Here is a 461,373-nt window from a genome sequence, read left to right as displayed (position 1 = left end):
TATTTACGATATTTCTAAAGTTGGATAAGGTGTAATTACTCGTTAATTTAAGTGTTGATTCTATAAATGGAATATATTTTGAAATTTGCATATTCATATTCCAATTGCTGTTATCTTGTGGTAAAAAGAAATATTCAATTTGTGTGGTAGTTTCTGTGATGTTTTGATTAGTAAAAAAGTTTCCTGTTGACTTTTGATAACTCACATTAGCGTTGAGTTCAAATTGATTATACAAATCATTATTAAAGTACAATAAACTATACCGTTGGCTATTCTGCAATTCCAAACTTGGCAAATTACTGATAGTGGTTCTATTGTTAATAAGTACTTGATTTAAAAAGAAATATTGCTCTGCACTAGTATTTTGATTATAACCCAAATTAGCAGATAAAAACGAAATAGAGTTTAATTTATACTTTAAGTATAAGGCTGGTTCAAAAATGAAATCATTTTGATTTTGTTCCTCATTCACTATGTTTTGTTCTAAATTCTGATTTAAAACTCTAACAGAATATGATGGCGAAAGTTGCCATTTACCTCGATTAAAATTATAAACTCCTGTATTGAAAATGTTACTTTTGGTGTAATCAAAATTGTTTTCTGAAATGGTTTCTTCTGAATTAAAAAGCCTCGATATCAATGGCGAGTAATTAAAATTAGCACCTAAAGTAAAAGTATATTTGTCTCTGTTCCCTGAACCTAGATAAGTTGCTTTTCCTTCCAAAAATGTCCTTTTAAACTCACTTTCTTGGTTGTCATTTAAAGCATCTTCATCAAATAAAGATGGGGTTATGCTAAAAGTTTGTGGCAAATCATTAAATGAATGAAAAAGTGAAAGTTGTAAAGCTTTCTTATCTGCTAGTTTTTTTGTCCATAATAAATCTTGCTTTAAGTAAAAATCTTCTGTATTTAAAAAGGTAGTAAATTCATCGGTTTGGTTTTGAATAACCATAGTTGGTGTTTCGATATTTTCTTGTCTTAATCTTAAATTATATTCCAACAAAGATGTTTTTGAGGTATTGTATTTTATTTCCAAATCGCCACGGTATTGTTGTGGTTTTTTGGTAATGAAAGTATTATCTGTAGTTGTAAAAATGTCATTATTTATCTGGAAATCATTCTGAAAAAGTTGATTCGTAGTAATTCTGTCTTGTAGATAATATAGATTTGTTTTAATGCTTAATTTTGGGTTTAGTTTAAAAATAGCATTGTAGTTCCCAAAAAACTGATTGTTGATATTTGCTCTTCTATCTTCTAAAATATTGGAAAAACGAGTTTCGGGAATTATGTTTTCCGCAAAAAAATCTCGCTCCTTTTCCTGTTCCAAGCTGTAATTAAAGCCAAAGTAATCGAAAGGAGTGTGATTCACCCCCACATTATTATAGGCCAAAGTAGCAAAGGATTTATAAGTTTTAGTAATCCCTAGTAAATTAGAATTTAAATTGAAAGCTTGCTCTCCACCTCCGAACCAACCACTACCAAAATCTATATTACCTGAGACATCTATTTTTCTTTTCTTTAATTTTAAATTGAGGGAAACTTTACCACCTTGTTCTATACCTTTTAAAAGTGGATTTTCTGCATAATTATCTATGGCTTCAACTTGCTCTACCATATCCACATTGATATTCTTTGTGCCTAAGGTATAGTTGAACCCAAATAAGTTATCACCATCTAACGTAACGGTTTCAATAGATTTTCCTTTGTATTTTATTTCTCCCGATTGTTCATTTACTAATATCCCGGGTAATTTTTTTATGACTTCTTGTATTTTTCTTTCACTTCCGTCCGAATATACGGAAACATTGTAAGAGATAGTATCTTTAGCAATTCTAAAAGGTTTTTTTTTAGCTAATACGATTATATCATCTAGTATTACAGGTGGTTTCTCTTTTAATACCACCTGTATAGCATATATACTATCAGGTTCATTTTTATCAATAATCTTTGAATTATTGAAATACCCATAACTCTTAAAATTAATAACTATATTTTCGTAAGTTCTAGTTAACTTTATTTTTCCTTTGCCATTTTCTAGTTCAAAAAATTCCTTAATTGTTAAACTGTCAGACAATTCACTAACCGTTACTATCACAGGACTTGTGTTTTCTCCATAACTATCAATCACTGAGATATCCAATGTTTGAGAATAAACGACTTTAGGGTTAAAAATCAGTAAAGAAAAAGACAAAAATTTTATGAAATATAAAGTTAATCTCACGCCATAAATAAATTCCATATAAACTAGAATTCAAGCAATATACCATTAGTTTGCACCTTTTCTGAAAAAATTTCTAAATGGTTGTCTACACTAAGAGCATGTTTAAAAACAAATTTGGGTGAAAGTTTGTAAAAAAAGTTGGGCAGTATAAACTTTGTAGTTCACAAATAAAACAGAGTTTATGAAATCGAGATACACCCGATCGACTGCCCAACAGTGGGAAATTATGAAAAAATTCCTTCCCGTTAAAATCAAGGGCCACTATAAGTTGCGCGACATTGCCGACGCCATCCTTTGGATATTGCGCACCGGCTGCCAATGGCGGAACCTACCGGAATGCTTTCCCAAATGGGAGAGCGTCTACTACCATTTCAGGAAGTGGGGCCGGGACGGCACCCTTTCAAGGCTGAACGCAGGGCTGAACATGATGGAGAGGAAGCGGCAGGGAAAGGGGGCAACACCCAGTATGCTGTCGATCGACAGCCAGTCCGTCAAGGCGGGGCCGATGACCTCCGAGTCGAAGGGCATCGACGGGAACAAGAAGATAAACGGACGGAAACGGCACGCGATCACCGATACCCTCGGCCTGGTATGGGGCGTTGTGGTAGGCGCGGCGAACCAGGCCGACGGGGCGGTGGCCGAGAGGGTGGTGGAGCCCCTGTTGGGCTATCTGGACCGGATGGAAAAGATACTGGCCGACCATGCCTACAAGAAGGTGTTCATGGAGTGGGTCGAGAGGACGGTAATAGGGCTGGAAGTGGAGATCTCGTCATGCCCGCCATCCTCGAAAGGCTTTGTCCCGGTAAAGTGGAGATGGGTCACCGAAAGGACCTTCGGGATCTTCAATTTCTTCAGGCGACTGGACAAGGATTATGAAAAAACACCGGAAAGTCAGGAATATTGGGTATTGTGGCAGAATTGTCAGATTATCCTCAATAGAATCGAATGATTCTTGTGAATCGTTTTTAAACATGCTCTAAAATGTAGGGTAAATCCACTATCACCCTCTGCTTCTACTTCAGATTTTAAACCTTTTATATATCTGTCCAAAAACGAATTAAAATCTTCTACAAATTCACCCCATGTTTGAAACTTCTTTTTTTTGTTCTTCTTTAAATAATTAGTAAATTCAGATTCGGTGTTTTGTTTGTGTTTTTCTATACTGTAACATTCCATCTTATAAGTTTCTCTATCGCTTTTGGCGACTACTTTAAGAATCATTCCTGGTAGACCGCCAAACTTCCACGGCCCATTACTAATGGCTATTTCATCAGTGTAAAAACTTCATATTCTCTGCCATGAAAAGTTGATTTAGCTTTCTTACAAGCATAGCCTAACACTTCTTCGGATACATTTTCCATTAACGTCCAATCCATGTTATGCAAAGAATCGTTTACAAAAAAATGAGCTCCTAATATATCATATTCACTGAATACTTCTTTCGATTCTAGGTTTTTAAATAAGACTTTCCTTTTATAATCTTCATCAGGTATGTATGTAGGATTAAATTCTGATTGTTTTGGATCACTCACTTCTTTCCACATTGTAACATTTTCACCTAAAACTAAATCGTAATCCGAGGTTAAAAAGTTTTTTTGAACTTGAAAATGGAAAACCAAATTTTCATCTTGGGCATAAGTAATACACGAATATAAAAACGTGACTAGTAATATAATTTGTTTCATAATTCACGAATGATTGAATTCAACTTAAAAATTAAATAATTGAAACTGCTTATCTACTTTAAACACGTTGAGCCATTTTCCCGGCCTTCAGGGATTTTAGAGGGCTCGGTGCCGGTGTTACCGACTGTTGGACAAGCCTGTAGAACAATTTCCCCCTGTGGGTCGACAGCTTTCTGTTGAAACGGAAGGCGTACTCGTCCAGATAGAACCCCAGATACTTAGGGGATATATTCCCTTGATGGGTACCGTTTATCCACCTCTTCAACAGGGAATCATATGTACATGGGGCAATAGTTCGTGTGCCTGCTGCCCACTGCCTGCTATCGGTCTTTTCACGTGGTCGTAATTTGAGCCCGCCAATTGGGAATAGCCCTGCCAGCCGTCTGTTATGACGGTGCTTCCCTTCTCGACATTTTCCTTTATGAACCCCATATAAGGTTCTCGCCGTCCGCAGCGTCGATACCTTTGAACCGTACACGCCCTATCTCCTTTCCGAGGCATTCCCGACACGACAACTAAGGTCTTTTCCGCCCCGCCCCCGCCGGTCTTACCGGTCCTGGCGTACCATCGTCCGCCGCAACTTGTGCAGCCACGACCAAGCAGTCTGATAGCTCCCGAACCCCATGAAATCCTTGAAATTGCTCGCGCTTACCACTGTATTCTGCGCCGCTACCCACCACATGACGTGAAACCTTAACAGAAGGGGTTTTCTTGTCCCGTGCAGGATCGTGCCCGAAGTGGCGGAGGATTGATGACCACACTTGCCACATTCGATAACCTTCCTATTGTTGACATAGTATTCGCCGTCCCCACACTTTCCGCATTGAAAGCCGTTGGGCCAACGTAACTTGATAATATAGTCCCGACAATCCTCTTCTTTCCTGAACCTGGCAAGGAACTCTTGATAGTTCCTCGGATAATCCTCTATCTTTGACATCTCCAAAATTATGAAATAATCCTACATGTGCGAAGTGGATAAGCAGTTCATTTAATTTCAATATTTTGTTTACTCTTAAGGCTCTATCTCTTTTAAGTGAGTGACTTTTAGTTGTTTCAATTTACAACTTTTTTTTTCAGAACCTCTAATTTTAACGTAATATTGTCGTCAAATGGCTACCAACTACTTTTAACAAACCAATGTGATTGTTCTTTTTAACTATAAATACTACTGTTTAAATAGTTTTTTTCTTTAAATATAGCTCTAAATCCAGTAGAAATAATAGGAAACAGCATTAATAAAAAGATTTTCCAAGTTATGGCCCAGTTCTTCAAAATCGGCATTATGAAAACCAAATATATTATTTTTGTGTTCTTATTTATTGGTTTTTACCAGTCAACTCAGAAAGGATATATAAAACAGGAGAAGGTCATTTAAAGATGAGGACCATTGTTGATGATAAGCCTATTAAAGCAGAAAACCATAAACTATCCTTATTTCTTGATTATGATTCCAAAATAGTAAATGGTTCCCTGGACCTTAAAACCTTAACGACACATAGTCCCGAAGTCAATGCCATTTTAGTTCAGGATTAAGACCCTATTTTGTTTAGCTTTACAGGGATTGTTCCATCGGAGGATTTTTCATCAAGGCATGGTCCAATCTCCTTTAATTGTTTGTTAGCAATTACTTATAAAGAGGAGATATTCAAAGCAGTGTTTAAAGCTACCATTACCCATGTAGAACAAGGAACAACTTGGTCATGCTTAATAAATGCAAGTGGGGAAATTATGGTTTCAGATACAAGTTTAAATTCGTTTATACCAAGCGTAGACCATGCTATAGGAGTGCAATTTGCTCAATTGATATTAAAGTTAGAGTAAATATTGCCTTTTAATATAAATGTTGGGGCTGCCAAGAAACTGTGCTATAATTGCATCTTCTTAGACCCATTTTTGGCCGATTCAAAAATGGCCTCTACAATACGTATATCCCGCTTACCTTCTTCGCCGGGCACGAGCATAGGTTCATTGTTAATGATGGAGAGGGCGTCGTTATCCATCTGGATGGCCTGCTGGTTGCAGTTGCAGGGGCTGAGGATCCGACCATCCCTTGTGGTACCGTTCACGCTGGTGTAGCTCTGAAATGGGGAAAGCTCATATCCCCCGCTGGTACATTTAATCTTGAGGTGGTTGTAGCCCTTGTTATAGGTGACCAGGCAATCTGCTTTCATACCCTGGGGAAACTCCAGATCAAAATACGTGATCTCATTGGCCCCGTTTTGAAAGAGTTCCGGACGCTTATTTTCGTGCCTTGCAATTACAGAGAGGGGCTCAAGGCCCGTGCTGTACCGTGCCGCATTAAGGGGATATACGCCCATGTCGTAGATGGCGCCTCCGCCTTTTGCCCCATCAAGCCTCCAGCCGCCCTGATTGCCGATCCTGAAACCGGCCGCGGTGTCTATGGTCTGTATGGGGCCATAAGGTTTTGTCTTTGCCCATTCTATGATCTGTTTGGTGTTTTTTTCATGCTGCATACGGTAACCTATGGCAAGCTTTACCTTGTTTTGGTTGCAAGCGTCAATAATATCCTGACATTCAGCGGTGGTCATGGCCATGGGTTTTTCACAAAAAACATGTTTTCCCGTATTTGCCGCCATCACGGCGTACTTGGAATGTAGGAACGTGGGCGTTACGATGTAAACCACATCAATATCGTTGTTATCGGCAAGGCTGTCCATATTTTCATAGCTGTAGACATTGGCGTCCTTGATGCCGTATTTCCGTTTCCAGGTGGGGATTTTATTTGGGCTGCCTGTTACAATACCGCGCAATTCTATATGCTGGGTTTCCTGTAATGCGGGCGCAAGCTGATTAGTGGCGTAATTGCCCAGTCCCAATAAGGCAACACCTAATTTTTTGGTCGGGCCAAAACTGTAAATACCTGAATAGGGTAGGACTGTGGCCGCTAGGAAAAGGCTCGATTTTTTGATGAATGTTCTCCTGTTCTTCATAGACTTGGTTTTGCTTCCGTGAAAATTGAGATACACCCGACTACCTGCCCGTCAATTGAAAATCATGAAAAATTTCTTAGCTGCTATAACAAATTTATCTCATTGCGGGAGTGGTCGTGAGGGCGGCTCCTTAGAGGCGTATTTTAAATGTATGTAAAGGATATTTATACGAAATTATATAAATTTAAACAATAATTGTGCAGCAAGACTACCATGGTAATAAATAATTTTGGAATATCAGTGGTCTTCTTATGAGAAGTTTTATACTTTTATAAATCGGTGATCTAGGAAAAACTAAATTTCAATGGAACATACCAACCCGGTTCTACTTTGGCCCTTTATCGTCTATAGCGCTGCCGTATTGCTACTGGTAGCAGGGATGATGGTTGCTTCTTATTTTTTAGGGGAAAAGCATTCCGAAAAAGCTACAAACCAACCCTATGAGGCCGGTATCAAGCCCACCGGGTCGGCACGATTGCAGTTTCCCATACATTTCTATCTCATCGCCATGTTTTTTGTGGTTTTCGACCTGGAAGCGGTTTTTATATTTACTTGGGCCATCTCCGTAAAGGAAACAGGATGGGTGGGGTATTTTTCCATACTCATATTTATAGTTGAACTAATTGTCCTGCTCATCTACCTGTGGAGAATCGGGGCGCTGGAATTTGGCCCCAATGGCAAGGTAATCCTTCAAGCATACCATAAAAAAATAAAAAAAGACAATTTCCTATGAAGTGGTGGACCAGTAAAATAAACGATCCTACGGCAGCCATAGAAGGCAGTAGCTCCTTTGAAGAAACCGTTCAAAAAAATGTTCTTTTGACCAATATGGAAAGCATGGTGGCCTGGGGCAGAAAAAATTCGATCTGGCCCTTCAATTTTGGGCTCTCCTGTTGCTATGTTGAGATGGCCACCAGCATTACCAGCAAATACGATATTGCCAGGTTTGGTGCCGAAGTCATCCGGGGCACCCCGCGCGAAGCCGATATGATGGTTATTGCCGGTACGGTATTTATTAAAATGGCTCCGGTCATTAAACGCTTGTACGAGCAAATGATGGCACCCCGCTGGGTGATCTCTATGGGTGCCTGTGCCAACTCAGGCGGCATGTATGATATCTACAGTGTGGTGCAGGGAGTGGATAAATTTATGCCCGTAGATGTATATGTGCCCGGATGCCCGCCAAGGCCCGATGCTTTTCTGGAAGCAATCTTGTTGTTAAGGGAACAGGTAGGTAAAGAAAGGAGGCCCCTAAATTGGAAAATGGGCCCCCAAGGGATCGTACGGCCCGAAGAGGTTTCCATGAAAGCACTAAAAGGACCGGAAAGGCTGAAAATGACCAATATAAAAACACCTGATGAAATATAGCTAATGGTTAATTGGGGATTGGTTAATGGTTAATTGGGAATATAGAAGATCTTCAGGTCAGTATGGAAGCTGACAGCCCGTAATTGAATAACCTGAAGAGTTACATAAGGGAAAATGTTTTCCCTATCAAAGATAAAAAAGCTGATAATAGGGTTCCTCCGTATTGCAGCCTATAGCCCATTTGGAAAATGAATTATATAAAAGAGGGTTTTCAAAAAGAATAAGGATGAAAGAGGATAGAGGAGAAAAGGATTTATCGCGCTTCATTTATAGTTTTTGCAGTGCTTGTCCAATTTCTCTGTTCTTTTTTCTGGTACCGGATTTTAAACCTAGCCTGAAAAGCCAGAAAAAGACAGGAAAAAATAAGTGATATAAAAGGATGAAGGAGATAACCTCCATATTAAAAGACAAATTTCAAGAGGCGGTGCTATCCCTTCAGGAGACCAAAGATGAATTTCCCACCCTCTGGATCCATGACGGCCACATCGTTGAGGTACTGCATTTTCTGAAAAACGAAGTGGACCTACCTTATAAAATGTTGTACGACCTTACCGCAATAGATGAACAAGCCAGAAAGTTCCGGGAGGGACAACCCAATAGCCGTTTCACGATTGTATATCAACTGCTATCCTTTAAAAGGAATGCTTTCCTGCGCCTAAAGGTACCACTCACTTCCAAAGAACCCTCCCTACAATCTGTTACCTCTGTATGGCCTGCCGCCAACTGGTATGAAAGGGAGGTCTATGATCTTTTTGGGGTGAAGTTTACGGGTCACCCGGATTTAAGGAGGATTTTAATGCCCCTAACTTGGCAGGGCCATCCCCTCCAAAAATGCCATCCCGCAAGGGCCACCGAAATGGGGCCCTTTCAGCTTCCCGATGACAAGCAGGAAAGGGAACAGGACGCACTCCAGTTTAACCCCGAAGAATGGGGGCTGGACAAAACCCTTGAAAAGGATGACCTCATGTTCCTTAACCTGGGGCCGCACCATCCCGGGACCCATGGAATCTTACGGCTTGTCCTGCAACTGGACGGGGAAGAAATAGTGAATATTGTGCCCGATATAGGCTTTCACCACCGCGGTGCCGAAAAAATGGGCGAACGCCAGTCCTGGCATACCTATATTCCCTATACCGACCGGGTGGAATATCTGGGCGGCGTGATGAATAATTTCCCCTATGTAATGGCCGTGGAAAAACTGGCCGGTATAGACGTTCCCGACCGGGCAAAGGTCATCAGGATCATGATGAGCGAATTGTTTAGGATTTCGAGCCACCTCGTCTGGTACGGTACCTTCGCCCAGGATCTGGGGATGATGACCCCGGTGTTCCTGATGTTCAATGACAGGGAAAAGGTACTTGGCGTCGTTGAGGCGATCTGCGGCGCAAGAATGCACCCCAACTGGTTCCGTATTGGGGGAGTAGCTCAGGACTTACCTAAAGGTTGGGAAAAATTGATCCAGGGACTCCTTGATTATTTACAAGGCAAACTGAAAGAATACGACAAGATGGTGATGAAAAACAGCATCTTCAAGGCGCGCACAGTGGGCATTGGCGTTTATTCCACCGAAGAAGCCATAGAATGGGGGATCACAGGCCCGGGATTAAGGGCCACGGGATTTGAATGGGATTTCAGAAAAAAGCAGCCTTATTCCGGATATGAACAATTTGAATTTGAGGTTCCCACTGGCCAGAATGGGGACTGCTACGACAGGTCGCTGGTTCGCATAGAAGAGATTAGGCAAAGCCTGCGCATTATTGAACAATGCCTGCACAATATGTCGGAAGGCCTATATAAATCTGAGCATCCACTTACCACCCCCCCTCAAAAAAAACATACTATGAAGGACATTGAAACCCTTATCCATCATTTTGTGCACACTACCTGGGGGCCGGCGATACCCCATGGGGAAGCATTTTGCGGGGTAGAAGCGACCAAAGGCCACAATGGTTACTACCTCATCGCCGATAATAGTACCTCCTCCTACAGGACCAGGATCCGTACGCCTTCTTTTCCGCATATGCAATTTGTGCCGCAAATCAGCAAGGGCTATACCATAGCCGATTTAATGGCCATTCTGGGAAGTGTGGATTATGTGCTCTCGGATATTGACCGATAAAGGATATTAAAAATGGCAGAAGAAAATATTTTATCAGAAAAGGAAATAACCGAAATCCGGGAGATCTATTCGCATTTTCCCCTAAAAAGTGCGGCTTGTATCGAGGGGCTCAAGGTCGTTCAGAAATACCACCGCTGGGTCTCCGATAAAGCCTTAAAAGAACTTGCGGCCATCCTGGAGATGTCCCCGGACGCGGTAGATAGTGTGGCCACTTACTATAGTTTGATCTTCCGTAAGCCGGTGGGCAGGCATGTGATCCTGGTTTGCAACAGTATGAGTTGCTGGATCATGGGCTACGAAGAAATCCTGGCCTTTTTAAAAGGCAAACTGGGCATAGAATATGGCGAAACCACCCCCGACGACCGTTTCACCCTACTGGCAATTCCCTGTCTTGGCACTTGTGATCATGCCCCGGCACTGATCATTGATGAAGACCTCCACCGGGACCTGACCCCAAATAAGCTCGAAGAAATATTGAAAAAATATGAATAAGGGGAAAAGGAAGAACCAAGAACAAAGAATCAAGAACCAAGAACTAAGAAGAAAGAACAAAGAATATAGACAGGCTAAACACTAAACAAACGTTGAACATTGGACGTTGAACGTTGAATATTTGAAATGCTGAATAAAAAAATGGAAAGACCACTGACCCAACATATTAAAAACGATGGCACTTGGCTTAACCTGAAGGAATATGAAAAAACCGGGGGGTACCAGGCATTGCGGAAAGCACTTTCCATGCCACCGGAAGAACTTACCACATTGGTAAAGGATTCCGGATTAAAAGGGCGTGGTGGCGCCGGTTTTTCTACCGGGATGAAGTGGAGCTTTGTGCCGATGGGCAGAAAAGCGCCCACCCCCAAATATTTTGTGGTCAATGGGGACGAAATGGAGCCCGGAAGTTTTAAAGACCGGTTGCTGCTGGAAGAAAATCCCCATCAATTAATCGAAGGGGCCATTATAGGAGCTTATGCCATTCAGGCAAATTTCAGTTATATTTTCCTGCGATGGGCGTATCACAGAGCAGCCAAAGCCATTACCCAAGCCCTTCAGGAAGCTGTTGAGGCAGGATATCTTGGGGAAAATGTCATGGGAAGTGGTTTTAACTTGGACATGTCACTGCATATAAGCGTGGGAAGGTATATGTGTGGGGAAGAAACCGCACTGTTAAATGCCCTGGAAGGAAAGCGGGCCAACCCCAGGGCCAAGCCGCCCTTCCCGGTGGTTAGCGGGCTATTTGGTAAACCCACGGTTGTCAACAATGTGGAGACCGTGAGCAATGTACCCCATATCATTGTCAATGGTGCCGAATGGTTTCTACAGTTGAGCAAATCTGAAGAAGGTGGCACCAAACTTTATGGGGCAAGCGGTCGGGTGAAGACACCCGGTCTATGGGAACTGCCTTTAGGTACCACCCTGCGCGAACTCCTGGAAGTGCATGCCGGGGGGATGCAGGATGGGTATAATTTTAAAGGCGCCCTGCCCGGTGGGGGTTCTACCGATTTTCTTACCACCGAGCATCTGGACGTGCCTATGGATTTTAAAAATGTGGAGCAAGCGGGCAGCAGGCTGGGCACCGGCACGATCACTGTTCTGGATGATAAAACCTGCCCTGTCGGGATGGTGCGCAACCTGGAACATTTTTTTGCCCAGGAATCCTGTGGCTGGTGCACGCCTTGTCGGGAAGGTCTGCCCTGGACAGCCAAGATCCTTGATGCGCTTGAAGACGGCCGCGGTAAAATGGAAGACCTGGATATCCTCACTTTTCAAACAAGGTATATGGCCCCGGGAAACACCTTTTGTGCGCTGGCCCCGGGTGCTATGGAGCCCTTGCAAAGCGCCTTGAAATACTTTAGGGAAGATTTTGAAAAACATATCCACGAACATACATGCCCCTGGAAATCATGAAAGTAGAGATAAACATCGATAATAAAGTTTACGAGGTAGATAAAAACACGAACCTCCTCGAAGCCTGCCTTTCGCTCAAGATGGACCTCCCTTACTTTTGTTGGCACCCCGAGTTGGGATCGGTGGGGGCCTGCCGCCAATGTGCCATTATCAAATACAAAGATGCCGATGACAAAAAAGGCAAACTGGTCATCGCATGTATGGAACCTGTAACCGAAAATGTGCGCATCTCCCTTCAAGCCCCGGAAGCACATGGGTTTCGAGCTGACAATGTGGAGGCACTTATGATCAACCATCCGCACGATTGCCCGGTATGCGACGAGGGCGGGGAATGCCATTTGCAGGATATGACCGTTATGACAGGGCATAACTACAGAAGGTACCGTTTCAATAAAAGGACCCATAACAATCAATACCTCGGGCCTTTCATCAATCACGAGATGAACCGGTGTATCCAGTGCTATCGCTGCGTAAGGTTCTATAAAGATTACGCCGGTGGAAAAGACTTCGACGTTTTTTCGGCCCATGACGATATTTATTTCGGGCGCCATGAACCGGGCGTTTTGGAAAATGAATTCAGCGGCAATCTGGTGGAAGTATGCCCTACGGGTGTTTTTACCGATAAACCCTTAAAAAAACATTATACCCGTAAATGGGACCTTACCAATGGGCCTTCCGTATGCCATAATTGTTCTTTAGGCTGCAACATTATCGGTGGGGAACGTTATGGCAGCATTAGGAGGATCATGAGCCGCTACAACGGCGATGTTAACGGCTATTTTATATGCGACCGCGGCAGGTTTGGCTATGAATATGTGAACAGTGAAAAAAGATTGTTAGCTCCTTTGACAAAGACCAAAGAAAGTTTTATACCAGTTATTAAAGAACAAGCTGTTCAGGAAATAAGGGAGATCACCAGCGGAAAAAAATTAATCGGTATTGGTTCGCCCAAAGCTTCCCTTGAATCCAATTTTTTATTGCGCAAATGGGTAGGTGCCGAAAACTTCTATGCCGGGATCCCAGCTTCCGAAGCCATCCTGATCCATCAGATCATTAAAATACTGAAAGAAGGAACAGTAACAACCCCTTCGTTGAATGAGGTAAAGGAATATGATGCGGTGTTCATTTTGGGGGAAGACGTCACCAACACGGCGCCCATGTTAGCACTTAACCTCAGACAGGCCGCAAAGAACAAGCCTGGCGAAGTGGCGAAAGACTTGAAAATCCCGGTTTGGAACGATGCCGCCACTAGGGAAGTTGTACAGGAAGCTACGGGGCCCTTTTATGTGGCCACCATCAATACAACGAAATTGGACGAAATTGCGACACAATCATATTACGCGCATCCCGATGATATCGCCCGCCTGGCCTATAACGTTGCCAACACTATTGATGGGCAATTACCTTCTGTAGAAAATGACAAGAAAACCCAAAGACTAGCCTCTTCGGTTGCCGAAGCGATGTTGAATGCGAAAAAACCACTTATCGTTGCGGGTACCAGTTTATACAATGAAGCCATTGTACAGGCTGCCGCCACCCTGGCTTTTGCGTTGAAAGCACAGGGAAAATACCCCGGGCTCCTGTATGTGGTTCCGGAAGTGAATTCCATAGGATTATCGATGATCTCTAATCAATCTTTAGACGATGCTTTTGAAAGGGCCGATCGTGCCGATGGGGCAATAATCATGGAAAACGACTTGTACCAGCGCATGGACAAAAGAAGTACGGACACTTTTTTTCAGCAGCAAAAAAATATTATCAGCCTGGATTACTTGGAAAATGGGACTACCAATCAGTCCAATTACATCTTGCCGGCCGGGACTTTTGCCGAAGCCGATGGTACAGTGGTCAATAACGAGGGCAGGGCACAGCGTTTTTACAAGGCCCATCGTCCTGATAACGATATCAGAAGCAGTTGGGAATGGATACAGGAAATCATGACCGATAAGCCATCTGTGGCAAATTTGGATGAAATTGTGAGCGCCATGGTGCGGGAATTTCCGGAATTAGAAGCAGTACAATCCGTAGCGCCCCCTGCTGGATTTAGGGAGGGAACTCAAAAAATACCCCGTGAGCCCCACCGGTACAGCGGAAGGACGGCCATGCACGCAGATGCGGGGGTAAGCGAACCCAAACCGCCAGAAGACCCCGATTCCGCACTCTCCTTTACGATGGAAGGTTTTACCGGGGCCCCACCTGCTGCAATCACACCTTTTTACTGGACCCCGGGATGGAATTCGGTACAGGCGATCAATAAATACCAGATTGAAGTAGGAGGTCCCTTGCATGGGGGAAATCCGGGGAAGCGTTTATTTGGATCCGTAGAAACTACCAACTTGGATTTTTCGGAAAATATACCTTCCCACTTTTCCCCTAAACAGGGTAAATGGTGGGTGCTGCCCCTTTATCATATTTTCGGATCAGATGAATTGAGTGCACAAGGCCCGGCAGTAAAGGAAAGGATCCCCCAAGCTTATATTGCGCTAAATGAGGACGATGCCCTGGACCACAATATTAAGGAAGGAGACCTGCTCGAAATTTCTGTTAAAGCTGAAAAACATCATTTTCCGGCCAGGCTGCATAGCGGAATACCACAAGGCATTTTTGGCCTGCCAAAAGGGCTGAAGGAAACCGCGGGGATTGAATTTCCATTTTGGACGACGATAAAATCGATTAGCAATGGATGATAATTTAAAATATATCCTTATTTCACTGGGAATCCTGCTGGTGCTTGTAAGCATTGCCGCCGGCCTTATCTGGGTAGAAAGAAGGATGCTGGCCCTCTGGCAGGACCGGTATGGCCCCAACCGTACAGGCCCCTTTGGCCTGCTTCAGGTTGCAGCCGATATGATCAAGATATTTTTTAAAGAAGACTGGGTGCCGCCTTTTGCCGATAAAAAAGTGTTTATCCTGGCCCCGGGCATCATTATGGCCGCCATATTGCTCGGATTTGCGGTTATTCCCTTTGCGCCCGGGATTTTGGTGGCAGACCTCAATATCGGTCTGCTTTTCTTCCTGGCCATGTCGTCGTTGGGGGCTTATAGCGTGGTGCTTGGCGGTTGGGCCTCCAACAACAAATATTCCCTTCTCGGCGCTATCCGCGGATCGGCACAAATGATCTCTTATGAAGTTTTTATGGGCCTCTCATTAATGGGGGTCGTGATAATGGCCGGGTCTTTCAATATGACCGATATTGTCCTGGCACAGAAAGGGGGATGGTTTGTTATTCCCCAGTTTTTGGGATTTGTGATATTTTTTATAGCGGGCATAGCTGAAACGCACCGCCTTCCCTTCGACATTCCGGAAGCGGAAAGCGAATTGGTGGCGGGATACCATTCAGAATATTCCGGGATGAAGTTCGGGATGTTCTTTGTAGGGGAATATTTGGGCATTACGTTTATCTCGGCCTTGACCACTACCTTGTTTTTTGGGGGCTGGCTGGGATTTGGCTTCCTGCCCCCGGTACTTTGGTTCCTTATCAAGACATTTGTTTTTATCCTGTTCTTTGTCTTGCTGCGGGCTGCATTGCCCCGGCCAAGGTATGACCAACTGATGTCGTTTGGATGGAAAATCCTTTTACCGCTCTCCCTCTTGAATTTATTGGTGACCGGGGCGCTTGTATTATATTTTAATTAAAAACACGGAGTTTAAATTAAAAAACAGTAAATCATGTTCAGCAATTTAAGATCGCTTTGGCTTGTTTTTCTACATATGTTCCATAAAAGGGTAACGGTAGAGTACCCCGAGGAAAAGGTGCCTTTACCGCCCCGCTGGCGGGGCAGGATCGTCCTTAGCCGTGACCCCGATGGCATGGAGCGCTGCGTGGGTTGTTATTTATGCGCAGCTGCCTGCCCCGTAGATTGCATTTCCCTTCAGGCCACTGAAGATGAAAATGGGCGCAGGTATCCGGAGTTCTTCCGCATCAACTTTTCGAGATGTATTTTTTGCGGATATTGCGAAGATGCTTGCCCCACGTATGCTATACAACTTATCCCCGATTTTGAAATGGGGGAATACAACCGCCAGAACCTCGTCTATGAAAAAGAAGACCTTTTAATAGCGGGCCAGGGGAAGTATCCCGGCTATAATTTCTATAGGGAAGCCGGGGTTGCCGTAGGGGTTAAAGAAAAAGGTGGTGGGGAAAAAGAAAATAAACCGGTAGATGTGAGAAAGCTTATGCCGTAAGTAACAACAAGAAACAGGAGATAAGAGACAGGAGACAGGAGACAAGAGAGAATTAGGAACCGTCCTTCGGCGAAAAGCTCAGGAACTAAAAATAAAAGTGAAATATATTAATTAACGAGATGAACATACTATTTTACATTGCTGGTATTCTGGCCATCATTTCTACCTTGTTGGTCATCACACGGAAAAATGCCGTTCATGCACTTTTGTATTTTATTGTTTCGCTGCTGTCGGTTTCGGTGGTGTTCTTTATATTGGGCGCCCCGTTTATTGCCGCTTTAGAGGTGATCATCTACGCAGGTGCCATTATGGTACTGTTTGTTTTCGTGATCATGATGCTGAATATGGGCGGCTCGGGAACAAAAGCGGAAAATAGCTTATTGAAACCCAAAACCTGGGTGGGGCCGTCAATTATCGCCTTGATCCTTTTGGGGGAGATGCTGTACTTGTTAATCAGTCAGGAAGGTCATGCCATGGCGCAACAAGAAGTGCCCCCTACAGCGGTGGGCGAATTGGTGTTCACCAAATATACGCTGGTAGTGGATCTGGCGGGATTTTTATTGACGGCCGGGATTGTAGGCGCCTACCATCTTGGTGAAAAAGAAAAGAAGAGCCATCACCGGTATTTAAAAAATGAAAACCAGAAAGTATGAATGTACCCATGGAACATGGCCTACTGTTGGCGATAATTTTATTTTGCCTCGGATTGACGGGCTTGCTGATACGCCGGAATGTTATTTTCATGCTGCTATCCATAGAGATCATGCTTAATGCAGCGGGTGTGGCATTTGTAGTGGCCGGTGCGGCTTGGGGCCAGGCCGATGGGCAGGTCATGTTTGTTTTTATACTGGCCATGGCGGCAGCAGAGGTTTCGGTGGGGCTGGCTTTAATTATACAACTGTTTAAAAAGGCAGGATCACTGGATGCCGGGAAGGCCAATAGTATGAAAGGATAGGAAAAAAGAAAAAAAAATGAAAGAACTCCTTTGGTTAATTATCGCATCGCCCTTTGCAGGCGCATTGCTTTTGCTTCTGGCAGGCGGGAAATTGTCCCGTACCCTCAGTGCAATTGTGGGGGTAGGATCTGTAAGCCTTTCTGCTATTCTCACCTTGCTTGTTGGATTTGAGTTTTTGGAAGACACCACCCCGTACCTTCAGGTTGCCTGGCAATGGATGGACGTTTATGGTTTGTCCCCCAATATCGGCTTTCACCTTGACACGGTCTCCCTTATTTTTATTTTTATCATCACGTTTGTGGGTGCATTGATCCATCTTTACTCGGTAGAATTTATGTGGAAAGAAAAAGGCTTTGTACGCTTTTTCACCTTTATGAACCTGTTCATTGGCTTTATGCTTATCCTGGTTTTGGCCGATAATTTGCTTCTCCTGTACCTTGGATGGGAGGGAGTAGGCTTGTGCAGTTATCTGTTGATCGGCTTTTGGTACAAAAATCCAAAAAATGGTTATGCGGCAAGAAAGGCTTTTATCGTGACACGGGTGGGCGATGCCGCAATGGCCATTGCTTTCTATATCCTTTTTATGAATTATAATACCCTGAATATCCAGGATATTTTACAGGCTGCACCCGGAACCTGGGGAGTAGGCTCCGGGATAGCTATGGCTACGGCTTTCCTCCTGTTAGCAGGGGCCGTGGGCAAGTCGGCACAGCTTCCTCTCCAGACCTGGCTGCCCGATGCCATGGCCGCACCTTCACCCGTTTCGGCACTTATCCATGCAGCCACCATGGTAACGGCCGGGGTTTACCTCATTGCCAGGACCCATGTATTGTTTGAAATTGCCCCAGTTGTCCAGATGACAGTAGCTATTATTGGAGCTGTCACCCTTATCATTGCGGGCGTGTCTGCATTAAACCAGCACGATATTAAAAAAGTACTTGCCTATTCCACTATTTCACAAATCGGTTACATGTTTCTGGCCCTGGGGGTGGGGGCGTGGTCGGCCGCTATTTTCCACCTGATGATCCATGCCTTTTTTAAAGCCCTGTTGTTCCTGGGGGCCGGTGCGGTGATATGGGTGATGCGGGAGGAGCACAATATGTTTAAAATGGGCGGATTATGGAAAAAACTACCCATCACTTTCTGGACTTTTCTGGTAGCTTCGGCAGCGCTTTCTGCCCTGCCGCTCATCACCGCGGGATATTATAGCAAAGATAAGATTATATGGCTCGCTTTTGCGAGTGATAAAGGGTCAATGTGGCTGTGGCTGGCGGGGTTGGTAGGAGCATTTATTACCGCACTTTACACCTTTCGGATGGTCTTTGTGACATTCTTCGGAAAGGCTAGGGCCGAACCCACCCATCGTCCGGGTTTGATGATGACCATCCCATTGATTATACTTGCTTTTTTGTCTTTTGCCGGGGGCTTTATAGAACTGCCGGAGAATATGGGGGAGCTAAGTTTGTTTTCTGATATTGTTGACAAAACATTACCGGCAACAACGCTGGCCGTCGCAGGGCATACCACCGAGCTGATCCTTCAGCTTATTGCTGCGGCAGTTGCCATTGCGGCGGTGATCGTCGCCTATAAGCTTTATTTTAACAAACCCCTCCCTGCCGCTGAACCGGAACGAACCGCTTTGCAACAATTTTTCTATAAAGGCTGGGATTTTGATCTGCTTTATGACAAGGTCATTGTGGCGCCAATGCTGTACATGTCCCGGATTGATAAAAACGATTTTATAGACCTGTTCTATACCGGCATGGCCACTGTTGCCAGAAAGTCCCATTTTGTATTGAGTGCCGCCCAAAATGGCCAATTACGCTGGTATGCGATGGTTGTGGCAGTGGGGGCGGTAATTATATTAACCATATTATTTTTTCCATGATTCTAGCTTGGCTCATCATCTTGTTGATAGGAACCGGTTTGCTGGCATGGCTGGCAGGCCGGTGGAACAGTATCCTGCCCCGGATTATAAGTCTGGCAGGTACGCTTATATATTTGGGCATTGTACTGTGGCTATGGCTTGGGCATGATCCGGGCACCGATAACCAAGAATGGATCACGAGTTACACCCGTAGCTGGATCCCGGCTTTTGGTATCCAGTTTAAACTGGCGATGGATGGGTTGAGCCTGCTCATGTTGGTGCTCACCTCTTTTTTGGCTGTAATATCGGTGCTGGTTTCCTGGAAAGAAATAAACAAAAGGGTAGGCTTCTTTCATTTTAACCTGTTGCTTGTTTTGGCTGGTATTACAGGGGTCTTTCTTTCCCTAGACCTGTTTTTGTTTTATTTCTCCTGGGAACTTATGCTGGTTCCCATGTATTTCCTCATCAGTATATGGGGGCATGAAAACAGGGTTTACGCGGCAAAAAAGTTTTTTCTGTTTACACAGGCCAGCGGACTGCTTATGTTCCTTTCCATTCTTGGGCTATATTTTATCCACTGGCAAAATACAGGGGTTTTTACCTTTGATTACGAACAATTGCTGGGCACCGATATGGCTTCAGGTACAGCTTTTCTCTTAATGCTGGGTTTTGTGGTGGCCTTTATAGTAAAATTATCTACCGTTCCCCTCCATAGCTGGTTGCCCGATGCACATACCCAGGCACCCACGGCGGGTAGTGTGATCCTTGCTGGATTATTGCTGAAAACCGGGGCCTATGGCCTTATAAGGTTTGTGTTGCCCTTGTTCCCCCAGGCTTCCCTCCAGTTGGCACCTGTGGCCATAACTTTGGGGGTGCTTAGTATCCTATATGGCGCCAAACTCGCATTCGCCCAAACCGATCTTAAACGCCTGGTGGCCTATATAAGTGTAAGCCATATGGGCTTTATTTTATTGGGCGTATATGCCTTTAATGAAATGGCCATGCAGGGGGTGATCATGCAAATAATAGCCCATGCCATAAGTACCGGGGCACTGTTTATTATCGCCGGGGCTTTGTACGACCGGATCCATACCCGTGATATAAGACAAATGGGGGGGCTATGGCGCAAAGTTCCCAAAATGGGTACTATGGGACTACTATTTGTTATGGCGTCATTAGGCCTACCGGGGCTTGGAAATTTTGTCGCTGAAATCCTAATCTTAATAGGATCCTACCTGGCAAACCATAAAGTACTTACCATCCTGGCAACAGTGGGCTTGGTGACTGCCACCATTTATTCCCTACGGATCATGCAGAAAGTATTTTATGGAAAGGAAAATAAGAATTGGGTAATTGCCGATCTCGGCATTCGTGAGATGATCATCATGCTTTCCCTTACCGCTGTAATTATCTGGTTGGGTTTGTTCCCGGCTTCGGTTTTTAATGTATCCCAAATCCCGGTGCAAAAGATTATTCAAAAAGTAAATACTTTAGATACCGGACAAGGGGAAGCTGGGCACTCCGGGAGGGACAATATTTACCATACTGCAAGCTCCATGGCTTTAAAAAAGAAGGGGCAGGATCAAAAAATCAACCTTATAAAATCCGATTAAAATATGTCAGCACAAGATATTATGAGTTTGTTACCTGTGGTGATATTGGCCGGGGGGATTCTCTTTATTCTACTTTTAGTAGCAGTAAAGCGAGATCATTTAACGACGTTTGCCGCCACCCTGCTAATATTAACGGCTTCCCTTATCACGGTATTCTTTACCAGTCCGGAAACACCCCATGTGATTGGGGAACTGTTCCTCATTGATCGTTTTGGATATTATTACCTTGCCCTGATCTTGCTGGCTACCCTTGTTGTGGCAATTTTCAGCTACCTCAGTTTGCGGGATTTCTTTCCGGAAAAAAGAATGGAGGAGTACTACCTGTTGCTGATGCTGGCCACCTTGGGTTCGGCGATGATGGTATTCAGCACCCATTTTATTTCATTTTTTGTGAGCCTGGAAATACTCAGCGTTTCGTTATATGCGCTGATAGCCTATTACAGGGAACGCACAAAAGCTATTGAGGCGGGCTTGAAATATTTGATGCTCGCAGCGATGTCTTCCTCTTTTTTATTATTGGGCATGGCGTTGGTCTATGCTATTTCAGGCACCATGGCCTTCCATTCCCTGGCAAGCATAAGCCCGGCCCTAAGTGCCACCTCCAACCTGATGCTAATTGCCGGTATTGCCCTTATGATAGTGGGTATAGGCTTCAAACTGGCCGCTGTCCCCTTCCACATGTGGACGCCCGATGTATATGAAGGCGCTTCTTCCCCCATAAGTGCGTTTATCGCAACGGTGTCCAAGGGCTCTATAGTTGCCTTATTGCTCCGTTTTTTTATACTGGCCGACCTTTACCGGTTTGAAAAAATCTTATGGGCCTTTACGGTCATTTCCATCCTCTCTATGTTGATAGGGAATTTACTGGCCCTGATGCAAAATAATGTAAAGCGTATTCTGGCCTATTCCTCTATTGCCCATTTTGGTTATTTATTGGTGGCCCTTATAGCTGGAAAAGAAATGGGACCCCCGGCGGCTACCTTTTACCTTACGGTATATGTGATCACAATTCTGGCGGCATTTGGTATTATAAGCCTCTTATCCCAATCCCAGGAAGAAGCCACCGATATTGAAGATTACAGGGGCCTGTTCTGGAAAAGGCCTTTTTTGGCTGCTGCATTCACGGTGAGTTTGCTTTCCTTGGCAGGTATCCCGATTACTGCGGGTTTTATAGGGAAATTCTTTGTCTTAACGGCAGGAGTGGGAACAGCGAAGTGGTTGCTTGCCTTTACCTTGGTTATAGGAAGTGTTATAGGCTTATATTATTACTTACAGATAATTGTTGTGATGATGAAACAAGAAATAAACACGGTTCCAACAGCCAGGTTTTCGAAGGCTTCCTCGCTTCTTGCGGGCAGCCTGGCATTGATCATTTTAACGGTATTGATGATTTGGATAGGGGTCTATCCCCGCTGGCTGGTAGATATAGTAAATAGTCTGGGGTGATAATTAGATTGGCTTAAAGAAACATAACCGTTAAGGAAATTGATGTTTCACGCATTCTAAAGCTTTCAGCGTTAAAAATTTAAAAAACACCTAAACCCAATACCCCCATTATTAAAAATTCGATTATTTCCTAATTGCTTCTGCTCCTCATAATGGTTCTATTTATGACCAATTTGTATGATGCATCACCATTTAATCGGATTGACACTTTTATGGCTGACGGTAACGTTGCTACGTCTGTAATACTTCAGAAGAGAATGAACAACCTACTCATGTCTCTGCAGAATTTAAAGACTTTCCTAACTTGCACCCATTGGCAGTGCATTTTCCGGTGGTATTATTGATCTTTGGTGCTATTTTTCAGCTCATTCATGTATTTATACTGAACAAAACCCTGAATTGGGTAATCCTATTTTTGGTGGCTGGTGGATACATTGCAGTCAATGTTTTTCATCCCGCCACCGAAGGCCTCGCCACTGTGGCATAGCAAATCATGGAAGCACGTGAAACCTCTGCCACCTGGGCCTTGTGGGCCGACGGTAATGTAGGGGTCCAGAAAATAATCAGCCTGTTCGTTAAAAAAGGAAAACGTATCTTTGAAATTGGTGTGGGAATGATCCTTTTGTTAGTGGCTTATTCAGTCTCCCAGACTGCGTATCACGGGCTCATAACTCGTTTTTATTGAAGGTGTGGGACCAGGGAAAATATTTAAAAGAGGAAGAAGAAGGGCATTCCAATTAGAATTTCAGATTTTTATAACCAAACATTTTGGCTACTATGCAAGACTTTTTCAAGGTCAAGGGATTTTACAAAAAATTGTTATTCAGTTCACTCCCTGCCGTTGCCTTGGTATTAGCCGTTTTGGCAGGATATCTTTCTTTGAGTGAACAAATGATCGGGTTGCCCTGGGTGCTATACGTCATTGCCACCTTGGCTTTGATGAAATGCTCATTTATCGTACGCCTTACCTTTAGCCAACTGAATAAAATCCTGGGACAAAGCCACTATCTCATCCATGTGCTTTTTTTATTTGGCCTGTTGATCAGCTTGATTATTTTATCGTTCACTACAGATTACCTTGCGCTTTACCTTCTGGATCATCAACATTTTAAAAGCAATGCTCTGGGCGCTTCTCCTTTGTATATCCTGTTTTTTGAATTTTTTTATTTCAGTTTGATAACTTTTTCCACCGTGGGTTATGGCGATATCGTAGCCCTTTCCCATATCGCAAAATTGCTTGTGGTAATGGAGGTGCTGCTGTACTTTTTTGTAATGGTTTTTGGGGTAGCCAACATCAACAGGATTAACATCAAAGATGAATGAATATATCCTTTTATGTTGGCAGGACAATAACTTTGGCAATTTGCAGAAATCTATAAACCACTTCCCATCTAAAGAAAATACCGAACCGCAATCCCTACCAAAACCGTAACCGCAAAACTACTTAAAAATACCCACCGGAGCAGGGTGGAAGGTTCTGAGGAAAAAACCGGCTGCTTTTTAAAAAACATCGGATTAATGATGCGCAGGTACACCGCCAGGGAGATTACGCTATTAAGAATAGCTATGATGGCCAGCCATGAATAGCCCACATCTATAGCCGCTCCAAAGAGCAAAAATTTCCCCGCAAATCCCGCTAGCGGCGGAAGGCCTACCAGCGACAACAAAAACACAACCATGGCCACGGCCATAAAAGGTTTTTTACGGGCCAGGCCTTCAAAATTCAGGATTTGTGGCCCTACCTGCTGGATAATGGCAAAAGCCCCAATGTTCATCGCCGCATAGGCCACGCTAAAAACCACCAGGGAAGAAACGGCCAGCTCGCTTCCGTTTATGGCAATAACCCCGAGCAGGAAATAACCTGCCTGGGCAATGGTAGAATAAGCCATCAGCCGTAACACGTTTTTCTGCCAAAGCGCCACCACATTGCCAAAGGTCATGGAAAAAGCCGCAAGCAGGGCCAGGATCAGGTTGTAGTCCAGCCCTTCAGGATGCAGGGAACGCATCACCTGTGCCAAAGCGAAAAAGGCCCCGATTTTTGGGGTCACCGAAACAAAAGCCGCCACCGAGACCGGCGCGCCTTCAAAAACATCGGGGGTCCAGAAATGAAAGGGAAACAGGGAAGCCGAATAGCCCAATCCCGCAAGCACCCCAGCAAACCCAAGCAGTACCAGCACCGGTTCCAGCCCGGGCTGCCCCAGTGCGGAAAGTAAGGTGCTGCCCGAAGTTCCCGCCCAAAAGGTAAGCATAAACAGCATTACCGCACCGGTCACCGAGCCATAAATGAAATATTTAATACCTCCTTCCGTGGCCTTATCGGTTTTTGGGTAGGCCGCCAGCCCAAAGCCGGTAAGTCCGCTGATGAGCACTCCGAGAACGAGGAACATCATATCGCCCGCCCCGGCCAGGATCATAGAACCCAGCGTGGAAAAGCCCACCAGGCTGGAAAGTGTACCCTCCCGGCCGGTCTTGCGCAGCTCCTGCCGCATCAACAAAGCGGAAAGTATTCCCGCCCCGCCCAGGATAATCGCGGCCCACAGACTCAGAAAATCCACCCGAAAAGTTTCGGAAAAAGCCGTGGTTACCGTCCCCAGCTTAGAAATGGCCACGCCTGCCGCGGCGGCCAGCCCTATTACAAGCACCCATAAGCTGCCGGTGGCCCTGCGCAGCATTTCAAAACATAGTGCCAGCATACTGGTCGCCAAAACGATAAGCTGGGGCAATATATTGAGTAAATCCTGTTCCATTGAAAGTAATCAGTTTAACGTTTTAATTTTTTATTGAGCCTAACATGCTGATCAATATTGTTTTAAATAATATTCTGCGTGCTTTGCGTGAAACAATCCTTGCAATAATCGGCAGAATCAACATACTGATTAATTACATTTCATTATTGGGCTCCTACATTAGGAGTTTTACCGTCTCATGAATATATTTTAAAATCCAGTCGGGATAAACTCCCGTTAAAATAATTAAGATCAAAAGCGGCACAAAAGCCAGGAGTTCCCGGGCATTTAGATCTTTTACCATTTTCAGGATATTGCGGTCTGCCGCGCCCATAAAACTGCGTTGAATGGACCTAACGTACGTAGCGGAAATAATCACCAGCCCCAGCAGCATGATCACCACCGCCCAGGGATAATCTTCAAAGCCGCCCAGGAAAATCTGGAATTCTGCCGGGAAATGCGCCAGCCCCGGCAGGCCCAACGAAGCAAAGGCTGCCACCACAAAAAAGCCGCTCAGCAAGGGATAGCTTTTTAACAACCCTTTTAGCACTGGTATCTCGCGGGTGGTCACCCGGTCTTGGATCGCTCCAATGAGCAGGAACAACAAGCCGGTCACGATGCCGTGGCTAAACATTTGCAAAGTGGCCCCGTCCAGTCCCCTTATGCCCGCGCTTTCGCTGCCCACAGCTGCTACTGCCACCCCAAATACGAGGTAGCCCATATGGTTGATACTGGTATAGGCCACCATCCGCTTGAGATCGGTTTGCGCCATGGCTACCAGCGCCCCGTACACCACCGAGAAAACCGCCACGGCCATCACCACCCAGGCAAATTCGCGGAACATTTCCGGCGTCATTTGCAGCATAAAACGGATAAATCCATAAGCGCCCAACTTCAATAAAATCCCGGCTAGTATGGCACTACCGGCGGCCGGGGCTTCGGTGTGCGCCAAAGGCAACCAGGAATGGAATGGAAAAAGCGGGGTTTTGATCGCAAAGGCCAGGAACAAGGCCCAAAAGGTAAAGACCGCTATCCCGCCGGTAACCGGCGGATTTTCGATAAGCGCACGCATATCAAAAGTTCGCGGATCGGCATTGAGGTAAAGCGCCAGAAAGGCCAATAGCAGCAGCAAACTACCTACCAGCGTATAAATGAAAAACATGACCCCGGCTTTTTTGGCGTTTTCGTGGCCCCAGCCGACGATAATAAAATACATCCCCACCAGCGTAATTTCAAAAAACACATAGAACAGCAACAGATCCAGCGACATAAATACCCCCAGGCATGCGGTTTCCAGCATGAGGAACAGTGCCATATATGCGCGGGGTTTCTGCTTGATCTTTGTTGAAAAAACAATGCTGCTCAAAAATAAGATGCCCGTAAGCAGTACCAGCGTAAAACTTATTCCATCTATTCCCACGCGGTAAGCCACATCCAGTTGCGGGATCCAGGCCACTTCCTCTACCTGGGAAAACCCGGTCCCCAGCCCGCGCCAGGCCATACCCAGTGTTCCTAGCAAAGTAAGAAAGGCCGTTCCCACAGCGATAATGTTGGTGCCTTTCCGGCCGGTTTTAAAAGCCATCAGCAAAATCGCGCCAAGCAGCGGCAAAAATAGCGTGATACTCAGTAAAGGGAAGTTTGTCATCATAATGTGAAAATGCTTGCGGTTAATATAAAGATCAGGATCAGCAGGGCCACAACGCTTATGGCCAGCTCCTTGTGCACCATCCCGGATTGCCATTTTTTGCCCCTGGCACCGGTTTTTAGAGTCCAGTAGCCTATGTTCTCAACCCCTTTTAATATCTTGTCATCAAAAATTTTATTGATTTTGCTGAAAATCAGCCAGGAAATGCCAATAGCCCAGGTCGCCCGGTTTACCCATTTATCTAGGATATCATTTTTTCTGCTGAAGAAAAGTCCCGCACGACCTATGTTTTGAACAAAAACTGAAATTTTCCGGTCGAAATCGCTCAATACATCAGCCAACCAAAGTACCGGTTGCACGATTAATTTCTGATAACCGCCGAAAACGGGGTAATTTTCGCCAATGCTTTTTTTGACCCTTTCCGAAAGCCACTTTTCCCTGTACACCCATCCCATGAGCAGGCCCAAAAACGTCAATCCCAGTCCCAGGTACTTGCTCAGGCTGTCTTTTGGGAAGATATAATCTCCAGAAAGTACCAATTTTTCCAAAAAGAAGCCACCCAACAGCACGATAAAGACCAGTCCCAGCAGTCCGCTACGCAGTAGGGACAAGCCTTTGATTTCAGGTTTTTGGGTTTTCCCATTCCATAAGCGGTTGAGGGCTTTGGCCACATACGTTGCCGTAAACAACACCCCGATCAAAGCTGCGGTCATATAAAATCCGTTACCGTCTTTAAAATAAGCCGCGAGGAGCGCATCTTTGGAGTAATACCCAATAAGCGGTGGGATGCCGGCCAGGGCAAACCCCGCAATGGCAAAGCCAAAAAAGGTGATCTTTAGGTGTTTTCCTGAACCTTTTAATTTTTCATATAAGGTATCCCCCCGGGCGTGCTGGAAAATCCCGGCACCCAGGAAAAGCGAACTCTTCATAAAGGCATGGGCCAGCCAATGGGCCAGTGCCGCCCCGGGAAAACCTGTGCCCACCGCCAGCAGGATAAACCCGAACTGGCTGGAAGTGGAAGCCGCCAGCATTTGCTTGATGTCGCGGGAACTGATGGCGGTAATCCCGGTTAAAACTATGGTAAGGACGCCAATTATGGCAATGACATCCAGCCCTTGCTCTGGCAAGACCGGAAAAATCCTGATAAGCAGCAGGGCACCCGCGCCCACCATCGTGGCCGAGTGCAGCAAAGCCGATACCGGGGTAGGGCCGGCCATGGCCCCGGAAAGCCAGTCCTGAAAAGGCACCTGTGCCGATTTGCCCATTACCGCGAGCAGGAGCCAGAGCGAAGCCGCCAGTGGGACCTTCATTTCCCCACTTGCTGGAATAGCTAAATCCCCAAATGTGATTATTACCAGAAATGCCCCCGCATATAGCCCGATATCGCTGAAACGGGTGAGTAAAAAGGCTTTGGTGGCACCTTGCCGCGCTTCTTTTTTATGGTGCCAGGTGCCGATAAGCAGAAAGGATGCCAGCCCCATAATTTCCCAACCGGTGATAAACAAAAACCAGTCCCCGGCCAGCACCAACAGCTGCATGGCCATCAGGAACAGCGATATGGCCGGCCAGAACCAGGTTTTTCCGGTATCGTGCCGCATATAGCCTTTGGCATAAATAAAAATAAAGAAGCTTACGACCCCCACCACTGTGACCAGTAGAGCCGAAGTGAAATCGGCAAAAAGAAAGCTGCTGAATTCTCCATACCGCATCACTTCCAACCGTGCGGTTCCATTTTTCCCAAGCTTTATCCACAACAGCAAAGCCGAGAACAAAGACCCACCCGCCCCCAAAAGGTGCGGCCATGCGTTCCCTTTCCGGAAAAAGTAACCGGCAAGGGCAGCGAGAAATGGGAACAAGATTATGAGTATAAGGTTCAAGGTTTCAGATTCAAAATTCAATATTCAAAATTTCCCACTTAAGGTGACTGAGGCTCTCGAAGTCACCCTTTCATATCGCTCGCTTCTTCCATTTCGACCGAGCCTTTGGTGCGGAAGCGCTGGGTTCCTATTGCAAAGCCCACCGCGGCTTCCAGGGCCATGACAGTCATCCCTACCAGCACAAACATCTGGAGGGAATAGGTTTCGGGGTGCAGGTAGCGCCAGAAAGCCACTAGGTTCAGCATTGCGGCACCCAGTATTAGCTCTATGCCCATCATGATCATCACCAGGTTGGTCTGGCTTAACGCTCCGTACAAACCTATACCAAAAAGTACTGCCCCGGTTACTAATACTATGGTCAATTCTATCATTTTTGTTGGTTTTCATGTTTATTTTCAAAAGGTAGAGCAATAGCGGCCGCCACGATCATCGCGACGAGGATTGAGGTGCCCGCGGTTTCAAAGATCATCATGGAACGTTTTAGCACCTCCCTGCCCAAGTCACGGTTTTGTTGTTCGGCATCAGATACAACCTTTGCTATTTCGCCCCAGTTGGCAAAACCTATGGCGAAGATGATGCCAGCACCTGCAACCGTTCCCAGGACGATAGATAGTTTTTTTTGGTGGGTCATTTCCATCGCGCCCATGCCACCGGGATCCATCATGAACATCATCATAAAAATGGCCATGATGGCCATTTCGGTGGCCATCATCATTACCTGCAGCACCGCAAGGAACTCTGCCTGCATTACAAAAAACATCAATCCCAAAATAGTTAGGCAAGCCAGCAACGACAAGGCCGAACGCACCATACTGCTGGTCATGAAGACCCGCCAGCCAAACCAGATAGCGGCAAGTCCAAAGACTGTTAAAAAAATGATTTTTGTGATGACCATATATTCCTTTTTTTATCTCTGTTGGCAATTAGGTTAATTTGTGATTCGTGACCTGCAATTCGTTAATTGGTTAAGTGGGAAACCGTACTCTTCCTTTTTCCCAGTTCATTTTTTCGGCTTTCTGCTCATATTCATTTCTCCTTTTTCTTCTTTTTTTCCATTTCCTCTTTTCACAACAGTAACAGCACCCCAACCCATAATATATTGAGTAGGGCTGCCGGGGTGGCGTATTTCCAGCCCCATTCCAGCGTATGGTCATGCCGTAGCCGGGGCATAAAACCTCCTGCCCAAAACAAGGAAGCTGCCACCAGTATGGTTTTAAGAAACGTCCAGATAATGCCTGGCAGGAGTGGCCCGTGCCAGCCGCCCAGATAAAAATTGGTGATCGCCAAGGAAAGGCTAAAAATAAGCACTAACCGACCCAAGCGGAAAAGCAACAGGCGCTTCCCGGTATATTCGGCAAAAACACCACCTGCGAGTTCGCCCCCGCCCTGCGGCAAATCAAAAGGCGGTAAAAACGCCAGCGCCATGGACGCAGCATAAAACAGGATAAAACCCAACGGCTGATAGATGATGTTCCATAACCCGGTCTGTGATTCTACTATTTTGAGCATATCCATGGATTCTGCGCGCATTACTGTGGCGGAGATCGTCATCACGATAGGCATGGCATAGGCAATGAGCTGCCCCAGAAACCGCCAGCCCCCCACCATGGCATAAACACCGTTTGGCGCCCAGCCGGCCATCAGCAGTGCGATCATGATGTAGGCCAGGGCAGCGTTCACAAAAAGTGCACCCGTAGCGATCCCTGCCAGAACGGTACCGGCGGCAAAAGGCAAAACCCCTATAGTTAGGAATGCGGCGCCGATAAACAAGATAGGTGCAGTTTCAAAAAAAGTGGGGTCGTGTTTGCGCGGGATGATATCTTCCTGTACAAACATGCCCGAAAAAGCTTTAAAAGGGTAGGTAAAATCCCAATTATGGTAAACCGACCAGCGTTCCAAAACCGCGATGCCGTAAAGGCTTGCCAAAGTAATTAATGTAGTGATAGTCCAGATCATTATACGCTAATTTCCCAAGGCGAAATGTCCAGTGCCGCAATGGCGGTGAGGGCATCGGCCAGTTCATGATTTTTTACAAGCTGCGGTACCGCCTCAGCTAGGGCTATGGAAGGTTGTTTTAAATCCATTTTTTTGATTTTCCCGTCTTTCATTTCCAGTTTTAAAACCATTGTGCCACGAGAAGTTTCCAGCTTTACACACGTATTTTGTATGCCGGAAAAATTCAGTTTATGCATTTCGTTCAGTTCATCTTTTTTTTCTGTAGAAGTGACTTCCACTAAAATTTGGAGACTTTGGTGTATTTCTTCCAGTCTTGTTAATAGCCAGCCCCAGACGTTGTTTTCTTTCAACTGGAAACTTTTAAAATTTCCATATTCGTTCAAACTTTCCCGTGCATCTGAAGCATTGCCCGCCGCTTTGGCCAAAGGCCCGCTGAAATGCTGCAGTATTTTATCCGGAAGCCTTCCCAGATACTGCAAGCGGGGCTTAAGGTACCAGCGATGTTCTATTTTTTTCCTAAAAGAGGCAAATTTTTCGGGGGAAAGTCTTTTTTGCTGAAAATCCTGCCAAAGCTGAAATACCTGACGTTCCATTTCCCGATCGCCCAGGATTTTCTGAAATTTCAAAAGCCACAACAGCAGGTTTTGTACACGCTCCTGCTCCAGTTTTTTGATATCTAAGGGAAAGTTACCCCCGGTAGCGCGGGCCAGGGTCAGGGATGCGAGTTGGCGATAAGTTTCGGTTTGAAAAGGATCAAATCCAGCCAGCCAACCGGGAAAATCTTTGGGCTCTTCCGGAAAATCCTGAAATGCATGTGTATCAAAAAGGCCATTTTCCACTTCGGCTTGCGCTACTGTATCGCCGGCTAGGGTCATTTTTACCTGCAGGCCCCCGGGCAATCCGGGATGGAAGGGCCCAAAACGTACTTGGTTACGGTCCATTTGCAGGCCATCGGTCCCGCGGGGCTGATCTTTGGTCATCATTACCATGGACATGAAACCCCCACCCCCGTGATCGTCCCCCTCGTGGTCGTGACCACTGCCGTGGTCATGCTCGATAGCTTTATGGGGATGACCGCTATGCGCATGCTCCTCATGTTCTTTATGATCGTGGTGGGCTTCATGTTCATGCCCGGGATGCGCTTTGTTTTCGTGATGGCCACGATCCCTATGGTGGTGCCCGTGGTGTTCATGGGAGTGGTGGTGGCCGCCCTTTCCTTCATCTCCGTGGTGTTCATGCGAACCATGGTGGTGCTCCCCATGGTCCTGCCCTTGATCTTTATGCTTTTGTTCTTTATGATCGTGGTGGGCCTCGTGGCCGTGATGACCTTCATGTCCCTGATGACCTTGCCGATCTTCTGGGTTTTCATGTTCATGCCCGTAATGTGCTTTGTTTTCGTGATGGCCACCATCCCTATGGTGGCGGCCGCCGTTTCCTTCATCTTCGTGGTGTTCATGCGAACCAGGATGGTGCTCCCCATGGTCCTGCCCTTGATCTTTATGCTTTTGTTCTTTATGATCGTGGTGGGCTTCGTGGCCGTGATGACCTTCATGTTCCTGATGACCTTGCCGATCTTCTGGGTTTTCATGTTCATGCCCGTGATTCGCTTTGTTTTTGTGATGGCCATCCCCATGGTGGTGCCCGTGCTGTTCTTCGTGGTGTTCATGGGAGCCGTGGTGGTGGTGACCGCCCTTTCCTTCATCTTCGGACAATGCTTCAATTAAAAAAGCAGGTTCAAAGGCAGTGGCGTTTTCAGCATAAATAACGGCAGCAGGTAATGCTTTGGCTAAATTTTTTAAATCTTCAGTATTGATTGCTGCATCTGGTTTAGGGAGAAAATGGGTTTTTTCCATATCCAGGGAAACCAGCATCCGTGGACGGGGCATTTGAGCAAAGACCACTGTCGCAGCTTTTTCAGCAGTTTCGGTTAGTGGTCCGCACATTAGTAATACATTGGCGTGCCTGGGGGTATCCACGATCTCGATATTAGGTTGGAAAGGATCAAAACCCTTTTTCAGCAAAACTTCTATCCCTGGAACAGGGAATACTTTTTGCAGTTTAAACGTAGAAGAACCGAAAAAGCCCGCTTTCCCATTTCTTGCCGAATATGTGCCAAGTTTTACCATTATTGTCTTTTTAAGCCTCCCTGGCTCCATGTATAAAGCAACCCCAAAAAGAGGATGAGCAGGAACACTCCCATATCCAAAAGGGCCGTTAAGCCGAGTTCTTTATAAACTACTGCCCAAGGGTACATATAGGCCATCTCCATATCAAAGGCCAGGAACATGAGCGCGTAGCCGTAATAGTGGATATGGTAGCGGCCCCAGGCAGGTTTGGGCGCCAAGTGCCCGCTTTCGGCAGGAACGTCTTTTCCCGGTTCATCCAGGGTTTTTCCCGTGGATTTTTTAACTAAATACAAACAACCCGCAAAACCAGCGGTAAAGAGCAGCATAAAGAACAGGAGTAGATAGTGCCACATAAAATGTTTTTATTTTGACTTTTTTAATCCCTCATCGAGGGTTTAATTCCCCGAGGCTTGCCTCGAATTTTTTAAAAATAGTTTTCAATGCATACCTCGTGGGCTTGTCCCTAGGTTCTTGATTTGAAAAAACTAAAATTAAGAGATAAATTGGAATTTATCAAATCTGGATTAAAATTTATTCATATTTATTGTTTTAATTTTTCCTTCCGAAGGACGATAAATAGAACCCTGTGATAAATTCACTGAAAATGTTCTTTACTTATCATTGAAAAACCAGCGTCTTTGACGGTGGCCATGTTATAAAGGCTTTGCCATTTTTTAGGTTTGCCCATCTAAAACTTTTTAAGATGAGCAAATATAGAAAATTAACACATATGTATTACAAATGTGACTACCACATGGTGGTCACACCCAAGTATAGCTTTCAGATACTTGAAGGCATGGTCCAATCATTAGTTGAGCATGATTTGCAAGTAATTAGTACATGGAAAGATGTAATGGTGTTAGAAATGAATATGCAAAAAGACGACGTTCATCTAGTTTGTTCGGTTCCTCCAAAAGTTTCAATATCGGAATACATGGGGTTTTTGAAAGGAAAGATTGCAATAAAACTTTTCAAAACTTATCCAAGTTTGAAACAAAAGCCCTAGTGGGGCAATCATTTTTAGTCCAGAGGCTATTTTGTGAGCACAGTAGGGTTAGAGGAGGATATGATAAAACGGTATGTAAAATATCAAGAACATCACTGATGAGTCTTATGCCCCTTTAGGGCTAATCTGAAAATCAACGCCATCGTCTTTAACGGTGGTTTTTTATTGTTTATATTTTTTTTGTTATAATTTAATCCTTCATCGAGGGTTTAATTCCCCGAGGCTTGCCTCGAATTTTTAAAAATGGTCTCCAATGTATACCTCGTGGACTTGCCCCGAGGTTCTTGATTGAGATTTCAATATTTCTTTCAAAACTGCTGCCTGATTATGTTCTTTATCTTTGGCACCGTATAAAAGACAAACCTGTTTATCTTGTGCGATTTCTTTAATACGTTCCAAATCTTCTTGTTTATCTTTTAGCTCTTTTTTGTAACGCTGATTAAATTCCTTGAATTTATTAGGGTCATGATCAAACCATTTTCTAAGTTCGTCTGAAGGCGCCAGATTTTTATTCCATTCATCTAATTTTGCATTTTCTTTTGATACGCCCCGCGGCCAGATTTTATCCACCAGTATCCGGTAGCCATCGTTATTTGATACTTCGTCATAAACCCGCTTTGTCTTGATTTTTAATTTCTTGCTCATGATTCAGTCTTTAGAGTTCTATTTTTTTAGAAATTCATATATCAATTTTTTAGATTTCTTATCAACTTCCTTATTTAAAGTTTATGTCAGAGTCTGCTCCCATGATAACAACGGCTTTAAAATCCTTTATAATTTCCAAGGTGTGTTCCACCCCGGCCGGAACAATAAAAACAGCTCCCTGTTTTAGCCTATGGTCTACATTTGGCATTTTTAAAAGAGCCTCGCCTTGGTGAACAACAATTACAGCCTCTTTGGTGGTATAGTGGGGTGGCATTCTCATTCCAGCCAAAGCGGTTACCTGTAATGTTTTTAAGGAGTCTCCTATATCCAAGGGCGTTAATTCGGGTTTTTGTATTTTTTCCATATCTATATATTATCTTCCTCTAACGAATCTTTTTCTGTCCACAACGAAGGGAAGAATTTTCGCTGCTGAAATTTAGGGTGCAAATATTTTTTCCATTCGGAACCTCCGGTGGCTGCTTTATTTTCACCTTTTTTGTCCAGATAATGTTCTGCCGTGTTAAGGTGTACCAGTGGCCACTTCACGTTATAAAGGATATCGAATTCCAATAATTTTTTTTGTAATGCTTCAGAAGGATTTTTTAGAACAAGAAATTTTTCTTCTAAGGTCTTGCCCTGTACTTTTTTAGCTAATATTATTAAAGTATCGAGATATTTTTCTTCAAACTGAAGCATGGTGAGGGTTTTAGTACCTGTCTTCTTGTTAATGCCAGCTTCCTTCCAGTAAATATTTTCAAAATAATCTTCTATGGAAGGGGTGGGAGGCAACTGTTTTTTGCCTTTTTGGTTTACCAAGTTTTCCAACCTTGTACAATAAATTTCTATGTATCTAAACTGTACACTTTGGAATCCGCTAGCGGGGGCCAGGGTTTTTCTAAATTGGTTATAATCATCATAGTCCATTCCATCTTTCATAATATCAAAAGAGTTGATGAGCATACTTGCATAGCGGTTCATCCTGTTGATTTTGTCCAACCACATTTCTTCGGAAAAACTTTCAGCTTCCACCAACTGTTTAATTTCATGAAACAGCATTTTTAAAAGTAATTCTGTCATTTGATGGTACATAATAAAGATTGCTTCATCTTTAAAATCCGTACGGGGTCTTTGCAGGGACAAAAGTGTTTCCACCCCAATATAATCCCAATAATTGATGGGTTTGGAATGTAAAAGCCCCTCCAAATGCGTATCAGGATTTTCTCCTAAATCGCTATATTTTTTTGCTATTTTTTGATGTAAATGCGACATGATTAAGTTTTAATTTTTTTCTTCTGAAGTTTTAAAGAAATAATTTTACAGGCTTATATCAAAGGTTTGGAATTGGTTTTTTGATAATGCGCAATTTTAAGCTGAAACATCTCTGCCATTTTATTTGCGCGCCATCGGGCTTCTTCGGCTTTTTCCCCCTCAAATAGCTCATCCAGGGTTTCATAAAATAATTCCAACCACCTGTCAAAATGTTTTTTGCTCACAGGCAAGTTCATGTGAGGCATAAAAGGAGCGCCATAATAAGTATGTTCTTCTAAAAGAACCGTCTGCCAGAAACTGTACATTTTCTCCAAATGTTTTGGCCAATTATCTTGGATCACGTTATTAAAAATGTCTGCTAGCAGCTCATCTTGCTGTACTTTGGCATAGAAGGCATCTACCAGTTGTTTAATATCGTTAATATTTAAAATTTCTTTCTGCATAAATCTTTAATTTTATTTCCTATTCAGAGGTGTCTTTTGAGACTTGCTCAAGATTTTCGATTAGCCATGAGGGTCAATAACAGCTAAAAAAATGATTTATAGAGTTCCGGGCTCCAATACATGATTATATAGAATACTCCGAAAGCTACAAATATGATAAGTAATGCCCACACCCAAGCAGGAATTGCTTTTGGTGTTTCAGAGCCCCTAATCACAAAAAAATCGTTGGTCTCGCTCCCATAGGCATTAATGGTAATGGGGATTTGAGTGTCTATTATTTCATTCTCTTTTAAGCCCACTACAGATATTGCCGGGCCATTTCGCACTACAAAAGGGATTTCCCGAACCCCCTCAACCCCGTTGGAGGATTTGGCCACGATTTTTAATGTATGCTTGCCATCGGGTATTTTTGTGCTGTCAAATACAATTTTCACCGGTGGTGCAAAAGCCGCAAAAGGTTTTGGGTCATCATCCAAAAATACTTTTATGATCCTATTGTCTTCCATCTTTAAAATCCTTCGTTTTTCACAATGTTTTTAATATGCCCCAGATTGTTCTCTTTTGGTTTTATGAGATATTTGAGGCTTAGAAACAAGGTAATCCCCACAATGATAATTGCAGACCAAATGATTATATAATCCAATGTTCCTGATGGGCCGGCACCATGGGTAATATTCTCAAAGCCTTTGGGCTGATTTTTTTTACAAAGCTCACAAGCAATGGCAAAATCGAAACTCAATAAAAAGACTGCTGTTAATAGGATTGTGATCTTTTTCATTTTTTTTATTGGTTTAATTCATTATTGATGTAGTCCCTTATTTTCTTCACATCTTCTTCTTTAACAGCAGGAGCATCATTACCCCAGCTAGTCCGCTCGTGGGTTGCAATGGCCGCGATTTCGGCATCGGAAAGTTGATCGGCAAAAGGGGGCATCACTCCAAATTCACTTCTTGCATCATATCCCTGGAGGATAATTTTAATAAGCATTTCAGGATTTTCATCATTTACAAATCCGCTTCCAACCAGAGAAGGAAAGGCCCCTGGAATTCCTTTTCCATTTGCCTGATGGCAGGCAACACAGCTGGTATTATATAATTTTTCACCGCTAAGGCCAGCATTGTTATTGCTGCCTTCCGTATTTCCTGTTTGAATTTTCTCTAAAGCCGGAATAAATAATGGGGCACTTCCATCGGGCAATTTGGTTTGTTTTAATGATTTTAAATAGGCTACCAATTGCAAAGCTTCTTGGGTCGCCACAACTTTTTTACCGGGCTTATTATAAAATTCTTTTGGGATAGGGATTATCACATCATCTTGGGTAACTGCCGTACTATCCATTTCTTTGAACAGCCAGGAATAGGATGGCATTATAGATTCTGAAACTACCGAACGAGGATTATATAAATGCATTAAATGCCAATCCTCACTAGGTTGCCTTGCACCAATATTGGTTAAATCGGGACCTGTGCGCTCACTGCCCAAAAGGGAAGGGGATTGTCTCCATACATCCAAACGTTGTTTACTGTAAAAATAATCTGAAGGGAGGGAAGGCCTGTCGCCCCACATATCATCCATCGCTATACCACGGACCTGTTGTGTATGGCAGGCAGCACAATTTTCTGAAACATACACCCGCAGTCCTTTTTTTTCTTGGGGTGTCAATGGTTCTTGAGAAGGTATGGGCACCGTAGCCTGCATTTGAAAAGCGGGTACTATTGCTACAAGAATACTTAAGGCCACAAATATTATAAGGGCTGTGAGCACTAAGTTTTTATGTTCTTTATGGAAATTGAGCATTTTTAAAAATTATATTAAACAGTAATTTCTTCTACCGCTCCATCTTTTTTAAGTACTGGAACTGTTTTTCGGTCTTTGATTATATAATAGAAATTATAGGCAAAAACAAGATGAGAAGCAAACATGAGCGAGCCTCCAATTGCACGCCAAACCCAGTAGGGTTTCATCAATATTACAGACTCTATAAAAGCATTGCCTTCTATCCAGCTTAGTCCTCTATAGGTACCACCCGCCATAAGAGAAACCATATATGCAAAAAGACCTATAAATGCCATCCAAAAGTGGGCGCCTACTAGTACCTGAGGTGGTTCTTTGCCTGTTAATTTTGGGAGAATGGCATAAATTGCCGCCCATAAAAAAAATGCAATTATACCATACATGGTCATATGGGAGTGAGCCACATTAAAATCGGTAAAATGCCAAACGTAATTGGTAAAACGAAAAGCCTGCAAGCTCCCTTGAGTGGAGCCTACAAAATAAAATAGGGTTCCAACCAGAAAAAAGGGCAACACATAACTCTTGGAAATATGGCTCCAGCTTCCCTTCATCGTCATGAAAAAATTTGTGGTCCCCGCAACAACAGGAATAAACATTCCAGCGCTAAATACTATGGCGGTTGTTTGCAACCACCAGGGCAGGGGGCTAAATACAAAATGATGCGTCCCAATCATCGTATAAAAAAGCATTTGGGTCCAAAAAGCCAAAACCCCTAAGGAATAAGAATAAATAGGCTTGTTCAAGGCAGAAGGTAGATAGTAATATACCAGCCCTAGAGTAAAAGTCATGAACCACATTCCTACGCCTTGGTGCATATAATATCCTTGAATCACGGTTTCTCCCAAACCATCCTGATAAAAGGGCAAATATCCTATAATGGCCAGTACAATAGTCCATATTAAGGAAGCGAGAATAAACCAGTTGGAGATGTATATTTCTGAAATTTTTCTATTTGCAACCGTTCTGTAGAAGTTAAAAAAAGTGATTACAAGAGCAATGGCAAAGAGCAGCATTACCGGCCAAATATATTCACGATATTCACCGCCTCCATTATTTATACCCGCCATTAGAAAAATGCTTCCCAATATTATTGTGGAATTAATAAGCGCCCAAGCTCGCCATGCCCATTTATAGCTATATATTATAGTATTGGAGGTACGGGCAATCACAAAATAGCCCAGTCCTATCATGGCCAGGGAAGACCAGCCCCAAAATACCATATTGGTATGTACAGGGCGTAATCTGCCAAAAGAAAGCCAGGATTGGTTATCCATTTGGGGCCAAATAAATTTCATCCCCAAATATTGTCCTATTAAAGTTCCCAATACCAGCCAGCCAATAGCTGCTCCAATGTAATAAATAACAATTTTCTTGAGGGGTTCCGGGGTTTCTAGACTAAGTGAAGTTTTTTTCTTTTCATCGAAATATGCATTATTGGGATCGTTAGTGATTTTTTGGATCAATCCTTTTTTATCGTATACCTCATTTTCTCCACTTAGTTCATTTCCTTTTAGCCTATAGTTAAGTGCTGCTTTTCTCTTTCCAAGAATAGTATCAATTTGCCCCTCTTCCATGGCGATAATCTCATCGTCAAAAGCCGTTCGGGATTTAACCTCTTGTTTCTTTTTAATTGAATCTAAATAGGAATTTATGCGTATCAAAAAAATAGCAATTGCCACCACCATAACAATGGTGATCAATATAAAAGTACCTAATATTCCCGGGCTTGTCATCCAACTATCCGTAGATATGTTTTTGCTTTGGGCATGAATTATCTCCGGTAAGAACAGGGTGGATATGAATATTATATATTGAAGTATTTTCATAAAATGGATATTAAGGCCTTTTTTATCATTTTTTAATCCCTCATTGAGCATATAATTCCCCCAGACCTGTCTAAAACATTCAGGCGGGCTTGCCATGCGGTTCTAGATTTATAAATTTTTATCTTTTTAAGTAAGTGAGGCCAACTTCCAATCCCGTTGCCAATTCATAAAGACTTGTATTACGTAGCATTTTTTTAAGTTCATCCCGAATACCCACAAATTTGTCATGTAACGGGCAAGGCTTACTGGCATTGCATTCATTGAATCCTAAGGCGCAACCTATGTAAATTGAATCCCCATCTATTGCAAAAACAATTTCACTAAGTTTAATGGAATCTATTTTTTCTTTTGGTATCTCAAATCCTCCCGAAGGGCCTTTCACCGAAATCAAAATATTGTGTTTTGCTAATTGATGTAAAACCTTAGCGGTAAAAGCAACTGGGGAATCTATCGCACTTGCAATTTTCTTAAGGCTTATCCTTTTTCCCTCCAGTGACTGCAGGGCTATATATGTACTGGCTTTAATACCATATTCACAAGCTTTTGAAAACATCCTTAAACGAATTTAATAATGGCAAAGGTATACTATTTTATTATTTCTGACAAAATTATCGGAAATAAGTAATTTATTATTTTCCGATCAAAAAGGGATCGATATTCTTCTGAATTACATGAAACATGACTTTAAGGCTCGGGGAACCATGAATCTTAAATTCTGCCAGTTTAAACCTTAATTTTTGAGTAAAAATTTTTCGTCATCAAAGCACCCACGGCTAGAGGGATAAGAGCACTTATTACCAACAGTAAAATAGGGTGTTCAGAAAATGCAGGCCATCTTAGCCAGAGTTGCATGGCTTTATAAAATATGAGAAATTCAGAAAAGACGAATCCGATAATATATAGTGCCATTATGGATCCATTAAGCCTTACCAATTTAAAATGTTCCAAAAAAGCGAACAGGCATAGGCTTACTACTCCCAGAAAAGTCCAGTGTAAATAACCAATTACGAAATCTTTATAATGAAAGGCCAGGTTGGCAAAATAGGGGATGGCACTAATTAGCTGAAAAATAATTTTTACAAACAATAAAAGACCGCTAAGCTTTAAAAGTTTTAGAACAATTGGAGAGAGTCTCTTTTTAAGGATCGGCCATGCATTTTGAACAATCCTGAAAAAATATAGGAAAGCCATTACTTGGATTGTCGCCCCTATAGCAGCTAGAATATAAAATATTGCCGGCGGCTTCGTCCATAGAACCGAAAGGAAAAAGCTGAGGACAATGCTTAAGTTGATCAGAAGAAAAAAGTTTTTGAATTTTTTCTGCTCGATTTTTATGGAAAAAAGTTCCAGTAAATAGAACAAAACACCTACCAACGCGAGTATAAACCAGCCGTTATATTGAAAATGCAGATAGAAATAAATGGAAAGTTTATACCAGATAGAAGTACTTCCTAAAGTAGACATAATACCTCCAATTGTCCAGGGCCCAATACTGGAGAAAAGCATATACCAGATGGAGGCTTTTATGCATACATAAGAGGGAGTATTTTTAAATTTTTTTGGAATATGTTTAAAAAAAAACCATCCTAGCCAATACGTGGCCAATAAAAAAAGTGTAGAGAAAACAATGGAAAACAAAGCATATCCTTGAAAAGGAAAGCTGAGCAACATTCCTAGGATACAAATGTTGGTAAACCATATAATTCTTTTATAGAGTTGGGTTTTTTGGACTTCAGAGAAGTAGAGCTTATAAATAAGAGTGATCAAAGCAATATATACCCAGCCCAAAAGTGCGACGTGGGAATGGGCATGCACTATAAACCTGTAATTCGCTGGAATTGGAAGAATATAAAATAGCCTTAAAAACACGCCCATTAAACCCACCAGCAAAAAATAGGCAAGGGCAATGTTGGTATGTTTTTTTAAGAGCTGCACAAATAGACAAGTTTATTAGAATTATTCGATGTAAATATAAAAAGGGACAGTTTAAATCCAACAAATTACAGGTCCTGATTTCTCCTGCATAATTTAGATTTTAAAACCGCCCCTTCTTTTCTTTTAACTTTTACCTTTTTTCTATAGGGATTCCTTTATTCCGGTTCATGGTAAAGACAAACCACACAAAAGCTACGAGCCCAATGGCAAATATAGTATCACCTATTACGCGCAGCCATCTCAGGGTATCCATCCCCGGTTGCTGCATAAATTCTGCAGAACGGGCATACCACATTCCTTCATTCACACTAGCTATTGTTTGTAGTAACCCAATAGGCAGAACGCTTAATAACACCATTAATAGTAAACCGATGTTTATGGACCAGAAGCTGAAACTTAGTAATTTATTGTTCCAAACTTTAAACCTATAAAGGCTTCGCAATACAAAAAGCATCAATCCTATGCCCAACATCCCATAGACCCCGAACAGTGCCGTATGCGCGTGGACTGCCGTAGTGTTCAATCCTTGCATATAGTACAATGCGATAGGTGGATTTATAATGAAACCGAATATCCCAGCCCCCAGAAAGTTCCAAAAAGCCACTGAGATAAGGCAGTATATGGGCCATTTATAGTCTTTAAGCCATTGGGTAGCCTTGCTAAGCATATAATTTTCATATACTTCGTAGCCAATAAGTACCAACGGGACTACTTCCAAAGCACTAAAAGTTGCTCCAAGAGCCATGACCGCGGTAGGAGTTCCACTAAAATAAAGATGATGAAAAGTTCCCAATATCCCTCCAGACAAGAAAATGATAGTTGCCAAAAGCACACTAAGCGTTGCAGTTTTGGTACGCAGTAGGCCCAACCTTACAAAGAGGAACGCCGAAACCACGGTAGCGAAAACTTCAAAAAAGCCTTCTACCCAAAGGTGCACCACCCACCAGCGCCAGTATTCGGCAATGGCGAGGTTGGTTTGTCGCCCCCACATTAAGCCGGCTCCATAAAACAACGCGATGGCTGCTGAAGAAACCAAAAACATGATCAATAAATTCTTTTCTGAGGTTTTACTTCTTATCACCGGAAGGAGAGGCCTAACCATAAGTGCTAGCCAAACAAACAATCCTATAAATAGAAAGATTTGCCAAAAACGGCCAAGATCCACATATTCATAGCCTTGATGTCCAAACCAGAAATTTTCGACCAGCCCAAGTTTTTGCATTACGCCCATCCATTGTCCCGCCATGGATCCAAGTACAATAATAAGGAGGCAGATAAAAAGGAAATTGACCCCAAATGTTTGATATTTTGGATCTTTCCCAGAAACTGCAGGAGCAATATATAGACCGGTGGCCAGCCAAGCTGTGGCGATCCAAAGGATCCCCAGTTGTACATGCCAGGTCCTGGATATAGAATATGGTAGAAAATCCGCCAATTTAAAGCCATAAAAAGCATCGCCTTCCACGCCATAATGGGCAGTTATAACCCCAAAGGTTACCTGAATCAAAATAAGCAGGCTCACCACCCATAGGTATTTCTTGACGGCGAGCATGGATGGGGTGATGGTTTGCCTCATCAAAGGATCTTCGACCGGCCTTTCCGGCTGCTCTTCTTCTTTTATGCGGGCGTGGTAAAAAATCATCATTCCAATTCCGAAGAGAAGCAGGATAATGCTAAAGCCAGTCCAAAGGAGTAGATCCCCTGTTGCTTTATTGCCTATAAGGTCATCTGGTGGCCAGTTATGTGTATAGGTAACATCAGATCCTGGCCTTTCTGTGATGGCCGCCCAGGAAGCCCAAAAGAAAAAGCCGGTCATTTGTCGCATCCTGGTTTCATCTTTTATGGAGTTCTTGGGGATGGCATAATTATTCCTAAGCTCATCCAACTCGGGATTTTCCATAAACAGGCCTTTGTAATAACTGTTCAAATACTCCACAGCTTTTGCCCGGATTGGAGAAATTGTGATTGTATTATTTGCTTGGGAATAGGTGTTTTCACGCATTTCTATCTGCAAGCGGCGTTCCAGGCCAGCTTGTTGTTCACTGCCAAGATTTTCATAAGGTATCGAGTACTCATCCTCGGACCAGTAGTTCAGGATAAACAATGCTTCCCGGTGCAACCAGTCTGCCGTCCAGTCTGGAGCGGTATAGGCACCGTGCCCCCAAATAGAGCCTACTTCCTGGCCTCCCATACTTTGCCATACATTTTGTCCGTCTTTAATATCCTGGCCTTCAAAAACCACCCTACCATCCGAACTTACAATTCGATCTGGCATAGGGGGTGCTTTTTGATAAATTTCGAAGCCATAATATCCCAATACGGCAAAGGAAACACTAACAATTAGCCCAAAGGCTATCCAAAGTTTCTTTTCTTTAGACATATAAATTGATTTTAGATAAGAAAACCCAACAGGTCCCGATAGTTATTCGGGATAAAACCCTGTTAGGTTTAGGTTTGCGACAAAAAATTTAATTTTCACTAGATAGCTCCATTTCCAGTTGTGCAGAATTTGGGAACAGGATATTGTTCTCTAAATGTATATGTCTATGAAGGTCGTTTTCAAATTCCTGAAGCAATGCGAAGGTAACACGGTAGGTGTTGCACGCATCTTGGGGCGGAGTGTAATTATTGCTCAATTCATCAATTAGCCTAAAGCGTTCGCCTTCGGTTTCGTGTTCCACCATCATCATTTGGATGGGATTTTGAACAGTCCCAAAATGAGGTTTCTCCAGCTTGCTGCCCGTTTGTTTTGCCTGCACCATTTTACGGATTGCTGGGAAAAGGATGATTTCTTCCTTTTTCATGTGCGCTGCAAGTTCGCCGGCAGATTTGTTGAAATGTTCAGTGATTTCAAACAGTTCGGGATGGCGCTCCCCGTGTACTTTGCATAATTTTTCAAGGTAAGGCTTTAATACTGGGATTTTTTCCTCTACATATCGGTGGTGTTTTTTCTCGATATAATCCGCAAGGAGGTCTAAAGGCCAAGATTTAAAATCGATGGTACCTTCCTGTTTGCCTTGTTGTACTGCTTTTATTTCATTGATCAATACTTGGGCATCTAGTTTCTTCTTATCTGCTGCCTCTTGGATACTCCTGTTTCCCTGGCAACAAAAATCGATTTTGTGGTTTTTAAAAATTTGTGCGGTTCGGTAGTCTTCTGCTACTATTTGTCCGATTGGTTTTTCTGTTAAATTTTCCATTATTACAGGTTTCTAATTTTAATAATTTTTTCAAATTTCAACAACCCTTGAAACGTAAAATATGATATTTATCATAAAATGACAAAATTGTCAGAAATAGAGTTGTTCTTTTATAAAGAATTATCTTTTTTCCCAAAATAAATCCTCATAAATTTTCTCGGAATCTGTATTGAGATGTATTTTATTGATTTTCTCCAATTCTTCTTTCGTGGCTATTTTCTGAATTTCATTAAATAAAAGTCGTTCTTCAAAACGGATATGCGCTTCCAGCTCTTCTTTTAAAAGACTTAGGGAATTTTGGATATTTTCGTGCTCGTGAAAAAGATGTTCAAGCCGCCGATGTTCTTCTAAAGCACGTGCTATTAATGGATTTTTTGGATCTAATAGCGGAAAAATATAATCTTCTTCCAGCTTAAAATGAGGTTTAATCAATAGAATTCCCCGAGGCTCTGCCTCGGAGGTTTTAGAGGAAAGTTTGAAAACAGATGGTTTTCATAAAATGTTATAACTTTCTTCCGTTGAATACCCCGACGGCTCTGCCTCGGGGTAGTTTATTTAATAATAAATCTAATAGTCCTAATAATCCAATTTAAAATCTTTTCGTCCCAAGTTTCTTCAAATACCTTCTCTCTTTTTAAGCAAGAATATTTTTGGTGCTTAAAAGAGTATAAATGGATTTTCTTCTTGAATTAAGAAATCTTAACTTAAATTGTATGGGTTAAGAACCTAAAATAGGCAAGTTGCAAACCCTGTTTAGAAATAGAGATCATGAAATTTATAGGTAGTCAGTTAGTATATTATTTAAGGGACAGGGACTTTAAAAGAAACTCGAAGATATTAATTAGGTATTTGGCCTTTTTAGGAATTGTTATCTTTATTTATTCCATCCTTTTCCACATTATCATGACAGAGGTTGAAGGTCAAGATCATTCTTGGGTCACAGGCTTTTACTGGACACTTACCGTTATGAGTACGCTTGGTTTTGGAGATATCACATTCCAATCTGATATCGGCCGACTTTTCAGTATAGTGGTTCTGCTATCTGGAATTATTATGTTATTGATTGTTTTGCCCTTTGCCTTTATAAGGCATTTTTATGTTCCACTTTTAGAGTCACAAGCCAAAAATAGGGTTCCCCGCCAAGTTCCTAAAGGAACAAAAAACCATGTTTTAATATGTTCTTATGATGTCATAGCAAGGGATCTCACAGAACGGTTGAAGCAAGAGAATACCCTTTATTACATTATAGAAAACGATCTCGCAATAGCGCTCGAAAATCATGATGACGGTGTTCCCGTAATATTTGGAGAATTGGATAGCCAGGAAACCTTTATCCTTGCCAATATTAAGGATGCGAAAATGCTTGTTGTCAATAGGGATGATATTCTTAACACCAAGATCATTCTTACTATCCGGGCTATAACTCCTACTATACCAATTGTAGCCATAGCAACAGATGATGAATCGGTGCATGTACAGGAACTGAGTGGTGCCAATCATGTATTACCTGTAAAAAGGTGGCTTGGGGAACAATTGGCCAACAGGGTAAATTCGCAACTTGCAAAATCCCAACCAATAGGACAATATGAAGATCTGTTTATTGCAGAATTGCCCGTCCTATATACTCATTTGGTTTCTAAAACCATTAGAGAGGCCGGATTAAGACAAAAATTTGGGGTTAGTGTAGTAGCAATTTGGGAAAGAGGTAGGTTAAAACCAGTACATGTAAATAAAAAACTAACATTAGAAAGTGTTTTGGTCATAATTGGGAATAAAGATCAACTTCAAAGCATCGATGAACTCTTCTATGACCACAATATAAACCCTAATCCAGTTCTGGTAATTGGAGGTGGTAAAGTAGGACTGGCCGCGATAGAATTACTACATAAAAATGATATCCCGGTGAACCTAATTGATAAGGATCCGGAGATCTGCAAAAAAGCACGCCATATTTGTAATAAAGTATTCGCTGGGCGGGCCTCGGATTACGAACTTCTAAAAAAAGCTGGAATATTGGAAGCTCCTTCGGTATTGCTATCTACCAATGATGACACCATGAATATTTATCTTGCATCCTATTGCCGACAATTAAACAAGGAATTAAGGATAGTGAGCCGGATAACAGAAGCTCGAAATATTGATATTATCCATAGGGCAGGAGCTAATTTTGTATTGAGTTATGCAACTTTGGGTTCTGAAGCTGTTTTGTCTATTTCCAAAGGTCAGGAACTAACCATTCTCGGGGAAGGGATTACGTTGTTTATAGCCCCGACACCCCAATCTTTAGAAGGTAAATCACTTGCAGAATCTGGCATAGGTGCTAAAACAGGACTTTCAGTCATTGCCATAAAAGAGGGTCCACAAGTCATTACACTACTAACCGCAAATACCCTCCTTCCCCGGGGAGCTGAAATAGTCATGCTTGGAAATACTGAAATGAAAAATAAATTCAATGAAATATATCTGGAAGACGTCTAAAATTGAAATTTTGGTTAGTTCCTCCCTCTCCATTAAGAGATTATCAAATATCAAATAAAAGGTGCGCTATTCAGCGCGTGTTTATCGAGATTTACTTAAGCAACGAAGTAAGTTTTTTAGTTGCTTTGGATTAAAAATTAGATAAAAATAAAATTGTGAATATCTATTGGCAGGATTATCCTCTAAGCTTATTTTTAAAATTATATTTGGCATCCAAAAAATAAAGATATGAGCGCAACTTGGTACGAGTGTAAAGTAAAATATAGAAGAACACATGAAACTGGAGAACAAAAACTTACTACAGAGACTTATTTATTAGATGCAATTTCGTTTACTGAAGCAGAAACCAGGATTAAAGAAGAAATGGCTGCCTATACCAGTGAAGAGGTCTTAATTACCAATATAAAAGTGTCTAATTTATCAGAGGTTCATCCTTTTGAAAATTCCGATCGATGGTTTAAATCTAAAGTTTCTTTAATTGCTCTAGATGAAAATAGTGGGAAGGAGAAAAAAACCAATGTATATATTTTGGTTCAGGCAAATGATGTAAAAGAGGCTTTTGATAATACAACTCAAGCTATGGATAATACTATGGGAGACTACTCGATTCCTGCTATTACCGAATCTCCTATTGTAGATGTATTTCCATATTTCTCGGGAGAAAAAGAGAAATCGGAAAATTTAAATACTACAGAATCATCTGGAACCCCAGAAGCGAAAGTGCTGGAAAAAACAGAATTTGTGTGATCTTCCATTATTTTTGAAGGTCTAGAATTTTAATTTTGCAAAACCACCTCTTGATTTTAAAAGGTGGTTTTGGGGTATTAAACTCTAATCATATAGTACGTATAGTTTAGCCTAGAGTGCGAAAATTTCTCTGGGATCAGCTCCAATAATCGCAATTTGCCTCATTAAGTCCGCGCTGAAAAATATTGAGGTCTAAATAGGGTTCCTAAATATCAAATTGTAGAATTGACTAATTTTCACTTACTACTAAATGAAACACATTTTCTGAACACTTCGAGCAGTTTGAATCTGAATGTTGCATATATGTTAGTTGTTTAACGTAATCTGTTAATATATAGTTATTTACGGAATACGTTTTGCTCTATCTTAAAGTAATCATTTAACAAAGGAGGTATACATGGAAATAAAAATGTGATTGAAGTAAATTTTAAATTTATTAACTTTTAATCATTGAATTAGCCAAAGAAAGCTGAATCTTTGGGATTCAGCTTTCTTATTGGATTAAATCCTAAATTTGGGATATATTCCTTTTTGTAATTAATTATACTTACTTTTATAGCTTTCTAATTGATGAGATGAAAGATAAATTATTCGCGGTAATAGATGTAGAGACCACTGGCGGTGGGATTAATGGAAATAGCCTTACCGAAGTTTGTATTGTGCGGCTTAAAGGGGGAGAGATCCTAGATAAATATACCACCCTTATAAATCCAGAAAAACACATTCCTACTCAGATAACGGCTCTTACGGGAATCGATAATGAAATGGTGGAGAACGCACCAAAGTTTCATGAAGTAGCCAAAGAGATAGAGGATTTTATGCGAGATGCTATTTTTGTGGCACATAATGTAAATTTCGATTATAATGTCCTGCGCAATGAATTCAAACAGCTGGGATTCGATTTTAACCGTAAAAAGTTATGTACGGTGCGTCTCTCCAGAAAATTGATTCCGGGCTTATTTTCTTACAGTTTGGGGCGATTGTGCGATTCCATAAATATTCCACTTGTAAATAGACATAGGGCAGAAGGGGATACAGATGCTACCGTAATTTTGTTTCAGCGCTTGTTATCCTTGGATCCCGAAGGCAGGGTTTTTAATTCTTTCTTGCATGCACATTCTAAGCAAGCAACCTTGCCACCACATCTTTCCGCAAAACAAATTCATGAGTTGCCTGAAACACCTGGGATTTACTTGTTCAAAGACAAGCAGCATAAGGTGATCTATGCAGGCAAGGCTATTAATATTAAAAAGCGGGTTTTATCTCACTTTTATGATAAGATGAGCAAAGAATATCATTTGGGACAGGAAACTTACCATGTAGATCATGAAACCACGGGAAATGAATTGATGGCATTGTTGCTGGAAGCAGAATATATCAGGAAGCACTATCCAAAATTCAATAGGGCACAAAAGCGTCCTGGAATTACCTATCAGATCGTTAGTTATATAAATAAACGTGGGATAATTCAACTTGGAATTGGTAAGACAAAAAGAATACAGGATTCTGTTGGGACATTTTACAACAGGGCTTTAGCGACCGAAAAACTGGAGCTGTTATGTGACATTTTTAGGCTATGTCCCAGATATTGTACTTTACAGAGAAGTACTAAAAAATGCTCCCATTACAAGCTGAAGAATTGTGAAGGGGTGTGTGACGGCTCTGAATCTGTGGCAGAGTATAATTTAAAAGTAACTGAAGCCATACAAAGTTTAGGAGAAGAAAAACCTACCTATGTAATTAGGGAAAAAGGAAGGCATTTTGAAGAGGAGGCTTTTATTTTAGTGAAAGAAGGAAGGTATCAAGGTTATGGGTATTTAGGTGCTGAAGTTCAAATAGCTTCAATTGAAGATTATGAGCCTTTCTTGAAGTTCCAGGAATCCACTTTTCACACCCATAAAATTTTAAATAGCTATTTGCGAAAGCATGGCGAAAAGAATATTCGTTATTTAATAAATGAAGCGAATTTTGAGCTTTCTTGATTTCTGAAATTATTCATTAACACAGTTTATAATGGAAAACTAGATTGTTGATTTAGAATATATAAACTCCAAAATTTCTTCCCCTATTTTTAATTTTCGCTTCCATTTTATTGCGAAGAAAGTTGCGTTTCTATATTTTTTTGAGAAAAACCATCAATTATTTTTTCATTGCATTTAATCCATAATTTTTGTTGTTAGGGGTTAGACAGCGGTTCAAATTGTAATGAAATAATTCCATCAGTTATATAATTATTTCTGATTTTAAAAATATTTTGTTATTGATTAGTTAAAATTGTTAATAAAAACTTAATAATAATTAAAGAGCGCTTTAAGAATGCCAGGAAAAATGTAGGAAATTTAGTTCGTTGAAACTAACAGTACTAATTAATCTAACCAATCTTAGCGATGAAAAATTTCTCCCTACTAAAGTGGCTCTTTGCCATTCAATTTTTATTTATTCTTACTTCCTGTGAAAAAGATACAGAATTTGTAAGCCCAAATGCAGAGATCACTTCTTACGATTTTACAGTTACCGCAGAAGGTAATTATTTAGAAAACTTTGAAGGAGTTTCAAAAACCAGTTATGCTGGAGCTTCTGTTGCTTTTACAGATGGGGACTGGTATTTTAATGATGCGTTGATAGGTTCTCTGAAAGATGATCGCAAAACCGATTCGCGATCCGCAAGAATAAGAAACAGTGGAAGTCTTACTATGCAATTCGATCTTGTAGAAGGTGCCAAATCTATTTCCGTAGACTACGGCAAATTCGGGAGAGATAAAACTTCCAGCTTCGAAATATATTATTCCACAGATGCAGGTGCCAGCTGGACGAAAACGGGAAGCGCGATTACCGTGGATAAAACAACTTTAAAAACTGCAATATTCAACCTTAGTGTTAGCGGGAATGTTCGATTTGAAATCCGTAAAACTGATGGGTCTTCAAATAGATTAAATATAGATAATGTATTGGTGGTGCCTAACCCGCAAGCTGCTCCTCCTGCAGAGGGAACTATAGTAGAGGATTATGAGTCTGGATCTAAAGGAAGCTACGCATCAGGTCCAGTAACATTCCCAAGTGGAAATTGGCTTTTAACAGAAGCTTTGGTGGGATCGTTATCGGGAGATGCTAAAACAGGATTAAAATCTGTTAGAATTAGAGATGTAGGTTCTTTAGAGATGGAATTTGATGTAATTGGAGCACAAAATATAAGTTTTAATCATGCAGTATATGGAACCGATGGAGCAAGTACCTGGGATTTACAAGTTTCTACAGATAGCGGTGCCTCTTGGACCACATTAGGGGCAACCGTAACTTCAGCAAGTACTTCTTTAACAAATGTGAGTTATACTGTTAATTATGTAGATGCAGTTCGTTTTAGAATTGTAAAACTTTCTGGAAATGGAGATAGAATTAATATAGACGACTTTACTATAGATGGTACTGCAGTAGATCCTGGAACCGGTGGCGGTACTGGTGGAGGAGGTGGAGTTCCCGGGAGTGGGGCAGTTCACCTAACAATGGGAAATCCTTCTAATGCGGTTACTGATATTGCTTTTCCAACAAATTATTTATTAGAAAGGGAAGAATATACCATGTCCTATAGCAGAGATAAGGGAACAGCCAACTGGGTGAGCTGGCATTTGGATGAAGCATGGCTCGGCAGTGCGGCGAGACAAAATGATTTTAGAGCAGATAGTACAATTCCTTCGGGATGGTATCAAGTAAATCAGAATGACTATAGTCTTAGCGGATTCGATCGAGGGCATATGTGTCCTTCTGCAGACAGAACTTTATCTGTGGACGACAATTCCAATACTTTCTTTATGACCAATATGATTCCTCAGGCTCCAAACAATAATCGAATTGGTTGGGCTAGTTTAGAGAGTTATTGTCGTTCTATGTTGGCTGGTGGCTACGAAATTTATATTATCTCTGGAGGTTACGGTCTCGGAGGAGATGGATCTAATGGAGTGGCAAGCTATATAGCCAACGGGAATGTGCAAGTTCCTTCCAATACTTGGAAAGTGATTATGGTCATGGGAGATGGTAATGACGATGTAAACCGTGTGACTACAAATACACGGGTTATTGCTATAGATATGCCAAATAGCCAGTCCGTTTCGTCAGATTGGACACAGTATAAAACTACAGTAGATGATATCGAGATGAAAACTGGGTACGACTTTTTTAATCTGGTTCCAGATAATATAGAAAATGTTATTGAAGCGCGCGTAGATGCAGTGATGTAAATAGAATTGAATAGTTTAAAACAAAAAGCCCGCTCTAAAAGCGGGCTTTTTGTTTTAAGACACTATCCCACTAAGTGTGTAAGTTTAAAATAACAGGGGTTGGACTTTTTTAAAGTCTGACCCTTTTTTCATAGATCGTTAGGAACTGATTTAAGATTATCCCCCAGTTCCTGATGGGCATTGACCATTTTTTGGTTGCTTCCCGGACAGCCAAATATACTGATTTCATCACAGCATCATCTGTTGGGAAGGATAATTTGTTCTTGGTGTACTTCCTTATCTTTCCGTTCAGGTTCTCTATAAGATTGGTCGTATAGATGATTTTCCTTATCTCCAATGGGAACTCAAAGAACACCGTGAGCTCTTCCCAGTTGTCGCGCCAGCTCTTTATGGCATAAGAATATTTACCCTCCCATTTCTGGGCAAAATCTTCTAGGGCCATCTTAGCGGCCTCTTGGTTGGGGGCGTTGTAAATGTGCTTCATATCTGCGGTGAAGGCCTTTTTGTCCTTCCAGACCACGTACCTGCACGCATTCCTGATCTGGTGCACAACACATATCTGTGTCTTGGATTCAGGGAACACATTTTTGATCGTATCGGTAAAACCGTTCAGGTTATCGGTTGCTGTGATCAGTATGTCCTCTGTTCCCCGTGCCCTGATGTCCGTGAGGACGCTCATCCAAAATGCCGAGGATTCGTTCTTGCCCAGCCAAAGGCCCAACACCTCTTTCTTGCCATCCCTGCGCAGCCCCACCGCAATGTACACGGTCTTGTTGATGACCTTGGAGTTCTCCCTGACCTTGAAGACGATCCCATCCATCCAGACGATGAGATATACAGGTTCCAACGGGCGGTTCTGCCAGGCAATTATATCGCCCGAGACCATTTCCGTGATCCTTGATATCGTGGAGGTGGATATGTCAAAATTATAGACCTCACGTACCTGTTCCTCGATGTCGCTGTTGCTCATGCCCTTGGCATAGAGCGATACGATGACATTCTCTACCCCATCTATAACACTGCCACGTTTGGGTACGATCATAGGATTGAAAGAGGCTTCTCTATCCCTGGGGACCGAGATCTCGGCTTCTCCAAAAGATGTCTTTATCTTCTTTTTTGAATGTCCGTTGCGAGCATTACTGCTGACGGATTTTTGATGTTTTCCATAATCAAGATGACCTTCCAGCATCTTTTCGATGCCGCGCTTTTGAATCTCCTTTAAAAAACCAGTAAGCTCAGCACCAGTTTTAAATTGCTTGAGGAAATCGTCGTCAAATAAATCTTCTTTTCTCATAATATGTATAAATTAAAATTAAACAAAAAAATAGCGGGGGCATGCCCCCGCTATTTTTTAACTTACACACTTTAAGAGATAGTCCCTGTTTTAAACTTAATTTATAAAATTATTTGTCTAGTAAAAAAGATTTATTCTTCCTTTTTAAACTCATTCGCTTTTTTAATAATAGCCCTTAAGCGCTCTTTATGCGCTTCTTGTTCTTTACGGAGTTTGTTTTTTTTTCCTGTTTAATAGCTTAGTATGCTTTGCCTTGTTTTGAGTGTTCTTTTGAGCTCCTTTTTTTGCCATTTCTTTTATAAATTCAAAATTTAACATTCAGAATTCAATCTTAAATCTTGAACCCGCAACTTCTAACCTACCACTTCCAAACTACTATATCCTTGTCCGTTTCTGGTAAGTTTTATTTGAGTTGCAATGCGTTCTTTAAGAGAATCCACATGACTTATAATTCCTATGGTTTTTGAAGATTCTGCCTGAAGTTTTTCCAAGGTGTCCAGTGTCTGATCCAGTGTTTCAGGATCTAGAGTTCCAAAACCTTCATCTATAAAAAGACTGTTGATCTCCACATTTTTGGAAGCCAGGTCACTTAAGGCTAGGGCCAGGGAAAGACTTAAAATGAAAGTTTCTCCTCCAGAAAGTGTTTTCACCGAGCGACGTTGCCCGCCCATATGCTCGTCTATAGCCACCAAACCATCGTCCTCATCTTCTGTTGGCTTATCTATAAGATAGCGGTCGCTAAGATCGCTTAATCTTACATTGGCTAATTGCAATAGTTGAGATAGGGTGAGATCTTGGGCAAATTCGTTGAATTTATTTCCTGTTCGGTCACCAATAATGGTATTTAAAAGCCGCCATCGCAGTGTTTGCTTTTCTCGTTCTTCGATACTGGTTTTTAACTGATTTTGAGCTACCAGATTTTCTTGGTGATTTTTTAATAGCCGAGTACTTTCCCGATAGAGGGCCTGAATCTCCTTTAGGTTTTCTTGATTTAAACTAAGCCCTTCTTTGAGATCTTCTAAAGGTTTCTCAGTATCTTTTTTAAGGTTTTCTGAAAGTTGATCTTTTAATAGCTTGATGGATGTTAAAGATTTTTCTATCTCTGTTTTTAATGCCTCTTGCTTATTTCTAATTTTGAGATAATCATGATCTGGAAGCAGTGCTGCCCTTGCTTCAGCGATGGTTTTAAAACCTCTTTTTTGAATTGGAACTGCTAATTTTTGTTCTATTTGAATGATAGAACCCTGGTTCTTCGCTGCTTTATATGTTAATTTATTGTTTTGATCTTTTAAATATTGTTGTTCTTGTTGTAAACGGGTAAAACTACTTTGGAGATCCTTACTGTCTTTGGTAATATCGGTTCCTTTATAAATGGAACTCAATTTTGAAGCAATCGCTTGGCCTTTTTCCACAACGTTTTTGAGCTTTTCTATAATTGGAATGGCTTCTCCTGTTGCATTTAAGGTGGTATGTTCCTTTTCAAATTGCTCTAAAAGTTCCAATTTTTCTTCTAAATCCTGCACTTTTTGTTCCCAAGAAATTCCTTCTTTCAATTTTAGGTTTTGGAATTGTTCTTTAAATTTCTCAGATAAATTTTCCAGCTCGGCGGTAAGCTCTTTTTCTTTTATGTTTAAAGTGTCGTAATTAGTTTGGTGATTTACGAGATTTGCTTTTAAAGTTGCAAGTTCTTTGGTGTTGGCAGTAATTTTTTTATGAAGTTCATGGATTTTGGGACCTAGATCGCTTGTCTTTGTTGGTAAATGTGCAGCAAAAGGATGTTCCAAAGAACCACAAAGCGGGCAAGGCTCATTTTCGCTTAGTTTTGCCCTGAGCTCTGTTAAACTTGCGCGTAGTAATTGATTTTCCTTTTCTAAATTTAAATTAACAAAGGTTGCATTATCTCTTTGAAGGACTTGCTCGAGTCCTTTTATTTGCTTCGGAAGCTTATCTAAAAGTGGGGTAATAGTATTTTTTTCGGCAATAATTTTATCGAGTTCAGTTTTTGAAGTTTGAATTTTATCATGTTGCTTCTCCGCAAATCTACTCTGTTCTAATTCTAGCTTAAGTTTTCTGCTTTCTTGCCCAATAGCAGTAAAATCTATCTCCCTTAATCTTAATTTAAGATCTTGAATGTTTTTTGCTGAAGCGGCTTTGATCGTTTGAAGTTTCGCAAGATTTAAATCAGGATCTTTTTCAGGAATAAAGTTGAGAGGTCGCAAAACGCTATTTAAGGATTGATTTAAAAGATCCCAATCGCGTTTCTTTTCTTTTCGTTCTTCCTGCAGGCTTAAAACCTTGGCTGAAAAACTTTCTAACTGCCCTTCAAAAGTTGATTGGGTAACCGGTTCCTTAATCAGTTTTTCAAGCTGAAGCCTTATATGTTCTCGGGAACTGGAGTTTTTATCAATGTCCTGCGTAAATTTCTCCGCTTCTTGTTTTAAGTCTGAAGAGATTTGAAGATGAGAGCTCCAATTTCTAAGATCTTCGGCTACAAATTGCACTTTTTCATGTTGTTGCAATTGCAATCCAAATTCATCTGAAAATTCTTTTAAAGCCTTGGTTTCATCTTCTTGCCGTTCAGAAATTATAGCAATTTCCTTATGCTGATTGGAAATGACATTTTTAAGTTCCATGTTTTTGGAAAGATCATCTATCGTTTTGTTTAATTCGGTTATTTTATCTTCCTGAAACTTTGTTTCCGCAGAGAGTTCCAATTTTTTCTCATCACTTAATAAGCGTTCTTCAAGAAGCTGGATTTCATGTTGTTGTTTTTCTATTTCCTTGTTGAGTAGTCCATATTTTTCGTAGGCTTTCATTCCCAATTTCCGGTAAATTCCTGTGCCGGTTATTTTTTCTAAAAGAGCGCCCCGTTCCTTTTTATTCACTTTTAAGAATTGGGCAAATTCACCTTGAGCCAACAATACTGCCTTAATAAATTGATCATAACTCAATCCAATCAATTCTTCATTTTTAGCTGGTACATCAGACTTTTTTAGATCCAATAGGTTTCCTGAAGATAGGTCTATGATCTCCATTTCATGATCCCGCAACTTATCATTTCTATTGGTGTTAATACTCCATTTTGAAGAAAACATACCACTGTTACAATGGTAGGTTACCTTTGCCATGGCATCTTTCTGGTTGCGGGTAAGGATGGCACCAAATTTTAGAATGTCGTTTTTAGAAATTGTCCTGCCACCGGGAATTCTTGGAACCTGGTTAAAAAGCGCAATTGAGATCACATCCAGAATGCTGCTTTTCCCGCTACCAGTAGGTCCGGTAATGGCAAAAAGTGAGGATGCAGTAAATGGACTAGCCGTAAAATCGATCTCATGACTGCCCCTTAAAGAATTTATATTCTTGAATTCTATTTTTAAGATTTTCATGAGCTAGATTTGTTTTGAAGATTCTGTGGCATGCACTTCTTCCAACAGTTCATCGAAAGCACTTAAAATATCGTTTTTCATCTCCTCGTTATATTCTTGTTTGGCAATTAGCTCTAAAAAAACATCCCGAGGTTTTAGGTCTTCTAGCTGCTGTGAATTTGCGTACAGCTCACTTGCACCTTTTGTTTGATTTAGAAATGTGGCCTTGCTTTTTACAATTTCAAAGCCAGGTTGGTCAAAGAGTTCATTTAATTTATCCAACTCATATATTTTATTGGCATCAAATTGGGTTTCGATCATTTCTAGTTCTATAAGACTATTTAGGGCTTCATTACTTTCCAGCACCAATAATTTTGAGTTTAATTCTGAAAGCGTTCCGCTTATTTTCAATAGTTTCCTAAAAACAGGAATAGGAATACTTTCTGGGATCCAAGCTTTTTCGGTATCAAGTATGAGCACCCTTTTTTCATCTTTGCGTTCACTAAAAGAAAGCGGAATTGGGGAACCGCTATAATACGTGGGAACTGGTGCGTTAACTTTTTGGGGTTTATGAATATGGCCTAAGGCGATATAATTGAAGAAATCTCCAAATTGAGAAGCATGGAAGGCCGCTTGATTTCCTATTTGGATATCGCGCTCGCTTTCTGAGGTTTCTACCCCGGCAGCATATAAATGTCCCATTGCCAAAGCTGGAATATCGGGAAATTTTGTTTTACAAATTTCAGCAGCGCCTAAAAATGTGTTTTGGATCCCCATTCTAATAACTTCCAATCTATCCTCATAAGTGTTTCCTTCACCGGCAGAACGCAGATCTGCATCCCGAAGGTAGGGGAGTGCTGCAACTACTAATTCTATTTTTCCTGATTTTCCTTTAACTGGGATAATGCAGTCTTCTAAATTTTTTCGTAAACTTCCAATCACATGCATATCCAGTTCCTTCAAAATTTCCCCGGGCGCGTCCAACATCGCTGGGGAATCATGATTTCCCCCGGTGAGAATGATTTTACAATCTAAATTTCGAAGCTTCAATAAAGCCCTATAATATTGTTTTCTAGCTTCAGAAGAGGGGTTTGCGAGATCGAAGACATCCCCCGAAATGAGTAATAATTCCACCTTGTTTTCCTGGATGCAATTGCACAACCAAATTATAAAAAGATCGAAATCTGGGGAAAGGTCGTGTTTATGCAGCTTTTTACCAATATGCCAATCGGCCGTATGAAGGATTTTCATTCAGAAATAAATTTATTTAACAGGGATGATCAGAATTTTTTTGAGTTTTGAAAATACAATATCTCCCAGAGTGAAACAACTCTAAATGTGAATCTTTTTAAGGAATTGCAAAAGCCGAAGCCTTATTTTTTTATGTTTTATTTGATTTGGGCACACTACTTCATGAAGTAAAGGTCATTATATGTGGGTAAGTGATTAATAATGAACTCTTAAAGGATTGTAAAACGATTCGTTGCAAGGAAAGAGGGTTTGGTGACCATAATTGGGTGGGATGGCATCATTTTAATGAAAGGAGGGGATTAATCCAGTAATTTCGGGTATGTAAAATATGTAAAATTTTATAATTCCAATTAATACAGGATTCGCGGACTGAATTAAAAATGGAAAATAAAAAATGTATTAATCCTTTAAATATTTATCACATGAAAACCCTAATTGTTTTATTACTACTAGTTGGGCTTATAAGTACAAGCCAAGCTCAACAGATCACGGAACTTGAGGAAGCAAAAGTGAATTTTGCCCCTAATGCGGTTAAAATTTCATCTAACCTAGAAAACCATACCTTCATTGTAAAAGAAAGCTTTGCTGGAGAATTTATTAAAAATCCAATAGCATTTATGAAAGAAAACTTTGATATAAAAACCTTTATAACATCTATTGATAATGATGTTTACGACGAATATTTAGTGACTTTTAAGAGCAGCAAAGGTTATTTGGAGGCTAGCTACGACGATGATGGAACTCTTTTAAAAACAAATCAACGTTTTAAAGACATTGTCCTACCTCTTAAGGTACGAAGGGCACTTTATAAAAACCATACTGGCTGGACCATGGTACAAAACAAATACTTGGCCAGTGGTAATGGAGATAGAATAGATAAAGAAGTTTATAAAATTAAAATTGAAAATGGCAATAAAAAACAGCATATACGAATTGACCCTCGGGATATTGGAAATTCCGAAGTTGCCAGCAACTAGGTTATATACCATTGGATACCCTACTATTAGCCAGGAAACCGGGAAACAGCACTATCCAAGTTTCTCGGTTTTTTTATCGTAACTTTTTCAAAGTAACGTTTTACACGAAGGTGTTGATCATAATCTTTTCTTCTCAAACATCTTCTTCGCCATTACATGAATATATAGTTGATCCCCCTTTATTCTGCACCAAATTTTTCAATATAGCTTGATACACTTTATTTGCCCCCAGGTTTAATTGTCAGCAATGTACACCATTCTAAAATAGGCTATTTATCAATGATAGGTTTCAGCAGCAATCAGCAATTAATCAATCAATCAAAGACTATTAAGGGTTTAGGAATAACACGTCCTCTAGACATTGGCCTTAAAGACCTTGTAGATGTAAATGTAATTGGAGTTAATTTGATTTTTTCCACAGCACCTATTTAGGTAGGGGCAAATAAATACTAGACCAACCCTATAGTAATTAAGTAGTTGAATTTTAGTTGTGAGAAACTGATTTAAACTTTAATGGGAAGTTCAATTAGGGTTTCTACCCCGGTGCCATCTTTCTTGTTCCGCATAATGAAACTGTGGGAATCCCCATATAAATTATAAAGACGTTCCTTGAGATTGGATAGTCCTACTCCGCTATTAATCAAGGCTTGAGTGTCTTGAGCAATATGTTTTCCATTGTTTTCCACCATCAATAAAATATGACCATTTTTTTTAAGGACAGCTATTTTTATAGCCAGGTCGGTATGGTTATAAGAATACCCGTGCTTAATGGAATTCTCCACAATGGGTTGAATGATCATGGCAGGAATATTAATGTTCATTAAATCTGGGTCTATATCTTTTTCGATAGTTAAATGATCTGAAAAGCGAACATTTACAATATTCAGAAAATATTCCAGCACTGTTAGCTCCTTATGTAACGGAATAAATTTAGCATCACTATTATAAAGGATTTCCCTTAGGAAGTCACTAAGATCTGCTATGGTGTCCTTTGCTAGCTTGGAATCTATTTCCACCAAGCTGGAAATACTGTTTAAGGTGTTGAACAAGAAATGTGGTTGTAACTGGGAGGTGAGCATTTTCATTCTTGTATTAAGTAGTTGTGCCTCCAACAAGCCTCTTTTTTCCTCTACTTCCCGAATTTGATCTATATAATAATACACATATATTATCAAGATCATGGCAAAATAAATAAGGAAATTAAGGTCTATAACATACATAAAACTGGTGAGGTTGTCCCGCCAGTTTAGATCGCTAAATCTAAGCTCTCCCATTATCACGCTATATAAAATAACAACCAATCTAATTATAACGCCTATAAATAGGGAAAGCAATAAATGCAATAAAAAGATCTTCTTCCAAGGCACTTTTTTAACTATCAATCTTTTAGTGCTAATGGCAATTAATGTCATGAAAGCAATAATTATCACCCAATCCACCAGGTAACCATGTACGATGATTTCCCACATGTTGTATTTAACCTCCTCATATACATAGGCACGCATGTAAAGCGTTTTGGAGATAAAAACGATATAAAAGAGGGTGTAGAAGCCAGCTAGTAGTAAAATTAGTTTACCATCTACGTATTTTTTCTTAAGGTTTACTAAGTTCATTTTAAATTCCTAGTTGAAGTAAAAAACCCTTTTTATTGGATTTGCTTACCCGTATTAATTTATTGTCCTTCATTCTCACATCCATTTCAGAATAATCTGAGTGGACTATTTCCTGAATATAATTGATGTTCACTATTGCAGATCTATGGATTCTGAAGAAAATTTTCTGATTTAATATTTTTATTAATTTTTTCAATGATTCTCTTAGCACATATTTGTTTTCTTCGGTATAGATCTCGGCATAATAGCCGGAGGCGCAGATATATTTTATTTTAGAAGGATCCAAAAGAATAGTGCGGTGTCCCTGTTTTACAGGTAACCTGCTTCCTGCTTCTTTGGCCTCCTTTTTTTCTTCGTTCAATTTGAAAAATTCCTTCATCTTCTTTTCAAAGTTGAGGTCGATCTCCGGCTGAGATAGATTAAGCAATTTATCTATGGTTTTATAAAAACGCTCATCGCGATAGGGTTTTAGAAGAAAATCGAAAGCCTCATAATCGAAAGCTTTTAAAGCATAATGATCATAAGCAGTTACAAAAACAATAATTGGTTTTGGAGTGATCGCTACCTTTTGCAATACCTCAAAACCATTCATGTCTTTCATGTTAATATCCAGAAAAACAAGATCCGGTTTAAGCTCATTGATCCTTTGTATAGCGGTCTTCCCATTGGAACATTCCTCTACAACCCTAATTTTTTCTACGGTGGAGAGAAGGTTCAATATTCGTTTTCTAGCTAATGTTTCGTCATCTACTATAAGTGCTTTCATAATTTATGATAATAAACATCTCCTGCAATTTAATCAATTAATAGTTTTAATTTTTTATAACGGAAACCATTTACATCAGCATACTGGAGTTTCAATGCAGAAAGAGGATGCCTTGGATATTTATATTGGGTGCTCACTTATATTTCTTCAGATTAGGGATTGGATTGGGAAAGAAAAAGAATAATACATTAGTGCAATTATAAAAACATATATTCTTTAGAAAAAGAAAGAACAAAGTAGGCAAGAGAAACCTCCATTTAATTTATAGAAGGCAGGGTGGCACTATGAAACTTGGTCTACTAAAAACAAGAAGAATTTTTGAATTGAGCTGTTTTATAAAATTTTCATCCATCAAGTGTGTTTTATTAGCCGTCGAACTATAACAGCTTTCTGTTTTTGTTTCTCAAAAAATCGCTTGAAATATTTCATTAGTGGTATTATCGAAAACCTATTTTTAATCCTTCTAATTATTAATTCCACATTTATACAAACCTTAATTTATGGTTTTCATAATTAGATGTTCCAGAATTGATTTTCAATTCTTTTCATTATATTTTTTAGGGTTACACACCTTTATTTACTTTGAAAAATAGTAGTTTTAGGCAGTCTAAAACAAACTTTAGAAATTGCGATTTATGGAGAATAAAAAAAATTATGTAATAGATTTTGATAGTACTTTCACGCAGGTTGAAGCCCTGGATATATTGGGCGAGATCTCCTTAAATGGCGATTCTAAAAAGGCTGAAAAATTACAGGAACTTAAATCACTTACAGATCGCGGAATGGATGGCGGACTTTCATTTAGAGAATCGCTTAGCAAACGTATAGAATTACTGAATGCAAAAAAACAGCATTTGGAGCCTCTCATAGAAACATTGAAAACGAGAATTTCCACATCTTTTGTTAGGAATGAAGCTTTCCTAGCAGATAATAAGGAGAATATTTATATTATTTCCAATGGTTTTAAGGATTTTATAATCCCAATTGTCGAAGAGCTAGGGCTTAAAGCATCCCATGTTTTTGCCAACGATTTTGTGTTCGATGATGCCGAAAATATTATTGGTTTCGATAAGGAAAATGTACTTTCTTCCAATAACGGAAAGGTGGAACAGCTAAAATCCATGGATCTTCAAGGAGATGTGTATGTAATTGGCGATGGATATACAGATTATGAAATTAAAGCCGCAGGACTAGCAAATAAGTTCTATGCCTTTACAGAAAATGTGGAAAGAGATAGCGTCTTGGAAAAAGCCGATCATATTACACCCAGTCTGGATGAATTTTTATATGTGCATAAAATGAATAAAGCTATTTCTTATCCTAAAAACAGGATCAAGGTGATGCTATTGGAAAATATTCACCAGGATGCATTAAAAATATTAAAAAATGAAGGCTATAATGTTTCCATTTATGGGGGAGCGATGGACGAAGAGGAATTGTCAGAAAAAATTAAAGATGTTTCAGTATTGGGAATTCGTTCCAAAACGCAGCTTACCAAGAAAGTCTTAGACAATGCAAATCGATTGATAGCAGTTGGGGCTTTTTGTATTGGGACCAATCAAATAGACCTGGACGAATGTCTGGTAAAAGGCGTGGCTGTTTTTAACGCTCCTTATAGCAATACGAGATCGGTAGTAGAGTTAGCAATAGGTGAAATTATTCTCTTAATGCGAAACCTTCCAGATAAAATTTCTAAAATGCATGATGGGCAATGGGATAAATCTGCAAATAATAGTTTTGAGATCCGCGGAAAAAAATTGGGGATTGTAGGATATGGAAATATAGGATCTCAGCTTTCCATTCTTGCTGAAGCCATTGGATTCGATGTATATTATTTCGATTTGGTTGAAAAGTTGGCTTTAGGAAATGCAACTAAATGCAGTAGCCTAGAGGAATTATTGAAAATATCCGATATTGTTAGTCTTCACGTAGACGGAAGAAAAGAGAATAAAAATATTATTTCTGAAAAGCAGTTTCAGCAAATGAAGGATGGTGTGATCTTTTTGAATTTAAGCAGGGGTCATGTAGTGGAAATTGAAGCTCTTCAGCAACATATAGAATCTGGAAAGGTTAGGGGAGCAGGAGTAGATGTTTTCCCTGAAGAGCCAAAAACAAACAAAGATACTTTCGAGTCTTCTCTAAGAAACTTGCCCAATGTGATCTTAACTCCACATATTGGGGGTAGCACAGAGGAAGCTCAGGTAAATATCGGGAATTTTGTTCCAGGGAAAATAATAGAATATATAAACACAGGAGGAACAACGAACTCAGTGAATTTTCCCAATCTACAATTACCTATTTTAGAGAATGCACATAGATTGATTCATATTCACTTAAATAGGCCGGGAATCATCGCCAAGATCAATAAAATATTGGCGGCCCATGATATTAATATTGTTGGGCAATATCTTAAAACCAATGAAACCATTGGATATGTTATTACAGATATCGATAAGGCATACGATAGTGAAGTGATCAAGGAGTTAAAGGGGATAGAAAACACTATAAAGTTCAGGATTTTATATTAGCCTATTAGCCCGGGGGTAGAGATTAAAAATCATTAATTCAGGGCATATTAATAGTAGACGTATCACTCCGCTTTATAAATTAAATGTTTAAAAAACCAATTAGAAATGGATTACTCAACTGATTTTCAAATAAAAGAACTATTGCACCAGCAAACCTATCTTTCCAATGGGGAATTAAAATCATGGAAGGGCAAGAAAGATGAGGTATACTCCACTATTTCATCTTCCGAAGAATATAAACCTACTTTATTGGGGAGCGTTCCGCACATGGATGAGGCTACTGCTGTGGAGGTATTGGATTTCGCTTGTGATGCCTATGGCAAAGGACAGGGGATTTGGCCAACAATGAAGGTGGCAGATAGGATTGAATGTATGGAAAAGTTCGTTTCCCTCATGAAACCAAAACGTGCTGAAGTGGTAAAACTGTTGATGTGGGAAATTGGAAAATCATTGCCCGATTCTGAGAAGGAATTTGATAGAACTATAGAATATATAAATGATACTATTGAGGATTATAAGCAACTGGATAGGAACAGTGCCAAGTTTTCCAAACGCGATGGGGTAAATGCACACATTCGGCGAGGACCTTTGGGGGTCGTACTTTGTCTGGGACCTTATAATTATCCTTTAAATGAAACCTTTGCTTTATTAATTCCCGCTTTAATTATGGGGAACACCGTTATTTTTAAACCGGCAAAGCATGGGGTCTTGCTCATTTCCCCCTTGTTGGAGGCGTTTAGGGACAGTTTTCCAAAAGGAGCCGTAAATGTTATTTATGGAAGGGGTAGGGAAGTGGCTGCTCCTATCATGAAATCGGGAAGAATAGATGTATTGGCTTTAATAGGAAACAGCAAATCGGCCATCGCATTGCAGGATCAGCATCCCCATAAAAACAGGTTGAGACTTGTGTTGGGATTGGAAGCAAAAAACCCTGCAATAATACTGCCGGATGCAGATTTGGACCTTACTATAGATGAATGTATTTCTGGTACATTGTCCTTTAATGGACAGCGTTGTACTGCCTTAAAAATTATCTATATACATGAGGATATCCAGGAAGAATTCAATAAGCGTTTTGCTGCTCGTGTAGATACTTTAAAATTAGGAAATCCATGGGAAGAGGGTGCTAAACTTACCCCTTTGCCAGAGCCGGACAAACCACAATATATACAAGATCTTATAAAAGATGCCCAAGAAAAAGGTGCTTCTATCTTGAATAAAAAAGGAGGTGAGATCACTGATAATTTTATCTTTCCTGCGGTGTTATTTCCAGTAACCCACGAAATGAGGGTATATAAAGAAGAGCAATTCGGACCTGTTATTCCTCTAAAACCCTTTAATGATATTCAGGAATTATTAAATGAAATTTCAAATTCCAATTACGGACAACAAATAAGTTTATTTGGCAGTGATATCAATGAACTTGCCCCGCTTATCGATACCTTGGTCAACTTGGTGTGCCGTGTAAATTTAAACAGTTCCTGCCAGCGAGGTCCCGATGTTTTTCCATTTACCGGCCGTAAGGATTCGGCCGTAGGGACTTTAAGCGTGCATGATGCGTTGCGCTCCTTCTCCATCCGCACTTTTGTGGCATCCAAGGATAACGCCTACAACAATGAGATATTGAAAAAATTACTGGAATCCAAAACCTCTAATTTTGTGAGCACAGAATATATTTTATAAATAAGAAATCTTATTGCAAACTTTATTTGGTTCGAGTTGATATTTCGGGGAGCCTTGCTTCCCCCTTTTTTTGCTTGTATAAAATTTGATAAAGGTCAGTAGATATTTTCATATAAAATTTATAGCGAGTTTGTTATACAGAAACCAAGGTAAAATAAATGTATATCCGAAAAGTGTCATAAAATAACGTCATTCTGAACTTGTTTCAGCATCCCATCAGCTTATATAAAAACCACGTCAATTTCCTGCGCTAAATTTTTTTTTTCTTACGGGTCTACCATTGACGTATTTTGAATACTTTGTCATCCCGACGCTAGAAGGGATCTCTAGTTAAATTGATTCTGTTTTATTGAGATTCTTCAGTCCACTGCGTTTCCTTCAGAATGACAATCCTTTTTTATTGTCTTTCCCACCTAGGAGATAGCTGCTCTGAGATCCTTTAACAGGCTAAATTTGAGGTAATTTTTAAACACGTCATTTCCTACGCTAGATATTTTTTATCACGGGTCTCAGGGTGACCAAACAACTATAGGACAATAAACGGATATACAATATAAATGATTTTAAATATTCAATATTTCAATAGTAGATAAAAAATAGAATTAACATAGGTAGCTATTTATCAATCCCTAAAATTCAATATTCATACGAAACCCGCAAACCATACATATTTGATATTGCCGTTTTACGGTGTTATTCAACTAAAAAACCCTAATTTTGCAGCCTAATTAAAGATTATAGTCGATATGGGCAATATAGTAGCCATTGTGGGAAGACCAAACGTAGGTAAATCCACTTTTTTTAACCGATTGATTCAACGCCGGGAGGCAATTGTGGATTCGCTAAGTGGGGTAACCCGGGACCGTCATTATGGGAAATCCGACTGGAATGGACAGGTATTTTCCCTTATTGATACTGGTGGGTACGTGAAGGGCAGTGATGATGTTTTCGAATCTGAAATCGATAAGCAGGTAGTACTTGCTATAGAGGAGGCAGATGCAATAATTTTTATGGTAGATGTAGAATCTGGGATCACGGGAATGGATGAGGATGTTGCCAATTTGCTTAGAAAACAAGATAAACCTGTGTTGTTAGCCGTTAATAAAGTAGATAACTCCAAACGACTGGAAAATGCAGTCGAATTCTACAATTTAGGATTGGGAGAATTCTATCCAATTGCGAGTACAAGTGGAAGCGGTACGGGAGAATTATTGGATGCGTTAATCGAGGTATTGCCAGAAGTAGAAGATGAAGAGGAGTCAGAATTACCACGTTTTGCTGTAGTTGGAAGACCAAATGCAGGGAAATCTTCTTTCATTAATGCCTTGATAGGGGAAGAGCGATACATTGTGACCGATGTTGCCGGAACTACCAGAGATTCAATAGACACAAAATTTAATAGATACGGATTCGAATTTAATTTGGTGGATACAGCCGGAATTAGAAGAAAATCCAAAGTTAAAGAAGATTTGGAATTTTATTCTGTAATGAGATCTGTGAGGGCTATAGAAAACTGTGATGTATGTCTTATTGTTTTAGACGCCACCAGAGGTTTTGACGGGCAAGTACAAAATATTTTCTGGCTTGCACAACGTAACAGAAAAGGGATCGTGATCTTGGTTAATAAATGGGATTTGGTTGAAGATAAAGAAACCAATACCATGAAAGAGTATGAGCGCAGAATTAGAAAGGAAATAGAGCCATTTACAGATGTGCCAATTGTATTTATTTCGGTATTGACTAAGCAAAGAATCTTTAAGGCGATAGAAACTGCGGTTGAAGTATTTAAAAACCGAAGCAAGAAAATTAAAACAAGCGAGCTTAATGAGCGCATGTTGCCAATTATAGAAAGTTATCCTCCCCCGGCGTGGAAAGGAAAATATGTAAAGATCAAATTCTGTATGCAATTGCCAACCCCGCAGCCACAGTTTGCATTTTTCTGTAATCTCCCGCAATATGTGAGGGATCCCTACAAGCGTTATTTGGAAAATAAACTAAGGGAAGAGTACGACTTTACAGGAGTTCCTATTTCTGTTTATTTCAGAAAGAAATAATTCCCTCATTGAGGGTCTAAACATAAAAATCCCAAGAGAATTTATTCTTTTGGGATTTTTTGTATTTATAATTTTGTCACCTTGAGTCCAGTGAAGAAAAGATTTATTTAGTCTAGTAATTCATGTACTAAGATGCTGAAACAAGTTCAGCATGACGGCAATTATAATACCTAGCTTCGTCACCCTGAACTTGTTTCAGGGTCTATTTTACGCAAATAATTATAAATATATCAATGATAGTTTGTCGAAGAATTTACAGTTTTACTCACTACTCACTTCTCAAAACTACCAGCTGCCGCCGGCACCGCCACCACCAAAGCCGCCACCACCAAAGCCGCCGCCAAATCCACCGCCGCCGCCAAAACTTCCTCCTCCAGAGCTTCCACCACCAAAACCACCTCTTCCAAGACTGCTTAAAATAATGGCATCCAATAAAATGCTTCCCATTCCGCCTCTGCTTCCGGGGCCTCCTTTGTTGTTTCGGTTCTTTTTTGCCAAGGAAATAAGGAAAATAATGAAGAAGATCCCTATCACAATCAAATTGATTGGGATCCCTGAAGATTTATTATCTCGTACAGGTGAACCTTCAAAAGTGCCATTCAATACTTGAAATATTGCGGTAGTTCCTTGATCCAAGCCACCATAAAAGTTTCCGTTCTTAAATTCAGGCAGAATAATGTTTTCTATAATGTCTTTTGTGGTAAAATCGGTTAAATATTCTTCAAGTCCATAACCCGTGGTAATCCAGATTTTTCGATCTGTTTTGGAAAGCAAGATCAGTAATCCGTTATCTTCCTTAGCTTGGCCAATTCCCCATTCCTGTGCCCATTTTGGGGCATATAGCCCAATATATTCTCCATTTAAGGATTCTATAGTGGCTATTACAATTTGTGTTGAAGTGGTATCGGCATAATTAATTAGTTTCTGTTCCAGTAGTTGCTCTTCAGAAGGAGTAAGCATATCTGCAAAATCATAAATGCTGGTCTCTTTTTTTGGTTTAGGTGGCACTTCCAATTGTGCGACAGCATCAATTGAAAATGACAGCAAAAACAAAAGAGTTATTAGAAATGAAAATTTAGAATTCAGCATTTATCCTTTAGATATTGTATTGGGAAGTTCATTAATATCATCTTCGCTCCAAGGAAAATGTGTTTGCAATTCTTTTCCAGCTTTTAAGATCCCGTCTATTAAGCCTTGTTTGAAATTGCCAGCTTTAAATCGTGCAACAATAGCGTCTTTCGTGCTTTCCCAAAAATCTGTTGGAACTACCTCGTTAATACCTTTATCGCCATAAATCACAAAATCGCGATCTTCCACAGCAACATAAATAAGAACTCCATTCTCTTCTTTGGTATTATGCATTTTTAAGAGATGAAAAACTTCCATGGCGCGTTCAAAAATATCTTTGGCACCATGGGTTTTTTCTATGTGTACCCGTATTTCTCCTGAAGTAGCTTTTTCGGCCGTTCTAATCGCCTCCACAATTTCCTCTTCCTCCTGTTTGGTCAAAAAATCTTCAATTTTACTCATCTTAAGATCTATTTAAAATCGAAATCTACATCTGGAGCATTTTCAGATCCTGCATCGGCTTCGTACCTCACCATTTGGTCAAACCCAAACCAACCTGCAAAAATAGTATTAGGGAATTGTCTTATATACTTGTTGAATTCAGTAACAGAGGCGTTATAGCGATCCCTGGCAACATTAATCCTATTTTCTGTTCCTTCTAATTGGGATTGTAACTGAAGGAAATTCTGGTTCGCTTTAAGATCCGGGTATCGCTCTACTGTTACCAAAAGCCTTGATAATGCTGAAGAAACCCCACTTTGTGCCTGTTGGAACTGAGCCATTTGCTCTGGGGTAATATTTGTTGGATCCACAGTAACTTGCGTGGCCTTAGATCTTGCTTCTATAACATCTGTAAGTGTTCCTCTTTCAAAATCTGCAGCACCTTGTACTGTCTTTACCAAGTTGCCAATAAGATCGTTTCTTCGTTGATAAGAACTTTCCACATTGGACCAAGATTCCCTGGCATCTTCCTGTTTTACAATTGCTGTGTTGTTAAAACCTACGGTGGTACTGTAAATAATAATACCTAAGACAATAATTACAATTGTCGGGATAAGCCACTTTTTCATGTTATAGTTGGTTTTTGATTTTTGTTAGTTCAGATTTTATAGTCTGTAGTTTTCTAATAATTTCAAAGTTACTAAGAGTTTTCTTCTTTTCTTCCTTTAAATGAATTTTTGCGCCTTCCAATGTAAAACCGCGCTCCTTTACCAAATGATAAATAAGTTCCAGGTTTTTGATGTCTTGAGGAGTAAATAACCGGTTGCCTTTGGCATTTTTTTTTGGTTTTAGGGCATCGAACTCTTTTTCCCAAAACCTTATAAGAGACGTGTTAACCCCAAAAGCTTCAGCAACTTCGCCTATAGCATAATATCTTTTTTCCGGTAAGTCTATATGCATTAATCCAGGGATTGGTTTTCTTGTTGCGCTTTAATAAGTACTTGGTCGAATTCTTCAGGAGAAAGATTTCCGTAGTAAAAGTTAATAGGGTTTATTCGGTCTTCATTCATAAAGATCTCATAGTGCAAATGCGGTGCTTCGGATCGCCCGGTACTACCTACAAATCCAATAACATCACCTCGTTGCACTTTTTGGCCTTTGCGCACATTGTATTTATATAGGTGAGCGTACAAGCTGGTATATCCATAGCCATGGTCTATTCTTATATGATTTCCATATCCTGTAGATCTATTATCTGCCCGATCTACAACCCCATCCCCCGTTGCATAGACCGGGGTGCCCCTTGGTGCAGAAAAGTCCATTCCATAATGGAATTTTTTCACCTTGGTAAATGGGTCGTTCCTCCATCCGTACCCGGAAGCAATACGTTTTAAATTTTCGTTTTTAACAGGTTGGATGGCAGGTATGGCTGCTAGTAATTTTTCTTTTTCTTCAGCAAGAACCGCAATTTCATCCAAAGATTTAGACTGTACCACAATTTGTTTGGTAAGGATATCCATCCTTTTATTGGTTTCAGTAATCAACTTGGAATTTTCGTAACCTTCCAAATTTTTATAACGGTTAATCCCTCCAAAACCTGCTTTGCGTTGCTCTTCCGGGATGGGGTTGGACTCAAAATACAATCTATAGATATTATTGTCCCTGTCCTCTACATTGGCAAGTACGTTCTCAATCTGATCCATTTTTTTATTTACAATATTGTACTGCAATTGCATGTTTTGCAGTTCTCGTTTAAGAGCCATTTCCTTGGGAGTTTCAATTTGTGGAATATTCATGTAGATAACCAATAAAATAAAACCTGCAAGAAAAGACCCCGCAACTCCAATAAGGGCAAAACCGAATTTCCTTCCACTTTTATGCTCTATTTTTTTGTAGGAAAGTGTGTCACTATCGTAATAATATTTAACCTTCGACATATATTAAATTTATGCTATTTTTGCGAGTATATAATCATGCAAAAATCATGCAATGGGTAATGAGTAACGAACAAATATAAAAATTGTTTTCTCACCCTCCAATTAATTAATTATTTGACTTTTTTCAGTATATGACTTCTCAAGAGATACGTTCTACATACCTCGAATTTTTTCAATCTAAATCCCATGAAATTGTTGCTTCTGCTCCAATGGTCATTCAGGACGATCCAACCTTGATGTTCACCAACGCAGGAATGAACCAATTTAAGGAATATTTTCTAGGAAATACCGTGCCAAAACATAATAGAATCACAGATACTCAAAAATGTCTTCGGGTTAGTGGAAAACACAATGATTTGGAGGAGGTGGGAATGGACACTTATCATCACACCATGTTCGAGATGCTGGGAAATTGGAGTTTTGGGGATTATTTTAAAAAGGAAGCGATTCATTGGGCATGGGAACTTTTAACAGAGGTGTTCAAAATAAAAAAAGATATATTATATGTGTCTGTTTTTGAAGGATCTTCAGATGGTGATAATCTGGGACTGGATGAAGAAGCATACAACCTTTGGAAAAATATAGTGCCCAAAGACAGAATTATCCTCGGAAACAAAAAAGACAATTTCTGGGAAATGGGAGATCAAGGCCCATGTGGCCCAAGTTCCGAAATCCATGTGGATCTAAGAAGCGAAGAAGAAAAGGCTAAAGTTGCCGGAAGAGACCTTGTCAATGCCGATCATCCCCAGGTTGTGGAAATCTGGAATCTTGTTTTTATGGAGTTTAACCGAAAAGCAGATGGGTCTTTAGAGAAATTGCCAGCCCAACATGTGGATACAGGAATGGGATTCGAACGTTTGTGCATGGTGCTTCAAAATAAAAAATCTAATTACGACACCGATGTTTTTACACCTTTAATAGCAACTATTGAAAAGGTCACCAATTCCAAATACGGAAATTCAGAAAAAACAGATATCGCAATTCGAGTAATTGCAGATCACCTGCGTGCAGTTGCATTTTCCATAGCAGATGGTCAATTGCCCAGCAATACCGGTGCGGGATATGTGATAAGACGTATTTTAAGAAGAGCTATTAGGTACGGATTTACCTTCTTGAACACCAAAGAGCCATTTATCCATAAATTGGTCGCTACTTTAAGCGAGCAGATGGGGGAAGCTTTCCCGGAGTTATTGGCACAGAAATCTTTAATTGAAAATGTGATTAGAGAAGAGGAGCAATCATTCTTGAGGACATTGGATCAAGGTTTAATTTTACTTGAAAAGATTATAGATGAAACCGAAGGCAAAGTGGTTTCTGGAAAAAAAGCATTCGAGCTTTTTGATACCTTTGGTTTTCCAATAGATCTTACCGCACTTATATTAAGAGAACGAGGATTTAGTTTAGATGAACCTGAATTCAATGCGGAATTGAAGCAACAAAAAGATAGGTCCAGAGCAGCATCTGTAGTTACTGCCGGGGATTGGACCGTTCGTGGAAAAGAAGAGGAAGTTCCTTTTGTGGGATATGATGTTGTGGAGTCGCCTGTGGAAATTACCAGACATAGAAAGGTGGATAGCAAGAAAGACGGTCAACTATATCAGATTGTATTGAATAAAACCCCATTTTATCCTGAAGGCGGTGGCCAAGTAGGCGATAAGGGTTTTCTTTTAAGTTTGAACGCTGAAAAGATTGAGGTTATTGATACTAAAAAAGAAAATAACTTAATTGTTCATTTTACCAAAACCTTGCCTAAAGACTTAACAGGTTTACTTATGGCGAAGGTAGATGTTACGAAAAGAAGAAGGACTGAAGCCAATCATACCGCAACCCATTTGCTACATCAAGCTTTAAGACATGTTTTAGGAACTCATGTAGAGCAAAAAGGTTCTATGGTGAATCAGGATTATTTAAGATTCGATTTTTCCCACTTCAGCAAACTCACTCAAGAGGAATTAAAAAAAGTAGAACATTTTGTGAATTCAAGGATCCAAGAGCAAATTGCGCTGAATGAGCAACGTGATTTAACTTACGATGAGGCTTTAGAGCAAGGAGCGATAGCCTTATTCGGAGAGAAATATGGGGATTCTGTAAGAGCCATAAAATTCGAAAATTCTATAGAGCTTTGTGGGGGAACCCATGTTAAAAACACGGCAGAGATCTGGTATTTCAAAATCGTTTCAGAAGGTGCTGTTGCGGCAGGAATAAGAAGGATCGAAGCAATTACGGGAGATGCCGTAAAATCTTACTTTACTGAGCAAACCACAATTTTGAATGAAATTTCAGCAGAACTAAAGAACACTAAAAATCCGCTGAAGGCTATTCAAAATATTCAGGAAGAGAATGCTAATTTAAAGAAACAATTGGACGCTTTATTAAGAGAAAAGGCAAAAGACTTGAAAGGGGAATTGCAAAAAGAATTAACCGAAATTGATGGGGTTTCTTTTCTGGCCAAAAAAGTAGATCTGGATGCTGGCGGAATAAAAGACCTTGCGTTTCAGCTTGGTGAAAATAATGATAATTTATTTTTATTATTGGCCGCAGAAAATGGCGGAAAGGCTTTACTGTCATGCTATATTTCTAAGGAATTGGTAAAACAAAAGAATCTAGATGCCGGTAAAGTTGTTAGGGAACTAGGAAAGTATATCCAAGGCGGGGGTGGCGGACAGCCATTCTTTGCAACAGCTGGTGGCAAGAACCCACACGGAATTGCAGAAGCTTTGGAAAATGCAAAGAGCTTTATAGAATAAACAGCTTTTACAAAATAGGAGCAGAAGAACCAAGAAAAATGAAATTCAGGACATCTGTACCAATTATAGAACAAGGACCTAAAATAGATCATACTTCCAAGATCTTATTAGTAGGTTCTTGTTTTGTTGAAAATATAGGGAAGAAACTGGATTATTATCAATTTCAGAATCTTCGAAACCCTTTTGGGATCTTGTACCATCCTGGAGCTATTTATAACTTTACTAAAAAAGTTGCTAGCAACTATAAATATGAAGAGAAAGATGTGTTTTTTCATAATGAACAGTGGCATTGTTTTGATGCACATTCCTGTTTAAATTCATCTACTAAAGATGCGTTGCTGTTTAAATTGAACGAAGGTCTAAAAGAGACACGTTATTTTATAGAAAATACTACCCATGTTATATTCACTTTTGGAACTTCTTGGTATTATAAAGATGTGAAATCGAACCTTCCTGTGGCTAATTGCCATAAAATGGATCAGAAAAATTTTAAAAAAGAACTATTATCTATTAAAGAAATTGTTAATTATATTAACAGTGTATGTCAAGACTTATTAACAATTAATTCGGGGCTCAAGGTGCTTTTTACCGTTTCCCCGGTACGTCATCTTAAAGATGGGTTTATCGAAAATCAACGAAGCAAGGCAAATCTAATTACTGGGATTCATCAATTTTTAGAATCGGAAAAAATCAAGGATTCAGGCACGTATTTCTACTTTCCGGCTTATGAAATCATGTTCGACGAATTAAGGGATTACAGGTTTTATGCAGAAGATATGATCCACCCCAATTCCCAAGCAATAGCCTATATCTGGTCGCTGTTTACAGATGCTTGGATAGCTAAAAGTGCTTCAGGATTGTTTAATTCTATAGAGAAAATACATAAGGCTTTAGCTCATAAGCCTTTCAATAAAAATTCAGAAAAACATCAGATTTTTTTAAAAGACCTGGATAAAAAAATCAAAAACATCAGTAAGAAAATTCCTCTAAATAATTTCAAAAGATCTTCTTTATAATTTTATTCTCCATAATACGAGCTCCCTAGATTCAAAATTTCAATAAATAAATATTAAAATGTTAACAACTTAGTAATAAGTTAAGCGTTAAATGCTTGATTTACATAAATTTATCTTAAAAATTTTTATTCAAAGTATTGTTTCAATATTTTTTTTTCGTACTTTTATTTAAGTTTTGAAGGTAAAAGCATCTTTCATTTTGTGGGATTTGCTTTGAATTTGAGACTTAGTTTCTAAAATTTGTTGGGGTAGATTTTAGAATTATTAGCTAATGGACGGGTGGGGCCGTCCATTGGTTTTTTTATGTCTTTCTATCCCCTTTTTTTAATTTAATAGCAACTAAACATATTTGTATCTTGCGTCCAAAGTTTTGGACATGAGAAAAGTTTTATTGTTGGTGGTTTTGGTAATTATTGGGTTTATTGCGTATCAATATTTCGATGATAAACAAAAAGATAGGGACCAGCTAATTGAAAGTACAGGTCTAATTGAAAAACAAATCAAGAACGTAGGCAAATTGGTGGTCACCGAAGGAAATTTTGCTCAAGTATTTTCCTATAAAGACTCTAAAAAGTTCTATTTGGATGTGCTTTCTGCTCGAAAAAAAGCATTGATCATTGTGAATGCAGATGTAAGTATTGCCTATGATCTAAGCAAATTGCAAACAGAAGTAGATCCAAAAACAAAAACGGTTACTATAACCTATATTCCAGAAGGAGAAATTTCCATCAATCCAAATATTCAATATTACGATGTTACCCAAGATTACCTCAATCAGTTTGAAGCAGAGGATTATAACAATATCCAGAAGAAAATACAAAAGTCTTTAAAAGAGAAAATAGAAAAGTCGACCCTTAAGTCCAATGCAAAAAACAGATTGATAAGTGAGCTTCAAAAGATTTATATTTTAACCAACACCATGGGATGGACATTGGAATACAATGGTAACCAAATTGAAAGTTCTGATGCGATGGAATCCTTGCAATTATAATTCATAATCATTGGGCCCATAAAAGATAAAAGGCCGCTGCGTTCAAATAAGAACAAAGACCTGACTGTAGCTCTTGCTAAACAATCTGGTTTTAATCCAGTACTAGATCATTCTCAATCAATCCCAATCCGCCATCAATTAAATGGGCGACATCTGGCCTACGGATTTTTAATTTATCAAGATGTTCTTTGACCTCTTTTGCAAGTTTTGGATCTTGATGAAATATTAGTTCGTAAATTTCTACGGAAAGTAGCCAATCATTGGAATGGTATTTTTTAACCAGATCGAATATTGCCTGAACTGAAAATTTTGCATTGTTCCCTTCTCTGATATTTCTTACAGATTCATAAAGGGTTTCCAGTTCTAACTTCTCCTCATTCTTTTTGCTCTTAATGGTTGTGCTAGAGGGGGTGTGGGTTATAAGATCGAAGGATAAAGGGTCTGCAGGGCCTGCAAATGCTGAAATTATATTTTTTCCTATCGCCATATCGTAATGTCCCCAGTCTGGTTGAAACAATATTTCCTCGCCATGTAGAACCGTACAATCTTTTAGCCTAATAAGGATAATTTTGCCTTGTAAATTTCGAGTTCCTGTAACAATGGTTCCACTAACTTTTATATTTCCTTCAAATTCGAATGAAATCTTCTCTTCTTCATAAATATCGTAAGCTCTAAGATCACGCGGACTCATATCTTCTATAGCAAGGTTGATTCCTGTTAATTGCCCAATAGGAGACCCAAAACCAGCAGGATGATTCTGTACACTATGGCCTACGAGTTCTTTCCCTCTATAGGATAAAGCTGTTTTTCCTGTAATTTGAAAATAAACCGGTTTATTGCCTGATTCTATCACTTTAGTGAAATCTCCCGAAATCTGCAAACCAGTGCTTAATTCGATTGTTCCTAAAATTTTAGAGTTAATAAGCTTATTTATCCCCTCCAAACCTCCACGTCTTAACGCCATGGAATTGGCAAATTCTTCTAAAACGCTGCTTAAATGAGCAAAATCTGGAGTTACATATAATTGAGGCTGTGGTTTGGTAATATCAAACTCTTGCTGAGCGGCCTCAATGGAATATGGTTTTTTCTTCACCTTGTCGGTCATGCACCAAGCACTTTCACCTATAGAAGATAATAATCCTGCTCCATAAATCTTAGGATTTTCAACGGTTCCAATAAGCCCGTATTCTACAGTCCACCAGTGAAGATTTCTAATTTGGGCCATTTCACTTGGAGCTCCCATATTGTTTTGTAAATATGCTACTTTTTCTTCTGCCGCTTTTATTTCATCTTCTGGAGTCTCTTCCGCTTCCTTAATTATGGACAAATGCCTAATGGCTTCATACATTTCATAATCTTTTGCACTGGAAATCGCTTTACAACCTATCTCACCAAATCTTCGCAGGTATTCGGCATACTCCGGGTTTGCAATAATAGGCGCATGCCCCGCTCCTTCATGTATAATATCGGGTGCCGGAGTGTATTCTATATGATCTATTTGTCGAATATCGCTAGCAATTACCAATACATTATAAGCTTGGAATTCCATGAATGCAGCGGGTGGAATAAATCCATCTACGGCAACTGCTGCCCAACCAATCTCTTGAAGGATCCTGTTCATCCCATACATATTGGGGATATGATCTATGGATATTCCAGTTTGCTTTAAACCTTCCAGATAGGATTTGTGGGCCACTTTACTTAGATATTCTACATTTTTACGCATTACATATCTCCAAACCGCCTGATTTATAGCACTATATTCGCTATAGTCCTGAGGTTTAATAAATTGCTTTAGATGGGCAGGAAGCTTCTCTAAAATTTCATTGGATTCAATTTTTTCTAACATAGTGGGTGCCTCATTAAATATGAGTATAAATATACGAAACAGGAAAGTAATTATATAGCGTTTGCTTATTTCCCAAAAATGCTGAACAATAAAAAAGCCTCCAATTTGGAGGCTTTTAATTAACTATTTCATTTGTCCGGGAGGATATTTTTCAAAGATTTTCTCTACAATCTCGCTAATCCTTTCCTGTTTTTTATTTACTTCTTTTGCAAGCGCTGCGGTACCCATTCCTTGCCATACCAATTCTTTACCTTCAGAATCTATAAGATCTATATATAGCGTTCCTTCACTGGTAGTGTTAACAGTATTGTATCCTGCTCCCCAGTACCAAGGATACCATCCCCAACCATAGCCATATCCGTAGCTATTATTCTGATAGATATTGATATTTTCTTTAGTCTTAGTGAAAATACTAACTAATAAATCTGGTTCTTCGGATTTCGTGAAGCCTTTCGATATCATTTCCTCCTCTATGGCACGTAAAATCCTTTTTTTATCTAAGTCTGAAATATCCGCTTTGTCTATTCCGGGCTTAAAAAACGCGAAACTTTTGTACTGATTAAAATCCACTTTCTGATCATAATCTGATGCTACCTTAACTGTACTGCATGAAGTCATACCAACAGCTAACAACAATAGCACGGCTGTAATTTTAAAGAATTTCATAAATCAAGTTTTAAATGGTTTGTGTCTCTATTCTGAAAACAGCGCATCGTCTACAAGATTTGGGAGTGTGACCTTAAGTTTTGGTTCTTGCTCCATCGCACGTTTTACAGAAAAAATTGCTTCCTTATTTCGTGCCCAAGAACGTCTAGCCAATCCATTATTTACATCCCAAAAAAGCATAGATTTTAAGCGGTTTTCCGCTTCTACAGTACCATCAAGAACCATACCGAAACCTCCATTTATCACCTCTCCCCAGCCAACTCCTCCACCGTTGTGGATGCTCACCCAGGTAGCTCCCCTAAAGCTATCTCCTATCACATTTTGGATAGCCATATCTGCTGTGAATCTTGAGCCATCATAAATATTTGAGGTCTCTCTAAAAGGGGAATCTGTTCCCGAAACATCATGATGATCTCTCCCTAAAACAACAGTGCCTATTTTATTTTCGGCAATAGCTTTATTGAAAGCTTTAGCAATTTCTGTTCTCCCAACTGCATCAGCATAGAGTATTCTAGCTTTAGAGCCAACCACCAAATTATTGGCTTTCGCATTTTTGATCCATTTTATATTATCAGATAGTTGCGATTGGATCTCTTCTGGAGCTTCCAGTTTTAATTTTTCTAAAACATCTGTAGCTATTTGGTCTGTCTTGTCTAGATCTTCCTGTAAGCCAGAGGCACAAACCCATCTAAAAGGTCCAAATCCATAATCAAAACACATAGGCCCCATAATATCTTGTACATAAGAAGGATAAGCAAAAGCCGCATTTTCCAGATCTGTCTCTTTAAATGTTTTAGAATTTACAAACTCACCCTTATTATTTTTATAGATATTGGCACCTGCTCTAGAGGCCTCTAATAAAAAGGCATTGCCATAATCGAAGAAATAAGTTCCTTTTTTGGTGTGTTTGTTAATTGCTGTCGTTTGCCTGCATAAACTTTCCTGGACTTTAATTTTAAATTCCTCAGGATCGTTGGCCATCATGTCATTCGATTCTTCAAGACTCATCCCTGCAGGATAATAACCCCCAGCCCAAGGATTATGTAAAGATGTTTGATCGCTTCCCAGGTCTACAAACAGGTCTTCTTCATCAAAATGTTCCCATACATCTACAATATTCCCTTGATAAGCGATGGAAACCACTTCCTTGTTTTGCTTGGCTAGATTTACTCTATTGGTTAATTCGTTAAGATCTGTGCAAACTTCATCTACCCAACCTTGGGAATGCCTTGTATGAACCGCTTTTGGGTTTATTTCGGCACAAACGGTGATACAGCCAGCGATATTTCCCGCTTTTGGTTGCGCACCACTCATTCCTCCCAAACCAGAGGTTATAAAAACCTTCCCTGCCAGATCCTCCTTGTTTTTTGCTATTTTTCGCCCCGCATTTAAAACGGTGATCGTAGTGCCATGAACAATTCCCTGTGGTCCAATATACATGAAGCTTCCGGCAGTCATTTGACCATATTGGGTTACGCCCAACGCATTGAATTTTTCCCAGTGGTCTGGCTGCGAATAATTCGGGATCATCATTCCGTTGGTTACTACCACTCGCGGAGCATTTGTATTTGATGGGAATAGCCCCATAGGATGCCCAGAGTAAATCACCAAGGTCTGGTCATCTTCCATTTGTGCCAGATACTTCATCACTAATAGGTATTGCGCCCAGTTCTGAAATACAGCTCCGTTTCCACCATAAGTAATTAGCTCTTCAGGATGTTGGGCAACTTTGGGATCCAGGTTATTCTGAATCATCAACATGATTGCTCTCGCCTGCAAACAGGATCCTGGGTATTCCTCTACCGGCCTAGCATAAATATCATAAGTCGGTTTAAATCTAAACATATAGATCCTTCCGTAGGTTTCCAATTCTTCTTTAAATTCAGCTATTAAAGTAGTATGATGTTCAGGATCAAAATATCTTAAGGCATTCCTTAGGGCAAGATTTTTTTCTTCAGCATTTAAAATTTCTTTTCTTTTCGGGGCATGATTTACAGAGGGATCATAGGTTCTCTTCTCTGGTAATGTTGAAGGAATTCCCTGTAGGATAAGATCTTTAAAATTCATGAATGGGCTATTTTATATTGATTTAATATTGAATTCTTTATATTTATCCGCTATTCATCTTAATTGTTCTTTCGTCACCCTGAATTTATTTCAGGGTCTCAATTTTACATTGATTTACATGGTAATGAGATTCTAAAACAAGTTCAGAATGACGTTCTTTTTCAATATAGGGCCTTTGCGGACAAACAAAATTATTTTTTACAAAAATTACAAAGAATTCGTTTTCATATTATATCCATAAGGACAATGCCTGCAATTACTCTCGCAGCAATATCCCCTTTTTAGATGATATTGCTCTGTAAAACATTTATATCCTTCTGGAGTTAGGTAAAAATCACCTTTTTCTAAAGGGATCTTTTTTGAAAAATTATTCATATCACAAAAATACAAATTCTTAACTTTCGCCAATGATTGTTCTGGTAAACAAATTTCTACTTGCTAAAGGTTTTAATGGGGTTAGCCTATGGCCATTTGTTATATTGAAAAATAAGAGTTTTAAAAATAATCCAGTTTTTCTGAATCATGAAAAGATTCATCTAAAGCAGCAAGCAGAGATGATACTTGTATTTTTCTATTTATGGTACGGGATTGAATTTGTGATTAGATTGCTACAGTATAAAAATAGGTTTTTGGCCTACCGAAATATATCTTTTGAAAAGGAAGCTTATATAAATGAGTTGAACATGAATTATATAAGATCTAGAGGATTCTGGAGTTTTTTGAAATACCTATAATCTCTTCAAAAATTGGTAGCTGTTTTTTATGCTTTCTGAAAGCTTTTTTTGAATCTTTACAGCATGATGCAGGAAGCCGATTTTAATTTTACTTCTTCAGCAAACCAAATGGTTGCTCATTTTGAACCTTCCAACATTTCTTTATATTTAAAAAGGGAAGATCTTATAGATCTTTTTGTATCAGGGAATAAATTCAGAAAATTGAAATATAATATTTCCAAAGCTCTGGAAATTAATTCAACAACACTTTTAACTTTTGGTGGAGCTTACTCCAATCATATTGCAGCAACCGCCGCCGCAGGTAAGAAATATGGCTTAAAAACAATTGGAATCATACGAGGAGATGAGCTGGGGAATGATTTAGAGAAAACATTGGCTACCAATGAAACTTTAAAATATGCCGCAGCTCATGGCATGCAATTCCATTTTATTTCCAGGGATCGTTATAAAAGAAAAGAGGAGCCAGATTTTATAAAGAATTTGAAGAATCAATTTGGGGATTTCTACTTTCTTCCGGAAGGAGGTACAAACCCCTTGGCAATAAAAGGTTGCGAAGAAATACTGACAGAAGAAGACAAAGATTTCAATTACATCTGTAGTTCCGTTGGTACTGGTGGCACGATTGCGGGCATTATAAATGCCTCTAAGCCTGATCAATATATATTAGGATTTCCTGCCCTTAAAGGGGATTGGCTTTCTACTGAAATAAAAAAATATACAACAAAGAATAATTGGAGATTAATAACCGACTATCATTTTGGAGGCTATGCAAAAGTAAATTCAGAATTGATTTATTTTATAAATCTGTTCAGGAAAAAATACGAGATCGCGCTCGATCCCGTTTATACAGGTAAGATGCTATATGGGATTATTGACATGATAGAAAATTCCAAATTCCCTCAAAATTCCCGTATTTTAGCCATTCATACGGGCGGACTTCAAGGTATCGCCGGAATGAACGAATTATTGACTAAAAAAAACCTTCTGCTCATAGATGTATAAGATAAAACTTCATAAACTTTTTATAGGGCTCTTTCTTTTGCTGTTTCTGGCTTCTTGTGGAAGTAAAAAGAAGGTGGCTTCAAAAAGGGACAATCAGAGCGCTACTAGAACAGAGAGTGCTCCCAGAGGATCTTATGCCAATGTTGTAGAAAATTATGTTGCTAAATTCGCAGTGATAGCGCAAGAGGAAATGAGACTTTATAAAATCCCGGCTAGCATTACACTGGCACAGGGAATTCTGGAATCTGGAGCGGGAAAAGGCGAGCTCACAAGAAGGGCTAATAACCATTTTGGAATAAAATGTCATGACTGGGAAGGTGATAAAGTGTACCATGATGATGATAGATCTAAGGAATGTTTTAGAAAATATAACGATCCTAAATATTCTTACAGGGATCACTCCTTATTCTTAAGTCAGCGTCGGCGTTATGCAGATCTTTTTAAATTGGATCCCGATGATTACGAAGCTTGGGCAAAAGGCCTTCGAGCTGCGGGTTATGCCACAGACAGAATGTACCCTAGAAAACTTATAGACTTAGTAGAGCGTTACAATTTGGATAGGTTTGATAGCGAAGTTTTAGGGAAAACATATAAAAGCGACAGAAAAAAGGTAGTTGCGCAAACAAATGGATCAAACAGCTATATAGTTCAAAAAGGGGATACCTTATATTCTATAGCAAAACGAAATAATACAAGTGTAGAAACACTGCAAAAAATCAATAATTTGCCTAATACCAATATTGCTATTGGGCAAGAACTTATTGTGGAATCTACGTCAAATTAAAAAAAAAATGAATTATAAAAGAAGTAGTGCGTTGTTTGAGGCTGCACAAAAAGTAATACCTGGAGGAGTAAATTCTCCAGTTCGCGCATTTAATGCAGTGGGGGGAACTCCAGTTTTTATTGAAAAAGCGGAAGGGGCGTATTTATACGATGAAGATGGGAACAAGTTTATAGATTACATCAACTCTTGGGGACCAATGATCCTTGGACATGCTTTTAAACCTGTGGTAGATGCGGTTGTTGAAAAGGCGAAAAAAGGAACTTCCTTTGGAACTCCCACCGAGATTGAAACCAAGATTGCAGAATTGGCAGTAAAAATGGTTCCCAATATCGATAAGATACGCTTTGTGAATTCCGGAACAGAAGCTTGTATGAGCGCAGTGCGGTTAGCGCGTGGTTTTACGGGAAACGAAAAGATCATAAAATTTGCCGGTTGTTACCATGGCCATAGTGATTCATTTTTGATTCAAGCGGGGAGTGGAGCCGTGACTTTTGGAACCCCAAATAGCCCAGGTGTAACCGAAGGCACTGCAAAAGATACACTTCTCGCAACTTATAATGATTTGGATGATGTTAGAAAACTTGTTGATGCCAATAAAGATGAAATTGCATGTATAATATTAGAGCCTGTCGCTGGAAATATGGGCTGCATCCCACCAAGAAATGGGTTTTTGGAAGGCTTGCGCCGACTCTGTGATGAGAATGATATCCTCCTTATTTTTGATGAGGTGATGACGGGGTTTAGATTGGCGCCAGGTGGGGTTCAGGAAAGACTGGGTGTACGTGCAGATATTGTGACTTTTGGAAAAGTTATTGGTGGTGGTTTACCAGTTGGTGCTTTTGCAGCCAGGGCAGAGATTATGGATCATTTAGCACCAATTGGACCTGTCTACCAAGCGGGAACTTTAAGTGGGAATCCGTTGGCGATGGCAGCTGGTCTGGCGATGCTTGAAGAACTGGATAGCAAGAGAGAGATCTTTAAAAGCATCGATGAGAAAACAGCATATTTGCATGAAGGCTTCAATAATGTTTTGAAATCCAACAATATTCCGCATACTATAAATAGGATAGGATCAATGATTTCAATTCATTTTTCGGATACCCCTGTAAAGGATTTTGCATCGGCAGCACATGCCAATAATCACACTTTTAAGGAATTCTTTCACGGACTTTTAGCTGAGGGAATTTATATTGCACCGAGTGCATTTGAAACTTGGTTTATAACCGAAGCCTTGTCTTACGAAGATCTAGATAAAACAATAGCGGCGGTAGATAAGGTTGCTAAAAGTTTATAAGAAGATAGATTGTCACTTCGAGCGAAGTCGAGAAGTAATTAACTATAAAAAACCCGAAACATCTCTGCAGAGATCTTTACGGGTTTTTTTGTTTTATAATCCATTAAGCACCATGTGGACTTTGCTTGAACAAGTACTTTCCCGGTTTTCCTGTTTTTTATGTTCACCAATCTTTGAGAAGTGACATGGGTGTGTTCGCCAACGAATGTTTGGATTAATAGTTCATCATGCAAGAATGCTTGTTGTTTATAATCTATCTCGTGACGAATCACAACCCAGAAATAGGTGCTCAATATTTCTTCTGAAGCCCGGTTTTCCCAATGCTCTTTTGCGATATCCTGGATCCATTGCACATATTGAACATTGTTCACATGCTTCAGCTCATCTAGATCTGACGGTTTTACGGTAATGGTTTTTTCGTAAATTTCGGGAGTGCCACTCATTTTTCAACTATTTCAACTTCAAATAATTTATCCCAGTTTTTTCCGGTCACATACAATTTCTGGGTATTTGGGTTGTATGCGATTCCATTTAAAACATCAAGTTTAGGATGCTGCGTTACTTTATCCCGCAATCCCTTAAAATTAATGATCCCTTCTATAGCCCCATTTTTTGGATTAATAATGGCAACACCGTCTTTTTGATAGGTATTTGCATAAATTTTCCCTTCTACCCATTCCAATTCATTCAATTGTGTAGAAATAGATCTATTTGTGGTGGGTTGTATAAAGGTTTCTTCAGCTAAAGTTTCGCCATTTAGGATCCAGATTTTTTCGGTGCCATCACTCTTGTAAAATTGTTTGCCATCGTTGCACAAACCCCAGCCTTCTTTACTTTCATTAAAATTGAAAGAACCTGTCTTTTTAAGGTCTTTAAGATTATAAATGAATCCTTCTCCTTCTTTCCAGGTAAGCTGATAAATATTCCCATTAAGAATAGAAAGTCCTTCTCCGAAATATTGATCGGATAACTCTACTTTTTCGAAAACCTCGCCAGTTTCAAAATTCGTTTTTCTTAAGGAGGAGGTACCATATTGCCCGGTACTTTCGTATAAAGTGTCTTTAAAAAATTCCAATCCTTGGGTATAGGCTGCGATATCGTGCGGATAGGTGTTTATAATTTTATAAGTGTAAATTTCTGGAGCTTTGCTATTAAAGATCTTAAGATCTATTTGAAGGCTATCTGCTGCTCCTTCAGAAAAAACAATGGCGTTGATTTTCTGATTTCCCAGTTTTTCGAAATTTAAAGGGATCTCTAATTCTGAAGTAGAAGTTGTTGTTCCCAATAATTCCCTTTCAAAATAAAAGGAAGTAGAATCTATTTTTTTGTTTTTAGGGTTCTGAACACTGATTTTTACGGTCTCGCCCAACTTAAATTCGGCTTTGGAACTCACAAAACTGAGTGAAAAGTCACTTTTATTTTTATCAGGATTACTTCCGCAGGAAATAAATAAAAGATTTAAAATAAACAGTAACAGGAGCTTAGCTTTCTTCATGAAAATATTGTTGTTTGCTTTGGGCTAATTTAATTAATTCAAGTTAAAAAATCCTTGCAAAATGTAGTAAACATTGTATATTTGCAGCGGCAAGTCCCACACAACCAGCTCCTGCTGAATCCCCCAGGGCGGGAACGCAGCAAGGGTAAGTGGTCGTAGCGGTGTGATGTGGGTCGCTTGCCATTTTTTGTGTCTGATATTTAAATTTTATCGCATCTTTGTGATCATGAAAACAGATACTTCCCCACACGTTGTACTTATTACAGGAGGCTCTTCCGGAATTGGAAAATCCATAGGAGAATTCTTGATGTCCAAAAATTTTAAGGTTTACGGAACCAGCAGAAACCCAAACCCCGATCACACGACTTCTTTTCCCCTTATAACACTCGATGTTACCAAGAATGAAACTATCATTTCGGCTATTTCAGAATTGATCGCTAAAGAAGGTAAAATAGATGTGCTGATCAATAATGCGGGGATCGGGATAACCGGTCCTATTGAAGAAACCCCGGAAGAAGAGATCAAAAAGGCATTTGATACCAATTATTTTGGCCCGCTGAACGTTACCAAGGCCGTACTGCCTCATATGAGAGAGCAGGGTGGAGGACTTGTGATTAATATCACCTCTATTGCCGGATATATGGGATTGCCTTATCGCGGAATATATTCAGCTACCAAAGGAGCCTTAGAGTTGACCACCGAAGCTTTTAGGATGGAATTAAAGGGTTTTAATGTTCAAATGACCAATGTGGCTCCAGGGGATTTTGCTACGAATATTGCTGCTGGAAGGTACCACGCTCCGGTTTTAGAGGCTTCGCCATATAAAAAAGCCTATAAGAATACGCTTGATATAATGAACAAGCATGTGGATGAAGGTAAAGATCCAGAGCTTATGGCCAAGATGATCTATAAAATCATTAATACCCCAAAGCCAAGGGGACATTATAAAGTTGGGGAACCTTTACAAAAATTCTCCATTGCCCTAAAGCGGATTCTTCCGGACAAATTATATGAGAAAATCTTGCTAAAGCATTATAAATTGTAATTTTGCAACGAGTAAACATAACCATAATTTATTTAAACACAACACTATGAAATTTTTTATTGATACTGCAAACCTTGACCAGATTAGAGAAGCCCAAGATCTAGGGGTTTTAGATGGGGTTACCACAAACCCGTCGCTCATGGCCAAGGAAGGGATCACCGGAAAGGACAATATATTTAAACACTATAGAAAGATATGTGATATTGTAGATGGCGATGTGAGCGCAGAGGTTATTGCAACAGATTATGATGGGATCATCAAGGAAGGTGAGGAGTTAGCCGAGTTGCACGAGCAAATTATAGTGAAAGTTCCTATGATTAAAGATGGTATAAAGGCCATTAAATATTTTAGCGATAAAGGAATTAAAACCAATTGCACCTTGGTGTTTTCTGCAGGGCAGGCCTTATTAGCTGCTAAAGCGGGAGCAACCTATGTTTCTCCATTTATAGGGAGGCTGGATGATATTTCTACTGATGGTTTAAACCTAATTGCGGAAATTAGATTGATCTACGATAATTACGAATTTGAAACTCAAATCTTGGCAGCTTCTGTAAGACATACCATGCATGTGATAGATTGCGCGAAATTAGGAGCAGACGTCATGACGGGGCCATTGTCGTCTATCGAAGGGCTGTTAAAACACCCACTTACAGATATTGGTTTGGCTAAATTCCTTGAAGATTATAACAAAGGGAATTAGGTTTAAGCATATTATGATTTAAGAAAAGCCTGAACAATTTAATGTTCAGGCTTTTTTAATGATTTTTATTGAAGTAAAGTAAACGGAGTTACTGTTGACTTATAAACTCCAAGATCTTATTTTCCAGATCTGGCGTGTTTATTTGAAGATCTCCTCGGGCAATCGTGCCTTTGGAATCCATAAAAATTAATTTGTTCAGGTAATACTTTAGTAAATTTTCATCTACCCGAATTTTAATGGCCTGAAATTGTAATTTAGGATCGAAGGAATTGTTTTTAATAACTTCGATCCATTTATCGGAACCGTCCATATCTAGGTTAATACCAATAAAAGCCACTTCTGGATATTTAAATTGTAGGTCCTTGATAATTTTCTGTTGCCATTTATAATGCGATGGAGAAGAACTTTTCCAACGGTAAGTGATCATGGGCTTTCGAGTAAAACTTTTAAGTTTAACTGTATCCTTGCGTGTATTTATATAGATCTTCTCGCCAAGTGAATTCCCAGGTAGAAAATCTGATTGGATCTTGGCCATCTGGGCTATTCCTTTTTTCATATTTCCAGAATAATCCATCTTTTTCAACAAGTTCAAGATCAAATCTACATTTTCTGCCTTTTGGGAATAAATAATTCCTTGGGAGGCCAATCTATCCAAAAACGTATTTTTTATATTCTTATTCTGAATTAAGGAATCCACCAATTCTATCTGGTACCTTATATTCTCGAAACTATTTAAATTAGTGCAATTTTTATCGTATGGTTTGGTTTTAGCGCAATCTTCTAAAGTTTTTGTTCTTAAAAAATCATCTATAAAATTTAAATAGACATAAGAATCCTCTAAAGCCACATAATTAAAGGAAACCTCATTTCTGTACTCATGAAAATCTGCTGGTATCTTACCTATTAAACTCGGATTGTATTTTCGAATTAAAAAGGCATAGCGTTCCCTAAGATCGTAATACTCATAGTTGATACTGGAATTTGCAATTGCATAAAAATCCTGTGAAATATCGCTTTTTTCTACAAGATCCATCAGTTTCTGCTTTCTATTAGCCCTTATGGAATCTGTTTTTTTGGCAAATTCAGATGGATCTGACTTATAGTAAGATAAAATTAGATCGTTGTCCTGTTGGTTAAGGAGATAAAGATCGGTGAGGAAATTACTTTTTTCTGAACCTTTTCCGCTGAAATTCAAAGATTCATCGAAGGCCAAGGTGTTTAACCATACCATCGTACTATCGCCCGGCTCTAAATATATTATTTGATTCTCTGGAGGATGTCTAAATTGGTACAAGCCGGCTTTAATGCCCTTAAGAGTACCTTGAAACTGGTTGTTGTTATCCAAACGCAACGTATCTATATCTAAGTTGTTTTTGGAAATTATCACATATTCACTGCTTGGATTGGCAATTTGACCTTTAAGAAAAACCTCAGAAGTTTTATTTTTCTTGTCACAAGAGAGAATAAATAAAGAAATAAATAGTATTAGGGATAATTTTAATTTCATTCGGGGTAATTCTGCTATGTCCTTTTAATCAAAAAATAGTATGCAATGAACAAATATAGATTTTGAGATATTTGCCTCGTGTTAACCACTCGTTAAAAGGATTAATTAAAACGTTAATGTTTTATCAGGTGGACAATAATGGTTATTTTTGCAAAAATTTACAGAAAGAAAATATAAAAATATGCTATCAGTTTCTAATTTATCGGTACAATTTGGGAAACGAATATTATTTGATGAGGTAAATACTGCCTTTACACAAGGAAATATATATGGAATTATTGGTGCCAATGGTGCCGGGAAATCTACTTTTTTGAACATCCTTTCTGGAAAAATGGATCCCACTAGCGGTCACGTGCATTTGGAACCTGGCAAAAGGATGTCCGTTTTGGAGCAGAACCATAACCTGTATGATGAAAATACGGTTTTGGAAACGGTTATAATGGGAAATAAACCATTGTATAAGATCAAAAACGAAATGGATGCCATCTATGCCAAAGAAGATTTTAATGATGCCGATGGAGAGCGGGTAGGAGTGCTACAAGTGGAATTCGAAGAGATGAATGGTTGGAATGCCGACAGTGATGCTGCTGCTTTACTTTCTAATTTGGGAATCAAGGCAGACCATCATTATACGTTAATGAAAGATTTGGATGGTAAACAAAAAGTGAGGGTATTATTGGCCCAGGCTTTATTTGGAAATCCAGATGTGCTTATTATGGATGAGCCTACCAACGATCTGGATTATGAAACAATCTTATGGTTGGAGAATTTCTTGGCCAATTACGATAATACCGTAATTGTTGTTTCCCACGATAGGCACTTTCTAGATGCGGTTTGCACCCATATTTCGGACATTGATTTTAGTAAAATAAATCATTTTAGTGGGAATTATACTTTTTGGTATGAATCTTCTCAGTTAGCAGCGAGACAACGTTCACAACAGAACAAAAAAGCAGAAGAAAAGAAAAAGGAATTAGAGGAATTTATTCGAAGATTTAGTGCGAACGTTGCAAAATCCAAACAAGCGACTTCGCGTAAGAAAATGATCGATAAACTGAATATAGAAGGTATTAAACCTTCCAGTAGAAGATATCCTGCCATTATTTTTGAAAGGGAGCGGGAAGCCGGGGATCAAATTTTAAATATTGAAGGTTTAGAATCCTCTATAGATGGGGAAATAATTTTTAAAAATGTAGATATCAACCTTAAAAAAGGGGATAAAATCGTTGTCTATTCCAAAGATTCCAGGGCAACTACGGCATTTTATGAGATCCTAAATGGGAAACAAAAAGCAGATGCAGGTACTTACAATTGGGGAGTAACTACTTCTCAGTCTTATTTGCCTTTAGATAATGCAGAGTTTTTTGATAACGATTATACTTTGGTAGATTGGTTAAGGCAATGGGCCAAGACCGAAGAGGAGCGTGAAGAAGTATATATTAGGGGATTTCTTGGCAAGATGATCTTTAGTGGGGAAGAAGCCTTAAAAACTTCGAGAGTGCTATCTGGAGGAGAGAAGGTTAGATGTATGTTAAGCAGGATGATGATGATGCGCGCTAACGTGCTAATGTTGGATGAACCTACCAATCACTTGGATCTTGAATCTATTACCACTTTTAATAATTCGCTTAAGAATTTTAAAGGAACCGTATTGTTTACGACCCATGATCATGAATTTGCACAAACGGTTGCAAACAGGGTAATTGAATTAACGCCTTCTGGTGTTATAGACAGGTATATGACTTTCGATGAGTATATGGAAGATAAAAAGATCAAAGAGCAACGCGATAAAATGTATGCGGTAGAAGCATGATTTTAAACACATTAAAAATAAGAACCTCGAAAAATAGCTTTTTTCGAGGTTCTTATTTTGTTCAGATACCTTTATAATATTTATAGAGATCGTAGATTCCAAACGCTATAAAGCCAACAGCAATAACATACCCAAAAGTATTCTCTTCTTGAGTAGTGGTAAGGGTATATAATTTATAGCATCCGTATAAAAAAAACAGGATTCCTAATACCAGGTGCCAGATATTTCGATTTTTTGGGATACTATTTTCCATCTTTGAATTCTTCTGGGAATGTGGATTTGGCAATTTCTAAACCTTCGGCTAAATGTGAACTGATCACAAACAATTGAACTTGCCCTGGTAGACCCCCACCAAAACCAGCTCTAAGACCAGAATCAAAATCATTTCTCACCATATTGGATAATCCCGCTTTATTAAAAAGTTCCTGTAAATATTGGACATTTGTTTCTGGTCCTGTATATACATGTTCATAACCTTGATCTTCACTCATACTATTGGATTTATAACAACTAAGTTAGTTATAGAAAATTAAAAAATATCAGATTTATCAATTTTTATGCAATTAGGCATTATAAAACTTACTTCTCCAAATTGCCTCGCTAAAATTCTTGCCTTTTTTAAACCCAAAAAATATGGTCATACCTGCCAACCATTTGAACATAAATAAATAGATAATGAGAAATTCTGCAGTTGTGTGGTGCTGGCCAAACATTCCTGGGGGAACAACAGATGTAAAAGCAAGACTAACTATCAATAACAAAACAACTAGGTTTTCTATTTGCTTAAAAGGCCACATCATTAATTTTCTAAAAGGGTGGAGGTCCTTTCCCCAAGAATGGATCAAATAATAATATTGATTTCCAATGGGTGCAAAAAGCAAGGGGTCGTCTGCATTTTCTAATTTGAATAGTTTTGCCGGTGCCATTATTTTAAAACCCTCCAGCTTGGTGCTATGGATTTTTTCAAGGTGTTTTATTTTAGAAATCGCTTCGTAGGGAAGTTCTGCTTTAAAATAGGAAGAGTTTAAGAACCGTAACCTGTAATCTATGCAAATTCTTTCGATATCGGTCAAATGATAAATTTTTGAAGTTTCCAAAAACTCTAATTGTAGGACATTGGTTTCTGCTTCAATTCCTTGTTTAAGCTTTTGCAGAATAAGATCTTCTTGTACCTGTTCTCTTTCCAAGACCTCTTGTACTTCCTTCAATAAATGTTCTTCAGAAATCCTTTTGTTTCTGCTTTCTAGTATCTTATCCGGAATATGAGTGCCTTGCAGTGCCATCTACTAAATTATTAGGTTTGTACTAATTTAACTATTTGACATTAAACTAACAACGCATATTTAAACTTTAATCCCTCATTAAGGGTTTAATTATTACTTGCTTGTAATTAATTGTTTGACGTTTTTGTCTCCCGGAGCGAAGTCGGAGGGAACGACCATAGATTTAACTTTCCAGCGTTTATAAGGTCTATGCGGGAGGTTACTTTTATTGGTCACCGAATTGGTCCCGCTTTAACATATTTTAACGTTTGAATTGCCTTAACAGTTTAAAATGAAGCAAAACACATCAAATTATATTTTTAGTGATTTATAGTTCCTGAATTAGTGTAGGTCGGTATTCACAGTCATATTTCCTCAATACTGATCTTTCTATTTTGAATTATCAATGCTTTTCATGACCAAGTGCTAAAAATATCTATTTTTCATGGTCAGTTAATGTTTTTCATGCTATTAGGAGATCAGGATATTAATATCCTTGAAGAAAGTTTTGAGGAGATATTTATGAATGACATACATATACTAATCGTGGTTATAAAGACAAAGCTGGCTCCTCTTAATTTCATTCTCGGGCACCTGTCGTCTGTGAGTTTATAAAACGTTTTTACAGTAAATAGAGATTAAGCGACATAATATGTTGGCTATAAATTACCTGGACTTTAGGAGTTTGATCTTTCAGTTTAATTCAAAAATATTCAGTTAAGAAATGCTGAGTAATTCAAATAGAAAAATCCTAATTTTACCTAAACCTTTCTCAGAAAAAGTAAATCGATATGACCTTACAACAGCTGGTGCAATGCAATTCCTGGTTAAGCATTTCTGCTATACTCTTGGAAATATATCCGGATGAAGAAAAAAGCCTCGAGGGCTACGAGACGGTATTTGAAAAATTGCTGATGATGGCCTCCGAAGAAACCGATATGACGATTGTGATAAAGGCTGTAAAAGATGCCTTTGACGAAGAGGAATATGTAGATGTTTCCGGGAAATACAACCACCCTCAAAATGAGGAACAATCATTTTCTCAAGCAATCGAATTTACGTCCTGGAAAAAATGGTTAGGAATGGACATTTGTAAAGAAAGTTTAAAAGATTTTTCAGAATTGGAAATCCTCGCTCATTGCCTTTACGAAATGACCTTTGTAGGTTTTGAAGAGAAAGGGATACAGAAAGAATTGAATGATCTTGAAAAAACTGTGGAGGACTATGAAACAATGACCGAAGAAGAAAAACAGAAAAACAGGATTTCATTAGAAGATCTTTTAGATGAATTAAATGAAGGTGACCCGGAAAACGAACATTTATAATAAAACATATTAAATAGCAAAACATGATTAATCTCGATGGCTTGGAAGGTTTTGATAATTTGGAAGACTTGAATAAAGAGTTGCAAAAAAGGGCAAATGCCTATAATGAGAGTGGTGTGGATGATTTTGACGGTTTAACTCCCTTGCAGATGGGAGAGCTTCAAATTTTTCCCGGGGGCGAAGGACCTTTGATATTGAACAAGCTTTCAGAAAAGCAACTTAAAAAATGCCCCTTGCTCATGCAAGTACGCTTTCTCATTGATAAAATGAAGGGAGGCGAAGGATTAAAGCTCACCAAAACCGGGGCTTTGCCTACTAAATTAGTCAAAGAAATTTACGGACTGGGATACCTTAAAAACGAAGCGATTGAAAAAGGTATTAGCAAGTTATATAAAGAAAGTGAAGTTATTGAAATTAATATCACCCGTGTTTTATTGGAAATTTCAAGTTTAATCAAAAAGAGAAATGGAAAATTAAGCTTAACCAAAATTGGGGAAAAGCATGCAGATGATGGAAATTTTATACTGAAAGAAATCCTGAGTGTTTTGTTCCATAAACTCAATTGGGCTTACTATGATGGGTTTGACTCTGATGCCATAGGTCGTGTAAATCCTGCCTTCAGTCTTTTCCTGCTCAAAAAATATGGAAGCAAAAAAAGATCTGCCTATTTTTATGCCGGAATGTATTTTCAAGCCTTTCCGCAAATTATGGAGGAAAATGACTATTCGTTTAGATGTTACTCACTAAGAACCTTTGAGCGCTATTTTACTTTTATGGGCTTTGTGCAGGTAGTGAAGGAGGACTACTTATCGCCGGCAGATGTTAAGAATACGGAATTTTTTGATCAGCTTTTTTCACTTGAATCGAAATAAACCTTAAAAATAAATTTTTCTTAAGTTTTCCATCTTGTATTTTAATCCCTCATCGAGGGTTTAATTCCCCGAGGCTTGCCTCAAATTTTTAAAAATAGTTTCCAATGCATACCTCGTGGGCTTGCCCCGAGGTTCTTGATTCCATTTCGGAATTTCCGATAAATTGTAAAGTTGGAGGGAAAGATCAGGAATCTTCATTTTCAATGGTAAAATGTCTTGCAAGAGCATCTAAACTAATGGGATACCGAATTAGTGCTCCTATAACAACATTTAACTTTTGAATTGTTTTTAATGAATTTAAAATGAAGCAAAACACATCAAATTATATTGGTCATTGTTCTAAGTATTGATTATCTAACCAAACGTTCTTCGAGGATATGTAAAGTTTTTATGAATCCCTTTACACAAAAGAATAATGTGTAAAGGATTCGGCAATTGTCTTTACATATAATTTAAATGTGTATAATTTTGTCATTTATTTATACATATAAAGGCGATGTGTAAAGAAAATCTAATTATCTTTACATATTATCAAAAGCGAATAAAAATTAAGGAATGACTTGGAAACTTCAAAATTTGCCCTATCCTAAAGAGTTAGAAACCCTGAAAGTTCTAAAACTTTTACCTGAAGCACATAGGGCTTTGGCTGAATTAAAGGGTGTTGCACAATCTATTCCTCGACAAGATATTTTAATAAATACACTGGCCATACAAGAGGCTAAAGATAGTTCTGAGGTAGAAAACATTGTTACTACCCATGACGAAATTTATAAGGCAAGTATGGGTATCGGCAAGCTTACCTCTAGTCAAGCCAAAGAGGTGCAGAATTACATATTAGCAATGAAAACAGGTTACAAAATCGTAGTCAAACACAATTTTCTATCAATTAATCACATAAAACAAATTCAGCAAATACTAGAAAACAATAATGCTGGCTTTAGAAAAGTACCTGGAACAACGCTTAAAAATCAAAAGACAGATGCTGTTGTCTATTCGCCACCACAAAGCAATGCAGAGATAGTACCGTTAATGCAAAACCTGGAAGAGTTTATAAATAAGCCAGAATGTTTGTCTGTAGACCATCTTATTAAAATGGCATTATTTCATTTTCAATTTGAAAGTATTCACCCATTTTATGATGGGAATGGTCGTACAGGCAGAATCTTGAATATATTATATCTCATACAGTATAACTTGTTAGATACACCCATTTTGTATTTGAGTAAGTATATCATTCAACATAAAAATGATTATTACAGACTGCTACAGCAGGTACGCGATAAAGGGGAGTGGGAAGAGTATCTTTGCTTCATGCTCACCGCTGTTGCCGTTACAGCCAAAGATACATTAGAGAAAGTAAAAAACATAAAACAGGCAATGGCAGAATTTAAGGTGCTCCTACGGGAAAATTATAAATTCTACAGTCAAGATCTACTTAACCATTTGTTTAAGCAACCTTACACGAAAATAGAATTTTTACAAAAAGAGCTGCATATCTCACGCATCACTGCAGCTAATTATTTAAACCAATTGGCAGAAGATGGTCACCTGACCAAATTTAAAATAGGTAGAACTAACTATTATGTAAATGGAGTCGTTCTTAATGCATTGAAATAAATATTTCCTTCCATACTAACACCTTGTTTCAATTTATAAAATAATTAAGCCAAATAGGTGAAAACCTTTTTAAGCCCCCTAATAAGAACTATTTACTTTATTAAAAAAAAACTATATCTTGGAAAATTACTCCCATTGTGAACCGGTGTTTAATAAAGGATTCTATTTAATTGAGAACTCTTTTTTGAGTGAAGAGATGCAAGCCAATTATAACCATATTTTGAACTCTCGATTTGAAATTTTTAATAATGATAACGGACAATAAAAGGATTAATATTGTAAGATCTGTTTTCGAAATTTCGAGCACTATTTAAAAATCGCTTAAACTGATTTATTAAATAATGGTTGCTTTTTATCGATAAATTAACATTATAGTTGTGGTTCTAATTATTTATAATTAAATATGTATTGGAATCTTACAATCCCTACTTCGAGATTCTCCAAAAAAACATATTAAATCAACGATTCTAAAGCATGAAAAATAAGAAAGCGACCCGTGAAGGCTGCCTTAATGTTTTAGCTCACGTCTTTTATATATTCATAAAGCGGAGTTCATGAAACATAAAAACGAAAAATGCCCCACATTGGAAGGTGAGGCGGCTTAAATGTTTTCACAACGGAATAATCCTTATTGTGAATTGCTTCAAAATTGTAAGACAATATTAAGGATTAAAATTGAACTATGCAATGTGGGATTCCGTAAAAGATTAATTTTTAGATATCATATATTTAGGTTAAAAAATACAATATGAAAAGAATTTTAGGACTTGATTTGGGGACAAACTCTATAGGGTGGGCCCTCGTAAATGAAGCAGGAAACGAGCAAGAAACTTCATCAATCATTAAGCTTGGGGTACGTGTCATTCAATATGATAATTTCAGCAAGGTTGATGCTTCTGGGAAAGTATCTGAATCGAAAAACCCTACTCAGGACTTTGCTGGAGGAAAATCCTTGACACCTAACGCTTCTCGAACTCAAAAGCGTGGTGCTCGCCGTAATCTACAACGCTATAAAATGCGGAGGAAAAACTTAATTGAAATCTTAAAATTCAATGGTTTTATTGATAGTGATACGGCTCTAACCGAAATAGGAAAAAACACTACGCATCAAACCCTTTCATTACGGGCAAGCGCCTCAGCAAAAAAAATTGAACTGGAAGATCTAGCCAAAGTTTTTCTCACTATCAATAAAAAGCGTGGCTATAAAAGCAGTCGTAAAGCTCAAAATGAGGAAGATGGACAAGCTATCGACGGGATGGCAGTTGCAAAAAAGTTGTACGATGAAAATCTAACGCCCGGCGAATATGTTTTGACCATATTAAAAAAAGATGGAAAATATATTCCAGATTTCTATCGCTCTGACCTTAAAGAAGAATTTAAAAAAATATGGGACACTCAAAAAAAAATCTATCCGAACATTCTCTCATCTACACTTTCCGATGAACTGCAGGATAAAAATAAAAGTCAAACTTGGGCTATCTGCCAAAAGCCTTTTGATATTGTTGGTATAAAACGAACAGGAACTGCCCAAGAAAAACGCTTAGAGAATTATGAGTGGCGTGTCAAGGCTTTGACTGAAAAGCTAGATCTTGAACATCTGGCCATCGTATTGCAAGAAATCAATAACAATATCAATAAATCCAGTGGTTATTTGGGTGCCATTTCCGACCGAAGCAAACAACTATATTTAAACAGAGAAACCGTAGGTCAGTTTCTTTATAAACAACTGCTCAAAAATCCGTATACATCATTAAAAAATAAGGTTTTTTATCGGCAGGATTATTTAGACGAATTTGAAACTATTTGGAGCACCCAATCCAAATATCACAGTGAACTTACTGAAGCATTAAAAGAGGAGATAAGGGATGTCATCATCTTCTACCAGCGCAAACTGAAATCCCAAAAGTTGCTTATCAGTTTTTGTCAGTTTGAAAGCTGGGAGCAGGAATATATCGAGCAAGAAACTGGCAAATCTAAATCACGCAGGGTAGGTCGTCGTGTGATTCCAAAATCATCGCCTCTTTTTCAGGAATTTAAAACATGGCAAAATCTCAATCATCTTGTTTTTACCAATCCAGAGACTAAATCCCGGATAGAAGTAAAAGACCTAGATGCAGAAATTCGGCAAAAATTGTTTGAGGAATTAAACCTTCGTGGAGACATGACTTATAAGGAACTTTTGAAAATTCTTTCAGAGGAGATGGATATAGGCAAACTTAGCAATTGGAAAAGTAATTTTGATAAAATTGAAGGAAATAGAACAAATGCTGCACTGTTCAATGTTTTTCAAACTATTTCAGAACGAGAAGGTTATGGTATAGACTGGAAAAAAGCATCAGCCGCTACTATTAAGGAGGAGCTTAAAAATACGTTTCCATCAATAGGTATTTCAAAAAATATTTTGGATTTTAAACCTTTGGAGGATGATTTTGAGAAGCAAGCACATTACCAGTTGTGGCATTTGTTGTATGCAACAGAGGAAGATGATAAAATTTCTGAAGAAGACCGCCTAATTTATGGCAATTCGAGTGTGGCACTTAAGAAAAAACTACAGAAAAAGTTTGGCTTTAAGCCAGAGTACGCAACACTTTTGACCAATATTTCATTTTCTCAAGACTATGGAAACGTTTCGGCCAAAGCTATTCGAAATATCCTGCCTTATCTAGAAGATGGCGATTTGTATTCTGAGTCTTGCGCTAGAGCTGGTTATAATCACTCTAAAAGTCTCAATAGAGAAGATTTAAAGAATCGCGAATTAAAGCCCAAGTTAGAAATACTTAAAAAGAATAGCCTTCGCAATCCTATGGTAGAGAAAATCCTTAACCAAATGGTCAATGTGGTCAATCAAATTATAGATACCTATGGCAAGCCTGATGAAATACGTATTGAATTGGCTCGCGAACTCAAAAAATCGGCTAAAGAACGTGCTGAAATGACCAAAGGAATTACTGATGGCACGCGACGAAATGATGAAATACGTAAACTTCTTACACAGAAATTCGGTATTCCCAATCCCACTAAAAATGACGTTATCCGATATCGCCTGTATCAAGAATTGGAATCCAGAGGGCACAAAGACCTATTTACAGACACATATATAGCACCCGATAAAATTTTCAGCAAAGAAATTGATATTGAGCATATCATTCCAAAGGCTTTGTTATTTGACGATTCTTTTTCTAACAAAACACTTGCCTTTAAAAAGGATAACCTTAAAAAAGCAAACCGTACGGCCTATGATTTTATATCACAAGACTACCATTTGGGATTAGAAGCTTTTGTGGAGCGCATTGAAGCAATGCACAAAGATGGTAAAATCAACAGGGCAAAACGTAATAAACTATTGATGCCATTAGCCAAAATTCCTGATGGGTTTATAGAACGCGATCTACGCAATAGCCAATATATCGCAAGAAAAGCCAAGGAAATGTTGTTTGAAGTAGTTGAAGATGTGGTAGCTACCACTGGAAGTATTACCGATAAATTGAGAAATGATTGGGATCTTATCAATGTGATGAAAGAGCTTAACTTGCCCAAGTATAGTGCCTTAGGCCTCACCGAATTTGAGGAACGATTAAACAAAACCACTCAAAAGTTAAAGAAACATGAAGTCATTAAAGATTGGACTAAGCGCAATGATCATCGCCATCACGCAATGGATGCGCTTGCGGTTGCTTTTACCACTCGCAACCACATTCAACACATTAATAACCTAAGCGCTAGGAAAGACTCGACTCAAGATAATCATCCACTCATTAAAAATATAGAGGCAAATATTAAAGAGCGTAATGAGAAAGGGAAAAGTGTTTATAAAAGCCCAATGCCACGTTTTCGCGAAAGCGCAAAACAACATATTGAAAGTATTTTGATAAGTTTTAAGAACAAAAATAAAGTAGTTACCCAGAATATTAATAAGACCAAGACAGGTAAGGGGCAAATTAAATCTAAAATTCAACTCACGCCTAGAGGACAACTGCACAAGGAAACTATTTATGGTAAGTCCAAAAGACCACTTGAAAAACCCACCAAAATAAGCAAGCGGTTTACACTGGAGGAAGCACGGCTAATTATTAATTTAAAAGAAAGAGAGGTAGTTCTAAATCACCTTGCACAGTATAACAATAATCCTCAGGTAGCTTTTGATACCAAAATGCTCAAAAATGATTCTATAACTCACAATGGGGGACTTTTGAAAGAAGTGCTATGTTTTGAGGAAATTTTTACCATAAGGAAAGATCTTAATTCAGATAACTTTAAAAACGCGAAACACATCGATAAAATACTGGATAATACTGTGAAAAACGCACTTAATGCCAGGTTAAAGGAATACGGGAACGATTACAAAAAAGCCTTTTCTGATTTAGACACTCATCCTATTTATTTAAATAAAGAAAAAGGTATTGTGATTAAAAGGGTTAGGATCACAGGAGTGAGTAATGCCCAATCTTTACATACGGCAAAAAACCATTTGGGAGAAAGTATTTTTGATGAAAACGGTCAAGAAATACCAGTTGATTTTGTGAGTACTGGCAATAATCATCACGTTGCCATTTACCAAGATGAAGATGGTGAATTGGATGATGATGTTGTACCATTTTATGATGCTGTTATTCGTAAAGACCAAAAGCTGTCAATTGTAAAAGAAAAAAATCAAAATGGATGGCCTCTTCTTTTCAGTTTAAAGCAAAACGAAATGTTCATTTTTCCGAATGAAAATTTCGATCCGCTCGAAATAGACCTGTTAGATCCAAGTAATCAGAATTTGATCTCTCCTAATTTATTCCGTGTTCAGAAAATATCAAAAGTTGAATATGGAAATTCAGCGGTACGTGATTATGTTTTTAGACATCATTTAGAAACAGAAGTTAATGATGTAAAAGAATTAAAAGATATTACCTGGAAACCTATTAAAAGTTTAGGCCATCTAGATGGAATTGTTAAGGTAAGATTGAACCATTTGGGAAATATTGTTCAAACTGGCGAATATTAGAAACTATGATCAAACGCACCCTCTTTTTCGGCAATCCCGCTTACCTGAGCACCAAAAACGAACAATTGGTGGTTTCTTATCCTGAAGAAGAAAAGGAGGCAAAGACTGTATCTATCGAGGATATCGGGGTGCTAATTCTGGAAAACCCTCAAATTACCATTACCAATGGGTTGTTAACCAAGCTTATCCAAAATAAAGCTGCTGTGGTAAACTGCGATAAACAACATTTACCTTGTAGTATACTTCAGCCTTTGGTTGGCCATACCCAACAGACGGAACGTTTTAGAAATCAGTTGAACGCCAGCCTTCCCCTTAAAAAAAATTTATGGCAACAAACCGTTACTTCCAAAATTGGCAATCAAGCCAATCATTTATTGCGCAGGGGAAAAAACCATAAAAAACTATTGAGGTGGGCTGGGGAAGTGAAAAGTGGTGATACTGAAAATCATGAAGCCATTTCAGCTGCCCATTACTGGCAAAATATATTTGATATTGACGGATTCAACAGGTATCAAAAAGGAATCCCACCTAACAATCTTCTCAATTATGGCTATGCCATATTAAGGGCGGTTACTGCTAGGGCATTGATAAGTAGCGGCATGTTGCCTTCTGTTGGTATTTTTCACCGAAACAAATACAATGCGTTTTGCCTGGCAGACGATATTATGGAGCCGTATCGCCCATTTGTGGATGAACTGGTATATGAAATAGTGGAAAGCGGGGAAAATATAGAAGAACTCAATACTTTTTTAAAAAGTCAGCTGCTACAAATCCCGGCAATGGACGTAAAGATAGATGATAAGTTAAGTCCGTTGATGGTTGCAATGAGCCGTACCACCAATAGTTTATATGAATGCTTTTTGGGCACGGGAAGAAAAATTTTATATCCGGTGTACGAATAGAATCTTGACTGCACTGGATGTGAAACTCGTTATGTCACCTTGGGCGGAGTCGAAAGGTATTTAGCTATAATTATGAAAGATCGTTTTTCACGTTTAAACCAATACCGAAGCATGTGGGTACTCGTATTTTTTGATCTGCCAACCGAAACCCGAACAGAACGTAAAGCAGCCACCCGTTTCCGGAAAAATTTACTGGATGATGGCTTTGGGATGTTCCAGTTCTCTATTTATAGCCGCTTTTGTCCAAGCCGGGAGAATGCAGAAGTACATATAAAACGAACCAAAAATGCCCTGCCAAAAAAGGGAAAAGTGGCGGTAATGCAAATTACCGATAAGCAATTTGGGATGATCGAGTTGTTCCATGGGCAGAAAGAAGCTGAAGTGGAAGTACCAGTACAGCAGTTGGAACTTTTCTGAAATTACTTGACATCCCCCGACCGAAAGGTGGGTTGTATGAGATTTCTCACTCCACTTCGCTGCGTGTCGAAATGACATACTACTTCCACATTGATGTTAGAGGAAAATTTTATTTGTCCAGGTTAGAAACAAAAAAGGAATTTGTGAGGGAGTCGTTACGATTAAATATCTCCTCATTTTTTAATCCTAATAATGCAGCTAAGAAACAGGATACCAGCTTTTTATGGCGGGTATCCTGTGAATCCTAGTTAAAAATACAATTCTGAAAGCAATTCACAACTTACCACGATGATTGTGTAAATAAACACTTCCTGTGAATCCTAGTTAAAAATACAATTCTGAAAGCAATTCACAACGAACTACGCTCGATTCTTTTTCAAAACAACCTGTGAATCCTAGTTAAAAATACAATTCTGAAAGCAATTCACAACTCTGGCCGTGTGCATTATTGAGCCGAAACTCCTGTGAATCCTAGTTAAAAATACAATTCTGAAAGCAATTCACAACCAAAAACTTGGGGTAAAAAAAAGCTTCGCCCTGTGAATCCTAGTTAAAAATACAATTCTGAAAGCAATTCACAACGTACTTTACAGAGATTAATTTAAAAAATGACCTGTGAATCCTAGTTAAAAATACAATTCTGAAAGCAATTCACAACTTCTCATTATCAAGGCATCCATCTTGTCTGCCTGTGAATCCTAGTTAAAAATACAATTCTGAAAGCAATTCACAACTTGCCAGACAAATCCGAAGGAACATCAACCCCTGTGAATCCTAGTTAAAAATACAATTCTGAAAGCAATTCACAACATAAAGAAAGAACAACTAAAATAAACAACACCTGTGAATCCTAGTTAAAAATACAATTCTGAAAGCAATTCACAACTGGCAAAAGAAGGTATTAAAAAAGCATTTGCCTGTGAATCCTAGTTAAAAATACAATTCTGAAAGCAATTCACAACTTGTATTGGCCTGTCCAGGCAATGATATGCCCTGTGAATCCTAGTTAAAAATACAATTCTGAAAGCAATTCACAACTAATCGTTTAAGACAAGAGTATAAAGATGACCTGTGAATCCTAGTTAAAAATACAATTCTGAAAGCAATTCACAACTATGAGGATCTATTGATTTTTCCTGCATAACCTGTGAATCCTAGTTAAAAATACAATTCTGAAAGCAATTCACAACTATAAGCTTTGGTTGAAGCATAATTTCCTTCCTGTGAATCCTAGTTAAAAATACAATTCTGAAAGCAATTCACAACCTTGGAGCAGAAAAAGAACTTTTAGACCAACCTGTGAATCCTAGTTAAAAATACAATTCTGAAAGCAATTCACAACCCCCAATCTCACGTGCTTACTCTTGCGTGCCCTGTGAATCCTAGTTAAAAATACAATTCTGAAAGCAATTCACAACTTTGGAAGGTTCTGGGGATTTAGATTCATACCTGTGAATCCTAGTTAAAAATACAATTCTGAAAGCAATTCACAACATGGTAGACCAGTTCTTTTGATTAAGATTACCTGTGAATCCTAGTTAAAAATACAATTCTGAAAGCAATTCACAACCTAAACCATTCGCAGTGGTAAAGAGGTTTTCCTGTGAATCCTAGTTAAAAATACAATTCTGAAAGCAATTCACAACATGTTTTATGTAATGCTGCACCGTTTGGCCCCTGTGAATCCTAGTTAAAAATACAATTCTGAAAGCAATTCACAACTAACGGTAGCTGCAGTAATAGAACAACCCCCTGTGAATCCTAGTTAAAAATACAATTCTGAAAGCAATTCACAACTGCCTTATTGGTTTTTAGATAAAAAAAAAGCCTGTGAATCCTAGTTAAAAATACAATTCTGAAAGCAATTCACAACTATTGGATTCATATTATACGTCGTTAGAGACCTGTGAATCCTAGTTAAAAATACAATTCTGAAAGCAATTCACAACCTATGATACAACTACCAAACAACTGCAGTTCCTGTGAATCCTAGTTAAAAATACAATTCTGAAAGCAATTCACAACTCCTCTGGGCTCAGTTTTTTAATGGGCAGCCTGTGAATCCTAGTTAAAAATACAATTCTGAAAGCAATTCACAACGACAAAGAAGATTTAGATGCGCTAAACGAGCCTGTGAATCCTAGTTAAAAATACAATTCTGAAAGCAATTCACAACTACCCATTGTAGTGAAATTTGCATCTACAGCCTGTGAATCCTAGTTAAAAATACAATTCTGAAAGCAATTCACAACATATGCCACACCAATACTACCTTCAATAATCCTGTGAATCCTAGTTAAAAATACAATTCTGAAAGCAATTCACAACATATCTGGGTTCGTTGCCATCATGTTGAATCCTGTGAATCCTAGTTAAAAATACAATTCTGAAAGCAATTCACAACTGTCAACTGCAACGCCCCACGCCCTCTAAACCTGTGAATCCTAGTTAAAAATACAATTCTGAAAGCAATTCACAACGCTTAAGCCATTTCATAAAGCGTTTATAATCCTGTGAATCCTAGTTAAAAATACAATTCTGAAAGCAATTCACAACGTCCAGCGATATCTTACCGGCAACCATTAACCTGTGAATCCTAGTTAAAAATACAATTCTGAAAGCAATTCACAACAGATACCAAAGCAACTAGATACGGAAGCAACCTGTGAATCCTAGTTAAAAATACAATTCTGAAAGTAATTCACAACATGCAATTAGAAACCTGCAAAGATTAATTTCCTGTGAATCCTAGTTAAAAATACAATTCTGAAAGCAATTCACAACCACCACAACTTTCGCTGTATATGATTAGTGCCTGTGAATCCTAGTTAAAAATACAATTCTGAAAGCAATTCACAACTACTATTTCTGAATCCATTAATATTTCTAACCTGTGAATCCTAGTTAAAAATACAATTCTGAAAGCAATTCACAACTTGAGAAGATACAAAACAAAAGGCTTTGGACCTGTGAATCCTAGTTAAAAATACAATTCTGAAAGCAATTCACAACGGATAATTATGATAACAACCTATTTAATTCCTGTGAATCCTAGTTAAAAATACAATTCTGAAAGCAATTCACAACTATCAAAATGGAATAACGCAATAGAAAAACCCTGTGAATCCTAGTTAAAAATACAATTCTGAAAGCAATTCACAACTTCATTGGGCTGGGGTTATATTTGGGTTTCCTGTGAATCCTAGTTAAAAATACAATTCTGAAAGCAATTCACAACATATCTGGGTTCGTTGCCATCATGTTGAACCTGTGAATCCTAGTTAAAAATACAATTCTGAAAGCAATTCACAACATGAAAGCATTTTATCAAGATCAAACAAATCCTGTGAATCCTAGTTAAAAATACAATTCTGAAAGCAATTCACAACTTTCAAGCATTTCTGCATTCGCAACCCTTACCTGTGAATCCTAGTTAAAAATACAATTCTGAAAGCAATTCACAACTAAATTTCCTAGTCCTGTAATGGATATAGCCCTGTGAATCCTAGTTAAAAATACAATTCTGAAAGCAATTCACAACTTCTAGCAAGTAAGTCTGCTACATTTTATACCTGTGAATCCTAGTTAAAAATACAATTCTGAAAGCAATTCACAACCTATGTTAGATTATTCATAGAATCACTTAGCCTGTGAATCCTAGTTAAAAATACAATTCTGAAAGCAATTCACAACCTACGGTTATCGCATTAAAAATAGCAGATGCCTGTGAATCCTAGTTAAAAATACAATTCTGAAAGCAATTCACAACGGGGGATTAATGATTAATAAATAAAAAGGACCTGTGAATCCTAGTTAAAAATACAATTCTGAAAGCAATTCACAACCGTGTGGGACATCGGATGAAATCACGATTTCCTGTGAATCCTAGTTAAAAATACAATTCTGAAAGCAATTCACAACTCAAAATCGTATTTGCCAAACCCTCCTAGGCCTGTGAATCCTAGTTAAAAATACAATTCTGAAAGCAATTCACAACATAATTGAATAATATTTGATTTCTTTATTTCCTGTGAATCCTAGTTAAAAATACAATTCTGAAAGCAATTCACAACAAGCAACTTTGGAAGCGGATGTTGATGTGACCTGTGAATCCTAGTTAAAAATACAATTCTGAAAGCAATTCACAACAAATGGATCTAAATCTAAATCTGTTTGATCCTGTGAATCCTAGTTAAAAATACAATTCTGAAAGCAATTCACAACCTTAATGAAAATGCTATCTCCTTTACCCAGCCTGTGAATCCTAGTTAAAAATACAATTCTGAAAGCAATTCACAACCCTCCAAGTGCCTTGGTATTTCCCAAAGTCCTGTGAATCCTAGTTAAAAATACAATTCTGAAAGCAATTCACAACTACAGTTTCCAGCGACAGCCTTGTTATCCCCCTGTGAATCCTAGTTAAAAATACAATTCTGAAAGCAATTCACAACAATCAATAATATGGAATTGGCACTTGTAAGCCTGTGAATCCTAGTTAAAAATACAATTCTGAAAGCAATTCACAACACATTATTAATAACTATAAACATTAACAGCCCTGTGAATCCTAGTTAAAAATACAATTCTGAAAGCAATTCACAACTAGAAAATATGGATGATTCTATGAAACAATCCTGTGAATCCTAGTTAAAAATACAATTCTGAAAGCAATTCACAACCAAGAATGGCTCGAAACAAACGCCCGTGGCCTGTGAATCCTAGTTAAAAATACAATTCTGAAAGCAATTCACAACTAAACATTATGGCAACAAAAGCTAAAGAAACCTGTGAATCCTAGTTAAAAATACAATTCTGAAAGCAATTCACAACCACGATATTGTTGATGCGTCAGTTAGAACTCCTGTGAATCCTAGTTAAAAATACAATTCTGAAAGCAATTCACAACCCCGATAGTAGGCTACAAAGACCCGAATTCCCTGTGAATCCTAGTTAAAAATACAATTCTGAAAGCAATTCACAACTCTTCTGGGTACACTCCTAACATAAATCTACCTGTGAATCCTAGTTAAAAATACAATTCTGAAAGCAATTCACAACCTACACGCTAACAATATCAATTTAGATATTCCTGTGAATCCTAGTTAAAAATACAATTCTGAAAGCAATTCACAACCTATTGCGTTGCTGGCAAATTCGATATCTCCTGTGAATCCTAGTTAAAAATACAATTCTGAAAGCAATTCACAACTACTATTAATATTTCCTTTTTAAAATCAAACCTGTGAATCCTAGTTAAAAATACAATTCTGAAAGCAATTCACAACCTTGCATATCCTCTGGTAATTCAGATTCAACCTGTGAATCCTAGTTAAAAATACAATTCTGAAAGCAATTCACAACACATTTAAGGACGATTCCATTAATTTATTACCTGTGAATCCTAGTTAAAAATACAATTCTGAAAGCAATTCACAACTGCCAAAACATGAGCATTTTGTATGCTGTCCCTGTGAATCCTAGTTAAAAATACAATTCTGAAAGCAATTCACAACTGCCAAAACATGAGCATTTTGTATGCTGTCCCTGTGAATCCTAGTTAAAAATACAATTCTGAAAGCAATTCACAACCTGGAGGAGGTGTTCTAGAACCCCTTCAGTCCTGTGAATCCTAGTTAAAAATACAATTCTGAAAGCAATTCACAACTTATCCAAGCCAACGCAAAACAACTAAAATCCTGTGAATCCTAGTTAAAAATACAATTCTGAAAGCAATTCACAACTACTGGCTTCATTGCTGATAGATACCAGGGCCTGTGAATCCTAGTTAAAAATACAATTCTGAAAGCAATTCACAACAACCCATTGATGGAGGTAAGTAAGGTGTGACCTGTGAATCCTAGTTAAAAATACAATTCTGAAAGCAATTCACAACTAAGGCTTCATCGTAAGAAGAGAATACTTGCCTGTGAATCCTAGTTAAAAATACAATTCTGAAAGCAATTCACAACATTACCCAATCTGCTCTACTCAATTTTATTCCTGTGAATCCTAGTTAAAAATACAATTCTGAAAGCAATTCACAACGTTGCCAACGTACTTGTATATGGTATGTTCCTGTGAATCCTAGTTAAAAATACAATTCTGAAAGCAATTCACAACAAATTCAGTGATGTTACTCATTGGACCAACCCTGTGAATCCTAGTTAAAAATACAATTCTGAAAGCAATTCACAACCCGTTTGCTATGCTATATCTTTTCCACAAACCTGTGAATCCTAGTTAAAAATACAATTCTGAAAGCAATTCACAACCCTTGGCAGTAGATGTGGATTACGATGTTTCCTGTGAATCCTAGTTAAAAATACAATTCTGAAAGCAATTCACAACCGTTTGCTATGCTATATCTTTTCCACAACCTGTGAATCCTAGTTAAAAATACAATTCTGAAAGCAATTCACAACCAGCAGAAACTAAAAGAGCAGCTGCAGCTTCCTGTGAATCCTAGTTAAAAATACAATTCTGAAAGCAATTCACAACCTATAACATATCCTGCACCAAAAGCAGCTCCTGTGAATCCTAGTTAAAAATACAATTCTGAAAGCAATTCACAACTCGTCTGTCGCGTTAATTACATAGGCATTTCCTGTGAATCCTAGTTAAAAATACAATTCTGAAAGCAATTCACAACTAACGAACCCTTTAATAACAGTAGCTTTAACCTGTGAATCCTAGTTAAAAATACAATTCTGAAAGCAATTCACAACATAGGAACATCATTCCACTCATATAGAGTTCCTGTGAATCCTAGTTAAAAATACAATTCTGAAAGCAATTCACAACGTACCGCATTTTGTTTTGCTTACCGAAATGCCTGTGAATCCTAGTTAAAAATACAATTCTGAAAGCAATTCACAACTCACATTGAACAGTGCAATGGGATATTCAACCTGTGAATCCTAGTTAAAAATACAATTCTGAAAGCAATTCACAACTATGAAAGGATGAAAGACAAATTAAATAATCCTGTGAATCCTAGTTAAAAATACAATTCTGAAAGCAATTCACAACGATCAGCTTAGAGGGGAACCAAAGCCTGAACCTGTGAATCCTAGTTAAAAATACAATTCTGAAAGCAATTCACAACACCAAAATCGAAAAGGTTTCAGTAGAAAAACCTGTGAATCCTAGTTAAAAATACAATTCTGAAAGCAATTCACAACTGTGGTACCTAATAATTGAAACCTACTATCCCTGTGAATCCTAGTTAAAAATACAATTCTGAAAGCAATTCACAACGAACGAGAACGCGGTCAATTAAACCGCAACCTGTGAATCCTAGTTAAAAATACAATTCTGAAAGCAATTCACAACTACCGGCAGCGGCAAAGCTGCAACAATCAGCCTGTGAATCCTAGTTAAAAATACAATTCTGAAAGCAATTCACAACCCCTGCCGCCTTAGCGGCACACTACGTAATCCTGTGAATCCTAGTTAAAAATACAATTCTGAAAGCAATTCACAACATAGTTGTCTATGTTTGTTTCATCGATCTCCCTGTGAATCCTAGTTAAAAATACAATTCTGAAAGCAATTCACAACTTATTGGGGATGGTTCTAATCATGTAAACCCTGTGAATCCTAGTTAAAAATACAATTCTGAAAGCAATTCACAACATACCAATCAGCACTAAAAGAAAAATTGCCCTGTGAATCCTAGTTAAAAATACAATTCTGAAAGCAATTCACAACATATATACTATTGATAAAGTAGTATATCATCCTGTGAATCCTAGTTAAAAATACAATTCTGAAAGCAATTCACAACCCTTTGAGGAGCAAGGCTTCCAGCATATTCCTGTGAATCCTAGTTAAAAATACAATTCTGAAAGCAATTCACAACGGTGTAGCACAAGGTGCTTCATGGACGGTACCTGTGAATCCTAGTTAAAAATACAATTCTGAAAGCAATTCACAACAGCTGCAGGCACCTTTATTCGTTCCTAAGTCCTGTGAATCCTAGTTAAAATCAATTGCATGTCGATAAATATATAAAATTTCGACATATATTTGTAATATGTCGATGCTCTCGACATAATTGTTTTTAAATGTCGATGCTATGTATAATCCCGAAGAACCAAATAACAAACTACCACTATTGCCTCCAAATTTTGATGTGGAAACAAAAAATATTTTAAAACAGGCAATAGCTTCCAATAAAATTTTAGCAGAATTAAAGGGGCGTGCAAATGAAATCCCTAACCAGTCGATGCTTATAAATGCCATTACGCTTCAAGAAGCGAAAGACAGTTCCGAAATTGAAAATATAGTAACAACTCAAGATCTACTATATAAAGCTTTATCTTCAAATATTTCTTCAACTGATGCACAAACGAAAGAAGTTTTAAGGTATCGTCATGCACTTTGGGAGGGCTATAGTAATTTAACTAAAAGACCACTATCCACCAATTCTTTTATTGAGATTGTACAAATAATAAAGGAGAACGGATCTGGTATAAGAAATGCTCCGGGAACTACCATCACAAGCAATAACAAAACGATTTATACTCCGCCAGAAGGTGAAGAAGTAATTCGAAATTTATTAAAGAACTTAGAAGACTTTATATATAGAGAAGATGATATAGATTCTCTTATTAAGTTGGCTATAATGCACTATCAATTTGAAGCGATACATCCTTTTTTTGATGGAAATGGACGAACTGGTAGAGTTGTAAATATGTTATACATAGTCGAGAAAGGACTTTTAGATACCCCAATTCTCTATTTAAGCAAATTTATCATTGAAAATAAAAATGACTATTATACATATCTTAGAAAGGTCACAGAGAAGTCGGCCTGGGAAGCTTGGATACTTTTTATACTAAAAGGTATAGAAGAAACTTCTCACTACACATTAGGTAAAATAAATAGTATTAACCAATTAATGCAGGAAACCATTCGTTTTGCAAAAGAAAAGCTCCCCAAACGAGTTTATTCCAAGGAATTAATTGAATTGTTATTTGAACAGCCTTATTGTAAAGTAAAATATTTAGTGGATAAAGGCATTGCTAAACGTCAAACGGCAGCCGAATATCTTATTGAACTTGAAAAAATTGGAATATTAAAGTCGCAAAAAGTAGGAGTGGAGAATCTTTATTTGAATGTGAAATTGGTTAAAGTGTTGAAAAAATAAATAGTACTCAAATATTACTTTTATGAAAGAGTTTAAAATCCCTCGGAAATTAAAGAAAAGGCTTAAAAAAGGAATTTGGTTTTACCATCCCGATAATAATGGTAATTCAAGAATGGCTTGGCCTGGTAAATCATCTGAAGATTTCGAGGCCTTTAAAAATGGAAAGTTAAGGAATATGTTTGATCCATTTGGTTCCAGAATTAAACAAAAGAAATTAAGTGAAAAAATCGATGCCGAAATTGTGGTTTCTGATGAAGAATTAAAAAAATACGTGGATGATATAATACGTGAAGATTTAAGACGCTCATCTTTTGAAACATTGCTTAAAGCAAAGAACAGCAAAAGAGCAGTTTCGGCTTATTATAATTTTATAAATGCATATCGATTATTAGTAGATAAAGGAGAAGATTCTTTTGGAAATATTTGTTGTTTGGCTATTGAAAATGCTGAAAGATTATTGAAAAAGTAAATTCCGCTCCAGCACTTGTCCACTACATTACATTTCGGAAAAAGCGCTTCACTAAAATGTCTTGAACATTCTTAAAAACTGGAAAAGCTTTTTAAGTAAGTTCGCTTTAATTTCATCCATTCGAGGAAAATCCGTTTTAAATGGTGGCTTTAAAATCTTCGTTTTCAGGATTACTTCGAAAATTGCCCTTATCTTTCTGGTAAAAAATATAAAACTTAAAATTAACCGGACTGCATAAACCGCTAAGCTTTTTATAAGTCCTCCAATTATAAGTCCTCCAATAATTTTAAGTTTTAAAGCCCACCTTCCAGAAAGGTAACGGTGAAGGCTCTATAGGAAGTAAATAGAAAAGGAAAAAGAAGTGTCGATTTTTAGAGTGTATGGATTTGGAATTGAACGCTAAATCCTACTTATTCGGTTCTAAAAAAAAAAAGGAAAACGCTCAGGATATAAAAAGTAAGAGTTTTTTATTCACATAAAATTTACTGCTGTTTGTATACAAAATTAATGACAGTTTTATGTTATAAATTGGGTAATAGAGCTACCAATTTTAGGAGCGGGAGCGGATAAAAATGAGCAGCAAGAGGGTAACACGCTACGCGATGTTACAAAACTCATTTTTTATATGTAAACACCTATTAATCAATTAATTATAATGATAAAATAATTAGTTTTCTTTCGTTTTTGCGACAAAATTGGATAAAAAGTCCGTCACATACCATAAACAATACAACCAGTTATCCTAATTTCCTAAAATAATGACCATGAGCAAGAGATTTTCAAGAATTAATCTTCATACCGAAACCGTAGAGCGGTTTAAAAAGTATGCCATAGAAAATGATGCGAATTATACCGAAACAATGGAAGCTGTTCTGGACTTTTTTGAGAAGTATCATATCAATCCCTTTGTGCCATTTGATGATTCTGTTCAGGGTTTAAAAATTGCAAGAAAATCATAACAATTCAAAACAACCTAAATTTTATGAAAATAGTCTTTCCGTTTACAAACGGAATTTTAAAGTCTTTTAAGCGAGTTTTTATTTTCAAAAGCACAAAGACAGGTTGAAGAAGAAAAGCTTTAAATTTTGAGCTAAAAATTGCTTTAAAAATGACATCTTTAACGAACTGATCCCATACTTTTTTAGTTTAACAAATAAATAAAAAAAAATGGCCTGCCTGCCCTTTGGTTTTATATGTTTATTTGTTTTATATAGTTTATATTTAGATACCAGTTCTTGTCCACTGATGGGACGGTGACGGTACAGAACTAGTACACAAATGGGATAGTGCCGTACCATTACCAGTCCAAAAAGGGTACACCTGATGGGACTGCTAATTCACTTCAAATAGTTTCAAATTAAATGATTAACTGATGTTACGCACAAAAGTATTAAATTTCATTTATGAATGTTAATAACCTTTTAGACTTATATACTGGTTATTTGTTGGTTACACCGACTTACAGTACAGCGACCGGTTTGTCATTAGTGACGGATAATAGTGTTGGTCATGACCAAATAACGCGGTTGCTATCCAGTAAAATAGACTCAAGAACCTTGTGGTTGGAAACTAAAGCTATGGTTCACGAAATTAGGTCATCAGAAGGGTTGTTGATTATTGACGATTCCATTGAGCCCAAAAAACACACAAAAACCAATCCTTTAATAAATTGGCACTACGACCATTGTAGCGGTAAAAACGTTAAAGGTGTAAATTTTGTGAGTTCCTATTATTATAGTCCCAAGTATGATATGGGCCTCCCTGTAGGTGTTGAGTTTGTAAAGAAAGATGTAGCCGTTTTAAACAAAAAAAGGAAACCTACTTTTAAAAGCAAGGAAACCAAGAACGAAATGATGCGCCGCATGGTGGTACAAGCAAACTACAACATAGGTTTTAAGTATGTTTTGGCAGACAGCTGGTTTTCATCGTCAGAGAATATGAGCTGTATCGCACAAGACTGCAATTCAGATTTTATAATGGCCCTTAAATCAAACAGGGCCGTAGCATTGAGCGAACAAGATAAAGCAAAGGGCATTTATCAAAGTATTGAATCGTTAACGCTGGAAGAGCGTACTATGTCAGTTTATTTAAAACAATATAGTGACCCTATATTGATAACTAAGCAAGTCTTCAAAAACGTGGACGGTAGTACTGGTACGCTTTATCTAGCTACAAGTGATTTAAACTTAGATTACCAGAGCCTTACTACAATCTATCAAAAACGGTGGAAAGTAGAGGAATTTTTTCGCTCCATTAAAAACAATACCGCTTTTGCCAAAGCACCAACGAAAACTGTACAAACACAACAAGCCCATTTTATAGCATCCATGATTGCGCATATGAAACTTGAAAGGTTAAAAATTAGAACCCATAAAAATCATTATGCAGTGAAAAGTGAAATATGGCTTGCTGCCACCAAGGCAGCTTGGAAACAATGGGAAGAGTTATCAACATCAAATAGCAATTTAAAGAAAATTGCTGCGTAACATCAGTTATTAATGCTGGGAGATGTCTCCAGAACCAGATGTTTTAAAATCCTGTTTTTCTGGATTTCCCCTATAACTTATATCCCCAGAACCCGAAACACGGGCTTTTAGGGACTGGGATGCCGTAACCTGGATATCTCCAGATCCTGAAACTGCGGCTTCCACATTTTTGGCATTTAGATTGTATGCCATAAAATCCCCGGATCCGGTTACTTTACAGCTAAAATCTTGTGCTTTTCCAGTTAATTTAATATCGCCGGATCCTGTGATGGCTCCCCACAATTCTTTTGCTTCCACGGTAAGATTGATATCTCCAGACCCAGTAACCCCTATTTTTAGCTCATCGGCCTTTAATACGCCGCTATTGGAGACATCTCCAGATCCGGTAACCGAAAGACTATTAATGGTTTCTACGGGAACAGTCACTAGAATTGCCATATTTCGAGATGGGTTTAAGGAGACATTCTTTTCTACAGAAATTTTAAGCTTTCCATCCTTGACTTCTGTAAGAATATATTCCTGTAAGTTGCTTTCTGCTTCTACTTTAAGTTCCCCTTCTTTTCCTGAAACGATTTGTACATCTAAAGAGCCTACTAAGGCAATTCCATCATAATTGGAAGTACTACGGGTATCTGTTACCATACTACCATTTCCATTCACTTTTTTACTGCCCCACCATTGTGCTTCCATACTCGTGGAACCCATTAGGACAAGGCATAATAGAATAATTGCTTTTTTCATGATCGATTTGTTTTAGTTGTTGATTTATCTTTTTTGTAATGTGATTCTTGCATAGGTGCTTCTTATAACAATATTGCCAGGGTTCCCAGATTCCAGATGGTAGCCCGAATAGCTTTTTTTGGTGGACTCAACATTTTTATTTTGAACCTCTAAACCCTCCATTCCATCTATACCTCCATAAGAAGACTGGATATCGAAATTAAAAGGATGATCCATTGCGTAGCCTAGTTTAACCCCAGCATAAGTGGTTTTGATCTTCACATTTCCGGCTCCCTTCATGATCTTATTGATCTCTGCGCTCCCATAATCCAGATCAAGATCCAAAGATTGATAAACTTGTCCAATCTTGGTACTCACGTAATCCCCATTGCCCTCGAGTTTTCTAACCTTATCTACACTTAAACTTCCATAATCCCCATTGTATTTTAAATATTCCACTTTGCGGATTTTACTTTGGGTATAGTCTGCATTGATATCCAAGGTTTTTGCGTCCTCTACTTCAAATTCAGAATAATCTGCATTGATAACCGCATTTTTCACCACTCCAATGTGACTATTTCGGGAATAATCGATATTAATATGATTGCTATTTCCCAACAATTCACCAATATCAATGCTTCCATAATCGCAATTTATTTTTGCATTCCCGGTTAATTTATCCAAGTAGATATTTCCGTAATCATTTATAAGCTGTACATTATTTGTAACTGGAGCTTTAATGAAATAATTAACCTCCATATTTAAATTGTTGTTTTCTCCAAAGATCATATTCCACCATGACCTCTTATCCTCATCAAAATAAGTTTTGGCAAAAACCCCTTCAGAAGACTGGTCGAATTTCACATTGATCTCATCCAACTTTTCCTTCACTTTTTGCTCATCATTCCCATTTACTTTAATAATTACTTCAATTTGAACTTTATTTTGGTTCCAAGTAGAGACATCTATATTTCCGTAGCTATTATCAATCGTCAGTAAAGCATCCGCAGCTACATTATAAGATTTGGAGATTTTTTTCTCTTTGGTGTGCTTGCCAGATAATTTATTTAATGAGGCATCGTCCCCACTGCCAAACGGGATTGCAGGATACATCACCGCAAAAATTAATATGTTAAATAATAGTGCTTTCATTTTTGTTGTTTTTTAGTTCTTTAATTTCTTCAATTTGGGTCAAAACGGTATTTAATAGATCTATACGTTGTTGTAGGTTGGATACCATTGCGAATATTACCCGCTTATCCTTACCACTGTTAGAAAGATCTACTCTCAATTTTTTATATTCTTTGTCCAATCGCTCCAATTGTACCAAGGCATCATCAATAATTATTTTTGTTTCAGGAGATTTGGAAGCGTTCACCTGTTGGAGTTCAGCTCTAATAGCTTTTGTATAAAACTCTTGTGTTTCTTTCATTTCAGGAGAAACCGCAGCAAGATCTGCAGGTTTGGCAAGAATGTTCGTGTTTAAAAAACTTCCGGCAATTAGTATTACAAATACAATACTCGCTGCAACGGCTATCCAAGATGTCCATAAGGGCCTTACAAGACTTTCATTTCTTGAGGTTTTTAGATTTCGGGACTCATTTAATTTAGAGAGAAAGCGTTCTTCATGGCCAGTTTCGGGCTCTTCAAGATCGCAGTTCGCTGTACTAAAGAGCTTATATAATTCTTCATCTTTCATTTTCTGATATTATTTTTCTTAGTTGTTCTTTTGCTCTAGAGATGGTTGTTCTACAATTGGCAGGGCTTAGTTTTAGGATCTCGCATATTTCGTCATAATCATATCCTTCAATTAAATGAAGCGTAAGAATGACTTTATAATTTTCTTTAAGGAATTCGAACTTTTTTAAAATATGTTGAATTTTACATTTATTTTCCTCTTCTTCAGTTATGCCTATTATATCTGTTTCAGTTGTTTCATTCCTAAATTCATCATTATACGCTACCTGTGTATATTTTATTTTCTTGTTATAGGCATTGATGCTAAGGTTTACTACAATTTTCTTGATCCAGGCCCCAAAAGTTGATTTCCCTTGGAATGTATCTATTTTAGAAAATGCCTTGATAAACCCCTCTTGCATGATATCTTCAGCTTCCGTAGTATCTTTTACAATTCTAAGAGCCGTATTGTACATTGCTTTATAGTATTTTTTGTATACTTCCAATTGTGCTCGCTGGTCCTGTTTCTGGCAACGTACAATCAAATCGTCTGTATAGGTAATGGTTGGTGTCAAGAAATTTCTATTAGGCTCCTACTATAAAGATACCTTTGTTTTTAAATTGTTACAGTTTTTGAAAAAAAGATTCATTTCTTTTAGCTGGCACAACAATTGAAATAACAAGTTAAAATAATACCCGCTACGTACAGGGGCAGTAGGATTAAACCTTTGCAGAAGATTGTATGTAGATATAAATAATAAACTGTAGTGACAGTTTGACCTAAATAAAGATATGGCTAAATCTAAATTATTAAATATTGACAGTTTGTCATTTCAAGGAATCGATGAAGATGCAGAGTTAATTCCTTTAATGACCCCAGAAGACGAAGAGGAAATAAATAAAGAAGAACTCCCAGAAATATTACCAATATTACCTTTAAGAAATACTGTATTATTCCCAGGTGTTGTAATTCCAATTACGGCAGGAAGAGATACTTCTATAAAGTTGATAAACGACGCAAATAGCGGAAATAAAGTAATAGGGGTTGTTGCCCAAAAAGACGAAGATGTCGAAAATCCCGGAGTAGATGATATTTATAAAACCGGAGTAGTAGCAAGGATTCTAAGGGTCCTAAAAATGCCCGATGGTAACACTACGGTGATCATCCAGGGGAAAAAGCGGTTCAAAATAAAGGAGGTTATTTCTGAAAAACCTTATATGACCGCTGCTGTAGAAGAAGTACCGGAAGTTAGACCAGATGTTAAGAACGCGGAATTTGGAGCTATTACAGAATCTATTAAAGATCTGGCTTTGCAGATAATTAAAGGGAGCCCCAATATTCCATCTGAAGCTTCCTTTGCTATAAAAAATATTGATAGCCCTTCTTTCTTGATCAACTTTGTTTCTTCCAATATGAATTTAAGTGTTGAGGAAAAGCAGAAATTATTGAAGACCAATAATTTGAAGACCAGAGCGCTGGATACTTTAAAATTCATGAACGTTGAGAACCAGAAACTGGAACTTAAAAATGTGATCCAGAGCAAGGTACAAAGCGACATGAGTCAGCAGCAGCGGGAATATTTCCTTCATCAGCAAATGAAAACCATCCAGGAAGAATTGGGAGGTGCTACTAATGAAGATGAGATGGAAGAAATGCGCGTTCGTGCTAAAGATAAAAAATGGGACGAGAAGGTTGAAAAGCACTTTACGAAAGAGCTTGCTAAAATGCAGCGAATGAATCCTCAGGTTGCAGAATATTCCATTCAGAGGAACTATTTAGATCTTTTTCTAGATCTTCCTTGGGATGAATTCAGCAAAGATAAATTCGACTTAAAACGAGCTAAAAAGATCTTGGATAGAGATCATTATGGTTTGGATGATGTAAAAGAACGTATCATTGAATATCTAGCAGTTTTAAAGCTGCGTAATGATATGAAATCTCCAATTCTTTGTTTATATGGACCTCCGGGAGTTGGTAAAACTTCTTTAGGTAGGTCTATTGCAGAAGCTTTGGGTAGAGAGTATGTTCGTATATCATTAGGTGGTTTGCGTGATGAAGCAGAAATAAGAGGGCATAGAAAAACCTATATTGGAGCTATGCCGGGTAGGATTATTCAGAGTCTTAAAAAAGCAGGAACCAGCAATCCTGTTTTTGTGTTGGATGAAATAGATAAGTTATCTAACGGTCATAATGGAGATCCATCTTCAGCATTATTGGAGGTTTTGGATCCAGAACAGAATAGTGAGTTCCATGATAATTTCTTGGAAATGGGATTTGACCTTTCTAAAGTGATGTTCATTGCTACCGCAAATAGTTTAAGTACTGTTCAGCCTGCTTTGAGGGATCGTATGGAGATCATTAATGTTACGGGATATACGATCGAAGAAAAGGTAGAGATCGCAAAGCAGCATTTATTGCCAAAGCAATTAAAAGAGCATGGACTTACCAAAGAACATATTAAAATAGGAAAGGCGCAGTTAGAGAAAATTGTTGAAGGTTATACCAGAGAATCCGGAGTAAGAGGATTGGAGAAACAAATCGCAAAAATGGTGCGCTATGCAGCCAAAAATATTGCGATGGAGGAAAAATATTCTATAAAAATAAGCAACCAAAATATCATCGAAATTCTTGGAAGCCCTAGAATGGAACGCGATAAATATGAAAATAACGAAGTTGCCGGAGTAGTGACAGGTTTGGCTTGGACGAGTGTGGGTGGAGATATTCTATTTATAGAATCTATTCTTTCTAAAGGAAAAGGAAATTTAAATATTACCGGAAACCTCGGGAAAGTGATGAAGGAATCTGCTACTATAGCGATGGAATATATCAAGGCAAATGCAGAAATGCTGGATTTAGACCCTGAAGTATTCGAGAAATACAATGTTCATATTCACGTGCCGGAAGGAGCAACCCCAAAAGATGGTCCAAGTGCAGGAGTTACTATGCTTACATCATTAGTATCGTTATTCACTCAGCGCAAGATCAAGAAAAGTCTGGCAATGACTGGGGAAATCACTTTAAGAGGAAAAGTATTACCTGTTGGAGGAATTAAAGAGAAGATTCTTGCTGCTAAGAGAGCTAGAATAAAGGAGATCATCCTTTGTGAAGACAACAAACGGGATATCGATGAAATCAAAGCAGATTATTTAAAAGGGCTTACTTTTCATTATGTGAAGGAGATGAAAGATGTAATAGATCTCGCGCTCACTCAAGATAAAGTGAAGAATCCAAAAGAATTATAGGTTTTAAGAACCTACCTGAAAATTATCAAAGACGTCATCCTGAATTTATTTCAGGATCTTCTTAAATTGAAGTGTTAATTTTCAATAGAAGCTGAAACAAGTTCAGCTTGACGAAGAACTACTTTTCAGGTAAGCTCTCTTTTTTTGAAATTTATTATATAAAACAAAAATCACTTATATTAAATCTACAAGCTTGACATATCATAAAATCACCATTGCGATAGACGGGTTTTCTTCCACAGGAAAGAGCACCGTAGCAAAACAATTGGCCAAAGAATTAAGTTATGTATATGTAGATACTGGCGCAATGTATCGCGCAATCACCTTATATGCAATGCGAAAAGGATATATATTAAAAGACACTTTTAATGTAAAAAGCTTGATTCAAGATCTACCATCTCTAAATTTAAAATTCATTTTTGATGAAAAGTTGGGCTTTGCAGCTATCTACTTAAATGATGAAAACATTGAAGATGAAATTAGAACACTTGAGGTTTCAAATTATGTGAGTAGGGTAGCGGCTATTTCAGAAGTTCGTGAAAAATTAGTAGCGCAACAGCAAGAAATGGGATTGGAAAAAGGAGTGGTAATGGATGGTCGTGATATTGGTACCGTTGTCTTCCCGAATGCCGAACTCAAAATATTTATGACAGCTACGGCAGAAGAAAGAGCACAACGCCGTTTTAAAGAGATGAAGGAGAAGGGGCAAGATGTGAATTATGAGGAGGTATTAAAGAATGTAACAGATAGGGATCATTTGGATACTACCCGAAAAGATTCTCCATTAGTAAAGGCAGAAGATGCTATTGAGATCGATAATTCAGCTTGGAATATCGAAAAGCAATTTCAGAAAGTACTTCAATTGGCAAAAGCAGCAATCGATACTGTAAACCACTAAATAATCTCTTATATATTAGGAATTTCTGCACATATTCATCGAAAAAGGATTTAAAAGGGACTGTATATAATTACTTTCAATTTTTATTATTTTCTCGGTTGATTTCCAAGCATTTAAAATATCTCATTTTGTCTGTTCGAGCGAAGTCGAGAACTTTCTAGCTTAAAAAAGAGGTTTCGACTCCGCTCAACCTGACATCCCTAGTAAACATATATTTTTACTATAAATTTAACATTATTCTTTATAAAAAATCCACTTTTATAAACTGATATAAAAGTTCTTATTTTATTTAGTTTCAGCCTTTTGTATTACAGAAAATAATACGTATTTTTGCACTCCTTTTTAGATAAAGAAATGGAAAAAGAAAAGGGCTGAAAATCAAATATATAATCACTTCTGTGTTTAATTATCTGAAATTTCCATAAAGAACCCAGAATACAAATATTACATCAGCAATGGCTGAAGAAACAAAAAATCCAGAAGTTCAAGAGTCTAGCTCTGAAGTTCAAACCAAAGCGGCTCCGTCTGCACAACAGGAAAATCCTGAGCAATTCTTAAAAGACTTTAACTGGCACAACTACGAAGAAGGAATAGATCCTGTAGATGATACCAAGTTGGAAGAGTTTGAGAAGTTGGTAGCCGAAAATTTTGTAGATACTTTAGATGATGAAGTAACTACAGGAAGAGTGATCAATATCACAGATCGTGACGCGATTATCGACATCAACGCGAAAAGTGAAGGAGTTATCTCTTTAAACGAATTCCGTTACAATCCAGATCTTAAAGTTGGAGATGAGGTTGAAGTATTAATTGATGTACGTGAAGACGCTACAGGTCAATTGATCCTTTCTCACCGTAAAGCTCGTGTGATCATGGCTTGGGATCGTGTGAACAAAGCACATGATGAAGCATTGATAGTAAACGGCTTTGTTAAATGTCGTACTAAAGGTGGTATGATCGTAGATGTATTTGGAATCGAGGCATTCTTGCCAGGATCTCAGATCGACGTGAAGCCAATTAGGGATTACGATGCTTATGTAGGCAAAACAATGGAATTCAAAGTTGTGAAAATCAACCACGAATTTAAGAACGTTGTTGTATCGCATAAAGCGCTTATCGAAGCAGATATCGAAGAGCAGAAAAAAGAAATTATTGGTCAACTGGAAAAAGGTCAAGTATTGGAAGGTACTGTTAAGAATATTACTTCTTACGGTGTATTCGTAGATCTTGGTGGAGTTGATGGATTGGTGCACATTACAGATCTTTCTTGGTCTCGTATTAACCATCCAAACGAAATAGTTGAATTAGACCAGAAATTGAATGTTGTTATTCTAGACTTCGATGAAGCTAAGACTAGAATTCAATTAGGTTTAAAACAATTACACAAACATCCTTGGGAAGCATTGGACGAAAACCTTAAAGTTGGAGACAACGTTAAAGGAAAAGTAGTTGTAATTGCAGATTACGGAGCGTTTATTGAAGTTGCTGAAGGAGTTGAAGGACTTATTCACGTTTCTGAAATGTCTTGGAGCACGCATTTACGTTCTGCTCAGGATTTCGTAAAAGTAGGGGATGAGGTTGAAGCTCAAATCTTGACTTTAGATCGTGAAGATCGTAAAATGTCCCTTGGTATCAAGCAATTAAGCGCAGATCCATGGACAGATATTACTTCTAAGTATCCAGTTGGTTCTAAACACAAAGGTATTGTACGTAACTTTACAAACTTTGGTGTATTCGTAGAATTGGAAGAAGGAATAGACGGACTTATTTATATTTCTGACCTTTCTTGGACCAAGAAGATCAAGCATCCATCTGAATTTACCAACGTAGGTGATACCTTGGAAGTGGTTGTATTGGAATTAGATGTGGAAGGCCGTAAATTAAGTTTAGGTCACAAACAAACTGAATCCAACCCTTGGGACAAATATGAAACTGAATTTGCTGTAGGTACCACACATACTGCAGAGATAGCTGAAATAGTTGACAAAGGTGCGACTATAGATTTTAATGAGGATATTACTGCATTTGTTCCTACACGTCACCTTGAAAAAGAAGATGGTAAGAAATTAAATGCAGGTGAGTCTGCGGAGTTCCAAATTATTGAATTCAATAAAGAATTTAAGAGGGTGGTAGCTTCACACATGGCTGTACATAAAGAAGAAGAGCAAAAAATCGTGAAACAAGCTGCTAAAAAAGCTGCTCAAAACACAGAGAAAACCACTATTGGTGATGTAAATGCAGATCTTCAAGCCTTAAAAGACAAAATGGAAGGGAAGGCGTAGGCTTTTAATACCATTCACTTTTAAGCTTAAAAGAAAAAGCTTCCTTAATTTAAGAGGGCACTGAAAAAGTCCCTCAAAAAAGTTTTTTCAAAATGACCAAAATGGAGCGGAAACCGTAGTGTTTTCGCTCCATTTTCAGTATATTATAAGTTGGTCAACAACGACTTAAGTATGTTGTTACAGCAGCAAAAAATTCAATTAAGTGCGTATTCAGATCTATATGATTTAATCGTACCTAAAGATAGCGCCTAGTCCGGTAAGGAAGACCTTAAACTCAGAGGCAAAGACAACAACACCATAAAGATAGTGGCACAGCTGAACCCCACTATCATACAAGGCTATAGAAAGGCAGGGGATAGGTTCGATTGTAAGAAAGACGTCGATAGGTTCGTGTGCCAGGCGGACACCTGGCCATCTGAAAAGCATGGCAAGGGAAAAAGGATAGTGGCACGAACCATGTAGATCCTTATTTTTTTTGACATAGGGAAATGAAATGCAAGACTTGCCCAATAATGGATGGGTGTTATAAGCTAGGTGCCAAGGCCAAAAGCCACCCGGTCTCGATAAAATCAAGTTTGCACCAAGAACAAATGCTATTTCAGGAATCCGAATATTATAAAGAAAAATCGAAACACCGCTATAAGATCGAGGTCAAAAACAGTGAACTAAAGAACGTTCATGGGTACCATCATGCCATGGCATATGGCATCAATAATACGCAGATGCAAGGCGCACTTGCAATTTTCACCGTGAAACTCGAGGATCCTCAAATTGACCATATAAGTCTAGGACCTTGATAAAAGCAAGGATAAAAAGGGTTACGCAAAACGACCAGTTGTATCTTCTCCAATGTAATCCCTCGGGGGATTGCTTCGAAGATTATTTTTTGGTAAAATTAAAATCATCAAGTTATTTGACTACATATGTTTTTTTTGAAATAGCAATTAGGAAGAAATAAGTGCTTCTGCTAATTTTACAAGCCCTTTGGTGGCTTTTTCAGCAATAATAGTTAGGTTTTTAGCTGAAGAAATATTAGGTTGAGGATCTATAAAATAAATTGGAGTTACATTATCCAAGTAATCTAAAAGTGCAGCAGCTGGATAAACCTGCATAGAAGTTCCAACAATAATTAATATATCTGCATTTTCCACAAGCTTTACTGCTTTTTGAAACATAGGTACAGCCTCACCAAACCAAACTACATGCGGCCTGAGCTGATGATTATGCTCACAAAAATCTCCAGTTTTTAAATCATTTTTCCAATCCAAGATTAAATCATCATCAAAAGTACTCCGTACCTTTAATAATTCTCCATGGAGATGAATTACCCTAGAGCTTCCCGCTCGCTCGTGGAGATCGTCTATGTTTTGGGTAACAATACTAACTTTGTACTTAGTTTCCAATTTTACCAAGGCTTTATGAGCCTTATTTGGAGACACTTGTAATAATTGTTTTCTGCGTTGATTGTAGAAATCTAATACTTTTTCCATGTTTCTATCCCAACCATCAGGCGAGGCGACTTCCATAATGTCATATCCTTCCCAAAGCCCATCGGAGTCGCGAAAAGTTTTAAGACCGCTTTCTGCACTAATTCCGGCGCCGGTAAGAATAACTATATGCTGCATTTTAAAAATGAATTAAAATCTGAAATCTCAGGAAATTAAGCATTAAGATATAATTAAAAAACAGGAAAGAAAATTAAGAGAATAAAAAAACCGATCAGAAATTATATTCTGATCGGTTTAAGTAGCGAGAACGAGATTTGAACTCGTGACCTCCGGGTTATGAATCCGACGCTCTAACCAACTGAGCTACCTCGCCAAAATTCGTATTTCAATTGCAAACAAATAGATTAGTAAAATGACTACTAATAATAAGGGTTTCAACCTCAAAGTTTGCGGCTGCAAATATAAAAACTATTTGTTTTAGCACAAGCATTATTTTACGAAATATTTAATTTGTTTTCTTTCAAGGTTAGCAATTAATATATATATTGCCCAAAATCTAATTAAAGCAGCATGGAAGATAAAGTTAAGTACGAAATGGAGTTTCCAATACAAGCTTCCCCTTCGTTATTATATCAATATATTTCAACACCTTCTGGTCTTAGCGAGTGGTATGCGGACAATGTAAATTCTCGTGGGGAATTTTTTACCTTCATTTGGAACGAATCTGAAGAAAAAGCAAAACTCCTAAGCAAGAAAAATGGTGAACGCATAAAATTTAGATGGTTGGAAGACGAGGAGTCCCCATATTTTTTCGAAATCAGAATTCAGGTAGATGAGATCACAAAGGATGTTTCTATAATGATCACAGATTTTGCTGAAGAAGATGAGATAGAAGAAGGGAAGATGCTTTGGGAAAACATGATTTCAGACTTAAAACAGATCCTAGGTTCGTCCTAATTTCTATATTTTAAATAGTACCTTTGCCCCGTTTTATAAATATTACGGGGTTTTTTTATGATAAATATCAATGGAAATTTAGTAGAAGATAAAAATGCAACTATTTCAGTTTTTAATAGGGGGCTGGCCTATGGAGATTCTGTGTTTGAAACTTTGCGGGTTATAAATGGAAAGATCATCTTTTGGGAAGATCATTATTTTAGGTTAATGTCCTCTATGCGTATCATGCGAATGGAGATCCCAGCAAATTTTTCTCCTGAATTTTTGGAAGAAGAGATCCTATTGCTGTTAAAAGCCAATGGACTTATTGATTCTCCTGCGAGAATTCGATTTACGGTTTTTAGAAAACATGGTGGGTATTATAGACCGAATACGCTAGATATAGAATATATTATTACTTCAGAAACACTTAGTGATCCTTTCTATTTATTAAATGAAGGACCTTACGAAGTGGAATTGTTTAAAGATTATTATGTGACCAGCGGACTTCTTTCGACTATTAAGTCTAATAATAGAGCCATTAATGTCTTGGGAAGCATTTTTGCCAAAGAAAATGATTATCAGAACTGTCTTCTGATCAATGAGAACAAGCAGGTGGTGGAGGCATTAAATGGTAATATTTTCTTAGTGAACGGCGATAAGATTAAAACACCTCCTTTAAAAGATGGTGCTCTTAATGGAATTTCGAGAAAGCAAATAATTTCTGTTGTGGGTAGAATGATGGATCTTGAAATCGAGGAAACCAGCATTTCTCCTTTTGAGCTTCAAAAAGCAGATGAATTGTTTATTTCAAATGTGATCGTTGGAATTCAACCAATATCCAAATATCGTAAAAAAGAATATAATAATAAAGTGGCGAAAGAAGTGCTTTCCAAGTTAAATGTTAAGGCTAGGTTGGGCTAATTGTAACTAGGGTTTTCGGGAGCATTGGACCACAACATATAGTTTCCCCCTAACTCTATCATTTTATCTTTCCAAAACGACCTGTATGGTCTTTCTATGATGTCTTTGGCATCTTGATGAGCAGTAATAATCCAAGAATTGGAATTTAGTTCCTCGGCAAGTTGTTCTGAATCCCAACCTGAATAGCCAAGAAAAAAACGAATTTCTTTATCTGTTATACTATCGCTTAGAATAAGCTGTTTTACGGCCTCGAAGTTGCCACCCCAATAAATCCCATTTGCAATTTCTATACTTTCTGGAATGAGGTCTGGTACTTTGTGAATAAAATAGAGATTATCCTGTTCTACCGGACCGCCATTGTATATTTTAAAACTTTTGTTAAGCTCTGGAATGAGATCTTTTAAGGTGAAGTCAAGAATTTTGTTTAAAATAAAACCTATAGAACCAGATTCGGAATGTTCAGCGAGCAAAACCACGGAGCGGTTAAAGGAGGTATCTCCAACAATGGTTGGCTCGGCCACCAATAAAAGACCTTTCGCTGGTTTTAAAGCAATCATAATGCTATAGTTTTTATTAAAGCTAAAGATTAATTTAACAATTTCAAATAATTTGTTATATAAATTCAAAAAAAAACTCCCCCGAAGGAGAGTTTTATCTATTCTAGGGAAACGATAACTAGTTTACAGCTTTTTGTAAATCTGCACCTGCTTTAAATTTCACTACGTTTTTAGCAGCAATTTTTATTGTCTTTCCAGTTTGTGGGTTTCTACCTTCACGAGCAGCTCTTTTAGAAACTGACCAAGAACCAAATCCTACTAAAGAAACACGATCTCCTTTTTTAAGAGAGCTTTCAACATTTCCTAAGAATGACTCTAATGTTTTTTTAGCTGCTGCTTTAGAAATTCCAGCATGTTCAGCCATTGAATCGATTAAATCTGTTTTGTTCATAATTTCAATTTTAAATTAATTGTTGGTTAAACGTTTGTGTTAATTTGCTTTACAAATTTATGTGGATTTCTCAGCCACGCAAGTAATATCAAGGGAAATGCGAGTTTTTGTTGATAACTTGGGTATATTGTTAATAAATATACTAATTATTTTTAATAAACCATCATTTCAGTGTGGATAAGGCTTTACAGAACTTTAGCGCCATTTTCAAATTGATACCCATTTAAAAGTTCTTTTGTTTTCATTTTTCTTTTCCCCGGTAACTGAATTTCGTTGATCAAAATATGTCCATCTTTTACAGCAACTTTCAGTTTATTATTCTCTAGAACGATTTCTCCCAGCTCCTTAGTATGGGATTCCTTTAAAATTCCTATATCATAAATTTTGGTCTTCATATCTTGATTTCCATTTTTGATAAGTGTCCATGCGGCAGGATATGGATTTAAGCCTCTTATGAAATCATGAATTTTTTGGGCATCCAAGCCCCAATCAATTCGAGTGTTTTCCTTTGTTAGTTTTGGGGCTTCCTTTAAACCTTTACTTTCTTTCTGTGAAATAGTTTTTACTTTATCATTTTTTATAAGCGCTAGTGTTTGTAATACTAAATTGGCACCTAAATCCATTAATTTATCATGAAGCACCCCAACAGTATCATTGGGTTTGATTGAAATTTCCTTCTGGAGGATCATTGCACCGGTATCTATTTTTTCATCGATATAAAAAGTAGAAACCCCTGTAATTGTTTCCCCATTGATAATAGCCCAATTAATTGGCGCAGCCCCTCTATACATAGGGAGTAGCGAAGCATGTAGATTAAAAGTGCCGAATTCTGGCAATTCCCAAACCACTTTGGGAAGCATTCTAAAGGCCACAACAACCTGTAAATTTGGCTTTAAACTCTTTAATTCTTCTAAAAATTCTGGAGATTTTAAATTGGTGGGTTGTAATACGGGTAGGCCATAGGCAACAGCAAATTCCTTTACAGCACTTTGTTGTAATTTTCTTCCTCTTCCTGCCGGCCTATCCGGTGCAGTAATTACCCCCACAACATTATATTTGGATTCTATTATATGTTTTAAGGAGGCGACAGCAAATTCTGGCGTACCCATAAATACGATTCTTAGATCTCTCATTAGTTCTTTAATTTATATGTATTGGTTGGTGTTATAGAAATCAATTCTTTATCCAACATTAAATCTATTACTTTTAAAATAGCCTTTTCCTGATATGGAAGTTTGTCGATAATAGCCCTGGAGTTTTCATCATTCAATTTCAGTAAAACCAGAATATCCTCATAAATACTTCTAATCAATTCCTTTTTAAGATATTTATCTTTCGGCATACATACCGAACATATTCCACATTTCGTGGCATCTTGCTCTCCAAAATAATGTAGTAACTGCTGACTCCTGCATTTCTTGTCATTTTCGACATACATTAATAAAACTTCAATTTTTCGAACTTTGTTAATGGATTGATTTTTTATGTATTCTGAAAATGGATAGATACTGTTTTCATCTTCTCTAGGCACCAGAAAAGCGATTGAAGCATCGTTCTGTTGATGTTCAAAATCCACTATTTTATCCTTATCTAAAGTATTTAAGATAGACAGTGCCTCTTTTTCCGAAATCCCTGCTTTCTTGTAAATGGAGACCATGTTAATTGGAACTTTATTGTCAAAAAGCCCCCCATAGGTCCTTAAGACCGCCTTTACTAGAGGATCAAATTTTGGGTTTTCCTCTAAATAATAAAGGACTTGCTTGTTTGAAATGATAAATTGAAGGCTGGTGGCTTTTTGAAACTGTTGGGATAATTTAAGGATACTTATCCTATCCAATAATTGAAGTGTATTATATGTTTTTGTGTTATTTAACTGATAATGATGACAGAAATCGGCAAAATTAAAATCATGTACTGTATTTAACCCTTCCCCGTAAGCTATTTGAAAATAGGAGGTGAGTTTTTTATATACTAAAATAGCAAAGGCCAAATCTGGAAGAGAATTGATAAATTGATTTTTTAATACCGGTACATCACTCTTGTTGGTTATTATGGTAGCCACCGAAGGCTTTCCATCCCGGCCTGCTCTTCCAGCTTCTTGAAAATAACTTTCTATGCTTTCCGGTAAATTTAAATGAATAACGTTTCTCACATTTGGTTTGTCAATCCCCATCCCAAAAGCATTGGTTGCCACCATGATCTTAGTTTCTTCTTTTAGCCAGGAATTTAATAGTTTGGACTTTTCTTTTGAAGACAAACCTCCATGAAATGCCGCTGCAGAATATCCGTGTTTTTTTAGATGGGCACTAATCTCTAATGTAGCATTCCTGCTCCTTACATATACGATCGCACTTTCATTTTGATCTTGTAACAACTGTTTAAGTCGGTATTCTTTGTCTTCAGTAATCAAAACATTGAACCGGATATTTTTTCGCTCCAAGGAGTTCTTGAAAATAGCAGGATTTTTCAGTTTTAATTGTTCCACTATGTCGTCGACAACTTTATTTGTAGCAGTAGCGGTAACCGCCATTATAGGAATTGTGGGATGTAAATCCCTTAACAATGACACATTTAAATATGCAGGCCTAAAATCATGGCCCCATTGCGATATGCAATGAGCTTCATCTATAGCAATTAAATTTACTGGCATTAATTTTATTCGTTCGCGAACCAGATCTTGTTGTAAGCGTTCGGGGGATAGATATAAAAACTTATAATTTCCATAGATGCAATTATCCAGAAGGGTATCCAATTCAGGGTAGGGGATCCCTCCTGTAATAGTCATTGCCTTGATCCCTTTTTCCTGCAATGCCAAAACCTGATCTTCAATTAAAGCTACCAGGGGCGATACAATTATACAAATCCCTTCTTTTTGCAATGCAGGAATCTGGTAACATAAAGACTTGCCCCCGCCAGTGGGTAGGAGCGCGATGATGTCCTGATTTTTTTCCGCAGCAGTGATGATATCCTCTTGTGAAGATTTAAAAGAAGAAAATCCCCAGTACTTAGTTAATATGTCTTTGGCTTGCTGCAATATTAATCATCAAGTGAATTTATTATAAAACTGCTCCTTTTAAGCACGGTTCCTTTTGGTACCTCTATAGGATTATAACCATAAGTAATATATGAATTTTTTAAGTGCTCATGAATAATCAAAGCTTGTTCAAAAGATTCGTAGCGTTCATTATCGCTGGTATAGATCTCTTCCCAAGGCGGTAATAAGAATATTTTATCGTATTTATGATTCTTGCAGGCCAATGTGAACTTTGCCGGATACGGTGTGCCCAGATAATCCATATATGCCACTACATCTGGAATCCCTCTATCCAAGAATATTTGACCCCTAGGAAGTTGCACCGCCTCTTGATGCTGATTAATTCTCGCTTGCAACAGTTTCTCACTGAACAATAGCGGTTTTTCCAGAAATAACTGTTTTATTCCCTGTTGTTGAGCCTCTAAAGTTATTTGCCTGGATATTTCATGCAAGCAAAAGTGCCCCTGAGATTCCAAATAATTTATGATAGAAGATTTTCCTGTACCGGGACCGCCGGTAATAACTATTTTTTTATTTTGCACGCGGTAAATTTCGGTATTTGTAATCGATAAAAAAAATGAATCATTACTCGTATATTTGCAGAAGAAGGAATGAAAATAAATTATGGAGTCAAAGAAAAACTCAGAAGATTTTTACAATAAATTAAAAGCCCAATTAGAAGAAACAAGCTCTTGGCCATCGGTGTATTTATATAAATTTATTGTGCTTACCAGTAAAACCAAGATCGTGCAAATCCATGCTATTTTTGATAACATGGGAGCGGTAATCAATACCAAAGAGTCGAAAAATGGCAAATATACAAGCGTTTCCATTAATGTTAGAATGAACAATCCCGACTCGGTCATTGCAAAATACAAGCGGGTAGGCAACGAAATAGATGGAGTAATTTCGCTTTAAGGCCAAAACAAAACAATTTGTGTTATTTTATTGTTTTCCAGCATAGGGCAGTTGGATAATATTTAGTATTTTGCAATCGGTATAATTTCTACCAAATTAGTTGTCACCAATAAATTTCAATTTTGACGTACGAATTAGAATATAACTCTGAAAGGAGCAAGTTGATCATTCCAGAATATGGTCGGCATTTACAAAAAATGGTTGAACACGCTGTTGCCATTGAGGATGATGTGGAGCGCAACAAAGTAGCCAAATCCATTATTGCTGTAATGGGAAATATGAACCCTCATTTAAGGGATGTTCCAGATTTTCAGCATAAACTATGGGATCAACTCTTTATAATAAGCGATTTTAAATTGGATGTGGATTCTCCCTTTCCAAAGCCTTCCAGGGAACTTTTGGAGGAACATCCAGAACCAATGGGGTATCCTCAGAATTTTCCGAAATATCGGTTTTACGGTAACAATATCAAAAAAATGATAGATGAGGCTGTAAAATGGGAAGACGGAGAGCTAAAGGATGCTTTGGAATATGCTATCGCCAATCATATGAAGAAATCGTATTTAAATTGGAACAGGGAAACGGTAGATGATGATGTGATCTATAACCATCTAAAAGAATTAAGTGGCGGAAAGATCAATTTAAAGAACAGTGAAGAAGATCTTAGTGAAGCTGCAAGTTTGCTTAGAGGTAATAAGAAATACAGCAATACGCCTAAAAAACCTACAAGTAATAGAAATCCACGCGGACGTAAACGCTACTAAAAAACCAGACTTTTATGGGTACTTTTCAAATTGAGGGTGGTCATTCCTTAAGTGGGAGCATACAACCTCAAGGCGCTAAAAATGAAGCGCTTCAAATTCTTTGTGCAGTTCTTTTAACTTCAGAAAAGGTTATAATCAACAACATTCCAGATATAATAGATGTTAATAAACTCATTAAACTTCTAGGAAATCTGGGGGTTAAAATCGAAAAACTTGGGAAGGGAAGTTACAGTTTCCAAAGTGATGCTATAAATTTGGAGTATTTGGAAAGCGATGCTTTTAAGAATGAAGGGAGTGGCCTTAGGGGGTCTATTATGATTGTTGGCCCTTTATTGGGAAGATTTGGAAAAGGATACATTCCCAGACCTGGAGGAGATAAAATAGGAAGAAGGAGATTGGATACCCATTTTGATGGTTTTGTAAAATTGGGAGCTAAATTTAGGTACAATAAGGAAGAGCGGTTTTATGGGGTGGAAGCTCCAGACGGCCTTACCGGGAATTATATGTTATTGGAGGAAGCTTCAGTAACTGGTACTGCCAATATTCTTATGGCTGCTGTTTGGGCGAAAGGAAAAACCACTATATACAATGCCGCTTGCGAACCATATCTTCAGCAATTATGTAAAATGCTGAATTCTATGGGGGCTAAGATTGAAGGAGTGGGCTCCAACTTATTAAAAATAGAAGGGGTAGAAAACCTTAAAGGTTGTGAGCATACAATCTTGCCAGATATGATTGAAATTGGGTCATGGATTGGTTTGGCAGCAATGACCAAGAGTGAGATCACCATAAAAAATGTAAGTTGGGACAATTTGGGCCTTATCCCCACAACCTTTGAAAAGCTTGGTATCACCATCGAGAAAAAGGGGGACGATATATTTGTTCCTGCCCATACAGATGGCTATGAGGTTCAAAATTTTATAGATGGTTCTATAATGAACATTAGTGATGCGCCGTGGCCTGGATTTACCCCAGATCTTTTGAGTATCCTTTTAGTAGTGGCAACACAGGCGAGAGGTAGTGTTCTAATACATCAAAAAATGTTTGAGAGCAGATTGTTCTTTGTGGATAAATTAATAGATATGGGAGCAAAAATTATTCTTTGCGATCCACATAGGGCTACCGTAATTGGACACGATTTTAAATCTAGTTTAAGAGCAACTACCATGACTTCTCCAGATATTAGGGCTGGGGTTTCCTTATTGATCGCAGCGATGTCTGCAAATGGCACATCTACCATCCATAATATTGAGCAAATTGACAGAGGTTATGAAAATATAGATGAAAGACTTCGAGCAATTGGCGCTAAGATCACCCGATTGGATTAATCTAGTTGTTCTAATTGAAACAAAAAAAGCCGGATAAATATTTATTTATCCGGCTTTTTTTGTTTGCATAGTGTCTGTTATTAAGATTTATCCTGAAGGGAATGCTCTTTATAACCAAAAAGATTTTGATTTTTAATCATACTGGCAGTACGTTCCGGCAACATATTTTCCCATCCCGTTTTCCCTTCGTGTATCATTTGCAAGATCTCTCTGGAGAATATATCCAGTACATTTGGATTGTAACCTTCAATATCCACCACTTTACCGTTGTATTTAAAGAATTTAAACAATTCCTTCATGCGGGGATGTACTTTTAAATTCTCGCTATTAATGATCTCACCAGTTTCTTGATCTTTAAGAGGGTAGAGGTATACTTTAAGATCTTTGAAGAATAGTTTCCCGAAGGCTTCCAAGATTCCGCCACTTAAATGACGGTAGTATTTCTCATCAAAAATATCGATGAGGTTATTTACACCCATGGCAAGTCCCATTCTTTCTTTTGTATAACGGGAGAAATATTCCACTACTTTGTAATATTCCTGAAAATTGGAAATCATTACGGTTTGTCCCAAGGAGCAAAGTAACTCGGCACGATCCATAAAGTCACGTTCATCAATCTCTCCTTCTGCACGTAAATTAGAGAGGGTGATTTCGAAAATGACTTCCGTATTTTCCTCTTCCACTTTATTTTCCTGTATAAAAAGTTCCAAAGACCGTTTATACATATCCATATTCACATTGGTAACCGGTCTAAAACTTCCTCTTAATGCGAGTATGTTCTTTTTATATAGAATTCTGGCAGGGAGGATGTTATTTCCATCGGGAGCAAACATCACGGCATCGGTCATGCCATTTTTCACCAGTTGCAGGCTCATTAACCTATTATCCACTTTTTCGAACCGTGGTCCAGAAAAGTTGATAGTATCTATTTCTATTTGATCTTTATCTATATGATCGTAAAGATATCTCAATAATTTTTTAGGGTTATCGTACTTGTAATAGGCGCCATAAATAAGGTTTACGCCCAGTATTCCCAAGGTGTTTTGCTGAAGTCTGGCATCGTTTTCGTGAAAACGTATATGCAAACTAATCTCGTTATAATCTTCATTTGGATCTACTTGATAGCGGATTCCTATCCATCCGTGACCTTTATATTTCTTGGCAAAATCTATAGTAGCAACAGTATTTGCGTAACTAAAGAATAATTTATTTGGATGCTTTTCCCTGGAGATCCTATCTTCAATTAAATTGATCTCATAAGAAAGCATTTTTTTTAACCTGGCTTCAGTAACATACCTTTTATCGTCTTCCACCCCATAAATGGCATCACTAAAATCCTTGTCATATGCACTCATCGCCTTGGCAATAGTACCAGAAGCTCCACCAGCTCTAAAGAAATTCCTAACAGTTTCTTGTCCTGCACCTATTTCGGCAAAGGTGCCGTAAATATTTTCATTTAGATTTATTCGTAAAGCTTTACTTTTAATTGAAGGAACGTTTTCAAACTCACGATCCCCCATAATGGTAATGGGCATAATTTTATCTTTTTAAGAAAAGGGTTGCTGGGAGCAAAGGTAGTAAAACAGAAGTCTGTAGAAAAAATATTATACTTACTTTTGTCTTAAAATAACAGGCTTGCAAATAACATTTTTAGGCACAGGTACTTCACAGGGAATCCCAGTTATTGGTAGCACCCACCCAGTTTGTTTAAGTGAAAACCCCAAAGATAAACGTTTAAGGGTCTCTGTTCTTGTAGAATGGGAGGATTATATTATTTTAATTGATTGTGGTCCAGATTTTAGAGCCCAAATGTTATCTAATGGTGTAGAGAAATTGGATGCGATTTTATTTACTCATGAGCATAACGATCACACGGCAGGATTAGATGATATCAGGCCATTTTTCTTTAGACAAGGAGATATTCCAATATACGCGCATAATAGGGTAATAGAATCGCTTAAAAAGCGGTTTGAATATATATTGAGCAAGGATAACAAATATCCCGGAGCTCCTAGTGTAATAGTAAACCAAATAAAAAACAAAGCTTTTAAATTTAAAAATTTGCTTATAACCCCCATAAATGCCATGCATAACAGGTTACAGGTATTTGGTTTTAGATTAAAGGATTTTGCGTATTTAACCGATGTTAAAACCATTGAGCCCGCGGAAATAGATAAATTGAAAGGAGTAAAGGTTTTGGTGATAAATGCGCTTAGAAAGGAACCACACCATTCTCATTTTAATTTGGAAGATGCTTTGGCATTTATTGCTGAAGTAAAACCAGCGCAAGCTTACCTAACTCATATAAGCCACATGTTGGGATTTCATGAGGAGATCCAGGCAACTTTGCCGAAAAATGTATTTTTGGCCTATGACAACTTAAAAATCACGATTTAATGCGAAGTAAAATAATTTCCTATCTATTAATATTCATGTTCCTATTCACGATTTTTATTTACGTGAACGATAAAAAGATCCTTGATGCGAAAGAGGAAAAAATAGAAAATTTTCAAGATAGGGTAGCCGAATTGGAGAAGGAGAAAGAGCAATTGGAAAGTGAAAACTTAAATTTGAATTATTTCTCTTTAGCTGAAAATGAAGAGGCAATTTCTTATTTTGAACGCTCGGGAATCGATTCTAAAGAACTATCTAAAGCCATTGAAGATGAAATTATAGGTAGAAATAGGGCAGCCGAGGATAACGATCTAGTTCCTTTTGCCGGTATGGATGGAGCTATGCGCATTAATAAAGTAAAGATCCTAAACCATAAATGGATCATTGCCGATTTTACCGATGGTACTTACTGGGGAGAAATCTTTATCTCTTACGAATTGGATGAAAACAAGAATTTGGTGCTAAACACAGAAAAATCATTCCTCTATCCACAGGATTAAAGACGCTCTTCTAACCACTTTTTAAGTTCCGTAAAGTTCTGAGGATGTACGCCGTGACCCACAGGGAATTCAGAATACGTATGTTCAATTCCTAACTCTTTAAGCAGTTCTGGAGCTTTTCTTGCCCAAGCTACAGGGATCACCTGATCTTGACTTCCGTGGGAAGCATAAACAGAAAGACCTGAAAAATCATTCTTTTCGAATTCAGGAGTAATAATTTCGGTATTAATGTAACCACTTAAAGCAATTATATTTTTAATCTTGGAAGGTTCGCTTAAACCAACTGCATAGCTTAAAATAGTTCCCTGGCTAAATCCTAACAGTGTAATATTACTTTCATCTACAGGATAATTGGCAATCACTTCATCTATAAAATTCGAGATCGCCACTCGAGATTCCTTTGCTTGTTCATTGTCACTGAATTTCCCTTGAACCGAGTCAAAATTTATGGCATACCATGCATTTCCATAAGGTTGAAGCTGATAAGGCGCTCTGGCAGATATTATCAACAATTCTTCGGGCAATTCGCTGGCAAAAGAAAATAGATCATTTTCATCGCTCCCATAGCCATGCAACATGATAAGTGTGGGGGCTTTACCCGAAGTTAACGAAGAAGGCCTTACAAGATGGGTGAGGGAAAGGGGTATTGTAGTCATTTTTTAATTTACTGTGCTAAACCATTTTTGAAATTGCGCTCCCAATAAAGGAACTTCTTTTTGTTCTCCTTGAATTGCAGTAACTAAACCATACCCCCAAAGAATTATAATAAAGATCCAAAAGGAATAGGAAACCATCCAACTGTCAAAAATACTCACAAACGCTCCCAAAAGAAAGTAGGTGATATGTATTCCTAAAGCCTGTCTTATATGAAAACTTGCAAATGGGTTCTTTGTATCGTTATTCATAAAATAGGCGATGATGGTGCCAACGATTGTGAGATAGGCTACAATTGCTGCTGTTTTTCCATTTTCGGTAGTAGTATCCATGATGTTTTTAATTTAGTTAATTGATGAGCTGCAAAATTATGCAATTAACCTTTAACAGGCAGGCTAGATCTGCTTCCATTTATAATTCCGTAGACCTTTCCTTTTAACTTTAGGTCAAGGAACATACTGTTATTGGAACTTGAATGTATGTTTTCTTTATTGAAAGTGCTTTCTCCATCAGGATCAAAAAGGCTGAAATTAGCCTGGTTTCCTTCTTTGATTTCTACTTCCGGAATTTTAAAACGCGCCCTTCCTTTGGTCAAAAGGCTTATGGTTTCATCCAAATCGAAAATTGTAGAGAGTGCTCCAAAAGCCGACTCTAAGCCAATGGTTCCATAAAGTGCATTTTCGAACTCTACTTTTTTGTGTTCCAAATCTATCGGGGTATGGTCTGAGGTTACCATATCTATGATACCGTCCAGAACTGCTTTGCGCAATGCTTTTACATCCATCTTGGTTCGTAAAGGAGGTAAAACTTTGTAGCGGGTGTCAAATTCTTTTAATTCATCATCGGTGTAGATCAAATTGTGGATTGCAACACTGCAACTTACATCCAGTCCTTTCTTTTTGGCTTCTTTGATCAGTTTTACCGATTTTTCAGTAGAAATGGTTGGGATATGTAATTTACCACCGGTGTATTCCAAAATATAAAGATCCCGAATTATCTGTAACTCTTCTGCTAAAGCGGGGATTCCATTAAGCCCAAGGGAAGTACTATTAATGTGCTCATTCACCAGGCCATAACCCGCAATTTGATCGTCCTGCGGAAATGATTGTACAAGTCCGTCGAAATTTTGAGCATAAAGCAAAGAGAGCTTTAAGAGATTTGGATGGGAAATTGCCTTTTTATAATCTCCAAAAGCAATTGCTCCCGCTTGGTGCATATCGTAGAGTTCAGCAAGATCTTTTCCTTCAGATTTGTTGGTTAGTGCCCCAATGGTAAATAATTGTACCACGTTGTTCTCTGCTTTGGATTTTACCGATGTGATACTTCCGTTATTATCCAATACAGGGTTGGTGCCAGGATTAAGGGCAATTTGGGTGAATCCGCTGTGCCCAGCTGTTTTAAGTCCATTTTTAATGGTTTCGCGTTCTTCATATCCCGGCTCTCCAAAACTTACACTACTATCAAACCAACCTTGTGAAATGTGGAGGTTTTTAAGATCTATCTCTTTATCTACATTTTTAACTTTTAAGCTAACACCAATCTTTTTAATTATTCCTCCTTCAATTAAAATATCAACCTTTTTGTGATGGTATTTAGATCCTGGATCTATTATTTTGGCAGCCTTAAGAAGTAGCTTCATTTAAAATATTTTAAAAGTAAAGTTTCGATAACTAAAAATAACAGTGCAAAAGTAACAAACCATTTCCAAAAAGTATTCTTTTCGGTTACATAGCCTTCAGAAATAAAGAATTCATTTAGATCCTCGATCTGTTGTATATTTTTAACATTGCCTAAATCCTCATAAACCATCTTGCTTTCCTCCCTGGAAACATTATAACTAATGGACATTTTATGGGTTCCTCTTAGTTCTACGGAATAATTATCGGGGCTCTGGGGCAATTCGTTGGTAGTAATTTCTATTTTTCCATCGGAACTTTTTTGCTGTGGAATAAAAGATATTTTTTCTGAACTCAATTTCACCACCTCGTCATTATTAACCGGAATTGGGACCGTGATCTTATTTTCCCTCCCTAAATAACTGTATAAAGGAGGGATATTGATATTGGAAATAGCCATTTTATAAAAGGTGGGAACTACCAGAGGTGACTGTATGAAATTTGAATTTTTTGAATTTAAGGGAGCCGAAAAGATAAATGAATTTCCCTTTTGAAATAAAAAAGGCTGATTATCCTGTAGCGAAAGAATGGTATTGGAACCTGAGCTTAATTTATAACTGATCTGCACTTTTGGATATTCAAAATTTTTAACCTGTTGCTCGAATACACCTTTATAAATTGGATGCTGAAATTTTATTCCTGTTATTAATTTCTCTTGTTCCTGTAGTTTGTCAAATCCTGAAATCCCTAATTTTTTAGTGAAGTTAATAAAATTGGATCCCAAATTTTCTGCGGAAGGAATAATGATGAAAACTTTGTTTTTTGATGCCAATTTGGAAAGGCTGGAAGCCAAGATTTCATTAAGCTCTGGGATTTCATTTAAAATGATAACATCTGCATCGGTAAGCGCATTATAATTAATAGCAGTATCTAAAAAACTGCTGTAATCGAATTTGGGACTCGAATATATCCTTGCCAAAAAATCACTTTTTTCACGATTGATACTGCACACTTTGATCGGCAAGATTTTATTAAGGGAGAAGTAGAGGGTATTGTCGAATAACAGTCCGTTGTCTTCTATCTGGATGTTCCCTTGCGGTATTTCGGTATCATTGATTGGAAATTTTAGGTTTGCCGAACTGTTTGCCTCCAGACTCGCACTGGTCTTTCCAATTAGTTTATCGTTGTTATAAAGCGAAACGGGGGTGCTTTGCGAGCTGTTACCAGTATTGCTCATAGTAACGTTTAAAATTCTGGAGTCCCTGTCATCAGAAGATAGATATGCAGTATCTATCTTTAAGTTTTCTTTTCGCTCTGGAGACAGCTGATATGTATAAATATCAATCTCAGAATCCTTGTTATCTATTGGGAACCCTAAATTTTGCTGAAGGTCAGAAATTACAAGAAATTTCTTTATCGTACTAGTATCCTTTGAAAAACTATTGGACGCCTTTAATAATGCCGTTTCGAAACTCACCTGATCTCCTGAATAATCGATATTTTGAAGGTCTTCTTTAGTCATGTTCTGAAAACCTTCGGAATTAGTAAATAAAGAGATGTTCTTATCCATAAAATTACTTTCCAATAACTCCTGAATGCTACGTTCCAATAACTTTCCTTTTTTACCTATAGCTTCCATGCTAAAGGAATTATCCAAATAAATTATGGTTTCTACGTCTTGGGCTTTGGAAGTATTGGAAGGAAAATAAGGTTGGGAAAAAGCCAAAATAATGGAAGCGAGGGCCAATAATCTGGTTGCAAGTACCAACCATTTTTTTATTCTGGAGCTTTTTCGGGTTTGAAGACTAAGCTTCTTAAGAAATTTTAGATTGGTAAAATATTCGGTTTGGAATTTTCTAAGCTGAAATAAATGGACAATTATTGGAATAAGCAGCAGTACAAGCGCGTATAATACCTCTGGATGATAAAACTGCATGAATATTTAATTATTTATCAAATATATAAAACAGCTTTTTATTACTATAGTCAGGAAATACTAAACTCGCTTAATAGTAAATTGGAACGTGCTTCCTTCTCCTGGAGTAGAATTCACTTTTATGGTTCCTCCCATACTATTAATAAGTTTCTTTACAGTTGCCAAACCAATGCCACTCCCGGGGTTTCCATCACGATCATTGGTGTCCAGTGTAGTAAAAAGCTCAAAGATCTTGGAAGAATTTTCTTCGGAAAAACCATCGCCATTATCAATCACAGCAAAGTGGTAGAAGGCTTCGGTCTGTTTAAAGGTGATTTGGATCTTCCTATGTTCCTTAGTATTGTACTTTAAGGCGTTGCTAACTAAATTAAGAAAAACCTGGGTTAGGGCAGCTTTGTTAACATTTTTTAGTGTTGCAGTTTCTGGATAATCTATTTCTACATCATTAGCTACATCGTATAAATGTGCAATTCCGCTAAGGAGATTATGCAAATCCACGTTTTCGTAATCCTTTTCTAAAATATGCTCGCTTCGGTAAAAACTCAAAATCCCATCCACATAATGCCGAAGGGAATAGGAAGATTCATTTAGATAGTTTAAATATTGGGTAGTTTCTTCATCGAATTTCCCCTGATTTTCTACTTTCAGTAATTCAGTAAGCGAAATTATATTGGCCAAGGGAGACTTTATATCATGAGAAACCACACTTGCAAATTTTTCAAGTTCTTGGTATTTCTGTTTAAGTTTTTTCTGGATAACACCAAACCTTTTGTTTTGCTTGGCAAACTCAAACAACTTCATGCATTGATTGGCCAGTGCCTGGAGGCCCTCTACTTGATATTTTTTAAGTTGACGTTCTTTGGTGTCCAGAACACTTAATACTCCAATGGTATATCCCTCAGTATTTTTTAATGGAAGGCCTATATAGAATTTATAGTGGTCGTGGTAGTGTTTTCCAGCTTCGTCGAACACATGGGGTGCGTCAGAATAATTTATGCAAAATAGGTCTTCTTTAGATTCCAAAGTGCGTTGAGCAAATGCCTTTTTTCGCTCGATCTCATCAATCTCGATACCCGTTTTGGATTTAAGCCAAACAAGATCTCTATCTATTATACTTAAAAATGCTGTAGGGGCATGGCAGATTGTAGCTGCCAAAAAGGTGAGTTGATTAAAATCTTCTTCTGTAGTCGTTTTGGAAATATCATAATCTGCTAATACAGATTGCCGTAACTTCTCATTAAACGCTGTTTTATATTCCATATTACTCCCTGCTTTCTACAGTTATCAATTAACACCAATAATATGAAATTTTCCCCAGCTATTTTACTGTAAACCAAGGATATTTTATACTAAACCGCTCGCTTGATAGTAAAATAGAAGGTGGTTCCTTTGTTTACCACTGATTTTACTGAAATTTCTCCTCCTAAATTGTTCACTAATTTTTTAACTGTAGAGAGTCCAATTCCGTTTCCACGGTTTCCGCTTCTATCGGCTTCTTCTACAATCGTAAATAGTTCAAAAATAGCTTCTTGCTTATTCTCGGGAATTCCAATACCGTTATCTGTTATGGAAAAATGGTAATAACCGTTTTTTTCAATACCTGTGACGTCTATAACAATCTTTTCTTGATTGTTGTATTTAAGGCTGTTCCCAATGAGGTTGAAGAATATTTGCTGAAATGCGGCCCTGTTGCACTGAATTGTTAAATTATCTTCTGGAAGATTGATCTCGCAATCGAATTTTATATTCAATAGATCTATAATTTGTTCTAAAACATCCTGGAGATCAAAACTTTCTGTATGGGTGTCCAATAGGGTGTCACTTTCGTAATGGTTAAGGATATCGGTGATGTAGTTGCTCAACCTAAAGGAAGATTGTTTTAAATAGGTAAGATAATTAAGTCCGGTATCATCCAACAAACCTCCATACTTGGCTTTAAGAAGATCTGAAGTGATTATCATATTTGCTAAGGGCATTTTCATGTCGTGAGATACAGTGCCAGCAAATTCTTTGAGCAAATTATTTTTTATCCCCAGTTCCTTTTTAACTTTCTCTAAAGAAAGATTTTGACGCCGCAGTTCGAACAAAGACTCCACTTGTTTAGCTAGGGCTTTAAGAGCTTCCTTTTGCTTATCATTTAGGGTATGAGGTTTGCGGTCCAATACACATAAAGTTCCTAAAGCTTCACCATTCTTGGCCCTAATTGGCATACCTGCATAAAAGCGAATATTTGCATCTGAGGTTACTAGAGGATTATTAATAAATCTAGGATCTAACAACGTGTCCTGAACTTCCATTAATTCATCCGGTTCCAAAATGGCATGGGAACAAAATGAAATATTTCTTTCCGTATCGCAGATATCTGTTCCAATTCTGGCTTTTATCCATTGCTTATCCTCTGCCAGCAAAGTAATAAGTGAAACAGGCACTTCACAAATATAAGACGCCAATTGTGCTATATTATCATAATTTAATTCTGGTCCAGAATCGAGAATTTGAAGTTCGTTTAGCGAAGCAATTCGAGCGGCTTCATTCTCAGGTTTTAATGCATGAATCATAATAAATAAAGTTCTTGGTTGGAAGCCTTAACTGAAAGTAAATATAATTAAACAAATAAAGTTAATGAAATATTAAATTTTTTGATCGCTTCAAATGTTTCAATAATAATGCCATTAAAATTCATTTTTTGAATTACTGATATGTTGAGATATATTTAATCCTTCCTTGAAGGCTGGATTTTTAAAAGAATTTCCCATTCATGTTTCATGGGCCTGCCTGCTACTAGATCCTTGATTTTTTATATCTTACTAAAACGTGAAATCTTAAATCCTTAATAAAGTGAAGGTTTTATGCCACGAAACTTTATATTTGATTTCTATCATAAAAAAACCTTTCGAATTGTCACCTACAGAATTAAAAGAATTTCTAGATTCCAAAGTTGTTCAATACAATAATTTCGATTTTATTGAAAGCGATCCTATAAGTATCCCGCATAGGTTTTCCCTCAAGGAAGATATAGAAATAGCGGGTTTTTTGGCAGCTACCATTGCATGGGGAAATAGAAAAAGTATCATAAAAAATGCAAATAGAATGATGGCTCATCTCGAAAATTCTCCTTATGACTTTGTGATGAACCATGCTGAAGAGGATCTGGAACCTTTAAATGATTTTGTCCATAGGACTTTTAACGGCTTGGATTTCAAGAGTTTTATTAGAAGTTTGAAACATGTTTATACGCATCATGATGGTTTGGAAGCAATATTCTCCATCCCGACGAATAATGGATCCCTACAACCACATATTTCTAATTTTAAGCGTGTTTTCTTTGAAATCGATCATCTGCCCAGAACCAAAAAGCATGTGAGTGATCCACTAAAGGGATCGGCAGCAAAAAGAATAAACATGTACTTACGGTGGATGATACGGAAAGACAATGCAGGGGTTGATTTTGGAATTTGGAAAAGCATTTCTCCAGCACTTTTATCCTGCCCTTTAGACGTGCACTCTGGTAACGTTGCTAGAAAATTGGGTTTATTGGGGAGGAAGCAGAACGATGCAAAAGCTGTTTTGGAGCTAGACCTTTCCTTAAGGAAATTGGATAAAGAAGACCCTGTAAAATACGACTTTGCCCTGTTTGGGCTAGGGGTGTTTGAGAAATTTTAATGCTGGACAATTTCACCATCAACCATAGTCAATTTTCTATCGGCCATGTTGGCCAATTCCTCATTATGGGTAACTATTACAAAGGTTTGATGGAATTCTTCCCTAAGCCGAAAAAATAGTTTGTGCAATTTTTCTGCAGATTCACTGTCCAAGTTGCCAGAAGGCTCATCGGCAAAGATTACGGACGGATTATTTATTAAAGATCGTGCTACGGCAATTCGTTGTTGCTCCCCGCCACTTAATTCTGCTGGTTTATGATGCGCTCTCGGGGATAAATTCAGGAATTCCAACAACTCGTGAGCACGTTTTTCTGCATTTGCTTTAGAAGTTCCTTTTATAAAAGCAGGAATACAAATATTTTCCAAAGCAGTAAATTCCGGCAATAATTGATGGAACTGAAAAATAAAACCTACCTGTTCATTTCTAAATTTAGAAAGCTGTTTGGAATTCTGAGAGTAAATATCTATTTCATTTACTTTTAAAGTACTGTCCGGTTTTTTGTCTGGTTGATCTAAGGTGCCTAAAATATGCAAAAGGGTAGTTTTACCAGCGCCAGAGGCTCCTACGATAGATACTATTTCGCTTTTGGCAATATGTAGATTAACCCCTTTTAGTACGTGAAGGTCTCCGTAATATTTATGAATGTTGTTTGCGTAAATCATGACTTTAATAAAATAAATGTTTCAATTTTAAAATTGAAAACAGTGGTCTTACCCTTTAAATATATTTTTCGCATTATTATAATCTATATAATAAATGAGTCTCAAAGATAGATTTTGTCTAAGATCTTGATCGAATAAATTTTGTAAACTTTCGGTAAACTTGATATCACTCTGTTTATCAAAATTAAAAATTGAATTTCTATATAATAAGATTGCTTCACTGCCAAGGGCAAACTGCCAGCTGTAACTAAGGTCAAAATTCCATATATTAAAGTTGGCGTTGGGATCATTTGCTTCGGTTACTTCATAATAAAAAGGGGTTAGGCCCCCATTATCTTCCAACAAACTAAAATTGTCTTCTTTAAAATCTGCTACCGACCAAAAATTTCTAAAACTCAAATTTAAAGCTTGTTCTGTATTAAAATTATAGCTGGCCTGGATAGAGTTTTCTATACTTTGCACATCCCGCAAGCCAAAGATCTCTTTCTTGGGTTCCAATGCCACAAAACTATTTCTGTTATTGGTAATAGCATACTTAAGATTATAGATCATCGAAAATTTATCATTGAATCGAAATCTCGGACTTATATCAAGTCTTATATTTTCCTGATCGTGTTGAAAGTAGCTTCTGTAATTTGCACTTATATCTATTGCAAATTTCTTTCGGTAATCTGAAGAAATAAATCCATCTGCGACCATATTTGAAGGATAATTCACATATTTCCCAACTCTTCTGGCTTCAAAAAAATCTTTTCTATCTGTATTATACTTTATAAAACCCCCAAAAGCAAATCGTTCTAAAGTAACTGCAAAAAAGTTAGCTCCAATTCCAGAAGAGGTTTCAATATCTGGAATATATCGCCGTTTATGATCTGCGAATATTCTAAGGTAAAAGGTGTTTAGTAGCTTGGTAGGCTCAAATATCCTATACGAAGTGTTAATTCTGAAGTCGTTATAATTATTTGTGAAATTCAATCCCAGATCATTAATATCGTAGGTTTCGTTGGCAAACTCATGGTTTATCCCATATCGAATATTTCCTTTTGTCCTATCTATAGAAAATTCTGAAGCAAACCCGGTTAGATTTTGTTCCAGTGTGTTCACATTGCTCATTTTAGCTTGACCGGAATAATTAAAAGAATTCTTCTTGTTGTTTATGTCGAATAGAAACCCCGTTACGTTTCCATCCCTTGCATGTCCATTTCTGGTAACATTGGTGTTTATAAGGGTAATAGAGGAGTTCTGATTGTATTGCTGGTCCAATACCACGATGTTATAATTGGCGAAAGGTTCGGTTATAATTTTCCTATTGGTACCGGTCATCGTATCTCCAATAATAGCTTCGGTCTCTTTGGTAATTGCATTGAAAAAACCAACGCCCAATCCGCTTTCGGTTCGTCCGGAAATCTTTACCGCATTTAGAAGATCTGCTTTGTCGGGGTTCTCTACAAGGATCTCATTATCCAATAATTGAGCTTGGGCATTATTAAACCCTAGGGGAGTATCTCCAATACGACGTGAATAAAAAAGATTGCCTTTTGTGAACAATTCGGTACCTTCAGTAAAAAAAGCCCTGTTTTCCCCATAAGCTTGCTCGAATGGCCCTAGATTTAATTCCACTTTATCGAATGCTGTTTGTCCGAAATCTGGGATCAAAGTGGCGTCCAAGGTAAAGGCATCGGAAATGCCATATTTAAAATCGAGCCCTGCGCTAAAGCTACTTTCGGTATTGTCTTTAAAATTATCAACTTCGGCAGAAGCGTATGGGTAAAAACTCAATCTAACAGGAGGGTCAATGTTTTTTATACCCGTTAATAGGCCATTGTATTGGGTATCCTTACCAATGGATTTATCTATATAGTTCCAGGTATAAACTTCATTCAAGTGCAATATCTTTCTTCCAAATTGAATGCTCCATAATTGTTCTTCCTTTTTTGGAAACCTTAAGGCAGCGTAGGGAATTTTTATTTCTGCATACCAACCTTTATCATCATAAGAGATTTCTCCTTCCCAAACCACATTGTAGCTATAATCTTCGTTATTTCCAGACATCTTGGCATCTGCAATGGCTCCCGCAGATGTAATTACAAATCTGGTTTGGTTCTCACCGTCATTATAAGTATTGATATCGATCAAGAAAAAATCTGATTGTTTTATATTGTCCCGTTGGGTAAATTGCCGCAAGATCCTTGAAGGTTCATTGTCTATCATAGAAGCAGCAATATAAATAGCTTCATCATCATAAGCCAGTTTTACCCTAGTTGGGTGAGTTGTCCTGCTGGGAGTTCCATCGCCTGGCTCTGACATCACAAAATTAGAAGCTTCAGGAATTTTATTCCAAATAGTATCATCTAGAACGCCATCTATAAAAGGAGCTGTAGCAATTCTTGATGCTTCGTAAGTCTTTCTTGAAATTTCCTGCGCTAACTTGTTTTGAGCCTGTAATGTAAAGAGGGGCAAACAGACAAACAAAAGAAAAATTTTTCTTAGCAACATAAATAACATCTAAAATAATAGGAATCCTTGGAAAGTACAACATTACAAAAGAATGACTAGTAATTTTCAACAGCACCCAAATAATCGTTAAAACCCCCAGTTTTTTTATTAAATCACTAATTTTAAATAATATTTGTAATATATGGAAAATACAGAATCTAAAATAGCCACTCTTGCGGGAGGATGTTTTTGGTGTACTGAAGCTGTTTTTGAAAGAGTGGAAGGAGCAAGCAAGGTAATTCCTGGATTTACAGGCGGACAGATTAAAAACCCCGCTTATAGAGAAATAATATCTGGGCGAACTGGACATGCCGAAGCTATTGAAATTCATTTTAATCCTGAAATTATTTCTTATAAAGAATTATTGTTGATATTTTTTAGCACCCATGATCCCACTACTTTAAATAGACAACAATATGATAAAGGAACTCAATACAGAAGTGCTGTATTTTATCATTCTGAAGAGCAAAAGCAAGACGCTGAAGCAATTGTGAAGGAACTCGAAGATGCAAACGTGTTCGAGGATCCAATAGTAACCGAGATTACCCAAGCTACCGTTTTTTATAAGGCCGAAGCTGAGCACAAAGAATATTACTCGAACCACAGACAACAACAATATTGTCAGGTAATTATCGATCCCAAGATCAAAAAATTACAGCAATTATTTGCTGATAAAATAAAAAAGGCCAAAATATAATATGTATCGATTTTTTGAAGAATATAGCGAGGAAGTTACTGAAGATCTTACCAATAACTTTAAACAAATAATCAATGGGCTAGGGGAGGATACGTCTCGCGAAGGCATTTTAAAAACTCCAGAAAGGGCTGCAAAAGCAATGCAGTTTTTAACCCAAGGCTATGATGCAGATCCTGTTAAGATCCTTAATGATGCCATGTTCAACGAAAGCTACGACGAGATGGTGGTTGTAAAGGATATAGAGGTTTATTCCTTATGCGAACACCATATGTTGCCATTTTTCGGGAAAGCGCATATTGCTTATATCCCAAATGGCAAGATTGTAGGTTTAAGCAAATTGCCAAGGCTTGTAGATGTTTTCGCCAGAAGGCTGCAGGTACAAGAACGTCTTACACATGATATTTTAGAATGCATTAATAATACCTTACAGCCACAGGGTGTAGCTGTTGTTATCGAGGCGCAGCATATGTGCATGATGATGCGGGGAGTGCAAAAACAAAATAGTGTAACCACAACTTCGGGATTTAGAGGACAATTCAAGCAAATTGAAACCAGAAATGAATTTTTGAAACTCATAAGTTCCGATCTAAAATAAGTGGCATTTTTTTTGCTTTATTCTAGGCATAAAACTTAAAAACCGATGAAAAACTTAAAAAATAAATTACTAATAAAAGGATTAATGTACGATGCAGTGGGGATGGCAACCATGGCAATTCCATTAGTTGGTCCTTTTCTAGATTTGGCCTGGGCTCCATTTGCAGCAAAAAAAATGTCTGAAATGTATCCTGGAAAAAAGGGAAAAATAGCTTCTATACTGGTATTTATTGAAGAGATATTACCCTTTACAGATATCATTCCGTCATTTACACTCATGTGGTTGTATACGTTCGTTTGGAAAAAAGCACCAATGGAAAATGAAATTATTATTGAAGCTGAAATAGTGTAAAAGTTACTTTCCAAAATATAATATTATTTATATCCGTTTTTTGTCCTAATAGCGCTTTCGTCACCCTGAGACCTGCGATAAAAATTTATCTAGCGTAGGAAATTGACGTATAAAGGATGCTGAAACGAGTTTAGCGTGACGGGAAAAATAGTATCGTCACCCTGAACTGGTTTCAGGGTCTCCTATTTTGTATTTTGGGCCACTTATAAAATATGTCAATGGTAATTTATTTCAGGGTCTCTATTTACTATATTGATTATTAGCGTAATAAGATTCTGAAACAAGTTCAGAATGACATTAATTATTATTTATATTTTACGGAGATACAATATAATATTAAAAAGCCTCCTAGTTTTTAACATAGGAGGCTTTTTATGTTTAAAATTTGGTTTGAATACCTAGGGATATATTCCTGCCCATATTTGCTATTCCATCAATTTTTAAACGGGATAGGTGGGAAATATAGTTTTTATTTAAAAGGTTGTTCCCACTAAGCCTTAGTTCCAAAGGTAATTTGTTCAGAAAAATAGTTCCTCCAATTCCTGCGCTCACCAAGGTATATCCGTTGGTGCTTGTTTCAAAATCACTGATTTTATTTTGTGCACCCGTAGATTTTACGGTCACAAACGAATAATTATTGGAAAAACCTTTTAACTGACTTAGTTCTACCCTTAATGTGTTGGTAAAAGAAACTGCTGGTATAAGCGGAAGGCTTTCTCCATTGTCTTTTTCACCAATTACAAGTTCCACACTGCTTTCTAGGTGCAACCAATCTATAGGATGCGGGTGCAGGTGAAAACCAGCCTCTCCTCCATATAATCTAGCATTATCCTGGGTATACCCAAAAACTCTATTTTCTTCCATAAAAGCATCGGTGGGAGCAATAAAAATATAATTGTTGATCTTGTTGTAAAAAGCATTTCCAAAGAGCTCAAAGTGCTCGTTGCGATATTCCAAGGATAAGTCCAGCTGGATATTTTGTTCATTCTCCAAGTCAGCATTTCCAATTTCATATCTATTGGTTCCTTCGTGAACCCCATTGGAAGTAAGCTCTGCTAGATTAGGTGCCCTAAACCCAGATGCCGCGTTAATTCTTGTAACAAAATTTTCAAATAAATTGAATTTAACACCCAAGGAGCCATTATAACTTGTAAAATCACGATCTATAGCCTGAAAATACCCAGGCTCTCCCACAGTCCCATTTTCTTTGGTAGAGATATTCCTTGTGTCAAATCTCAACCCTCCTTGAATATCCAGGTTTTCTAAATGATAATGTGTAGTTCCCAAAACCCCAAAATCACAGACGGAAGCATCTGGAACCAATAATTCCTCTCCAAAGTTCTTATTTGTTTGGAACAAACCCTGTACCCCAAAAATAGTTTCAAAATTTCCCCAAACAGGGGTGTCGAATTTAAGGTCGTAATTCAAAGTTTCCAAATGCATATCCAAAGCTGGATCTGGAGACCCTTCTTCAAATTCTTTTCTGTCATTAAAAAGATATCCCACCTTTAGGTCTACACTGGAATTTTGAAGAAATATTTTATTGGTAAGGCTTGCAATATGGTTATCTAACTTCTGGTAAGGAGAAATTAAATCTTTTGAAGGAGATTGCTCACCAATTTCCTCAGGGATTCCAATATAGGTGTTGTTATAATTGTATCTAAAATCCCCTTTATATTTAGTGTCTTGATATCCAACTCCTGCTTTTAGATCTTTCTCTTCGAAACGGGTATTGGTAACCCGGACCCCCTTACCCGTTTCATAATCACTGTGCACGGCATAATTACCACGTACTAAACCGCTCCACTTTTCTCCAGAAGTTTTTAAACCTAGATTAGCTTCAGTGCCAATGGTATTCGTGAAATAATTATAACTCGCGTCTATGGTGGTGCTATCAGTTTGAGCGTATTTTTCAGGAGTTAAATACAACACCCCACCTAGGGCATCGCTTCCATATAATAAAGACGCCGGTCCCTTTATAACCTCTACACTTGCTACCCCACTAGGACTAACTCCCAAACCATGTTCATCGCCAAACTGTTGGTTTTCCAATCGTACTCCCTGGGCATATACCAAGACCCTGTTTGCACTTAAACCTCTTATCACCGGTTTACCAATTCCCGCACCTGTAGTTATACTTTCTACACCAGCTATTTGGGTAATTCCTTCAGCTAAGGTTACAGCCCCTGTTTTTCTAAGATCCTCTAAAGATTCCCGTTCAACTTTTACCACATTTTCACTTTGGAGTTTATGAAAAGGGGTAGAAACAATTACTTCCTCCATTTCTATAGCAGATGGTTGTAATTCCATAATTATGGAATTTTCTGAAGGGGAGGTAAAATTCATGGCTTTTGTGGTATAGCCTATAAAGGAAACCACCATGTTCCAATCCCCTGCTGGGATATTGGATAGTTGAAATTCCCCCTCTAAATTGGTGATGGTTCCTTTTTCCAATTTTGAAATATAGATATTCCCCCCCATTATGGGCTCTTTGGTTTCGAGATCTATAATTTTACCGGAAATGGGGTTTTGCGAATATGTTGAAATACATATTGCGAATAGCAATATGCTAAAGATTGATTTTATCATTATAAACAATTAAGTGATTTAAAATTGCAACATTTTAGAGGTTGCGAGAAAACTATTTATCCATTCTGGTAAAAGGCAGGTGGGCCTCTTAAAGAAAATGATAGTGTCTGGAAATCACTTAAAAATTCGTAAGAATCAAAGAATTTTTTATTTGGAAGTAAAACTTCAGCTAGATCGAAATTGAAAAGTTGAAATTTTATTACAGGGGTTGGGTGGAAATTACAGAATTCACAATCTAGCGTAGATTGGTGAAGGTGGGTAGTGCTATGATCATTGCATGCAAAATTGAAATCATGCGCAAAAACGTGATTAAAACTCAGAATAGAGGGAACCAACATCATAAATGTCAATCCTAAGACCCCGTATTTCTGAAATACATTCAAATTAATCCTGATTTAAATAACGTCCAAAGCCTAATCTAGTAAGCATCTTTTTTTCGAAGGCCCAAAAGAATTCAAATTGACCAAATACCCATCCGAAAAGAACTAACAGAACTTGATAGATAGGGAATATTAAAAGTATTCTTAAAGACCAATAGATATACCAAGGAGAAGTTTCTTGATAAATTCCGAAGAATTCACAAACCGGAGCTGCCAACTTAGCTGCAGAAGAGCCAGTGATGGCAAAAACCACAAAAATTATAATAAGTTGAAAATTAGTAGCAATTCCCCAACGTTCTTTTAATTTCTTCATGCTACAAATATATCACAACACTTTGCAATTAAAAAAAACTTGGGCTTATATTCGAGTTGGCACACTAAATTGTTGGTTATATTCCCTAGAAAAGAACACAAAATAATTATAGAGCATATAGTTTACCTCGTATCCATAATCCACAAAATTGTCATAATTTATTTCTTGAATGTAAAGATTGGGATTATACCTAAAAGGTTGGATCACCCGATTGTTATATTCCTGAACCAAGAATTTGTTTTTATTCTCAAGATAAGATTGTGAGTAATAACCCCTTGGTTTTGCAATACTATTAATAAACAGGTTGAAGCCGGGTTCTATAATAATAATCTCATATTCTAGACTGTCATTTGCAATACGAACAGTATCGTTGGCATTTGCAGTGATCTCCTTTTTAGTGAAACCCCTGTCTTTGGTAGCGCTACAGCTATATATAAAAATCCCTAATACAACTATGTATATTAAATTTTTCATTTTCATTTTGTTTAAATATTATCAAAAATTGTTCCCATTACACCTGTTCATACTTGTAATTGAGGAGGTTCAAATCCTTTTCAAAATAGAAATGAATGGATATAAAAACATGATTTTTGAATAGGCCATATTTGAATTTACAACTTTTATATTGAAGCTGGACTTAAGGAAATTGGAAATAGATGCTTGTTAATTTTACTGTTTCAGAAGAAGCCTTGACTTTTATAACCTACAACTTATACTTTTTCGCTCTTGAAAATCGAGATGATCTGCGCCGCCAACTCCATTCCAATTCTATCTTGTGCTTCCAATGTGGCAGCTCCAATATGTGGGGTCAATGAAATTCTTTCGTTCATTAAGACTTTGATTGATGGAGAGGGTTCATTTTCGTATACATCCAAACCTGCAAACGCAACTTTACCATGTTCCAATCCATCCAGTAAGGCTTCTTCATTTATAAGTCCGCCTCTAGAAGTATTTATAATACCAACTCCATGTTTCATTTGTTCAAATTCCTTTTTACCTAGAATGGCTTTGGCTTGTGTAGGAACGTGAATACTAATAAAATCTGAATGTTTTATAAGATCTGCAACAGGTTCAGTTTTAATGGGAACGTTTACAACTTGATTGTTATAAAATTTGAGGGTTATATCTAGTTCCCCCACATGATCGTCACTGGCAATCACTTTCATGCCAACTCCAAGCGCAAGTTTAGCCACTTCTTTTCCAATTCTTCCCAAGCCAATGATCCCAAGGGTTTTCCCTCTAAGTTCTGTTCCCGCAGAATAATTCTTCTTTAAATCCTTGAAATGTGAATCCCCCGAAAGTGGCATATTTCTATTGGAGTCATGTAGATATCGAACCCCACCAAAAAGATGGGCAAAAACCAATTCGGCTACAGATTCGGAACTGGCGGAAGGCGTATTTATTACTTTTACATCTTTGCTTCGCGCATAAGAAACATCTATATTATCCATTCCAACACCTCCGCGCCCAATAACTTTTAAACCTGGGCAAGCATCAACAAGATCTTTTCTTACTTGGGTGGCACTCCTAACCAGAAGTACCGTTATCTTTTCTTCATTTATAAAATTTTTCAGTTGCTCTTGGGCAACTTTCATGGAGATCACTTCAAAACCGGCATTTTCTAGTGCTTTAATACCACTTTTTGAAATCCCGTCATTTGCTAAAATTTTCATGCTTTCTTTTTCTGTTATTGAATTCATATAGCGTTCTATGCTAAAATAATTTTTATGCTTTTCTTTCCAGATCACTCATAACATCCACTAAAACCTGAACGCTTTCCAATGGCAGCGCATTGTACATTGAAGCCCTATAGCCTCCAACACTTCTATGTCCATTCAATCCATTAATTCCGGCTTCTTTAAGCATGTTCTCAAATTCTCCTTTCAGGGATTCTTTGGTTAAGTTAAAGGTGGCATTCATAATGGAACGATCTTCGGTGGCAGTATATCCTTTAAATAGTGGGTTTATATCTATTTCTGAATAAAGTAAAGCTGCCTTCTTTTCATTCTTTTCTTCTATGGCTTTAATTCCGCCTTGGGCTTTTAACCATTTTAAAGTTAGAAATGAGACATATACTGGATATACCGCTGGAGTATTGAACATACTGTCTTTCTCTATATGCACCTTGTAATCCAGCATAGAAGGGATTTGTCTGGTGACTTTTCCCAAAAGATCTTCTTTAACGATCACAAGAGTAGTTCCAGCAGGGCCCATGTTTTTTTGAGCTCCAGCATAAATTAAATCGAATTTTGAAAAATCCAGTTCCCTGGAGAAAATATCGCTGCTCATATCGCATACCATAGGTTTTGGAGTGGTTGGAAACGCCTTCAGTTGAGTTCCATAAATGGTATTGTTGCTGGTGCAATGAAAATAATCTACGTCTGTAGGGATCATATATCCTTTTGGGATATAACTGAATTTTTTGTCTTCAGAAGAAGCTACTATATTGACCTCTCCAAACATCTTCGCTTCTTTGATCGCCTTGCTGGCCCAAGTTCCAGTATTTAAATAGGCGGCTTTTTTCTCTAAAAGATTATAGGCAACCATCAAGAATTCCATACTTGCACCTCCTTGTAGAAAAAGGGCTTTATAGCCTTTTCCTTCCAAGCCGAGCAATTCCAATGCCAGTTGTCTTGCATCTTCCATTACAGCAACAAAATCTTTGCTTCTATGCGATATTTCCAGGATGGATAAGCCGGAATTGTTAAAGTCTAAAACTGTTTGTGAGGCTTCCTTAAAGACTTCCTGCGGAAGTATACATGGCCCTGCACTAAAGTTGTGTTTTTTCATAAAAATGTAGTTTATAACAAAGATGCTAAAAGTTCCTGTAATTATGTGTTATTAAAATTATAATAGGTGAGTTGGAAATTCAGGGAAAATTTTGAAAATCAGGAATTATTGAGAATTTCTCTTATAGGATTTTTGTATATCCGTTTTTTGTCCTACAGTTCTTTTGTCACCCTAATTTATTTTAGGGGTCTCAATCTACTCTATTGATTCTTAGTGTAAATGGATTCTAAAACAATTCCGATAGCTACCGGAACAGAATGACGTTATATAACACTTTATTATACTTTACGGGTATACTTTAAGATTTTAAATATTTTCCAAAAATTCCAATGTATCAATATTATCTGCGTAATCCCATAATTGAGGGTATTGTGTTTTGCCGAAGGAAACCCCATTTTCCATAAAATTATTGGCGACAATACATTGTAGATTTTCTTTATTGGCTTCGATTGTAGCTTTTAAGGTTTCTAAATCTGCATATTTTTCATAAAATAGTGTCGCAATAGGGGATCCAAAACTTTGATCTTCTTTTAGCACTAAAAACCCATTATCCAACATTTTAAATTCACTCATCAGGTAAACCGCCTTGTTATAATCGTAATTATTGGCATATTTAGCATGATTCATTAAGGATGCCCAAGGAACTAAGGCCTTATAAAAAGCATCGAAATCATAGTTCTCTGGCACATATAATTTAGATACACTTCTACAGCCCAAACCAAAATATCTAAAAATATCATGACCTAAGGCCTCCAGATCTTCTGGAGTTTCATCGCCAGTTAAGATCGCCACAGAATTTCTATTTTTCCTGATGATGGATTTTTTGTTAGCAAAATAATATTCAAAATATCTTGAGGTATTGTTACTGCCGGTAGCGATTACCGCATCAAAATTGTTCATTCTGTCCTCTGTGAATTCAATTTTTTCTTCATAATCTGGATCTAATGAAATAAGATAATTGGCAAGAATGGGTAGCAAATTCTTATCATTTGAAGATTGCTTTACCAGCACTTTATGTCCTGCGATCAATACCGAAATAAAATCATGAAAACCAACCAAGGGGATGTTGCCAGCCATTATAATTCCTACTGTTTTCGATTCGATATTTTCGAAGTTATAAGGTTTTGACCAAGCACCTAAATTAGCCGGCGTAAGGGATTCGCTCCAACCTTCCAGGGCAAAAAGGATATTATCTTTGGTGAACCAACCGTTATAATGAATAGCGCGTTCTATTTGTTCCTTAAAGGGCTCAAAAAATTCAAGATTATTCTTCACCTCTTTGTGCTGTTCCATGCCATCTCTTCGGAATTGGTTTAAAAACTTGCCCAGTTCTATAAAATGTGATTTTCGCTGTTCAATTGACATAAGGCTTATTTGGTTATGAATTGTTTTGGCTTTAAATTTGTGCTGGCGAAATTAAAAGTTATAGAATTAAAATCGCCTATAAATCAGTGAAAACTTAAAACCAGATTACTGGCGATTTATTGATTTCAATTTAAATTTACTAATAAAAGAATTATGGCAATTATAATAACAGATGAATGTATAAACTGTGGTGCATGTGAGCCAGAGTGCCCAAATACCGCAATTTATGAAGGTGCAGATGATTGGAGATATGCCGATGGAACCGATCTGGAAGGAAATGTGATCTTACCAGATGGAAAAAAGGCAGATGCCAATGAAGCCCAAGAACCCATAAGTGACGAGATCTATTACATAGTACCCGATAAATGTACAGAATGCAAGGGATTTCATGATGAACCACAATGTGCGGCTGTGTGCCCGGTAGACTGTTGTGTGCCCGATGACAGTCATGTGGAAACTGAAGAGGAATTATTGGCCAAACAACGTTTTATGCATCAGGAATAGCAGTAATTTTAACTCCTTAAACCAACAAATCCCGCAATTCTCTTGTGGGGTTTGTTGGTTTCACACTAATTGTACATCCGTTTTTTTCCTATAGTTGTTTTGTCGCCCTGAATTTGTTTCAGGGTCTCTATTTACTATAGTGATCCTTAGTGTTATAAGATTCTGAAACAAGTTCAGAATGACGTTATTTATCATTTTATGATACTTTACGGATATACAAATTATACTATATAGAAATAAAATTTATTTTAATTGCCGCTGAATTTTTTCTATTGCATTCTGAATAGATTTTTCAGGCTCTATGATATTATTGTTCCCCCAAAATTCTGGATCAGAAAAGCCAGAGATGTCGTCTACCATTACCACAGAAGGCCTAATATAATTCATATCCTTTCTAGGTTCTTTATTAGTATAATCTTCCCAATTGGTCACTACCATTTCACTGTTTAAAGTATATCTGGAATTAAACAATCGTTTGTTCCAATCTACTTTAAATTCCAAAAGCGCATTTCCATAACTATAATACCATTTACCGTTGCTCTGTAAATAATGTATTTGATAATTAACATCTATTGGGTAAACTACTGCTTTCTTGGGTTTGCTCTTCACGAACATTTTTGATGCTGCCTCCTTGTCGTCTACATTTAATTTATAGGACGCTTTTATTAAACTGTTGGTTTCGGCATCTATAAAAAGCTTTCCATAATACCAAGGCAAGGATTTATTGATTTCCTCAAAATCTACTACATACACATATTTATTATTGATTTTTGTAGGTTGCTCAAAACTGAACCTAAATTCATCTAAATTCTCCTGCTCAAATACAAATTCGTTATATTTCATTAAATCCACATATAGAGTATTGAAAGGGCCACCTCTTAATTTTATTGCCAAGGTATCCAGCCTATTATAGTCGGTGCTTTTCCTAGCTTTATATATTGCGACCACATCTTTTTTAGGAGAATCATTAGGTTGTTTATAGATTTTTACCACAGCCTCTGAAAGGGAGGCGTTTTTTCGCCTTTTTTTTATGATCTCCCTATAAAATGCGGTCATTAATGTAGGATCACTGAAGTAATTAGAACCTCTGTTCCCCAACATAATAAATACCAGTTTTTTAGGGTCTTCAGCTTTAAAAATACTTACCTCTGTAAGAACTTCTATGGATTGCTGTAAAGTGATTCGGTTATTATCTTTAGTTAGTGAATTTACGGGAACAATTTTGCTTCTATACCCTAAAAAAGAAACGGTGACCCTGGAATTCATAAGATCTGCTGGAATTTTTAAAGAAAACTCCCCCTCGTTATTGGTAATTGTGGATATGTTACTGTTCTCCACAGTGAGATGTGCAGAAATGATAGGGTCTCCACTACTATCGTCCACAACTTCCCCTTTAAATTCCACATATTGATATTTATTTGCATCCATGTTTTGCTGAAAATAACTTGGGTAGACCAGGTCCGGCGTGAAGAAAATAAAAACTACAAATAGTAAGCATTCCATAGGGTTTATTTTAAAGCCATTAAATTGAGTTTTCATAACAAGGTATTTTAGGTTAATGTAAGCTCTATACTTACTAAGGTATTGATTTTTACTATATTATTAGTAGTATTAAGGGGATTAATGTTTGCAGAATTTCGGTATTTTTAAATTGTTTTTTTTTTTAACTTCAATAATATTCATGAACAACATAATTTATAAATCTTGTACTTTAGAAAAGGAATTGGTGAATATTCTGGAATTGCAGAATGAAAACCATTATTCTTCTCTTTCTGCAGGAGAAATAGTATCTCAAGGGTTCTTGACCTGCACACACAGCTTGGAATTATTGAGGAATCTGAATGATGTCGCACCACATATTATTGCCACATCCAATAATAAAGTGATTGCATATCTACTTACGATGACAGCGACTGCCGAAAGAGATCTGCCTTTTTTAAAACCTATGTTCAATGAGTTTAGAAAAATAGCATATAAAGATAAAACGATATCAGGCTATAACTATTTAATTGTTGGGCAAGTTTGCATAGCAAAAGGTTTTAGAGGTCAAGGTATTTTAGAAGAGAACTATCACTTATATAAAACCCTTTACAGGGATAAATTCGATTTTGCAATCACTGAGATCGCTACTCGAAATGAACGTTCCCTAAAAGCTCATAAAAGAATAGGTTTTAAAGAAATCCATAGATACTTTTCTCCAGAAGGTGAGGAGTGGAGTATTGTAATTTTAGATTGGTAGGGTACACAAAATAAAAAGTCGATAATTAGCTAAAAGACACTGTTTTATCGAGGAATACATCATTTAGGGTGATAATGTTACTCGTTTAATCCCTTATTGAGGGTTTAATTTCCCGAGGCTTGCCTCGAATTTTTAAAATTATTTTCCAATGCATAGCTAGTGGGCTTGCCCCGAGGTTCTTGATTTATATTTCGAGTTTAAATTTTCACTGGTTAATTATTTAATGTTTCAAAATAGGAATTTGGGTTCTTTGTTATCACTTTTCAATGCGTACTAAAAATATAAAATAAAAAAAACAGTTATTTCCTTTTCTTTCTCAATTCACCCACGATAAAGACCTTATTGAAACAGAATGCAATGCAATGGCAAAAAGTTTAGACGAGTTAAAAGTGCTTCAGGAAAGATCTTTGAATGAGAATATTGTTAACATCTTGGGCATTGATAAAAACGAATTTAGAAAGCGTTTTACGGATGAAACCGACGTCAAAAAAAGAACTCGGTACATTCTGGATATTTCAAAAATAGCTGAAGATAAGATCGTGGAAGAGCGCAATAAGAACGGAGAAAATTGGAAACAGGATTTTTATAATAAAATGGTGACGGTGCAAAATTTAAAAATTAGATTTGGCACCTTGACCTTTAGAATCCTAGATAATTTAGATAAATATAAGCTGCTAATTGAAAAGTAGAAACAAGACGAAGATTTAAAACATAGAATAGCCCAATTGGATCTAAAACTTAATTTGGTGCGAAACAATTTAAATCCACAAGATTATATAAAAGCTTCTACTGAAATGTATATAGTTGAATAGGGAATCCTATCCAGTATTGGTTGGCAAGGAATTAACGGGCATAAACGTAATATCATTGATTTTCCAGTGAAGCTTTTTGATCTCTGCTATACCTGTTTCTAAGTAAAGAGAAGGATCTAAATCTGGGGCAAGCACTACAAATACTTCTCCAAAATATACCTGGCCATGTTCCCTAAATCTAACATTAGCCATAATTACCCAATCCCAAGAATTAACCAATTCCTCAATAGTATCTACTAATTCATCTGGTTTAGAATCATCTACATGTACCGGTCTTCGGTCCATTAGGTCTTTGATGGCATCCTTTAGGTTAATAAAACCATCCTTTATAACGGAGATAGATATAAATAGTGCGGCGGTGGCATCCATCCACCAAAAACCCAAACCAACGCCTAATATTCCAAGAACTGCAGCAAATGCGGTCATATAATCTGCTTTTTGGGTATTGGCATCTGTGTATAAAATTTTATTGTGCAATTTTTTTGCAATCGGTAATTTTTTGTATCCCAATATCATAGAAGGGATTGCACTATACACCAAAGCCGCGATCATTAACCAGCCCATCCAGATTTGATTTCCCATAAACATCATAGACCCAATGGTAGGATGATCTTGGGAAATAAGTGAAACAGCAGAGTCAATAGCCAGAAAGCAACCCATTCCAAATAATGCTAAAGCACCTGTTAAAAATGCGATACTGAATACTCTGTGATATCCGTAAGGGAAATTTACATTTGGTGTTTTATTGTGAAAGCGAGTAGCGATTAGAAATGAAATAGCGGGCAGAGTACTTAATGCATCCTCCAACCATGCGGTTTTCATTGCTTGAGAAGATCCCATCACCAAATACATCAAAATAATGGTAGAAAGTAGATAGAGCAGAGTCAACCATTCAAGGAACTTCGCCTTTTTAAGTAATGGCTTTAGATAGTCGGGTAATTCGAAGGTTTCAAAACGACTCATTTTAACTTGAGGTTAAAAAGGAATGATTCCAAAAAATACAATAATTTGTTTTCACCTTTCGCTATTAAAATCACATGGCCTCCTTTATCATATGGAGCTGTTAGGCCAACTTTTTCTTTCCATACTGTTTTTTTGGTAAATCCGCCCACCAAAATATCAATTTTATAATTCTCCAATTTATCAATAAGATCGGTTTCATTTCCAGGTTCATAGGTAAGCTTAAGTTTATGCTTATCGGCAAAAGCTTGAATTAATTCTATTTCTGAGCCGGTGTAGGATGAATCTTTCTGAAATGTATATGGAGGGTTGGAGTTAACCCCAATATGCAAACCATCCTTCTGAATATTTTCCCAAGTATTCTCCTGGTCTTTAGGGATATTACAAGAAAACTGAAATATTAATAGAATAAATAAATAAAAATTCTGAAGAATATACTTATAGTTCATCTATTTAGAATTAAATAAAAACAGTACTAAAGTAAAAGATAAGTATAGAATTAAATCGACTTTAAGATTTATTTATAATGTGAAGTAAGGATTGTTAATTTTCAAAAAAAAGGCGGGAACTAATGTTCCCGCCTTTTTAAATATTAAAGTTTGTGTTAGAACCGAAGATTTAATTTAGCATAGTAATATGCTCCACCAAAGCCCATTTGGACAGAATCCCAGTATCCACCACCTTCACTCCAGTCATCTTGTTGATCTGGATATACGTTGAAAAGGTTGTTACTACCAACATTTAATTTTAGGTTATTACTTATTTTATATCCTAAATTTAGATCGGTAGTTATTTTAGAACCGTAAGTATCTGTTGCTGCTGCAATCTGATCCTCAAAAGTTCCATAATCTGCAACATCTTCAAAAGTTTGGAAATCTAATAATTTCACCTCACTAAATCGATTCACTCCTAAAGCAACATCAAATTTATTGATGTCATATTTTAAGTTTAAGATCAACTTACTGTCTGGGGCTGATGCTAATAAAAACGCTTTATCTCTTTCTCCAAAGAAAGTTTGTTCATCTAGTGCTCCATTTTTTACATCGGTAATCTCCATATCATTAAAGTTTCCTATAAAGCTAGAAGTTAAAGTTCCTTCACCCAATTGCACTTTATGGGAAAGAACAATGTCTAATCCCATAGTTTTAGTATCCGCTCCATTTGCAAAGAACTGTGCAGCTTCAACATTTTCTATTTGTGGAGCATCAAAGTTTCCTGTTAAAACTATACGGTCTTGAATGTCTATATAATATCCATCTACTGTGGCCGTGAAATTTCCAAAATTTGCTGTAAAACCTAAAGAGGCATTAAATGCAGTTTCTTCTTGCAATGGTCCAATTCCAAAAGATGCAGTTACCGGACTATTATTAGGAGACAATAAAGATTCTAATGCTTCTCCACCTACAAAATTGGTGAATTTTAAGTTGTAATAAATCTGCGCTAATGAAGGAGCTCTGAAGCCTGTACTTACAGATCCTCTTAAATTCACACCATCAGTCAACTTAAATCTCGTTGCTAACTTACCATTAAGTGTGCTTCCAAAATCGCTGTAATCTTCAAACCTTGCTGCTGCCGCAACCAAAAATCTATCTGTAAATTCAAATTCCCCATCTACATAAAAAGAGACGTTAGATCTGCTTCGATCTACCTCATTCGCTGGTCCATATCCAGGGAAACCTTGAGATCCACCAGGTCCAGCTGGTAATAAAGCTGTAATAGGGTTTGGAATAGTTTTGTCATTCATATCTAAAACAGGATTTCCATCTACATCTCTAACAACGTCATCATAGGCATTGTTAACAGACCCAGTACCATCATAAGTGGCATAAGATCCTTCTTCTCCTTCGAAGATTACGAAGTTCTCAGTTTTATATTCTGCACCAAATGCGAAGTTTACACCTTCCAATAAGTCTTCATAATACTTAGAGAAATCTAAATTAACTGTGTTTTGGCTTAAACTATGTCCACCGGCATCAAAATTAGTTGGTGAATTATCTTGCAAAGAAGCGTTTAAAGTTCCCTTAATATAATAATGGAAAAAGTTCTTTCCCCAAGTATTGCTTACATCAATTTTCCAACCGCTTTCAGTTTCAGTTCTAAAACCTGCTGCAACAGAATTATCGGTAATTATAGAGGTAATTCTTGGAGTAAACCCATCAGGGTAAATACTCACAACGTTTCTCTCTGTGGGATTGTTTCTGGTAAATGCAAATGCATCGGTATCTCTATAATTTCTACCCCCAAAAGCATAAAACTCGGAATTATCGGTTAACGGTATAGCTACATTTCCGAAGAAATTAAATCCATCTATCGCCGCTTCTCCAAAACCTCTTCTAAAATCGAATCCAGGTCTAAGCGTTTTGTTTTTACTTATATATTCTGTCGTGAAGTTGGCAAAACCACCTTCTCCAATCCCAACACCATAGTTAGCGGTAACTTTAACAGATTCTCCATCGAAAGATTTATCGGCTCCAATTTGATTTCCATCTCTTTCGGTATCCAATCTATTTCCATCTGTATTTGGAGTTCCTTCAGGAAAATCTCCCTCTGCATTCGTATTATAGAAACCATAATTTACATTTCCGGTAAATTTTCCAACTTCATCATTCAATACAAGATTTATAACCCCCGCAATGGCATCAGATCCATATTGTGCGGAAGCTCCATCTCTTAAGATCTCGATTCTTTTTATTGCTGAAGCTGGGATCGCATTTAAATCTGTTCCCGTATTACCACGACCTCTTGTTCCAAAAATGTTGATTAATGAAGATTGGTGCCTCCTTTTACCATTTATTAAAACCAAGGTCTGATCTGGTCCTAAACCTCTTAACGAAGCAGGGTCTATATGATCTGCACCATCCGATCCAGATTGCTTATTTGCATTAAATGAAGGAGCCGCGTACTGCAACAATTCATTTACTTCAATTCTACCTGTTTGGGTGGATATAGCAGCTACATCTATAACATCTATCGCAACAGGAGTATCGGTAGCTGTACGTTTTGGGCTTCTAGACCCTACTATTTGAATTTCTCCCAAGGAAACCCCATCTGCCAAAGAAACATTTATTGTAGCTCTTCCAGCAACAACTTCTTCGGTTTGCTCAAACCCAACATAACTAAAAACCAGTGTGGCATTTTCGCTAACCGTGATGGTGTAATTTCCGTCGAAATCTGTTGTTGTACCATTAGTGGTACTCTTTTCGAAAACGTTTACTCCTGGAAGTGGTACGCCGGAGTTGTCTGTAACCGTTCCATTAACTTGCTGTGCCATTAGGAACCAGGGAGCAAATACTAGGGTAAAAAATAATAAAATTTTGTTCATAAGTAATTTTTTTTAGTAGTTAATTAATTGTGATTTAAATGAAATGTTTCTCGAGAAAGTGAAGGGGGGTATCCTGTTAAAAACACTGAAAAAATATAAATCTAGACAAGAATAACAAAAAATTATATAAACGAAAAAATATATGGACTAGGATATAACGTAATTTTATGCATGAATTTTAAGTTCAAATCACGAAAGTTGCGATCCACTTGAATTTGTTTCTTTAAACTCTCACTTCATACTTACAAGATTAAAACCTATCTTTGCAGCCGCAAAAACAAAGCATTAAATTTTATTGTATGAAAGCTGGAATTGTAGGATTGCCCAATGTTGGAAAATCAACGCTGTTTAATTGTTTATCTAATGCAAAGGCGCAAAGTGCAAACTTTCCTTTTTGTACCATAGAACCCAATATTGGGGTTGTAAATGTGCCGGATATGCGGCTCCAAAAATTGGAGTCCTTGGTACACCCAGAGCGTGTGTTGCCTGCAACTGTAGATATAGTAGATATTGCTGGTCTTGTTAAAGGAGCTAGTAAGGGTGAAGGTCTAGGAAATCAGTTTTTAGGAAATATTCGTGAAACCGATGCGATCCTTCATGTGTTGCGTTGTTTTGAAGACGATAATATTGTGCACGTAGATGGTTCTGTAGATCCTGTTAGAGATAAGGAAACCATAGATATGGAGCTTCAGCTAAAGGATCTTGAAACGGTGGATAAAAAATTGGAGAAGGTGAAAAGAGCTTCTAGAACGGGTAATAAGGAGGCTCAAAAAGAAGAAGCAGCTTTATTAAAAGTGAAAGCCGGTCTGGAAGCGGGAAATTCTGTAAGAGCATTGGAACTTACCGATTCGGAAAGAGAGGAATTTATAAAAAACCTGCAACTAATTACAGATAAACCGGTAATGTATGTGTGTAATGTAGATGAAAAAGCTGCTGTAAATGGGAATGAATTTGTAGCGCAGGTGAAAGAAGCTGTAAAAAATGAAAATGCGGAGGTTATAGTTTTGGCAGTAGGAACCGAAGCTGATATTACCGAGCTGGATGATTACGAAGAGCGCCAAATGTTTCTTCAGGATATTGGGTTGGATGAACCGGGTTCAGCAAAACTTATCCGTGGAGCCTACAGACTTCTTAATCTTCAAACTTATTTCACGGCAGGAGTTAAAGAAGTGAGAGCTTGGACAATACCAGTGGGGTCTAGCGCGCCACAGGCTGCAGGAGTGATACATACCGATTTCGAAAAAGGATTTATTCGTGCCGAGGTGATCGCTTATGAAGATTTTGCTTCTTTTGGGAGTGAAGCCAAAGTAAAAGAAGCTGGTAAAATGAAAGTAGAAGGGAAGGAATACATTGTTAAGGATGGAGATGTGATGCATTTTAGGTTTAACGTGTAGTTCAAAATAAAATATTATCAGAATATAAATCTTGCAGCAATGTGGGATTTTTCTGTTTTTTGGTAAAAAAGAACATTTGATCTCTGAATGATTGTTTTTTTGTTGGTAATACTTTTTCCAACCTACATTTATATTTCACGTCATGCTGAACTCGTTTCAGTATCTCAGTATTTTGCAAAGAGACCCTGAAACAAGTTCAGGGTGACTAGATTTCTAAGTAATTACCCGGAAAATAATAATAGGCAGCTCTTATTAAATCATTCTTGATTTCTTTGTTAATTACTTTGTTGGCTACCTATTTCAATTATTTATTGTAACCCTTATATTAGCGACTCAACGGCACAAACTATTTATGATCGAGGAAACCAAGTATACCGAAGATAATATTCGTTCTTTAGATTGGAAGGAGCACATTAGAATGCGCCCTGGAATGTATATTGGAAAACTTGGTGACGGTTCTACTGCAGATGATGGCATCTATATTCTTCTTAAGGAAGTTTTGGATAACAGTATCGATGAATTTGTGATGGGAACGGGGAAGACCATTGAGATCTCCGTTCAAAATCAGCGTGTTATTGTTCGGGATTATGGTCGCGGGATTCCATTGGGAAAAGTGGTAGATGTAGTTTCTAAAATGAATACCGGGGGTAAGTATGACTCCAGGGCATTCAAGAAATCGGTTGGTTTAAATGGGGTTGGAACAAAAGCTGTTAATGCGCTATCTTCTAATTTTAAAGTAGAATCCACCAGGGATGGAAGATCTAAATCTGCAGAATTTGAGCAGGGGAATTTAATGAATGAAGAAGAACTTGATGAAACCTCTAGACGCCGTGGCACAAAGGTTTCGTTCACTCCAGACGAAGGCATCTTCAAAAACTTTAAATATCGTAATGAGTATATCGAAAAGATGCTCAAAAATTATGTGTATTTAAATCCTGGCCTTACTATCATCTTTAATGGGCAAAAATTTTATTCAGAAAATGGATTAAAAGACCTTCTGGGGGATAGTATTAATGAAGAAGATCAACTTTATCCAATCATTCATCTTAGAGGGGAAGATATTGAGGTTGCACTTACACATAGTAAAACCCAATATTCTGAAGAATATCATTCATTTGTAAATGGACAAAACACCTCTCAAGGGGGAACGCATTTAATAGCCTATAGGGAATCATTGGTAAGAACGATCCGGGAATTCTTCGGGAAGAACTATGAATCTTCCGATATTCGAAAATCGGTAGTGACTGCAATAAGCATAAAAGTGATGGAGCCAGTCTTTGAAAGTCAAACGAAGACAAAGTTGGGTTCTACAGATATGGGTGGAGATTTGCCTACTGTGCGGACATATATAAACGATTTTCTGAAAAAATACTTGGATAACTACCTCCATAAGAATCCAGAAACTGCCGAGAAATTACAACGAAAGATCTTGCAAGCGGAGCGCGAGCGCAAAGAATTATCCGGAATTAGAAAACTAGCAAAGGATCGGGCCAAAAAAGCTAGTTTGCACAATAAAAAGCTTCGGGATTGTAGAATTCATTTGGGGGACAGTAAAAAGGAAAGGTATTTAGAATCTACACTTTTTATAACAGAGGGAGATTCTGCGAGTGGTAGTATCACTAAATCAAGGGATGTAAATACACAGGCTGTTTTCAGTTTAAAAGGAAAACCGTTGAATAGTTATGGCCTTTCCAAAAAGATCGTATACGAGAATGAAGAATTCAATTTATTGCAAGCGGCATTAAATATAGAGGAATCTATTGCAGATTTACGATATAACAATATTGTAATCGCAACCGATGCCGATGTGGATGGAATGCATATTAGGTTGTTATTAATTACTTTTTTCCTTCAGTTCTTTCCGGAACTTATTAAGGAAAACCATTTATATATCTTGCAAACCCCGTTATTTAGGGTTCGGAACAAAAAGGAAACAATATATTGCTACAGTCAGTTGGAAAAACAACAAGCGCAGGAAAAATTAGCCGGGAAAGTAGAGATTACACGATTTAAAGGACTTGGAGAGATCTCTCCAGACGAATTCAAGCATTTTATTGGAGAAAATATTAGATTGGATCCTGTAATGTTGGACAAGGAAATGTCTATTGAAGAATTGTTGAGTTTTTATATGGGCAAAAATACGCCAGACAGGCAGGAATTTATAATAGATAATTTAAAAGTCGAACTCGATTTGATAGAGGAATAGCCTATGAGGTTTAAAAACACTACTGAAACCAAGCTTGTTCCTTCTATCTACATGATAATTGTCGCGGCTTTCGTTACCAATATCTTTGTGAATATAGAGTTGATGGCTTCAGATAATGAGAGCACTATCACTTTTAGTCATTTTCTGCCCAATATATTATTAATACTCTTCGGAATATATTTTCACAGGATTGGACAGTCTTTCGATTTCGATAGCGATGGGGAAACCCTGAACTTTAAGAACAACGGGTTGTTTTTTTCAAAATTCATGGAATACCGTGTGAAAAGAGCAGAATTTCCTAAAGGAAAATTGATAGATTTTAAAGTAACGGATTTTTTTATTTACGCAACGCTCAAAATTTATATTAGGAGTAGAAGAAAAAAGGGCCCAAGAAAATACACCTTCAATATTACTTTTTTAAATAAAAAGAAGAAAAGAGGAATGATCGAGTCGCTTAGAAAAGTACTTGAGAAAAATAAAGAAGAAGCTTAATGGATTTAGAATATCAAGATAATTCCCAAGAAGCACCAGAGGAACAGGAGCAGTCTAAAGAAACACTTATTCGGGTTACAGGAATGTACAAAGATTGGTTTTTGGATTATGCTTCCTATGTAATTTTAGAACGTGCCGTTCCCGCTGTAGAAGATGGTTTTAAACCAGTACAGCGCAGGATCATGCATTCCATGAAAGATCTGGATGATGGGAGATATAACAAAGTTGCCAATATCGTTGGCCATACCATGCAGTATCACCCGCATGGGGATGCGAGTATTGGGGATGCCATGGTGCAGGTGGGGCAAAAGGATCTTTTAATAGATATGCAAGGGAACTGGGGAAATGTTTTTACCGGGGACCGTGCAGCTGCACCTAGATATATTGAAGCTAGACTGTCCAAATTTGCTTTGGAGGTCATTTATAATCCCAAGATAACCAATTGGCAATTATCCTACGATGGTAGGAAAAAGGAGCCGGTAAATCTACCTGTTAGATTTCCATTATTGCTTGCGCAAGGGGCAGAGGGAATTGCGGTTGGATTAAGTACCCGCATTTTACCTCACAATTTTATGGAGCTTATAGATGCTTCCATAAAACATTTAAAAGGCAAGAATTTTAAATTATTTCCAGATTTCCCTACTGGTGGAGAAGCAGATGTTTCAAATTACAATGATGGCAAACGGGGTGGAAAGGTAAGGGTTCGGGCAAAAATTTCCCAATATGAGAAGAATGTATTGGCTATAACAGAGATACCCTTTGGTACCACAACCACTTCTTTAATAGAATCTATCTTAAAAGCTAACGATAAAGGCAAGATAAAGATCAAGCGAATTGAAGACAACACTGCAGAGTTTGTAGAAATATTGATCTATTTGCCGCCAAATGTGTCTCCAGATAAAATGATAGATGCATTATATGCATTCACGACTTGCGAGAATTCAATTTCTCCCTTAGGCTGTGTGATCATAGATAATAAACCGATCTTTCTTGGGGTTTCCGAAATGCTGAAACTGTCTACAGACCATACGCTTAGTCTGCTGAAAAGGGATTTGGAAATCAGGCTGGAAGAATTTGAAGAACAATGGCATTTTGCTTCATTGGAACGAATTTTTATAGAAAACAGGATCTATCGGGATATTGAAGAAGAAGAGACCTGGGAAGGAGTTATAAAGGCCATTGATAATGGTTTAAAGCCACATATCACCCATTTAAAACGTGCGGTGACCGAAGAGGATATTACCAGGTTAACAGAAATTAGAATTAAGCGTATCTCTAAATTCGATATAGATAAAGCACAACAAAAAATTGATTCCCTAGAAGATGAAATAGCACAGGTAAAACATCATTTGGATCATCTTATAGACTTTGCTATTGCCTATTTTACAAGGTTAAAAAAGGAATATGGAGCAGGAAGGGAACGTAAGACAGAGCTTAAACTGTTTGATGATATAGAAGCTTCTAAAGTAGCTATGCACAACACAAAGCTCTATGTAAACAGGAAAGAGGGTTTTATAGGAACCTCCTTAAAGAAAGATGAGTTTGTTGCAGATTGTTCAGATATCGATGATATCATTTGCTTTACGGCAGATGGAACAATGATGGTCACCAAGGTAGACTCCAAAACGTTTATTGGGAAAGATATTATTCATGTGGCAGTCTTTAAAAAGAAGGATAAACGCACGATCTATAATTTGATCTATCGTGATGGCAAAGGAGGTTCTTCTTATATAAAAAGATTTGCGGTTACTTCTATAACGAGAGATCGGGAATATCCTGTTTCTCAAGGTAAAAAAGATTCCAAGATCCTTTATTTTTCAGCAAATCCCAATGGAGAAGCGGAGGTGGTCACGGTTTATTTAAGGCAGGTAGGCAGTATCAAAAAACTTAAGTTTGAAGTAGACTTTGCAGATATGGCGATAAAAGGCCGAAATGTGAAAGGAAATATTGTTACCAAGTACGCAGTTAAAAAGATAGAACTGAAAGAAGAAGGGGTTTCTACCCTAAAACCTCGTAGAATTTGGTTCGATGATAGTGTAAAGAGGTTAAATGTAGATGAGCGTGGGGAGTTGCTTGGGGAATTTAAGGGAGAAGACAGGCTGTTGCTTATTACCCAAGACGGGGTTGCCAAGACCATTAAACCTGAATTGACAACTAGGTTCGATGATGAATTCATCGTTCTGGAAAAATGGTCTCCTAAAAAACCTATTTCAGCAATTTACTGGGAGGCAGAGAAAGAACGTTATTATGTAAAGAGGTTCTTGATGGAAAACGAAGACCGGGATGAGCAGTTTATAGGAGATCATGAAAAGTCTTATTTGGAACTGGTTTCTACAGATTATATTCCACAAGTTGAGCTTGTCTTTTCTAAAATAAGGGGAAAGGATGCCAGAGAAAATCAAATAATCAATATTGAAGAATTTATTTCGGTAAAGGGGATTAAAGCCCTTGGAAATCAGCTTACCACGGAAAAAATAAAACAAATAAATTTATTGGATCCCGTGCCTTATGAGGTAGAAGAAGTGGTTCTTGAGGAATTGGAAGTTTTGGAAGAGGAAGTTGTCGATGGAGAAGAAGGTAAGAAGGAAGAAAGCGCTTCTGATGTATCATCGAAAGTGAAAAATAATGGCGAGGAAAGTCAAACAAAATTATTTGATGAGTAATGGGGTTATTTAAAGAATTCAAGGAGTTTGCTGTTAAAGGCAACATGATCGATATGGCAATAGGTATCATTATAGGTACCGCTTTCAATAAAGTTGTGGACGTTCTGGTTAAACAAGTAGTGATGCCACCTCTTTCCATGCTTACAGATGGAATTAAATTCGCAGACAGGAGAATTGTTCTTCGAGAAGGAATAGATGCTGCTAAAGCCGGCGCGGGAGAAGTAACTGAAATTGCCATTGGTTATGGTGCTTTGATAGAAGCGCTGCTGGATTTTGTGATCATTGGATTTACAATTTTTCTGGTTGTAAAGTTCATGAACAGCTTTAGAAGAAAAGCCCAAGATCCTAAAGATAAAACCGTTGAAACCCCTAAAGAAATTCAGTTGCTCTCTGATCTTACAGATTTAATGCAAGAGCAGAATGAGCTTTTGAAAAATAGGAGAAGCGAGCTTTAATCTATAAATTTCCTCGTAGTCCCTGCTTGGGATGTTGCGTCCATATATCACTGCATGTAAAGAAATAAAGAGGCAAGAACCAAGAATCAAGACAACATTCTAGTTTCTTGGCTCCTGTAGCGCAGCGAGATGCCGATACCTTGATAACTCTGTCTGGCGGTAGTTCAATTTTCAATCTTAATTACAGTTCCTTTATTCTTCTTCGCATCGCCAACCAAACCATATTCAAAAGTGTAGGAATCATCTTTAGTAGTAAGTATCTTGATATGCAAAGGCTTTTTTTCTGCTATATTCTTCGGGTGCAGATTCTTTATTATATACTCGCAATCGTTGATCCATCTTACAGAGGAGGTGTCCACAGATCCTTGAAAAGTGTCAATTTCCAGCGTGTCATTCCTAGTGAAGGTAGAGGTAACAAGCTCTCCATTTAAATAAGATTCAAATTCAAAGGTTCCTGTATGGAATTGTTTACAGTTTTTCTCTGGGGAATAACATGAGCTTAAAAGGAAAACGAAACAGAGGCAGGAATAAATTTTTTTCATTTAAATGAGATTTCAACGATCATTAAGTTTGCTTTATTTAGGAAAGTAATAGTGATCATTTGGATTAAAAACCCATTATGGGCTTTCATGCTGCAAAATAAAGATAATATAGCCTAATTATCAATTTTCGAAGGCCTCAAAAGTACCATCTTCATAAAAAAGCACCACTCGTTTAATTGTTTTAGCCGAAAAGTTGCTTCCGGGAAAGCTCTTTGGTGTAAAGGAACTTTCAATTGGTTGTGCAATTTTAGATTTTTCATCATTAATTAATGGGGCAGGAGCCTCAGGTTTTTGAGATGGGATTGTTTTATCTGGTTCCGATTTTGGAAAATTCCCTTTCCCATTTAAGAGCCAATACAATTCTACTTCAGGATACGTTTGCACAATTTTAAGCACAAAATCCAGGCTAGGTTTATTTCTTCCGGAAAGAATATGCGAGATGGAGGAGCGGCCAACGTGGATGGCATCTGCAAAAACCGCCGCAGAAATATCGTAATAATCCAGGATTATTTGCAGCCTTTTCGAGAACTCTTCACTGTTTACCATTGTAAATTAGAGATTGCTTTTTATTTGTTCACAAATGTAAAACATTATATGAACTATTGCAAGTTACAATTGTAATTTATTATCATTTATATGAACTTTATCTTTATGTAGCATAGTATAAACAACTAAAAACAAATAGTTTATATATTAAAATATAAATTAATGGAATTTTTCCATTTCTCATGCTGATCAATTCCCCTTAATTGTTTACTATTGTAAACAGAAATGTAAATCCCTATTGTTTACAATTGTAAATTAATGATTATTTACTTTTGTAAACATGATAAATATTCCACCATCAATTTTAAGGGACTACGCGATTTTTAAAGAAGCTGCTTTAAATGGGAGATACATAAATGCCACACATATTTCCGTGCCTTTAAAAAAAGCTGCCTCAAATTTTGAATCAGAAATTTTAGGTGAATCAACTTTAGGCGAACCCATCCATCTAATTAAAGTTGGCACGGGGAAAGTTAAAATCCTTATGTGGTCTCAAATGCATGGAAATGAATCTACAACCACTAAGGCTGTTTTCGATATGCTAAATGTGTTTAGCAATTGTTCGCAGGATTCTGTTGTAAAGAATATGGTAAGCAATTGTACCTTATATATAATCCCAATGCTAAATCCAGATGGCGCTAGAGCTTATACTCGTGTAAATGCCAATGAGATCGATTTAAATAGGGACGCAAAGGACTTGTCTCAAGTGGAAAGCCGGGTTTTAAGGGCGGTATTTGATGATTTTCAACCAGATTTCTGCTTCAATCTTCATGACCAGCGAACCATTTTTAGTGCGGGATCAAAGGAATTTCCTGCTACCTTATCGTTTTTAACCCCTTCAGAAGATCTTGAAAGAACAGTAACGCCATCCAGGACAGGTTCCATGAAAGTTATAGGGGCTATCTATAAAGATCTCTCTCAACTTATACCAAACAGAATTGGCAGGTATGATGATGGTTTTAATGCCAATTGCACTGGGGATGCCTTCCAAAGCATGGGCGTGCCAACCATTTTGTTTGAAGCTGGTCATTCCTATGGGGATTATGCTCGTGATAAAACAAGGGAATATGTCTTTTATGCTCTTTTTTCAGCTTTAAATGCAATTTCTACTCAATCTTACAAGAAATTTGATACTTCGGTTTATTTTAATATTCCTGAAAATGAGAAGCTTTTCTATGATGTAATATTGAGGAACGCAGAGGTTAATGGCCAGATCGTCGATATTGCCATTCAGTTTAAAGAAATTTTAATGGATACCGAAATAAAATTTTTGGGCAGCATAGAAAATATATCTCCTAAAATAGCGTTTTTTGCACACAAGGAAATTCAATGCGATTTTGAGCGGGTCACACTTCCCGATAATAAAGAACTCATCGAAAACGTTATAGTTAATAAAATTCTCCTTAAAAATGAATTTTTAATGATAAATTATGAAAAAAATTAAATTTCTTTACTAATTGTCTTGCCAATTTGTACTAATTTTGTGTTTCATTAAAAGACTTTAAGGATTATGGCAAAATATAAATTAGACGAAACTGATCATCAGATTCTGGATATGCTAATCGAGAACACGCGTACTCCGTTTACTGATATTGCTAAAAAATTGAATATATCTGCAGGGACCGTACATGTGCGTGTTAAGAAAATGGAAGAGGCACAAATAATTTTGGGTTCCACACTCACGTTGAATTACGAAAAATTAGGATACGCTTTTATTGCCTATGTAGGTATATTTTTGAAGAATACCTCGCAAACAAAATTCGTGTTGGAGCGTATTAACAACATACCTTTCGTGACTGTTGCTCACGTAACTACAGGGAAATTCAATGTTTTCTGTAAAATACGTGCTAAAAACACACAACATGCAAAAGAGATCATATTTCAGTTAGATGATATCGAAGGGGTTTACAGGACCGAAACGATGATCTCCTTAGAGGAAAGCATGAATGATAAAAAGCGATTGATGCATTCTATCTTTAATGAATTGTAAATAGCTTGAATTTTCATAAAAACCCTTTAGGCCTATTGGAATAAAGGGTTTTTTTAAACTTTGGATTTTAATTTATTTTATATATCTGTTTTTTGCCCTAATAGTTCTTTCGTCACCCTGAGACCCGTGATAAAAAAATTATCCAGCGTAGGAAATTGACGTATTTTTTATATAAGCGATGGGATGCTGAAACAAGTTCAGCATGACGACAATTTCGCATCGTCACCCTGAACTGGTTTTAGGGCCTTGGATTCACAAATAAATAAAAATCCGTCAATGGTAATTTATTTCAGGGTCTCAATATTGCATTGGTTTACATTGAAATGAGATTCTGAAACTCCCGAACGGTCGGGACAGAATGACGTCCTTTTTCAGTTCAGGATATTTTACGGACAAACAATTTATTTTTCGACATTCTTATGAAACTATCAGATTTAAATACTTCAGAATATAATGCCTTTTATCAACCCTATATAGATAAACTTCCAGACGATCATTTGGTTCCAATTTTAAAAGATCAAAAAGTTGAATTTATAAATTTTTTAAATGGGTTAAAGGAAGAAGATTTAAAGCTTTCTTATGCTGAAGGGAAATGGAACGTGGCACAGGTGCTCCAGCACATTATAGATACAGAGCGTATTTTTCAATATCGCGCCTTAACGATAGCCCGTGGGGATGTAACGCCGCTTCCAGGCTTCGATCATGATGCTTACGTTCCCGTTTCTAAAGCACATAGAAGAAGCCTTAACAGTTTTATTAAGGAATTCAAATTGGTGAGAGAAGCTGGGATTGCTCTTTTTGAAAGTTTCGAAGAAGAAATGTCCGGTAAACTTGGAGAAGCAAGTAAATCGCAATTAAGCCCACGTGCAGCTGGGTTTATTTCTGCTGGCCACCAAAAGCACCATTTATTATTGTTTAAATCACATTACGGATTATGATGAAGCCTAAGAACTTCTGGAAGCTTCTAAAACAGTCCTATGTAAGTTGGAACAGTAATGACCCATGGGCAAGAAGTGCCATTATTGCCTATTATACCTTATTTTCATTACCGTCTTTGCTTATTATTATAGTGAGTATTGCAGGTTATTTTTTTGGAAGGGAAGCGGTAACGGGAAGAATCACCGGTCAAATAGCTGAATTTATTGGTGAGGATTCTGCTATTATCATAGAAAACATGATAAGTAATGCCGCTTTGAGCAGCAATTCTACACTTGCAGTTATTTTTGGGGTATTTATGTTGATTTTTGGGGCTACAGGGGTGTTTTTTCAACTTAAAAAAGCGATGAACAATATCTGGAACGTAGCTGAAAAAAAGGAGACTTATTTCAGAATGCTCATGGATCGGGTGATTTCGTTTGGAATGATCCTGGTTATAGGGTTTTTAATGCTTTTGGGGCTCATAGTTTCAGCAATCATTAGGATGCTCAGCGATTATATAGAAAGTTATGCACCTGCTTTAACTGCACTAGGTCTCGATATAGTGAATTCATTGCTTTCTCTCGTATTTATTACCCTGCTTTTTGGCTCTATTTTTAAACTATTGCCAGATATCAAAATTAGATGGAAGGTTACCCTCTTTGGTGCATCATTAACCACAATCCTTTTCTTAATAGGTGAATATTTAATTGGGATCTATTTTGGTAGAACAGATCCTGCATCGGTATATGGAGGAGCCAGTTCTATGGTCCTTATTTTACTTTGGGTGAATTATACTTGCTTGATTATGTTCTTTGGAGCAGAATTTACTGTTCAGTATGCACGATATAAAAAAGAAAAAATAACACCTACGGAATTTAGCGAACCTGCAATTCATCAAGAAATGGAAAAATTGGAGGAGAAAAAGCAAAAATTAAAGGAGGACGATAAAGTTAGGGAGGATTTGGAAACGAATGACTCCAAAAATGATTAAAAACTGAACCGTATTTTAGCAGACGTTTAACCATATCCTGCGATTTTTTATAAACTCCTTAATAACATTGGAGCACCTTAAAAAGTATCTTTGACATAATTAGAAGTTAAACACTAAAACAAAAAGATTATGAAAAAGAGAATAGCCATTTTGGCAACAGATGGATTTGAAGAAAGTGAGCTTAAATCTCCTAAAGATGCGATGGAGAAAGAAGGGTTTAAAGTTGAAATAGTTAGTTTGAAATCTGGAAGTATTAAATCTTGGTCGGACGGCGATTGGTCTAAAGAATGTAAGGTAGATAAAACCTTGGGCGAAGTGAATGCCAAGGATTATAATGCACTGGTTTTACCAGGAGGAGTTATAAACCCGGATAAATTAAGAAGAGAAGAAGAGGTGTTAACTTTTGTGAGGGACTTTTTTAATCAAAAAAAACCGGTAGCAGCTATATGCCATGCAGCTTGGACTTTAATTGAAGCAGATGTAGTAAAAGGTAGAAAAATGACCTCATTTAACTCTATTAAGACAGATCTTGAAAATGCGGGTGCGCATTGGGTAGATAAAGAAGTGGTTGTAGATGAAGGCTTGGTTACCAGTAGAACCCCAAATGATTTGCCGGCTTTTAATGCGAAGCTTATTGAGGAAATCCACGAAGGGAAGCACGAGAAGCAACATTCCTAGACCTTTAATTAAAACACAAAATAAAAAAGCGGACTATTTAAAAATAGACCGCTTTTTTATTCTTTTAATCGAGATCGTCATCATCTTCTTCGCCATCGTTTTTTTCTGGAATTTCAACAATTGGCTCATTAAAATCGGAATCATCATAATCTTCCTCATCGTAGTTTGCCATGGTATTCTCTAACTTGGTACTTACTTTGACCAAATAGATAGAATCTTCTGTACGTACTTCCACAGCTTCAATATGCTCATTTTTGGCATTTTTAAATGAAATTACATGGTCATCATCATACCCATCGGGATATTTGTCTACCAATAAGCTCAAAATTTCCGGAGTTAACTTTTTGTAATCCACAATGATTCTTTTCATACCTAAGATTTAATGATGCAATTATAGTAAAATTAACATTATTTTCATGCGGTGGAATTAATTTTAAAATTAATTTTTAAGATAATAATCCATCGCCTGTTTTAATTGGTTATTCGGCACTATTACATCTAATTCAGCTTCCCCAAAATCCTTCAAAAGGACGAAATTTATGTTTCCATGTGAATTTTTCTTGTCGAATTTAAGAAGATCAAGGACTTTTTCATAATCTTCTTCAACCAGATTTATCTTTGGAAATAACCCGTTGATTTTTTTGGTGACCTTCTTTAAGTTGTTCTCGGAAAAACCGCATATTTTATGGGATAGATAGGTGGCCATGATCATTCCTGCTGCAATTGCCTCTCCATGGAGTAACGTGGTTTTATTTGGATTGGTCAAAAAATAGGATTCTATGGCATGTCCTAAGGTATGTCCATAATTAAGGGTTTTTCGGATATTTTTTTCCGTAGGATCTTCCTTGACAATCCTGGATTTTATCTCGATGGATTCCATAATAAGACTGTCAAGATCTTCTAATGCAAGAGCCTCAAGATTGGTTGCTTTTTCCCAATATTCTTCGCTGGCAATGAGGCCGTGTTTTAAAATTTCTGCCAAACCGCTGCGCATTTCATTTGCCGGTAGCGTTATAAGATAGTTGGGATCTATCAACACCATTTCAGACTGATTGATAACCCCGATCTGATTTTTTAAATTCCCAAGATCTACTCCGCATTTTCCTCCAACCGAAGCATCCACCATTGCGAGCAAGCTGGTGGGTACGTTTATATAAGCGATTCCTCTTTTGAAAGTGCTGGCAACAAAGCCACCAAGGTCTGTAATAACCCCGCCTCCCAGGTTGATCATAAGGCTTTTTCTATCTGCTCCCAATTCAGACAGGGTTTCCCAAATTCCAGAACAGGTTTCGATATTTTTGTGCTCTTCCCCAGCATCCATCTCAATAATTTCAATAGTTACATCTGTTTCTAGCTGTTGAAGAAACGTATTTAGGCAATTATTGTGGGTATTGGTATCTACCAGGACAAAGATTAGGGACGGCTTGGAAGAGCTTAGGTAATTGGATAATTTGGTGTACCCGTTTCCTGTATAAAAAATTGGAGCTTGACTAGCTAAAACAATCATATTTTTAGAGGTTTTGTTCAAATTTGTAAATATCGAAAATAAGCAGAAAATAATAAAAATATCCTAACTCAATAATTATATTTGTAACATTAATATCTTATAAATGATCACACAAAAAATCTTTGACGATACCAAAACAGCTTTTGAACTAAAATCCAACGAAGAACTTAACCGGGCCTTATTTTTATTCAACATGATAAATAGGCCAAGCTTAGTGAAAATTGGCACTTATCTTACCAAAGTATCCTTAAAATTGCATTTACCAGTAGAGGGTCTTATTAAAAAGACCATTTTCAATCAATTTAGTGGAGGTGAAACCACCGAAGATTGTATGAAGGTGATCGATAAAATGTATACCAAGAAGTTGCATAGTATTTTGGATTATTCTGTTGAAGGAAAAGAGGAGGAGGCACAATTTGATGCTGCCATGAAAAAGAAAATCAGTGTTATTGAATTTGCTTCAGAAAAGAAAGAACTTCCCTATGCTGTTTTTAAGCCAACAGGAATTGGAAGATTTGGGATCTGGGAGAAAGTTTCTTCTAAAGAAACTTTAAGCATCCAGGAAGAAGAAGAGTGGGCACGCGTTAAAAATAGGGTAGATCTTATTTGTGAAGCTGCTTATAAGAATGATATAAGTGTTTTGGCAGATAGTGAAGAATCATGGATGCAAGATGCCGTAGATGATCTTATTGAAGAGATGATGGAAAAATACAACAAGGAAAAAGAGATTGTATTTAATACGCTGCAATGTTATAGATGGGATAGATTGAATTACTTACAAGCTTTGCATCTCAAGGCGAAAGCTGCCGGCTATAAGCTGGGGGTAAAGATCGTTCGGGGAGCATATATGGAAAAGGAAAATGAACGCGCACATAAAATGGGATATCCAACTCCCATCTGCGAAAGCAAAGAAGCTACAGATGTAAGCTTTAATGGGGTATTAGCCTATTGTTTGGCTCATATAGATGATATTTCCCTATTTGTAGGCACCCATAATGAAATGAGCAATTATCTTGCTTTACAAATAATGGAAGATAAGAATATTGCCATTAATGACTCCCGGGTATGGTTTAGCCAATTATACGGAATGAGCGATCATATAAGTTTAAACCTTGCTAAAAAAGGATACAACACGGCAAAATTGGTGCCTTTTGGCCCTGTTAGGGAGGTAATTCCCTATTTAATTCGAAGAGCAGAGGAGAACACCTCTGTAAAGGGGCAAACCGGTAGGGAGCTAGCTTTGCTCATAGAAGAAAAAAAGCGCCGAAAAGGAGAGCCTACCAAAGGGAATCGAGAATAATTTGAAACTTATGGGTTTCATTTCCAAGTTTATTTATTTTAAGCTCTATAAATGGAAAATTCAAGGTGCTTTTGATAAAAATATCGAAAAATGTATTTTTATTGTAGCTCCCCACACAAGTTGGTGGGATTTTTCCCTAGGGGTATTAGTTCGGAATATCTTGGATTTGGAAATAAATTTTGTTGGAAAGAAGGAGTTGTTCAAGCCACCTTTTGGTTGGTATTTTAGATGGATGGGAGGAGCACCCGTTGATAGGGTTTCCAAAGAAAAGAAAGTTGCAGCAATAGCGGCTATTTTTGAATCCAAAAAAATCTTTAGATTGGCTTTATCACCCGAAGGGACCAGGAAAAAATCCAAGAGGTGGAGAACGGGGTTCTATTATATTGCTGAAGCAGCCAATGTTCCCATTATAATGGTCGCTTTTGATTATGGCAAAAAATCAACCAACTTTTCTGAGCCTTTTTATACCACAGGTGATATTGAAAAAGACCTTCCAAAAATTCAAAGTTTTTATGAAGGTGTTCAAGGGAAATTTCCAAATCAATTTTAGTTTCTTAAGAGCTTATTCTTCTGACTCGTCCATAGTGTGGTACACATTCTGGACATCATCATCTTCTTCTAACCGCTCCAATAATTTTTCTACATCTGCAGCTTCTTCTGCAGATAATTTTTTGGTCACTTGAGGAATCCTTTCGAATCCGGAAGATAAAATTTCGATATTCCTGTTTTCCAATTCTTTCTGAATGGCTCCAAAACTTTCAAAAGGAGCATAGATTAAAATTCCATCTTCATCTTCAAAAACTTCTTCGGCACCAAAATCGATCAATTCCAGCTCTAATTCTTCCGCATCTTGTCCCTCTGCATCAATTCTGAAATTACATGTATGGTCAAACATGAATTCCACAGAACCGGAAGTTCCTAAATTCCCGTCGCTTTTGCTAAAGTGCATGCGCACATTGGCAACAGTCCTATTGTTATTATCTGTAGCAGTTTCTACAAGTACCGCAATCCCATGAGGAGCGTAGCCTTCAAAAAGCACTATTTTGTAATCCCCTTGACTTTTATCGCTCGCCCGCTTAATAGCACGATCGATATTATCTTTGGGCATGTTCACACTTTTCGCATTCTGAATAACAGCACGCAGCCTGGAATTACTATCCGGATCGGGGCCGCCTTCTTTTACAGCCATTACTATATCCTTCCCAATCCTAGTAAATGCTTTGGCCATTGCGGACCAACGCTTCATTTTACGTGCTTTTCTAAATTCGAATGCTCTTCCCATAAAAAATATAAATCTGATGTAAAAATAAAAAAAGTTCCATTTCCAGCTAAAAAAATGGAACGACAATTTAGATTATTGAAACTATTCTGCGTTCACGATATTTTCTATCGCTTTAGCCAGTTTAAAATCCTTTTCGGTAACCCCGCCGGCATCATGTGTAGAAAGTGATATTTCCAATTGATTGTAAACATTGTTCCAGTCTGGGTGATGGTCTTGTGCTTCAGCTTCAAATGCAATCCTGGTCATTAAAGTAAAAGCTTCTTTAAAGTTTTCGAACTCAAAAGAAGTCTGCAAAGCATTGTCGGTATAGGTCCAACCTTCCAGAGATCCCAATTTTTCGTTTATTTCTTCTTCAGATAATTTTTTCATGTGATATATTTAAAATATTAGCGATATTCAGGATTTTCAAAAGCCCATCTTTTACCCTCTTTCCATTCCTCAGGTAAATTACCATAGGCAGGGTATCCACCAAATTGCTTGAGCATACTTGCCAAATGCAGGAGGTTATAGGTCATAAAGGTAGTATTCCTGTTGGTAAAATCGTTCTCTTGTGCATTGGATTCTTCATCCAAATAACTCGGGCCTGGCCCAACTTCCCCAATCCAACCGGCATCTGCTTGAGGTGGAATAGAATAGCCCAAATGCTGAAGGGAGTATAACATATTCATGGCACAGTGTTTTATACCGTCTTCATTCCCTGTAATTAAACAGCCACCTACTTTGCCATAATAAATATATTGCCCTTTTTTATTTTGCTGTGCACTCATGGCATATAAACGTTCAATTATTTTGGTGCAGATGGAAGATTTAGCTCCTAGCCAAATTGGAGTGCAAAGGATCAAAATATCTGCCGCTATAATTTTTTTAAAGAGTTCCGGCCAATCATCTTTTTCTTCTCCTTCTTTGGTCATGTCTGGCTGGATGCCATTAGGCAATGTATAATCTGCAGCGCGAATTATTTCTACTGTTACCCCTTCCTTTTCCATTATTGTTCTGGAGACTTCTATAAGACCCCTGGTGTGACTTTGCTTCGGGGATTTTTTAAGAGTACAGTTTATAAATACCGCTTTGAGATCTTTAAATTTTGGAGAGTTCATTTATTTTTGTTTTCCTAAAGTTACTAAATAGCAGGGAACTCTTACAAAATAATTTCTAGTTTAAGGAAAGCACAACAACTTTAGATCACTACAGAGGAGTTGATTACGTGCTGTAAAGAAATACGTAAATTTTTTGGCAAGAGATTGTCTTTTGGCAATACAGCCAAAAACCGATCGTAATTAGAATCGTACACTTGCTTTAAAAGCGGATTTTTGTATCCTAAAGCGGCAGCAATATCTTTAATAAGGTCGTGTTGATGTGTAAGATCTTCACTGCCCAAATGAAATACTCCCTGTTTTTTCTGATTGATGATATAATGAATTTGTTGAGTAACCCTAGTAATATCGGTAGCATTTACAACCACATTTGGGAAAACCTCCAAGGCTTCGCCAAATTCAATTTTACTCTTTATCTCCATGGTTCTTGGGGAATTGGCTCCAAATACCATTGGTAACCTCAATATATTGTATTTATTATTCGGAAGCCTAAGCAGGGCGTTTTCAATTTTAATCTTGAACCTACCATATATACTTTGCGATAAAGTCTTATCGTACTCATAAGAAGGGTAGTTGGTGAAGGCATCAAAGACGTTTGCTGATGAGATAAAAAGCAATTTGCTATCGTTTCTTAAGATATAATCTATTATTGCAAAGTGGGTGCTTACCTGAGCATTAAAATCTCCCCGAAGGGCAGAAACAATTACAGTGGGCCTAAGATTCTGCAGTAAGATCCCAATGTTTTCAGATTCCATATCGAATTCATGGAACTTATGATTTGCCTCAAAGAAACCTGAATTGGCGTGGTAGGTTCCATAGGTGTCAAAATAGGAGCAGAGCTCCTTGTATAGGGCATTCCCTATAAAGCCGCTTGCTCCTAATATCAATATTTTTTCCAATGGGTTTATCCTTTATAAAAAGGCAATTTCACCAAGGTAGCAGGAACTGCTTTTTTTCTTATTTGAATATAGATTTTATCATTGGCCTTAGCCATTTCTGTTGGGATATAACCCATCCCAATACCTTTATCCAAGGATGGAGACATGGTTCCAGAAGTAACATTTCCAACTACTTTTCCTTTAGCATCCACTATATCATATCCTTGTCTTGGAATTCCCCTTTCATCCAATTCGAATGCGATCAGTCTTCTTTTAGGGCCTTCTTCTTTTTGCTTTTTTAATGCTTCAGCATTTATAAAATCTTTTGTGAATTTAGTGATCCATCCCAATCCTGCTTCCATAGGAGAAGTAGTATCATCTATATCGTTTCCATATAAACAATAGCCCATCTCCAATCTTAAAGTATCCCTGGCAGCAAGTCCAATGGGTTTAATACCAAAATCGGCTCCAGCTTCAAATACCTTATTCCAGATAGTTTCGGCATCTTCATTTTTAAAGTAAATCTCGAATCCTCCACTACCGGTATATCCTGTTGCCGAAATTATCACATTTTTTACTCCTGCAAATTCTGCTATTTCAAAAGTGTAAAATTTAAGCTCCTTTAAATTTACATCGGTTAAAGATTGCATAGCCTCTGCAGCCTTTGGGCCTTGAATAGCTAGTAGGGAAAATTCATCTGAAAGATCCTTCATGGTTGCATCCATCGTATTGTGCTGTGCAATCCAGTTCCAATCTTTTTCGATGTTGGAAGCATTAACTACCAAAATGTACTTATCTTCATTCATTCTGTAGATAATAAGGTCATCTACAATTCCTCCATCTTCGTTGGGCATGCACGAATACTGCGCTTTTCCATCTATTAATTTAGAAGCATCGTTAGAGCTGATCTTTTGGATAAGTTCCAATGCGTGTTCTCCGGAGATCAAAAATTCACCCATATGGGAAACATCAAAAACACCCACGTTTTTACGAACAGTTTCGTGTTCTGTATTAACGCCCTCGTAAGAAACTGGCATATCGAAGCCTGCAAAAGGAACCATTTTGGCGTTTAAAGAATGATGTATATCGTTAAGGGCTATTTTTTTCATCTGTTTTAGAATTTCCGCAAATTTATTTAATTCAATTTTAAAAGATGCGATAATAAACATAAATCTTAAGAATCTACGGCTTATAGAATATAGCCCACCTAGAAATTTTATATTTGCAGTAAGAGATGAGGAAATTTTAAGATGAAGATATTTGATATAGCACAGCTTGCTGAAGCCGATAGGGTAACTATAAAAAATCAGGCAATCAGTTCAGCTGAATTGATGGAACGAGCTGCAACTCTGGTCTTCAACGATATTCATTCCAAATTGAATGGTGCCCAAATTCCAATTAAGATCTTCTGTGGAATTGGCAACAATGGGGGAGATGGTTTAGTGATTGGTAGACTTTTATTGGAACACGGGTATCAGGTCACGGTTTATGTGGTTAATTATAGCAAGAAAAGATCTCAAGATTTTTTATTGAATTACGATAGGATTAAAGAAGTCAGCAATGATTGGCCAGGTGCTGTTAAAAGCGAAAATGATTTTCCTGAGCTTTCAGAAAAAGATTTTATTATCGATGCGATATTTGGGATTGGACTTAATAGGCGTCTGGAAGATTGGGTTGGTAAATTGGTACAACATATAAATAGATCCAACGCTTTTATTGTTGCCATAGATATGCCTTCGGGGATGTTTGCAGATAAGATCCCGAACGAAAAAAATCCTGCAATCAAGGCAAATGTTACTATTACATTTCAATCTCCAAAACTTATATTTTTCTTGCCCCAAGCGGCAGCGTATATAGGGGATATGGAAGTGATAGATATAGGCTTGGATCGTGAATATTTGGCTAAAACGGTTGTGAATAAACAACTGATCAATAAACCTGAAGCTCAGTTATTATATAGGCCCAGAACAAATTTTGCTCATAAAGGCGATTTTGGGCATGCGCTTATTATTGGCGGGAGCTACGGAAAAATAGGAAGTATTTCACTTACCGGAAAGGCAACATTAAGAACAGGAGCTGGTTTGGTGACAATATATGCTCCAAAATGTGGGTACCAGATCTTGCAAACAGGTCTACCTGAAGCGATGGTGCTAACCGATAAAAATGAGAATGAATTGAATTCTATTGAATTCGATCTGGAACCAGAGGTAATTTGCTTTGGAATGGGAGCAGGGACTTCGCAGGAGACCACTGCAGCTTTTAAGGATTTATTGATCAAAACCAAAAAACCGATGGTTATTGATGCCGATGGCATTAATATCCTTTCAAAAGAAAAAGACTTATTAAAGGAATTGCCGGAGAATTCTGTTTTAACTCCACACCCCGGGGAATTGGAACGACTGATTGGAAAATGGAAAGACGATTTCGATAAATTGGAAAAGGCGAAAAAATTCAGTAAAAAACATAAGGTAATCGTGGTAATTAAAGGAGCACATACCATCACTGTTTTTAAGGAAGATCTTTATATAAATAACACAGGCAATCCAGGTATGGCCACTGCAGGAAGCGGGGATGTGCTTTCTGGAGTAATAACTTCCCTTATTTCCCAAGATTATGAACCTTTGATAGCCGCTGTTCTTGGAGTGTATTTACATGGAAAAACCGGCGATATTTTAGCTGAAGAAATGAGTTATGAAGGTTTGATTGCTGGGGATATTGCAAATAATATTGGGAGATCTTTTTTAGATTTGTTTAAAAAGGAAATACAATCGGAGGGGAATTGACGAATTTTCAGTTATTTTAGCACTTGTTTAACTTTTGTGGCTATTTGAGTTTACAGAATTAAACCTCAATTATTCTTTAAGAATTCTAAATATTAATGATTTCTTTTCTTCCTAAAATGCCAAATTGTTTATGAGTTCATATCATTATATAAGTTCTGCGGTTCTTGATCTCCAAATCATTCAAGAAATTCTTCAAAATAAAATGAAACTGGAATTGAGTGAAGAGTCCAGGGTAAATATTGTAAAATCAAGAAAATATCTCGATGAAAAGATTAAACAAAGCGATGTTCCGGTCTACGGGATTAATACTGGTTTTGGATCTTTGTGCAATGTCAAGATCTCCAAAGATCATTTAACCCAACTTCAGGAAAATTTGGTGATGTCTCATGCTTGTGGTACAGGTGCTTTAGTGGCTAAACCAATAATCCGCTTGATGCTGTTGTTGAAAATCCAGTCTTTAAGTTATGGACATAGTGGGATTGCTTTGGAAACCGTGCAGCGATTGATGGATTTTTATAATGAAGATGTTCTGCCCGTTATTTACGAACAAGGTTCGTTGGGAGCTTCCGGTGACCTTGCTCCGTTAGCGCATTTATCATTACCACTTTTAGGAAAGGGAGAGGTTTATTTTAAAGGGGAACAAGTGAAGGCCGCTACAGTGCTAGAAAAGTTTAATTGGGAGCCAATAAAAATGCAATCCAAAGAAGGCTTGGCATTGTTGAATGGAACTCAGTTTATGAGTGCCCACGGAGTGTATGCCTTGATAGCATCTTACAGATTGTGTTATTTGGCAGATATGATTGGTGCTGTATCCATAGATGCGTTTAATTGTAACATGTCGCCATATGATGAGCTTGTGCATATGGTACGTCCTCACCGGGGGCAAATAAAAACTGCGGAAAGAATTCGAGCGTTTTTAGAGGGAAGTGAAATAGCAATGAAGGAGAAAGCAAGTGTACAGGATCCTTATTCTTTTAGATGTATCCCCCAGGTACATGGAGCAAGCAAAGACACTTTGTCTTTTGCTAGAAAAACAATAAAAACCGAGATAAATTCGGTGACAGATAATCCCAATATTTTTATTGAAGCAGATAAAATTATTTCCGGAGGAAATTTTCATGGCCAACCTTTAGCTCTTGCCTTAGATTATATGGCCATTGCAATGGCAGAGATTGGAAATATTTCTGAAAGACGGATCTACCAATTGGTGTCAGGATTGCGGGAGCTTCCAACATTTTTAGTGGAGAACCCGGGATTAAATAGCGGCTTTATGATTCCCCAATATACCGCAGCGAGTATTGTGAGCCAGAATAAACAATATGCCACCCCATCCAGTATAGATTCTATAGTTTCTTCAAATGGACAGGAGGATCATGTGAGTATGGGATCTAATGGTGCTACTAAACTTTTAAAGGTTGTGGATAACATTTCTACTATTTTGGCTATAGAGCTGTTTAACGCTTCGCAAGCCTTGCATTATAGAGAGCCACAAAAGACTTCCCCAATTCTTCAGGAAGTTGTTGCCGAATTTAGAAAAGTGGTACCAATTTTATTGGAAGATCAAATAATGTCCACACATATTAAAGCAGCCAAAAAATTTGTTGATGATTTTAAAATTGAACGAGAATTGTTGTTCGATTAAACAAGCTGTTTCTTCATCCAGTGCACAGCTTCATCCAAAGTTTCAAAAACTTCAAAGGAACTACTGTTCCTGAAGAATTGTTTCTCGATAATCGTATTTTGCTTTACTACAGGATTTTTGGAAACAATAGCAATTGCAATAAGGTTGGGCACATTAGCCGATTCCAAATGAATCATCGGATTTACAGAATAAGAGTTTACTCTATTTGAAATATAGCCGTAGAGCTGATTATTAAATCGTTCGCGAGCTAATTCCAATAACTCTTTATTATGTGGAATGTCAAAAAGGATTCCTTCGTTTAGTTCGGCTATTTGAATATTATCAAGAAATGTTACCGTTCCGAATTCAAGCTGTAGAGCAGATTTTGTCATAAACTGTAGGGGAAATTATGAACTCAAATTTAAGAATTTAAGAAGCAAATCCAAATGTTTTTTGTTGACACCAGGAAACAATTTAATCACTTGAAATAGAGTTGAATATGGACTATTGCTGTTGTAAACGGTCATATCATCCTAATTACGGGAAGATTTAAAAGTAAAAAACAGCCAGTAAACTTATGTTTTATGGCTGTTTTCTATTAAAAATTATGAGAGTTTTTAAACCTCTTTTTCCTTGGTAGGTTTTTCAATTTTAATTGTGAGCTTATCATTTTTTTTGTCCAAATCCATAAAGATTTTGTCACCTTCTTCGAGATGGGAAGTTATTATTTCTTCAGCTAACGCATCTTCGATATACTTTTGAATAGCTCTATTTAAAGGCCTTGCACCGTAATCTTTATCGAATCCTTTATCTGCAATATAATCCTTGGCACTTTCACTCAAAACCAAAGTATAACCAATGATTCCAATTCTGTCATAGAGTTTCTCCAATTCGATATCTATAATCTTGTGAATATCGTCCCTATCCAAGGAATTAAAGATCACTACATCATCTATCCTGTTAAGAAATTCCGGAGCAAATGCTTTTTTCAATGCATTTTGGATTACACTTCTTGCATTATCATCTATTTGAGATTTCTGTGAAGCTGTTCCAAAACCAACTCCTTGTCCAAAATCTTTCAATTTTCTTGAACCAATATTAGAAGTCATTATAATAATGGTGTTCCTAAAGTCGATTTTTCGTCCTAAACTATCTGTAAGGTATCCGTCATCCAGTACTTGCAACAACATATTAAAGACATCTGGATGCGCTTTTTCCACTTCATCCAAAAGAATGACTGCATAGGGCTTGCGCCTCACTTTTTCGGTTAATTGTCCACCTTCTTCATACCCGATGTATCCTGGAGGTGCCCCAATCAATCGTGAAATGGCAAACTTTTCCATATACTCACTCATATCTATTCTTATGAGGGTATCGTCATTATCAAATAATTCTTTTGCAAGTACTTTGGCTAGTTGTGTTTTACCAACTCCGGTTTGACCTAGGAAAATAAAGGAGCCAATTGGTTTGTTTGGATCTTTTAATCCTGCCCTATTTCGCTGGATTGCTTTAACCACTTTGTTAACAGCGTCATCCTGACCTATCACTTTTCCTTTTATACGATCTGGAAGTTCTGCAAGTTTGGTGATCTCTGTTTGTGCAATTCTATTTACAGGAACGCCTGTCATCATGGAAACCACATCTGCAACATGATCTTCGGTAACAGTTTCTTTATGTTTTTTAGATTCTTCTTCCCATTTCTCTTGGGCAATGCTAAGTTGTTTTTCAAGATTTTTCTCGTCGTCCCTTAGTTTTGCAGCTTCTTCGTACTTCTGTTTTTTAACAACAGCATTTTTATCTTCCCTAACCGCTTCCAGCTTTTGTTCCAGGTCCAATATTTGCTTTGGCACTTCAATATTGGTGATATGTACACGAGCGCCGGCTTCATCTAAAGCATCAATCGCTTTGTCGGGAAGGAACCTATCTGTAATATACCTATTGGTTAATTTCACACAAGCTTCAATAGCTTCTGGAGTATAATGAACATTATGATGTTCTTCATATTTGCTTTTAATGTTGTTTAAGATCTCCAAAGTCTCATCTACGGTGGTAGGTTCAACGATCACTTTTTGGAACCTTCTTTCCAAGGCACCGTCTTTTTCGATATACTGTCTATATTCATCCAACGTAGTGGCACCAACGCATTGTATTTCACCTCTTGCTAAAGCTGGCTTAAACATATTACTTGCATCTAAACTTCCGGTAGCTCCACCTGCACCTACAATGGTGTGGATTTCATCTATAAAAAGAATAATATCATCATTCTTTTCCAATTCGTTCATTACGGCTTTCATGCGCTCTTCGAATTGCCCTCTATATTTAGTACCTGCAACCAAACTTGCAAGATCAAGGGTTACCACACGCTTATCAAAAAGTATCCTTGACACTTTTCGTTGCACAATTCTCAATGCCAATCCTTCAGCAATTGCAGATTTACCAACACCAGGTTCTCCAATTAAAAGTGGATTGTTTTTTTTGCGCCTACTAAGGATCTGACTAACGCGTTCAATTTCTTTCTCCCTACCAACAATAGGATCTAATTTATCTGCCTCTGCCATTACGGTAAGATCCCTTCCGAAGTTATCCAGTACAGGAGTTTTGGATTTCTTATTGGATTTTCCGGCATTGCTAAAAGGATTATCCTTAGTAGTATCATCGGCGCTGGCATCTTCATCTGAAAAAGACTCGGCCCTTGGTGCTTCTAGATAATCGTCATCATTTGTAATCATATATTTGAATTGATCTTTAACGCCATCATAATCAATCTTTAATTTATTTAAAAGTTTGGTTGTAGGATCATTTTCATTTCTTAGAATGCACAACAATAAATGTGCAGTATTAATAGAGGTGCTTTGAAAAAGCTTGGCCTCCAAAAATGTGGTTTTTAAAGCCCGCTCTGCCTGTCTTGTCAGGTGTAAATTCTTTTTTTCATTAGAAATCCCTAAAGATTCCGGGTTGGCAGGGCTTAATATTTCAACTTTTCGCCTTAAATGACTCAAGTCTATATCGAGGGCATTCAAAATGTTTATGGCTTTCCCATCTCCATCTCGCAATAGTCCCAGCATTAAATGTTCTGTACCAATAAAGTCGTGGCCTAGCCTTAAAGCTTCTTCTTTGCTATAGGCAATCACATCCTTTACTTTGGGAGAAAAATTATCATCCATCTTATTTCCTTTCTCTAAATTTATTAACATTAACCGGGATAGTTCAAAAATTATACCTATTAATGTGTCGCTAGCTAATTGACAAAATTACTTTCAATAATCAAAATATAAGATAGCTAACTTATTAACGAACCAGCGCTAATTTTTTGTTAATAAAATTAATACAAAGCCTTGTCAATGGTAGTCAAATCAACTGCAAAATCCGTAAATTGGCACGTTATATTTTCAAACTAAATTAAAATATTTAATATGGCTGAAGGAGAAAAGTTAATTCCTATCAACATTGAAGATGAAATGAAGTCGGCTTATATCGATTATTCGATGTCGGTCATTGTGTCACGTGCTTTACCTGATGTTCGTGACGGATTAAAACCTGTTCATAGAAGGGTTTTGTTCGGGATGCATGAATTAGGTATTCGAGCTACTGGAGCTCACAAAAAATCTGCAAGAATTGTAGGGGAAGTATTAGGTAAGTATCATCCACACGGGGATACTTCTGTATACGATGCCATGGTACGTATGGCCCAGGAGTGGAGTTTGCGATATATGCTTGTAGATGGTCAAGGTAACTTTGGATCTATAGATGGTGATAGTCCCGCAGCAATGCGATATACTGAAGCCAGAATGCGGAAGATCGCCGAAGATATGTTGGCAGATATTGACAAAGAGACTGTAGACCACCGATTGAATTTTGATGATACCTTAGAAGAACCAACCGTTCTGCCTACACGGGTTCCCAATTTATTGATAAATGGAGCCAGTGGGATCGCAGTAGGGATGGCTACCAATATGCCCCCGCATAATTTATCTGAAGTTATAGACGGTACGGTGGCATACATTGAAAACAATGATATTGAAATCGATGAACTGATCACGCATATTAAAGCACCAGATTTCCCGACAGGGGGCGTGATTTATGGGTACGATGGAGTTCGCGAAGCCTTTAAAACAGGAAGAGGTAGGGTAATGATGCGCGCAAAATCCACTTTGGAAGAGGTGCATGGTCGTGAAGCTATAATTGTTACAGAGATTCCATATCAGGTGAACAAGGCCGATATGATCAAGAAAACCGCCGATCTCGTTAACGAGAAAAAAATCGATGGGATTTCCACCATCCGAGATGAATCGGATAGAAACGGAATGCGTATTGTTTATGTCCTTAAGCGCGATGCCATCCCAAATATCGTATTAAACACACTTTTTAAGCATACAGCACTTCAAACCAGTTTCAGTGTTAATAATATTGCCTTGGTAAAAGGCCGACCTGAAATGTTGAATTTGAAGGATATGATCGTTCATTTTGTGGAGCATCGTCATGAAGTTGTTGTGAGACGCACGAAATACGAATTGCGTAAAGCCGAGGAGCGGGCTCATATTTTAGAAGGATTGATCATTGCTTCAGATAATATAGACGAAGTGATTGCTTTAATTAGATCTTCCAGCAATGGAGACGAAGCCAGGTCTAAATTGATTGAACGTTTTAGTTTGTCTGAACTTCAGGCAAAAGCAATCGTAGAAATGCGATTGAGACAACTTACTGGTCTGGAACAAGATAAATTGCGTTCAGAATACGAAGAAATTAAAAAAACCATTGATGATTTAAAAGATATTCTTGATAGAAAAGATCGTCGAATGCAGGTGATTACGGATGAGTTGTTGGAGATCAAGAATAAATATGGAGATGAGCGTAGATCTGTTATAGAATATGCAGGAGGAGATCTTAGTATAGAAGATATGATTCCAGATGAACAGGTGGTAATTACTATATCTCATGCGGGTTATATCAAAAGGACATCACTTACAGAATATAAAACACAAAATAGAGGTGGAGTGGGCCAAAAAGGATCTACTACAAGAAATGAAGATTTCCTAGAGCATTTGTTTTCAGGAACCAATCATCAATACATGATCTTTTTCACTCAAAAAGGGAAATGTTTCTGGATGCGTGTTTATGAAATTCCTGAAGGAAGTAAAACCTCAAAGGGTAGAGCTATTCAGAATTTAATAAATATCGAGCCGGACGATAAAGTGAAGGCATTTATTTGTACTCAGGATCTTAAAGATGAAGAGTACATCAATAGCCATTTTGTGATTATGGCTACCAAGAAAGGCCAGGTTAAGAAAACTTCTTTAGAGCAATATTCTAGACCTAGGATAAATGGTATTAATGCAATTACCATTCGTGAAGACGACGAACTTTTGGAAGCTAAACTTACTACTGGAAACAGTCAGGTAATGTTGGCGGTTAAAAGTGGAAAAGCGATTCGGTTTGAGGAAGAAAAAACCAGGCCAATGGGGAGAAATGCCTCGGGAGTTAGGGGAATTACTTTAGCAAACGAAAAAGATGAAGTTATTGGGATGATCGCTGTTAATGAAATGAATACGGATATTTTGGTAGTTTCTGCCAATGGGTATGGCAAACGATCGCAACTTGATGACTACCGAATCACCAATCGTGGGGGAAAAGGAGTAAAAACAATTTCTGTTACAGATAAAACCGGAGAATTGGTGGCTATTAAAAATGTGATTGATAGCGATGATCTTATGATTATCAATAGATCTGGACTTGCCATTAGAATGAGCGTCGATAATCTAAGAGTTATGGGGAGGGCTACGCAAGGGGTTAAACTAATCAACCTGAAAAGCAATGATGCCATTGCTGCAGTTGCCAAAGTAATGAAGGATGATGAGGAGGTAGAGGAGCTGCTAGAAGAGCTGTCAGATACCGAATCCAGTGAAGAGAATTCAGATGGCACAACAATTGCAGACAATAATGAAGATGAATAACAAACCTAAAACCAATTTTAAAATGAAAAAGAATATTTTATCAATAGGCTTATCTTTACTATCCATAGTTGCAATAGCCCAGAAAAAAGAAGTTCGCGATGCTGGTAAGGCAATCGAAAAAGGAAGTTATGCAGAAGCAAAAACTTTATTGACACAAGCAGAAGCTATGTTGGGTGATGCTAATGATAATCTTAAACAAGATTTCTATGTTTTTAAAGGACAAGCATATTTAGGTACAGGAGAAGGAACTTCTGTAAAAGACCTTATGACTGCTTCAGAAGCATTCAAAAAAGCTGAAGAACTAGGTAATGCGGAAGCGGCTACACAAGGTTTAGCAGCTGTTACAAATAGTTTGATCCAAAGTGCAATTAATGACCAAAATGCAGAGAAATATGATATGGCTGCAGAAAAACTATATGCAGGATATAAGCTAAATCCTAAAGATACCTTGTATTTATACTTTGCAGCATCTAATGCGGTTACAGCTAAAGATTATGATACTGCCCTTAAATATTATGAAGATCTTAAAGAACTTGGATATACAGGTATTGAAACTGAATACTTGGCAGTTAACAAAACAACAGGTGAAAAAGAAGCAATGCCCAAAGCTCAACGTGACTTAATGGTTAAATCTGGTGAATATATCAAGCCTGAAGACAGGGTTGCTCCTTCCAAAGCAGGAGAGATCACTAAGAACATCGCTTTAATATATATTGAGCAAGGTAGGGAAGATGAGGCAGTGAGTGCCTTGGAAGCTGCAAAAGCTGCTAACCCAAATGATACGTCTTTAATGCAAACCGAAGCGGATATGTATTACAGAATGGGTAAAAAGGATAAGTATAAAGAACTTATGGAAGAAATTGTTGCTCAGGATCCTACAAATGCTACTTTATATTACAACTTAGGAGTGACGGCTTTTGAGATGGGAGACAATGATGGTGCTATTTCTTATTATCAAAAAGCGATTGAATTCAACCCAGAAATGACTGAAGCTCGTTTAAATATTGCTGCGGCAATACTTTCTAACGAAGCTAAAATAGTTGAAGAGATGAATACCTTGGGAATGAGCAAAGCTGATATCAAAAAGTATGATGAGCTTGCTGAGAAACGTAAAGAAGTTTACAGAAAAGCACTTCCATATTTAGAAACAGTAATGGAAAATGATGCTGGGAATTTAGAAGCTGTTAGAACTTCTATGAATATCTATTATCAATTAGGAGAAAATGAAAAAGCAGATGCATTACAAGCAAAGTTAACTGCTCAAGAAAATAAATAAGAATTTTATGTTCTGAACTAGAAAAGGCTGTCAATAATGATAGCCTTTTTTTTTGTTTCTTTTATTTAAATTTTTAGACTCTTTGACAAGATAGATTTATAATTAGAGAATGATATTTTAACGATTTATTGTGCAATGTCATCCTGAATTTATTTCAGGATCTTATACTAGATTGGAACTGCAACCCGAATAGATCATACATTATGAGAGTTTAAATTACACAGCCTACATTAATTTTTAACAATTGGAAATTGTAGTGGGATTTTTCTTCGAATACTCCTAATTATAAAATAGTCTAACAAGCTTAAATTATCTTTTTAATCACTCTCAGTTGGTGCGTATGCCTTTTCAAATCCACATTAAAAATTCCGGAATGATCGATTCTATCTATCCTCACCTTTCCATCTACATGGATGATATAATTGTCATGCATGATTATCCCAACATGGGTGATCGTTCCTTCAGAATTGTCGAAAAACGCAAGATCTCCAGGCTCGCTTTCTTCAATAAAACTCAAAGCTTCTCCTTGTGTAGCTTGTTGGGAGGCATCCCTTAATAAGGAATGCCCATTGAGCATATACACCATTTGGGTGAGCCCGCTACAATCTATTCCAAAAGGAGTTTTTCCACCCCACATATAAGGGGCATTTAGGTATAAAAGCGCGGTTTTCACCAAATTGGTTTTTTCCTTTGTTCCTGAAATACTACTGCCGTCAAAAGTGTTTTTGAGGGGCTCATTGCTATTAAGGACAGAACCTAAAGGGATGGTTGTAAGACTTTCCGATTCGTCGGTAAGGAATTCGATGAGATCTGCGGAATACCTTCTGGTTTCAGAAGAAAGGTCAAAATAGACCGATTCTTCAACTTTTATGAATTGGCGGTTATCTATCCAACCTTCATAAGAATCGAATGCAATACGAATTCGGCTCCATTTACCACGTTCCTCAAGAACTTTAAAATATTCCCCATACAAGAGCTGGGTGACCATTTCGGAAGCATCGGCCGGTTGAATTCTAACCGGCACAATGCTTAAGTTGCATATTCCGTATTGCATTGATTAAAACTTGCTAAATGAACTTAGTCTCTCTGAATTACCATTGCAGAGGCTCCACCACCTCCATTGCAAATTGCAGCAGCTCCGGTTTTAGCATTGTTCTGTTCCAGAACATTCATAAGGGTTATAATAATTCTAACCCCGGAACATCCCAGGGGATGACCTAAAGAAACAGCACCGCCATTTACATTGGTATTTTTATCTGTAAGGCCTAAGATCTTCATATTTGCCAATCCCACAACTGCAAAAGCTTCATTAAATTCGAAAAAGTCCACATCATCCTGAGTAATACCTGCTTTAGCCAATGCTTTCGGAAGTGCTTTGGATGGAGCAGTGGTAAACCATTTTGGTTCGTGTGCAGCATCAGCAAAACTCTTAATGCTCGCCAATACTTTTAATCCTAGTTCATCTGCTTTTTCACGGCTCATTATAACTACTGCCCCGGCTCCATCATTAATTGTGGAAGCATTTGCTGCGGTAACCGTTCCATCTTTAGAAAAGGCAGGACGTAAAGAAGCGATCTTATCCATTCTTACATTCTTGAACTCTTCATCTTCTTTTATTACTATGGGATCTCCTTTTCTTTGTGGAACTTCTACAGGAACAACTTCATTATCGAATTTTCCGTCTTTCCATGCTTTAGCAGATCGTTCGTAAGATTGAATTGCAAAAGCATCCTGATCTTCTCTACTAAAGTTATGCTCTGTTGCACAAAGATCGGCACAGGTTCCCATGGCATTGTGATCGTATGCATCTACCAATCCATCTTTTTGCATTCCATCTATCATGGTGGCCGGTCCAAACTTTTGTCCAGATCTAAGGTGCATATAATGCGGAATCAAACTCATGTTTTCCATTCCACCAGCAACAACAATGTTGGCATCTCCTAACATAATGGCTTGTGCTCCTTGCATTACTGCTTTCATACCACTTGCACATACTTTATTTATGGTGGTACATGGTACAGTGTCTGGAATTCCAGCGCCCAATGCAGCTTGCCTAGCTGGGGCTTGTCCGACTCCGGCTTGCACCACATTTCCCATTAATACTTCATCTACCATTTCTGGTTTTAGTCCTATTTTATTTAAAGCTCCTTGAATCGCGATAGAACCCAATTTTGTTGCCGGCACCGTGGACAATCCACCTAGGAAACTTCCTATTGGTGTTCTTGCAGCACTTACAATTACTACTTCCTTATTCATAACTTAAAATTTTAATTTTCTCTTAATGCGAATTTAGTGATTTTATGAAGAACAAACCAAGGCTTCTAGGTGCACCGTGTTTTTTTACTACATTTGAAAAATAGTATTAAAATACATGAACAATTTCGTAAACAACTTTTACAAAAACCAGGCATTATTCTACAAGATTTTCCTATTTATAATTACGGCTGTTTTAATTGTTTATCTCCTTCCGAAGGGCGGCAAATTTAAATATGAGATCACTAAAGGAAAGCCCTGGCAATACGAAAATTTATATGCGCCGTTTGATTTTGCTATTCTAAAAAGCGATGCCGAAATAGTTAAAGAAAAGCTACAGGTAAATACGAACCATATTCCTTATTATTCGGTTAATGAAAGTGTATTGGAGCAAGTAAAATCCAAAGTTCCAGAACAATTAGGGAAAACATTTACCGATAGTATTTTAAAAAGGAAAAGAAGGCAGTTGTCTGGTTTTATTGAAAAGACTTTAGATGATATATATGAATATGGAGTTTTGCTTGAAGCAAGACCAGCCGATGCAAACAAATTGGTTTATTTAAAAAGGGGAAACGAAGCTTTTGAAGTTAATTATGACAAATTATTGCTTCAAGATGAAATTCGTCCATACCTAAATGTTCAAATCAACCAAAGTAATTTATCCTCCTTAAAACCAGAATTATTAGAATTCTTTTATAACGTTATAAAACCGAATGTTACTTTCGATACTGGGCTTACCCAGAAGGAACTGGACAGTAAATTAGGTTCCATTTCTTATACCCGGGGAAGCATAGAACGTGGTACCATTATCATTTCCAAAGGAGAAATAGTGGAAGGGGAGACCTTGGATATTTTAACCTCACTGAAATCTGAATACGAATCGCAAGTATGGAGCGATTCCAGTTATAATTGGATCTTGTTTGGTTACAGCATTTTGGTTAGCCTTGCTTTGCTGATGTTGCTCTTGTTTATTAGAAGAAATAGAAGGGAAATATTCGATAACAATGTGAAGGTTTCGTTTATTTTCTTCAACCTTTTATTGATGGTTTTTTTAACTACACTTGTTGTTAGGTTCGATGCAAAATATGTGTATATAGTTCCCTTATCTATTTTGCCATTGACCTTAAAAGCTTTTTTTGATTCCAGGTTGGGTTTGTTCACCCATGTAATCACAGTGCTTATTTTAGGATTTGTTGTCCCTAATAGCTACGAATATATGTTCCTTCAGATTATCGCTGGGATCGTTACCATCCTTACAGTTTCAGAATTATATAAAAGGGCTAATTTATTTATTTCGGTAGGGCAAATAACCTTTATTTATATTCTTGTTTATTTTGCATTTACCATTATTCAGGAGGGAAATATACAGGACCTCAATTCTGAAATGTTCCTCACTTTTATTTTGGGCGGATTGGCCACTTTATTTGTGCAACCGCTAATTTATATTTATGAAAAACTCTTCGGATTGGTTTCAGATATGTCACTTTTGGAACTCTCAGATACCAATTCTAAATTACTGAAGGAGCTGGCAGAAAAGGCGCCTGGTACTTTTCATCATTCTTTGAACGTTGCAAACTTGGCTGAAGCTGCCGCGAATGAAATTGGGGCAAATGCCATGTTGGCTAGGGTAGGAGCCTTGTATCACGATATTGGTAAAATGGAAAACCCTACTTATTTTTCTGAAAACCAGACAAGTTCTGTGAATTCCCATGATGAACTATCCCCGGCCGAAAGTGCCGAAGTAATTATCAATCACGTGATCCAGGGAATCGAAATTGCCAGAAAACATAATATTCCGGATCGGGTAATAGATTTTATTAGGACCCACCACGGTACTTCTTTGGTGTATTTCTTTTATATGAAAGAAAAGGAAATGAACGACAAGGTGTCCACCTTGGATTTTAGATATCCTGGTCCAATTCCTTTTAGTAAAGAGACGGCAATTTTAATGATGTGCGATAGTGTGGAAGCAGCGAGCAAAAGTTTAAAGGAGCCTACATCGGCGAAAATCGATGATTTTGTAGAAAGGATCATCAATAAGCAAATGGATGAAGCCCAGTTCTTAAATGCCAATATTACCTTTAAAGAGATCCAGTTGATCAAAAAAATCTTAAAACAAAAACTGAAGAATATTTTTCATCTAAGGGTGGAATATCCAGAATAGTTAGTGTACTTCCAGTATTTTTATCTCTTTTTCGTTTAACATAAAGGTTTCTCCCGCTTTCTTGCCTTTCAGTTTTTCATAAATGGGAGCTTCAGTAGAAATAACATATACACTGGTATCATCGTTCATGTGCACTTTTCCTAAACCGCAGGCAATAAAATAGTTGTTATCATCGGTCTCTATTACGCTTCCAAATTTTATATATTCACTGTAATGATTTCTATCTACTTTGTTTAGGGTAAATTTCATAGTTTGGGCAGTATCGAGATAGGTGGCATATTTTTCAAAATCCCCCAACAATTCTCCTTTGCTACCTTCTTCGTCATAATCTGTATGAACATCGTTTGCCTCCATGGATTCTTTTATCGAATCCATTTCTCCTTTGTAACGCGCAATTTGCTTATTGATCGCATCCAAGCAATTATTGAACAATTCAATTTTATTTGGCACCATTTTTTTTGAGTTTTACTTAAAAGTAGGTATCGTTTTTTAACTTTTATAATTATTTGCAAATAATTAATAATTCGCCAAACTTGTTTCGTTTTAAAATTATAAGTCCATAAACTTATATTTATACTTTATAAGTCTATGGACTAATATTTTATATTTATAAGGTTTCAGACTAATAAAATTTATATATTTGACGTTATGATAGCAGTTTTAACAGCCGATTTAATAGATTCTTCTCTCTATGAAGAGAAGGTGCTACAAGAAGTATTGGATACGCTCAAGCAAGAGTTTGAGGGGATTACCAGAGAATATGATCAAGATCAAGTGCGTCTTCAAATCTATAGGGGGGACAGTTTTCAAGGAATTATTAAAAGCCCTGAGAATGCCCTCCAGATAGCGCTTCAAATAAAAACAGCCATAAATAGAATCCATTTTAAGGAAACGGTAAAGAATAAAGCCTATTCCAAAATAGCCGATTTCAAGATAGCCATAGGTATTGGAGAGCAGGAGTTGGAACGGGAAGCAATTTCTGAGTCTAATGGCCCCGCTTTTCAATTTTCTGGTCGTACGTTGGATGAAATGAAAACTGAACATAGAAAAACCAAACTAAAGACCGATTTTGAGGAGATAAATGCCGAATTTAACACCTCTTTGTTTCTATTGGATACCATTACCGATAAATGGAGCACAGCATCTGCCGAGGTAGTATACTATCTTTTGAAAGGCCTTAAGGAGCGCGAAGTGGCTGAGGCCATCCATATTAGCCAGTCTGCCGTAAATCAACGTAAAAAGGCCGCGGGATGGGATGCCATTGCAGTTTTATTGGAGCGGTACAGGGACGTGATCACAAACAACTTAGTAAACAGAAAATAGCATGCTAATCCTATTACAATTACTTTTTGCACATCTCTTGACAGATTTTGTGCTACAGCCAAATAGCTGGATAAAGCATAAAAGGAAATATAAGGTAAAATCTTATTTTTTGATTATCCATACTTTAATAGCAGGGGTGTTGACCGTACTATTTCTTCAGAAACTGGAATGGTGGTATATAGGTTTAATAATAAGCGTCACCCATTTCTTAATAGATTGGTGGAAACTAAACCAGAAAAAAGACAACCTCAAATACTTTCTCTTGGACCAATTTTTTCATTTGTTGGTAATAACAATGGTATGGTTATACCTAATAAATGGCTTTTCCAACATCCTCCCTTTTCTAAAAGAGGTTTTTAATTCTACAGCGATACTCGCAGTTATTGGCACTTATTTATTTGTAATCTTTCCTGCCGGTTTCTTAATTGGAAAAGCAACCAAGAAATGGCAAAATGAGATAGAAGAAACCCATAAAAAGAACAGTCTGGATGATGCCGGACGATATATTGGTATTTTCGAACGGATTCTCGTACTAACTTTTATCCTTACCAATAATTTTTCGGCAATAGGATTTTTGATCGCTGCCAAATCCATTCTAAGATTTAGTGATAAATCTGAAACCGGAGCCAGAAAGCAAACGGAATATGTGCTTATTGGGACATTAATAAGCTTTACAATAACAATACTTTTGGGCCTATTAGTACGCCAATTCCTCTTCCAGTAGCTGAATATTGCTGAACATTCGCTCTTTCAGGATATTCATCATCCGCTTATTTAGGGCAGACGAATTTTCGATATAAAGCAAATATTCTTCCACAGAAAACTGGCCAATAACCATACCTTTTAAACTATTCCTGAATTTGATATCCCTTTGGATGGCATTTTCAATAAAACTCAATTTCTTTTCTACAGAATATGAATGGAAACTGTTCTTGTGCTTCTTAATGTAATTTCTGAATACTGCTACAAAGAGTTCACTTTGAAGTCTAATAACTGGGCGGAGGGTTTTGTTTTGAAATTGTTCTTCCCCACTCATTTTTTCTGAAACTCTTGCCGATGGAATTTCCGGTCTAAGACGAAGCAATTCTGTATCTCGATGATTCATAGTTATGAAGTTTCTTAAATTTAATTAAAATAAAGCCTACATTTCTTAAATGCTGAGTCAACTTTTAAACCGATTTATAAACAAATGGGTCAGTTAAAAGTCTCTTAATCGCTTAGCCCTTTAAATGGTTATTTTTACCTTTAATCAAATTGAAAAAAGTTATGATTGTATCCCGAAACCCATATAATGGCGAAGAAGTAGCCAACGTCCAAGAATTTTCCAAGAAAGAGATTGATGAAGCATTGGATATTGCCGATAAAAGATTTCAAAGTTGGAGAAACACATCGTTTAGTGAGCGTTCTAAATTAATGATGGCTGCAGCAGCAGAGTTAAAAAAGAATAAGCAGGAATATGCCCAAACCATTACGTTGGAAATGGGAAAACCTATTAGCCAGGCAATTGCTGAAGTTGAAAAATGCGCATGGGTTTGTGAATATTATGCTGAAAATGCAGAAAAACACTTGACAAAAGAAATGATTAAAACCGATGCTAAAAAGAGCTATACATCTTTTGAGCCTATTGGAGTCGTTTTGGCTGTTATGCCTTGGAATTATCCTTTTTGGCAGGTTTTTAGGTTTGCAGCTCCAGCACTAATGGCGGGAAACATAGGTGTTTTAAAACATGCCAGCAATGTGATGAAGTCTGCCAATAATATTCAGAAAATATTTGAAAGAGCAGGCTTTCCAAAGGGATGTTTTCAAAATATTCCAATTGGCAGTAAGCGAGTGGAAGAAATAATTAGAGATCCTAGGATTAAGGCGGTGACCTTAACCGGAAGTAAACCCGCAGGTAGTGCGGTAGCTTCGGTAGCAGGAGAAGAGATCAAAAAATCGGTTTTAGAGCTGGGCGGAAGCAATGCTTTGGTTGTTTTTAAGGATGCCAACATTAAAAAATCCGTAGCTACTTGTGTACAGGCCAGATTTCAGAATACAGGGCAAAGTTGTATCGCGGGGAAAAGACTTTTATTGCAAGACTCCATCGCCGATGAATTTTTGGAGCTTTTCTCCAAGAAGGTACGGGAGTTGAAAAGTGGGAATCCAATGGATGAGGATACTTATATTGGAGTTTTAGCGCGGGAAGATCTTGCAGAAGATCTGGAGAAACAAGTGCAAGCATCTGTAAAACAGGGAGCTAAAATTCATTTAGGGGGTGTTAGAAATGGCACTTATTATGAACCCACAATTTTAACGGGTGTTACTAAAGAAATGGCGGTGTTCAAAGAAGAAACTTTTGGCCCAGTAATTTCTGTTACTACTTTTAAAAATGAAGAAGAGGCTATAGAATTGGTGAATTTTTCAGATTTCGGGTTGGGAGTTTCTGTGTTCACGGAAGATTTGGAATTCGCTGAAAAAATATGCCCAAAATTCGACGATGGCGCAGTGTTCATCAACGAATTGGTAAAAAGTGATCCTAGATTGCCTTTTGGGGGAACTAAAATATCCGGGTATGGAAGGGAGCTGTCCATTCATGGAATTCGGGAGTTTGTAAATAAGAAAACGGTATACATTAAATAAGCTAACAAAATATAAAATATGAATTTCGGAAAAGTTGACGACCCGAGCAGTATAGATTTTAGTTTACCACCAACACATGAACAAACAGTAAAAATTCTAAAACAACAGGATCCTTCTGAATTTTTAAATGTTCGAGTTGGTTGTGCCAAATGGAACAAAAAGGATCTTAAGAATTTTTACCCTAAGGGAACAAAAGATGAATTGACTTATTACACCTCTCAGTTTAATTCCATAGAGCTAAATGCTTCTTTTTACAGAATGTTTCCTGCAGATCAATTTCAAACATGGCATGATAAAGCGTTGGGGGATTTTCAGTTCTTTCCAAAAGTAACAAGATCTATCAGTCACATTAAGAGGCTAAATGATTCTGAAATATTGGTAGATGATTATGTAAGTAATTTACTGCCTTTGGAAGAGAAGTTGGGGATGGTGTTTTTACAAATGCCGGAGAATTTTCATCCAAAGAACATGGATAGGTTAGAACCGTTTTTTCAGCATTGGCCAAAGGAAATTCCTCTTGGATTAGAACTAAGGCATACAGAATGGTTTCAGGACCCATCCATTGCTGATGAATTAAATTCAATTTTATTGAAATACAATATCGCAAACATTATAACCGATAGTGCTGGTAGGCGTGACCTGTTGCATATGAGGCTCACCAATGAAACTGCATTTATTAGGTTTAATGGTGCAAACCATCCTTCGGACTATACCCGTTTGGACGATTGGTTAAAAGTGATCGAAGAGTGGTATGAGCTAGGCCTTAAAAACCTCTATTTCTTTGTCCATCAAAATGTTGAAGAAGCTTCCCCGCTTTTATCTGCCTATTTTATAGAAAAACTGAACACCAAGTTTAATTTGGAACTTCCAATACCTGAAACTTTAAAATAGATGCGACAAGAAATAGCAATAACTGTTGATACCGTAATATTTAAAGATTTTAGATCTTCCGCTAAAATTCTATTAATACAACGCAAGAACGCTCCTTTTAAAAATAAATGGGCATTACCAGGAGGTTTTTTGGAAGAAACCGAAAGTCTAATAGAAGGTGCAAAAAGGGAGCTATTCGAAGAAACAGGTTTGGAGTTGGATGATTTAAAGCAGTTAAAAACCTATGGAAATTTAAATCGGGATCCACGAGGTAGAACAATTTCGATTGCTTTTATTGGGGAATTAAGAAAAGAAGTGCAAATAAAAGCAGGAGATGATGCCAAAGAGGCTGACTGGTTTCGTGTAGATGAATTACCGAAACTTGCCTTCGATCATGCACAAATTATTGAAGATGCAAAAGAGCATCTACGAAATAATAATTACTGATTTTTAGAGTTTATGCCAGTTATTGATTTTAACTAGGACATTCAGATTTTTCGTCATGCTGAACTTGTTTCAGCATCCCAGTATGTGGAGAGGAGACCCTGAAACAAGTTCAGGGTGACGAGATGGTACCGAAAAACAGATATAGTTAATAATAATTTATAAATAATAAAATATGAGATTTCATACTAGAAAATGGGTAAAACCGCAAGACCTTAACCCGAATGCTTCCTTATTTGGAGGTAGATTGTTGGAATGGATAGATGAAGAATGTGCGCTTTATTCCATCATTCAATTAGAAAATCCCAGAGTGGTTACTAAATTTATGAGTGAAATTAATTTTAAAAGTTCAGCCTCCCAAGGCGATATCATTGAAATTGGGATAGATGTGGTAAAATTTGGTACTGCATCGCTGACATTATGCTGCGAGGTGAGAAATAAAATGACCAGGGATACTATTATTACCATAGATAATATAGTGATGGTAAGTTTGGATACCAAAGGAAAACCCCATGCTCACGGTAAATCCCGAATAGAATATGTGAAAGATAGGCTTAAGGATTAGTCTTTTTTAGTAGGTGTTTCGTTTTGTTTTAGAGAAGATAGCCTTACCGGCAATTCTAGATCCTTGTTCCCTCCATAGATCTTGATCTCTTGGATATCGGCTGGCATGTAGTATCCATTGTCCTCTAACGCCTCCTTAACAACCCTAACTACATTCCCTTTTGTGGTTAGGGCTTTTCTTCTAAAATCCTTGGTGTCTACCCAAAAGAACACTTTTAGATTAACGGTGCTTGTTGCCAGCTCATCTTCAATCACAAAATTTTCATGTTCGGCATCTTCAATAACATCGGGTTCATTTCTTAAGGCTTCCATGACTGTTTTCTTTGCTCCCTCAATATTATCTTCGTAAGCGATCCCAATTACAAAATTCCATCTAAAGAAGCCGTCTTCGGTAAAATTGGTTACTGGTTTTGTTAATACATCGCTATTTGGAATATAGACATCCTTCCCATCAAATGTTTTCAATTTTGTATATCTAAATTCCAAGGCTTTTACTTTTCCGAAATTTTCACCAATTTCCACGGTGTCATTTATATCAAAAGGTCGATTGAAAGCGAGAATGATTCCTGCAATAAAATTTTCTCCAATATCTTTAAACGCAAAACCTAGAACAACGGCACTCGCCCCCGCAGCTGTAAGAATTCCAGTGGCAATCCCGCCCAATCCCGCAGCCCTTAAAGCAAGCATAATGGCAATTGTTAAAGCAATTATTTTTATTGTTTTCCCTAGAAACCTACTCATAAGCGGGTCATTGGTACGGTTGAATATTCGCTTTTTGGCAAAATTGCCCACCCATGTCCCTATTAAAACTCCAAGGATTATGATTAGCAAGCCTAAACCTATTCCAGGTAATTGTTCTAAAAATCTTTCGTAAAAGTGAAGGAACGATTCGTTCAAGCTCAATTGTTCGTTAGCAGTTTCTTGCATTCAATTTCAATTATGTTTCCTGAAATATAGATATTAAAAAACCTTCTTCTATTAATTATATGTTAGAATATTTAATAGAAGAAGGTTTAAGTGAAACAAGGAAATGTACTGAGGAGTTTCTTTGTTGAAGAAATTATTCCCCATCCTTTTTCTTCTCTACTTGTTCATCTTTGGCATCCTGAATTTGCTCATTGGCATTTTCCAATTGACTTTCGGTTGGCTTCTCGGATTCTTGTTCATCGGCATCATTAGGTTCAAGGCTTAATTCCACATAAAATGGAAGATGATCTGAATCTATATCTTTTCCGGTTTTCAATTTAATTACCCTAAACTCCTCTGAAACGAAGAATTGATCTAAAGGCCATTTCATTAAAAAACTAGTGGCATCGAACGTGTTATAAAAGCCCCTTCCCACCCTAACATCCAAAAGGGTACTTACCTCCTTAAACAATTTTGTACTTCCAGACCATGGAACATCATTAAAATCTCCAGCTATAATTACTGGCATTTTACGATTTAAGGCCTTTTTAGCAACCATCATCATTTCCCCATCCCTATCTGTAGAACTTGGGTTTTCTTGTGGCATTGGGGGAGTGGGGTGAATTGCGTACAGCATGATTTCCTTGCCCGACCTTAACTTAACTATGGTTTGAATGGAAGGAATACTATCATCTACCAAAAACTTCTTTTGTGCATCTTTTAGCTGAAGTTTGGAATATAAAAGCATCCCATAGGTGTTATCTATAGGGATTTCTACTTTATACTTGTACTTGGAAACCGCTTTGGCAATATCGTTCATCCAACGAGTATCCGTTTCAGTTAGTAGAAGAATATCTGGATCTACTGTTTTAATCTCTTCAATTAAAATATTTGGATTGGTATTCTTTTGCAACACATTGGCTGCATAAAATTTAAATGCATTGTCACTTTCAATAGTGTTCTCTGCTTCCCCCACTTCATAGGAATTATGGGGTAAATAAGGATATATTTTGTATAGCTGAAAAGCAAAACAGCCAAGTAATATGGTAACAAAAAAATAATCTTTTATCCATTTTACATCGAACCTCATAAAATAAACTACCAGCGCCACAAAAGTAAGTATGGTTAACTGTATATGTGGGTAATCGAACATTCTTACCCACCAGAAATCTGCTGCGGCAATTGGTATTAGGGTTAACAAGATGGCAAATAGTCCGAAACCTTGCAAGAAAGGTTTTAATTTCATAGGAGGAGTTTTAGATGGTTGGTTATAGTTGGGTTTTAATTGTAGTGGGATCCTGTTTCATGTTGTCTGCTAAATATTTTAAATCATCCCCAGAAGGAGCTTCAAAAAGTTGGAGTCCAAAATAAGGCAATGCCGCGATTAAATGGTCAAAAATATCCGCAGCAATATATTCATAATTTTCCCAACGCTTATCACTGCTAAAACAAAGGATCTCTAATGGAATTCCTTGAGGGGTTGGTGATAAATGCCTAACCATGAGGTATAACTCTTTATTAATTGCCGGATGGTCATGTAAATACGCATCGGCATATTTTCTAAAAATCCCTAAATTGGTTTGGTTCCTCCCATTTATGGGAAGTGACGTATCTATATTGTTTGTTTTATTGTATTTATTAACTTCCTTTTGCCGATGTTCCAAATAAGGAGCGATTAAACTTATGGATTTTAATTTCTCCAAATCGTCTAAAGTGACAAATTTCACAGAATTCTGTTTAATGTTTATTGCCCGCTTAATACGTCTACCTGGTGATTCCTGCATGCCGCGCCAGTTCTGGAAAGAATCGGCAATTAAACTATAGGTAGGGATCGTGGTAAAAGTATTGTCGAAATTCTGTACCCGTACCGTTGCAAGGTTAATCTCGGTTACATCTCCGTCGGCTCCATATTTGCTAAAGGTAATCCAGTCCCCAATGCGCACAATATCGTTTACAGATACTTGTATGGAGGCCACAAACCCTAAAATAGTATCCTTAAAGATCAATAATATAACTGCAGATGCAGCACCTAAAGAAATCGCAAAATTAAGAACAGATTTCCCTGTGATTTCAGAGAAAATGAACATAATCCCCACGATCCAAATAAAAATCATAAGCACCTGCATATAGCTATCTAGGGGCTTATCAAAATATTCTTTTCTGGTTTTTAAATAGTTTTTGCTTGTTCGCAGTAAACTCCTAAAGATCCATACAACCAATATTATTATATAGAGATTAGTGAAGAAAATAACGATTTTCAAAACAAATTGATAATCTATAAGAATAACAGGAATCGTGGCATAGATAACGAGAATGGGGACTATCCTTCCAACATATTTTGGAAAATTACTTTTGATCAAGAAATCATCGAAAGTGGTTTTGGTTTTATTGGTAAAGGCTTTAAAAGATTCTATTACAAATTTTTTCAATATATAATTCACCAAAAGCACCAAACCAAAAAGTGCAAGAAGATTTATTGCGAGGTTAAGATATCCAGCGGCAACGGTATTCATCCCTTGCTCAATAAAATAATTTTCAAGAAAGCAACTTATTGGTTTTATATCAAAAATGTCTTCAAACATATTATAAATACTTTTTTTCTATATAAAAAGGACCAAATGGAATTACCGAGCAAGCAACGGCAAGCAGTAAGGTTTTAAATTTCCAATTCAGTATATTATAAACGAGTATGGCGCCCACAAGATATGATATAAAAAGGATTCCGTGAGCCATTCCAACTACTTCAACCATTTGGGGAAGGTCAAACAAATACTTTAATGGCATTGCTATAAAAAGCAACAATAGAAAGGAAAGCCCTTCTAAAATACTTACCCATTTAAAAACCTTGATTTGAATACGTTCATTCATTAATTTAAATTTTTGCAAAGATAAATTTAATACTTAGAGTAGATAGCGAATCCTTTCATTAAAATCTATCTGCTTGTCCGCTTTTATGTTAGCAATTACTTTTAACTAACTATATGTGGGTTTTTTATCATGCTAAAACAAGTTACCATTGACGTATTTTGAATACTTTGTCATCCCGACGCTAGGAGGGATCTCTAGTTAAATTGATTCTGTTTTATTGAGATTCTTCAGTCCACTGCGTTTCCTTCAGAATGACACTCCTTTTTTATTGTCTTTCCCACCTAGGAGGGATCTGCTCTGAAATCCTTCAACAGGCTAAATTTGAGGTAATTTTTAAACACGTCAATTTCCTACGCTAAATAATTTTTATCACGGGTCTCAGGGTGACGAGAGGGCCAGGTGCTTTGTTTGAGGCAAAATGGTAACCACATAATTTTATACTGAATGGGTTAGCTTGTTAAAACTATACCAAAAATCGACAAGAAATCAATTGAATGAAGCTTCGTTTTTTGCAATTTCCCTAATTTGCACAGAATTGAAAAAGTAAACATGAAATCTAAAATATTGGTTACCGGCGGACTTGGGTTTATTGGTTCGCATACCGTAGTTGCGCTCCAGCAACAAGGCTTTGAAGTTGTGATAATAGATAATTTATCGAATTCATCGATAGATGTACTGGCGGGAATCACCAAGATCACCCAGATTACGCCAGAATTCCAAAACATTGATTTAAGGAATAAGGAGGCAGTGAACAATTTTTTTGAAAAACATGAGGATATAAATGGAGTTATTCATTTTGCAGCCTCTAAGGCAGTGGGAGAGAGCGTAGAAAATCCCTTGCTGTATTATGAGAACAATTTATCTACTTTAATCTATGTCTTGCAACATCTTAGCAAAAAAGAACGTGCTAATTTTATATTCAGTTCTTCCTGCACAGTTTATGGACAAGCCGATTCTTTGCCCATAAGTGAGAATGCACCTGTAAAACAGGCGATGTCCCCTTATGGAAACACCAAGCAAATAGGGGAGGAGATCATAAAAGATACTTGTAAGGTCCATCCCAACTTCAGCGCGATTTCCCTAAGGTATTTTAATCCTATTGGGGCGCATCCAAGTACAGAGATTGGGGAATTGCCAATTGGAACACCACAAAATTTGGTTCCATTTATTACTCAAACTGCTATTGGTAAGCGCGAACAATTATCTGTTTTTGGAAATGACTACCCAACAAACGATGGTACCTGCATTAGGGACTATATTCATGTAATGGATCTGGCCAAAGCCCATGTGGTAGCTTTACAAAGATTGATAAAAGGTGATCCTGAAAATAATTACGATGTCTTTAATTTGGGAACCGGAACCGGGAATTCTGTGTTAGAGGTCATTGAATCTTTTCAGCGATCCACAGGAAAAAAGTTGACTTATAAAATTGTTGACAGGCGTGAAGGAGATATTACAGCGGCTTATGCAGATACGCATAAAGCAAATTCAGTATTAAACTGGAGAGCAGGGCATAGCTTGGATGAAGCTTTGGAAAGTGCTTGGAAGTGGGAGAAAAAAGTCTCTAAAAATGAAGAAAAGGAATAAACTTTAACAGAGGTCAGTAGATAAACACATATCTAAATCAGATGATTATCCTGTTAATAATCAGTATTTTAATCTTTACCACAATGGTCAGTTCGAGATCCGTGATAAAAAAATTATCCAGCGTAGGAAATTGACGTGTTTTTTATATAAGCTGATGGGATGCTGAAACAAGTTCAGCATGGGGACAATTCCGCATCGTCACCCTGAACTGGTTTCAGGGTCTTGGATTCACAAATAAATAAAAACACGTCAATGGTAGCGCAGTCGAGAACTCTTCGTCCTCTAAATAAAGGTTTCGACTACGCTCAACCTGACAGATAGCGACATTGATAAATTTTTCAATAGGTAACTATCTACTGGCCTCTAAATTTTAATCCCTCATTGAGGGTTTAATTCCCCGAGGCAAGCCTCGAATTTTTAAAATTATTTTCCAATGCATACCTTGCGGGCTTGCCCCTAGGTTCTTGATTTGAAATAAAAAAACCACTTATTATTAAAAAGTGGCTTTTTTAATGATCCTATCTTCCGTTAACATAAAAGGCATGAATTACCCCTGGCAACCAGCCTAAAGCAGTAAGCAATAAACTAATTAAAAAGGTAACTCCAAGACCATGCTTTAAGAAAACAGCTAATGGTGGTAATAATATATTTAAAATAATAGTAATTAAAGACATAATATATGTTTTTGGTTTCGCCGAAATTAGCTAATCTCTTATAAAATCTACTATTCGCACGTTTGGTTTAGCTATAATTTAACTAATTATAACTTCCCTTTGGGAATACGCAGTCTGAATTAGAAAAGGTATCTTTGCAAATTCAAAATATAACTATGAGCTTTATAGAGATAGGTGTTTCAAAAGAAATAAATAAAGGATTGCAAGAATTAGGGATAATTAATCCTACTAAAATACAAATGGCTGCAATCCCCGTATTATCTGTAGAGAATATAGATTTTGTTGGACAAGCACAAACAGGCACTGGGAAAACTGCTGCTTTTGGATTACCAATATTGGCGAAGGTAGATCCTAATAAAGACCATATTCAAGCTTTAGTACTAGCACCAACCCGGGAGCTTGGACAACAAATTGCAAAACAGTTATTTAAATTCACAAAGTATTCAGAAAATGTTTTTACTGAAGCTGTCTATGGTGGTGAAAAGATCGATATTCAAATTTCAAGATTAAAAAGGCCTACCCAAATTGTAGTGGCAACTCCGGGAAGGTTGATTGATCTTTTAAAGAGAAAAGCATTGGATATTTCTAAAATCCATACGCTGGTATTAGATGAAGCGGACGAAATGTTAAGCATGGGGTTCAAAGATGACCTTACTAAAATCCTTTCCAAGACAAAAGGAGAAAGAAACGTGTGGTTATTTTCGGCTACGATACCAAAAGAGCTTAATGAGATCATAGAAAATTATGTTTCAAAAGATGCTCTTAGGGTCTCTGTAGATAAAAATGACTCTATAAATACAGGAATTTCACATCACTATGTAACTGGGGACGATAATAACAAGCTGGATACTTTGGCATCTTTCTTAAGGTCTCAAGGAAAACAGAGAGGTATTATTTTCACAAAGACCAAGGCTGCAGCAAAAATTCTTGCAAAGCAATTGTTGGCCAAGAACCACGAAGTTGGTTTGTTGGAAGGCGATATGCTTCAAAAAGACAGGGAAAAGGCAATGAGGGCTTTTAAAAACAAGAGTTTGCGCCTTTTAGTATCTACAGATGTTGCTGCAAGGGGAATAGATGTGGATAATCTCGCTTTCGTGGTACATTACCAACTACCAGATCAAACCGAATATTATACACATAGGAGTGGACGAACAGCCAGAGCAGGAAACACAGGTATTTCGTTAGTTTTGGTTAATCCAAAAGAAACCAGAAGGATTTATGAATTAGAAAAAGAACTCAGTATAAAATTCACCAAGGTCAAATAATTGAACTTCAATTTAGAAGCTTCTGTACTTAGCCGAAAGGAACATATAAACGGCATAGCCTACGAAACCTGTGGATATCATCCCTAACTGGAAAGAACCCCAAGTTGAAGTTTCTATAAAACCAAATACATCTGAAGTGGTTTTAATTTCATCTAGGTTCGCAGTGAAAGATGCCTTCAATGCAAAAAAACCGATAATTAAAAATATAATTGCACGGGAAGTCATTCCCATGTAGGCACTGTTCTTTATAATTTTTCTTTTCCTCTCATCGGTCATAGATTCAAAATCGAATTTTCTTATAAAGTTCGTTTTAAAGATTCGCGTTATTTGGTAGATTCCCCTTCCTGCAAAAAGGAGGCCTATGCCTGCCAAGATCCAAAGCCCTTTTTCGGTTGTTAATATGCTGGAATGCTTCATGCTGGATGAGCCCGATTTCCCTCCGGCTGTTAAAATTGCCAGCCCTGCTAAACCTACATAACTTACTCCACTAATAAATAGGGCAAAACGCTGTCCTCTGTTTTTGCTTTTCCCCTTCTTTCCTTGAGGATCCACTATGGCTTGTGCAAAGCGCCATATGGCATAGCATAGAAGCCCAAAAGCCAAAACTATTAGTAGAGTGCTACCTAAATCTTGTTTTTTAATGAAATCCAGTACTTCTTCTTTCCCCGCTTTTTCCCCACCTATATTTATCGCCGCCATGAAAGTTAACAAACCGGTTATGGTATAAATAACTCCCTTCGCAACATATCCTGTACGGGCGATGTTTCTTAGCGCGCTCATAAAAAAGCAAATAGACTAGAAATCATATAATTAGCATCAAATATAAGTTATTAAACCATTTCAAATATTACCAAAGCATAGGCATAAAATCTAATAAACCTTAGAAGTCCATACATAAGATAGCTCATAAACGGGAATCTAATAATTCCGGCAGCAATACTCGTCATGGCAAAAGGAATAGGAAGCAAGGCTCCAACAATAATTAAAAAACCACCCCATTTTCGGGTGTTTTTAATATGTTTCGCCATATTGGTTTCAATTTGTTTATGTACAACTGGAATTTTAGTGATTCCAACTCCTATAAAGTAGGAGACAATTCCACCCAAATAAGATGCGGCAGCCAATAAAGATAAATAAAATATGGGGAATTCAGATTTTCCTGCCCAAGCAATAAACAGCTCTGGAGGAATAATCCCAAGTAAAGATTCTGAAGCAAAAAACACACCAAGGATACCAATTGGAGAATAGGTTTCGGTAACTGTTACCAGTAATTTATTAAGGTCCAGAACAAAATAATCCAAGGCAAAAATGGCAGCGATAAAAAGGACTATTGGAATAATTGCCTTTTTCACACTTTTGGCTACGAACTTATAAAAACCGGTATAACTATAATATTGATGAAGTAAACGCGCTCGCGATTTCTTTTTAGATTTCGCTTCCTTTTTCATTCATTGTTAATTTGGTTATGGATATGAAAACGCTATTATTAAAGCAATTCCAATACTTTTATAGTAATATTCAATTAATTCTCATCTGCGTATGCTGTTAATGCATTACTGTATTCACGTAGATCGATCACATTGTTTTTTATTGAAGTATCGTGCATCAATGATAAAAGATAATCTAAGCTTTCTTGCGGAGTAGATTCAATAGCTGTAATTTCATTCTCGTTCTCATCCAAAGGTTCATCTTCTGGAATGGGAATTTCAAAAGAATTTGTGGCTTTTACATGTTCATAGGTCAAGCGGATCACTTTTGCCAAAAGTGGATCTTCTTCTTCGATTGCAAAAGGCCTTAACTGTTTTAGATCCTCTACAAGCGTGTTAATAATTAATCCGTTACGCATTAAATCGTGTTGAATTTTATCTATTAATTTCTGAGCTTTTGGATTTTTCAACTTATATATTTTTATGTTACTGTCAAATACTGAAACCCTATATCAGCTCATTTTATAGGCTTTTTAAGGGTGATCGCAAAGTTAGTGCTTTAAAGTTTTTTTGAAACCATTTTGGCTAATATTTATAAAAGATTTTAGTTGCTCATTTAAAGCCTTCATTTATAGGGAAAAATGCTTATACCCTTTAAGAATTAACAATTAATTAGTCTCTAAAATTTTTAGCAACAGTCGATCTTTAGTAGTTTTAAGCTGATTAAAAAAACATACGAAATGAAAAAAAATATAGGTAAGGTTGCTTTAATAACAGGAGGCAGTAAAGGAATAGGATATGGTGTTGCGGAGTCTTTAATAAAGCACGGGATGAAGGTCGCTATTACAAGTAGAAGTTTGGATTCCGCTGAAAAAGCAGCCGAGGAGTTGAAAAAAATCGGTAATGGAGAGGTCTTAGCTGTAGAAGCTGATGTTAGGGATTTTAAAAGTCAAGAAAAAGCAGTGAAAAAAGTGATAGACACTTGGGGACAACTTGATGTTTTGGTAGCCAATGCGGGAGTTGGTCATTTCGCGCCAATAGATGAATTGAGTATAGAAGATTGGCAGACAACAATAGACACTAACCTAACCGGCGTTTTTTATAGTATGAAATCATGTATAGAAAGCTTAAAAAAATCTGAAGGTTATATTATTACAATTTCAAGTTTGGCTGGGACAAATTTCTTTGCCGGGGGAACGGCTTATAATGCAAGTAAATTTGGAGTCACAGGATTTACTCAAGCTGCCATGTTGGATCTTAGGAAACATGGAATAAAAGTAAGTACAATAATGCCTGGATCTGTAGCCACTCATTTTAATAATCATGAGCCAAGTAAAGAAGATGAATGGAAAATTCAAAAAGAGGATATTGGGGAATTAGTTGTAGACCTGTTAAAAATGAACCCAAGAAGTTTGCCTAGTAAAATCGAAGTCCGTCCCTCGAGGCCTGCAAAATCTTGATTTTAATTTTATTTTGAATTGCGATAAGAGTAATTCAAGAAATTATTTATGCATAAAAATGCCTCCAGAGTTTAACTCTTGTGTCATTTTTTGCTGCCCATTAGTGGGATGCTCCAAAGATGTAATGCTGAATCGTTATAATTAAAGAACTAAAAAACATCATAATTATTTGATATTTAGTAATTTGAACACTCATCGAGGGTTTAATTTCCCGAGGCCTACATCGATATAGCTGCTTTTTGTATACGTTGTTGTGTTTTCGTGCTTTTCGCAAACTTGCTAGCGTTGGCAAAGATATACTCTTTTGCAATTTTTGGCTTATGTGGTGGATGAAGCGAATTGCAAATATGTATGGCTTTTAGCGTTGGCTTTCGTTCTGCTTGTATTTTTCCTTATAATAACTTAATTCGTTATAAACTCCATCGTCTAAAATTCGCCAATATTTCCATCCGTTTATACTGGTTTTCGTTATTGCTCTTCCAGCTCCACTAGGAAATGGAAAAGTTTTTATTTTATTATCGATTTCAAATGTTATTGCGCCTTCTTTATCTAGAGTGCCAATAATTTCATTATTCGGTGATGAATAAACCTTAGTTCCGATTTTAATAATTCCAGCATTTATAATCATTTTTAACGTTATGTCTGGTATTTCTTCGTAAGCCATATTCTAGTCTTTTACTGCAAAACGAATTCGATACAATTGCTTTAAAGAATTTTTAATAGGTTCATAATATTCTGAAATACCATATATTCCCATTAAAGCATTTTCAAAAGCGATTCTGTCTGCTGATTCTAATTCCTGTTCAAGTGGCAATCTGTTTCTTTGCATCATAGGTCTAAACAATTCAACAATTTGTAACTTTTGTTCATCGGTCAAAATATTTGGATTCAAAATTTTAAAATCTCTTTCGAATTTGGTTGCTCTTAAATCTAATGCTCCTAAACCACGACCAAAACCAAAACTTTCAATCAAAAATAGACTTACAGTACTATTTAGAAGTGCTAAGTATAATGTTTTATTTTCTTGTAGATACTCGTCTTTTACTGAAAAACCTATCATTCTTTGGTCGATAAACGAGCGGTTTTCAAATTTGGCAATGAACAGACTCTTGTCATAATTTACATTTGCTACAAAGTCAGCCATATTTTCGGTTGACATTTCATACCAATACATATTTGGTTTTGCCAATACTTCAGGTAAAGGTCTATTAGTTCCATTTCGTTGGTTTTCAAATGAATTAATCCAAGCTATCGCTCCATTATGTCCTAAGTTTTCTAATTCTTCAATACTTCTAGAACAGCAAAAAGCTTCTGCATTTGAAACGCATTCTAGATTTGTAGTGCCTCTCAAATGCTTAAGGACTGGCTTGATATATTCTTGCTCGATATTGTGCCCTGACGCAGGATAAAACATAGGATTCCATCCACGTCTTTCTCCTCGTGTGAAATGGAAAATATCGCTTGTATTGATAAATCTATCTTTAACATTAGCAACCCAACTTAGATTAGAAAAATAACCTGACCAAGGAATCCCAAAATCTTCAAAAGAATTTATTTGTGCAACAGAATATCTATTGATGGTTAGATTTTCAGATTCTGTATTGACAATTATGTTATCGCTCAATGTCTTTATGTCATCAATTTCCTCTAGTTCTTCTTTTAACGTACAAAATGAGATTTCACTAGCATCTGTGGTAGGTGTTTTTGGGTCTTTTTTTGAAGCAACTAATATTGTTGTTACAACATCTGCATTATTAAACCATTTTCCCTTTCCAGAGATTACTACGAAATCTATTTTGAAGAATTTTTGAAAAAGCTCTAAAAATTTTTCGCCATAATCAGTTCCCAACCAAGCATTTGATAATATAAGTCCAATTTTACCATTCTCGGATAAGAATTGATGAAGATAAAAAGGGATGTATGCAAAAATATCGCTTTTGCCACTTAATGTTTCTGTTGTCTCAGCTTCTTCTTTTATCCAATCGTTAATATCCACTATATGTGGATTCAAAACTTTCATTTCCTTACTCTTAATGAATGGTAAATTGGAAACAACATAATCTACTATTGGGAATTCCTTTTCTACTATTTCTCCATTATTTGGATTTTGAAACTCTATTGTATCTCCTTGGTTTAGTTCAATTACATTAGAACCAAAAACGTTGACTATTCTTCCAATATTTGAAGGTTTAGCCATTGACAATGTCGAAAGTTGAATAGGAAACGAATGTTTGTCCGAAGCCCAAATGGTATCAAGAATATCATTCGAATTTATTTCATATTCTTCTTTTAATTCATAGGCTTGTTTTATAATTGTACCTGTTCCGCAACAAGGGTCAATTACTATTTTTGTTTTGTCATCAATAGTTAGGCGAGTTAATAAATCTGCTAATTTATTAGGTGTAGAAAATTGACCTGCAACCTTTCTTTTGGCTGTTGTAATTGTACTCTGAAGTAATTGATGAAGAATTTCGATTTCAATAGCTTCAATATTTACAGTAGAAAGGAAGTGATTTAGTTCTGTCAGTTCGTTCCAAGCTGTTTCCGAAATAAATTGCTGTCCAAGGTTTGGACTGAAAATATTCCAGAAATTACATTTTTGGGAAATAGATGTTAGTATTTCAATTGCATCAACTATAGAAGTTGAACGTTCAATGTTCTCAATTTCTTTAGCTTCGATAAAATGCTTTTTTAATATATGAGCAAAAATTATTTTGAAAACCCAATCTGTTAAAACTACCATCGCCAAAGTAGGTAGTTTATGTTCAGTTTGACTTGAAGTAAAGCCATATTCATTTGAAGATGAATTCCACCAAAGATTGATTTCTGCATCTAATAGGCGAGTAGTTCTCGCTTTGGCTTTTAGTGTTTCTGCTGTATTGGTTGTATTCTCTAATACAACATCAATTACTTCATCAATTGATAATATTTCTTGTGAAGTGACTTCTGAAATTTCCCCAGATTCAAAAAAGCCATTTAAGTCGGCAAGAATTTCAAACAATAAATCTTTCCAGAGTTGTTCGTTAGGTTTTACTTCAAGACGAGAATTTATATTTATGTCATTCCAACTTTTGTGAATTTCAAAGTTATCGCCATTTCTAATATGTAAAACAGCGCTTTTTACATTCCATAAAAGAAAACTATCTCTTTTTAATATTTTCGCCTTTTTTATTGCGTTGCTTATAAGTTCTGCATCATTTATTTGAGTGTCAGGCATTTTTAACTCCCAACCTTGCACAATTATATCTTTAGTAAGGTCTTTAAATAATAATACATCAGGAAATAGACTTTTCTTGTTATTACTTATAGTACTTTCTCCTCCAGCTCCTTTAAAATGCCAGCTCTTATTTGCTAAGAAAACCTCGATTGAACTAATAACATCAATAGCCCAACTTCTTTCGTTATACGTAACTTTCGCCATTGAGAACTTTGGTTTTATAATTTAGAGTATGATACTTAGCGATTGGTTCATTGAATAATCTCAAGGTAGATTTTTCTACTTCTTTCCTTTTTAAAGTTTCTTGTATTCTATCAGTACACACTTGGATGTAATCTACTTCATTTACTTTATGAAGTAAAACATCTTCATTTTTTTCTATACCAATAAATTGTCTGTTTTCAAGAATGGCAGAAAGCAAGAAACTACCACTTCCACAGGCATTATCAAGAATGACATCTCCAGGCTTGGTAAAAGTTCTAATTAAATATCTACCTAACTCGATTGGTTTTTGAGTTGGATGATAGACTGTTCCTTCAGATTCAGCTGTTTTAACATAGACAAAATCTTCAATAGATTGTTCTTTATATGCAATCACATCTGTTGGATATCTGTTTCCATTACTTTTTACGTGATTTGATTTAAAGTCTCCGTAACTACCTGTGAGCTGGTCTTTTCGGAATCCTTTGTCATAAGCTTCTCCTTCTGTCATTTGAGGATTGTATTTTGGTTGTTTTTTGTAAAAAACGCAAATATCTTCGTGTTTTCTCAACGGTTGTTTTTTAGCATTCAAGAAATTTGTTGCTTTAGATTTTATCCAAACAATTTTATACTTGAAATGCTTTTCATTGCTCAATATTAGTTTTGCAGTAAAAACACCCTGGGAAGTAAGTACAATTGCTCCGTTGTCTTTAATTATTCTATAATATTCAGTCCAAAGTTTATCAAGGTCTATAACTGAATCCCATTTATTTTGAGTTGTTCCATAAGGTAAATCGCATAAAATCATATCTATGCTCTTACTTGGAATTTCCTTCATTTCTTCGAGGCAATCGCCTTGAATTACTTTGTTTAGGTATTTGTTTATACTGTTTGGCATATTTTAAAGTTTAAGACTTTCTTGTTTAGCATTAATCTGACGTAGGTATTTAACTTTTTTTTCCGCAACAATAAGTGCGTCTGTCGAAGAACTACTTTCATAAAGTTTTTTAGCAAATAGGTCACCAAAAAATTCTGTTTTTAATTCTTCTAAATCCAAATTAAAAACTTGGGCAAGTAGAGTTAAACGTTTTTCGTCGAAATCTCTTTTTCCGTTTTCAATTTTACTCAAATTTGCAGAATCCAAATCAAGTTTTGCTCCGAGTTGGGTTAAAGTAAGTTCATTTTTTGTCCGTAAATGCCTTATGTATTCTCCGAAAGATTGTTTCATTTGACTTGAATATTTAGACTTGTCAGTATTTGACAAATATAATAAATATTTTTTGATTTCCAATTCGGATGGTGGCGGGAAAAGGCAAGCTATTTTTATTTTGTGAGGCACGAGCAAAATGAAATGTGCTTGACTGTGTGGTGGCTTTTCAGTATGAAACACAACTCATTTTAAATTGAGAACGAATGCTTGGATGCGCAACCCTCTGATTTTTTTATAAACTCTCACTCTGAAATTAATTTTTTGGAAACCGGTTATGCCGATATTTTTCTCACAGATAGTATTTGGAGAGGATCGTATACAATGATCAATAAAAATATAATACTCAGCTTACAAAATAGCCCAGAAGTTCCAGAAGGAACTTTGGTCCTTCAGTTTATAAATGCTTCCAAACTAAAAAAGGCAGACGATAAAACTATTTGGAATAAAATGAAAGGAACAGCAATTTGGGATTAATACACTTTTAAAAATTAAGAACTCCTGAACCTTGAATTAATAAGCTTCAGGAGTGCTTAATTTATATTTTAACAATCATTTTACCACTGTTCTTGCCTTTAAATAGATCCAAAAAGGCTTGTGGCGTTTGTTCAAAACCTTCAACTATAGTTTCGGAATATGTGATTTTATCTTCTTGTAACCAAGCAGCTAATTGATTTATTGCAGGTCCAAATTCTTTTATATAATCCCTTACGGTAAAGCCTTGCATCAATACACTTTTCTTAATTAATGTGCCTTCAAGCCTTGGCCCCATTGGAGTTTCTGTGGCATTATAAAGAGAGATGGCACCGCAATTAATGACCCTCCCAAATTTATTGATATTCTCTAATGCTGCATCCAGGATTTCCCCTCCCACATTGTCAAAATAAACATCCACTCCTTGCGGGCATGCTTTTTTTATACTTTCCCCTATATTCCCTGTCGTTTTGTAATTGATGGCTTCATCAAATCCAAAATCATTTTTAAGCTTTTGGATTTTTTCATCCGTTCCAGCAATTCCAACCACTCTACAGCCTTTTATTTTCCCAATTTGCCCCACAATACTACCAACAGCTCCTGCAGCTCCAGAAACCAGTAAGGTTTCTCCTTCTTTTAATTTGCCTATTTTTTCCAATCCTACATATGCAGTAATCCCGGTTAAGCCCAATATTCCTAGATATGCAGATAATGGTGCTGTATTGGGATCTACCTTGTTTAGACCTGCAACTTGACTAACTTGAAACTCTTTCCATTGAAGCATGCCATTAACAAAATCCCCTTCCTTGAAATTTGGATTTTTTGAAGAGATAACTTCAGCGATAATCCCAGATTCTATAGGTTCATTAACTTTAAATGGCTCGATATACGATTCTCCACTGCGCATTCTTCCCCTTAAATAGGGATCTACAGAAATATATTTACTTTTCAATAACACCTCTCCCTCGTCGGGACTTGGTTTATTTTCTTCCTTAAATTCAAAATCGTTGAGGCTAGGTGTTCCGGAAGGTCGGTTCTTTAGATATATTGTTTTGTTCATTATTTCAATTTATAAGATTAATGCCATTAATGCTTTTAAATAGCTCTTTGTAAAATTATTGAATTTTATTTCCCTCATGGTGCTCTGGGCTATAATTCGAGGGAATTTCAGAAAAGTTTAACGCTCGTCACAGCTTTTGCCGTTACCTTTGCATTTCAAGATGTAAACTAGAATTTGAAGTACCCGAAGTTTAATTTTAATGAGTCCTATAAGGAATCTATATTTTTCTTAAAAAGCACCGACTTTACTAAGGCTATAATTCTTGCCTTTGGAATCATAGTCCCTATTGCGGTAGGTGTATATGTAGGGTACTTTGAGGTAGGCCTTGCCTTGGCACTTGGGGCCTTGCTAAGTTCTCCAAGTGATGTCACCGGTAGTTTTCGAAATAAGAATTTCGGTATCCTTTTATCTGCTTTATTTGCCGTTTTTGCTAGTTTGATCGGCGGGTTTTTAAATCCTTCAGCTTGGCTGACAATTCCTGTATTGGGAATTATCATGTTTATATTTTCTTATTTTTCTGTATATGGTTTTAGGGCCTCTTTAATAAGTTTTTCAGGATTATTTGCACTCGTACTTAGTTTTGCCAATATTTCGGACGTGCTGGAATTTTATGAACGTGCATTTTTTATTGGTTTGGGCGGAATTTGGTACTTGTTTTTAACGGTGATCTGGCATAGGATCAACCCCAAGGCACAAACCGAACAATTTTTATCGCAAGGTTTGGATCTCATTTCCCAGTACCTAGACGTTCGAGGGAACTTATTGGATGCTAGCTCCAACAGGTTAGCGCTGCAGAAAAAAATGTTGGAGCTTCAGGCAGATCTAAATGGGAATCATGAAACCTTGCGGGACATACTAATTTCTTCTCGTAAATCATCTGGAAGCTCAAATTATGAGCGTAAACGATTGCTAATATTTATTCATCTCATAGATATTTTGGAACTAGCGATGGCCAATCCGGTAGATTATGAAAAAATGGATGAGATCCTTTCCAAGCATCCATATAAAATGCAATTATTTCAAACCTTAACTTTTGAAATGGCAGCTAGGATGCGGCATATTTCTGAATCTTTATTACAATCCAAGGGATTAAATAATAATAATACACTCGAAGAATGTCTCCAAAAAATCAGGAAACATATTGAAGATGTAGCCCCTGCCGAAGAAAAAGGATCCCTTGAGAGCTCAATTTTGCTGAAGAATTTATATGTTTATCAATATAGGCAAGTAGAAAAGATCCGTAAGGTCGAGCACATCTTAAGTAACAAAGATTTTAAGGATTTGAGCTTTGTGAAAAATATAGATGTCCAACGCTTTATATCCCATCAGGAATATGACCTCAATATTTTAAGTGAAAATTTCAGCTTAAAGTCAGCAATTTTTAAACATTCGTTAAGGCTTGCCCTTGTTGTAATGGTAGGTTTTACTGTGGGAGCCTATTTTTCTTTACAAAATGCCTATTGGATCCTGCTTACCATTGTAGTGATAATGCGCCCAAATTATGGGCTTACCAGGCAACGATCCAAACAGCGTATTTTAGGTACGTTAATAGGTGGGGCAATAGCCGCTGGTATTGTTCTATTAATTCAGGACACTACAGTATATGCCATTTTAGCAATACTTAGTTTGATAATGGCCTTTTCTATGGTTCAAAGAAATTACAAAACTTCTGCGACCTTTATTACTTTGAGTGTGGTTTTTATTTATGCCCTTTTAAAACCAGATATACTTAATGTAATTCAATATAGAATAATAGATACTATAATTGGGGCCGGGTTAGCGGCTTTAGGAAATGCCATACTTTGGCCATCGTGGGAATATTTCAGTATTAATTCTGTAATAGGGGAGAGTTTGAAGGCAAATAAAGAATATTTGTTTGCTATACAAAAGTATTATCAAGAGAAAGGTGCCGTTCCTACAACTTATAAATTGGCTAGAAAAGCTGCTTTTTTAGCAAGTGGTAATTTAAATACAGCGTTCCAACGAATGACCCAGGAACCAAAATCCAAACAATTGCATTTGGATAAATTCTATGAAGTAGTGGTCCTAAACCATACATTTTTATCCTCTTTAGCGTCTTTGGGAACCTATATACAAAACCACCCAACAACAGAGGCTTCCATTTATTTTAATAGTTATGTAGATGGAATTTTACATAATTTAAAGGTTGCAAATGGCCTTATTTCTGAAAAGTCCTATGCTAAAATTCTAGATTCCAACAATAGGATTGAAGCGCAGCATTATTTTGAACATCGTATTGAATCTTTAAATAAACTCACTGAAATTGAAGAGGGCTATAAGGTATCAACAGTTAAAGGGGGGACAGATGAATTACAAGAAGTACAGCTACTTTCTTCACAACTAAAATGGTTACATGCCTTGAGCGAAAAAATAATAAAAAAGATCTGTATATCCGTTTAATGTCCACTCGCTGTAATGCTTGCTATTACTAACCTATCGAATAACTTATCTCCAAAATACCTCCGATTAAGCTTGTATACAAACTCATTGAGGTATAATTGCAGATATTTTTTCTTGATCTTATGATAGGTTCCCACAAAATTCCTTTTGGCATTGCTTATAGCTATATGTACCCATTTTAGGGTTTCTTTGGTGGTCTTTTCACTTGATTTTTCAGTAATATGTAGCTCTACGTAATCTGCGATATCAACGTAGGATGTGCTCTGGTCGGAAAAGATGATAATGTGTTCATCAGCAATTGCGCTTTTGAGCATATTGCTGGTTTGACCGGCCTCATGGTTGTCAAGGACTTTTGCCTTAAAATACCTGCAATGCCGCTCCACTTTCCCTGTTTTTATATCTTCCAAGACAGTGCTCTCGGCCAGAACCATAACGTTGGATTTGGTCTTGCTGCCACGACCGGCCTTTTGGGTTTGGTGATCGTTTTGGCTTGCCTCAATGGTGAAATAACCTTCATCCATCTCGATCATCCCCTCCAACGTATAGCGGTCATCTCGCTGCCCCATGGCTTTGCGTAACTTGTGCACCATTGCCCAAACCGGCTCATAGCGCTTTAGGCCCAGCTGCCGCTGTATTTCCTTGCTGGAAAAACCTTTCTTTGTCGTGCTCAAAAGAAAGATGGTCTTATACCAGCTCATAAAAGATAATTTGGAGCTTTCCATAATTGTTCCACTTCGCAAGGACATCCTCGCCTTACAGGATTTGCACTGATAACTCCATTTGTTTTTGAGCCAATAATGATCTATTGACCCACAGCGATGACAGACAACTCCTTCCTTATCACGTTGCTCCTTGAAATGTAGGCGGCAGCTCTCCTCATCAGTAAAATGAACTCCGAAAGAAAATATATTCATATCCAATCAATTTAAATTCAATCAAATATAGGAATATTTCCACTAATTAGGAATGTTTACGGATATACAGAAAAAAGATCACCAAAATTGATTTTCCAAAAGATTAGAATTAAAACAATAAATTAATTTTTATATACAAAAAGCCACCTTTTAAAGGTGGCTTCCAAAATCTCAACCTAACTAGCGTTTAGGTTGTTGAGTTTTCTTTTGATCCTGTTTTTTTTGGTCTGATTTTTTAGGATCTTGTTTTTGATTCCCTTTTTGAGGATTCTGTGATTGTGCCATAATAATATATTTATTTGGTTAATATGCTAATTTACAGATTTTTGAAAAGTTATATTTTGCTATTAATATAATTTTAACGGCAGGGAGATGTTAAATTTTTGAGATATTATATGAGATGGAAACTTCCAAGTTGTTCCCTTATCTATATCTAGGAAATCCATAACTTTGAAGAAATAAGAGCGTATTTTTAGACGGCTTTAAAGGCCCGCTCAAGGAATTGTGTTATGATGAATAAAAGTGAGATTATCAATAAAATTCAAGAGCAAAAAAAATTGCCTAATTTAAGATATGTTATCCGTGAAAAAACGGAAGCATTCATTCATAAATTGTTTTATACGCTGTTTGATGGGGATACTCCTGTAGAAAGCAACTTAGCAGTTTTAGAAAATGACTTTCAGGAATTGGCAGACTTGGTTTGCTGGGAGCCAAACAGGTCTTGTAAAGAAATATGGGAATCTTATTTGCAAAAGCTACCTGAAATTCTTGAAAAACTCAATAGCGATGCCAATGCTATTATGTTGCATGACCCTGCGGCAAATTCCATTGAGGAAGTATATTTGGCATACCCTGGGTTCTTCGCTATTGCTATTTACAGGTTAAGCCATGAGTTTCAAAAATTTGGATTGCCCTTGGTTCCAAGATTAATGTCTGAATGTGCCCATAAAATAACCGGAACCGATATCAATCCTGGAGCACATATTGGAGTTCCTTTCTTTATAGATCATGCTACGGGTGTTGTAATAGGTGAAACCTGCGTTATTAAAAATAATGTGAAAGTCTACCAAGGAGTTACCTTAGGTGCTCTTTCGGTAAACAGGAAATTAAGGAATATAAAGCGTCACCCAACAATAGAAGAAAATGTGACCATCTATGCAAATGCAACAATTTTAGGAGGAGATACGATCATTGGAGCAAATAGTATTATTGGAGGAAATGTGTGGTTGACCGCTTCGGTTCCCTCAAATTCCATGGTTACTCATAATCCTCAAATCAAAATTAAAAACTCGGTAAAAAATGAATAATTCATTATTAGGCTTAATAGGCAATACGCCATTGGTTAAGACGGAAACCTTGATCAAAAACCCTAAGGTCAGTCTTTTTTTAAAATTGGAGGGACAAAATCCAGGCGGTAGTGTAAAGGATCGTGCCGCTTATAATATGATAAAAAGTGCTTTGGATCGGGGCGATATAAATAAAAATTCTAAACTTATTGAGGCCACAAGTGGTAATACAGGAATTGCTCTAGCAATGATAGCAGGAATTTTTAAGCTGAATATAGAATTGGTTATGCCAGAGAATTCTACTATAGAGCGGGTTCAAACAATGCGGGCTTTTGGAGCAAAAGTTACCCTAACCGATGCAGATGGAGGTATAGAATACGCTAGAGACTATGCCGAAGAAAAAGTTAAGTGTGATAATTGTTTCATGATCAATCAATTTGCTAATAAGGATAATTGGAAAGCACACTATAAAACTACCGGGCCAGAAATTTGGAGAGATACCCATCATGAAATTACCCACTTTGTTTCCTCTATGGGAACTACAGGAACCATTATGGGGACTTCCACTTATTTAAAGGAACAAAGTAATACTATTCAAATAATTGGGGTGCAACCTACAGATAATTCTAGAATTCCGGGCATAAGAAAATGGCCTAAAGAATATTTGCCAAAAATTTTTGATCCTGAAAAAGTAGATCGCATATTGGAAGTGAGTGATATGGAAGCAAAAAGAATGGCACAACGCTTGGCAAAAGATGAAGGAATATTTGCGGGAATGAGTAGTGGGGGTGCCGCTAGTGCAGCGGTTAAGTTGTGTGAAGAATTAGAGGAAGGAGTGGTGGTAAGTATTGTGTGTGACCGTGGAGATCGTTATTTGTCTTCAGATCTATTTATGTAAGATTCCAAGGAACCAATTGCAGGGTGGTTCCTTGAATCTTACATTATATATATTTATAAAAGGACATCATTTTTTAACTTTTTAGGGGGTTCTTTTTAATTGTTAACAAGACCAACTAGGGTAGCGCTAGGAACAATTTTTACTGTTTTCTTTTTGCCGGCATTTTCAAGTTTGATTTTGTAGATCTCTTTGTCTATCCTATCCCTTTTTCCGCTAGCGATATATTTAGTGCCTATCGCAGTCCATCCTTGATTTTCTTGAAACAATTGATTTCTTATCGAAGAGGGTAACACAATATCTTTGAACCTTTGGCTTGTTTGTACCAACTCGCCTTCATTTGTATAGATAGCTTCTAAATACCCCTTAGTACTATTAAAAGTTACAAGATATCTATCAAATTTATCCCTGTTTACTATCGCAGATAAGAATTCTTTAAAATCAAACTTTTCTGTCATGAATCTAATTGGGTTTTGGGAAAACTCCCCTGTGTAACTTTCATTAACTACACACCTAATGGCCCCTAGATCCGAATCTACCGTGATAGCCTCAGGGCTAAAACTTAGTCTTGCTTCATCCAATTGGATAACTTCTTGTGCTTGCATTGTGGCAAAACCACATAAAACGAACAAAAATAAAATCACCTTTTTCATAATATATAGATTTATGTTAATAATGCCTTAAAGATATTGTAGTCTTATTCCTTGTACTAGTACGTAAGTAGCATTGAATATTATTTATTTGTATATCCGCTTTATGTCCTATAGTTATTTCGTCAATGATAGACCCTTAATAAAAAAATTATCTGGCGTGGGAAACGGACGTGTTTTTATATAAGCTGATGGGATGCTGAAACAAGTTCAGCATGACGACAATTCCGCATCGTCACCCTGAACTGGTTTCAGGGTCTTGGATTCACAAATAAATATAAATCCGTCAATGATAGACCCTTAATAAAAAAATTATCTGGCGTGGGAAACGGACGTGTTTTTATATAAGCTGATGGGGTACTGAAACAAGTTCAGCATGACGACAATTCCGCATCGTCACCCTGAACTGGTTTCAGGGTCTTGGATTCACAAATAAATATAAATCCGTCAATGGTAGACCCGTAATAAAAAAATTATCTAGCGTAGGCAACGGACGTGTTTTTATATAAGCTGATGGGATGCTGAAACAAGTTCAGCATGACGACAATTCCGCGTCGTCACCCTGAACTGGTTTCAGGGTCTTGGATTCACAAATAAATATAAATCCGTCAATGGTAATTTATTTCAGGGCCTCAATTTACTATATTGATGCTTAGTGTTATAAGATTCTGAACCAAGTTCAGAATGATGTTATAAATCATTTTAGGATACATTACGGATATACATTTATTTATTTAAGTTTAGGATATTATAACAGGAAAATGAGAAGAATTTCCCCTCTTTTGTTATTTTAAGATTTGTAGCTCGTATGTTTTTTATCTTCCAATAACCTTATTAGAATTTTTAAATTTTTAATTTCCATTTTTTTTCTGGAAATTTTTAGAGATCCGTTTTGCTTCAATTTTTGAAGATGTCTATTAACGACCGCTCTGGTAGACCCTATTAAATTTGCAATTTCTTTATTGGGAAGATCATTTATAAGTTCTAGGTTTTTTGAATTTTGGTTTACATTTTTTAACAAGAGGTTTAGCAATCTTGTGAAAATATCTGAAAAGGTAATATCCGAAACAAAATTTTCCAGTACGCGCAATTGTTTTCCTGCATACATGAGAATTTTTTGATAATGCTCGGGATTGTCCTTAAACCAATTTCTTAAATCTTCCATGGGTGCCGCCAATACTTTAGCATCATCCAAGCATTCGTAATACACATTATGTTTGCAGCCATCCAATAAACAGGAGAGATCAAAAACATCGTTTTTGGTCAATAAAAACAAAGTGAGTTCTTTCCCATGAATGGCATCTACTTGATACATTTTTATTCTTCCGGAGAGTATGATATAAAAATGATAAAATAATTTTTCTTGATTGAGGATACAGGAATTTTTAGGCCAGATTTCTTCATGAAAAAGGGAGAAAAAAGATTCTGAAGATTTAGAGTTCATCTCCTGAGTTAACTCACAATCTTTTAACTGTAGCAAATATTTTCCCAACGATGTTTCTTCCTTTCCCATAATTCAGATTCCAGTAGGGGGGATGCGCTTTTGTGGAAATATTGCAATTTATTTATTAGATGGGGATTGTTGCTGGACCAAATATTGGTGCAAAGTAAAATGTTGAATTTTAAAAACTTTAAGGATAGACGTAAAAATAGTTAATAATACTATAAGTAGGAAGAAATAATTATAAAACTTAAATATGCCCAAACATTTTAGTATAACCTAAAAATCTGCTATTTTTGCAAACTTGCTGAAATCATAAAATATGGCTGTTGAAACATTTGGACTTGAAGAAAAAAAAAATGACAAAATACTTTACGACTACCAACAGGTAGATATAGATAAGATTTTTAATGTAATAGGTGCCCACCCAAATCACTATAATTTATTATACCAGCTTCCTACCGGAGGCGGAAAAACGGTTATATTTTCTTCTATTGTAAGAGAATATATCCAACGTACCAATAAAAAGGTTTTGATATTAACTCATAGAATTGAATTATGTAAGCAGACTTCAAAAATGCTTTCCGAGTTTGGGGTTCTAAACAAGATCATTAACAGTAAAGTAAAGGAACTGCCAGATCAAGAAGACTATATGTGCTTTGTGGCAATGGTGGAGACACTTAATAATAGACTTCATGATGAAAAATTGGAAATTCAGGACATAGGACTGGTAATTATAGATGAAGCACATTATAATTCTTTCAGAAAATTATTTAAGTTTTTCGAAAAGTGTTTTATTCTAGGGGTGACTGCCACGCCATTAAGTTCTAATATTAAACTTCCCATGAAGGATAATTACAGGGAACTTATTGTGGGAGATTCCATTGGGTCATTAATTGGCAAAGGTTTTTTGGCCAAAGCAAAGGTTTTTAGTTACGATGTAGGTTTGCAATCATTAAAAGTGGGGATCAACGGGGATTATACAGTTAAATCTTCTGAAGAGCTATACTCCAATATGAGTATGCAAGAAAAACTGTTGAATGCCTATTTGGATAAATCCAGAAATAAGAAAACCCTTATTTTCAATAATGGAATTAACACCTCTAAAGAAGTCTATGAAACTTTTAGAAATGCAGGTTTCCCTATAAGGCATCTCGATAACACTACCAGTAAACAAGACAGAAAAGATATTTTAAAATGGTTTAAACATACTCCAGAGGCCATTGTTACTTCAGTTAGTATTCTAACAACTGGATTTGATGAACCTTCTGTAGAAACCATTATATTAAACCGGGCTACTAAATCCTTGACCCTTTATTTCCAAATGATAGGCCGGGGTTCCAGGATTTTAAAGAATAAATCTGAATTCAATGTAATAGATCTTGGTAATAACGTAGTGAGATTTGGACATTGGAGTGCGCCGGTAGATTGGAAACAGCTATTTAGATCCCCCGATTTCTATTTCGAGAATTTATTAAGTGACGAAGAAATTGAGCGTGAATTTAAATATATAATGCCTCCCGAGCTTAGGGAGCAGTTCCAGCAGTCTGAAATTGTAGATTTTGACATAGAAGAAGCATATGATGTCGTAATACGAAAAGGGCTTAGGTCCAAGGCTGTACTGGAGTGGTCCATGGAACAACATGTAAAAATGTGTGTAGAGAACAGTGAAGATGTTTTTGATGCGAGAATTCTTGCAAAAGAATTAAAGGACGATATTTCGTCTAGAATAAAACAATATTCCTATTGTATTAGTAAAAGTACAAAAAATTACAGGGATTGGCTGGAAGAAGACTATGCCAGAAAATTGCGTCAACAAATAAATGCTGAATTTTGATCTCAGTCTTGTGGTTTTCATTGTAATTATCTTTTTACAAAAGCTACAATACAGTCTCCAATATTTTATTTAAATGCTCCACACTTAATGGTTTGGGATGAAAATCGTTAATATGTGCAATTTTTTTAGCCTTTTCCTTGTCATCTGGATTTAGGGAGGTGGTAAGCATGACAATTAATTCTTTTCCTTTTTGTTCTTTTTCCAGTTTTTCATAAGCTTCCAAAAATTCCCATCCGTTCATCACTGGCATATTGATATCCAAAAATATAAGATCTGGTTGAGGATATTTATTATCTACTTTGGTGATTAAAAAATCTATAGCTTCTTGACCATTCCGGGCAATGGCAACTTCATTCGCACATCCAGATTTTTTAATGACCCTATTATGAATAAAATTTACTGCCTCATCATCGTCTATTAATAAAATACAATTCAATTTATTGTCCATAGTGGTTATTTTATAGTTTTTGGAATTGTAAAATGGAAGGTGCTCCCAACTTCAGCTTCAGAATTCACCCAAATCTCCCCTCCGTGCAATTCTACTATTTTTTGGCAATGGGAAAGCCCAATACCAGTGCCATCATATTCTTCCCTATTATGCAATCTTTGAAAAATCACAAATATTTTATTTTGAAATTCTTCCCGAATCCCTATGCCATTATCTGCAATATTGAACTGCCAATGGGTTCTTTTGTCTTCCGAGGAAATATGGATTTTTGGGACCTCCGCTTTCTTCTGAAATTTTATGGCATTGGTAATTAAATTTTGAAACAATAGTCTTAATTCCAAATCAAAACCTTTTATTGTGGGGAGGTCTTTATAGTAAATCTCGGCCTGTGCCTTTTCAATTTTATATTTAAGATCGGCAGATACATTATCCAATAAAATATTACAATTTACGGTTCCTACTATTCCTTTATGTCCAATCCGGGAATAATCCAACAAGCTTTTAATCAATTTGCTCATCCTGGTAGAGGCATCAGCTATGAATTTTAAATATATATTCATGTCGTTATCCAATTTACCACTATAATCTTCCTGAATAAGATCTATAAAACTTAAAACAGTTCTCAATGGTTCCTGTAGATCATGAGAGGTTATATATGAAAATTGTTCCAGTTCTTTATTTTTGGATTTAAGCTGATCTACATATTTTTTAATCTCTGTTTCCTGTTGCTTTCTTTCAGTAATATCCACGATGGAAGCTAAGATCATGTCTTGATGTTGAATTTCTATAAAACTTAGACTAATTTCTATTGGTACTTCTTCCTTGAGTTTTGTTATTCCATAAAAATCTTGGTTAATGCCCAGGGCCTCTATTTTGTTTTTGGATGAAAAAACAGTGTCTATTATGGATTTTTGTTTCAGGAATCTGGACGGAATCAATTCCTCGGCAGAATGCCCAATTAACTCATCCCTGGAATATCCAAAGAGATGTTCTGTTTGAGCATTTATTAAAGAAATTTTCTTTTGAGGATCCATTAAGATTATAGCTGCCGGAGAAGCCTCGATAACTTTTCTAATTTTTTCTTCCTGTTGTTTTATCTCCTCATTATTGCTTTCAATTAACCTAAAATTACTCCTCAAGGAAGAAGTCATAATGTTAAAGGAATCTCCTAAAGATGCTAGCTCGTCTTTTCCTTTCAGGAAGATATCGGCATCATAATCGCCTCTACTTACCTTTAAAGCTGCTTTATTTAAGGTTTTAATAGGTTTTGCAATAGACCTTATAACAACTATGGCAACTGCTATCCCAAACAGAATTCCCAGAAGTCCTGTTATAAGAATAATATTAGACAAGGATTTTAGACTTTGAACAAATTTATTTTGATAACCTTCCAATAAATTTCCAAAATCAATTTTAAGAAGTAATAGACTTGTATCCAACTGGGCATGTATTTTAGAAATATCTTCTTCTACCAAAGAAACCGCAGCTTGCATTTTATTGCTATTAGTATAATCACTCTTTAGTACTAGTAGATTATTAATCTTATTGCTTAAGTCGATTAACTCATTGGTTAATTCTATAATCACAGGTGCTTTTAAAGCGACCTCGTTGTTCTCTTCTAAATTTTCAGATAATAGTAAAAGTTCAGTTTTTAAATAAGGGAGTTCCACCTCTAAAATCCCACTTAACCTATTCTGACTTTTTGAAGGAAAATTACTGTGATGGACTTTATTGGAAATGAGTAAAAAAACTTCATTGTTTATAGATTCAAATTTATCTAAAATGCGAAGTGCAGGAAGTACCTGCGTTTTTAGTTTTTGATAGGTCTCCGCAGCATTATTGCTAATAGTTTGATTTAGCGCGATTTCTATGCACAGGATACCAATTATGACGCCAAAGCTCAGGATTAATTTAGTGCGTATTTTCATGATTAGGTTTGGGGCGGGTTTTTAGCGTTTTATCTTCTTAAGCTTACCATCAGATTCTACTTTATATAATGAAAAATAAATCCCTCTTGAGGAACCATCTTCTGTAATAGAAATATTCCCGCAAACTCCTTGATAATATCTAACCTTAAATAAACGATTTCTTAACCAATCTTCCAGAGATTCATTTTCTATTTTATCGTCATTAATCGTTTTTACTTCATTTATTACAATATTCATTGCATCATAAGCCTGCATGGGAGCCCAAATGGAAAATGGTTCTTCCCCAAATTTGTTTTTATAGTTCTTTAAAAACTCATTAGCTAAAATATAATTTCCGTCCAGAGGAGTGAAAAATGTACATTCGGTACCAATTATCGCCCCTTCGGAGTTTGAGAAAAAAACTGGATCTAATAAAGTTGTAGAACCAAAAAAAGGTGCTTCAATCCCAAGATTCCTTGCTTGTTTCATAGCAAAACCAAAATCCCTATACCCTAAAAAGACATAAGCCTGTGTTCCATCCACTTTTGCGTTCTTAAGAATTTCGGTAAAGTCGGTCTGGTTTTTATCTACTTTAATTAGTTTATTTTCAACACTGTTTGTTGTTAAGATATCTTTCATGGCATTTCCTCCAATTGTCATAAATTCATTTGGAAAATGAAGGATTAAGACTTTCTTTAAACCAAGCTCTATAATTCTAACTCCCAGGGTCTTATGTGTCTCCTCGGTAGATTTGGCAATTTTAAAAGTGTTTTTATTTAAAGAGGACAGTAATTTGTCGTTGTTTAAAGGATTTATAGCGATAACGCCATCTTCCATTATTTTCTCTTGAATTTCAGTGGTGCCATCGGTATTACTAATAAATACGATATCTATATTATGTTCTTTCCGAAGTTTCTCATAAGCAGGTAAAGCCATTGTTTTCTCCCATTTATCATCTTCAAGAAACAAGTTGATTTTGGGCTGGGATGCTGTTTTTGAGGTATTGTATTTTTCTACAGCAAGTTTCATTGCCTTTGATGGGGCGATCCCCAAATCTGTGGCACGTGCAGACAAAGGTCCTATATAGCCAATATTAATTTCATTTATTTCAGTTTTATTGCAACTAGTAAAAATCGCTATAAAACTCAATAGTAATAAAACCGGTGCTTTCTTAAAAATCATAATTATTAAAAGATTATTTTATATTCTAAACCATAACCTAGCCCGTAATTTTCCGCAGGCAAAAAGGTGTTAATTCTATACTCGGCCACAGCATATAATTCTTCAATTAACCGAATTCCTAATTGATGTTCTGTAACCCAATCAAACTGTAATTTATCATTATTCAAATATGTGAAATTCTGGTCGGCAAACCCCGCAATATAAACCCTATTATTTAATTGTTCGGGGAACACCCTAATTTTGTATGCATGTTCTATAATCGTCATATACTCCACTTCAGTTTTACTTCTAAATTGAATAAACATGGGGTTCACACTATATGTCATATTGATTTTTGAAAATAGTTCATTTAAATAAGGGGTGTTATGCAAACGCCATCTTAAACCAAATCTATGATCATCATTTTGCTCTCCTTGTCGCAATATATATTGATAGGTAAGGTCTAAAGGGAGCTTTTTATTGATTCCCCAACGTAGGTTATGTTCAGCATAAAAGCCTTCAAGATCTGGAGAATCTTGATTGTTCGTGTAATTTGTTAATGAAAAATAGTGCAATCGATGGGGCAGTGCTGCGAACAGGTTAATAGTAAGAACGCTAAAGGCGCGCGTATCATAATAGCCGTTCAGATCTATAAAACCAGCATTTTTGTGTTTTGGAACTTCTTCCTGTGAGAAACAATTACTATAAAGGAGTAAAGTAAAAGCCAAAAATGTTAAGAGTTTGTAGGTCGAAAAGAATTGATGGATAATAGTGAATATTTGAACAACTCCAATTTGGAGCCGCAGGGTAGGGGTCTTCATAGGCAAAACTAGTAGGTTATATAACAATTGGTTATATTAATCGCATTAAATGATTTTTTGGTTTAGGGGGCTTAAACCAAAAATAACACGATAATTTTTGTTAAAATTAAGGTTTTATTTTTAACCCAAAGACAATTATAACGTATTTGAAAATTTAGAGTCAATAGATTGTTCAAACTTAGAGGTTAAATGCATCTCTAAATAAGAGGAATTTAAAATCCATATTTCTCTATCTTCGCAACAAAAGTATAGCCTTGCAGCCAAAACGATTTTATTACCTTATAAAAGTTCAGTACCTGGGATTTCGGTTGCATGGTTGGCAACGGCAGCCAGGCTTTAAAACTGTAGAAGGTTTAATTAAGAAAACTTTTAAATTTATCCTCCTGGATCGTAGGTTTAAAGTTCTAGGTTCTAGCCGAACAGATGCATTGGTATCGGCCAATGAGTCGGCTTTTGAGTTGTTCTTGGAAGAGGAACCTCTTGATGACTATTCTGAATTTCTAAAATTGTTCAACAAGAATTTACCTCCAGATATTAAAGCTTTGGAAATTCAAGAGGTCGATGGGAAATTCAATATTATTCAAGATTCCAAACAAAAGGAATATCATTATTTATTTTCCTTTGGGGAAAAAAACCATCCTTTTTGTGCGCCGCTCATGACCAATTTACAAGAGAGCTTGGACATAGGATTAATGCAAGAAGGGGCAAAGCTATTTGAAGGCTTGCATCACTTTCAAAATTTCTGTGTTCGCTCCTCCGGGAAAAGTTTATATGAGCGGGAAGTGCAATTTTCAGAAATACACGAAAATACTTTGTACACCGCCAATTTTTTTCCGAAGAAAAGCTACGTCCTTATAGTTAAGGGAAGCGGATTTTTAAGGTACCAGATCAGGCTGATGATGGGAACGCTTGTTCAACTTGGAAAAGGAGCGTTGAGCTTAGAGGATATCAAGGAGAGTTTGAAAGCAGATGTGGATAATCAAATGACCTATATTGCACCTGCATCTGGCTTAATCCTTCACAAAATTGAATTTTTAGGCTCTAGTTTAGAGAAACGTTGATAATGAGAAAATACTTGCTGCCTTCCCATGGGAAGTACTAGGATTGGGATGAGGTAATATAATTTACATTCCCATCCCCTCCTAAATCCTCCCCCTGCGGGGAGGACTCCAAAATAAAGCTGGAGTATACTCCAGCTAATTTTTATAAAGGATTACTCCTCTTCTTTTTCCAGTATAGAGAGGGCAAATTTAATTGTCCAATAGTCCAATGCTTCATCGAAATATTCATAATAGGTTTTTAAACCTTTGGGTTCTTCAATTTCAATTTTGGCTTTTCTTACTGCCTCCACATCGGCTTTGGAGATTAATTGTCCAAGGTCTATATTTTCTCCTTCCTCAAAAAGTTTTACCAGATGAGAGTTAATGGTGGAAGGCGCCAATTTTCTGGAAGCCGCAATCTCTTCCACACTAAGTCCATTATTGTAAAGTTGCAGTGTTTCTTGATGTGTATTGCCAGATTTGGATTTAGGCCTTTTCTTAAATTGTTTCTCCTTGGTAAAGGCGATGATTTCTTTAATGAATTGATACCCATAATCCTCCATTTTCTTTCTCCCAACTCCATTTATCTGGATAAAATCCTCATCGGTCATTGGGCGTTCTTTTTCCATTTCCTTTAAGGTGGCATCATTAAAAATAAGATAGGCTGGAATTCCTTCTTCTTTAGCGATACCTAATCGTAATTGACGAAGCTTTTCAAAAAGGCTCTCATCCTTGGTTTTTATTGCTTTGGCTCTTTCTTCCTGAATTTCTTTTTGATCCAGGTTTTTTGCCAACTCCAATTTTGCGCCCTTGAACAAAATATCTTTGGCCATCGGGGTTAACTGAAGATGATTATGAAGATGAAAAGCAATCTCCACGTACCCAAGGTTGATAAGCTGAATGATATAAAGTTGCCAATCCCTCCAGGAAATATCCTTACCAATTCCGTAGGTTGTTAACTCTTGGTATCCTTTTCCTAATACTGCCTCATTTTGCGCGCCTCTAAGCACATCTATTAAAACAGTTATAGGTTCCTTTCCTTTTAGGCGGTAAATGCAGGAAAGGGCCTTTTGCGCTATGAGCGTCCCATCCATGAATTGTGGAGGGTTCCTACAAATATCACAATTGCCACAATCTTCCTTTTTTAGTTCCCCAAAATAGCTCAGCAAAATTTTTCTTCTACAGGTGAGCGCTTCAGAATATTGCTTCATTCTGTCCAACTTGGCCATTTGTACAGCTTCATTTTTGGCGTTTGCTGCAAATTTTTGAAGCTGGATCACATCTGCATAGCTATGAAAAAGCATGGTTTCAGACGGCAGTCCGTCCCGCCCAGCACGACCGATTTCCTGATAATAGCCCTCTAGGTTTTTAGGCATATTATAATGGATCACCCAGCGGATATTCGATTTATCGATCCCCATCCCAAAGGCAATGGTGGCGCAAATAACTTGTTGGATGTCATTAATAAAATCCTCCTGAATCCTACTTCGTTCTAAATGGTTTAGACCTGCATGATAGGCTTCGGCTTTTATGCCATTCGCTTTTAATTTAGCGGCAACGTCTCTGGTATTTTTTCGACTCAAACAATAAATTATCCCACTTTCATTTTTTCGCCCTTCGGTAAAATGAAGGATCTGTTCCAGCCGTTTCGTTCCTGGGCGCACTTCCAGCGAAAGATTTTTTCTATCAAAAGAGGCTACATGTATTTTTGCATTTGGGATATTCAACTGTTGGCAAATATCCTTTCTTGTTGCTTTATCTGCGGTGGCGGTCAAGGCAATAACAGGAGTAGAGGGGAAGCGCTTTTTTAAATATCCAAGTTGGGTATAAGCAGGCCTAAAGTCGTGCCCCCAACTAGAGATGCAGTGTGCTTCATCTATGGCGATCAGACTCACCTTTCCATCAGTTAGAAACCGATCTACAAATTGCAAACTTTCTGGAGCAACGTACAATAATTTTAGTTCGTTTTTTTCAACGCTGGCAATAATATCCTCCTGTTCTGTTTCAGACTGACTGCTATTTAGGTAAGCTGCGGGAATTCCGTTCACTTTAAGACCATCTACCTGATCTTTCATTAAAGCGATCAAGGGAGAGATTACAAGGGTGATATTTGGCAAGAGGATGCCCGGCAACTGATAACAAATAGATTTCCCGCCCCCTGTGGGCATGATCACCACATTATCCTTCCCTTGAAAAACGGCATCTATAATTTTTTTTTGAAGGGGACGAAAGCTGTCGAACCCAAAATATTCTTTTAATGTACCAAAAAGTTGCTTTTCTTCCATTCAGCAAAAATAGGAGATAGGTTTAAATATTCCGAAGACGGAGCCTAAAACTTGGTCCAAAAAGTGGCGGTGCCCCAATAAATAAAAAACTTTGCTATTTTTATGCAAACATTCAATTTATGGCTAAACGACACAGGCACCTACAGCGCAGACCAAAATCCACCAATGCCCTTAATAAAGCCCCGGGAACCGTTGCTTATGTAGGAAGAAAGGAGTCTGCAGAAATTAAATTGGAGGTTACAGATTATAATAAAGTAAACTACGAGCGGTTTATTTTCGATAATGTAGCGCCTGCTTTTAAATTTGAAAATAAGGAGAATATCACGTGGATAGATGTAGATGGTCTAAGTAATACTGCCGAAATTGAAAAGCTGGGGAAGTATTATAAACTACATCCATTGATTATTGAAGATATCGTTAACACCAACCAGCGGCCAAAAATAGATGAGTATCAGGATTACTTGTTTTTAGTTGCAAAAATGCTGTACCATAAGGAAAATGGCATTTTGGAGCATGAGCATATCAGTATTGTAATTGGACAAGATTATGTGCTTACATTTCAAGAAGCAGATGGGGATGTATTTAATGGAGTTCGGGAACGGCTTAAAAACCCGAAAGGGCGTTTAAGAAATAATGGGCCAGATTATCTGGTGTTTGCACTTTTAGATGCGATCATAGATAACTATTTTATTGTTATAGAAGAAATAAGTGATAGAATAGAGGCCTTGGAGGAGCAATTGTTCACCACCCAACCAAGTGATGACATTACCTTTGAAATTCAGGAATTAAAAAGAACCGTTCTTCGTATTCGTAGGGCAGTATTTCCATTAAGGGAAGTAATAAGTAGGCTGGAGAAAATGGATACCACGCTTATTCAGGATAAAACGCTGAATTATATTCGGGATCTATACGATCATATTATTCAGGTTTCAGAGAACATTGAGATCTATAGGGAAATGACCTGGGGTTTGATGGACATGTATATGACGACCCTTAGCAATAAAATGAACGAAGTGATGAAAGTATTGACAATTATGGCTTCTATCTTTATTCCCTTGACTTTTATGGCTGGTATCTACGGAATGAATTTCGAGTATATGCCGGAGTTACGATGGAAATACAGCTATTTCGTGCTTTGGGGCCTTATGATCTTGGTTTTTCTGGGGATGATCCTATATTTTAAAAGGAAGAAATGGTTGTAGGCTTTCTAAATTTATCTCATCAACTTAATTATAAAAGACCCCTTTAAAATGAAAAGAAATTTTTTAAACAGTTTATGTATTCTATTTTGTGTGTGCTCCTGTAAGAATGAATCAAAAGACAAGCAAAAAGCTGAAGTTGCTATTTCTACCGCCTCCACATTGAATCCAATTTATATAGGCACATATACTAAAAAAGAAGGCCACGTAAATGGTCAGGCAGAGGGTATTTATTCTGTTTATCAAAATCCAAAAACTGGCGCTTTGGAGATGGGTAAAACCGTGGCCAGGGTGGTTAATCCTTCCTTTGTAAAAACCTCTGGTGACAACAAATATCTTTATGCGGTAAGTGAGCTTGGCCCGGACGATGGAACGGCGGGGTTAGTCTATTCTTATAAAATTAATAAAGATCACAGCCTGGAGGAAACAGGAAGTATTTCTACAGAAAGTTTTGCACCTTGTTATATTGCTGAAGATCAAACTGGCCGCTTTGTATTTGTTGCCAATTATGTAGGGGGCGTAGTGGTGATGTACAAAAAAAATGCTGATGGAAGTCTAAAAAAGCTGCAGAAGATCATTCTTGAAAATCCTAAAAAATCCAATCCACATTCGGTGAATATATCATCAAACAATAAATTTGCTTATATCACAGATCTTGGTAATGATCGTATTTGGATCTTTGATTTGGATCCCGATTCAAGCTCATTAAAACCAAACGAAACCTCTTTTATTCAACTTGCTGAAGGATCTGGACCAAGACACTTCGCATTTTCCAATACGAATGATCACGCCTACACCATCAATGAGCTAAACGGAAGTATAAGTACATTTAAAATAGGGAAAAACGGAAAGCTAACCCATCTGGAAGATATTTCTTCCTTACCCGAAGACTTTGCAGGAGAAAATTCAGCAGCAGATATACATGTACATCCCTCGGGTAAATTTCTATATGTATCTAACAGGGGGCATAATAGTATTGGAACTTTTCAAATAGACCAAAAAATTGGTAGCTTGGAGAATATTGGATTTACCGATACCCAAGGGGCTACTCCAAGAAATTTCGCCATCTCTCCCGATGGAGCTTTTTTATATGTAGCCAATCAGGATTCCAACAATTTAGTAAGTTTCAAAATTGATTCCGAAACTGGTAAATTAACCCAAACAGGAAAAAGTCTGGCAATCAAGACCCCGGTGTGTATTGAATTTTTAAATTGATTAAAAATCTTATTGCTTTTCAGGGTACTGAAATTACTAGTCTTTATGTTTTTTTTGTATATCCGCTAATATGCCTAAAAGTCGTAATGGAACTAAAAATGTCACGTCGAGCGCAGTCGAGACGTCTTTGTTTAACCCTTCGACTCCGCTCAGGGAGGCAAAACCAATTTTTAGGTGTGTAAACGGATAAGCATTGTTTTTTTTAGATGAAACCATTTTCACTTTACTTCCTCAATTACAAAAAAGCCATCATTTCCTTGGGATTGGTAAAGCGGCATAAAGATTCGTGCATCCCATTCACTCTTTATTTCTTTGCCATTTTGTATGGCCAATAGATCCCCTTCATAAATTTTCTGAAAATTTTTGAATCCAGATTTCATTTCGAAGGCATCATTTTCTTGAAGTCCGTGTCTATAAATAATTTTAAAGGTTTTTTGATCTGGTGCATTTTTAACTGAAAATTTTTCTACACATAAGGGATATTCGGGTATTTGCGAAAGGTCCAAATTACAAGCCTCTTTAAGGGCCAGCCAAATTATTCCTTCATGGTTTTCCACAGACGTTTTACTGGTATGTTGTCCGGCTTCAAAAGTAAAACCAGTTAAGCCGATTCGACTAAAATAATGATCTATCGCCCCATAAACTATGTCGCTAAATCCCTGGACAATATAGGTAGGGAAATTATGTGCCCATTCATTATTGTCATTTACTAATTGCACAGAAACATAGGGCAAACTATCTGAAGAGGTTGTATGACAATCCATAAAATAGCGTTTGGAAAAATCGGATTCTGGAAATTGTTCCAAAATCTCGATGATTTCGAACATTTCCTTCTGCTCATTTGTTTCTTGTTTTTGTTCACTGATATTTACTTCTGTCCAGGTTCTATTTAGGTCTTCATCTATATATCGCACATTTTTCGCTAGAGCAGCTTCATTTCCAAGGACTCCAACTATACACCCGTTTATGGTAGGTTTGGAATGATCCAAGGCTTTAAATACCCTTTTTAAGGCCTCGACCCCGGAAGGTTCATTTCCATGAACCCCGGCAGTTATAAATAATAGTGGGCCTTTTTTTTCGCTTGAATATTTTCCTATTATTCTGGAACTATTTTCCATATTTCAAAATTTAATTATGCCATGGTCGCTAATTCCCTGTTGGAAATCGAATTACCATATAATCTTTTATACTCCACTTTTTTCTCGATAGATTTTACGATTACGTCACTAAAATCTGGCAAACCTATATCTTTAAAATGGTCCAAACCTCCCGGGCTTAATACATTGATCTCGATTAATTTATCTTTTACTATATCCAAGCCAACAAAAAACAAACCATCCCTAATTAGTTTTGGAGCGGTGATATCTATGATCTTTTTCATAGCATCAGTAAGTGGACTGCTATCTGCAGAGGCTCCTTGAGAAAAATTGCTTCTAAATTCCCCTTCGCCGGCAACCCGACGAATTATACCGTAAGTCCCATCTTTTTCCATTACCCGACCGTTCATGAGCAAAACACGGACATCACCATCCTTAACTGCGGGAAGAAATTCTTGAGCGATCACGTAACCCTGCTGGGTGATGTTTTCTATAATCTGATTTAAGTTTTTTTCGTTTTTATCTATCAAATACACATCCCGGCCTCCAGAACCTTCCAAAGGCTTTAAAACCATTTTCTTTTTATGAGTTTCAAAAAAGTTTATAATATCTTCCTTTTTTCTGGTAATTATTGAAGCTGGTTTAATACTGCTGGGAAGCTCTTCAAAATAAAGTTTATCAATAAATGCATTGGATAGGGCATAGGCATCATTTAAAACCAACACGCCTTCTTGCTGGATCATTCTTCCAAAAGCAACTCCCGCTTGTTCTGCCCATTGTCTGGAACCACCTTCTTCCGTAGGATTGTTCCTTATAAACAGCACATCCAGATCGTTTGCCAAAATCGTCTTCTTTTTAGCCTTATCACTTTGCAACAATTCCAAATATTCTTCCGGGGTCTTTGGATCTCCATTTTTGGATATGGACACACTATTGATGCTTATGGTTTCATCATGTTTAAAGTTAAAATCCCCAACCCCCATCATATGCACTTCATGCTTTCTTTTTAAAGCTTCAAACATAATATAAACTGTGGTGCCACAAGTTTCTGTATCTATACCATTTACTACAAAACATATTTTCATTTGGTTATCATTTGTGAGATGGGTAACCCATCCCTGATTAATTTGATTCTTTTAGTTGATTCTTCATTTAATAGGTAACTTGGACGTAATGCTCCTTTTTTAAGTACATTTCGTTCTGTTAACTCTGCTATAATTTGAGTATGCTTTAAAGCGAACTTTCCAGTTAGCAAAGGTTCATAATCTCCACCTTCCTGGAGATATTTTCTAAGGTCCACCAATCCTTTTAAGTAAATAATATCTTTTAAAAAACCACCGCCCTGCATAATCCTGGAAGTGATGTTAAAAGCTCTTTCCGGGGAAAAATTATAAGTAGCCGTTAACAACCTAAAAATTTCCTGAAAACCCGCTCCTTCTTTAACAGCTTCTCCTGCAATTACCCTTCCTGCAAGTGTTCTAAACCGGTTTGGAGTAAGTGCATTTACAAGATATTCTGACATTACAGCCAGACCTTCTTGCAATGGATCATAATCTGCGAGTCCAATACTTAATTGTTTTAAAGGCTGTTGCAAACCGTTATGATAGGTGAGCACATGGGTTCCAACTTCATGCTGAATAAGTCCTTTGGCATCGACCTCACTTAATTTATAATCTTCTGGAATATAGAGTTCCCCTTGAGAGACCATCATGATGTTCACATCCTTGCGGATGTGTACCTTGCATTTAAAATTTTCATCCTGATTTCTAAAAAAATCAAATTCCTTTCTTGCAAGACTGCTAAATGCTTTACTATCCAATAATGTATTGGGGATAGTATTTTCTACCTCCTCTGGTATTTCTTCAAGAATTTGTTTTGCCTCGCTGCATAAGTGAGGATCTATTCCTTGGTATAGCCTCAAACTGTCATATAAGAAATTCTTGGTGCCACGCTCGCTCAACATGTTAATTTGCTGATCTAGTTCTTCTCTTTTTTCCCTAAAGAGATAAGACATTGCTGGATCGTCTATATCCTCGATCTTAAGATTGTACAGTTTCCGTTTAAGTACATCGGGATCTATCGGGAGCAATCGGTAATGATAATCCAATAGTTTCTCGTACTTACTTTCAAGAAATGTTTTCTTGATTTCATTAATGTTTACAGGGGAAACCAGCCATAAAAATTGATAGGAGGTTTCTATTTCTGCAAGTTTTTTATCGATCTCGAACACTTTATCTTTTAAATATTTTCTGCCAAGTACATTAATACTAGCTACTCCACATGATGTTTGCACCCGGATATAATCGAAAATTGCTGTATGCATCGCCCTATTGATAAAATCCCTAAAATTCCTGAAGAAGACAGGATAGGTTTTAAAAGTTTCATCCCGATAGATTGGCGGGATTTCCATACCCAATAACAACGCTCCAGATTGTTTGGCTTCTTCAATACTTAAAAGCTCTTTTTGTCCCGCTGCCTGTCTATGAGGAGTATCTTTAATTTCAGTTTTTAAATAAAGTCCAGAAAAAAGTGTGTTTATGGCATCTAATTCTTCTTTTAGCACTTTAAGGGTAGTGGGCAGTTTTTTTTCTGGTCCTTTCAAAACAAAACTTGAACTCTTTTGTACTCCGGCGTAGAGCTCTAATAATAAATAAGACTTGAATTTTGTGGATAACAAATTGGATAGCTCCAATAACAATTTTTGATAGCCATTAAAATCTTCGTTGCCAATTATTAAATACGAAGACTCACTAATGACCATTCTATAAGTTTCTGGATCATTTGGGACCTTTCTATAAATAATTAAATAGGGAAGTTCTTTCTCTATATGCAAAACGCCTCCTCCCGGGAGCGTGGCATTAATTTCAATTTCGTTTTCAACTATTGTTAATATTAGCTTAATCGATTTTTCTGATAATTCTGATATTTCGGTTAAGTCTGAAACCATAAATTAGAATATTTTAATTGATGAAATATTCAAAAACCTTTTATTTATAAGGGTTTACACGGAATATGATAAAAATTAGATGCTTAAATTTAGAAATTAATCGAAGCTTATTAGGTTAATAGGCATACTTTGACATTTATTTAAGAGAGTGACTATTTCTTCCAACTTAAAATTGGGGATATTTCAAGGCTTAAGTTGGCTTTCTAGGTGTCGCAATAAAAGCATCGATCTAATGGAGATTTTTATACAGGAAATAAAATTGGTCTAAAATAAAAAAAACCCTTGTTTTACAAGGGCTTCTTATTTGGAAGTGATCGCGCCAGGATTCGAACCTGGGACCGCCTGCTTAGAAGGCAGGTGCTCTATCCAGCTGAGCTACGCGACCGATTTCGCGGTGCAAATATAATGTACTTTATATTTATAACAAGGTTTTTTTGAGCAAAAATAGAAAATAAAAAAGCAGCTATTGCTAACTGCTTAAAATTCAGCTTAAGACTGAAAAATAAAACTTACCTGGATTCCTGAACAAGGTTCCGTTCCAGGTGTTGAGTAATAGCTAATAGTTGGTTTAATGCAAAAGGAGCCACTTCTTCTACTTTTTCCATGGGGGTGTATAAATTATAAAATCTTCTGGTAAGTTCCAAAGTTTCCAGTGATAGCCCAAAGATTTCTTGGCTTTCATATAGCTCATCTACATGCACTTTAACTGCAGTTATGTATGCAAGTTGATTTGTAGTAACTGCTGGTTCTAAAATAGTATTCATAACTTCAATTCTAATCAAAAATTAAATTATGCCAATACCTGCATTTAGAAGCAGTTAAGATTATGGTAAGTAGTATGTGGGATCGTAAAAGTAGAATTTAAAAACAGAAATTCACAAGAAAAACTTGGCTGTTCTATGAAGGGAAATGATTAATCGATAAAAGGCAAAAATAAAGACTATTTTAACTCTGAAAGTATTAAATGTGTAGTGGGTTCCCCATAATTTATAAGCTTGTCTATAAATTGTTGAAGATGTAATTGATCTTTTAAAACTACCTTCATATGTATATTATGGGAACCAGTTATTCTTGAAGCCCTTTTGATCTCGGGAAAAGAATCTATAGCTTCCATGAAACTTTTTAATTTCCCACTAAATAATTTTATCATAATAAAGACCTGTAAGCCATATCCCATTTTAGCATGATCCAATTTTAAACTGTAGCCCATTATGATTTCTAACTCTTCCAATTTTTGAATACGCTCCCTTACAGAAGAAGCTGAAAGGGGAATTTGTTTTCCAATTTCAACAAACGATGCCCTGGAATTTAGTTGCAATACCGCTATTATTTTTTGGTCTATAATGTCTAACATGGAATAAATGCTTTATTGATTAAAAATACATTTATTAATTGGTATTATATTAGTTATACCAATTTTTAAGTTTCTTAATTGATAGTTGACCACGTAATTTTGTTTTAAATTATGTGGTTGTTATGGAAATAGGTCTCTATCTTATTGTTGCAATAGCTATTTTTTTTGGCTTTTTTGTACAAACTGTTATAGGTTTTGCGGGCTCTTTAATTGCCCTCCCCATATTATTGCTTAGTGCTGCCCTTCCAGATGCTATTGCCTATATTTCCATATTCTATATTTTTTCAAGTTTTTTCCTTATAAACAAGGAATGGAAAAACATAGACTTCTCTATTTTATCTAGACTGGCAATTCCAACTATAACGGGAGTTGTAATAGGAATTTTAGTTCTTGCTTTCACCAATCCTATCCTTCTCAAGAAAGCCTTGGGCATCTTTATAATCCTATATGTTATGTATGTTTCTTTAATAAAAGCCGATTTTCAAGCAGGGAGAAAATTGGTTATGAGCTTAGGGGTTCTAGGAGGTTTTTTTTCAGGAGTGTTTTCTACTGGTGGGCCCTTATATGTAATATCTGTAAAGAATATGGCGATGGATGTTAAAACCTTTCGAGCCACGATGATAGGGATTATGGGCTTGATTACCTTAGTGCGAATTCCCATGCTAAGTGTGAGTGGAATTTTAACCTTGGCTCATTGGAAAGTAGCTTTGATTATCTTCCCGGTATTTCTTTTGGCGCAGTACATGGGGAAATTGGTGTACTCAAAAATAAATGAATTCTACTTTAAAAAAGTATTATTGGTATTGCTCTTCTTTTCTGGAATTGTACTTGTTATAAATTAAATTTTTCTGCAAATCAAGAACCTCGGGGCAAGCCTCGAATAATTAAACCCGCGGTGAGGGTTTAGAGTGAGCAGTTGGTTCTATTGATTGTGCCACCAATTCCAATGCCATTTGCGTCTTCTGAAATAATAACGGAATCTTCGTTTAATTGAATTACTATAGGAACGGTGGCTGTTTTTCCTTCTTGAGTGAATTTGTATTTTCCCTGGATTATGTCATCTTCAATTAGTCCAGTTATTGTTCCTTCCCTTCGATCCTTAAATTTGGGCAACCAATTATAAATTCCTGATACCGAGTTCCCAATAACATCCAATTTTAATTCGAGAATGTCAACATCTTCGGAATTTTCCTTGAACCGGGTTTCATTTCTAAAGCAATAGGATCTCTTTATGTCTATTTCTTTCTCTAACTCACTTTTTTTAACAGTTTTCTCAATAACAGGGTCCGGCAATGTTTTTACAGTAGCAGTTTTATTACAACTCATGGCAAATGCACTAAGAGCAACAATAATTAGGATTTTAAAATTAAATTTCCGCATGGGTTTTCCAAATAAAATGTCGCATGAAAATAAGTATTCAAGTTAAGTCTTTTCTACCAAGTGAGAAGGATTTATTTTAGTTTTACTAAGAATAATGGCTGTTAAATTATATAAATTATTGATTCTAATAGTATTGCAAAACATATAACGTTCTTTTTAATGTTTTAATATTGCCTAAGATAAAATTCCATTTTGCTGAATAGGATAATTCCTGATCGCAAGAATGATTTCACTTAAATTCCATGTATCGAAATGAAAACCATCTAAAAGCGAAAATTAAGAGTTTGAATTTTTCTTCCATATTAATTTCCTTGTACAATCTAAATAAGAGCCGTTTTTAAATCTCGGAGGGATTGTTCCCCGTTGCTTGTATTGTGCAAAGAGAAAAGCTTGAAACCCTAGGTATTAATTGAAAAACTCTTCTTCCAATAAATACCTCCTATGCCTGTACCCAGGCTGTTTAATAAAGCATGCTATCAAGCAATCTATCCAAATTGCGTTCTTTCATATTGAAATTTTTATCGGATAGGAAGACTTCATGTATTTCTTTTTTGATGCTTTCGAGCTCTCTATTTGAATATTCGTGTTTTGCTATGGCAAATTGAATTTTTTCCAGACAATGGTCTTCATCATCACAACAAAATTCTTTATATATCCTCTCAAAAGATCCTGTATCGATCTTGGATTTTATAAGATCGATTTCTTCAATAGATTCAATGGAATCTGCCTTGGCACACATTAATAGGATATAGATCTTTAATTCCTCTTTAGACCAGTGTTTTAATTCATTTTTCATTGTAATTAATTTAGTTAGCTGTGTTTTAAATTAGCCGCTGATATTCCTGTCTTTAAGCCTTAATCATATGGTTACAAGGATATAATATACTGCAACCACGAGCAACAAGAAAAGTCCTAATGCCAACAATAGGATGGCTCTTTTTACATTTCTGAATTTCCAGGCAGCAATTTTTGATATAATATAAATTTGTTCTCCTAATTGTTCAAAAAGCTGATCCTCATCAAGGCTCACTGTATAAAATGTTTTAGCGAACTGCTTGATATTTCCAAACTTAGAGATCACATCTCCAAAAAAGAAAATATTCTTATCGTAATTTCCTTCTATTTTTGGCATAAAACATCTCACGCTATAAAAAATAGAGGCGGCTGTACAGCAAAACCAAAAACCAACAAGAATATAAAATAACAAATCGTTGGAAACCTCCAGTATAAGCACGCCCCAACTTTGATAAATAAAATTTAATAAGATCCCATAAAAGGTCAGAATAAGACCAGCCTTTAATTCGGAAGCTTTAATAAGGCTCGTTACATAATTAATACTGCCCCAATAATGATCTATTAAATCGTCGGTGTGCCTATTCTTTATTCTTGGCTCCTGAATCAATGGTTCTGTTTGCTCCATAAATTATGTATTATTAATGTTTGGGGGAGTAAGTTTTGTGGGGAGTACACGGTAAAGTTAATTAAAATGAAGGTATGACGAAATTATATTTTAGATTATCTGTGTTTTGTAGACTGTATATTATATGATTAATGCTGTGGTTACCTAATGTTGATTATAGAAGTAATTAAAAACAAAAAAGGTCCCCATTTGCATAAGGGTGCTTTTATAGGTTGGGATGTTGGATCGCATTTTAAATCTTGTACCCCTTGTCACTCCTGACTTTTCGAACTATCAAATGTGGGACTTTGTATGATATATTCCTCATATTATGGATACCTAAAAAATTTAAAATTAGAACCTCCCTTATACTATTAAGCTTTGGAAATACTGATATTCCAATTATAGGTTTCCTTTAAATTTAAGCGAAAAGCGCCTTGCCCCGTGGGTCCTCCATGTATCAAAAATGTTTCCTCAGGGATATTTTTAGTTTTGCTTGTCCAATTTAAAAGGCCTTGCTAATCTGCATGCGCCGAGAAACTTTCTATATGATGAATACCTGCTTTTACAGGATAATATTTTCCGAAGAATTTTAGTTCGTGCGCGCCTTCCAGAAGATGTCTTCCATGAGTTCCTTCAGCTTGATGGCCTACCAATATAACCGTAGTATTGGCCTTGTGTATCATCTGTTTTAAATAGGTTATGCCCTTTCGCCGGCAACCATTCCGCTCCCAGCAATAACCACTTTTGGTTGTGGATTATCTATAGTTTCCCAACCTTATCGGATATTAAGGTAGCAGAAATGGATTTTTCAGCAGCCACTTTATAACCAGAATTGATGGATAAATTATATTTCGCAAATTGTGAAAATTTCATTTCCTTATTGCCACCAGCCTTGTAATTATCGACTTTTCGATAAATCACATCGGTATTCACATAGAATTTTTCGTCGGAAAAATTCAGTTCTCCACCAAAAGGGAAAGCTCTTTTGAAAGCAATAACAAGATGCACGTCTTGAAGGAAACCTACTTATAAATGCTTTCATTTAATATGGTTTTGATAGTTTAAATAGAATGCTCCTCCTAAATATTCGTGAGAATTTTCAGAAAAGGACAGTTTTATAATTTATAGCATAATCTACCACTGGCCACATAGGCTTGGTAAACATTATTAAAGAAACAATAATGAAAAATACATTTTTTACGGGATAATATAACCACCAAGGGCTTGTTTTCAATATGCTTTTTGTCACATGTATCCGTCAATTAGAGCGAAAATTTCTTAGATAAGAACCCTATTCTCAATATTTTGAGGAACAGGATTCTTAAAATAAACCAGTTAGGTACAGCAGCTATCCCCTTCATCCTTGATACCTAGTTTTTTGAGTATTTTTTCCATTAAACACCATCTGGTAAGCGATGATTGTAAAAGGTTTGCACCTACAAAGGCCGTGAACCATAGCCAGTTAATATTTACATAAACAGCCAAAATGAGACTAATTAAAATGAAAGTTCCGGCAATTGCCCTTATATATCTATTGATCATAATTATAAAATTTTAATGTTATACATATTAATCTGTCTTCCCCAACTCCTACCCTTGGGAGGTTGGGAGGGGACTTAAATACTTCGTTCTATTGGGACCACAATTGCATGAATTGGGTTGTTGGTGTTCACCTTTTTATTATATTCCACAACCAGCTTAAAAAAATCGTCTATTTCTCTTTCTTCCGTAAACGAAAAAAACATAATACTGTCTTCTCCGCCTTTTTCCGAGGGAAACCAACTGGAATTCATCATAAAAGGGGAGGCATTTTTAAAGCCTTCAATATCAGAGCCGCTATAGTTATGAATATTGGCTTTTTTTAAAAGTTGCAGCACATCTTTCTGAAATTCTTTCACAAAGGTTACAATTAATAGTTTCATTGGTTTAATATTTATTGATTAATGCCATTTTTTCTCACTTCTCATATCTGATATCTCTTGATTACTCCTTAAAGTTTTTACGTTCGATCATATAATAAACAAGGGGCACCACAAGTAGTGTTAGCACAGTAGAAACAATGGTTCCACCCATTAATGAAATGGCCAGTCCTTGAAAAATTGGATCAAAAATAATCACAAATGCACCAATAACAACAGTTCCCGCGGTTAATAGAATAGGGGTGGTTCGCACAGCTCCTGCCTCAATTACGGCTTGTTTTAAGGGTATTCCATCTGCAGTACGAAGGTTTACAAAATCAATTAAAAGCACCGAGTTTCGCACCATAATTCCTGCCAATGCAATCATCCCAATAAATGAAGTTGCAGTGAAGAAGGCATCCAACACCCAATGTCCAAGCACGATTCCTATCAATGATAATGGTATAGCTACCATCATCACTATTGGCGCTTTAAAATTTTGGAACCAACCTACAATTAAAATGTAGATGATAATGATTACTCCCAAGAAAGCAATTCCTAAATCTCGGAATACTTCCAAAGTAATTTGCCATTCTCCATCCCATTTCACTGTGAAATCGTCTTCAAATTTGGGTTGTTCCAGATAGAGTTCGTTCATATTGTATCCAGAGGGAAGCTCTATGCTGTTTAGCTTATCTGTCATTCCCAAAATGGCATATACAGGGCTCTCCAACTCTCCAGCCATATCTGCCAAGACATAAACCACCCTCTTTTGATTTTTGCGATAAATGCTTTTTGCGCGGGTGCTTTCATTAATAGTTACCAAATCGCCCACAGAAACCATATTGCCCTGCTTGGATGCGATTCTTAACTGTGAAATATCCTGGATCGTGGATTTTTCCTTTTCATCCAAGGCCAATAATATACCAACTTGATTGGTAACGTTTTCATCATAAAGATTGGTTACCGGCCTATCCGATAGCGCCATGTTCATTGTATAAACAATTTGCTGTGGAGCCACGCCATAACGCATCGCCTTTTCTTTGTCTATTACAAATTGATATTCCTTTTGGTCGGCTTCCACCATCCAATCCACATCCACTACATCTTGGGTTTCGTTCAAGATATTCTCAACTTGTTTTGCAACTGCTATCTGCTGGTCATAATCTGGTCCATAAATTTCAGCAACAATCGTTGATAATACTGGTGGTCCGGGCGGAACTTCCACTAACTTAACATTTGCACCAAATTTCTCCCCAATTTTTTGAATATGCGGACGCATTTGTTTTGCAATATCGTGGCTTTGCTCGCTACGCTCATCTTTACCAATCAAATTCACTTGAATATCCGCCATGTTGCTACCACCCCTAAGGTCGTAGTGGCGCACCAAACCGTTAAAAGTTATAGGCGCCGAAGTGCCTACGTAATTTTGATAATTAACCACGAGCGCTTGTGTAGAAAGGTATTGTCCTATTTCACGGGCAACCACTGCGGTGCGTTCCAAAGTTGTTCCTTCGGGCATATCAATCACTACCTGCATTTCGTTTTTATTATCGAAAGGAAGCATTTTTACGGCAACCGATTTTGTGAAGAACATCAATACAGAAACTAAAAGCATTACAACGGTAATTCCCAAAAACCAGAATCGTGTCTTTTTGTTTTCGATCAAGGGCGTTTCCAGCTTTGAATAAATCCTGTAAATAAAAGTTTCTTCCAAAGGTTTCTCTGGTTTTGGAGCTTTTCCTTTCTTCTGCTTTTCCCTTAGGAAAATATAGCCCAAATATGGAGTGATCGTCAATGCCACAAATAAAGATAGTATCATCGCAATGGAAGCTCCAATTGGCATTGGTGACATATAAGGCCCCATTAACCCAGACACAAATGCCATTGGCAATACCGAAGCGATTACGGTAAAAGTTGCCAAAATTGTTGGATTTCCTACTTCATTTATTGCGTAAATAGCGGCTTGCTTAAACGGCAAGCGTTTCAGCTTGAAATGCCGGTGCATATTTTCGGCTATAATTATGGAGTCGTCCACCACAATACCTGTAACAAATACCAGGGCAAAAAGTGTAATTCTGTTTAGCGTATAATCAAGCAAATAGTAACTTAAAAGCGTCAATGCAAAGGTAATGGGAACCGAAAGGAAAACCACCAAACCCCCACGCCAGCCCATGGCCAGCATAACAACCAAAGTTACGGCAATGATGGCACCAATAAGGTGCATCAAAAGTTCCGAAACTTTCTGGGACGCCGTTTCCCCATAGTTCCTTGTAACTTCCACGTGAACGTCATCAGGAATTAGGTTGGTACGTAAATGGTCGATTTTATCGATAATAACATCGGCAATTTTCATTGCGTCTGCACCTTTTCTTTTTGCTACGGAAATAGTTACCGCAGGATATTCTGAAGCATATTTGGTTGTATTTTCACTAGCGCCTCCAAATCCAAAGGAAACATAATTGCTCGAAATTTCGGGGCCGTCAACAATGCTTGCAACTTGCTTTAAATAAATAGGTTGGTTCTGCTGAATTCCAACTACTATATTTTCTACATCTGCAGCAGACTTTAGAAAATTGCCAGTAGTTACCAAAAACTCGGTATCACCCTTATCAAAACTACCAGAACTCATTTGCTGATTGTTAGCCTTTATCATTTCGGCAACGCTCAAAAAGTCCAGTCCGCTTGCAGCCAATTTATCTTTATCCAAAACTACTCGTAACTGCCTATTTCTTCCACCAATTTTATGGGTGACAGAAACTTGATTTACTTTTTCAATTTCTTGGGTAAGCTCGTCTGCTAACTGTTTCAGTTTAAAATCGTCATAGGTCTCGCTCCAAAGTGTTATGCCAAGCATTGGTACATCATCGATTGCGCGTGGTTTTATAAGTGGCATGGTAGCTCCAGCAGGCATTTGGTCCATATTCTTGTTCATCTCGTTGTAGAGTTTCACAAAAGAACGCTCAATATCTTCGCCCACGTAAAATTGAACAATTACCATAGCTCCCTCTTTGGAAGAAGTAGAGTACACATATTCCACCCCGGGAATATTGGAAACCAGTTTCTCCAAAGGTTTCACAATCCTCGATTCTACTTCAGTGGGGGATGCACCGGGATAGCCTACAAAAATGTCGGCCATAGCCACATCAATTTGTGGTTCTTCCTCTCGCGGTATCAAAAACGAGCTGTACACACCAATAACCATAAAAACGATCATCAATAGCACCGTAAGTTTTGAGCTTATAAATAACTTGGCAATTTTGCCTGCTAATCCGTCCTTCATTATTATTGTTTAATGGTTATTTTTGCTCCGTTGAAAAGTTTTCCTTCCGAAGAAATAATATAGTTTTCATCTGCGGCCAAACCAGAAAGTACTTCTACGTTATCACCAAATGTCCGGCCCAATCTCACCCAGCGAAGTAGTGCGGTGTTGCTTTGGCTTACCGTATAAATTCCGGTGAGTTGTCCACGAATTACCAAAGCTTCCTTGGGAACTAAAACTATGGTGGCACCTGTTTTCTTTTCTATTGGAAATTGAACGGTGGCGTACATTCCAGAAAGAATGTTTGCATCTGTCTTGTCCAACACAACTTTTACCAAATATTGGCCTCCAGTGTTTTTGGCTGAAGTACTCACTTCGGTAACTTTTCCGGGAAGTATTTCATCTGAAGATTTTACAATCACTTCCACTTCGGCTCCAGATTTTATTTTGGAAATTTCACTTTCTGGAACTGGAGCAGTTACTTCAAAATTGCCTGGGCCTTCAACCGAAACCAATGGTTCTCCCGGGTTTGCCATATCACCGGCTTCAATGAATTTATTAGTGATAGTTCCGTTAAAAGGAGCGCGAAGATTCACATACGCAAATTGAGATTGAACTTCGTTTTTCATCTGTTTTGCACCTTCCAATCTGGCTTTTGCCATTTCGTAACGCGCGCGTTGGTCATCCAGTTCTTTTTGGCTCGCACTGTTGTCTGCATATAAGTTTTGGAAACGTTGATAATCCTTTTCTGCATTGTTAAAAGCAGCCTGTGCTTCGGTGATTCCCGCACTTGTTTGCGCTTGTTTGGCAGAAAGATCAGAATTGTTGATGCTCACCAATAATTGTCCTTTTGTAACTTTTTGACCTACATTTACATGTACTTTGTCCACAAACCCCATCATTCGGGTACTAAGCGTGGTGCTGTTCGCAGCTTCGATTTTTCCGCTTGCGGTTAAAAAAGGGGTGTTGTTCTCTAGAGCTACAGAACTAACCGTTACCGGCACTGCAGGGGTTTTATCTATGTTTTTTTCTTCGGTAGAATTGTTGCACGCAGAAAAACCGAGTATTGCTGAAATTAGAAAAAGGGTAGATATATATTTCATCTTTGATTAGTTTTTAGTTAAAAATTGAAGGTATGCCAGGGCGTAATTATGCTGAAAAACAGTGTTGTAATATTCCAGTCGTTTTTGTGAAAACTGTGTTTCGGCCGTTAAAAGATCTGTGGTTTTTTCCAAACCTTCCTTAAACCTGTTGGTACGAATACGCAGCGCTTCTTCTGATTGCTCAAGTGATAATTGAGTGAGTTTTAAATTATTTTTGGAGTCTTGCAACATACGTTTGGCTTTATTAAGCTCTAGTTGGCTTTCAGCTTTGTATTGCTCTAGTTCAAAGTTTGCTTTGTTGAATTCGGCTTTGCTTCTTTGCGTTTTTCCGAAGCGTTTCGAACCTTCAAAAATATTCCAAGTCAAAGCTGCACCAAATAAATATCCGTTGGCATCTGCCTGAAAAATCTGATCGTCATAAAGCTCATAGCTTCCAAAAGCGTTCAACCTGGGCAAAAAAGTCATTTTATCGGCTTTATAATTTTGCTTGTAAGCTTCCGCAGCTAATTCCATCGCTTGAATATCTGCTCTGGAATCGGATAGATTTTCAGCGGAATTTGCGTTCAAGGAAACCATAAGGGAATCTGTAGGCTTCAAAATGCCCGAAACTTTTTCATTCATAAGCACCGCAAGATATTCCGAAGCATTTATAACATTGCTTTTTGCATACTGTAATTGATTTTCTACATCGGTAACGCGCACTTGTACAGCCAAAACATCGCTCTGCTGCAAATAGCCTTGTTTAAGACTATTGTTTGCCAATCGAAAATTTTCATTGGCAGCTTTTAGGGCGGTTTCCAAAACTTCCACACTTTTATAGGCCAGTTGCAACTGCATATAGGCCTTTTCAGTCTCTAGGGAAAGGTAGTCGCCAGTTCTTGTTAACTGCATTTGGGTTGCTTCCCATTTTGCTTTTGCAGCTTTTCTTTGAAAAATTCCGTCAACATTTATAAGTGGTTGTTGTATTTCCAGTTTGGTCGTAAAAATTTCAATCTGTGAAGGATTGTTCAGCTTATTGGGATCAAAATCGGCTTGAGCAACTATTTCCTGATTTAATTTGAATCCAAAAGACATTAACGGATTGGTTGTTGCCATTCCACTATGAGAAGCAGTTATGTTTGGAAGAAACACCGCATTTGTCTGGTTATAATCGCCTTTTGTGGCCAAGACATCTTGCTCCCCAATTTTTAAGTTATTGTTTTGCTGTTGCACCTTATTGAGAACTTCTGCCTTGGAAATGGGTATTGTTTGTTGTGCGACAGATAGGACGGGCAATAAATATAGGAATACGAGTACTTTGCTCATTTTCATTTCTTAAATTATTTACAGCAAAATTACTTCGTAAAATAATCCTGATGAGTAACTAATGTTACCAAGCCTTGTTTAATAGTAGATAAGAATAAAGCATCCAAGAGGGGATGCTTTTTACTAACCATATAAACCTATACAATTATAAGACCTGTAACCAAGGATACCACCACACCTATATAAAATATGATGTATGTCCATTTCTGGAATTTTTGTTTTAAGGATAGGTTTTTTGCCAACGGATTTTGAAATTTTAGAGTTCCAAAAAAAGGAAGCAAGAAGCGCAAACTGAACAAGCCAACCAATACATACCCCAAATAAATATGCCAGTCCCACATTGGCTTTCTTATTTGTTTTGCTAGGAATATAAGTTGCTCCCGACGTAGGGATTGCCCGGTATTATTGAGATAAGCGTATATTATATCTGCCATATAATCTTTGTTCATCCAAGTCAACCTCAAAAAAATGGTCACCAGCAAAAGCAGGAAAGTAATCGCTACGGCTCAATGGACAATCCTGTAGATTTTAGAATACCTTATAGTTTCCATAATGTTTCTTATATACTACTAATGACTTTCTTCAATTTCATTTGAACTCCTTTGGCGATACCTGCCAAAGAATCATTCTCTACTGCCATCATGGAAGCGGCTGGATCTACAGCTGAAACTTCAACTTTGCCAGGTTCCCTTTCCTGTACAATAACATTGCACGGTAGCATGGTTCCGATTTTATTTTCAGATTGCAGGGCTTCGTAAGCCATCTTCGGGTTGCAGGCACCAAGAATGGTATAGTTGTAAAAATCTGCGTCCAGTTTCTTTTTTAAAGTTGCTTTAATGTCTATTTCTTTCAACACCCCGAAACCCTCTTCTTTTAAGGCTGCCGTTGTTTTCTCGATGGCTTCTTTAAACGTTGTGTTTTTTAAGGTTGTACGAATGTAATATTTCATGACTATTTTTTTAGTTAGTCATTTAAGTTCTGTAATTTGGTATCAACAAAACGGCTATTATGGAAGATTTTAAAGGGCAGAGTATACTAAACTTTATAAAAGAACTGCCAAATGATGATGCTTGCAAGGCATATCTAGCGAAGATAAAGTGGCAGGATGGCTTTACCTGTATGAAATGCGGCCATCAAAAAGGTTGTGAAAAGGCTGGCCATAAATATCAGTGCTACGGTTGCCAGCACGTAGAGAGTTCCACTGCAAACACCTTGTTCCACAAGGTCAAGTTCGGACTGCAAAAGGCTTTCTGCGTTGTCTTTGAAATGAGCACCAGCAGTAAGAGCGTTTCAAGTATCCAGATGGGCAAACGTTTTGATATCCGTCAGGGAACAGCCTGGTATTTTATGCAGAAAGTCAGAAAGGCGATGAAGAGCAGTCAAAGATATCCCTTGTCAGAGTTGATCCATGTCGATGAATTTACCGTTGGTGGAAAAGAAGAGGGAAAACAGGGAAGAAGCTATGATTCCAAGAAGAAAAAAGCTGTTATCGCCGTTGAGCTGAGCGAAAAGCACCAGATTAAAAGAGTCTATGTAAAATCCATCGATGATTATTCGGCAAAGTCATTGACCCCGATATTTGAAGAGCACATCAGCAAAAATCGTTACTGACAAATGGAAAGGTCATGAACCTTTGAAGGCGTTGTACAATATTGAGCAGAAGTTCAGTGACCAAGGCAAGAACTTCAAGGAACTACATATCGTTATAATGCAATTGAAATCTTGGTTGAGGGCTATTCCGAACCATGTTAGTAAATAAATGGCATATCCCATCCTACTTTGATGAGTTCTGTTTTAGGATAAACCGCTCACACAGCAAACAAAGTATCTTTCACCAAACAATAGAAAGAATGGTGGCCGCTAATCCAACATTTCAAGGAAGCATAAAACAGTCTCTAAACGTATAGTATAACTCAAACTATTTTTTTTAAGGTTTGATTCCAATTTACAAATTATATAGGTATTTTTTGGTAACATATATTACATAACGAAGTTTAATCTATATAATTCCCCGATGCTTTTGTGTTCCAGGCGAGGGGAAATACAATCCCGTCTGTTCATGACAGTTTTGGGTTCAGACCCAATATAACAGAAAAGTTGCCCATCCTGGTCGCTCTGTAAAGCATAAACACCTTGTATTATCTCTGAATGCTTAAAATACGGGCACAAAAGAGTACTAATGAGTAAAATCTTCTTCCGTACCTGCAGTATCTGTCCACATCAAGAATCGGCAACGATAAGGACCACCTATTTCTGGATGGGTGATTTCAGCATCAATAGATATTTATGAGTTCTGGTTTTGGATTAACCGTTGCCAGAGCCAATCCAACACAATTAAATAATCTGATAACAAATATGATACAGAAGGAAAAGGCCTATAATAATCAGAGCATATGCACCTAACTACTCATCTCTAAACTTTTGATAAATATTTTTCTTCCACATTGGATAATATAGATCAGTAAAAATGAGCAATGTCATATTAAATGATGTGAAACCAAATTAACTTTACAGAAGTTATATACATAGTTATCAAGGAGCACTTTATATAATAGACATTTTATAAGAAAAAAGATTCCCTATCAAAATGGGGTCACTGAATTTTTGGGATGGAACTTGATTTTTTGACACTAAAGCGATAATTTTAAACGTGTTAAAAAAATAAATTATAAAATATCCATTTTTAAACTTCAACCCACCGAAATGAATGTTTTGGGCATTCCCTCCCCGTCCGGTTGTTGAGCCTTTCTAAATACAGCTAGCATATTATTTTCCAAATATTTTATATAAATGAATAGCACCACCCACAATAAAGATTTGTATCGGCATATTTTTGAAGCCTCCCTTGAAGGCATTATAGCTGTTAATGAAGATGGTCGTATTTTAACAACAAATCCTGCGTGCGAAGAACTGTTTGGTTATAAAACGGGAGAACTGATAGGAGAAAACATTGAAATTCTTATTCCTGAAAATCTTAAGCGCCAATATAAAATTTATATCAAAAAGCAAATTATTCCGCCTAAAAGAGAGACTGATATATTAGGGATCAAGAAGGATGGTAGCAAGTTTAATTTAAACATTGGTTTAAGCCCAACGGTAATTGATGGAAAAAAAGCGGCCATCGCTTTTTTTTGGGATGCTACCCAACATACAAATGATCTAGGGATAATCAAGGAAACAAACGCCAAACTCATAGAAAGCAACCGAAAGTTTGATGTATTGATAAACAACCAAAAAGGCATTGTTTTTCAATGTAAGAACAATAGGAATTACGATATGGAATATATTAGCGAAGGTTGTCTGGAAGTTACCGGCCATCCTTCTGAAGCATTTAAAAACCAGGCCATAGCCTATGGCAAACTCATCTTGGCCGAAGAACGCGATACCATTTGGAAAAAAATACAAAATGCGGTGAAACAAAGAAAACCGTATAGTGCTGAATATCGCATTAAATCTAAAGACGGAACTATAAAGCACGTTTGGGAAAAAGGCAAAGCAGTTTATCAAGATGACAAGGTAATGTTGAACGGTTTTATAGCCGATATAACACCACAAAAAGAAACTGAATTGGAATTACGCCGTAGCGAAGCAAAAATAAAAGCCTTACTGGAAGCCAACCCGGATATAATGTTCATCCAAGACCAGGAAGGTGTGTTTCTTGATTGGTATGCCGACACCCCACAAAAATTGTTTATGCCCCCAGAAAAATTTATTGGGGTCAATATGAAAAAAGTATTGCCTCCCAATATATACAAAATAATAAAAAAGTCGCACAATCGGGTAATCGAATCCGGAAAAATGCAGATTGCAGAATATAGCGTTCCTGGGACAAAAGGACTGGAGCATTATGAAACCCGTGCAGCGCTTATGAACAACCAGAGTCTTTTAACCATTGTCCGGGACGTTACAGAAGAAAGGACTAAAGACGCCTTACTTACCATACAAAACAATGCGTTGGCTTCTGCCAGTAATAGCATCGTGATTGCAGATGCGCAACAACCACATACACCAATTATTTATTGCAATGCTGCTTTTGAAAGCATGACCGGCTATTCCAAAGAAGAAGTATTGGGAAGAAATTGCCATTTTTTACAAAAGGATGATCGGAACCAAAGGGAACTGGATATAATGAAAACTGCCATTGCCCATGGAGAATCTTGTAACGTAATAGTACGCAATTATAGAAAAGATGGTACAATGTTCTGGAATGACATTAGCATAACACCCGTGCATAATGAGAGAAATAGACTAACGCACTTTATAGGTGTACAAAATGATGTTACAAATAAGGTAAATGAAGAACAACTTAAAGATAAAATCAGAAAAATACTGGGTTTAATAGTTCAAGACAAACAATTAAAAACCATTGGCAATAAGATTGTGGAAACTTTCGAGACCTATTCCAATGATTGTATGGCTTCCGTTTTATTGTTGGATACCGAGCATAAAACGCTCCACACATTGGTAGCGCCAAATTTACCGAAATCTTTTAGCAACTATATTGAAGGCGTTAGGCTGGGGCCAAAATTGGGCACTTGTGCTACAGCTGTTTTATTAAGAAAAGAAATTACTATATCCAATATCCCAAGGAGCTTTCTTTGGGAAAATTATAACAAAACAGCCTTTAAAAATGGCTTAAAAGCTATTTGGTCATTTCCAATAACGTCGTCTACTAAGCAAGTGCTTGGCTTATTTGCCATATATAGTCATAATCCAAGAAAACTTTTATCAGAAGAAATAAAAATCATTATGGATATGACCCGATTAACAAGTATAGCCATAGAAAAACATAACAATGCCTTAACGTTAAAAGAAAACAGAAAAGAGCTTAAAAAATACGCTCGAAAATTGGAGGAAAAAGTACAAGAACGCACACAGGAAGTAATGGCAACCGTTCAAAAACTGGTAGAATCCAATTTACATCTCGAAGACCAAATACTCATAACAAAACAAGCTCAAAAAAATGCCAAAACCAGTAAAAACATTGCTTCAGAAATAGCCAAAAACTTTCCCAATGGTTTTGTTGCCGTAATCAACAGAGATTTAAAAGTCGTGTTTGCAGAAGGCGAAGCATTAACACAATTAGGTTTAAAACAATCGATTATCAAAAAAGTGACCCTAGATGATATCACTTTTTTTTCTGATGAACGAAAAGCGCGAATAAAAGAAAATATAGTAAAAACCCTTGCTGGGCAGCACCTCTCTTTTGAAGTTAATTATAAAGGCAGATACTTCGCTGTAAACACAGCTCCCTTGGTTGATGAAAATAATAAAATAAGCAATGCATTGCATGTTTATAGCGATATTTCCCAACAAAAAGAAATTGAGTTTACTATACAGAATGCCTTAAAAAAAGAACGGGAATTGAATGAACTTAAATCACGCTTCGTGTCCATGGCATCCCACGAGTTTAGAACTCCATTGAGTGCCATACTCACTTCGGCAATTTTAATTGGCAAGCAAAATGAGCCCGGAAAAGAGCTTAAAAGGGAAAAATACTTGTCCCAAATTGAAAGAAACGTAAATAATCTTACGGTCATTCTTAACGACTTTCTCTCTTTAAGCAAACTGGAAGAAGGAAAAGTAGTGGCATTGCCAGAACGGTTCGATTTGGTTTCATTTTCTAAGATGTTGGTCAAGCAAACCAGTATAGGCTTAAAAAAGAAACAAACCTTAAGAGTACTTAGTTCCTATGAAGAACTCTATGTACATTTAGATGTAAAATTACTAAGTCATATAATTAACAATCTCTTGTCCAATGCGTCAAAATATTCACCGGAAGCTTCGAGCATAGATTTTAAAATATCGCAAAGACAAGAAAATGTGGTAATACAAATTACCGATCAAGGTATAGGCATACCAAAGGAAGAGCTAGCGTACTTGTTCGGGCGTTTTTTTAGGGCAAAAAACGCTGTCAATATTGAAGGTACCGGACTGGGTTTAAATATTGTAAAAAACTATACAGAATTAATGGGAGGAACTATAGAGGTTAAAAGTGGACTAAATACAGGCACAACCTTTTTGGTTGAGCTGCCAATACATAAACAATGAAAAAAGTACTAGTTATAGAAGACAATAAGGATGTTCGCGAAAACACGGCAGAACTCCTTGAGTTGGGAGGCTATAATGTTACCATGGCCGAAAACGGAAAAATAGGGGTTGAGATTGCAAAAAAAACCCTTCCAGATATTATTGTATGTGATATTATGATGCCGGAATTGGATGGTTTTGAAGTCCTTCAGGTTTTGGGCAAAAATACTAAAACTGCAAGTATTCCTTTTATATTCCTGACAGCCAAAACAGAAAAGATAGATATGCGAAAAGGGATGAATTTGGGCGCAGATGATTATTTGACCAAACCCTTTGACGAAAACGAATTGATGGAAGCAATAGAAAGTCGATTGAAAAAACATGATTTCTTAAAAAGAGAATTTTCACGAACTATCGAAGGTGTTTCCCACTTTATTGAAGAGGCTACAAAATATATGGATTTAGATCATTTATCCAGAGACTATAAGCCGTTAAAATACAAAAAGAAGGACGTCGTTTTTAGGGAAGGTGCCACCGCCAATGCTTTGTATTTTATAGAAAGTGGCGTTGTAAAAACATTTAAAACAACCCAACAAGGGAAAGAATTTGTGATAGCTTTCAATGGTTCTGGTCATTTTTTGGGCCAGTTATCCTTATTGTCGGAAAATGGAACATATATTGAATCTGCCGTCGTAATTGAAGATACAGTACTTTATGAAATACCCAAATTGGATTTTACCACATTGATTAATGGAAACAAAGACGTCGCAAATAAGTTTGTTGGCTTAATCTCCAATAAATTAGTGGATATAAAAGATCAATTAGTAAATGTGGCATTCAATACAGTAAGACAGCGCGTTGCAAAGGCATTACTGGATTTACATAAAAAGGGCATTTTAACCCATGAGGAAGATAATGGTATTAGCATAGCAAGAGAAGATCTTGCGGGGCTTATAGGTACCGCAACCGAGACTGCCATTCGCATGTTAACCGAATTTAAGGGGGAGGGGCTTATAACTATTGGTACAACAAAGAAAATAGTTATAGAAGACAAAAAGACATTGGAAAATATTGTAATGTTCGGGTAATCAAATGCACTTTTTTGAATTTTCCAATAGATCATCAAAAAAAAAGTAATTGTATATCGGTAAAGTATCATAAACCGGTAAAGACATTTTCTGTTCCGTCTGTTCGGGAGTTTCAGAATCCCATAGCAGATTGCATAAAGAGGTGATCAACTTCTAGGTAACCGCCTCTTTTTTATCTTTTAGCAAATTGGAAACGCCTTGCGCAGTATGAACTATTTTACGCTTTATTTTCTTTCTGGTTTTACGGCCTTTGCGTGGGGAAAAAAGGATTCCCATCCCTGCGCCAATGGCTGTACCTATAGCAACACCTGTTAAAAGTGTCATTAGCAATTTTACATTCCTGTTTTTCATGGTTTTATTTTTTTTGATTTATTTTATATATAGTAAAATTATAATGAAATGTGATTTTATCAAATGATGCAGGTCATCCCATAACACGAACAGGAATTTTTGATTTACACATGGAAAACAATAGTTAAGTTTCTGAACTATATTGACCCACATCATTTTGTAGGGATGGATCATATATTACATTAGAGGTAAATAAGACACAGTGCTTTTTTATCTCCAATTATGACCGTAGAGCCTCCTGTCTTCCGCACTTTTTAAAAATCAGCTTGGGATGCATTGATTTTACTGGAATGAATTTTGAAAATGGGTGTTGCAAGCCTATTTTTGAGGATGTTTTTAAGAAAATTAAAGAATCGTTCTGGTAGTATATCGGTACAAATTATTTCCAAAGAAAGAGGGAAATACAAGGTTGTTAAGTCTATTGGCAGCAGTAGCAATGAGCAGGAGATCCAAAAACTTGTTTTTCTGGGAAAGCAGGAAATAGAAAGACTGGAGGCTCAGGGAAAATTGTTTGTTTCAGAAAATGACATTGTTGTTGAGCAGTTATTTGAAGCTTTGGGCAATGCCAGTATTAAAACCGCGGGCCCGGAAATTATTTTTGGAAAAATATATGACGGCATCGGTTTTAATGAGATCAATGAAGATCTGTTTCGCCATTTGGTGATTGCCAGATTGGCCTTTCCTTTGAGCAAATTAAAGACTATTGAATACCTGTACCGGTTTCAAGGTGTAAGGCTGGATATAGATGCTGTATATCGTTTCCTGGACAAGCTCAATGACCGTTTAAAAACACAGGTTGAGCAGATTTCTTTTGCACATACTTTAAAAGTTCTTGGAGGTAAGATCAGTATTGTCTTCTATGATATGACCACACTTTATTTTGAGGCCAGCGATGAGGATGATCTTAGAAAAGCAGGCTTCAGTAAGGATGGGAAGCATCAGAACCCCCAGATCTTTCTTGGTTTGTTGGTGGGGCTTGGAGGCTATGCTATTAGCTATGATATTTTCGAAGGCAATATTTATGAAGGGCATACTTTGATTCCATTCATAGAAAAAACAACAGCAAAATTTAATTTGGAAAAACCTGTGATTGTTGCCGATGCTGGCTTATTGTCAAATTCCAACATCTTGGCCCTTGAAGAAAAAGGTTACCAATATATCATTGGGGCAAGGTTAAAAAACGAACCAGAAAAAATAAAGAAACAGATACTGGCAAAAAAGCTTATCGATGGCCAGATGATCAAAATACCAAAGGCTGAAAAAACCCGTCTGATTGTTACCTATGCCAACAATCGAGCGGCAAAAGATGAGCACAACCGAAAAAGAGGATTGCAGCGCCTGGAAAAGCGGATAAAGTCTGGAAAGCTCACCAAATCCAACATCAACAATAAGGGTTACAATAAATATTTAAAAATGCAGGGGGATGTGACCATTGAAATTGATTATGAAAAATTCTGGAAAGACAACGCCTGGGATGGATTGAAAGGCTATGTAACCAATACAGAACTATCAGATAAACTCGTAGTCGAAAATTACAAAAATTTATGGCATATTGAAAAGGCCTTCAGAATGTCAAAGACCGATTTACGAATACGGCCCATTTACCACAGATTACGTCACCGGATCGAAGCCCATATCTGCATCTCATTTACGGCTTACAGTATCTATAAGGAATTGGAAAGGTTGCTGCACACAGAAAACTCTACTATATCACTAAGAAAAGCAGCAGAACTCACACATAATATATATCAAATAACTTATACCCTTCCTGATTCTAAACACACTAAATCAAAGCTCCTGAAAATGGATGATCAGCAGGCAGAATTATATCAAATCATCGAGAAAAATTTCTAGGGTGTTGCAACGCTGAAGACAGGAAAAGGATTCCCATCCCTGCGCCAATGGCTGTACCTATAGCAACACCTGTTAAAAGTGTCATTAGCAATTTTACATTCCTGTTTTTCATGGTTTTATTTTTTTTGATTTATTTTATATATAGTAAAATTATAATGAAATGTGATTTTATCAAATGATGCAGGTCATCCCATAACACGAACAGGAATTTTTGATTTACACATGGAAAACAATAGTTAAGTTTCTGAACTATATTGACCCACATCATTTTGTAGGGATGGATCATATATTACATTAGAGGTAAATAAGACACAGTGCTTTTTTATCTCCAATTATGACCGTAGAGCCTTATAACGCAAAGCAAAAACAAGTTTATTTTAAAGCATATGCCCATCTGTTTCTATTGGAAAATGCTTTGAAACATATAGAAGAAGACGTTCCTAATTTTCAAATCTCTGTTCTTGGAAAAGTTGCCCAGTTTTATCTGGATAAAGACATTGAAGTTTCAAAAAATTCCGATCCAATAAGAACGTATTGGGAAAAAACTTGTAACAATACTATCGCCTATGGTTGTTTATACAATCCTCAAATAGGCAATATTTTTATCGTAGGCAATTTAGCCCCAACTTTTCTTTATAAGATAGATGATAAGACCCTTGGGATGTTGTCTGCTGGACCTTATGGCATTCTAAGGGGGATAGGTGCAAATGAAATACAAGTTAGCACCCATTTAAAAATGCTGGATAATGGCAATTATATATTGATTTTTAGGGGTGTGAAAGCTGACTTGGAAAAATATAAAATTCTTTTGGAAGAAAATGAGAAGTGATCAACCAATTTGAACTGATGGGAGCATACATATTAGAAAAAAGCAATAAGTAGCTTATTCATATTTTTTTGGTTTGAGGGGTATGGAATATGCCTTAAAAACAGAAACGGGAGACCTTGGCTTCCCGTTTCCTAACAAACCTGATAATTTTATCGAACTTTCTGCTCTCTTAGGGTTGGTGAATGACTTCAGTATTATAAAAGTTGGCAAGCCTAGGCATCTCCTAAATCAAAATATGAACTTCAACCCCATGCTGCCCACCATCGTCTTTTAGGGGAATAATATTTCCTTTGCCTTGCTCATTTTCCATTTTCCACCACGATCCTTCCATATTTCTCTCCTGAAATATTGTGATATTATAGGTAGTGGTTTTGAAACGGTAGTCGATTGTAACCGAAGGCCATTCCTCAGGATAACAGGGTGTAAATTTAAGGTGGTCCACCAATAGTTCCATGCCCAACAGGGAGCCGATAATAAATTGATTCATCCAGCCTGCGGAACCAGTGTACCAGGTCCATCCGCCCCGGCCCCGATGGGTTTCATTGGCGTAAACATCTGCGGCCATCACATAAGGCTCTACCTTGTATATCTGAACATCCTCCTGATTTAAGGCATGAGTAATAGGTTGTATCATATTAAAGAGTTCATAGGCTGTCTTCCTGTCGCCAAGCGCTGCGAAGGCCATTAAGGTCCAAATGGCTGCATGGGAATATTGTCCCCCATTTTCCCTTACACCGGGCACATATCCTTTTATATATCCTGGATTCAAAGCAGATTTATCAAAAGGCGGATCAAGAAGTTGGATGATTTTCATATCTCTTTTAACAAGGTATTTATTTAAAGAATCCATGGCTTGATTTCTTCTTTCTTCCGGCGCAGCATTCGTCAACACAGACCAGCTTTGGGAGATGGCATCAATGCTACATTCTTCATTTACTTTTGACCCCAGCGGCGTTCCGTCATCAAACCAGGCGCGTTTATACCATTCCCCGTCCCAAGCAAATTTTTCAATATTGGATTGTAATTTAAGGGCTTCTTCTTTACAAATCACTGCAAATTCGGTATCCCCATATTTAATAGCTACTTTCTCAAAATTGGAAAGAATATCATATAAGAAAAATGCCAACCATACGCTTTCTCCCTTACCTTCATTTCCTACCTGATCCATTCCGTCATTCCAGTCACCGGAACCCATTAAAGGCAGGCCGTATTGTCCAAAACGGAGACTATGTTTTATAGTTAGGCAACAATGGTGGTAGAGGTCGGCACTTGAATTTCCACTGATGGGTAAATCATACAGGGAGTCTTCGCCTTCAAGCAACAGCCTGGATTCCAAAAATCCGGTTTTTTCTTTCAGTATTTCCAAATCCCCGGTAGCATTTAAATATCTATAAACCACAAATGGCAGCCATAATAGATCATCAGAACAATTTGTGCGCACGCCTTTCCCTTCAGGGGGATGCCACCAATGTTGAACATCTCCTTCTTTAAACTGTCGGGAAGCATTTAAAAGTATTTGTTTTCGGGCAAATTCAGGTTTATGGTGCAATAAGGACAGAACATCTTGAACTTGGTCCCTGAAACCAAAGGCTCCCCCAGACTGATAAAACCCACTGCGGGCAAACAACCTGGAAGCTATGGTTTGATAGGTGAGCCATCCATTGGCCAGAAGATTTAAGGCCTCATCTGGGGTCTGAACCTGCACCGTATCTACTATCTCATTCCAATATTCCTTTATCTGGTCAAAAGATTGGTTAACTATATTCAGGTCTGAAAAATTCTGAACGAGCTTAATAGCTGAGGCCGTGTCATCGCCACTCCCAATAAGAAAAACTATCTCTCTTTCTTCTTCTGGCAGCAAATTAAATTTTCCTTGCAAACCAGCGCAGGTGTCACGTCCGGCTCCAATTCTTCCTCTAAGATCTTGACGGTGCAAAGCTTTTGGATTGGAAAGGCTTCTGTTCCTGCCAATAAACTTCGACCGGTCGGTGGTATTACTGTACTTGCTCACACCAATAATTTTAAAAAATGCCACCCGCTTGGCAAAAGCATCATTGTACCTGTTTCGAAAGAACAAGGCTCCGCTCTGGACATCGTATTCTGAAAGAATATGCATATTTGTTTTGGAGCGGACATCGCCTAAAATAATTTCCAGGTACCCTGTAGTGGAGAGTTTTCGTAACCCGTCTGTTTTATTTTTTATTTTAAGCACTACGAACTTAATGGGTGCCTCCTTGTCCACAAACACTTTCATTTCTGAAGAAATGCCGTTTTCTATATGTTCATAACTGGTATAACCAAAGCCATGAGTAGTGATATAGTTCGATTCGCCTTTTGCAGGAAAAGGCGCTGGTGACCAAAACAATCCGGTTTCTTCATCGCGCAGGTAAAAAGCTTCTCCACCAGTGTCCGTTACCGGATCATTATGCCAAGGAGTAATACGATATTCATGTGCGTTCACGGCCCAGGTATAGGCTGAACCACTTTCGGAAACCACTGTTCCAATAGTAGGATTTGCAATGATGTTCGCCCAAGGGGCCGGCGTGGTTTCTTCCTTATTGGTTAGCATCTTATATTCTTTTCCATCTGCCGTAAAACCACCAGTTCCATTAAAATATTTAAGGTCTGGTGGCATCACTACATTTTCAAGCCCGATTTTTTCGGAAGTTCGGGATTTAACTTCTAATAAGGGAGATGATCCTATTTCTCTGTACTGTCTTGATATTTGCTTTGATAGGGAGCCATTATTATCGGTGATAATTATTTTGGCAACGCTTTCAAATAGGATGCGGTCCTCTGAGGAAATTTGATCGATTGATTTTACATATATTTTTCCGGGTATATGGCTGGTTAAGGTGTCACCGGCTGAAATCATTCCTAAGATCTGGTCCTGTAATTCGTGCCGGTATGATCCATGGTCCTCATTCCAGATCACAAGATCCACGTTCAATCCTTTTAATTGCCAATAATTATAAGCCTTGATCATTTGCGTAACTAAATCCAGGTTTTCCGAGTTGAATATTTGTAACAATACAATCGGCAGGTCACCAGATACTGAATGGCTCCAAAGTCCGGATTGGCCCCTGAAATTGCTCTTTATCACTGCCTCATTGGCGCGCAAGGCTGGATTTGAATAAATAACCGAGGAGGCCAACTTTCCAAATATTTGAGCCTCTGCTTCGGTAGCGTTTATTTGCCTTAATAAAACCTGGCTATGCGTCCAGGAAAGATCCAAGGCACGTTTTTTAAGATTCTTATCCCTGTATTTATGCATGAGCGCTTCACTCCCTTCGCGACTTTCGCAAATGCCATACACAAGGTTGATGGTAGCAGTGCTGAATGGTTTAATGCTTATACGATATTTGGTAGCCATTACAGGATCCAAAACAGCTCCCTGGTTGCCGCTCAATCTACCGTCATCCAGTGCTTGGGGATAAGCCAAGGTCCTTCCCCTGCCAATAAATTGCATCCGGTCTGTTTCGAAGGAAACTTCTTCCACTTGTGTTCCATAAGCATCCATTAAATGGAAAAAATGAGGTGGAAATTCATCTTTGGATCGGGGTCTTCTTGTACCAAATATAGCATTGTATTCTGGCTGTATCTCTGTTTGGACAAAAAGGTTACTAAATGCCGGATGTGCCTCATCAGAGGCCTGGGTGGCCAGAACAACCTCTGTATAACTGGTAACTTCCAGAACTCTTGGGTATTGCGACCGGTTTGTAATCCTGATTTTCCTTATTTCTACATCATCTTCAGGAGATACCACAATTTGGGTTTTGGTTTCGAAATCAAAATCCTGCCTGTGAAACTCGACTGTACCTTGGGAAAATAAAGCTTCATAATTTTCAGAAGGCTGAAGGGTAGGATGGTACGTGTTGGACCAAAAATTTCCACTCTTGACGTCCTTTATATAGCAAAAGATTCCGTAATTATCTTTTATGCTATCTTCGCGCCATCTGGTTACAGCTAAATTTTTCCAGCGGCTGTATCCTCCTCCTGAATTGGTTACCATTACCTGATAATCTCCATTACTAAGCAATTGCAATTCCGGTATAGGGGTATTTGGCGTATCTATAATCCTTAATTGTGCCTGTGCTTCAGTAGTGTGTATATCTGTAACTTTAGCTGTATGTGCATAAAAAATCGATCTTTTTGGAATACGCTCTTGCAACAGCAGCAAGGTGGCCTGAAAGCGCAATTCCGCGGCAAATCGATTTTGCATTGGTTTGTTTAATAAAACATATGCCAAGGATAAAAGCCCCATCCCTTGGTGGTGGGTCATAAAGGAATTGATGAGCACATGGTTTTCGCCACGTGGCAAACGTGTTTTGGTATAATCAATTGCTTCAAAAAAACCATATTCCCCTTCAAAACCTTCCTCCGATAAAAGTTTTAAATTAGATGCTGCTTTTTTAGGGGCAACCGTTAAAGCAAGCATACTAGCGTACGGTGCTATGACCAGGTCTTCCTCTAGTCCACGTTTTAACCCCAGCCCAGGCACGCCGAAAGCTTGGTATTGATAATTCAGGCTGGCATCTACGCTGTTGTAGCCGGATTCTGAGATGCCCCAGGGCACATTACGTTTTTTAGCATATTCAATCTGCCGTTTTACCATGGCAATATTGGTAGCATGCAATAAAGTATTTTCATAGGTTGGCATTACCAACTGCGGCATTAGATATTCAAACATCGATCCGCTCCAAGACAGTAGTATAGGCCCGTCCTTCGAATCGGTGAGCAAACGGCCTAAGGAGAACCAACTTTCCTGGGGCAACTTTCCCTGCGCAATGCCTACAAAGATACCCATCCTTGCTTCTGAAGCGAGCATATCATAGAAGCTGTCATCTCTTCTCAATTCATCCACATTATAGCCTATCGAAAGATGACCGGTATTTTTGTCCATCAGAAATCCATAGTCCACAATGCTCAACTGCTCCAGTTGTTCAGCTAATTCCTCAAAATAGATGAGTTTTTCTTGAATAAAATCTTTTCCGGATTTTAAATCAGTTTCTAATTTTACCAACCAATCAGCCTCATTTCGCTGATTTGTTTCTTTTTTATAATATTCAATCTGATATAGCAATTCCTCATTTATTTCCCTTAGGGAGAGCAGGGAATGGTTGAGGTCCAATTTTGATAAACCAGTAAATGACTCTGGAATGGGTAAGAGATTCAACCAAGAAATTTGCCTGTATAAATCTTCCCGGGTGCTTTCAATTTGATTTTTTAATTTGAGCATCCATTTCCCCGATTCCTTATTTTCATCAAACCCCGTTATTTTGCCGCTAAGAGTTCCCAGATCGTCTAAATTTCTTTTTATTACTGACAAAGATTTGTTTTCTTCATAAATAGCATTAACCAACAAACTTTCTATATTTTCTATATTTTCATCTTTTTCACCTTTCAGCAAATCCCGTATTATCCCTATCGTAGAGTAAAGACCATTATAACATTCAGCATTGAAAATTGGACTGGACTTAAATGCTAAAATGCCTTGTCGCAAAATAAGTAGATGGCCCACCAGGTTTCCACTATCAACTGTGGATACGTATGCCGGTCGCAATATTGAAAAAGAATGTGTGTCATACCAATTGTAAAAATGGCCCTTATAACGCTCCATTTTTTGTAATGTTTTGATGGTGTTGTTGCATCTAAAAAGCATTTCCCCCATGCTGATGTATCCAAAATCATATGCTGTAAGGTTCGCTAGCAAAGAGAGGCCTATATTGGTTGGCGAGGTACGGTGCGCGATTACCGGACTCGGATGTTGCTGGAAATTGTCCGGCGGAAGCCAGTTTTCTCCTTCAATCACAAAGTCCTCAAAAAAGCTCCACGTTTTTCTGGCAGATTTATGAAGAAATATTTTTTGTGCCGAGGTGAGATCCGGGACTTCTTCTTTTTCCGTCAGACTCAATCTCCAGGCAATAGTGGGGGAAAGGAACCATAAAATAAGAATAGGTGAAGAAACAAAAAATGCGGGTAAATTTGAATATAAGAACACTATAAGAAAAACAATGGACAATACCGGGCCAATCCACATTTTTTGGTAATTGAACCTAATGTTGTTTTTTGATTGATGGGAAGCGATGGCAGATGGCGTCCATTCCAAAAGTTTTTTACCGCTAACGAGCATTCTCCAGTTGGTTCGGATTATAGCATCTGTAAACCGATAGGCTTCATATGGCAATACAGCTATCCCGAATATAAAGCGCAATAATACTTCCTTGACAGAACTCCCTACTTCGGAAATATGAGCATTAAAGTCTATATCTTCTGGGCGGCGGAATAACCTAAGAAAAGCTGCTGCCATTACGGGCAATAGTATAATAATGGTGACGGCCAGGGTCCAAAACCAGGGTTTGGGTAAAATGAACCAGCCAAGAGCTAAAATCAATAAAAGAGAAATGGGCAACAAGCTTCTGCGCAGATTGTCTGTTATTTTCCATCGGGATAAAAGAGAAAGTTCGTTCCTGACAAGCTTTCCCTTTTTATTTCTCGTAAATGGCAATATCCATGCGGCTATTTGCCAATCGCCCCTGATCCAACGATGATGGCGTTTTATATCCTCTTCATAACTGGAAGGACTGTTTTCATATAATACAACATCACTTAATAAACCGGAGCGGGTATAGCTACCTTCTAATAGATCATGGCTAAGAACACGGTTTTCGGGAAAACGTTCGCCCACAACTTTTTTAAATATATCCACATCGTAAATGCCTTTACCAATAAAAGAGCCTTCTTTAAAGATGTCCTGATAAACATCTGAAGATGCCCGGGAATAAGGGTCTATGCCTTTCATGTCCCCTTGCAAACGTAAATAAAGAGAAGTTTTGCCTTTAGGAAAATAGGAGGCTACTCTTGGCTGCAAAATTCCATACCCCTGTACCACCCGCTTTTTTCCTTCGTCATATACTGCCCAGTTTAGGGGATGAGCCATAGTTCCTATTAATTTCCATGCGGTCTCCCTTGGAAGCTGAGTGTCTGAATCGAGTGTGATTATATATTTTATATTTTTCAGATCTCCGTAATCTCCAACAATTTGGCTAAAATCCTTTTTATCTCCACCCCTTAACAGTGTATTTAAAGCAGCGAGTTTCCCTCTTTTTCGCTCATATCCCATCCATTTCCCTTCTTTCGGGTTCCATTTTCTCGCACGGTGGAAAAGATAAAAAATATCCGGCTTTCCGGGTTGGCTGTATTTCTCATTCAATTGTTGGATTCTTTCGCTTACCAAGTGGAGAAGCGACCGGTCATCCGGTTTTGTTTCTGAGTAGGCATCCGTAAAATCGGTTAATAGACTGAAGTATAAATTTTTTTTCCGGTTTGCTAAAAAGCGTATTTCAAGTGCTTCCACATTCTCCTCAATTGCATCTTTGCTTGAAAGCATTGTTGGAATGGTTACGAGGGTACGGTATTTCACAGGGATGGATTTTGAAAAATCCAGTCTGGGTAAAATTTTAGGTTTTATCCATATCGTTGCCAACCAGTTGGTAAAGGAAATAGCCAAATGAGCTGCGCCAGCCAAACATAAAAGTGCTACCAGTATTAGCAATTGCCAGCTAAAATCCCCATAGCTCCAAGCTACCGAGAGCATCCCGAAAGCCACGGCCAAAGCAAGAATGGATATAGAAAAAAGGTAAATGAAAACCGGTCTTTTTTCCATGAACCCGTTTAGATCTTGTTTTGCATTAGAACGCATCTGCGCCACTTTCTTTAATTGGTCTAAACCTTCACTAATCAGGTAATAGCCTACATATTTTTGTCTATTATATGGTTCGTCTGCTAAACTGGGTCTCTTTGTTAATTCAATAGCTTTTTCTGCAATTTCTATTTCAGAAAGAGGACTGTTTTTCGCAATGGATTCAATCACATGCCTATAGCTGTCACGTGTGGCAAAATCCAATCGGGGATAAGTGCCTGTTATGTCTTTGCGTAATATTTGTTCTACTATACTTGAGGCTTCTACAAATTTGCGCCAGTCAGTGGAGCCGATGGATCGCAATGTGCCAATGCTGTTTTTAACGGATACCTGATCAGCAGCTTGTTTTTGGTTTTCGTGCCACACCAGGTCGGCACCGGCGATTCCCTCCTTGGATAATTGTTGCTCCAACCAGTTTAATGGTAAGGCAAAGGCTGGACCTTTTCCCTTGAGTCTGCGGGTAAATCCCGCGACAAACGGACTATTTAAAATGGGGTTGGATCTTGCCATATTCGCAATGGTCAAAACCAGGTCAACAGGATCCTTTTTTACGGTTTCGATCATTTGCTCGCTCCAATAATCTGCTATGTTATTGTCTATCATATCCAGTGCTATATTTTCAGCAATCCTTCTAAGATTTTCAATAACAGCAAGTTTTATCATGATCGGGACAGCCCATAATTCTCCCAGTGTAAGATTTTTTTGTGATTGGTAAGCCGATATAAAACTTTTTAATCCATTCGAGTCCACGCAGCAATCACTGTGTGCTATTATTTCGAGCGCAATATCATAAACCCGGGGCATACCTTTAGAGTTTCCATTGACCAGATAGGGTAGACCTTCGCTATATTTTTTTGGCAGGTGTTTTTTGGCAGTAACAATTTGTTCTTCAATTAAATAAAAATTGTCCAGGAGCCATTCTGCTGCAGGTGTTATTGCCTGGCCAACCTGAATACTTTCAACCAGCAAGTTGCGTACCTCCAGTAGGGTTTTTTCATTGTCCCCCAATCTTTGTAAAAGCTTATCGCTCCGTTTGCCTTTTAGTATTTTATGGGACCCTGCTACTATACAGGCATGGGTTTTCATTTGATCGAAATTGAATAATTCTGAGCGTATAGGGTCTGCCGCAGTAGAATTTAAAAAGGAAATACGCTTTTGAAAATATTTACGCATCCTAAATAGCATTTCGATCACTGTAGTGCTTTTAACCTTCATATTCAAGTTGTTATGATTTGCCGAATCAGAAAATAAAAGATAATCATAATATTTTCAATTATCTGTTAACCTTTAAACGGAAGTATATTTCAAAATACGCATCGCCTCCTAAAAAGCGGACTGTTACAACAAACCCAGGGCGTTTTGTCACTCATATTCATCAACATCAACCCCCCCCCTATATTTTGAAAAGCTCACGGACCCAGGTGTTTTAATTTAAGATAACATTGCTTTCAACATTAATTTTATTTTTGTCCCGTATAAAAATAAGATAGTGTCCTTAAAAAAGTAGCAATGTCCACTTCATTAACTTATTTTTACAATCGCTGCCCACTTAAAAATGCTGGATAATGGCAACTATTTATTGATTTTTGAAGATATTGAAGCAGATCTGGAAAATTATAAACAAATTTTGGAAGAAAAAGAGAATGGATAAACTCCTTTACTCTTTGGTAAATTGAATAACGTTAATTTGTCCTCCCCGCAGTATAGTGATTGGAATTTCATCTCCTTTTTTTAAATCCTCCATTCTCTTCCTTAAGAGATTTTGAAAATTTGGTTCCCCAAAAACAATTCCAGCGATCTCCAATATAATATCGCCCCCAAATAAAAAATTTCTTAAAACAGACTAAAGGAGGCAAGCCGTAGGGGTATTTCGCCCCTCGATAGCTACGGGGTCATTTTGGTCGCAAGAACCAAAAACTGAAATTTTATATTTTGCCTCACCCGAAACTGCCAAAAAAGGCAGTTTCGACCTCTCCTAAGGAAATGTGAAATAGGAAACCCCGAGGCAGAGCCATCGGGGAATTTTAAATTAAATGACAAGACATCGCCACCATATACATCACCAACCGAAAATTCCATTTGCACCAGTTCTTCTAATTGTACCACATTTGCCGCCGTCCGGATGAGACCATCTTCAGATACCGGTAGTCCCCGAACCTTGAGCGGCTCTGGTCACCAAAGTGAGATTATTATCCACTTTTTCGGATTCAATATTCAAAATGTTAATCACAACAACAGCTGGACTTACCTCATCGTAAAGCTCAGAAAGATTTTGTGCAGATTAAGTAAGTGTGAATAACAGAAAAATAGCAATAAGTAGTCTGTTCATTTTGTTTGGTTTGATGGGTATGGAATATGCCTTAAAACAGAAACCGGAAGCCAAGGCTTCCGGTTTCATAACGAAACGACTATTGTTCTTTTAAACCTAACCAATCCATCAAAATATCCTATCTCTAACATACAAGAATAAATTAATTTGGTAAAAATAATTTTGATCGTTCCGTATTGGCTACACTTGCTTTGGCAGGCAATAACCAATGTTTTACTATTTTTAAAAGGTAATCTGGGACATTTTATTGTCCCAGATTACCGGTGCAAAGCATTCTTAGGAACTTCTGATAGACAGTGACTTTCAACAAAGCCAACACAATAACTATTAAGCTTTTAAGAATCTTTTGGCACCCAAGATTCCTCTGTACAGTTACAGCAAGAACCTATTTCTCTCTTTTTTTCAAAGAACAATCCAATCATTAATCCCCAATCGAGGGTTTAATTCTCCCGAGGCTGACCTCGAATTTTAAAATGTATTTTCCTCCGGAACTATCCTATCGTGTGGACACAATTATTTACTAGTTTAAGGGATTAGCATTAATTTTACTCAAAAAATGAGAAGGGGGCTCACAGGCTTAGGGGATAAACGTTTGGTTTATCGGGGCAACAAGATTTTATCGGACCTGTTCAGCAAGAGCGTCCATTCGATCCGTCAGCTCAGCAGGAACGAATCAGACGCAAAGGCCGTTTACCGTTTTTTGCAGAACGATAGGGTCAGTGAAGAAGATATAGTAGAGAACCTGGTACATAATTGCCAGATGGCTTGTGCGGGCAAATTTGTTGTCTGTATCCAAGATACCACGGAGGTCAACCTAAGCAGCCATGGTAATAGGATCAACAAAGATGGCTTTGTGGGCACGACCAATGCGAAGAATTCCCAGGGACTGGGGTTCTTTGTCCACCCAAGTTTGGTCTTGGATGCCGTGAGCGGCACCCCCTACGGCTATTCTGATATTAAGATCTGGAACAGGTCCTTGGACTTCAAATCAAAGCATGAAAGACAGTACGGCAAGCTGCCCATGGAAGAAAAAGAGTCCTATAAGTGGATAGAGGTGTCCAAAAACACACAGGCCTCACTAAGGGACGTGGTAGCGGGAATGGTGATCGTACAAGATAGGGAAGGGGATATCTACGAACAGTTTGCAAGCATACCAGATGCACGAACAGATCTATTGATAAGGGCCCGTGCGGATAGGACCTTGGCGGATGGGTCAAAATTGTTCAGCTGCCTGGCGGACCAGCCCTGTCAAGGGTCCTATGAGGTACAGGTGGATGCCTGTGCAAAGACCAGAAGGAAAAAAAGGACCGCAAAAATTGAAATCAGATATAAAGAGGTAGAACTGAAAAGGACCAGGGCGGCCAGCAAGGCAGTGGCGCCCAGCATAAAACTATATCTGGTGGAGGCCAAAGAGGCTAACCGGACCGGACCGGACAGGGTGTGCTGGAGGTTATTGACAAGCCTGCCCATAGAGACCCTGGAAATGGCAGAAATGTGCGTGGAATGGTATAAGTGGAGGTGGACGATAGAAGAGGTGTTCAAGATATTGAAAAAAGAGGGCTACAATATCGAGGCGTCAGAGCTGGAGCATGGGTCATCGGTAAGAAAACTGAGCTTGTTGATAATGGAGGTCATCATCCAACTGTTCTTGATGCGGCTGGCGTATGCAGTACCAGAAGGAGAGATGAGCGCCGATAGCTGTTTCACGGAAGAAGAGCAAGCGTTTTTAGAGCACCAGATAATAAGACTGGAAGGTAGGACAGGGAAACAAAAAAACCCGTACAAGGAAAAAGGGCTAAAAAGATATGTTTGGGCGATAGCTAGACTTGGCGGATGGAAAGGCTATGAAAGCAAAAGGCATCCCGGCATAACGACCCTATGGATAGGACTGAAATATTTTAAGGCGGCCATGGAAGGGTGGACGATTCATAAAGATGTGTCCACACGATAGGGAACTATCGGGACATACCTTGTAGGCTTGCCTCTAAGTTTTTCGATTTATACCGCTAATTTAAAGCAGACTGTCACCATTTGAAATGACCTGGGTCAGTAAGATCAGTTTTATTTTATGTGACTTCATTTCCCGAACTTGTTGCTTTTTCAAAACAATCCAGATTGTATATTGTGGTTTCTGCAATATTTGTTCACGCGGTTTGGGTTAAAAAGGCTTGATGGCTGGTTGTCATAACATTTTTTAGGGGCATCCACAGCGGCTACTCCAAGCCGAATGACAAGCATTCTATCCAAAGAAGAAGGATTGGTTGTACGTGCCCCAGCCTTGTTATACGTAGATCGACATTGGAATTGATTTCCTTGATTTTAGACGCAACAAGTTCCGCACCTATTTCATCGCCTTCGGAAACCACGATAAGAAAGGCATCTTCACTATTGTAATTTTTAATCTTGTCCAATAAGTAAATAAAATCCTTGTCGCTTTCTGGAATAAGTATGGCCTCTGCACCAACTGTCAGCCCTGAATGGATGGCTATGTAGCCGGAATCCCTATAAACGGAAGATCGCATATTTCCGAAAAAGCCAATAGCCCTTTAAATGTTCCATCGCCCCCAATGGCGATCAAAGCATCTATGTTGTTCGCTTTAAGTGTGTGCCATGCTTTTTTTCTGCCTTCCAGTTCCATAAAACGTTTACTTCGTGCAATTTTTAGGATGGTGCCACCTTTTATTTGTGTCAATTTTTGTAATTCATGTGATTTTAATCCCTCATCGAGGGTTTAATTCCCCGAGTCTTGCCTCGAATTTTCAAAATTATTTTCCAATGCATACCTGGTGGGCTTGCCCCGAGGTTCTTGATTCCCCTCCAGTCATTGTCAATCAGTCCTTCGTATCCTTTTCGGAAACCACTTACTTCTATACCATTGACTTCAGCGGCTTTTGCGATGGCATACAATGCAGTGTTCATTCCATGACTGTCGCCGCCAGACGTAAATACGCCAATATGTTGTATGGGTTGATGCATCGCTCTGTACTATTTGTTTTTTAAATGTCCTACTTCAACTTTAGTTTATCCTGAGCCCTTCGAGAGGCTTAGTCTTACATTTTGTATGTCTTTATCATTCTAAAAATAAGGTATCGGTTGGAAGAATCTTAACGAAGTTCCATTTTCATTGAGCTCCTCCTTCGCCGGGAGCACCGATGCCTCAAAACCCCATTTATTACCCTCTATTCCTTACGTAGATCAATTTGAATCTACCATTTTGATTTTCTCTGGATTCTACTTCAAAATTACTGATAGAGCTAATCATGGGAGTTAATTTTTGAAATCCGTAATTTCTGGAATCAAAATTTGGTTGTTTTTTTTGAAGCAAGCCTCCAACATCCCCTAAAAATGCCCAGCCATCTTCATCGGCAATATCAGAAATGGTGCTGGCAATTAAGTTCACTACCTTGGGAGTTATCTTATCTACACTATCCTTTTTAACAGATTTTCCTTTACTAATTTCAGCGTGCTGTTCTTTAGAAGAAGAACCCAAAATTTCTATATAGATAAATCGATCGCAAGCCACAATAAAAGGCTCCGGAGTTTTCTTTTCCCCTATTCCAATTACATTCAATCCAGATTCCCTTAACCTAGTAGCCAATTTCGTGAAGTCACTATCACTGGAAACCAAACAGAAACCTTGAACTTTATTGGCATATAAAATGTCCATGGCATCTATGATCATGGCAGAATCTGTGGCATTTTTTCCTTGTGTATACCCGTATTGCTGAATTGGATTTATGGCATTTTCCAATAACACGTTCTTCCATTTAGAAAGTTGTGGTTTGGTCCAATCTCCATAAATTCTTTTAATAGTAGGGTTACCGTATTTAGCGATTTCTTCCATCATTTCTTTCACATATGCTGACGGAATGTTATCGCCATCTATAAGCACGGCTAAGTTATTTTCCATTTTTTTTTATTTTATATGCTAAGTTATGATTTTAATAAAAAAGGAGCTCAATTTCCATTGGAAATCATAAGTCAGGGTTTAGTTAATTAATAATTTTAACTTATTAAAAAGGTTCTCTATCCATGTTTCTTAAACGGGCTCTATATGAACTAGGACATCTGCAATTTGTGGTAGCTTGAGTAATAATTCATTCTTAACTTTATGGGATATATCATGTCCTTCTTCCACAGTGATAGTTCCGGTTACTCCAATATGAAGGTCAACATGAAAGGTCATTCCTGTTTTTCTAACAAAACATTTTTCGGTCTCCTGTACTCCGGGAATGTTTTCTGCATACCTTCTTATCTTTTCAATTAGATCATCGTGCATATGCTCATCCATTACTTCTCCAAGGGCTGGTCTCATGATAAGGTAGGCATTGTACAATATGAAGCCGGAAGCAAACAGGGCAGCCCAATCATCTGCAGTTTCGTACCCTTTTCCCATGAATAAAGCTATGGAGATCCCGATAAAAGCCATAAGGGAAGTAATCGCGTCACTTCTATGATGCCAGGCATCAGCTTTTAGAATGGTGCTATTTATTTCTTCACTTTTTTTAGAAACAATTCTATAAAAGATTTCTTTTATTATAATGATTGTTCCCAGAACAATAAGGGTGTAGGACTTTGGAACTTCGTGTGGAGTACGTATATGTGCAATACTCTCGTAAGCAATGATGGTTGCTGAAACAACCAAAAACCCCACTATAGCAAAGGTGATAAGTGGCTCTGCTTTACCATGACCGTAAGGATGATTGGCATCGGCAGGTTTATTGGCATATCGTACCCCCAATAAAGCGAGCAAGGACGAGAAAACATCTGTAGTAGATTCAATAGCATCAGCGATAAGCGCATAGGAGTTCCCAAAAATTCCAGTAATTCCTTTTGCTATTGCAAGAAGAACATTCCCTAAAATACTGAGATAGGTGGTTTTTACGGCTTCGTTAAAATTAGAATTCATAGAACTATTTAAGAAAGGGTTGGGCTTTGAAGAAGTTAAAGATATTATATTTAGCTCGTTTAGTAGATAAAGATCACCACCAAACCGCAATTAATCTTTCAAAAGTCCCATCTGGTTTCTTTATCCAGATAAGGGGAGATTTGTTTCTTAAATGAAGTTTTTGTATTTGTTCAGAAATATCCTCAAAGCTGAACCACTTTTCACCATATTCCGGATCCATAGGCCAGTCCTGTTTTTCTGGAGCGAAGAATTGAAAGTCTTTTTGATTGTATTTGCTGAAATCCTTTAAATGCAACCAAAAGCCAATAATGCATTCTTCATTTATATTCGGGAAGTTATATGTATTCAATTTTTCGGGAATAAACAAGGCTGCCTTAAAGCAAATTTGCTGTAGAATGCCTTTAGAATCTATACCTATATCTTTTATATGATTTTCAGCTTGTGGCGTATGCAATATAGGGAATTGATTTTTTTTAACCTTATTGATCTTTTGAAGTAAAGAATCCTTTCTATTCGGACCTATCCAACGTTCCATTTCATTGGGGATTTCAGGGTCATAAACATAAAACTTGTACATTAATTCAATATGCAGAATTTCAGAAGTTTGGAGGTCTCTCACTATAAAATCCAACTCTCCCAAAGTTCTGTTCTCATCATTAATTTGAATATTGTGGGCAATTATCTGTAATTCTTGGGAAGCATTGATTGCCGACAAGAAAAAAAATTCTACTCGTTTCCCTAATACCAGATTTTCGGGATAATCCTTTTCCAATAATTCTTTTGAAGAAGTAGAGGATACTTTATCAAGAGATTTAAATATCGTGAATCCAGCAAAATTTGAATTTTTTAAGATGGACGGGGTGCTCATAAACCCTTCAAATTGATTTGCAATCCTTTTATACATACGTGATAATTATCTGTTTAAGAATTTTTTTACAAATAACACCTTACATAAATTAACATAATAAGTAGTTTTATTAACGTTTTTAATATAATGTTAACATTTATTAATTGATTTTAATTAATTTCGCTCAATAATTTTTTCCAATGATAGAGAAGATCACAGAGTTTTATAAAATGGAATTTTATGACTCTTATGTTATAATTGAAGCACGCGGTCAATTTGAAGTAAGCGCCTCAACTGCCGAAAAGACAATACAAACCATAGTAGATCATTTCAACGGAAAAAACTTTGTTATTATTTCCAACAGAACAGCTAAGTATACCTTGAGATCGGATGCTTACTCCTCCAAGGTTTTCAAAAAAGTAAAAGGGATTGCTATAGTTTCAAAAAATGAAGAGGTTAGAAAAAATGCAGTTTTAGAGCAGGAAAAATTTAATGGTTCTTTTGCTTTTTTCGAAAACTTGGATGATGCCAAACACTGGGCAGAAAACTTTTTTGTTACCTATTATTGATCCTTTTTGTTCTTACCAAATAGTTTGTTTAAAAAACCTTTTTTCTTTTTCTCGTCCTTCTTCCGGTCTTTGTTTTTCTTGGATTTCCCAAATAATTTATCAAAGAACCCATCTTCTTTACTGGGTTCACAATCCATTAAGGAAACCACCTCTTCCGAAGGATTGCCAAATTTTGCATTGCTAATATCAGTAAAATCAGGATCCGCATTTATTTTCTGAAGAAATAAAGCAAAGATTGGTAAGGCAGAGTTTGCACCTTGTCCGATTCCGGTATTCCTAAACCCAATTCTGTGATCATCAGCTCCTACCCAAGTTACCGCAAGGAGTTTGGGGGTGAGGCCCACAAACCATCCATCTTTGTTGGATTGGGTAGTTCCAGTTTTTCCGGCAATGTCGTTATTTAAACCATAAGTACTTCTTAATCGAGTCGCTGTCCCTTCATTAACGGTTGCTTTCATTATTTCGATCATTATCTCACGTGTAGTTTCAGAATAGGCAGTTTTGTTTTGCGTTTGAGGTTTAAATTCTGCCAATAAATTCCCTTTGCCATCTTCTATTCTAGTGATATAATAAGGTTCTGAGGATCTTCCCTTATTGGCAAAACCAGTATAAGCCTTTGCTAATTCTTTTAAGCTGATCTCTGCTGTACCTAGGGCAATCGAAGGAACTCGAGGCAGTTTGGATTCAATCCCCATTTTCTCCGCTTGAGAAATAACATTGCCAACACCGGTTTCCATTAGTACTTTTACTGCAATTGTATTTACTGAATTACTTAAGGCATATTTCATATTGTAATTCATGTCTGGATCCTCACCATTGGAACCGGAGTTAGAAGGAGTCCAGCCATCTTGATAAGTGACCTCCCGAACAGAAAAATAGGAGCAGGGCGCTATTCCATTTTCCAATGCTGCGGTGTATACTATTGGTTTAAAGGTAGAACCTACTTGTCTTTTACTTTGTGAAACATGATCGTACTTGAAACTCCCAAAATCCACTCCGCCAACCCAAGCTTTTACAGCTCCTGTAGAAGGTTCTACAGCTAAAAAGCCGGCATTTAAAAATTTAAGATAATGTTTAATACTATCTAAGGTACTTGCTTTTACCATCTTTTCCATCCCGTAATCAAAAAGCTCCCTTTCTCTAGGATTTTCATCTAATTTTGCCAATATTTCCTTATCGGATAATCCTTGTTTATTTAATTTTTTATAGTCGTTTGTGTGCTTTACAGCATCTAAGATCAGTGCTTTATTTGTAAACCATGGAGCTCTCGTTCCATAGGACTGTTCATGAACTTGTTGTAATTTAGACATGTGGGATTGAACAGATTCTTCAGCATATTCCTGCATTTTCGAATTGAGGGTAGTGTGGATAATTAATCCGTCGCGGTAAATATTAAAGCCCTCGCCATCCTTGTTCTTTAATGTATCTAATATGGCAATTATATCTTTTCGAAGTTGTTCCCTAAAATATGGAGCCAATCCTTGGTCGTGGCTGTAATATTGATAATCCAATATAGTCTCCGATTGTTTTGCACGCTGCATTTCATCTTTCGTCAAATACCCATATTTCTCCATTTGCTGAAAAACAACATCACGACGGAACCTGCTTTTTTCAGGAAAGATCCTCGGATTATAAGAATGATTTGCCTTTAGCATTCCAATTAATACCGCCGATTCAGTTAAAGTAAGGTTTGCGGTATTCTTATTAAAGAATTTCATGGCAGCACTCTCTATCCCAAATGTATTGTCACTAAAGGGAACCGTGTTAAGGTAAAGTGTCAAGATCTCTTCTTTATCGTAGATTTCCTCTAAGCGTTTGGCAATGATGGATTCTTGAAATTTATTTATTGCGATCCCAAAATATCCAAAATCTTTTCTGCCATATAAGTTTTTTGCCAGTTGTAATGTTAAAGTACTCCCCCCACCGGAGGAGCTATCCTGTAGCAATAAAGACTTAAAAAACACCCTTAATAAACTCCTGCTATCAATTCCATTATGTTCATAGAATCTTACATCTTCAGTGGCTACCAATGCGTTTATTAAATGCTTCGGAATATTATTGGATGTAACTGGTTGCCTATCAAAAATATAATATTTCCCTATTAAATCCCCATCAGAAGATAATACCTGGGTGGCCTGATTTTGTTTAAGATCTTTTAGGTCTTGGGTAGAAGGTATTTTACCAAAAACCCCAAAATAGATACTGAAATAAAATAGGATAAAAACAGTAATAATGGTTCCCAGTAGTACTAACGACCATTTTAATTTTGGCGACTGGTTAATTCTTTGAAACATAATATAAGTTCAGGGCTACAAATAAACGAATACTAATAAAATTTTAGGGAATTGTTTAGTTTATTTTAAGAATTTAAAAGTGGGAATTTTTGTTTTAAAAAAAGGGATAGGAGGGAAAGAATTAGAATAAAGATTTATAGAGGTTAGCAGATAACTACATGCGATTTTTCTCATTTATTGATTTTCAAACAGTTAAAATATCTCGTTTTGTCTGTTCGAGATCCGTGATAAAAAAATTATCCAGCGTAGGAAATTGACGTGTTTTTTATATAAGCTGATGGGATGCTGAAACAAGTTCAGCATGACGACAATTCCGCATCGTCACCCTGAACTGGTTTCAGGGTCTTGGATTCACAAATAAATAAAAACACGTCAATGGTAGCCCTTCGACTGCGCTCAGGATAAACTAAAGTCGATAATTTTTTAGCTTAAATAGAAGGTCTTCCCCAAGGCATCGGGGCGCTCAACCTGACATCCCTACTAAACATTATAATTTTGATATGAACATAACTACGACCTCTATAAAATGGAAGGGGATAAATTGAAAATAGCCGAAACAACTTGTGTTCGGCTATTTTAGAATTCTAAATGCATTGGATAGATTTTTATAAGTTTATGCTCCAAATCTTCTTCTGCCATACCAAGTGTCCCTGGTAGATTGTCTAAGGTTCAAGAAGTGTCTCTTGTGTGTTAAGTCTCCTTCTTTGATTCCACTAAAATTTTGATTGGTGTTTTCTAAAGTTTTCATGATGAATGATTTTTAATTTTTTTTATACAAATCTTCTTCTGCCATACCAGGTATTCCTGGTAGATTGTCCAAGATTTAAGAAGTGTTTTTTGTGAGTTAAGTCTCCTTCTTTGATGCCGCTAAAATTTTGATTGGTGTTTTCTAAAGTTTTCATAATATTTGATTTTAAAAATTTTATACTCCAAATCTTCTTCTGCCATACCAAGAGTCCCTGGTAGATTGTCTAAGATTTAAGAAGTGTCTTTTGTGGGTTAGATCTCCTTCTTTGATTCCGCTAAAGTTTTGACTGATGTTTTCTGAAATTCTCATGATGAATGTTTTTAAGTGTTATACTTAATAGACGAGCAGAAAATCATTTTGTTACAGTACTAGGTATAAAATAGTACCATTTAACATTTATTTAACTTTTAAAGCCGTACTTCCTATGGTTATTTTGGAGATGTAGGTTATAACTTTTGGATTACCTTAACTAGACAATATGATTAAATGTTTATTTTTGGTACATGAACAAAACCGCATTAATTATCATATTGGGGGCATTTGCGCTTGTGGCCCTTATCTATTTCGCTTTCGATGGTATTGCTCCTAACAGAGATTTTCCTACTGCTAAAGATGTACAAATAGATAAAACATGGGATATGCCAATTCTTTTGGAAGAAATTTCTGGAATATCTTGGATAGATGAAGATCATATGGCCTGTGTTGAAGATGAAGAAGCAATTATTTTTATTTATAACACCAAAGCCTCTACTATAGATAAACAAATTCCTTTTGGAGAAGATGGAGATTACGAAGGTATTGCTCTTGTAGATAACGATGCCTATGTGCTGAGGAGTGATGGAACTTTATTTGAAGTTCAAAATTATAGACAGGATTCTATTATAGTAAATGAGTATGCTACCGGTTTGCCTCCCGAATTTAATTTTGAAGGGGTAGCTTATGATAAAAAAAATAACAGGTTGTTACTTGCAATAAAAGATAAAGAAGAAGAAAAATCCAAGCCTATCTATGCTTTTAATTTAAAGACCAAAAAAGTAGAGGAGAAGCCCGCTTTTGAAATTCAATTCAACGATCCGGCTTTTAAGGTGCTAGATCAAGAAATAAACCATCAAATCATTCGCCCTTCCGACCTTGCGGTACATCCTAAAAATGGTGATGTTTATATTTTGGATGCAACGAATCCGAAACTTCTTATTTTAAATTCAAGGGGAAAGATCAAAAAATTACATGTTTTTAAAGAGGAACAATTTGGCCAGCCGGAAGGTATAACTTTCGATGCTGCCGGAAACCTTTATATATCCAATGAGGGTGCTGGCGGTATGGGAAATATTTTAAAAGTCACTTTAGATAAAAAATAGTTTCTCTTTAGAACATTCAATTATAGTTAGCTCTTCTGAACTTTTTTAGCAACCGCCTCCACTTCATCTAAGACCCTTAAAAGATTTTCTCCCCAAAGCTTGGCTATTTCATCTTCTGTATAACCTCTTTTTACCAACTCTAATGTTACATTAAAGGTTTCTGAAGCATCTTGCCAACCTTCAACTCCGCCGCCGCCATCAAAGTCGGAACTAATACCTACGTGGTCAATTCCTATTTTTTCAACCAGATAATCTATGTGGTCTACATAATCTGCAACATTTACAGGCCCGGATTTCTTGCGAAGTTCATTAATTTTACCCGTTGAAGAAGAAACTATTTTCTGGTAATTTTCATCATAGATAGCTCTCTCATTTTCTTCCAGATTTCTAATACTATCTCTAGACAATACCTCGAAACCTGCTTTTTCTCCTTCCGTCTTATAGATCTCGTTTACAGCAGCGTAATAAGCATTATGTTTATTGGTATTTACATACGCACTAAAAGCTACGGTTTGAACCACTCCACCATGTTCTTTGAATAAGCTTAAAAGTTCATCATCCAAATTCCTGCTATGATCGCACAAGGTCCTTGCAGAAGAGTGGGAAGCAATTAAAGGAGCCTTGGAAAGTTGGAACATTTGTTTTATGGCTTCTTTGGAAGGATGCGAAACATCTATCATTATTCCCAGTCTGTTCATTTCTGCAACCGCTTGTTTTCCCAATTCACTCAATCCGTTATGCAGCCAAATAGCATCTGCTTCCCCGGTATTGGAATCGCTGAATAGGCTATGGCCGTTATGCGATAGAGACATATATCGCGCTCCAAGGTTGTAGAATTTTTCAATATTTTTAAGGTCTTCGCCAATGGGATAGGCATTTTCAACCCCTATCATCGCTACCAGTTTGCCCTCGTTCACTAATTTTCGAACTTCAGTGGAAGATGTTGCCAATCCAATTTTATCGGGGGCAATTTCCTCTGTTAATCTATGGATCGCCTCAAATTTGGAAATCGCATTTTTATAGGCTGCTGCATATCCAGCTTCATTTAATTCTCCTTGACCGGTATAAACAATAAACCAAGCCACATCCAAGCAACCATCCATCATTTTGGGCAGATTAACTTGTGTGTTAAGATCTTGTGTGTAATTGCGATTGGCAGTGAAGTTGTTGATATTTATATCGTTATGGGTATCTATAGTGATTACTTTTTCATGAATTGCCTTCGCTTTTTTCCACATTTCAGATTGTTCTTTATTCTTATTCTGGCTGTAAAATGAATTTATACTTATAATACTTATTAAAAGAATGGAGGTGAATTTCATTTGAAGTGTGTTACTTATTAATTTCTACGGAATTTAATAATTATATTTTACTTGTCATCATAATTTTGAATATTGAACCTCTTTTTGAACTAAATTTGATATGTTTTTAAATCGATAAATGAAAAAGTTAATTGTGGTAAGCCATCCTGAAAAATGGAAAATTGCTGTAGATAATATAGCAGTGATCTCTGCTCAGGATTATCTCACGAATCCTAAATATTCCAACCTTAAAAAAGCCAGGGTTTTTAATCTATGTAAAGATTATTCTTATCAATCTAAAGGATACTACGTCTCCTTACTTGCCGAAGCTAGGGATCATAAAGCCATTCCTTCAGTTAAAAATATTGTAGATCTGCGAGAACCTAAATTAGTTAAAATCGTGGCCGATGATTTTGATGATCTTATTCAGAAAAGCCTAAAAAATATAAAGTCCCAAGAATTTATTTTGAGTATTTATTTCGGGCAAAATGTGGCACAGAAATACAAAGAATTGAGCACCATGTTTTTTAGGTCTTTTCAGATCCCATTTTTAAGGATCCATTTTAATTTTACCACAAAATGGCATATTAAAAATATTCGTGCAATTTCAGAATCTGAAATCCCTGAAGACCATAAAGAAAGCATGCATTTTTTCGCTTCGGAATATTTTGCAAAAAAACGGTATGATACCGCAAAATCAAGTTCAGCCGCATATGACCTTGCCATCCTTGTGCAACCCGGAGATCCTGCACCTCCAAGCAACGCAAAGGCCATCAAGAAATTTATGGAAATCGCCGAAAAAATGAACTTCTATGTAGAAGTTATTTCGCCAAAAGAGCTTTCCAGATTATCTTCTTTTGATGCCTTGTTTATTAGGCAAAGTACCGAGGTGAATAATGAAGCTTACGCTTTTGCGAGAAAGGCGCAGCAGGACGAGATCGCATTAATAGATTATCCCGGGGCTATTTTAAAGTGCTGTAATAAAGTGTATATGGCAGAAGCTTTGCAGAATGCCAATATTCCAACACCTAAAACCGTAATTGTACATAAGCACAATAAAAAGGAAGTATTAACGATCACGGGATTGCCTTGTGTACTAAAATCTCCCGATTCCACTTTTTCTTTCGGAGTTAAAAAAGCAAAAACAGAAGAAGAGTATTATGAGTTGGTAGACAGTATGCTCAAGAAGTCGGATCTCATTATCGCACAGGAATTTTCTCCTTCAGAATATGATTGGAGAATTGGTATTTTAGATCTTGAACCCATTTTTGCCTGTAGATATTATATGGCAAAGGGACACTGGCAAATCTATAATTGGAATGCTGCCAAGAAAGATGACCAAGATGGGAATGCAGATTGTTTGCCTATTGAAAAAGTGCCAAAAAAAGTGATGGATGTTGCACTAAGATCGGCTAAACTTATGGGATTGGGATTATTTGGAATAGATGTGAAAGAAGTAAATGGAAAACCCTTGGTAATAGAAATAAATGACAACCCAAATATTGATGCCGGCGTAGAAGATGGATATTATGGCGATGAGATTTACATTAAAATCCTCTCCGCATTAAAAAACAGATTAGAAAAAAAATAAATATGAACTATCGGCTTTTTGAAGTTTTTGGGATAGAATTGGAATATATGGTGGTAAAGTCTTCCAACCTTAAGATTGCGCCAATTGTAGATAAATTAATGATCCTTAAAAATGGATCGATAACTTCGGACGTTTCCAATGGAAAAATAGAATGGAGCAATGAACTTGTGGCCCATGTGGTGGAGTTAAAGACCAACGGGCCCACAAAACAACTGGAAGATCTGGACGAATTGTTCCATCAAAACATTCTAGAGATCAATAAATTATTGCTCCCAGAAGACGCGAAATTAATGCCTACCGCTTCCCATCCACTTATGGATCCCGCAAAGGAAATGAAGCTTTGGGAGCATCATTATAGTGAGATCTATTCTTTATATAACAAGATTTTTGACTGTAGAGGACATGGTTGGAGCAATGTGCAAAGCATGCACCTTAATTTGCCATTTTTCGGGAACGAGGAGTTTGGGCAACTGCACGCTGCAATTAGGATCTTGCTCCCAATTATCCCGGCGCTTAGTGCCAGTTCTCCTATTTTTGAAAGCAAGAATACTGGATTTTTGGATAGTAGAATGGAAGTTTATAAAACCAATCAAAAGGAAATCCCCGAAATGACTGGTAAAGTGATCCCAGAGCAGGTATTTAATAAGGAGGATTATATAAAACAGATTTTTGAACCCATCAATAAAGCGATAGCACCTTTTGATACCGACAACATTCTGGACAAACATTTCCTTAATTCCCGTGGCGCAATAGCCAGGTTCGATAGAAATGCGATAGAGATAAGGGTGATTGATATTCAGGAATGCCCAAAAGCAGATATTGCACTTGCTGTTTTAATAATCGAAACCTTGAAGTTATTGGTTTCTGAAGAATTGGTGTCTCTAGAAGATCAGAAGAATTGGCATGAGGATGATCTGTTCACAATTTTTAACGATGTGATAGAAGATGCCGAAAATACTCAAATAACGAATCCCAAATATTTGAATTTATTTGATGTGGATTCAGAATGTACTGCTGGCGAATTATGGAAAACATTATATCTAAGGGTACAAGAGAGGATCTCTCCAAAACATAGAAAAGCTATTGAATTTATTTTGGCTAATGGAAGTTTAGCGACCAGAATTTTAAAAGGGATTTTTAACGATTATTCTCGTGCTACTATAAATGCTGTTTATTCTAAATTGGTTACTTGCTTAGAAACCAATAATTTCTACAAACCGTGAAATTGGTATGTACCTGTGAGCACGGAGGGAATAAGGTCCCGGAAGCATACCAAAGCTTATTTGTGCATGCTGCCGATGCCCTTAAGTCACACCGGGGCTTGGATTATGGTTCTTTAGATCTTTTTGAGTTTTGTAAACCTTTAAGTGATTTTTCGAAATCGAATACGATCAGTAGATTGTTGATTGAACTCAATCGATCCAAGCATCATCCTAAATTATTTTCAGAATTCATGGCTTCATTAAGTGCAGCAGATAAGTCAAAACTAATCTGTGAATTTTACAATCCTTATCGCGATGAAGTCGAAGCAGAAATTTTGCAACTGATTAAAAAAGGGGAGGAGGTACTGCATATTTCTTTTCACAGTTTTACACCCAGTTTAAAAGGAACTATTAGAAAGGCAGATATTGGATTATTATATGATCCATCAAAAAATCCAGAAAAAGAGATCTGTAAGAAATGGAAAGATTTATTGCTAATGGAATTACCTAAGTTTAAAGTTAGGTTTAACTCCCCATATTTGGGAAAGGCAGATGGTTTTACTACTTATTTACGAAAGAAATTTCCAGATAAGTATTCGGGCATCGAATTAGAGGTCAACCAAAAGTTTTCCAAAAACAATGCTTTTAAAAGTGATCTTAAAACTGCGCTTTATAATTCGTTATCGAACTTAGTGAACGTATTAGAGCATAAAAAAACCTCATAATTAGATCTATACATTTGTACAGAATCCAATTATGAGGCAAATAGTCCAGAAAACTATTTTACTTAATCTCCACTACTTCAAGATCAAAAATAAGATCTTTTCCAGCTAGAGGATGATTTCCATCTACTACGATAGTATCTTCTTTTACTTCAGCAACCAAAAGGTTCATTTCTTGTCCATCTGGCCCTTTAGAAACAAGTCCCATTCCAACTTCTGGAGTTATTTCCGGTGGCAACTGACTTTTCTCTACTTCCTGCACCAATTCTTTACGCGGTTCCCCGTAAGCTTCTTGCACAGGTATATTTATTGTTTTTTTCTCGTTCAATTTCATATCGATAAGTCCATTCTCAAAACCTGGAATTAACTGACCTTGACCTAAAGTGAATTCTATTGGGTCTTTTCCTTCTGAACTGTCAAAAACTTGTCCATCTGCTAATTTTCCTGTGTAATGTACTTTTACCGTGTCTTTCTCTTTAACTTGACTCATAAATGTGTTTTTTCATTTTTAGATATATGTAAACTTCAATATCGAGGTCCACATGTTTAATTTTATCTTGTTATTCCCTAAGATGCCATAACCCTGCCAAAGTCCTTAATTATGGTTTTAGATCAATTTCGCGGTAGCTATCGCCTAAAAACGAAGCCTTAAGCCTTAATGCACCTATAATACAATTGATTTTTTGTAAATTGTGACCTGTAAATGCTATTATTTCAGGCTTTAACAATAATCGGTAATTATGTCAGTTGTCATCTGTATTTTAAAAAGTAGAGCAATGACTGGACTTTTTCTGGAGCGTACATCTATTTCATTTTTCGCCTTTTTTATGACGTTCTACATTAGTTGTAAAGACCCAAATGAAACTAGTGCTGAAGCTGTTAACTGGAAAACGGTAAAGGTCACGGCCAGTGCATATAATTCTTTGGCTTATCAGAATCAAGGAAACCCAAAGATAACGGCGTGGGGAGATACATTAAAACCGGGCATGAAGGTAATTGCTATTTCCCGTGATCTTATGAAAAAGGGGTTGGTGTACAATACCCCGGTTAAAATTGATGGCTTATCAGGGATATTTTTTGTGAAAGATAAAATGCACCATCGCTGGAGAAATAAAATTGATATCTACATGGGGGAAGATGTTCAAAAAGCAAAGAATTGGGGAAGAAAGAAAATAAGTATCCAATATCTTGTCCAAAAGGATTCTCTTATTGAGAATATAGAATAAATATTGTTTTTAGCTATTTTAATTTTTTCTTCCTAAACATTTATTTTCTTGGTTCCTCTCCAATATTTAAAAAATCCTTAGATTTTCTTTAGTTTTACTTTTTAAATTAGAACTTTCTAATTGATGGATTTCTGTTTTAGCCAAACTATATATGAAAGAAAAAATTATTGACTTCTTACGCGGATTAGAGTCTATCTTAAGGGATAAATTCCATCAATACAATCATAAACTTCCTTATATAATCACCATAATTTTAGCATTGATAATTGTTGTGGTCGGCATCAATGTATTTATTGAATTAACCAATACCCTTAACAGCAATTTGGTATCAAAATATGATGCTGCTATCACGAAATATGTGACTTCGTTTAGAAATCCACAATTAAATAATATAATGCAGTTTGTAACCGATCTTGGGGATTTATATGCCTATATCATTATTACAACAATTTGTTCGCTCTTCTTTTTATTCAAGTTTAAAAACTGGAGGTACGTGGCGCAGTTGGTATTTGTTATAGTTATTTCCGGACTATCAAACCTCGCCCTCAAGGAAGCAATAAATAGGGCAAGGCCCACCGCAGAGCATTTAGTATCTGTAGAAACCCTTAGTTATCCAAGTGGACATGCAATGAGCGCTACGGCGTTTTACGGCTTTTTGATTTATCTATGTTATTTTCTGAAGATCAATAAATGGCTAAAAATAAGCTTGATGTTCTTGTTCTCATTGATGATCGTGGGGATTGGAATTAGCCGAATTTATTTGGGGGTTCATTTTCCATCAGATATTGCTGGGGGGATTATTGCCGGCACTATTTGGTTGATGTTTTGTGTACTGATATTCAATATTATAGACCTTTTCCGAAGAGAGGAAGAGCGTAAAGCTTAAGTTAAATTGAACGGCAGTATTAAAAAATGGCTTTTAGGGAGATGGGTCTATCCAAGCCCTAAGTATCCTAAAAGGATCCAGAGAATTATAAATGCTATTACTATCCCGAAGCAACCACAGCCTCCACCCAACTTCTTTGCACCCCATCCTGCTAATATTGCCCGTAATATTGATTTCATAGTAATTGATTTTAAGGCTGTAAAAATAAAAAGAGAGTATGAAAAAATTAAATTATTTAAGAGAACTTTAATTTTTTTTGTATTTTCCTGTTCTTATTTTATATTTATTTTACAATTACTGAAACCTAATTTAATTAAATTTGTAAAAATTTTAATTTATGCAAATCCGAGACAAGGAAGACAATGAATCTGAAGATTATATTTTACAAAACAATAAGAAAACAAAATTTGGTGTTTTTTTTATTCTAATAGTGCTGGTTATTCTTATAGCAGGTGTTGCAATGACTGGAGTTTACTTTGATTATTGGTAGCATTTTTTTTATGAAATTTTAATTTCGTTAAGCAATAAAAAAGCCTTGTTTATATATTCCTTCTCCAGGAACAATGCAAAGTAGTTGGACGTAGAGATCATCTCGAAAACAGGAATTCCCTCATAGGCCAAAAGCTTGAAAATATAGAAATAAAGGCCTACCGTTTTAGAACTGTTTTTTGGCAATGTAATTGTAATACTGGATAGTTCATCTTTCACCGAAACCAGGGTTTCGCCCTTAAAAAAATCAACCACTCTTTCTTTTAGATCTTTAGACACCAAAATATTACTTTCCTGATAGGTACTGGAATAATTTAAGTAGACACCAATTTGATCTTTTACAGAATTCATGAGCAAAGCTTGGTTCCCGAGTAAAGTGGCAGAATTTAAATAGGTGAATTCTGTAATTCCAGACCTCACCACAATATCACCCATTTCTCTTAAGTTAGCATTTTTTAAAAGATTTCGTTGAGGGGGATATCTACGCAAGGCCATAATAATAGAACCCTGCTTAACAGGTTTTCTAAGAATTTTTTCTACATCGGGTTGTAAGTGTTCTGCCAAAGCACTAAAATTAATTAGATCTTTCGCCAATGCATCATCCAAAAATGGCTGATGCCTCAACATATTCTGCACGCAGGAGGTTATGGTATTCATTGTTAAATAATATACATTTTGTACAAATATATATAAATTTTGATTCTTTTTTTTCTGTTTTAAGAACTCTCACTACTTATGCCTTTTTAAAAAGAATGGATATCCATTTTTGTTCTAGGAGTTCTTTCGTCACCCTGAATTTATTTCAGGGTCTCAATTATTGTATTGATATACATTGAAACAAGATTCTGAAACTCCCGAACGGTCGGGACAGAATGACGTCCTTTTTCAACTTAGGATATTTTACGGACAAACAATTAAAATGCAATAGGATGAAAATTTTAAAATTTGGAGGTACCTCGGTGGGAACAGCAGAAAGTATATATAATGTTCGAAATATAATTGAGTCCATCCCAGGAACTAAAATAATAGTACTTTCGGCCATGTCTGGAGTTACAAACCATTTGGTAACTATTACCGAAGCGATCAAAAATGGGAAGCAAGAAGAAGCCCAAATATTAAATAGCGTGTTAAAAGTTAAACATATTGAGCTTCTTGATAAATTAATAACCAGTCCGGATCGTAATTTTAAAGTAAAATCTGGTTTAAATGATTTATTTAAAGAATTCGATGACTTCTTGTTGCGTGAATATTCTGAAGATAACACAAATCTAATTCTTACTTTCGGGGAAACATTGCTTACTTATATATTTTCAGAATATCTCTTTGCCAGCCAGATGGACAATACACTTCTCGATGGAAAAAGATTTATGTATGTTGAAAATATAGAAAACCCAGATACCACTGAAGTTGCCAACAGAATAATTCCATTCTTGAAAAGTGAGGAGATGGAACCAATTTATATTACCCAAGGCTTTGTGAGGATAGATAAATTTAACCGGGTTAGCACATTAAAAAGGGGTGGGAGCGACTATTCGGCAACTATTCTTGGCGCAGCTTTAAATGCTGAAGAAGTACAAATTTGGACAGATATCGATGGCTTCCATAATAACGATCCCAGATACGTGGAAGACACCCATCCCTTATCCAATCTTACATTTGAAGAAGCCGCAGAACTCGCATATTTTGGGGCAAAAATATTGCATCCACAAACGATTTCTCCGGTACTGGAAAAGAATATCCCTATCTACCTAAAAAATACGTTTACCCCAGAGTTGCCAGGTACTAAAATATCTTCGGAAATCAATAAAAAGGGACTTAAAGCAATTTCAGCAAAAGATGGAATTACGGCCATTAAAATAAAATCCAATAGAATGTTGATGGCACACGGTTTTCTAAAGAAAATTTTCGAAATTTTTGATAATCTGGAAACTGCCATAGATATGATAACCACTTCAGAAATTGCAATTTCACTAACGATAGATGATACGAGGAATTTAGGTCCCATCTTGGATCAACTTCATGAATATGGCGATATTACTGTAGAAAAGGACCACAGTATAATTTGTATTGTAGGGGAAGGACTTATTGAAGATTCCAATACGTATAAATTGTTCGAGATTCTTAATGAAATCCCGATTCGGATGATTTCCTATGGGGGCAGTTTGAACAATGTTTCGCTGTTGGTGGCTACAGAAAATAAAGTAAATGCGCTCAAGGCTTTGCATAAAACCTTATTTATCAAGGCAGGACAAGAATTAGTTCCTAGTCTTTAAAGCTTGAAGATTTCAAAGCTTCCAATTCGGTTTTCACTTCTATATATTTAGATAAATGCTGTGTGCTTTTTACCCTGTGATGCATGAGCATACCGCCTATAAAGTTGTGCTGCCTATGCTTAGAAAGTCCATTTTTCAGGTATATTAGTTTTTCATCCAAGATCTTATAGTAGGCATTTTTGTAATATCGCTCATTTATTAGCTTAAATCCATTGGATTGGGCTTCTTGCCAAAGAACTTTTGTAGTATAAAGTTTAATGGCCGCTCGCGCAAATGCTTTTGGATCGTTTTCTACAAAGCCATTCCAAGGAAACCCTCCATGCATCCCTTCGGCGCCTATATTTGTAGTTACCGTTGGGGTACCGCATTGCATTGCTTCGGTAAGTTTGCCTTTTAATCCGGCTCCAAAACGCAATGCAGCAAGGCTGACCTTTGATCTCTTCACTACTTCTTCAGCATCTTTTGCCCAGCCTTTTATATGAAAATTTTCTTTCGGGTTGTTTAACTGGTTAACAGTTGCGGTAGGATATGCCCCATAGATATGTAGTTCTTCATAGGGAAGTTCCTCTCTAATAAGTGGCCAAATCTCCTTCTTCAAAAACCTGACTGCATCTACATTAGGTCGATGTTTAAAATTCCCTATGCTAATAAAGTGTTGCCTTTCTTCGAAACGGGGGAGAAACTCAATTTCAGAATCGCTTATGGCGTTCAATAAAAAAGGGAGATATAACAATAGATCTTCTGAAACTTTAAAAGTTTCTTTTAAAAGGCCTATTTCTACTTCAGAAATAATAAGACTAAGATCGCACCTGTAGATACTTGCAACTTCCCGTTTTGCCAATTCAGAATTTGTAATTGAACTGGATGCGATTACTTCTTTCTCCCTGTAATTTCGCAGAAAATGCAAATCTTCGGTATCCAAAATTTTTATTGAACCTGGGGAATTTTTGGTTATGCGCCATCCAAATTGTTCTTCCATCATAAACCTGTCAAAAAGAACGATTTCTGGTTGAAGCTCCTGGATATAAGCATCAAAACTACTGTTGTTCAATTCAATCTTTACCGAAGAGATTCCTAGTGCTATAAGATCTGCGGCATTACTGGAAGGAGCGGCTGTGGTAGCAAATATCACTTTGTATTTGGAAGATGTAAAATACTCTAACAACTGAAGCATACGCCTGCCCGCAGCCGAAGAATTTGGCTCTGGCCAAACATATCCTATTACTAATACAGTCGACATTTATTTTTTAAGGCAAAAATACTAGATTATAATGAAGTGCCGATCGCTAGACAGTGAAAGTTCCAGAAAGCAGCAAGGAAGCAACAATCCAAAGCACCAAGGAGACCGAGCCACCCACTATTAAAAAATGCTTGAATTTATACATTCCCATTCCATAGATCAAGGTGTTGGTTTGGTAGCCTACCGGAGTGAAAAAACTAAAATTGGCTGCAAACATAATTGCCAATATAAAGGGTTTTGGATCCAGGTTCATCGTTGTCGCAATGGTAATGGCGATTGGGGTAATGATAATAGCGGTTGCATTGTTGGAAACGAAGCCACTTAAGATCATGGTAACAAGGAAAAGGATTCCAATAATAATGGTACTGGACCGTTCTGTAAAGAGTGCTAGTAAATGATCGGCAATCCACATGTCGGCTCCGCTATTGCTCATGGCTATTCCCAAAGGGATCATTCCTGCCAAAAGAAAGATCACTTGCCAGTTAATTTGGGAATAGGCTTTTCCTAGATCTAGGCATTTGGTGAAGATCATTAGAAAAACCCCAACCAAGGCACTTTGTAAAATAGGGAATATAGAAAATGCTGAGAGGGCGACCACCACCACCAATATTCCAAGAGAAATGATTCGTTTGGATTTTTTCTTAACCTCGATTTCTTGGTATTGCTGAAGTATGGTGATATTATCTATTTTTCCCAGATCGGAAAGGGCTTTTGCAGAAACCTCTACCAAAAGTCTATCTCCCACCCGAAGCTCTATCTCATCTCTTTTTTTACCAAAAACCCGATCTTCAGTATGCCTAAAATTTCTTCTCTTTTTTATAGCTAGGGGCACGGCTCCTTGAAGATCGAAGTTCCCAACCGACTTTATACTTTTTCCAATGAGAGGAGAATTGGGTAACATTAAAATTTCCACTACCTGAATATTCTCTTCTAAACCTTCGGCATCTGTAATGGGGAGCGTGAATTTTTTACTTTCCCTTTTAATCACAGAGAAGCCTTTATGCTCTTTAAGTTTAACCAAATTTTCAAGGTTACACCCCAGGAGCAATTGGTCTTTCTCTTTAAGGGCAGTGTATTTTCCAGGCCTGTTATTAATGATGCCATCTCTTTTTAACGACAATATTTCCACATCCCTGTTATTATAGAAAAAGGTATCTATTATTTTTTTATCTATTACTTCAGAATCTTTATTGATGATTACCTTGGTTATATATTCATCTAGGTTGTAATCTTTATTAATATCCACTTTTCCTTTGTTGGGCAAAAATTTATATAACAAACTAACAATGAGGATTGTTATGACCAAAAACAAAACCCCATATTTGGTAAACTCGAAAAATGCGAAACGCTCGACCCCTTTTTCAATCGCAATAGCATTTACAATAAGGTTGGTAGAGGTACCCATAAGTGTACAACTTCCGCCAATAATTCCTGCAAAAGAAACTGGTAAAAGCAACTTTTCACTGGGGATATTATACTTTGCAGAGAGTTCTGTGATTATTTTAATAAAAACGATTACCACGGCCGTGGTATTGATAAATGCAGAAATACTTCCAGCAATAAGCATAAAAACAGGGATCATAAGATAAATTGGAAGCCCCCTTAAATTTTTAAGCCCATTGGAAAGCCAGCTAATCACGCCGTTTGTTTCCAAGCCAATGGCAATGATCATTAAAGCAAGAACTGTAATGGTTGCGGGATTTGCGAAACCAGAAATGGCTTCCTCGGGGGTGATCAATTTAGTTAGCAGGAGGCTAACCATAATGAAAAATGCAATTTTATCTACGGGGAATACCTCCAGCGCAAATAGAATTATTACGATGCCAAGGATTATAAAAACCAAAATAATATCAATGGTCATACCCTAAAATATTTAGTGTCAAGATAAGGGTATTTGGCTTAAATAAACCAGAGATAAATCTGTAAAAGGATAGTAGGCCAAAGTAAAATTAAATCTTATATTTTTCATGACGTTCCTTAAGCATCTTACAATTTAGGTCCTTTCTATTGTTTAATACAGTCTTTCCAAACCACGTATGGTATTTTTGGGTATCCAAAAAGTCTACATTTAGTGAAAACCATTCTTCATCTGAAAATTGTTTATTAAAAAAAAGTTCCCATTCTGCTCTCAGCCGTTCATTTCTAAAAATATAACTTTCCAATCCTAAGTGGTATAAATCTGCATCACAAAGAATTTTTTCAGCCTTTGTTTTTGGGTTTTGAGGCATCTTGGTTGCCATGATGCAATTTTGAACGATCTCTATTTTGCTGGAGGGATAGTCATTTTCTTTTAAGAATTCTGTGGCATGAACAACGCTTTGCTCTTCATGGTCCACATAGGTGTCTGCCATGCCGGTATCGTGGAATAAGGCGGCAATAAGAATGGGTTCTAGGTCAGCTCCATAAACCTCTTCATAATTTGCAATAGTCTTTGTATACTGGTAGACATCTTCTGTATGTTGTACACTGTGAAAAGGAAGCGTTTTACATCTGCTGTTATTTAAAAAGTCGATACAATACTCATATGTCTTAGAAACTAAATTCGTTTTATTAAAACCTTTAAGAAAATTTAGAGCCATTGTTAAATAATATTTTAGTTTCTACAACCCTCAACAGGTTCTATTTCTATAAAATAAGGGAAATTTAAAGTCTAATGATATCGTTTCTAAATTTACAAGAATTCGTGTAATACATCAATTAATTAAATTATTTAACCTTTTATTATGCTATTCAATTTTAAGTTGAAATATTAGAATGTATATCCGTTTTCTGTCCTAAAAGTTCTTTCGTCACCTTGAATTTATTTCAGGGTCTCCATATTGCATTGATTTATATTGTAGTGAGATTCTGAAACTCCCGAACGGTCGGGACAGAATGACCTCCTTTTTCAGTTTAGGATACTTTACGGACAAGCAAAATATTAGAAGGTATAGACTAATTGGAAACATATCAATGTTGCTATTATATTAAATGTTCACTAATTTTCAGGATTGAAAAGAAAAAGCATTATGAGCAGAGGATTTGTAAAAGAAGATGATCAAGAAGAGGCGCCCTTTATACCTGCCAGGGCAGCTTTGCCAAATGGAGAAATAAATTATGCAACCCCGCTTGGATATGAAATGCTTAAAAAAGAAAAAATGGAATTGGAAAACAATATTTCCAACCTAGATTTAGAGGAAGGTAAAGAGCGAAGGCATACCCTTGCCATTTTAAATGGAAAACTGGATTTATTGAACGATAGAATACTTTCTGCCAGAATATTAGACCCAAAAGAGCAACCCCAAAAGGAAATTAGGTTTGGCGCCTTGATCACATTTAAATTTTTAACGGGAACTCAAAGTGGGGTTACCAAAGAATTTCAGATAGTAGGAGTGGATGAAGCCAACATCAAAGAAAACAAGATTGCATTTGTAGCTCCTTTGGCAAAGGCTTTAACCGGCAAGAAAATAGGGGAAAAAGCTGAAGTATTCATGGCCGGGAAACTTCAGGAATTGGAGATTAGTGGTATAGCGTATTAGTCGGTTTTCTTTTCCAAAACAAATTCCAGATCGTCTACAATATCACCAAATTCAGATTGTTCAATAGGAAAGGATATTTCTGAAGGCCTTGAGGAATAACCTAAATTATCTAGTTGTTCCGGATTTATAAGCGCTTTGTATTGCCCTGGTTCCAAGCCCAAATAGGTGAAATAACCATCGCCTTCGGTAAGGAATTCCCCTACCAATTCATTTTTGTTATTTATTATATTAACAGAAATTCGGCCTTGACCTTTGGTTCCATTTTCGTCTTTTATAAAAACCATCCCAGAAACTTCCCCCAAAACTTTCACGGGAACATAGATGGTCTTAAACTGGTTGGGAACCGTTTCCAAAGCAATTACCGGCTTCTCAATTTTCCAGGCAATATTATCTAAACTTAAAACATCTATGTGGATCATAAATTGGTTATAGGGCTGTAGATCGTAAATACGAAGTTGGGTCTTGTCCTTATTATAAGTCACGTTGCCCCCCATGTTCTTGATCTTTAGACCGGGGACACCGGGCTCCATTTCATCAAATTTATTGTTGTTATTTAAATCCAGAAAAGGAATAATACTTACTGCCCCTTTTCCAATACTACTTCGATCATTAACCGTAATATATCCGGTTTGGTCATCTAAAAGCAAACTTCCCCTGGCAGATTCAACAAAGGTGGAATTTAAATTTCCAATTCTAGATGTCAATGAGGTTTGCGCAAAATTCAAATTATATCTCAATCCAATTTCAAAGAAGTGTGCCTTTCTAAGAAAGTTGTTTTCAAAACCCACGTTCACCAATCCGCGTTTTAAAAAAGGCCTTTCCAACCTTAGGATCATGTTGGTAACAGAATTAGCACTAAAATCATACTGTAATTGAGGCGAAAAAAGCAATTGGTGGGGCAGGTTGTAAGTTTGGGATATGGTACTATATATAGATGGATTTGAGGTTCGATCGTTGAACAATCCATAGGTAGTTAAATTGGTGCTGATCCCAAAAAACGAACCTGACAGTAGGAACTGAGCTGAAGTAAACTTGGTTGTGGGAAGTACGATCTGGTCTATACTAAACCTGGAATAAGCAGAAAATAATTTTGTCCTTATTGGTAATGATAGGCTTATCTTTCTTTCTTCCAAATAATTATAATTTATAGCCGTTTGATCTTTATTATAATTAATATAGTTAAGATCTATCTGAAAATTGGAAGGTGTTCTATAACTTAACAATCCCTCAGACTTTACACCATACATATATTCCCCAGAAAAAAGCAATCCTGCAGCAATTCTCAAAGAAGAATTTATAAAAGGCATCATCTCTCCCGAAGTAACATCCGATAAATATTCGACCCCACCACCTATGGTAAACCCATTTGTAAGTCCGTAATTCATATTGAACCTGGAAAACCGATCGTTTTCTGTATTTTCAACGATCCCGGCACTAAGTGTGTATTCCAATTCCTTTTTCGGAATAAAGTTGTAAGGGATGTTAATAATACGTTCTTCGGTACGTTCTTCTCCATAAGGGCCATAAAACCTAAGATTTACTATGGTATTTCCATACATCAACGGAACTTCAAAAGAAAAGAATCCGGAAGCATCGGCTTCAGTAAAATCTATCATTACATTGTTCACATAAAGCTCTACGGTCCATCGGGGATCTGTAACATCGGTAAGTGTATAGGATCCAAACGACCTTCTGTTCACTATGGGCGTATTTGTTAATTGAACCCCAACCACAGGAGCGAAAAGGGAAGAAGTAGCCCTTGTAAAGATTTTCCCAGCGGTAACTTGCTTAAATATCTTACTGTTATTATTTACATATTTCCATTGATAGAATTGATTCTTGGATTGAAATGGGATCTTGGTCGAATAATTTAAAAGGATATTGGTTTCCCCTCCTGCAATCATGGTTCCTAAACCTAAATTGAACCTGTTGTCATTAAACCCATCGGTTTGCTGCGTGGTCACAACCGACCAATCTGCCATACCTGCCCTAAAAGATGGATATTTCCTTTCTATTAAAGTATCGGGGTTTATCACTCCTCTAACTTTGTTTAGGTTCTTGCGCATGCTTTCCAAACGTAATTCTTTAACCTTTGGAAGTTCAATAGCTGTAGTTAATTTTATGGAAAGATTTCTGAAATTGAAATCCGTGTACAGTCCGAAAATCTTACCAAAAAGTGAAGATTTTAGATATAGCGTGGTAGAAGTTAATATATAATCATCTTCGGAAATTATAAAACTATTTTCTTTATACTGAATTTTAGATAGGGAAATATCGAATTTGAAAGAATTTTCAGGATCAATAATAAAACCTGAAATGTCTGCAGGCTTACTTCCTATTTCATTCTTTAAATTTAGATAATCAAAAAGATCTGAGACAGAGATATATGCTTCCTGGTCTTTAATAGCCACGGGCATATCTATAACCTCTAGATTTTTAACCCGTAGTTCTACAGGAAATTCATCATATTCCTGAGCGATAATATTCAAGTTTCCCAGAAATAATAATGCAATTAAAAAAAGAAAGGATTTTTCCAGGATTTTATTTTCTGCATATAATTTATGGGAAGAAATTAATTCAGGCATTAAGAGGGGGCTACTTACTTGAATATAATTATTGTTGGATGAATGTTATGGCGATGGTGCCACTATAAGAGCCGGCACCATTTCCAGAAATATTGCCTATATGCAAGGTTCCTCCAATTTCAATCTCATTGATACTGGTTGAGGGTGCAGTTGTGATAAAAGTTTTTGGAACGCTATATGTTAAATTATCCAGCAGGATCTGATCTCCGCTGCTCCCTAAAAGCATAAAACTGTCGGGGTGGGAAATGGTAATAATAGTTCCCGGGTTGGCTGTTACTTCATACATCGCCGAAGATACAGTAGGACCAATATTCAACAAGTATATTTCCCCAATTTGTGTTCGTAGGCTATTTGGTGCAACTATAACATTTCCTCCGGCAGTTCCCAGCGTGAATTTACCAAAATTCAAAAATCGTGCTGTCCTTACTTTTACCTCAATAGGAACAGGAGGATTTTCTTGAGCAAAAGATGGGAGTGCTCCAACTAACAAAAAAGAAAGTAAGACCCATTTATAAGCTCTTTTAGATAGGTGAGTTCGAGATGTGTTATGGTATTCCTTCATCATTTTTTAATTAATACCTTTTTAGTGAATACACCTTCATTGGAATAGAAACTGATAAGATATAAACCAGAGCTCTTTATTCCTTTAATATCAATAATATCGTTTTCTGAAACAAATTGAGTTTCTATAAGTTGCCCTGTTACCGTGGAAACCTTTATATCCCCAATTTTTCCTAGCTCCAAATTCATTTTTATTTTTACTGTACCCTCATTTTGTGATACGCTAAATAGATCGTTGAAGAAGATTGCTGGATCATTGATTTGAATATCTGAAAAAACCAATTGGAACCGTTTTTCATTTTTGCCTGAAGATGCATAGAACCTATATTCACTTTTGTTCATTAGGTTAATACTAATTCTTTTTTCCAAATCGATTAAATATATATAGCTTCCAGACACGATTTCTTCTTTATTGGTCAAAGAGATAGTGATCCAAGCTTCATTTTCTATGTTTAGCCCCAATGGTATTCTTAGTTCATTTAGTCCATTATAAGAGGGAACTGCATTAATAGAAAGGATTTCATTTGTATTTGATATACTATAAAGGTTAGGGGTAGCAGGATTGGTATTCATCAATTTTAAGGCATCAAATTCTTTATCAAAAGCTTCAGTAGCATAATTGTTAAAATAAACTACGGTTTCATCCTTTTGGTTAGTTCCATCGAATTCTGCATTTAATCTTATTAAAGTAAAGGAATCCTCTATAGGAGATTTATAGAATGGCTGACTGAAATCTGTTACCCGAACGGCATTGGTGGTACCTAAAGTAGCAGAAACAGGATAGGTTCCAGTGGGTGAATCTGTAACATGAACAAAAAAGCCCTGCATAGATGGGATTATGTTGGAAGATGAACCAGCACCACTCTGGATCCCATTTACATAAGAGGAATAGATCCCGGTATATTGATCGGTTGCTGAAAAATAATAAATCGCATCGTCTATATTGTCCTTTGTCCATCCAGGGGATGCCCAATCTATTGGAGAAGGGTAGGGATTTCCAACAAGGTTAAAGCCTTTAGTGTAAGTTCCATTGTTATGGGAAAGGTTTATTTGCTGGGATCCATTGGTTACAATACCCGTGATTTCAATCGTTTTAGGAGCAGCTGAGCTTCCAAAATTTAGTGCATAGCCTTCTAAAATAGAAAGGGGCAATGAAGGTGAAGAATAATCTTCGAAACCTGTGGCATCTTCATTTTGTGAGCTTTCCCGGTTTTCATTATATCTATAGAAATTTGGAAAGCTTGCTGTAAGATCTACAACCCCAGCATAATCCCCCACAGTAGTGTTTTGAAAGGGGCTAGTAATATACTTATATCCCACTACTGGAAATAAATATCGCTGCATAGTAACACTTCCTGAAACAGTTCCATTTCCAGATCCATCTATAAGGGCGGTTTGAGTTAAACTCGATATGAGGATTAAATTATCTCCTGTATTTAAATTACCGCTGGCTATATTTAAATAGCCAGTTATTTCTAAAATTCCACTAAGGCTAACTCCAGAGGTATTATTGATGGTTAAATTCCTAACCCTATTAGATACAAAAGTATCGGCGGGAATGGTTTGAGCACTACCTCCTTGTAATGCTATAGTTCCATTTAGCGCGTTAAATGTTCCGTTATTGGAAATTGTTCCATTTATATTTAGTGTATTGTCCAAGACACTTAAAGACGAACCGGAACTAACAATGAGATTTTTACATTTACCGGCTGCCCCAGTATTTAATAAAGGGTAAAAGGTCGAAACATTATTTACAACTGCATTATTTATATAAGAAGGTATCAAATCACATTCCCAGTTTCCAGATTTGTTCCAATCTGAGTCGATCGCGCCGGACCAATAATTATTATCACTTATAGTAAAAGGAGTGGATCTGGACAAATCACTTCCGATGATATTAGGATTAACAGAACTTAATTCAATCCTATAGTCAGATCTAGTTATGGTGTTAAGTGGTATAGTATAAGTTCGGGTTATAGGTAAAGAAGTTGCTTCATTAATACCAAGTGGAATTTCTGAAGAAGATAGCGAAAATGGATTACCGCTATTAACTATTACCGAATTTCCCGAAGAATTTATATAAATTAGGGAAATTGTGAATTCACTGGATGTGGTAAAATACGCCCCGCTATTAGCACTTCCCTTCCCGTTTTGAAGGGTAAAAGAAATACCTATAGTTGAAGTGGGACAGACAGACTTGCTTGTGGCTGTGACATTTAAAATAGTGGGATCGGACTTTTTAGGTTTACCGCCTTGTCCATAAACATTTCCTGAAAAACTAAATGCAAGTATGAAAAAGAGAATACACATGAAATGCCGTGTACCCTTCAAGTTATTGAGGGAACAGGTTAAAAAGTAATTTTTTACCATAGAATTTAGTTTGGGACTAATTCAAATCATACAAATATTCATCATAAATTTTACCTTCAGCAGTTTTGTAAGAGATCTTTAATTTTCCTTTGGAATAATCTACACCTTCCATTTCGGGAAGATTTAAAACAAACTTTCTTTTATTGTTTGGCGTATAAACCGCTAATCCTCTTACTGCCGTAATTTTATAGCTTTCACCCACTTCAGGAATATACTCGACAGAAAGATCGCCGTAGGTAGAAAAATTTCCATTTCGGTTAAATTCAATCGATAATTTTGTTTTATTATCATCCTGTATTAAATTAAAATCTTTTAACTCCAATTTGGTTGTAGATGCCCCATTTCTTATTATTATGGGAATACTAATCCCAAAAACAGTTTTGATATTAATGGAAATGGCATCCTCTTCGTCCTCGATATCACTTTCTTCTAAAGCTGTTACTTCTTCCACAGCTCTAAAATACATGTGCGAACGATATTCGCCAGGATTCAACAGGTTTCTTTTAGTGATTTGGACCCGGATAGTTTGAGCCTCATTAGGTGCTAAATTAACCCTTCTAGGGTAATAGCGAAGAAATTCATTGGCAAAATTCTGACCCTCTTCCGGGTTTTCAATCTCATCGAAACTTCCATCCTCGTTCATTTTATACTGAATAAAGGAAATAGCATAGGTTGCTGTGTCTGCACCGGTATTTATCAGGTTGATCTCTTGTGATCTTTCCGATCCTGCAAACACCAATCTTTTTGGGATCACCATAAGATCTCCTTGAGCGAATGTAAAAGAAGAAGTGAAAATGATACATGTTACTAGAACAAATAGGAATGGGGATTTCGAATTTTGTTTCATAATTTATTGAAAATAGAAAAAGATTCTTTAAAGAATTGAGGTTCAAAGGTAATTAAAGTAATGAAACAACAATTGGGTATTACCAATTCTTAATTATAAGAAACTGTAACATTGAATCCTGATGGATTTGTATAATACCCAGAGGACTGATTGGCCTCAAGGTTTAAAGTAGCCCCAATCCTTAAAACATCATCTCCCTGATTGGTGATTTCTGGTAAAGGTGTTACCTGAAACTGGTTAATAACCATAAACTGGTTGGGATTACTTTCGTTGAACAATGTAAAATCATCTGGAAGGCTTATGGAATAATTATATTCACCATGGGTCACTACAGCTTCTGCAGCCGATACATCTCCTGGAACAGCATTAGAGATCTGAACCCCATTTGCTATTCTTGTTCCATCTGGTGATAAAATAATAGTTCCTTGGGTATATCCTGCGATTACATTTCCAAAATTAAGATCAACCGACTTTGTTATTTTAATGGGCTCTACAACAACAACCCGAGCTTCAACATTGCTGGTAGCAGAATTCTGGGAACGGGCTTTTAGGGCAAACATTAAAATAAATAGTATGAGTAAAATAGATTTCATAAGTAATAGAACAGTTAAATAAAATATGATAGAAAGCGAAAAACGCCACCATAGGGGCGGCGTTTTTAAATATACAATATACTTATTTATTATTCGTAAGTTACAGTTACTGAAACTAGACCACTTTGGGCACCAGCTGTTGCATCGGCAGGTACATTTAAAGTTCCTCCAATACTAAAAGTTGATTCATCATTTGCACCATCAGCACCAAGTGTATGTGTAAGGTTTGTTAATGTCATTTCTGTACCAGGCTGCGTAGTTACAGACATAGCAACTTTATAAAGTGCATCTGCATCTTTGGTTACGGTGAATGCTGGAACATCAAATGTTCCATAAGCTGCAATTTCCATATCTGTTGCCGAAAAAGTCCTAGTGGCACCATTAGCAGACAAAACAACAGTAGCAGCAGCAGTTGATGTAGTAAACTTTCCAAAATCCATGGAAGTATCAGTATCACGTGTAATTCCAATTGGACTTACAATTTCAGCATTTACGGGAGCGGTTGCTGTTTTTGAATTCTGAGCGAACGTAGTTCCAGTTATTAAAGCGATCAAAACAAAAGTAATTTTTTTCATCTGTAGGTTAATTTGGGGGTTAATAATAACAACACAAAGATGGAGGAAATTAAATGTAGCACTTGCAAAAAACTTCAAAAACTCGATGAATAGCAATATATGTTCGATAAAATGCAAAAAAAAGAATGTTTTCCGTTGTTCAAGTAAGGCTAAAACACTAAAATATATCAATTTTTATCTAAAATATATTCAATTAAAGCTTCATTAATTAGCCATTTGCCGCGGAAAAATCATGCATTTTATATAAATATGGAAAGAAGTTTAAAATAAAAAGGGAATAGAAATAAAAATTAAATTTGTATCAAGAGGTTATTTGTAGGTGATTTTTAATTATTATGGATAAAGGGAATGAATCCTAGTTGAAATTAACTGTAACATGAATTCTAGTGAATACAATACTTTCCTTGAGCATGACCAAGATCTACATTTAGGATGGACTAAATTTAAGGTTTTGAAAGCCAATAGCAAGTCCAATAGCTATAATCGGTTTAAGATACCCCGAAAATTTTGACAGTCCATCAGTGATACTGGAGGTTGCGCTATATATCCCAGCTCCAAACTTTTTTATCTAAATAATTCCACAACGGCTCTCCCTCGGGGATAGTCGGTCTCAAGAAATTTTTAATTTTATATTACTGCTAATAAGCAGTAAAATTCTGCCATTTTTGACAGGTGCGTATGCAGAATAAAACAGAATTGTATTTTTCGTGATCGTTTTTAATTGGCAATCTGAAAATTGACGTATTGGTCGTAAAGTAGCAGCACTCCTCGGTGCTTTTGGTATTTATGATATAGAAGTAATTAGCTGGCATATTTTAGATCGGTCTTTAAATTTTAAGCGTGTCCAAAGATCTAAGAAGGAAAAGAGTAGAGGTATTTTAAAAGTATTGCTTGTTATTGCAATCAAGAAGCTTGGGGCAGGTTCGCGAATTATATCCAGATAATTCGAGGGGAAAATACTTTTAAAGAATTCGGGACAAATGGGGAATTAAACTTTCAATGAGGGGTTAAAAAGAAAGCAGGAAAAAAGTTGAAGGTAGAAGTGTAGTATGTGTTTATGGGTAATACCTAAAGATATAGTAGATGATATATATTCTAGTTGTAATTAACAGTTATATTAAATCCATCTTGATTAACATAGGTTCCCGGAGTTTGATTAGGATTTACTTTTAGGGTTGCACCTACATTAATGGTTTGTGATCCAACTGCTAGTACGTTATCATTATTAAAGTCTGAAGTAAAATTAGTGATCTCCATAGTTTCACTTCCATTAGATAATACATAGTTATTGCTAGGCAAAGTAACTTCATACGTATATCCGGCTTCGCCAGTGATCTCGAAAGATGCAGCTGAAGCAGTTCCACCATCGGTCAATTCCACATCTCCAGAAGTAGCTCTCGTACTATTAGGTGTAAGGGTTATTTCTCCACCGTTTTTAGCGTCTACGTTGGCAAACTTAAGATCTGAGGTAGTGGTGATTCCAATTGGTTCTATAATCGTAACCGATGCATTGAAAGATGCTGTTGCTTGAGGGAAGGCTGTAAAAGAAAAACATAAGGTTAAAATTCCAATAAGGGTTTTTATATTTTTCATGTTACAGTGTGTTTAAATAATTCAATATTCAAATATAGACAAACAATTGCTTGCAATCGACTAAATACCATTTTAATCGATGAAATACACAAAAGTTTAGCGTTTAGTTAAGAAATTCTGACAAAAAAGAAGATGGTTTTAACTGTAATTGGCTTAAACTAAGGATAAATAGAGTTGAAAAGAATATTATTAAAGCATTGAGTGATTGTAGGATGAATTCCCACATTAGATATGTGGTTGTTTTGCTCAAATGATATTAAACTAAATTATTTAGAGGACTAATACCCTTTTTTTAAAGCAAGGGCACCTAATATTTTGTAACTTCTCTACTTAATTCTAATAAAAATTATGAAAAACACCTACATTACAAATTTAAACCTTCAGGTCACAGATTATGGATTGCTATTTCTTAGAGTTGCGATTGCGGCGTTAATGCTTGGTCATGGCATCCCGAAGCTACTCATGCTTTTTGGGTCTCAAGAAATTTCTTTTGCAGATCCAATTGGAATTGGGGAAACCGCCACTCTTACAATTGCGGTTTTTGCTGAAGTAATCTGTTCAATATTAATAGCGGTCGGATTAGCCACGAGAGTGGCAGCATTGGTTTTGTTATTTACTATGGCTATAGCTTTTTTTGTAGTGCACGCTAGTGATCCCTTTCAAATTAAAGAATTGGCCCTGGTATATTTGGTGGTTTATGCTTTTATAAGTATTGTTGGAAGTGGAAAATATGCTTTGGATCACTACTTTCTTAAAAAATAAGTTTTAAAACCCCACTAAGTAAAAATGAAAATATTAGAGCTACTGGGAGGAGGAAAGACCACGGAAAGAAAAATATAGAAGTTCTAACTTTATTAAAGAGGCCGTAAATATGGTTAATAAAAAATGGGATAAAGCTAATTTAGCTTTATCCCATTTTCATGCTTAATAAATGCCAGGCTATTCAGAATCCATCATTGCAAAGAATTTATCGAGATTTGGAATAATTACTATTCTAGTTCTTCTGTTTTTCGCCATGTTTTCTTTATTGGAGTTCTCTACCAAAGGCGCATAACTGCTTCTTCCTGCCGCAATTAATTTTGAAGGGTCCACATTGTACTTGTCTTGTAACGCCCTTACTATAGAAGTGGATCTTCTAACGCTTAAATCCCAATTGTCTTGAATATGAGATCCAGGAACCATGGTTTGAGAATCGGTATGACCTTCTACCATTACTTCCATGCTAGGCTCAGAATTAATAACTTCAGCTAATTTTTTCATCAACCCATCCGCTTTGTTGCTCAATCTATAGCTCCCACTTTTAAAAAGTAATTTATCTGAAACATTGATCATCACAACAGTCTTATCTACCGTGATCTGTACATCATCACTTTCTGAATCTTCAGTGATGGATTGCTTTAAGTTGTAAGAGACTGCAAGGTTGATGGAATCTTCAAGCGTTTTTGCCTTACTTAGCTCATTTTGATCTACTTTCGCTAAAGTAGCTCTCATTTGTTTTTTTGTTTTATTGGACATTACGGTAAGGTCGTTCATCTCCATTTTTTCATCATTGGATTCTTTTAAAGAATTGATTTTCGCGTTGTAATCTGCCACACGCGCTTCAATAGCATCTAATTTTGCCTGTGCCTCTTCTTTTTCCATGGTAGTACGTTGTAAATTGCTTTGAGTATTGGACAATTCACTTTCTAATGCAACATACTTTTTCTTGGAAACGCAAGACGTCAAGGTGGCCGCAGATAATACTGTTACTAATAGGATTTTTTTCATTGTAATAATTTTTAATTAATATGCCCACGGGTTAGTTATCTTAGCTTTTTGGTTGTTATGGGCAACTAGGAAAACGAGTGTATTTTTATTATCGTATTTTAAATATGACTTTAACATATTTTTAGGCTGCTCTTTTTCGATTTTTGTTCATTTTTTTTTCGTTCTAGCCTTCGCATTTTTTTTAAATCCAGGCTCCAAGGAATCAAATACACATTAGGTACTAAAGCATATCAAATCATTGAAGCACATTGTTGCTGAAAAATAAAAAATGTTTAAGGATAGAGGGGGACAATTTCATCGATGAAGTACGTTGGATATTCTCTATTATATAATTTTAAAGCTTTTTTTCTTTAACAGAAATTTATTAATTACTGGTTCAATTAGTGATATATACGCTTCTTTATAAGAATACTTTACAATATGTTTGTAAACTAGTTCCCACGAAAATTTGAAAACAGAAACCACAAGGACCAAACGATTCTTCAAGATATTAGGAAAAATAGCCCTTGGTCTCTTAATATTTATATTTCTACTTTTACTATTTGTTCGAAGTCCGTGGGGGCAAGGGATTCTAGTTAATAAAGTGATCTCTTACATTTCAGAGAAAACCAATACTCCGGTTAGTTTAGAAAAGGTTTTTATCACTTTTACTGGAGACATCCAAATAGAAGGTCTTTATTTCGAAGACAAGAATGGGGACACCTTGATATACTCTAAAACTTTGGATGCCGATATTCCACTAATGCCGTTAATTAAAGGTAGTGGTGTAGTTATTAACTCTTTGGATTGGGAAGGATTAAAAGCAAATATATCCAGGAAAGATTCTCTTGAAGGTTTCAATTATCAATTTTTGGTAGATGCGTTTGTTTCTACAGACAGTACAGTTGTAGATACTTCAACTGCTTCGGCCCCTTTGAATTTAAAGTTGGGGGATTTTAATTTTAAAGATTTTAAAATTTCATTCATAGATAAAGTTGGCGGAATTGAAGCCGAGGTACAATTGGGGGACTTTCAGTTGGCAATGAAAGAGACCGACTTGGAGAATATGAAATTCCAAATTTCCAATGCCCGATTATCGAATTCTTCTATAGTTTATATTCAAACCAAACCTTTTCCAGAGTCTGAAGAAAATACTTCTTCTCCTTTGCCATTTATCAGCCTAGAGAATTTGGAAATAGAAAACGTTACTGCTTATTATAATGCGACTCCAGATGGCTTGGCCACTAAACTGGATATTGGCATGTTGAAGACTTCTATTCCAAAAATGGATCTTGTTAATAACACTGTGATTATTGATCAAATTTTACTTACAGAATCAGATATTGTACTGGAAACTACTGCACTTCTAGATCAAAAAGTAGAGAATGTGCCCAAGGATATAGAACAATCTTTAGAAGATTTTGTTTGGCCTAACTGGACTGTTCAAGTAAACAAGGTTTCTTTTAGTGAAGATCGATTTACCTATTTAGTAGACGGAGCAATCATTAAATCTGACATTTATGATCCTAATGCGCTTGCTATTAAGGATTTTAATTTTGAAGCTTCCAATATTTATTTAAAAAATGAAACAGCGGGAGCTACTATAAAAACTTTCACCTTCAAGGAGAGCTCTGGATTAAATCTTGAGAAACTGGCCGGAGACCTTAAAGTTTCAAACACTGACTTAAATATTGATGGACTTCAGCTAAAATTGAATGATAATGTGATAAATGCCAATGCAGCTATAAAGTATAATAGTCTCGCGCAACTTATCAACAATCCCGAAGAAATAGATTTAACAGCAGATATTGCAAACTTTACTGCAAATATGAAGGATCTGTTTGTATATATGCCCGAATTAAAAAAGAATGAATATATAAGGGCATTAGGCGCCAAGAATTTATCTGGGAATTTCAAGCTAGCAGGTTCTGGGAGTTCATTAGCGATTTCCAATGCTTCCATCAACTGGGGTAGTACTACTTTTTTAAACGCGAACGGAAGAATTACCAACCCCATGGATGTGGATAATTTGAGCTACAATTTTCAAAATGTAAATTTCAAATCCACTAGAGGCGATTTAAAGAGATTTGTAAAAGAAGAAGATCTAGGAATCGAGATTCCTACTTTGGTAAACTTAAAAGGTAGTTTTACCGGAGGCCTAGCTTCTTTAAAGACGAATTCCTATTTAACTACTTCCAATGGGGACATGAAAATGATCGGGGATTTTAACTTTGATGATGCAATAGCTTTCGATGCGCAATTTGAAACCATGGAGCTACAGCTAGGCAAGTTTCTAAAGATGGATAATGTTGGCACCCTTAATTTAAAAGTGAATGCAAGCGGAAATGGAAAAGACCTAAATCATCTAAATGCGAATCTAGAAGCTACCATCACAAGCCTTTCCCTTAATAATTATAGTATAAAAGCTCTTAAAATAAATGGAGAGTTTTTGGATGGGGAAGGACCAATTACCGCCAATTATAAAGATGAGAACCTAGACATCGCATTGGATGGATATGTTAATTTCGATACCATCGCCTCTCAAGTAGATCTAAATTTAGATGTCAAAGGAGCCAATCTTAATGCGCTTGGTGTTACTTCAAGAAATATAACGAGTGCGCTCAAATTGAATATGTCCTTTAAAGGAGATCTAGAAAGTTATAGTGTAAATGCAAGCGTAAAAGATGGTATTGCTATCTACGATAATGATGCCTATCTATTAGGGAATGTTGGTATCACAGCCTATGTTCTGCCGGATTCCACTTCTTTGGATATTAGTAACAAGATGTTGGACCTCAGCCTACGATCCAATGCCAATCCAGCAGCTCTTTCGAATGCCTTGACCAATCATTTTAAAAGTTATTTAGTCCCAGATAAGATTAGGGATACACTTTCCACTCCTGTATCTATTGTTTTAAGAGGTAAATTTATAGATACCCCAATTTTGAGCGATGTGTTTGTAACTAGTTTGGAAGAACTGGATACTATAAATATTAAAATGGATTTCAATGAGAAAAATAGAAATTTGACCGCTTCCGTAAATGTTCCTTTCATAGATTTCTACGGAATGCAAATAGACAGTTTGGCTTTCAATATAAATTCAGATGCAAATGATCTTAATTTCGATTTTGGACTGAATGCTTTAAACGCCGGACCATTAGCTATCAAAAAAACCTTGCTGGACGGAAGGATTACAGATAGGAAGCTGTTTATGGATTTCAGTTCCTTTTATAAAGACGAGGAAATTGTACATGTTAAAACCCAAATTACCGAAGCGAATGATATTCTTTATCTTCATGTAGATCCAGAAAAAATAATACTAAACAGTCTTCCATGGAATATTCCTGCCTCCAATGAAATTTCATTCTTGGATACACGTATAGATTTTAAAGATTTTAAATTCACCCATGACAATCAGATGGTGGATTTTTATTCTGATAAACCCGGAGTAACTAAAGAGCATATAGGAGTTGACTTTACAAATTTCACACTTCAGAGCTTTTTAAGCTATTTAAATCCCGAAGAATATCTTGCAAAAGGGGTTTTAAATGGAGAACTGGTAGTGGAAGACCCATTTTCTGAAACAGGAATTCTGGCGAATCTTGAAATTTTAAACTTGGAAGTGTTGGATGCGCCTTTAGGTAGGCTTGTTTTAAATGCAAAATCCAAAGGGAATAAGAGTTACGACTTCAATTTAGCTGTAAAAGATGGAAATGTAGATTTAGACCTTACGGGAGATTACATAGCTGATGATGTTGCAGCAAAATTAAACCTTGATCTGGATTTGAAAAAATTTGAATTAAAAGCTTTGGAAGGTTTTTCAGGAGGGGAAATTACAGATGGGAAAGGTGTTCTATCTGGTAATATGAAGCTAAGCGGAACCACTTTAGAACCCGTCTATAATGGAGAGTTTAAATTTAAAAATGCAGGCTTTAAGGTAGCTATGTTAAATGCCGGGTTTCAGTTTAAAGATGAAACCTTGGTAGTGGATAATAAAGGCTTGTATTTCGATAATTTTAAAATTCAGGATGAAAATAATAACTCCTTTGTAATGGATGGAACTATTTTTACTGAAACCTATTTAAATCCCAGGTTCGATTTAAGTTTTGAAGCCGATAATTTTACGGTTTTAAATTCTACCAAAGAAGATAACGATTTGTTTTATGGAACAGCTAGTTTTGATGCCACTGCAAAGCTCACTGGCGATCTTCTTTTACCAAAATTAAACCTTGATCTTAAGGTCGGGCCGGACACCAATATAACGTATATCGTTCCAGAAGCTGAATTAAATATCGTGGAGCGGGATGGAATTGTGATTTTTGTTAACCGTGAAAACCCAGATGACATTTTAACAAAAACAAAGGAAGAATCGGTAGTGATCTCGGGTTATGAGGTAAATGCAACTATTTCGATAGATGACGCTTCCGTCTTTAATATGGTAATAGATCAGGAAACTGGGGATAATATTCAGGGATCTGGGGAAGGAGATCTTTTCTTCAGCATTTTGCCCAATGGAAGAACCACTTTGTCTGGCCGAATAGAAGTGAGTAAAGGGCATTACGAGATGAGCCTTTATAATTTGGTAAAAAGACGATTTGAAATTGTGGATGGTAGTAGTATCACTTGGTCTGGTGATCCTTTCGATGCCACGTTGGATGCCAGCGCAATTTATAGGGTGGAAACATCGGCTTCAGCTTTAATGGCTCCACAGTTAGGTGGGGCAGATCAATCTGTGTCAAGTAAATTTAGACAAGAATTGGATTTCTTGGTCTATTTAAATGTGGATGGCGAATTGATGCAGCCTGTATTAACCTTTAACCTGGATATGCCAGAAGACGAACAAGGGGCAATTGGGGGACAAGTTTATGGAAGGGTCCAACAATTGAATCAGCAGGAAGATGAGTTAAATAAACAAGTATTTTCATTATTGGTTTTAAATAAATTTTTCCCTGAAACTGGGAGTGATGGAAGTGGGGGAGGAACTGCAGCAATTGCAAGGGACAACTTAAACCAAGCACTTTCAGATCAATTAAATATGTTATCTGGAAAGATCATGGGAGATTCCGGTGTAGAGCTGGATTTTGGTCTTAATAGCTTTACAGATTATCAAGGAGAGAACCCCCAGGATCGTACACAATTAAATGTAGCGGCACAAAAGAAATTATTGGATGACAGGCTTATAGTTAGGGTTGGAAGTAACTTGGATATTCAAGGGAGCGACCAGTCCCCGGAAGCAAGCAATGCTATTATAGGAAATGTGAGTATGGAATACCTATTAACCGAAGATGGTAAGTTCAGGCTTAAGGGATTCCGCAACAATACATTCGACAATGTTATAGACGGACAATTGATAGTTAGTGGAATAGCGCTGATCTTTACTCAGGAATTCAATAAATTCAAGGAGTTGTTTGAAAAGGCAGTAAAGGAACAAGTTGATAAAAATGAAGATAAAAAATAAACCCTTTATGAGATTTAGAAATTCATTTTTATTAACACATACAATTATAATCCTAAGCCTGGGTTTGGTTGTCGCTTGCAGTGCCAAAAAGTACGTGCCAGAGGATAAGTTTTTGTATACCGGGGCAGAAGTCATTATAAATTCTGAAGATACCATCCAGGGGCTCGAGGAGTTGCAAGGGGAGTTGGAAGATGTGTTACGTCCCAAACCAAATGCAAAGTTTTTGGGAATGAGGCCAGGGCTCTATTATCATTATAAAGCACAAAAAGAAAAACCAGGTTTCATAACCAAATTCTTAAATAAAAAGATAGGGGAAGAGCCTGTTTATTCTTCCAGGGTAGATCTTTCGCAAACAGAAAGTTTGCTTCATAACCGCCTAGAGAACCGTGGCTTTTTCTTTAGTGAAGTTAGCTCCAATATAGAAGAGGATGGAAAGGCAAAGGAAGCCTCTGCCACTTACAATGTAAGACTGTCCCATCCCTATTTGCTGAAAAATTATCAATTGGATAGCGATAGCTTGATGGTTTATAAAGAAATAAACAGCAGTTTGAACAAAACTTTAATAAAGCCCGGAATGAGATATGATCTTTCCAAGCTTAAATTGGAAAGGGAACGAATTGAAGGGGATCTAAAGCAAAAAGGCTATTATAACTTTAGTCCGGGCTTATTGATCTTTGAAGCAGATACCAATCAATATTCCAATAATAGGTTCGACCTATTTTTAAGGTTGAAGAAAGATGTTCCCGAAAAAACCATTGTTCCGTATAAGATCACTAAAGTAAATATCTTTCCAAATTATGTGGTAGACACAGATTCTATTAAGAAGGACACCATTCTTTACGCAAATAAAAACTTTATTCAGGAAACCGAATATTTTAAACCAGAGCGATTAGATCCATTTATTTTAATTGAAAAGGATCAATTTTTTAACCCTACTACATCAAGGAACACCAGTAGACGGCTTGCTACAATTGGTGCCTATAAGTTTATAAATATTAGATATGATGAAATAGATTCCCTTTCTACAGATAGCCTTGGGATCTTGGAAGCAAATATTTTTTTATCTCCTTTGAATAAACGAGCCATAAGGGCAGAATTACAGGCCGTAACAAAATCCAATGATTTTGCCGGACCCAATTTAGAACTTACCTATGTTAACAGGAACTTATTTAAAGGTGGGGAAATCCTAAAGATTACAGGGAAATTTGGCTATGAATTTCAATTGGTAAAAGGGAATCAGTCTGGATTTAACAGTCTCGAATTTGGATTGAAATCAGATCTTATATTTCCACGATTATTATTTCCCATTTCTTTCAGTAAAGATTTTTTTACCTACGCTATTCCTAAAACCAGAATAAGCTTAGGCGCAGACTTTTTGAATAGAACCAAACTTTTCAGCTTAACATCTTTTTATACTAGTTTTGGATACTTTTGGACTGCAAATAAATATGTTACCCATGAGTTCAACCCAATATCTGTTAATCTGGTTAAGTTAACCAATACAACCCCTGCATTTGATGATATTCTTAAAGCCAACCCATTTTTACAAACCAGTTTCGATCAGCAGTTTATTGCAGGGCTCACGTATTCTTTTACATATAATGGGATGGTGGATGCCTACAAAAAACATCAATTTTTCACAAATTTAAACCTAGACATCGCAGGAAATACCCTTGGTTTATTAAGTGGAAGCAAAAATGGGGATAAACCTAGTACTTTTTTAGGATCAGAATTTGCGCAATATGCCAAAGCAGATGTAGATCTTAGGTATCACTTTAACTTTGGGAAGGAACAAAAGATCGCTACACGGCTATTTGCTGGCTTAGGTATGCCTTATGGAAATTCAGAAGTTATGCCATATACCAAGCAATATTTTTCTGGAGGCCCTTATAGTGTAAGGGCATTTAAATCCCGCTCTTTAGGACCGGGAACCTATGTGCCCGAAATAGATGAATTCAATTCTTATTTCAATCAAACTGGAAATATTCGTTTGGAAGCAAATGTGGAATATCGGTTCCCAATTTACTCTTTCTTTAAAGGAGCCATATTTGCCGATGCCGGAAATGTTTGGAACACAAAAGAGAATGAAGCATTACCAGGGGGGGAGTTCACGGGAGATTTTATAAATCAATTAGGGATAGGAGCCGGAGCCGGGCTACGGATAGATATACAAAGCTTTGTGATTCGATTCGATCTTGCTGCGGCATTAAAACGACCTACAGATGGTAAAAAGTTTAATTTCGATTATGCAAATCCGGTATTGAACTTTGCAATTGGCTATCCTTTTTAATGCTGAAGTTTAGTGCCATATGCTAAATCACCTGCATCTCCCAATCCAGGTACTATATAACCTTTATCATTCAGTTCTTTATCTACTATCGCAATCCAGAGTTTGGTGTTTTCGGGGAAATGTGTGCTCATATACTCTATTCCCTGCTGGGAACCAATTACCGAAGCCAAGTGAATCTCCTTGGGTGTCCCCATCTTCTTCAATGCGCTATAAACATTTACAAAAGACCTTCCCGTGGCGAGCATAGGATCTGCCAGGATAAGGGTTTTGTTTTCTAAAGAAGGAGAAGCTAAATATTCTACTTTTATTTCAAATTCCTTTTCAGAAGTATGATGCCTGTATGCCGAAATAAAGGTGTTTTCGGCAGTGTCAAAATAATTCAGCAAACCTTGATGAAATGGTAATCCAGCTCTTAAAATAGAACATATAACAACATCTTCCTTTGGAATATTACAATTTGCAATTCCTAGAGGGGTTTTAATATCCACTTTATGGAAGGATAGCGTTTTACTAAGTTCGTATCCCAACACCTCTCCAACCCTTTCAATATTTCTACGGAAACGCATCCTATCTGCTTGAACAGAAACATCGCGTAGTTCAGAAATAAATTTATTTAAAACAGATTGTTGGTCCCCTAGATTTATAACTTGCATTGAAAGTATTTTGGATAAATTTAAGCAGAATATTTAGCAAGCTATTCATTCAATTCAAGAAATTCCGCTTTTTATATTTCATGGTGCTATTTTTGATAAGATAGAATAGAATTGATTGTGCGTTTAGATACCTAAAGCAAGTTTTTGTCACCTTGAGCACAGTCGAAAGGTCATACAAAAATATCTTGGCTTTAACCTAAGTTGAATATAGACGAAAGGCCCGACGGGACAATATTCGTTTTAATTTGCATATTATTAGGTGTTTTTCCGGACAAACAATTATAGATTTTCCAATAATTCCTTATTTTTATAATATGAAAATATACAGTATTTTTTTCTTACTCATGTTTGGTGCTGCTCTTGGCTTTTCACAAGAAACCCCTGTCAAGTCTACACCTATAGAGCGGGCAGGAACCTCTTTTCCACCTCCAAGTGAAGGATCTGCAATTCCGGCAAGAAAATCTACCAACCCATTTTTCAAGTCCAAAGAGAGAGCCTCAAATTTACCATCAGATAAAAAAGAGTCTTTTAGCATGAAAACAGGTAATGACCTACTAACTGCTGGCGATTTTATTGAAAAAAAATGGACAGAAGATAAAAAAATTAGTGATGAATATAGAAAAGACCAGTATTTAGGAGATTTTAAAACCAAAGGGAGCTATGTAGAAGTTTTATGCAGGGACTATCAATATGTAGATGGAGATAAAGTACGGGTGTATGTAAATGGGAAAATGGTTGAGTCGGTTATAGAGTTACAGGCAAATTACACCCCTATTCTAATAAAGTTGGAAAGCGGGCTTAATACCATAGAAATCGAAGCACTTAATCAAGGGAGTTCTGGTCCTAATACTGCCGCTTTCAAGATCTACGGAGATCAGGGAGAACTAATTACTTCTAATGAATGGAATTTGCTTACTGGTGCCAAAGCCAGTGTTATTTTTGTGAAACAGTGATTTAAGAATAATATATTGAAACAGATGCTCTATTTGGAGTACATACCAAAAAAGTCCCAGAATACTACTTTGGGACTTTTTTGATAAGCTACATGCAGCTTAATCATCTGTTATATCTTCCAATTTCTTAACTGTGGAAACGGTATTCCTTATTTCATTCAATTGATTGGTAAGCATTGATTTAACTTTGGGGGAAAAATGAGCTTTTTTGAGCTTTTCTTCATATTCCCTTACACTTGCTTTTTCACCTCTAATACATTCTTCCAGTACAGCTTCTTCATCATTCTTGCTCATGGCAGTTTTAATATCTATCCAAACTCTATGTAACTTGCCCGTTGCAGTTCCTTCATTTATTTTAGGGTGTGCATTCAGATCGTGCAATTCTTTTTCAATTTCGGTCTTAAACCTATTCCGCATTACTACTTGTTGCTTAAAGAATTTTCGCAAACTAGGATGTTCGGTATCTTCGAATGCTTTTTTAAAACCTTTTTCTGCATCGTAATTTTTCTCTAAAAGTTGTTTGAGTTTATTTACAACTTCATCATGAAGTTCTACTTTCGCTTCTTCTCTAGTGGTTCTCATATCATAACTTTTTTTGACAGTTAAAAATTGTACTATAAATATACAGTGATAATTACAGAAAAAATCTAACCATTGTCATATTTACAATTGTTTAACAAAATAAAGTTTTAATTAAGGTTCATTTTTTCTAAGTTCAACAATTTAATCGAAAAGGAATAATTATAAAAGGAGAAATTCTGAATCGAACTTTTAAAAGACTAAAATTAACTTACTAATTTTTATAAGATCATTTAATTTATTACGAAATTAGTGACACTTTCTTATCCGCATTTTAATTCTGTTATAACTATTTAAATATTTTAAATATGAAAAAAGTTCTTATATGTATAGATTACAATCCTACTTCTGAAATGGTAGCAAATTCTGGATATGAACTCGCTAAATCTTTAAATGCTGAAGTCTGTCTTCTTCATGTTATTGCCGACGTTCAATATTATGGAGTTCAATATCCAACTTTTATGGGCTATAATGGCTTTGACGCCGAAGTAGATTTAAATATAAACAAGGAGATGAAACGGGTAGCTGGGAATTTTTTAGATACCGTAAAAACCCATTTTAAAGACCCAAAAGTGGAAACTAAAGTACTTGAAGGAAGTACGGCCGATATGATCTTGGAATATGCATCCCATTGGAATGCCAATACCATCGTCTTAGGTACTCACAGCCATAGTATTTTAGAGAAAATTTTTATTGGGGATGTTGCTTCAAAAGTACTAAAGGACACAAAAGTTCCCGTTTATATGGTGCCAACTAAAGAATAGCTGCTTTTTCCCTAATCACTTCCTATTTTTCAACTATGGATGAAGTAAAACAGTATATAGAGTATGTAGCGAGGGGATTGGAAGCTATAGGGGTTGTTATAATTGCACTAGGCGCATTAATAGCTCTTTTTCGATTTCTAATCGCTCAATTAAAGTTTAAAAACCATCTCTATACAAGATTAAGACGAGAGCTTGGGAAAGCAATTTTATTAGGCCTGGAAGTTTTGGTTGCTGCAGATATTATTGCAACGGTCGTTACAGAACCTACCTTAGGGAAAGTATTTACTCTTGGAGTGATTGTACTTATAAGAACATTTTTAAGCATTTCCCTTCAAGTTGAAATTGAAGGGAAATTTCCTTGGCAATCCAAAAAGGACGCAGCCGATCCTTATACCGATTGATACTGCCTTAATCCGAATTCTAGTAGCGATGTTTTGATTTAATTTTTTTTGCATATCTGTTTTTAACTAGAAAGACATTTAACTATCCCATCACCCTGTACTGATTCACTTTGGAAATTTCAGGGTCTCGTTTGGAATTGCTGGCATATTGGTACACGCATATGATAACGATAAATTTAAATATGGTTAGTAAAAATAATTAAAGCCACAAAACTGGAAAATCAAAATTTTTCCCATCTACAATTAACTTAAATACACCATTGGGTTAATTTTATTTACTACCTTTAAGTTTCTAAATATCAGAGTACTCCCTCCAGCTATCCCATTTAATTTACCCCCCAGAATTAAAATACTAAGAAATGATAAACTTTCATTTTTCGATTATTGCGATGTAAATATTCATTAATAAATAGTTTGGTTATGGAATTAACGGGAACAGTAGACACCACAATGAAAGAGGTGCTATCCAAAGAGATCAAAGGACAAGTGATTTTTCCGGAAGACAAAATTTATGAGGAGGCCAGAAAGGTCTACAATGCAATGATCAATAAGCATCCGGGCATGATCATAAAATGTATTGATACTGCCGATGTAATTGCTGCGGTAAATTTTGCAAGAGAGAACAAATTACTGATTGCAATTAGGGGAGGTGGCCATAACGGTGGTGGGCTCGGTTTATGCGACGGTGGAATGGTAATAGATCTTTCTGAAATCAAATTTGTACGCGTGAATGCAGAAGATAGTACTGTAACAGTAGGAGCGGGTAATTTATGGGGCGAAGTAGATCATGCAACTCATCCTTTTGGTCTTGCAGTTCCCTCTGGAATGATTTCTACTACAGGAGTTGCAGGGCTTACATTAGGTGGTGGAGTTGGCTATTTGGCCAGAAAATATGGTTTAACCATAGACAGTTTGTTGGAAGTAGATATGGTAATGGCAGACGGCACCTATCTAACAGTAAATAATCATCAATATCCAGATCTTTTCTGGGCTATACGTGGAGGCGGAGGGAATTTTGGAATTGTTACCTCTTTTAAATTTCAGGCTCATCCTGTAAAGACAGTGTATGGAGGACCAATGTTGTGGCCTATCGAAAAAGTTGAAGAGGTAATGGAATGGTACGATGCATTTATTGAAAATGCAGAAGAAGATCTAAATGGGTTTATAGCGACAATGATAATTCCTGGGCCACCTTTTCCAGATTTTCTTCATAATAAACAGTTCTGCGGAATTGTTTGGTGCTATTTAGGAGATCCAAAAAATGCTGAAAAAGTATTTAAGCCAATTAAAGATAGGAAACCTATTTTCGAACATTTAGGGGAAATGCCTTATCCGGCAATTCAAACGCTCTTTGATGGCTTAATGCCACCCGGATTGCAATGGTATTGGCGAGCCGATTTTTTTAATGAGCTGGGACCTGAAGTAAGAAAACAACACAAGATATTTGGATCTCAAATCCCAACTCCTTTATCACAAATGCATTTGTACCCAATTAATGGTGCAGCAAGTAGAAAAAAGAATTCTGAAACCGCTTGGGCATATCGCGATGCAAAATATGCTGGTGTAATAGTAGGAGTAGATCCAGATCCGGGTAATGCCGTTAAAATAACAAAATGGTGCAAGGATTATTGGGAAGCCTTACATCCTCATTCGGCAGGTGGGGCCTATTCCAATTTTTTAATGAATGAAGGAGAAGAGCGAATTAAAGCTAGTTATAAAGGAAACTACGATAGATTGGTGGAAGTTAAAAGGAAATATGATCCCGATAATTTGTTCAGGGTTAATCAAAACATTAAACCTTAATAAATATCAATATGAAAAAAGATGTAATATCATTCCGAAACATTGGTTTATGCTTACTTATGGCTGCCTTTTTTCCGCTGTTAATTTTTGGGCAGGAAAATGATAATATGACTTTTGAAAAATCCCTGGTAAAGGATGTGAATAGTGCTGATGTAATTTGGGGGCCATGCCCGGAATTTATGCCAGATGGCTGTGAAATAGCTGTTTTACATGGAGATCCGGCAAAACCAAATGTCGATATCCTTTTTAGGATACCGGCCAATAGTGATATTTCCAATCATTGGCATAATTCTGTAGAACGAATGATTTTATTGTCCGGGAAACTGGAAGTTACTTATCAAGGAGAAAATACCCAAACTTTAAAATAGGGAAATTACGCGTATGGTCCTGCCAAAAAACCGCATTCCGGGAAATGTGGCAACGCTGGACCTTGTGTCCTGTTTATTGGCTTTGAAAACCCATTGGACGCTATACCTATAAATAAGTAAATAGGGAGGGAGCGGTATGGTAAATAAGAAAAAAGGCTGATTAAATTATTTGTTTTTTAATATTGCAGATGTTAAATGGGTAAGGATTTATGCGATTATTATTGTACTTTTACGCAAAGGTAATCGTATAAATGCCCTTCAAGTAATCTTGTTACCCTCAATAACGGTACAATTTATCTTTTTTGAGATCTTTTTGCTTTCTATTCGAGTGTTTTTACGAGTTGCCAGATTTGTTCACGCAGAACAGAGTTTATAACAATTAATATTTTAAGTAAGAATGGCGAGACCACAAGAAAGTTTTGGTAAAAAAGAAAAAGAAAAGAAGCGTTTAAAAAAACGTGAAGAAAAACAACGTAAAAAAGAAGAGCGTAAATCTAATGCAAAGAGTGGCGATTTGGAAGATATGTTGGTTTATGTAGATGAGAATGGACAATTAACTGATACCCCACCGGATCCTAATAAAAAGAAGGAAAAAGTGGATGCAGAGAGTATCGTTATTGGTGTTCCCAAAAAAGAATATGTAGAAGAAGATCCTTTCCATAAAGGAAAAGTTGAATTCTTCAATGACTCTAAAGGATTTGGATTTATTAATGACCTAGATTCCCAAGAAAAATATTTCGTTCACATTAGTGAATTGATTGATGAAGTTAAAGAAGGTGATAATGTAATTTTCGAAATAGAACGCGGAATGAAAGGAATGAACGCTGTTAGGGTTAAAAAAGGATAGTTGTTTCTTAAACCTTCATTTTAAATTGTTTATAAATTATATTTTAAATTCGGTCTTGCTGAAAATGAATTATAGTTGATTTAAGTTTTACATCCACCAAGATGGAATCAAGCTAAATTTGTCATTTAAGATAAAATGTATGTAACTTTAGATGATATTTAAATATTATTATGTTCATCTAAGTTGTTTGATCTATAAATGGAAATAAAAGTTTTGGAACCATCCGAGATTACCTCTAGTTACTCATCAAAAAAGTTCGAGTTAGAACTTGATGAATATAAAAATGTACTGGATACTATTACTGGTTCTGAAAAGTTAAAAAGAAATATTCTTTTAAATTTTTCAGAATTGGCCAACTATTATATTTCCACTTCAGATCTGGAATTTCAAGAAATTTCTTCAGGGAAAGGGAATTCCCAAGAATGCTATTTGTTACATTATGCCTTGGCCAAACCTTTTAAGGATCTTATGCTGCTGCACCGGGATGTTTTCCTTCAACTACAAATTGCATCGCATAAAGCAGAAGAAAACGTTGTAAAAAAGGATTCCATTAAAGCACATTTTTTAGAATCAAAATCTATTCTTCACCAAGCTTTAAATGCATTTCAAAAAAATGTGGAGCAAGAATATAGAACTATTGCAAGGTTCGAAAAAAGCAGAAAAGCTATTTCCCGAAAAACAAAACATCAACAAAATCCCTGGCCTGTATATAAGGAGCAATTTGAAAATATTCTGGAACAAATTCAACTTATAGATACTGCTGGTCTAACTTTTCAAAAGGTAATTGAAATCTTTAATTCAATTAAAAAATTCACTAAAACTTCTTATGAAAACAGTCTAGAGGAAGCTGAAAATTCTAGAGGGACCATTGAAACAGTTTTAACTTCATTGGAAAAAATGAAGGAGAATGAGGAGGTTCCGCTTCTAGTTGCTGAAATTACTCTTGCTATAAAAAAGATTGAAACTTCCTCGGGTAGAAAGCTCGAAGGCTTTACAGATCTCGTAGAAGATAAAGTAAAATCTTTGGCTACATTAAATTTCCCAACCGCTACCAATGAAGGGCTTTTGCTTATTAAAAAGATAGATTTCAATAGAGCTGTTAAAAAATGGTTGGATTATGAGTTGTTGCCTTATTTGATAGACTTATGGGAAAATCAGAACAATTTGGCATCCTATTATAAACACAGTCTCATTAATTTAAAAAGCAGTCTAAAATTAATTACAAACAATAATTCTTTTTCGCCACTTCACGCACAAATAGCAACACTTAAAGAGATCCAAAAGACCATCGGTTTAAATATTGGGAAACAGCAACAAATTATTGCCCAAATTGAACATAAATTAGAGAATCAGCTGCTGGCCACCAATATTTATAATTCAGAGGAATTTCTGGAAGTTTCATTTCAATCTTCATTAAATCAATACACGGCAGATAGCAGTGGCCTACTAATAGGTTGGTTTCAAAAAATTAAAACCGCTTTTAAGTTCCTAAACTCTTCTTACGAAAAAACCACCTCCCTTCCACAGGACAATGCAATGGAAAAAGCCATTAATTGTATTAAATTTAGGATGGTAAAGGAAGAAAACGCATATTACGACACCTTGTTTTTAAACAAAAATTTTATTGGTGATCTTTTCCTTGTGCCCCGTGTGGAAGAAGAAAACAAACTTGATGTTTGTTTTAATGATTGGCAAAAAGGCTTTAATAAATCGGCACTTCTTACCGGTAATAATTTAAGTGGTAAATCTACCTTTATGGAAGATTTTGCTAAAAAACATTTTGGCAAGGATAATATACTTCTGGAAACCGATAGTACCATTACTATCGAGGGCAGAAAATTTAAAACCACCAAAAATTTAAAGGAAGCCCTACAAGAAGTAAACAAGAATATTTATAATACCAGGCCGGTCTTATTAATAGACGATTTGGAATATTGGAGGTCCGATGAAATTAGCTTTTTAGACAATGTTAGGGCACTTGTGAATTTTGTGCTTTCAGAATCTAACAGGATCTTCATAATGGTATCTATATCCAAAGCGATGCAAAAACATTTAGACCAGAGGATTCCTTTTTCCAATGCATTTACAACCCGCTTAGATCTTAACAAAACCAGAACTGAAGAAATATTCAAGGCGGTTTTAATACGGCATGGAGCTTCCCATAAAAAACTGGTAAATGAGGATAGACATGTGATGTATCCAAAACATATTGAACATAAGGTTCAGGAACTGTCCAGTCGTTTTAAAAACAACATTGGCGAAATTTTACAAGCTTGGTCATATAGTACTAAAATGATAGATAATAATCTTGTGGTTTTTGAGGGGGAAGATTGTAGCTTTGAAGATTTCTTTAGTGCAGAAGAACTCATTATTTTAAAATATGTATTTCTCTACAAATATGTAAACGAAGTATTATTGAAAAATTTCTTGGGTAAAGGCTATAATATTCATTTTGATTCTGGGATCAAGAGGCTTGTGAACACAAAGGTTTTATTGAGAAATCCGAATGGAAATCTCATCTTAAACAGAGTAATAACTTCAGATATCTATGAAATTCTAAGATATAGGGGAACTATTAACTAAATGGAAACTATCATCACATTTTATTCATGGAAAGGGCTATTTTACCTATTTATAGCCCTACTTGCGCTGTATGGAATTATAAAGATCGTAATTCGGCTTATCGAAAATTCTGCCAAGAAAAATTTAGCAAATAAGCGCTTTATTTTCTGGCTTAGAAATAGCCTTTTCTTTTATACCCCTGTTGCTGTGGTTATTTTTGTCTTAGGGTTTATATCTATTAATTATATTACCCATAGTATTATAATGCTTATAATAGGAATTTTCGGTTATCCTTATATCCAAAATTATCTTAGCGGCATAATCTTTATATCAAATCCAATTGTAAACGAAGGTGCACTTATAAAATCCGATAATTTGGATGGGGAAATAAAACGCTTGATGGTACTGGGAATGATTGTGAATACAGAACATGGGGAGCAATATGTGAATTATAAAAATGTGGAAGATTCTGGGTTTACCATAAATTCCAATAAAAGCAGTGCGTTGAGGCAGACGCTATATCTTAATACGAATCTTGCCAAAGATGGTATATTGGATATTTTGTTTGACAATCCTATTCTTGATTTTGAAGAAAAACCAAGCCTTAAGATGGGTGCACAAACCGAAGATCATATTTTAAAATATACCTTGGAGGCCGGGGCAACTACCCAAGATCTTATCTCTTTTTTAAATTCAAAAGAAATAGAAACAAGTTTAACCCGTAAAGCGATTTAATATATGGAAATTTTATCCTCTTATAATTTAATAATTGGGGTGTCGGTAATTATAATACTGTCCTTTCTTTTTAACGGGTTATCCAAGAAAACCAATATTCCTGCAGTGCTAATGCTGATAATGTTGGGGGTTGGGCTTCAATATTTATTGGATTATTGGGATGCCGGGAATGTTGACTTTTTCCCTGTTTTAGAAGTATTGGGAATTGTCGGATTGATTATGATCGTTCTGGAGGCTGCACTAGAACTGGAGTTGAAGCGGGAAAAACTCGTCCCCATTTTAAAGGCAATGGGTATTGCACTTATCGGGTTATTGGCCTCGGCATGGGTTGCGGCATTAATTCTGTATAATTTCATTCCAGAAATGACCATGCAATCTGCCTGGTTGTATGCAACCCCTTTATCCATCTTATCCAGTGCCATTATCATTCCTAGCGTGTTGGGATTAACTGGTGCCAAAAGAGAATTCCATATTTACGAAAGTACGTTTTCGGATATTTTGGGAATTATGATGTTCTATTTTCTAACAGGAAAATTAAATCCTGCGGAAGATGGGGGGATCGCGGGTTTTAGTGGAAACCTGGTATTGACAATAGTGATATCCCTGGTAGCCAGTTACGGGATCATATTAATATTTCAGCGTATTAAAAGTCAGGTGAAATTATTTCTTTTAATTGGCGTTTTGCTACTCTTATATGCATTGGGCAAGAAAATGCATTTATCGTCATTGATCATTATTTTGATCTTCGGATTGGTAATAGCCAATATGAAATTGTTCTTTAAAGGGAAGCTCTCCAAATATCTTCATTTCGAAAAAGCGCACCATATTTACCATGAGTTGCATACCATTACTGCAGAAACTGCCTTTGTGGTGCGAACTTTCTTTTTTGTGATCTTCGGACTTACCATCGCTATTGCATCTCTTTGGAATTTAGATGTGGCACTCATAAGCTTAATGATCATTGCTTCTATCTACGGAATTCGATTTGTGCTACTTCGTATTTTTATAGGAGCAGATATCCTTCCGCAGCTATTTATAGCACCACGTGGATTAATTACCGTGCTCTTATTTTATGCCATCCCGGGAGAGGCCGAAATAGCCACTTTTGAACCTGGGATCTTATTATTTGTGATAATAGGAACCAGCCTTATTATGACCTTTGCAATGATCTACGATAAACGCAGGTCTTCTAAGGCAATTAAAGCTGCAAACAGCATCAAGGTTGGCACTACGAAATGGAAAGCCCCTGCTTTGGAAGAAACTGCCAGGTAAATTAACCTTGCATTGTGATAAAAATCACTGGTAATTATTCAATTTTGGAAAATCCAAATATTTTGGATAATTACAACCTCAAAAAATCAATTGAATAATGGATACGCTATATAAAGTAGAAATACAAAATTTTGAAACAATTTTGAAATTGCCCAATTATTGGGACAAGCAGAAATATAAGGAATTACTGGAGGTGTTGGAATATGGGGATACTGCTGAAATCCCTGATGCAGAACTAAAGGACATGTGCTATATGGCCATAGCCGATAACGAACCTGGAGAGGCGGCAAAACTCGTTTTGGGATATGTGTTCCATGATCGCTTGAATTCCGGTCAAATAGATAATCTTTCGAATGAAATACAGGAAGAAAAAATGTGGGAAGAATATGCTGAAATTGGTTATCATGAAGACTTTTTTAATACCGGACAAATTCTATACGAGGCCTTCAACGGGAAATTCCCCCTTCCTGAAGCAGTGGAATTTGAAGTGAAGATTACTTCAGATAAATTACAGGATCTTCTTGTAGATGATAAAATTTCAGAAGCGGCTTTAATAAGATTGTTGGCTCATGGTATGCCGGAAAACACACTTATCAATAGATTGTTTACAGAACAATTAAGCTCTGAATCATTTGTAGAGGCCGAAAATATTATTTGGCAAATGAAGACAGAAGTTCAATCGGATAACTCTGCTTTGGTTACTGTGATCTCTTCAAAATATTTCTTTCAGGATTTAAAATATGTTGAAAGCTTTGAAGCTACGACGCATAATGACGAGGAAGTAGAAGAGGAAGATTAAGCATTTATATTTAAAATGATCGGGGAAAGCATACATAGTACTATTCTAAATCACCTTAAAAAGGTAATATCACTTTCTGAGAGTGAGCAGCAGGAATTTACTAGCATCTTGGAAGAGGTAAAGATCTCCAAAAAGAATTTTTTAATCGAACCCGGAGATTTGGTGAATTCTGAATACTACGTCGTTTCAGGCTGTTTAGAGGCTTATTATCTGGATGAAACAGGAGACAAACACATCATCCAGTTTGCATTGGAAGATTGGTGGATTTCAGATTTTGAAGCTTTTTTTAATAACGTTCCGGCTAAGTTATATGTAGAAACTATTGAAGATTCAGTACTTCTAGGTATTAATAAAGGGGTTTTGGAAGTTTTGTATACCCGTATTCCCCAGTTCGAACGTTTCTTTAGAATTAAAACCACCAGCGCTTTTGTTTCCTTACGCACAAGAATACTTTCTACGCTTCAAAAAAGTGGAAAAGAGCGCTATCTGGAATTTTGCGAATCGTATCCAAAAATAGAGCAGCGCGTTCCCAATTATCTAATCGCAAATTATCTGGGTTTAAAACCAGAGAGCCTTAGCAGGATAAGAAAAGAAGTTCTTTAGCTTAACTTTTTTTAACACTTCCTCCTAACTTACATCAAGCATTTTCAGCAGCTTTCGGCTTATTTTTGTCCTCATAAATCAACTAAAACATACTATTATGAAAAATATACTTTTTGTACTTACGAGTAACGACAAAATGGGTGATACCGATAAGAAAACCGGATTTTGGGTTGAAGAATTCGCAGCACCATATTATAAATTAACAGATGCAGGCTATAATGTAACTTTAGCTTCTCCAAAGGGTGGACAGCCTCCAATAGATCCAAATAGTGATACAGAGGATGCTGCAACAGAAGATACCAAGCGTTTCGATAAAGATAAAGAAACTCAAAAAATATTGGCCAATACCAAGAGATTGGAAGATGTAGATCAGAAGGATTTTGATGCTGTTTTCTATCCTGGAGGTCACGGACTTCTATGGGACCTTGTAGAGAACAAAACGTCTCAAGAACTTATAGAATCTTTTTACACAAATAAAAAACCTATTTCCTTTGTATGTCATGCCCCGGCAATATTGAAAAACATCAAGGATACAGATGGGAATGCGCTTGTAAAAGGAAGAAAGGTTACCGGATTTACAAATGGGGAAGAAGAAGCAGTGCAGTTGACCGATGTTGTACCTTTTTTAATTGAAGATATGATGAAAGAAAAAGGAGCCGATTATAGCAAAAAAGGTGATTGGGAACCCTATGCATTGGAAGATGGATTGTTGATCACTGGTCAAAACCCCGCATCTTCTTCAAAAGTTGCCGATTTCTTAATGAAAAAATTGAAATAGTTTTTTGTTTTTAAATGCAAGGAACCAAAAGGTGAAAAGTTGCAATTTCAAATGCCCTTTAGAACAAGTTTCTAAAGGGCATTTGAAATTCAAGAAACACAGGACAAGTCCACCTGAATATTATGGACAGGCACCGGAAAATAAAATCCTCAATGAGGAATCAATAACCTCGGGGAATGCCCACGAGGTATGCATTGGAAACTATTTTTAAAAATTCGAGGTAAGCTTCGGGAAATAAATCCCTCAATGAGGGTTAAAATTTCCAGGCGATAAATCGGCTTTTTTTATTCCCCTGACTCATGGGAATTATTTTATAAGTAGCCTTTAATTTATCCAGCTGTTTGTAAATTTTACTAAGGCTTTCCTTTTTAGAGATAAGTGAGGTGAACCAACCCACTTGGGTCTTAAAATTCGTACTTTCCTTGATCATTCGTTTAAGGAATAAGGCTTCTCCACCATTACACCATAACTCGTGAGATTCCCCGCCAAAATTAAGTGGACTTCCAATTTCCCTTCCTAGATTCTTGGTTTTTCTTCGACTTGTTTTAGCTGCTTCTTCCTTAGAAGAGTGAAAAGGAGGATTGCACATACTAAAATTAAAATATTCCCCTTCCTTGATCACTCCTTTAAACATATTGGAATGATCATCCTGATATCTTATTTCGATATTCTGACTTAACTTTTTGGTACTGCTAATGTTATTTTGGGCTGCAACCACGGCATTTTCATCGATATCTGCACCAACCATTTTCCAGTGATAAATACTGTTTCCTAAAATAGGATAGATGCAATTAGCTCCAACTCCAATATCCAATCCTTTTACCTCTGGAGTTAATTTTTCTTCAGCCAAAAGATCGGCCAAATGATGGATATAATCTGCTCTTCCAGGAATAGGTGGAATGAGGTACTTTGGTGGAATATTCCAATCTGTTACTTTATAATGACATTTTAAAAGTGCTTTATTAAGATGCAACACCGATTGATTATTACCAAAATCGACAGTTTCTTCTGAATTAATATTATCGATAATATGATCACTTAATTCTGGATGAACTTTTACCAGTTCTTCAAAATTATACGCTTCGTTGTGAATGTTGTTTGGATGCAAAATAACAAGTTTTAATGTGGAGCAAAGATAAGTGTTTACTTCCTAAGAAATAACTTAATGAGCACTACTTCAGAAACCTCCCATGTATATTAAATAACTGTACTTTTGCAAAATGGCAAATACAATTAAAGATCAGAAAGAGATCTTAGAAAAAATGGGGATTAAGGAACTCAATCCTATGCAGGAAGAAGCTTGTGAGATAATAAATTCTAACTCCAACGTAGTTTTGTTATCCCCAACAGGTACAGGTAAAACACTGGCATTTCTATTACCAATTATAAACCAGTTGGATATGAATTCTAAAGAAGTGCAAGCCTTGATCTTGGTGCCTTCCAGGGAATTGGCAATCCAAATTGAACAAGTGGTTAGAGAGATGGGGACAGGCTACAAGACCAATGCAGTCTATGGAGGCAGGTCTTTTTCCAAAGATAAAATAGAGCTGAAGCATGAACCTGCTATTTTGATAGGTACCCCGGGAAGGGTTTCAGATCATTTGAGAAGGGAGACTTTTTTAGTTGATGATATTAAAACCTTGGTTTTAGATGAATTTGATAAATCTTTAGAAGTTGGTTTTGAAGAGCAAATGACAGAGATTATTAATGCCTTACCAAATATCGAAAAGCGCATTCTTACCTCTGCTACACAGCAAATCGAAATCCCAAAGTTTGTTGGGTTAAAAGATCCTGCACATATAAATTATTTGGATGGAAAAAAGAGATCTCAACTTCAAATTAAAACTATAAACTCTGCTTCTAAGGATAAATTGGAATCTTTAAAAGAAGTTTTAGATCATATTGGGAATAAACCGGGAATCGTGTTTTGTAATTTTCGAGATAGTATTCAGCGTGTAAGCGATTATTTAACCCAGAATCAGATTGGCCACGGTTGTTTTCATGGAGGTATGGAACAACAAGACAGAGAGCGTTCCCTTATTAAATTTAGAAATGGAACTCATAACATAATTGTAGCTACAGATCTTGCTGCTAGGGGATTGGATATCCCAGAATTGAATTTTATTATTCATTATCAGCTTCCACTAAAGAAGGAAGAATTTACCCATAGGAATGGTCGTACCGCTAGAATGAATGCTGCAGGGAATGCCTATGTTATAAAATGGGAAAAAGAAGATCTGCCTGATTTTATAGATTTGGACGAACTACAAAATCTTAAAAGTAATAATGCTTCTCAGGATACTTTATGGGAAACTTTATTTGTATCCGGCGGAAGAAAAGATAAAATCTCAAAAGGAGATATTGCAGGCTTATTTTTCAAACAGGGCAAACTTGAAAAGGATGAGTTGGGAGCTATAGAATTAAAACAAGATTGTTGTTTTGTTTCGGTGCCGGCAGCTAAAGCAAATGCACTTATCGCCTCACTTAATAATAGCAAACTAAAGAAAAAGAAAGTTCGAATTAAGCTTATATAGTAATGAAGCTTTCGATCACTTGAAATTTCGAAGTATATTTGCCACTTTTTAGCGATTATCATGAAGAATTATAAGGAAGAATCAGTTGAAATAGTTAGCGAAGAACAGATAGATCTATGTATAGATATTCTGAAAAATTTGGTTAATGATTCCAATCAAATTTTTGACCTTTCAGAAGAGAAACGTATCGCATTAATGAAAGCAGCTGGTGCACTTACTCGCCCTCAGCGTGATGAGTTTATAAAAAGAAAGAAAGATTCTAAAAAAGCCGCTAAAAGAAAAATGATCGAGCGTGATAAACATGCCCGAAAAGAAACCGGAATTCGAAGTGCACGAGAAGCTACCATCTTTATTGCTCCAAGTCTTGTTGAAGTACCCAAAGACGAACGTCCGGAATTAGAATCTCCACGGAACTGTTATGTATGTAAGACCATGTATACTAAGCTACATCACTTTTACGATACGATGTGTACAGAATGTGGCGATTTTAATTATGCCAAGCGCTACCAAACTGCCGATCTAACTGGCCAAGTTGCAGTAGTAACTGGATCTAGATTAAAAATTGGTTACCACATAACGCTCATGTTGTTAAAAGCAGGAGCAACTGTTGTTGCAACCACAAGATTCCCGGTAGATTCAGCATTGCGATTTTCCAAAGAACATGATTTCCAAGAATGGGGAGACCGTTTAAAGATCCACGGATTGGATCTTAGGCACATTCCAAGTGTGGAGATTTTCTGCAATTTTATAGAACAGCGATATGAAAGATTGGATATTCTTATAAATAATGCCGCACAAACGGTACGCAGACCTTCTGGCTTCTTTGCGCATTTAATGGAGAAGGAAGAGTTGCCTTATGAATCTTTGCCTGAATTTGCTAAAGATCTTTTGGCAGATCATCATAATTCATTACAAGAATTAAAATCCCTTACAGAAGGGGCGTCTAATAATCAGAACAACGTGTTGCCGGTAACCTGGCATGGATCGGAGCCGGGAATTGGGTTAAGAGCTTCGGCCAAGTTATCCCAGATACCATATAGTTTCGATAATTCCCTTTCTACTAAAGAAGTTTTTCCTGAAGGCGAATTGGATGCAGATCTGCAACAGGTAGATCTTCGGAAAACGAATAGTTGGAGGTTGCGATTAGGGGAAATAGAGACTACAGAAATGATCGAAGTGCAATTGGTAAATTCCGTTGCTCCCTTTGTATTATGTAATCGACTCTCAGATTTGATGAGAAAGGAGAATACAGATAAAAAGCATATTATAAACGTTTCTGCCATGGAAGGGAAATTCCATAGATTCAAAAAAGAAGATAGACACCCACATACCAATATGGCGAAAGCTGCATTGAATATGATGACGCATACTTCGGCATCAACATTTGCCAAAGATGGAATATTCATGAATGCCGTAGATACTGGCTGGGTAACAGATGAAGATCCTGCAGAATTATCCAAGAAAAAGGTAGAAATACATGATTTTCAGCCACCATTGGATATTGTAGATGGCGCAGCACGGGTAATGGATCCTCTGTTCGATGGGATTAATACAGGAAAGCATTGGTGTGGGAAATTCCTTAAGGATTATAGACCGATAGATTGGTAGAGAATATTTATATTTAGATATCCATCTTTTGTTCCAACTTGTTTCGTCACCCTGAATTTATTTCAGGGTCTCTATTTACTGAATTGATTTTTAGTGTTATGATATTCTGAAACAATTCCGATAAGTATCGGAACAGAATAATACAATTTAGCATCGTATAATGCTTTGCGGATATATAAAAATTCTAAATAAGATATGGAAAATAATAAAATACCTCAAAAACAACACAACAATCAGTTACACGGAGTAAAACTGGTTGATATTATTGAGCGTTTGGTAGAAAAACATGGATGGGAAAAAATGGGAGAAATGCTTCCTATTAGATGTTTTACACACGATCCTTCCGTAAAATCCAGCTTAAAATTCCTAAGAAAAACCCCTTGGGCTAGAGATAAGGTAGAGAAGATTTATATGGAGTCAATTAAATAAATTTTTCTAATTAAATGTCATTCTGAAGGAGCGTAGCGAACTGAAGAATCTCAATGGAGCAGAGGTGATTTTATACGAGATTCCTCCTGCGTCGGAATGACAGAAGTGCGTCATTGTGAAGGCAGCGTAGCGAACTGAAGAATCTCAATCCTAATATTTCATCAAATTTATAATTATATTAATTTGATGAAAACAATAGGCACCCATAACTACTACACTTATATCCTCACTAATAAGAGCAAAACGGTTTTATATATTGGTGTTACCAATGATCTAAAACTTCGACTTCAATTTCATAAGAAGCCAAGCTCAATTAATAATTTTACATCAAAGTATAAATGCTTCTATTTAATCTATTATGAGCACTTTCAAGATATTAACTTAGCAATAGGTAGGGAAAAAGAATTAAAAGGTTGGAGAAGAGAAAAGAAGGAACTATTAATTAATTCAATAAATCCTCATTGGGATTTCTTAAATGATAGTGTTTAAGTTTTTAGTTAAATATAGATCCCTCCTCCGTCGGGATGACAACTATTGAATGAATGTCATTCTGAGCATCGCGAAGAATCTCAAAGGAGCAGAGATAATCTTTAAGAGATTCCTCCTTCGTCGGAATGACAAATGTGTGTCATTCTGAAGGTAGCGCAGCGAACTGAAGAATCTCGATTTATTGAAGAATTATCTACAAGAAATCCCTCCTTTGTCGGGATCACAACTAAAAAATGCACGAATATCATAATAATATTCGTGCATTCGTGGCTTTCAATTAGGATGTTATTTACTGTTCTCTATCCATCTATCAATCTTATTTTCCAATAATTCCAAGGGGACAGAACCTGTTTCCAAGACTTGATTGTGATACTGTCTAATATCGAATTTATCGTCCAGCTCATTTTTAGCTTTTTTACGCAATTCGATAATTTTCAATTGCCCGATCTTATAAGAAAGTGCCTGGCCTGGATTTGCCATATATCGTTCAATTTCAGAGGTGATTCCAGCTTCAGATTCTGCTTCGTTGTCCATAGAATATTGAATTGCTTGCTCTCTGGTCCATCCTTTGGAATGCAAGCCAGTGTCTACAACCAACCTAACCGCACGGTGCATTTCTGCTCCCAACATTCCGAAATATTGGTAAGGATCTGTATATAATCCCAGTTCTTTCCCTAGAGATTCCGAGTATAAAGCCCAGCCTTCCCCATATCCGCTGTACCATAAGGTTTTTCTGAATTGCGGTAAGACAGTACTTTCTTGAGTTAAAGAGATCTGGTAGTGATGCCCTGGAATTGCTTCATGTAAAAATAAAGATTCGTCTGAATACCCGTTATAAGTAGTTGCATCTGGAATTGGCACATAAAATATTCCTGGACGGGTTCCATCTAAAGAACCTTGATTATATTCAGCACTTGCGGAATTTTCTCTGAATGCTTCCGTTCTGCGAACTTCAAAAGGTGTTTTTGGAGCCATGTCAAATAATTTTTTCAATTGAGGTTTCATTTTTTCATGAATTGCGTTGAAATTAGCAATAACCTCCTCTGGAGTTTTATAAGGCATCAACGCCTTGTTCGTTCTAACAGCATTAAAAAACGATTTTAGATCTCCTTTAAAACCGATTTGTTCTTTCACTTTTTCCATTTCTGAAGAAATTCGTGCCACTTCATCCAATCCTAATTGATGGATCTCTGCAGCGGTCAAATCTGTAGTGGTATATAATTTTATCTGATGCTTGTAATAGGCCTCTCCATTTGGTATGTCTGCAATTCCGCTTGTAGTTCTTCCATTTGGCAAGTATTCATTCTTTACGAAATCATGTAGTTTTTGATAAGCAGGGATCACTTTTTCTTTGATCATTTTGGTATACTCTTCCTTTAAACGTGTTTTATTTTCAGCAGAAAAACCTTCGGGAAAATTGTTGATAGGAGTATAAAAAAGGTGTTTATTAAGGTCCTTTTCTGTCATTGCATCCAATTGTGGAATCACTTTAACAATTAAAGATCTTGGAAGGACATAGCCTTCTTTCATCCCTTCTTCCATCTTTTCTTCTACAGAATTCATCCAAACTAAATAGGCGTCTACACGTTTTTGCCAGTTTTCATAATCCTCTACGGTTTTAAATGGCTGGGAACTCATTCCACTGGCCAATTGACCCATATTAAGGTTCACAGACCACATTTGATCTATTGGAAAAAATTCAGAATTCCGAAACTCTAAGGTTTCTAAATTCATATCGCACTCCCACTTTAAAATAGCCTTGCTCATTTGCTCGGTTTCAGAAAGTTTCGAGTCATCGAATTTTGCCAGTTCTTCTTTATAAGAGGTATAATAATTTTTTAATGAGTCTCTGTAAGCTTCAGAAAGAGTATTCGGGAATTGATCGTTATACCTGTTATCTCCTGCTGCAGTTGCACTTAATGGGTTCAGCTTAAGACCTTCTTCATAATAGGAGTCTAACAAATCATTAAATTCTACTCCTATATTATCTTCAGCATTATTTTCTTGTTTAGATTCGTCTTTACAAGCAATTAGTACAAGTGTTAAGCAGAATGGTATTATTATTCTTTTTATCATAATTAATAATTTTTTATTCAGGATATAAATATAGTTGAAATATGCTTGGCTTATAAATATTGCTAAAATACTCTATAGTTATAAAGTGTTTTCTGAGAACAGATCGAGCAAATCTTTTTTAAATTATGTATTTTTGATTATGCGTATTTATGTATATCCGTTTTCTGTCCTAAAAAGTTCTTTCGTCACCCTGAATTTATTTCAAGGTCTCAATATTGCATTGATTTACATTGAAATGAGATTCTGAAACTCCCGAACGGTCGGGACAGAATGACGTCATTTTTCAGTTTAGGATACTTTACGTACAAACAATTTCGTTTTTATCCCTTTAGAATAAAAATTTAATTGGTTTGATGATTTTGTCCCCCTGAGCCCTTCGTCTATCGCTCAGGATAAACTATAGTCGAAGTGTCAGAAAACATCTTGACTTCGATGTGACCTTTAAAAACAATACTGCTTAGAAAACAAATATTCACGATGTGATATTATTACTTAAAAAAATTCCAAAACATGAACAAGAAAATAAAAAACATAAAACCTCTAGGCTTTCCTTGGGAAACTCGTGATCCATTTCTTTTCTGCGCCTATCATAGAGACGAATATCCAAAAGGGAATGAAAAAATGGGGCCTGCAGTTTCGTTAAATGGAAGAAATATTGGTGAGGATTTTACCATTAAAGACGGATGGAGAATGTATCACGGGAGCACCATGCCTGGATTTCCTTATCATCCGCACCGCGGATTTGAAACCATCACCATCAATAAAGAAGGCTTTGTAGATCATACAGATTCACTAGGAGCAGCCGGTAGATTTGGTGCTGGGGATGTACAATGGATGACAGCCGGGAAAGGTGTACAACATTCAGAAATGTTCCCATTGCTAAAAGAAGAGGAAGGAAATCCGTTAGAAATATTTCAGGTTTGGCTGAATTTACCAAAAGCCAATAAAATGGTGGATCCTCATTTTAAGATGCTGTGGACAGAAGATATTCCAGTAGTAACAGTTACAGATGCTAATGGTAAAAGTTCAAAAATAGATGTAATTGCAGGTAGTTTTGAAAATACAAAGGCATTAGCTCCAACCCCGGATTCTTGGGCGGCTAATCCAAATAATGTAGTTACGGTGCTAACTATTAAAATGGAAGCAAATGCAGAGTTAAAGATACCGGCCATTAAAGAGGATATAAACCGAACTTTATATTTCTATAAAGGAGATCAACTACAAGTGGAAGATCAAACTATTGATGCAAACCATTTAATTGAAATCGTTTCTACTGAAGATGTTTTACTTAAAAATGGAACTGAGGAAGGCTATCTTTTAATGCTGCAAGGGAAACCCATAAATGAGCCGGTAGCTCAATATGGTCCCTTTGTAATGAATACGCAAGCCGAAATTCAGCAAGCCATGCAGGATTATCAAAAAACTCAATTTGGAGGTTGGCCCTGGCCAGAAAGAGAACAGGCGCATGCAAGGGAGAAAGGCAGATTTGCATTGCATGCCGATGGATCTGAGGAGAGAAAATAATTCTTTTAAATAATTAGAATGATGAAAGATAAAATATACTTGAAAAAAGTAAAGTTTTTACTTCCTTCAGTAAAGATAGATATGGGTGGCTTTCCAGTAAAACAAGCCTTACCTACACAAAAAGTGCAACAGGTAGATCCATTTTTGTTGTTGCATCATGCTACGGCTAAATACAATAAGAATAGGCCGGCCAAACATCAAGGCGTGGATCCACATCCACATCGGGGGTTTTCTCCTGTTACTTTTATAATTCAGGGAGAAGTGCGGCATCGTGATAGCTGGGGGAACGATCAGGTGGCAAAGGCAGGGGAGGTGCAATGGATGCACGCTGGTGCAGGAATAGTGCATAGCGAAAGGCCATCAGAATACCTTGTAGCCTCTTCCGGCAAGCAAGAGATCATTCAATTATGGATTAATTCTCCTAGCTCCAAGAAAATGCAACCTCCAGAATACATTTATCTGTCTAAAGACGCAATGCCTAAATTTCATTCTGAAGATGGAAAAATCTCCAATAAGTTAGTCGCTGGTCGGTATAAAGAATTAAGGTCCAAACTGAAAACTCAAAGCGAGTTACTAGTGTTATGGGGAAGTGCTGAAGCGGATGGAGAACAACGACTGGAAATTCCTGCAGGATTTAATTCGATGTTATATTTAATTAAAGGAACCATGAAATTGAAGGCTTATGGCATAATTGAAGCCGAACATCTCGCAGTTTTTGGTGAGCATGGTAATGAGATTGAGATGAACTTCCCTGAAGACTCTCAATTTTTACTGCTTTGTGGTAAACCATTGGACGAAAAAGTGACACAACATGGGCCCTACGTCATGAATACCCAAACCGAAGTTTTGGAAGCAATGCGGGATTACCAAATGGGAAAAATGGGAATTCTTATTGAGGAGTGATGTACCCCCGAAACAGGATTGGCGGGGTACTTCATTTTTTTATTATAAAGCACCTCTATGGACTGCCCGTCTCTACTGGTTCATTTCTTAGGTAGATAATAAATGGTTTGTGAATAATTCTATAATCAGCCTTTTTTCCATACTTTATTAATTAGGGCTACCTTGTGTCCCAATAAAAATGAATAATTCTAAATTACAGCAGTTCCCCATCATGAAAAATGCCCTATTTCTATTTTCACTTATTGCTTTGATTTTTTCTGAAATTGGATTTGCCCAGATAAAATTTCCAGAGAGTGATCCCTCAAAAGGATACGCATATAAAGAGGTTCACGCTCGTGTTGCATTCCCTTTTGAAGGAGACAATAGAATTTGGGTAAAGGGTTCGGCAGAATATCCTAAAGGGATCATTCGCGACACCTCGAATGTTATTTTAAAAAGGTTTGATTTACAGCCTCCTTTTTATACTTCAGTTATAGCAGTTCAATCTAATATAGTTACAGTAGAATTTTGTGGTGCCAATAAGGAATGTATTTCATACGGCAAAATATATCCCGGTAATTATAAGGCTGTTCCCAAGGATAATTTTTCAATTTTATTATATGGCTGCATGGAGCCTTTTCATATTACCTATAAAGATGATGGAACTCCAATTACCGAAATTTTTGAAGGCGGGAAAAATTCCAGTTTTCAGTTGCGTTCCCTTTTCAAAAATGTTGCAATGGAACAACCTGTTCAATTTGAAGATTCTATAAAAGTAAAGCAGGAATACCAATTCAACGGAATTAAAGATTCCACGCTATTAAAAGGAGCGCCAAACCTCATTATCACTACAGGAGATCAGGTTTATGTAGATGCCGGGTATGGGGAGAAGATGAAAAAAGATGTAATACATCCCTTATCTGCCTGGGAAACCAAGAGAAGGCCTTTGCCTTTCAATAATTCTGAAACACATTATATACAATATTTAAACAAGCTTTACAACGCTTCGTATTCGTTTAATGAGATTGAAGCTGCTCATAGCAAATTACCAACTTTAAGTACCATAGACGATCATGAGCTAAGAGACGGCTGGGGATCGCAGAAGGATGAATATGAGAATGGAACCATGAACCCGTTTTTAGAAAATCATTATAAACTAGGGAAACAGGCTTTTTTAGAGCATCAGTTATTACTTTCGAATAAATCTTCCAAAGAGGTTAGAGACTTACTGGTTGAAAATAAATCTATGGAATATGCTTTCGAAGTAAATGGCAAAAAAGGCTATGTGTTCGATCTTCGAAGCTCAAGAGATATCAATACCAATAAGGTATTAGGTGAAAAACAATGGAAAGATTTCGAGGGCTGGCTCAATAAATTGGAACGAGATCAGGAAATAATATTGATCACTTCAATTCCATTAACCTTAAGACCGTTAAAATTTATTGAAGATATCGCCAAATTATTTAAACCCGAATTACGGGATGATGTTCGGGATGGCTGGTCTTCCAAAAACAATATAGCTGAAAGAAATAGGCTAATAGGTTTATTGGTAAAACATAGGATAGAAAGGGACATTAAACCCATATTTGTGAGTGGAGATGTTCATAAGTCTGCATTAATTGAAATTTGGGTGGACACCAATGTTAAAAGAAATAGTAAACACGACATTGCCGAAACAATGATATTAGGATATGAGGTGGTGGCAAGCGGAATTTCCCATGAGTTTATAAAGACCGGGATTTCTAAATCGATGTTTAGATTGCTTGAGAGCCAAAATATTGGAGATGGTTTTATAGATTTCGAATATGAAGGAAAGCGAGCAAGTTTATATCCAATGGTTAGAAAATCGATCGTAGCTCAAAATTTTGGCGCTATTGAATTTGAGAAGGATCAAAAAACAAAGATCCATACTTTTGTCTATAACCAGTCGAATGATCAGTTGGAACAACACTATTTGGAATTGGATTTTGAGAAGAAATTACCCGATGAAGATTACTACAGGATAGAGAAAAAAGGAAATAAAGAGAAAAAAACCTTTGTACCACCAATTCCGCATGGAATGAGGGTTTTAAAGAGCAACTAATTTACTATAACAAGTATTTAATTGATTTACAGTAGTTTATAAATTATTTGCCATTATATTTGCACTCCAAAAATAATAGACCATTTTTTTAAAATTAACCCTTACTTACACAAATACCCTATAATGAAGACCCTAAAAATCACAGAATTAAGCGAACTAGTCAAAGGAGAACTAGTTGGCGATACGAGCTTGCTTATTACCGGACCGGAGCAATTGGAACGTGCAAAAAATGGCCATATTTCATTTATAGGCAATAGAAAATATATCAAGCTTTGGAAAACTTCCAATGCCGTAGCTGCAATAATAAACGATAATCTAGTTTTGGAACCGGAAGAAGGTCGAGCCTTGATACGCGTAAAAAATGCAGATCTGGCAATGGTTAAGATGTTGGAAGTCTTTAATCCCGGTCAGCCACAATTGGAATCTGGAATCCATGCAACTGCAACAATTCACGAAACTGCCAAGATAGGATCCAATTGTGTGATAGGGGCAGGGTGCTATGTTGGAAAAGATGTGGTTTTGGGAGATCATGTTTTCCTATACCCTAATGTGACTATCCTAGATGAAACAAATATTGGAAACAATACTACGATCTGGTCTGGTACTGTTATTAGGGAAAGAACTGAAATTGGTAGCCATTGTATTTTCCATAGCAATGTGAGTATAGGATCTGATGGTTTTGGGTATAGACCAAGTGACGATGGTCGCGGATTGGTTAAAATCCCACAAATTGGAAATGTGGTTATTGGACATCAAGTAGAAATTGGAGCAAATTCTTGTGTAGATCGCGGAAAATTTAGCTCTACGGTTATTGGTGATGGTTGTAAAATCGATAATCTAGTACAGATTGGACATAACTCGGTAATGGGACGTTCATGTATCATGGCTGGGGGAAGTGGTCTTGCAGGTTCTGTTACCCTGGGAGATGGAGTAATTATTGGAGGTAGTGCATCTATAAAAGATCATACTACCGTGCATTCCGGTGCTGTTGTTGGTGGAGGTTCAGGCGTTATGAGCGATGTTGCTGCTGGGAAAACGGTTTTGGGATATCCAGCATGTGATTCCAAGGATATGCTTAAACAATGGGTTGCACTTAGAAACCTTATCAAAAACTAAGAATTTTAAAATTCCAATTTTAGGAATATTCTTCAGCCAAGTTTTCAATGAAAATAATGGCTGTTTTTTCAAGGCTTAAAAGCGAAAAGAGTACTTACCTTTGTCAAAAATTATTATATGTCAATTCAGTTTTCCCGTTTAGGAATATCAGCAGAGATTATTAAGAGTTTAGATGAATTAAAGATCACTGTCCCAACGGAAATTCAGGAGAAGACGATCCCCATTTTACTTAATAAAACGGAAGATTTTGTAGGGCTTGCAAAAACGGGAACCGGAAAAACTGCTGCCTTTGGGTTGCCATTGCTTCAACTTATCAATGTTGAAGAATCCCATATTCAGGCTGTTGTTTTAGTTCCAACCCGGGAATTAGGCCATCAGATCCTAAGCAATCTGGAAAGCTATGCTCCCAATTTGCCTGATGTTTCAATCACGGCTACTTGTGGAGGAATCCCAATTAAGCCACAAATTGAAAGATTATCAAAACCCACACATATAGTAATTGCGACTCCAGGAAGACTTATAGATCTTATAAAACGGAAGGCTATAGATCTTTCTAAAGTCAACTATTTGGTATTGGATGAAGCAGATGAAATGGTTACCTCTTTAAAAGACGGATTGGATGAAATTATTGCTGAATTACCTAAGAAAAGAAGAACGCTTTTATTTTCTGCTACACTGCCGGGAACTATAAAGCAACTTATCCAAAATTATATGTCCAAACATGTAATCCAGATAAGTGCCAATATGGAGACCGTAGGGAATCAGGAAATAGATCACGAATTTGTAGTGGTGGAACCTATTGAGAAGTTGGAGGTTTTAATGCATTTTTTATCCTCTAAAGAAGGGGAACGCGGAATTATATTTTGCAAGACCAAAGCTGCGGTAAATAAATTGGCGAAGAATTTGGCGATCAACAAATTTTCTTCAGGTGCATTGCATGGTAGTTTGTCCCAACCAATCCGGGACCGCATCATGAAACAGTTTCGAGAAGGGCATATAAATATCCTTGTTGCTACAGATCTTGCGGCTCGTGGGATAGATGTAAAAGAGATCTCTTATGTAGTGAATTACCATTTGCCAGATGTGTACGAAGTGTATGTGCATAGAAGTGGAAGAACAGCCAGGGCAGGAGCAAAGGGGCTTTCTTTAACCGTGATTCAAAATGAAGAAATTCTGGATATTGCAGAATTTCAGGACGAATTGGGAATTGTATTTAAAGAATATTCAAAACCCGATGCCAAAAGTGTAGAGGATAATAATACACTTTTATGGGCGAAGCAAATATTTAAGACCAAGCCCAACCACGAAGTTTCCTCAGAATTAAAGGAGAACGTAAAGACCATTTTTCATCATTTAACCAAAGATGAATTAGTTGAGAAGATGCTTGCTTCTTACCTATTACAGCACAAAACTGCGACGGTTTTAAAAACGGAAGCTCCTAAGAAGAAGCGTTAATAGTCAACTTACTATTCTCGTATCTTGATTGATTTGATATCATTTAAAAATAGATCCCGATAATTGGGATAAAAAGAGTAATTTCGCGCCTTATTTAAAATGAGGCATTTATGAAGCGTGTTAACGAATACAAGAAATTATTTAATGTTGAAAAAGATATAGATCTTAAACAACTAAAGACTTCTTACAGAAATCTGGTAAAAGAATGGCATCCGGATAAATTTCAGGAAAGTGATGAAAAGCACACGGAAGCTGAAATTAAAAGCAAGCAAATCATTGATGGTTACCACTTTTTAGTGAGTATAGCTCCTGAAACTAAGGCAGCTAATCTTGAGGAATACAATACAACTACCTCTGAAGCTGGGATTGCCGATTTCCAACATAAAGGCAATGTATTGGAAGTATCTTTTACAGATGGTACTACTTACGAATACTTTGGGGTAAACAAACCTTTATTTGTAAAGCTTATAAATTCCGATAGACAATTCAGGTTTGCAAAAAGAAACATTTTTACTTCTTTTCTTTATAGAAAATCCAAAAAAGATCAAGAACTGCAACCTGCTTAGAGCTAAAATTACACTCAATATAATCCAGAGACCAAAAATCTTTGGATTTTTTGTTTTATTGGATCTTTTATTTTGTCCTTCTTACAAAGGAGGGATCTACATTATTACAATTGCGATAAATTGAGATCCTTCAGTGCGCTACGCTGCCTTCAGGATGACAAACCAATGTCATCCGATGTCAGGAGGGATCTCAAAAAAAAATCCTGCTTCGTTGAGATTCTTCAGTGCGCTACGCTGCCTTCAGGATGACAAACGAATGTCATCCCGACGAGGGAGCTATCGTGTGGACACAATTATTTACTAGTGTTATGTTAAGTTGTAATTGACGGGTAGAGTCTTTTGAGTTTTATACGTGCCTGGTCATTTGTAAACTGCCAATTGATTTTTGAGGTTTTGTTGTTTCTGTGATTTTGCCACGCATCCACTTCTGATTTTATTTCCTTCTCGCTGGCAATATGACGGTTTAAGCATTGGCCATTGAGTACATGCAATTCTATTTCTGCCATGTTCAGCCAGCTCCCGTGCTTAGGTGTGTAAACAAATTCAAACCTGTCCCGGAGCCTTTTGGCTTCCTGCGGTTCAAATGTTTCATAAAAGGCCGATGCATCATGCGTTTTGAAATTGTCCATCACCAGTTTTATCTTTTTAGCCTGTGGGTACACCTCATCAGCTATTCTCTTGATAAATTTAGCCCAGTCTGTTTTTGTTTTACGCTGGGTAATTTCAACCAGCCTTTTACCCTTCAAGGGTTCATTGGCCATAAAAATATTTACCATACCATGTCTGATGTACTCATAGTCCATCCTGGCCTCCTGTCCCGGCTTGATGGGCGTTGAGGCTACCTCTTGGATTAACTGCTTGGGCGATTCGTCCATGCAAACAACCGGAAAGTCTTCATCGTATGGCATTTTGTATACGTCTAGCACATATTCCATATTAGCTACAAATTCACTGCTCTGCTCTGGGGGAATGACCCAGCCTTTTACTTTCCAAGGCTTAAGTTCGTTTTTTTTAATACCTGGCCCACTGTGACGTGCGATATGTAATCGATATATTCCAATTCCACCATCCTGTCCGCCAAAAGTCTCAATGACCATTTCGAAAATCCTTCTGGGGGCTCACTGCAACAGAGTTTAACCAATTTAGCCTCAATATCCCCATCTACCTTTTTTGTGTAATTCTGGCTTGAAACACGTCGTTCCAAAACACTTTCAAATCCTTCTTCAATGAACTTCTTCTTTACCCGGCCTATCGTTCGTTCACCTATTTTGAGAACTTTGGTAATCTCCGCATTCTTTATCGTGGTATCATCGGAAAATTCCCCTTTATCGCAGTTTAACAAAATGTAGGCGGTGCGAAAGGCCTGAGAGGTATGACGTCCTTTACTAATAATTCCGTTAAGCTCTTCAACTTCCGTTTGGCTCAACTTGATGGTGTAGTGTATCATTGGCTTATTTTAAGGCCAAGATATAAATAATAACCGTCATATCATAATTAACTTAACACTAGTTTAAGGGATTAGCATTAATTTTACTCAAAAAATGAGAAGGGGGTTCACAGGCTTAGGGGATAAACGTTTGGTTTATCGGGGCAACAAGATTTTATCGGACCTGTTCAGCAAGAGCGTCCATTCGATCCGTCAGCTCAGCAGGAACGAATCAGACGCAAAGGCCGTTTACCGTTTTTTGCAGAACGATAGGGTCAGTGAAGAAGATATAGTAGAGAACCTGGTACATAATTGCCAGATGGCTTGTGCGGGCAAATTTGTTGTCTGTATCCAAGATACCACGGAGGTCAACCTAAGCAGCCATGGTAATAGGATCAACAAAGATGGCTTTGTGGGCACGACCAATGCGAAGAATTCCCAGGGACTGGGGTTCTTTGTCCACCCAAGTTTGGTCTTGGATGCCGTGAGCGGCACCCCCTACGGCTATTCTGATATTAAGATCTGGAACAGGTCCTTGGACTTCAAATCAAAGCATGAAAGACAGTACGGCAAGCTGCCCATGGAAGAAAAAGAGTCCTATAAGTGGATAGAGGTGTCCAAAAACACACAGGCCTCACTAAGGGACGTGGTAGCGGGAATGGTGATCGTACAAGATAGGGAAGGGGATATCTACGAACAGTTTGCAAGCATACCAGATGCACGAACAGATCTATTGATAAGGGCCCGTGCGGATAGGGCCTTGGCGGATGGGTCAAAATTGTTCAGCTGCCTGGCGGACCAGCCCTGTCAAGGGTCCTATGAGGTACAGGTGGATGCCTGTGCAAAGACCAGAAGGAAAAAAAGGACCGCAAAAATTGAAATCAGATATAAAGAGGTAGAACTGAAAAGGACCAGGGCGGCCAGCAAGGCAGTGGCGCCCAGCATAAAACTATATCTGGTGGAGGCCAAAGAGGCTAACCGGGCCGGGCCGGGCAGGGTGTGCTGGAGGTTATTGACAAGCCTGCCCATAGAGACCCTGGAAATGGCAGAAATGTGCGTGGAATGGTATAAGTGGAGGTGGACGATAGAAGAGGTGTTCAAGATATTGAAAAAAGAGGGCTACAATATCGAGGCGTCAGAGCTGGAGCATGGGTCATCGGTAAGAAAACTGAGCTTGTTGATAATGGAGGTCATCATCCAACTGTTCTTGATGCGGCTGGCGTATGCAGTACCAGAAGGAGAGATGAGCGCCGATAGCTGTTTCACGGAAGAAGAGCAAGCGTTTTTAGAGCACCAGATAATAAGACTGGAAGGTAGGACAGGGAAACAAAAAAACCCGTACAAGGAAAAAGGGCTAAAAAGATATGTTTGGGCGATAGCTAGACTTGGCGGATGGAAAGGCTATGAAAGCAAAAGGCATCCCGGCATAACGACCCTATGGATAGGACTGAAATATTTTAAGGCGGCCATGGAAGGGTGGACGATTCATAAAGATGTGTCCACACGATAGGAATCATCGGGACAGATGATGCCCTTTATCAGTTTTGGTTACTAGGGACAATCAAAAGATATTTAATGTTAATGATCAATCTGTTTTATATAGTTACTATATATTTGCCATTTCTGTTTTAAATTATGATAATTAATTCAATTTCATTTGCCTAAACTCATACGTATTACCACCATCCCCCTTTCCTTGGAAAAACTTTTGGAAGGTCAGCTCTCATTCATGAATGCTCATTACGAGGTAATTGCAATAGCTGCTGAAAAGGATCGACTTGAAAAATACGGAAGGGATAATAATGTAAAAACCTATTGGGTAAATATGACCCGGAAAATCACCCCCGTGGAAGATTTAAAAGCGGTATTCAAACTTTATAAATATTTCAAAAAAGAAAATCCGCTAATAGTCCACACGCATACACCAAAAGCTGGAATTGTAGGGATGTTTGCTGCAAAACTAGCAGGGGTCCCAATTAGACTGCATACAGTGGCCGGATTACCACTACTTGAAACTACTGGCGCTAAGAGGGGGATTTTGGATTTTGTTGAAAAGCTTACGTATAGTTTGGCTACAAGGATTTATCCTAATTCTTTTGAACTAAAAAAAATAATCCTTGATCAAAAATACACAGAAGCTAAAAAACTTAAAATTTTAGGGAACGGAAGTTCAAACGGAATTGATACCAACTACTTTGACCCTACTTTATATTCTGAAAAGGATAATGAGATATTAAGAAAAAAGCTAAATATTAATAAAAATGAACTTGTCTTCATTTTTATTGGAAGGATCGTTTCAGAAAAAGGCATCAACGAATTGATAACGGCATTTATAAAATTATATGAACGTAATCCGAAGGTGAAATTATTGCTGGTTGGACCATTTGAAAGTGATCTGGATCCAATTGATGATTCTAATTTGAAGATCATAAACTCCCATAAGGCAATTGTTTCTGTTGGATATCAAGTAGATGTTCGTCCTTATTTGGCGATTTCAGATGTGCTCACATTCCCAAGTTATCGAGAGGGGTTTCCAAATGTTGTAATGCAAGCCGGCGCGATGAACCTACCTTCTATAGTTACAAATATTAATGGTTGTAACGAAATAATTAAACATAACGAGAACGGTATAATAATTCCTGTAAAAGATAGCGACGGTTTATATAATGCAATGAGTCATTTAAATAATGACCGATCCTTTCTAGAGGGATTGAGGAAGAATGCAAGGAATCATATTACTGCTAATTATGAAAGAGGGCAATTCTGGAATTTTCTTTTAAATGAATATAAAGAATTGGAAATGCTTTATAAGTTAAGGAAAAAGAAATAAAATATTTGCTTTAAAGAATTTTGTACTTTTGCTCGAATTTATCACTGAATATTTTAATTGGCGACAGCTAGATAATTTTATAAATGGATATCCGTTTTTTGTCATAATAAGTCATCTCGTCACCCTGAATTTATTTCAGGGTCTCAATTTATTGTATTGATTTGCAGAGTTATGAGATTCTGAAACAAGTTCAGAATGACGTCCTTTATCAGTATATGATACTTTACGGACAATCAATTCTATAATTTAAAACAGACTTTTTGAAGATTTATATATTATTTATTAAGCCTTTTTTTGATTTTATAATTTCATTAACGGCACTTCTAATTTTAAGTCCGTTATTATTAACTGCCACGATCCTATTATTTTTGGCCAATAAAGGAAATCCATTTTTTGTGCAAAAAAGGCCAGGAAAAAAGGGCCGAATTTTCAAAATCGTGAAATTTAAAACCATGACCGATGAAAAGGATTCTAATGGCAATTTACTTCCAGACTCACAAAGGTTGACAACAATTGGTTCATTTATTAGGAAAACCTCATTAGATGAAATTCCGCAACTATGGAACGTTTTAATAGGCGATATGAGTATTATTGGACCTCGACCCCTTTTGCCTCAATATTTGCCAATATATACGCCACATCAATATAAAAGACATGATTTAAGGCCTGGAATAACAGGTTGGGCCCAAGTGAATGGTAGAAATGCGATTAGTTGGACCCAAAAATTTGAATATGATGTATGGTATGTTCAAAATGTATCTTTTTTTGTAGATATGGAAATCCTTTTTAAAACTGTTCAAAAAGTTTTGGTTTCTGAAGGAATTAATGCAGAGAATATGGCTACTACTGAGCCATTTAATGGAAATAATTAATTATGAATATTTACGGGGCCAGCGGTCATGGAAAAGTAATCATCGATATCGCAGAATCGAATAATATTTCAATCGATCAAATTTTCGATGACAATAAAAATATAGAATTTCTAAACAAAAGAGCAGTTGTCCATGTCTTAAATCAACGCTTATTGGATGCTGATACTATCATCGCAATTGGAAACAACAAAATTCGGAAAAAGATCGTCGATTCCTTTAACGGCAACATTTCAGATGCAATAATCCACAAATCGGCTATAATATCACCAAGCGCAATCTTGGAAAAAGGAACTGTTGTAATGGCCAATGCCTGTGTGAACTCTTCTACCCAAATAGGCGAACATTGCATAATCAACACTGCTTCCACCATAGATCATGACTGTGTCTTAGGTAATTACGTTCATATTTCTCCCAATGCAGCAATTGCCGGAAATGTAGGAATTGATGAAGGAACCCACGTTGGAATTGGAGCCGTAATTATTCATGGTATAAAAATTGGTAAATGGGTAACGGTTGGAGCTGGGGCTGTAATTATTCGTGATATTCCAGATTTTGCAGTAGTTGTTGGCAATCCCGGTAAAATTATAAAGTATTTAAATTAAAATATATGGAACAGGGCAAAATATGGCTCTCCTCACCCCATATGGGTGGGACTGAACAAAAATTTGTTAATGAAGCTTTTGATGCGAACTGGGTAGCACCACTGGGCCCAAATGTAACAGGCTTCGAGTTGGATATAGAAAGCTATTTATCAGACTCGAAAAATGAAGTTAACGATGTTCACGTTGCAGCTTTAAGTTCAGGTACTGCCGCCCTTCATTTAGCGTTGATCTTATTGGGAGTTGAACCGGGGGATGAAGTATTGTGTCAAAGCATGACGTTTGCCGCTTCAGCAAATCCAATTATGTATCTGGGAGCAATTCCGGTTTTTGTTGATAGTGAAAGGGATACTTTAAATTTATGTCCTGTTTATTTAGAAAAGGCAATAGAAGATAGGATTTCCAAAGGAAAAAAGCCGAAAGCGATAATTGCTGTACATTTGTATGGCATGCCTTATAAAATTGATGACATACAAAAAGTTGCCGAAAAATTTGAAATCCCAATTGTTGAGGATAGCGCAGAGGCCTTGGGAAGTTCTTATAAAGGAAGGAAATGTGGTACTTTTGGTACAATTGGAATCTTATCATTTAATGGCAATAAGATCATAACCACCTCTGGTGGAGGTGCTTTGATCGCCAAGGAGAAGTCCGTTAAAAATAAAGCTGTATTTTTAGCCACCCAAGCACGGGATGATGCCCCACATTATCAACATAGCGAAATTGGGTATAATTATAGATTAAGTAATATTTCTGCAGGTATTGGTAGAGGACAGATGGAAGTCCTGGATGAGCACGTGGATTTAAGACGGGCAATGAACCAGTTTTATCAAGACATATTTTTAAATATAGAAGGAGTTACTGTCTTTTCTGAACCAAATGATGACTATTTTTGTAATAATTGGTTAACAATAATTTCTGTTGATGAAAAAGTTACTGGGAAATCCAGGGAAGAATTTAGATTATATATGGAAGGGCTTAATATAGAATGCAGGCCCCTTTGGAAGCCCATGCATTTGCAACCGGTATTTAAAAATATGCCTTTTTATGGAAATGGGATAGCAGAAGAATTGTTTGAAACTGGTTTATGTTTGCCTTCAGGTTCTAATTTAACCGGGGATGATAGAAAAAGATTGAGCGTGGGGATTAATGGATTTTTTAGCGCACAGAATTAAATAATTTATAAATGGGTGATCGGTTACTTTCAGCATTAAAATTGAGTTTGACCTCTTCAGATAGTGCATTGAATTTAAGAAATTTAAAGTACCTCCCAAGATGGGCTGTCTTTCTTATAGATATATTTTTAGTTTCCATATCCTCTTTGCTCACCATATTAATTATTATAGATCTCACACCCAACTATTATACTTTATTGGATTTTACATTAAAAGGGATCATTGTCGTGTTAACCAATATCTTCTTTTTCTTTGTTTTTAAAACATATGCTGGGATTATTCGATATTCCTCCAATATAGATGCCCTAAAATTAATATTGGCGACAACTTCCTCCTTTATAACCTTAATTCTCATCAATTACATCACATTCTTTGTGATTGGAGAAAAGGTTTTTTTAATAGGTGGCTTATTGATTAATTTATGGATTTCATTTTCACTGCTATTTTTATTTCGTCTTGGGGTCAAGCAGGTTTATGAGTTTTATAAAATTGCACTTCGGGGTGATTCTATTAAAAGAGCAGTTATTCTGGGAGCAGATGAGAATGCTATATCTATTGCAGGTGCCTTGAATATTGAACATCCACGAAGGTTTAAAATTGTGGGTTTTCTAACGAAAACCAAACATAACAATAGTATTAGGATTTTGGACAAGCCTGTGGTGAAATATAAAACCACTATTCATAATCAGCTTAAAATTTTAAATGCTTCAGCCGTAATTCTCACGGAACAAAATTTTTCTGCTGAAGAAAAGTTTGCCTTGGTAGAAGATTGCTTAGAAAACAATATTCAAGTTTTTAATGCACCCTTGGTTTCCAATTGGCATGAAGATGACAAACCAATAGCCCAAAAAGTAAAAACCTTACAAATTGAAGATTTATTGGACCGGGAACCAATAATGTTGGAGAGGGAAAATAAATCGGCTCAACTTACTGGGAAAACCATATTGGTTACAGGTGGAGCAGGTTCTATTGGAAGTGAAATTGTAAGACAGGTTGCTCAATACACTCCTAAAAAGTTAATTATTTTAGATCAGGCAGAAACTCCCTTACATAACCTTCAGTTGGAAGTTGAAGCCAAATTCCCAGATTTAAACTATAGGTGTATAATTTGCGATGTTGGAAATCAAAAAAGATTGGAGTTAATGTTCCAGAATCACAGCATAGACGTGGTTTATCATGCAGCAGCGTATAAGCATGTGCCATTAATGGAAGCCAATCCACACGAGGCTATTTCGGTAAACATTCGTGGAACAAAGAATCTTGCGGATCTAGCTATTAAATATGATGTAGGCCATTTTGTAATGGTTTCTACAGATAAGGCTGTAAATCCAAGCAACGTAATGGGAGCCTCAAAAAGAGCTGCTGAAATGTATGTACAATCGCTTTACCATCATCAGTCCAAATTTGATAAGAAGGAAACCAAATTTATAACTACCAGGTTTGGAAATGTGTTGGGTTCCAATGGATCTGTGGTTCCTTTATTTAGAAAGCAAATAGAAAAAGGGGGACCTGTAACCATTACCCATCCAGATATTATTAGGTATTTCATGACTATTCCAGAAGCCTGCCAGTTGGTTTTGGAAGCTGGAGCCATGGGAAAAGGAGGAGAGATTTTTGTCTTTGATATGGGCGAGCCCGTAAAAATCATGGATCTTGCTATTAAAATGATAAAGTTGGCTGGTTATACGCCCAATAAAAATATTAAAGTAAAAATCACTGGCCTTCGCCCTGGAGAAAAATTATACGAAGAGCTTTTAAATGATGAATGTAAAACGCTACCAACACACCATAAGAAGATTATGATAGGTATCGATAAAGTTCAGGATTATGATTTTATAAATTTAAAAATAGAAAAAATCATAAAATCTTCTGAAAAATTAAAGAATGATAAAGTGGTTGCAAAATTAAAAGAATTGATTCCCGAATTTATTAGTAAGAATTCAGCTTATCAAAGTTTAGATAAGTTGCCTTTCCAAAATAAAGAAGCAGAGTTAATGAATAAAAACAATTGATTTTAACACTACTTCTTATTTTTTAAATCTTAACCTTTTATATTTGCATCCTGACCCAATTTTCATGAAAAATAAGTTTATAGTTTTATTATCCCTGTTTGCCCTTGCAAGCTGTTCCACTCGAAACGAAATTGTTTATTTTCAGGGAGCTGAACAACTCGAAAACATGAAGGGTGCCGCAGAATTTGAACCAGTTTTTGAGATTAATGATATCATTCACATAAAAGTAACTTCCTTAAATCCAGAAGTTGTTCAACCCTTTCAAATGCAAACTGGAGGTCAGTCTTCAGGAAGTGGAGGAGGTGGTGGTGGGCGGCAAAACTCATCTTTAATGGGATATTTAGTTGATATAGATGGCAATATTCAATTTCCCGTTTTGGGAAAAATCAAAGTTGCCGGAAAAAGCAGAAGTGAGCTGGAAACTTTTTTAACTGACAGGATACATGCGTATGTAAAAGATGCTGTAGTAGCTGTAAGACTATTAAATTTTAGAGTTATTGTCTTGGGCGAGGCAGGATCTCAGACTATAGTTGATGTAGAAAATGAGAGAATGAGTGTGCCCGAATTATTTGGCAGTGTAGGTGGTATAACTTATGACGGAATAAGAAATAATATTTTAATTATACGCGAAGTTGACGGAGTTAAATCTATTGGAAGGATAGATATGACAAAAGCAGATGTTTTTAAAAGCCCTTATTACTATTTAAGACAAAATGACATAGTATATGTAGAACCAACATATCGCAAGGTTAAATCAGCTGGATTTATTACGAGTTATACGGGTTTAATTTCTCTTGCCACTACGATTTTTGGAATAATTGTTCTCATTACCAGATAATAATAAATGGAAGAATTACAAGATTTTACTGAAGAAAAAGAATCTAATTTTGATTTAAAAGGAGAACTATATAAGTATTTAGGATATTGGAAATGGTTGGTTTTTGGTCTTCTACTAGGGGGTGTAATAGCTTTTCTGTTTAATAGATATACAATTCCTAAATATCGTTCAGAATCATCCATGATGATTATAAAAGATAGCGAAAATAATATTGCTAATGCACTTCCATCAGGTGGTAGCTCAATTTTAACTATCGGTCAAAATACTTTGGACAATCAAATTGTTACACTTAAATCCAAAAGATTGGTGGAAAAAGTTGTAGATGAATTAGATCATAATATTTCATATTTTGTTGAAGGTAATGTTATTACAACGGAGGCATATGAATCCAGCGCAATTGTTATCAATTTTATTACACAAGATTCTATTGTAAATACTCAAAAGGAGGATTTGTTCATAACACCAATATCCGACACTAAGTTTAAAATATTTAATGGTACAGATAGTTTTTTAGAACAGCATATATTTGGGGAAATAATTACCTATAAAAATTTAAAATTTTCAATCCTACCCCGGAAATCTTATATGGGTACTAAGTTTAGGAATGTTAAAACTACTCACATTAGGATTAGACCAGTTGTAGATGTAGCTGAAAATTACATTCAAAATTTAATTATTGGACCAAAGGGAAAGGCCTTGGATATATTGTCTTTATCCTTAATTCAAAATGAGAGCGCAAGATCCAGGGATTTTTTAAATAATTTGATGTTTCAGTTCAATCAAGACGGGGTTACTGATAAGAGTCAAGTTGCAAAAAACACTACTGAATTTATTCAAAATAGATTAGAATTAATCACGACTGAGTTGGATTCTGTAGAAGGAGGGATGGCCAGCTTTAAACGAAACAATCAGATCATGGATGTATATTCTGGAGCACAGCAATATATGGCTAAATCTTCCCAGGCAGAAAAGGAAATATTTACTATTGAAACTCAATTATTATTGGTTAATTCTATAGCAGACATACTTAGAGCAAAAGGCAATTATGAATTGTTGCCTGTGAATTTAGGAATTCAGGATGGTGGTATCTCAAGTTTGATTTCTGCTTATAATTCTTTGATTTTAGAACGGAATAAACTTCTAGTGTCATCAACTACTGAGCATCCAGCTGTCAAAAATTTGACAGATCAAATTGACGATTTAAAAAACAGCCTCTTCGAAAATTTAAAAAATAGTGAAAATTCTTTGAAAATTCAGAAGCAGGAATTAGAGCAATTAGGAACAACTTCTGATAATAAATTTAGCTCTTTTCCCGGAATGGAAAAGGGGATGCGGGGCATAGAACGCCAACAACAAATTAAGGAACAATTATATTTGTTTCTTTTGCAACGTCGTGAAGAGGCCGCCATAGCCTTTGCGGTTACCTCTCCCGTGGCCAAGGTTATAGACCCGGCGTATACAGATGCTAAGCCGGTAGATCCAGCTCCTTGGTTAATATTAGTTGGAGGTTTTTTAGTTGGACTAATCTTACCAATTATTGTTCTTTTCATCAAATTCATGCTGGATACCAAGGTGCATCATAAGGGGGATCTTGAGCTATTAATTAAAAATATTCCATTTCTGGGTGAAGTGCCTAAAATTGCCGAAAATCAAGATGAAGTCATTCAATTAAATGACAGATCTCCCTTAGCAGAATCTTTCAGGATTTTGAGAACCAATTTGGCTTATTTGTTAAAACCAAAACCAAATAATAATGGCGAAATAATTTTTGTCACCTCCACTATAAAGGGAGAGGGTAAAACTTTCATCTCTTATAACTTATCAAGAACGTTGGCTACAACCAATAAAAAGGTGATCATTATTGGTGCCGATATTAGAAACCCTAAATTACATAGGTATATTGATTTACCAATGGAAACCAAAGGTCTATCTGATTATCTTTATAATTATGATATAATTACAACAGATATCATAAATGAATCCATGGATAAGCATGTTAAGGTTGATTTAATCCTATCCGGGTCTATTCCTCCAAACCCTGCAGAGCTATTTATGAGCGAACGTATGGAACTTTTGCTTGATGATTTGTCTAAAATTTATGATTTTGTAATTGTAGACACTGCACCCACAATGATTGTGACAGATACCTTATTGATAAGTCCATTGGCAGACACAATTTTATATATTACTAGGGCTGGTTATACTGAAAAGAAACTATTGGAATTTCCAAAAGAATTAAAACAGCAAGGTAAGCTTAAAGGATTAGCCGTAATTCTTAATGATGTGGATTATTCTAAATTTTCATATGGATCAAAATATAGCTATAATTATGGTTATGGCTACGGCTATGGTGCAAATGAAGAGACGAGATGGAAAAGGATCAAGAAAAAAGTATTGAAAAAATAATAGTTTAAAACTGTTCTCTGGTTTTAGTAATTACTTCCTTTACTAGGTGGAGGTGTTTTTTCTCTAAATTAATAGTCTTTAGCTTTTCAATATGTTGGACTCTATGCGTATCGCTACCAATAAAATCTATCATTCCATCCTCTAGAAGTTTATATGCGAATTTTTGCATATTGTTTCCGTAATGCGGAGTGAGGGACAAAGTATTTAACTGGAATAAGCAGCCCCTGTTTTTTAATTCCTCATATTTAGATAGGTCCTTGGCATGATAAAAGGCATATCTCTCAGGATGTGCTAAAACAGGTTTATAGCCACTGGTCTGAAGTTTAAACAAAATCTCGTTTAGGTTTATTGGGGGTTGAAAATAGGACATTTCCACTAGAACCATATTTTCCCTGAGACATAGGAGTTTCTCGGTTTTCATTAGATCCAAGAAACTTTGATCCATCATATATTCTGCAGCATACCGAATTTCAGTGCTTTTTAATTTTTCATTTTCACTAATTCCTTTCTTTAAAAGACCTAGTGCGGTATTTATCGTTTCTGGAGTGTTGGGATAATAATCGTTCATTATATGCGGTGTCGCAATAAACTTAGTGATCCCTATTTCCTCAAACCCCTCTAAAAGAGATATAGAATCTTCTGCATTTTGAGCTCCATCATCAATACCGGGTAAAATATGGTTATGTATATCGGTAATTCCTTGTAAATGGTCTATTAAAAATTCTTTTTTTCTAAAAAAGGAAATCATAAAGTTCAATTAGTTCGCATAAAATTACATATTTTTATCGCTAAAATAGGATGCTGAACATCTTTACCCTTATTTAAATTTTATATGAAGCTCTTTTTGACCTTTCTGCTTATTTTAAGCTATTTTCATGTACTTCAGGCTCAACAAATAAAATATGAAGGTTTCGGTTCTTTAACGGGGCTTGCATATTCTCAAGAAGAATCTCCTTTTTGGATTCATAGCAATCAACGGGGGAGAATAGATGAATCAAGTAATGTTTCAGCTTTTTTTAGCGGTAAGGCTACCTACCAGTTTTCACGACATGCTAGGTTAGAATTAGGAGCAGGAGGCCTTTTTCATGATGGGTATTCCGAAAAACTGCAATTGGATGAATCTTATATAATGCTAGAGAATTATTGGTTAAAAGCATATGTAGGAAGAAAACAAAAAGAATTGTTATACGATGGGCTTAGCGCAAGCAATCAGAATATTCTTTGGTCGTTAAATGCCCGACCCTTATTTGGAATTAGTTTGTACCTAAAAAACCCTATTTCTATAAGTAAAAAGGCAGGTTTAAGTATTGATGCTACTTGGGAGGAGTTTATAACCGATGATGAGAGATATGTTGAAAACACTAAGATTCATCATAAAAGTTTCCATGTGATTTTTAATAAAATAAAGAATTTTGAAATAAAGGCAGGACTTCAGCATTTTGTTCAATGGGGAGGGGATGCACCAGGTTTCGGGAAATTGCCAGAGAATTTTGGGGATTATATAAACGTCTTTATCGCAAAAGAAGGGAATAACAATGTGGGAGGCCAGGAAGCAAATGCCCTAGGAAATCACCTAGGGAGCTACGAGGTTTACATTAATACTTTGGTAAATGACTACAAAGTGGAAATTTTATACAATCACCTGTTCGAAGATGGATCCGGTAGGGTTTTGAGAAATACTCCTGATGGACGCTATGGTGTTTTTATTAAAAGCCCAAATTCAGGGAATCTTGTTAATTCATTGATGTATGAATTTTATTATACCAGGGATCAAAGTGACGAGGATATAACCTCAGATGGAAATGATAATTATTTCAATAATAATTTATATAGATCTGGTTGGACCTATGAAAGCAGAATTCTAGGGGTGCCATTTATTACACTAGACGATAATAGATTCAGGATCAGTAACAATAAAATTATTGTTCATCATATTGGAATTTCCGGAGTGGTAGGAGAGTTGCCTTATAAATTTCTGACTAGTTATAGAAATAACTATGGGGCAAAAGGTGCAAATTTTAAAAAAAATACAATTTTATCGACCTACTTGGATTTGAAAGTGTGGCAGGACACGTTTGATGTCAACCTTCAATTAGGTGCAGACCTTAATTCCATAGCTGCTCCAAATTTTGGAGCTGGAGTACAAATAAGCAAAAAATTCTTATAATCCCTCATTGAGGGGTTCATTCCACCTTGTTTTCGATTTATATCTTAACCTCTTCTTTCATTTATAATTGAAGGCCCTTTGTCATGACTACTTTTATAGGGTTCAATTTTTTGAAAAGATCGTTGTGGCTTTCCAACGATTATATTGCAACGATCAATTTTCGAACACCGAAATAGAATTGGTTATATGCAAGAATAATCGAAAATCATGGAGGTAAAATTTGGGTGATTTTAATTGTTAAATGAGGGAAGTTCATTTAACAATTAAAAAGCAAATTTAGTATATTTGAGACACCCCAACAAAAACAACCCTATGACCCCTATACTTAATTTCCTGGTTGAATATAATGAATATGATATATTTTTAACCAAAGCAGCATCCGCTGAAGGAAAACTTGCAAAAGATGTGCAGATGGTCAAAGAGGGCTACCAAGTTTTAAAAAGCATTAAACGGTCTAAATCCACTGGGCATATACCAATGATTATACTAAGCACTTCCCCTGCTGGAAAGGATATTGATAAATGTTATGAAAATAGTAAGAATTGTTTTATCCCTAAACCTATGGATGCAGAGGATTTTTCTAGAGGTATGGCATCTAAAGAAAATTTATGGCTTACATCGGTTCAACTCCCTTTTAATAAATACGTTATCTATGGCTTATAGCACAGGAGTTTTGGACATATTGATCGTCGTAGAAAATATTGGGGATTATATTCTTATTGAAGGATATTTAAGCGCAGAACATGTTGAAATTAAACCCACGAGGGCATCAACTTTAAAAGAGGCTACTTTAGAGTTAAACACAAAACATAATTTTAAAATAATCCTTTTAGACCTCTCCTTACAAGATGCAGAAGCTAATGAAATTGTGGTTAAAAAATTGGTAGCTTTAGCTCCCAACACCCCCATAATTGTTCTCATAGATGATGCTAGTAAAGAATTTGGTGCAAAAACATTCTCTCTAGGAATTTCAGATTATCTGTTAAAGGAAGATTTAACTTCTTCTCAACTGGCAAAAAGTATTTTTTATAGTATAGAGCGTAAAAACATTGATCTTAAATTAAATGAATCTGAAAGAAAATATAAGGCCTTATTTGATTTTAGCCCATTGCCTATGTGGGTATTGGACAAACATACCTTGGAATTTTTAAATGTGAACGAGGCTGCCGTTGCATTGTATGGATACTCAAAAAAGGAATTTTTAGCAATGAATGTTCGGGATCTTTGGACCAAGGATATACAAGAAGAAATTGAAACTGCTTGGCAAAAAAACTATCACGATAAATTTGGGGCAAAAGTCAAACATCTTAAAAAGAATGGGGAACTCATCCATGTGGAAATTAGAAGCAACCCAATAGATTTTGATGGGAGAAAAGCACGTGTTACCCAAGCCAAAGATATTACAGGTCAATTGGTTGCCGAGCAGGCTTTAAAATGTAGCGAAAAACGCTTTAGGTCGCTCGTGCAGGATGCTTCAGATTTAATGATAATTATGGATTTTAAAGGTAAATTATCTTACGTAAGCCCTTCCTCTCTACAAATGACCGGTATTTCCGATCTGGAAATGATCCAAAATAATTTTTTTCATTACATACACGAAAATGATTTAGAGAGTGTAAAAGAGCACATACTAAAACTAAAGAAGAATAAACGAATACAAATTCCTTCCTATAGAATTAAAACTTCTAATGATAAATGGCGTTATATTGAGACTATTGTAACCAATCTAAACGATGATCCTTCTGTGCGCGGTCTGGTTGCCAATTCCAGGGACATAACAGAATTTATTAAACAAGAAAAGAAATTGGTACGTAGCCTAAAACGCTATGATATTGTTGCCAAAGCTACAAGTGACACTATAACAGATTATGATGTTGGAAACGATAAAATGTACTATAATAAAGGAATAAAAAGCGTTTTTGGCTATTCCAAGAATGAAATTGAGAATAATGGTCGTTGGTGGAACGATAAATTGCATCCAGAGGATAAAGAGCACGTTAATAAATGTTCTAAAAAAATCAAAAAATTGAAATCTGGTCACATTCAAATTGAATATAGGTTTTAATGTGCAGATGGTAATTATAAACATATTTTAGATAGAAGTTACTTGCTAAAAGATGATGAAGGAGACACTGTTAGAATTATTGGAGCCATGCAGGATATTACCGAGATCCAAAATTATATTAAGACTATAGAAGACCATAATGACAGATTAAAAGATATTGCTTGGACCCATTCCCATGTGGTTCGTACTCCTTTGGCAAGAATTATGGGCTTGGTGGAGCTTATTCAACTCTATCCCAATATCGATGAACAATCTCAATTGCTGGAACATATTGATACCTCTGCCAAAGAATTGGATGGAATTATCCGAAATATCACAAATAAAATAGAAGATGTTACTTTAAACCCTCGCTAATGCTAAAAGTATTGATAATAGATGATGATGATATTGTAACATTGGTTCAGGGAAAACTGCTCCAAAACTGCAATGTTGCCAAGGATCCCTTAAAATTTAAACGAGCTTCCGACGCTTTGGAATATTTGAATTCTGCCTCCCATGAAAATCATTATTTGTTGTTGTTGGATATTAATATGCCCATGATGAATGGTTGGCAATTTCTTGAAGCGATCGAAGAAATGGCGGTAAAGGAGAATATTTATGTTTTTATGGTTACTTCTTCCATAGATTATAATGATAAAGAAAAGGCAAAAAACTACGCTAAGATCATCAATTTTATTGAAAAGCCCATAACTGCCAAAAATTGCGAGCAAATCAAAGAGCTGCCAATTCTAAAACGCTTTTTTGAGCATCCAAATTAGACATCCATTTCGGTAGGGTTGCCATTATTTATTTTCTCTTCGGCCCAGTCTTTTTCTTCACTATCTGCTTCTTCTGGCTTATCCTGAAAATATTCAGCCCTTGGTTCGTAGTTCAATTTAATATACATCGGGAAATGATCTGAGCCAATATTTCGTAATCGTGCAAGTTCAACCAGGGTAAAATCTGAAGTATGAAAAACATGATCTAGCGGCCATCTTAAAAAGAAATAACCTGTGTGGAATGTGTTGTAAAATCCCCTTCCCATTCGTGGATCCATCAATCCACTTATTTTCTGGAATAATTTTGTGGTTCGAGACCAAGCAACATCATTTAAATCTCCTAGTACCAATACTGTTTCTTGATCCTTTTTCACATCCCGGCCTACAAATAATAGTTCAGCATCACGATTTGTAGAAGTGAGGTCTTCCGTAGGGCTGGGAGGTTTGGGATGTAGGCAATGAATTTTTACTGGATGTCCATTTGGTAAAATCACATGCCCATGGATAGAAGGGATTTCATCATCAATAATATATTTAACCTTTATGTTTTTCAATTCCAGTTTAGAATACAAATGCATTCCGTATAAATTATCCATCGGGATCTTTTTGGAATATTTATAATCATCTTCAAGAACTTCTAGCTCAGATTCCCATTTTTTATCGGTTTCTAAAGTGAGCAAAATATCTGGATTTCTGGATTCAACCAGATTTATCAATTTATCATAGCTGGTGTTGGTGGTAAGCACATTGCTTACCAAGAGGGAAATATGGTTTTTGGAATCGTTGCCATTAAAAGATTCCACCTTCTTTTTTGCAAATGGAGTGTACGGGTATATTCTCACCAGTTGATAAAACAAACTGAATATTAAAAGGATTAGCAATGCTATTTCCCAAAAGCTATCAAAACTAAAAATCAAGATAAATGCTATAATTTCTCCTATTAACAAAAAGCTGATCTGTATCCTAGGGAAGTCAAAACCTCGAACCCACCATTGATCAAATCTGGTAATAGAAGCCAAGGTTGGGATGAACAAAACAATTCCCAATACAAAAACCATAATTTCATGCACTTCCATAAATAAGTAGAGCTTCTTTTAATTAGTTGGCAATTTAAGCTTTCTTTTAAAACTGAAAATTTAAAGCTAATCCTTGTGAGGCGAACTTATATTCCCCCTGGTTAAAACTGGCGGTTGGATAAATTTGAAGGTTTTTGTTCCCTTTCTTATGCAATTCTGGAATTAAAATTCCAGCTGCTGCGCCCACACCATACCCAATTAAATTATCTGTAAGAAAATGTTTTCCGGCCTTTATGCGCATGTATCCAACTAAGGCGGGAACAGCCGCTCCCACACCCCAAACAAAAGGTTTAAGCGGCGAATCTGGGTTAAAATCATTGAACACCTTGGCCGCGAAAAAAGAAGCAGCAGCGGTTGCAGCGGTATGCCCTGCAAAAAAAGAGCGCTGCTCATCGCTGTCAATTCTTTTTTCTGTCTCTAAAGATTCATTGTAAACCAAGGGCCTACTTTTTTCAACTAGTCCCGCAGTAATTGTGAATAATGCTCCTGTGGTGGCCATTGTTTCCACAAAAAGAACAGAAATTTGTCCTGCATTTCCACGTTCATTTTCATTTAATAAAAGGGCAAAGGGCATCACAAAAGAGGCATAAAATGGAATGTAACTATCTTCATTCGCTTGTTCAGAATAATATCCTGCAGCCCAACGATCTATTCCCCAAATATCGTCTTTGGAGAGTTTGTTTAAATCTGTTAAACTGAGGTTATCTTTTTCTTGAATTATTTTCACTCCTAAGACGTTTAGACCAACTGTAGAGGCGATCCAAATTCCATCCTTTACAAAATTGGTCTCATATGGTGAATCTTTTTTCTCTTGTGAGAAACCAGAAAAAGTAAGAAAACAAACAACTATAAGTAGAAACGCATTTTTTATCATTTTCATTTTTTTTTTCAAATCTCATATTTCTTTAACAAAAGGGGAAAAGGTTTAAGAAAAGTATAACATCAAAAATTCAATTTCAATTTAATCTTATCGACTACCCCGAGAGGGAAGACTATAAAATCCAATTTGAATTAACAAAAGTTTAGTTCCTGTTCACATCGGTATAACTTCATCGTACGCTTAAAATTCGTTAACTTTAAAATATGAAAAAGAAGGTTGAAAACATTCGTAGCGGTTTCATTTTTAAGAAATTCGAAGAGAAAAATATTAGTCCTTTCGATAAGCTGTTCGAAATCTTTAAAGAATTGATCACACACACTTCTGGAGATTTTGATGAGGCAATAGATTGGCTTAGAAAATTGGACGAAGAATATAAACTTACCACCAGTGAATATACAATTGACGACTTTATCGAAGATCTTAAGAAAAAGGGCTATATCCGTGAAGAGATAAAACCAGATGGTAAAGGAGGAATGGGAATTACAGCCAAGACCGAAAGAGCCATTAGGCAGCAAGCTTTAAATCAAATCTTCGGAAAAATCAAGCGAAGTGGATCCGGGAATCATTCTACGAAATATCAAGGTTTGGGGGATGAGCATACAGGCGAATTCAAGGAATTCCATTATGGCGATTCCTTGGATAGGATATCTATGACAGAAAGTTTAAAAAATGCCCAGATCAACCATGGTGCCGGGGAATTTAAAATGACGGAAGATGACTTGGTGGTTGAGGAAACGCACCATAAATCGCAAATGAGTACGGTTCTCATGATAGATATAAGTCATAGTATGATTCTATACGGAGAAGATAGGATTACTCCCGCCAAAAAAGTAGCCATGGCTTTGGCAGAACTTATTACCACTCGGTACCCTAAAGACACTCTGGATATATTGGTTTTCGGGAATGACGCTTGGGCGATTTCCATTGGAGAACTACCTTATTTAAATGTGGGACCGTATCATACCAATACTGTGGCAGGCTTGCAATTGGCAATGGATCTTTTAAGGCGTAAAAGAAACACGAACAAGCAAATATTTATGATCACCGATGGGAAGCCGAGCTGCGTACGGGAACGCGATGGCACTTATTATAAAAATAGTGTGGGGCTTGATCCCTATATAGTTGAAAAGTGCTATAATGCTGCCGCTCAGGCTAGAAAATTACATATTCCAATCACTACTTTTATGATAGCCCAAGATCCTTATTTGGAAAGGTTTGTAAGGGAGTTTACCCAAGCCAATCATGGAAAAGCATTTTTCACCGGACTCAAAGGTCTAGGAGAAATGATATTTGAAGATTATGAAAACAACAGAAAGAAAAAAATAAGGGGCTAATATAATTATCAATAAAAAAACATTGGTTTCTAGGAAGTTCTCGGAACTAAATAATGAGAAATATGAAAATAGAAAATATAAAAACTTTTGGCGAACTGAAGAAATCAGGATACAAAACCAAAGGCATTAAGGAAGAATTACGTCAGAATTTATTGGCAAACATAAAAAATGGAAAAAGCTCTTTCGAGGGAATCCATGGGTATGAACATACAGTGATCCCGGAATTGGAAAGAGCGATACTTTCTAAGCACAATATTAATTTCCTTGGTTTAAGAGGACAGGCAAAAACACGTTTGGCCAGACTTATGGTAAATCTTTTGGATGAATGGATACCTATTGTTGAAGGATCTGAAATTAATGATGATCCTTTTAATCCAATATCCAGATATGCCAAAGAATTAATCAAAGAAAAAGGAGATAAGACTCCAATAAGTTGGGTTGCAAGGGAGGAGCGATTTTTTGAAAAACTGGCAACTCCAGATGTTACCGTAGCAGACCTTATTGGGGATGTAGACCCTATAAAAGCGGCAAACTTAAAATTGAGTTATGCCGATGACCGCGTGATCCACTTTGGAATGATCCCGCGAGCCAACCGAAGTATTTTTGTGATCAATGAATTACCAGATCTACAAGCCAGGATTCAGGTCGCACTTTTTAATATTTTACAAGAAGGAGATATCCAAATTCGAGGATTCAAGTTGAGGTTGCCATTGGATATGCAATTTGTTTTTACGGCAAATCCAGAGGATTACACCAATAGAGGTAGCATTGTTACTCCTTTAAAAGATAGGATTGGCTCTCAAATCTTAACGCATTACCCTCATACTATAGAGGTAGCCAAAACAATCACTCAGCAAGAAGCAAAATTAGATGAGCGCCAAGTTGGTTTAGTACATGTGCCGGAATTGGCCAAAGACCTTTTAGAGCAAATTAGCTTCGAGGCTCGGGAAAGTGAATTTATAGACTCCCGAAGTGGCATTAGTGCAAGATTGAGTATTTCAGCCTTTGAAAACCTTTTAAGTGCAGCAGAACGACGAGCGTTAATAACCGGAGAAGAGAAAACATTACTAAGATTTAGTGACTTTTTAGGTGTTGTTCCTGCAATTACCGGTAAAATAGAATTGGTTTATGAGGGAGAGCAGGAGGGAAGTGCTGTGGTTGCACAAGAATTAATTTCTGATGCAGTGAAATCTTTATTTCCTCTATATTTCCCCAAGATCGAAAAGCTTGAGAAAGTTTCCGAGGATAACCCATACAACGATTTGGTAGAATGGTTTTTCGCAGAAAGCGGATTCGAATTGCTGGACGATCTTTCTGAAAAGGATTATAAAGAACGATTAGATTCTATTCCACCACTAAATGAATTAATAAATAAATATCAATCAGATATTGCTACAGAAGATTCTTATTTTTTAAAGGAATTTGTTTTGTGGGGTCTGGTAGAATATAAGAAACTTAATAAGTATCGATTCACAAAAGGAATCCAGTTTAAGGATCTATACGGCAGCTATATAAGTGGTTTATGACCTTTATTAACTTTATAAGTAGAAGGTAAGTTTTTTAATTAAGTGTTTACTATTAATATGCTTATCCGTTTACACACCTAAAAATAGGTTTTCTCTCCCTGAGCGGAGTCGAAGGGTTAAACAAAGACGTCTCGACTGCGCTCGACGTGACATTTTTAGTTCCATTATGCCATTTAGGCATATTAGCGGATATACATACAATAATATTAATAATTAGAAATGCATATGAGTAAAGATCAAAACATAAAAGCCCAGGAAAAATTTGGGGAAGCTGTTAATACAGGTAATCTCGAAATGATAAGAGAGGTTGTTTCAGAAAAAGTGAAAGATCATGATCCAGCAGATATTCAAGGTCCTGGAGCACAAGGGTTTATAGACTTTTTTAGTATGATGAGATCTGCATTTCCGGATTTTGGGGCAAAGGTGGAACATTTGGTGGCAGATGGCGATAATGTGAGTTTTGCATACACAGCTTCAGGAACACATAAGGGTGAATTTATGGGCGTCTCTCCAACCGGAAAAAAATTCAAGGTTCGAGGAATGCAAATTCGCCGATTCGAAGAGGGGAAACTATTAGAACGGTGGGGAGCAACAGATGAACTTGGAATTTTAAAGCAAATTGGTGTAAAACCCGTAAAATAATAGGTTTTTACTATTGGAAATTTAATTGATTAACTTCTACATTTAAAAAGTCTTGGGATCATTATACGAATCTGATAATTTAAGCTTTTTAAATTATCAGATTCGTAATTTTATAATCGACTAAAAACGAATACCCTAAAATTTATTTTATATAAAATAAAAGCTCTCTAAAAGAACTTTTATGTATACTTTTATAATCAGTTTTTTAGAAAAAATGATTTATAAAAATCTTTCAAATAGTATTTCAACAATTATTCCTGGCACTTCAGGCAATACTGCTATTTATATGTTTTCTATTACCCCTATGGGGTATTATATATAAAACTTCCGCACCAAATTTTCCATTTTATTTTTTTACAATTTTAATAATAATAGCATGAATATAATGAAATTCGGAGGATCTTCATTAGCCTCTCCAAGTAGAATAAAATTAGTTTCAGAAACCGTTCAAAAGAAACTACAAGAAGGTACAAGCCTAGTGGTTTTCTCTGCATTTGGAGGAGTAACAAATGATTTTTTACAAATGGCAGATCTTGCTGCTACCGGTAATTTAGATTATAAGGAAATCCTTCAAAAAAACGAAAAAAGACATTTAGATGCTATTAAGGAACTTATCCCTATTAAAAATCAGAGTGCTATTCTAAGTAAGGTAAAGACAGAATTTAATGGTTTAGAAACATTATATGAAGGAGTCTATTTATTAAATGAACTATCCAATAAAACCAAACATGTAATTGCCAGTTATGGCGAAATATTGTCTTCGCTTATAATTACAGAGTATTTTAAATCTTTAAACATAAATGTAAAATTCGTTGATTCCAGAGATCTTATTGTTTGCAAAAATGAGAACGAAAAGGTGCAGGTTAATTATATAAAGACAAATGCGAATATCCTGAACTATTTTAATAATACTAAAGCCGATCTTTTTGTAGCACCGGGGTTTGTGGCTAATAATGAACAAGGTGTTCCAAGTACATTGGGAAGAGGTGGGTCCGATTTTACCGCGGCTATTTTTGCAGGAGCATTGGATGCCGATAAAGTGTTAATATACACCGATGTTAATGGAATGTATACTGCTAACCCAAGTCTCGTAGCCCATGCATATCCTTTAAAAAACATCTCTTATGAAGAGGCAATGGAATTATCTCATTTTGGGGCCAAGGTTTTATATCCACCCACATTGCAGCCTTTATTAAATAAACAAATAGAGATCCATATAAAGAATACTTTCAAACCTTCTGAAAGTGGTACTATAATATCCAAATCCAGTAAGAAGAATTTTAGATGGGTAACGGGAATAACACATATAGATTCAATAAAACTCCTGAACATTGAGGGTAGTGGAATGGTTGGTATTCCTGGATTTTCAAAAAGACTTTTCGAAGTTCTTTTTCAGGAGAAGATTAATGTAGTTCTAATTACCCAAGCTTCTTCTGAACATAGTATTTGTATAGCTGTAAAAAATGAGGAGGCAATACGAGCAAAGGATGCAATAAATGAGATGTTTGAAGTTGAGATTCAAAACTTCAAGATCAAACCGGTAGAGGTAGAAGATAATGTCGCAATTATAGCCTTGGTAGGAGATAGAATGAAAAGCCATCATGGGTTAAGTGGGAAAATGTTTAGCGCGCTGGGTAATAACAACATTAATATTAGGGCAATTGCACAAGGATCGTCAGAGAGGAATATCTCTGCTGTAATAGCCAAGAAGGACGTTAAAAAGGCCTTAAACACCTTGCATGAACAGTTTTTTGAGGTCCCTTCTAAAGAACTAAATTTATTTATCACCGGAGTTGGAAATGTAGGAGGTAAATTAATAGAACAATTGAAGCAACAAGAAGGATATCTGTTGGAAAAGCTGAGGCTTAAGATCCGTATCCTTGGAATTTCCAATTCCAGAAAAATGTTATTTGCTGAAGACGGAATAGATTTAAATAACTGGCAGAACGAACTCGAAAAGGGACAAACCGCATCTAAAGAAGATTTCTTCGAAAGGGTTAAAGATCTCAATTTACGCAACAGCATCTTTGTTGATAATACAGCAAGCCCGGAGATCGCAGACTGGTATAAACAATATTTGGCAAATTCTATATCTGTAGTCACCTGCAACAAGATCGCTTGTGCAGATGAATTTGTAAATTATCAAAAACTGCAAGATCTCTCCAGGGAATATGGGGCTTCTTTTTTATACGAAACCAATGTGGGGGCAGGTTTGCCAATTATAGATACGTTGAAGAACCTTATGGCATCTGGTGATAGTGTACATAAAATACAGGCCGTTCTTTCTGGAAGTTTAAATTTTGTTTTCAATACCTATAATGCTGAAGAACCATTTTTTAAAACAGTGGAAGCAGCTATGAAGGAAGGGTATACCGAGCCTGATCCAAAAATAGACTTAAGCGGGATAGATGTTTCCAGGAAAATATTGATCCTTGCGAGGGAAAGCGGTTTGGAATTAGAACTTACCGAGATAGAAAACGATAGTTTTTTAACTGAAGCTAGTTTGAAAACAACTACCAATGAAGAATTCTTTGAGGTATTAAAAAAGGATGAACCCCAGTTCAAGGAAATGTATAAAAATGCTTCAGAAAACAACAAACAATTAAAATATGTTGCACAACTGGATAACGGCCATGCCAAGGTAGGCTTACAGGAAGTGGGGCCAGAACATCCCTTTTTTAATCTAAGTGGTAGCGATAATATCGTGCTATTTTATACCAACAGATATAGCGAACAACCGCTTATAGTGAAAGGTGCCGGAGCCGGGGCAGAAGTAACAGCTTCCGGGATTTTTGCAGATATTATAAGAATAGGTAAGAAATAGATATGGAAGAAATTAAAATTTTTGCTCCTGCTACTGTCGCAAACCTTTCTTGTGGATTTGATGTTCTAGGCTGTTGCTTGGATACTATTGGAGACCAGATGATCTTGAAAAAGAATAATCTCAATAAATTAAGAATACTTAGGATTACAGGTCAGGATTTGCCATTAGAAGCAGCAAACAATGTGGCAACAGTGGCGATAATGGCGATCCTGGAAGCTTTGGGTTCTACCCAAGGTTTCGATATTGAAATAGATAAAAACATAAAAGCCGGAAGTGGGATTGGAAGTAGCGCAGCAAGTTCGGCCGGTGCAGTATTTGCCGTTAACAAACTTTTGGGAGAACCTTTCAATTCTAAAGAACTTATAGTATTCGCAATGGAGGGAGAGCGTCTTGCAAGCGGCAACGCCCATGCAGATAATGTGGCTCCCGCTTTAATGGGCGGCTTTAGTTTGGTTAAAAGTTACCACCCATTAGAAGTGCTGTCTTTGCCCTCTCCCCCCGAATTAAGATTTGTCATTTTGCACCCGTTAATAGAATTGAAGACAAAAGACTCCAGAGCGGTAATAAAACAGCAAGTTCAATTGAAAGATGCAATTGGACAATGGGGAAATCTAGCAGCCTTTGTAAGTGGTTTGTATACGGAAGATTATGAATTGATAGGCAGAAGCCTTCAGGATAAGATCATAGAACCAATGCGATCTATACTTATTCCTTATTTTGAAAAACTTAAAACTATTGCATTGGAAAATGGGGCTTTAGGGTTTGGGATCTCAGGTTCCGGTCCATCCATCTTTGCAATGTGCAAAGGAGATGCTATAACAGCAAAGGTTAAGAAGGAAATGCAGTTATTTTATCAGGATAAGGGAATCGAATTTGATTTGCATCACTCAGCGATAAATGAAGCAGGAATAAGAATACTCGAATAAGATGTTTTTAATAAATACACCCATTTTTCGTCACCCTGAACTTGTTTCAGGGTCTACTTTAAACTAACGGGATGCTGAAACAAGTTCAGCATGAAGAATAACCGGAATTAAACAAGTTTAAAGTAAGACTGGCACAAAACCGGACAATAAATAAATAATATTAAAAATGAAATATTTTAGTTTAAATAATAGGGATCACCGCTCTACATTTGAAAATGCAGTAATAAAAGGATTGGCTCCAGATAAAGGTTTATATTTTCCTGAAGAAATAGCCCGGTTACCTGTATCTTTTTTTGAGGAACTACATTCACTATCAAAAAGCGAAATAGCTCATACTGTAATTAAAGATTATATTGGTGATGAGATTCCCGAACAGGAATTACTAGGCATTATAGAACACACCCTCGATTTTGATTTTCCTGTTATTCCTGTTGAAAAAAACATTCAGGTTTTAGAGCTTTTTCATGGCCCAACCAAGGCCTTCAAAGATGTGGGTGCCAGGTTTATGGCGGGATGCTTAGGTTATTTTATCAAAAAAGGCAACTTAGGAAAAATTACAGTATTGGTAGCAACTTCAGGGGATACCGGCGGAGCAGTTGCAAATGGGTTTTTAGGGGTAGAAGGGATCGATGTTGTTATCCTTTACCCAAAAGGTAAGGTGAGTGAGATTCAGGAAAAACAACTTACTACCCTGGGGCAGAATATAGTTGCTTTGGAAGTTGATGGTGCTTTTGATGATTGCCAGGATATGGTGAAAAGAGCCTTTTTGGATGCTGAGATTCAAGATAAAAGGCAGCTTACTTCTGCTAATTCCATAAATGTTGCAAGATGGTTACCGCAAATGTTTTATTATTTTATAGCAGTTCAGCAATTACAACTAAATAATAAAAAAGTGGTATTTTCTGTTCCTAGTGGAAACTTCGGGAATATTTGTGCCGGAATGTTGGCTGCTAAAATGGGGCTTTCTATCCATCACTTTGTGGCATCCAGCAATGCAAATAATGTTGTAGACAGATATCTTGCTTCTGAAAAATTTGAGCCTAAACCAAGTGTGCAGACCATTTCCAATGCTATGGATGTGGGGAACCCAAGTAATTTTATAAGAGTGCAGGAATTATTTCAACAAACATTCACAGGACTTAAGGAAAAATTATCCTCTTATAGTTTTACAGATCTGGAAACGGAAAACACTATGAGAAAGGTTTTTAAAGAGGCCAATTATGTACTGGATCCGCATGGTGCGGTTGGATATTTGGGACTTCAAAAGTTCTTGGCCACAAATCTCGATTATATGGGTGTATTTTTGGAAACTGCCCATCCCGTAAAATTTTTGGAAACTGTGGAAAAAGCTATAGGAGAGAAACTAGAAATCCCTGCTTCTATCCAAGCTGTTATGGATAAAGAAAAGAAGGCCATTCTTATAAAAGATTACAAGGAACTTAAATCATTTCTTTTAAGCTAAACAAGTAATGCTTCTAATCATAATGTCATCCTATCCTGAAATTTCGGGAGTTTAACGGGCTTTTTCGATTAACAGAGATGCTGAAACAAGTTCAGCATGACGGGAATTCTATAATCGAACATCGTCACCCTGAACTCGTTTCAGGGTCTTCTTTTGAATAATAGAAATGCTGAAATAATCCCTAGTCTTTTATCTAGGAGCGAAGCGGTCTTTTATCTAAAAGAGATTCCTCCTGCCGTCGGGATGACAAAGTATTCAAAATACGTCAATGGTAACTCGTTTCAGGGTCTTCTCCCGATTAGCAGGGATGCTGAAACAATTCTGATAGCAATCGATAAACTCATGACGGTTATAGGATATCGTCACCCTGAACTCGTTTCAGGGTCTTTTCCCGAATAACAGAGATGCTGAAACAAGTTCAGCATGACGGGAATTCTATAATCGAACATCGTCACCCTGAACTCGTTTCAGGGTCTTCTTTTGAATAATAGAAATGCTGAAATAATCCCTAGTCTTTTATCTAGGAGTGAAGCGGTCTTTTATCTAAAAGAGATTCCTCCTGCCGTCGGAATGACAGACTCATGATCCAGGAATTTTATACTCTATAATCCAAAATAAATAAAACTTTAGAAGGTAATGCTTATCTCTAATTCCGGTAACACTTCACTCCTCACTCTCTCATCTTCAGCCTATTTAACCAAATACTTGGCAGGCTCCCCATCTTTCGGCAATGAATTTAAAATAAAGTCCCTAATATCATTATTGGCATTTTTAAGATCTTCACTTCTTAAATACATCATATGTCCGCTTCTATATCCTTTGAAGCTCAATCTGTCTTGCATTTTTCCGCTAGGGTCTAATTGCCACATAGAATATTTCGCGTTAAAATAGGTGGTAGCACCATCAAAATACCCGGATTGGATGAGTACATCTAAATTAGGATTTTGTGCCATTGCTTGTCTTAAATCCTCCCCACTGTTATCGCCACTTCTATCCCAAGGGTGCACAGGGCCAAACATGTTGTATTTTATATCTGTTTTAAAATTCAATTCCTGTTGTAGGTAGTAATTAATTGCAGGAGTAAAGGAGTGTAACCAAGAAGTTAATTCTGCGTTATAATCCGGGGAATCGCCGGCAACTTTGCTATCCATTCCCAGATATCTGGAATCCAAACGGCCAACTGTAAATCCGCCATCTTCCCTCATGAGCTCCTTCCAAAAATAGCGAAAAGGAACCGCAAGGTTATTTTGTAAAAACACCTTTTCCGGGATCCCTGAATAGCTGGACATTTTAGCAGCAATTTCTTTCTTTTTTGGTTCTTCGATAAATCCGCCTTTTACCAATACCGGTAACAAAGTATTAATAGCATAATTTTCCACTTCTGGTAACACTTCATCCAGATCTTTATTTTGGAGCGCTGCAGGCAATTTTTTGTGATACCATGCAGCTGCAGCGAAATACGGAAGTCTGTTAGCGACCTCTACAGGTCCATCACGCTCTATCCCAATTTCAGTAGGTGAAACTAAAATCACCCCATTTAAATACATCCAATGACTGTTCTGTAACTCTAAGGCTAACCCGGAAACTCTTGTAGTTCCATAGCTTTCCCCAATTAGATATTTTGGAGATAACCATCTATTTTTTCTGGTTACAAAGGTATTCAACCATTCTGCCAGATATTTTATATCAGCTTGAACTCCAAAGAAATCTTTTCTATCTGTTTTGTTCTCTTCAGGATCTATCAATCTGGAATAACCGGTATTTACAGGATTAACATACACGATATCTGCAACATCTAAAATTGAATATGGATTTTCCTTCACCCCGTAAGGCTGCACCGGGAAACCTTCATCATCTATTTTTAAAATTCTTGGTCCTGTATAAGCAAGATGCATCCAAACAGATGCAGATCCTGGACCTCCATTAAAGGAAATTACCAAAGGTCTGTTTTCTGTATTTTTAATGTCATCTCGTTTATAATAGGTGTAAAACAAACTCGCAACAGGGATCCCTTTTTCGTTCCAAACAGGCTGCGTTCCTGTTTGAGCGGTATAGTTGATGTTCTTTCCATTTATAGTTGCCGAATGCTTGGAAACAACCATGGTATCCACTGGCAATTTAACTTGTTGAGAAAATGCGGTAAGAGATATTAAGGAGAGAATTAATAGGGTAATAAATTTCATAAACTGTGATTTAAGTTGAAGCTAATTAGATGATTTCAAGGTAATTATTTTTTGAATTTAAAGCCTTCATCTTTAAAAATAATAATATAGCTCAAGAATAGTCCACCAAGTGCTGCGATCATAAAAAATATGATAGCAAGTCCGGGATATCCAAAAATGATAAAAGCGGAAGGTACCCGCATTAACATGGCCGCGCCCACAATCATGGCCGCAATGATAAGACCTAAGGTAATTCTGTTGGCTACTTTCTGAAATCCATCGGTAAAACGTTGCTCATCTATGGCATCTACTTTTACTTTGAATTCATTGTTGGCAAGGTTTTCAGAAATTTTATTTAATCGTTCCGGAAGATTCTCTGCTAGTTTTTTGGTTTCCAAGGCTACTGAAAATAAGTTCTCAGGCTTTAATTCCTTGTACATCTTGGAACGCATCATCTTGTGTACGTGCTTTTTGATAGCTTCCTTAAGATCGAACTCAGGATCTAAAACAGCAATGATCTGATCCATGTTTAGAAAGATCTTCCCTAGAATATTTACTTCCACGCAAATCAAGATCCCATTATCTGCAGCGATTCGATTCATCTGAATTAAAAGCCTTCCTGTCTCCATATCTTTAGCCGTATTAACATGGCTATCCATAATTATCTGATTAATGGCTCGACGAAAAGTTTTTACATCAGATAGATCGGTAAGTTCACTCATGTTTAGAAGCACATCTGCAGCTGCCTCTCCATCTTCTTGACTTAAAGCAATGAGGAGCTGAAGTAATTTTTCCTGAATATTGGGAGTGAATTTCGCGACCATCCCCAGATCTATTAAGGCAATCTGGTTTTGACTGGTGATATGGATATTTCCCGGATGTGGATCGGCATGAACAAACCCATCGGTGATAATTTGTTTTAAATATGCTTCCACCAACTCATCTACCAAGGGGCCCAAGTTGTTTTCCAGCTTTTTCATGGGAGAGATCGAGGTGATCTTTTTTCCCTGAATGAAGTCCATTGTGAGCACCTTAGAGGAAGAATAATCTAAAACAGGTTGAGGTACAATTAGACTTTTAAACTCTTTCAGATTTGCTCCAAGGGTTATTAGATTTTGTGCCTCACGGTTATAATCGAGCTCCTGTAACAGGATATGTCTTAATTCAGCCAGGACATTGTCAAAAGCATATTTTTTAGCAACTTCTGTATGTTTAACAGCAAAATCTGCCATTTCTTTCAACGTATCCAAATCTGCCAAGAATTGTTTACGAATTCCCGGCCGCCGAATTTTAACGGCAACCGGCTTTCCTGAACGCAGGGTGACTTTGTGTACCTGCCCAATAGAGGCGCTGGCCAAGGGTCCTTCATCAAAAGAGCTAAAAGCTTTGGAAATCTTGGTTCCAATCTCTTCTTCCACAATTTCTTGAACCACACTATATTCTATGGGCGGCACATCATCTTGTAGACTGGCCAAGGCCTGTAAATATGGATCTGGCAAAAGATCTGGCCTTGTAGATAAAAGTTGACCTAACTTAATATAAGTAGGCCCCATGTTCTTAAGGTCTTCAACTAGTTCTTCGGGGGATTGATCATATACTGCAGATAGATTTTCATCTTGATCGTCATCATTTAAGGCTGTGGAAGCGGTTTTAGTGAAGAGATCACTGTTCCAATATTTCAGCATAAATACCATGAATTTTTGATAGCGCTGAAGGTTTTCGGGTAGTATAGACATAGTCCTAGTTGGGTTTTGTTGAAGGTTTAAATATATCTTTTTAATAGGTTACCAGCAATAGCATTCATTAAAACTTCAACATACGTTAACATTAATTCGATAAAGAAGGTTTTTAATTAAGTAAATTACCTGAACATGTTGTAAGCCTGTCCCGGCGTTTTGGAAGTTTAAGGGTCTCCTCTACACTTTCTGGGATACAGAAATAATTCCCACTATGGTCACTGCATGACGAACAACCTAAAATTGTCTGGTCAAAAGTAACCACTGGAACATGTACGGACAATAAGGAATAAGGTTTTATTGATTATTGGAATTACACGGAAAGTACCTTATTGAGATTGTTGATATTGGAAGGTGCGCCAAAAAGATAGAGTAGATCGCCCCTTTTTATAACGGCATCTGGGGTAATATCTGTGATGTAATGATTGTTTCTTTTAATGGCCAATACGGTTACTCCATAATTCTTGCTTATTCCGGAGTCCATAATGGTCTTTTCTACCACCGCATTTGCTCCTTGCTGCACGCTTAAAGTAACTATTTCTTTATTAGGGATATTTAAATGCTGGTAAGAGGGAGTATGGGGTCCAGCTTTTAATGTTGTTAACATTTCATAATCTGAAGATCGCACATTATTTATAAATTCCATAATTTCATCATGTGGAATAAGGTATTTCCTTAAAACCCTACTAAAAATTTCTATAGAGGTCTCAAATTCCTCTGGAATTACATCATCTGCACCCAATCTAATGTTTTCGGCAATTTCTTTCACATATCTTGTCCTAACAATAATATATGCCGTTTGGGAAAGACTTCGAACTTCATTGATGATCTTTTTTGTCGCATCGGGATCGGAAATGGCAATAACAACCACTCGTGCTTCTTGCACATGAACATGTTTTAGTATAACAGGATTGGTAGCATCTCCAAAAACAATAGTTTCATTATTTTTTTTTGCCTGCTGAAAAGCATCTTGTTCCAGATCTACAATCACATGGGGAATGTTAGCGCTTTTAGCCACTTTGGATATGTTTTTTCCATTGATTCCATAACCAATAATTATTAAATGGTCTTTGAGCTCTTTAATATTGGAATGTGCTTGCAGTTGAAGATTATGATAACTATGTAAACGCTGCCTAATTTTTTTAGGAATTGGAATTTTCAACATGAAATAAGTCATATTTGGAGCATAGTTCATTATAAATGGCGTGAGCGCCATGGTAATTATGGAAATAGCTAAAAAGTATTGATAAATGTTCGATGGTAATAAACCACTTTCCAATCCCACCGTAGATAACAACAACGAGAATTCTCCCACCTGGAAAATTGAGAACATCGTTAGAAACATGGTACGGGCAGGATATCTCAAGGTCACTGCTGTGACCAATATAATCAGCATTTTTAATAAGATTACGCCTGCTACAAGGAGTAGAACATTTATTAAATTATTAAAGAAGAAGTTAAGATCCAATAACGACCCAACGGAGATAAAAAAGAAACTGATAAAAATTTCCCGGAACGGTAACACATTCGCTGTAGCCTGGTGACTGTAATCTGATTCAGAAATAATCAAGCCAGCGAAAAATGCTCCTAAGGCCAATGAAAGCCCAATGGCAGAAGTTAGCCAAGCCACCGAAAAGCAAAACACAATCGTGGTTAAAATGAACAACTCGCGATTTTTGGATTTTACAACTACTTCAAAAATCCGTGGAACAATATAAATGGCCAGGAGGTAAATAACAATGAGCACTCCAATTATTTTTATAGCGAGAATACCCAATGTGCCCCAAATATTTTCATCTTGGCCCGTTAGCAACGGGGTCAATAACATCATGGGAACCACTACAATATCCTGAAAGATCAATATTGCGACCGTAATTCTACCATGTGGGGAAGTAACTTCTCCTTTTTCTTGTAAAGTTTTTAAAACTATTGCTGTACTGCTCAAGGAGAAAAGAAAACCAATAAAAACAGCTGTATTTAATGGTATCCCGACAATGTTTGCCAAAAATGCCGTTAATAGAATAGTACCACCAACTTGAATTCCACCACCAATAATGATGGTTTTTTTAATTGCAGCCAAGCCCTTCAAGGAGAGTTCAATTCCAATAATAAATAACAGGAAAATTATACCAATTTCAGAAAGCAACTCTACTTCATGCTGAGAGCTTATTAAATTGAAGGCGTAAGGCCCGGCAATAATTCCCGCTAGCAAAAAACCTAATAATGATGGAACTTTAATCTTCTGAAATAAAAGAATTATAAAAATAGAAAGCCCTAAAATTATTACTATATCCTTAAGGATTGGTATATCCATTGCTGCGAAATTGAGTTTTTAATAGCAACGAATTTACAAATAGGAGTTCAATAATAATATTATAACTGTCATTTGTGTTCGAAATTTTTGAATTCCTGTGAAAGCAAGTTGCAGGACATTAAAAATAGCGTGAAAGAAAAAGAGGTTGTTCAATCAGAATCAATGTATCGAGCTGAAAGAAATTCAGGACAATTATTTTTCTGGTTAAACAACCCCTTATACATCTTTTTATTGGCCTTTAATTTTTCAACCAGGCTGTTCTTAATTTCACTCGTGCATCAGTTGCTGGAAGATCCATTTCTTTTATAGTGGTCTTCTTGGTGGTAGGAAGAGTAATTTTCCCGCTTAGCATGATTTCCTCATCATTTCGTTCCAACCTCATGGATACCTCATCTCCTTCGGTCCATGACTGAGATTCCATAACCAAGTCGTAAACGTTCTGGATCGTATATGCAGTTCCATTCACCTCCTTAATAACATCTCCATTTTTCACGCCTAATTCCTTTAAAAAAGAATTCAAAGTAATCCCTTTTCTAAAAAATAATTCCATGTTTTCAGGATTTCCATCAATGTAAGGTACTTGCCCATTTAAAAAGTAAGAAGTAGGAGTTTCTTCTGTAGCTAATGCAACCCCAACGTTTGCTAAAAATTGATCGTAAGGAATTGGAGTACTTCCGGTAATATACGTATCAAAAAAAGTCTTTATTTCTGGGTAGGTTAAGGAAACTATTGTAGGAATTAATTGATCATCTTTAAAAGGAGTGTTCTTTCCGTATTTTTCACTTAATTTTTTCATGAGATCCAAAACCCCCATTTCACCCTTACTCAGTTCCCTAAGCCTAAGGTCCAATGCCATTCCTATTAATGCCCCTTTTTGGTACACATTATAATATTCATCTTTATAAGGCTCCTCCAACACATTTTTACTCATATAAGTAAATGACAAGCTATCATTATAGTTTTTAGAAGCTTCTATTTGTGAGGATATTCTTTTGTAAAAACCTTGATTAGCTATGAGGTCTTGGTTTACTTGGAATAAATTGGCGAAATATTCTGTAACTCCTTCATACATCCATAAATGTTGAGACATTTTAGGAGCGTTATAATCAAAATAATGAATCTCTTCTGCATGAACGTTTAAAGGGGTAAGGATATGAAAGAATTCATGTGATACCACATCCTTCATTGCGCCGTTCAAAGTTTCCAATGGCATTGTTTCTGGAAGGATCACCACAGTGGAGCTGTGGTGCTCTAAAGCTCCAAAACCTTTAGCGTCCAACTTTGCAGGATCTGCCAAATACAATAAAATAGAGTAATTGGCTGTATTGTCTATTTTCCCTAAGAACCGCTTTTGAGCTGCGATCATAGTTTCAATTTGTGGCTTGATGCTTTTGGCATTATGTACCTTGTTTGGTGAATAAACAGATATTAGAACTTTGATCCCTTCCACATTAACATAGGTGGTATCCGGTCTAGAATACATAATAGGATTGTCAACTACATCAAAATAACGTTGTGCTAAATAGATATCCTTTTTGGAATTTGGGGTTTTTTCCAGATCAACATTCTCTGCTAATTTAAGGGAAGTGCTACCATATAAGGTATTTGGCCTATTTATGATCAACTGATATGGTTTTTCCTTTAATCCATCAAAATAGCCCACAAAGCCATGAAGGTTCAAAAGAATATTGGCATCTCTCTCAATATTGGTTCCAGCAGGAGAGAAAACTCCTTTTTCACCATCAATATCAAAAGAGTCATTTACCAGATAGGTGATTTTATCTAAATTGGATGCATTTTCAATTTTCCAGGTATTATCATCAGTTTTAACCACCAATAGTTCTGCTCCTAAATAATCTATCGCCTTAAAATTCTCTATCAACCTTCCGTAGTTATTAATGGAATAGGTGCCAGGAACTGTTTTAGGAATATGAAAGGTGACAACTTGAGTGGTAAATTTCTCAGGATCTACGGTAACCTTTACTTTGTCGTCTTTAATATTTAACAAATCTAGGTTTACAACCGTTCTATCTGTGGTTGTTTTATTAATTGTTTGAGGTGATTTACAACCAAATGCCACACTTATAAGTGCTATGGAATATATTAATTTCTTCATCAAAATAGGGTTTGTTTTAATTTACACGAACCAGACCTACAGGATTATCAAATGTTAGACCATAGTAGATCAAATCCCATCTACATTTGAATTTTGTTACAATATTTTACATCGCGTTAATAAGTTGTTAATAAATTCATAATGTGAAATAGCTGAAAATGAGCGAAATTGCGGAAACTTAAAATGCGAAAAATGAAACAAAAATTACCTTTCGGATTATTTTTTATAATCCTAATTCTTTTTAGTGCCACAGGAGTCGCTCAAGAGGTTTTTGTAAATGAAATTCATTACGATAACAATGGGAGTGATGTGGGTGAAGGCATCGAAATTGCCGGACCTGTGGGAACAGATCTTACGGGATGGACTGTTGTTGAATACAATGGAAACGGGGGAGGAACCTCAGGAACTACGGTGTTGTCTGGTATTATCCCCGAATTGCAAGGAGGTTACGGGGCTATATTCTTTTCTATTTCGGGATTGCAAAATGGATCATCAGATGGTTTTGCCTTGGTAAATAATCTAAATGAGATTATACAATTTTTAAGTTATGAAGGTGTTCTTATCGCAACCTCAGGAATTGCAAATGGACTTACAAGTGAAGACATAGGCGTTAGTGAATCTGGAACTTCCCCAGTAGGTAATTCGTTACAATTATCTGGAAGTGGGCAAAAATATCAAGATTTTACGTGGCAGGAATCTGCTCCAAGTACTTACGATGCTGTAAATAACGGTCAGGATTTTGGTGGGGAAATTGTGTCCCCAACTATCGTGATCAACGAAGTAGATGCAGATACTCCAGGAACAGATGTTTTGGAATTTATTGAATTATATGATGGGGGTGTAGGAAATTCTTCTTTGGACGGTAAAGTCTTGGTTTTCTTCAACGGTTCTAACGATTTAAGTTATAGAACTATTGATCTTACAGGTTTTTCTACAGATGCGAATGGGTATTTTGTAATAGGAAATGCGGCTGTGGAAAATGTTGGGATTGTTATTCCAAGCAATGGACTTCAAAATGGTGCAGATGCGGTTGCTTTATACGAAGCAAGTGCCTCTAATTTTCCAAATAACACTTCAGTAACTATAGATAATTTACTTGATGCCTTTGTATATGATACCAATGATGGTGACGATGCAGAATTATTGGTGTTGTTAAATGAAGGTCAACCCCAAATAAACGAAGATGGAATGGGCGATAAAGATGCACATTCTTCTCAACGTTATATAAATGGTTCAGGCGGATTAAGAAATACCGGAACTTTTGTTCAAGCCCTACCAACCCCTGGAAAAGCTAATACAAATATTACAGAGCCGGTTAATTTGGTGATCAATGAATTAGATTCAGATACTCCTGGAAGCGATTCAAAGGAATTTTTAGAACTGTATGATGGTGGTAAAGGGAACACTCCTTTAGATGGTTTTATTGTGGTTACCTATAATGGTAATGGCGATAAAAGTTATGGAGCTTACGATCTTGCAGGGCAGGTTACAAATGCTGAAGGGTATTTTGTAATGGGGAATACCGATGTTGAAAATGTAAATATGATCGTTGCCAGCAATACCTTTCAAAATGGAGCAGATGCCGTAGCAGTATATCAGGATATTGTTACGAATTTTCCCAGCGGAACTTTGGTGACCACAGAGAATTTGGTAGATGCCCTGGTCTATGGAACGGGTGATCCCCAAGATGAAGAATTGATCGTTCTTTTAAATGAAGGGCAGTTGCAAGCAGACGAAAATGCAAATGGAAGTCAGGCAGATGAATCTTTGCAAAGAATCCCAAATGGCGAAGGTGGCGTTAGAAACACAATAACTTATGTTGCGGCAAATCCTACTCCCGGAACCGAAAATGGTGCACTTGCACCTCAAACAGAATTATTGGCAATTGCTGAAGCAAGGACGAAAGCAGATAATGAGACTGTTACAATTACGGGAACCTTAACTGTTTCAGATCAATTTGGCGGTCCTGCTTACATTCAAGATGAAACAGGGGCAATGGCTATTTTTGATCAGTTGGTTCATGGAAGGGATAATTTTAATATTGGAGATTCCCTTACAATAACAGGAAAGAAGATCACCTATAATGGCCAGGTTGAAATTAGTCCGGTTAGTAGGGTAGATTTTGAGGGGCAAGCCACTAATCCAACTATACCTTTAAAAATCACGCTTGCTGAATTATCCCAGCATCCAGATGAGTTGGTTACGATAACTGATATCACTTTTTCTGAAGATGTTGTTGGAAACTTGATTTTTGGAGGTGGGAACTATGATATTTCAGATTCCAGCGGTGCTGGGGTTTTTAGGATAGATGCGCAGACCTCTACTTTTGTTGGAAAAGCGATTCCTGCGAGCTGTGCTCAAATAACAGGTATTGCGGCAGATGTTTATTTTAATATTATTCCCAGAACCGTGGAAGATTTTCCATGTGCAGGAACTTATGATAATACGGGCGTAGATTCGTCTATTTCCAAGGACCTTACTTTAGATGTGGTTACTTGGAATATTGAATGGTTTGGTGATGAAGCTAATACTCCTGTTTACAATAATCCTAATTCAGATGAAATTCAGAAAAACAAAGTGAAAACGATTTTATTGGATCTAGATGCCGATATTATTGGCGTTGAAGAGATCGCTGATGATGTGTTGTTTGGACAAATGGTTTCTGAAATGGAAGGTTATGATTATGTACTTTCCAATGCTACCTCATATCCCGATTCTCCCGGAGGACAAAAAATTGGATTTATTTATAGAACCGATGTGGTTTCAGTAAAATCTACTAGAGCAATGTTTACATCTGTACACCCCTATTATGATGGGGATGGATCTTTACTTGCAGATTATCCTGAAAGCGCCGATAGATTTTATGCGAGTGGAAGATTACCATTTATGATGGAAGCCGATGTGAATTTGAATGGACAGACAAAAAACATCAATTTTGTAGGATTGCACGCAAGAGCCAATGGTAGTACCAATTCTCAATCCCGCTATGATATGCGAAAATATGATGTGGGCATATTGAAGGATTCTTTGGACATGTATTATTCAGACAAGAATGTAATGATCCTTGGTGATTATAATGACGATGTGGATGTAACCGTCGCAGATGGCGTTAATTCTACGGAATCTACCTATCAAGTTTATGGAAATGACACTAAAAATTATAACATTTTAACCGCTATTTTAAGCGAACAAGGATTTAGATCGTATGCCTTTAGGGAAAATATGATAGATCACATCATGGTAACCACAGAATTGTCCGATAATTTTGTGGATGGTAGTGCTAGGGTGCATTACGAATATTATGATAGTGAATATACTACCACAGCTTCAGATCATTTCCCGGTTTCAGTAAGGATGATCTTAAAGGATGAAGAAACATCTGCTAAAAACAATCCAAACATGGTACAGATTTGCCAAAATGGAAATAGTATTTTTGTCTCTAAAAATGCAGTTCCTGCAATGCTTAGAAAAGGAGCAGTTATGGGAACTTGTAAAGGAAGTGAAGTTTCTTTAAACGCAGTACCTAACCCAGTAGTTGATGAAACCACGATTACTCTTAAGAATTTTAAAAATGGTCAGTCGTATTTAACCGTTTATGATCTTGGAGGAAATGTTATTAAAACTGATAAGGTTTTAGTGAAAAAAGGAGAGGTGACTTATTCTTTAAATATGAATTCCTACGTATCCGGACTTTACATTGTTGAGGTGAAAAATAGTTTTGGACAGATCTCTTATGTTAAAGTGATCAAGATGTAATCTAAAAATTCCCCGACGGCTCTGCCTCGGGGTTTTCTATTTACCTCTCTTAAGGAAAGGTCGGAACTGCCTTTTTCGGCAGCTTCTGGGGAGGCAAAATATAAAATTTCGGTTTTTGGTCCCTGCACCCAAAATGACCCCGATATATCGGGGAGCGAAATACCCCTACGGCTTGCTCCGGAGGATAGGCGGTTTCAAGAATTTTGTTATTTTGAAAACCGCTCTTCTCGTAAAATATAAGTACCATACTATCTCTGCGACCTTTTGGAGCGGTACAATTACTACGGAGAATGCCTTGTTTTACACAGCCAATACTTTTAGCATTTTTGGCATCAGCGCTATATTCCACACGCTCTAGTTTCATTGTTTCGAAAGCGCATTGAAGTAAAAGAAACTTACAATTTTTATTTAAACCTGTACCCTGAAACTCTTTTCCATACCAAGTATATCCTAATTGGATGGTGCAATGAGCTTTTCTATAGTCGTAAAAACGGGTTGATCCTGCAATTTTGTTTGTGCGCTTATCCAATACAACAAAAGGATACGAAGTTTTTAGTTCTTTTTCTTTCAATGCTCGATCTATATAATTCTTCAGATTTTCCAAACCATCAGCCGGAGTTAATGAATACTTCCAAAGTTCTGGTTCATTCAGGGAAAATACTTTTAGAAGGGAAATACCTTCTTTTTTCAAAGATCTTAATAGGACACTATTATTCTCTAAAAGGATCTCATTTTTAAAATTTACTCATAAGCTAGCATTGTTGGCATTCACAATATTCATCGGTTAAATAGGTTTTTGTTTGAATATTAGCAGGACAGGAAAAAAGCTTGGATGCTGGACCTTGTTCTATCAATTTTCCATCACAAATAAATACTATATTATCTGCGATCCTTTTTGCTTGTTGAATATTATGAGTAACAAATACAATTGTGTAATCTTCTTTCAATTCCACCATCATGTCTTCGATAGCTCTTGTAGATACCGGGTCTAATGAAGAAGTAGGCTCATCCAGTAAAATAACTTCTGGTTTTATAGCTAATGTTCTTGCAATACATAAGCGTTGTTGCTGCCCAACAGATAACGATATAGCTTTATCATTTAATCTATGTGCGACCTCTTTCCAAAGCGATACAGCTTTTAAATTTTCTTCAGCAATTTGCAACTTTTCAAGCTTGCTGAGTTTTTTTATGTGTTGGATTCCAAAGAGCACATTTTCTTTTATGGATTTTGGAAAAATACAGGGTTTTTGAAACACCATCCCTATTTTAGTCCTTAATTGTGCTACGTCTATATCTTTCTCATTGATGGATAGTCCGTTGAAAAGGATCTCACCCTGTGTGTCTATTCCGGAAACTTCGTCATTAATTCTATTTATACTTCTTATAAGTGTAGATTTTCCACTTCCTGAAGGCCCGATAATACAAGTAATCTCATTTTTTGGAATAGAAAGATCTATGTTATCTAAAATATGGTTTTCATTGATCCATACCTGGAAATTCTTAATTTCAATGATTTCTTTCTGCGTTTTTCCAACTACCGATAAATTCTGGTTTAGTGCTTTTTCTGCCATTATCTTTTTGATATGGTTTGATGTCTTAATCTAATAAAAAGTGCCGAGATACTAAAAATTATTACAAGTATGACCAAAACTAAACTTGCCCCCCAAGCATTTTGTAATGCTGCGGGATTTGTAGCTTGTTGTGCAAGGGCCAAAATATGAGTGGGTAAGGTAGATACGGGCTCTAAAAAAGAACTTGGTAATTCCACACCCGAGAATGCTGTGGCTATAAACATGATAGGTGCAGTTTCACCAATTGCCCGAGCAATCCCAATTAATAAGCCTGTAACAGCACCACTAAAGCCTTGTGGTAAAATCACCTGTGCAATTACTTGCCATTTATTAAGACCTAATGCTGAAGAACTTTCCCGGTAAACGGTAGGAATACTATTCAAGGATTGATAAGTGGATAATGTTACTGTTGGAAGGATCATCATTGATAAGATGATGGAACCTACAAACCAAGAAATTCCCATATTTAATAGATTCACAAAAAATATAAGTCCGAAGATTCCAAAAATAACTGAAGGAATACCATTTAAACTATAGATGAGCGTATTGATTACTTTGTGCAATGTTTCATTCCTCAAATATTCACTTTTATAAATAGCAGTTCCCAATGCAATTGGCAAACAAATTAAAGCAGCGAAAATAATTAGAAGAATACTTCCGAAGATCTGATAGACAATCCCTCCCGATGCTCCAAATTCAGTAGAAGAATTCGTTATGAAATCCAATGAAATTGCTGGCAACCCGTTCCAAATTATAATACCGAATAGAAAAGAAAGAATAAGGCTGCATAAAACTACCGAGAGGCCTACGGATGCATAAAACAGTTTATTTCGCAATTTTCTATTCATACAATCGTCCGGTTGATTTTAAAGAATTCTGAGATAGTATGGTAAGTATAAGAACCAACATAAATAGCAATAAACCCATAAAGATCATGGCACTAAAATGCACCGAACCAAAAGAGGTTTCAGCGATCTCCCTTCCTAGTTTAGAAGTAATTGTTTGCCCTGGAGACAGCCAATTATAGATAGGATCAGGGATTCTATCTATACTTCCAATAACAAGCATTACAGCCATTGTTTCTCCAAGTGCTCTTCCAAAAGCCAAAAGAACAGCTCCTTTAAGATCCGGTTTTGCTATAGGGAGCAATATTTCTTTTATAATCTCAAATTTATACAATCCAAGACCTTTAGCCGTTTCCCGGTATTTATCGGGAATATTATGAAAAGCATCATCTGTTAGTGTGATCATGGTAGGAAGGATCATTATTGATAATAGTATTCCTGCAGTAAGAATAGTTCTACCGGTTTGTAAATCGAAAATATCCTGAATCCAAATACTGAAAAATGCAATTCCAATTAGGCCAAAAATAATCGATGGAATCCCTGCCAATAGTTCTAATAGCGACTTGACAACAAATCTATATTTAGAAGGTAAAATTTCGCTAGTAAAAACAGCTGTATAAATCCCTAAGGGTACTGCTATTATAAGTGAAATAAAGGTGACAACCAAAGTTCCAAATATCATGGGAATAATACCAAATTCGCCGATTGCGGGATTCCACTGGAGACCAAGTAATTCTAAACCAATTGTGGTAATGGCATCCCAGCTATTTATAAGCAGTATTGTAAAGATTAAGCATACCACAAAAGCACTAATTAAAGTACTTCCATAAACATAATATTTTCCGATCTTATTGGTTGATCCCAACATAGCCAGCTTCTTCCACAATTTTTTGTCCTTCAGAACTCAAAAGGTACTCAATAAAATACTTAACAGCACCTGCTGGTTTTCCATTTGTAACAATTAATAGATCTCTTGTGATAGGAAATTTATTATTGATTATATTATTTAAAGTTGGCTCTATTATGGTTCCGTCCAACATTTTAATATTTAGGCCTTTTACATCTTCATTTAGCCAAGCATTGGATAGCATTCCAATTGCTGCATCACTTTGCACTATAGCCGTTTGTTCTTCATTATTCGAACCAAGTACAAGATCTGTTCCGGCTGCAATTGCTTCCTTATCACCTAAAACAATTTCCATAAAGACATGTCTGGTCCCTCTGGAAGCTTCCTTGTCTATTACAAGTATTTCTTTGTCTGGTCCTCCTAGCTTGTTCCAATTTCTAACTTCCCCTCGATAGATTTTAGCTATTTGTTCTAAGGTAAGTGAAGTAATCCCATAGTTATATATTTCAGAAGAAATAACAGGAACTACAGCATCTTTCCCTATAGAGATTGGATTAAAGTTAATATTTGGATAAGCACTGATCTCCTCTTGAGTAATGTCTCTGGAAACCATTCCTATATTTATTTTTCCTTCCCCTAACTGATTCACGCCCACTCCAGATCCTCCCCCATTTACAATAATAGTGAGTTCTGGATTGTTTTTTCTGAATTCTTCTGCCGCGATAGAAATAATAGGCAGTACAGACGTACTACCAGCAATATTTACAGCTTCTTTTGTTTGGCAAGAAGTAAAAATGATACATATTAAAAAAGCAAATAAGATAGGGGCACTTTTCATAAATAGAAATTAATTTTCGTATTGTAAAGAACTAAAAGGTTTATGAACATACGATTTATAATTATTTGATTATAGTTCTTTGGGTATGATATAAGATATACGACGAAAAACTTTTCTTGGATTACAAAAAACAGCGTATTTTTCTTTCTTTTTTGTTTGAAAAACCAATTTAGAAGTATTGTGATAGTTAAAACTGAAATATGGCGGTAACCAAATCAGGTTCCAATTAATGTTTGAACCCAAAGGATAATTATGTTTTTTGTCATATAAATATTCGCTTTAATTCAAAGTGTATTCACACATTTATCCAAAGAAGGTGTAGATGCTGCTGTAGAAAAACGCACACTATGCTGAGAAGTTTTGTCGATTTAAATAATAGCGCAAACGCAGGACTCAGTTTCATACTCTAAAATCCCATAATCAAATTTCTGTAGTTTACACATTTGGAGATGTCCACAGTCATAATGTACCAGTATTCTGTGCGTAAAACTTTAAATGGTGCTGCCTTTCATTGTAACCGTCGTTACTGCATTGGTCATAAATGTATCTTGTAACTTTTCTAACCGGGCATCCCAACTTTCGGCAAACACCAAATACTGGCATTTATTAATACTTTGGGTTATTCTGTAGATATCATGATTAAAGCTGCGCTTCACCAAAATTTCAGCATCCTCTAAGATTAATAATTGTAATTCCCCTAAATGAATACCAGTAATGGAAAATAATTTATTTATCCTGCTTGGAGTGGCGATCACAATATCTACACCAGCATAAATGTCATCTTTTTGATGATCTATATTTTGCTCATCGTAGGCGCAGTAAATCCTGAGGTCCATATATCTTGTGAACGCTTTGAATTTTTGTTCCAATTCCAAAGCCGATTCTTTGTCCTTCACGTAGATCAATGCCCTGGGAGCATCCATATAAGCTTCAGACTTAAGTTTTTGAATGGTACTTATAATCATGGCAGTTGTCTTACCTGCACCTTCTGGAGCGATTCCATAAAAATTAGCACCACTCTTTATTTTTGAAATACTTTTTTTCTGAAATGGGGTAGGAGTTTCAATTTCTAGACGTTCAAGGGCTTCTTTTAAAGGTGTGTTTAGTTTTTTAAATGGCATGCGCTTATAATTTGTACTGGCTGAAGAAATTTCAGTAGTTTTTATTTGTGCAAAAGTACAACCAAATTATTGAGTTCATAGGATTAGGGGAAACAAAGCTAGGTTTACAACTCTTATTGAAATGAATGATAACTTTGGTGCCATTAGAATAAATATATGTACACTTGCTAAAGAATACTCATATTTTGTTAATAACCTTACCTTAATTTATGTGCTGTGAATTTTATTTGAATGAGCACCAAATGTCTAAATAATACCTTTGTGCTACTTGCTATTACTGAAAGAAGGAATATTTGAGAAGGGAAATTTTTTGTTCTGAATACAATATTAAGCTATTCTGGCCTAGAACTTATTCACAATCTTCAATTTATGGAATAATCGATTGCCGTATTGGTTGGAATCTAAAATAATTTTTATATATTTGATTATCAAGCAATAAGAACTGTTTTTATTGCTGATGCCCTCAGGTTTACTTTAAAATTACTGTATTTATCCTACCGATTATATTTTGTTAATGGCTATAGATTTGTAACCAATAAATTAACAAATATGAAAAATGAATTACTTAGAATTATCGCAGTTGCCGTTGTAGCTTCTTTGGTGCTTATTAGTTGGATGAAATCCAGAAGTGATGCCAATGCCGAGTATGAATCTAATAAAGTAGAGATACAAGTGCCACAGGATGCTTCGTCTTCTCAAATTTCTTTTAAGCCAGTAGACCACTCTTAAGTATTGATTCTGAAGAGGATTTTCAGGGTTAAATTTTCAATTTCAAAAAATCCTAATTTTTTGAATGTCTTTGTATGTCCAAATTTTTAAGAGCGAAATGAGGGTGTAACTCTTCGAATACCAGCCTATAGAAAATTGAAATCCAGAAAATTCCCGTATTTCCCTTTTAAATTATATAGAATAACTACCGATTTGCGGGTTTGATATTATCTGCACAGGGATTGTTTTTCTGGCTTGCTTCTTTACAACGTTTTACAGCTTCTTCAAATGTGTATTTAGGATGGGGTATTGGCGTGGGATCAAAAAACAAGTCCATTTGTGCTAGGGCGCAAATAGTCTCGGCATCGGTCTTATCTTTTGGTTGCGGTGCTCCTTCTCCTGCTTTATTTCCAAACCAGCGCATACAGGCTCGTTCTTTGGCTGTTTTAGGATCTAAATCTGGGGTATCTGCATAGAGCTTTAAAAAGGTTGCAGCTACCAGGTCTTGCGCTTCATATTGCCTCATATCTGGAATTTTGGAAGGATCCTTGGTACATCTACCTGTTACCCCAGCAGCTATCATATGGTTTCCAATTAGGTAGGGTGTTTCTTTTTTAGAATTGGGCCTGATTTTAAATTTCCCAACCTGCAATACATTTACCTGCGGAATTCCATTTTCATCCTGGGGAAGGATATCTTTATAAGCTACCTTAAACCAGCCCGGCGCTTGCGGATCGTAGAGTGGCGAACCACAAATTAATAAGGGCAATGTATGCTTGCTATTGCTCGAAAGGTCTGGCGGATTTAGAAAAAGTTCCAGCATGGATTTGATATAATCCCGATCCTGAGGGCCGTCAAAAAATCCGGAAGCCATCATGATTGGGAAATAATCATTGGGATACTCACTTTCCCCAGAACCTGGAGCCGCGATAGGATTCACATCGATAAAGGTTTTATACTTTCCCAAGTCTTTTTTATCTACACCAGCGTGACTTAAAATCCTGCTCCAGCGCTGCATCGTCATCGCATTATCAAAAGTTCCAGCCTGCAATACTGCCCAAGGCGGGTAATGCATCAAAAGCATTCCTTTTTGACCGATAATATTCAGGCCTAAAGGTGGAAACAACTTCCATTTAGATTCCCCATCGCCAGGGTTTCGGTTTACATGATACCCTTCCATAGGGTTCCAAACCCCCATTTCTTTTAAAAGCTCCATTCCTCGGACGGCTTTTTGCGCATAATCTTTACTGAATACTTGGATATGCCTTTCAGAAAATTTTTGAAGCACCTCATTTTCGGCTGCGCCATCAATATGAATTTTATACTGGTTTTCTTTAAGTGTTACCTCCACTTTAGATGCCGCGATCCCATCTGCAGCAAGTGAATTTTTAGTGTAATGTTCAATTACATCTTCTAAAGTTTTAAAATTCAAATTTGCATTTGCATATTTTGCAGGTGGGAATAATTCTCCCAACTGTTTTGCAAAACCCAAAGTATATTCTATTGAAGCCATTTTATTGTTTTTGTTTTGTGGTTCGTGAAAAATCAGAAATTGTGTAGAGCGTATCGGTAGGGGATTTGTCCAGTGGGTTCCAGGTGGTTTTTACCCAAAAGTTAAGTGCATCTGGGAAATGCTGGTAAAACATGGCGCAGTTGGAAGGTTCATTATCAAAAGTAGCCACTACATTTCCTTGTAATGATTTTATATCGGTCAAGGCTCGGGCCTTGTATTCGAAATCCTGCTCTTTTGGATTTGTTTTGAGGTTTAGTTCACAACGTCCCCGCCAAAATGGGAATCCGCGATTGGTTAATGCAAGGGTGGTGCCCTGACCCATGCCGTTATTTAAACCGCGATCCCCAACCGCCCTCCCGGTAAGGTAATATAAGAGCGCACCTGCATCATGGCAGGCATTTGCAAAATCTACGGCTCCCGGATTTGGAAGGTCCAACGCATCATACCCATTCGTAAAAAAGGTGGAACCCCAGTACCCTATAAAAGGTTTTATGGATGCACTAGTGGAAGATAAACCCGCTTTTTCCAGAGCCGTGGTAACGCTCCAGTTCATATCTTCAAGTTTTAATTTGGAAGCGATCTGCGCAAAATCTGGATATGCCCCTCCCTGATCACAGCTAAAATTCTGAATTATGGTTAAATTTCTTCGGGCTGTGGAAAACAAGGTATCATCTAGATCAAAAACCACTATGGGCAGTTTCTTTGAAGATTTTACGTTGTCCAAAACTTTTTGTAAAAGGGTATTTTGATCCATTGAAAGTATTTTAAAGTTAAAAAGTAAGCGATATACAATATAGCGCTTTAAATCAATAAGTTAGCTTATTATTTTTATTAAACAACTGAATGGAATCGTCTGCAAAACATCTTCTTTTGGAGGTATATTTTTTATAGAAGGAAATCATTATTTCAACCTGATTTTCATATTTAAAATTTGGAGGTAATCCTGAAAACGCTTCAATAGCCAGCTGCATTATTTCTTTTGCAAGAAGGTATAAATTATCATTTTTAAATCCGCTTGCAGATTCTACCAGCAGTTTTTCAATTATTCTTTGCTTCGGAATTAATAAATCGAGTGTTTTATCCAGGTGCGAATTGTTATATAAAAGCCCTGTGTAAAAATATACAGGAATCATTTGCCACTCTTTTGGAGGTGCATCCACAGAACGAATTTCCAGATACTTCCTTAAACGTACTTCCGGAAAAAGCAAAGACAAATGATTATCGAAATCGGTAATATCCGGGACATGATTATGTATTGGATGATCCAACCAGTAGTTAAAAGTATATTCTGAAGCTAAGCTGATTTCAGGTTTTTTCTGTACATAAATTAGCGGTGCGTTAAGTGAGAAATTTAAATATGCTTCTACAACTTCTTCTTTTTTCCAAGATTTAATAACTCCTTCCAAGGGAAGGAGACCTGTCCTTTTAGGGTCGAGTTGTTGCCAAATATAACTTCGAAATGATTTAAAGCCATTTTTCTTACCCGCAGTAATAGGGGAGTTTGAAAAAATAGCGGTTGCGATAGGGCTTAGCAGGTTTGCCGTGACAATCCGTTTTATGCGGGTTTCTTCGTCCCGGCCTAAATCCAGGTTAACTTGTAGTGAGCCTGTTAAACGCATCATCTTTCTACCAAACGGACTAATTTTATCAAGATAGTTTTGCAAATTCAGGTACCGTTGCTTAGGAATTTGTAATCCTATTTCCTCGGTCCCAAACCAGGGATTGGTTCCATGTTGGGCAAAATGAATTCCATATTCGCTGGTTATTTTTAATAGAAGGGATTGTAGGAAAATAATCCTAGACTCTAGCTCACTAAGGTTTTTGCAGGGATTGATACATATCTCAATCTGGCATCCCGGCTCAAATTGAAAATTATCGCCATTGGGAAATTCAATTTTTTTAAGCAGATGGTTTTCCTTCTCCTCATCTTCATAAATTGCATTGCCGCCAAATTCTTCTGAAACTTTTATAAGAATATTCCTAAGATTATCCTTATCCCCTTCACACTTAACCCCCTTAATTTTCCCATTGGAAATTTTATATGGAAAGACCTCCAGTTCTATTCCCATTAGTCCAATTTTTTTTCCCGGGATTTCAGGGTTTGGAAAACTGGAAGAGCCAAAAATGAGGCCTTCCAAATATTTTCTACATACATCCCGGGTTAGTGGTTTTACGGTCATCATCCTCCTTTAAGATTTGTCTATATGAGGATTGGTTTCAAGATTCTTTTCTGTAACCTGAATAGCGTCTAATGATTTCCATAAGCCAGGATGGTTAAAAACCACCGCGCCACCGCCACGCTTGCATTGGCTGAGCTGGCGGTTAAGGTCAGAAACAATGATATGGGATTCTTCAATTTTTACAGATATTCCCCATTTAGCGTGATCTTTGGTGTAGGCCCAGTTATAGCCCGGTAAGCCAATTATGGTCAAATCTATATCCACATCATCTTTGGTATTTTCTTTTTTGTCTGGATCTATATCCCCAAATACCAGTCCGCGCCTCCAGGTCTCAACATCCAGATTGCATTTCAGGCTTGGGCCTACCAGGTCTTTCCAAAAATCCTTTCCTATGGTTGCAGGTTTCACAGGTTCGCTCCAATGTTTGTTTTTAGCAATATGGGTAAATTCAAAACCACTAATTGTTTTCAAATTTAATATCGAAGGAGCTACTGGGGTTTCAAACTTATTGTTATTGGCCAGTTTAAAGATTGCTTCTTCAGTTCCAACTTCGGGCAAATGCTTTGCATACACCTGAGCTTCATTTTGCAGCAAAAGCACGCTTGCAAGTTTATTCGCTTCAGCGTAATCTTTAAGTGAAAAGCATATATAGGTTTGTCCAAACCTTTTTTCATCTTCTGGTAATTCTACAATCCCTTCCGCAGGAAATCTGGGAGTGGAATGAAGTAAATAAAACCCGCAATTGTTTTTTTTGGAAAATGCTAAAACCCCTTTGCTATGTCCTTTTCCTTCATTGTTTTTGGGTTTTATAACCGATGCAGTAGGTGGAATTTCGTCATTCCAAAGTACATAGCCTACATCTGGTTCCCCTGAAAATATTTGATTTAAGGTGAGTGCCAGGGCAGATTGTTCGTGGTCCAAAGAAACCGGCGACAGAGAAAGCCCCTGTTTGGAAGTTGAATCACAGTACAAAAACTCGAAACCAGTAGTATCTTTTTTCGGCCCTGTATTCATAGGCAGTTTATATATAAACCACCAGTCGATGGGTTTGTTTTCTTGATTGTTTAGCGGTGCTATCATTTACTTGAGTTTTTATGTAAAAGGTCCAATAGGCGGGAAGCGATATTTATATCGAATTCCTTATCTATTTCCCGAATGCAGGTGGGACTGGTCACGTTAATTTCGGTTAAATAATCCCCAATCACATCGATGCCCACGAACAGGAGTCCTTTTTTTACTAGGCTAGGTGCGATTTGCGAACAGATCCACCGGTCATTCTTGGATAATTCAAATCCTTTTCCGGTAGCTCCGGCAGCTAAATTTCCACGGTGATCATTTTTTGAAGGAAACCTGGCAAGGCCATATTCCACTGGTATCCCATTTATCAATAAAATCCTTTTATCCCCGGTTTTGGAAATTTCTGGGATATACTTCTGGACCTGTACATATTCTTTGCCGTTTTTAGAAACTTCTTCTATAATCACATTCACATTGGGATCACCATTCATCAAAACGAAGATGGATTTACCACCCATTTTACCTGTGGGTTTTATTACAATTTTTTGGTGTTTTTTTAAAAAATCCCTGATTGCGTCCCCAGACCGGGTTAGAAGTGCTGGTGGACAGCATTGGGGAAACCAAGAAGTAAATATTTTTTCGTTGGCATCCCTTAACCCCTGCGGTTTGTTAATGACCATGGCGCCCTGTTCTTCAGCTTTTTCCAGAATATAGGTGGCAATGATATATTCGGTATCAAAAGGCGGGTCTTTTCGCATGAACAAAAGGTCTAATGTGCCCAGGTTTCCAGTTTCGGTTCCGGTTATTTTAAACCAGTTTTTAGGATCATCACTTAGGCTAATCGCATGCATTATGGCTTTTGCATTCCCATCTTCCAGATACAGATGCTTCAGTTCCATATAAAAAACAGTCCATCCCCTGGCCTGGGCTTCTAACATAATTGCTAGGCTTGTATCTTTTTTTGGATTTATAAACGCAATAGGGTCTATCACAAAACCTATTCTCACTGAATTCATATTAAAGACGGATTAGAATTAAAATCGTTGTGGGGGAGGGGAGTTGGAACTTTTTGTATTTAAAGCGCCGCCTTAAGGTATGAAAAAGAAGGCGCAAAATATTTTTATTAGTTGAATTTCAGTTATTTACTGGTAAATATATCAAATCCCTGCCAATTGGCACCCGGGGGATTGCTCCTGTAATTATTTGAGCGCTCCTTAAAAATGGCAAAAACCCTATCCACTGGATTGTTTAGGCTTCCCTCATTAAATATTTTAAATGCCTCTCCAAATTCTTGATTATAATAGGCCTGCATCCCGAGTTCGAGTGGCTTTACAGAAGCCTCTTTTTGCAACCTTGCCTTCTTGCTTTCAACATCCAAAACTTCATATAGCCTAACTGCTTTTCCTTTTCCTTTCACCGCTACCCGATCTATAAGCCTAAGCGAAAAATCCTCTTTTCTATCTATATTTAGAAAGGTGTTTTCCCCAATTAAAAACCGTGCTCCATAAAACTTGGTAAGTTGCTCTATTCTGGAAGCCAGGTTTACGGTATCCCCTAATACCGAGCACTGCATCCTGCCGGCACCACCCATGGTTCCCAACACAAGTGGGCCCGTGTTCATGCCAATGCCCATTTTAAGGTTTAATCCAGAATTTTTATTGAATTTTTTTAATGCCCCGTACATTTTAATACCAGCTCTTACTGCTTGTTGCGGTGGAATGGCAAAAAGTGCCATTACTTCATCCCCGGCATAAGAATCTATAAACCCTCCCGATGCTGCTATGGAAAGTCCAATTTCTGAAAAATATTTATTCAATAATTCAATTACTTCCTGGGGTGATAATTGCTCTACCAAGGGTGTAAAATCCCTAAGGTCTGAGAACAAAACGCTCATTTCCATAGAAACCGATTCGCCAAGCTTCACATTGGCTATGTCTTCATGCCCGAGTTTCTTTAAGAACTGAATAGGAACAAATCTTTGCTGTGCCTTAAGCAAGGTTTGCTGTGCCTCATAAATTTTAGCGTTCTCAATGGAAATACTGGCCTGGCCCGTAAGCAACTTGATAAGGTTCACCCTATCTTCTGTAAATACACTGCGTGTTAGGTTGTTCTCCAAATATACCGCTAATATTTGCCCTCCACGGGTAGGTAATGGCACACATAGAATGGATAATGGTTTAGCCGATTTTATATAAGGATCTGAAGAATACGGGTTTATCGCCGAAGCATTATCCAGTACAATACTTTCATTCGTTCTGAAGGCGGTGTTGATAAGGGTATGAGGAATGTCAAGGTTACCAGTATCCTTGATCTGGCTGTTTTTTACTGGTTTCTTTGTTTTGTTGAAATCAATCATGGCAAGGACTAAATTTTTACCGTTCTGCCGTTCCAGTAGGATACCTTTCCCGGCCCCGGAATTTTCAACTAATAACTGTAGCGTGGCTTCAAGTAGTTTTTCCAGAACCAATTCCCCTGAAATTATCTGGGAAGCTTTAAATACCGATTTCATATCTATTTGCTCTATACCAAAGCTGTTCGCTTTCAAGGGAGGGGCATTATGGTTGCGTTTGGGAGCATTTCCTGGAACAGCAATTGCCGTGTTTAAAATTTCTGCGTAATCTTCCAGTAATTGAGAACCTTTTCGATGGGCGCCCCAGCGGTAAAACAAATAATAGGCGGCTTGGAGATAGCCTTCGGCAGCCTTTGGAATTCCAAGATTGATCAATAGAAGTGCAGTCCTTTCATTTGCCATGGCTGCATCGCGGGTAAAATGGTGCTTTCCGGCCATTGCTATAGAGGCCTCATAATATTGTAAGGTTTTATTCAAATCCCCTGAAATTCCGGCCATTTCAGCTTCCATTAGTAAACGGAGGTGTTCGAAATTAGCTTCGCATTGTTTGGACCATAAACTGATATTCGCCAAACTTTCCTTCATCTTTGCCATTAAAACTTCCTTTTCTTTTTCAGAAGATTTTGCATATAAGGACGAGCGCACCAAAAAGGATACTATGTGAAACCGAACCACTTGCGGCAAAGCCATTACAGAAGCCATCATTTTATCCTGCTCTTGAACATATTTATAAGCACCTTCAGGATCGTTATAAAGCAAATGAATTTCAGATTTATAAATATTATAATTTGAAATTCCCGTCATAAACTTTCGTTCCAGCATTCCTTCCACACAGAAGGTTTCATCAAAATCTTCGTTGGAAAGACTGAATTTTTCCTTGGTAAGTCCTTGAAAATTAAGCTGCATCTGTAGGAAAAGCGTTCCAGAGTCATAACTATCCTGGTAATCACATTCCTTTACTATCATCAAGAACTTGCGTTGTTCCCGGGAAGCAGTTTCCAAGTCTAGTTTGGGATCCCAGATAATACAATCTTGAGCGCTGTAAGCCAAATACAGAAGGTCACCAGATTGGTACCCGGCCTCAATACCTTTGTGAAACCAAGGGGTCATGGTAGACCAGTGATTGCTCCAGTGGTGCACAAACATGGTGTAAACATACATAACCCGGGATTTAAGCGAAATATCTTCAAATTGTTCTATTAAGTCCACCCCCAGTTTGCCATATCTGTATCCTTTGGCGGTATCATTAAAATACCCACATAAAATCATTCCGTAGCCCGCATACGCAAACGCAGATTCCGGGCTATTGCCAAATTTTAGGGCAATATTCACCGATTTAAGAACAAGGTATGGGAACATCACCCCACTGCCCGATAAAAATGCCGCAGGAAAAATTTCCATGAGCAACTTATTGGCATTTTTGGCTTTTTCGTCGCTCATGATTGGTAGGCGGGTGAGCGAGGCAATTTCCCTTCCGTTTAATTGCTCTTTTATTTGCTGTACTTCTTCTTCTATATTGGTTTGGGTTGGATTGTTCAAAAAGTCAAAGCCTAGGATAGAAAGCCCCTCATAAGCTGCAACAATAGATTCTTTCATCTTGCCGATTGTGGCATACTGTCTGGTCCTTGCCGAAAGTACCGTTCCTTTTTGGAGATCGGTTTTGGCATTTTTCAGCATTAAATCTATCCATTTATCGGCGATTTCCCATTCCCCGGTTAAATAATAGCACTGTTGGATTTCCAGACTGAGTTTCCAGCAGAGATCAAAATTCTTGTGCCAGCCAATATCATCAAGCAGTTCATATCCAACTTTTAAATATTCGAGCGAAGCCCCATAGGCTGAAGAACTTTTAGCTTTTATCCCGGCCTCAAGGTTTAGGGAGGCAAGCCTTGTTTTTTCCTTCGCCGTGGTAAGCAGGGCCCGCCCCTCATTAAGGTGGTCAACTATTTGCAGGAGGCTATCGCCAATTTCCTTTTCCCCTTTGTGTTTTAAAATCAACCTGCCAATAGAAAGGTGCACTGCTTTTCTTTTATCCAAGGAAATCATGCTATAGGCTGCTTGTTGCAAGCGGTCATGCTGAAATTTATACGTGGGGTTTAGGCTATCTGGACCTAATAGATTGAAAGAAGGATCTACCGAATATGAATCCATCCCTATAAATTTATAAGATTCGTCCAGTGGAACGATACTATTTGATTTTAGTGCTTCGTATAGATCGGAAGCAGTAGTTTCCATAGATTGTTCCATAATAATGGACAAGGTCTTTAAATCGAAGCTTGCACCAATACATGCTGCCATTTTAAGTGCCTGCTGAGTGAGCCCCGGTAGCATTTTAAAGCCTATAACAAGAAAATCGATCACATTATCACTGTGGCCAACCTCTTTTATTTTATTTATATCCCAATCCCAACAGCCATTGCTGGAATTGAATGAAATCACCTCTCGTTCATGTAAATTTTTGAGCAATTCAATTGTAAAAAAGGGATTTCCCCCTGTCTTTTCGAATAAAATCTTTCCCAACTTGCGAGAATTTTCTTCATGGCAGTGTAGCGTGTCCTTAATAATTTGGACAACCGCATTTTTTTTCAATGGCGCTAGTGAAATACGTTCTACATATCTATAATTTTCTATTTCCCCTAATGTAAGGAGTAACGGATGTGTGGTATCTACTTCATTGTCCCTGTATGCCCCTATAAGGAAAAGATGGCCCAGGTCCTGCAATGCCATTAATTTACTGATAAGGTTTAGGGTTGGTACATCGCTCCATTGCAAATCATCCAGAAAAATCACTAGGGGATGTTCTTTCTTGGTAAATACCTTTAGGAAACTTGTGAAAACCATTGTAAAACGATTTTGCGCCTTGGTAGGAGGAAGCTTGCCTAGCGGTTTCTGTGGACCGATAATCAATTCCAGCTCCGGCACAAGATCAACCATTAGTTGTCCGTTATTGCCGAGTACTTTTAGGAGGTTTTTTTTCCAATGCTGTAACCTATTTGCAGGTTCCCCTAGAATTTGATTGATCAAATCCCGAAATGCATTTGCCAGCGCAGTGTAGGCAGCATTTTGCCTAAATTGCTCAAATTTTCCCTGAATTAGGTATCCCTTTTCCTGAACGATGGAACGTCCTAATTCCTGTACCAAAACCGATTTCCCTACCCCCGAATAACCGGAAACCAGGCAAAATTCCAACGACCCCAGCAGCACCTTTTCAAAATAGGAAGAAAGTTTTTCCAATTCCTTTTCACGGCCATAAAGTTTTTGTGGTATCTGGAACTGCGGTGAAATATCGCTCTGTCCCAATTCAAAATTGAAATCGAATAAACCGCTATGGATTTTTTCGCTGCATTCCTCCAAATCACTAATAATACCAAAACTGCTTTGATAGCGGTCTTCTGCATTTTTAGCTATGAGCTTCAATACAATTTTTGAAAGCTGGGAGGGGATTTTTGGGTTTACTTCATGTGGCTGTTTGGGTTGTTTGCTAATATGGTTGTGAACCCATTCTAGTGCATCTTCACCTTGAAAAGGCAATTGACCAGTTAACAATTCATAGCACAGGATCCCCAAGGAATAGTAATCTGTTCGATAATCGATATCCCGATTGATCCTTCCTGTTTGCTCTGGGGACATATAGGCAAGGGAGCCTTCTATCCGGTTGGAAAGAATATTCCCTTGGTGTTCCCGTGATAATTCAGAAGAAACACTAAAATCTGTGATGCGAAGATTTTTGGTTTTTGGATCTATCAAAATATTCCTGGGAACTATGTCTTTATGAATCACGCTATAATCGTGTACTTGCCCTAGGATTTTTACAAGGGGAATAGCAATGGAAATGAAATTTGTAACAGGAATTGTTTTATTGGCAAAAGATTTCGTGTATTCATATAAAGAGATCCCAAAGCGCTCCATAACAATCGCCGGATTGCCATTTTCAAGCTTTTCAAGACTGTAAACAGTTATGGTTCCTTCAAGATCAAGTTTGGAGGCAATTCTGTATTCCCTTTGGAGGCTGGCCAAATTTTCCCTTGTTGGGAATTTATCCTTGAGGGTTTTTATAATCACCTCACGATCGTCCATTTTTCTTTTAGCCCTGTAAATAAGGTGCGGAGGGGAATCAAAAAGCAACTGCTCCAGCACAAATCCCGAAATTGATAATGATTTACTTAGTGCAACATTCTCCATATAAATAGATCAAACGTTAAACATTCGTTTAAAGGTGGTATGGTATTGTTTTGCCGCATTGTTTACAAGAGGATACCCATGACCACATAATGCATGTTCAAAAGGGATTTTTTTAAGATTTTCAAAATCAACAGGCTTTGGCTCACTTTCATGTAACCATGCCAATCCTAGGTTGGCCCGCACAAAAAAGTCCATTTTTGTCATGGTTTCCACCGTTCCTTTATCAAAAAACTGGTCTGGTTCTGTCCAGTTTTGTAAGGAGTCGCAGGCGATCATGATCCCACCTTCACGATCTAGGCGTATGATGCCCTCGGGTCTTTTGGTGGTTTTAAATTCAAAAAAAGAAGCATTGTTAAAAGGCATTTCCCCATCTTCTTTTAGTTCCTTGTCTGGTTTTACACCCTCTGGCACCCGCATCCCCGGAATCGTCCAATATGTAGTGTTGTACCTGTCCAGATAAAAGGGATCGTCCACACCGTGCATATCCCCTAATCTCACCACATTTACAATGCTGCCAAGTTTTTCTAAAGCCGCCAGGCCTTCTTCGCTTAATCTTACTGTGTTAATGAGGCTTAGCTTTCCGTCTTCCCGAATCACCGTCATATTTCTACTGAATTGCCACATAGAGCCGAAAAATTCATTTTTCATGGTTCCAGAGACAAAAAACACATCCTTAAATATTTCCTTGATTTCACCATGTGGCATGGCATCGTGATAATTCTTCATATTTGTGAATTTAATTGATTGATTAATAGTTTTTGTAGAGCGGGATATTTCTTCATCGAACAGGTATCGCCCAATATATTCAAATTCTTTTTGATATTCGTGCAAGTAAGTGTTGAGGTAATTTTTGGCAGCATCAGAAATATTTCCGCTGAGGTAATCATCCAAGCTTTCCTTTCCAGTACTGGAATCGTGCCTTTTTATATGGAACAGGGTCATATCCTTTCCGCCGAACAAATCTATTAAACAACGCAATTTGGGTCGGCAATTTTCCATGTTAAAAACAGCGCTACCTAAAGCGGTAAGGTTTTTATTGGAATTTAGGGAGGCTTTAGTAAATACAGCAGTTTTAGTTGCCGGATGCCTGAATTCCGGATAATTTCCAATCCTTTTTACAGGCTGCGACCGCAGTTTTTGAAGATAAGTTGGACTTAGTTTTGCTTCTGTAGCCCCGGCAATGATAATATTTAAATACCGGCTTGTGGGAAGGCACTCGTTATCTATATAATCCGCCAAGCCAATGTACGTTATTGCTTTTTTAACAGCATTGCTTGTTTTTACTTCTACTTCAGTTCGGGTGTAACCTATTCCGTAGGATTCCATTAAATCCAGATGCCCTAGGTGTTCGTCTTCACATTTATGGAGGACGCCTTCCACAAAATCTTCAGCATTTCCAGGTTCTATATTTCCTACCCCACCTTCATGGCGAAACCAGTGTTCTACGTTGAATTTTAATCTCCAGCCTTTTAACACAGCCTTTTCAGAACATAGAGGTTTAACCCCCTTTGCATTGAGGGAAATTAAATTGATATTAGAACCGTACCCAAAATAATTGAACATCTACTTTAATAATTGATTTTCTATAATATGTTTTTAAACAAATGAGCAAGTAATTTATTTATGGGGTTTTGCTATTCTAAAAGGGCAGAGCTAAACAAGAGCCTGCTATAATTGCCTTTTTTAAAAGCGCTAAAAAAAAGTGGGGATAGATTTACATGGATGCCAATCCATTTCATGTTTTAGATCAGGCTTCATAATTAACTTATCTTCAGATAAATCCATTCAAATATAGGGTTTAATTAACAAATATTATCAGGGCAATTAATAAAAGTTTATATTATATTTAACATAATCTAACTCCATCCCCACGACTAGAGTTTTATTGTATCTCCCCCCTCGAACTTGCATTTATGTAAGCTGAATATCAAAAACATTATTAATATATGGGCATTTATCTAATTAACAGGTTCCAATCCCAGGATAAGTATGGGTTATGGAAATTCGATCTAAAAAAAGACATTTTATTCACCAAGGTTCCGGTGGATAACAAAGCAGTAATTAAATCTTCTCACAGTTTGATTAGTATTGGTGGCTATATACTGGAATGGGGACCAAGCGAAGCTAAAAATGAGAAAAAGTCTTTCCCGTACCGCTTATATGAATTTGATGTGAAGAGCAATGATCCTTTAGGGGGAACATCTGTACAGGAAGGTTCCTGGCAAATCAATAAGTTCTGGGGATATAGAAACCATTATTCCAACAATCCAGATGAGCAAAAGGAAGTAAACCTTATTCCAATGGGCAATTTTTTATTGTTTTTTGTGGGAGGGGAAGGGCGTGGCACTTATGAGCTGTTCAATTTTGATCCTAATTTTCTGAACCCAAAAAGTTCAGATCCTCTTCCTGCTCCTTATACTTCCCAAGGAGCATTTCCTTCCATTCAGGCAGGACATGAATTGATCCCTATAGGAAATTATGTGCTGGACCGCTTACCCGATGGGACTTTTCGTATTTGGAGCTTTGATCCACAAAACCCAACGCCACTTTCTATCCCGGAAGTTTGGAAAGGGGAATGGCAAGGGGTCACCAAAGATCATCAAATTGTTGCGATTGATGGAAAGCTACTGTGCTGGCATTCTGGAGATCTTTCCTATAGCTTGTGGGATTTTAAGCCTACTTCAGAAAAACCCTTGGATAATTTGGTAAAAAAAGGAAAGCTTCCACAAGAAATGGCGGGCAGTGCTTCATTGTTGAGCCTTTCAACCAAAACACAATCCCCTGAAACCCCACCTGAAAAAGGCAGTATCGGCTATATGCGCACTAAAATAAAGCATATCGTGCATTATATGGTTGAAAGCCGATCTTTTGATAATATATGTGGCTGGCTTTACGGGAAAAATCAGAATGAAATTGTTTTCGTTGGAAAAGAAGGGGAATTCAACGGTGCTAATAGCAAGTATTATAATCTAGATGGTGAAAAAAAAGTTCACCAAAGTAAGTTCAATGAAGGGAAATTGAGTGACAAAATTGTATTGTCAGATCAACTTCAGGATCCTTTTCACAATAATGCAGATGGATTAGAGCAAATGTTCTATGAAAGGAAACCCGGTTATCCCGGTAAAGCAACACCAGATATGGGAGGTTTTGTGCGCAATAATGCCAACCACGAAGTAATGCTAAGCTTCAGCCCAGAACAGGTACCTGTTTTAAACGGACTCGCAAAAAATTATGCGATTAGCGATGAATGGTTTAGTTCGGTACCGGGCGGAACCGATATTAACCGAGCCTTTGCGGTAACAGGATCGGCGCTAAACCGGCTAGGTACATGGGAAGGTGGAAATCCTTATGCATACTGGGCCAAATTCCCGCATCGTCAATCAATTTGGAAAGTACTATGGAGCCATGGGATAAGTAATTGGAAAATTTATAATGCCATTGAATGGGATGGCTATCCCTTTACTTACCATTTATATCTGGAAGGGCAGGTTCCCAGTATTGACAATAATCCCAAAAACCATCTTGATACTGTTGAAAATTTCAAAATCCAAGCAAAAAATGGAGACCTGCCGGCTTTTAGCTTTTTAGAACCGGTCTGGATCGCACCAAACGGCACAACTTCCTATCATCCGGGAGCCGATATAATCCCAGCGGAAGTAGCGCTTAACGAAATATACGAGGCCATACAATCTGGGCCACACTGGGAAGATACTTTATTAGTGGTCACTTTTTCTAAAAATGGGGGAATCTATGATCATGTGAGTCCGCCTTATGCTCAAAAACCTTGGCCGAATGATAAAGTAGATGGTTTTAAGTATGATATATTGGGACCTAGGGTCCCTGCCATCTTGGTTTCCCCTTGGATTAAAAAAAACACAGTTTTCAGGGCTGCTGGCGATATTCCTTTTGATTCCACTTCATTCGCGGCCACTTTATTAAAATGGTATGGAATTCCGAAAACCCATTGGATGCTAGGTGATCGTATGGACAATGCACCTACCTTTGAAGGCGTGTTTCTTGAAGATAAACCAAGGAAAGATAAACCGGCCCTTACGCCGCCTTATGATAAAAATTATCCCAAATAACCTATTAGTTGAAATATTTTACGGGTGGGTACTGGAAGTCATGGACTTCGTTTAAATGGAGTTTACTGCCGAAGGATTTAATTCCTCATAGAGGTTTTAATCTCCCTGAGGTCTGCCCGTAATTGTCTAAGGGGCTTCCCGGAGGCCTTGATTGTTTTTTTGGAGAGAATTAAGAATAGTATCTCCATAAATCCGCAGGTTAAAAATTTGGTGTGAAAAATACGGTTTTTTTAGGTTTGGAGGGGGGGAGATCCAGCTTATTTTTTCTCCCCCTTGGGATTTTGGCCCATGGTTTTTTGTCCTTCTTTAAAATTTTAAACGTTCTCGAGAACCTCTAGTTCTATGCCGAAAGACCGTATGTACCTTTTTTTATAAGTATTTGATTATCAATTGATGGTATTTAACTAAAGAGCAAGCCATTCCTCTAGGTGGTGGAAATCTGTTTTCAGTCACTCTAGCAAGGGGTGGTATTCCCTGTTTGTGAAGGGTTTGAGTATCCATTGACGCCCCCTTTTGATCCATTTTGCAGGCACGGCCATAAAACGGAAGATGAACTTCTTCAACCGGTAATTTGGTTTTATAAAATCCAGTTTTTTACTGATGAACCCGGTGAGGAAGTGGTACAGGTTTCGGCAGATCCCCATCATGATCAAAAACACCGTGTTTTCCTGCAAGAACGAGAAGGGCATTTTTTTCCAAAGGAAGTCATTGTTCATCTCGTCGAACAAGCGTTCGCTGTTGCCCCTGTCGTTGTAAAAATTGATCACCTCCAAGTCTGTCATCTCCCGGTTGTTGGTCATCATGGCCCTGGAGGTAAAGTCGTTGCCCGTGAATAGATTGCCCTGTGCGTTTGTCTTTTTCTCGCGGCTTATCACATAGCGGTAGGCCTTTCGCCCACCAAAGGGGGCGTATTCGATAGAGGCCAGCTGGTATTCCTTATGGCCTATTTCCCGGGTTTGCCAATGATGGATGCCTGCTACGATCTCGTGCAGGTTGGTGCAGCGTTGTGCCCGCACATAGAAAAAGGAAGTGTTGGCCTCCAGAACGGACACAACGTCTTTGGTAAAAGAGCCACAGTCCATGCGCCCGTGTGCTATCTTGATCTTGCCCTCTTCTAAAACCTCGAAGGTTCTTTGCGGGGTTTGGTCCTGTTTGTACTTAACATTGCTATTGCCGTTGCACCCCTCGATGTACACGGGCAGGTTTCCCATGGACGCAATCCGGGGAAAGTAGCCATCTCCTTTCTTATAGCTACGTTTCAAGTCGTATTTGCCGGTGGGGATGAACTGGTTGTCGTAATCAAGAACGTGGCCATCGTGCTTTGGCGACAATTGCCCGGTCTTCAACAGCAGGCCCAGCATGAATTGGTTCATCTTTTTGTTGGTACTGAACTCGTGCTGTGTGCCCGAATTGGAAATAAAAGTTTCCTTTTCGGTGGCCAATTCTTTTTGCATGCGCAACAGGGTATCGGCAGAAGGCGGGGAAGCCCTTTAAAGATGACAGTTCCCTGGCTAGGTGCTCGGTGATGTCTTCGGCACATTCCCCCCGCAGAGCACCATTGAGAGGTAGGAGCGAAAAAGGTCGCTGTAACCTTAAGTGGTCGTGATACCCCTGTTGCCAAGGGTTTTTCCCATGTGATCATGGATACCGGTGTTGCGTAGGATTTTATCGGCGAAATTTATTCCGCCAAAAGATTGTATGTTTTCCTGTGAATATGTACATCTCATCTGCAAGGATGTTTTCACCCAAATAGGTGAAAATAATTGAAAGTGGAAAAGTTTCTGGAGCATTGTCTTCATTGACTTTTCCACTTTCTTATTAACAATGGCTTGCGGATTTAAGGGATTAAACGATATGCAAACATTTCAAAAACAATAACTATGAAAAAGCTAATTTTAGGTTTAACTATCCTAGCACTAACATTTGCTAATACTGCAAATGCTCAAACCTCTAAACAAGGGTACCATTCACATAATTATGTTGTACTTACAAAAAAAATCCCTCAACTTCAACCCATTATTTTAACGGCGGAGGCTCTGGCAGAAGAAGATGGAAAGAGTTTTGGCGATTTCCAGGCGATCATCTGCGGAAAAACTGTAGAGGACCTTACTGACAAAGAAATGATGAAAAGCTTTATAGAAAAGCAGAAAAAGCTCATGTAAAAATTGTAGTATGTGGTTTATCTTTAAAAAAATTCAAAGTAAACAAAGAAGATATCCCACATGAGCTGGAAGTTGTGGACAATGGCTACATGATTTTCAACTTCAAAAGAGGGGTTATTTAAGTATAGGACTTTAAACAAATTATCTTTCCCAACAGACGACGCTGTGATGGAATCAGTATATTTGGTTGTGCGGGAAGCAACCCAAAAATAGTCAATGCCCATCAGGAATTGGGGTATAATCTTAAATCAGTTCCTAACGGTCTATGAAAAAAGGGTTGGACTTTTTAAAATCCAACCCTTGTTATTTTAAACTTACACACTTAGTGAGATAGTGTTTTTTTAAATAATTTCTATTCTACTTTCAAAACGATGTTATATTTTGAAAATCTTTATACCAATGTGCACAAAAAATAGTGATGATTAAATGCTAATCAAGTAATTCTTTTGAAACATCTTTTCATAAACATCTTTACTAAACATATATAATTGAGCTGGTTTTTTTGAAACGCCAACTTGTTTTTCATCTAATGGAATAATATATTTTTTATTTATTAATTTCCTCCTGAAGTTGCGGTTATCTATTTCTATTCCCAAAATAGAAATATATAAATCCTGGACGTCATTTATTGTAAATTTATCTGGTAACAATTCGAAAATTATAGGTTCAGAGAGACATTTGGTTTTTAGGTCCTCATGCGCTTCCAATATTATTTCTTTATGATCAAACCCTAGTTCTGGCAATTCTTCAACCGGGAACCACTTTGCCTGATATTTGTTGTTTTTTATATCAACACTATCGGTTTTTAGTAAAAAGTAGTAAGCGATGGTGATTGTTCTTGCACTAAATTTTCTATTCTTAATCCAAATTAGATCCTTTTCATTCAACAATCTATCCGGACTACCAAAGGCTTTAAATTGTTTCTGATAGATATTGGTCAAACCTGTTAGTTCTTTTAAAACTCGAGAAGCAGATTCATCCAAGGTTTCATTTTCATAAACATGGAAACCAGTCAAAACATAATCATCAACTAAAATTTCCTTTGTATCCTTGGATTCCAAGAAACGTTTTATCAATAAAACATTTAATTGTTTAGTATTTATATCATATCCAAAAACCACACAATCCACAGATATATTTAATATTTCTTTAGCTTCCATAAGTGAATTTAATTGCAAAAATAGGTGTTTGCTTTAATTACAGCTAATATACATAAATTTATTAAACGTCATTAATACATTATAACAAAAAATATATTACGGTAAATAATAGCATAATTAATTATCTAGTTGGTAGATTATAATAGTTAAAATTACATTTATATCAATTTTAACACATTTTTTAAATATTTTTATAATATATTTGAAAAACAAACGTATTTAGGACGTTTATAATTTATTCGCGATAATCTTAAATAAATGGAAAATCAAACGAAATCCCTGTCAAAAAAAATTCAAATATGAGAAGTTATAAATCGCTCTACATTTTACTTTTTTTTACATGTAATATGATTTCAGCACAAGAAGAGAAACAGGTTGAAAATTATAAGCCCTTTAGTGTTGGAGCTCATTTAAAAAATATGCACCTATGGCATGGATTTGTAGTTCATCCTGGGACCATGATCGCTACCACCATAGAATATAACTCCCGAAATAAGAAATTCACATTTGGTGTTTGGGGAGGTGCCAGTTTTTCTGCCACAGATATTGAAAATATAAATACCGGAGAAAAAGAAAGCGCTTATTACCAAGAGTTTTCAATTTATTCCCTATATCGTTTTTCTGATAAGTTTTTCATCGAGGCAGTATCGCACAATAATTATACTGGAGTAGAAGAAAGAGGCGATAAATTAAAGTATTGGAGCTATGATAAAACTCAAGGCTATAATTTTGTAGATGTAAATTTTGGATATAATATATTTCCCCATACCTTATTATATCTCGCCACAATTGTTGGCGGTGGGTCTGGAGATTATGAAGTGCAAGATGATGGCACCTTGAAAGATTCTTGGACTCATTATTTTGAAGTTAGCAGTAAAGTCTGGAAGAACGAAGATTCTAGTCTATCACTTTTTGCCGGTGGTGCATGGTCTTTTATTACAGATAAAACTTTTTATACAGAAGGGACAGGAAATATTATTAATGTAGGTGCTACCTTTAATAAAAAGATTTCCATAAAAAGTTATGTATTACCAGTAGATGTAACTGCAATGTGGAATCCTGAAAAGGAAAAAACAGTGCTACAATTAGATATTACTTTATTTTAAAAAATAATACCGAATAAATTTAATCAATACCAACAATTATGAAGACTCAAAATTTAAAAACCGTTTTAAAGAGTATGTATCTACCAATACTGGTAATTGCATTAACTTTTAATTTGTCCAGTTGTGTAGAAGAAACCAATACTACAAAGGCAACAGTAAATAGTGCAGAAGATTCCGGAGACATAGTTCAAAGTGATATAGATCTTACCGGTAAAAAAATTGGCTATTGTACGCCTTCTTTAAACGCACCTTACTATCAAGCCCTGCTTCAAAGTATAAAGTCTAAAACAGAAAAAAATGGAATGATATTTTTATCTGCAGATGGACAAGACGATATCACTAAACAAATAGCTGCTGTTGAAGATTTAATCACCAAAGGCGTTGACGTTTTATTATTAAATCCTAAAGATCCAGATGCGCTGGTTGGTGTTACCAAAATTGCTAAAGATGCCGGAATTCCGGTTTTCATTATAGATAGCTCTATAGATCCTTCAGCAGAGTATGTCACTACAGTGCAATCCAACAATTTGGCAAATGGCGCACTGGCAGGGGAGTGGTTGGTTAGAAAAATGGGTGATAATGAAATGAACATCGCTTTGTTAAGCGGCAATGCAGGAAACCCAGTAGGTTTGACTCGTAAACAGGGTTTATTACAAGGGATAACAGAAGAGCAATTAAGAACACAAGGTAAAATCAACTTAAATGTAAAAACTCAGGCTTACACTGAATGGTCTTATGCCGGAGGTTTAAAAGCTATGGAAGATATTTTGGTAGCTCATCCAAATATAAATGTGGTAATTACCGAGTCCGATGTTTGTGTATTAGGTGCAATTAAAGCGATTGAGCAAGCTGGAAAAACAGACGATATCTTAATTGTTGCAGCAGCCGATGGACAAAAAGAAGCCATAAAATATATTATGGAAACCGATTTTTATGGATGTACTGCTATGAACAGTCCTGTGCAGATTGGTAAAAACGCAGTAGAATATGCTGTACAATATATGAATGGGAAAAGGGATTTTGCTAAAACATCCTTTACAGCACCTTTATTAATTACAAAAGAGAATGCCGCAAAATATTACGATCCTAAAGCATTGTTTTAATCTCTAAATTTCATTGATATGAAGACTTCGGAAAGTGAATATAGAGTTGAAATGACAGGAATATCCAAATGTTTTGGTGTGGTAAAGGTGCTCGAAAATGTAAATCTAAAAGTAAAGCCTGGAGAAATTCACGCGTTACTTGGCGAAAATGGCGCCGGAAAATCTACTCTAATAAAAATATTAAGTGGTGTACATCCAAAAGATTCCGGGAAAATAGTTCTAAATGGAAAAGAAATCAATCCTAAAGACCCACATGAGGGTCAGGTTTTGGGTATTAGTGTGGTGTATCAAGAATTATCATTGGTAAACGATCTATCTGTTGCAGAGAATATTTATTTACACAAATTAGGTTCGAGAAAATTTTGGATGAATTGGAAAAAAATCACTAAAGATGCACAAGAATTAATTGATTCTTTAGGTTTTAAAATTGACGCCTCAGCCAAAGTAAGAAGCCTAAGTATTGTTCAAAAGCAAGTTGTGGAAATAGCAAAAGCATTATCTGAAGACACTAAAGTTTTGGTTTTAGATGAGCCAACTACCGTTTTTGATCCTACAGACATTAAAAAATTATTCGAGAACCTTTTTAAGTTGAAAGAGAAAGGCATCTCTATAATCTATATCTCGCATCACCTAGATGAAATTTTTAAAATAGCAGACTCTGTAACCGTGCTTAGAGATGGAGCAGATACTGGAAGCATGGCTGTTTCAGACACAAACAAAGATGGGGTAATACGTTTGATGATAGGAAGAGAGTTAAAAGATCTATTTCCCACGAGAGATATTCAAATTGGCGAAGTTCCTATTTTAGAAGTTAAAAATCTCACGGCCAAAAACACTTTAGTACATGATGTTTCATTTTCGGTAAGGCCAGGAGAGGTTTTAGGGATCGCTGGTTTGGGAGGAAGCGGAAGAACAGAAACTGCAAAGCTTATTTTTGGTGCAGATAAAAAGAAGTCTGGAACTCTAATCTTAAATGGTAAAGAAATTAAAACGAAATCCCCGGTAGATGCTGCGGGTCATCAAATTGGGTTTGTTTCTGAGGACAGGAAAGAAGAAGGCGTGTTTTTGCCTTTATCCATAAGACGCAACATCAGTGTTACCAATTTCGATTCTATATCCAGCAAACTGGGGTTCATCAATGTAGATAACGAGTACAAAAAAGTTTTGGGTTTAATTGAAAAGTTAAATATTAAGACCCCAAATTCTGAGATCAATGTTAAAAACCTAAGTGGTGGAAATCAGCAAAAAGTAGCTTTAGCAAAATGGTTAAGCATAGATAGTAAGGTTATTTTTATTGATGAGCCAACCAGAGGGGTAGATGTAGGAGCTAAAATTGAAATTTATAAGTTGATCAATGAAGTGGCTAAAAAAGGTGTTGGAGTAGTGGTAATATCTTCAGATATGCCCGAGATAATGGGGGTTTCAGATCGTATTCTTGTGATGCACAAAGGAACTTTTTATGGAGAGTTACAAAAAGATCAATTTTCCGAAGAAAATATATTGCGGTACTCTATTGGGGAACCTTTAAAACAATAAAATAAATTTAAAAATCACGTTATGGCTTTAACCTTAAAACAACAACTTAGTAGTCCTGGTGGAATCCTTAAGTTCTTAATAAAGTATAATACTATATTTATTTTTATTGTACTGGTAATATTTTCAGCAGTAATTTCTGATGTCTTTCTAACTTCCGTAAACCTTTCAAATTTATTAAAACAAGTCTCCGGTTTGGGTATTATTAGCATTGGTATGTTAATCGTGATTCTAACCGGGGGTATAGATTTATCTGTAGGATCCATGGTTGCATTGCTCGCTGTAACCTTTGCTCTTTTGGTAAATATGGTAATCCTACCAGTTGCTATTTTACTTACTATAATAATTGGCTTTAGTTTGGGAAGCGTCTCTGGGTATCTCGTTGCCTATCAAAAAATGGCGCCTTTTGTAGCCACATTAGCTTTAATGACTATTGCACGAGGTTTAGGTTTTATTTATTCCAAGGGATCTCCTATTACCTTTAAAACTCCAGGAGGAGAATTCATGTCCAATTTTGCCAATAATTCAACTTTAGGGATTCCAAATATTGCAATTGTGTTTTTTATTATTGTAATCATGACAATGGTCATGCTACGATATAACGTCTTCGGAAGATTAATAATCGCTATTGGAAGTAATGAAGAAGCTTCACGGTTATCGGGAATAAAAGTAAACAAATACAAGTTTTTGGTCTATGCTATTTCCGGTGCTTTAGCTGCAACTGCAGCAATAATTGTAGCATCAAGAACCAACTTAGGTTCCCCAAATATGGGAATGGCTTGGGAGTTAGATGCCATTGCCGCCGTAGTGATAGGTGGGGCAAGTTTAAATGGTGGGAAAGGAACAGCAATAAATACGCTTATGGGTGTTCTTATTTTAGGATTGATAGGAAACATATTAAATCTATTGAATGTACCCTCTTATCCACAACAAGTAGTAAAAGGTGTTATCATCATATTTGCAGTTCTTCTTCAAAGGTTTGAAAGTAAATAATCATAAAATACTTCAATGAAAAATTATAAACTAAACAATAAAAATCTTTCGAACATTTCTGAAAGAATTTCTATACCACAATACGATAGGTCTAAACTTAAAACAGGGATTGTACATGTTGGTATTGGTGGTTTTCATAGAGCACATGAAGCCTTTTATACAGACCAGCTGTTACATGATCCATCGGTTACAGATTGGGGAATTTGTGGGGTGGCACTGTTGGATTTTGATACTAAAATATATAATATCTTAAAAGAACAAGACGGTTTATATACCTTAATTGTTAAAGAATTAGATGGTTCACACACCAAACGAGTAATTGGTTCTATAGTAGAGTGTTTGTTTGCTCCAGAAGATCCAATAAAAGTGATTGAAAAAATGGCAAGTCCAGAGGTTAAAATTATAACATTAACGATCACAGAAGGTGGCTATAACTATAATGAAGCCACAAAACAATTCGATTTTGGCAACCCATTAATTCAGCATGATTTAAAGAATCCCCAGTCCCCAAAAACCATATTTGGATATTTAACCCAAGCTTTAAAACTTAGAAAAGAAAGGGGTTTAAAAGGTTGTACCATCCAATCCTGCGACAATATTCAAGGAAATGGACATATGACTAAAAAAATGCTTCTTAGCTATGTTCAAACTGCAGAACCTGATCTTGTACAATGGATAGAATCTAACGTGACTTTTCCAAATGCCATGGTAGATAGAATTACCCCTGTAACTACTCCAAGCGATATTTCCAATTTAAAAGAAACCTCTGGAATAGAGGATGCCTGGCCAGTAGTTTGCGAGCCTTTTAAACAGTGGGTTATTGAAGATGATTTTATTGAAGGTAGACCAGCTTGGGAAACTGTAGGAGTACAATTTGTAGAGAATGTAGCCCCTTACGAAAAGATGAAACTCAGCTTGCTAAATGCCGGACATTCTGTATTGGGAATTCTTGGAGCATTATTAGGATATTCTACGATAGACGAAGCAGTAAATAATCGAAATATCAGAGCTTTTTTAAATAATTATATGGATGTGGAAGTCACTTCAACTCTAGGGGATTTAGAAGGCATCAATCTTAAGGATTATAAGCAGACGTTATTAGAGCGCTTCGGAAATATAAATATTAAAGATCAAATTGATCGTATTTGTTCGGAAACTTCAGCAAAATTTCCAATTTTTATTTTACCAACTATTCATTCCCAATTAAAAAATAATGGATCCATACAATTAGCTGCATTTGTAACAGCAGCTTGGGCCATTTATAGTTTAGGAACCAACGAAAATGGAGAAGCTTTAAACATTAAAGATGCTTTAAAATCACAGTTAACCGAAAAAGCAAAAGAAGCAATACATAATCCTATTGCCTTTTTGGAAATAGATACTGTTTTTGGAGCAATAAAACATAATAAACAATTTTCTGAAGCATTTGTAAACGCTTATAAAAGCATAACAAATAACAACATAGAAACAAATTTAATAACTATAAATAATACATTCAAAAAAACATACTGATGAAACGAGCATGTTAAAAGCATTATCGCCCAACGAGATGATTAATAGCGAACAGCATGTGACCATTAAATAATAATAAATATAAACACATGAAATTAGGAATTCACGCATACGCTTGGTGCTCAGAATGGAGCAACGACACACTAGATTTAATTGATAGAGTTAAAAGCTTAGGCTTGGATTTTATTGAATTACCATTAATGACTTTAGAATCTTTTGATACCAAAGCGGTTTCTAAAAGATTGCAAGAAGTTGGAATTGAGGCTTGCACTTCAACAGTATTGTTAAACGATACAGATATTACTAGCGACGATCCAGAAATTAGACGTAAAGGAGTTGAATATTTAAAAAATTGTGTGAAAGCAACTAGTGAAATAGGAGCTACAAACTTTTCTGGTGTTATTTACTCAAAACACGTAAAAAGTTTGAATCATAGACCAACTGAAAAAGATTGGAACTATAGCTCAGAAGCCCTAAGAGAAGTTGGTGAATATGCTGCTACACTTAATATAAATGTAGGTATTGAGCCTGTAAATAGATATGAAACCTATCTAATTAATACAGGAGCACAAGCACTTAAATTGAAAGAAATGATAGGTTTGGATAACATTAAAGTGCACCTGGATACGTACCATATGAATATTGAAGAAAAAGATTTTTACACAGCAACTGTAAATGCAGGCGACGATTTAATGCACTTCCACCTTTGTGAAAATGATAGAGGAATTCCTGGCACAGGAACTGTAGATTGGGATGGTGTTTTTAAAGGTTTAAGTGAAATTAATTATAAAGGCTACGCAGCTTTAGAAAGTTTTGTAGATGCTACAGATAATATGAACACTTGGGTTTGGAGACAATTAGCTCCAGATGGAGATACGCTTGTTAGAGAAGGAATTACCTTTATTAAAGGTAAAATGAAAGCATACGGTTTAGGGAAATAACACCATATTTAATATTTAAAAAGATGTACTTAGAAAGATATAATTTAAAAGGAAAAAATGCAGCAATAACAGGTGGAGGACAATCTATTGGTTATGCTTGCGCAGAAGCTTTGGCAGAAGCCGGAGCTGCTATTTATATATTAGATTTTAATGTAAAAGTAGGAGAAGAAGCTGTTAATAAACTTAAAGAAAAAGGATACGAAGCACATTTTGTTGAAATAAACGTAACCGATTTTGATCGAGTAGAAGCCATAGCAAAAGAGTTAAACGAAAAAGCGAATATCGATATTTTAGTGTGTTCTGCAGGAATTGATAGATCTGGAACTGCTGCCGAAGATGTAAGTGAAGAACTTTTTAAAAGTGTAATGGATGTTAACGTAAATGGCCTTTTTGCTTGTAACAAATCGTTTGCAAAATACATGATAGAACGTGGTGAAGGCAATATTGTTAACATAGGTTCTATGTCTGGTTTTATTGTTAATAAACCACAATTTCAAAGCTATTATAATGCTTCCAAAGCTGCTGTGCATCATCTAACAAAATCGCTGGCAGCAGAATGGGCTAAAAAAGGTATTCGTGTTAACGCTTTAGCGCCAACGTATATTGAAACACCCATGACGCAGTACATAAAAGACGATAAAGAAATGTATGATCAATGGATGGACGGAACACCAATGGGAAGAATGGGATTTCCAGAAGAGGTTGCTAGTGCTTCCTTATTTTTAGCGAGTCCTGCTTCAAGTCTTATGACTGGTTCTGTAGTATTGATTGATGGTGGATTTACGTGTTATTAAATAGTAATTATTATGAAAAATATAGTTTGTTATGGGGAAGTACTATGGGATGTTTTTCCCACACAAAAAAAAATAGGGGGAGCACCCTTAAACGTTGCTTTACGTTTACAATCTTTAGGAAATAACGTATCTATTATTAGTAGGATAGGGAATGATAAAAAAGGGAAAAAGATTGAAACCTACATTATAGATCAAGGAATAAATACTACTAATTTACAGGTTGACGGGAAATTAAAAACAGGAAAGGTTCAAGTAATGCTAAATCAGAAAGGATCGGCTTCCTATGATATTAAATTCCCTCGAGCCTGGGATAATATTCAGATCAACGAGAGCACTAAAAATACAACTCAAAATGCAGATGCTTTTATTTTCGGAAGTTTAGTCGCCAGGGACCAAACATCACGACATACTTTATATGAGCTATTAAAATTAGCTAAATATAAAATTTTTGATGTAAACTTGAGAGAGCCCTATTATACTTCAGAAGTTTTAAATCATTTAATGAAAGAAGCAGATTTTATTAAATTTAACGATGATGAAATCTTTGAAATAGGTAAAACCTTAAATTCTAAAACCAATTCTTTAGAGGAGAATATTAAGTTTATAGCAGAACATACAAATACCAAAACTATTTGTGTAACAAAAGGCCGTCATGGTGCTATTTTATATTATAACGATACTTATTATTATAATAGCGGCTACCAAATTGAAGTCGTAGATACCGTAGGTGCTGGGGATTCTTTTTTAGCAACATTAATCAGTAAATTACTTAAAGGAGATAATCCACAAGAAGCAATCAATTATGCCTGTGCCATTGGTGCTTTAGTTGCTGGTAGCGAAGGTGCAAATCCAAAAATCAATAAAGAAGACATTAATAAATTTATTCATCCTAATTAAAATGGTTTATTGCTTATATATAACTGGATAGCCGTAATTATTGATAAAACACTTTTTATGCGAGCATCTGGTAAATAAGCCGATTAGTGATAAAAGCCGATAATCCAGCTATAAAGCTAAAACCAGGTTTAGCGGCAACTATTTCCATTTACATACTAGAATTAAATGATATTTTAACTGCTGAAGCTCAAGTTATCAACTTTAGATCAGGAACGGAAACTCTGGCAAACTATAACACACAGCATAATTTATCAGAAAACAAAAAGAATGCGATCACATTCTATAAAATGGCCTTAGTAGGATTTTCTTCAAAGGCCATTCATATTTCTATTTTGTTTTACCAGCATTATTAAAACCTTATTCCGAAAATTCTTTAGAATTATTTTTTTTATATATCCGTAAAGTGTCATAAAATGATAAATAGCATCATTCTAAACGTGTTTCAGAATCTCATAATACAAAGATCAGTACCGTACATGAGACCCTGAAATAAATTACCATTGACGTATTTTTATTTATGAATCCAAGACCCTGAAACCAGTTCAGGGTGACGATGCGGAATTGTCGTCATGCTGAACTTGTTTCAGCATCCCATCAGCTTATATAAAAAACACGTCAATTTCCTACGCTAGATAATTTTTATCATAGGTCTCAGGCTGACAAAACAACTATAGGGCAAAAACGGATATCCAATTATTTTTTTTTATTTAGTTTTGGGCGGACTAACGTGAATAATTTTTATATAAAAAATATACTTATCTAATGGAATACAAAAAAAATAGTATTACCCTAACGGGAGCCGTTGCTCTTGGCACAGGAGTTATGATTGGGGCAGGAATCTTTGCATTGTTAGGCCAGGTGGCAGATTTGTCCGGAACATGGTTTCCGTATATTTTTATTATTGGGGCCATTATATCTGGGTTTAGCGCTTACACTTATATTAAAGTTTCCAATGCTTATCCTTCATCAGGCGGGATTGCCATGATTTTAATGAAAGCCTATGGTAAAACAACTATAACTGCAGCAGCCTCCGTTCTTATGGCTTTATCCATGATAATAAATGAGAGTTTGGTGGCAAGAACCTTTGGCTCCTATACCATGCAATTATTTGATGTAAAAAAAGATTCTATCTGGGTACCAATATTGGGAGTCTCTTTATTAATAGTTGCATTTACCATAAATGTATTAGGGAACAAAGTTATAGGTAGCACTTCTAAGATCATGGCAATTATAAAAATAGCGGGGATTTGCATCTTCGCCATAGGAGGAATCTGGGTTGCGGATATTTCTATGAACGATATCCTCCCTTCTACAACTAGCACCAATAATTATCCGGTAGTTAGCTATGTTGGCGCTATCGCTTTATCCATATTGGCATACAAAGGCTTTACAACTATTACAAATAGCGGTGGCGAAATCACAAACCCACACAAAAATGTGGGTAGATCCATCATTATCTCTTTATTGATTTGTACTGTAGTTTATTTTTTGGTAGCCCTTGCAGTAAGGCTCAATCTTTCTATTTCAGAAATTGTAAAAGCAAAAGATTATTCTTTAGCCGAGGCAGCAAAACCTGCATTTGGGGATTATGGCCTTTATTTCACGGTAGGGATAGCTATAGTAGCAACCATATCTGGAGTCATTGCGAGCATCTTTGCCGTTTCTCGAATGACAAGTATGCTAACCGAAATGAAACTGATACCTCATAGCCATTTTGGAATGACGGGAAGCATCCAAAAACATATGTTAATATATATTGCTGTTATCGCAATAACATTAACTATTTTCTTCGACTTATCACGGATTGCTTCAATTGGGGCAATTTTCTATTTGGTCATGGACATGATCATCCATTGGGGGGTTTATAATAAACTTAGAAAAGACATAAAAGCTCATGGAGCAATTCTGTTAACGGCATTATCGCTGGATCTGGTGGTGCTAATCGCCTTTTTATGGATAAAGGCCACAACCGATGTCTTTGTAATCATTGTATCGGTTATAGGAATACTCCTTGTTTTTGTTGGTGAAAAATGGTTTTTACATTGGAAAGAAAATGAATTGGAAACAGAGGAAGCTAAGTAAGGTTTTTTCTTGATAGGTTTTAAACTCACCAAAACTGGTCTGGCAATGATAAAACTGTGCTAAGGGACTTTTTTTGTTTTTGATGAAAACAGGAAAATATGGGCACATTGGGAAGCCATCCTGCAGCTCTTTAAAACTTCTGCTAATAACAATACCATGTACCATTACTTGGTGGCAACCAGATTTATAAAATCCTTCCAGTCATTTCCATAGTCTTCTAAAAATTATAATATATCCGTAAAGTATCATAAAATGATAAATAATTTCATTCTGTCCCGAAAGCTTTCGGGACAGGGTGACAAAACAACTATAGGTCAAAAAACGGATTTAAAAGTTATCTCTAAAAGCAGTTTCCAAGACAAAGCAGACATTCTTTTGCGTCAGCTGTTAGTCGTTATGGAAAAACTTAAAAACTTCTTAAATAATTGCCTCTAGTTGGTATAATGTTTAATTTTAATTCCACACCATATAAATCGCTTTCCAAATTGGAATTACAAAAATATTATACCAACTAAAATTAAAAAAATGGCAAAGAAAACCAAACAATCTTCATCCAACACCAAAAAAATTGAGGACTTAAAAAAAGATCATTGGGAAATGGAAAATACCACCATGACCACCAATCAAGGTCTTAAGGTAAATGACACCAACAACTCATTAAAAGCTGGGGAAAGGGGTTCAACCTTGCTCGAAGATTTTCTGCTTCGAGAAAAAATCACTCGTTTTGATCATGAACGAATTCCAGAACGAATTGTGCACGCTCGTGGAAGTGGGGCGCATGGCTATTTTGAGTTGTCCAAAGACATGTCTAAATATACCAAGGCAGGTATTTTTACTGATACTAACAGAAAAACACCCGTATTCGTGCGTTTTTCTACCGTTGCAGGTTCTAAGGGCTCTCCAGATTTGGCACGTGATGTTCGGGGTTTTGCGGTTAAATTTTATACCGAGGAAGGCACGTGGGACTTAGTGGGTAATAATATGCCTATCTTCTTTATTCAAGATGCCATGAAATTTCCAGATCTGATCCATTCGGTAAAACCCGAACCTAATAAAGAAATCCCGCAGGCAGCGTCTGCCCATGATACTTTTTACGATTTTGTTTCCCTTAGCACCGAAACCTTACATAACCATATTTGGCTGATGAGTGATCGTGCCATTCCTCGTAGTTTAAGGATGATGGAAGGCTTTGGGATACATACATTTAGATTGATCAACAAGAAAGGCGAGTCCCATTTTGTGAAATTTCATTGGAAACCTGTTTTGGGAGTGCATTCCGTTACCTGGGAAGAAGCCGTGAAGATCAATGGCGCCGATGCCGATTTCCATCGTCGTGATTTATGGGATGCTATTGAAGCGGGACAATATCCAGAATGGGAATTGGGAATGCAGATAGTTCCTGAAGCAGATGAGCACAAATATGATTTCGATTTGTTGGATCCAACGAAACTGATTCCTGAAGAAATGGTTCCTGTAACTATCGTTGGAAAAATGACATTAAACAGAAACCCTGAAAATTTCTTTGCTGAAACCGAGCAGGTAGCCTTTTTACCGGGCCATATAGTGCCGGGAATAGACTTTACCAACGACCCACTCTTGCAAGGTCGTTTGTTCTCCTATAGAGACACACAACTTTCTCGATTGGGATCTCCTAATTTTCATCAAATCCCTATCAATCGCCCGGTGGTGCCTATCCACAACAACCAGCGGGATGGACACATGCAAACCAGTATCCCGAAGGGACAAACGGCTTATTTCCCAAACTCGTTAACCGGAGGCTGTCCGCATTTGGCAAAAATGTCTGAAGGAGCTTTTCATTCGTATGAGGAGCGTATCGATGCTAAAAAAATCCGTACCCGCAGTGAAAGCTTTAGCGACCACTTCTCACAACCTGCGCTCTTTTACCGCAGTTTAGCGCCATGGGAACAGGAACACGTAGTAGGGGCCTATACATTTGAGTTAGGGAAATGCGAGCAAGATCATATTAAAGAGCGGATGTTGTGGCTTATTGCTCAAATAGATAAAGACCTTGCCAAAAAAGTAGCGGAAGGTTTAGGGATGAAAATTCCTAAAAGTATCGAGAAACCAATTAATCAGGCTATTGGTGCCGATGCCGACCCTAAAAAGCACGAACCGGGACCTAAGAAAAATTATCTGGATGCTTCGCCAGCTTTAAGTCAATCGAAAACAAAATTCGATAGCATTGCTACCCGGCAAGTTGCTGTTTTAGTGGCAGATGGTTTTGATGCCAAAAGCTTTAAAGCGATGAAAACCATGCTAGAGAAAGAAGGAGCCATGGCAAAAGTGGTTGCGCCGCATGGGGGCACCGTAAAGGATTCCGACAAGAAAGAACACAAGGTAGATGCTGCGATCATGACCACGGAAAGTGTGCTTTTTGATGCCCTCTATATTCCAGGCGGAAAAGCTTCGGTAGATGCGCTGTTGAAACAATCTAAATTCGTTAAATTCACAAATGAAACTTTTAAATATTGCAAGGCGATTGCCGCGGATGGAGAAGGGGAGCGCTTGTTAAAAGCTTCTTTTGTAAAAGACCATATGAAGGACAAGGCCATTCATGTAAATGACAAACCGGAAGCCTTCAAGAAAAGTATGGCGAAACACCGAAATTGGGAACGAAGAAGTATTACAGATGCTATCCCGGTGTAAATCATAAATTTTTCGAAATTTAAAAACCATCCGAGGGGATGGTTTTTTCTTTTATTTCTATTTTGGTGAACCCGGGCAATAGGTAAATATTGGGGTTCCATACAGCAGATTTCTAAAGTTTGGCTAATAGATTTCTTTGGCAGCGGTTTTAACCTTCTTTTTTGCATAAAACACAAGTCCTCATTACAATACCTTGTATGCCCGCATCGAGATAGCTTAATGAGTCACAATTCAAAACCTTGGATCCACAACCTAGAACTTACAAGCTCAAATATCGTTCCTGCTACTTCATTTCCAACAGTTACATTCATATTTGACATACCCTCTTTCATGATGAGTACAACATAGGTAAACATCAATATATTTTAGCGTTTATGGATCTTGGATTGATACAAATAATATCAAATATTCCAATTACTTTATTGCCCAAACATCCATAAAGCCTATAAGACATTCTCCATTATATCTTGAACACATTCAGGGTTTAAGAGTGTGCTTGTATCCCCCAAATTACCAGTATCCTTACTTGCTATTTTTCTAAGAATACGGCGCATGATTTTTCCAGAGCGCGTCTTTGGTAATCCATTGGTAAATTGAATTTTGTCCAGCTTGGCGATTGGCCCTATTTGTTCGGTTATAATTTGATTGATTTCCTTTCTTAAATTATCGTGAATTCTACTTTCACCGGTTTCCTTTAAGGTTACATAACCGTACAACGCATTTCCTTTTACATCGTGAGGGAAGCCTACTATCGCACTTTCTGCAACTGCTGGATGTTCATTAATTGCATCTTCTATAGGTGCAGTCCCCAAGTTATGTCCCGAAACAATAATTACATCATCCACACGTCCTGTTATTCTATAATAACCTACTTCATCCCTAAGTGCTCCATCTCCAGTGAAATACATGTTTTCAATAGCTGAAAAGTAGGTGTCTTTATAGCGTTGATGATTTCCCCAAATGGTCCTCGCAATACTAGGCCAAGGGAATTTTATACACAAGCGACCATCCACTTGATTTCCCATTATTTCTTTTCCATTCTCATCCATGAGTGCTGGTTGAACACCGATAAACGGAAGTGTTGCGTATGTTGGTTTTGTTGGCGTACAAAAAGGAATGGGGGTTATCATTACACCTCCAGTTTCAGTTTGCCACCAAGTATCAATAATAGGGGATTTTTTTTTGCCAATATTGTCATCATACCAATGCCAAGCTTCTTCGTTAATAGGCTCACCAACGGTTCCCAAAACCTTTAGGGAGGACAAATCATACTTTTCAACGTGTTCTACACCTTCCTTGGCCAGTGCTCTAATAGCCGTTGGCGCTGTGTAAAATTGAGTGATTTTATGTTTTTGTACAATCTCCCAAAAACGACCATGATCTGGGTAGCTAGGTATTCCTTCAAACATAACAGTTGTTGCTCCATTTGCTAATGGCCCATAAACGATGTAACTATGTCCTGTTATCCAACCAATGTCTGCTGTGCACCAATAAATATCATCTTCTTTATACTGAAAAACATTCTTAAAAGTATAGGCGCTGTAAACCATATACCCAGCGATAGTATGTACCATTCCTTTTGGCATTCCAGTAGAACCCGAAGTATATAATATAAATAAAGGATCTTCAGCATCCATAACCGTTGCGACAAGTTGGTCCGAAGCGTCGTCTAATAAAGGTTGAAGCCATTCATCTCGCCCCTCCTTCATATCGATGTTAGTGTTAATGCGCTTTGCCACCAAAACAGTATCTACGCAGTTGCAATCTTCCAAGGCTTCATCTACAATCCCTTTTAAATCAATGGCCTTAATACCGCGATAGGATCCATCTGATGTGATCACCATCTTACAATCAGAATCATTAATTCTAGTAGCTAATGCTATAGATGAAAATCCTGCAAACACGACAGAATGTATAGCCCCAATACGGGCACATGCCAATACCGAAACAGCCAATTCTGGAATCATGGGTAGATAAATACAAACTCTGTCCCCTTTTTTAATTCCTTTGGTTTTCAAGACATTTGCAAACTTATTTACACGATGGTATAAGTCTTTATAGGTAATATGTTGCACAGTTTCCTTTGGGCCATTGGGTTCAAATAAAATAGCTGTTTTATCTCCTCTTGTAGCTAAATGCCTATCGATGCAATTCTCGGTAATATTCAATTTTGCGCCTTCAAACCATTTTACTTCCGGTTTCTTAAAATCCCAACTTAGAACCTTGTCCCATTTTTTGCGCCATAGAAAATGTTCTTCGGCTATTTCTTCCCAGAAGGATTCAGGATAGCGGACAGATTTCCTGTATACTTGATAATATTCTTCTAAATGTTTTATATGGTAATTGCTCATTACTAATATTTTTTTATTTATGAATTCCGATATTTTGGGCTCGATATATTGATTTTATTTCTTCTATAATGGATACATCGTCAATAGTAGACGGCGTATTATATTGATATTCATCGGCGATATTGCGCAATAATTTTCGCAGGATTTTTCCAGAGCGTGTTTTTGGCAATCGTTTAACGACCAGTACATCTCTAAAGGATGCAACCGCCCCTATCTCTTTACGAACTTCTTGAATGATTTCATTTTGAATAATGGCACCTTTCGAGACTTCACCTGATTTTAAAACTATAAGTCCTAAAGGCTTTTGCCCCTTTAAATCACAATGGATGCCAAAAACCGCACATTCTGCAACAGATGTATGCGAGGATACAATCTCTTCCATTTCGGCTGTAGATAACCTATGTCCAGCCACATTAATGATATCATCTACACGTCCAGTGATAAACACATAGCCATCTTCATCCTTATAACCGCCATCTCCTGAAAAATAATATCCCGGAAAGTGGTCCAAATAACCTAATTTAAAACGCTTGGGATTTCCCCATAGATTACTTAAGGTTCCTGGTGGTAATGGTAATTTTGCCGTAACGTATCCTTCAACTCCCGCTTCAACTTCTTTTCCTTCTTCATTTAATATTTGAATGTCGTACCCACAAACAGGAAAACTTGCAGAGCCAGGTTTTATAGGTTGTAATTGCACACCAACCATATTGGCCAGCATTGGCCAACCACTTTCCGTTTGCCACCAATGATCGATTACCGGTACTTTTAATTTTTCTTGTGTCCAAGTTAAAGTCGCTACATCGCATCGTTCTCCTGCCAAAAACTGGTATTTTAAACAGGACATATCAAATTGCTTGAGAAACTTTCCATTTGGATCTTCCTTTTTAATAGCTCTAATAGCAGTGGGTGCCGTAAACATCACTTTTACATTATGCTCACTAATCACACGCCAAAAGGTAGAAGCATCTGGTGTTTTTATAGGTTTGCCTTCAAATAAAATAGTAGTATTCCTATTCAACAACGGGCCATATACTATATAGCTATGACCCACAACCCACCCCACATCACTTGCCGCCCAAAACGTATCTCCTTCCTCTAAACCATAGATGTATTTCATGGAAAATTTTAAAGCGGTTGCATAGCCGCCCGTATCTCTAACAATTCCTTTTGGGGTTCCCGTAGTTCCAGAGGTGTACAAAATATAAGAAGGGTGTGGCGATGTTACTGGAACCGCTTCAATGGAACCGGATGCCTCCACTAAAGTGGCATAATCTACATCATACTCCTTCTTCGGAATTTCTACACCTTGGTTTCTGTCAAAAACAATAACGTGCTCTGGTTTGTGTTTCGCTTTCGCAAAAGCCTCATCTACAAAAGGTTTATAAGGAATAACGCGTTCTATTTCTATTCCATTTGAAGCCGTGATAATTGCCTTGGGTTTGCAATCGTCTATACGGATCGCCAGTTCGTGAGGGGCAAATCCACCGAATACCACAGAGTGAATAACGCCAATTCTGGCGCACGCCAACATTGCATATACCGCCTGTGGGATCATGGGCATATAGATAATGGCTGTATCTCCTTTTTTGAGCCCCAAACTTTGTAACCCCCCAGCAAGTTTAGAAACTTCTTTGTGCAGCTCATAAAAGGTAATATGCTTTTTTGTGTTTGTTACTGGAGAGTCATAAATAATGGCATTTTGAGACCCAAATCCATCTTTGATATGTTTGTCCATACACAAATAACTCAAGTTGAGTTCGCCGTCTTCAAACCATTGATCATAGTCATACTTGTCCTTGGACAAGATGGTACCGGGCATTTTGTGCCATGCTAATTCGCTAGCTTGTGCCTGCCAAAAACGTTCTGGATAGTCAATACTTTCCCTATAAAAAGCTGAATAATTCATTATCCTGAACTTTTAAGATTAAATAGACCGAACCAATTGGGATTAAGTACCTTTAGTTTTATAAGGGACCAAGGCATTGCAATAAGACATAAACCAATTACAAGAGATTGTAATGCGGTTACGCCTGCTTCGTTTTCAAACTTTATTCTATAAAATAAAGTGAGTACAACATAGATAACAATAAGAATATCTGATGTACGCGGTTTTATTTGATAATTCACGTCTTAAAATTTTAATTAAACATCGTTTGTTTGCACACAAAACCAATATTTAAAAAGACTTATAAGACTAATTTTAAGCCACAAGTTCCAGAATTTCTGAAACTATTTTTTTTACTGAAAAAGGTTTGATCAAATATTTATCTGCTCCAAGTTTTAAACCCTTTTCAATATCTGAAGCTTTATTTTTTGCGGTTAAGAAAACTACTTTTGTAGCTTCCAAGCCCGCCGTGATTTTTATGTGTTTTAGTGTTTGATATCCATCTACATTGGGCATCATAATATCAAGTAACACAATATCTGGAACGTTGTTTTTTAAAATCTCCATTGCCTCGCCGCCATCCCTTGCTATATATACCTCAAAACCTTTCTTTTTAAAGGCATATTCCAAGGACATTACTATATTAGGCTCATCATCAACAATTAAAATCTTATACTTCATATATCAGTGTGAAAGTTAGTTAATTGGCAAGGTAAAAACAAATTTTGCTCCTGTTTTTATCTTCTTATCCACCCAAATTTTACCGTGGTGTTTTTCTATAATTTGTTTTGTGATCGCAAGCCCTAGGCCACTACCTTCTGGCTTGATGGTATTTTGATGTTGCGATTGATAAAATTTATCAAAAACATGCTCAATATCTTCGATTGGAATACCCTTGCCATTATCCCTTACGGATATTTCCAACACGTCATTTCCTAACTTGTAATCTATCTCAATGCTTCCAGATACAGGTTTGCAAAACTTTATAGCATTCGAAATTAAGTTGGTAAAAACCTGAAGGATCCTATCTTCATCATAATCCAACTTGAAACGCTGCTCATTTTTAATGTCTATGGTAATACCCTTTTTAGCAGCTATATGCTGCATGTTTGCCACAGCTTTTTTGATCGTCTCCTGAATATCAAGGTAGTTCATATCCAAACTTGAACGTCCCGATTCCAGCTTTTCAAAATCCAGGATATTATTGATGAGACGCCCTAACCTATCTGAATCTTGAAGGATGTTGGCAAGAAACTGTTTTTTAATTTCTATAGGCATATCATCTTCATCATCCATCAAAAGTTCTGTAGCTGCCCTGATCCCTGTAATAGGCGTTTTTAGTTCGTGGGCCACAGTATCCAAAAACTCATCTTTTTGTTTATCCTTATCCACAAGTTCCTTATTTGCATCTTTTAATTTGGAAGACAGTTGAGATAACTCTTTTGACTTCTCAAGAAGCATTTTATTGCTTACAATGTTCTCTTTGGACTCTTCCAATATTCTAAGTACTTCAATAAGACTTATCTGTTCTTCTTTTACTACACCAGCTATTAAAATTTTTGCGGAAGCGCTCCCTATACTTCCGGTAAGCAACTTTTCAGAAAAATTAATCAATCTCGCATCGGCTAATTGTGTATCCAATGGTAATTTATATTTGGTAAAAAAGAGTTTTAAAGCCCTGGATGCATTTTTCTCTCCCAGAAACCTTACAAGTACATTTTTAATATCAGCTACATAAGCTTCTCCCTTCCAAACCAATGCATTGTCCTGTAATGCAGAAAAGTTCTTGCTATCTACAAACATTTCGGCATAATTACGTTCTCTATAGTTACCTTTTGATATAATTGAAAACACTAAATAGCCAAATAAATTAAATAACAGACTCCAAAAAAAAGCATGGGCTGGTGGACTTAAAAAATCGATACCAAAGAGCGCATAGGGTTTAAGTGCCGAAATGCCATTCAATCCATATTGGGTAAAATTGTCTGTTCCTGTATAAGCTGCCAAAGTGAAAGGCAGTACCAGAGTGTAAACCGTAATACAAAAACCAATGATGATACCAATTATTGCCCCTTTTGACGAGCCACGATTCCAGAACAGCCCAATAAAAAAAGAAGGCGCTAGTTGCGCAATAATCACAAAGGAAATTAGACCTATGGAATACAAAGACAATTCTTTTGAAAAAGAAATGTAGAAGAAATAAGCTATTATGATAATAGTAAAAATAGAGATACGACGAATGTTCTTAATATACTTCGCATTACGTTCTGTTTGATTTTTAATAAATTTATCTAAAAACCCATAGGGAATAATAAGGTTGTTACTTACCATAATGGACAATGCCAATGTGGACACCACAACCATGGAAATTACCGCAGAAAATCCACCAAGAAAAACTAAAGTTGCAAGAAAGGAATTGCCATTTTCCAGCGGTAGCAACAGGGTGTAATATTCTGCATTTCCAGTATCTCCAAAAGTTAATTTTCCGGCCCAGGCAATAAAAATAACAAACACATTGAACAACAATAAATATAGCGGAAACAACCAAATCGCCTTTTTTAAATATTTTTCTCGATTGTTTTCTAATACTGCAACTTGAAATTGTCTTGGCAATAAAAAAATTGCCATAAAGGACAATCCAATCATAAAAAACCAATTAAACCCATCTTCCAATCCTGAAAGACTGGTAAGTTCTTTAAAGTTGTCTACTGTGGCTATTTGATTATAAATGTCTGTTGTACCATCAAATAAATAAAAGGTTACATAAAACCCGATGACCAAAAAGAACACTAATTTTAATACAGATTCAAAAGCTACTGCAGCTATTATTCCTGTGTGTTTTTCAGAAGCATCTGCTTTTTGCGTACCAAAGAACGTTGCAAATATGGCTAAAAGTAGCGCCACATAAAATGTAGAGTCATCTAGGACATTTGTTGAAGTATAGCTCGTGCTGTCTGCCATGATTTCAAAGGTTTCGGAGATGGCTTTCAGTTGCAGAGAGATATACGGCAATGTGCCCAAGAGGCAAACTACAGTAACAAGTGCGCCTAAAAATCTATTGTTTCCGTAGCGCAGCGAAATAAAATCTGCTATGGATGAAATTTTGTTCTGTCTGGAGATTCTTATAACTTTTCTAAGTACTATAATCCATAGTGGCACAGCAATTACAGGGCCCAAATAAATAGGCAAAAAATCAATACCAGTATTTGCCGCGATGCCAACGCTGCCGTAATACGTCCAAGCAGAACAATAAACGGCCAAGGACAAGGTGTACACATAAGGATTGTTTACCCATTTGCTTTTCTTCTTTTTTTCAGCAAGAAAGGCAATATAGAATAACACCGCCAAATACACGACAATAATAATTATGAGTGCGTAATTATTCATAATGTCGTTTTAACACAATGCCTGAAATAATAATAGAAAGCAACCAAATAGAGAATATGGAAAAGTAAAAAACAGGAATGCCAAATACCGCTCCTTCAAAATTAAAAATTAAGACAAAAGGTACGTTGAACAATAAAAACAAAGCAATGGAAAGGACGATTAGTTTTTGCTCGTGGCGTTTCTTCATTAGTACTTTGTTAATTGGTTTATTATATATTCGTAAACAGTCATACTTTAAAATTTGGACGTCATCCTGTCCCGACCGTTCGGGAGTTTCAGGGTCTAAATTGAGTGTATAGTACTATTCATATTAGATGCTGAAACCAGTTGAGCATGACGATTTATTCATAATTTTAATTTTATGAGTAAAAACGGGCATGCATATTGGTTTATTATTGAACTCATTAATTGCATTTTTTGTTGGTTTTTATTTTATCTAATTCCTCCAACTTTTTTTGCGTGAGGGATTGCAGTGTAAATCCCGCAGCCTGACTATAAGGAGGTGCGAGGAATTGAAACGTAAAGCCCGACCCTTGCGGTCATGCCCAAATACCAATTAAAATATAATAGTAGTACACTATTACGCTTACTAAGATAAAAATTTATGTGGTTTAGAATGAAGGAATCAGCACTGCAAAAATTGCAATGCTGATTTCTGTCTAACTAATCAAACTTAAAATAAACTCTTATTTCTAATGCCCGGTAGCTTCTCCCGCGCCTGAAGGTATCCTGATATTTTCTACAATATCCTGAACGTTCTCTGGTGGTGCAGGTGTCATTCTTGAAACGACTACAGATATTACAAAGTTTACAAACATCGCAATAGTTCCAAATCCTTCTGGAGAAATCCCGAACCACCAGCTAGATGTTAATCCATCAACTGCTTCCTTTCCTCCATCAAAAATTCCAAATTTAAACTTTAACATATAGAACAACATCAACCCCAATCCTATAATCATACCAGCAATAGCACCTTCTTTATTCATTCGTTTATCGAATATCCCCAATACAATGGCAGGAAAAAAGGAAGCGGCCGCAAGCCCAAAGGCCAAGGCGACGACTGCGGCAACAAATCCTGGTGGATTGATCCCAAAGTATCCTGCAATCACAACTGCTACAGCAGCAGCAAGACGGGCAGCGATAAGCTCGCCTTTTTCAGTAATTTCCGGCATTATCATCCTTTTGAATAAATCGTGGGAAATAGAAGAAGCAATTACCAATAAGAGTCCAGCAGCCGTGGATAATGCCGCGGCCAGTCCACCAGCACCTACCAGTGCAATTACCCAATTAGGTAGTTTTGCTATTTCTGGATTGGCCAGCACCATAATATCACGATCTATTGTAAGCTCATTGACCTCCTTATCTGCAACATATTGAACTACACCATCATTGTTTTTATCCTCAAATCCCAAGAGCCCTGTCTTCTCCCAGTTTGCAAACCACCCTGGAAGCTCTTCGTAATTTTCATTGCTTACTGTTTCTATTAAGTTGACCCTTGCAAATACTGCTACGGCAGGAATTGTTGTATACATAATGGCAATAAAAAGTAAAGCCCAACCAGCAGACTTGCGCGCATCCCTTACCCTAGGTACTGTGAAAAAACGGACAATTACATGAGGTAATCCGGCTGTTCCAGCCATTAAAGCCAGTGTTATAGCAAATACATCTATCATGGATTTGCTTCCCGTGGTGTATTCACTAAAACCAAGTTCTGCGTGTAGACCGTCCAACTTATCCAACAAATATACTCCATCTTCTCCTGTGGCTCCAAACCCCAATTGTGGAATAACATTTCCCGTCATTTCAAACGATATGAAGATCGCAGGTACCATAAATGCAAAAATAAGGACACAGTATTGTGCTACTTGGGTATAGGTAATTCCTTTCATTCCTCCAAGTACGGCATAGAAAAGCACGATTGCCATACCAATATAAACACCGGTATCGATATCTACTTCCAGATATCTGGAGAATACGATGCCCACACCCCTCATTTGACCCGCTACGTACGTAAATGATACGATCAATGCCGCAATTACAGCAACGATACGTGCAACATTGGAATAATACCTATCTCCAATAAAATCTGGTACTGTAAATTTTCCAAATTTCCTTAAATAGGGCGCAAGTAATAGTGCCAAGAGTACATATCCTCCAGTCCATCCCATTAAGTACACAGAGCCATCATACCCTCCAAAAGATACAATCCCGGCCAGTGAGATAAATGATGCAGCAGACATCCAATCGGCAGCGGTGGCCATACCATTAATAATAGGCGGTACTCCACCTCCTGCAACATAAAATTCCTTTGATGACCCCGCTCTAGCCCAAATTGCAATTCCTATGTATAATGCAAAGGTGATTCCTACGAGTATCCAGGTCCAGGTTAATAGTCCCATAATATATTTGTTTGATTTTTAGTTAGTTTATTCGTCAACACCGTATTTTTTATCAAGCTTGTTCATCAATCTTATGTAGACGAATATGAGGATGACAAATACATATATTGAACCTTGTTGGGCAAACCAGAACCCTAGTTTGAACCCACCCATTTTAATTGTATTTAGTTGATCTACTAATAGGATTCCAAATACAAAGGAAACCAGAAACCAAATGGACAAAAGAATAGCCAAGTATCTTAGGTTTTCCTTCCAATACGCCGTTGCGTTTTTTTGTTTTTCAGACATAATATTTTTGTTTTACAGATAGATCATCGCTTGAAGCGAAATAATGTTTGAGTCAATAGCCCCAAAATTTTCATTTTTATATTCCAAAGTTAATTTTGAATTATGGCCACTCATAAATGCGTTTATACCAATACCCAAAGTATTTCTGTTATCGCTTACCGCGTCATAACTATGCGCACCATAACTCACGTAGGGCTGGAACCGTGTTTTAGCCGTGTCGCCCTTAAAAACATATCCCACGTGACCGTAAAACATACTTCCAGTGCCATAAGCGCTGAACAAGTAATTTTTTCCATAATCACTGGATTGAAAAACTACATAAGCTGTTAAAGCACTTCCATCTTCACCAAGTGGGGCATCATAAAAAGCATCAACAGCAAAAATAGAGACATCTTCTCCTTCTAGAGCAGGTGCGGTAGCTGATCCATTATCTATTACCGAACCTTTGGGATGCAAAAAGAAACCTGCCCCTACATTAAAGACTTTCTTTCCACCAAGATATGTTCCTACTTTATAGGGCAAGAAATTGGATTCCTGGTCAAGAAAGTGATAATCGAAATACCCAGCATAGATTTTGCCAGCAGCTTTAGAGCCCAATGAAGCACGACCATTATAGACAGCAGCTCCACCTGCCACAGCAGTTCGACCATCCAATGAGGATGCAGATGCATCGTTGATCGCTACCCTATACTGAAGTTTATCAAAATTTCCTTTTGCAAACACCCCTAAGTGACGTGCAAATTGATCTGTTAAGCCCAAAGTAGCCCAAGATTGACGATGGTTGTCCATGGTCATCGTATTTAAAGTACTTTGATTGTTCGATCTTGAAATCCCATTAAAATAATGCAATCCACCACCTACAGTGTGATTTGCTCCCAGATTATATTGTGCCCATACATCGTGAAAAAAGAGTTGGGAGCCATCTCCTTTGCCCGTAGGGCTTAGTGTTGCACTTGTTAAACTGTTAAGACCAAAGTGAGTCAATATTAAAAAGTCTTCATTAATTTGCGCAAACATTAAAACACGAGCGCGTCGAAGGGTGAAATTGAAAGGACTATTTTCATTTCCGTTGGCATCAAAAGTGTCATCTAAATTATAGTTTCCTTGTACTTGTGCCCAAGAAATAACCCGAAGATATTTTAAGCCGTCCTCATTAAGGTTGAATTTTAGCCCCCCTGTGTAATCAGGAGATCCTTGGGCATTCATACATTGAAAGGTCACAAGGAACAGCCCGATCAATAACAGCGTGTGTTTTCTCAATGTTTTAAAAGTTTAGTTGGTTAACAATTGGTTCTGTGTGCCCTGCTAAACTCTGAAAAACAATCTGTTAATTAAAAATTAATATATTTAATCGTTAATTAGGTATACTTAATCTTTGAAACGCTCCCATTTTATAAGCATAAATTTATCCCCCAACTCGGTAACCACGGCACCTGCTCCTTTAATGTTTTCAGAATTGGCAAAGTATTTTCCAAGCTCTACAGCATTCAATATTTTATAGGTTGGATGATAGTTCGTATTAGTAGGGCGTTTGATATTATATTTCTTTACCCAGTTCATAACACTTACGTGAGAGACACCTAAAATACGTTCGATTTCCCGATAGGTCAAGCCCTCCAAATATAACTGAAGTGATTTGTTTACATAATAGTCGTCGATCTTCTTTCCGATCTTGTTAACAGAGAAGAAATAATTACATTGCTTGCACTTATATCGTTGCCTATTGTTTACGATTCCACTTTTAATGTTCCTATCAGAACCACAATTCGGACATAGCTCAATTTTCATATATACTAATTTAGTATAAATATATTAATTTAGCATAATTAATTATAAATAGACGCTTAGATTTTATTAAATTAATAGTCCATTAATATCAGAAATACAGTGAGCAACACAATCTCCCAACGGATTTATGATTTTCTTAAAGAGTTTCCCCCGTTTAATGTGCTTGAAAAAAATCAATTACAACAAATCACTTCGCACATTAGGGTTATTTATCTGGAAATCGGTCAGTCCTTATTTTCTCAAGGCGATATGCCGCACAAGCACTTTTATGTGGTGGGAGAAGGTGCTATTGAACTATATAAAAGAATGGAGGAAGATTCCATATTAATTGATATTTGTGATGAAGGCGATGTTTTTGGACTGCGCCCGTTGATCCAAAACGACAATTATTTAATGAGTGCCTTAGCTAAAGAAGAGTCTATAATTTATGCCATTCCAATTGAAATATTTAAAGAAATTGTCAAGACAAACGATAAGGCAAATAAGTTTTTGATAGCAAGTTTTTCAACCAACATAAAAAACCCATACTCAAAAAATGTAGCGGCAGACTTATTCGCCAACGACACTGTTCTTAAAAAGAGCGCTTTGTATTTTGACAGTCAATTAGCTACCTATAGTACAAATCCAGTTACTTGTAAAGAAAATACCTCGATAAAAGAAGCTGCTCAGCTTATGACCAAATATCGTGTTGGGTCCATTGTTATTGAAGAAAATAAAAAACCAAAAGGGATTATTACAGATAAAGATCTACGTTCCAAAATTGCCACTGGGATCGTTTCGATCAATAAAAACACAAAAGAAATAATGTCAACCCCGGTTATTACGGTGGCAGATAATATTACCGTGGCCGAGGCTCAAATAAGGATGCTGCAACATACTATTTCTCATTTATGCGTCACAAAAACAGGAACAAGGAATTCTGAAATAAAAGGAATCTTATCTGAACACGATATTGTTGTGCTAAGGGGCAACAACCCTTCCGCTATCATTAAAAAAATCAATAGAGCGCAAGATACGGCTATGTTAAAACTCACTCGACAAAACGCCAACATCTTATTGCCCCAATACCTAAAACAAGAAACCTCAATTAGGTTTATATCAAATATAATTTCTGAAATAAACAAAGCTGTCACACTCAAAGCCATAGAACTATCCTTAAAAGAAATGGATGATGTTCCCCCGGCTAAATTTGCTTGGCTCGCATTGGGAAGCCAAGGCCGAAATGAGCAATTGTTGATGACAGATCAAGACAATGCTTTGATTTTTCAGGACGTGGATCAAGAATCATATGCAGCAACAAAAACATACTTTTTAGGATTATCAAAAAAAGTAACAGAAAAATTGAACACTATTGGGTTTGAGTATTGCCCATCTAAAATGATGGCGAGTAATCCCAAATGGTGCCTATCACTGAATGAATGGAAAAATCAGTTTATCAAGTGGATACAAACACCTTCAGAAACCAGCATTATGATGTGCACTATCTTCTTCGACTATAATTTTTTATTTGGAGATAAGGAGCTTTCAACAGAACTTTCTCAAAGCATTTTCAAATCCATCGATTCCTATGAAATATTCTTGAACTACTTGGGAAGAAATGCGTTACTAAATCCTCCTCCTATTGGTTTTTTTAGACAGTTGATTGTAGAGTCAGACGGGGAAAACAAAGATCAGTTCGACTTAAAAGCAAGAACTTTAATGCCACTAATTGATGCTGCGAGGTTATTAATTCTTTCACATAAAATTATAGACAAGAACAATACCATTGAACGCTATCAAACATTGGCAGATTTGGAACCCCAAAATAAAGAGCTTTATGAATCCTGTATCGAATCATTCAAAATTTTGAAACGCTACCAATTAGAACAAGGCTTGACCAATGAAAACTCTGGAAGGTACCTAAAGCTTAAAACCTTGGGCAAGGCAGAGAAATTAAGATTAAAAGGATGCTTTAAGGCTATTAAAAATGTTCAGGAATTAATAAATACACGATACAGATTATCGCAGATAATGTAATGATTTCAAACTCTAAAAATAACAAGGATATACCTATATGGACTTGTTTCAAGAATCTATTTAAGAAGAGAGCGCCCTGGTTCTTTGAAGAGGCAAGGTTTATAGCCTTCGATACAGAAACAACAGGATTAGACCCTAAAAACGATAAAATTTTATCTATTGGTGCCGTAAGTATTATCAACAATAGGATAGAGATTGCCAATAGTTTTGAATGTTTCATTAAACAAGAAAAATTCAATATGGAAACCGTAAAAATTCACGGGATATTAAAAGAGGGCAAAACTCAAAAAATGAACGAGATCGATGCTCTCACAGCCTTTTTGAAATATGTGGAAAATGCAGTTTTAATTGCACATCATATTGCATTTGATGAAACTATCATCAATACCGCTCTAAAAAACCACAATCTTCCAAAACTCAGTAATAAGACCATCGATACTGGTATCTTGTATAAAAAACTGCAGAATAGTCAAGGTGGTCACTTTTCGCTTGACGCATTATGCGATGAGTACAATATAACTAAACATGACAGGCACACAGCACAAGGGGATTCTTATATTACCGCATTGGTATTTTTAAAAATAGTTTCGCGTTTAAAACGCAAAGGCAATTTTAATTATTCCACATTATTTTATACAAGGAAACTTAAAGATGGCTTACTGTAATAAGTAAATAAGGGACACCAGATCAATTAAAAATCGATCACCTTATCCGATGCATCATCCACGTCATCCTGCATAAAATTAGGTTGATACATTATGGGTGGTGTAACTGAAAAATGACGATATAGTTTCTGCAACATTTGAACAGGAATTTCACCTCCAGAATATTACCAAAACTTTGACGTACGATATGCATATTAACATTTTTAGTGGTTCCAAGATCGGGATCTATATTGTCCAGATGACCATTGTACGTGAATGTAAGCGTTTTGATGTGGGTTAAAAGGGTTCTGGCATTTATAAGAACAGTGCTTGGAAACAAACCAAATGGAAGAATGTTGTTTCCCATTGCTATAGGAATCACAAAAAATGGAAAGACATCGTACAAATATGTAGGTCTATATGTGGATAAAATACAATGGACATTTTACTTGATAAGAAATTATATCATACGACAACAAACGACAAATTGATTTTAAGGTAGTTTAGTGTATTTTGATATACGACTATGAATTTTAATGCCCCGAAAGTTAAACTTCCCTATCCCTAACAGCCCTATATTTCAAAATAACCGGAGACTTATATTTAAACACCTCAAATTCTTCTAATCAAGAACCTCGGGGCAAGCCCACGAGGCATGCATTGGAAAATATTTTTAAAAATTCGAGGCAAGCCTTGGGGAATTCTATTGTTTAAACCCTCATTGAGGGTTTAAACATTTTTGGAAGCATGCACCCAATACATTTTCATTTTGCCCCTGTTTTTTACTTGTAATTTCCCTCTACATTCGCAATCATAATCCTCTTTAATCAAGTTATAGGTAGTATGCCCGATGTTAATTTGCCCGGGGGCGGAGTGGGATTCCATACGAGAGGCGATATTCACGGAGTCTCCCCAAATATCGTAAGAGAATTTTTTGGTGCCTACAACCCCTGCCACCACCGGCCCGGTGTTAATCCCAATGCGAATATCAAAACGCGTAAAATTATTATGGTTTTCGATTCTAGAAGCCTTCACAAATTCTAAAATATCAAAAGCAGCTTTCACCATTCTAAGGGCATGATCACTCTTAGGATCTTCTAAACCTCCAGCCGACATATAGGCATCGCCGATGGTTTTTATTTTTTCCAAGCCATAGGTTTCCATGATCTCATCGAATTTCGAAAAATAAAAGTTGACACTTTCTACCAATATTTCTGGGTCCAAACTCTCTGCATAACGAGTAAAGCCCACAAAATCTGTAAACATTACTGTGACAGCAGCGAATTTTTTCGCCTTCACTTTCCCGCTTTTTTTAAGTTCTCGTGCTGTTTCCTCGGGCAGAATATTTAGCAGTAAGTCTTCAGATCGTTTTTTCTCTTTTGAAATATTTCTGTAATACCAAAACAACGTAAGTAACAAAAGCCCCGTAAACCCAAGTATAATGAGTTGGTTTCTCTTTTGCTGATTCAATAAATTAACTTCTGTTTGCTTTTGGGAGACTTCAAAATTGGTGCGCATATCTGCCATGCTGGCAACGTTTTCTAGATTTATGAAACTATCTCTATAAATAATGTGGTTTTTGTAATGGGCATAAGATTGCGGCAAATCCCCCAGCTGTTCATGCAACTCAGCTAACTTAAGATTCGATTCGCTAATCTGCTTTTTAAGACCATATTTTTCAGCCAATTCTAAGCTTCGCTCTGCATAATTAAGAGAGGCAGCCGGATTGCCTTGTTTTAAATAAATATCGGCCATATAGGTGAGATACTCGGAGATAGCATAATAATCCTCCAGTTCCTCTAAAATTGCAATGGCCTCATTAATATTAGATTTTGCAAGCGCATCTTTTCCTTGCTCGGCATAAACCATTCCCATATTTCCTAGATTATAACCCGTGCCAATCAAATAATCTTGCTCTTTAAATAGGGCTCCGGACTCTTCGAAATATTGCAATGCTAACTCATAGTTTTTTGTATTAAAGGCTTCATCTCCGGCATTTAATAATGCTGATGCCAAAGCAATAATATTATCGGTTTCGCGTAAGATCGTGATCGCCTTCTCATAATAAATAGAGGCGTTGTTAGAATTCCCCATTTCAGAATAGGTATCTGCAACAGTCATTTTTGCTATACCTTCACCTTCTTTATATTCTGCTTTTATAGCGGCATCAATACTCATAAAAAAGTTCTCTAAAGCAAGGTCTAAGTTTCCGGCCAACCTATGAGCATTTCCTTTTTGTAAATACCCTCTATATAAATACAGAAAATTATTCTCAGCTTTCGAGAGCATTATTAGTTCTTCTGCATACTTAATATATGCGTCTAAATCATTGACTTGGTTAAAAGAAAGGTTCCGAAGTAGTTCTAACCTAGCGATCCCAGAAGTTTGGCCTTTTTTATAAATAATTTCTAGACTATCTGCTACCTTCTGATCTTGGCTCCAAATAAACTGAAAGCCTATAAAAAAGAAGCCTATCAGAAAACAATAGGCTTTAAATTTAAAATACATAATTAGTAATTAACCATTAACTCTTAATTTTGGATCTAAATGAAAATGTTTAGGTTCTTTGTCTTTATGAAATATCTGGAAATGGATGGTGTAGTCTTCAGGTGAGGGTGAAGCGTGAACAATAGTCCCATTTATACTTTTTTTATTACTTCCCGGCTTTGGTAATAATGGATTATGATTGAATATGTTTGGATTTGTAGGAGGTTTAGGGTTATGAGTAACAGATACCAACTCTACCTTATAATCTTTATCCTTCCCATTCTTATCCGCAACCTTAATATCCCAGGTCATCTCAAAATTCTTAAAAACTTCAGTTTCATAGTTTCTATTAGAATCCCCATACTCACTGGAAAAACCTTTATCGTCTGAAAGGGCTGTATTGTCATCGGTATTTTTCTCTGTTGGAATGAGAGGGTAGAGTTCATGGGCTTGTACAATTACATCTACTCGTCTGCTTCTAGGTGCAATTACACCTTTAGTCGGGTTGGTTTTTTCTTTAGTTTCCATTGAAAATTAATTTAAATTAGTTACTAGTCTACAGGTTAAGAATTAAAAGACAAGAGGAAAACAAGTGGGAGGGAACTAGTGCGGGGAGAAATAATGTATCTAAGATAGTGATTTTTAGGGATATGTCTAAAAATAGATTTAAAAGAATGTTTAAAACTTTGTACATCCGTTTTATGTCCTATAGTTGTTTCGTCATCCTGAGACCCGTAAGAAAAAAAAATCTAGCGCAGGAAATTGACGTGTTTAAAAATTACCTCAAATTTAGCCTGTTGAAGGATCTCAGAGCAGATCCCTCCTAGGTGGGGAAGACAATAAAAAAGGAGTGTCATTCTGAAGGAAACGCAGTGGACTGAAGAATCTCAATAAAACAGAATCAATTTAACTAGAGATCCCTCCTAGCGTCAGGATGACAAAGTATTCAAAATACGTCAATGGTAGACCCCTAAGAAAAAAAAATATCTAGCGTAGGAAATTGACGTGGTTTTTATATAAGCTGATGGGATGCTGAAACAAGTTCAGCATGACGACAATTCCGCATCGTCACCCTGAACTGGTTTCAGGGTCTCTATTACGGCATTGATTCTTAGTGTTATAAGATTCTGAAACAATTCCGATAGCTATCGAAACAGAATGACGTTTTTTATCATTTTATGATACTTTACGGATATACAAACTTTGAATATCTGTATTGGTAAATAGATAAGGCTTAGTTAGGACGAATATTCTTTAATTATTCAAGAAACCTTCTAATTCCTATGCCAAAGGCAACATTTGTAAATTCCAGAGACCACTTTCTATTGTACCTGCTTTTTGGGAAGGTAAGAGGGAAGTAGGTTGAAAGTATGAAAAGACCGGTATGGTGTTTAATTAACAAGGAATGAAATTTATACTTACCACTCCATTCACTAACCTGTTTTCATTATCTATACTGCTAAAAACCCCTTCTTGAACTTTATTATCGTCTTTTAAATAATAGGTTTTAATGTAAATATTTACCCGTTCCAAGGCGATGATCCCTGAAAAACTAAATCGGAAGTAAATAATTGATTCTTTGTTCCATAGTTCAATATCGAAGCAGGAATGTGTATGGAATGCTACATTTGCTTGTAATTATTTTTTACTTTTGATGTAAGCCTCAACTGACTTTAGATACTACTTTATCAAATCCAGATTTTAAAGAGTAATTAAGGAAATTAATTCTGTTTTAATTTTAAAACGAAACTTTACAACTGACTTTAAATATCCATGAAAATTCAAAATACATTATATTCTATCTTAGACCTTGCTTTGGTTTCTGAAGGACATACACTAAAACAAACCTTTAATAACGTCCTTGAATTGGCGCAACATGCCGAAACCTTTGGATATACACGCTATTGGCTGGCAGAACATCACAATGCACCCAATATTGGAAGTAGTGCCACCTCTGTCTTAATAGGCTATGTAGCCGGAGGTACAAACACCCTTAGAATTGGTTCTGGTGGTATTATGCTGCCCAATCACTCCCCATTGATTATTGCTGAACAATTTGGCACTTTAGCGTCTTTATATCCTAACCGAATTGATCTGGGATTGGGGAGAGCTCCGGGAACCGACAGGGAAACAGCCCAAGCCATCCGTTCCGACTTTATGCAAGCTGCTCAATCCTTTCCAGAGGAATTGGAAAAGATCGAAAAATATTTTTCTAAAGAAAATTCAAGTTCAAAAGTACGTGCTACCGTAGCAGAAGGGGTTGAAGTGCCCATCTATATTTTGGGTTCCAGTACAGACAGTGCTCATTTGGCGGCAAAAAAAGGATTGCCCTATGCATTTGCCAGTCATTTTGCGACAACCCATTTATGGGAGGCACTAGAAATATATCGTAAGGAGTTTCAACCATCAAAGAACCTAAAAAATCCTTATGTGATGGCAGGGGCAAATATTATTATTGCAGAAACTGACGAAGAAGCCAAACGTTTATCCACCTCTTTGATCCGTTTGATTCTTGGTATATTCACAGGTAAGCGGGATTATGTTCAGCCCCCAGCAGCCATGACCAATGAGTTAGAAGAGATCATGCAACACCCGCAAGTGCACCAAATGCTAAAGTATTCGTTTATAGGTAGTAAAGCCACCGTTAAGACGCAGGTAAAAGATTTTATGGAGCAAACCAAAGCAGATGAACTTATTGCCGTTACCAATATTTATGATGTAAAGGACAGGATTAGATCTTATGAATTATTTGCTGAGATTATGAAGGAGTTGAATTAATTGTTCTCGATAAAAGGCCTCAGTTATTTAAGAAATTTAACGAGTTCCTAATCAACTGATGCACTTTCAAAATCAGCCTCGAAACTATAATGGTTTTATGATTCAGATTTAATAACGGTAGAAAGAACTTCCCAAACATTTTCAGCAACGATCTTGTGACCTTCCACAGTAGGATGAATTCCGTCATTCTGATTTAATTCCTTAATTCCGCCCACATCTTCTAAAATAAAAGGTATAAAAGCAAGCTTATTTTTTTCGGCTAGATCAGTAAAAACAGCTTTGAATTCTGAAGTATAATCTTGTCCCATATTTGGTGGCAATTGCATCCCTGCCAAAACAATTATTGTATTTGGGTTTTTTGCTTGTACTGCATCAATAATTGCTTGCAAATTAGCGCTGGTTTCAGATAAAGCCACACCACGCAATCCATCATTTGCGCCCAGCTCCAACACGAAAATATCTATATTTTGATTGAGGACCCACTGTATTCTGCTTTTACCGCCAGCAGTGGTTTCACCGCTCAATCCAGAATTTATAACTTCATAATCCAATCCTAAAGAATCTATCTTAGCCTGGATCACCCCGGGAAAAGCATCGTTCGTATCATCTAGACCATAGCCTGCGGTGATGCTGTCCCCAAAAAAAAGGATGGTCTTTTTGGAAGTGGTTTCAGGAGTTTCATTTTTAGTGGTGGGCGCTTCATTCTTTTCTACCTTTGCCTTTGAATTTGTTTCATTGCCACAGGAAATCACCACCAATGCCATAAGGAAATAACAAAACTTTAAGAGGTTTCGACGATTGGAAATTGCGATGTTCAAAAGCGTTTGTGTAGTTTTAGACTTCAGCATGAGTTCAATAATTATTACAAAAATTAGATGTCAAAGATATTAAAGATTAACGGGCTGGAAAAAAGATACACGAGCGGCTCCAAGCAATTAACGGTTCTTCAAAATATATCCTTTGAAGTTGAAAAAGGACAAACATTTTCTATAGTGGGTCCCTCGGGAAGTGGTAAAACTACTTTATTGGGATTATGTGCGGGCTTGGATGAACCCAATGCAGGAACGGTGGAATTATGTGGTTATAATTTGAATACCTTAAATGAAGATGAACGCGCACAACTCCGAAACGAGGAGGTTGGTTTCATTTTCCAAAATTTTCAATTGCTTCCAACTCTTACCGCCATTGAAAATGTAAGCGTTCCTCTGGAACTACAAGGAGCGAAAGATGCAGCGAGTAGGGCCAAGGAATTATTGGAAAAAGTTGGTTTAGGAGATCGCATTCACCATTATCCATCACAGTTATCTGGAGGCGAGCAGCAGCGAGTGGCACTGGCGAGAGCTTTCTCTAACCGACCTTCTATTTTATTTGCAGATGAACCTACGGGAAATCTAGACGAGGAAACTGGTGAGAAAGTGATTCAGCTGCTTTTTGATCTTAATAAAGACGCAGGAACTACCTTGGTAATTATTTCCCACGATCTTGATCTAGCGGCAAGAACACAGCAAATCTTAAAATTAAAAGGTGGCCAGATCTTGACTAACGAAACAACAGCAAACTTTTGAGCACTACGAGATTAAAATCAAAATTAAATGTCCCTTGGCTTTTTAAAATGGCATGGCGGGATGCAAAAGCAAGTAGGGTGCGCTTGTTGCTTTTTATGGCTTCCATTATTCTAGGGATTGCTGCGGTGGTTTCCATCCAGCTATTCAGTCAGACCCTTAAAGATAATATTCAGCGGCAGTCCAAATCCCTCATGGGTGCCGATTTTATTATAGATAGCAAACAGCTTCCCACTGAGCGAGCTCAAGCGATTATAGATTCATTACAGCCCGATGCATCAGAAGTGAATTTTGTATCGATGATCGCCTTTCCCAAAAATGACGGTACAAAGTTAGTTCGCGTACGTGGATTACAAGGGGATTTTCCCTTTTATGGCATCCTTGAAACACAACCTGTTGAGGCGGCAACTATTTATCAAGAATCTGGAGGAGCTCTGGTAGATGCCACTTTAATGTTGCAGTATAAAATAAATCCTGGAGATTCTATTAAAATAGGGGAACTCACATTACCAATTGCTGGTGCTTTACAAGCGATTCCTGGGAACACAGCGCTTTCAACTTCGGTAGCACCGCTAGTTATAATTCCGTATCGATATATTGACGAAACCGAATTGTTACAGTTTGGGAGCCGTAAGGAATATCAGTTTTTTTACCATCAACCAGAGGTAGATCTAGAAGCCTTAGAAAAGCTTCTGGAACCACTACTAGAATCAGAAGACGCAGATCTTGATACCCATACCAGCACGAGCCGCCGGTTGGGGCGACGTTATGAAAATGTAGGTTCCTTTTTAAATCTAACCGCATTCATTGCCCTATTACTGGGTTGTGTGGGAATTGCCAGTTCTGTGAATATTTATATCAAGGAAAAAATTAAAGCTATCGCCGTATTAAAATGTATGGGAGCTTCCAGAAAACAAAGTTTTTTGATTTTCTTGATACAGATCTCAGGAATAGGAATTATAGGAGGAATTATGGGAACGGCAATAGGCATTGGTCTTCAAGAGCTATTCCCCCTTATATTAAAAGAATTCTTACCCTTTGATCTCACCATCAATATCACGGCACAGCCATTGATCATGGGTGTAATTCTGGGATTGGTCATGTCGGTTTTATTTGCACTGTTACCTTTATTGCGCACATGGTATGTTTCTCCCTTGGAGGTTTTACGCGTTAGCGGTACTATCTCAGAAGAATCAAAAAAGGCTCGAGTTGTGGCCATTGCGGTGATTATATTGTTCTTATATGGCTTTTCCTTTTGGTTGCTCAAAGACTGGCTGTTTGCGCTGGCTTTTATTGGCGGAGTTCTTGCAACTTTCGGTGTGTTGGCAGGTATCGCTATCCTTACCATGAAGGTCGTTAAAAACTATTTTCCCAAAGGAGCGCGTTTTACAACACGACAAAGTTTACTTAATCTATTCCGACCCAACAATCAAACGGTCGTACTGCTCGTAGCCATTGGTTTGGGAACATTTTTGATTAGTACTTTATATTTTACCAAGGATATCTTATTGGACAAAACAGAATTAGGTCAAACCTTGGAAAGTGCGAACCTGATCACCTTAGATGTGCAGCCAGATCAGGTAAATGATGTGGTCAAAACTTTTGAGGCACACGATTTACCTGTAATAGATAACATTCCGCTGGTTACCATGCGCATTCACAGTATAAAAAATGAACTGGTAAACAAATTGCGAACCGATAGTACAGCCCAAATAAAAGCTTGGATTTTGAATCATGAATTTAGGACCACGTACCGCAGTGAACTTATAGATTCTGAAGAAGTAGTGGAAGGGGAGTGGGTAGCCTTGCAAAATAAGAATGATCTTGTTCAAATCTCTATTTCAGATAATCTTGCAGAAGATGCAAATGTGAACATAGGTGATTCCATCGTTTTCAATGTACAAGGAGTGCTTATGAAAACCCGTGTGAAAAGCATTCGAAAAGTGGATTGGGCCAATTTGCAACTCAATTTCTCGATTGTATTTCCAGAAGGAGTTTTGGAAAACGCGCCACAGTTTAACGTATTGACAGCTTATGCGGCAACAGAGGAACGTTCAGCCAGATTGCAACGCGATTTGGTGAGCAAATTTCCCAATGTGTCTATTATCGATTTGAGACAGGTGTATACCGTAGTAGAAGACATACTCGACAAGATATCATGGATTATCAACTTTATGGCATTTTTCAGCATTCTCACAGGAATTATCGTTTTAATAGGATCTGTGCGCACCAGTAAATACCAGCGAATCAAGGAAAGCGTATTGTTGCGGACTTTGGGCGCAAAGAATAAACAAATACTAACAATCACCGCACTGGAATATCTCTTTTTAGGGATTTTAGGCAGTTTGGTTGGAATTCTATTGGCGCTTGTTAGTAGTTTTTTATTGGCACTATTTGTTTTTAAAGAACCTTTTGTGCCCTCTGTAATCCCATTTTTGATCTTTATACCAGGGATTTCGTTGTTGGTCTTAGGAATTGGCTTGAGCAATATTCACGAAGTTTTGAAGAGTTCGCCTTTGGAAGTGCTTAGAAAAACGGTTTAGCAATATATCTATTGAGATATCTTACATAATCCTATTCACGGCTTTTCTATATATGTATCAGTCAATAACTAATCGATTCTTTAAAGTAACGTGCATATATGAGGAAGTGAGCGAAATGGAATTAAAATATTATCTTTAATAGGTTGGCAATAGTTATTTTCAGATTACATCTTGCCCATTAATTTTTCTGTATAGGCATTGAAACTAGAGTGTTATATAACTAGGTTTTTACAGCTATTTGGGAATATCCAAAGGATATATTATAGCGATTACTAAGACTATTAAAAGTTTGAAGGAATTGTGTTTTTTATAATCTTCAATAAATCAAAAAATCAGGTATGTTACAAAATGTTTTATTAGAACGGGAAATATATTCATCGGAAGAACATAAAATGACCCAAAAGATGATCCAAGATTTCATCAACAATGAAATTATGGATCAACAAGATAAATGGGAAAAAGAGGGTATGGTTAGCCGAGCAATCTGGGAACGTGCCGGAGAATTGGGTTTGCTGTGCATTGATATGCCCGAAAAATACGGTGGAAGTGGTTTGGATTTCAGCTTTAGCGCCTTATTCATTGAAGAGCTGGCGAAAAAAGGAGTGAGTGGGCCCGGTTTTTCATTACATTCAGATGTTATTGCTCCCTATCTCCTAAAGTATGGAACCGAAGCTCAAAAGCAAAAATATCTCCCTAAAATGGCTACCGGGCAACTAATTACCTCCCTTGGGATGACGGAGCCAAACTGTGGTAGTGATCTTCAAGCTATCACAACAACCGCGGTAGACAAAGGAGATTATTATTTGGTAAGCGGACAGAAAACCTTCATCACAAATGGGTGTATGAGCGATATGTCTATAGTAGCAGTAAAAACCAATATAGGAACAGAGAGAGAAGGCGTGTCTTTATTAATAATGGAAAGTGATTCTGAAGGTTTTGAAAAGGGAATCCCTTTCAAAAAAATAGGAATGAAAGCCCAGGATACCTGTGAACTATTTTTCGATAATGTAAAAGTCCCAAAAGAAAATTTATTGGGAGAAGAGGGGGCAGGTTTCAAAATTATGATGAAAGAATTGGCCAGAGAGCGTTTAATAGTAGCGCTTAATGCAATTGGTGGGGCAGAAGGAGCCATTGAAAAAACTATTGAATATACCTCTACAAGAACCGCTTTTAAGCAACCTATTGCAAAATTCCAAAACACACAATTTAAACTTGCCGAGAGCGCTACACAATTACAAGTGCATCAAGCTTTTTTGGATCGTTGTACACTATTATTATCAGATGATAAACTAACTGCTGAGAGTGCTTCCATGGCAAAATACTCAGCAACCGAAATGCACAATAAAGTAGTAGATGAATGCCTACAGTTATTTGGGGGTTATGGGTATATGTGGGATTACCCAATTGCCCGGATGTATGCCGATAATAGGGTGGCCAGGATTTATGCCGGAACCAATGAGATAATGAAAGTATTGATAGCCCGTGGGTTATTTAAAGAATTGTTTCAACAAATGAGAGCTATGAAAAAATAATTTTATATACTCGGGAATTATAGATTAAAATGCAATACTTATTATATGAACAGACGACAGAAGGGGAGTGGAATGCGTATGGAATGGAAATAAGATATGGTATTTACAAGTAAATAATGCAATTATTACTCAAGAACACAAAGTTGATAACAATCTATTTTCGAATTTAAACCATAAAAAATAGCGTAAATTACACTCAAAATCAACACTATGCCATTATTTTTGGATTTACATGATCTTCCTGAAGGCATTACATCGGTACATGTAGCAGAAATGCATCAAGCCGATTTAGATCTTCAGCACAAATACGATTGTCGTGGACTAACCTATTGGTGTGATGAAAAAAGGAAAACTGCCTTTTGTTTAATAGAAGCACCAAATAAACAAGCACTTATAGACTTGCATGAAAATGCTCATGGCGCTATTCCCACTCGTATTATTGAGGTTAATGGTACCATAGTCGAATCTTTTTTAGGGCGTATTGAAGATCCGGAAAAATCTAAAAACCTTAGTTTAAATATTATCAACGATCCTGCATTTAGAACGCTTATGGTTGTTAAATTAAAAAGCAAAACCTTAAGAACTACCGAAATAAATACCTTAAAAGCAGCGATTAGAGGTTATACAACATCTATTAAGACCTTAACGTCTCATTATAACGGGCGTATTGTGAAAGAAGCAGCAAATACATTTTTAATGTCTTTTGACTCTGTAACAGATGCTATACATTGTGGGATAAGAATTCAAGAGTCATACCATAGCGTTACTACACCAGACTTAGAATTTAAAATAGGAATTAGTGCTGGCACTCCTGTTACTGAAAAAGACAGCATTTTTGAGGATACTATAAAAACCGCAGATTATTTAAGCGATGTTACCAAAGGCGGTTTTTCTATTTCAACAGTAGTGAAAGACCTTTACGAAGGAGAAAATCAAAATAAGCCGTTAACTCACCAATCTATTAGTGTTTTAAATACTACAGAGGAAGATTTTATGGTGCTATTAATGACCTACACCGAAAACATATGGTCGCGAACTACAATAACCGTTAATGATTTTGAAGAAAATTTAGGGTATAGTAAATCTAAACTGTACAGAACCATGATGAATTTGGTTGGTAAATCACCTAATATATTTTTAAGAGATTATCGCTTAGATAAAGCTTTAGAATTACTCGAAAAACAAAACTGTAATATTTCTGAAATTGGTTATCAAACTGGTTTTAATAGTCCTGCTTACTTTTCAAAATGTTTCCATAAAAAATATGGCATTCTGCCATCGAATTTCATAGCGAATAAATAAAGAGCTGTTTTTCAAATTGCTACATGTAATTTTCTTCTGGTCTAAAAATGCATTTATTTGGTCTAAACGTGGAATTACAGAGAAATATCCTATCCTACTTTTGGTGTCTATCAATTAAATATAAAATTATGAAGACAAAATTGACATTAGTATTGATTATGGTTTTTGGAATTATAACCACAGAATGCTCGCAAGATGATCAAAACTTTCAAGAAGTAAAAGTTGATTTGGTAAATGATGCCTTTCCGGAAGCAAAACAAGAAGTAATGGCAACCTTTGGTGCAATTGCACAAAGCATTATGGATGGAGATATGGATAAACTTATTTCCTTTCACGCCTATGGTCCAAAGTTTACCGAATTTAAAAATGGAGAACCAAGAAATGGTAGTGAAGCCAATGAGGCCTATGAACGCAGTGTTTTTGGTTCTGTCACCGAAGTCGTAAAGTTTGATGCAAAGGATTTACAAATTGCTGTTTATGGCGATGTCGCTAATTTAACCTTTCACTCAGATTTTCATCTCCAATTCGGAGACGACCTTGTTGTGGTAAACGACCAAATTACTTTGTTGTTCGTTAATACGGATAAGGGATGGAAGATGGTACATGAGCACCATTCACCATTGAAAAAATAACATGCTAAACTTCAATAGAAGATATATTTGAGCAACTGCCAAGAAATTTACTCACAGAGAAATTTTAAGTTGTTGCGGCAAAAATCTTACGGGACCAAGTATTGAGTATTCTTTTAAATCTAAAAACTTTCTGGGATATTTTACATAATAGAGAATTATAGATACACAATAATAATGACAACTACGAAGCCACAATTAGCTTGACATAATTACTATCGATATAAGTCTAAAGACATTATATCTGCAATTATGTCAAATATCGCCCAAAAGCGCTATTACGCTAATTGTTGTAAAATGTCCTATAATTTATATTATGTAAAATAGAATGTTGGGGAAGTGGATTTATTCCTAAGCTCTGGTATTAATAATAAATAGGTGTGCTACTCCGCTTTAATCCCAAGAACCACCACTTACCATGCAATTTTTGGAAATAGAAACTTACTTTACTTCTTAATTATTCTGGATCTGTCGGTTAAACCTTTTACCTCAATCTTCGGATTGCCATATACATACACCTTGCTTTTTCCTTCCGCATCAATTATTAGATTTTTGGTGGCATGCACATAGATATCTGTATTGTTGGATGCATTCAAACTTGCGGTACCCGCTTTCAATTTCTTGGCTTTTAAGTCGGCTGAATTTTTTAAGTTAAATACTGCCGTGTTCACTTTTCCATCCACGTCCAATTGCGCCGACTTGGATAATTGAGCTGTTAAGTTATCTGCATCCAATTTTCCTTTTAGATCTGACCTGTCTCCCAGATTAAAACTTACCTCTTTAGACTTCAGTTTTAATTTGCCCCCGGAATTTTTGGATAAAATCATACTCGTGTTTTTGGTATTTATATCAAGATCAAATTTAGAAGATTCTTTTCCTACAAGACTAAACATATCTGATGATAGCGTTCCTCGAGATTCCACCTCCGCATCATCGTTCAATATAATTTCTGAAATTCCTTTGGCACTTAAAAAGACCTCCAATTTTTTGCTGCCGGTAATTTTAGCGGTGGTATATATTTTTAAAACCCCATTGTGTACATCAAAGCTCACCACATCTGCCAGGTTTTTATCGGTGGTAAGTACGTAACTGTTCTTGTTGCTTTGTGCCACGGTAACCTTTAAATTGTTGTTGACTTCCAAAACATGGAATTCTTCGTCTATGGAATTAGTAACGGAAACAACGTCCTTATCCCCTTTTACTTTATCCATTTTTTGAGCGACACCTATGTGAGTCAGGCAAACGAACAGTAAAAAACATACTAGTGTTTTCATGATTTCTTGAATTTAAAGTCTTTAGGTTTAAGTTTAGAAGAAAAATTTTTAATCCCAGACTTGTATAAATATACAACACAAACTACTGTTTTTTAACAAATTGTATTAATTATTTTGTTCTTCGAGTTGTGCTGTTATTTTAAATGCATCCATAAATATTCTGCTAAAAATTGTTTGAAAAATAGCACCCCTTCCCTACTTCTGCACTAATTATTGTAATTTCCCGGCTGCTAATCCAATCACTAAAACAAAAAGCTTTATGGCGGGTAATTCTAAGATCGCTATCTACGGCGCAAATACATTAATTGCAATAGCAAAATTTATTGCTGCTTTTTTTACCGGGAGTTCTGCAATGTTGGCAGAGGGAATTCACTCTTTGGTAGATACCGGAAATGGTCTTTTACTTCTTCTCGGTATAAAACGTTCTAAACAAGAACCAGATGAAATGCATCCTTTTGGCTACGGAAAAGAGGTTTATTTCTGGAGTTTTGTAGTGAGTATCCTTATTTTTGCCCTAGGGGGCGGATTTGCAATTTATGAAGGAATCCATGCTTTACAAGATCCTAAAATTATTGAAGATCCAACATGGAACTATGCCGTACTTTTCGCAGCTTTGATTTTTGAAGGAACTGCTTTATTTTTAGCTTTAAAGGCCTTCAATAAATCCCGTGCGGCTTCGGGGAACTTAATAAAAAATATCGTTCAAAGTAAAGATGCCGCCACGTTTGCCGTGATCATAGAAGATGCAGCAGCGGTTATTGGTTTAAGTATCGCTTTAATAGGGGTGTTTTTATCGCAACAACTTCAAAATCCATATTTGGATGGAGCTGCTTCAGTTTCTATTGGAGTGTTGTTATTGGTGGTTGCCAATTTTCTGGCAAAAGAAAGCAAAGGACTGTTGTTGGGGGAAAGTGCCAGTCCTGCGGTGATTGCTTCCGTAGAAAAGATTATGAAAGACCATCCAAGTGTACAAGATTGGGCCTTGCCACAAACCATGCATTTTGGGCCAGAGAGTATTCTTTTGGGTAATAGAAATAGATCTAATAGACTCGCTGGGATTGGTGGCTGCTGAAAATACGATGGAAAATATTCGGAATGAAATTCAGTTGCAGCAACCTGCTATCACTCAAGTGTTTATTCAGAGTGCCAATAATCTTGAAAAATAGGTCAAGCAACAACAATTATAAACCTGATTTTTCCATCACTTTATGCAGTCATAATTCTTTATATGTATATCCGTTTTTTTTCTAATGGCTCTTTCGTCACCCTGAGGCCCGTAATAAAAAAATTATCCAGCGTAGGAAATTGACGTGTTTAAAATTCTATTAAAGGTAATTTATTTCCAGGTTTTTAAGATTTTGAGACCAGTACAGCATTGTTCGGTGTTTTGTTGGTTCTCTGGATATTGCCACGAATTCACGAATAATTTTTCAAGATTTTTAAAACCAATAATTCGTGCATTCGTGGCCAATGATCCTGTTTACTGTTGGTCATCCTAAAACCTTTGATAAAAATATATAGCATAGGAAATTCATATATTTTAGGAATCCGTCAATGGTAATTTATTTCAGGGTCTCAATATTGTATTGATTTACATGGAAATGAGGTTCTGAAACTCCCGAAATGTCGGGACAGAATGACGTCCTTTTTCAGTTTAGAATACTTTACGGACAATCACAATTCTTTATTAATTCTTAAAGGAAAATTTGTAAAATGCTATAAAAAAGGGTTTCTTAGATAGAATTTAAATCCAAAAAAAAGATAATTATATGGAAGCTATATTTCAATTTGTTCAACTAACAAAAAGTGAGCGTTTAGAGGAATTGACACAACAAAAACTAGATAAACTGGAAAATAAATACGATTGGGTTATCCGTGCCGATGTTTTCTTTAAAAAACAAGATGGAGAGGAACCTAAAGGATTTATTTGCAATATAAGATTAAGTGTTCCCGGCCCCCAGGTTTTCGCAGAATCCAATGAAACTTCATTTGAAGCAGCAATCGCTGAAACGGTAAGCGACCTGGACAGACAACTTTCCAAGCGCAAGGCGCAAATGAAGACGTATTAAAAAAGACATTTTTTGATATTTAAGATCGGACTTATAAAGCCTAAAAAGTAATACTTTTTAGGCTTTTTTTATTTATATAAAATTATAGAGATTTAGGGGATAACGATGTACGATCTTTATAATTCCTCTTATTGATTTTTGAATTGTTAACATATTTTATTTTGTCTGTTCGAGATCCGTGATAAAAAAATTATCCAGCGTAGGAAATTGACGTGTTTTTTATATAAGCTGATGGGATGCTGAAACAATTTCAGCATGAGGACAATTCCGCATCGTCACCCTGAACTGGTTTCAGGGTCTTGGATTCACAAATAAATAAAAACACGTCAATGGTAGCGCAGTCGAGAACTTTCTAACTTAAAAGGATGTTTCGACTTTCGCCTGTATTGAGCGAGTCTAAAATGCTCAACCTGACATCCCATTTCTACTACAACATTATAATTTTTATATGAACATAACTACTGATCTCTAGAGTTATTCCCTAGCTCGCGTTCTTGCAATTGCTCTTTAAACTCATTTATAATCCCTCCTTTAAGTAAAATAGTGATCTGCCGATCGCTTAAACTATGCTTGCTTGGGATCTCTACTATATCGCCATTTTGTTTTTTGATGGTTATCTGAACTTGGTTTCTTTCCGAAATATTATTTGGAAGATTTTTTAAAAACACCATATCTCCCTGTGCGATTTTATCATAGTCGGCTATATCTATAAATTCCAAAGGAAGGATTCCAAAATTTACCAGGTTTTGCCAAGCGATCCTTGCATAGCTCTTAGCCAATACTGCTACCTGTCCCAAATATTTTGGTGCCAAGGCGGCGTGTTCCCTGCTGGATCCCTGAGCATAATTTTCTTTGGCCACTACGATATGTCCACCATGCTCATTTTTAGCTTTCATCGCACGATCATAAAAAGTATCATCAATTACAGTAAAGGAATATTTACTGATCTCTGGTAAATTACTTCTAAACGGCAATACCTCTGCTCCTGCCTTCAATATCTCATCTGTCGAAACATTATCTCCCATTTTTAAGAGTGCGGGAATGTTATAACTCTCTTGTAATTTATCTATGTGTGGCAAGCTTTTAATATTTGGTCCTTTGTGAAGTTCAATATGGGAGCCGTCTTCTAGGGGAGCTACCAACATTTCCTTATTGATAATTTCCATTTCTGGTTGAATATATTTTGGGTAACTCATATTATATAACTTTTCCAAATCCCTCGGATCTGTGATCTTACCCGTCAATGCGGAAGCTGCTGCGGTTTCCGGACTGCATAAATGCACTTGATCATCTTCTGTCCCAGATCTACTTGGGAAATTTCTGGGCATCGTACGTAGACTGATTGTACCTGAAGCTGGGGCTTGCCCCATTCCTATACAACCCATACATCCTGACTGGTGAAATCTAGCTCCTGCTTTTATTAGGTTTCCAAAGGCTTTGTTCTCTATCATGTTCTGGATGATCTGTCTTGAAGTAGGATTCACATCAAAAGAAACATCGCTGTGCACAGATTTATCTTTTACAATAGCACTTGCCATCCAAAAATCCCGTAAACCAGGATTTGCAGAAGAGCCAATTACCACCTGATTTATTTTTTTACCAGCCACATCCCTAACGGGTACTACATTTCCTGGACTGGTAGGCAAGGCAATTAAGGGTACAAGATCATCCAATACTATTTCTTCATAAAGATCATACTCACAACCTTCGTCAGCTAAGAGTTCAGTCCAATCTTCTTCTCTTCCTTGAGATTTTAAAAATCGTTTGGTTTCATTATCACTGGGAAATACGGTAGTGGTTGCTCCAAGCTCTGCTCCCATATTTGCAATCACATGCCTGTCCATAGCACTTAAATGTTTTAAACCTTCACCATAATACTCTACGATCTTTCCAACGCCTCCTTTTACATCATGTCTGCGTAACATTTCCAAGATCACATCTTTGGCACTCACCCAATCTGGCAGTTTTCCAGAAAGCTTTACACCCCAAATTCTAGGCATCTTTACAAAATAGGGTTTCCCGGCAATGGCTGCGGCAACATCTAAACCTCCTGTCCCAATTGCCAACATGCCTAAAGAACCGGCAGCACAACTGTGACTGTCAGATCCTACCAATGTTTTTCCAGGTTTTCCAAATCGTTCCATATGCACAGGGTGGCTCACTCCGTTCCCTGGCCTACTATACCATAATCCAAATCTTTGCGCAGCAGAAAGAAGGAATAAATGATCATCGGCATTTTTAAAATCTGTTTGTAAAAGATTATGATCTACATATTGAACGGCAACTTCCGTTTTGGCTTTTTTTAGCTCCATAGCTTCCAACTCCAATTGTACCAAGGTTCCAGTAGCATCTTGTAATAAAGCCTGATCTATCTTAATTCCAATTTCTTTGCCGGGAGTCATTTCACCTTCTAGTAAATGTGATTTTATAAGCTTTTGGGTAACATTCAGGTTTTTCATTTTTTGTGATTTTACTCCTTAAAATATCGAATTTAGATGGATATTGGTCCCTGTTTAACAATATCTTATAGCTTATAACGCTCTATAAAAATAAAAGTGAGAAGTAAAAATAAATTATTTTAAATATAATATAAGTATGAATGTTATTGTAAAGCGTGCTATTGCAGGAGGTGTGGTTTCCACAATTATTATGGGAATTGGAACCTATATTTTGGGATAAGTATCTGGATATAAAGCCAAAGAGTTGCTCTCTACTTCCCTTGCCGGAATAAATATGCTTTGTAATACGGTAATTTTGGGGTATTCTACAATTTTGGCGCTCATGTTGCCCCTGTTAAGTTTAAGCACGGGCTCCAAATTCGAACCTTACCAAGGCGCATTATAGCCATGTATTGACCATTGCCAAGTTTGTTACCATTCTCATTATAGTCTCGGTAATTACCTTTTTGATGCTGAATTTACCAATCACCGAAAGTGAAGAAGTTCCTAGCTCTTGGTTTACTACAATATATTATGTGAGTCTGGCCATGGCCGCAATTTTAGGTGGTGGTTTTGTGGCAATAGTAACCATGCTTTACGAAACAATTTCCAATGTAATTCTAATAGTAGGATTCGGAGTAAAAGATCATCCCATGGTAAAACAAGTTGAAGAAGAAATTGAAGAGGCAAAAGAAGAAGCCGCGGAGGCAAAAGACCAGGCTGATGAAGCAAAAGAAGATGCCAGGAAAAAGAAAGAATAGGACCATGGCCTAAGATCCAATCCATTAAAACAAAAAAAAAGACTATTCGAGAAATAATTTTTAGGAACACTGAACGGAATTTTATGTTTTCGGTAATAGGAAAACCAAAATTGTGGACAATGCAAAAAAACTTCGGAAATAGTCCTTTTAAAAATTTTGTTTTTCAGCCTAAGACTGAATTCTGCTAAGTTTATTTAAAATATCTGTTTGTTGTCCAGCTTCTAAATTAAACCCCGGCTTTCCATGTAAAGGAAATAGGTAACTGAAGGGTTCTTCAAAAGCACCCCAACTTTCAGCAAGTCCAAATTCAGAATTTTTACTGTCCATGGTAGGTCTTGAAAAAGTGTTTTCTTCAATATTATAATTGGAACCTATCGCATCTTCACCAGTAAATAACATCCCATCATTGATATCTGAATAGATCAGGATAGAACCTCCCCCATTCCCTGGGAGATCATAGATTTTTAAACCAAAATGTTTTACGATTTCTTGCTTGGCGGT

Annotated in this window: 378 protein-coding genes, 2 tRNA genes, 1 other RNA gene, 6 pseudogenes and 1 CRISPR repeat array (2 of these 388 only partly in view); of the genes and pseudogenes, 188 read left to right on the top strand and 199 right to left on the bottom strand. The window is 37.0% G+C overall.

Translation table 11 applies throughout. From position 1 onward, the window contains the following. Nucleotides 1-2,239 carry the 5' portion of a hypothetical protein gene (locus JM83_RS18255; protein ID WP_144963516.1) on the bottom strand. It extends 443 nt beyond the left edge of the window, so only the first 2,239 of its 2,682 coding nucleotides appear in the window; it begins with the start codon at nucleotides 2,237-2,239; its stop codon lies off the left edge, out of view. Between the two features lie 163 nt (nucleotides 2,240-2,402). On the opposite strand from JM83_RS18255, the gene JM83_RS18250 reads away from it, so the two are divergent. Beyond that, complete coding sequence (locus JM83_RS18250; protein ID WP_144959460.1) at nucleotides 2,403-3,170, top strand: IS5 family transposase; 768 nt, start codon at nucleotides 2,403-2,405, stop codon at nucleotides 3,168-3,170. Here JM83_RS18250 and JM83_RS19680 read toward each other — a convergent pair. The 3 genes and pseudogenes from JM83_RS19680 to JM83_RS19810 all read right to left on the bottom strand — a co-directional run bounded on the left by JM83_RS19680 (nucleotide 3,143) and on the right by JM83_RS19810 (nucleotide 4,843). Further along, nucleotides 3,143-3,765, bottom strand: a pseudogene (locus tag JM83_RS19680) (GLPGLI family protein). The gene JM83_RS18250 and the pseudogene JM83_RS19680 overlap by 28 nt on opposite strands. 402 nt (nucleotides 3,766-4,167) lie before the next feature. Then, on the bottom strand, nucleotides 4,168-4,509 hold the full coding sequence (locus JM83_RS19815) for a transposase (RefSeq protein WP_409994710.1): 342 nt from the start codon (nucleotides 4,507-4,509) through the stop codon (nucleotides 4,168-4,170). After that, the gene (locus JM83_RS19810) at nucleotides 4,454-4,843 is read right to left on the bottom strand and encodes a transposase (RefSeq protein WP_144963513.1); all 390 of its coding nucleotides are present in this window, start codon (nucleotides 4,841-4,843) and stop codon (nucleotides 4,454-4,456) included. The genes JM83_RS19815 and JM83_RS19810 overlap by 56 nt, the downstream gene beginning before the upstream one ends. A 440-nt stretch (nucleotides 4,844-5,283) precedes the next feature. Between JM83_RS19810 and JM83_RS19675 the strand changes: the two genes are divergently transcribed. Together JM83_RS19675 and JM83_RS19670 are read left to right on the top strand one after the other, a co-directional pair. Beyond that, nucleotides 5,284-5,439, top strand: coding sequence for a hypothetical protein (locus JM83_RS19675; protein WP_261376861.1), 156 nt, complete (start codon nucleotides 5,284-5,286; stop codon nucleotides 5,437-5,439). An 81-nt stretch (nucleotides 5,440-5,520) separates the two neighbouring features. Continuing rightward, nucleotides 5,521-5,727, top strand: a complete 207-nt coding sequence (locus JM83_RS19670; protein ID WP_261376860.1) for a hypothetical protein — start codon at nucleotides 5,521-5,523, stop codon at nucleotides 5,725-5,727. Between the two features lie 44 nt (nucleotides 5,728-5,771). On the opposite strand, the gene JM83_RS18215 is transcribed toward JM83_RS19670, so the two are convergent. Continuing rightward, complete coding sequence (locus tag JM83_RS18215) at nucleotides 5,772-6,857, bottom strand: Gfo/Idh/MocA family protein (protein ID WP_144963512.1); 1,086 nt, start codon at nucleotides 6,855-6,857, stop codon at nucleotides 5,772-5,774. 304 nt (nucleotides 6,858-7,161) lie between these two features. On the opposite strand from JM83_RS18215, the gene JM83_RS18210 reads away from it, so the two are divergent. From JM83_RS18210 to JM83_RS18145, 15 genes are all read left to right on the top strand, one after another. Next, nucleotides 7,162-7,590, top strand: a complete 429-nt coding sequence (locus JM83_RS18210; protein WP_144963511.1) for an NADH-quinone oxidoreductase subunit A — start codon at nucleotides 7,162-7,164, stop codon at nucleotides 7,588-7,590. Continuing rightward, nucleotides 7,587-8,225: an NADH-quinone oxidoreductase subunit B gene (locus JM83_RS18205; RefSeq protein ID WP_144963510.1), complete on the top strand. Its 639-nt coding sequence runs from the start codon at nucleotides 7,587-7,589 to the stop codon at nucleotides 8,223-8,225. Before JM83_RS18210 ends, JM83_RS18205 begins: the two co-directional genes overlap by 4 nt. A gap of 379 nt (nucleotides 8,226-8,604) precedes the next feature. Beyond that, a complete protein-coding gene (nuoC, locus tag JM83_RS18200) occupies nucleotides 8,605-10,344 on the top strand; it encodes an NADH-quinone oxidoreductase subunit C/D (RefSeq protein WP_144963509.1) in 1,740 nt (579 codons plus the stop codon). A 12-nt stretch (nucleotides 10,345-10,356) separates the two neighbouring features. Then, nucleotides 10,357-10,836: an NADH-quinone oxidoreductase subunit NuoE gene (nuoE, locus tag JM83_RS18195; protein WP_144963508.1), complete on the top strand. Its 480-nt coding sequence runs from the start codon at nucleotides 10,357-10,359 to the stop codon at nucleotides 10,834-10,836. Between the two features lie 141 nt (nucleotides 10,837-10,977). Further along, nucleotides 10,978-12,252, top strand: coding sequence for an NADH-quinone oxidoreductase subunit NuoF (gene nuoF / locus JM83_RS18190; protein WP_144963507.1), 1,275 nt, complete (start codon nucleotides 10,978-10,980; stop codon nucleotides 12,250-12,252). Continuing rightward, nucleotides 12,249-14,939 carry an NADH-quinone oxidoreductase subunit NuoG gene (gene nuoG, locus JM83_RS18185; protein WP_222430242.1) on the top strand — a complete coding sequence of 897 codons (2,691 nt, stop codon included), beginning with the start codon at nucleotides 12,249-12,251 and terminating at the stop codon, nucleotides 14,937-14,939. Before nuoF ends, nuoG begins: the two co-directional genes overlap by 4 nt. Further along, nucleotides 14,932-15,888, top strand: coding sequence for an NADH-quinone oxidoreductase subunit NuoH (nuoH, locus tag JM83_RS18180; RefSeq protein ID WP_144963505.1), 957 nt, complete (start codon nucleotides 14,932-14,934; stop codon nucleotides 15,886-15,888). Before nuoG ends, nuoH begins: the two co-directional genes overlap by 8 nt. Nucleotides 15,889-15,921: 33 nt before the next feature. After that, nucleotides 15,922-16,437, top strand: a complete 516-nt coding sequence (gene nuoI / locus JM83_RS18175; RefSeq protein ID WP_144963504.1) for an NADH-quinone oxidoreductase subunit NuoI — start codon at nucleotides 15,922-15,924, stop codon at nucleotides 16,435-16,437. A 119-nt stretch (nucleotides 16,438-16,556) separates the two neighbouring features. Further along, nucleotides 16,557-17,090 carry an NADH-quinone oxidoreductase subunit J gene (gene nuoJ / locus JM83_RS18170; protein ID WP_144963503.1) on the top strand — a complete coding sequence of 178 codons (534 nt, stop codon included), beginning with the start codon at nucleotides 16,557-16,559 and terminating at the stop codon, nucleotides 17,088-17,090. Then, on the top strand, nucleotides 17,087-17,392 hold the full coding sequence (gene nuoK / locus JM83_RS18165; protein ID WP_144963502.1) for an NADH-quinone oxidoreductase subunit NuoK: 306 nt from the start codon (nucleotides 17,087-17,089) through the stop codon (nucleotides 17,390-17,392). Before nuoJ ends, nuoK (JM83_RS18165) begins: the two co-directional genes overlap by 4 nt. A 16-nt stretch (nucleotides 17,393-17,408) precedes the next feature. Beyond that, nucleotides 17,409-19,280 carry an NADH-quinone oxidoreductase subunit L gene (nuoL, locus tag JM83_RS18160; protein WP_144963501.1) on the top strand — a complete coding sequence of 624 codons (1,872 nt, stop codon included), beginning with the start codon at nucleotides 17,409-17,411 and terminating at the stop codon, nucleotides 19,278-19,280. Then, the gene (nuoM, locus tag JM83_RS18155) at nucleotides 19,277-20,872 is read left to right on the top strand and encodes an NADH-quinone oxidoreductase subunit M (RefSeq protein ID WP_144963500.1); all 1,596 of its coding nucleotides are present in this window, start codon (nucleotides 19,277-19,279) and stop codon (nucleotides 20,870-20,872) included. Before nuoL ends, nuoM begins: the two co-directional genes overlap by 4 nt. A 3-nt stretch (nucleotides 20,873-20,875) precedes the next feature. Next, nucleotides 20,876-22,318, top strand: coding sequence for an NADH-quinone oxidoreductase subunit N (locus JM83_RS18150; protein WP_144963499.1), 1,443 nt, complete (start codon nucleotides 20,876-20,878; stop codon nucleotides 22,316-22,318). A 313-nt stretch (nucleotides 22,319-22,631) separates the two neighbouring features. Then, on the top strand, nucleotides 22,632-22,805 hold the full coding sequence (locus JM83_RS19235) for a hypothetical protein (protein WP_186435038.1): 174 nt from the start codon (nucleotides 22,632-22,634) through the stop codon (nucleotides 22,803-22,805). A 290-nt stretch (nucleotides 22,806-23,095) separates the two neighbouring features. After that, nucleotides 23,096-23,641, top strand: coding sequence for a potassium channel family protein (locus JM83_RS18145; protein WP_144963498.1), 546 nt, complete (start codon nucleotides 23,096-23,098; stop codon nucleotides 23,639-23,641). 68 nt (nucleotides 23,642-23,709) lie between these two features. Here the strand turns inward: JM83_RS18145 and JM83_RS18140 are convergent, their stop codons facing one another. The 8 genes from JM83_RS18140 to JM83_RS18105 all read right to left on the bottom strand — a co-directional run bounded on the left by JM83_RS18140 (nucleotide 23,710) and on the right by JM83_RS18105 (nucleotide 33,001). Continuing rightward, entirely contained in the window at nucleotides 23,710-25,065 is a 1,356-nt protein-coding gene (locus JM83_RS18140; protein WP_144963497.1) for an NADH-quinone oxidoreductase subunit N, read from the bottom strand. A gap of 154 nt (nucleotides 25,066-25,219) precedes the next feature. Then, complete coding sequence (locus tag JM83_RS18135; protein WP_144963858.1) at nucleotides 25,220-26,692, bottom strand: NuoM family protein; 1,473 nt, start codon at nucleotides 26,690-26,692, stop codon at nucleotides 25,220-25,222. Then, nucleotides 26,689-28,587: an NADH-quinone oxidoreductase subunit L gene (locus JM83_RS18130; protein WP_144963496.1), complete on the bottom strand. Its 1,899-nt coding sequence runs from the start codon at nucleotides 28,585-28,587 to the stop codon at nucleotides 26,689-26,691. The genes JM83_RS18135 and JM83_RS18130 overlap by 4 nt, the downstream gene beginning before the upstream one ends. A 41-nt stretch (nucleotides 28,588-28,628) precedes the next feature. Next, nucleotides 28,629-28,937, bottom strand: coding sequence for an NADH-quinone oxidoreductase subunit NuoK (nuoK, locus tag JM83_RS18125; RefSeq protein ID WP_144963495.1), 309 nt, complete (start codon nucleotides 28,935-28,937; stop codon nucleotides 28,629-28,631). Then, a complete protein-coding gene (locus JM83_RS18120; RefSeq protein ID WP_144963494.1) occupies nucleotides 28,934-29,461 on the bottom strand; it encodes an NADH-quinone oxidoreductase subunit J in 528 nt (175 codons plus the stop codon). Before JM83_RS18120 ends, nuoK (JM83_RS18125) begins: the two co-directional genes overlap by 4 nt. A gap of 170 nt (nucleotides 29,462-29,631) precedes the next feature. Further along, nucleotides 29,632-30,522 (bottom strand): complex I subunit 1/NuoH family protein, encoded by an 891-nt coding sequence (locus tag JM83_RS18115; RefSeq protein WP_144963493.1) that lies wholly within the window; start codon nucleotides 30,520-30,522, stop codon nucleotides 29,632-29,634. Beyond that, nucleotides 30,522-32,678, bottom strand: a complete 2,157-nt coding sequence (locus tag JM83_RS18110; RefSeq protein WP_144963492.1) for a hypothetical protein — start codon at nucleotides 32,676-32,678, stop codon at nucleotides 30,522-30,524. The genes JM83_RS18115 and JM83_RS18110 overlap by 1 nt, the downstream gene beginning before the upstream one ends. Then, nucleotides 32,648-33,001, bottom strand: coding sequence for an NADH-quinone oxidoreductase subunit A (locus JM83_RS18105; RefSeq protein ID WP_144963491.1), 354 nt, complete (start codon nucleotides 32,999-33,001; stop codon nucleotides 32,648-32,650). The genes JM83_RS18110 and JM83_RS18105 overlap by 31 nt, the downstream gene beginning before the upstream one ends. Nucleotides 33,002-33,351: 350 nt before the next feature. Between JM83_RS18105 and tnpA the strand changes: the two are divergent. Then, nucleotides 33,352-33,753 (top strand): annotated as a pseudogene (gene tnpA / locus JM83_RS18100) (IS200/IS605 family transposase). Between the two features lie 138 nt (nucleotides 33,754-33,891). Here the strand turns inward: tnpA and JM83_RS18095 are convergent. The 13 genes from JM83_RS18095 to JM83_RS18035 all read right to left on the bottom strand — a co-directional run bounded on the left by JM83_RS18095 (nucleotide 33,892) and on the right by JM83_RS18035 (nucleotide 45,198). After that, a complete protein-coding gene (locus tag JM83_RS18095) occupies nucleotides 33,892-34,299 on the bottom strand; it encodes a DUF488 domain-containing protein (protein ID WP_144963490.1) in 408 nt (135 codons plus the stop codon). Nucleotides 34,300-34,369: 70 nt separating this feature from the next. Then, a complete protein-coding gene (locus tag JM83_RS18090) occupies nucleotides 34,370-34,663 on the bottom strand; it encodes a cupin domain-containing protein (protein WP_144963489.1) in 294 nt (97 codons plus the stop codon). Nucleotides 34,664-34,665: 2 nt separating this feature from the next. Further along, a complete protein-coding gene (locus JM83_RS18085; protein ID WP_144963488.1) occupies nucleotides 34,666-35,568 on the bottom strand; it encodes a tryptophan 2,3-dioxygenase family protein in 903 nt (300 codons plus the stop codon). A 53-nt stretch (nucleotides 35,569-35,621) separates the two neighbouring features. Further along, the gene (locus JM83_RS18080; protein WP_144963487.1) at nucleotides 35,622-36,011 is read right to left on the bottom strand and encodes a group III truncated hemoglobin; all 390 of its coding nucleotides are present in this window, start codon (nucleotides 36,009-36,011) and stop codon (nucleotides 35,622-35,624) included. Between the two features lie 83 nt (nucleotides 36,012-36,094). Beyond that, nucleotides 36,095-36,517, bottom strand: a complete 423-nt coding sequence (locus JM83_RS18075; RefSeq protein WP_144963486.1) for a cytochrome C — start codon at nucleotides 36,515-36,517, stop codon at nucleotides 36,095-36,097. A gap of 2 nt (nucleotides 36,518-36,519) precedes the next feature. Further along, nucleotides 36,520-36,789 (bottom strand): hypothetical protein, encoded by a 270-nt coding sequence (locus JM83_RS18070; RefSeq protein ID WP_144963485.1) that lies wholly within the window; start codon nucleotides 36,787-36,789, stop codon nucleotides 36,520-36,522. Between the two features lie 5 nt (nucleotides 36,790-36,794). Further along, nucleotides 36,795-37,808, bottom strand: a complete 1,014-nt coding sequence (locus JM83_RS18065) for a cbb3-type cytochrome c oxidase subunit II (RefSeq protein ID WP_144963484.1) — start codon at nucleotides 37,806-37,808, stop codon at nucleotides 36,795-36,797. A 14-nt stretch (nucleotides 37,809-37,822) separates the two neighbouring features. Further along, nucleotides 37,823-39,631 (bottom strand): cbb3-type cytochrome c oxidase subunit I, encoded by a 1,809-nt coding sequence (locus JM83_RS18060; protein ID WP_144963483.1) that lies wholly within the window; start codon nucleotides 39,629-39,631, stop codon nucleotides 37,823-37,825. A gap of 118 nt (nucleotides 39,632-39,749) precedes the next feature. Then, complete coding sequence (locus JM83_RS18055; RefSeq protein ID WP_144963482.1) at nucleotides 39,750-40,184, bottom strand: RrF2 family transcriptional regulator; 435 nt, start codon at nucleotides 40,182-40,184, stop codon at nucleotides 39,750-39,752. A 170-nt stretch (nucleotides 40,185-40,354) separates the two neighbouring features. Next, the gene (locus JM83_RS18050) at nucleotides 40,355-41,566 is read right to left on the bottom strand and encodes a hypothetical protein (protein WP_144963481.1); all 1,212 of its coding nucleotides are present in this window, start codon (nucleotides 41,564-41,566) and stop codon (nucleotides 40,355-40,357) included. Between the two features lie 130 nt (nucleotides 41,567-41,696). Next, complete coding sequence (locus JM83_RS18045) at nucleotides 41,697-43,946, bottom strand: nitric-oxide reductase large subunit (RefSeq protein ID WP_144963480.1); 2,250 nt, start codon at nucleotides 43,944-43,946, stop codon at nucleotides 41,697-41,699. An 88-nt stretch (nucleotides 43,947-44,034) separates the two neighbouring features. Beyond that, nucleotides 44,035-44,766, bottom strand: a complete 732-nt coding sequence (gene ric / locus JM83_RS18040) for an iron-sulfur cluster repair di-iron protein (RefSeq protein ID WP_144963479.1) — start codon at nucleotides 44,764-44,766, stop codon at nucleotides 44,035-44,037. 120 nt (nucleotides 44,767-44,886) lie between these two features. Beyond that, nucleotides 44,887-45,198, bottom strand: a complete 312-nt coding sequence (locus JM83_RS18035) for a hypothetical protein (RefSeq protein ID WP_144963478.1) — start codon at nucleotides 45,196-45,198, stop codon at nucleotides 44,887-44,889. A 336-nt stretch (nucleotides 45,199-45,534) separates the two neighbouring features. Here JM83_RS18035 and JM83_RS18030 point away from each other — a divergent pair, with 336 nt between their 5' ends. The 4 genes from JM83_RS18030 to JM83_RS18015 all read left to right on the top strand — a co-directional run bounded on the left by JM83_RS18030 (nucleotide 45,535) and on the right by JM83_RS18015 (nucleotide 52,223). Beyond that, nucleotides 45,535-47,244: a potassium channel family protein gene (locus JM83_RS18030; RefSeq protein ID WP_144963477.1), complete on the top strand. Its 1,710-nt coding sequence runs from the start codon at nucleotides 45,535-45,537 to the stop codon at nucleotides 47,242-47,244. 228 nt (nucleotides 47,245-47,472) lie between these two features. Continuing rightward, nucleotides 47,473-47,991, top strand: coding sequence for a DUF4494 domain-containing protein (locus JM83_RS18025; protein WP_144963476.1), 519 nt, complete (start codon nucleotides 47,473-47,475; stop codon nucleotides 47,989-47,991). Nucleotides 47,992-48,566: 575 nt separating this feature from the next. Continuing rightward, entirely contained in the window at nucleotides 48,567-49,973 is a 1,407-nt protein-coding gene (locus JM83_RS18020) for an exonuclease domain-containing protein (RefSeq protein ID WP_144963475.1), read from the top strand. A gap of 405 nt (nucleotides 49,974-50,378) precedes the next feature. After that, on the top strand, nucleotides 50,379-52,223 hold the full coding sequence (locus JM83_RS18015; RefSeq protein WP_144963474.1) for a DNA/RNA non-specific endonuclease: 1,845 nt from the start codon (nucleotides 50,379-50,381) through the stop codon (nucleotides 52,221-52,223). A 109-nt stretch (nucleotides 52,224-52,332) separates the two neighbouring features. Here JM83_RS18015 and JM83_RS18010 read toward each other — a convergent pair whose 3' ends face one another. The 3 genes from JM83_RS18010 to sbcD form a co-directional block, all read right to left on the bottom strand. Continuing rightward, on the bottom strand, nucleotides 52,333-53,517 hold the full coding sequence (locus tag JM83_RS18010; protein WP_144963473.1) for an IS256 family transposase: 1,185 nt from the start codon (nucleotides 53,515-53,517) through the stop codon (nucleotides 52,333-52,335). A 353-nt stretch (nucleotides 53,518-53,870) separates the two neighbouring features. Next, nucleotides 53,871-56,903 carry an AAA family ATPase gene (locus JM83_RS18005; RefSeq protein WP_144963472.1) on the bottom strand — a complete coding sequence of 1,011 codons (3,033 nt, stop codon included), beginning with the start codon at nucleotides 56,901-56,903 and terminating at the stop codon, nucleotides 53,871-53,873. A 3-nt stretch (nucleotides 56,904-56,906) separates the two neighbouring features. After that, the gene (sbcD, locus tag JM83_RS18000; protein WP_144963471.1) at nucleotides 56,907-58,133 is read right to left on the bottom strand and encodes an exonuclease subunit SbcD; all 1,227 of its coding nucleotides are present in this window, start codon (nucleotides 58,131-58,133) and stop codon (nucleotides 56,907-56,909) included. A gap of 422 nt (nucleotides 58,134-58,555) precedes the next feature. On the opposite strand from sbcD, the gene JM83_RS17995 reads away from it, so the two are divergent. Next, nucleotides 58,556-59,110 (top strand): hypothetical protein, encoded by a 555-nt coding sequence (locus tag JM83_RS17995; protein WP_144963470.1) that lies wholly within the window; start codon nucleotides 58,556-58,558, stop codon nucleotides 59,108-59,110. 503 nt (nucleotides 59,111-59,613) lie between these two features. On the opposite strand, the gene JM83_RS17990 is transcribed toward JM83_RS17995, so the two are convergent. Together JM83_RS17990 and JM83_RS17985 are read right to left on the bottom strand one after the other, a co-directional pair. Continuing rightward, nucleotides 59,614-60,723 (bottom strand): sensor histidine kinase, encoded by a 1,110-nt coding sequence (locus JM83_RS17990; protein WP_144963469.1) that lies wholly within the window; start codon nucleotides 60,721-60,723, stop codon nucleotides 59,614-59,616. A gap of 1 nt (nucleotide 60,724) precedes the next feature. Next, nucleotides 60,725-61,489 carry a LytR/AlgR family response regulator transcription factor gene (locus JM83_RS17985; protein WP_144963468.1) on the bottom strand — a complete coding sequence of 255 codons (765 nt, stop codon included), beginning with the start codon at nucleotides 61,487-61,489 and terminating at the stop codon, nucleotides 60,725-60,727. A gap of 635 nt (nucleotides 61,490-62,124) precedes the next feature. Here JM83_RS17985 and serA point away from each other — a divergent pair. The 3 genes from serA to der all read left to right on the top strand — a co-directional run bounded on the left by serA (nucleotide 62,125) and on the right by der (nucleotide 67,754). Beyond that, complete coding sequence (gene serA / locus JM83_RS17980; RefSeq protein WP_144963467.1) at nucleotides 62,125-64,017, top strand: phosphoglycerate dehydrogenase; 1,893 nt, start codon at nucleotides 62,125-62,127, stop codon at nucleotides 64,015-64,017. Nucleotides 64,018-64,122: 105 nt separating this feature from the next. Next, on the top strand, nucleotides 64,123-65,700 hold the full coding sequence (locus JM83_RS17975) for an NADP-dependent glyceraldehyde-3-phosphate dehydrogenase (protein WP_144963466.1): 1,578 nt from the start codon (nucleotides 64,123-64,125) through the stop codon (nucleotides 65,698-65,700). 746 nt (nucleotides 65,701-66,446) lie between these two features. After that, nucleotides 66,447-67,754 (top strand): ribosome biogenesis GTPase Der, encoded by a 1,308-nt coding sequence (gene der / locus JM83_RS17970; RefSeq protein WP_144963465.1) that lies wholly within the window; start codon nucleotides 66,447-66,449, stop codon nucleotides 67,752-67,754. A gap of 285 nt (nucleotides 67,755-68,039) precedes the next feature. On the opposite strand, the gene JM83_RS17965 is transcribed toward der, so the two are convergent. The 5 genes from JM83_RS17965 to JM83_RS17945 are packed head-to-tail and all read right to left on the bottom strand — an operon-like array spanning nucleotide 68,040 to nucleotide 71,200. Beyond that, entirely contained in the window at nucleotides 68,040-68,843 is an 804-nt protein-coding gene (locus JM83_RS17965; protein ID WP_144963464.1) for a TPM domain-containing protein, read from the bottom strand. Next, nucleotides 68,844-69,284 carry a TPM domain-containing protein gene (locus JM83_RS17960; protein ID WP_144963463.1) on the bottom strand — a complete coding sequence of 147 codons (441 nt, stop codon included), beginning with the start codon at nucleotides 69,282-69,284 and terminating at the stop codon, nucleotides 68,844-68,846. It lies immediately after the preceding gene. Nucleotides 69,285-69,292: 8 nt separating this feature from the next. Continuing rightward, nucleotides 69,293-69,892 carry a LemA family protein gene (locus JM83_RS17955; protein ID WP_144963462.1) on the bottom strand — a complete coding sequence of 200 codons (600 nt, stop codon included), beginning with the start codon at nucleotides 69,890-69,892 and terminating at the stop codon, nucleotides 69,293-69,295. Between the two features lies 1 nt (nucleotide 69,893). After that, nucleotides 69,894-70,223 (bottom strand): MerR family transcriptional regulator, encoded by a 330-nt coding sequence (locus JM83_RS17950; protein WP_010231316.1) that lies wholly within the window; start codon nucleotides 70,221-70,223, stop codon nucleotides 69,894-69,896. Then, nucleotides 70,223-71,200: a M23 family metallopeptidase gene (locus tag JM83_RS17945; RefSeq protein ID WP_144963461.1), complete on the bottom strand. Its 978-nt coding sequence runs from the start codon at nucleotides 71,198-71,200 to the stop codon at nucleotides 70,223-70,225. The genes JM83_RS17950 and JM83_RS17945 overlap by 1 nt, the downstream gene beginning before the upstream one ends. A gap of 131 nt (nucleotides 71,201-71,331) precedes the next feature. On the opposite strand from JM83_RS17945, the gene alaS reads away from it, so the two are divergent. From alaS to JM83_RS17930, 3 genes are all read left to right on the top strand, one after another. Continuing rightward, the gene (gene alaS, locus JM83_RS17940; RefSeq protein ID WP_144963460.1) at nucleotides 71,332-73,947 is read left to right on the top strand and encodes an alanine--tRNA ligase; all 2,616 of its coding nucleotides are present in this window, start codon (nucleotides 71,332-71,334) and stop codon (nucleotides 73,945-73,947) included. Nucleotides 73,948-73,985: 38 nt separating this feature from the next. Next, nucleotides 73,986-74,963: a GSCFA domain-containing protein gene (locus JM83_RS17935; RefSeq protein WP_144963459.1), complete on the top strand. Its 978-nt coding sequence runs from the start codon at nucleotides 73,986-73,988 to the stop codon at nucleotides 74,961-74,963. A gap of 376 nt (nucleotides 74,964-75,339) precedes the next feature. After that, nucleotides 75,340-75,954 (top strand): DUF4230 domain-containing protein, encoded by a 615-nt coding sequence (locus JM83_RS17930; protein WP_144963458.1) that lies wholly within the window; start codon nucleotides 75,340-75,342, stop codon nucleotides 75,952-75,954. 91 nt (nucleotides 75,955-76,045) lie between these two features. Here the strand turns inward: JM83_RS17930 and JM83_RS17925 are convergent, their stop codons facing one another. The 4 genes from JM83_RS17925 to JM83_RS19230 form a co-directional block, all read right to left on the bottom strand. After that, on the bottom strand, nucleotides 76,046-77,803 hold the full coding sequence (locus JM83_RS17925) for an aromatic amino acid hydroxylase (protein WP_144963457.1): 1,758 nt from the start codon (nucleotides 77,801-77,803) through the stop codon (nucleotides 76,046-76,048). A 123-nt stretch (nucleotides 77,804-77,926) separates the two neighbouring features. Beyond that, nucleotides 77,927-78,469, bottom strand: coding sequence for a DUF4136 domain-containing protein (locus tag JM83_RS17920; RefSeq protein WP_144963456.1), 543 nt, complete (start codon nucleotides 78,467-78,469; stop codon nucleotides 77,927-77,929). A gap of 27 nt (nucleotides 78,470-78,496) precedes the next feature. Then, on the bottom strand, nucleotides 78,497-80,536 hold the full coding sequence (locus tag JM83_RS17915; RefSeq protein WP_144963455.1) for a urocanate hydratase: 2,040 nt from the start codon (nucleotides 80,534-80,536) through the stop codon (nucleotides 78,497-78,499). A gap of 207 nt (nucleotides 80,537-80,743) precedes the next feature. Next, nucleotides 80,744-80,911 carry a DUF5522 domain-containing protein gene (locus tag JM83_RS19230; protein ID WP_186435037.1) on the bottom strand — a complete coding sequence of 56 codons (168 nt, stop codon included), beginning with the start codon at nucleotides 80,909-80,911 and terminating at the stop codon, nucleotides 80,744-80,746. Between the two features lie 32 nt (nucleotides 80,912-80,943). On the opposite strand from JM83_RS19230, the gene JM83_RS17910 reads away from it, so the two are divergent. The 4 genes from JM83_RS17910 (at nucleotide 80,944) to hemL (ending at nucleotide 84,350) form a co-directional block, all read left to right on the top strand. Continuing rightward, nucleotides 80,944-81,270: a hypothetical protein gene (locus JM83_RS17910; RefSeq protein ID WP_144963454.1), complete on the top strand. Its 327-nt coding sequence runs from the start codon at nucleotides 80,944-80,946 to the stop codon at nucleotides 81,268-81,270. A 66-nt stretch (nucleotides 81,271-81,336) separates the two neighbouring features. Continuing rightward, nucleotides 81,337-82,272, top strand: coding sequence for a 1-aminocyclopropane-1-carboxylate deaminase/D-cysteine desulfhydrase (locus tag JM83_RS17905; RefSeq protein WP_144963856.1), 936 nt, complete (start codon nucleotides 81,337-81,339; stop codon nucleotides 82,270-82,272). After that, nucleotides 82,265-83,056, top strand: a complete 792-nt coding sequence (locus JM83_RS17900; RefSeq protein WP_144963453.1) for a glucosaminidase domain-containing protein — start codon at nucleotides 82,265-82,267, stop codon at nucleotides 83,054-83,056. Before JM83_RS17905 ends, JM83_RS17900 begins: the two co-directional genes overlap by 8 nt. 7 nt (nucleotides 83,057-83,063) lie before the next feature. Further along, nucleotides 83,064-84,350: a glutamate-1-semialdehyde 2,1-aminomutase gene (gene hemL, locus JM83_RS17895; protein WP_144963452.1), complete on the top strand. Its 1,287-nt coding sequence runs from the start codon at nucleotides 83,064-83,066 to the stop codon at nucleotides 84,348-84,350. A gap of 38 nt (nucleotides 84,351-84,388) precedes the next feature. Here hemL and JM83_RS17890 read toward each other — a convergent pair whose 3' ends face one another. Continuing rightward, nucleotides 84,389-84,793, bottom strand: coding sequence for an acyl-CoA thioesterase (locus tag JM83_RS17890; RefSeq protein WP_144963451.1), 405 nt, complete (start codon nucleotides 84,791-84,793; stop codon nucleotides 84,389-84,391). Continuing rightward, complete coding sequence (locus JM83_RS17885; protein ID WP_144963450.1) at nucleotides 84,790-85,845, bottom strand: glutaminyl-peptide cyclotransferase; 1,056 nt, start codon at nucleotides 85,843-85,845, stop codon at nucleotides 84,790-84,792. Before JM83_RS17885 ends, JM83_RS17890 begins: the two co-directional genes overlap by 4 nt. Nucleotides 85,846-85,932: 87 nt before the next feature. Here JM83_RS17885 and ffs point away from each other — a divergent pair. The 3 genes from ffs (at nucleotide 85,933) to fsa (ending at nucleotide 87,590) form a co-directional block, all read left to right on the top strand. Continuing rightward, nucleotides 85,933-86,031: signal recognition particle sRNA small type (gene ffs, locus JM83_RS17880), an RNA gene on the top strand. Nucleotides 86,032-86,071: 40 nt separating this feature from the next. Continuing rightward, the gene (locus JM83_RS17875) at nucleotides 86,072-86,890 is read left to right on the top strand and encodes an SDR family oxidoreductase (protein WP_144963449.1); all 819 of its coding nucleotides are present in this window, start codon (nucleotides 86,072-86,074) and stop codon (nucleotides 86,888-86,890) included. A gap of 46 nt (nucleotides 86,891-86,936) precedes the next feature. After that, nucleotides 86,937-87,590 carry a fructose-6-phosphate aldolase gene (gene fsa, locus JM83_RS17870; RefSeq protein WP_144963448.1) on the top strand — a complete coding sequence of 218 codons (654 nt, stop codon included), beginning with the start codon at nucleotides 86,937-86,939 and terminating at the stop codon, nucleotides 87,588-87,590. 88 nt (nucleotides 87,591-87,678) lie between these two features. Here fsa and JM83_RS17865 read toward each other — a convergent pair whose 3' ends face one another. Then, the gene (locus tag JM83_RS17865) at nucleotides 87,679-89,097 is read right to left on the bottom strand and encodes a hypothetical protein (protein ID WP_144963447.1); all 1,419 of its coding nucleotides are present in this window, start codon (nucleotides 89,095-89,097) and stop codon (nucleotides 87,679-87,681) included. Nucleotides 89,098-89,278: 181 nt separating this feature from the next. Between JM83_RS17865 and JM83_RS17860 the strand changes: the two genes are divergently transcribed. Continuing rightward, nucleotides 89,279-90,910 (top strand): ABC-F family ATP-binding cassette domain-containing protein, encoded by a 1,632-nt coding sequence (locus JM83_RS17860; RefSeq protein WP_144963446.1) that lies wholly within the window; start codon nucleotides 89,279-89,281, stop codon nucleotides 90,908-90,910. Between the two features lie 61 nt (nucleotides 90,911-90,971). Here JM83_RS17860 and JM83_RS17855 read toward each other — a convergent pair whose 3' ends face one another. From JM83_RS17855 to JM83_RS17845, 3 genes are all read right to left on the bottom strand, one after another. Then, nucleotides 90,972-91,163: a hypothetical protein gene (locus tag JM83_RS17855; RefSeq protein WP_144963445.1), complete on the bottom strand. Its 192-nt coding sequence runs from the start codon at nucleotides 91,161-91,163 to the stop codon at nucleotides 90,972-90,974. Beyond that, nucleotides 91,153-91,401 (bottom strand): DUF2007 domain-containing protein, encoded by a 249-nt coding sequence (locus JM83_RS17850; protein WP_144963444.1) that lies wholly within the window; start codon nucleotides 91,399-91,401, stop codon nucleotides 91,153-91,155. The genes JM83_RS17855 and JM83_RS17850 overlap by 11 nt, the downstream gene beginning before the upstream one ends. 72 nt (nucleotides 91,402-91,473) lie before the next feature. Further along, nucleotides 91,474-92,193 carry a hypothetical protein gene (locus JM83_RS17845; protein WP_144963443.1) on the bottom strand — a complete coding sequence of 240 codons (720 nt, stop codon included), beginning with the start codon at nucleotides 92,191-92,193 and terminating at the stop codon, nucleotides 91,474-91,476. Nucleotides 92,194-92,963: 770 nt separating this feature from the next. Between JM83_RS17845 and JM83_RS17840 the strand changes: the two genes are divergently transcribed. From JM83_RS17840 to JM83_RS17795, 10 genes are all read left to right on the top strand, one after another. Further along, nucleotides 92,964-93,497, top strand: a complete 534-nt coding sequence (locus JM83_RS17840) for a DUF6557 family protein (protein WP_144963442.1) — start codon at nucleotides 92,964-92,966, stop codon at nucleotides 93,495-93,497. A gap of 23 nt (nucleotides 93,498-93,520) precedes the next feature. Continuing rightward, complete coding sequence (locus tag JM83_RS17835) at nucleotides 93,521-94,369, top strand: hypothetical protein (RefSeq protein ID WP_144963441.1); 849 nt, start codon at nucleotides 93,521-93,523, stop codon at nucleotides 94,367-94,369. A gap of 555 nt (nucleotides 94,370-94,924) precedes the next feature. Further along, nucleotides 94,925-95,986, top strand: coding sequence for a Fic family protein (locus JM83_RS17830; protein WP_144963440.1), 1,062 nt, complete (start codon nucleotides 94,925-94,927; stop codon nucleotides 95,984-95,986). A gap of 748 nt (nucleotides 95,987-96,734) precedes the next feature. Continuing rightward, a complete protein-coding gene (gene cas9, locus JM83_RS17825; RefSeq protein WP_144963439.1) occupies nucleotides 96,735-100,976 on the top strand; it encodes a type II CRISPR RNA-guided endonuclease Cas9 in 4,242 nt (1,413 codons plus the stop codon). 5 nt (nucleotides 100,977-100,981) lie between these two features. Next, nucleotides 100,982-101,878 carry a type II CRISPR-associated endonuclease Cas1 gene (gene cas1, locus JM83_RS17820; protein WP_144963438.1) on the top strand — a complete coding sequence of 299 codons (897 nt, stop codon included), beginning with the start codon at nucleotides 100,982-100,984 and terminating at the stop codon, nucleotides 101,876-101,878. Nucleotides 101,879-101,950: 72 nt separating this feature from the next. Continuing rightward, a complete protein-coding gene (gene cas2, locus JM83_RS17815) occupies nucleotides 101,951-102,295 on the top strand; it encodes a CRISPR-associated endonuclease Cas2 (RefSeq protein ID WP_144963437.1) in 345 nt (114 codons plus the stop codon). Between the two features lie 234 nt (nucleotides 102,296-102,529). Further along, nucleotides 102,530-110,232: direct repeats of the CRISPR family, unit length 46 nt; unit sequence CCTGTGAATCCTAGTTAAAAATACAATTCTGAAAGCAATTCACAAC. Between the two features lie 197 nt (nucleotides 110,233-110,429). After that, complete coding sequence (locus JM83_RS17810; RefSeq protein WP_261376859.1) at nucleotides 110,430-111,446, top strand: Fic family protein; 1,017 nt, start codon at nucleotides 110,430-110,432, stop codon at nucleotides 111,444-111,446. 22 nt (nucleotides 111,447-111,468) lie between these two features. After that, nucleotides 111,469-111,915 carry a hypothetical protein gene (locus JM83_RS17805; protein ID WP_144963435.1) on the top strand — a complete coding sequence of 149 codons (447 nt, stop codon included), beginning with the start codon at nucleotides 111,469-111,471 and terminating at the stop codon, nucleotides 111,913-111,915. A gap of 764 nt (nucleotides 111,916-112,679) precedes the next feature. Then, complete coding sequence (locus JM83_RS17800; protein WP_144963434.1) at nucleotides 112,680-112,874, top strand: BfmA/BtgA family mobilization protein; 195 nt, start codon at nucleotides 112,680-112,682, stop codon at nucleotides 112,872-112,874. Nucleotides 112,875-113,318: 444 nt separating this feature from the next. Continuing rightward, nucleotides 113,319-114,401, top strand: a complete 1,083-nt coding sequence (locus JM83_RS17795; RefSeq protein WP_144963433.1) for a transposase — start codon at nucleotides 113,319-113,321, stop codon at nucleotides 114,399-114,401. Nucleotides 114,402-114,410: 9 nt separating this feature from the next. Here the strand turns inward: JM83_RS17795 and JM83_RS17790 are convergent, their stop codons facing one another. From JM83_RS17790 to JM83_RS17775, 4 genes are read right to left on the bottom strand one after another with little or no spacing between them, the layout of a single operon-like run. Next, complete coding sequence (locus JM83_RS17790) at nucleotides 114,411-115,142, bottom strand: head GIN domain-containing protein (protein ID WP_144963432.1); 732 nt, start codon at nucleotides 115,140-115,142, stop codon at nucleotides 114,411-114,413. Between the two features lie 24 nt (nucleotides 115,143-115,166). Beyond that, entirely contained in the window at nucleotides 115,167-116,273 is a 1,107-nt protein-coding gene (locus JM83_RS17785) for a hypothetical protein (protein ID WP_144963431.1), read from the bottom strand. Beyond that, nucleotides 116,254-116,820, bottom strand: coding sequence for a DUF4179 domain-containing protein (locus tag JM83_RS17780; RefSeq protein WP_144963430.1), 567 nt, complete (start codon nucleotides 116,818-116,820; stop codon nucleotides 116,254-116,256). Before JM83_RS17780 ends, JM83_RS17785 begins: the two co-directional genes overlap by 20 nt. Continuing rightward, nucleotides 116,810-117,373 carry an RNA polymerase sigma factor gene (locus JM83_RS17775; protein ID WP_144963429.1) on the bottom strand — a complete coding sequence of 188 codons (564 nt, stop codon included), beginning with the start codon at nucleotides 117,371-117,373 and terminating at the stop codon, nucleotides 116,810-116,812. Before JM83_RS17775 ends, JM83_RS17780 begins: the two co-directional genes overlap by 11 nt. Nucleotides 117,374-117,590: 217 nt before the next feature. Here JM83_RS17775 and lon point away from each other — a divergent pair, with 217 nt between their 5' ends. The 4 genes and pseudogenes from lon to JM83_RS19665 form a co-directional block, all read left to right on the top strand. After that, nucleotides 117,591-120,041, top strand: a complete 2,451-nt coding sequence (gene lon, locus JM83_RS17770; RefSeq protein ID WP_144963428.1) for an endopeptidase La — start codon at nucleotides 117,591-117,593, stop codon at nucleotides 120,039-120,041. A 193-nt stretch (nucleotides 120,042-120,234) separates the two neighbouring features. Then, entirely contained in the window at nucleotides 120,235-120,939 is a 705-nt protein-coding gene (cmk, locus tag JM83_RS17765; RefSeq protein WP_144963427.1) for a (d)CMP kinase, read from the top strand. Between the two features lie 455 nt (nucleotides 120,940-121,394). Then, on the top strand, nucleotides 121,395-123,221 hold the full coding sequence (gene rpsA, locus JM83_RS17760; RefSeq protein ID WP_144963426.1) for a 30S ribosomal protein S1: 1,827 nt from the start codon (nucleotides 121,395-121,397) through the stop codon (nucleotides 123,219-123,221). A 252-nt stretch (nucleotides 123,222-123,473) separates the two neighbouring features. Then, nucleotides 123,474-124,004 (top strand): annotated as a pseudogene (locus JM83_RS19665) (transposase); the annotation flags it as partial. A gap of 161 nt (nucleotides 124,005-124,165) precedes the next feature. Here JM83_RS19665 and JM83_RS17750 read toward each other — a convergent pair. Further along, nucleotides 124,166-124,846, bottom strand: coding sequence for an SIR2 family NAD-dependent protein deacylase (locus JM83_RS17750; RefSeq protein ID WP_144963424.1), 681 nt, complete (start codon nucleotides 124,844-124,846; stop codon nucleotides 124,166-124,168). 122 nt (nucleotides 124,847-124,968) lie between these two features. After that, nucleotides 124,969-125,042, bottom strand: a tRNA-Met gene (locus JM83_RS17745). 197 nt (nucleotides 125,043-125,239) lie between these two features. On the opposite strand from JM83_RS17745, the gene JM83_RS17740 reads away from it, so the two are divergent. After that, nucleotides 125,240-125,626 (top strand): START-like domain-containing protein, encoded by a 387-nt coding sequence (locus tag JM83_RS17740; RefSeq protein ID WP_034922092.1) that lies wholly within the window; start codon nucleotides 125,240-125,242, stop codon nucleotides 125,624-125,626. A gap of 57 nt (nucleotides 125,627-125,683) precedes the next feature. Then, nucleotides 125,684-126,529, top strand: a complete 846-nt coding sequence (locus JM83_RS17735; RefSeq protein ID WP_144963423.1) for an aminotransferase class IV — start codon at nucleotides 125,684-125,686, stop codon at nucleotides 126,527-126,529. On the opposite strand, the gene JM83_RS17730 is transcribed toward JM83_RS17735, so the two are convergent. The 5 genes from JM83_RS17730 to JM83_RS17710 form a co-directional block, all read right to left on the bottom strand. Further along, nucleotides 126,526-127,086, bottom strand: coding sequence for a YqgE/AlgH family protein (locus JM83_RS17730; protein ID WP_144963422.1), 561 nt, complete (start codon nucleotides 127,084-127,086; stop codon nucleotides 126,526-126,528). The two genes, JM83_RS17735 and JM83_RS17730, sit on opposite strands and share 4 nt — an antisense overlap. A gap of 118 nt (nucleotides 127,087-127,204) precedes the next feature. Continuing rightward, nucleotides 127,205-127,477, bottom strand: a complete 273-nt coding sequence (locus JM83_RS17725; protein ID WP_144963421.1) for an HU family DNA-binding protein — start codon at nucleotides 127,475-127,477, stop codon at nucleotides 127,205-127,207. 185 nt (nucleotides 127,478-127,662) lie between these two features. Continuing rightward, nucleotides 127,663-128,610, bottom strand: coding sequence for a methionyl-tRNA formyltransferase (gene fmt / locus JM83_RS17720; RefSeq protein ID WP_144963420.1), 948 nt, complete (start codon nucleotides 128,608-128,610; stop codon nucleotides 127,663-127,665). Next, entirely contained in the window at nucleotides 128,610-130,511 is a 1,902-nt protein-coding gene (locus tag JM83_RS17715; protein ID WP_144963419.1) for an ATP-dependent DNA helicase RecQ, read from the bottom strand. Before JM83_RS17715 ends, fmt begins: the two co-directional genes overlap by 1 nt. 2 nt (nucleotides 130,512-130,513) lie before the next feature. Continuing rightward, a complete protein-coding gene (locus tag JM83_RS17710; protein ID WP_144963418.1) occupies nucleotides 130,514-131,053 on the bottom strand; it encodes an AAA family ATPase in 540 nt (179 codons plus the stop codon). A gap of 82 nt (nucleotides 131,054-131,135) precedes the next feature. Between JM83_RS17710 and JM83_RS17705 the strand changes: the two genes are divergently transcribed. The 3 genes from JM83_RS17705 (at nucleotide 131,136) to murA (ending at nucleotide 133,521) form a co-directional block, all read left to right on the top strand. Beyond that, entirely contained in the window at nucleotides 131,136-131,429 is a 294-nt protein-coding gene (locus JM83_RS17705; protein WP_144963417.1) for a DUF493 family protein, read from the top strand. A 122-nt stretch (nucleotides 131,430-131,551) separates the two neighbouring features. Further along, nucleotides 131,552-132,193 carry a DUF4290 domain-containing protein gene (locus JM83_RS17700; RefSeq protein ID WP_144963416.1) on the top strand — a complete coding sequence of 214 codons (642 nt, stop codon included), beginning with the start codon at nucleotides 131,552-131,554 and terminating at the stop codon, nucleotides 132,191-132,193. 14 nt (nucleotides 132,194-132,207) lie between these two features. Continuing rightward, nucleotides 132,208-133,521 (top strand): UDP-N-acetylglucosamine 1-carboxyvinyltransferase, encoded by a 1,314-nt coding sequence (gene murA, locus JM83_RS17695; protein WP_144963415.1) that lies wholly within the window; start codon nucleotides 132,208-132,210, stop codon nucleotides 133,519-133,521. A gap of 80 nt (nucleotides 133,522-133,601) precedes the next feature. Here murA and JM83_RS17690 read toward each other — a convergent pair whose 3' ends face one another. Beyond that, nucleotides 133,602-135,056 carry a TonB-dependent receptor gene (locus tag JM83_RS17690; protein ID WP_144963414.1) on the bottom strand — a complete coding sequence of 485 codons (1,455 nt, stop codon included), beginning with the start codon at nucleotides 135,054-135,056 and terminating at the stop codon, nucleotides 133,602-133,604. Nucleotides 135,057-135,156: 100 nt separating this feature from the next. Between JM83_RS17690 and JM83_RS17685 the strand changes: the two genes are divergently transcribed. Both JM83_RS17685 and JM83_RS17680 read left to right on the top strand, forming a co-directional pair. Beyond that, a complete protein-coding gene (locus JM83_RS17685; protein WP_144963413.1) occupies nucleotides 135,157-135,918 on the top strand; it encodes an MBL fold metallo-hydrolase in 762 nt (253 codons plus the stop codon). Next, nucleotides 135,918-136,415, top strand: a complete 498-nt coding sequence (locus JM83_RS17680; RefSeq protein ID WP_144963412.1) for a hypothetical protein — start codon at nucleotides 135,918-135,920, stop codon at nucleotides 136,413-136,415. Before JM83_RS17685 ends, JM83_RS17680 begins: the two co-directional genes overlap by 1 nt. On the opposite strand, the gene JM83_RS17675 is transcribed toward JM83_RS17680, so the two are convergent. From JM83_RS17675 to JM83_RS17650, 6 genes are all read right to left on the bottom strand, one after another. Beyond that, nucleotides 136,412-137,071, bottom strand: a complete 660-nt coding sequence (locus JM83_RS17675; protein WP_144963411.1) for an alpha/beta hydrolase — start codon at nucleotides 137,069-137,071, stop codon at nucleotides 136,412-136,414. The two genes, JM83_RS17680 and JM83_RS17675, sit on opposite strands and share 4 nt — an antisense overlap. A 3-nt stretch (nucleotides 137,072-137,074) precedes the next feature. Further along, the gene (locus tag JM83_RS17670; RefSeq protein ID WP_144963410.1) at nucleotides 137,075-137,401 is read right to left on the bottom strand and encodes a DUF4870 domain-containing protein; all 327 of its coding nucleotides are present in this window, start codon (nucleotides 137,399-137,401) and stop codon (nucleotides 137,075-137,077) included. A gap of 44 nt (nucleotides 137,402-137,445) precedes the next feature. After that, nucleotides 137,446-138,708 (bottom strand): dihydroorotase, encoded by a 1,263-nt coding sequence (locus JM83_RS17665; RefSeq protein ID WP_144963409.1) that lies wholly within the window; start codon nucleotides 138,706-138,708, stop codon nucleotides 137,446-137,448. Then, on the bottom strand, nucleotides 138,705-140,621 hold the full coding sequence (locus JM83_RS17660; protein WP_144963408.1) for a BatA domain-containing protein: 1,917 nt from the start codon (nucleotides 140,619-140,621) through the stop codon (nucleotides 138,705-138,707). The genes JM83_RS17665 and JM83_RS17660 overlap by 4 nt, the downstream gene beginning before the upstream one ends. Before the next feature lie 60 nt (nucleotides 140,622-140,681). Next, nucleotides 140,682-141,881 carry a GAF domain-containing sensor histidine kinase gene (locus JM83_RS17655; protein ID WP_144963407.1) on the bottom strand — a complete coding sequence of 400 codons (1,200 nt, stop codon included), beginning with the start codon at nucleotides 141,879-141,881 and terminating at the stop codon, nucleotides 140,682-140,684. 89 nt (nucleotides 141,882-141,970) lie between these two features. After that, entirely contained in the window at nucleotides 141,971-143,179 is a 1,209-nt protein-coding gene (locus JM83_RS17650) for a sensor histidine kinase (protein WP_144963406.1), read from the bottom strand. A 340-nt stretch (nucleotides 143,180-143,519) separates the two neighbouring features. Here JM83_RS17650 and JM83_RS17645 point away from each other — a divergent pair, with 340 nt between their 5' ends. Then, the gene (locus JM83_RS17645) at nucleotides 143,520-144,284 is read left to right on the top strand and encodes a TIGR02757 family protein (protein ID WP_144963405.1); all 765 of its coding nucleotides are present in this window, start codon (nucleotides 143,520-143,522) and stop codon (nucleotides 144,282-144,284) included. Here JM83_RS17645 and JM83_RS17640 read toward each other — a convergent pair. Then, nucleotides 144,281-144,946, bottom strand: a complete 666-nt coding sequence (locus JM83_RS17640) for an ABC transporter ATP-binding protein (RefSeq protein WP_144963404.1) — start codon at nucleotides 144,944-144,946, stop codon at nucleotides 144,281-144,283. The two genes, JM83_RS17645 and JM83_RS17640, sit on opposite strands and share 4 nt — an antisense overlap. Before the next feature lie 48 nt (nucleotides 144,947-144,994). Further along, on the bottom strand, nucleotides 144,995-147,442 hold the full coding sequence (locus JM83_RS17635; RefSeq protein ID WP_144963403.1) for a DUF5916 domain-containing protein: 2,448 nt from the start codon (nucleotides 147,440-147,442) through the stop codon (nucleotides 144,995-144,997). Nucleotides 147,443-147,584: 142 nt separating this feature from the next. On the opposite strand from JM83_RS17635, the gene msrA reads away from it, so the two are divergent. The 3 genes from msrA to JM83_RS17620 are packed head-to-tail and all read left to right on the top strand — an operon-like array spanning nucleotide 147,585 to nucleotide 149,085. Then, a complete protein-coding gene (msrA, locus tag JM83_RS17630; protein ID WP_144963402.1) occupies nucleotides 147,585-148,139 on the top strand; it encodes a peptide-methionine (S)-S-oxide reductase MsrA in 555 nt (184 codons plus the stop codon). Nucleotide 148,140: 1 nt separating this feature from the next. Then, entirely contained in the window at nucleotides 148,141-148,734 is a 594-nt protein-coding gene (gene folE / locus JM83_RS17625; protein ID WP_144963401.1) for a GTP cyclohydrolase I FolE, read from the top strand. Nucleotides 148,735-148,779: 45 nt separating this feature from the next. Then, complete coding sequence (locus tag JM83_RS17620) at nucleotides 148,780-149,085, top strand: hypothetical protein (protein WP_144963400.1); 306 nt, start codon at nucleotides 148,780-148,782, stop codon at nucleotides 149,083-149,085. Nucleotides 149,086-149,463: 378 nt separating this feature from the next. Here the strand turns inward: JM83_RS17620 and JM83_RS17615 are convergent, their stop codons facing one another. From JM83_RS17615 to JM83_RS17585, 6 genes are all read right to left on the bottom strand, one after another. Then, nucleotides 149,464-151,674, bottom strand: coding sequence for a TonB-dependent receptor (locus JM83_RS17615; protein ID WP_144963399.1), 2,211 nt, complete (start codon nucleotides 151,672-151,674; stop codon nucleotides 149,464-149,466). 384 nt (nucleotides 151,675-152,058) lie between these two features. Beyond that, a complete protein-coding gene (locus tag JM83_RS17605) occupies nucleotides 152,059-152,367 on the bottom strand; it encodes a DUF6787 family protein (RefSeq protein ID WP_144963397.1) in 309 nt (102 codons plus the stop codon). Nucleotides 152,368-152,412: 45 nt separating this feature from the next. Then, entirely contained in the window at nucleotides 152,413-152,841 is a 429-nt protein-coding gene (locus tag JM83_RS17600) for a DUF6146 family protein (RefSeq protein ID WP_144963396.1), read from the bottom strand. Between the two features lie 236 nt (nucleotides 152,842-153,077). Beyond that, entirely contained in the window at nucleotides 153,078-154,040 is a 963-nt protein-coding gene (locus JM83_RS17595) for a D-2-hydroxyacid dehydrogenase (protein WP_144963395.1), read from the bottom strand. Nucleotides 154,041-154,092: 52 nt separating this feature from the next. After that, complete coding sequence (serC, locus tag JM83_RS17590; protein ID WP_144963394.1) at nucleotides 154,093-155,157, bottom strand: 3-phosphoserine/phosphohydroxythreonine transaminase; 1,065 nt, start codon at nucleotides 155,155-155,157, stop codon at nucleotides 154,093-154,095. Between the two features lie 306 nt (nucleotides 155,158-155,463). Next, the gene (locus JM83_RS17585) at nucleotides 155,464-156,522 is read right to left on the bottom strand and encodes an acyl-CoA reductase (RefSeq protein WP_144963393.1); all 1,059 of its coding nucleotides are present in this window, start codon (nucleotides 156,520-156,522) and stop codon (nucleotides 155,464-155,466) included. A 153-nt stretch (nucleotides 156,523-156,675) separates the two neighbouring features. Here JM83_RS17585 and JM83_RS17580 point away from each other — a divergent pair, with 153 nt between their 5' ends. After that, complete coding sequence (locus JM83_RS17580; protein ID WP_144963392.1) at nucleotides 156,676-157,026, top strand: 4Fe-4S dicluster domain-containing protein; 351 nt, start codon at nucleotides 156,676-156,678, stop codon at nucleotides 157,024-157,026. A 243-nt stretch (nucleotides 157,027-157,269) separates the two neighbouring features. On the opposite strand, the gene JM83_RS17575 is transcribed toward JM83_RS17580, so the two are convergent. Beyond that, nucleotides 157,270-158,565, bottom strand: coding sequence for a carboxypeptidase-like regulatory domain-containing protein (locus tag JM83_RS17575; protein WP_144963391.1), 1,296 nt, complete (start codon nucleotides 158,563-158,565; stop codon nucleotides 157,270-157,272). A 142-nt stretch (nucleotides 158,566-158,707) separates the two neighbouring features. Between JM83_RS17575 and JM83_RS17570 the strand changes: the two genes are divergently transcribed. After that, nucleotides 158,708-159,265, top strand: a complete 558-nt coding sequence (locus JM83_RS17570; RefSeq protein WP_144963390.1) for a GNAT family N-acetyltransferase — start codon at nucleotides 158,708-158,710, stop codon at nucleotides 159,263-159,265. A gap of 362 nt (nucleotides 159,266-159,627) precedes the next feature. After that, nucleotides 159,628-159,954 (top strand): hypothetical protein, encoded by a 327-nt coding sequence (locus tag JM83_RS17565; protein ID WP_261376858.1) that lies wholly within the window; start codon nucleotides 159,628-159,630, stop codon nucleotides 159,952-159,954. 129 nt (nucleotides 159,955-160,083) lie between these two features. On the opposite strand, the gene JM83_RS17560 is transcribed toward JM83_RS17565, so the two are convergent. From JM83_RS17560 to JM83_RS17550, 3 genes are all read right to left on the bottom strand, one after another. Next, a complete protein-coding gene (locus JM83_RS17560; RefSeq protein WP_144963389.1) occupies nucleotides 160,084-161,040 on the bottom strand; it encodes a cation diffusion facilitator family transporter in 957 nt (318 codons plus the stop codon). Then, nucleotides 161,037-161,486, bottom strand: coding sequence for a substrate-binding periplasmic protein (locus JM83_RS17555; RefSeq protein WP_144963388.1), 450 nt, complete (start codon nucleotides 161,484-161,486; stop codon nucleotides 161,037-161,039). The genes JM83_RS17560 and JM83_RS17555 overlap by 4 nt, the downstream gene beginning before the upstream one ends. Before the next feature lie 155 nt (nucleotides 161,487-161,641). After that, nucleotides 161,642-164,359 carry a TonB-dependent receptor gene (locus tag JM83_RS17550; protein WP_144963387.1) on the bottom strand — a complete coding sequence of 906 codons (2,718 nt, stop codon included), beginning with the start codon at nucleotides 164,357-164,359 and terminating at the stop codon, nucleotides 161,642-161,644. 299 nt (nucleotides 164,360-164,658) lie between these two features. Between JM83_RS17550 and ychF the strand changes: the two genes are divergently transcribed. The 5 genes from ychF (at nucleotide 164,659) to mscL (ending at nucleotide 171,569) form a co-directional block, all read left to right on the top strand. Next, on the top strand, nucleotides 164,659-165,753 hold the full coding sequence (gene ychF / locus JM83_RS17545) for a redox-regulated ATPase YchF (RefSeq protein WP_144963386.1): 1,095 nt from the start codon (nucleotides 164,659-164,661) through the stop codon (nucleotides 165,751-165,753). 352 nt (nucleotides 165,754-166,105) lie between these two features. Beyond that, nucleotides 166,106-167,959, top strand: coding sequence for a DNA topoisomerase IV subunit B (locus JM83_RS17540; RefSeq protein WP_144963385.1), 1,854 nt, complete (start codon nucleotides 166,106-166,108; stop codon nucleotides 167,957-167,959). Nucleotides 167,960-167,962: 3 nt separating this feature from the next. Then, nucleotides 167,963-168,451: a hypothetical protein gene (locus JM83_RS17535; RefSeq protein ID WP_144963384.1), complete on the top strand. Its 489-nt coding sequence runs from the start codon at nucleotides 167,963-167,965 to the stop codon at nucleotides 168,449-168,451. Continuing rightward, a complete protein-coding gene (locus JM83_RS17530; RefSeq protein WP_144963383.1) occupies nucleotides 168,451-171,114 on the top strand; it encodes a DNA gyrase/topoisomerase IV subunit A in 2,664 nt (887 codons plus the stop codon). Before JM83_RS17535 ends, JM83_RS17530 begins: the two co-directional genes overlap by 1 nt. After that, nucleotides 171,114-171,569: a large-conductance mechanosensitive channel protein MscL gene (gene mscL, locus JM83_RS17525; protein ID WP_144963382.1), complete on the top strand. Its 456-nt coding sequence runs from the start codon at nucleotides 171,114-171,116 to the stop codon at nucleotides 171,567-171,569. Before JM83_RS17530 ends, mscL begins: the two co-directional genes overlap by 1 nt. Before the next feature lie 164 nt (nucleotides 171,570-171,733). On the opposite strand, the gene JM83_RS17520 is transcribed toward mscL, so the two are convergent. After that, nucleotides 171,734-172,111, bottom strand: coding sequence for a DNA topoisomerase IV (locus JM83_RS17520; RefSeq protein ID WP_144963381.1), 378 nt, complete (start codon nucleotides 172,109-172,111; stop codon nucleotides 171,734-171,736). A 120-nt stretch (nucleotides 172,112-172,231) separates the two neighbouring features. Beyond that, nucleotides 172,232-172,657, bottom strand: coding sequence for a helix-turn-helix transcriptional regulator (locus JM83_RS17515; RefSeq protein ID WP_144963380.1), 426 nt, complete (start codon nucleotides 172,655-172,657; stop codon nucleotides 172,232-172,234). Nucleotides 172,658-172,937: 280 nt separating this feature from the next. On the opposite strand from JM83_RS17515, the gene JM83_RS17510 reads away from it, so the two are divergent. The 5 genes from JM83_RS17510 to JM83_RS17490 all read left to right on the top strand — a co-directional run bounded on the left by JM83_RS17510 (nucleotide 172,938) and on the right by JM83_RS17490 (nucleotide 177,234). Further along, nucleotides 172,938-174,101: a M14 metallopeptidase family protein gene (locus JM83_RS17510; protein ID WP_144963379.1), complete on the top strand. Its 1,164-nt coding sequence runs from the start codon at nucleotides 172,938-172,940 to the stop codon at nucleotides 174,099-174,101. Nucleotides 174,102-174,167: 66 nt separating this feature from the next. Next, nucleotides 174,168-174,647 (top strand): Lrp/AsnC family transcriptional regulator, encoded by a 480-nt coding sequence (locus JM83_RS17505; protein ID WP_144963378.1) that lies wholly within the window; start codon nucleotides 174,168-174,170, stop codon nucleotides 174,645-174,647. Nucleotides 174,648-175,066: 419 nt separating this feature from the next. Continuing rightward, complete coding sequence (locus tag JM83_RS17500; protein WP_144963377.1) at nucleotides 175,067-175,585, top strand: DinB family protein; 519 nt, start codon at nucleotides 175,067-175,069, stop codon at nucleotides 175,583-175,585. Then, on the top strand, nucleotides 175,582-176,556 hold the full coding sequence (locus JM83_RS17495; RefSeq protein ID WP_144963376.1) for a YihY/virulence factor BrkB family protein: 975 nt from the start codon (nucleotides 175,582-175,584) through the stop codon (nucleotides 176,554-176,556). Before JM83_RS17500 ends, JM83_RS17495 begins: the two co-directional genes overlap by 4 nt. Nucleotides 176,557-176,685: 129 nt before the next feature. Beyond that, complete coding sequence (locus JM83_RS17490) at nucleotides 176,686-177,234, top strand: type 1 glutamine amidotransferase domain-containing protein (protein ID WP_144963375.1); 549 nt, start codon at nucleotides 176,686-176,688, stop codon at nucleotides 177,232-177,234. Nucleotides 177,235-177,298: 64 nt separating this feature from the next. Here JM83_RS17490 and JM83_RS17485 read toward each other — a convergent pair whose 3' ends face one another. Together JM83_RS17485 and aroB are read right to left on the bottom strand one after the other, a co-directional pair. Then, a complete protein-coding gene (locus tag JM83_RS17485) occupies nucleotides 177,299-177,604 on the bottom strand; it encodes a hypothetical protein (protein WP_144963374.1) in 306 nt (101 codons plus the stop codon). Nucleotides 177,605-177,673: 69 nt separating this feature from the next. Then, complete coding sequence (aroB, locus tag JM83_RS17480; protein ID WP_144963373.1) at nucleotides 177,674-178,741, bottom strand: 3-dehydroquinate synthase; 1,068 nt, start codon at nucleotides 178,739-178,741, stop codon at nucleotides 177,674-177,676. A 103-nt stretch (nucleotides 178,742-178,844) separates the two neighbouring features. On the opposite strand from aroB, the gene JM83_RS17475 reads away from it, so the two are divergent. Then, nucleotides 178,845-180,041, top strand: a complete 1,197-nt coding sequence (locus JM83_RS17475) for a proline dehydrogenase family protein (RefSeq protein WP_144963372.1) — start codon at nucleotides 178,845-178,847, stop codon at nucleotides 180,039-180,041. Between the two features lie 10 nt (nucleotides 180,042-180,051). Next, nucleotides 180,052-180,591, top strand: coding sequence for a 1-acyl-sn-glycerol-3-phosphate acyltransferase (locus JM83_RS17470; protein WP_144963371.1), 540 nt, complete (start codon nucleotides 180,052-180,054; stop codon nucleotides 180,589-180,591). A gap of 12 nt (nucleotides 180,592-180,603) precedes the next feature. Here the strand turns inward: JM83_RS17470 and JM83_RS17465 are convergent, their stop codons facing one another. The 5 genes from JM83_RS17465 to gcvT all read right to left on the bottom strand — a co-directional run bounded on the left by JM83_RS17465 (nucleotide 180,604) and on the right by gcvT (nucleotide 184,404). Further along, a complete protein-coding gene (locus JM83_RS17465) occupies nucleotides 180,604-181,323 on the bottom strand; it encodes a YebC/PmpR family DNA-binding transcriptional regulator (RefSeq protein ID WP_144963370.1) in 720 nt (239 codons plus the stop codon). Between the two features lie 81 nt (nucleotides 181,324-181,404). Then, entirely contained in the window at nucleotides 181,405-181,692 is a 288-nt protein-coding gene (locus JM83_RS17460; protein ID WP_144963369.1) for a 4a-hydroxytetrahydrobiopterin dehydratase, read from the bottom strand. Between the two features lie 17 nt (nucleotides 181,693-181,709). Then, complete coding sequence (locus JM83_RS17455; protein ID WP_144963368.1) at nucleotides 181,710-182,420, bottom strand: flavodoxin family protein; 711 nt, start codon at nucleotides 182,418-182,420, stop codon at nucleotides 181,710-181,712. 80 nt (nucleotides 182,421-182,500) lie between these two features. Continuing rightward, nucleotides 182,501-183,316, bottom strand: coding sequence for a sugar nucleotide-binding protein (locus tag JM83_RS17450; protein ID WP_144963367.1), 816 nt, complete (start codon nucleotides 183,314-183,316; stop codon nucleotides 182,501-182,503). 5 nt (nucleotides 183,317-183,321) lie between these two features. Beyond that, complete coding sequence (gcvT, locus tag JM83_RS17445) at nucleotides 183,322-184,404, bottom strand: glycine cleavage system aminomethyltransferase GcvT (RefSeq protein WP_144963366.1); 1,083 nt, start codon at nucleotides 184,402-184,404, stop codon at nucleotides 183,322-183,324. Between the two features lie 141 nt (nucleotides 184,405-184,545). Here gcvT and JM83_RS17440 point away from each other — a divergent pair, with 141 nt between their 5' ends. Continuing rightward, complete coding sequence (locus JM83_RS17440) at nucleotides 184,546-186,078, top strand: NAD(P)H-hydrate dehydratase (RefSeq protein WP_144963365.1); 1,533 nt, start codon at nucleotides 184,546-184,548, stop codon at nucleotides 186,076-186,078. A 130-nt stretch (nucleotides 186,079-186,208) separates the two neighbouring features. Beyond that, nucleotides 186,209-187,720, top strand: a complete 1,512-nt coding sequence (gene hutH / locus JM83_RS17435; protein WP_144963364.1) for a histidine ammonia-lyase — start codon at nucleotides 186,209-186,211, stop codon at nucleotides 187,718-187,720. Here hutH and JM83_RS17430 read toward each other — a convergent pair. Together JM83_RS17430 and JM83_RS17425 are read right to left on the bottom strand one after the other, a co-directional pair. Then, entirely contained in the window at nucleotides 187,717-188,091 is a 375-nt protein-coding gene (locus JM83_RS17430; protein ID WP_144963363.1) for a hypothetical protein, read from the bottom strand. The genes hutH and JM83_RS17430 overlap by 4 nt on opposite strands. A gap of 225 nt (nucleotides 188,092-188,316) precedes the next feature. Continuing rightward, the gene (locus tag JM83_RS17425; protein ID WP_144963854.1) at nucleotides 188,317-190,863 is read right to left on the bottom strand and encodes an ATP-dependent Clp protease ATP-binding subunit; all 2,547 of its coding nucleotides are present in this window, start codon (nucleotides 190,861-190,863) and stop codon (nucleotides 188,317-188,319) included. A 249-nt stretch (nucleotides 190,864-191,112) separates the two neighbouring features. Here JM83_RS17425 and gyrA point away from each other — a divergent pair, with 249 nt between their 5' ends. Both gyrA and JM83_RS17415 read left to right on the top strand, forming a co-directional pair. Further along, nucleotides 191,113-193,650, top strand: a complete 2,538-nt coding sequence (gyrA, locus tag JM83_RS17420) for a DNA gyrase subunit A (protein WP_144963362.1) — start codon at nucleotides 191,113-191,115, stop codon at nucleotides 193,648-193,650. 22 nt (nucleotides 193,651-193,672) lie between these two features. Next, a complete protein-coding gene (locus JM83_RS17415) occupies nucleotides 193,673-194,926 on the top strand; it encodes a tetratricopeptide repeat protein (protein WP_261376854.1) in 1,254 nt (417 codons plus the stop codon). 304 nt (nucleotides 194,927-195,230) lie between these two features. Here JM83_RS17415 and JM83_RS17410 read toward each other — a convergent pair whose 3' ends face one another. Next, complete coding sequence (locus tag JM83_RS17410; RefSeq protein WP_144963361.1) at nucleotides 195,231-195,980, bottom strand: C40 family peptidase; 750 nt, start codon at nucleotides 195,978-195,980, stop codon at nucleotides 195,231-195,233. Nucleotides 195,981-196,003: 23 nt separating this feature from the next. Beyond that, nucleotides 196,004-197,182, bottom strand: a complete 1,179-nt coding sequence (locus tag JM83_RS17405) for an acetyl-CoA C-acyltransferase (protein WP_144963360.1) — start codon at nucleotides 197,180-197,182, stop codon at nucleotides 196,004-196,006. Nucleotides 197,183-197,297: 115 nt separating this feature from the next. Between JM83_RS17405 and JM83_RS17400 the strand changes: the two genes are divergently transcribed. Next, complete coding sequence (locus JM83_RS17400) at nucleotides 197,298-199,343, top strand: HD family phosphohydrolase (protein ID WP_144963359.1); 2,046 nt, start codon at nucleotides 197,298-197,300, stop codon at nucleotides 199,341-199,343. On the opposite strand, the gene JM83_RS17395 is transcribed toward JM83_RS17400, so the two are convergent. Next, nucleotides 199,344-199,796, bottom strand: coding sequence for a transcription elongation factor (locus JM83_RS17395; RefSeq protein WP_144963358.1), 453 nt, complete (start codon nucleotides 199,794-199,796; stop codon nucleotides 199,344-199,346). A gap of 195 nt (nucleotides 199,797-199,991) precedes the next feature. On the opposite strand from JM83_RS17395, the gene JM83_RS17390 reads away from it, so the two are divergent. Beyond that, the gene (locus tag JM83_RS17390) at nucleotides 199,992-200,666 is read left to right on the top strand and encodes a SatD family protein (RefSeq protein WP_144963357.1); all 675 of its coding nucleotides are present in this window, start codon (nucleotides 199,992-199,994) and stop codon (nucleotides 200,664-200,666) included. A 1-nt stretch (nucleotide 200,667) separates the two neighbouring features. Further along, nucleotides 200,668-201,390, top strand: coding sequence for a DUF3307 domain-containing protein (locus tag JM83_RS17385; protein ID WP_144963356.1), 723 nt, complete (start codon nucleotides 200,668-200,670; stop codon nucleotides 201,388-201,390). Here JM83_RS17385 and JM83_RS17380 read toward each other — a convergent pair. Continuing rightward, the gene (locus tag JM83_RS17380; protein ID WP_144963355.1) at nucleotides 201,364-201,771 is read right to left on the bottom strand and encodes a glyoxalase; all 408 of its coding nucleotides are present in this window, start codon (nucleotides 201,769-201,771) and stop codon (nucleotides 201,364-201,366) included. The two genes, JM83_RS17385 and JM83_RS17380, sit on opposite strands and share 27 nt — an antisense overlap. Before the next feature lie 161 nt (nucleotides 201,772-201,932). Here JM83_RS17380 and JM83_RS17375 point away from each other — a divergent pair, with 161 nt between their 5' ends. The 4 genes from JM83_RS17375 (at nucleotide 201,933) to JM83_RS17360 (ending at nucleotide 205,164) form a co-directional block, all read left to right on the top strand. Then, on the top strand, nucleotides 201,933-203,285 hold the full coding sequence (locus tag JM83_RS17375) for an NAD-dependent succinate-semialdehyde dehydrogenase (RefSeq protein WP_144963354.1): 1,353 nt from the start codon (nucleotides 201,933-201,935) through the stop codon (nucleotides 203,283-203,285). Nucleotides 203,286-203,303: 18 nt separating this feature from the next. Continuing rightward, entirely contained in the window at nucleotides 203,304-204,176 is an 873-nt protein-coding gene (locus JM83_RS17370) for a DUF72 domain-containing protein (protein ID WP_144963353.1), read from the top strand. Continuing rightward, a complete protein-coding gene (locus JM83_RS17365; protein WP_144963352.1) occupies nucleotides 204,177-204,602 on the top strand; it encodes an NUDIX domain-containing protein in 426 nt (141 codons plus the stop codon). 172 nt (nucleotides 204,603-204,774) lie between these two features. Next, the gene (locus JM83_RS17360; RefSeq protein ID WP_144963351.1) at nucleotides 204,775-205,164 is read left to right on the top strand and encodes an acyl-CoA thioesterase; all 390 of its coding nucleotides are present in this window, start codon (nucleotides 204,775-204,777) and stop codon (nucleotides 205,162-205,164) included. Here JM83_RS17360 and JM83_RS17355 read toward each other — a convergent pair. The 4 genes from JM83_RS17355 to JM83_RS17340 form a co-directional block, all read right to left on the bottom strand. After that, entirely contained in the window at nucleotides 205,161-206,090 is a 930-nt protein-coding gene (locus JM83_RS17355; RefSeq protein WP_144963350.1) for a mechanosensitive ion channel family protein, read from the bottom strand. The two genes, JM83_RS17360 and JM83_RS17355, sit on opposite strands and share 4 nt — an antisense overlap. 133 nt (nucleotides 206,091-206,223) lie before the next feature. After that, nucleotides 206,224-207,315: an endonuclease/exonuclease/phosphatase family protein gene (locus JM83_RS17350; protein WP_144963349.1), complete on the bottom strand. Its 1,092-nt coding sequence runs from the start codon at nucleotides 207,313-207,315 to the stop codon at nucleotides 206,224-206,226. Nucleotides 207,316-207,337: 22 nt separating this feature from the next. Continuing rightward, nucleotides 207,338-208,651 carry a mechanosensitive ion channel family protein gene (locus tag JM83_RS17345; protein WP_144963348.1) on the bottom strand — a complete coding sequence of 438 codons (1,314 nt, stop codon included), beginning with the start codon at nucleotides 208,649-208,651 and terminating at the stop codon, nucleotides 207,338-207,340. Nucleotide 208,652: 1 nt separating this feature from the next. Then, nucleotides 208,653-208,937, bottom strand: coding sequence for a DUF3817 domain-containing protein (locus JM83_RS17340; RefSeq protein ID WP_144963347.1), 285 nt, complete (start codon nucleotides 208,935-208,937; stop codon nucleotides 208,653-208,655). A 549-nt stretch (nucleotides 208,938-209,486) separates the two neighbouring features. On the opposite strand from JM83_RS17340, the gene galE reads away from it, so the two are divergent. Further along, a complete protein-coding gene (gene galE / locus JM83_RS17335) occupies nucleotides 209,487-210,524 on the top strand; it encodes a UDP-glucose 4-epimerase GalE (RefSeq protein ID WP_144963346.1) in 1,038 nt (345 codons plus the stop codon). A gap of 518 nt (nucleotides 210,525-211,042) precedes the next feature. Here the strand turns inward: galE and JM83_RS17330 are convergent. After that, entirely contained in the window at nucleotides 211,043-211,198 is a 156-nt protein-coding gene (locus JM83_RS17330; RefSeq protein WP_144963345.1) for a YqaE/Pmp3 family membrane protein, read from the bottom strand. Nucleotides 211,199-211,353: 155 nt separating this feature from the next. Between JM83_RS17330 and JM83_RS17325 the strand changes: the two genes are divergently transcribed. Continuing rightward, the gene (locus tag JM83_RS17325) at nucleotides 211,354-212,463 is read left to right on the top strand and encodes a DEAD/DEAH box helicase (RefSeq protein ID WP_144963344.1); all 1,110 of its coding nucleotides are present in this window, start codon (nucleotides 211,354-211,356) and stop codon (nucleotides 212,461-212,463) included. A gap of 12 nt (nucleotides 212,464-212,475) precedes the next feature. Here the strand turns inward: JM83_RS17325 and JM83_RS17320 are convergent, their stop codons facing one another. From JM83_RS17320 to JM83_RS17310, 3 genes are all read right to left on the bottom strand, one after another. After that, nucleotides 212,476-213,243, bottom strand: a complete 768-nt coding sequence (locus JM83_RS17320) for a DUF1206 domain-containing protein (RefSeq protein ID WP_144963343.1) — start codon at nucleotides 213,241-213,243, stop codon at nucleotides 212,476-212,478. 50 nt (nucleotides 213,244-213,293) lie between these two features. Next, on the bottom strand, nucleotides 213,294-213,911 hold the full coding sequence (locus JM83_RS17315; RefSeq protein ID WP_144963342.1) for a YqaA family protein: 618 nt from the start codon (nucleotides 213,909-213,911) through the stop codon (nucleotides 213,294-213,296). A 74-nt stretch (nucleotides 213,912-213,985) separates the two neighbouring features. After that, entirely contained in the window at nucleotides 213,986-214,360 is a 375-nt protein-coding gene (locus tag JM83_RS17310) for a hypothetical protein (protein ID WP_144963341.1), read from the bottom strand. Between the two features lie 270 nt (nucleotides 214,361-214,630). Here JM83_RS17310 and JM83_RS17305 point away from each other — a divergent pair, with 270 nt between their 5' ends. Then, entirely contained in the window at nucleotides 214,631-215,350 is a 720-nt protein-coding gene (locus JM83_RS17305) for an SDR family oxidoreductase (RefSeq protein ID WP_144963340.1), read from the top strand. A 358-nt stretch (nucleotides 215,351-215,708) separates the two neighbouring features. Here the strand turns inward: JM83_RS17305 and JM83_RS17300 are convergent, their stop codons facing one another. The 4 genes from JM83_RS17300 to JM83_RS17285 are packed head-to-tail and all read right to left on the bottom strand — an operon-like array spanning nucleotide 215,709 to nucleotide 219,996. Then, the gene (locus JM83_RS17300) at nucleotides 215,709-216,014 is read right to left on the bottom strand and encodes a hypothetical protein (protein WP_144963339.1); all 306 of its coding nucleotides are present in this window, start codon (nucleotides 216,012-216,014) and stop codon (nucleotides 215,709-215,711) included. Between the two features lie 3 nt (nucleotides 216,015-216,017). Next, nucleotides 216,018-218,771, bottom strand: coding sequence for a class I SAM-dependent DNA methyltransferase (locus tag JM83_RS17295; protein WP_144963338.1), 2,754 nt, complete (start codon nucleotides 218,769-218,771; stop codon nucleotides 216,018-216,020). Further along, entirely contained in the window at nucleotides 218,752-219,666 is a 915-nt protein-coding gene (locus JM83_RS17290) for a DNA-methyltransferase (protein WP_144963337.1), read from the bottom strand. The genes JM83_RS17295 and JM83_RS17290 overlap by 20 nt, the downstream gene beginning before the upstream one ends. A 3-nt stretch (nucleotides 219,667-219,669) precedes the next feature. Further along, nucleotides 219,670-219,996: a helix-turn-helix domain-containing protein gene (locus JM83_RS17285; protein WP_144963336.1), complete on the bottom strand. Its 327-nt coding sequence runs from the start codon at nucleotides 219,994-219,996 to the stop codon at nucleotides 219,670-219,672. Between the two features lie 243 nt (nucleotides 219,997-220,239). Between JM83_RS17285 and JM83_RS17280 the strand changes: the two genes are divergently transcribed. Next, nucleotides 220,240-220,452 carry a hypothetical protein gene (locus tag JM83_RS17280; protein ID WP_144963335.1) on the top strand — a complete coding sequence of 71 codons (213 nt, stop codon included), beginning with the start codon at nucleotides 220,240-220,242 and terminating at the stop codon, nucleotides 220,450-220,452. A gap of 61 nt (nucleotides 220,453-220,513) precedes the next feature. Here the strand turns inward: JM83_RS17280 and JM83_RS17275 are convergent, their stop codons facing one another. Further along, on the bottom strand, nucleotides 220,514-221,509 hold the full coding sequence (locus tag JM83_RS17275) for an NADP-dependent oxidoreductase (RefSeq protein ID WP_144963334.1): 996 nt from the start codon (nucleotides 221,507-221,509) through the stop codon (nucleotides 220,514-220,516). 174 nt (nucleotides 221,510-221,683) lie between these two features. On the opposite strand from JM83_RS17275, the gene JM83_RS17270 reads away from it, so the two are divergent. After that, nucleotides 221,684-223,930 carry an FUSC family protein gene (locus tag JM83_RS17270; RefSeq protein WP_186435036.1) on the top strand — a complete coding sequence of 749 codons (2,247 nt, stop codon included), beginning with the start codon at nucleotides 221,684-221,686 and terminating at the stop codon, nucleotides 223,928-223,930. On the opposite strand, the gene JM83_RS17265 is transcribed toward JM83_RS17270, so the two are convergent. Further along, complete coding sequence (locus tag JM83_RS17265; protein WP_144960754.1) at nucleotides 223,927-224,844, bottom strand: IS1595 family transposase; 918 nt, start codon at nucleotides 224,842-224,844, stop codon at nucleotides 223,927-223,929. The two genes, JM83_RS17270 and JM83_RS17265, sit on opposite strands and share 4 nt — an antisense overlap. Before the next feature lie 512 nt (nucleotides 224,845-225,356). Here JM83_RS17265 and JM83_RS17260 point away from each other — a divergent pair. Together JM83_RS17260 and cysM are read left to right on the top strand one after the other, a co-directional pair. Continuing rightward, entirely contained in the window at nucleotides 225,357-226,151 is a 795-nt protein-coding gene (locus JM83_RS17260; protein WP_144963847.1) for a serine O-acetyltransferase, read from the top strand. Further along, the gene (gene cysM / locus JM83_RS17255; RefSeq protein WP_144963333.1) at nucleotides 226,144-227,028 is read left to right on the top strand and encodes a cysteine synthase CysM; all 885 of its coding nucleotides are present in this window, start codon (nucleotides 226,144-226,146) and stop codon (nucleotides 227,026-227,028) included. The genes JM83_RS17260 and cysM overlap by 8 nt, the downstream gene beginning before the upstream one ends. 95 nt (nucleotides 227,029-227,123) lie before the next feature. Here cysM and JM83_RS17250 read toward each other — a convergent pair whose 3' ends face one another. Together JM83_RS17250 and JM83_RS17245 are read right to left on the bottom strand one after the other, a co-directional pair. After that, nucleotides 227,124-227,678: a hypothetical protein gene (locus JM83_RS17250; RefSeq protein ID WP_144963332.1), complete on the bottom strand. Its 555-nt coding sequence runs from the start codon at nucleotides 227,676-227,678 to the stop codon at nucleotides 227,124-227,126. Nucleotides 227,679-228,465: 787 nt separating this feature from the next. After that, a complete protein-coding gene (locus tag JM83_RS17245; protein ID WP_144963331.1) occupies nucleotides 228,466-229,188 on the bottom strand; it encodes a Crp/Fnr family transcriptional regulator in 723 nt (240 codons plus the stop codon). Between the two features lie 250 nt (nucleotides 229,189-229,438). Between JM83_RS17245 and JM83_RS17240 the strand changes: the two genes are divergently transcribed. Beyond that, nucleotides 229,439-230,953, top strand: a complete 1,515-nt coding sequence (locus JM83_RS17240; protein ID WP_144963330.1) for a DEAD/DEAH box helicase — start codon at nucleotides 229,439-229,441, stop codon at nucleotides 230,951-230,953. A gap of 43 nt (nucleotides 230,954-230,996) precedes the next feature. On the opposite strand, the gene JM83_RS17235 is transcribed toward JM83_RS17240, so the two are convergent. Genes JM83_RS17235 through JM83_RS17220 form a run of 4 tightly spaced genes read right to left on the bottom strand, consistent with a single transcriptional unit; the run spans nucleotide 230,997 to nucleotide 235,290 of the window. Further along, a complete protein-coding gene (locus JM83_RS17235) occupies nucleotides 230,997-231,401 on the bottom strand; it encodes a response regulator (RefSeq protein ID WP_144963329.1) in 405 nt (134 codons plus the stop codon). Nucleotides 231,402-231,406: 5 nt separating this feature from the next. Next, the gene (locus JM83_RS17230) at nucleotides 231,407-233,329 is read right to left on the bottom strand and encodes a sensor histidine kinase (RefSeq protein ID WP_144963328.1); all 1,923 of its coding nucleotides are present in this window, start codon (nucleotides 233,327-233,329) and stop codon (nucleotides 231,407-231,409) included. 21 nt (nucleotides 233,330-233,350) lie between these two features. After that, entirely contained in the window at nucleotides 233,351-234,490 is a 1,140-nt protein-coding gene (locus JM83_RS17225; protein WP_144963327.1) for an ABC transporter substrate-binding protein, read from the bottom strand. A 5-nt stretch (nucleotides 234,491-234,495) separates the two neighbouring features. Continuing rightward, complete coding sequence (locus JM83_RS17220) at nucleotides 234,496-235,290, bottom strand: hypothetical protein (RefSeq protein WP_144963326.1); 795 nt, start codon at nucleotides 235,288-235,290, stop codon at nucleotides 234,496-234,498. A gap of 254 nt (nucleotides 235,291-235,544) precedes the next feature. On the opposite strand from JM83_RS17220, the gene JM83_RS17215 reads away from it, so the two are divergent. Then, entirely contained in the window at nucleotides 235,545-236,351 is an 807-nt protein-coding gene (locus JM83_RS17215) for a tRNA pseudouridine synthase A (RefSeq protein WP_144963325.1), read from the top strand. 152 nt (nucleotides 236,352-236,503) lie between these two features. On the opposite strand, the gene recQ is transcribed toward JM83_RS17215, so the two are convergent. Next, complete coding sequence (recQ, locus tag JM83_RS17210; protein WP_144963324.1) at nucleotides 236,504-238,615, bottom strand: DNA helicase RecQ; 2,112 nt, start codon at nucleotides 238,613-238,615, stop codon at nucleotides 236,504-236,506. 119 nt (nucleotides 238,616-238,734) lie between these two features. Between recQ and corA the strand changes: the two genes are divergently transcribed. Both corA and JM83_RS17200 read left to right on the top strand, forming a co-directional pair. Continuing rightward, nucleotides 238,735-239,817, top strand: a complete 1,083-nt coding sequence (gene corA, locus JM83_RS17205; RefSeq protein WP_144963323.1) for a magnesium/cobalt transporter CorA — start codon at nucleotides 238,735-238,737, stop codon at nucleotides 239,815-239,817. Nucleotides 239,818-239,865: 48 nt separating this feature from the next. Continuing rightward, nucleotides 239,866-241,029 (top strand): lactonase family protein, encoded by a 1,164-nt coding sequence (locus tag JM83_RS17200; RefSeq protein WP_144963322.1) that lies wholly within the window; start codon nucleotides 239,866-239,868, stop codon nucleotides 241,027-241,029. Nucleotides 241,030-241,247: 218 nt separating this feature from the next. Here JM83_RS17200 and JM83_RS17195 read toward each other — a convergent pair whose 3' ends face one another. The 6 genes from JM83_RS17195 to JM83_RS17170 form a co-directional block, all read right to left on the bottom strand. After that, nucleotides 241,248-242,147 carry a succinylglutamate desuccinylase/aspartoacylase family protein gene (locus JM83_RS17195; protein ID WP_144963321.1) on the bottom strand — a complete coding sequence of 300 codons (900 nt, stop codon included), beginning with the start codon at nucleotides 242,145-242,147 and terminating at the stop codon, nucleotides 241,248-241,250. 14 nt (nucleotides 242,148-242,161) lie between these two features. Then, nucleotides 242,162-243,211, bottom strand: a complete 1,050-nt coding sequence (locus JM83_RS17190; protein WP_144963320.1) for a glutathione synthetase — start codon at nucleotides 243,209-243,211, stop codon at nucleotides 242,162-242,164. Continuing rightward, the gene (locus JM83_RS17185; RefSeq protein WP_144963319.1) at nucleotides 243,208-245,073 is read right to left on the bottom strand and encodes a flavohemoglobin expression-modulating QEGLA motif protein; all 1,866 of its coding nucleotides are present in this window, start codon (nucleotides 245,071-245,073) and stop codon (nucleotides 243,208-243,210) included. The genes JM83_RS17190 and JM83_RS17185 overlap by 4 nt, the downstream gene beginning before the upstream one ends. 311 nt (nucleotides 245,074-245,384) lie before the next feature. Then, nucleotides 245,385-245,458, bottom strand: a tRNA-Arg gene (locus JM83_RS17180). 124 nt (nucleotides 245,459-245,582) lie between these two features. Then, complete coding sequence (locus JM83_RS17175) at nucleotides 245,583-245,837, bottom strand: hypothetical protein (protein ID WP_144963318.1); 255 nt, start codon at nucleotides 245,835-245,837, stop codon at nucleotides 245,583-245,585. A gap of 176 nt (nucleotides 245,838-246,013) precedes the next feature. Continuing rightward, the gene (locus tag JM83_RS17170; RefSeq protein ID WP_144963317.1) at nucleotides 246,014-246,427 is read right to left on the bottom strand and encodes an Lrp/AsnC family transcriptional regulator; all 414 of its coding nucleotides are present in this window, start codon (nucleotides 246,425-246,427) and stop codon (nucleotides 246,014-246,016) included. Between the two features lie 122 nt (nucleotides 246,428-246,549). On the opposite strand from JM83_RS17170, the gene JM83_RS17165 reads away from it, so the two are divergent. Continuing rightward, nucleotides 246,550-247,269, top strand: a complete 720-nt coding sequence (locus JM83_RS17165) for a sulfite exporter TauE/SafE family protein (RefSeq protein ID WP_144963316.1) — start codon at nucleotides 246,550-246,552, stop codon at nucleotides 247,267-247,269. Nucleotides 247,270-247,330: 61 nt separating this feature from the next. Here the strand turns inward: JM83_RS17165 and JM83_RS17160 are convergent, their stop codons facing one another. From JM83_RS17160 to JM83_RS17105, 12 genes are all read right to left on the bottom strand, one after another. Further along, a complete protein-coding gene (locus tag JM83_RS17160) occupies nucleotides 247,331-247,807 on the bottom strand; it encodes a hypothetical protein (RefSeq protein ID WP_144963315.1) in 477 nt (158 codons plus the stop codon). A gap of 460 nt (nucleotides 247,808-248,267) precedes the next feature. Then, nucleotides 248,268-248,603, bottom strand: a complete 336-nt coding sequence (locus JM83_RS17155) for a hypothetical protein (protein ID WP_144963314.1) — start codon at nucleotides 248,601-248,603, stop codon at nucleotides 248,268-248,270. A gap of 63 nt (nucleotides 248,604-248,666) precedes the next feature. Then, nucleotides 248,667-249,227: a Pycsar system effector family protein gene (locus JM83_RS17150; protein WP_144963313.1), complete on the bottom strand. Its 561-nt coding sequence runs from the start codon at nucleotides 249,225-249,227 to the stop codon at nucleotides 248,667-248,669. 497 nt (nucleotides 249,228-249,724) lie between these two features. Continuing rightward, nucleotides 249,725-249,892: a hypothetical protein gene (locus tag JM83_RS19320; RefSeq protein ID WP_222430241.1), complete on the bottom strand. Its 168-nt coding sequence runs from the start codon at nucleotides 249,890-249,892 to the stop codon at nucleotides 249,725-249,727. 76 nt (nucleotides 249,893-249,968) lie between these two features. Further along, nucleotides 249,969-250,217 carry a hypothetical protein gene (locus JM83_RS17140; protein WP_144963312.1) on the bottom strand — a complete coding sequence of 83 codons (249 nt, stop codon included), beginning with the start codon at nucleotides 250,215-250,217 and terminating at the stop codon, nucleotides 249,969-249,971. A 327-nt stretch (nucleotides 250,218-250,544) separates the two neighbouring features. Next, nucleotides 250,545-250,751, bottom strand: a complete 207-nt coding sequence (locus JM83_RS17135) for a DUF2892 domain-containing protein (protein ID WP_144963311.1) — start codon at nucleotides 250,749-250,751, stop codon at nucleotides 250,545-250,547. 74 nt (nucleotides 250,752-250,825) lie between these two features. Next, on the bottom strand, nucleotides 250,826-251,131 hold the full coding sequence (locus JM83_RS17130) for a hypothetical protein (protein ID WP_144963310.1): 306 nt from the start codon (nucleotides 251,129-251,131) through the stop codon (nucleotides 250,826-250,828). 61 nt (nucleotides 251,132-251,192) lie between these two features. Further along, nucleotides 251,193-254,390: an efflux RND transporter permease subunit gene (locus JM83_RS17125; protein ID WP_144963309.1), complete on the bottom strand. Its 3,198-nt coding sequence runs from the start codon at nucleotides 254,388-254,390 to the stop codon at nucleotides 251,193-251,195. Between the two features lie 2 nt (nucleotides 254,391-254,392). Beyond that, nucleotides 254,393-255,472, bottom strand: coding sequence for an efflux RND transporter periplasmic adaptor subunit (locus JM83_RS17120; RefSeq protein WP_144963308.1), 1,080 nt, complete (start codon nucleotides 255,470-255,472; stop codon nucleotides 254,393-254,395). Between the two features lie 6 nt (nucleotides 255,473-255,478). After that, nucleotides 255,479-256,783 carry a TolC family protein gene (locus JM83_RS17115; protein WP_144963307.1) on the bottom strand — a complete coding sequence of 435 codons (1,305 nt, stop codon included), beginning with the start codon at nucleotides 256,781-256,783 and terminating at the stop codon, nucleotides 255,479-255,481. A gap of 131 nt (nucleotides 256,784-256,914) precedes the next feature. Next, entirely contained in the window at nucleotides 256,915-257,274 is a 360-nt protein-coding gene (locus JM83_RS17110) for a cytochrome b/b6 domain-containing protein (protein ID WP_315897865.1), read from the bottom strand. Between the two features lie 62 nt (nucleotides 257,275-257,336). After that, nucleotides 257,337-257,726, bottom strand: a complete 390-nt coding sequence (locus JM83_RS17105) for a DUF302 domain-containing protein (protein ID WP_144963306.1) — start codon at nucleotides 257,724-257,726, stop codon at nucleotides 257,337-257,339. A gap of 59 nt (nucleotides 257,727-257,785) precedes the next feature. On the opposite strand from JM83_RS17105, the pseudogene JM83_RS17100 reads away from it, so the two are divergent. The 3 genes and pseudogenes from JM83_RS17100 to JM83_RS17090 all read left to right on the top strand — a co-directional run bounded on the left by JM83_RS17100 (nucleotide 257,786) and on the right by JM83_RS17090 (nucleotide 263,895). Then, nucleotides 257,786-258,684 (top strand): annotated as a pseudogene (locus JM83_RS17100) (IS1595 family transposase). An 883-nt stretch (nucleotides 258,685-259,567) separates the two neighbouring features. Then, the gene (locus JM83_RS17095) at nucleotides 259,568-262,828 is read left to right on the top strand and encodes a PAS domain S-box protein (protein ID WP_144963305.1); all 3,261 of its coding nucleotides are present in this window, start codon (nucleotides 259,568-259,570) and stop codon (nucleotides 262,826-262,828) included. Then, complete coding sequence (locus tag JM83_RS17090; protein ID WP_144963304.1) at nucleotides 262,825-263,895, top strand: response regulator; 1,071 nt, start codon at nucleotides 262,825-262,827, stop codon at nucleotides 263,893-263,895. The genes JM83_RS17095 and JM83_RS17090 overlap by 4 nt, the downstream gene beginning before the upstream one ends. Before the next feature lie 153 nt (nucleotides 263,896-264,048). On the opposite strand, the gene JM83_RS17085 is transcribed toward JM83_RS17090, so the two are convergent. After that, nucleotides 264,049-264,246 carry a YtxH domain-containing protein gene (locus JM83_RS17085; RefSeq protein ID WP_186435035.1) on the bottom strand — a complete coding sequence of 66 codons (198 nt, stop codon included), beginning with the start codon at nucleotides 264,244-264,246 and terminating at the stop codon, nucleotides 264,049-264,051. Nucleotides 264,247-264,549: 303 nt separating this feature from the next. Here JM83_RS17085 and JM83_RS17080 point away from each other — a divergent pair, with 303 nt between their 5' ends. Further along, nucleotides 264,550-266,100, top strand: coding sequence for an IS1634 family transposase (locus JM83_RS17080; protein ID WP_222430213.1), 1,551 nt, complete (start codon nucleotides 264,550-264,552; stop codon nucleotides 266,098-266,100). Between the two features lie 334 nt (nucleotides 266,101-266,434). Beyond that, nucleotides 266,435-266,929 (top strand): hypothetical protein, encoded by a 495-nt coding sequence (locus JM83_RS17075; RefSeq protein ID WP_144963303.1) that lies wholly within the window; start codon nucleotides 266,435-266,437, stop codon nucleotides 266,927-266,929. A gap of 223 nt (nucleotides 266,930-267,152) precedes the next feature. On the opposite strand, the gene JM83_RS17070 is transcribed toward JM83_RS17075, so the two are convergent. Beyond that, the gene (locus tag JM83_RS17070) at nucleotides 267,153-275,846 is read right to left on the bottom strand and encodes a GH36-type glycosyl hydrolase domain-containing protein (RefSeq protein ID WP_144963302.1); all 8,694 of its coding nucleotides are present in this window, start codon (nucleotides 275,844-275,846) and stop codon (nucleotides 267,153-267,155) included. Nucleotides 275,847-277,516: 1,670 nt separating this feature from the next. On the opposite strand from JM83_RS17070, the gene JM83_RS17065 reads away from it, so the two are divergent. Next, nucleotides 277,517-278,911, top strand: a complete 1,395-nt coding sequence (locus JM83_RS17065) for an IS4 family transposase (RefSeq protein ID WP_144963073.1) — start codon at nucleotides 277,517-277,519, stop codon at nucleotides 278,909-278,911. Nucleotides 278,912-279,173: 262 nt separating this feature from the next. On the opposite strand, the pseudogene JM83_RS19660 reads toward JM83_RS17065, so the two are convergent. The 5 genes and pseudogenes from JM83_RS19660 to JM83_RS17040 form a co-directional block, all read right to left on the bottom strand. Further along, nucleotides 279,174-279,652 (bottom strand): annotated as a pseudogene (locus JM83_RS19660) (6-phosphofructokinase). Between the two features lie 20 nt (nucleotides 279,653-279,672). After that, on the bottom strand, nucleotides 279,673-279,879 hold the full coding sequence (locus tag JM83_RS19655) for a hypothetical protein (RefSeq protein ID WP_409994701.1): 207 nt from the start codon (nucleotides 279,877-279,879) through the stop codon (nucleotides 279,673-279,675). A 253-nt stretch (nucleotides 279,880-280,132) separates the two neighbouring features. Further along, entirely contained in the window at nucleotides 280,133-280,870 is a 738-nt protein-coding gene (locus JM83_RS17050; RefSeq protein ID WP_144963301.1) for an NYN domain-containing protein, read from the bottom strand. A gap of 129 nt (nucleotides 280,871-280,999) precedes the next feature. Then, nucleotides 281,000-281,869, bottom strand: coding sequence for a cation diffusion facilitator family transporter (locus JM83_RS17045; protein WP_144963300.1), 870 nt, complete (start codon nucleotides 281,867-281,869; stop codon nucleotides 281,000-281,002). Nucleotides 281,870-281,942: 73 nt separating this feature from the next. Then, a complete protein-coding gene (locus JM83_RS17040; protein ID WP_144963299.1) occupies nucleotides 281,943-282,773 on the bottom strand; it encodes a DUF1853 family protein in 831 nt (276 codons plus the stop codon). A 143-nt stretch (nucleotides 282,774-282,916) separates the two neighbouring features. Here JM83_RS17040 and JM83_RS17035 point away from each other — a divergent pair, with 143 nt between their 5' ends. Continuing rightward, on the top strand, nucleotides 282,917-283,285 hold the full coding sequence (locus tag JM83_RS17035) for a hypothetical protein (RefSeq protein WP_144963298.1): 369 nt from the start codon (nucleotides 282,917-282,919) through the stop codon (nucleotides 283,283-283,285). Here JM83_RS17035 and JM83_RS17030 read toward each other — a convergent pair. The 4 genes from JM83_RS17030 to JM83_RS19640 all read right to left on the bottom strand — a co-directional run bounded on the left by JM83_RS17030 (nucleotide 283,279) and on the right by JM83_RS19640 (nucleotide 286,636). Next, entirely contained in the window at nucleotides 283,279-285,579 is a 2,301-nt protein-coding gene (locus JM83_RS17030) for a transglycosylase domain-containing protein (RefSeq protein ID WP_144963297.1), read from the bottom strand. The two genes, JM83_RS17035 and JM83_RS17030, sit on opposite strands and share 7 nt — an antisense overlap. Before the next feature lie 613 nt (nucleotides 285,580-286,192). Beyond that, the gene (locus tag JM83_RS19650) at nucleotides 286,193-286,327 is read right to left on the bottom strand and encodes a hypothetical protein (protein ID WP_261376852.1); all 135 of its coding nucleotides are present in this window, start codon (nucleotides 286,325-286,327) and stop codon (nucleotides 286,193-286,195) included. Nucleotides 286,328-286,349: 22 nt separating this feature from the next. Next, the gene (locus tag JM83_RS19645; protein WP_261376851.1) at nucleotides 286,350-286,481 is read right to left on the bottom strand and encodes a hypothetical protein; all 132 of its coding nucleotides are present in this window, start codon (nucleotides 286,479-286,481) and stop codon (nucleotides 286,350-286,352) included. Between the two features lie 20 nt (nucleotides 286,482-286,501). Beyond that, nucleotides 286,502-286,636, bottom strand: a complete 135-nt coding sequence (locus JM83_RS19640; protein WP_261376850.1) for a hypothetical protein — start codon at nucleotides 286,634-286,636, stop codon at nucleotides 286,502-286,504. A gap of 194 nt (nucleotides 286,637-286,830) precedes the next feature. Here JM83_RS19640 and JM83_RS17025 point away from each other — a divergent pair, with 194 nt between their 5' ends. Continuing rightward, nucleotides 286,831-287,685, top strand: coding sequence for an SdiA-regulated domain-containing protein (locus JM83_RS17025; RefSeq protein WP_144963296.1), 855 nt, complete (start codon nucleotides 286,831-286,833; stop codon nucleotides 287,683-287,685). A 26-nt stretch (nucleotides 287,686-287,711) separates the two neighbouring features. On the opposite strand, the gene JM83_RS17020 is transcribed toward JM83_RS17025, so the two are convergent. Continuing rightward, complete coding sequence (locus tag JM83_RS17020; protein WP_144963295.1) at nucleotides 287,712-289,007, bottom strand: dipeptidase; 1,296 nt, start codon at nucleotides 289,005-289,007, stop codon at nucleotides 287,712-287,714. 118 nt (nucleotides 289,008-289,125) lie between these two features. Between JM83_RS17020 and JM83_RS17015 the strand changes: the two genes are divergently transcribed. From JM83_RS17015 to JM83_RS17005, 3 genes are read left to right on the top strand one after another with little or no spacing between them, the layout of a single operon-like run. Further along, nucleotides 289,126-290,577, top strand: a complete 1,452-nt coding sequence (locus JM83_RS17015; protein WP_144963294.1) for a RimK family protein — start codon at nucleotides 289,126-289,128, stop codon at nucleotides 290,575-290,577. Nucleotides 290,578-290,579: 2 nt separating this feature from the next. Beyond that, nucleotides 290,580-291,800, top strand: a complete 1,221-nt coding sequence (locus tag JM83_RS17010; protein WP_186435034.1) for a glutamate-cysteine ligase family protein — start codon at nucleotides 290,580-290,582, stop codon at nucleotides 291,798-291,800. Next, a complete protein-coding gene (locus tag JM83_RS17005) occupies nucleotides 291,797-292,504 on the top strand; it encodes an N-formylglutamate amidohydrolase (protein WP_144963292.1) in 708 nt (235 codons plus the stop codon). Before JM83_RS17010 ends, JM83_RS17005 begins: the two co-directional genes overlap by 4 nt. A gap of 58 nt (nucleotides 292,505-292,562) precedes the next feature. Here JM83_RS17005 and JM83_RS17000 read toward each other — a convergent pair whose 3' ends face one another. Then, nucleotides 292,563-292,991, bottom strand: a complete 429-nt coding sequence (locus tag JM83_RS17000; protein ID WP_144963291.1) for a peptidylprolyl isomerase — start codon at nucleotides 292,989-292,991, stop codon at nucleotides 292,563-292,565. 337 nt (nucleotides 292,992-293,328) lie between these two features. Here JM83_RS17000 and JM83_RS16995 point away from each other — a divergent pair, with 337 nt between their 5' ends. Both JM83_RS16995 and JM83_RS16990 read left to right on the top strand, forming a co-directional pair. Further along, nucleotides 293,329-293,727: a 3D domain-containing protein gene (locus JM83_RS16995; RefSeq protein ID WP_144963843.1), complete on the top strand. Its 399-nt coding sequence runs from the start codon at nucleotides 293,329-293,331 to the stop codon at nucleotides 293,725-293,727. A gap of 151 nt (nucleotides 293,728-293,878) precedes the next feature. Further along, nucleotides 293,879-294,613 (top strand): phosphatase PAP2 family protein, encoded by a 735-nt coding sequence (locus JM83_RS16990; RefSeq protein WP_144963290.1) that lies wholly within the window; start codon nucleotides 293,879-293,881, stop codon nucleotides 294,611-294,613. Between the two features lie 47 nt (nucleotides 294,614-294,660). Here the strand turns inward: JM83_RS16990 and JM83_RS19635 are convergent, their stop codons facing one another. After that, nucleotides 294,661-294,792, bottom strand: coding sequence for a hypothetical protein (locus JM83_RS19635; RefSeq protein ID WP_261376849.1), 132 nt, complete (start codon nucleotides 294,790-294,792; stop codon nucleotides 294,661-294,663). 158 nt (nucleotides 294,793-294,950) lie between these two features. On the opposite strand from JM83_RS19635, the gene JM83_RS19225 reads away from it, so the two are divergent. After that, the gene (locus JM83_RS19225; RefSeq protein WP_186435033.1) at nucleotides 294,951-295,103 is read left to right on the top strand and encodes a hypothetical protein; all 153 of its coding nucleotides are present in this window, start codon (nucleotides 294,951-294,953) and stop codon (nucleotides 295,101-295,103) included. An 8-nt stretch (nucleotides 295,104-295,111) separates the two neighbouring features. Here the strand turns inward: JM83_RS19225 and JM83_RS16985 are convergent, their stop codons facing one another. Further along, complete coding sequence (locus tag JM83_RS16985) at nucleotides 295,112-295,759, bottom strand: hypothetical protein (RefSeq protein ID WP_144963289.1); 648 nt, start codon at nucleotides 295,757-295,759, stop codon at nucleotides 295,112-295,114. A gap of 272 nt (nucleotides 295,760-296,031) precedes the next feature. Here JM83_RS16985 and JM83_RS16980 point away from each other — a divergent pair, with 272 nt between their 5' ends. Beyond that, a complete protein-coding gene (locus tag JM83_RS16980) occupies nucleotides 296,032-297,375 on the top strand; it encodes an aspartate kinase (protein WP_144963288.1) in 1,344 nt (447 codons plus the stop codon). On the opposite strand, the gene JM83_RS16975 is transcribed toward JM83_RS16980, so the two are convergent. The 3 genes from JM83_RS16975 to JM83_RS16965 form a co-directional block, all read right to left on the bottom strand. Then, nucleotides 297,365-298,615: a glycosyltransferase gene (locus tag JM83_RS16975; RefSeq protein WP_144963287.1), complete on the bottom strand. Its 1,251-nt coding sequence runs from the start codon at nucleotides 298,613-298,615 to the stop codon at nucleotides 297,365-297,367. The genes JM83_RS16980 and JM83_RS16975 overlap by 11 nt on opposite strands. A gap of 46 nt (nucleotides 298,616-298,661) precedes the next feature. Beyond that, nucleotides 298,662-300,476, bottom strand: coding sequence for an SLC13 family permease (locus JM83_RS16970; RefSeq protein WP_144963286.1), 1,815 nt, complete (start codon nucleotides 300,474-300,476; stop codon nucleotides 298,662-298,664). Nucleotides 300,477-300,564: 88 nt separating this feature from the next. Continuing rightward, nucleotides 300,565-301,194, bottom strand: coding sequence for an HD domain-containing protein (locus JM83_RS16965; RefSeq protein WP_144963285.1), 630 nt, complete (start codon nucleotides 301,192-301,194; stop codon nucleotides 300,565-300,567). A gap of 429 nt (nucleotides 301,195-301,623) precedes the next feature. Between JM83_RS16965 and JM83_RS16960 the strand changes: the two genes are divergently transcribed. Beyond that, complete coding sequence (locus tag JM83_RS16960) at nucleotides 301,624-302,133, top strand: GreA/GreB family elongation factor (RefSeq protein WP_144963284.1); 510 nt, start codon at nucleotides 301,624-301,626, stop codon at nucleotides 302,131-302,133. On the opposite strand, the gene JM83_RS16955 is transcribed toward JM83_RS16960, so the two are convergent. The 7 genes from JM83_RS16955 to JM83_RS16925 form a co-directional block, all read right to left on the bottom strand. Beyond that, nucleotides 302,130-304,718, bottom strand: coding sequence for a hypothetical protein (locus JM83_RS16955; RefSeq protein WP_144963283.1), 2,589 nt, complete (start codon nucleotides 304,716-304,718; stop codon nucleotides 302,130-302,132). The two genes, JM83_RS16960 and JM83_RS16955, sit on opposite strands and share 4 nt — an antisense overlap. Before the next feature lie 28 nt (nucleotides 304,719-304,746). After that, nucleotides 304,747-305,283, bottom strand: coding sequence for a DUF4402 domain-containing protein (locus JM83_RS16950; protein WP_144963282.1), 537 nt, complete (start codon nucleotides 305,281-305,283; stop codon nucleotides 304,747-304,749). After that, nucleotides 305,280-307,589 (bottom strand): T9SS type A sorting domain-containing protein, encoded by a 2,310-nt coding sequence (locus JM83_RS16945; protein ID WP_186435032.1) that lies wholly within the window; start codon nucleotides 307,587-307,589, stop codon nucleotides 305,280-305,282. The genes JM83_RS16950 and JM83_RS16945 overlap by 4 nt, the downstream gene beginning before the upstream one ends. Before the next feature lie 76 nt (nucleotides 307,590-307,665). Further along, nucleotides 307,666-308,496, bottom strand: a complete 831-nt coding sequence (locus JM83_RS16940) for a molecular chaperone (protein WP_144963280.1) — start codon at nucleotides 308,494-308,496, stop codon at nucleotides 307,666-307,668. Nucleotides 308,497-308,585: 89 nt separating this feature from the next. Then, nucleotides 308,586-309,089 (bottom strand): DUF4402 domain-containing protein, encoded by a 504-nt coding sequence (locus tag JM83_RS16935; RefSeq protein ID WP_144963279.1) that lies wholly within the window; start codon nucleotides 309,087-309,089, stop codon nucleotides 308,586-308,588. Nucleotides 309,090-309,178: 89 nt separating this feature from the next. Further along, nucleotides 309,179-309,664, bottom strand: a complete 486-nt coding sequence (locus JM83_RS16930) for a DUF4402 domain-containing protein (RefSeq protein ID WP_144963278.1) — start codon at nucleotides 309,662-309,664, stop codon at nucleotides 309,179-309,181. A 1,095-nt stretch (nucleotides 309,665-310,759) separates the two neighbouring features. Beyond that, a complete protein-coding gene (locus tag JM83_RS16925) occupies nucleotides 310,760-311,257 on the bottom strand; it encodes a DUF4402 domain-containing protein (protein ID WP_144963277.1) in 498 nt (165 codons plus the stop codon). Nucleotides 311,258-311,605: 348 nt separating this feature from the next. Here JM83_RS16925 and JM83_RS16920 point away from each other — a divergent pair, with 348 nt between their 5' ends. Further along, the gene (locus JM83_RS16920) at nucleotides 311,606-312,019 is read left to right on the top strand and encodes a DoxX family protein (RefSeq protein WP_144963276.1); all 414 of its coding nucleotides are present in this window, start codon (nucleotides 311,606-311,608) and stop codon (nucleotides 312,017-312,019) included. Nucleotides 312,020-312,196: 177 nt separating this feature from the next. On the opposite strand, the gene JM83_RS16915 is transcribed toward JM83_RS16920, so the two are convergent. Then, nucleotides 312,197-313,024 carry an OmpA family protein gene (locus JM83_RS16915; RefSeq protein WP_144963275.1) on the bottom strand — a complete coding sequence of 276 codons (828 nt, stop codon included), beginning with the start codon at nucleotides 313,022-313,024 and terminating at the stop codon, nucleotides 312,197-312,199. A 583-nt stretch (nucleotides 313,025-313,607) separates the two neighbouring features. Between JM83_RS16915 and JM83_RS16910 the strand changes: the two genes are divergently transcribed. Both JM83_RS16910 and JM83_RS16905 read left to right on the top strand, forming a co-directional pair. Beyond that, the gene (locus JM83_RS16910) at nucleotides 313,608-318,461 is read left to right on the top strand and encodes a translocation/assembly module TamB (RefSeq protein ID WP_144963841.1); all 4,854 of its coding nucleotides are present in this window, start codon (nucleotides 313,608-313,610) and stop codon (nucleotides 318,459-318,461) included. 7 nt (nucleotides 318,462-318,468) lie between these two features. Continuing rightward, complete coding sequence (locus JM83_RS16905) at nucleotides 318,469-320,751, top strand: BamA/TamA family outer membrane protein (protein WP_144963274.1); 2,283 nt, start codon at nucleotides 318,469-318,471, stop codon at nucleotides 320,749-320,751. Here the strand turns inward: JM83_RS16905 and upp are convergent. Beyond that, nucleotides 320,748-321,404, bottom strand: coding sequence for a uracil phosphoribosyltransferase (upp, locus tag JM83_RS16900; RefSeq protein WP_144963273.1), 657 nt, complete (start codon nucleotides 321,402-321,404; stop codon nucleotides 320,748-320,750). The genes JM83_RS16905 and upp overlap by 4 nt on opposite strands. A 314-nt stretch (nucleotides 321,405-321,718) precedes the next feature. On the opposite strand from upp, the gene JM83_RS16895 reads away from it, so the two are divergent. Beyond that, nucleotides 321,719-322,357 carry a hypothetical protein gene (locus JM83_RS16895; RefSeq protein WP_261376847.1) on the top strand — a complete coding sequence of 213 codons (639 nt, stop codon included), beginning with the start codon at nucleotides 321,719-321,721 and terminating at the stop codon, nucleotides 322,355-322,357. A 99-nt stretch (nucleotides 322,358-322,456) separates the two neighbouring features. On the opposite strand, the gene JM83_RS16890 is transcribed toward JM83_RS16895, so the two are convergent. Further along, on the bottom strand, nucleotides 322,457-322,939 hold the full coding sequence (locus JM83_RS16890; RefSeq protein ID WP_144963272.1) for a ferritin-like domain-containing protein: 483 nt from the start codon (nucleotides 322,937-322,939) through the stop codon (nucleotides 322,457-322,459). Between the two features lie 305 nt (nucleotides 322,940-323,244). Here JM83_RS16890 and JM83_RS16885 point away from each other — a divergent pair, with 305 nt between their 5' ends. From JM83_RS16885 to JM83_RS16835, 11 genes are all read left to right on the top strand, one after another. Next, nucleotides 323,245-323,700, top strand: coding sequence for a universal stress protein (locus JM83_RS16885; RefSeq protein ID WP_144963271.1), 456 nt, complete (start codon nucleotides 323,245-323,247; stop codon nucleotides 323,698-323,700). Nucleotides 323,701-323,735: 35 nt separating this feature from the next. Continuing rightward, a complete protein-coding gene (locus JM83_RS16880) occupies nucleotides 323,736-324,101 on the top strand; it encodes a DUF1622 domain-containing protein (protein WP_144963270.1) in 366 nt (121 codons plus the stop codon). A gap of 420 nt (nucleotides 324,102-324,521) precedes the next feature. Further along, entirely contained in the window at nucleotides 324,522-325,904 is a 1,383-nt protein-coding gene (locus tag JM83_RS16875; protein WP_144963269.1) for an FAD-binding oxidoreductase, read from the top strand. Between the two features lie 11 nt (nucleotides 325,905-325,915). Beyond that, the gene (locus JM83_RS16870; RefSeq protein WP_261376846.1) at nucleotides 325,916-326,272 is read left to right on the top strand and encodes a cupin; all 357 of its coding nucleotides are present in this window, start codon (nucleotides 325,916-325,918) and stop codon (nucleotides 326,270-326,272) included. 397 nt (nucleotides 326,273-326,669) lie between these two features. Beyond that, on the top strand, nucleotides 326,670-327,119 hold the full coding sequence (locus JM83_RS16865; RefSeq protein WP_144963268.1) for a cold-shock protein: 450 nt from the start codon (nucleotides 326,670-326,672) through the stop codon (nucleotides 327,117-327,119). A 198-nt stretch (nucleotides 327,120-327,317) separates the two neighbouring features. Further along, a complete protein-coding gene (locus JM83_RS16860; RefSeq protein WP_144963267.1) occupies nucleotides 327,318-329,702 on the top strand; it encodes a hypothetical protein in 2,385 nt (794 codons plus the stop codon). Beyond that, on the top strand, nucleotides 329,703-330,416 hold the full coding sequence (locus JM83_RS16855) for a hypothetical protein (protein ID WP_144963266.1): 714 nt from the start codon (nucleotides 329,703-329,705) through the stop codon (nucleotides 330,414-330,416). Nucleotides 330,417-330,419: 3 nt separating this feature from the next. Beyond that, nucleotides 330,420-331,688 carry a cation:proton antiporter gene (locus JM83_RS16850; protein WP_144963265.1) on the top strand — a complete coding sequence of 423 codons (1,269 nt, stop codon included), beginning with the start codon at nucleotides 330,420-330,422 and terminating at the stop codon, nucleotides 331,686-331,688. 97 nt (nucleotides 331,689-331,785) lie between these two features. Next, on the top strand, nucleotides 331,786-332,487 hold the full coding sequence (locus JM83_RS16845; protein WP_144963264.1) for a hypothetical protein: 702 nt from the start codon (nucleotides 331,786-331,788) through the stop codon (nucleotides 332,485-332,487). Between the two features lie 15 nt (nucleotides 332,488-332,502). Beyond that, nucleotides 332,503-333,090, top strand: a complete 588-nt coding sequence (locus JM83_RS16840) for a Crp/Fnr family transcriptional regulator (RefSeq protein WP_261376845.1) — start codon at nucleotides 332,503-332,505, stop codon at nucleotides 333,088-333,090. Nucleotides 333,091-333,187: 97 nt separating this feature from the next. Then, nucleotides 333,188-333,868, top strand: coding sequence for a type 1 glutamine amidotransferase domain-containing protein (locus JM83_RS16835; protein ID WP_144963263.1), 681 nt, complete (start codon nucleotides 333,188-333,190; stop codon nucleotides 333,866-333,868). 253 nt (nucleotides 333,869-334,121) lie between these two features. Here JM83_RS16835 and rlmF read toward each other — a convergent pair whose 3' ends face one another. After that, on the bottom strand, nucleotides 334,122-334,976 hold the full coding sequence (gene rlmF, locus JM83_RS16830) for a 23S rRNA (adenine(1618)-N(6))-methyltransferase RlmF (protein ID WP_144963262.1): 855 nt from the start codon (nucleotides 334,974-334,976) through the stop codon (nucleotides 334,122-334,124). A gap of 112 nt (nucleotides 334,977-335,088) precedes the next feature. On the opposite strand from rlmF, the gene JM83_RS16825 reads away from it, so the two are divergent. The 4 genes from JM83_RS16825 (at nucleotide 335,089) to JM83_RS16810 (ending at nucleotide 338,928) form a co-directional block, all read left to right on the top strand. Beyond that, nucleotides 335,089-336,402, top strand: a complete 1,314-nt coding sequence (locus tag JM83_RS16825; RefSeq protein ID WP_144963261.1) for a DEAD/DEAH box helicase — start codon at nucleotides 335,089-335,091, stop codon at nucleotides 336,400-336,402. Nucleotides 336,403-336,462: 60 nt separating this feature from the next. Continuing rightward, a complete protein-coding gene (locus tag JM83_RS16820) occupies nucleotides 336,463-338,010 on the top strand; it encodes an SDR family NAD(P)-dependent oxidoreductase (protein ID WP_186435031.1) in 1,548 nt (515 codons plus the stop codon). A 195-nt stretch (nucleotides 338,011-338,205) separates the two neighbouring features. Then, nucleotides 338,206-338,439, top strand: a complete 234-nt coding sequence (locus JM83_RS16815; RefSeq protein WP_144963259.1) for a VF530 family DNA-binding protein — start codon at nucleotides 338,206-338,208, stop codon at nucleotides 338,437-338,439. 186 nt (nucleotides 338,440-338,625) lie between these two features. Beyond that, nucleotides 338,626-338,928 carry a GIY-YIG nuclease family protein gene (locus tag JM83_RS16810; protein WP_144963258.1) on the top strand — a complete coding sequence of 101 codons (303 nt, stop codon included), beginning with the start codon at nucleotides 338,626-338,628 and terminating at the stop codon, nucleotides 338,926-338,928. 285 nt (nucleotides 338,929-339,213) lie between these two features. Here JM83_RS16810 and JM83_RS16805 read toward each other — a convergent pair whose 3' ends face one another. Then, the gene (locus tag JM83_RS16805; protein WP_144963257.1) at nucleotides 339,214-341,004 is read right to left on the bottom strand and encodes a DUF885 domain-containing protein; all 1,791 of its coding nucleotides are present in this window, start codon (nucleotides 341,002-341,004) and stop codon (nucleotides 339,214-339,216) included. Between the two features lie 510 nt (nucleotides 341,005-341,514). On the opposite strand from JM83_RS16805, the gene JM83_RS16800 reads away from it, so the two are divergent. The 6 genes from JM83_RS16800 to JM83_RS16775 all read left to right on the top strand — a co-directional run bounded on the left by JM83_RS16800 (nucleotide 341,515) and on the right by JM83_RS16775 (nucleotide 348,630). Next, nucleotides 341,515-342,528: a pirin family protein gene (locus JM83_RS16800; protein WP_144963256.1), complete on the top strand. Its 1,014-nt coding sequence runs from the start codon at nucleotides 341,515-341,517 to the stop codon at nucleotides 342,526-342,528. Between the two features lie 18 nt (nucleotides 342,529-342,546). Then, nucleotides 342,547-343,431, top strand: coding sequence for a pirin family protein (locus tag JM83_RS16795; protein WP_261376844.1), 885 nt, complete (start codon nucleotides 342,547-342,549; stop codon nucleotides 343,429-343,431). Nucleotides 343,432-343,609: 178 nt separating this feature from the next. Beyond that, on the top strand, nucleotides 343,610-345,493 hold the full coding sequence (locus tag JM83_RS16790) for an alkaline phosphatase D family protein (protein ID WP_144963255.1): 1,884 nt from the start codon (nucleotides 343,610-343,612) through the stop codon (nucleotides 345,491-345,493). A 123-nt stretch (nucleotides 345,494-345,616) separates the two neighbouring features. Then, nucleotides 345,617-346,609, top strand: a complete 993-nt coding sequence (gene lpxD, locus JM83_RS16785; RefSeq protein WP_144963254.1) for a UDP-3-O-(3-hydroxymyristoyl)glucosamine N-acyltransferase — start codon at nucleotides 345,617-345,619, stop codon at nucleotides 346,607-346,609. Nucleotides 346,610-346,726: 117 nt separating this feature from the next. Then, nucleotides 346,727-348,064: a DEAD/DEAH box helicase gene (locus JM83_RS16780; RefSeq protein WP_144963253.1), complete on the top strand. Its 1,338-nt coding sequence runs from the start codon at nucleotides 346,727-346,729 to the stop codon at nucleotides 348,062-348,064. A gap of 110 nt (nucleotides 348,065-348,174) precedes the next feature. After that, nucleotides 348,175-348,630: a J domain-containing protein gene (locus JM83_RS16775; RefSeq protein WP_144963252.1), complete on the top strand. Its 456-nt coding sequence runs from the start codon at nucleotides 348,175-348,177 to the stop codon at nucleotides 348,628-348,630. A gap of 311 nt (nucleotides 348,631-348,941) precedes the next feature. Here JM83_RS16775 and JM83_RS16770 read toward each other — a convergent pair. Beyond that, nucleotides 348,942-350,077, bottom strand: a protein-coding gene (locus JM83_RS16770; RefSeq protein WP_144958303.1) for an IS630 family transposase whose coding sequence is annotated in 2 segments (ribosomal slippage) — nucleotides 348,942-349,648 and nucleotides 349,648-350,077 — 1,137 coding nt in all. Because the reading frame shifts where the segments join, the coding sequence is not laid out codon by codon here. A gap of 94 nt (nucleotides 350,078-350,171) precedes the next feature. Here JM83_RS16770 and JM83_RS16765 point away from each other — a divergent pair. From JM83_RS16765 to JM83_RS16730, 8 genes are all read left to right on the top strand, one after another. Further along, entirely contained in the window at nucleotides 350,172-351,566 is a 1,395-nt protein-coding gene (locus JM83_RS16765) for an IS4 family transposase (protein ID WP_144962783.1), read from the top strand. A 147-nt stretch (nucleotides 351,567-351,713) separates the two neighbouring features. Continuing rightward, nucleotides 351,714-352,886, top strand: coding sequence for a glycosyltransferase family 4 protein (locus tag JM83_RS16760; RefSeq protein WP_144963251.1), 1,173 nt, complete (start codon nucleotides 351,714-351,716; stop codon nucleotides 352,884-352,886). A gap of 266 nt (nucleotides 352,887-353,152) precedes the next feature. Beyond that, a complete protein-coding gene (locus JM83_RS16755; protein ID WP_144963832.1) occupies nucleotides 353,153-353,758 on the top strand; it encodes a sugar transferase in 606 nt (201 codons plus the stop codon). A gap of 2 nt (nucleotides 353,759-353,760) precedes the next feature. Next, nucleotides 353,761-354,360 (top strand): acetyltransferase, encoded by a 600-nt coding sequence (locus JM83_RS16750; RefSeq protein WP_144963250.1) that lies wholly within the window; start codon nucleotides 353,761-353,763, stop codon nucleotides 354,358-354,360. Between the two features lie 5 nt (nucleotides 354,361-354,365). Next, nucleotides 354,366-355,529 (top strand): DegT/DnrJ/EryC1/StrS family aminotransferase, encoded by a 1,164-nt coding sequence (locus JM83_RS16745; protein ID WP_144963249.1) that lies wholly within the window; start codon nucleotides 354,366-354,368, stop codon nucleotides 355,527-355,529. Nucleotides 355,530-355,540: 11 nt separating this feature from the next. Further along, nucleotides 355,541-357,541, top strand: coding sequence for a polysaccharide biosynthesis protein (locus JM83_RS16740; protein ID WP_144963248.1), 2,001 nt, complete (start codon nucleotides 355,541-355,543; stop codon nucleotides 357,539-357,541). 64 nt (nucleotides 357,542-357,605) lie between these two features. After that, nucleotides 357,606-358,379, top strand: coding sequence for a polysaccharide biosynthesis/export family protein (locus JM83_RS16735; RefSeq protein ID WP_144963247.1), 774 nt, complete (start codon nucleotides 357,606-357,608; stop codon nucleotides 358,377-358,379). Nucleotides 358,380-358,385: 6 nt separating this feature from the next. Continuing rightward, nucleotides 358,386-360,785: a GumC family protein gene (locus JM83_RS16730; protein WP_144963246.1), complete on the top strand. Its 2,400-nt coding sequence runs from the start codon at nucleotides 358,386-358,388 to the stop codon at nucleotides 360,783-360,785. 4 nt (nucleotides 360,786-360,789) lie between these two features. Here JM83_RS16730 and JM83_RS16725 read toward each other — a convergent pair whose 3' ends face one another. Further along, nucleotides 360,790-361,533 (bottom strand): tyrosine-protein phosphatase, encoded by a 744-nt coding sequence (locus JM83_RS16725; RefSeq protein ID WP_144963245.1) that lies wholly within the window; start codon nucleotides 361,531-361,533, stop codon nucleotides 360,790-360,792. 84 nt (nucleotides 361,534-361,617) lie between these two features. Here JM83_RS16725 and JM83_RS16720 point away from each other — a divergent pair, with 84 nt between their 5' ends. The 5 genes from JM83_RS16720 (at nucleotide 361,618) to JM83_RS16705 (ending at nucleotide 365,775) form a co-directional block, all read left to right on the top strand. Then, nucleotides 361,618-362,952: a capsule assembly Wzi family protein gene (locus JM83_RS16720; RefSeq protein ID WP_144963244.1), complete on the top strand. Its 1,335-nt coding sequence runs from the start codon at nucleotides 361,618-361,620 to the stop codon at nucleotides 362,950-362,952. A gap of 312 nt (nucleotides 362,953-363,264) precedes the next feature. Beyond that, nucleotides 363,265-363,615: a hypothetical protein gene (locus JM83_RS19220; protein WP_186435030.1), complete on the top strand. Its 351-nt coding sequence runs from the start codon at nucleotides 363,265-363,267 to the stop codon at nucleotides 363,613-363,615. After that, on the top strand, nucleotides 363,605-365,017 hold the full coding sequence (locus JM83_RS16715; protein WP_186435029.1) for a PAS domain S-box protein: 1,413 nt from the start codon (nucleotides 363,605-363,607) through the stop codon (nucleotides 365,015-365,017). Before JM83_RS19220 ends, JM83_RS16715 begins: the two co-directional genes overlap by 11 nt. 42 nt (nucleotides 365,018-365,059) lie before the next feature. Continuing rightward, on the top strand, nucleotides 365,060-365,371 hold the full coding sequence (locus JM83_RS16710) for a histidine kinase dimerization/phospho-acceptor domain-containing protein (protein ID WP_144963242.1): 312 nt from the start codon (nucleotides 365,060-365,062) through the stop codon (nucleotides 365,369-365,371). Beyond that, entirely contained in the window at nucleotides 365,371-365,775 is a 405-nt protein-coding gene (locus JM83_RS16705) for a response regulator (protein ID WP_144963241.1), read from the top strand. Before JM83_RS16710 ends, JM83_RS16705 begins: the two co-directional genes overlap by 1 nt. Here the strand turns inward: JM83_RS16705 and JM83_RS16700 are convergent. Next, nucleotides 365,772-366,851 (bottom strand): endonuclease/exonuclease/phosphatase family protein, encoded by a 1,080-nt coding sequence (locus JM83_RS16700; RefSeq protein WP_144963240.1) that lies wholly within the window; start codon nucleotides 366,849-366,851, stop codon nucleotides 365,772-365,774. The genes JM83_RS16705 and JM83_RS16700 overlap by 4 nt on opposite strands. Before the next feature lie 46 nt (nucleotides 366,852-366,897). Continuing rightward, complete coding sequence (locus tag JM83_RS16695; protein WP_144963239.1) at nucleotides 366,898-367,731, bottom strand: phosphatase PAP2 family protein; 834 nt, start codon at nucleotides 367,729-367,731, stop codon at nucleotides 366,898-366,900. Nucleotides 367,732-367,934: 203 nt separating this feature from the next. Between JM83_RS16695 and JM83_RS16690 the strand changes: the two genes are divergently transcribed. The 6 genes from JM83_RS16690 (at nucleotide 367,935) to thrC (ending at nucleotide 376,445) form a co-directional block, all read left to right on the top strand. Beyond that, on the top strand, nucleotides 367,935-369,065 hold the full coding sequence (locus tag JM83_RS16690) for a vWA domain-containing protein (RefSeq protein WP_144963238.1): 1,131 nt from the start codon (nucleotides 367,935-367,937) through the stop codon (nucleotides 369,063-369,065). Between the two features lie 62 nt (nucleotides 369,066-369,127). Next, nucleotides 369,128-370,591: a magnesium chelatase gene (locus JM83_RS16685; protein WP_144963237.1), complete on the top strand. Its 1,464-nt coding sequence runs from the start codon at nucleotides 369,128-369,130 to the stop codon at nucleotides 370,589-370,591. 225 nt (nucleotides 370,592-370,816) lie between these two features. Beyond that, nucleotides 370,817-371,233 carry an ester cyclase gene (locus JM83_RS16680; protein WP_144963236.1) on the top strand — a complete coding sequence of 139 codons (417 nt, stop codon included), beginning with the start codon at nucleotides 370,817-370,819 and terminating at the stop codon, nucleotides 371,231-371,233. Nucleotides 371,234-371,609: 376 nt separating this feature from the next. Continuing rightward, the gene (gene thrA, locus JM83_RS16675) at nucleotides 371,610-374,057 is read left to right on the top strand and encodes a bifunctional aspartate kinase/homoserine dehydrogenase I (protein WP_144963235.1); all 2,448 of its coding nucleotides are present in this window, start codon (nucleotides 371,610-371,612) and stop codon (nucleotides 374,055-374,057) included. 2 nt (nucleotides 374,058-374,059) lie between these two features. Then, nucleotides 374,060-374,983, top strand: a complete 924-nt coding sequence (locus JM83_RS16670) for a homoserine kinase (RefSeq protein WP_144963234.1) — start codon at nucleotides 374,060-374,062, stop codon at nucleotides 374,981-374,983. A gap of 166 nt (nucleotides 374,984-375,149) precedes the next feature. Further along, nucleotides 375,150-376,445 carry a threonine synthase gene (gene thrC / locus JM83_RS16665; protein ID WP_144963233.1) on the top strand — a complete coding sequence of 432 codons (1,296 nt, stop codon included), beginning with the start codon at nucleotides 375,150-375,152 and terminating at the stop codon, nucleotides 376,443-376,445. A 689-nt stretch (nucleotides 376,446-377,134) separates the two neighbouring features. Here the strand turns inward: thrC and JM83_RS16660 are convergent. The 4 genes from JM83_RS16660 to JM83_RS16645 all read right to left on the bottom strand — a co-directional run bounded on the left by JM83_RS16660 (nucleotide 377,135) and on the right by JM83_RS16645 (nucleotide 384,773). Further along, entirely contained in the window at nucleotides 377,135-378,628 is a 1,494-nt protein-coding gene (locus JM83_RS16660) for a S10 family peptidase (protein WP_144963232.1), read from the bottom strand. A 44-nt stretch (nucleotides 378,629-378,672) separates the two neighbouring features. Then, entirely contained in the window at nucleotides 378,673-380,343 is a 1,671-nt protein-coding gene (locus JM83_RS16655; RefSeq protein ID WP_144963231.1) for an ABC1 kinase family protein, read from the bottom strand. 313 nt (nucleotides 380,344-380,656) lie between these two features. Continuing rightward, the gene (locus tag JM83_RS16650) at nucleotides 380,657-382,657 is read right to left on the bottom strand and encodes a cation:proton antiporter (RefSeq protein ID WP_144963230.1); all 2,001 of its coding nucleotides are present in this window, start codon (nucleotides 382,655-382,657) and stop codon (nucleotides 380,657-380,659) included. Nucleotides 382,658-382,895: 238 nt separating this feature from the next. Then, nucleotides 382,896-384,773 (bottom strand): peptidase M61, encoded by a 1,878-nt coding sequence (locus tag JM83_RS16645; protein WP_144963229.1) that lies wholly within the window; start codon nucleotides 384,771-384,773, stop codon nucleotides 382,896-382,898. Between the two features lie 192 nt (nucleotides 384,774-384,965). Here JM83_RS16645 and JM83_RS16640 point away from each other — a divergent pair, with 192 nt between their 5' ends. After that, nucleotides 384,966-388,529 (top strand): endonuclease/exonuclease/phosphatase family protein, encoded by a 3,564-nt coding sequence (locus tag JM83_RS16640; RefSeq protein ID WP_186435028.1) that lies wholly within the window; start codon nucleotides 384,966-384,968, stop codon nucleotides 388,527-388,529. Nucleotides 388,530-388,578: 49 nt separating this feature from the next. Here the strand turns inward: JM83_RS16640 and JM83_RS16635 are convergent, their stop codons facing one another. The 6 genes from JM83_RS16635 to JM83_RS16610 all read right to left on the bottom strand — a co-directional run bounded on the left by JM83_RS16635 (nucleotide 388,579) and on the right by JM83_RS16610 (nucleotide 393,751). Further along, on the bottom strand, nucleotides 388,579-389,220 hold the full coding sequence (locus JM83_RS16635; RefSeq protein ID WP_261376843.1) for a GNAT family N-acetyltransferase: 642 nt from the start codon (nucleotides 389,218-389,220) through the stop codon (nucleotides 388,579-388,581). A gap of 61 nt (nucleotides 389,221-389,281) precedes the next feature. After that, nucleotides 389,282-390,100 (bottom strand): phosphate ABC transporter ATP-binding protein, encoded by an 819-nt coding sequence (locus JM83_RS16630; RefSeq protein WP_261376842.1) that lies wholly within the window; start codon nucleotides 390,098-390,100, stop codon nucleotides 389,282-389,284. Beyond that, a complete protein-coding gene (pstA, locus tag JM83_RS16625; protein ID WP_144963226.1) occupies nucleotides 390,100-390,948 on the bottom strand; it encodes a phosphate ABC transporter permease PstA in 849 nt (282 codons plus the stop codon). The genes JM83_RS16630 and pstA overlap by 1 nt, the downstream gene beginning before the upstream one ends. Continuing rightward, nucleotides 390,941-391,813 (bottom strand): phosphate ABC transporter permease subunit PstC, encoded by an 873-nt coding sequence (gene pstC, locus JM83_RS16620; RefSeq protein ID WP_144963225.1) that lies wholly within the window; start codon nucleotides 391,811-391,813, stop codon nucleotides 390,941-390,943. The genes pstA and pstC overlap by 8 nt, the downstream gene beginning before the upstream one ends. Further along, nucleotides 391,794-392,630, bottom strand: a complete 837-nt coding sequence (locus JM83_RS16615; protein WP_144963224.1) for a phosphate ABC transporter substrate-binding protein — start codon at nucleotides 392,628-392,630, stop codon at nucleotides 391,794-391,796. Before JM83_RS16615 ends, pstC begins: the two co-directional genes overlap by 20 nt. 491 nt (nucleotides 392,631-393,121) lie before the next feature. Continuing rightward, nucleotides 393,122-393,751, bottom strand: coding sequence for a DEAD/DEAH box helicase (locus JM83_RS16610; RefSeq protein WP_144963223.1), 630 nt, complete (start codon nucleotides 393,749-393,751; stop codon nucleotides 393,122-393,124). 549 nt (nucleotides 393,752-394,300) lie between these two features. Between JM83_RS16610 and JM83_RS16605 the strand changes: the two genes are divergently transcribed. Further along, complete coding sequence (locus JM83_RS16605) at nucleotides 394,301-394,480, top strand: hypothetical protein (protein WP_144963222.1); 180 nt, start codon at nucleotides 394,301-394,303, stop codon at nucleotides 394,478-394,480. A gap of 184 nt (nucleotides 394,481-394,664) precedes the next feature. Here the strand turns inward: JM83_RS16605 and JM83_RS16600 are convergent, their stop codons facing one another. The 7 genes from JM83_RS16600 to JM83_RS19630 all read right to left on the bottom strand — a co-directional run bounded on the left by JM83_RS16600 (nucleotide 394,665) and on the right by JM83_RS19630 (nucleotide 407,264). Continuing rightward, nucleotides 394,665-395,972, bottom strand: a complete 1,308-nt coding sequence (locus JM83_RS16600; protein ID WP_144963221.1) for a hypothetical protein — start codon at nucleotides 395,970-395,972, stop codon at nucleotides 394,665-394,667. A gap of 1 nt (nucleotide 395,973) precedes the next feature. After that, entirely contained in the window at nucleotides 395,974-396,726 is a 753-nt protein-coding gene (locus tag JM83_RS16595) for a hypothetical protein (protein ID WP_144963220.1), read from the bottom strand. A gap of 52 nt (nucleotides 396,727-396,778) precedes the next feature. Then, a complete protein-coding gene (locus JM83_RS16590; RefSeq protein WP_144963219.1) occupies nucleotides 396,779-398,155 on the bottom strand; it encodes a glutamate-cysteine ligase family protein in 1,377 nt (458 codons plus the stop codon). Between the two features lie 6 nt (nucleotides 398,156-398,161). Next, on the bottom strand, nucleotides 398,162-399,232 hold the full coding sequence (locus tag JM83_RS16585) for a deoxyribonuclease II family protein (RefSeq protein WP_144963218.1): 1,071 nt from the start codon (nucleotides 399,230-399,232) through the stop codon (nucleotides 398,162-398,164). Further along, the gene (gene gshB, locus JM83_RS16580; RefSeq protein WP_144963217.1) at nucleotides 399,229-400,185 is read right to left on the bottom strand and encodes a glutathione synthase; all 957 of its coding nucleotides are present in this window, start codon (nucleotides 400,183-400,185) and stop codon (nucleotides 399,229-399,231) included. Before gshB ends, JM83_RS16585 begins: the two co-directional genes overlap by 4 nt. A gap of 122 nt (nucleotides 400,186-400,307) precedes the next feature. Further along, complete coding sequence (locus JM83_RS16575; RefSeq protein ID WP_144963216.1) at nucleotides 400,308-405,701, bottom strand: AAA family ATPase; 5,394 nt, start codon at nucleotides 405,699-405,701, stop codon at nucleotides 400,308-400,310. A 9-nt stretch (nucleotides 405,702-405,710) separates the two neighbouring features. After that, nucleotides 405,711-407,264 carry a gamma-glutamylcyclotransferase family protein gene (locus JM83_RS19630; RefSeq protein ID WP_261376841.1) on the bottom strand — a complete coding sequence of 518 codons (1,554 nt, stop codon included), beginning with the start codon at nucleotides 407,262-407,264 and terminating at the stop codon, nucleotides 405,711-405,713. 383 nt (nucleotides 407,265-407,647) lie between these two features. On the opposite strand from JM83_RS19630, the gene JM83_RS16560 reads away from it, so the two are divergent. Beyond that, complete coding sequence (locus JM83_RS16560; RefSeq protein ID WP_144963215.1) at nucleotides 407,648-409,786, top strand: alkaline phosphatase family protein; 2,139 nt, start codon at nucleotides 407,648-407,650, stop codon at nucleotides 409,784-409,786. Between the two features lie 449 nt (nucleotides 409,787-410,235). On the opposite strand, the gene JM83_RS16555 is transcribed toward JM83_RS16560, so the two are convergent. Then, nucleotides 410,236-411,240 carry a transposase gene (locus tag JM83_RS16555; protein WP_144963214.1) on the bottom strand — a complete coding sequence of 335 codons (1,005 nt, stop codon included), beginning with the start codon at nucleotides 411,238-411,240 and terminating at the stop codon, nucleotides 410,236-410,238. A 426-nt stretch (nucleotides 411,241-411,666) separates the two neighbouring features. Between JM83_RS16555 and JM83_RS16550 the strand changes: the two genes are divergently transcribed. Next, nucleotides 411,667-411,948, top strand: coding sequence for a hypothetical protein (locus JM83_RS16550; RefSeq protein WP_261376840.1), 282 nt, complete (start codon nucleotides 411,667-411,669; stop codon nucleotides 411,946-411,948). 129 nt (nucleotides 411,949-412,077) lie between these two features. Then, a pseudogene (locus JM83_RS19625) lies at nucleotides 412,078-412,260 on the top strand (hypothetical protein); the annotation flags it as partial. Nucleotides 412,261-412,370: 110 nt separating this feature from the next. Here the strand turns inward: JM83_RS19625 and JM83_RS16540 are convergent. After that, complete coding sequence (locus JM83_RS16540; protein WP_144963213.1) at nucleotides 412,371-413,108, bottom strand: NUDIX hydrolase; 738 nt, start codon at nucleotides 413,106-413,108, stop codon at nucleotides 412,371-412,373. A 299-nt stretch (nucleotides 413,109-413,407) separates the two neighbouring features. Here JM83_RS16540 and JM83_RS16535 point away from each other — a divergent pair, with 299 nt between their 5' ends. The 11 genes from JM83_RS16535 (at nucleotide 413,408) to JM83_RS16485 (ending at nucleotide 426,736) form a co-directional block, all read left to right on the top strand. After that, nucleotides 413,408-414,214, top strand: coding sequence for a hypothetical protein (locus JM83_RS16535; RefSeq protein ID WP_144963212.1), 807 nt, complete (start codon nucleotides 413,408-413,410; stop codon nucleotides 414,212-414,214). A gap of 38 nt (nucleotides 414,215-414,252) precedes the next feature. After that, the gene (locus JM83_RS16530; RefSeq protein WP_144963211.1) at nucleotides 414,253-415,317 is read left to right on the top strand and encodes a substrate-binding domain-containing protein; all 1,065 of its coding nucleotides are present in this window, start codon (nucleotides 414,253-414,255) and stop codon (nucleotides 415,315-415,317) included. An 18-nt stretch (nucleotides 415,318-415,335) separates the two neighbouring features. Beyond that, entirely contained in the window at nucleotides 415,336-416,853 is a 1,518-nt protein-coding gene (locus tag JM83_RS16525) for a sugar ABC transporter ATP-binding protein (protein ID WP_144963210.1), read from the top strand. A 21-nt stretch (nucleotides 416,854-416,874) separates the two neighbouring features. Continuing rightward, on the top strand, nucleotides 416,875-417,843 hold the full coding sequence (locus JM83_RS16520; protein WP_144963209.1) for an ABC transporter permease: 969 nt from the start codon (nucleotides 416,875-416,877) through the stop codon (nucleotides 417,841-417,843). A 15-nt stretch (nucleotides 417,844-417,858) separates the two neighbouring features. Further along, nucleotides 417,859-419,355 (top strand): mannitol dehydrogenase family protein, encoded by a 1,497-nt coding sequence (locus JM83_RS16515; protein WP_144963208.1) that lies wholly within the window; start codon nucleotides 417,859-417,861, stop codon nucleotides 419,353-419,355. Nucleotides 419,356-419,444: 89 nt separating this feature from the next. Further along, nucleotides 419,445-420,296, top strand: coding sequence for a sugar phosphate isomerase/epimerase family protein (locus tag JM83_RS16510; RefSeq protein ID WP_144963207.1), 852 nt, complete (start codon nucleotides 419,445-419,447; stop codon nucleotides 420,294-420,296). A gap of 23 nt (nucleotides 420,297-420,319) precedes the next feature. Continuing rightward, the gene (locus tag JM83_RS16505; protein WP_144963206.1) at nucleotides 420,320-421,090 is read left to right on the top strand and encodes an SDR family NAD(P)-dependent oxidoreductase; all 771 of its coding nucleotides are present in this window, start codon (nucleotides 420,320-420,322) and stop codon (nucleotides 421,088-421,090) included. A gap of 12 nt (nucleotides 421,091-421,102) precedes the next feature. Next, a complete protein-coding gene (locus JM83_RS16500) occupies nucleotides 421,103-421,987 on the top strand; it encodes a carbohydrate kinase family protein (protein ID WP_144963205.1) in 885 nt (294 codons plus the stop codon). An 86-nt stretch (nucleotides 421,988-422,073) separates the two neighbouring features. Next, complete coding sequence (locus JM83_RS16495) at nucleotides 422,074-422,340, top strand: hypothetical protein (protein WP_144963204.1); 267 nt, start codon at nucleotides 422,074-422,076, stop codon at nucleotides 422,338-422,340. Between the two features lie 409 nt (nucleotides 422,341-422,749). Continuing rightward, a complete protein-coding gene (locus tag JM83_RS16490; protein ID WP_144963203.1) occupies nucleotides 422,750-424,069 on the top strand; it encodes an APC family permease in 1,320 nt (439 codons plus the stop codon). Nucleotides 424,070-424,594: 525 nt separating this feature from the next. Continuing rightward, nucleotides 424,595-426,736, top strand: a complete 2,142-nt coding sequence (locus JM83_RS16485; RefSeq protein ID WP_144963202.1) for a catalase — start codon at nucleotides 424,595-424,597, stop codon at nucleotides 426,734-426,736. Between the two features lie 443 nt (nucleotides 426,737-427,179). Here the strand turns inward: JM83_RS16485 and acs are convergent, their stop codons facing one another. From acs to JM83_RS16435, 9 genes are all read right to left on the bottom strand, one after another. Then, nucleotides 427,180-429,087 carry an acetate--CoA ligase gene (gene acs, locus JM83_RS16480; RefSeq protein WP_144963201.1) on the bottom strand — a complete coding sequence of 636 codons (1,908 nt, stop codon included), beginning with the start codon at nucleotides 429,085-429,087 and terminating at the stop codon, nucleotides 427,180-427,182. 13 nt (nucleotides 429,088-429,100) lie between these two features. Further along, complete coding sequence (locus JM83_RS16475; RefSeq protein ID WP_144963200.1) at nucleotides 429,101-430,996, bottom strand: acetate--CoA ligase; 1,896 nt, start codon at nucleotides 430,994-430,996, stop codon at nucleotides 429,101-429,103. A gap of 294 nt (nucleotides 430,997-431,290) precedes the next feature. Beyond that, nucleotides 431,291-431,656 carry a response regulator transcription factor gene (locus tag JM83_RS16465; protein WP_144963198.1) on the bottom strand — a complete coding sequence of 122 codons (366 nt, stop codon included), beginning with the start codon at nucleotides 431,654-431,656 and terminating at the stop codon, nucleotides 431,291-431,293. Nucleotides 431,657-431,671: 15 nt separating this feature from the next. After that, nucleotides 431,672-434,362, bottom strand: a complete 2,691-nt coding sequence (locus JM83_RS16460) for a sensor histidine kinase (protein ID WP_144963197.1) — start codon at nucleotides 434,360-434,362, stop codon at nucleotides 431,672-431,674. Next, nucleotides 434,355-434,549, bottom strand: a complete 195-nt coding sequence (locus JM83_RS16455) for a hypothetical protein (protein ID WP_144963196.1) — start codon at nucleotides 434,547-434,549, stop codon at nucleotides 434,355-434,357. Before JM83_RS16455 ends, JM83_RS16460 begins: the two co-directional genes overlap by 8 nt. A 505-nt stretch (nucleotides 434,550-435,054) precedes the next feature. Then, nucleotides 435,055-436,761, bottom strand: coding sequence for a sodium:solute symporter family protein (locus JM83_RS16450; protein WP_144963195.1), 1,707 nt, complete (start codon nucleotides 436,759-436,761; stop codon nucleotides 435,055-435,057). Between the two features lie 27 nt (nucleotides 436,762-436,788). Then, nucleotides 436,789-437,049 (bottom strand): DUF4212 domain-containing protein, encoded by a 261-nt coding sequence (locus JM83_RS16445; protein WP_144963194.1) that lies wholly within the window; start codon nucleotides 437,047-437,049, stop codon nucleotides 436,789-436,791. A 12-nt stretch (nucleotides 437,050-437,061) separates the two neighbouring features. Further along, on the bottom strand, nucleotides 437,062-438,309 hold the full coding sequence (locus JM83_RS16440) for a hypothetical protein (RefSeq protein ID WP_261376839.1): 1,248 nt from the start codon (nucleotides 438,307-438,309) through the stop codon (nucleotides 437,062-437,064). 108 nt (nucleotides 438,310-438,417) lie between these two features. Then, complete coding sequence (locus tag JM83_RS16435) at nucleotides 438,418-438,837, bottom strand: helix-turn-helix domain-containing protein (RefSeq protein WP_144963193.1); 420 nt, start codon at nucleotides 438,835-438,837, stop codon at nucleotides 438,418-438,420. A gap of 99 nt (nucleotides 438,838-438,936) precedes the next feature. On the opposite strand from JM83_RS16435, the gene JM83_RS16430 reads away from it, so the two are divergent. Next, complete coding sequence (locus tag JM83_RS16430) at nucleotides 438,937-440,853, top strand: DUF294 nucleotidyltransferase-like domain-containing protein (RefSeq protein WP_144963192.1); 1,917 nt, start codon at nucleotides 438,937-438,939, stop codon at nucleotides 440,851-440,853. Next, a complete protein-coding gene (locus JM83_RS16425) occupies nucleotides 440,853-441,518 on the top strand; it encodes a PolC-type DNA polymerase III (RefSeq protein ID WP_144963191.1) in 666 nt (221 codons plus the stop codon). Before JM83_RS16430 ends, JM83_RS16425 begins: the two co-directional genes overlap by 1 nt. 91 nt (nucleotides 441,519-441,609) lie before the next feature. Here the strand turns inward: JM83_RS16425 and JM83_RS16420 are convergent, their stop codons facing one another. The 3 genes from JM83_RS16420 to JM83_RS16410 all read right to left on the bottom strand — a co-directional run bounded on the left by JM83_RS16420 (nucleotide 441,610) and on the right by JM83_RS16410 (nucleotide 444,512). Next, the gene (locus tag JM83_RS16420) at nucleotides 441,610-441,864 is read right to left on the bottom strand and encodes a hypothetical protein (protein ID WP_144963190.1); all 255 of its coding nucleotides are present in this window, start codon (nucleotides 441,862-441,864) and stop codon (nucleotides 441,610-441,612) included. Nucleotides 441,865-442,226: 362 nt separating this feature from the next. Continuing rightward, the gene (locus tag JM83_RS16415) at nucleotides 442,227-444,005 is read right to left on the bottom strand and encodes an adenylate/guanylate cyclase domain-containing protein (protein ID WP_144963189.1); all 1,779 of its coding nucleotides are present in this window, start codon (nucleotides 444,003-444,005) and stop codon (nucleotides 442,227-442,229) included. 9 nt (nucleotides 444,006-444,014) lie between these two features. Further along, a complete protein-coding gene (locus JM83_RS16410; RefSeq protein ID WP_144963188.1) occupies nucleotides 444,015-444,512 on the bottom strand; it encodes a hypothetical protein in 498 nt (165 codons plus the stop codon). A gap of 1,245 nt (nucleotides 444,513-445,757) precedes the next feature. On the opposite strand from JM83_RS16410, the gene JM83_RS16405 reads away from it, so the two are divergent. Next, nucleotides 445,758-446,762, top strand: a complete 1,005-nt coding sequence (locus tag JM83_RS16405) for an LLM class flavin-dependent oxidoreductase (protein WP_144963187.1) — start codon at nucleotides 445,758-445,760, stop codon at nucleotides 446,760-446,762. A gap of 95 nt (nucleotides 446,763-446,857) precedes the next feature. On the opposite strand, the gene JM83_RS16400 is transcribed toward JM83_RS16405, so the two are convergent. Continuing rightward, entirely contained in the window at nucleotides 446,858-447,610 is a 753-nt protein-coding gene (locus JM83_RS16400; protein ID WP_144963186.1) for an arylesterase, read from the bottom strand. 27 nt (nucleotides 447,611-447,637) lie between these two features. Between JM83_RS16400 and JM83_RS16395 the strand changes: the two genes are divergently transcribed. From JM83_RS16395 to JM83_RS16375, 5 genes are all read left to right on the top strand, one after another. Continuing rightward, nucleotides 447,638-448,327 (top strand): ABC transporter ATP-binding protein, encoded by a 690-nt coding sequence (locus JM83_RS16395; protein ID WP_144963185.1) that lies wholly within the window; start codon nucleotides 447,638-447,640, stop codon nucleotides 448,325-448,327. Between the two features lie 47 nt (nucleotides 448,328-448,374). Then, nucleotides 448,375-450,867: an ABC transporter permease gene (locus tag JM83_RS16390; protein ID WP_144963826.1), complete on the top strand. Its 2,493-nt coding sequence runs from the start codon at nucleotides 448,375-448,377 to the stop codon at nucleotides 450,865-450,867. Nucleotides 450,868-451,205: 338 nt separating this feature from the next. Further along, nucleotides 451,206-452,399, top strand: coding sequence for an acyl-CoA dehydrogenase family protein (locus JM83_RS16385; protein WP_144963184.1), 1,194 nt, complete (start codon nucleotides 451,206-451,208; stop codon nucleotides 452,397-452,399). A gap of 210 nt (nucleotides 452,400-452,609) precedes the next feature. Then, a complete protein-coding gene (locus tag JM83_RS16380) occupies nucleotides 452,610-453,701 on the top strand; it encodes a nickel-binding protein (protein ID WP_144963183.1) in 1,092 nt (363 codons plus the stop codon). A gap of 128 nt (nucleotides 453,702-453,829) precedes the next feature. Further along, nucleotides 453,830-454,333 carry a nuclear transport factor 2 family protein gene (locus JM83_RS16375; RefSeq protein WP_144963182.1) on the top strand — a complete coding sequence of 168 codons (504 nt, stop codon included), beginning with the start codon at nucleotides 453,830-453,832 and terminating at the stop codon, nucleotides 454,331-454,333. Nucleotides 454,334-454,776: 443 nt separating this feature from the next. Here the strand turns inward: JM83_RS16375 and JM83_RS16370 are convergent, their stop codons facing one another. Next, a complete protein-coding gene (locus JM83_RS16370) occupies nucleotides 454,777-455,541 on the bottom strand; it encodes a GIN domain-containing protein (RefSeq protein ID WP_186435027.1) in 765 nt (254 codons plus the stop codon). Between the two features lie 322 nt (nucleotides 455,542-455,863). Here JM83_RS16370 and JM83_RS16365 point away from each other — a divergent pair, with 322 nt between their 5' ends. Next, entirely contained in the window at nucleotides 455,864-456,676 is an 813-nt protein-coding gene (locus JM83_RS16365) for a cation diffusion facilitator family transporter (RefSeq protein WP_261376838.1), read from the top strand. A 697-nt stretch (nucleotides 456,677-457,373) separates the two neighbouring features. Continuing rightward, nucleotides 457,374-457,673 carry an HPF/RaiA family ribosome-associated protein gene (locus JM83_RS16360; protein WP_144963180.1) on the top strand — a complete coding sequence of 100 codons (300 nt, stop codon included), beginning with the start codon at nucleotides 457,374-457,376 and terminating at the stop codon, nucleotides 457,671-457,673. A 458-nt stretch (nucleotides 457,674-458,131) separates the two neighbouring features. Here the strand turns inward: JM83_RS16360 and JM83_RS16355 are convergent, their stop codons facing one another. Continuing rightward, entirely contained in the window at nucleotides 458,132-460,132 is a 2,001-nt protein-coding gene (locus tag JM83_RS16355) for an aconitate hydratase (protein WP_144963179.1), read from the bottom strand. A 449-nt stretch (nucleotides 460,133-460,581) separates the two neighbouring features. On the opposite strand from JM83_RS16355, the gene JM83_RS19740 reads away from it, so the two are divergent. After that, nucleotides 460,582-460,872, top strand: coding sequence for a hypothetical protein (locus JM83_RS19740; protein ID WP_315897853.1), 291 nt, complete (start codon nucleotides 460,582-460,584; stop codon nucleotides 460,870-460,872). A 168-nt stretch (nucleotides 460,873-461,040) separates the two neighbouring features. Here the strand turns inward: JM83_RS19740 and JM83_RS16345 are convergent, their stop codons facing one another. Then, nucleotides 461,041-461,373 carry the final stretch of a hypothetical protein gene (locus tag JM83_RS16345; protein WP_144963178.1) on the bottom strand. 393 nt of this gene lie beyond the right edge of the window, so 333 of the gene's 726 nt are visible here — the last part of the coding sequence; the start codon falls outside the window, past its right edge — the gene reads right to left on this strand; the stop codon is at nucleotides 461,041-461,043.

The sequence above is a fragment of the Gillisia sp. Hel_I_86 genome (assembly GCF_007827275.1).
Taxonomy (GTDB): Bacteria; Bacteroidota; Bacteroidia; order Flavobacteriales; family Flavobacteriaceae; genus Gillisia.
This window is presented reverse-complemented; position numbering and strand designations above follow the sequence as displayed.

Excerpts from the sequence above, each read along its gene's own strand:
- JM83_RS18250 (WP_144959460.1), top strand. The coding sequence starts at position 2,403 with ATGAAATCGAGATACACCCGATCGACTGCCCAACAGTGGGAAATTATG.
- JM83_RS19810 (WP_144963513.1), bottom strand. The coding sequence starts at position 4,843 with ATGTCAAAGATAGAGGATTATCCGAGGAACTATCAAGAGTTCCTTGCC.
- JM83_RS19675 (WP_261376861.1), top strand. The coding sequence starts at position 5,284 with ATGAGGACCATTGTTGATGATAAGCCTATTAAAGCAGAAAACCATAAA.
- JM83_RS18215 (WP_144963512.1), bottom strand. The coding sequence starts at position 6,857 with ATGAAGAACAGGAGAACATTCATCAAAAAATCGAGCCTTTTCCTAGCG.
- JM83_RS18210 (WP_144963511.1), top strand. The coding sequence starts at position 7,162 with ATGGAACATACCAACCCGGTTCTACTTTGGCCCTTTATCGTCTATAGC.
- JM83_RS18205 (WP_144963510.1), top strand. The coding sequence starts at position 7,587 with ATGAAGTGGTGGACCAGTAAAATAAACGATCCTACGGCAGCCATAGAA.
- nuoC (WP_144963509.1), top strand. The coding sequence starts at position 8,605 with ATGAAGGAGATAACCTCCATATTAAAAGACAAATTTCAAGAGGCGGTG.
- nuoE (WP_144963508.1), top strand. The coding sequence starts at position 10,357 with ATGGCAGAAGAAAATATTTTATCAGAAAAGGAAATAACCGAAATCCGG.
- nuoF (WP_144963507.1), top strand. The coding sequence starts at position 10,978 with ATGGAAAGACCACTGACCCAACATATTAAAAACGATGGCACTTGGCTT.
- nuoG (WP_222430242.1), top strand. The coding sequence starts at position 12,249 with ATGAAAGTAGAGATAAACATCGATAATAAAGTTTACGAGGTAGATAAA.
- nuoH (WP_144963505.1), top strand. The coding sequence starts at position 14,932 with ATGGATGATAATTTAAAATATATCCTTATTTCACTGGGAATCCTGCTG.
- nuoI (WP_144963504.1), top strand. The coding sequence starts at position 15,922 with ATGTTCAGCAATTTAAGATCGCTTTGGCTTGTTTTTCTACATATGTTC.
- nuoJ (WP_144963503.1), top strand. The coding sequence starts at position 16,557 with ATGAACATACTATTTTACATTGCTGGTATTCTGGCCATCATTTCTACC.
- nuoK (WP_144963502.1), top strand. The coding sequence starts at position 17,087 with ATGAATGTACCCATGGAACATGGCCTACTGTTGGCGATAATTTTATTT.
- nuoL (WP_144963501.1), top strand. The coding sequence starts at position 17,409 with ATGAAAGAACTCCTTTGGTTAATTATCGCATCGCCCTTTGCAGGCGCA.
- nuoM (WP_144963500.1), top strand. The coding sequence starts at position 19,277 with ATGATTCTAGCTTGGCTCATCATCTTGTTGATAGGAACCGGTTTGCTG.
- JM83_RS18150 (WP_144963499.1), top strand. The coding sequence starts at position 20,876 with ATGTCAGCACAAGATATTATGAGTTTGTTACCTGTGGTGATATTGGCC.
- JM83_RS18145 (WP_144963498.1), top strand. The coding sequence starts at position 23,096 with ATGCAAGACTTTTTCAAGGTCAAGGGATTTTACAAAAAATTGTTATTC.
- JM83_RS18140 (WP_144963497.1), bottom strand. The coding sequence starts at position 25,065 with ATGGAACAGGATTTACTCAATATATTGCCCCAGCTTATCGTTTTGGCG.
- JM83_RS18135 (WP_144963858.1), bottom strand. The coding sequence starts at position 26,692 with ATGATGACAAACTTCCCTTTACTGAGTATCACGCTATTTTTGCCGCTG.
- nuoK (WP_144963495.1), bottom strand. The coding sequence starts at position 28,937 with ATGATAGAATTGACCATAGTATTAGTAACCGGGGCAGTACTTTTTGGT.
- JM83_RS18120 (WP_144963494.1), bottom strand. The coding sequence starts at position 29,461 with ATGGTCATCACAAAAATCATTTTTTTAACAGTCTTTGGACTTGCCGCT.
- JM83_RS18115 (WP_144963493.1), bottom strand. The coding sequence starts at position 30,522 with ATGATCTGGACTATCACTACATTAATTACTTTGGCAAGCCTTTACGGC.
- JM83_RS18110 (WP_144963492.1), bottom strand. The coding sequence starts at position 32,678 with ATGGAGCCAGGGAGGCTTAAAAAGACAATAATGGTAAAACTTGGCACA.
- JM83_RS18105 (WP_144963491.1), bottom strand. The coding sequence starts at position 33,001 with ATGTGGCACTATCTACTCCTGTTCTTTATGCTGCTCTTTACCGCTGGT.
- JM83_RS18095 (WP_144963490.1), bottom strand. The coding sequence starts at position 34,299 with ATGAGCAAGAAATTAAAAATCAAGACAAAGCGGGTTTATGACGAAGTA.
- JM83_RS18090 (WP_144963489.1), bottom strand. The coding sequence starts at position 34,663 with ATGGAAAAAATACAAAAACCCGAATTAACGCCCTTGGATATAGGAGAC.
- JM83_RS18085 (WP_144963488.1), bottom strand. The coding sequence starts at position 35,568 with ATGTCGCATTTACATCAAAAAATAGCAAAAAAATATAGCGATTTAGGA.
- JM83_RS18080 (WP_144963487.1), bottom strand. The coding sequence starts at position 36,011 with ATGCAGAAAGAAATTTTAAATATTAACGATATTAAACAACTGGTAGAT.
- JM83_RS18075 (WP_144963486.1), bottom strand. The coding sequence starts at position 36,517 with ATGGAAGACAATAGGATCATAAAAGTATTTTTGGATGATGACCCAAAA.
- JM83_RS18070 (WP_144963485.1), bottom strand. The coding sequence starts at position 36,789 with ATGAAAAAGATCACAATCCTATTAACAGCAGTCTTTTTATTGAGTTTC.
- JM83_RS18065 (WP_144963484.1), bottom strand. The coding sequence starts at position 37,808 with ATGCTCAATTTCCATAAAGAACATAAAAACTTAGTGCTCACAGCCCTT.
- JM83_RS18060 (WP_144963483.1), bottom strand. The coding sequence starts at position 39,631 with ATGAAAATACTTCAATATATAATATTCATATCCACCCTGTTCTTACCG.
- JM83_RS18055 (WP_144963482.1), bottom strand. The coding sequence starts at position 40,184 with ATGTTTTCAAAAGCTTGTGAATATGGTATTAAAGCCAGTACATATATA.
- JM83_RS18045 (WP_144963480.1), bottom strand. The coding sequence starts at position 43,946 with ATGTCTAAAGAAAAGAAACTTTGGATAGCCTTTGGGCTAATTGTTAGT.
- ric (WP_144963479.1), bottom strand. The coding sequence starts at position 44,766 with ATGGAAAATTTAACAGAAAAACCAATCGGACAAATAGTAGCAGAAGAC.
- JM83_RS18030 (WP_144963477.1), top strand. The coding sequence starts at position 45,535 with ATGAAATTTATAGGTAGTCAGTTAGTATATTATTTAAGGGACAGGGAC.
- JM83_RS18025 (WP_144963476.1), top strand. The coding sequence starts at position 47,473 with ATGAGCGCAACTTGGTACGAGTGTAAAGTAAAATATAGAAGAACACAT.
- JM83_RS18020 (WP_144963475.1), top strand. The coding sequence starts at position 48,567 with ATGAAAGATAAATTATTCGCGGTAATAGATGTAGAGACCACTGGCGGT.
- JM83_RS18015 (WP_144963474.1), top strand. The coding sequence starts at position 50,379 with ATGAAAAATTTCTCCCTACTAAAGTGGCTCTTTGCCATTCAATTTTTA.
- JM83_RS18010 (WP_144963473.1), bottom strand. The coding sequence starts at position 53,517 with ATGAGAAAAGAAGATTTATTTGACGACGATTTCCTCAAGCAATTTAAA.
- JM83_RS18005 (WP_144963472.1), bottom strand. The coding sequence starts at position 56,903 with ATGAAAATCTTAAAAATAGAATTCAAGAATATAAATTCTTTAAGGGGC.
- sbcD (WP_144963471.1), bottom strand. The coding sequence starts at position 58,133 with ATGAAAATCCTTCATACGGCCGATTGGCATATTGGTAAAAAGCTGCAT.
- JM83_RS17995 (WP_144963470.1), top strand. The coding sequence starts at position 58,556 with ATGAAAACCCTAATTGTTTTATTACTACTAGTTGGGCTTATAAGTACA.
- JM83_RS17990 (WP_144963469.1), bottom strand. The coding sequence starts at position 60,723 with ATGAACTTAGTAAACCTTAAGAAAAAATACGTAGATGGTAAACTAATT.
- JM83_RS17985 (WP_144963468.1), bottom strand. The coding sequence starts at position 61,489 with ATGAAAGCACTTATAGTAGATGACGAAACATTAGCTAGAAAACGAATA.
- serA (WP_144963467.1), top strand. The coding sequence starts at position 62,125 with ATGGAGAATAAAAAAAATTATGTAATAGATTTTGATAGTACTTTCACG.
- JM83_RS17975 (WP_144963466.1), top strand. The coding sequence starts at position 64,123 with ATGGATTACTCAACTGATTTTCAAATAAAAGAACTATTGCACCAGCAA.
- der (WP_144963465.1), top strand. The coding sequence starts at position 66,447 with ATGGGCAATATAGTAGCCATTGTGGGAAGACCAAACGTAGGTAAATCC.
- JM83_RS17965 (WP_144963464.1), bottom strand. The coding sequence starts at position 68,843 with ATGCTGAATTCTAAATTTTCATTTCTAATAACTCTTTTGTTTTTGCTG.
- JM83_RS17960 (WP_144963463.1), bottom strand. The coding sequence starts at position 69,284 with ATGAGTAAAATTGAAGATTTTTTGACCAAACAGGAGGAAGAGGAAATT.
- JM83_RS17955 (WP_144963462.1), bottom strand. The coding sequence starts at position 69,892 with ATGAAAAAGTGGCTTATCCCGACAATTGTAATTATTGTCTTAGGTATT.
- JM83_RS17950 (WP_010231316.1), bottom strand. The coding sequence starts at position 70,223 with ATGCATATAGACTTACCGGAAAAAAGATATTATGCTATAGGCGAAGTT.
- JM83_RS17945 (WP_144963461.1), bottom strand. The coding sequence starts at position 71,200 with ATGTCGAAGGTTAAATATTATTACGATAGTGACACACTTTCCTACAAA.
- alaS (WP_144963460.1), top strand. The coding sequence starts at position 71,332 with ATGACTTCTCAAGAGATACGTTCTACATACCTCGAATTTTTTCAATCT.
- JM83_RS17935 (WP_144963459.1), top strand. The coding sequence starts at position 73,986 with ATGAAATTCAGGACATCTGTACCAATTATAGAACAAGGACCTAAAATA.
- JM83_RS17930 (WP_144963458.1), top strand. The coding sequence starts at position 75,340 with ATGAGAAAAGTTTTATTGTTGGTGGTTTTGGTAATTATTGGGTTTATT.
- JM83_RS17925 (WP_144963457.1), bottom strand. The coding sequence starts at position 77,803 with ATGTTAGAAAAAATTGAATCCAATGAAATTTTAGAGAAGCTTCCTGCC.
- JM83_RS17920 (WP_144963456.1), bottom strand. The coding sequence starts at position 78,469 with ATGAAATTCTTTAAAATTACAGCCGTGCTATTGTTGTTAGCTGTTGGT.
- JM83_RS17915 (WP_144963455.1), bottom strand. The coding sequence starts at position 80,536 with ATGAATTTTAAAGATCTTATCCTACAGGGAATTCCTTCAACATTACCA.
- JM83_RS19230 (WP_186435037.1), bottom strand. The coding sequence starts at position 80,911 with ATGAATAATTTTTCAAAAAAGATCCCTTTAGAAAAAGGTGATTTTTAC.
- JM83_RS17910 (WP_144963454.1), top strand. The coding sequence starts at position 80,944 with ATGATTGTTCTGGTAAACAAATTTCTACTTGCTAAAGGTTTTAATGGG.
- JM83_RS17905 (WP_144963856.1), top strand. The coding sequence starts at position 81,337 with ATGCAGGAAGCCGATTTTAATTTTACTTCTTCAGCAAACCAAATGGTT.
- JM83_RS17900 (WP_144963453.1), top strand. The coding sequence starts at position 82,265 with ATGTATAAGATAAAACTTCATAAACTTTTTATAGGGCTCTTTCTTTTG.
- hemL (WP_144963452.1), top strand. The coding sequence starts at position 83,064 with ATGAATTATAAAAGAAGTAGTGCGTTGTTTGAGGCTGCACAAAAAGTA.
- JM83_RS17890 (WP_144963451.1), bottom strand. The coding sequence starts at position 84,793 with ATGAGTGGCACTCCCGAAATTTACGAAAAAACCATTACCGTAAAACCG.
- JM83_RS17885 (WP_144963450.1), bottom strand. The coding sequence starts at position 85,845 with ATGAAGAAAGCTAAGCTCCTGTTACTGTTTATTTTAAATCTTTTATTT.
- JM83_RS17875 (WP_144963449.1), top strand. The coding sequence starts at position 86,072 with ATGAAAACAGATACTTCCCCACACGTTGTACTTATTACAGGAGGCTCT.
- fsa (WP_144963448.1), top strand. The coding sequence starts at position 86,937 with ATGAAATTTTTTATTGATACTGCAAACCTTGACCAGATTAGAGAAGCC.
- JM83_RS17865 (WP_144963447.1), bottom strand. The coding sequence starts at position 89,097 with ATGAAATTAAAATTATCCCTAATACTATTTATTTCTTTATTTATTCTC.
- JM83_RS17860 (WP_144963446.1), top strand. The coding sequence starts at position 89,279 with ATGCTATCAGTTTCTAATTTATCGGTACAATTTGGGAAACGAATATTA.
- JM83_RS17855 (WP_144963445.1), bottom strand. The coding sequence starts at position 91,163 with ATGGAAAATAGTATCCCAAAAAATCGAAATATCTGGCACCTGGTATTA.
- JM83_RS17850 (WP_144963444.1), bottom strand. The coding sequence starts at position 91,401 with ATGAGTGAAGATCAAGGTTATGAACATGTATATACAGGACCAGAAACA.
- JM83_RS17845 (WP_144963443.1), bottom strand. The coding sequence starts at position 92,193 with ATGGCACTGCAAGGCACTCATATTCCGGATAAGATACTAGAAAGCAGA.
- JM83_RS17840 (WP_144963442.1), top strand. The coding sequence starts at position 92,964 with ATGACCTTACAACAGCTGGTGCAATGCAATTCCTGGTTAAGCATTTCT.
- JM83_RS17835 (WP_144963441.1), top strand. The coding sequence starts at position 93,521 with ATGATTAATCTCGATGGCTTGGAAGGTTTTGATAATTTGGAAGACTTG.
- JM83_RS17830 (WP_144963440.1), top strand. The coding sequence starts at position 94,925 with ATGACTTGGAAACTTCAAAATTTGCCCTATCCTAAAGAGTTAGAAACC.
- cas9 (WP_144963439.1), top strand. The coding sequence starts at position 96,735 with ATGAAAAGAATTTTAGGACTTGATTTGGGGACAAACTCTATAGGGTGG.
- cas1 (WP_144963438.1), top strand. The coding sequence starts at position 100,982 with ATGATCAAACGCACCCTCTTTTTCGGCAATCCCGCTTACCTGAGCACC.
- cas2 (WP_144963437.1), top strand. The coding sequence starts at position 101,951 with ATGAAAGATCGTTTTTCACGTTTAAACCAATACCGAAGCATGTGGGTA.
- JM83_RS17805 (WP_144963435.1), top strand. The coding sequence starts at position 111,469 with ATGAAAGAGTTTAAAATCCCTCGGAAATTAAAGAAAAGGCTTAAAAAA.
- JM83_RS17800 (WP_144963434.1), top strand. The coding sequence starts at position 112,680 with ATGAGCAAGAGATTTTCAAGAATTAATCTTCATACCGAAACCGTAGAG.
- JM83_RS17795 (WP_144963433.1), top strand. The coding sequence starts at position 113,319 with ATGAATGTTAATAACCTTTTAGACTTATATACTGGTTATTTGTTGGTT.
- JM83_RS17790 (WP_144963432.1), bottom strand. The coding sequence starts at position 115,142 with ATGAAAAAAGCAATTATTCTATTATGCCTTGTCCTAATGGGTTCCACG.
- JM83_RS17785 (WP_144963431.1), bottom strand. The coding sequence starts at position 116,273 with ATGAAAGCACTATTATTTAACATATTAATTTTTGCGGTGATGTATCCT.
- JM83_RS17780 (WP_144963430.1), bottom strand. The coding sequence starts at position 116,820 with ATGAAAGATGAAGAATTATATAAGCTCTTTAGTACAGCGAACTGCGAT.
- lon (WP_144963428.1), top strand. The coding sequence starts at position 117,591 with ATGGCTAAATCTAAATTATTAAATATTGACAGTTTGTCATTTCAAGGA.
- rpsA (WP_144963426.1), top strand. The coding sequence starts at position 121,395 with ATGGCTGAAGAAACAAAAAATCCAGAAGTTCAAGAGTCTAGCTCTGAA.
- JM83_RS17750 (WP_144963424.1), bottom strand. The coding sequence starts at position 124,846 with ATGCAGCATATAGTTATTCTTACCGGCGCCGGAATTAGTGCAGAAAGC.
- JM83_RS17740 (WP_034922092.1), top strand. The coding sequence starts at position 125,240 with ATGGAAGATAAAGTTAAGTACGAAATGGAGTTTCCAATACAAGCTTCC.
- JM83_RS17735 (WP_144963423.1), top strand. The coding sequence starts at position 125,684 with ATGATAAATATCAATGGAAATTTAGTAGAAGATAAAAATGCAACTATT.
- JM83_RS17730 (WP_144963422.1), bottom strand. The coding sequence starts at position 127,086 with ATGATTGCTTTAAAACCAGCGAAAGGTCTTTTATTGGTGGCCGAGCCA.
- JM83_RS17725 (WP_144963421.1), bottom strand. The coding sequence starts at position 127,477 with ATGAACAAAACAGATTTAATCGATTCAATGGCTGAACATGCTGGAATT.
- fmt (WP_144963420.1), bottom strand. The coding sequence starts at position 128,610 with ATGAGAGATCTAAGAATCGTATTTATGGGTACGCCAGAATTTGCTGTC.
- JM83_RS17705 (WP_144963417.1), top strand. The coding sequence starts at position 131,136 with ATGGAGTCAAAGAAAAACTCAGAAGATTTTTACAATAAATTAAAAGCC.
- murA (WP_144963415.1), top strand. The coding sequence starts at position 132,208 with ATGGGTACTTTTCAAATTGAGGGTGGTCATTCCTTAAGTGGGAGCATA.
- JM83_RS17690 (WP_144963414.1), bottom strand. The coding sequence starts at position 135,056 with ATGCCCATTACCATTATGGGGGATCGTGAGTTTGAAAACGTTCCTTCA.
- JM83_RS17680 (WP_144963412.1), top strand. The coding sequence starts at position 135,918 with ATGCGAAGTAAAATAATTTCCTATCTATTAATATTCATGTTCCTATTC.
- JM83_RS17675 (WP_144963411.1), bottom strand. The coding sequence starts at position 137,071 with ATGACTACAATACCCCTTTCCCTCACCCATCTTGTAAGGCCTTCTTCG.
- JM83_RS17670 (WP_144963410.1), bottom strand. The coding sequence starts at position 137,401 with ATGGATACTACTACCGAAAATGGAAAAACAGCAGCAATTGTAGCCTAT.
- JM83_RS17665 (WP_144963409.1), bottom strand. The coding sequence starts at position 138,708 with ATGAAGCTACTTCTTAAGGCTGCCAAAATAATAGATCCAGGATCTAAA.
- JM83_RS17660 (WP_144963408.1), bottom strand. The coding sequence starts at position 140,621 with ATGCAGTTTTATCATCCAGAGGTATTATACGCGCTTGTACTGCTGCTT.
- JM83_RS17655 (WP_144963407.1), bottom strand. The coding sequence starts at position 141,881 with ATGGAATATAAAACAGCGTTTAATGAGAAGTTACGGCAATCTGTATTA.
- JM83_RS17650 (WP_144963406.1), bottom strand. The coding sequence starts at position 143,179 with ATGATTCATGCATTAAAACCTGAGAATGAAGCCGCTCGAATTGCTTCG.
- JM83_RS17640 (WP_144963404.1), bottom strand. The coding sequence starts at position 144,946 with ATGATTTACGCAAACAACATTCATAAATATTACGGAGACCTTCACGTA.
- JM83_RS17635 (WP_144963403.1), bottom strand. The coding sequence starts at position 147,442 with ATGTTGCTAAGAAAAATTTTTCTTTTGTTTGTCTGTTTGCCCCTCTTT.
- msrA (WP_144963402.1), top strand. The coding sequence starts at position 147,585 with ATGGAAAATACAGAATCTAAAATAGCCACTCTTGCGGGAGGATGTTTT.
- folE (WP_144963401.1), top strand. The coding sequence starts at position 148,141 with ATGTATCGATTTTTTGAAGAATATAGCGAGGAAGTTACTGAAGATCTT.
- JM83_RS17620 (WP_144963400.1), top strand. The coding sequence starts at position 148,780 with ATGAAAAACTTAAAAAATAAATTACTAATAAAAGGATTAATGTACGAT.
- JM83_RS17615 (WP_144963399.1), bottom strand. The coding sequence starts at position 151,674 with ATGATAAAATCAATCTTTAGCATATTGCTATTCGCAATATGTATTTCA.
- JM83_RS17605 (WP_144963397.1), bottom strand. The coding sequence starts at position 152,367 with ATGAAGAAATTAAAAGAACGTTGGGGAATTGCTACTAATTTTCAACTT.
- JM83_RS17600 (WP_144963396.1), bottom strand. The coding sequence starts at position 152,841 with ATGAAAAATTTAATATACATAGTTGTATTAGGGATTTTTATATATAGC.
- JM83_RS17595 (WP_144963395.1), bottom strand. The coding sequence starts at position 154,040 with ATGAAAATTTTAGCAAATGACGGGATTTCAAAAAGTGGTATTAAAGCA.
- serC (WP_144963394.1), bottom strand. The coding sequence starts at position 155,157 with ATGAAAAAACACAACTTTAGTGCAGGGCCATGTATACTTCCGCAGGAA.
- JM83_RS17585 (WP_144963393.1), bottom strand. The coding sequence starts at position 156,522 with ATGTCAATTGAACAGCGAAAATCACATTTTATAGAACTGGGCAAGTTT.
- JM83_RS17580 (WP_144963392.1), top strand. The coding sequence starts at position 156,676 with ATGGCAATTATAATAACAGATGAATGTATAAACTGTGGTGCATGTGAG.
- JM83_RS17575 (WP_144963391.1), bottom strand. The coding sequence starts at position 158,565 with ATGAAAACTCAATTTAATGGCTTTAAAATAAACCCTATGGAATGCTTA.
- JM83_RS17570 (WP_144963390.1), top strand. The coding sequence starts at position 158,708 with ATGAACAACATAATTTATAAATCTTGTACTTTAGAAAAGGAATTGGTG.
- JM83_RS17565 (WP_261376858.1), top strand. The coding sequence starts at position 159,628 with ATGGCAAAAAGTTTAGACGAGTTAAAAGTGCTTCAGGAAAGATCTTTG.
- JM83_RS17560 (WP_144963389.1), bottom strand. The coding sequence starts at position 161,040 with ATGAGTCGTTTTGAAACCTTCGAATTACCCGACTATCTAAAGCCATTA.
- JM83_RS17555 (WP_144963388.1), bottom strand. The coding sequence starts at position 161,486 with ATGAACTATAAGTATATTCTTCAGAATTTTTATTTATTTATTCTATTA.
- JM83_RS17550 (WP_144963387.1), bottom strand. The coding sequence starts at position 164,359 with ATGAACAAAATTTTATTATTTTTTACCCTAGTATTTGCTCCCTGGTTC.
- ychF (WP_144963386.1), top strand. The coding sequence starts at position 164,659 with ATGAAAGCTGGAATTGTAGGATTGCCCAATGTTGGAAAATCAACGCTG.
- JM83_RS17540 (WP_144963385.1), top strand. The coding sequence starts at position 166,106 with ATGATCGAGGAAACCAAGTATACCGAAGATAATATTCGTTCTTTAGAT.
- JM83_RS17535 (WP_144963384.1), top strand. The coding sequence starts at position 167,963 with ATGAGGTTTAAAAACACTACTGAAACCAAGCTTGTTCCTTCTATCTAC.
- JM83_RS17530 (WP_144963383.1), top strand. The coding sequence starts at position 168,451 with ATGGATTTAGAATATCAAGATAATTCCCAAGAAGCACCAGAGGAACAG.
- mscL (WP_144963382.1), top strand. The coding sequence starts at position 171,114 with ATGGGGTTATTTAAAGAATTCAAGGAGTTTGCTGTTAAAGGCAACATG.
- JM83_RS17520 (WP_144963381.1), bottom strand. The coding sequence starts at position 172,111 with ATGAAAAAAATTTATTCCTGCCTCTGTTTCGTTTTCCTTTTAAGCTCA.
- JM83_RS17515 (WP_144963380.1), bottom strand. The coding sequence starts at position 172,657 with ATGGTAAACAGTGAAGAGTTCTCGAAAAGGCTGCAAATAATCCTGGAT.
- JM83_RS17510 (WP_144963379.1), top strand. The coding sequence starts at position 172,938 with ATGATAAATATTCCACCATCAATTTTAAGGGACTACGCGATTTTTAAA.
- JM83_RS17505 (WP_144963378.1), top strand. The coding sequence starts at position 174,168 with ATGGCAAAATATAAATTAGACGAAACTGATCATCAGATTCTGGATATG.
- JM83_RS17500 (WP_144963377.1), top strand. The coding sequence starts at position 175,067 with ATGAAACTATCAGATTTAAATACTTCAGAATATAATGCCTTTTATCAA.
- JM83_RS17495 (WP_144963376.1), top strand. The coding sequence starts at position 175,582 with ATGATGAAGCCTAAGAACTTCTGGAAGCTTCTAAAACAGTCCTATGTA.
- JM83_RS17490 (WP_144963375.1), top strand. The coding sequence starts at position 176,686 with ATGAAAAAGAGAATAGCCATTTTGGCAACAGATGGATTTGAAGAAAGT.
- JM83_RS17485 (WP_144963374.1), bottom strand. The coding sequence starts at position 177,604 with ATGAAAAGAATCATTGTGGATTACAAAAAGTTAACTCCGGAAATTTTG.
- aroB (WP_144963373.1), bottom strand. The coding sequence starts at position 178,741 with ATGATTGTTTTAGCTAGTCAAGCTCCAATTTTTTATACAGGAAACGGG.
- JM83_RS17475 (WP_144963372.1), top strand. The coding sequence starts at position 178,845 with ATGATCACACAAAAAATCTTTGACGATACCAAAACAGCTTTTGAACTA.
- JM83_RS17470 (WP_144963371.1), top strand. The coding sequence starts at position 180,052 with ATGGGTTTCATTTCCAAGTTTATTTATTTTAAGCTCTATAAATGGAAA.
- JM83_RS17465 (WP_144963370.1), bottom strand. The coding sequence starts at position 181,323 with ATGGGAAGAGCATTCGAATTTAGAAAAGCACGTAAAATGAAGCGTTGG.
- JM83_RS17460 (WP_144963369.1), bottom strand. The coding sequence starts at position 181,692 with ATGAAAAAATTATCTGAAGAAGAAATAAACGAAAAATTGGGATCTCTG.
- JM83_RS17455 (WP_144963368.1), bottom strand. The coding sequence starts at position 182,420 with ATGAACTCTCCAAAATTTAAAGATCTCAAAGCGGTATTTATAAACTGT.
- gcvT (WP_144963366.1), bottom strand. The coding sequence starts at position 184,404 with ATGAAAAAAATAGCCCTTAACGATATACATCATTCTTTAAACGCCAAA.
- JM83_RS17440 (WP_144963365.1), top strand. The coding sequence starts at position 184,546 with ATGAAGATATTTGATATAGCACAGCTTGCTGAAGCCGATAGGGTAACT.
- hutH (WP_144963364.1), top strand. The coding sequence starts at position 186,209 with ATGAGTTCATATCATTATATAAGTTCTGCGGTTCTTGATCTCCAAATC.
- JM83_RS17430 (WP_144963363.1), bottom strand. The coding sequence starts at position 188,091 with ATGACAAAATCTGCTCTACAGCTTGAATTCGGAACGGTAACATTTCTT.
- JM83_RS17425 (WP_144963854.1), bottom strand. The coding sequence starts at position 190,863 with ATGGATGATAATTTTTCTCCCAAAGTAAAGGATGTGATTGCCTATAGC.
- gyrA (WP_144963362.1), top strand. The coding sequence starts at position 191,113 with ATGGCTGAAGGAGAAAAGTTAATTCCTATCAACATTGAAGATGAAATG.
- JM83_RS17415 (WP_261376854.1), top strand. The coding sequence starts at position 193,673 with ATGAAAAAGAATATTTTATCAATAGGCTTATCTTTACTATCCATAGTT.
- JM83_RS17410 (WP_144963361.1), bottom strand. The coding sequence starts at position 195,980 with ATGCAATACGGAATATGCAACTTAAGCATTGTGCCGGTTAGAATTCAA.
- JM83_RS17405 (WP_144963360.1), bottom strand. The coding sequence starts at position 197,182 with ATGAATAAGGAAGTAGTAATTGTAAGTGCTGCAAGAACACCAATAGGA.
- JM83_RS17400 (WP_144963359.1), top strand. The coding sequence starts at position 197,298 with ATGAACAATTTCGTAAACAACTTTTACAAAAACCAGGCATTATTCTAC.
- JM83_RS17395 (WP_144963358.1), bottom strand. The coding sequence starts at position 199,796 with ATGGTGCCAAATAAAATTGAATTGTTCAATAATTGCTTGGATGCGATC.
- JM83_RS17390 (WP_144963357.1), top strand. The coding sequence starts at position 199,992 with ATGATAGCAGTTTTAACAGCCGATTTAATAGATTCTTCTCTCTATGAA.
- JM83_RS17385 (WP_144963356.1), top strand. The coding sequence starts at position 200,668 with ATGCTAATCCTATTACAATTACTTTTTGCACATCTCTTGACAGATTTT.
- JM83_RS17380 (WP_144963355.1), bottom strand. The coding sequence starts at position 201,771 with ATGAATCATCGAGATACAGAATTGCTTCGTCTTAGACCGGAAATTCCA.
- JM83_RS17375 (WP_144963354.1), top strand. The coding sequence starts at position 201,933 with ATGATTGTATCCCGAAACCCATATAATGGCGAAGAAGTAGCCAACGTC.
- JM83_RS17370 (WP_144963353.1), top strand. The coding sequence starts at position 203,304 with ATGAATTTCGGAAAAGTTGACGACCCGAGCAGTATAGATTTTAGTTTA.
- JM83_RS17365 (WP_144963352.1), top strand. The coding sequence starts at position 204,177 with ATGCGACAAGAAATAGCAATAACTGTTGATACCGTAATATTTAAAGAT.
- JM83_RS17360 (WP_144963351.1), top strand. The coding sequence starts at position 204,775 with ATGAGATTTCATACTAGAAAATGGGTAAAACCGCAAGACCTTAACCCG.
- JM83_RS17355 (WP_144963350.1), bottom strand. The coding sequence starts at position 206,090 with ATGCAAGAAACTGCTAACGAACAATTGAGCTTGAACGAATCGTTCCTT.
- JM83_RS17350 (WP_144963349.1), bottom strand. The coding sequence starts at position 207,315 with ATGAAATTAAAACCTTTCTTGCAAGGTTTCGGACTATTTGCCATCTTG.
- JM83_RS17345 (WP_144963348.1), bottom strand. The coding sequence starts at position 208,651 with ATGTTTGAAGACATTTTTGATATAAAACCAATAAGTTGCTTTCTTGAA.
- JM83_RS17340 (WP_144963347.1), bottom strand. The coding sequence starts at position 208,937 with ATGAATGAACGTATTCAAATCAAGGTTTTTAAATGGGTAAGTATTTTA.
- galE (WP_144963346.1), top strand. The coding sequence starts at position 209,487 with ATGAAATCTAAAATATTGGTTACCGGCGGACTTGGGTTTATTGGTTCG.
- JM83_RS17330 (WP_144963345.1), bottom strand. The coding sequence starts at position 211,198 with ATGTCTTTAATTACTATTATTTTAAATATATTATTACCACCATTAGCT.
- JM83_RS17325 (WP_144963344.1), top strand. The coding sequence starts at position 211,354 with ATGAGCTTTATAGAGATAGGTGTTTCAAAAGAAATAAATAAAGGATTG.
- JM83_RS17320 (WP_144963343.1), bottom strand. The coding sequence starts at position 213,243 with ATGAGCGCGCTAAGAAACATCGCCCGTACAGGATATGTTGCGAAGGGA.
- JM83_RS17315 (WP_144963342.1), bottom strand. The coding sequence starts at position 213,911 with ATGAAAAAGGAAGCGAAATCTAAAAAGAAATCGCGAGCGCGTTTACTT.
- JM83_RS17305 (WP_144963340.1), top strand. The coding sequence starts at position 214,631 with ATGAAAAAAAATATAGGTAAGGTTGCTTTAATAACAGGAGGCAGTAAA.
- JM83_RS17300 (WP_144963339.1), bottom strand. The coding sequence starts at position 216,014 with ATGGCTTACGAAGAAATACCAGACATAACGTTAAAAATGATTATAAAT.
- JM83_RS17295 (WP_144963338.1), bottom strand. The coding sequence starts at position 218,771 with ATGGCGAAAGTTACGTATAACGAAAGAAGTTGGGCTATTGATGTTATT.
- JM83_RS17290 (WP_144963337.1), bottom strand. The coding sequence starts at position 219,666 with ATGCCAAACAGTATAAACAAATACCTAAACAAAGTAATTCAAGGCGAT.
- JM83_RS17285 (WP_144963336.1), bottom strand. The coding sequence starts at position 219,996 with ATGAAACAATCTTTCGGAGAATACATAAGGCATTTACGGACAAAAAAT.
- JM83_RS17275 (WP_144963334.1), bottom strand. The coding sequence starts at position 221,509 with ATGAACAAAACAATATATCTAAAGAACCGACCTTCCGGAACACCTAGC.
- JM83_RS17265 (WP_144960754.1), bottom strand. The coding sequence starts at position 224,844 with ATGAATATATTTTCTTTCGGAGTTCATTTTACTGATGAGGAGAGCTGC.
- JM83_RS17260 (WP_144963847.1), top strand. The coding sequence starts at position 225,357 with ATGAATAAAAGTGAGATTATCAATAAAATTCAAGAGCAAAAAAAATTG.
- cysM (WP_144963333.1), top strand. The coding sequence starts at position 226,144 with ATGAATAATTCATTATTAGGCTTAATAGGCAATACGCCATTGGTTAAG.
- JM83_RS17250 (WP_144963332.1), bottom strand. The coding sequence starts at position 227,678 with ATGAAAAAGGTGATTTTATTTTTGTTCGTTTTATGTGGTTTTGCCACA.
- JM83_RS17245 (WP_144963331.1), bottom strand. The coding sequence starts at position 229,188 with ATGGGAAAGGAAGAAACATCGTTGGGAAAATATTTGCTACAGTTAAAA.
- JM83_RS17240 (WP_144963330.1), top strand. The coding sequence starts at position 229,439 with ATGGCTGTTGAAACATTTGGACTTGAAGAAAAAAAAAATGACAAAATA.
- JM83_RS17235 (WP_144963329.1), bottom strand. The coding sequence starts at position 231,401 with ATGGACAATAAATTGAATTGTATTTTATTAATAGACGATGATGAGGCA.
- JM83_RS17230 (WP_144963328.1), bottom strand. The coding sequence starts at position 233,329 with ATGAAAATACGCACTAAATTAATCCTGAGCTTTGGCGTCATAATTGGT.
- JM83_RS17225 (WP_144963327.1), bottom strand. The coding sequence starts at position 234,490 with ATGATTTTTAAGAAAGCACCGGTTTTATTACTATTGAGTTTTATAGCG.
- JM83_RS17220 (WP_144963326.1), bottom strand. The coding sequence starts at position 235,290 with ATGAAGACCCCTACCCTGCGGCTCCAAATTGGAGTTGTTCAAATATTC.
- recQ (WP_144963324.1), bottom strand. The coding sequence starts at position 238,615 with ATGGAAGAAAAGCAACTTTTTGGTACATTAAAAGAATATTTTGGGTTC.
- corA (WP_144963323.1), top strand. The coding sequence starts at position 238,735 with ATGGCTAAACGACACAGGCACCTACAGCGCAGACCAAAATCCACCAAT.
- JM83_RS17200 (WP_144963322.1), top strand. The coding sequence starts at position 239,866 with ATGAAAAGAAATTTTTTAAACAGTTTATGTATTCTATTTTGTGTGTGC.
- JM83_RS17195 (WP_144963321.1), bottom strand. The coding sequence starts at position 242,147 with ATGGAAAATAGTTCCAGAATAATAGGAAAATATTCAAGCGAAAAAAAA.
- JM83_RS17190 (WP_144963320.1), bottom strand. The coding sequence starts at position 243,211 with ATGAAAATATGTTTTGTAGTAAATGGTATAGATACAGAAACTTGTGGC.
- JM83_RS17185 (WP_144963319.1), bottom strand. The coding sequence starts at position 245,073 with ATGGTTTCAGACTTAACCGAAATATCAGAATTATCAGAAAAATCGATT.
- JM83_RS17175 (WP_144963318.1), bottom strand. The coding sequence starts at position 245,837 with ATGAATACTATTTTAGAACCAGCAGTTACTACAAATCAACTTGCATAC.
- JM83_RS17170 (WP_144963317.1), bottom strand. The coding sequence starts at position 246,427 with ATGTTAGACATTATAGACCAAAAAATAATAGCGGTATTGCAACTAAAT.
- JM83_RS17165 (WP_144963316.1), top strand. The coding sequence starts at position 246,550 with ATGGAAATAGGTCTCTATCTTATTGTTGCAATAGCTATTTTTTTTGGC.
- JM83_RS17160 (WP_144963315.1), bottom strand. The coding sequence starts at position 247,807 with ATGCGGAAATTTAATTTTAAAATCCTAATTATTGTTGCTCTTAGTGCA.
- JM83_RS17155 (WP_144963314.1), bottom strand. The coding sequence starts at position 248,603 with ATGAAAAATGAATTAAAACACTGGTCTAAAGAGGAATTAAAGATCTAT.
- JM83_RS17150 (WP_144963313.1), bottom strand. The coding sequence starts at position 249,227 with ATGGAGCAAACAGAACCATTGATTCAGGAGCCAAGAATAAAGAATAGG.
- JM83_RS19320 (WP_222430241.1), bottom strand. The coding sequence starts at position 249,892 with ATGATACACAAGGCCAATACTACGGTTATATTGGTAGGCCATCAAGCT.
- JM83_RS17135 (WP_144963311.1), bottom strand. The coding sequence starts at position 250,751 with ATGATCAATAGATATATAAGGGCAATTGCCGGAACTTTCATTTTAATT.
- JM83_RS17130 (WP_144963310.1), bottom strand. The coding sequence starts at position 251,131 with ATGAAACTATTAATTGTAACCTTTGTGAAAGAATTTCAGAAAGATGTG.
- JM83_RS17125 (WP_144963309.1), bottom strand. The coding sequence starts at position 254,390 with ATGAAGGACGGATTAGCAGGCAAAATTGCCAAGTTATTTATAAGCTCA.
- JM83_RS17120 (WP_144963308.1), bottom strand. The coding sequence starts at position 255,472 with ATGAAATATATATCTACCCTTTTTCTAATTTCAGCAATACTCGGTTTT.
- JM83_RS17115 (WP_144963307.1), bottom strand. The coding sequence starts at position 256,783 with ATGAAAATGAGCAAAGTACTCGTATTCCTATATTTATTGCCCGTCCTA.
- JM83_RS17105 (WP_144963306.1), bottom strand. The coding sequence starts at position 257,726 with ATGAAATATTACATTCGTACAACCTTAAAAAACACAACGTTTAAAGAA.
- JM83_RS17095 (WP_144963305.1), top strand. The coding sequence starts at position 259,568 with ATGAATAGCACCACCCACAATAAAGATTTGTATCGGCATATTTTTGAA.
- JM83_RS17090 (WP_144963304.1), top strand. The coding sequence starts at position 262,825 with ATGAAAAAAGTACTAGTTATAGAAGACAATAAGGATGTTCGCGAAAAC.
- JM83_RS17085 (WP_186435035.1), bottom strand. The coding sequence starts at position 264,246 with ATGAAAAACAGGAATGTAAAATTGCTAATGACACTTTTAACAGGTGTT.
- JM83_RS17080 (WP_222430213.1), top strand. The coding sequence starts at position 264,550 with ATGGGTGTTGCAAGCCTATTTTTGAGGATGTTTTTAAGAAAATTAAAG.
- JM83_RS17075 (WP_144963303.1), top strand. The coding sequence starts at position 266,435 with ATGACCGTAGAGCCTTATAACGCAAAGCAAAAACAAGTTTATTTTAAA.
- JM83_RS17070 (WP_144963302.1), bottom strand. The coding sequence starts at position 275,846 with ATGAAGGTTAAAAGCACTACAGTGATCGAAATGCTATTTAGGATGCGT.
- JM83_RS17065 (WP_144963073.1), top strand. The coding sequence starts at position 277,517 with ATGAGAAGGGGGCTCACAGGCTTAGGGGATAAACGTTTGGTTTATCGG.
- JM83_RS19655 (WP_409994701.1), bottom strand. The coding sequence starts at position 279,879 with ATGAACACTGCATTGTATGCCATCGCAAAAGCCGCTGAAGTCAATGGT.
- JM83_RS17050 (WP_144963301.1), bottom strand. The coding sequence starts at position 280,870 with ATGGAAAATAACTTAGCCGTGCTTATAGATGGCGATAACATTCCGTCA.
- JM83_RS17045 (WP_144963300.1), bottom strand. The coding sequence starts at position 281,869 with ATGAATTCTAATTTTAACGAAGCCGTAAAAACCACCTATCTCAGTATT.
- JM83_RS17040 (WP_144963299.1), bottom strand. The coding sequence starts at position 282,773 with ATGTATAAAAGGATTGCAAATCAATTTGAAGGGTTTATGAGCACCCCG.
- JM83_RS17035 (WP_144963298.1), top strand. The coding sequence starts at position 282,917 with ATGATAGAGAAGATCACAGAGTTTTATAAAATGGAATTTTATGACTCT.
- JM83_RS17030 (WP_144963297.1), bottom strand. The coding sequence starts at position 285,579 with ATGTTTCAAAGAATTAACCAGTCGCCAAAATTAAAATGGTCGTTAGTA.
- JM83_RS19650 (WP_261376852.1), bottom strand. The coding sequence starts at position 286,327 with ATGAAAACTTTAGAAAACACCAATCAAAATTTTAGTGGAATCAAAGAA.
- JM83_RS19645 (WP_261376851.1), bottom strand. The coding sequence starts at position 286,481 with ATGAAAACTTTAGAAAACACCAATCAAAATTTTAGCGGCATCAAAGAA.
- JM83_RS19640 (WP_261376850.1), bottom strand. The coding sequence starts at position 286,636 with ATGAGAATTTCAGAAAACATCAGTCAAAACTTTAGCGGAATCAAAGAA.
- JM83_RS17025 (WP_144963296.1), top strand. The coding sequence starts at position 286,831 with ATGAACAAAACCGCATTAATTATCATATTGGGGGCATTTGCGCTTGTG.
- JM83_RS17020 (WP_144963295.1), bottom strand. The coding sequence starts at position 289,007 with ATGAAATTCACCTCCATTCTTTTAATAAGTATTATAAGTATAAATTCA.
- JM83_RS17015 (WP_144963294.1), top strand. The coding sequence starts at position 289,126 with ATGAAAAAGTTAATTGTGGTAAGCCATCCTGAAAAATGGAAAATTGCT.
- JM83_RS17010 (WP_186435034.1), top strand. The coding sequence starts at position 290,580 with ATGAACTATCGGCTTTTTGAAGTTTTTGGGATAGAATTGGAATATATG.
- JM83_RS17000 (WP_144963291.1), bottom strand. The coding sequence starts at position 292,991 with ATGAGTCAAGTTAAAGAGAAAGACACGGTAAAAGTACATTACACAGGA.
- JM83_RS16995 (WP_144963843.1), top strand. The coding sequence starts at position 293,329 with ATGACGTTCTACATTAGTTGTAAAGACCCAAATGAAACTAGTGCTGAA.
- JM83_RS16990 (WP_144963290.1), top strand. The coding sequence starts at position 293,879 with ATGAAAGAAAAAATTATTGACTTCTTACGCGGATTAGAGTCTATCTTA.
- JM83_RS19635 (WP_261376849.1), bottom strand. The coding sequence starts at position 294,792 with ATGAAATCAATATTACGGGCAATATTAGCAGGATGGGGTGCAAAGAAG.
- JM83_RS19225 (WP_186435033.1), top strand. The coding sequence starts at position 294,951 with ATGCAAATCCGAGACAAGGAAGACAATGAATCTGAAGATTATATTTTA.
- JM83_RS16985 (WP_144963289.1), bottom strand. The coding sequence starts at position 295,759 with ATGAATACCATAACCTCCTGCGTGCAGAATATGTTGAGGCATCAGCCA.
- JM83_RS16980 (WP_144963288.1), top strand. The coding sequence starts at position 296,032 with ATGAAAATTTTAAAATTTGGAGGTACCTCGGTGGGAACAGCAGAAAGT.
- JM83_RS16975 (WP_144963287.1), bottom strand. The coding sequence starts at position 298,615 with ATGTCGACTGTATTAGTAATAGGATATGTTTGGCCAGAGCCAAATTCT.
- JM83_RS16970 (WP_144963286.1), bottom strand. The coding sequence starts at position 300,476 with ATGACCATTGATATTATTTTGGTTTTTATAATCCTTGGCATCGTAATA.
- JM83_RS16965 (WP_144963285.1), bottom strand. The coding sequence starts at position 301,194 with ATGGCTCTAAATTTTCTTAAAGGTTTTAATAAAACGAATTTAGTTTCT.
- JM83_RS16960 (WP_144963284.1), top strand. The coding sequence starts at position 301,624 with ATGAGCAGAGGATTTGTAAAAGAAGATGATCAAGAAGAGGCGCCCTTT.
- JM83_RS16955 (WP_144963283.1), bottom strand. The coding sequence starts at position 304,718 with ATGCCTGAATTAATTTCTTCCCATAAATTATATGCAGAAAATAAAATC.
- JM83_RS16950 (WP_144963282.1), bottom strand. The coding sequence starts at position 305,283 with ATGATGAAGGAATACCATAACACATCTCGAACTCACCTATCTAAAAGA.
- JM83_RS16945 (WP_186435032.1), bottom strand. The coding sequence starts at position 307,589 with ATGTGTATTCTCTTTTTCATACTTGCATTTAGTTTTTCAGGAAATGTT.
- JM83_RS16940 (WP_144963280.1), bottom strand. The coding sequence starts at position 308,496 with ATGAAACAAAATTCGAAATCCCCATTCCTATTTGTTCTAGTAACATGT.
- JM83_RS16935 (WP_144963279.1), bottom strand. The coding sequence starts at position 309,089 with ATGAAATCTATTTTACTCATACTATTTATTTTAATGTTTGCCCTAAAA.
- JM83_RS16930 (WP_144963278.1), bottom strand. The coding sequence starts at position 309,664 with ATGAAAAAAATTACTTTTGTTTTGATCGCTTTAATAACTGGAACTACG.
- JM83_RS16925 (WP_144963277.1), bottom strand. The coding sequence starts at position 311,257 with ATGAAAAATATAAAAACCCTTATTGGAATTTTAACCTTATGTTTTTCT.
- JM83_RS16920 (WP_144963276.1), top strand. The coding sequence starts at position 311,606 with ATGAAAAACACCTACATTACAAATTTAAACCTTCAGGTCACAGATTAT.
- JM83_RS16915 (WP_144963275.1), bottom strand. The coding sequence starts at position 313,024 with ATGAAAAAAATCCTATTAGTAACAGTATTATCTGCGGCCACCTTGACG.
- JM83_RS16905 (WP_144963274.1), top strand. The coding sequence starts at position 318,469 with ATGAGATTTAGAAATTCATTTTTATTAACACATACAATTATAATCCTA.
- upp (WP_144963273.1), bottom strand. The coding sequence starts at position 321,404 with ATGCAAGTTATAAATCTAGGGGACCAACAATCTGTTTTAAATAAATTT.
- JM83_RS16895 (WP_261376847.1), top strand. The coding sequence starts at position 321,719 with ATGAAAATATACAGTATTTTTTTCTTACTCATGTTTGGTGCTGCTCTT.
- JM83_RS16890 (WP_144963272.1), bottom strand. The coding sequence starts at position 322,939 with ATGAGAACCACTAGAGAAGAAGCGAAAGTAGAACTTCATGATGAAGTT.
- JM83_RS16885 (WP_144963271.1), top strand. The coding sequence starts at position 323,245 with ATGAAAAAAGTTCTTATATGTATAGATTACAATCCTACTTCTGAAATG.
- JM83_RS16880 (WP_144963270.1), top strand. The coding sequence starts at position 323,736 with ATGGATGAAGTAAAACAGTATATAGAGTATGTAGCGAGGGGATTGGAA.
- JM83_RS16875 (WP_144963269.1), top strand. The coding sequence starts at position 324,522 with ATGGAATTAACGGGAACAGTAGACACCACAATGAAAGAGGTGCTATCC.
- JM83_RS16870 (WP_261376846.1), top strand. The coding sequence starts at position 325,916 with ATGAAAAAAGATGTAATATCATTCCGAAACATTGGTTTATGCTTACTT.
- JM83_RS16865 (WP_144963268.1), top strand. The coding sequence starts at position 326,670 with ATGGCGAGACCACAAGAAAGTTTTGGTAAAAAAGAAAAAGAAAAGAAG.
- JM83_RS16860 (WP_144963267.1), top strand. The coding sequence starts at position 327,318 with ATGGAAATAAAAGTTTTGGAACCATCCGAGATTACCTCTAGTTACTCA.
- JM83_RS16855 (WP_144963266.1), top strand. The coding sequence starts at position 329,703 with ATGGAAACTATCATCACATTTTATTCATGGAAAGGGCTATTTTACCTA.
- JM83_RS16850 (WP_144963265.1), top strand. The coding sequence starts at position 330,420 with ATGGAAATTTTATCCTCTTATAATTTAATAATTGGGGTGTCGGTAATT.
- JM83_RS16845 (WP_144963264.1), top strand. The coding sequence starts at position 331,786 with ATGGATACGCTATATAAAGTAGAAATACAAAATTTTGAAACAATTTTG.
- JM83_RS16840 (WP_261376845.1), top strand. The coding sequence starts at position 332,503 with ATGATCGGGGAAAGCATACATAGTACTATTCTAAATCACCTTAAAAAG.
- JM83_RS16835 (WP_144963263.1), top strand. The coding sequence starts at position 333,188 with ATGAAAAATATACTTTTTGTACTTACGAGTAACGACAAAATGGGTGAT.
- JM83_RS16825 (WP_144963261.1), top strand. The coding sequence starts at position 335,089 with ATGGCAAATACAATTAAAGATCAGAAAGAGATCTTAGAAAAAATGGGG.
- JM83_RS16820 (WP_186435031.1), top strand. The coding sequence starts at position 336,463 with ATGAAGAATTATAAGGAAGAATCAGTTGAAATAGTTAGCGAAGAACAG.
- JM83_RS16815 (WP_144963259.1), top strand. The coding sequence starts at position 338,206 with ATGGAAAATAATAAAATACCTCAAAAACAACACAACAATCAGTTACAC.
- JM83_RS16810 (WP_144963258.1), top strand. The coding sequence starts at position 338,626 with ATGAAAACAATAGGCACCCATAACTACTACACTTATATCCTCACTAAT.
- JM83_RS16805 (WP_144963257.1), bottom strand. The coding sequence starts at position 341,004 with ATGATAAAAAGAATAATAATACCATTCTGCTTAACACTTGTACTAATT.
- JM83_RS16800 (WP_144963256.1), top strand. The coding sequence starts at position 341,515 with ATGAACAAGAAAATAAAAAACATAAAACCTCTAGGCTTTCCTTGGGAA.
- JM83_RS16795 (WP_261376844.1), top strand. The coding sequence starts at position 342,547 with ATGATGAAAGATAAAATATACTTGAAAAAAGTAAAGTTTTTACTTCCT.
- JM83_RS16790 (WP_144963255.1), top strand. The coding sequence starts at position 343,610 with ATGAATAATTCTAAATTACAGCAGTTCCCCATCATGAAAAATGCCCTA.
- lpxD (WP_144963254.1), top strand. The coding sequence starts at position 345,617 with ATGAAGACCCTAAAAATCACAGAATTAAGCGAACTAGTCAAAGGAGAA.
- JM83_RS16780 (WP_144963253.1), top strand. The coding sequence starts at position 346,727 with ATGTCAATTCAGTTTTCCCGTTTAGGAATATCAGCAGAGATTATTAAG.
- JM83_RS16775 (WP_144963252.1), top strand. The coding sequence starts at position 348,175 with ATGAAGCGTGTTAACGAATACAAGAAATTATTTAATGTTGAAAAAGAT.
- JM83_RS16765 (WP_144962783.1), top strand. The coding sequence starts at position 350,172 with ATGAGAAGGGGGTTCACAGGCTTAGGGGATAAACGTTTGGTTTATCGG.
- JM83_RS16750 (WP_144963250.1), top strand. The coding sequence starts at position 353,761 with ATGAATATTTACGGGGCCAGCGGTCATGGAAAAGTAATCATCGATATC.
- JM83_RS16745 (WP_144963249.1), top strand. The coding sequence starts at position 354,366 with ATGGAACAGGGCAAAATATGGCTCTCCTCACCCCATATGGGTGGGACT.
- JM83_RS16740 (WP_144963248.1), top strand. The coding sequence starts at position 355,541 with ATGGGTGATCGGTTACTTTCAGCATTAAAATTGAGTTTGACCTCTTCA.
- JM83_RS16735 (WP_144963247.1), top strand. The coding sequence starts at position 357,606 with ATGAAAAATAAGTTTATAGTTTTATTATCCCTGTTTGCCCTTGCAAGC.
- JM83_RS16730 (WP_144963246.1), top strand. The coding sequence starts at position 358,386 with ATGGAAGAATTACAAGATTTTACTGAAGAAAAAGAATCTAATTTTGAT.
- JM83_RS16725 (WP_144963245.1), bottom strand. The coding sequence starts at position 361,533 with ATGATTTCCTTTTTTAGAAAAAAAGAATTTTTAATAGACCATTTACAA.
- JM83_RS16720 (WP_144963244.1), top strand. The coding sequence starts at position 361,618 with ATGAAGCTCTTTTTGACCTTTCTGCTTATTTTAAGCTATTTTCATGTA.
- JM83_RS19220 (WP_186435030.1), top strand. The coding sequence starts at position 363,265 with ATGACCCCTATACTTAATTTCCTGGTTGAATATAATGAATATGATATA.
- JM83_RS16715 (WP_186435029.1), top strand. The coding sequence starts at position 363,605 with ATGGCTTATAGCACAGGAGTTTTGGACATATTGATCGTCGTAGAAAAT.
- JM83_RS16705 (WP_144963241.1), top strand. The coding sequence starts at position 365,371 with ATGCTAAAAGTATTGATAATAGATGATGATGATATTGTAACATTGGTT.
- JM83_RS16700 (WP_144963240.1), bottom strand. The coding sequence starts at position 366,851 with ATGGAAGTGCATGAAATTATGGTTTTTGTATTGGGAATTGTTTTGTTC.
- JM83_RS16695 (WP_144963239.1), bottom strand. The coding sequence starts at position 367,731 with ATGAAAATGATAAAAAATGCGTTTCTACTTATAGTTGTTTGTTTTCTT.
- JM83_RS16690 (WP_144963238.1), top strand. The coding sequence starts at position 367,935 with ATGAAAAAGAAGGTTGAAAACATTCGTAGCGGTTTCATTTTTAAGAAA.
- JM83_RS16685 (WP_144963237.1), top strand. The coding sequence starts at position 369,128 with ATGAAAATAGAAAATATAAAAACTTTTGGCGAACTGAAGAAATCAGGA.
- JM83_RS16680 (WP_144963236.1), top strand. The coding sequence starts at position 370,817 with ATGAGTAAAGATCAAAACATAAAAGCCCAGGAAAAATTTGGGGAAGCT.
- thrA (WP_144963235.1), top strand. The coding sequence starts at position 371,610 with ATGAATATAATGAAATTCGGAGGATCTTCATTAGCCTCTCCAAGTAGA.
- JM83_RS16670 (WP_144963234.1), top strand. The coding sequence starts at position 374,060 with ATGGAAGAAATTAAAATTTTTGCTCCTGCTACTGTCGCAAACCTTTCT.
- thrC (WP_144963233.1), top strand. The coding sequence starts at position 375,150 with ATGAAATATTTTAGTTTAAATAATAGGGATCACCGCTCTACATTTGAA.
- JM83_RS16660 (WP_144963232.1), bottom strand. The coding sequence starts at position 378,628 with ATGAAATTTATTACCCTATTAATTCTCTCCTTAATATCTCTTACCGCA.
- JM83_RS16655 (WP_144963231.1), bottom strand. The coding sequence starts at position 380,343 with ATGTCTATACTACCCGAAAACCTTCAGCGCTATCAAAAATTCATGGTA.
- JM83_RS16650 (WP_144963230.1), bottom strand. The coding sequence starts at position 382,657 with ATGGATATACCAATCCTTAAGGATATAGTAATAATTTTAGGGCTTTCT.
- JM83_RS16645 (WP_144963229.1), bottom strand. The coding sequence starts at position 384,773 with ATGAAGAAATTAATATATTCCATAGCACTTATAAGTGTGGCATTTGGT.
- JM83_RS16640 (WP_186435028.1), top strand. The coding sequence starts at position 384,966 with ATGAAACAAAAATTACCTTTCGGATTATTTTTTATAATCCTAATTCTT.
- JM83_RS16630 (WP_261376842.1), bottom strand. The coding sequence starts at position 390,100 with ATGGCAGAAAAAGCACTAAACCAGAATTTATCGGTAGTTGGAAAAACG.
- pstA (WP_144963226.1), bottom strand. The coding sequence starts at position 390,948 with ATGAATAGAAAATTGCGAAATAAACTGTTTTATGCATCCGTAGGCCTC.
- pstC (WP_144963225.1), bottom strand. The coding sequence starts at position 391,813 with ATGTTGGGATCAACCAATAAGATCGGAAAATATTATGTTTATGGAAGT.
- JM83_RS16615 (WP_144963224.1), bottom strand. The coding sequence starts at position 392,630 with ATGAAAAGTGCCCCTATCTTATTTGCTTTTTTAATATGTATCATTTTT.
- JM83_RS16610 (WP_144963223.1), bottom strand. The coding sequence starts at position 393,751 with ATGCCATTTAAAAAACTAAACACACCTTTAAAAGAAGCCCTTGAACGT.
- JM83_RS16605 (WP_144963222.1), top strand. The coding sequence starts at position 394,301 with ATGAAAAATGAATTACTTAGAATTATCGCAGTTGCCGTTGTAGCTTCT.
- JM83_RS16600 (WP_144963221.1), bottom strand. The coding sequence starts at position 395,972 with ATGGCTTCAATAGAATATACTTTGGGTTTTGCAAAACAGTTGGGAGAA.
- JM83_RS16595 (WP_144963220.1), bottom strand. The coding sequence starts at position 396,726 with ATGGATCAAAATACCCTTTTACAAAAAGTTTTGGACAACGTAAAATCT.
- JM83_RS16590 (WP_144963219.1), bottom strand. The coding sequence starts at position 398,155 with ATGATGACCGTAAAACCACTAACCCGGGATGTATGTAGAAAATATTTG.
- JM83_RS16585 (WP_144963218.1), bottom strand. The coding sequence starts at position 399,232 with ATGATAGCACCGCTAAACAATCAAGAAAACAAACCCATCGACTGGTGG.
- gshB (WP_144963217.1), bottom strand. The coding sequence starts at position 400,185 with ATGAATTCAGTGAGAATAGGTTTTGTGATAGACCCTATTGCGTTTATA.
- JM83_RS16575 (WP_144963216.1), bottom strand. The coding sequence starts at position 405,701 with ATGGAGAATGTTGCACTAAGTAAATCATTATCAATTTCGGGATTTGTG.
- JM83_RS19630 (WP_261376841.1), bottom strand. The coding sequence starts at position 407,264 with ATGTTCAATTATTTTGGGTACGGTTCTAATATCAATTTAATTTCCCTC.
- JM83_RS16560 (WP_144963215.1), top strand. The coding sequence starts at position 407,648 with ATGGGCATTTATCTAATTAACAGGTTCCAATCCCAGGATAAGTATGGG.
- JM83_RS16555 (WP_144963214.1), bottom strand. The coding sequence starts at position 411,240 with ATGCAAAAAGAATTGGCCACCGAAAAGGAAACTTTTATTTCCAATTCG.
- JM83_RS16550 (WP_261376840.1), top strand. The coding sequence starts at position 411,667 with ATGAAAAAGCTAATTTTAGGTTTAACTATCCTAGCACTAACATTTGCT.
- JM83_RS16540 (WP_144963213.1), bottom strand. The coding sequence starts at position 413,108 with ATGGAAGCTAAAGAAATATTAAATATATCTGTGGATTGTGTGGTTTTT.
- JM83_RS16535 (WP_144963212.1), top strand. The coding sequence starts at position 413,408 with ATGAGAAGTTATAAATCGCTCTACATTTTACTTTTTTTTACATGTAAT.
- JM83_RS16530 (WP_144963211.1), top strand. The coding sequence starts at position 414,253 with ATGAAGACTCAAAATTTAAAAACCGTTTTAAAGAGTATGTATCTACCA.
- JM83_RS16525 (WP_144963210.1), top strand. The coding sequence starts at position 415,336 with ATGAAGACTTCGGAAAGTGAATATAGAGTTGAAATGACAGGAATATCC.
- JM83_RS16520 (WP_144963209.1), top strand. The coding sequence starts at position 416,875 with ATGGCTTTAACCTTAAAACAACAACTTAGTAGTCCTGGTGGAATCCTT.
- JM83_RS16515 (WP_144963208.1), top strand. The coding sequence starts at position 417,859 with ATGAAAAATTATAAACTAAACAATAAAAATCTTTCGAACATTTCTGAA.
- JM83_RS16510 (WP_144963207.1), top strand. The coding sequence starts at position 419,445 with ATGAAATTAGGAATTCACGCATACGCTTGGTGCTCAGAATGGAGCAAC.
- JM83_RS16505 (WP_144963206.1), top strand. The coding sequence starts at position 420,320 with ATGTACTTAGAAAGATATAATTTAAAAGGAAAAAATGCAGCAATAACA.
- JM83_RS16500 (WP_144963205.1), top strand. The coding sequence starts at position 421,103 with ATGAAAAATATAGTTTGTTATGGGGAAGTACTATGGGATGTTTTTCCC.
- JM83_RS16490 (WP_144963203.1), top strand. The coding sequence starts at position 422,750 with ATGGAATACAAAAAAAATAGTATTACCCTAACGGGAGCCGTTGCTCTT.
- JM83_RS16485 (WP_144963202.1), top strand. The coding sequence starts at position 424,595 with ATGGCAAAGAAAACCAAACAATCTTCATCCAACACCAAAAAAATTGAG.
- acs (WP_144963201.1), bottom strand. The coding sequence starts at position 429,087 with ATGAGCAATTACCATATAAAACATTTAGAAGAATATTATCAAGTATAC.
- JM83_RS16475 (WP_144963200.1), bottom strand. The coding sequence starts at position 430,996 with ATGAATTATTCAGCTTTTTATAGGGAAAGTATTGACTATCCAGAACGT.
- JM83_RS16465 (WP_144963198.1), bottom strand. The coding sequence starts at position 431,656 with ATGAAGTATAAGATTTTAATTGTTGATGATGAGCCTAATATAGTAATG.
- JM83_RS16460 (WP_144963197.1), bottom strand. The coding sequence starts at position 434,362 with ATGAATAATTACGCACTCATAATTATTATTGTCGTGTATTTGGCGGTG.
- JM83_RS16455 (WP_144963196.1), bottom strand. The coding sequence starts at position 434,549 with ATGAAGAAACGCCACGAGCAAAAACTAATCGTCCTTTCCATTGCTTTG.
- JM83_RS16450 (WP_144963195.1), bottom strand. The coding sequence starts at position 436,761 with ATGGGACTATTAACCTGGACCTGGATACTCGTAGGAATCACCTTTGCA.
- JM83_RS16445 (WP_144963194.1), bottom strand. The coding sequence starts at position 437,049 with ATGTCTGAAAAACAAAAAAACGCAACGGCGTATTGGAAGGAAAACCTA.
- JM83_RS16435 (WP_144963193.1), bottom strand. The coding sequence starts at position 438,837 with ATGAAAATTGAGCTATGTCCGAATTGTGGTTCTGATAGGAACATTAAA.
- JM83_RS16425 (WP_144963191.1), top strand. The coding sequence starts at position 440,853 with ATGATTTCAAACTCTAAAAATAACAAGGATATACCTATATGGACTTGT.
- JM83_RS16420 (WP_144963190.1), bottom strand. The coding sequence starts at position 441,864 with ATGGGAAACAACATTCTTCCATTTGGTTTGTTTCCAAGCACTGTTCTT.
- JM83_RS16415 (WP_144963189.1), bottom strand. The coding sequence starts at position 444,005 with ATGTATTTTAAATTTAAAGCCTATTGTTTTCTGATAGGCTTCTTTTTT.
- JM83_RS16410 (WP_144963188.1), bottom strand. The coding sequence starts at position 444,512 with ATGGAAACTAAAGAAAAAACCAACCCGACTAAAGGTGTAATTGCACCT.
- JM83_RS16405 (WP_144963187.1), top strand. The coding sequence starts at position 445,758 with ATGAAAATTCAAAATACATTATATTCTATCTTAGACCTTGCTTTGGTT.
- JM83_RS16400 (WP_144963186.1), bottom strand. The coding sequence starts at position 447,610 with ATGCTGAAGTCTAAAACTACACAAACGCTTTTGAACATCGCAATTTCC.
- JM83_RS16395 (WP_144963185.1), top strand. The coding sequence starts at position 447,638 with ATGTCAAAGATATTAAAGATTAACGGGCTGGAAAAAAGATACACGAGC.
- JM83_RS16390 (WP_144963826.1), top strand. The coding sequence starts at position 448,375 with ATGGCATGGCGGGATGCAAAAGCAAGTAGGGTGCGCTTGTTGCTTTTT.
- JM83_RS16385 (WP_144963184.1), top strand. The coding sequence starts at position 451,206 with ATGTTACAAAATGTTTTATTAGAACGGGAAATATATTCATCGGAAGAA.
- JM83_RS16380 (WP_144963183.1), top strand. The coding sequence starts at position 452,610 with ATGCCATTATTTTTGGATTTACATGATCTTCCTGAAGGCATTACATCG.
- JM83_RS16375 (WP_144963182.1), top strand. The coding sequence starts at position 453,830 with ATGAAGACAAAATTGACATTAGTATTGATTATGGTTTTTGGAATTATA.
- JM83_RS16370 (WP_186435027.1), bottom strand. The coding sequence starts at position 455,541 with ATGGATAAAGTAAAAGGGGATAAGGACGTTGTTTCCGTTACTAATTCC.
- JM83_RS16365 (WP_261376838.1), top strand. The coding sequence starts at position 455,864 with ATGGCGGGTAATTCTAAGATCGCTATCTACGGCGCAAATACATTAATT.
- JM83_RS16360 (WP_144963180.1), top strand. The coding sequence starts at position 457,374 with ATGGAAGCTATATTTCAATTTGTTCAACTAACAAAAAGTGAGCGTTTA.
- JM83_RS16355 (WP_144963179.1), bottom strand. The coding sequence starts at position 460,132 with ATGAAAAACCTGAATGTTACCCAAAAGCTTATAAAATCACATTTACTA.
- JM83_RS19740 (WP_315897853.1), top strand. The coding sequence starts at position 460,582 with ATGCTGAATTTACCAATCACCGAAAGTGAAGAAGTTCCTAGCTCTTGG.